The sequence below is a fragment of the Pseudonocardia sp. MH-G8 genome (assembly GCF_002262885.1).
In the GTDB taxonomy this organism is placed as follows: Bacteria; Actinomycetota; Actinomycetes; order Mycobacteriales; family Pseudonocardiaceae; genus Pseudonocardia.
On sequence record NZ_NKYF01000001.1, the window covers coordinates 519,045 to 970,107 of the forward strand.

Below are 451,063 nucleotides of genomic sequence, written 5' to 3' on the forward strand. Positions count from 1 at the left end.
ACTCGACGGTGGGGTGCTCCAGCACGCCCGCCCGCACGCGCTGCTCCACGTAGGTGCGACTGCGGGCCTCGAGGACCACGGATTCGATCCCGGCGCGGGCCAGCAGGTGCGACAGCAGCAGCCCCGCCGGTCCCGCCCCCACGATGCCGACCTGGGTGCGCATGACGGCGAGCCTGACGCACCGGAGCCGCCCACCTCGACTCGGCTTCCGGCCAGTGGAAGGCACGGGGCAGACTGGACGGCGATGGGTGAGACGGTGACGGGACGCGTACTGCGGCTGCTCGCGGCCTTCACCGCCGAGCGCCCCGAGCTCGGCCTCACCGAGCTGAGCCGGCGGGCCGACCTGCCGCTGACCACCACACACCGGCTCGTCGGCGAGCTCACCGACTGGGGCGCACTGGAGCGCAGCGAGGACGGGCGCTACCGGGTCGGGCTGCGGCTCTGGGAGGTCGGGGCGCTCGCGCCGCGCGGCCTGGGGCTTCGCGAGTCGGCCATGCCGTTCCTCGAGGACCTCTACGAGGTCACCCGCCAGAACGTCCAGCTCGCCGTGCTCGACGGCACCGAGGTCGTCTACGTCGAACGGATCTCCGGTCGCGGCGCCGTCAACGTGATCACCCGCGTGGGCGGGCGGCTGCCGTTGCACGCCACCGGCGTCGGCCTCGTCCTGCTGGCCCACGCCGACCCGGAGCTGCAGGAACAGGTCCTCGCCGCCCCGCTCAAGCGCTACACGGCCAAGACCAGGTGCGAGCCCGAGGAGGTGCGGCGGGCACTCGCCGACGTCCGGCGCACCGGGGTGGCCGTGAGCGACGGGCAGATCGAGCTGATCGCGCTCTCGGTCGCGGCCCCGGTCCACGGCTCGCGCGGCGACGTCGTCGCGGCCCTGTCCGTGGTGGTGCCCGCAGCCACGTCCGACGCGCGCGCCTACGTCCCCGTGGTGCGCGCGGCGGCCCGCGGCATCTCCCGGGCCCTGGGCGCGCCGGAACCGCGCACGTCCCGCCGCGGCTGAGCCGCCGCACACACCTCCGCGAGGCCGCACACAGGCCCGGACACGTGTGCGGCCTCCAGAAAGTGTGTGCGGCGAACGGCGGAGGCCGACGCAGCACCGGTGATCGGCGAATGTGGGCGGAGGACCGCGGCGGGAGCGTTGCCGGACCGGAGTCGGATGTGATCGCTGCGAGAAGTACCTGACGTCGCCGCGACAGCACCCACGCACTGCTCGGACCGATCACCCGGCCCTGATCACTCCGACAAGTACGCCGCAGTCGTAGCACCCGCACCCAGGTACTGATCAGATCGATCACCGCGCGCCGCGGTCCGGCTGACGCAGACCCAGTGATCGACGAGTGCGGTCGGCACCGAGGCGCCTGGAGAACCGCACACTCTGATCACGCCCGGGCGAGCGCCGCCGCCCACCCGACGCCGCCGGTTCCGGTCCGAGCCGGCCGCACACATCTCCGGGAGCCCGCACACAGGTCTGGACATGTGTGCGGGCTTCAGATGGTGTGTGCGGCGGGCGTGTGAGCCGTCAGCCCGGCGGGCGCTCCCAGCGGCCCCGCGGGCCCACGTACCGGTCCCCGCGGTACGGGCGGTGCAGCGCCTCCCGGACGAACCACCACGCCTCGTCGCGGGTGTCGGCCCACCCGTGCGAGGTCTTCCCCCGATCCGGAACCGCCGTCCAGCGGTACCGGCCGCTGCGCTCGTGGAACGTCACCGAGCCCCGCTGCTGGGACTCGATCATCGCCCGCGCCGCCGCTTCGTCCGGGGCCTCCCCCATCGCGAACCCGCCTCCCGGTAGCTCCGTCATCCAGAACGCCATGAGCGGAGAGTACTGCCAACTCCGCCAGAAGCGACAGAAAACGCCAGACAGCGCAACACTGCGAGAGCAACGCCAGAGGCGCCAGAGCGCGCCGAACAGCGCCTACCAGCGCATATGGTGACCGAATGGCGCCTGAACGGCTCGTCACCACGAGTGAGCTCGCCCGCGCCCTGAGCCTGTCCAACCGGACGATCCAGCGGTACCGGAGCCTCGGCGTGCTCGTGCCCGAGCTGGAGTCGCCCGGCGGTCACGCTCGCTGGGACGTCGAGAAGGTCAAGCAGCAGCTCCGGGAGCTGCGCCGCAAGGACGACTGACCCGGCGGCCGGGATCTCGTTCCGCTCTCCGGCACCGGGTGCACCGCGACGCGACGGCGCTCGGATCCGTAGGTCCGAACCTGGAACACACCCTGCACGTGGGCGCGCCGCCCGTGATCACCGGATCGGTGCACGGGCGGCATCATGTTGCCGCCTCTGCACCCGTTCGCTGATCATGCACCGGCGGGCCACGGCGGCCCGCTACCGATCGCCGGTTGGGCACGTTCCTGGCGAGATGCTGCCGTCCCTGCACCCAACTGACGATCACGCGGTGGTCGTGGCGGATGGGCACGGCGTCCGTGTGGCCGCTCCTCCGATCGACCCGGCCGGCTTCCGCTCGTCGGAAGACGGGCCGCCGGACTCGCTCGCGCGGCGGCATGCTGGGTCCACCCGCGTCGAGGGAGGCCCCATGACGGCAGTGCTGCCGGACGTCGACCCGTTCTCGCCCGAGTTCCTCGCCGACCCCTACCCGGCCCACGAGCTGCTGCGCGAGGCCGGGCCGGTGGTGCACCTGGAGCGCTACGGCATCCACGCCAGCGCCCGCCACGCCCCGGTCCGCGCCGCCCTGCACGACCCGGAGGCGTTCTGCTCGTCGGCGGGTGTGGGGATCTCCGACTTCCGCAAGGAGCAGCCGTGGCGGCCGCCGTCGCTGCTGCTCGAGGCCGACCCGCCGGAGCACACGCGGGCGCGGCGGGTCGTCGCGGGCGTGCTGTCCGCCGCGGCGATGCGGCGACTGACCGAGGCCTTCACGGCCGCGGCCGACGAGCTGGTCGCCCGGCTCGCGCACGGCGCGCCGTTCGACGCGATGGCCGAGCTCGCCCTGGTCTACCCGCTGCGGGTGTTCTCCGACGCGGTCGGCGTGCCCGAGGACGGCCGGGAGCACCTCCTGCAGTACGCGCGGATGGTGTTCAACACCTTCGGCCCGCGCAACGAGCTCTTCGAGAACGCCGTGGCCGGCGCGGGCCCGACCCGGGAGTGGGTCGACCAGCAGTGCCGGGAGGAGAACCTGCGCCCCGGCGGGATGGGCGCGCAGATCCACGCCCGCGCGGCGGCCGAGGGCTTCTCCCCCGACGACGCGGCGATGCTCGTGCGCTCGTTCCTGTCCGCGGGCGTCGACACCACCGTGCACGGCCTCGGCAACGCGCTCTGGTGCCTCGCGCGTCACCCCGACCAGTACACCCTCCTGCGCGCCGACCCCGGGCTGGCGCGCGCCGCGTTCGAGGAGGTGCTGCGCTACGAGGCGCCGGTGCAGACCTTCTTCCGCACGACGACGCGCCCGGTCGCGCTGGACGGCGTCGAGATCGGCGGGGGCGAGAAGGTGCTGCTGTTCCTCGGCGCCGCGGGCCGCGACCCCCGGCAGTGGAGCGACCCGGACGCCTTCGACGTCACCCGGCGCGCCACCGGCCACGTCGGGTTCGGCTTCGGCATCCACGCCTGCGTCGGCATGGCGATGGCGCGGCTGGAGGGCGAGGCGGTCCTGACGGCGCTGGCGCGCCACGTGGCAAGGATCGAACCGGCGGGCGAGCCCCGACGGATGCTGAACAACACCCTGCGCGGCCTGGAGACCCTCCCCCTCCGGCTGGTCCCGGGGCCCGCCTGATTGCAGCAGAGCCACTTCCACGCCACCTCGCTGCATGGAAGTGGCTTTGCTGCAACGGGCCCGTCGCTCTTGCGGCGCGCCCCCGCGGGGCAGACGATCTCCGGGTGGACGTCCTCGAGTTCCGCCCGCGACCCGACCAGTACGCGTGGACGTTCGGCGGCGTCGCCCCGACGCACCGGATCCGCCCCGGCACCGTGCTGAAGCTCTGGACGGAGGACGCGTTCTCCGGGCGGCTGCAGCGTGTGAGCGACAAGCCGTCGCAGGTGCTGAACATGGCCGAGGTGAACCCGCAGACGGGGCCGTTCTTCGTGGAGGGCGCCGAGCCGGGCGACACGCTCGCCCTGCACATCGTCGACCTCACCCCGGCGCGGGACTGGGCGGCGTCCACCACGATCCCGTTCTTCGGCGCGCTCACCGGCACCGACCGCACGGCGCTGCTCAACGAGCCGCTGCCGGAGCAGACGTGGATCTACGAGCTGGACCGCGCGCGGGGCACCGTCCGGTTCGAGGCGCAGCGCTCGCAGCTGTCACTGGATCTGCCGCTCGCACCGATGCTGGGCACCGTCGGGGTCGCGCCGCCCGGCCGCGAGGTGCGTTCCAGCCTGGTGCCCGACACGTTCGGCGGCAACATGGACACCCCGGAGATGCGGGCCGGCACCACCTGCTTCCTGGGCGTCAACGTCGAGGGCGCGCTGTTCTCGGTGGGTGACGGGCACTACCGCCAGGGCGAGGGCGAGAGCTGCGGCACCGCCGTCGAGGGCGCCATGGACGTCACGCTGGTCGTGGAGCTGGTCAAGGGCGGGGCTCCCGCGTGGCCGCGCCTGGAGCACGACGACCACTACGCCGTGGTCGGCTCGGCGCGCCCGCTGGAGGACGCGTGGCGGGCGAGCCAGGTCGGCATGATCGCCTGGCTCGGCGAGCTGTACGGTCTGGACCCGCTCGACGCCTACCAGCTGCTCACCCAGGTCAGCCGCTCCCCGCTGGCCAACGTCTGCGACACGAACTACAGCGCGGTGACACTGGTCGAGAAGTCACTGTTGCCCTCCGCCGACGCCTTCGGCGGCATGCACCGCCACCTGCGCGAGCAGGCGGCCACCCTGATCTGAGGAGCAGTCATGGACCTGCAGCTCGCCGGCCGGACGGCGTTGGTCACCGGCGGAACGAAGGGGATCGGGCGCGCGGTCGTCGACGCGCTGGTGGGCGAGGGCGCGCGCGTGGCGTTCTGCGCCCGGACCGCGGGCGAGGTCGACGCCGCGGAGGGTGAGCTGCGCGCGGCGGGGCACGACGTCGCGGGCACGGCCGTGGACGTCGCCGACGCCGACGCGCTCGCGGGCTGGGTGGCTGCGAGCGCGGAACGCTTCGGCGGGATCGACGTCGTCGTCGCCAACGTGAGCGCGCTCGCCGTCGGCCGCGACGAGGCCAGCTGGAAGGCGGCCTTCGACATCGACCTCATGCACACCGTGCGGCTGGTGGACGCGGCGCTGCCGCACCTGGAACGCAGCGGGCAGGGCAGCATCGTGGCGGTCTCGAGCGTCTCAGGGCGCGAGGTCGACGCCTTCCACGGGCCGTACGGCAGCATGAAGGCCGCGATCGTGCACTACGTCTCCGGCCTCGCGTTCCAGCACGCCGGCCGGGTGCGCGCCAACGCCGTCTCCCCCGGCAACGTCTACTTCGAGGGCGGCATCTGGCAGAGCGTCGAGCGCGACAACCCGGACTTCTTCGCCGAGGCGCTGGCGCTCAACCCCACCGGACGCATGTGCACCGACGAGGAGGTCGCCTACGCCGTCACCATGCTCGCGAGCCCGCGGGCATCGTTCATCACCGGCACCAACCTCGTCGTCGACGGTGCCCTCACCCGGGGAGTTCAGCTCTAGATATGCGCGAGTTCCGGATCGACGTCCCCGAGTCCGACCTGGACGACCTGCGCGACCGCCTCGCCCGCACGCGCTGGCCGGACGCCGAGACGGCGTCGGGGTGGAACCAGGGCGTGCCGCTGGAGTACGCCCGCGAGCTCTGCGACCACTGGGCCCGCCGGTACGACTGGCGCCGCTGCGAGGCCGAGCTCAACGCGCTGCCGCAGTTCCGCACCGGGCTCGACGGCGGCGGCGACGACAGCGTCGAGGTCCACCTGCTGCACGTCCGGTCCCGGCACGAGCGAGCGCTGCCGCTGCTGCTCACCCACGGCTGGCCGGGTTCGATCGTCGAGTTCCTCGGTGTGATCGACGCGCTCACCGACCCGCCGGACCCGCGGGACGCGTTCCACCTGGTGATCCCCTCGCTGCCGGGCTACGGCTTCAGCGGCAAGCCGACCGTGCCGGGGTGGGGGGTGGAGCGGATCGCCACCGCGTGGGCGCAGCTGATGGACCGCCTCGGCTACGACCGCTACGCCGCCCAGGGTGGCGACTGGGGCGCGATGATCACTTCGGCGCTGGGCACGGGCGCCCCGGAGAACCTGGTGGGGATCCACCTGACGATGCCGATGGCCGCGCCGCCGCCCGAGGGCGAGGGCAGCCCGCTCACTCCTGCCGAGCAGGAAGCGCTGGCCAGCCGCAAGACCTTCCAGAAGGTCGGCACCGGGTACTCCAGCGAGCAGTCCACCCGGCCACAGACGCTCGGCTACGGGCTGGCGGACTCGCCGTCGGGGCAGTGCATGTGGGTCGTGGAGAAGTTCTGGGACTGGACCGACTGCGCCGGCCACCCGGAGAACGTGATCTCGCGCGACCGCCTGCTGGACAACGTCATGCTCTACTGGCTGCCCGGTGCCGGTGCCTCGTCGGCCCGGCTGTACTGGGAGAGCTACAAGCGCAGGCGGATGGACGAGGTGCCCGTGCCCACCGGCGTCACGCTCTTCCCCCAGGAGCTGATCCGGCTGCCCCGGCACTGGATCGAACGGCGCTACACCGACCTGCGGCACTGGAGCGAGCCCGCGGTCGGCGGCCACTTCGCCGCGATGGAGCAGCCGGACGTCTTCGTCGACGAGCTGCGCACGTTCTTCCGCAAACTCCGCTGACCCGGCTGTCGAAACCGTCCGCGCCGGATCGTCATGGCGGTGCGCACCGCAAAGGGCGGACACTGCGCAGGACCGAGGAGATTCCCATGCGCTACACGCTGCTGCTCCACTACGCCGAGCCCGCCGACGGCGAGCTGTCGCAGGAGATGATCGCCGCGGGCCAGGCCGCGTTCGACGCCTACGGCAAGGCCCTGGCGTCGGCCGGCGTGCTCATCGGCGCCGAGGTGCTGGAGCCGACGTCGGGCTCGACCACGGTGACGCTGCGCACCGGCAGCCTCCAGGTGCAGGACGGCCCGTTCGCCGAGACCAAGGAGGCCCTCGCCGGGATCTTCGTGATCGACGTCCCGGATCGGGACGCCGCGATCGGGTGGGCGGAGAAGTGCCCCGCGGCGCAGTGGGGGGTGGTGGAGGTCCGCGGGGCGGCCACGTCCTTGCGCGACGGCGTCTGGACGGCAGGCTGCACGGCCGGCTGAGAATGACCGACGTGGCGCAGGTCCGGGCGGCGCAGGCTGCCCGGACCTCCTACGGGCGGCTGGTCGCACTGCTCGCGGCGGGCAACGGGGACATCGCCGCGGCCGAGGACGCGCTCGCGGACGCCTTCGAGCGCGCCCTCACGGCATGGCCTGTCGACGGGGTGCCCCACAACCCGGACGCCTGGCTGCTGACCGTGGCCCGCAACCGGATGCGCGATCGCTGGAAGTCCGCCGACACCCGCCGCACCGTGGCGTGGGACCCCGATTGGCACGACCCCGCGCACCTCGACGCGCTCGACCTCGACGCGGTTCCGGACCGGCGGCTCGAGCTGATGCTGGTCTGCGCGCACCCAGGGATCGACAAGACCGTGCGCACGCCGCTCATGCTCAACACGGTGCTCGGCTGCACCGGCGAGCAGATCGCCCGTGCGTTCGCCCTGCCCGCCCCGACGCTGGCGGCGCGGCTGGTCCGGGCGAAGCGCCGCATCAAGGACGCGCGGATCCCCTTCCAGGTCCCCGACGTGCACGTCCTCCCGGAGCGCATGGACGCCGTGCTCGAGGCGGTCTACGGCGCCTACGCGATCGACTGGCACACCACGGGCACCGAGCTGCGACCGGCGCTGGCCGGCGAGGCGCTGCACCTGGCCGAGACGCTCGCGCACCTCGCCCCCAGCGATGCCGAGGCCCACGGCCTGGCGGGCCTGATCTGCCTCTCCCTGGCCCGCCACCCCGCCCGTCTCGACGCGGACGGGCGATTCGTCCCCCTGCCCGAGCAGGACACCGCGCGCTGGGACGGGGAGCTGATCCGCCGGGGCCGCGAGCACCTGCGCCAGGCCCACGGGCTGCGCGAGCTCGGCCGGTTCCAGCTGGAGGCGGCGATCCAGGCCGTGCACTGCGCACGCCGGGAGTCGGGAGCGATCGACTGGGTGTCGCTGCGGGACCTGTACGAGGCCCTGCACGGCCTCGCGCCGGGGCTGGGCAGCGCCACGGCGCTGGCCGCGGTGACGGCGGAGACCGACGGGCCGGAAGCGGGCCTCGCGCTCCTCGACCGGATCACCGACCGGACCGCGCGGTTCCAACCCGCCTGGGCCACCCGCGCGCACCTCCTCGAGCGGCTCGGCCGCGTCGCCGAGGCGCGCGCCGCGCTGGACAAGGCCATCTCGCTCACCCACGACCCCGCCGAGCGGGCCCACCTCACCGCACGGCGCACGGCGAGGTGAGAGCCGCGCCGGGCACTTCGCGACCCCGCCCGACGTTGTCGGTTCGTCCCCCGGCACCGGCCCGGCGGGGCGGAAGGGGACCGGATGTCCGCGGTCGGATCTGTGCTCGCCACGTTGCTGCTGCTCTTCCAGATCGTGCTGGTGGCGCGGGCGGTGGTCGACTGGATCGCAGCGCTGTCCTCGAGCCCGGAGCCCGAATGGCGCCGCACCGCCCAGCGGGTCACGCACGCGGCCACCGAACCGGTGCTGGCCCCGGTCCGCCGGATCCTGCCGCCGATCCGCGCCGGGTCGGTGGGGATCGACATGGCGTTCATCGTGGTGTTCGTCGCGACGGTGCTGCTGCGCCTCGTGTTCCTCTCGTTCTGAGCCGTCCCGGGTCAGGCCACGCCGGCCGGGAGCCAGGGCGACACCCTGTCCCGGTCGAGGAGGTCGGGCCGCGCCAGGCTGCCGAGCATGGAGTGCACCGCGGCCTCGGCGTCCCGGGTCCAGGCGTGGCAGCGCTGCGCGGATCCGCAGAGCGTCGGCGCACGGTTGCGCGCCGCGTCGACGATCGCCTCCGCATCGGCACCGACCTCCTCGTTCGCGGTGGCCGGATCGCGTAGCTGCACCCCCGCGGCGGCGGCGATGCCCGCGACGTCGGTCAGCCGGGTCCTCAACCACTCCCACGGAGTGGTGGTGACCGCGTCGTCCCAGTGACGGTCGCAGGGCTCGACGCCCACGAAGTACGGGTGGAAGTGGGCTGCGTCGAACGCTCCCGGCGTGCCGTCGAGACGGTCGAACAGGTCCGCCCGCCACATCGGCTGATCGACCACGACCTTCTGGGCCGCCGATTCGGAACCGCGCCGCGGCTGGGGGGCCACCTGGCGGACCTCGATGCGCGCGCCGTGCTCCAGGTGGCTGTCCGAGAGGTCGATCTCGAACCAGTGCCGTACGAGAACGGCGACCTCGTTGTAGACGAAGGCGTGCTCCACTCGCTGCTCCTTCTCACGTCGCCGGGCTCGGGTCGGTGATACCTGCCTACCGCCTCTGCCGGCCGATGGCCAGCAACACCGGATCGTGGCCGACCGACGGGCTCGCCGTGCCCGGCACGAGACAAACGAGGGGCCTGCTCCGGGACGTCCGACGGTTGTTCCCCGCTCCGGCTGGGCGAGAGACTCAGCCAATCAGCCTCTGACCCTCGACGTCCCCTCGGTCGTCGGGGAGCGGGAAGGGGTACCGGTCATGGAACACGTGAGCGCCGAGGTCCATCGCGCCGTGGACAACATCGCCCAGATCGTCCGGAGGGACGGTGGGGTTCTGGACCTGCGGACCTTCGACGCGACGACGGGCGAGCTGGTCGTCACGTTCGGTCAGGCCGCGAGCGAGGACTGCGTCGCCTGCACGATCGACGAGCCCATGGTGCGGGCGTTCCTGGAGGAGGCCGTCCGGGCCCAGGGCGTAGAGCTCACCGCACTGCACATCCAGTCCCCCGCGGGTTGACCCCTGCCCCGTCCTTCGACGTCGAGGAGATCGGTTCCCATGACGATTGCGTCCGATGCAGGCGAGGGGAAGCACCGGTTGGAGGTGCTGAACCCGACCGCGGACGGCTACGGGACGGAGGCCGCCGGGCTGGCTCCGCGTCCTTCCGGCCTCGCCGGGCAGACGGTGGGCCTGCTCTGGAACGGCAAGCCCAACGGTGACGTCGCGCTACGGGCACTGGGCGCGGCGCTGGAGTCGCAGTTCGACGGCCTGCGGACGCGGTTCTACAGCGGCTCGATCCCGTGCGACCGGACCCTCCTCGAACAGGTGGCGCGGGAGTGCTCCGCGGTCGTGGGGTGCACGGCCGACTGCGGATCCTGCAGCTCCTGGATGACCCACGACATCATCGCGATGGAGCGCGCAGGCGTCCCGGCGGTCCTCGTCGTGTCGAAGGGGTTCGAGGAGGACGTCGAGGCGAGCGCCCGGGCCTTCGCCCTCCCCGACGTGGCGCGGGTCGTGGTGCCGTGGGTCTACAACAACGCCACGGAGGAGGTGTCGATCGCGCAGACGCTCGATGCCCTGCCCGGCATCGTCGACCGCCTCGAGGGCCGGCCCCACGCGAAGGACGCGCCGAGCGGTGCGCTGCCGGCGCCACCGGTGATCTCCTTCCACTCCGACGACGCCACCGACCTGTTCGCGCAGTTCAACCAGTACTTCACGGACCGCGACTGGGGCGACGGGTACCCGCTGCTCCCTGCGACGCGGGACGCGGTGGACGCCCTGTGCCACGGCATCGCCGACCCGGACGAGGTCCTGTACACCCTGCCGCCCGGCAACGGTCAGGTCACACCGCGCAAGATCGCCGTCGCCTGTGCCATGGCCGGCACCACGGCGCGGGAGATGGCAGTCGTCGAGGCCGTCCTGCGGGCGTTCAACGACCCGCAGCAGCAGGTGCGGCTGCGCACCGTGCTCATGTCGACGAGTGCCCACGCCCCGTTCGTGCTGGTCAACGGGCCCATCACCCGAGAGCTCGGCATCAACGGCGGGCGCGCGTGCATCGGCCCCGGGGCGCAGAACCAGGTGAACCTGCGGATCGGTCGCGCCGTGACCCTCGCGCTCAAGAACCTCGGCGCCTGGTACCCGGGCGTCCTGGACATGGACACCATCGGCTCCGTCCGCAAGAACGTGGTGGTCATCAGCGAGAACGTCGACGAGAGCCCGTGGACGCCCTTCCACGTCGACGCCGGCTACGGGGCGAACGAGAACACCGTGACCCTCTTCGTCACCCTGGGCGAGACCGACGTCGGCTTCCAGGGGCACCTGGATCCCCACCAGCTCGCGCGCTCCATCAGCGCGTTCGACAGCGTGCAGGGCGGCTACTTCTCGGGGCTCTTCGGCGGTGAGAAGGCGAAGGAGTCGCCGAGCGGCCGCCTGCTGCTCGTCGCGCCGCCCCACGCGGACGCGCTGGCCGAGGGCGGCATCGGCAAGGAGGAGTTGCGGGACCTGCTGTTCGAGTACGGCCACCAACCGCTCTCCCGCGTCCTCGAGCAGTGGCGGAAGCTGCACCTGGACGGGAAGACGTTCCCGGAGTGGGACTGGGCGTTCGCACTCGACGCGCAGGAGCAGGAGCGTCGGACCCTGCCCGTCGTGCGCAGCCGCGACCAGTACGTGCTCGCGGTCTGCGGGTCCACCCGCGGCAAGGACATGTTCATGCCCACGGCACTCCCGCCGGTCACGGCGCCCCTGAAAGCGGAGTGGGCCGACCGGAGCAGCTGATCCCACGGCCGACGAGACACGAGGATGACGATGGAGTCGAATCGAATGGGGCCGGACCGAAGGACGAGCACCGGCTGGGCGATCGCCGCGGCGGCGGCCCTGCTGCTGAGCGGCTGCGGCGTGACCAACACCGGGTCGGCGGGTGAGACCGGTGGGGAGGGGCCCTTCTACGAGGGCAAGGAGATCAACCTCATCGTCCCGTTCGACGCCGGCGGCGCCTCGGACGTCTACAGCCGGATGCTGAGCGGCCACCTGTCGAGCCACATCGAGGGCCGGCCCCAGATCGTCGTCGAGAACGTTCCCGGTGGTGCGCAGAAGGACGGCATCAACCGCTTCGAGCGCGCCGAGCACAACGGCCTGAACCTGGCGATGAGCTCGGGCGGTCTCATCGCCGCCACCAAGTTCGACGAGGAAGGGATCCAGTTCGACCTGGCCGACTACGAGCCCCTGATGGCGTTCGGCGGCACGATGGTGATCTTCGGCAGCACGGCGGCGGGCATCACGTCGCTCGAGGACCTGCGGAACTCGACCGAGCCGGTCTTCTACGGAGGCCTGGAGTTCAACGCCTCCGAGGCGGTGCGCACGTTCGCGCTCGAGGAGTTGGGCCTGGCCGGCTTCGAGCCGCTCATGGGCTACGACGGTGGTGGCGCCGTCACGGCAGCGGTGCTGCGCGGGGAACTCGGCATCGGCAACTCGACGTCCTCGCACTACATCGAGAACGTCCGGCAGCTCGAGGAGGACGGCTCGATCGTCCCGCTGATGACCCAGGGGTACGTCGTCGGCGGCGAGATCGTGCGCGACCCGGCCTTCCCGGACCTCCCGACCATGCCCGAGGCCTACCGGATGCTCACCGGTCAGGAACCGGAGGGGATCGCCTGGGAGACCTACGAGGCCCTCACCGCCGCGCAGACGAACCTGCTGCGGACCTACTGGGTCCACGGTGACGCACCCGAGGAGGCTCGGGCGGCACTGCGCGAGGCGGTGGCCGAGCTCGTCGCGGACGAGGCTTTCACCGCCGAGGCCACGCAACTCCTGCACGTCGACTCCCCGCCGCAGATCGGGGACGAGCTCGCGGCCTCCACGGCGTCGATCGTCGACCTCCCTCCGCAGTCGGTGACGTGGCTCGAGGAGTACATGGCACGGGCCGGCGCCTGAGGATCACCGATGATCGAATCCGCTCTCGACGCGCTGCAGATCCTCGTCAGCCCACAACACCTCGTCTGGCTGTTCCTCGGTGTCGGCATCGGCCTGGTCCTGGGACTCATCCCGGGGCTGGGTGGCCTCACCGGCATGGCGGTGCTGCTCCCGCTCATCGTCGGGCTCGAGCCGGCGAGCGGCATCGCCATGCTCATCGGCCTCAACGCCGCCACGACGATCGGCGACACGTTCCCCTCGGTGCTGATGGGCGTTCCCGGAACCGCCGCGTCCCAGGCCACCGTGCTCGACGGCTATCCGATGGCCCGCAAGGGCCTCGCCAACGTCGCGCTCGGCGCGGCCTTCACCTCCAACATGGTGGGCGGGTTCATCGGAGGCGTCGTCCTGCTCGTGCTGATCCCGCTCGCCCGCCCCCTGATCATCGGGATGGGGTCCCCGCAGCTGTTCATGCTGACGCTGCTGGGCTTCAGCCTCGTGGGGGTGCTCGCCCGGGGAGCCGTCGGCCCGGCCTTCATGTCGGGCCTGCTCGGGATGCTGCTCGCCACGATCGGCAGCGCGTCGATGACCGGCGACTACCGGTTCGTCGGCGACATCTTCTACCTCTACGACGGCCTCGACCTGTCCATCCTCGCGATCGGGCTCTTCGCGATCCCGTCGATCATGTCGCTGCTCACCCAGAACCAGTCGGTGGCCCGGGAGATGGCCCACCAGCGTGGTGGCGTGCTGCGAGGGGCCCGTGCTGCCTTCAGCCACAAGCGCGTGCTCGTCGGCAACTCCCTCCTGGGCAGCGTCCTGGGCATCGTCCCGGGCATCGGCGGGAGCGTCATCGACTGGATCACCTACGGCGCCACCAAGCAGGTCGTGCGCAAGGACCGCGACCAGTTCGGCAAGGGGGACATCCGCGGCGTCATGGCCCCCGAGGCCGCCAACAACGCCAAGGACGGCGGGGTCCTCGTCCCGACCCTGATGTTCGGGATCCCCGGCAGCGCCACCGCGGCCATCCTCCTCGGCGGGTTCGCCACCATGGGGATCTCGACCGGGCCGAGCATGCTCGCGCCCGAGAACCTCTACCTGATCTTCGTGATCATCTGGACGCTGGTGCTCGCCAACGCGATCGGGGCCATGTCGAGCGCTGCCCTCGCCGGCACCCTCAGCAGGATCAGCCTCCTGAAGCCCTACACGTACGGCCCGTTCCTGCTGGTGATCATGATCATCGCCGCCTACCAGGCCGGGGTCCGGTGGGGCGACGTGGTGGCGGTCGTCGCCATCGGCCTGCTCGCCTGGTTGATGCAGGCGCTCAAGTGGCCGCGCCCGCCGCTGCTCATCGGGTTCGTCCTGGGCACCGGCGCGGAGAACTACCTGTGGATCTCGGTGGGCAGGTACGGGTGGACCTGGCTGACCGAGCCGTCGGTCATCGTCATCGGCGCGGTCATCCTCGTCACGTTGCTGGCGGGGTTCACCGGCGTCTTCGGCCGGCTCCACGCGCGGTTCGCCCGCGTCGAGACGGTGCCGGAACACACCAAGGAGTCCTCTCGTGGTTAGCACCAGCGCGGTTCGGATCGGCGCGGACGGGATCCTCCTCGCCGTCTTCACCGCCGCGGCGGTGATCTCGCTGCGATCCCTCGACAGCCCGACCTACTGGTTCCCCGCCTTCATCACCCTCAGCGGGACGCTGGCCGCCGGGTACAACCTCGGCGCCGATGTCGTGCGCGTGCGCGGCGGCCACTCGCTGACCGACGGCGAGATCGTCGACATCGGGGCGTCGGTCACCGACACCCACGACGATGCCACCGAGAGGGACGGGGCGGGGAGCGTGGGCGCGAGGGCTCTCGTCCTGGCGCTCTGGCTGGTGGCGCTGCCGCTGCTCGGGCTCGTGGTCCCGTTCTTCTACGCCGCCCTGGTCTGGCTGGTCGCGCTGCTCCGCTTCCAGGCCAAGCAGAAGTGGCTCTTCGTGGTGGTGTCCGTCGCCGTGTTCGGCGTCTTCCTCAACGTGCTCATCGTCCTGCTGGAGATCAGGATGCCGCCGGCGGTCCTGACCGGGCTCGGATAGCGCGGGCCGGCCACCGAGGTGACCGGCCCGCTCCCCCACCGACGTCGAGCTGCCAGAACGATCACCAGTAAGAGGTATTTGCAATCTACTTGCAACTAGCCGGGAACGCCAACGAAGGGGCGCTCGACCCGGTCGGCCCACACCGCGAGCAGCTCCTCGTCGTGCGACACCGCGAGCACGCCCGCCCCCTCGCGCGCCCGTTCCGCGACCACGCCGACCAGCGCGGCGGTCGTCGACGCGTCGAGCATCGCGGTCATCTCGTCGCAGATCAGGTAGCGCGGTCGCAGCACGAGAGCGCGCGCGAGGCAGGCGCGCTGCAGCTGGCCGTCGCTCACCTCGTGGGGCCGGCGGCCGAGCAGCTCGGGCGTGAGCCCGACACGGTCGTGCAGCTCGCCCTCCAAGGCGGGGTCGCGCCGGCCCCGGGTGGCCAGCAGCGGTTCGGCGACGATCTCGCGCAGCGGCAGGCGCGGGTCGGCGGCCAGGCGCGGGTTCTGGAACACCACCCCGACGGCCGTGCGCAGCTCTCGCGGCGCCCGGTAGCGCACGCCGGGCGCCCGCACGCCGTCGATCTCCACGGCGCCGGCCCACGGTGCGTGCAGCAACGCCAGCACCCGCGCGAGCGTCGACTTGCCGCACCCGCTCGGCCCGGCGAGACCGACGACCGCGCCCTGCTCCACGGTCAGGTCGACGCCGTCGAGCACGCGGACCCCCCGGCGGTACCCGGCGACGACGCCGCGCGCCGCGAGCGTCACGACGAGCCCACCGGCGCGCACGCCACCGCCCGCGCACCGCTCCACACGAGCGCCGGATCGGGCACGCAGGAGTGCAGGTCGGGCCGCCGCTGCCCGAACCCGCACCCGGCGGGCAGGGCGGTGAGGTCCGGGGGATGGCCCGGCACCGGTGTGAAGCCGCGGTCGGGCAGCGCGCCGAGCAGGCCCGCGGTGTAGGGGTGCCACGGGTCGTCGAACACGGCGTCGGCGGGTCCGACCTCGACGAGCCGGCTCGCGTACATCACGGCGACGTCGGTGGCCACGCGCCGTGCGGCACGCAAGTCGTGTGTGATGAGCAGGACCGCGTGCCCGCGCTCGGCCATCCCGGCGAGCAGGTCCACGCTCCGGTCGACGAGCGGGCGGTCCAGGCCCGCGGTCGGCTCGTCGGCCAGCAGGACCGGCGGGTCGCCCGCCAGCGCCGCGGCCAACCCGACGCGCTGCGCGGTGCCGCCGGACAGCTCGTGCGGGTAGCGCTCGAGCATCTCGCGCGGCAGCCCGACGTCCTCGGCGAGCCGCCCGACGACGGCCCGCGGGTCGGGATCCCCGGGCCGCAGTGCCCGCACCGCCTCGGCGAGCTGCGCGCCGACCCGGCGGACCGGCGTCAGGTGGGTGGCCGCCGACTGCGGCACCAGCCCGATGCGCCGGCCCCGCACCCGGTCGCGCAGCACGGACTCCGGCGCGTCGAGCAGGTCGCGGCCGTCGAGCTCCACCCGCCCGGCCACCTCCGCGTTCGCCGGCAACAGCCCGGTGATCGCCGCGGCCAGCACGGACTTGCCGCACCCGCTCTCCCCCACCAGCGCGAGCAGCCGTCCTGGACGCAGCGTGAAGCTCGCGCTGGTGACCGCCCGCACGGTCCCGGCCCGCCCCCGAGCGCCGAGCCGGAACCGCACGGACAACCCCTCGACGCGCAACTCCGCCGCCCCGCTCACAGCCCGAGCTCCGATCGGCGTCGCGGCAGGGACCGGTCTCGCCACCAGGCCGCGATACCGGCCACCGCCAGCGCCGAGGCGACCAGCAGCACCGCGGGGAAGGTCACGATCCACCAGGAGCCGAGCAGGACCGCGGCCCGGCCCTCGCCCAAAATGTTGCCGATCGAGGCGAGGTGCGGCGGGAGGCCGAGGCCGAGGAACGACAGGGCCGTCTCGTGCCAGACGGCGTGCGGGAGCAGCAGCACCGTGGACAGCGCCGCCTGGGGCACGATCGCCGGCAGCAGGTGCCGGCGCAGCACCCGCCACCGCGAGGCGCCGCCGGAGATGGCCGCGTCGACGAACGGCCGCTCGCGCAGCGAGAGCACCTCGGACCGGACGATCCGCGCCACGCTCGTCCAGTGCGTGAGGGCGATCGACGCGATCACCGCCAGCACCGAGCCCCGGTAGAGCGCCACGATCACGATGCCGAGCAGCAGGTGCGGCACGGCGTTGACGGTGTCGACGACGCGCATGAGCAGCCGGTCCGGCCAGCCCCCGAGCACGCCCGACGCCGCCCCGAACAGCGCCCCGAGCACCGTCGAGACCACTGCGCACACCGCGGCCACCAGCAGCGACACCTGCAGGCCCGCGAAGCTGCGCAGCAGCAGGTCCCGGCCCTGCGCGTCGGTGCCGAACGGGTGGGTGGGCGACGGGGGCAGCCGCACCGCGGTGTAGTCGACGAGCCGCTGGTCCAGCCCGCCCAGCCAGGGCACGAGCATGGAGGCGGCGGCGAGCAGGACCAGCAGCCCGCACCCGGCCGCCAGCCGCGACCGGGCCCGGCCCGCCGCGCGTCCCCGCGGCGTTCCCGCGCGCGGCCGTGCCGCCGAACGCCACTGCGGCTCGGCGTCCTCCGGCTGCCCCGCGGTGCGCGGTCGCCCGAGATCGACCTCAGCACTCATCGCACTCCCTCGCCGGGCGCACCCCAGAGTGCGACACATGTACACCCAGACCCCGACTCGCGGGGAGGCAGAGCGCGACACGCGTGCGCCCAGACCCCGACTCGCGGGCGGGGGTTGCGCCCCTTCCGCGAGTCGGGGTGCGCGGGCACGGGTGTCGCTGTGCGTGCGTCAGCCATCGGCCACCACCCTCGGGTCGGCGATGGCCACGGCGACGTCGGCGAGCAGGGAGCCTGCGAGGACCGCGGCCGTGGCCAGCACCGAGACGGCCGCGAGCATCGGGAAGTCGACGGCCAGGGCCGCGGTGACCACCGCCTCGGCGATGCCCGGCCACGAGAACACCGTCTCGACCAGCACCGCACCCGTCACCAGCTCCGGGATCCGGGTGCCCAGCAACGTGACGAACGGCAGCAGGGCCGTGGGCAGCGCGTGCCGCAGCACCACGGTGCGCTCGCCCAGGCCTCGTGCCCGCGCGCCCGTCACGTGATCCTCCCCGAGCGCGCCGAGCAGCGAGGACCGCACGTGCAGCACCAGCCACGGCGTCTGCGAGACGCCCAGCACCAGCGCGGGCAGCAGCAGGTGGCGGGCCACCTGCTCGACGGAGAACGCCGCGCCGGCGTCGGTGATCCCCGCGACCGGGAGCCAGCCGAGGCCCAGCGCGAACACGGCGATCGCGACGAGCGCCAGCACGAAGGGCGGGATGCCCTCCATCGCATGCCCGATCGCGGTCACCACCCGGTCGAACAGCCCGCCCTGCCACCACGCGGCGGCGGTGCCGGCCACCAGGGCCAGCACGACCGCGACGACGAGCGCGGTGCTCACCAGCAGCAGCGTCCACGGCAGCCGCTCGGCGACGACCTGGGCCACCGGCTGCCGGAACGCCCGGCTCGTCCCGAGGTCCCCCGACAGGATCCCGGACAGCCACCGCCCCAGCTGCTGGAACACGCCGTCGTCGAGGCCGAGGCGCTCGCGGGTGGCGGCGATGTCGGCGTCGGATGCGGAGAAGATGTCGACGCCGTAGTACTGGTAGACGGGGTCGAACGGCGAGGCCGCGGCGAGCAGGAACACCCCGACCGCCACGATCCCCAGCACCGGCACCGCGAACGCCAGCCGGCGCGCGACGAGCAAGCCGATCTCCCGGCTCACGAGCGGGGTGTCCAGTCCTCGACGTTCCACCACGGCCCCCACGTGGTGCCGTGCGTGTGCGGGTCGACGACCTGCTGGTAGCCGTCCCAGCGCTCGCGCACCAGGTAGGAGTGGTCGAGGAAGGCCAGGAAGACGAATCCCGGAGCGGCCGCGTAGGCGCGCTGCCACTCCTTGACCGCGGCCACGCGCGCCGCCTGGTCGGTGGCGCGCCGGGCCGCGTCCAGGCCCGCGTCGACGGCCGGGTTCGCGTAGAACGCCGGGTTGTTGAACCCGTCGCCGCCGTAGGAGCTGTGCAGCAGCGGGTAGCTCACGAGGTCCGGGTCGAACGGGGACCCGCCGCCGAGCACCACCGCGTCGGCGCCCATCCGCGGCTCGATCGCCTCCCAGCCCAGCCCCTCGAGCGCGACGTCGACGCCGACCGCACGGGCGTCGGAGGTGAACGCCTGCGCGAAGTCGCGTCGGATCGTGTCGTTGGCGGGGTACATCAGCGTGAACCGGGCGGGCACGCCGTCGCGGGCGCGCGTGCCGTCGGGGCCGCGGACCCAGCCGGCCGCGTCGAGGATCCGCTCGGCCTCGGCACGGTCGAACGCGAACTGCGCGCTCGGCTCGGCGTACTCGGACAGCACCTCGGGGATGGGTGTGGACGCCGGTGCGCCGTGACCAGCGAAGAAGGCGTCGATCATGCCCTGGCGGTCGACGGCGTGGTTGAGCGCCAGCCGGACCGCCGGGTCGCCGGTGACGGGATGGCCGCTGGGCAGCGTGATCGTGCGATAGTCGGCGCTGGGGTGGTGGTGCACGGCGTACTCCGAGTCGGCGAACGTCTCGGCGAGCGCGGGCGGGAGCACGGTGCCGTCGAACTCCCCCGCCCGCAGACGCTGGGCGCGGGTGTTGTCGTCGACGGCGAAGACGAGGTCGAGCGTGCGCACGGCCGGTGCGCCACCCCAGTACTGCGCGTTGGCCTCGAGCCGCATCGAGGTGCCGCGCCGCCACTCCGCCAGCCGGTAGGGCCCGGTGCCGACCGGCTGCGTCCCGAACGCCGACTCCGCGAGCGGCGCGGGCGTCGCCACCGCCTCGGCCGGGACGATGCCCAGCGTCAGCCGGTGCGCGAACGCGGAGTCGGGCTGGGTGAGCCGGAACCTGACCGTCTGCGGGTCCAGCGCCTCGACGCCGGCCAGCGTGCGGTAGTCGGAGCGGACCGTGGACGCGTAGGCCGGGTCGAGCAGCGCCGTGTAGGTGGCGACCACGTCCTGGGCGTCGAACGCCGACCCGTCGTGGAACGTGACGCCCTCGCGCAGCGCCACGGTGTAGGACATCCCGTCGGGGGCCTGCTCGGGCAGCGCCGCGGCCAGGGCGGGCTGCAGCTGCCGGTTCGCGTCGTGCGCCACGAGGCCGTCGAAGATCTTGGACGCGCCCTCGACGCCGTAGCCGAGCAACGGGTGCAGGCTCTCGGGCTCGTAGCCGTCGGCCAGCACCATCGTGGCGGGGTCACCGCTCGCGCCGGCCGCACCCCCCGGGGCGGTCGGCGCGGAGCACCCGGCGACAGCCGCGAGGAGGACGGCGGCGATGACGATCGGGGCGCGACGGTTCACGGCCGGACGGTAGCCACAGTTGCGAGTCACTGGCAAGAGCGTGAAGATCGCTGGTGCACCAGTTCACGATCTACTGCCACGACCTACTGCCACGATCTACTGCGAGGAAGTGCCCATGGCCCAGTACACGCTGCCCGACCTGCCCTACGACTACGGCGCCCTCGCCCCGCACATCGCCGGCGAGATCATGCAGCTGCACCACTCCAAGCACCACCAGACCTACGTCACCGCCGCGAACCAGACCCTCGACAAGCTCGCCGCCGCCCGCGAGTCCGGCGACTTCGCCGCCATCGTCGGCCTGGAGAAGACCCTCGCCTTCAACCTCGGCGGCCACGTCAACCACTCGATCTTCTGGAACAACCTCTCCCCCGACGGCGGCGGGAAGCCCCAGGGCGAGCTCGCCGCGGCCGTCGACGAGCACTTCGGCTCCTTCGACGCCTTCCAGGCCCACTTCACCGCCGTCGCCACCACCATCCAGGGCAGCGGCTGGGCCATCCTCGGCTGGGACACCCTCGGCAAGCAGCTGCTGATCCACCAGCTCTACGACCAGCAGGCCAACCTCCCCGCGGGCCAGATCCCCCTGGTCATGCTCGACATGTGGGAGCACGCCTTCTACCTGCAGTACCGCAACGTCAAGCCGGACTACGTCAAGGCCTGGTGGAACGTCGTCAACTGGGCCGACGCCGCAGCGCGCTTCGACAAGGCCCGCACCGCCTGACATGCCGTGAGTGGATACGAGTGCCCCAGCACTCGTATCCACTCACGGGGGTTTTCTAGGGCTCCACGTCGCTCAGCCAGACATCCGCCAGGCGCTTGCCCTGGTAGATCGGGCTCGACCAGAGGTCCTGCACGCGCTCGTTCGCGATCGCGTAGTCGAACTTCTGGATCGGGTACAGCGCCTGCACGATCTCGGTCTCCATGCGCTCCTGCATCTGCCGGTAGATGTCGGCGCGGGCCGCGTCGTCGACCGCCGCGCGGGAGCGCTCGACCATCTCGTTCAGCTGCGGGTCGTTCACCAGCGCGTAGTTCTCGATCGACTCCGGGTTGAAGTCACGCCACACCTGGTCGGGCAGGTGCACCCCGCGCAGCGCCTTGGTCATCGCGAAGTCGTGGTTGCGGCGCCGGTCGATGCCGGTGGCCGGGTCCACGATCTCGATCTCGACCTGGATCCCGACCTCGGCGAGGTCGGCCTGCATCCACTGCGCCTCGCGCACGTCCTCGTCGTCGACGCGCTGCACGAGCAGCGACGTGGAGAACCCGTTCGGCAGGCCCGCCTCGGCCAGGAGCCTGCGGGCGGCCTCCGGGTCGAACGGGCGCAGGGCGAGCACCTCGTCACGGGTCAGGGCCGCAGGGCTGGTGTCGGGCCGCAGCAGGGACGTGAGCTCGAAGGCGCCGCGGATGTTCTCGCCCATGCCGACCCAGTCGATGGCCTGCATCACCGCCTTCCGCACGCGGATGTCGTCGAGCGGTTCCACGGTCGGGTTGAGGTAGAAGCTGATCGGGGCGCCGGGGGTCTCGGTGACGGTGAAGCCGCCGCGCGAGGAGAACTCCTCCGCCACCACGGCATCGCTGGTGGTGCCGACGTCGAGCCGGCCGCTGCGCAGCGCCGCGGTGACGGCCGCGGTGTCGCTCAGGATCGGCATCCGGATCTCGTCCAGGTAGGGCCGGTCCGGAACGAAGTAGTCCGGGTTGCGCCGCAGCACCCACTCGACGTCCGGGGTGTGGCTCTCGAGGATGAACGGCCCCGTGCCGATCGCCTGGGTCGCGAGGTCGAACTGCCCCTCGACGCCTTCGCGGGGCATGATCACGTTGAAGTGGTAGGCCAGGTACTCGAGCAACGGGCTGTAGGGCCGGTCCAGGGTGAACACCACGGTGTGCTCGTCCGGCGCCGTGATCGCGTTGACCGGTTCGAACATCCAGGCGTGCTGGGCCGGGACCTGCTTGACGGCCTCGAAGGTGGCCACCACGTCGTCGGAGGTGAACGGGCGCCCGCTCACCGGAGCGACGTCCTGCCAGCGCACGTCGTCACGCAGGTGGAAGGTGTAGGTCAGCCCGTCCGGCGCGATCTCCCACGACTCGGCGAGGTCGGGCACGACCTCGAGCGTGGTGACGTCGGGTCCGGTCCGGAAGTCGACGAGCTTGCTGTAGACGGTGCCCGAGACAACGCCCTGGGCCGCCGGGTCGGTCTGGTCCAAGGGGTTGATGTTCGTACTGATCTCCGAGGGCATGTGCAGCACGAGGCTGCCGCCCGGACGGGGTTCGCCCACCGGCTCCGACGGTCCCCGGGCGCCGCCGCCCCCGCCGCACGCGGAGAGCGCCAGCAGGGCGGCCACCGCGGCGCCGAGCAGCGCACGTCGATTCACGACATCTCCTTGTCGAGCTCGCCCGTGACGTCGAGGGGGATGAGCGGGAGCGGCCCGGCGAGATCGCCCGCCGCGGCCGGGGCGTAGGCGAAGTTCTTCGCGCGCGCCCCGCCGTCCACCACGAAGTCGCAGCCGGTGATCAGCCGCGCGTAGTCCGAGCACATCCACGCGACGCAGTGGCCGATGTCGGTCGGCGTGCCCGTGGTGCCCATGGGGACGAGCGGCGCGCGGTCCCCCGCCCAGCGCGACGGCCTGCGCCACTCCTCGTCACCGGTGGCGCCGCCGATGCCGTGCGCCCGCGGCCGCTCCAGCACGCCGCCCGCACCACGTTCGGCGATCAGCTCCGGGTTGTCGGGCGTCGGCGCGGTAGGCGTGAAGCTGTTGACGCGGATGCCGTAGGGCGCCAGGTCCATCGCCGCCGCCCGCACGAAGTTGTTCACCCCGCCCTTGTGGAACGCGTACGCGATCACCCCGGCCGAGCCGGACCAGCCGTTGGACGACGAGATCGCGACGATCGAGCCGCGGATCCCGCGCTCGGCCATGTGCCGCCCGACGTGCTTGGTGTGCAGGAAGTTGCCCATCGCGGCCACGTGGACGGCACGGGAGAAGAACTCGCTGCTCTCGTCGAGCACGCCCTTGCCGCCCAGCAGCGCGGCGTTGTTGACCACGATGTCGATGTGCCCGAACTCCGCGACGATGCGGTCGAGGTAGCCGGTGACCTGCTCCTCGTCGGTGACGTCCCCAGGCACGGCGATCGCGGTGCCGCCGTTGCGCTCGATCCGCTCCACCGACGTCTTCGCCGCCGCCGGGTCGATGTCGTTGCAGGCGACGACGGCGCCGTAGCGCGCCAGCGCCAGCGCGACACCGCTGCCGATGTTCGGTCCCGCCCCGGTGACCAGGGCGACCTTGCCCTCCAGCGAGATGTCCACAGTGCTCCTTCTGTGTTTGATTGCCTCCGCTTCGCTCCGGCGGGCTCGCGGGCCCTGCTCGATGGCCTCGGCTCCGCCTCGGCGGCTCGCGGGCCCTCCAGGCACCGCCCTGCTCCTCCGGTGCTCAGTGCCTGATGGCCTCCGCTCCGCTCCGGCGGCTCGCGGGCCCTCCAGGCGCCGCCCTGCTCCTCCGGTGCTCAGTCGCTCGTTCCTCGCTCCCTGCGCTCCTCCCCCGCAGGACGGCGCCGGCCCGCTCGCTGTGTGGGATGGCCGCTGTGGGGCCTTGCTCCCTGCGCGGCGTCGTTCTCGTCGGTGGAACGGGCGAGGCTCGGGGCCAGTCGGGTGGGCGCGCGGGGGCGCCACCAGCGGCGGGCGGCGCGGTCGACGGCCGGGCGCTGCAGGCGCGGGTCGAGGTGGTCGCGCAGCGCGTCGCCGAGCAGGTTGAAGCTGAACACCGCCATCGACAGCAGCGTGGCGGGCACGATGATGATCCACGGGGCGCGCTCGACGTACCGCACGCCCTCGGACAGCATCGCGCCCCACGACGGGGTGGGCGGCGGGGCGCCGATGCCCAGGAAGGACAGCGCCGACTCGGCGATGATCACCCCGGCGAAGATCAGGCTGCCCAGCGTCAACACCGAGGCGAGCAGGTTGGGCAGCACGTGCAGGGCCAGGATCCGGGGGGTGCCCGCGCCCGTCGCCCGGGCGGCCTCGACGTAGCGCTCCTCGCGGATGCGCAGCGTCTCGCCGCGGGCGATGCGGTTGAACGACGGCGTGATCACCACGGTCAGCGCGATCACCGTGTTGCGCACCGACGGGCCCAGGATCACCGCGATGAACAGCAGCAGGACGATGCCCGGGACCGCCTGCACGGCGTCCATGACGCGCTGCAGCACCACGTCGACGGCGCGCCCGAAGTAGCCGGAGACCACGCCGAGCGCGGTGCCGAGCACGAGGCTGATGCCGGTGGTGGCCACCCCGATGAGCAGCGAGGTGCGAGCCCCGTGGATGGTGCGGCTGAGCACGTCGCGGCCCAGGTCGTCGGTGCCGAGCAGGAACTGCGCGGACGGCTCTTCGAGGATGTTGCGGCGGAACTGCTCCAGCGGGTCGTACGGGGCGATCCAGGGAGCCAGCAGCGCCGCCAGCACGAACACGGTGATGAGCACGAGCGCCACCGCGCCCAGCGGCTGCGCCCGCATGAAGGCCCGCAGCGCGGCGAGCACCCCCCGCAGGTCCCGGCGGCCGGACGGCACCGGCGGCGCGGGCGCCTTCGCGATCGTCTCCTGGCTCACGACGTCTCCTGGCTCACGACAGGGCCCTCCCGGTCCGGATCCGCGGGTCGATCAGCGCGTAGAGCAGGTCGATCACGATGATCGTCACGACGAAGAGGCCGGCGTAGAAGATCGTGCAGGCCACCACGACGGGGTAGTCGCGGTCGAGGACCGCCTGGTAGATGAGCTGCCCCGTGCCCGGGATCGAGAACATCTGCTCGAGGATCACCGTGCCGCCCAGGATCGTGGCCAGCTCCAGACCGAGCAGGGTGAGCACGGCGATCGTCGAGTTGCGCAGCGCGTGCTTGAAGATCACGGTGCGGTGCCGCGCGCCCTTGGCGTGCACGGTGCGGATGTAGTCCGAGCCCAGCGACTCGAGCATCGACGAGCGGGTCATGCGCGCGATCCCGGCCATGCCACCGGTGCCGAGCGCGATGACCGGGATGGCGATCTGCTGGATCCAGCTCACGAGGTCCTCGCCGGGTCCGGCGTAGACGATCGGGGGCGACCAGGCGAACCACAGCGCGAGCAGTGTGAGCAGCAGCAGCCCCACCACGAAGTTGGGCACCGACAGGAACGCCACCGCGAACACGCGCACGGCCGAGTCGACCCAGGTGCCGCGGGTGACGGCGGCGAGGATGCCGAACCCGACCCCGAGCAGCGCGCCGAGGACCATCGCGATCAGGCCGAGCTGCACGGTGATCGGCACGCGGGAGAGGAACAGCTCGGCCACCGGCTCGCCGCTGTAGAACGACGTGCCGAGATCGCCCTGCACGGCGTTGGCCAGCCACGAGCCGAGCTGCACCCACACGGGGTCGTCGATCCCGAACTCCGCGCGCAGTGCGGCGGCCTCCTCCGCGGTGACGCCGGTGTCCTGCAGCTGCAGGGCCACCGCGTCGCCCGGCACCAATCTCATGATCACGAAGACGAAGACGGTGACCAGCACCATCACGACGAAGCCGTAGCCCAGCCTGCGCAGGGTGTAGCCGATCATGCGAGCGTCACCTCCCGGCGCGGGTCGTGGAGGTGGCAGGCCGCGGTGCGGTCGGGCGCGATCCGGTGCACCAGCGGTACCTCGGTGCGGCAGTCCTGCGCCACCTGCGGGCAGCGGGTGTGGAACCGGCACCCCGGCGGCGGGTTGCTCGGGCTCGGCGTCTCCCCCTCGGGCACGGCGCGCTCACGTCGTCCGAACTCCGGGATCGCGTCCACCAGCATCTGCGTGTACGGGTGACGCGGATCGGCGAACAACGCGTCGCCGTCACCGCGTTCGACGATCTCACCGAGGTACATCACGCAGACCTCGTCGGACATGTACCGCACCACGTTCAGATCATGGGCGATGAACAGGTAGGACAACCCGAGCTCGGCCTGCAACCTCTTGAGCAGGTTCAGCACCTGGGCCTGCACCGACACGTCGAGCGCGGACACCGCCTCGTCGCAGACGATGAGGTCGGGGTCGGTGGCCAGCGCGCGGGCGATGCCGATCCGCTGCGCCTGCCCGCCCGAGAACTGGTGGGCGTACTTGTGCAGGTCGCGGGCGCTCAGCCCGACCCGCTCCAGCAGCTCGACGACGCGGTCCACCCGGGCCCGGCCGCGCGCCAACCGGTGCACCGCGAGCGGCTCACCCACCGCGTCGAGCACCCGCATCCGCGGGTTCAGCGAGCCGAACGGGTCCTGGAACACGATCTGCATCCGCCGGCGCAAGGCCCGCATCTCGGTGCGCGAGGCGCGCCGCAGGTCCGTGCCGTCGAACCGCAGCTCACCCGACGTCGGCTCGAGCAGCCGCAACGCGAGCCGGGCCACGGTGGACTTGCCGGAGCCGGACTCGCCCACCAGTCCCAGCGTGCGGCCTCGCGGGATCGCCAGCGAGACGCCGTTGACCGCCTGCACGACGCTGCGCCGGATCCGGAAGTGCTTCACGAGGTCGCGCGCCTCGAACAGCGGCGGTGGATCACCCGACACCGGACACCTCCTCCTCGTTCACGGGCGCGTCCACCTCGTGCAGCCAGCAGCGGCTCGCCCGCCCCGGCCCGAGGTCGTAGAGCTGCGGTTCGCCCGTGGCGCACCGGTCGAGCGCCGACGGGCAGCGCGGGTGGAAGCGGCACCCACCGGGCATCTCCGACGGGTGCGGCACGGTGCCCGCGATGGCCGGCATCGGCGCGTCGCGCGGGGTGGTCGGCGTGGGGATCGAATCGATCAACGCCCGGGTGTAGGGGTTGCGCGGCGCGCTCAGCACCTCGGCCACCGGTCCCTGCTCCACCACCCGGCCCGCGTACATCACCAGGACGTGGTCGGCCATCTCGGCGACGACCCCCATGTCGTGGGTGATGAACAGCAGCGCCGTGCCGTGCTCGCGCTGCATCCGGCGCAGCAACGCCAGGATCTGCGCCTCGACGGTGACGTCGAGCGCCGTCGTGGGCTCGTCGGCGATCAGCAGCGCCGGCTCGCAGGCCAGGCCGATCGCCACCATGACGCGCTGCTGCTGCCCGCCGGACAGCTCGTGCGGGTACGAGCGGGCCCGCCGCTGCGGGTCGGGGAGCCCGACCTCGCGCAGCAGCTCCACCACACGCCGCTGCGCGTCCTTGCGGGTGAGCGGGCGGTGCGCGCGCAGCGCCTCCGCCACCTGGTCGCCGACGGTGAACAGCGGGTCGAGGGAGCTCATCGGGTTCTGGAACACCATGGCGATCTCGGCGCCGCGCAGACGGCGCAGCCGCTCCGCGTCGGCGCCCACCAGCTCCCCACCCGCGAACCGGATCGAGCCCGCGGTGACGCGGCCGCCGCCGAGCAGGCCGAGCACCGCGAGCGACGACACGCTCTTGCCGGAGCCGGACTCCCCGACCACGGCGACGGTCTCGCCCGCGGCCACGGTGAACGACACGCCGGCCACGGCCTCGATCACACCCGTGGGCGTCGGGAACTGGACGTGCAGGTCGCGCACCTCGAGCAGTGGTGGTGACGGCACCGTCGGCACTCCTTCGTCAGCGGTGACGGGCGGGCGGCAGAGCCGGCCGTGAGTGGATTCGAGTGCCGGGGCACTCGTATCCACTCACGGCCCGGTGTCGGAGGGGTAGAGCAGGGCGATGGCCTCCTCGGGCACCCCGAGCGCAGGTCCCAGCATCGAGCGCATGATCGGCTTGGGCACCAGGCACTCCGCGCAGGCGTCCGCCCCGGCGGTGATCCGCACCTCGACGCCGGCGCCGGACTCGGTCACGGCGAGCGCGTAGTCGTCGGCCGCGAGCGTGCTGCGCAGGCCGTCCAGCGCGGTCTCGTCGATGGTCACGTGGCTCCTCCCCTTCGGTGGCGTTCTTCCCGGTGGTGGCGGTGAACCGGGTGCGACGTGCGCGACCAGCCGCCGAAGCCGAAGGGGCGCACCACCATCGACATGGCCGCGTTGCGCGCCCCCGCGACGACGATCGGGATCTGCGCCGGGTCGGGCACCATGTGCAGCCCGTTCTCGTCGATGCCCGGCCCCTGCTCGCCGTGCAGGCCCTTGCCGGCCCGCTCGAGCTCGGCGTGGCTGCGCACCGCGTGCTCGGAGAGCCAGCGCTGCACGTCGGCCTTGCCGAACCCGGCGCCCGCCAGCAGCTGGGCGTGCTCGACGCCGAGCACCAGGCCTGCCGAGGAGTGCCGCCCGATGGCGGCGCCCGTGCGGGCGATCGTGTCGGCGAAGTCCCACAGCAGCTCCTCCGCGTCGGAGGTGTGCCGGTTGTCGACGAACTCGCAGGTGCGCAGCAGCATCGCCGACACCGCGTCGGTGCCGGGCGCCCGCCCGAGCTCCACCGACAGCGGCTCCCACGGGCTCTCCTCCTCGTTCTCGCCGATGCACAGCGAGAACCGGCCGGGCAGACCCTGGGTCGACTGCTCCAACTCCTGCGGCCGGATGCCGAGCACGTTGCGCACCACGAGGCCGACGGCGCGGGCGATCGTCGCGTTGGCGCGGAAACCGGGCCCCAGCACGCCGCCCGCCGAGTTGATGCCCAGGTCGGCGCGGACCGGCCCGTTCACCACGATCAGCGGGGCGGGACCGCTCGTGCTCTGCCACCCGCCGCCGGTGACCACCCGCTGGCGCATCAGCGCGTCCCACGCGGCCAGCACCACCGGCAGGTGCTCCGGCAGGCAGCCGGCCATGGCGGCGTTCACCGCGGCCTGCTCCACGGTGCACGCCCGCCCGAGGTGCGTCGCGGTGGCCACCACCTCGTCGCGGTGCTGGGGGGTCGCCGCGAGGAACCCCTCCAGCACGCCCGCCGTCACCGGGACGACGGGCAGCCCGTCGGTCCAGCCCTGCGCGTAGGCGTGCTCGATGGCACCGCGGGCGTAGACCAGCCGCGCGGCGTCGTCGGCGGCGCCCTCCGCGTCGCCGGCGAGGGCGGGGCTCGCCGTCACCGCGCCACCGCCGGTTGCGGCGCGGTCAGCAGCGCGACGAGCTCGGGCAGTACCTGGCGGGCCCGCTCCCGCACCCCGTCGGCGTCCAGCGGAGCGACCGGGTGCGGCGTGCACGCGTAGCGGTAGCCGGCGTTGCCCGCCACGCGCGCCATCGCGTCGGCGCTCACCCGGAACGCGTCGCTGCAGATGACGGCGGCCGGGATGCCCGCGGCCTCGAACGCGATGCCGTCGGCCACGGCCGAGGCGCTGCACGAGCCGCAGTCGCCCACGCCGATCACGACCACGTCGCAACCCTCGGCCAGCTCGGCGAGCGTCTCGGCCGGGACCGGGTCGGTGATGCTCAGCTTCTTGCGCCGCACCACACCCGCGGTGCCGTGCCGGCCGGCGAGCAGCTCGCCGACGGCGTCGAGGAACGGCTCGGCGTTCTTCTTCGTGTTGGCCAGCAGCCCGACGGTCAGCCCGTCGAGCCGGTCGGGCCGCCCGGCCCGGCCGCCGCCCGCCGCGGTGGCGGTGCCGGCGGTGGGATCGATCATCGCCTCGTACATCGGAGGCTCCCCCTTCGTGTGGGATCAGGCCGTCTCGCGCCCGAGCACGGACTCGTGCCACGGGATGACGAACCGCTTCGCCCCGTTCACGACCACGTACAGCAGGCACCCGAGGACGGCGAGCAGCAGGATCACCGCGAACAGCTGCGGCGCGTCCAGCGCGTTGAGGCTCACGACGACGAGGTAACCCAGCCCCTCGCTACCGCCGAGGTACTCCCCGACGATGGCGCCGATCACCGCGAAGACCACGGCGACCTCCATCCCCGCGAAGACGTAGGGCAGCGTGCTGGGCAGCTCCAGGTCGCGGAAGGTGGGCCAGCGCTTCGCCCCGAGGCCGAGCATGACGTCGCGGTGGCCGCGGTCGACCGAGCGCACCCCAAGCATCACGTTGAGCATGATCGGGAAGAAGGCCAGCGTGGCGGCCATGATGATCTTCGATGTGACGCCGAAGCCGAACCAGATCACGAACAGCGGGATGAAGGCGACCTTCGGCACGACCTGGATCGCCACGAGCACCGGGCGCAGCGCGCGCTCGAGCCACTCCGCGCGCCCCAGCACCACCCCGACGACGACCCCGCTGACCAGCGCGACGACGAACCCGATCGTCACCTCCGTGAGCGTGATCCCGATGTGGCTCCACGTCGTGGAGTCGGAGAGCAACCGGCCGACCGCCTCGGCCACGTCGCCCGGCGTGGGCAGGATGAACGGCGAGACGCCGAACACCGAGACCGCGAGCTGCCACACCACGATCACCAGCGCGAGCACCACCGGCGTGCTGACCCACGGCAGCCAGGCCATACGGGGGTTCTGGTCCATCAGCCACCCTCCTCGTCGAGCTGGTGGCGCAGCGTCCGCACCACGTCCTGGAAACCGGGCTCGCTCTCCACGTCGAGCGAGCGCGGACGGGCGAACTCCACGCGGGTCACCGAGCGGATGCGCCCCGGCCGCGGTGACAGCAGCACCACCCGGTCGGCGAGGAAGACCGCCTCGGTGATCGAGTGCGTCACGAAGACGACGGTCGCCCCGGTCACCACGGAGATCTTCTGCAGCTCCAGGTTCATCCGGTCGCGGGTGAGGGCGTCCAGCGCGCCGAACGGCTCGTCCATCAGCAGGATCGACGGGTCGTAGCTCAGCGCGCGGGCGATCGCGGCCCGTTGCCGCATCCCGCCCGACAGCTCCCGCGGCAGCGACTTCTCGAACCCGGTGAGGCCCACCAGCTCGCACAGGTCCGCGGCCCGGGCCCGGCGCGCGCGCTTGGCCACACCGCGCAGCTTGAGCGGGAGCGCGATGTTGTCCTCGACGGAGAACCACGGGAACAGGTTCGCGTCCTGGAACACCAGCCCGAACCGCGCCGACGCCGCCAGATCCCGGCGCCCGCCCTGCCAGAGTGCCCGGCCGCCGGTGAGCACCTCGCCGCTGCTGGGACTCACCAGGCCGGCGAGGATCCGCAGGAGCGTGGTCTTGCCGCAGCCCGAACGCCCGACCAGCGAGATGAACTCGCCCGGCCGCACCGAGAGCGAGATGTCCTGCAACGCCTGGGTCTGGGCGCCGCTGCGACCGCGGTAGATCTTGTCGACCCCGCGCAGCTCCAGCTCCGCGGCGCCCTCGTCCACGTCGGGCACGTCCACCCCGGCCGTCCCTCGGGTCATGACTGCGCCCCGGGCAGCAGCTCGTTGGTGAACCACGCGCTCGCATCCAGCCCGCCGGGCACCAGGTTCACGGCGACGGACTCGTCGTAGATGCTCGCCCACTTGTCCTGGGGCGTCTCCAGCAACGGACCGCCGTTCGCCTGCCAGCTGGCGATGTAGGTGCGCAGCGTCTCCTTCGCCAGCTCGGGCTCGCGCAGGATCGGGATGTCGTACTCCGAGCCGATCATCTCCAGCGTCGCGTCGAGGGACTCGTCGGCGATCACCTGCTCCATGGACGCCCGGATGGCGCGCAGGTAGCGCTGCAGGACGTCGCGTTGCGCGGGGTCGGCGAGCGCCTCGCGGGAGGCCATGTAGACCTGGGTGCCGCCGGCGACGAACTGCGCCGGGTCCAGCACCACCGCGTCCGGCTCCTGCTGCTGCACGACCACCGCGGCGTCCATCGCGACGAGGTAGGCGTCGATCCGGCCCTGCTTCACCAGGTCGAACACGGCCGGGGTCAGCCCGACCACCTGCTTGGACATGTCGGCTTCGGTGAGTCCCGCCGAGGTGGCGAGCGTGTCCACCAGCGTCTCGCTGGTGCCGCCCTCCGACGGGATGCCGATCACGCGGCCCCGCATGTCCTGCGGCGTGGCGACCGGGTCGTCGCCGCCCGAGAGGACGCGCAACGTCGACTGCTGGGACGGCTGCGCGATCGCGGTGACCGGGGCGCCCCGCTCCCCGGCCGCGACCATCATCTCCGTGTCCCCGACCCGGGTCAGCTGCGCGCCGCCCGCGATCACGGTCTGGATCGCCTGGGCGCTGCCGCGGGTCACCTGGAACTCGACGTCGAGGCCCTCCGCGGCGAAGTGGCCGCCCGCCTCGGCGATGATCTCGGGGGTGTAGGTCAGGCTCTCGATCGGGATGACGTTGAGGAACGTGACCGGCGTGGTGGCACCGTCGGCGCCGGCCGGGCCGGTGCCTGCGCACCCCGCGAGGAGCAGGGCGACCCCGGCGACGAGCACGGCGGCGCCTCGTCTCCTGCGCCCGGAACGGGGCAGCCGGCGGTAGGGGTGGTGGGTGGCGTCGGGCTGGCGCATCGCTGTTCCACTTCTCTGATCGGCGTCGTCCGGAGGAGCGGCAGTGCGGTCGTGGTGTGGTTCGCGGCCGTCTTGCACGCTAGGAGCGGGTCGGCCCCCTGTTCGACGTGCGGATGTCGGGGCCGGCGCGGCCGTGGCGGCGGGCCGGGCCGCGTCAGATGTCGCGCTCCACGGCCCCGCTCACCGCTCCTGGGGGTGGGTGGCCAGCGGTTCGACCACCAGGTCCAGCCACGGCCACATCGGTAGCGAGGCGAGCGCGTCGTGCAGCGCCGTCGCGTCCTGCGCGGCGAACAGGCCGATCCACCCGGTGCGCCCGGGGACCCGCCACAGCCGCTGCAGCACGCCCGCCGCGCGCAGCTCCTCGGCGCGGGCGCGTTCGGTGCGCCGCAGCTCGCCGCGGTGCTCGACCGGGTGGTCCGGCGGCATCCGGTTCTCGGCGCGGACCAGGAACTCCATGTCAGACTCCTCTCGTCGGTGCCGGCACAGGCGCGTCCAGCGGGAAGTGGCAGGCCGCGCTGTGCCCGGAGGCGCGCTCGACCAGCACCGGTTCCTCCTGCGCGCACCGCTGCTGCGCGCGCGGGCAGCGCGTGCGGAAGCGGCACCCGCTGGGTGGGTCCAGCGGTGACGGCGGTTCGCCGCGCAGCGGGACCGGTCGGCGCGCCCGGCCGGTGGCCGGGTCCAGGCCGGGGATCGACTCGAGCAGCGCCGCCGTGTACGGGTGCAGCGGCCGCCGGTACAGCGCCTCCGCAGGCCCGATCTCGGCGAGCTGCCCCAGGTGCATCACGGCGACCCGGTCGCTGACCTCCTTGACCAGGGCGAGGTCGTGCGCGATGAACACGTACGACAGCCCCAGCTCCGCGCGCAGCTGCTCGAACAGGTTGAGCACCTGCGCCTGGATCAGCACGTCCAGCGAGGACACGGCCTCGTCGCAGATCACCAGGGCCGGCTCGAGCGCGATGGCCCGGGCGATCGCCACCCGCTGGCACTGCCCGCCCGACAGCTCGTGCGGCCGCCGCCTGCCGAACACCGACGGGTCGAGGCCCACGAGGTCGAGCAGCTCGTGCACCCGCTTGCGACGCTGCTCGCCGCCCTTCACCCCGTAGCCGAGCAACGGCTCCTCGACCAGCTCCGCCACCCGCCAGCGCGGGTTCAGCGATCCGAACGGGTCCTGGTAGACCATCTGCAGGTGCCGGCGGGCCTCCACGAGCGGTCGCCGGCGCAGCCCCACGAGGTCGGTGCCCTGGAACAGCACCTCGCCGGACTTCGGCCGCGGCGCCTGGATCAGGGAGCGCGCCAGCGTCGACTTCCCCGACCCGGTCTCGCCCACCACCCCGAGCGTCTCGCCGCCGTGGACGTCGAAGGACACGTCCGACACGGCGTGCACGACGCCGCCCTTCAACCCGCCCGCGCCGCGCACGGTGAACTGCTGCACCACATGGCGTGCGCGCAGCAGCGGAGTCCCGCCGGTCATCCCCCACCCCCGCTCCACCCCGGGCCACACACCGATTTCGGTGCCGCCACACCGACTGCAGTCGGTGCGCGAGCGCTGATGTCGGTGCGTGAGGGTCGGGGTTCGCCGGCGCTGGTCGGTTCGCTGCTCATTTCTCCTCCGGGTGCCAGCAGGCCCACCAGTGCCCGGGCTCGTGCTCGGCGAACGGCGGCGCCGTCGAGCACCGGTCGTCGGCCGAGGCGCAGCGCGGGCGGAACGGGCAGCCGGCGGGCAGTGCCGCCGGGTCGGGGGGCTGGCCGGCGATCACCGGCAGCAGCGCGTGCGACTCCCGCTCCAGCAGCGGGATCGCACCCAGCAGCGCGCGCGTGTAGGGCATCCGCACCGCGCCGAACAGGGTGGCCGCGGGCGCGTACTCCACCGCCCGGCCGCCGTACATCACCACGATGTCGTCGGCGTAGCTCGCGGCGAGCCCGAGGTCGTGGCTGATCAGGATCACGGCGGTGCCGAGGCGTTCCTGCAGCTCGACGAGCAGCTCCATGATCTGGGCCTGCGTGGTGACGTCCAGCGCGGTGGTGGCCTCGTCCGCGATGAGCAGACGCGGCTCACCGGCGAGCGCGATCGCGATCATCACGCGCTGCCGCATCCCGCCGGAGAGCTGGTGCGGGTACTCGAAGAACCGCCGCTCGGGGGCGGGCAGGCGAACCAACGCCAGCAGTTCGACCGCGCGCGCCTTCGCGGCGGCCCTGCCGATCCGCGCGTGGGCGCGCACGGCCTCGGTGATCTGCACGCCGATCCGCATCGTGGGGTTGAGCGAGCGCGTGGGGTCCTGGAACACCATCGCGATGTCGGCCCCGCGCCGCCGCCGCATCTCCCGTTCCGGCAGGCCCACCAGCTCGGCGCCGTCGAACAGGGCCGAGCCGCTCACCCTCGCCGTCGGCGGGAGCAGCCCCATCAGCGCCCGCGAGCTGACGCTCTTGCCCGACCCCGACTCGCCGATCACGGCGAGCATCCGGCCGGGCTCGACCCGGTAGGACAACCCGTTCACCGCGTGCACCGCACGACCGGCGCGGGCGAACCGGACCCGCAGGTCGGTCACCTCCAGCAGGGGTGGGCCCACCGCCGCCCGCTCCGCGCGGTCGGCGTGCACGTCGACGCGTCCCGTGGTCATCGGCCGCTCCACCGCGCGCGCAGGGTCTCGCCGAGCAGGTTGAACGCCAGCACCGTGACGAACAGGGCCGCGCACGGCCAGACCACGAGCATCGGCGTGGCCGACAGGCTCTGCTGCCCCTGGGCGATCATGTTCCCCCAGCTCGGCGCCGGTGGCGGGATGCCGAGTCCGAGGAAGGACAGTGCGCCCTCGATCACCATCACGATGCCCATGCCCAGCATCCCGAAGGTGATCAGCTGCGGGGCGATGTTCGGGCCGACGTGGCGCAGCAGCACCCGCCACCCCGGTGTCCCGCACAGCTGTGCCGCCGCCATGAACGGCTGCTCGCGCAGCCGCAGCGTCGCGGCGCGGGAGATCCGTGCGAACGCCGGGATCGAGAAGAACGCCAGCGCGAGGATGGTGTTGGTCTGGCTGGCGCCCAGGCTCTGCGCCACGGCGAGCGTGAGCACCAGCGACGGGAACGCGATGAGCACGTCGAGCACCCGCATGATCACCGTGTCGACGGCGCCGCCCAGGTACCCGGACAGGGCGCCGAGCGTGCCGCCCGCGACGAGCCCGAGCAGGTTCACCGACACCGCCACGATCAGCGACGACCGGCCGCCGTGCAGGATCCGGGAGAGGATGTCGTTGCCGTTGGGATCGGTGCCCAGCAGGTGGCCGGGCGAGAACGCGTCCAGGTAGGACTCGAGCACGCTCCCACCGATCGGCGGCGGCACGGGCAGCACCAGCGGACCGGCGAAGCAGGCCGCGGCGACCAGCACGAGCACCGCGGCGGGCACCGCGAGCTCCAGCCGGCGCAGCCATCCGCCGGCACGAGGCGACGCCTCGAACTCCACGAGCGCGGGCGCGTCAACGACTGCCATAGCGGATCCTCGGGTCGAGAACGGCGTAGAGCAGGTCGGCGAGCAGGTTGGCCAGCACGGCCACGACGGCGAACACCACGACGCACGCCTGAACGGTGGTGGAGTCCCGGGTGTTGATCGCCTGCAGCATCAGCTGCCCCATCCCGGGCAGGGCGAAGATCTGCTCGACGATGACCGTGCCGCCCAGCAACGTGCCCAGGTTCAGCCCGACCACGGTGATCAGCCCGAACGACGAGTTGCGGAACGCGTGGCGCAGCAGCACCTGCCACGGGCCGATGCCCTTCGCCCGCGCCGTGGTGATGTAGTCCTCGCCCTGCAGCTGGTCGACCAGGTCGCCGCGCAGGAACCGGGTGTAGAAGCAGAACAGCGGGAACGCGATCGCCGTGGCCGGCAGCACCATCCCGTGCAGGTTCTCCGCCACGCTCTCCGACAGCGGGACGAAGCCGATGGCCGGGAACATCGTCAGCTGCACCGCGAACACCAGCACCAGCAGCAGCGCGAGCACGTAGTTCGCCACCGACAGCCCGGTGATGCTGATCAGCATGCTCACGCGGTCGAACATCCGGTTCGGCCGGTGGGCGGCCAGCAGCGCGACCGGGACGGCCAGGCCCAGCGAAGCGAGGAACGCCAGCCCCACCAGCTCACCGGTCACGGCCATGCGCTCGGCGATGAGACCGGTCACCGGCTGGCCGCTCACCAGCGACGTACCGAGGTCACCGGTGACGGCCGCGCCCAACCAGTCCAGGTAGCGCACGACCGCCGGACGGTCGAGGCCCATCTCCGCCGACAGCGCCGCGACCTGCTCGGGGCTCGCCTCCACGCCGAGCAGCTGCTGCGCGGCGTTGCCGGGGATCAACGACAGCACCCAGAAGGTCAGGATGCTGACGCCCAGCAGGATCGGGACGGCCATCAGCAGCCGCTTGCCGACCAGGCGCACGCTCGGCGAGGCCGTCCAGCCGGCGACGCGCGCCGGGGCCACGCTGCTCACTCCGGCACCCTCCACACCTCGTCCCACCGGATCGGGCTGTTGACGACGATCGGCGGGACCTTCGTGGTCAGCCCCGGCCCGTACACCCCCTCCGTCGCGAGGTTCGCCGGGGCGAACGCGAGGCCGAACGGTGCGTACGCGTTCTCCGCGATGTGCCGGCCGGCCTCGGCGTAGAGCCGGTCCCGCTCCGCCGGGTCGAGGCTGGCGGCCGCCGTGTCGAGCAGGCTGTCGAGCTCCGGGTCCTGCACGCCCGTGAACGGGGAGTCCGAGCGGAAGCGGAAGGCCACCCCGACCCCGGCGGCCGGATCCCAGGCGCCCGCGGTCTGCAGCATCGACTGCCACTGGCCGGAGTTGAACTCCTGCACCAGCGTCGACAGCTCGAACGACTCGATGTGGACGGTGATCCCGGCTTCCTGCCACTGGGTCTGCAGCGCGGTCATGACCTGCTCGGCCACGTAGTTGCCGAGCGTGCCGAGGTTCACGGTGAGCCCGCCGAGCTCGGTCACCAGCTGCCGCGCGCGCTCGGGGTCGTGCGCCGGGTAGCCCTCGACGGTCTCGTGGTGGAACAGCCCGCCGGGCCCGGTGAACATCTGGCTCACCGGGTACAGCCCCCGGAACAGGCCCTGCGAGATCGCCTGGAAGTCGGTGGCGTGGTAGATCGCCTCCCGGGCCCGGGGGTCGTCGAACGGCGGGGCCAGTGTGTTGAGCTGCACCACGTAGGGCGACGTCGCAGGCTGCACGGTGACGTTGATCCGGCCGCCCTCCTGCGCCTGCTCCAGCAGCGGGGTCGTGTTGAGGCCCTCGTAGGCCTGTGCCTGCCCGGCGAGCAGTGCCTGGTAGGCGGGCTGGTCGCCACCGATCGACTGGAAGGTCAGGCGGTCGAGGTAGGGCAGGCCCTCCGCGAAGTACTCCGGGTTGCGCTCGAGCACGAGCTCGGAGCTGAGCTGGTTGGAGACCACCGTGAACGGGCCCGCCGCCACCGGCGTGATCGCGAACTGCTCCTCGCCCAGCTGTTCCAGCGCGGTCGGCGAGGCGATCCAGTTGACGTTCGTGACGGGGAAGGCGTTGATCACCGCCGCGAACGGCCGCGTGAACCGCAGCACGACGGTGCGCGGCCCGTCGGTGGTGATGCCGTTCTCGGCGAGCGGCCACGTCGGGGAGCAGGTGCACGGTGAGTCGATCGCGCGGCGGAAGTTGAACGCGACCGCCTCGGCGTCGAAGGCCGTGCCGTCGGTGAACCGCAGCCCCTCGCGGAGCGTGATCCGCACGGTGCGGCCGTCGTCGAGCAGCTCGTAGCCCTCGGCCTGGTGGGGCACGACCTCGGCGTCGCTGCCGTCGTCGTTCGCCTGCAGCTGGAACAGGCCGCCGTAGATCGCGCTCATCTGCGAGATGTTGGCGCCGCCGGTGGTGTTCGTGGCCGGGTCGAGACCCGTCGGCCAGCTGCCCGCGAAGGCGGTGTCCTCGAGGACGGTGATCTCCCCGCCCCGCTGCGGCGGACCCGCCGGCGCGGCGGTGACGTCGCCCGCCCCGCCCCCGCCGCCCCCGCACGCCGCGAGCACCAGGAGCGCGGCCAGGAGCAGGGACACCTCGTGCATGCGTCGTCTCACACGGACTCCCGTTTCGGTAGCGATCTCCTGCGTCGGTCGGGATGCGCCAGGGCCGGTTCAGCGTGGGAGAACCGGCCGTCGGGCGTGCAGGGCCATTTCGTCGGACGGAAGACATGTTGTGACCTACGCCGCCCCCACGACGCCCGGCCTGCGCCACCGCGCCTCCGATGCATCGACGATGCGACATATGTCCTGGCTCACGGGCGCCGTTGTGGCCGACCTCGGCCCGTGGTCGCCGAAGCCTTGTGACAGGGCCTGCGCAATGACAAGACTGGGGCGGTCTCCGGTCGCGCCGGCGAGAGGCCCGCCGGGCGCGGGCAGGACGCTGGACGAAGGAGTCGGCGTGACGGAAAGGGTGATCGAAGCCGGAACCGGGTGCCCGGTGTCGGTGGCGCAGTGCCCCGAGTGCGGGGGGTCGGTCGGCCCGGCCGTCGAGGACGCGTGGCGCGGGCAGCGGCGGCTCGTGGCGATCGCACGGGCGGCGTCGAGCGTCGCGGACGCGGCGTCGCTGTCGGTCACCCTCGACGTGGTCGCGCACGAGGTGGTCCAGGCCGAGCACATCGCGGCCGTGCAGATCCTGCGCGTCGAGGGCGGCACCATGCGCGTCGTCGGCAAGGCGGGCTTCACCGACGCGGAGGACTTCACCGAGCGGTTCGAGGAGTGCCGCAGGCTCGGCGCGCGGATGATGTTCGTCGAGGCGTTCGCCACGCGGCGGCGCATCGTGGTGGCCCACCGCAAGGCCGCCGTGCTCGACGACCCCAAGTGGGGACCGCTGCACGGCATCATGGGAGCGCCGGCCTGGGACAGCTTCGCCGCCGTCCCGCTCGTGGTGCGCGGCCGCGCCGTCGGCGTGCTGAACGCGTTCTACGCGCCCGGCGAGATCCCCGGACCGGCCGCGCTGGAGTTCCTCGAGGCGATGGCCGACCAGGCCGCCACGGCCGTCGACTCCGCCGACCTGCTCGCCCGGTCCCGCCACGACGCGCAGCTCGCCGAGCGCGCCCGGCTGGCCCGCGAGCTGCACGACTCGGTGGTGCAGCAGGTCTTCTCGATGCGCATGCAGGCGAAGGCCCTGCGCGCGCAGGTCGAACCCGGGCGCACGAGCAGCCCCGAGCGGGTGCGCGGGGTCGCCGACGAGCTGCTGGACCTCGCGCAGAACGCGCTCGCCGACCTGCGCGGCCTGGTCCTGCAACTGCATCCCGTCGAGCTGCTCGAGAACGGGCTCGCGGGCGCCGTGCGCCACCACGCCCGCTCCGTGCAGACCGCGTCCGGCCTGCGGGTCGACGTCGACGCCGACGACCCCGCCGAGCTGCCGACCGAGCTGCAGGAGGACCTCTACCGCATCGTGCAGGAGGCGCTGCACAACGTGGTGAAGCACGCGGGCGCCTCGCAGGCTTCGGTGCGGATCCGGGCGGACGCCCCGTCGGAGGGGGGCCAGGTGCTGGTGGAGGTGTCCGACGACGGCAGCGGCCTCGCCGCGGGTCAACGGCGGGCCGACTCGCTCGGGCTGGTCTCGATGCAGGAACGGGCACAACGTTGGGGAGGGCTGATGGAGATCGGCAACGACGGGCGGGGATGCCGGGTGCGGGTGCGGGTACCGGGCGGTGGACGGTGAGCACGGCGGTGTCGGACACCTCGGCGTCGGGAACGGGAGCCCCGGGCTCGGACGTCATCGGCGTGCTGGTCGTCGACGACCACGCCGTGGTGCGCCGCGGCCTGTCCGCCTACCTCGAGAGCGCCGACGGGATCCAGGTCGTCGACGAGGCGGTGGACGGCGAGGACGCGCTCGTGCGGCTCCGGCGCCTGGCCGTCGAGGATCGGCTCCCCCATGTCGTGCTCATGGATGTGCTGATGCCGCGGATGGACGGCATCACCGCGATCGGCGCCGTCCTCGCCGCGTACCCCGAGCTGCGGGTGGTCGTCCTGACCAGCTTCGGCGAGCTCGAGCGCGTGCAGGCCGCACTACAGGCCGGGGCCGCGGGGTACCTGCTCAAGGACGCCGACCCGGACGAGGTCGCCGCCGCGATCCGCTCCGCGCACCGGGGCGAGGTGCACCTCGACCCGGCCGTCGCCGGGCGCCTGACCCGCCACCTGGTGTCCCCGCCCACCGGGCTCGCAGCGCTCACCGCACGGGAGCGCACCATCCTCGCGCTCGTGGCTCGCGGCCTGTCCAACCGCCAGATCGCCGCCGAGCTCTACATCAGCGAGCGGACCGCGCGCACCCACGTGAGCCACGTGCTCACGAAGCTGCAGCTGTCCTCCCGCACCCAGGCCGCGCTCGTCGCGATCCGGGAGGGGTTGATCCCCCCGCCCAGCGCGTGACGCGACCGCCCCACCACATCCCGGCAGGCGACCAACGGAGGTGCCCATGACGGTGATCCCCGAAGCCCCGCAGACAGCCCGTGCAGACTCGGCGGACGGGTCCCGTCCGACCGCGGCGGGCCGGATGCTGTCGGTCCTCGACGCGTTCGGGCCCCGGCACCGCAAACTCTCGCTGAGCGAGATCGCGCGGCGGGCCGGGCTCACGCTGCCGACCGCTCATCGGCTCGTCGGCGAGCTGGTGAGCTGGGGTGCGCTGGAGCGTGACGACAACGGCCGTTACTCGGTGGGGCTGCGGCTGCTGGAGCTGTCCGCGCTGGCGCCGCGCGGCCTCGAGCTGCGCGAGGCCGCGTTCCCGCACCTGGAGGACCTGCACCAGGCCACCCGCGGCAACATCCACCTCGGCGTGCGCGACGGGCTGGAGGTCGTCTACATCGAGGCGATCCGCGCGCGCGTGCCGAACCCGCTCAGCAGCCGCGTCGGCGACCGCTGGCCCATGCACGTCACCGGCACCGGCCTCGTGCTGCTCGCCCACGAGGACCCGGCCCTGCAGGAGGAGGTGCTGGCCGCACCGCTCGAGCGCTTCACCCCGATGACCGTGACCGAGCCCGCCGAGCTGCGGCGCACCCTCGCCCGGATCCGCCAGACCGGGGTCGCGGTGGCCCGCGGCCAGATCACGCTGCCCGATCTGGTGGTCGCCGTCCCCGTGCGCGACCCCGCGGGCCGCGTCACGGCGGCGGTCAGCGTGGTGGTCGCCGCACAACGCGCCCGTCCCCGCGAGCTGGCCTGCGTGCTGACCCAGGCGAGCCGGGCGATCTCCCGCACGCTGGGCCCCCGCACCCCGGCCGCCGCCCGCTGACGACGCCTACCGGCCGGGTGGGGGGTCCAGCCCCAGCCAGCGGTACGCGTTGTTCCAGGCGATGTCCTCCCACACCTCGGGGGGCAGGTCCATCTCGCGCAGGGTGCGGCCTGCCGGATCCTCGCGTGGCATCGCGGGGAAGTCCGAGCCCACCAGCAGGCGGTCGTGGCCGAGCAGGTCGATCAGGAAGCGGACGGCGCGGTGGTCGAAGACCATCGAGTCGTAGTAGAAGCGGCGGGCGTACTCCAGGGGTGTGGGGCCGTCGTCGTGGTTGATCGCCCGCTCCGGCACCAGCGGTTCCTCGTTCCAGGCGCCGGTGAAGAAGTACTGCGCCCTCGGCAGCATGAGCGGGAAGCCGCCCGCGGCGTGGCTGAACGAGATGCGCAGGTCCGGGCAGGCGGCCGCGGTGCCCCCCGTGATCATCGACGCCGCCGCGAACGCGCCCTCGATGCCCACGACGTAGGTGCCCATCGTCGACCTCGGCAGCCGGTCGGTCGGCGTGGGCAGCGCGTGCACGAACACCGCGAGGTCCAGCCGCTGCGCCTCGGTGAAGAACGGCAGGAACCGCGCGTCGCCGATCGAGCTGCCGAGCACCCCCGAGGCGATCTCCACGCCGCGCAGGCCCTGGTCCTTGATCGCCTTCAGCTCCGCCGTCGCCGCGTCGGGGTCCTGCATCGGCACGAGGCCGAAGCCGATCAACCGGTCGGGCTCGGCCGCGCACAGCGTGGCGGTGAACTCGTTGACGTGCCGGGCCAGCGACAGGCCGTCCGCCGCGGGCAGGTCGTAGCGCAGCAGCGGCGGCATCGGGGTGAGTACCTCGACGTCGACGCCGGACGCGTCCTGTTCCTCGATGCGCCGCTCGGCGGAGAAGAACACGTCGCGCGCCCGGAAGTTGGTGGCGCCGAACAACAACGTCCGCGCGGTGGACCCGTCGACGGGCTCCATCCGCGGGAAGCACGAGGGTGCGTCGGAGGGGTAGTCGAACGGCAGCAGGTGGGCATGGGCATCGACGAGCACAGCAGTCGGTTCCTCACTCGTCAGGGGTTGGGGTGGACGGAGACGTGGACGGCTCGCTCGCCTTCCACCTCGCCTGCCAGGGTTTCCATGGCCAGGGCCGTGTCGTCCAGGCCGAACGTGTGGGTGTGCAGCTTCTCCAGCGGGAAGCGGCGGCTCTCGATGATCGCGATCGCCTCCGCGTAGCCGCGGGCGTCCACGCCGAACGCGCCCTTCACCGTCAACGCGCGGTTGATGATCAGGTCGGTCTGCAGCGGCACCTGCGCGCCGCCCTTGAGCCCGGCCAGCACCACCGTGCCGCCGTGGCGCGCGGCCTGCAGGGCGTGCGTGACGGGCGCGGCGGCCATCGGGGTCAGCTCCAGCACCACGTCGGCCATCGCGCCGTCGGTGATCTCCCGGACCCGCTCGACGACGTCCACCGCCGCCTCGCCGTCCACGGTGATCGTGTGATCGGCACCGAACTCGCGGGCCAGCGCCAGCTTGTGCGCGTCGGCCTCCAGCCCGGTGACGATCACCGTGCCGGCCCCGGCCGCCTTCGCCGCGATGACCGCGGCGATGCCGCGCTGGCCCGCCCCGAGCACCACGACGGTGTCCCCGAGGCCGGCGCCGCCGAGGTGCACGGCCCAGCGCACGCCCGCCCCGAGCGGGTTGAACATCACCGCGAGCTCGGCCGGGAGGGTCTTGTCGACCTTGTGCAGCACCGCGTTCGGCGACAGGTAGAGGTGCTCGGCGAGCCCGCCCCACAGCGACGGCGCCACCTCGACGCCGGTGACACCGTGCGCCGGCCCGCGGTTGCGGCAGGACTGGTAGCGGCCGGTGAGGCAGTCGTGGCAGGCCCGGCACGGGATGATCACCTCGAGTGCCACCCGGTCACCCGGCTGCACGCCCCAGCGCTGCGCCGCGCGCTCGCCGACCTCCTCGATGATGCCCATCGGCTCGTGGCCGGGCACCGTGGGCCCGCGGTCACCGCGCATGTGGCCCTTGAACATCTCGACGTCGCTGCCGCAGATGCCGTTGGCCTCCACGCGCAGCAGGCCGTCGTCCGGGCCGATCGTCGGGCGGGGGAACTCCCGCACCTCGATCGTCCGCGGGCGGACCTGCACCGCGGCACGCACCATGTCACTCATCGATCCGCTCCTTCATCGAGGCCGACCGGGACGGCGGTCGCCGACTAGTTGCCGAACAGGCGCACCACCATCGAGATGCCGGCGTTGCGGGCCCCGGCCACGGCGAGCAGCAGGTGGCTCGGGTCGCCGTCGACCAGCAGGGGGTCGAAACCGTCGGGGCGCCCGCCGCTTGCGTGACGCACACCGTTGTCGCCCAGCCCGTCCTTCCCGACGTCGGCCAGGTCGCCGACCGTGCGCCCGCAGTGCTCGGCGAGCCACGCCCGCACCGCCGCCCGGTCGTAGCCGGCACCGGCCAGCAGCTGCGCGTGCTCGGGGCAGAACACGACGCCCACCGACGCGTGCCGGAAGATCCAGGCGCCGGTGCGGGAGATCGTGTCGGCGAAGTCCGCGAGCAGCTGCTCGGCGTCGCTCGTGTGCCGGTTGTCCACGAACTCGCAGGTGCGCAGCAGCGTCGCCGACACCGCCGACGTCCCCGCGGGCAGCCCGGCCTCCACCGACAACGGCTCCCACGGGCTCTCCTCCTCGTTCTCGGCGACGCAGATCGACCACCGTCCGGGCAGGCCCTGGGTGGCCTGTTCCAGCTCGTGCGGGTGCACGCCGAACGCGTTGCGCACGATCAGGCCGACGGCGCGCGCGACGGTGGCGTTCGCCCGGAAGCCGGGCCCGAACACCCCGCCCGCGCGGTTGAAGCCCAGTTCCTCGCGCACCGGGCCGTTCACCACGATCAGCGGCGCCGGACCGCTGGTGGACTGCCACCCACCCCCGACGGCGGCGCGCTCCCGCATCAGCGCGTCCCACGCCGCGAGCACGACGGGGAAGTGCTCCGGGAGGCACCCGGCCATCGCGGCGTTGATCGCCGCCAGCTCCACGGTGGCGGTCCGGTCGAACTGCGCGAGCCGCCCGATCACCTCGTCGGGCCGGCGGGCGGTGGTGGCGAGGAAGCGGTCCAGGAGCGGCTGCGACACCGGCACCAGCGGGAGCCCGTCCGACCAGCCCTGGCCGTAGCAGTGTTCGATCGCCGCCTGCGCCACGTCCGGGTCGAGGGTCATGAGCCGGGTCCGGTGAGCAGCGCGACCACGCCGGGCACCAGCTGCGCGGCCCGCTCCCGCACCTGATCGGGCGTCAGGATCGCGACCGGGTGCGCCGTCGTCAGGTAGTGGTAGCCGGGGGCGCCGCGCAGCGCGGCCATCGCGTCGGCGGTGGCGACGAAGGCGTCGCTGCAGATCACCGCGGCGGGCAGGCCCGCCGCCTCGAACAGCACGCCGTCGGCCACCGCGGAGGCGCTGCACGACCCGCAGTCCCCGACGCCGGTGACCACGACGTCGCAGGCGCCCCTGTACCGGGCCACCAGCTCGTCGGACGCGGGCTGGGCGAAGGCGGTCTTCGTGCGCAGCAGCGACACCTGCGCGGCGCCGTGCTCGGTCACCAGCAGCTCGCCCACCGCCGTGAGCAGCAGGGCGGCGTTCTGCTTGGTGTTCTCCAGGAGGCCGACGCGGGCACCGGTGAGGTCACGCCGACGCGGCGCGCGGGCGGGGGCGGCGGCCGGGCGGGCGGGCCGCCCGCCGGTCGGGTCGAGGATGGTGTTCGGCACGGCGCCTCCTAGTGCTCGACGCGGGTGAGCCGGGACTTCATCTCCGAGCGCTCGATCGACCCCGCGGGCACGAGCACCACCTCGGCGCGCACCGAGAGCCGCGACCGGATCAGCGCCTCGAGGTCGCGACACAGCTGCGCGGGGTCACCCGGGGCCTCCCCGGTCTCGACCTCCACCCGCAGCGGCGGCTCGACCCGCGGGCCCGCGCCGGGCAGCACGACCTGGATCGCGCCCGTCGTGCGCGGGTGCAGGCTCTGCACCAGGTCGCGCAGCGCCGAGGGGAACACGTTCACCCCGAGCACGATCAGCATGTCGTCGGTGCGCCCGACGCAGCGGATCAGCGGTGCCCCGTCGGCGGCGAGCCCCGTGACGCGCACGCGGTCGCGCGTGCGGAAGCGCACCAGCGGGCAGCACTCCCGGTCCACGGAGGTGTACACGAGCTCGCCGCCGGCACCGTCCTCGGGCACGATCGGCTCGCCGCTCTCGGGGTCGATGAGCTCGACGACGACGTGGCGCCCGCCGGTGAACCGCATCCCGGCGCTGCCCGGCTCCTCGGCGAACAGCACCGGCGCCATGTCGGCGTTGCCCAGGCCCTCGGTGACCGGCGCGCCCCACTCCTGCTCGACGTGGCGGCGGAACTCGGGCTCGCCGCCTCCCGGCTCGCCGCCGACCAGGACCTTCTTCAGGCCGAACTCCTTGGGGTCGCGGCCCAGCGCCCGGATGTGCTCGGCGAGGTAGCGGGCGTAGGAGGGGGTGGCGTGCAGCGCGGTGACACCGAGGCTCTCCAGCGCCAGCACCGCCTTCTCCGACGCGCCGGTGCCGATCGGGACCATCGTCGCCCCGATCCGCTCCAGCGCGTCGCGGATCGGGAGGCCGCCGACGAACAGCGTCAGCCCGGCCCCGTGCACGACCACGTCCTCCCGGGTGGCGCCCATCGTGCGGAACGCCCGGGCGACCATGTCGGTCCAGGCCGCCGCGTCGCGGCGCGTGACGCCCACCCAGCTGGGCTTCCCGGTGGTGCCGGTGGAGGCGTGCACGCGGATGACCTCCGTCATGTCCACCCCGGCGTGCCGGCCCAGCGGCGGCGCGGCCGCCTGGGAGTCACGCAGCATCTGCTTGCTGGTGAACGGGAACTTGCGCAGGTCCTCGAGCGACGCGAACGCGGCGGCGCTCACGCCGTGCTCGGCGAACAGGTCCTGGTAGAGCGGCGATCGTCCGGGCAGGCCTTCGAGCTGCGCGCGCAGCAGCTCGGTGACGGCCTCGGCGTCCTGGGGCGCGACGAAGCTCGGTGTGCGCACGGGGGTCCTCTCGGGGATGTCGGCTCGAGGGTGTGGGCGTCAGGCCTCGTGGACCACGACGCCGCGGATGTTCTTGCCGTCGGTCATGTCGCGGTAGCCGTCGTTCAGCTCGTCGAGGCGGTACCGGCGGGTGATCAGCTCGTCGAGCTTGAGGTCGCCCGCGCGGTAGAGCCCGAGCAGCTTGGGGATGTCGTGGAGCGGGTTGCAGTCGCCGAACAGGGCGCCGCGGACCTGGCGCTGATAGCTGATCAACATCCCGGCGTGCACGTGGACGTGGTGGACGCCGAGCTTGCCGGTCGCGGTGATCGTGACCTTGCCGCCCTTGCCCACCACGGCCACCGCGGCGTCCACGACCTCGGGGGTGAGCACGCCGGGCGTGCAGATCGCGTGGTCGGCCAGTTGCCCCCAGGTGGTCTCGACGACGAAGTCGTGCGCCTCGCGGGCGTCGGCGAAGGCGTGCGTGGCACCGAAGACCGTGGTCGCCGTCTCCCGCTTGAACTCCACCGGGTCCACCACGACGACGTTCTTCGCGCCCGCGTACCGGGCGCCCTGCACGGCGTTGCTGCCCACACCGCCCGCGCCGTAGATCACCACGGTGTCGCCGGCCCGCACACCCGCGGCGTAGACCGCGGAGCCCCAGCCCGTCGGCACCCCGCAGCCGATGAGGGCGCCGATCTCGAACGGGATGTCGTCGGGCAACGGGACGCACGCCCACTCGTGCACCACCGAGTACTGCGAGAACGAGCCGACGGTGCAGAACCCGCCGAAGTCCTCGCCCCCGGCGTGGAAGCGGAAGGTGTCGTCGAGGAACATGCCGGTACCGGCGTTGAGCCCCTTCACGCACATGTTCTGGTGCCCGGTGGAGCACGGCCGGCAGGCGCCGCAGGCCGGGATGTAGGCCACGACGACCCTGTCGCCCGGCCGCACGCGGCGCACGTCCGGACCGACGGACTCGACCACACCCGCGCCCTCGTGCCCGCCGACGAGCGGGAACCGCCCGGGGAAGTCGCCCTTCGTGACGTGGTCGTCGGAGTGGCAGAGCCCGGCGGCGTGGAAGCGCACCCGCACCTCGTGGGCCTTCGGCGGGTCCAGCGTCAGCTCGGTGAGCTCCCACCCCGTGCCCGGGCGCCGCGCGACGGCGGCCCGCGTGGTGATCGTGCCGGTCACTCCCACGGCGTTCTGCGCGGTCGCGGTCATCGGGCCGTCCTCTCCTTCTCACCCGCGACGTGCGGGAGGACCTCGGCTCCGAGGAGCGCGATGTGGTCCAGATCGTGGATGTCGTAGATGTGCAGGTAGACGGTGTCCGCGCCGGCGTCGGCCAGCGCACCGATGCGGTCGGTGACCTCGGCGGGAGAACCGGTGGCCGCCGTCGAGCGCATGAGCTCCGAGCCCATGACGGCCGCGCGATGCCGCGTCTCGGCCGCCGTGGCGCCGCACGCCACGGGCAGCACGGCGGAGCGGCGCGCGGTCGCGGGGTCCCGCCCGATCGCCTCGCAGGCCCGCGCGAACACCGCGAAGCGCTCCCGCAGCTGCGCGCCGTCCCGGTCACCGGTCACGAGGGCACCGTTGAACTCGTCGGCGTGACGGGCGGCGATCGCCGGCGTCCGCCGCGGCCCGCTGCCGCCGATGATGATCGGCGGATGCGGGTCCTGCGTCGGGCGTGGCGGAGTGCGGTTGGCCTCGACGCGGTAGTGCTGACCGGGGAACGAGAACCCCGCCTCGTCGCCGAAGCCCGCTCGCCACAGCCCCGTGATGACCGCGAGCTGCTCCTCCAGCCGGTCGAACCGCTCGCGCCTGGGCGGGAACGGGACGCCGAACGCCGCGTGCTCACGCTCGTACCAGCCGGTGCCCAGCCCCAGCTCCACACGACCGCCGCTCATGTCGTCCAGCGAGGCGACGATGTTGGCGAGGATGCCCGGCTGGCGGAACATCGCCGCCCCCACCAGCGCCCCGAGCCGGACGCGGTCGGTGTCACGCGCCAGGCCGCCCAGCGTCGTCCAGCAGTCGGTGGGCCGGTAGGTGAGGTCGGCCGGGTCGACGCCCATCAGGTGGTCGGAGCGGAAGAACGCGTCGAAGCCGGCCGCCTCGGTGGCCAGCGCGAGCGCGCGGATCTCCTCGTACCGCGCGCCGTGGCGCGGTTCCATCAGCACCCGCATCCGCACGGTGTTCACGGCTCAGTGCTCGTGGACGATGACGCCGCGGACGTTCTTGCCGTCCAGCATGTCCTGGTAGCCCTGGTTGACCTCGTCGAGCCGGTAGCGGCGGGTGATCAGCTCGTCGAGCTTGAGGTCGCCGGAGCGGTAGAGGCCGAGCAGGCGCGGCACGTCGTAGAGGGGGTTGCAACCGCCGAAGATCGCGCCTTGCACGCGCCGCTGGTAGCCGATGAACGTCCCGGCGCCCGCGTCGATCGATCCGTTGCCGACGGCGGTGATCGTCACCTGCCCGGTCTTGCCCACGATCGCCAGCGCGTTCGCGATGACCTCGTCGTGCAGCACGCCGACCGTGATGATCGCGTGGTCGGCGAGCTCCCCCCAGGTGGTCTCGACGACGAACTCGTGCGCGGCCTGCGCGTCGGCGAACGTGTGGGTGGCCCCGAACACCTTCGCCATGTCCCGTTTGAACGCCACCGGGTCGACCACGACGACGTTCTTCGCGCCCGCGTACCGGGCGCCCTGCACGGCGTTGCTGCCCACACCGCCCGCGCCGTAGACCACGACCGTCTGCCCGGCGCGCACCCCCGCGGCGTGCACCGCAGAACCCCAGCCGGTCGGCACCCCGCAGCCCACGAGGGCCGCGACGTCGAACGGGATGTCGTCGGGGATCGAGATGCAGGAGAACTCGGACACGACCGCCCGCTGCGCGAACGTGCCCAGCACGCACAGGCCGCCGAGGTCCTCCCCGTCGAGGTGGAACCGGAAGGTGCCGTCGGGGAACTCCCCGGTGGCGGCGTTCTTGCCGGCGTCGCACAGGTTCTGCCGCGCGGTGGAGCAGTACCGGCACGTGCCGCAGGCCGGGATGAACGAGCAGACGACGTGGTCTCCGACCGCCACGCGCGTGACGCCTGGCCCGACCGCCTCGACCACGCCCGCACCCTCGTGGCCCCCGACCACCGGGAACCGCATCCGGGCGTCACCCTTCTGGATGTGGTCGTCGGAGTGGCACAGTCCGGCGGCCTCGAAGCGGATGCGCACCTCGCCCCCGCGCGGGTCGTCGAGCTCGACGTCGGTGATCTCCCACGGCGTGCCGGGCCGGCGGCAGATGGCGGCGCGAGTGGACATGCTCATCGGGGCTCCCGTTCTGCGGCGGCTGGTGGGGCTCGCGGCGATCCGGCGGCGTCGGTTCACGATGCCGCCGCCGCGGACCGGGCGGCGAGGCCGCTTTCGCGACGCGGAAGGGCGGGTCGAGCGCGCAGACAGCGCTTTCACCTCCTGGAAGCGGGGTTGCGCCGCCGGCCCGCACGCGGCGAGGGTCCTCCGGTGACGACGGTGCGCGCGCAGGTCCACGACCTGCTGCGGTCCTGGGGGCTGACCACGGTCTTCGGCAACCCCGGCTCGAACGAGCTGCCGTTCCTCGACCGCTTCCCCGCCGACTTCCGCTACGTCCTCGGCCTGCACGAGGGCGCCGTGCTCGCGATGGCGGACGGCTACGCGCAGGCCACCGGCCGCGCCGCCCTGGTCAACCTGCACGCCGCGGCCGGGCTCGGCAACGCGATGGGCAACCTCGCGAACGCCGCCCAGCAACACACCCCGCTGCTGGTGACCACCGGCCAGCAGGCCCGCGGGATGGTCGGCCTCGGCGCCATGCTCTCCGAGGCCCGGATGACCGAGGTGGCGCGCCCGCACGTGAAGGCGGCGTTCGAGCCGCTGCGCGCCCAGGACGTGCCGCGCACCCTCGCCGAGGCCCACCACCTGGCGATGCTCGCGCCGCGTGGCCCGGTGCTGGTGTCGCTGCCGCTGGACGACTGGGCCGCGGAGGTCGACCCGCACGAGGTCGAGCACCTGAGCACGCGGCGGGTGGCGGCGGGCGGCGGCTCCGGCAACGGCGAGGTCGAGATGCTGGCCGCCCGGCTGGCCGTGGCGCGGTCACCGGTGCTCGTGCTCGGGCCGGAGGCCGACACCGAGCCCGCGTTCTCCTCCGCCGTGGCGCTCGCCGAACGCGCGCGGCTGCCGGTGTGGATCGCGCCGAGCCCGCCGCGCTGCCCGTTCCCGACCACGCACCCGCACTACCGCGGGGTGCTGCCGGCCAGCGTGGAGGGCGTCACCGGGGCGCTGGCCGGGCACGACCTCGTGCTGGTGGTCGGCGCGCCGGTGTTCCGCTACCACGTCCACCGCCCCGGGCCCTACCTCCCGCCCGGCGCGACGCTGGTGCTCGTCACCGCCGACCCGGGCGCCGCGGCCCGCGCCCCGATGGGCGACGCGCTGGTCGCCGACCCCGGCGCCGTGCTCGCGCGGCTCGCCGAGGAGGTCGTCGCGCCGGCCGACCGGCTCGCCGTGACACCGCGGCCCGCACCGGCGGCCGTCGCCGTCGAAGGTCCGCCGTTCCCGGCCGAGGCGGTGTTCGACGTCCTGGCGAAAGCGCTGCCGGTCGAGGCCGTGCTGGTCAACGAATCGACGTCGAACACGGGCGCGTTCTGGGAGCGGGTGCCGATCCGCCGGGCGGGCGGCCTGCTGTTCCCCGCGGCGGGCGGGCTCGGGTTCGGGCTGCCCGCGGCCGTCGGCGCCGCGCTCGCCGACCCGGACCGCCCGGTGGTCGCCGTGCTCGGCGACGGCGCCACCCAGTACGGCGTGCAGGGCCTCTGGACCGCGGCCCGGCACGACCTGCCCGTCACCTTCCTCGTGCTGCGCAACGGCGAGTACGGCGGCCTGCGCTGGTTCACCGGGCCGCTCGGCGTGCGCGACGTGCCCGGGCTGGACCTGCCCGGCATCGACGCCGTCACGATCGCCGCCGGCTACGGCGTGCCCGGCGAGCGCGTCGAGGACCTCGACCAGCTGACCGCGGCCCTGATCACCCCGCGCGACGGGCCCCTGCTGCTCGAGATCCCGGTCGCGAGCGGCGTGAGCTTCGCAGGCTGAGCGCAGCGCGGCGGAGCGAACACCGACGCCGATCCGTCCTTCTCCCCCGGAGGTACACCGTGACCCGCCCGCCGACCAGTCGCCGGTCGCTGCTGCTCGCCAGCTGCGTCGGAACGTCGATCGAGTGGTACGACTACTACATCTTCGGCACGGCGGCGGCGCTCGTGTTCGGCACGCTGTTCTACCCGGAGGCCGATCCCACGGCGGGCACCCTCGCCGCCCTCGGCACGTTCGCCGTCGGCTTCATCATGCGACCGGTGGGCGCCGCGGTGATCGGCCACTACGGCGACCGCATCGGACGCAAGACGATGCTGGTGCTCACCCTGATGCTCACCGGCGTGTCGACGTTCGCCATCGGCCTGCTGCCGACCTACGCGGCCATCGGCGTCGCCGCTCCCCTGCTGCTCCTGCTGCTGCGCCTCGTCCAGGGCTTCGGCGTGGGCGGCGAGTGGGGCGGCGCGGTGCTGGTGGCCACCGAGCACGCCGGCCCGCGGCAACGGGCGCTCTACGGCAGCTTCGCCCAGTTCGGCGTGCCGATCGGCGTGCTCACCTCGAACCTGGCGTTCCTGGCCGTCGCGGGCCTGCCCGACGAGGACTTCCTGGCGTGGGGCTGGCGCATCCCGTTCCTGCTGAGCATCTTCCTGCTGGTCGTCGGGATGATCGTGCGGAGCAAGCTCTCGGAGAGCCCGGAGTTCCAGCGCGTGAAGGAGACCAAGCAGGTCACCAAGCTGCCCGTGGCCACCCTGTTCCGCGAGCGGCCGAAGGTCGTGCTGCTGGCGAGCCTGGCCGCGATCCCGCCACCGCTGGTCGGCTACACGGTGATGGTCTACATGCTCAGCTACGGCACGCGGGCCGCGGGCTTCGACCGCCCGACGCTGCTCACGCTCATCCTGCTCTCGACCATCCCGTGGATCGCCGGGATCTACGTGGCCGCCCGCTGCGCCGACCGCTGGGGCGCGGGCCGCATCTACGTGATCGGCACCGCCACCGCCGTGATCTGGGCCTTCCCGCTGTTCTGGCTGGTCGACACCGGCAGCGTGGCGGCCGCGCTGATCGCCTTCATGGTCGCGGGCGTCGTCCAGGCGATCATGGCCGGGGCGCAGGGCGGATGGTTCACCGAGATCTTCGAAGCACGCATCCGCTACAGCGGCGCCTCCATCGCCTACCAGACGGGCGGGATGATCGGCGGCGCCCTCACGCCGATCGTCGCCACCGCCCTGTACGCGGGCTACGGGTCCTCCGCACCGATCGCGGGCTACCTGCTCCTGCTGTCGGCGGCGGCCCTCGTGGCCACGCTGCTGCTGATCCGCTCGGCCGGCAGCCCACCCGCCCGGGACACCGCCGTGGCCCCGGCCGGCCCGGCGGCGTGACGGCCCGGTGATCAGACGCCGGCGTCCTCGGCGCGCGCGGCGCGGGCGGCCAGGGCGCGGAACCAGCGGTGCGCCTCGTCGTCGTCGTTCTTCGCGTGCCACCACAGCGTCTCGACGATCGGCGGCGGGTCGCCCGGGCACTCCAGGATCCGCAGGTCCGGGCGGTCGGCGAAGCGCAGGGCCAGGCGCCGCTGCATCACCGCCACCCGGTCCGTGCCCGCCACGAAGTACGGGGTGGCCTGGTAGCTGTCCACACGCACGGCCACGTGCGGCCGGGTGGACAGGCGCGCGAACAGCGGCGCGAGCGGCGAGCTCGCCGGGTACTCGCCGTCCGGGTGGTGCGGCACCACCCAGGGCAGCCGCTCCAGGTCGGCCGCGTCGAGCCGGTCGCCCACCGGGTTGTCGGCGGCCACGACGCAGACCCACCGGTCCCGGAACAGCTCCTGGCCCCGGATCCCGGTCGCCCGGAACGCCGCCGTGGGCACGGAGATGATCGTGTCGAGCACGCGCAGCGTCTCCAGCAGGTCGGCGGGCAGCCGTTCCTTCACGACCTTGACGTGCAGGCGGGCGTGCGGGGCGACCTCGTGCATCGCCCGTGAGAGCTGCTCGCCGAAGGCGGCGAGCACGTAGTCCGGCGTCAGCACGGTGAACTCCCGCTCGGACTCCCCTGGCCGGAAGGGCGGGTCGACCAGGAACAAGCGCTCGACGCCGACGCAGACCGGCTCGATCTGCGCGGCGAGCTGCACCCCGAGCGGGGTGAGCACGAACCCGCCCCGGGTGCGGGCGAGCAGGTCGTCACCGAAGTGCCGGCGCAGCCGGGCCAGCGCGGCGCTCGCTGTGGGCTGGGTGACCCCCACCCGCCGGGCCGCCCGGGTCACGTTCTTCTCCCGCAGCAGCTCGCGCAGGATCACCAGGAGGTTCAGGTCGAGGTTGGCCAGCGCCGTCGCACCCCGCCGATGCCCCATCCCCCCAGTATGAGAACAGCCGTGAGTGGAAACGAGTGCCAGAGCACCCGTATCCACTCACGACCGCAGCAGCGCCTGGAGTGCGACGAGCGTCTCGGCCGGTCGTTCCTCCGCGAGGTAGTGCCCGCAGTCCAGCTCGACGCCGTCGGCCGCGGGCGCCCACGACCGCCAGACGTCCATGGCGTCGGGCACCCGGCCCACCGGCCCGTGCCGGCCCCACAGCACGAGGGTGGGGCAGTCGATCGTGCGGACGCCGCGGTCGGCCTCGTCGTCGGCGACGTCCACGGTGGCACCGGCCCGGTAGTCCTGGCACATCGCGTGCACGACCTCGGGCCGGGTGTAGGCCGCGCGGTAGGCGGCCTCGGCCTCGGAGGTGAACACGCCGGCGGTGCCCCGCAGGAAGAAGCCGTCCGGGTCGGCGGCGATCAGCCGCTCCGGCAGGTCGCCGGGCTGGGCGAGGAAGAACCAGTGCCAGGCGCCGCGGGCGAAGGTGGCGTCCACCCGCGCGAAGACGTCCGCCGTGGGCAGCACGTCCAGCACGCCGAGCGCCGTGACGGCCTGCGCGTGGTCCAGCGCGAGCCGGTACGCGCAACGGGCACCGCGGTCGTGGCCGACCACCGCGAACCGGTCGAACCCCAGCTCGCCCATCACGGCCACGACCTCGGCCGCCATCGCCCGCTTGCCGAACGCGGCCACGTCGTCCGTCGCATCGGGCGGCGGGACGCTGTCGCCGTAGCCGCGCAGGTCCGCGAGGACGACGGTGTGGTCGCGGGCGAGCCCGGGCGCCACGAGGTGCCACATCGCCGAGGTCTGCGGGTAGCCGTGCAGGAGCACGACCGGCGGGCCGCTGCCCGCCGTGCGCACCCGTACCCGCGCCCCGGCCGCCGTCTCGACGTCGGCGGTCGCGAACCCGTCGAGGATCATGGCTCCAACTGGTACCAGGACGCCGCGTTGGCGGACAGGACGCGCTCGCGCTCGGCGTCGGTCAACGCCGCGAGCAGCCGCTCACCGCCGTCGCCGTGGTCGTGCGGGTGGTCGCTGGCGTACATGAGCATCGTCCCGGCGTCGAGCAGGTCGACCGCCTGGCGGGCCTGCGCCGCATCGCGCGGCAGGTGGGTGGGCGCCGTGGTCAGCCGCATGTGCCGGCGCACCACCTCCGACGGCTTGCCCGACAGCCACGGCACCTCGCGCCAGACGCCCTTCCAGTCCTTGTCGAATCGCCACAGCAAGGTGGGCAGCCAGGTGGAGCCGCACTCCAGCAGCGCCACCCGCAGCTGCGGCAGCTCGGCGAAGACGCCCTCGGTGACCAGGCTCGTCACCTGCGCCTGCACGATGATCTGCGAGTTGGCCAGGTAGTCCTCGAGGTAGGTGTGGGTCATACCGCTCGAGGTCGGGGCGTTGCCGATCCGGCCCCAGGCGTGCAACCCGACCACGAGGCCGCGCTCGGCCGCGGCCCGCAGGACCGGCCGGTGGCGGACGTTGCCCCACGGCGCGTCGGAGCGCACCGGGAGCAGCACCTGCACGAACCCGGGGTGGTCCCCGATCCGCTCGATCTCCGCCACCGCCGCCGCGGTGTCCAGCGTCGGCACCACCATGCTGGCCCGCAGCCGCTCGTCCTGCTCCAGCCACTCCGCCACCAGCCAGTCGTTGACGGCCCGGGTGAGCGCCGCCTCGTAGTACGGGTTGCGGTTGCAGTGGAACGAGGTGGTGCAGTTCAGGACGGCGCGGTGCAGCGCCTGCGGGTCGAGCACCTCGTCCCGCAGGCGCGCGAGCGAGGTGGCGGCAGGGGTGCCGCTGGTGGGGGCGAGCGGCGGGTAGGCCCCGCCCTGCGTCGGCGACAGCGACACCCCGCCCTCGGCGACGTAGCCGCGCCAGTACGGGTCGAGGTGAGGGAACAGGTCGGACAGCGCGGTGGGCGCGCAGTGCACGTCGGTGTCGATCGTCGCGACGCGCGCGGGCGCGGCGGCCGTCACGCCGGCACCTGCGCGTCCCGCTCAGGCAGACCGTAGAGCCGGCAGGCGTTCGCACCCATGATCTGGCGCCGCAGGTCGGCCGGGAACAGCTTCGGCGCCTGGCGCGGCGAGTCGAAGTCCCAGTGCGGGTAGTCGGAGGCGAACAGGATCCGCTCGCCCATCCCGACGTGGTCGAGCGCCACCGCGAGGTGCTGCCGGTCGTCCGGTTCCTCGATGGGCTGGGTGGTGAACCAGAAGTGCTCGCGGATGTACTCCGACGGCGGCTTGCGCAGGTGCGGCACGTCCTCGCGCAGCTGCGACCACGCGTCGTCCAGCGCCCACATCAGCGGACCTGCCCACGCGATCCCGCCCTCGATGCAGATGACCCGCAACGACGGGAACTCCTCGAACACGCCCTCGCACAGCATGCTCATCACCAGCGATGCCATCGTGTTGGCGTTCCAGACGTGTTCTTCCAGGTAGAACGACGGCCAGCCCGCTCCGCGGTGCTGCTCCAGCCCGCCGGTGTGCGCCGCGATCGGCAGCCCGGCCTCCGCCGCGGCCGCGTAGATCGGCCAGTACCGGCGCACGCCGAAGCCCGACTCGCCCCCGGTGGACAGCAGGACCTGCACGAACCGCGGGTCGTCCGACCGCCTGCGGATCTCCTCGGCGGCGAGGTCGGGCGACTCCGCGGAGATCGCGATGGAGCTGCGCAACCGCGGCTCCGCGTCCAGCCACTCCTGCGCGAGCCACGAGTTCAGCGCCCCGCACAGGGCCGCCGCGTAGTGCGGCTGCTCGACGCCCCAGCTGTGCCCCTGCAGCGGGATGAGGATCCCGTGGTCGATCCCGAACTCGTCGAGCAGCTGGTCACGCGTCATCTGCAGGTCGCTGCCAGGAAAGCCGCCCTCGGGCCACGCGTCGAGCCGGAACCCGGAGTTGCGCACCCGCGGGTAGATCTCCGGCGGGCCCGGCACCCGGCTGCCGAACATCTCGAAGCGGCGCCGGTGCTGCGCGGACAGGCGCGGCAGGATGTCGCGCGGCAGCGCGTGGGGGTGGATGTCGCTGTCGACGATCGTGTAGCCGGTCCGGTCGGTCCTCGGCGCCGCGTCGGCGGGTGTCGGTAGCGTGCTGGTCACTGCGCACCTCCTCGAGCGGCCGGCACCGCTGCCGGCCGCGGATTCGTGTCGACCACGACGTAGGCGTCCTCGACGTGCACCGGGAACGTCTCCGCGACGTACGGGCCCGGCTGCCGGCCGCCCCGCGGCTCGGCGACGGGCGGCTCCTGCCCGCCCTCCACCGACACCGAATAGGTGCGGACGGACGGCTCGCCCGGGCCGAGGAACGACTGGCCGGTCGCGAGGTCGTACTCCCAGCCGTGCCAGGGGCAGGCCAGCAGCGCGTCCTCGCCGGCCGTCGTGTACTCGCCCGGCCCCTGCGAGGTGACCCAGGGCTTGGTGCGGCCGCGGCAGAGCGGCCCGCCCATGTGCGGGCAGTAGTTGTTGATCGCGTAGAAGTCGTCGCCGACCCGGAAGACGCCGATCGAACGCCGCCCGGCCTCCACGATCCGTCGCTCACCGGGGCCGAACTCGTCGAGACGTGCCACCACGATCTTCACGAGCAGAAACGCTAGGGACCCACGGTGGCGGGACGGAAACAGAAAGTGGGGATAGGAGGCATCGGCCCCGTCTATGCCCCGTCCGTCAGCGGGGGCTCGCCGCGCGCAGGAGCAGGTGCATGCCCGCGTCCGTGGCGCGCTCCCGGATGTCGGCGCGGCCGCCGGGCAGGCGCGGGTCCCGGGCGATGACCTGGCCGTCGCCCGTGGTGACGCAGAAGCAGACGTAGCCGACCGGCTTCGCGTCGGTGCCGCCCCCCGGACCTGCGACGCCGGTGATGCCGATGCCGACGTCGGCACCGAAGCGCTCCCTGGCCCCGTCGGCGAGGGCGCGGGCCACCTCCGGGGAGACGGCGCCGTGCGCCGCGATCAGCTCCGCGGGCACGCCGAGCAGGTCGGTCTTGGCGGCGTTCGAGTAGGCGACGACGCCACCCGAGACGTACGCCGAGGAACCGGCCCGGTCGACGAGCCGGGCGGCGAGCATCCCGCCCGTGCACGACTCCCCGGTGGCCACGGTCCAGCCGCGCTCGCCCAGCGCGGCGGCCAGCAGCTCGTCGGTGCTGGTGCCGTCGGCGCTGACCAGGTGCCGGGCGTGGCGGGCGGCCAGCTCGGCGTGCACCGCGTCGGCGACGGGCTCGGCGCCCGGCAGGGGGCGCAGGTCCACCTCCAGCTCGGAGCGGCGCAAGCAGGTGGTGATCTCGACGTCCGACACGTCGCGCTGCGCCTCGATCTCGCGCAGGGTGGCGGCGATCTCCGACTCGGGCAGCCCGAAGTAGCGCAGCGACCGGGCGCTCGCGGCGGGCACGGTGGCCAGCAGCTCCCGCACGGGCGCGGCCGCCAGCGCGGCGGGCCACATGCCCTGCAGCTCCCGCGGCGGGCCGGGCAGCACCACGACGAGCGGCCCGCCCGGGCGGGACACCACGAGGCCCGGCGCGGTGCCGACGGGGTCGAGGGCCTGGGCCCCGCGCGGCACCATCGCCTGCTTGCGGTTGGCCTCCTCCAGCGCGGGCCCGCCGAAACCGGTACGGGCGGCGAACCCGGCGAGGATCCCCGCGATGCGCGCCTGCATCACCTCGTCGAGCACGAGGTCGACGCCGGCGAACTCGGCCACCACGGCCCCGGTGAGGTCGTCGGCGGTGGGGCCGAGCCCACCGCTGGTGACGACGAGCACGCAGCCGTCGTCGGCGGCCAGCGCCAAGGCGCGCGTGAGATCACCGGGCCGGTCCCCGACCAGCTGCACGTGCGCCACCTCGAACCCGAGCGCGGCGAGCTCGCGAGACAGCCACGGCCCGTTGCGGTCGGAGATCGCCCCCGTCAACAACTCGCTCCCGGTGACGACGACGGCGGCGCGCGGCCGAACCCCAGCTCCCACGGGCCAGACCGTACGGGATCGCCGACGCCCGCCTGCCGATCACCGGAACACCATGTGCGGTGGCCACGGACGTCCACCGGTTCACACACCGGCCGGTCCGCGACCACCCCGCCCTTCTCCGCGCACCCGTCGACGGGGTGCGTGCGCACGCCTCGACCCGGCTCCCCGCCGCCGCTCCTCGCCGTGTCCCTGCCTCGTAGGCCGGGTTGCGGTGGGCGCGCCGTTCCCGGCTCGAGGCTTCCTGCTCCACCCCATAGCTGGGTCTCACGCGCAGTGGGTCCGACGCCGAGCCCGCCCGCCGCGCCGAGGGTGGCCGGTTTGGGTACGAGCCACGAATATCGTGGTCGTTCGGGCAAACGGCCTTGATCAGCAGACCAGGGCTGAGCCGCACCGGAGCGCGTTGCCGAGTCGGGGCCCGCGGACGCGTGATGGTGATCGCTGCGAGAAGTACCTGACGTCGCCGCGACAGCACCCACGCACTTCTCGCACCGATCACCCGGCCCTGATCACTCCGACCCGTACGCCACCGTCGCCGCCCCCGCACCCAGGTACTGATCGGATCGATCACCGCGGACCGTGCCCGTGCCAGCGGCGGTCTCCGGTGCGTACCTGGCCCTGCAGCGGCAATTCCGGTCGGTCGAGGGCGGATACCTGCTGGAACGCCAGATCGGCGAGCCATCTGCTCCGCAAGGCCCGGGCGCCCGCCCCCTCCGATCCGGCGACACCCTCGCAACCGACTCGATCTGACGCTCTTGGCGATCAGGACGGCGAGCAGCGTGCGAGAAGTACGTGAGCGACGCACACCGCCCGACGCCTGATCGAGGCCGGCGCGTGGTCACCGCACATGATCTGTCCGAGGAGCACACCAGGGCGACGCGGACGACGCTGGTGTGCGACTCGTCGCGATCATCGAGCCGTGATCAGCGCGAGAAGCACGTCAGCGCGGGGGTCACCACCATGGCGCGCCGCTCGGGACGATCAGCGCCGGGCCGGCCGTCGCCCGTGCCGCCGTGAGCGGTCCGAGGCGTGCGTCAGCACGGTCGTGACGACCGTGCTGCGCGGCTCGCAGCGATCGCGGCGGCCGATGGGGTCAGGCTGCCACCGCGGCGAGTGCCGACTCCGCCGACTCGTCGCCGATCCGGACGGCGTCGCCGACGCGGACGGGGTCGACGCACAGGGCGCCCATCCCGGCCGAACGGGCGGGGCCGATCGCGGCGAGGTGACCGGGCCCGCGGCCGGGGTGCGCGGCATCGGTGACCAGTCGCAGGTCGCTGCCGTAGCGCCGCGAACCCTGCGCGAGGCTGCCGAGCCCGGGAACGAGCCGGTCGAGCGTGCGGGCCCACAGCGACAGGCCCGCGTCGGCGTCGGGGTGCAGGTCGTCGGCGCCCCGGCACAGGAGCACGAGCACGTGTGTGGCGCCGCCGCGCAGGGCGCGGGCCATGGCGAGCGGCTCGGCGACCGATCCGTCGACCCAGCGCCTGCCCCCGTAGGCGACCGGCGGGCCGGACAGCAGGGGGATGGCCGCGCTGGCCCGCAGCGCACGCTCCCAGTCGGCGACGCTCGTCATCCCCTCGAGGGTGTGGGCCGTCAGGTCCGCGGTGTCGGTGGCCACCAGGCGCAGCGGCGCGGGGGTGCGACCCAGCTGGTGCCAGGCGAGCGGCTTGCGGTCACCGAGCACGTCGTGGACGAGGTGGTCCAGCGCCACCACCGGACGTCGCGTGCCGAGCCTGCGCATGTTGATGAAGACCTCGGTGCTGAGGTCCTCGGGGTAGCTGGCGGCGCAGGCGGCGGCGTCACCGGTGAGGAACGCGGCACCGCTGAATCCCCCGGAGGACGCCCCGTAGACCTCGTCGAAGGCCGGGACGAGGCCGGCCCGATCGAGCGCCCGCAACATCCCCGCGACGTACGCGCCCCGCATCCCGCCGCCGCCGATGACCAGCGCAACCCGGTGGGCGTCGGTGCGGGCGCCCGGTTCCGTGCCGGCCGCGCGCCGGTCCTGCAGGACGCCGAGAACCTCTCGGTCGCCGTGCAGGAAGGAAGCGGGGGACACCGTTGGCACCCGTAGAGCGTAACGGGAGGTGACGGTTACCCCGTTCGGGAGCCGCTCTCAGGGTCGCCACAGACGCTCGGCAGGTCGACCGGGTCGCCCCGTCGACGATCCGGACGAAACGGACACAGATCGCGCCGGCACGACATACGGTGGGTCTCGACGGACCTCCGCGAACAGCGGCCCCCCGCGAGAAAGGCCCCGGTTGTCGCCCTGGATCGCTCCTCCCGCACCCACCTGGGTCGGCGAGCTCGACCGACACGAGCCGGTCGCGCCCATCATCGTCGACCGGCGCTTCGGCGCCGCCCGCCTCCTGGTCACCGCAGGCGGCACGCCCATCGGCAGCCTCGAGCTCCCCCTCGTCGACGGGCGCGCGCGAGCCGCCACGGTCCGCCACGCCCTCGATTCCCAGTTGGGTGACGTGCCCGAGCCGGCCGCACCGCCCGCGGCGTTCGACGCCGTGACGGTGGTGGTGGCCACCCGCGGCCGGCCCGAGAGCGTCGCCCGCTGCGTCCGCGCCCTGCTCGACGGCGACCACCCGGACGTCACGGTGCTCGTCGTCGACAACGACCCGGTCGACGACCGCACGGCCGAGGTCGTGCGCGGCTTCGGCGACCCGCGCGTGCGCTACGTCCACGAACCGCGCCGCGGCGCCTCCGTGGGACGCAACCGCGGCCTGCAGGAGGCCGACACCGACATCGTGGCGTTCACCGACGACGACACCGAGCCCGACCGCGCCTGGGCCGTGCGCATCGCCGGAGCGTTCGCCGCCGATCCCGACGTGGCCTGCGTGAGCGGTCCGGTGCTCGCCGCCCGTCTCGCCACCGCCGAGGAACTTGCCGCTGACAGCGCTCTGGCCTGGAACAAGGGCTTCGAACGCCGCCGGTTCTCCCTCGCCGAGCCCCCTGACGACTCCCCGATCTTCCCGTTCTCCCCCGGGCTGTTCGGCATCGGCGCCAACCTGGCGGTCCGCACCGACGTCGCACGCAGCGTCGGCGGGTTCGACGAGGCGCTCGGCCCGGGTTCACCCACCCACGGCGGCGAGGACTGCGAGTTCCTCGTGCGCCTCGTGCTCGCCGACCAGGTGCTGGCCTACGAGCCGAGCGCATGGGTGCGCCACCACCACCGGCCCGGACCGGATGCGCTGCGCGAGCAGCTGCACGGGTACGCCATCGGACTCGGTGGCTTCCTGACGAAGATCGCCCTGGACCGGCGGGCGCGCGCGGCCGCGCTCCGCAGGCTGCCCGCTGCGGTGGCCCAGCTGCGGCGCATCTCCGCACGGGAAAGCGGTGCGGGCGACGGCATGCCCGCCGGCACCAGCCGCAACCGGCTGCACGGGCTGGCCCGCGGGCCGCTGGCCTACCTGCGCAGCCGGCGCGCCGCGCGTCGCGCCGGCGGCCGGGTGCCGCCGCTCGTGGCGGACCCCCCGCCCGCGTCGTCCGGATCGCGGTCGCTCGCCCTCGTGGGTTGAGCACGCGGACCCCGTGCCATGGCACGCACGGTGAGCCGCCGCACGCCGGTGGGAGGGGGCGATCCGCCCCACACGTGGGTCCCCCAGGAGCTCCTCGGCATGGAACACTCCGGGTGATCACTGCCCGTAGACCCGAGGAAGGGTCAAACGCGTAGCACCCCCTTCCGGTTGCGCGACGTGCGGTTCTGCGCGATGAGCGGTCACCCGCCCGCGCCGATGATCACCCCTTGACGGCCAGCGGTGGAATGGCAACGGCGAGCGGTCGACCGCGGGAAGTTACTGTTATTCACCGATGCGAGCGCAAATTCGTCCGAGCGGGTGAATCCAGTCGTGACGGAGGCCACAGCATTCCGTTACCAAGCGCTGCGGTACCGCAGGTCAGGTCACCCCACCGGATGACGTGACCTTCTTGTACCTGGCCAGCGACCTGGGGAAACCTCCGACGGCTCCCTGTAACGCGACCTCCACTCGTCACGATGGGTGACGTGAGACCTGCGAGATGGTGGAACGGAAGGCTGCGAAACCATCTCAGCGAGGCGATCGGACCGATCGTCATGAATTGGAGGGGCATTCCATGCAGTCGTCGAGGATCTTCATCGTCGGTTCCGGAGTCGTCGGGGCGGCGACCGGTGAGGGGTTCCTGAAGGCCGGGCACAAGGTGACGTTCATCGACGTCGCCCCCGCCCGCATCGCCGAACTCACCACCCGCGGGTTCGACGTCCGCACCGAGATCGACCTGTCCGGCGAGCCGGAGTCGCTGATCTTCCTCACCCTGCCCACCCCGCACGAGGGCCACCGCTACGACCTCACCGCCTTCGAGGCCGGCACCACCAGCGTGGGCAAGGCACTGGCCGGCTCCGCCACCCGCCACACCGTCATCGTGCGCTCCACCGTGCCCCCGGGCACCACCGAGGGCCTGGTCAAGGACACCCTCGAGAAGCACTCCGGCATGACCGCGAACGAAGGCTTCGGCCTGGCCTCCAACCCGGAGTTCCTGCGCGCCGTCTCCGCCGCCGAGGACTTCGCCAACCCGTGGATGACCATCGTCGCCGGGCGCGACCCGCAGACCGTCGAGCGCCTGCGCGACCTGCTCTCCCCCTTCGGCGGCGAGCTGCGCACCTTCACCAACCCCGCCGAGGCGGAGTTCATCAAGGCCGCGCACAACATCTACAACGCCACCAAGATCAGCTTCTGGAACGAGATGTGGCTCGTCGCCCAGAAGATGGGCGTGGACCTCGACCCGATCGCCGCCACCGTGGCCCGCTCGGCGGAGGGTTCGATCAACCCCCAGTACGGCATCCGCGGCGGTGCCCCCTACGGCGGCGTCTGCCTCCCCAAGGACACCACCGGCTTCCTCGGCTTCGCCGACACCATCGGCGTCGACATGCCGCTGCTCACCGCGGTCGTCGAGACCAACGACCGCCTCGCCGCCATCGTCTCCGACGAGGTCGACACCGCCAGCCACGCCGCCAGCCACGCACAGCTGCGCGAGAGCGCCGCCACCGCCACCACCGGTACCGCGGCCACCGACCCGGCCGACGAGGCCGTCGCGGCGAGCGGACGGCAGCAGCACGAGCCGGCATGAACCTGCCCGTCTACTACTACGTGCTGGGCACCCCGATCGGGGTGCTCGGCCTGATCCGGTGGGCCACCTGGCTGATCCGCCGCATCCCGGCGGTCCTGTACAAGCCGATCGTCAACAACTACCGGCTGCCGATGAGCATCGTGGTCCCCACCTACCAGGAGGACCCGGTCATCTTCGCGGCGGCGATCGAGTCGTGGTTGGCCAACCGCGTCGAGGAAGTCATCCTCGTGATCGACTCCTCGGACAAGACCTGCCAGGAGATCGCCCGGCGCTACCCGGTCACCGTCGTCATCACCGACGTGCCCGGCAAGCGCGACGCGCTGCGCAAGGGTTGGCGCGCCGCCCGCACCGAACTCGTCGCACTGGTGGACTCGGACACGATCTGGGCCCCCGACGTCGCGGCCGAGGTGTGCAAGCCGTTCGCCGACCCCCGCATCGGCGGGGTCGGCACGCGGCAGAGCGTCTACGGCACCAAGGGGTTCCTGGCGCGGATCACCGACATGTTCCTCGACCACCGGTACTTCGACGAGAACGCCAGCCAGAGCCTGCTCGGCCAGGCGGTCTCGTGCCTGTCCGGCCGTACCGCGATCTACCGGCGGCAGCTGCTGCTGGAGATCGAGGCGGAGTTCATGCAGGAGTCCTTCTGGGGCGTGCCCTGCCTGTCCGGTGACGACAAGCGCCTCACCACGCTCGTCCTCGAGCACGGCCACCTCACCTACATGCAGCGCACGGCCGTGGTCTGGTCGACGTTCCCCAGCAAGTGGCGCATCTTCTTCAAGCAGCGCGTGCGCTGGGCGCGCAACACCTGGCGCTCGGACATGCGCGCGCTGTCGCGGCCGTGGGTGTGGCGCCACCCGTTCCTGGCCTACACGATGATCGACAAGGGCCTCGCGGGCTTCACCGTGCTGCTGGGCCCGATCTTCATGGCCACCGCGCTGATCGCGCAGGAGTGGCTGATCGCCGCCATCCTGCTGGCGTGGTGGCAGATCAGCCGCGCGGCAAAGTTCCTGCCCCACATCATGCGGCGGCCCTCGTCGTTCTTCTTTGTACTGGGCTACGTCGTCGTCTCCTGGATCATGGCGCTGATCAAGATCCACGCGCTCATGACGATCCGGCACCAGAAGTGGGGCACCCGCCAGGTCGCCGTCGAGAACGGTCAGGTCGTCCGCACCGACGGTGCGGGCGGCGGCGACGAATTCGAGGAGGACGAGACCGTGCCACTGCGGATGGTCACCCACGCCGGACGCGCCGCATGACCGCCCCCCGGACGGGCAGCCGGCGGCTCGCGCGCATCATCGCCGCGAGCGTCGCGCTCAGCGCCATCACGCTCCCGGTGATCCCGGCCGGCGTCGCCCTCGCGGCGCCGGCCGGGGCGCTGGCGGCGCCTGCACAGCAGGAACCGCGGCCGCCCGGGGGCGACAGCGGGGGCAGTACTCAGGACGACCCGCCGAGTGACGGTGGCGGCGGCAACGACGGCGGCAGTGGCGGCGGCGGCAACGACGGCGGCAGTGGCGGCGGCGGCAACGACGGCGGCAGCGGCGGCAGCGGCGGCGGCAACAACGGCGGCGGCGCCCAGAACCCGGAGCCGACCCGCAGGCCGACGCCGCAGACCCCCAGGCCCGATCCCGAGGCCGAGGCCCGCAAGAAGGCCGAGGAGCAGGCGGCCAAGGAAGAGGCCAAGCGCGAGAAGGAGGCCCAGAAGGCCGCCGAGAAGGCCGCGAAGGAGGCTGCCGAGGCAGCCAGGAAGCGCGCCCGGGAAGCGGCCGAGCGGGCCGAGCAGGCGGCGAAGGCCCGGGAGTCCTGGGAATCGCGCGGCAGGCCGCACCAGATGATCACCGTTCGCGCGGACCGCATCGAGGTCGTCGACGAGGGGCGCCTCGAAAGCCTGGTGCCTCGCGGCGGGGGCACGATGACCCTCGAGAACCTCGACAACATGGTGCCCAGGGACTGGCTCGCGATGGACGGTCCCACCACCACCCTCGACGCGACCCTGGTGCTGACGCCGGGCACGTCCATGAAGATCGGCCCGGACATCCAGACGCTGCGGCTGACCGGTGGGCCGGAGATCCCCGACGCGTCCGCGATCTACACCGGCGGCGGGACTCTGAACCTGGAGGGCGTCACGATCTCCTCCCTCGACCCGGCGAGCCAGCAGCCGCTGCCGTTCGAGGCCGCGGGCCGGCCGTTCATCGAGGTGACCGGCGGCGGTGAGCTCAACGCCACCGACACCACGATCACCGACATGGGCACCCCCGAGCACGGCGAGGAGAGCGCGGAGCCGGGCCTCGGGTTCAACCCGGGCAGCACCGGTTCGCTCGTGCGCACCACGTTGCACCGCAACAACGTCGGGGTGGAACTCTCCGAATCCCAGAACGTGAAGATCGACGGGCTGACGGTCACGGAGTCGGAGAACGACGGCGTCGTGCTCAACGGCGACCGGGGCACGACGATGGCCGGGATCCGCGCGGAGCGCAACGGCGCCAACGGCGTGTACATCAGCGGGGAGACCGCCGAGCACCCGATCTCCGGGATCAGCACCGTCGGCAACGAGCTCTACGGCGTCGTCGTGTCCAGGATGAAGGGCGCGCAGGTCACCGGGATCACCACGGAAGGCGACCAGGCAGGCGGGCTCCGGCTGAACCAGGCCGTCGACGTCACCGTTTCCGACTTCACCGCGACGGACCAGCCGATCGGCATCTTCACCCACGTCGGCAGCACGGGCATCGTGCTCGACGGGATCCACATGACGAGTGGGCGCCGCGGTGTGGTGGTCGAGAAGAGCACCACCAACCTGGAGCTGCGCAACTCCACGATCGAGGGCTCGCGGGTCTCCGCCGTCAACATCGGTGGCAAGGACATCCGGGTCAACGGTGTGCAGGTCGCGGACGCCAGGTCGGCGGTGCGCCTCGAGCGCGGCTCCGGCCACATCCAGCTCAACGGGATGACGATCGACGGTGGCCGGGACGGCGTCGTCGCGTCCGGCGGCGCCGAGGACATCCTCATCAACGAGCTCACGGCGAACCACGTCGAGGACGACGCCATCCGCACCGAGAGCCCGGGCGCGCAGATCACCGGCGGCACGATCACCGGTGGCACCACCGGCATCGACGTTGCCGCGGCGGCCACGATCACCGCCATCACGATCAACGGCTCGAGCGAGGGGATCCACTCCCGCTCCCCCGAGCTGGTGCGGGCCGACAACGTCGCGATCGACGCGATCGACCTGGGCCTCAACGTCGGCGTCGGCAGCCCGTTCGTCCTCTCCAACTCCAGCGTGCACGCGCTGGAGGCGTTCCGGGGCGCCTTCGAGCAGGTTCCGCCCGGCTCGAACGACTTCAGCCTCCCGCCGCTGAACCTCCTGGGCGCCATCGGCGTGCCGCTGATCGTCCTGGCTATCGTGCTGGAGCAGGTGCACACCTTCCGCCAGCGCAAGGTCGGCGGCAACAAGCGGCGCTCGCCACCGGCGATCCCGGTGGGCGCCGGATGAGGAGGCCCACCAGATGTTCCCGTGGAAGTCCCGGTCCCTGAGCTCCGGACGCGCGGTCACCGCTGTCCTGGGCGTCCTGCTCCTCGGTGTCGCGGGATGCGGCGCCGGGGAGCAGGACCCGGCGACGACGAGCCCCGCCCAGGCGGGCGAGGGCGTCGAGCCCGCGGCACTCGAGGAGTTCCTGGGCAACGACCTGACGATCGCCGGCGAGGGCAACTTCGGCCTCGACATCGCGTCGCTGGTCGAGGACCCGGACGCCCCGGGCGGCGTCCGGCTACGGGCGTCATACCCGGAAGGCTCCGCGAGCCGCGGCACCGACGGTCCCGATGGCGGTCTGCAGGCCTACATGGAGCTGCCGACACCGGTGGACGTGCTCGACCTGACCTACCAGGTGCGGTTCCCGGAGGGGTTCGACTTCGTCAAGGGCGGCAAGCTGCCCGGGCTCTACGGTGGCACCGAGAACAGCGGCGGTGACATCCCGGACGGCGAGGACGGGCTCTCCACCCGGTACATGTGGCGTGCCGGCGGTGAGGGCGAGGTGTACGCCTACCTGCCCAGCTCCGAGGAGCACGGCACGTCGCTGGGCCGGGGCTGCTGGACCTTCACGCCCGGCGACTGGACCACGATCCAGCAGCGGGTGCAGCTGAACACCCCGGGCACGGCCGATGGCCGGATCACCGTCTGGCAGGACGACCGGGTCGTCCTCGACCGCGGTGGCATGGAGTTCCGCTCCACCGACGAGCTCCAGATCGACGGCGTGTTCTTCTCCACCTTCTTCGGCGGGGGCGACTCGTCGTGGGCGAGCACCTCCGACCAGCACGTCGACTTCGCCGCGTTCGAGCTCACCGAGGGCTCCGCACCGCCGCCCGGTAACCCGGGGGCATCCGAGGACGACAGCGACTGCGGCACACCCGACGAGTCGTGACCCCCGCCGCCACGAGCACACCGACCTGAGGAAGACCGAGACGATGTCCCTGCCCCCCGCCCGCCGCACGGTCCGCGCCACCACCCTCGGTGTGCTGGTGGCCACGGCCGCCCTGCTCGCCGGTGCCTGCTCGGCGCCGACGCCGGACCCGATCGCCCGCCAAGAAGCCGCGCCCAACGAGACGATCGACCCGGCGCAGCCGTGCGTCCGCGAGCCGGCCTCGACGGGAGGGGCCGAGCAGCCCGCGAGCGGGGACGTCAGCGCGAGCTTCGTCGCGGCGACGAACACGATCGAGCTCCGCAGCGGCACGGGTGTGTCGCTCCCCGCGCTGGCCGACGCCGTCGGCAACGACAACGCCCTGCGCCAGGTCGGCGAGGGCGAGTGGGAGCTTCGCGCCGACATCTCCGTGATCAACGGCGCGTCGCTGCACGTCGCGGCGCCCGAGGTGCGCTGGCTCAAGCTGGTGAGCGAGGAGGGCAAGATCGCCTCGCTGAAGCCGCTGGGCCAGGGCAGCGGTCTCCAGATCGACGGCTCCTGCATCACGTCCTGGGACATCGCCACGAGCACCGCCGACACCAACCAGGACGACGGACGCGGCTACATCCTCGCCCGTGACGGCGCCGTGATGAACATCGACAACGCCGAGATCCGCTACCTCGGCAACGGCGACGTCGAGTCCTACGGCCTGTCCTGGCGTACCGAGGGCACCACCGGGAGCATCACCAACAGCGTGTCCTCCCACAACTACTTCGGCCTCTACAGCTACGAGGTCGGCGGGCTCGTCGTCGCCGACAACGAGTTCCACGACAACTCGCTGTACGGGGTCGACCCGCACACCGGTTCACACGACATGACCATCGAACGCAACGTCGTGCACGACAACGGCAAGCACGGCATCATCCTCGCCGAGGACTGCGTCGACAGCGTCATCCGCGACAACATCGTCTACCGGAACAACCACCACGGGATCGTGCTGTACCTGAACTCGGACCGGAACACCATCGAAGGCAACGACACCTTCGCCAACGTCGCGCAGGGCATCAACATCAACGAGTCCAACGACAACATCATCCGCGGCAACCGGGTCTACGACAACAAAGAGTCGGGTATCGGCATCACCCAGACCAGCAAGAACAACCTGGTCGAGGACAACCAGGCCCGCGGCAACGCGCAGGACGGCGTCCGGGTGGTGAGCGAGGCGGCCCAGACCACGCTGCGCGCCAACACCCTCGGCGAGAACGGCCGCTACGGCGTGTACGTCGACATCGACGGCGACGTCGACATCGCCGGCAACACGATCTTCGCCAACCGCTCCGGGATCATGCTCAAGGGCTCGGCCATCGTGCCCGACGGCGACAACTCGATCTTCAACAACGCCGAGGACGCGATCGTCAACGACTGACGAAGGGCGGGACCGTCGAAGGGCGGGACCGACGACGAGCGCGGCAGCGGCCGAACACGCTGCCGCGCTCGTCGCTTTTCAGGAGACCCATCGCCGGTCGCCGCTCCTGGCACCGCATGCTTCCGCTCCCCGAGCGACACGTGCCCTTCCTGCACCTGCCGCGGGTAGAGCACTCTGAGTGAGCGGCCCACCCGGTCCGCCGTGCCGGACAAACGCCTCAGGTGCTGCAGGGGTGCGCACGTGAGCGCCTCGTGTCGTCGAGCGGCGCCACCATCAGCGCCCGGCGGCCGCCGTAGCGCCTGAACGGTCGTCCACAAGTGGGTTACGACAGATCTCCGAAACGGAGCCGAATTCACCGGACCAGGTGCATTCTGGTGTGACCCACCTCACACGATTGGTTGCGCGCAGCTGAACGAACGCGCACCGCGCTACCTGGCAGAGTCCCTGCCCAACGCCCCGCTCATGCCGCTGAGCTGGAGCGACAGCACCCTCTTCGGGCACGCCGGACGACGGCCGTCACCGACCGTCAGCCCCGTCTACACGATCGTGGCACTCCGCTATTGCGGAACCATCTCCTCAGGGACGCGACCGGTTCAACCGCCCAGAATGGGGAAGGTGCAATTCCATGCAGTCGTCGAGGATCTTCATCGTCGGTTCCGGAGTCGTCGGGGCGGCGACCGGTGAGGGGTTCCTGAAGGCCGGGCACAAGGTGACGTTCATCGACGTCGCCCCCGCCCGCATCGCCGAGCTCGCCGCCCGCGGGTTCGACGTCCGCAGCGAGATCGACCTGTCCGGTGAACCGGAGTCGCTGCTGTTCCTCACCCTGCCCACCCCGAACGACGGGCACCGCTACGACCTGTCCGCGTTCGAGGCCGGCACCACCGCAGTGGGCAAGGCACTGGCCGGTTCCGCGACCCGCCACACCGTCGTCGTGCGCTCCACCGTGCCCCCGGGCACCACCGAGGGCCTTGTCGAGAACACCCTCGAGAAGCACTCCGGCATGACCGCGGGCGAAGGCTTCGGCCTGGCCTCCAACCCCGAGTTCCTCCGCGCGGTCTCCGCCGCCGAGGACTTCGCGCACCCGTGGATGACCGTGATCGCCAGCCGCGACCCGCAGACCGTGGAGCGCCTGCGCGACCTGCTCTCCCCCTTCGGCGGCGAGCTGCGCACCTTCGACGACCCGGCCCAGGCCGAGTTCATCAAGGCCGCGCACAACATCTTCAACGCCACCAAGATCAGCTTCTGGAACGAGATGTGGCTCGTCGCCCAGAAGATGGGCGTGGACCTCGACCCGATCGCCGCCACCGTGGCCCGCTCGGCGGAGGGTTCGATCAACCCCCAGTACGGCATCCGCGGCGGTGCCCCCTACGGCGGCGTCTGCCTCCCCAAGGACACCAACGGCTTCCTCGGCTTCGCCGACACCATCGGCGTCGACATGCCGCTGCTCACCGCGGTCGTCGAGACCAACGACCGCCTCGCCGCCATCGTCTCCGACGAGGTCGACACCGCCAGCCACGCCGCCAGCCACGCACAGCTGCGCGAGAGCGCCGCACACGGTGCCGTGACCGGCGGCCGGCAGCAGCACGAGCCGGCATGAACCTGCCCGTCTACTACTACGTGCTGGGCACCCCGCTCGGGGTGCTCGGGTTGTTCCGGTGGGCCTGCTGGCTGGTCCGGCGCATTCCCGCCGTGCTCTACCGCCCCATCCTGGACGAGCACCGCCTGTCGATGAGCCTGGTCGTGCCGGTGTACCAGGAAGACCCCGACATCTTCGCGGCGGCGATCGAGTCCTGGCTGGCCAACGACATCGAGGAAGTCATCCTCGTGATCGACTCCTCCGACCGGATCTGCCAGGAGATCGCCCGGCGCTACCCGGTCACCGTCATCATCACCACCGTTCCCGGCAAGCGGGACGCCCTGCGCCGCGGCTGGCGCAAGGCGACCACCGAGCTGGTGGCGCTGGTGGACTCGGACACGCTCTGGGCATCGGACGTGGCCCGGGAGGTGTGCAAGCCGTTCGCCGACCCCCGCATCGGCGGCGTCGGCACCCGCCAGAGCGTCTACGGCTCGAGGGGCTTCCTCGCCCGCATCACCGATATGTTCCTCGACCACCGCTACTTCGACGAGAACGCCAGCCAGAGCCTCCTGGGCAAGGCCGTCTCGTGCCTGTCCGGGCGCACCGCGGTCTACCGGCGCGCGTTGCTGCTGGAGATCGAGTCGGACTTCATGGACGAGACGTTCTGGGGCGTTCCGTGCCTGTCCGGCGACGACAAGCGCCTCACGACCCTCGTCCTCGAGCGCGGGCACCTGACCTACATGCAGCGCACCGCCGAGGTGTGGTCGACCTTCCCCGATCGCTGGCGGATCTTCTTCCGCCAGCGGCTGCGCTGGGCGCGCAACACCTGGCGCTCGGACCTGCGCGCACTGTCCAAGCGGTGGGTGTGGCACCACCCGTTCCTGGCCTACACCATGATCGACAAGGGCCTGGCCAGCTTCACGCTCCTGCTCGGCCCGATCTTCATGGTCGTCGCCCTCGTCAGCCAGAACTGGATCTTCGCGGGCGTGCTCGCCCTGTGGTGGCAGATCAGCCGATCGGCCAAGCTGCTGCCACACATCCGCCGACGGCCCTCGAGCTTCTTCCTGGTGCCGGGCTACGTCGTCGTCTCGTGGCTCATGGCGCTGATCAAGCTGCAGGCGTTGATGACGATCCGCCGCCAGCGCTGGCTGACCCGAGAGGTCGCCGTCGAGAACGGCGAGGTCGTGCGCACCTCCGAGCCCGCGCAGTACCCGCACCACCAGCAGCACCCGCAGCACCCCACGGAGATCGCGGTATGAGTGGCCGCCACCGCCATCGGCGCAGCGGCGCGCGGCTGCTCGCGGGGTGCGCGGTCGTCGGGCTCGCGGGCCTCCTCGGGGTGCAGGCCCTGCCCGGGGCCGCCGGCGCAGCCCCGATGCCGCTCGCCGCGACCCAGCCCGCACCCCACCACCCTGCGAGCCGGCCCGATGTGCGTCCGGCACAGCCGCCCGAGCCGGACCCCGACGGATCCGCGCGGGCCCGGGCCAATGCCGAGGCCGCCGAACGCGCCGCCGAACGCGCTGCCAAGCGCGCGAAGCAGGCCCGGCAGGCCCGCAGGACCTGGGACTCGCGAGGCCGGCCACACCGGCTGGTGATCATCCGGGACGACCGCATCGAATCCGTGTCCGAAGGGTCACTCTCCCGCAGCGTCTACCGGCAGGGCACGTCGACCATCGCCTCGCTCGACCGGGCCCTTCCCAGCTCATGGCTCACGGTCGGCGACGGTACGGCGGCGCTCGGCGCGACCATCGTCCTGACGCGCGGCGCCTCGCTCCAGATCGGCGGCGACGACGTGCGCACCCTCGTGCTGCAGGGCGGACCGACCGCGCAGGACGCCGCGTCGCTGCACACGGGCGGCGGTGAGGTCGCGCTCAACGCGGTCACCGTCACGTCCGCGGACGCCGCGAGCGGGCAGCCGCTGCCGCCCACCGCGGCCGGGCGGCCCTACATCGTGGTGTCCGAAGGAGGCCGCCTCGACGCCGTCGACAGCACGATCAGCGACCTCGGCACGCCCTCCGGCGGTCTGCGCGGGGGCGACCCGGGCGTCGTGTTCAACCACGACAGCACCGGTTCGATGGTGCGCACCACGTTGCAGCGCAACACCACGGGCCTCCAGCTGTCCCGCTCCCAGGGCGTGCACCTCGAGCAGGTCACCGTCAGCGAGTCGACCGCCGACGGGCTCGTCCTGTCCGGCGACCGGGCCACCACGATGAGCGGGATCCGCGCCGTCGGCAACGGCGAGAACGGGGTCGTGGTCTCCGGGGAGAGCTCGGACCGGCCGATCTCCGGGATCGTGACGAGCGGCAACGGCGGCTACGGCCTGGCGGTGATCGGCCAGACGGGGCCGCGGATCTCCGGGGTCGTCACCGCCACCGACGAGGCCGGCGGGTTGCGGGTGAACCGCTCCACCGACGTGCACGTCACCGACTTCACCGCCACCGACCAGCCCAGCGCGGTCTTCACCCACGTCGGCAGCACCGGCATCGTTCTCGACCACCTGCGCATCATCGGGGGCAGGCGCGGGGTGGTGGCAGAGAAGAGCACACGCAACCTCGAACTGCGCGCCTCCACCATCGAAGGCACCCGCGTCGCAGGCGTCGCCATCGGCGGCTCCGAGATCCTGCTGAGCGACGTGCAGGTCGCGGACTCCCGCGCGGGCGTGCGCATCGAACGCGGCGCCAGCGGGGTGCGCCTGGCCGGCCTGACCCTGAAGGGCGGCCGCGACGGGATCGTCGCGACACCCGGGACCAACGGCCTGGTGATCGCGGACGTGACCGCGCTCCACGTGGAGGCGGACGCGATCCGCAGCGGAAGTGTCGGTGCAGAGATCATCGGCGGCCGGATCACGGGCGGCGCCACCGGCATCGACGTGGCCGCGAGCACCTCGATCTCCGGGATCACCATCTCCGGGGCCGACGAGGGGATCCACTCGCGCGCACCCGAGCTCGTCCGCGCCGACGACGTGACGATCGACGCGCTCGAACTGGGCATCGAGAGCGCACCCGGGAGCCCGTTCCTGCTCACCGACTCGAGCGTGCACGCGCTCGAGGCCCTGCGTGGGCAGATCGCGCAGCGGGGGGACAACGACCTCAGCCTCCCGCCCCTCAACCTGCTCGGGGCGATCGGCGTGCCGCTGATCCTGCTGGCCGTCGTGCTGGAGCAGGTGCACCACACCCGGCAACGGCGGGTCGGCATCCACGGCAGGCGGCTGCCACCCGGGGTGCCGGTCGGCGCCGGATGACCGCCGGACCACTCAGGGACCCGATCCGACCGGAGACACGTCGATGACGACCCCGACACCGACGCCCGCCTCCCCCGCGGGCCAGAAGCCCGCGCGCGCCGCGCTGCTCGTGGCCACGCTCGGCGTACTGGGCGCCGCGCTCACCCTCGTGGTGAGTGCCTGTACCGCTCCCCCGCCGCAGCCGCTGGACCGCGTGCAGCCGGCCGCGCAGATCGTCGTGGACCCGGCAAACCCCTGCACCCGGCCGGCCGCGGCCGCGCCACCCGCACCGGCTGAACCGGCCGCGCCCGCCGAGGCCCGCTTCGACCCGGCCCTGAACAGCATCGTGCTCAGCGCGGGCACGGGGGTGACGCTCCCGGCGCTGGCGCAGGCCGTCGGCAACCCCGACCTCCTGCGCGAGGTCGCCCCCGGCGAGTGGCTCCTCGGAGCCGACCTCGCCGTGCTGCAGGGCGCGTCCCTGCAGATCACGAGCTCCACCGTGCGCTGGTTCAAGCTGGGGAACACCGCCGGGCGGACCGCGTCGGTGAAGGCGTTCGGCGGCGGCATCGAGATCAGCCGCACCTGCATCACCTCGTGGGACACCGCCACGAACACCGCCGACATGAACCTCGATGACGGACGCAGCTACATCCTCGCCCGCGACGGCGCCACGATGAACATCGACAACGCCGAGATCCGCTACCTCGGCAACGGCGACGTCGAGTCCTACGGCCTGTCCTGGCGCACCGAAGGCACCACCGGGAAGATCACCAACAGCGTCGTCTCCCACAACTACTACGGCCTCTACAGCTACGAGATCGGCGGGCTCGTCGTGGCCGACAACGAGTTCCACGACAACATCCTGTACGGGATCGACCCACATACCGGCTCACACGACATGACCATCGAACGCAATCTCGTGCACGACAACGGCAAGCACGGCATCATCCTCGCCGAGGACTGCGTCGACAGCGTCATCCGCGACAACTCGGTCTACCGGAACAACCACCACGGGATCGTGCTCTACCTCAATTCGGACCGGAACACCATCGAGAACAACGACACCTTCGCGAACGCCGCGCAGGGCATCAACATCAACGAGTCCAACGACAACACCGTCCGCGGCAACCGGGTCTACGACAACGTCGAATCCGGCATCGGCATCGCTCAGACCAGCCAGAACAACCTGATCGAGAACAACCAGGCCCGCGGCAACCAGAAGGACGGGATCCGCGTGGTGAGCGAGGCCTCGCAGACCACGCTGCGCGCCAACACCCTCGGCGAGAACGGCCGCTACGGCGTGTACGTCGATGTCGACGGCGACGTCGACATCGCCCGCAACATCATCTTCACGAACCGTTCCGGGATCATGCTCAAGGGCTCGGCCATCGTGCCCGACGGCGACAACCGCATCTTCAACAACGCCGAGGACGACATCGTCAAGGACTGATCGGTCGTTGCACCCGCTGCGGCCTGGCGAGGCACCGTTCCGCGCAGCAGGAGCAGGCAGTCCTCAGCGCAGCGGCCGGACCCGTCCGGGTACCGGCTGGAGGGACGGCCCGCCGGGCGAGGAGTCGCGCGCGCCGGACTGCTGCTCCCCGAACTCCGCGAGCGCCACGAGCACCGACCGCAGGTCGCGGTAGGTACCGGAGGGCAGAGCCCACAACTGCGCCCGCGTGGCGATGTCGGCGCCGTACTCCTCGGCCTGCATGATCAACTGCCATTTGGCCGCCGGGTACGGCGTTCCGGTCAGGATCTGGGACAGGCGCTCGACGTCGGAGCGGTAGTTGCTGCGATGCACGGTGCGGCCTCCTGTGGCGCAGCGCCGACGGCACTGGCGGTGCTGGCGGATACCCCGCATCGCACCGTCCAAACCGCGAGACCACGCGGGGGTGACGGGGGTGTTGTTGTGCGCCCCAGGGGCCGCCCGTAGGGTTGTGCAGCGGTCCACGACAACAGTCCGCACCACGAGCCCACGACAGACCTCCACGACAGACTTCGAGGAGCCGGTGCGCATGAGCGGCGAATTCCCCGCCGACCACGGGGGCACCGACGACGCCGACGAGATCGGCGAAGTCATCCGTTTCGACGTGGTGAGCCACGGCGACCACGCCCGCGTGATGCACGTCGTCGGAGAGATCGACACCCTCACCGCGCCGGTGCTGCGCAGCCGGCTCGACGAGCAGGTGTCCGCCGTGCGACTGCTCGTCCTCGATCTGTCCGACGTCACGTTCCTCGGCTCGGCCGGCCTGGCGGTGCTCGTCGCCGCCAAGGACGACGCCGACCGCCGCCGGCACACGCTGCGCCTCGTACCGGGCTCGCGGATCGTCACCCGCGCGCTCGAGGCCACCGGCCTGCTCGGCCTGTTCGAGATCGCCGACGGCGTGCCGCAGGCGCTCGGGTAACCTCCGCCGTGGAGGCGTCTGGGCGCCTGGTGGCCCCCGCGGTCTTCAACACCGACGTGGCCGAGTACCTCGGCCAGGCGGGTTCGATTCCCGTCCGCCTCCGCCATACCCAGGTTTGATCCATCCGCTCCGGGGGCACGTTCGGGCCGTGGGGATGCGGCAGTGGATCGGCAGCTGGCCCGTCGTCCGGCAGGTGACCGGGCCGGACCGAACAGCACGGGGTGACGCCGCGCGCTCGCCCCGCAGCGACGCGTTGCACCCGCGCCTGGCCGACGCCGACCGGGTCGTGCAGTCCATCTGCCCGTACTGCGCCGTGGGCTGCGGTCAGCGGGTGTTCGTGAAGGACGAGCAGGTCACCCAGATCGAGGGCGACCCGGACTCCCCCATCTCGCTCGGCAAGCTCTGCCCCAAGGGCGCGGCGTCCAAGCAGCTGGTGACCCGGCCGGACCGGCTCACGAAGGTCCGCTACCGACGTCCGGGCGGCACCGAGTGGGAGGACCTCGACCTCGACACGGCGATGCAGATGATCGCCGACCGCGTCCTCGACACCCGCCGCCGCACCTGGCAGGACACCGACGAGGACGGCCAGCCGCTGCGTCGCACGATGGGGATCGCCCACCTCGGCGGCGCCACGCTGGACAACGAGGAGAACTACCTCATCAAGAAGCTGTACACAGCGCTGGGCGCGATACAGGTCGAGAACCAGGCCCGTCTTTGACACAGCTCCACGGTTCCCGGTCTGGGGGCCTCCTTCGGCCGCGGCGGCGCCACGACGTTCCAGCAGGACCTCGCGAAGAGCGACTGCATCGTGATCCAGGGCTCGAACTTCGCCGAGTGCCATCCGGTCGGCTTCCAGTTCGTGATGGACGCGAAGCTGCGCGGGGCGAAGGTCATCCACGTCGACCCGCGCTTCACCCGCACCAGCGCGCTCGCCGACCTGCACGTCCCCCTGCGGGCCGGCACGGACATCGCGCTGCTCGGCGGCTTGATCAACCACGTGCTGACCGAGGGGAAGGAGTTCCGCGAGTACGTCGTGGCGTACACGAACGCCGCGGCGATCATCAGCGAGGACTACCGCGACACCGAGGACCTCGACGGCCTGTTCAGCGGCTGGGACGCCGACACCGGCGCCTACGACATCACGTCCTGGGAGTACGCGGGCACGCCCGTCGCGGCCGCGGCGGGCGACCGGGGGCGGCCGTTGCCCGGTGCGGGCGACGGACAGGAGGACGGGCAGCAGGAGCGTCGCGAGGAGCAGCACGGCGGCGACGAGCAGAAGGAGACCGCGGGCGGGGACCAGTACGGCAGCGGCGGCGCCTCGGTCGGTGCCAAACCCGAGCGCGACGAGACGCTGCAACACCCGCGGTGCGTGTTCCAGATACTGAAGCGGCACTACGCGCGCTACACGCCGGAGTTCGTGGCGCAGGTCTGCGGCATCCCGGAGGAGACCTTCGCCGAGCTCGCCCGGTCGATCACCGAGAACAGCGGCCGGGAACGCACCACCAACTGGTCCTACGCGGTGGGCTGGACCCAGCACAGCGTGGGGGTGCAGTACATCCGCGCCGCGTCGATCCTGCAGACGCTGCTGGGCAACATCGGCCGGCCGGGCGGCGGGATCATGGCCCTGCGCGGGCACGCGAGCATCCAGGGCTCCACCGACATCCCGACGCTGTTCAACATCCTGCCCGGCTACCTGCCGATGCCGGCCACCGACGAGCGCGGTCGGTCGCTGGCGAGCTACATCGAGCCGGACGCCGGCAAGGCCGGCTTCTGGGGCGACATGCCCAGCTACATCACGAGCCTGTTGAGGGCCTGGTTCGGCGACGCCGCGACGGCCGAGAACGAGTACGGGTTCGGGTGGCTCCCGCGCCTGACCGGCGACCACAACAACTACCGCACGGTCCTCGACATGCTCGAGGGCAAGGTGCCCGGCTACATCGTCGCGGGAGAGAACCCGGCGGTCGGCGGGGCCAACGCGCGGCTGCAGCGCCTGGCGCTCGCGAAGGCCGAGTGGCTCGTCGTCCGCGACATGTCGTGCATCGAGACGGCGACGTTCTGGAAGAACGCCCCCGAGATCGAGGCCGGGGAGCTGCGCACGGAGGACATCGACACCGAGGTGTTCCTCCTCCCAGCGGCGACGCACGTGGAGAAGGACGGCACGTTCACCAACACCCAGCGGCTGCTGCAGTACCGACACAAGGCGGTGGAGCCGCCCGGGGACGCGCGCAGCGACCTGTGGTTCTTCTACCACCTCGGCCGGATCGTCAAGGAGCGGCTGGCCGGCTCCGACGACCCGCGCGACGCGCCGGTCAAGGCGCTCACCTGGGGGTACGAGACCCACGGCCCGAAGGCCGAACCGTCGGCCGACCACGTGCTGCGCGAGATCAACGGCTACGGCCCGGACGGTGAGCTGCTGACCTCCTACACCCAGCTGTCCGACGACGGATCCACCCGCTGCGGCTGCTGGATCTACTGCGGCGTCTACGCCGACGGCGTCAACCAGGCGGCGCGGCGCAAGCCCGCCCGGGAGCAGGACTGGGTGGCAGCGGAGTGGGCCTGGGCATGGCCCGCCAACCGCCGGCAGCTCTACAACCGCGCGTCGGCCGATCCCGAGGGGCGGCCGTGGAGCGAACGCAAGGCGCTGATCTGGTGGGACGGGGAGCGCTGGACCGGCAAGGACGTGCCTGACTTCCCGCTCGACACGGCCCCGGACTACGAGCCGCCCCCGGACGCGAAGTCCGGCAAGGCGCTCTCGGGCACCGACCCGTTCATCATGCAGACCGACGGGAAGGCGTGGCTGTTCGCTCCCGCGGGCCTGGTCGACGGGCCGCTGCCCACGCACTACGAGCCGGTCGAGACGCCCTACCGCAACCTGCTGCACCCCGGCCACACGAGCAACCCCGCGGCCATCACCTACGACAGCCCGGAGAACCCCCACCACCCGCCCGGGTCGGCGGTGTTCCCGTTCGTGCTCACCACCTACCGGCTCACCGAGCACCACACCGGTGGTGGCATGTCCCGGTTCCTGCCCTACCTGGCCGAGCTGCAACCCGAGGCGTTCTGCGAGGTCTCGCCGGAGCTCGCGCGCGAACGCGGGCTCACCCACCTCGGCTGGGCCACGGTCGTCACCGCGCGCAGCGCGATCGAGCTCAAGGTGCTCGTGTCCGAGCGGATGCAGCCGCTGCGCATCGCAGGTCAGGAGAGCCACCAGATCGGCGTGCCGTGGCACTACGGCCACAACGGGCTCGCCACCGGCGACAGCGCCAACGACCTGCTGTCGATCACGCTCGACCCCAACGTCCACATCCAGGAGTCCAAGGTGCTGACCTGCGACATCAGGCCCGGGAGGCGCCCTCGCGGGCCCGAGCTGCGCGAGCTCGTGGCGGAGTACCGGCGCCGGGCGGGGCTGGCGTGAGCGACCACCCGGGCCACCCCGTCGAGCGCGCCGAGCCGGGCGCGGGCACGGCCTCGGACCCGACCGCCGGGTTCACCGGCAACGTCGGCACGCCGATCACCACGCCGATGACCGGCCAGACCGAGCGCGCCGAGTGGATCGGGATGCCCGACCAGCGCCCGCCCCGGCTGGGCTTCTTCACCGACACCTCGGTGTGCATCGGGTGCAAGGCCTGCGAGGTGGCCTGCAAGGAGTGGAACCTCGTCCCGGCCGACGCCGGCCCGAGCGGCAGCGGCTCCACGCAGATGGCCGGCCTGGACCTGCTCGGCATGTCCTACGACAACACCGGCGATCTCGGGGCCAACACCTGGCGCCACGTCGCGTTCGTGGAGACGCAGCACCGCTCCGGGCCGCAGGAGGGCGATGTGCGCTGGCTCATGTCCTCGGACGTCTGCAAGCACTGCACCCACGCGGCATGCCTCGACGTCTGCCCCACCGGCGCGCTGCTGCGCACCGAGTTCGACACCGTCTACGTGCAGCCCGACATCTGCAACGGCTGCGGCTACTGCGTGCCCGCCTGCCCGTACGGGGTCATCGACATCCGCCCCGAGGACGGGCGGGCGTTCAAGTGCACCCTCTGCTACGACCGCACCAAGGACGGGCTCACCCCCGCCTGCGCCCAGGCGTGCCCGACCGAGTCCATCCAGTACGGACCGCTCGACGAGCTGCGCGAGCGCGCCGACCAGCGGCTGGCCACGCTGCACGGGCAGGGCGTGCCGGAGGCACAGCTCTACGGCCGCGACCCGGACGACGGCGTCGGCGGCGACGGCGCGTTCTTCCTGCTGCTCGACGAGCCGGAGACCTACGGGCTGCCCCCGGACCCCGTCGTCACCACCCGGGACCTGCCGGCGATGTGGAAGCGCGCCGCAGTCGCCGCGGCCGGGCTGGCGGCGGCCGCCGCCGCGGCGTTCCTGGGGAGCGGCTGATGGGCAGGCGCAACCGCATCCGGGGCTCGATGGTCCCCGAGGCCGAGTTCACCTCCTACTACGGCCGCCCGATCCTCAAGAAGCCGACGTGGAAGAACCCGGACGTCCCGCTGTACCTGTGGGTGGGCGGCCTGGCGGGCACCTCGTCGGTCATCGCCGCGCTGGCCGATGCCACCGGCCGTCCGGTGCTGCGCCGCGGCGGCCGTCTCGCCGCCGCTGCGGGCGCGGCGGCCGGCACCGTCGCGCTGGTCCACGACCTCGGCCGGCCGGCCCGGTTCCTGCACATGCTGCGGGTCATCAAGCCGACCTCCCCGCTGTCGGTGGGGTCGTGGATCCTCGCCCCGTTCGCCGGGGCGGCGTCCGCGGCGGCAGCGTCGGAGGTCACCGGCCTCGCACCCGCGCTGGGCCGCGTCGCCGGCTGGGGCGCCGCCGCGCTCGGGCCTGCGCTGGCGAGCTACACGGGGGTGCTGCTCGCCGACACCGCCGTCCCCGCGTGGCACGAGGTGCACGGCGAGCTGCCGGTGCTGTTCGCCGCGAGCGGCGCGGCGGCGGGTGCGGGCACCCAACTGGTCATCACGGGGCTCGCCGGGCCGCGTCGCGAGCGCACGCCGATGATCCGCCTGGCCGTGGCAGGCGCCGCCGCCGAACTCGCGGCCGGGGAGATCCTGGAACGCCGCCTGGAACGTCTGCCCGGTGGTGTCGTGGACGCCTGGCGCACCGGCAAGGCCGGGCGGTGGAACCGCCTCGCCCACGTCCTGACCGCGGCAGGCGGCCTCGGGGCTCTGCTGGCAGGCCTGCGCGGGCGGCCCGGCCGGGTGGCCGCCGTCGCGTCCGGGACGGCGCTGGCCGCGGGCTCGCTCGCCACCAGGTTCGCCGCCTTCGAGGCCGGCATGGCCTCGGCGGCCGACCCGCAGCACGTGATCGCCCCGCAGCGGGCCCGCCTCGCGGCGGACGGGCCGGCGAGCGCCGAGGGCTCCTGGCTCGCCGGCGAACGCGCCACCCGCCCCGTCCCCCGCTCCTGAAACCCCCGCGAGGAGCGCGACACACGCACCCCAGACCCCGACTCGCGGAAGCGAGGCGAGGCGAGGCCCCCACCCCCGCGAGTCGGGCTCTGAGTGCGTTCGTGTCGCGCTCCGGGTGCACCCCTCGGCATGATCGACACCCCCGACCGGGGGCTCGCCCGGCGGGTCGTTGCCATGATCACCGCAGATCAGTGCCATGGTGGAGGGATGGAGGGCCTCGACCTGACCGCGGACCTGACCGCACTCACGGCGGCCGAGATCGTGTCACGGGTGCATGACGGGCGCAGCAGCGCCGTCGACGTCGCACGCGCCCACCTCGCCCGGATCGCCGCTCACGACCCGGAGATCGGCGCGTTCGCCGAGCACGACCCCGAGCGGGTGCTCGCCGAGGCCGGAGGCGTCGACTCGCGCGCCGACCGGTTCGCGCTCCCCCTCGCCGGCGTGCCGGTGGTCGTCCCGGACGACGTGGACGTCGCCGGCTACCCCACCCGCCACGGCTCCGCCGCCACGCCCACCGAGCCGGCGCGCCGCGACGACGAGCTGGTGAAGCGCATGCGCGCCGCGGGGGCCGTCGTGATCGGGAAGGCGCGGATGCCCGAGCTCGCGGTCTGGGGGTTCTCGCACGGCATCACGCGCAACCCCCTCGACCCCACGCTCGACCCCGGCGGCTCCGGTGTGGCCGCGGCGGTCTCGGCCCGGATGGCGGTGCTGGCCATCGCCACCGACGGCGGGGGCGCGATCCGCAACCCCGCCGCCTGCTGCGGGCTCGTGGGGCTCAAGCCGGGACCGCAGGTGGTGCCCCTGCCCCGGGGCGCCGAAGAGCACTGGTGCGGGCTCAGCGCCACCGGCCCCGTCGCGCGCACCGCGGGGGATGCCGCGTTGCTGCTCGGTGCGCTCACGAAGAGCAGCGTCGATCTCGACGTGCCCGGTCCACGCCGCGTCGCGCTCTCGCTGCGGGTCCCGTGGCCGGTGGGCCGCCTGCAGCCCGACCACCGCGCCGCCGCGATCGGCGCGGCAGCCCGGCTGCGGGCCGGGCCGGGCGCCGCCGTCGTCGCGTTCGCCGACCCGCCCTACCCGCGGGGGCTCGCCACACAGTGGATCCGCCGCTGGCAGGCCGGGGTCGCGCGGGAGGCCGAGGCCATCGGCCTCGACATCGACGCCGCGGAACGGCGCACCGCGGCCGTCGTGCGCAAGGGCAGGCGCGTCCTGCGCCTCACCCCGCCCGGCCCGGCAGCGCCGGCGGCATGGCGTGAGCGGGTGCTCGCGTGGATGGACGAGGGCGGGTACGACGTGCTGCTCGGCCCCGCCACGCTCCGGCCCCCCGTGCGTGCCGGTGCGATGGTCGGGCAGGGATACCGGACGAGCCTGCTGGCCATGGCCACCCGCCTCCCGTGCGCACCGGCGTGGAACCTGGCCGGGCTCCCCGCGGTGGTGGCGCCGGTGCTGATCGGCAGCCGGCCCGTGGGCGTCCAGCTGGTCGGGCGGCCGGGAGCCGAGGCCGCCCTGCTCGCCGCCGCGGCCCGGCTGGAACGCCGCGTCGTCCCGGCCGGGGGCGCGGCAGCCACCCGCGTGTACGCCTGAGGCTGCGGCCGTCAGCGCTGGTTCCGCCACGGGCCCGTGATCGCGAACATGGTCCCCGGTGTCTGGACGTTCGCGAACAGCACCTTCTTGTCGTGCGAGTACACCGGGCCGGTGAACTCGGTGTCGCCTGCCTGGTTGCGGGCCATCTCGAACGCGTCCCCGCCCTCCGTGACACCGACGAGGTACTGCGCGCCCTCGCCGTCCTCGGCGAGGATCAGCCCGCCCCACGGGGAGACGGTGATGTTGTCCGGGCCGTCGAACGTGCCGCCGGGCGCGAAGCGCAGGCGCAGCGTGAGCGTGGTGCGCCTGGGGTCGTAGAACCACACCTGGCCGTCGTGCGGCACCGGGCTCTCCTCGCGGGCGAAGCTCGTCACGATGTACGCGCCGTTGTCGCCCCACCACGCGCCCTCGAACTTGCGCCCGCGGGTCACCTCGCCGTCCTCGAACTGGTTGCGGGTGGAGACCGTGCGCGCGTCCCGGTCCGGCACCTCGACCCAGGTGACGTCGTAGGTCGTGCCCACCTCGGTCGCACGGGACAGGTCGTCCACGGCCGCACCCTTCGCGTCCGTGCAGCGCATCGCGCCGAGGGCCCCGTCGGTCGGGCCCAGCTCACGCAGGCCTCCCTTGCGCGGCTTGTACCCGGCAGGCGGCTCCCAGCGGTAGAGCAGCCCGTTCGGGTTCGACGCGTCCTCGGTGAGGATGATGTCGCCGCGCGTCGGGTCGACGGCCACGGCCTCGTGCGAGAACCGGCCGAGGGCCTTGATCGGCTGCGGGTCCCGGTTGGCCGCCGCGTCGAACGGATCGACCTCGAACACGTAGCCGTGGTCCACGGTGGCACCGCTCTCGCCCGCGCGGTCCTCGGTCTCCTCGCAGGTGAGCCAGGTGTCCCAGGGCGTGATCCCGCCCGCGCAGTTCGTGGAGGTGCCGGCGATGCCGACGAACTCGCGGATGCGTTCGCCGTCGCGGTCGGTCTCGACGATCGTGCAGCCACCCGCGCTGCCCGGGTCGTAGGTGAGGCCCTCGAGGTGCGGCACCGGCAGCGGCGCGACGGCGAACGCGTCGCCGATCTCGTGGTTGTAGACGATCGTGGTGCCGCCCGCCTTCCCGCGGAAGGCGCCGGCGCCGTCGTGGTAGCTCGGCGTGGGCTCCCCCGAGTCGAGTCGCGTGGTGCCCGCCTCGGTGACGATCGAGTAGCTGAATCCCTCCGGCAGCGCGAGGCGCCCGGCCGGGTCCGGGACGAGCGGACCGTAGCCCGGGCCCGCGGGGGCGGCCGCCGCGTTGGGGGCGGTCTGCAGCAGGTCGCTCGCTCCCAGCAGGACGACGCCTGCGCCGACGCCGGCGCTGCGGCTGAGGAATCCCCGGCGGGACAGTCCCTCGGACATGGGTGGATCTCCGTTCGCTGCGCGGCCGGTCGGGTGTCACCCGACCGGGTGGTGGCCGGCGCAGACGTTGGCCCATGCTGACGTCGAACAGGTGAACACCACCCGTCCGGACGCGGACCGTCAGCGAGCCGTTGGCGCAGCTAGTGGCCCCCGCCGGACGGAGGCGCCCACTCCCCCGTCTCGAGGAACCGCTCCAGCGTCGTGGTGTAGGGCTCCAGGTCCATGCCCTGCTCGGCCACCCAGCCGTCGTCGTAGTAGCTGTGGCTGTAGCGCTCGCCGCCGTCGCAGATCAGCGTGACGACGCTGCCGCGCACCCCCTCCGCGCGCATCCGCGCCACCAGCTGCCAGACCCCCCACAGGTTCGTGCCCGTCGAGCCACCCGCCCACCGGCCGGTGACGGCGTGCAGGTGCCGCGCCGCCGCGACGCTGGCCGCGTCGGGCACCGGGATCATCAGGTCGATCACGCTGGGGACGAAGCTGGGCTCCATCCGGGGACGCCCGATGCCCTCGATCCGCGACGGCATCCCGGTGCCGTAGTCGGGAGCCCCGGTGACCCAGCCGGGGAAGAACGCCGAGTTCTCCGGGTCCACCACCGCCAGGCGCGTGCAGTGGCGCCGGTAGCGCAGGTAGCGCCCGATCGTCGCCGACGTGCCGCCGGTGCCCGCGCCCATCACGATCCACTCCGGCACCGGGTGACGTTCCAGCCCCAGCTGCTCGAAGATCGACTCTGCGATGTTGTTGTTGCCCCGCCAGTCGGTGGCGCGCTCGGCGTAGGTGAACTGGTCGAGGTAGTGGCCGCCGGTCTCGTCGGCGAGCCGCTGCGCCTCGGTGTACATCTCGGGCGGGTGGTCCACGAAGTGGCAGCGGCCGCCGTAGCGCTCGATCAGCGCGATCTTCTCCGGGCTCGTGCGCCGCGGCATCACCGCCACGAACGGCACCCCGATCAGCCGCGCGAAGTAGGCCTCCGACACCGCCGTGGACCCCGAGCTCGCCTCGACGACGGTCGTGCCCTCCACGATCCAGCCGTTGGCCAGCGCGTACAGGAACAGCGACCGGGCCAGCCGGTGCTTGAGGCTGCCGGTCGGGTGCACCGACTCGTCCTTGAGGTAGACGTCCACGCCCCACTCCGACGGGAGCGGGAACACGTGCAGGTGCGTGTCGGCGGAGCGGTTGGCGTCGGCCTCCACGAGCCGGATCGCCTCGGTCACCCAGGCGCGGGTGCGGTGGCAGGAGCGGTCGACGGGTTCGGGCACGCCCCCGAGTATCAACCGTCGAACCGCGCGAGCACCGCGGGCACCCAGTGCTCCCCGTATCGCGCGCGCAGCTGCGGCAGCCGCCAGTCGCCCCCGGTCACCCGGCCCCGGCACAGGGCCGACGCGCAGGCGCAGTCGAGCACGAACGCCTCCTGGTCCGTGCTGGTGGCGTAGTCGTTGGTCACCTCCTCGCCCTCGGCGATGTCACGGCGCGCGGCGAGGGTGACGGCGTCGGTCCACCAGGTGTTGGGGTCGCAGCTGTGGTTCGCGCGGCCGGCCGGAGCACCGGCGGGCAGGACGAGGTGCCGGTCGTGCCCGATCGTGATCGTGTCGACGTAGGGGCGCTCCCCGCGGGTGGCCGCCGCGAGGAGCGCCTCCAGCTCGCGCGTGGAGACGATGTCCCCGCCGAGACGGGTGACCACGGTGCCGGCCGCGATCGGCGCGACCGCGACGTGACCGCGCCCGTGCACGGACGAGTGCCGGACGACGACGTGCGGGTGCAGCCACGGGGCGGGCGTGTCCACGACGCCCAGTGTGTCACCCCCAGGGACCGGTGATTGCGAACAGCGTTCCCGGCACCTGGACGTTGGCGAACAGCACGCGCCCGTCGCGGCTGAAGACCGGGCCGGTGAACTCGCTGCCCTCCTCCGTGCGCGCCACCCGGAAGGTCGTGCCGTCCTCGGTGGCGCCGACGAGGTGGTTGCCCGAGTTCCCGTCCTCCGCGATGATCACGCCGCCGTGCGGCGAGACGCTGATGTTGTCCGGGCCGTCCGCCCCGTCCTCCTCACCGGCGAACAGCAGGCGGAGCGTGATCGTCGACGCGCGCGGGTCGTAGAACCACACCTGCCCCCGGTGGCTGCCGGGGCTGTCGCCGCCGGTGTAGCTCGACACGACGTAGGCCCCGCTCGCGCCGTTCTGCCCGGGACCCCACCACGCGCCCTCCAGCTTGTGCGCGCGGGTGACCCGGCCGTCGTCGAACTGGGTGCGGGTCGGCTCCTCCCGCGCGTCGCGGTCGGACACCTCCACCCACTCCACGGCGTAGGTCGTGCCGGCGGACCCGGCGCGGGAGAGGTCGTCCACGTGCTCGCCCGACTCGTCGGTGCAGCTCATCGCGCCCAGCGCGCCGTCGGTGTCGCCGAGCTCGCGCAGCACCCCTCGGTCTCCCCGGAACCCCGAGGGCGGGGCCCAGCGGTAGACGAGCCCGTTCGGACCCGAGTCGTCCTCGGTGAGATAGACGTCGTGGGAGGCGGGGTCCACCGCGAGCGCCTCGTGCACGAACCGGCCCAGCGCCTTCACCGGCTGCGGGTCGACGAGGGCGGCGCGGTCGAACGGGTCGACCTCGAAGACGTAGCCGTGGTCTCGCTCCAGCGCTCCGTCGCCGGCACGGGAGTCGGTCTCCTCGCAGGTCAGCCAGGTGCCCCAGGGCGTCACGCCGCCCGCGCAGTTGGTGGAGGTGCCGGCGATCCCGACCCGCTCGTTCACGGCCCGGCCCTTCGCGTCGGTGACGACGATCGTGCAGCCGCCCGCGGCACCCGGGTCGTAGACCAGCCCGTCCCGGTGCGGGACGGCCAGGTCGGTACCCACCTGCTCCCGGATCTCGTGGTTGACCACCAGGACGGTGCCGCCGCCCGCGGCCGCGAACGCCCCGGTGCCGTCGTGGTTGCGCGGCGTGGGCTCACCGGTCTCCAGCTCGGTCTTCCCCGCCTCGGTGACGATCGTGTAGCCGAACCCCTCCGGCAGCGCGAGCCGCCCCTCCGGGTCATCGACCAGATCCCCGTACCCCACCGCGGGCCCGGCCGTCACCCGCAGCACCTCGGGCGCCCCGACGAGGACGATCCCGGCCGCCGACCGCTGGAGGAACCCACGCCGTGACAGCACCATGGCAGGGCATGCAAGCCGAGCCGTCGCCCGTCGCGTGGGAGAACCGGCCGCCGGTGCCCCGATCGGACGAACAGCGCGACCCGACGGAGCGACTCGCGCGACGAAGATCGCGACTATCGGTTGTCCATTGCTCCTCGCGCAACCATGGACACCCGATACTCATCGGTAACCCGGTCGCCCCGCCCCCCGGCGCACGACCCCTCCGTCCGCGACACACGCGCACCCAGTCCCCGACTCGCGGGAGACAGCACGCGACTCGCGGGACAGCGCGCACTCCCCGCTCCGCGAGTCGGGCGTCCATGTCCGCGAGTCGGGGTGTCGTGTGCGCGAGTCGGGGTCAGTGCAGGGCGATCCGGCCCGTGCCCGTGCGCACCGTGCCGATCACGGCGGCCGGGGGGCCGAGCTGCGCCACCGCGGCGGCCGCGGCGGCCGGTGTGGCGCCGAAGAGCAGGCCGCCGGAGGTCTGGGCGTCGGCGAGCAGCAGGACCTCCAGCTCGCTGCGCCCGCCCGCGTCCACCTGCGGAGCCACCCACTCGCGGTTGCGTCCGCTGCCCCCGGGGACGGTGCCGGTGGCCGCGAGCTCCCGCACCCCCGGCAGCACCGGCACCGCATCGACGTCGAGCACGGCGTCGACCCCGGACGCCGCGGCCATCTTCGCGAGGTGCCCGAGCAGCCCGAACCCGGTGACGTCGGTGCAGCCGGTGGCCCCTGCGGCCAGGGCGGCGCGGGCGGCGGGTGCGTTGCTCGCCGTCATCGAGGCCACCGCGGCCTCGGGAAGCCCCGCGGGAGCCGTGCCTGCCTTGATCGCGGTCGTCGCCACCCCGACCCCCAGCGCCTTCGTGAGCACGAGGGCGTCGCCGTCGCGCAGGCCGGTGTTGGTGAGGATCCGGTCCGGGTGCACCTCCCCGATGACCGCGAGGCCGTACTTCGGCTCCGGGTCGTCCACGCTGTGGCCGCCGACCACCGCGAAGCCGCTCTCCGCGCCGATCTCGGCGCCGCCCGCCAGCACCTCGGCCAGCATCGACACCGGCAGCTCCGACGACGGCCACGCCACGAGGTTCAGCGCGAAGAGCGGCCGGCCGCCCATCGCGAAGACGTCGGACACGGCGTTCTGCGCGGCGATCCGACCCCAGGTGCGCGGGTCGTCCACGACGGGGGTGAAGAAGTCCGTGGTCGCGACCAGCGCCCGCTCGTCGTCGAGCCGCCATACCGCGGCGTCGTCGCCGGTCTCGGTGCCCACGAGCAGGTCGGCGGAACGCGACGGGGTCAGGGCGCCGAGCAGTTCGGCGACCACCGCGGGCCCGAGCTTGCAGCCGCACCCGGCTCCGTGGCTGAACTGGCTGAGCCTGCGGAAGGGCGCGTGATCGGGCACGGGGAGAGCCTAGGGGCGAAGGCTGTGGCCGCACAGGAGCGCCGGATCCGGTGACGTATACCACCGCCGGTCGCAAGCAGCCTCCCGCCCGCCGACTCCAGATGGAGGAAACCGTATCGAGCGAACACACTACTCGGCGTGACGATCAGCACCCCCCAGAACACCGTCCATGGCAGTGGGGGCGGCACGTCCCCCGCTGGGGCCTCGTTCGACATCGTCCGGCGCGGTTACGACCGTGACCAGGTCGATGCGCAGATGCGGGAGCTCCGGGACCGGATCGGCGCCGCCGAATCCGCCCGCAAGTCCGCCGAGCAGCGCTCCCGGGCCATCGAGGGCGAGCTGCGCACCACGCGCGCCCAGCAGCCCGACGGCCCGATCTCCCAGGAGAGCTTCGGCTTCCGGGCCGAGAAGATCCTGCGGCTCGCCGAGCACGAGGCGGCCGACGTCCGCAGTCGGGCGGCCAACGAGGCCACCGCCCTCGTCGAGCAGGCCCGGGCCGACGCCGAGCGGCACCGCCACGAGGTCGAGCAGAAGCTCATCGCGCGCTCGGCCGAGCTCGACCAGGAGGCCGCGCAGCGCAACGTCACCATCCAGGAGCGCGAGCAGCAGGCCGCCGCCACCCTCGCGGCCGCGCGCGAGGACGCCACCCGCATCAACGACGACGCGCGCCACGCCGCCGACAAGCTGCTCTCCGAGGCCCAGACCCGCGCGGACGAGGTGCGCCAGCGCAGCGACCAGGACCTCAAGCGCCGACGTGAGTCCGCCGACCAGGAGCTGCGCCGCATCGGCTCGCTCCACGAGGGCGTGCGCAACGAGATGGCCCGGCTGCACAAGCTCCTCGGCACCGAGCTCGGTGAGGGGGCTGCCCGCGCCCCCGAGAAGCCTGCCGAGCGCAACGGCACTGCCCAGCCGGTGAGCCAGCCCCGCTCGTAGCCGGTCCCGCTCGTGGGCCCGTCCGGCGCCGGGAGCCTCCTGCGCGGCTCGGAAGGATCACCAGAGGTGGTCGCTCCGGGCCGCGCGTCGGCATGCCCGCAGCCGCACGCCGGACTGTCGCACCCGGCCACCATGGGGATCCCCCGATGATCACGGTCAGTGATCATCTGCCGGTCCCGCACCGGGGCGTCGTGGCAACAGGAGGTGCCGTTCGGCGCAGCTGCGTGTGTCGTCACCGTAGGGTTTCCCCGTGAGCAGCGCCGGTCGGCAACGTGGGACGCGAGCCCTCGACCCGCGCCGGCACGTGCCCCGCACCGACGCGGTCCTGGACGATCCCCGCGTCGCGGCCGCGGTGCCGATGCTGGGCCGGGCGCTGGTACGGACGGCGGTGGGCGCCGTGCAGGAGCGGGTCCGGCGGGGCGAGGTGCCGGCCACGCACGAGGCGGTCGTGGAGGCCGTGCTCGCCGCGCTGCCGCCCGTCCCCGCCGCGTTGCGGCCCGTCCTGAACGCCACCGGCGTGCTGCTGCACACCAACCTGGGTCGCGCACCGCTGTCCGACGCCGCCCGCGCCGCGGTCGACCTCGCCGCGGGCACCTGCGACGTCGAGCTGGACCTGGCCACCGGCGCGCGCGGTCCGCGCGGTGCCAGCACCGTCGACGCCCTGCTCGCCGCCGTCCCGGGCGCGGCGGCGGCGCACGTCGTGAACAACGGGGCCGCCGCGCTCGCCCTCGTCGCCGCCGCGCTCGCAGGCGGGCGCGAGGTGGTCATCTCGCGCGGCGAGCTCGTCGAGATCGGTGACGGCTTCCGCATCCCGGAGCTGCTGGCGGCGGCCGGCGCGCGGCTGCGGGAGGTCGGCACGACCAACCGCACCAGCCGGGACGACTACGCCGCGGCGATCGGCCCGGAGACCGCGCTGATCCTCAAGGTGCACCCCTCGAACTTCGTCGTCCGCGGGTTCACCCGCTCGGTCGGCGTCCGCGCCCTGGCAGGACTCGGGGTACCGGTGGTGGCCGACATCGGCTCCGGCCTGCTCGCGCCGCACCGGCTGCTGCCCGACGAGCCGGACGCCGCGGGCACCCTCGCCGAGGGCGCCGCCGTCGTGACGGCGTCGGGGGACAAGCTGCTCGGCGGCCCGCAGGCCGGGCTCCTGCTCGGCGCGCCGGGCGCCGGGGCGGAGCTGGTGGGCACGATGCGCCGCCACCCGCTGGCCCGGGCGCTGCGGGTGGACAAGCTGACGCTCGCCGCGCTCGAGGCCACGCTGCGCGGGCCCGCCACGCCGGTGCGCCAGGCCCTGGACGCCGACCCGCGGACGTTGCGCGCCCGCGCCGACCGGCTGGCGGTCGCCCTCGCCGAACGGGGCGTGGACGCCGTGGCCGTCGATTCGGGCGCGGCCGTCGGCGGCGGCGGCGCCCCCGATGTCGCGCTGCCGAGCGCCGCGGTCTCCCTCCCGCCGCACTACGCCGCGGCCCTGCGCGCGGGCGACCCCGCGGTGCTCGGACGCACCGAGCACGGGCGCTGCCTGCTCGACCTGCGCGCGCTCGGCCCCGCTGCCGACGCCGATCTGGCCGCAGCGGTGCTGGCGTGCCCGCCGACGTGCACGTCGTCATCCATGTCCCCATGCATGTCGTAGCGACGGCGGGTCACGTCGACCACGGGAAGTCGACGCTGGTCCGCACCCTCACCGGGATGGAGCCCGACCGGTGGGCGGAGGAGCGCAGGCGCGGGATGACGATCGACCTGGGGTTCGCCTGGACGAGGCTGGCGTCGGAGGCCACGATCGCGTTCGTCGACGTGCCGGGCCACGAGCGGTTCGTCGCCACGATGCTGGCCGGCGTCGGTCCGGTGCCGGCCGCGCTCCTGGTGGTGGCCGCCGACGAGGGGTGGATGCCGCAGTCCGCCGAGCACGTGGACGCGCTGTCCGCGCTCGGGGTGCGCCACGGACTGCTGGTGATCACCCGCAGCGATCTGATGGACCCCGCCCTCGCCCTCGACGACGCCCGTCGCCACCTCGCCCCCACACCGCTCGCGGACGTGCCCGCCGTGGCCGTCTCCGCGGTGACCGGCGCCGGCACGGACGCCCTGCGCACCGCGCTCGAGGGCCTCGTCGCCGGGCTGCCCGATCCCGATCCCGGCGCGGACGTCCGGTTGTGGATCGACCGCGCGTTCACCATCCGCGGCGCGGGGACCGTCGTCACCGGCACCCTCGGCGCCGGCCGCCTCCGGGTGGACGACGAGCTCGAGCTGCGCACGGGCACGGGCACCCGGCGCGTGACGGTGCGGGGGCTGCAGTGCCTCGGGGTGGCCGTCGACGAGGCTCGCGGGGTGGCCCGGGTGGCGGTGAACCTGCGCGGGACGCCCCGCGAGAGCGTGCGGCGCGGGGACGTCCTGCTGACGCCCGGCGCCTGGCTGGGCACGGACCTGCTCGACGTCCGGCTGCACGGCGTGCGCACCGATGCGCCGGCACCGGATCCCCGCGGCCTACCCGCCGAGCTGACGCTGCACGTCGGCGCCGCGGCCGTGCCGGCGCGGGTGCGCCCGCTCGGAACGGACACGGCGCGGCTGCGGCTGCGGCATCCGGTGCCGCTGCGCATCGGTGACCGTGCCCTGCTGCGTGATCCCGGCCGCCGGGTCGTGGCGGCGGGCCTGACCGCGCTCGACGTGCGCCCGCCCGCGTTGCGGCGCCGGGGGGCCGCCGCGCGGCGGTCCGCCGCGCTCACCGCGCTGCCGGCCGTCGCCGATGCGGCCGGTGAGCTCGCGCGGCGTGGCCTGGCCCGGCGCGCCGAGCTGCTGGCGATGGGTGTGGCAGCCGACGACGTCGACGCCGTCGCGGCCGTCCGCGCCGCGGGCTGGCTGGTGGACCCGGCTCGGGCCACCGCGTCGGCGGACGCGCTCGCCGACGCGGTGGCCACGCACGACGCCGCCGACCCGCTGGACCCCGGCCTGCCCGTCGAGGCCGCGCGCCGCGCGGCCGGGCTGCCCGATGCGCGGCTGGTGGAGGCGGTGCTGTTGCGGGCGGCACCGGCGCAGGCGGCACCGGGGAACAGCACGCTGCGGCTGCGTCACGGGCGCGTGGTGCGCGACGCGGAGCCCGCGCTCCCGGCCGCGGTGCGGACCGCGATGGACGCCCTGCGCCACCAGCTGGAGCGCGACCCGTTCGTCGCCCCGGAGGCGGACCGGCTCGCCGCGCTGGGGCTGGGGCCGCGCCAGATCGCGTCGCTCGTGCGGGCCGGGGAGCTGATGCGCATCGCCGACGGCGTGGTGCTGCTGCCGGGTGCCGACGAGCGTGCCGTGCAGGTCCTCGCCGGCCTGCCCGAGGAGTTCACGATCAGCACCGCACGGCAGGCCCTCGGGACGTCCCGACGCGTGGCCGTTCCCCTACTGGAGCTGCTGGCCCGGGCCGGACGCACCACGCGCACGCCCGACGGACGACACCGCGTCAAATGAGGCGTGCTCCAGGTGGCACGCGGGACCGCGGCGCCTTACGGTGAGCCACGATGTCCGAGACGCGCGAGAACCTGCCGTCAGACCCCCCGTCCGTGCGACGTGGGGGCGACGCCGATGACCAGATCACCCTGACCACCGCGCGGCCGGCGGCGCAGCAGGTCATCATCACCGTGGGGGGTGAGGTCGACATGCTCACCTCGCCCCAGCTGCGCTCCCTGGTGCTCGACCAGTTCGAGCCCGGTGCCGGCGTGGAGCTCGTGGTGCTCGACCTCGACGGGGTCACCTTCCTCGGCACGAGCGGGCTGGCGGTGCTCATCGAGGTGCGGGAGGCGGCTCACGCGGCGGGGGTCGAGCTGCGGCTGGCCTGCACCGCCCGCCGGGTGCTGCGACCTCTCACGATCGCCGGGCTCATCCCGCTCTTCGACATCCACGACACGATCGACGGAGCGCTCGCGGCTACCTGACCAGCACGTCTTCCCCGCGGCCGGGTGTGAGCTGCATCACATCCGGCATGGGGCCGCGTGGCGGCGTTTGGCCTGCCGACCCCCTGGGAATCAGCACCTCGGTCGCCCGGAACGTCGGGCACGAACGACAAGAGGTGACGATGAGCGACGTTTCCCGGCTCCCCGGCCCCATGGACCACGCGTGGCAGTGGCAGCGCCTCGGCTCGTGCCGCGGCATGGACAGCGGCGTCTTCTTCCACCCCGATGGCGAGCGCAACCCGTCCCGCTCGCGGCGCACGGCGCAGGCCAAGGAGGTCTGCCGACGCTGCCCGGTGATCGAGCAGTGCCGCGAGTTCGCCCTGCAGACCCGGGAGCCGTTCGGTGTCTGGGGCGGGCTGGCCGAGGCCGAGCGCCGCGTGATCCTCGAGCGGCGTGGTGTGCCCATGGCGAGCTGAGCCACGGTCGAGAAGCACACGAGGGGCGGATCCCAGCGGGATCCGCCCCCGGACGTCGTGCTCACCGCCTGCCGGCGGCCGCCAGTTGCGGGCAGTGGTAGCGCAGCAGCGGGATGCCGTAGACCTGCGCGACCCGTTCGGCTGCGCGGTTGACGGCGGCCCGGGCGGGGTCGCCCGGTTCCGGTGCCGGGGCGAGGCAGTAGACGCCGGGCTCGGGATCGAAACCGATGAGCTCGCTCAGCGCGGCCACCAGGTCCTCATCGGCATCCGCCGGGAGCGGGTCGGGCAGCCCCAGCCGGTGCAGGCGCAGGTCGGACAGGCCGAGGCGGGCGACATCCGCGCGCAGCTCCTGGCCGGCTCGATCGAGATCGTCGTCGTCGGGGTCGCCGTGGCCGTGGCCGTGGCGGTCGGCGACCACGAGGATCTCGGCCTCCGGAAACCCGCCGACGAGTCGCACGAGATCGGATCCGGGGTACAGCAGTTCCGCGGCGTGGACGGTGATCGCGACGGCGCGGGCGGACGGGGGTACGGCGAACCGGCCGGTGGCCGCCACCACCACCGGCTCGGAGACTGAGGCCTCCGGCACCGCGACCATGTGCACCACGTCCCCCTCGACCGGCTGGACGTCCCGCCCCCGGGAACTGCCGGTTCGTCGCCGAGTCAACTCCCACCGAATGCCGTTCGAACCCCATACCGGCGGTACGAACGCCGAATGGGCACCGAGGATCCGTGAATGGCCGGCTACTGCGGGGTAGCGTCCACGCCCCGCCGCTCGCGCCGCTCGGCGCTCGCCGCCGACCTGCGGTAACGCCGAGGGACGGAGGTCATCCGTCGAGGCGCACGGCCAACAGGGCGACGTCGTCGCGCGGCCGGATCGGGCTGCACGCCGCGAGCACGCGCTCCACGAGCGCGTCGGCAGCGATGTCCGCGGGCAGGCCCGTCACGGTGGACTCGAGGAGGTCCGCCCGCGCGTCCGCGTCCTCGCCCGCGATGTCGGTGAGCCCGTCGGTGTAGAGCAGCAGCAGCGTGCCGGGCGGGCAACGCAGCTCGGCCTCGGCCCGACCCGGTCCGGTCCGCCTGCCGAAGCTGCGGACCGCGCCGATCATCGGCGAACGGTTCTCGTCCAGACGCGCCAGGGTGCCGTCGGGAAGGAGCACGAGCGGCGCCGGATGGCCGGCGTTGGCGTAGCGCAGCAGGCGGTGCCCGTCCGAGCCGGGCGGTTCCAGACGCGCGTAGACAGCGGTGGCCATGGCCGCCATCTCCAGTCCCTGCACGAGCTGGTCGCAGCGGTCGAGCACCAGGCCGGGCGGCCCGCCGTCCCAGGCGTAGGAGCGAAGGACACCCCGCAGCTGCCCCATCGCGGCCGCGGCGATGAGGTCGTGGCCCACGACGTCGCCGATCGCCAGCCCCAGCGCGCCGTCGGGCAGGTCGAGCACGTCGTACCAGTCACCGCCGACCTGGTTGCCGACGACACCGGCGCGGTAGCGCGCCGCCACCTGCACCCCGTCGACGTCCGACACCACGGGCAGCAGGCTGCGCTGCAGCGTCGCGGCGGCGGCGTGCTCGGTCTCGTAGAGCCGGGCGTTGTCGACGGCGAGGCCGGCCCGACCGGCGATGTCCGTGGCGAGGTGCAGGTCGCGCTGCCCGTAGCGGCGGCCGTACGGGTGCTGCGTCATGAGGGTGAGGGCACCGAGCACCCGGCCCCGCGCGCGCACCGGCAGCACCATCACCGACCGCAGGCGCAGGGTGTCGTAGACGGCGGCGGCCGCCGGGTCGTCGGGGTAGCGGTCGGCACCGCGCTCGGGTAGCTCCCCCACCAGCACCGGCTGGTCGCCCGCCAGCACGCTCCCGGTGTCGCTGCCCGCACCCACGTGGTAGTTGCGCAGCTGCCCGAGCTCGCGCAGCCGTTCCTCGTCGCCCGGATCGCGGGCAGCGACCGCGAGCCTGCGCGGCACCCCCTGCCCCGGCACGTCCAGCACGTCGACCGCGCACATGTCGGCGAGCTCCGGCACGAGGCTTCGGGCGAGCCGTTCGCACGCGTCGACCACGCCCAGCGCCACCGTCATCTGCGTGGTGGCCTCGGCGAGCAGCCGCAGTTGCGCGCGCGCCTCCTCTGCCTCGGCGAGCGCGGCCAGGCGCTCCTGCTCGACGGTGACCCGCTCGGTGACGTCGTTCTGCACGCCCACGAAGTTGACCAGCTCGCCGGCACCGTCGAACACCGGGGAGAGCGCCACCTCGTTCCAGAAGGCCGAGCCGTCCCGCCGGTAGTTGAGCAGGACCTCGGTGACCGGCACCTGCCGGGCCACGGCCTCGGCGATGCGCCGCACGGTGGCCGGATCGGTGTGGGCGCCCTGCAGGAACCGGCAGTTGCGCCCGACCGTCTCCTCGACCGGGTACCCGGTGAGGGTCGAGAACGAGGGGTTGGCCCAGACGAGCGGGTTGTCGTCCCGGCGCGGGTCGGTGATCGTGAAGGACATCCCGGTGGCGACGAGGGCGCGGTCGCGCAGCACCTCCAGGCGCGGCGGGCCGTCGGGCTCTGCTCCCGGCAGCGGCTGCAGCACCATCAGCGCGAGCCGCTCCAGCCCGGCGGCCACCCCGCCCAGCGGGAAGCCGGTCATCCACAACAGCCGGTCCGGCACGGCGACGAGCTCGCCCGCCACCGGCGCCCCGCTGGCCAGCACCGAGAGCGGCGAACCCGGACCCCGCGCCGGGTGACCCCCCGGTGCGGTCAGGCCCGCGGCGTCGGCCCACGCGTCGACGCCGACCGGTAGCTGCACCCGGGCACCGGTGAGCGCGGCGGCCGCGGCGTCCATCTGCACGATCGCGCCCTGCGCGAGGTCGATGACCAGGACGGCGGCGGGTGCCGGCTGCTGCCCCGGCGGGAGCACGGCGACGCCCGCCCCCTCGAGGTCCACCCGATCCGCCACCTCGTCAGAGTAGGGAAAGAACCGCGCGAGCGCGTTGCCACGAACCGGGCGTTCCTCGGCGCTCGGCTGCGGGCGCGGCCGGGCGGCGTGGCCCCGTTAGGGTGGTCCGATGCGTCCGGGGCGAGCCGATGTGGTGGCCGAAGATCTACTGCAGCTCATCCTCGACGGCACCTTCCCCGTAGGCGGCGCCCTGCCCAGCGAATCCGACCTGGCGGGCCGGTTCGGCGTCAGCAGGCTCACGGTGCGCGAGGCGATCCGCTCACTCGTCCACACCCGGGTGCTGGACGTCCAGCAGGGGCGCTCGACCCTGGTCAACCCCACTGACAGGTGGTCGCCGCTGGACGGCAGGCTCCTGCTGGCCCGCAGCCGCTCCGGTGGCGACCCGCTGCTGCTGCCGCGGCGCCTGCTGGAGGCCCGCCGGGCCGTCGAGGTGGCGATCGTCGAGCTCGCGGCGGCACGGCGCCAGGAGTCGCACCTCGAGCGCCTGCACACCCTGCACGAGCAGATGCTCGACGGGCACGCCCGAGGCGACGCGGTCGCCACGGCCGAGGCCGACCTCGCGTTCCACGCCGCGCTCTTCGACGCGGCCGACAACGTGTTCCTCGACGCGCTGTTCGAGCCGCTGGCGGGCGTGCTGCGGGCGATGCGCCAGGAGACCTCGGCCGTGCCGGACTTCCGCAGCCACGCCCTCGACCGGCACGCCGCGATCCTGCGGGCCGTCGAGGCGGGCAACCCCGCCGCCGCCCGCGCGGCGATGGAGGCGCACCTGCAGCAGACCGAGGACGACGTCGAGCGCTACCTCGGTACTGCTGCCGGCACGCCTGCGGTCACCCGATCTTGAGCCCGAAGACGCTCAGCAGCGTGTAGATCCCGAGCAGCCCGATCGCCACGCTGCTCACGCCGAGGGCGATCGAGAAGCCCCGACCGCCGTAGAGACGCGGGTCGGTCTCGGTGCGGCGCAGGTAGTAGACCGCGACCACCACGGCGACGAGGAACACGCCCGTCATCACGCCGCCGATCTGCACCATGATCACCGGCGACTGGATCGTCATGAAGCACACGCCCCAGATCACCGGGAGCGCCACGGTGAAGACCCGGATCCAGCGCAGCCGCGCCACCGGGTCCTGCCAGTCCAGCACGCCGAACGTGGCGAGCAGGTTCGTGTACATCCGCGCCCAGCTGGGGATCGAGGCCCACATCGTCGAGCCCAGCACCGCGATCGCCCCGACCAGGAAGATCACGCCGGCCCACTCGCCGAGCGTGTCGGTGTAGATGCGGGACAGGGTGGTGATCATGCCGTTGCCCTCGGGCACGAGGCCCTGCGGGTTCAGCACGGCCGCGCCCATGAGGTAGAAGGCCAGCGTGCCGAAGGTGTAGATCACCCAGGACACCGCGGCGTCCTTGTACATCACCCGGATCCAGCCGTTGGCGCGGCGGACCCACGCCTCGCTGCCGTCGTTGGGCCCGACCCAGCGCGCGTAGCCCTTCTCGACGCACCAGTAGGTGTAGAAGGTGATCTCGTCGGCCCCGACGCCGGTGATGCCGAACATGGCGACGGCGGCACCGACCGCACCCGCCGGGATCAGGAACATCAGACCACTGCCCAGGTCACCCGCGCTGTATCCGAAGGGCGTGAGCGGCAGCCCGAGTGCGATGAGCACCGTGACGACCGAGAAGACCACCACGAGCGCGACGGCGCCGCGCTCGATCAGCGAGTAGCGGTTCGAGTACAGCATCGTGATGCTGAAGGCGGCGAGCACGACCGTCCACAGCAGCAGGGAGCCGAACCCCAGCGGCTCCCCGACGATCGGGAACAGGATGCTGAACGCCGCCGCCGTCCCGCCGATGATGCCGCCGAGTTGCAGCAGCTTGGACAGCGCCAGCAACGTCCACAAGACGTTGACCCAGCCGATCGGGCCGATCCGCGGCGGCACCTTGTTGTAGCCGGTGAGCGCCGGTTGGCCGGTCGCGATCGTCCAGCGCGCCAGCTCCACCTGCAGGGCGACCTTCACCAGCGTGCTGATGATCACCAGCCACAGCAGCGCGAACCCGGCCTCGGCTCCCAGCGTGGTGGTGGCGATCAGCTCGCCGGAGCCCACGATCGACGCGCTGAGGATCAGTCCCGGCCCCAGGTAGCGGAAGCTGTTGCGCCACCCGACCGGCGGCTCCTTGATGCCATCGGCCGTGAGGGTGTACGGGTCAGCGAGATCGAGCCCGCCCGACTTCTCCGTGCTCTCGGACATCCTCGTCCCTCTCACTCATCTGATGTCTTGCGGGAGGATGGTGTCCTGTTGAGGGGGGCACGTCAATGTCGGAGAGGCCTCCGTCCGGTCAGCGCACGTAACGATCTGCGCAACACGGGGTAGAGCAGGACCAGCAGCGTGATCACCAGCAGCGCCGCGCTGATCGGCCGCGTCAGGAACTGCGTGAGGTCCCAGTTGGTCTTGATGACGCTCTGCATGAAGTTCTTCTCGACGATCGGGCCCAGCACGAGCCCGAGCACCACGGGCGCCAGCGGGAAGCCCGTGCGCTCCAGCAGGTAGCCGAGCACGCCGAGCGCGAGCATCACGCCGATCTCGAGGTAGCCGTTGTTGATCGAGAACGCGCCGACGACGCAGAACGCGACGATGATCGGCATCAGCAGCGCCGGCGGGACCCGCAGCAGGGCGCCGCTGGACCGCACCGCGAGGTAGCCCAGCGGGATCAGCAGCAGGTTGGCCAGGATGAAGACCAGGTAGATCCCGTACAGCAGGGGTGCCTCGGCACCGAAGAGCTCCGGCCCCGGCTGCACGCCCTTGACCAGCAGCACGCCGAGCAGGATCGCCGTGATCGTGTCGCCGGGAATGCCGAACACGAGCGTCGGGACGTACGCCGAGGCCAGCGCGGCGTTGTTGGCCGAGCCCGCCGAGACGATCGGCTCGACGTGCCCATCGCCCTTCCCGAAGAGGTGCCCGTCCTTCGAGGCGTTCTTGGTGGCCGCGTACGACACCCAGGCCGCGATGTCGCCGCCCGCACCGGGTAGCGCGCCGATCGCGCCGCCGATGACGTTGCCGCTCACCACGCCGCGGCGGTAGCGCCACAGCGCGCGCCGCGTGTCGCGGAACATCCCGCGCGTGCGCAGCCGCACCGGCTCGATGCGCCCGGGCGGGTGCAGCACGTTGCGCAGCACCTCCGACAGGCCGAAGAGCCCGATCATCGCGGGGATGAAGCTGATCCCCTGCAACAGGTCGGTGCTGCCGAACGTGAAGCGGGCGTAGCCCAGCGCGATGTCGATCCCGACCGTCGCCAGCAGCAGCCCGATGCAGAGCGAGATGGCGCCCTTGAGCTGCGACCCCTGCGAGATGATCACGGATGCGGTGAGGCCGAGCACCGCCACCCAGAAGTACTCGTACGAGGTGAACTGCAGCGCGAACTCGGCCAGGGCGGGCGCCGCCACCATGAGCACGACGGCCCCGACGATGCCGCCGATCACCGACCCGCCGAGCGCGACGCCGAGGACCAGCGCCCCGTTGCCGGCCTGCGTCTGGCGGTAGGCGTCCTCGGTGTAGGCGGCGCTGGCCGGCGTGCCGGGCATCCGGACCAGCGCCGAGGGCAGGTCCCCGGAGAAGATCGCCATCGCCGACATCGTGATCACCGCCGCGATCGCCGGCAGCGGGTCGAGGAAGAACGCGAACGGCACCAGCAGGGCCGTCGCCAGCGTGGCCGTGAGGCCCGGGATGGCCCCGATGAACAGTCCGTAGACGGCCGAGGCGAGCACGACCACCAGCAGCGTGGGGTCGGCGAGCATCCCGAACGCCGTTGCGAGGTCTCCCATCCCTATCCCAGCCCCAGCAGGCCGGTCGGCAGCGGCACGAGCAGCAACTCCTGGAACAGCAGCACGACGATCCCGGTGGTGGCCGCGGCGGCCAGGGCCGCGACGAGGGGTTTGCCCCCGAGCAGCCACATCAGCAGGAACAGCAGCACGGCCATCGTCAGCAGGAAGCCGAGCACCTCGGCCAGCAGCAGGTAGGCGACGACGAGCCCGACCACCGCGAGCGCCCGGACCACGCCCTGACCGGTGACGGGGGCCGCGGGCGCCACCGGCCGCCCGCGGGCGAGCACGGCGCGCACGACCAGCACCAGCCCGAACACGAGGAGCAGCGCGCCGACGATCCCCGGGAAGAGCGCGGGGCCCGGCTGCCCGTCCGGCAGCTCGGGGAACGTGCGCACGTGCAGCACCACCGCCGCGCCGAGCGCGGCCGCGAGCAGGGCGGCAACCAGGTCGTGGCGCCACGGGACCGCCGCGGGAACCGGTCCGGCGACGGGCGCCGCGTCGGCGGGCGGGGGTCCGCCCGTCACGCGGCCAGCCCGGCGGCGCGCATGATCTCGCCCTTCTCCGCGTCCTGCTCGGCCAGGTACTCCCCGAAGCCCGCGGCGTCGCGCCAGACGATGCCGAACCCGGCCGTACCCATGAACTCCTCGTACTCCGGGCTGTGCACGATCCCGTCGAGGTGGCAGGAGAGCTCGGACACCACGTCCTCGGGCAGGCCCTCGGGCCCGGCGATGCCTCGCCAGGCGGCCATCGTGAAGTCGAGACCCTGTTCGCGCAGCGTGGGCACGTCCGGGAACTTCGCGTCGCGCTCCTCGGCCATCACCGCGAGGGCCTTCGCACGCCCGGCCTCGATCATGGTCTGGTTCTCGACGAGGCTCGCCGTCGAGACGTCGATGCCACCGGCCACGAGCTCCTGCAGCGCGGGCGCTGCGCCCTCGCTCGGCACCCAGCGGATCGCGTCGGGCGGCAGCCCTGCCTCGAGCAGCATGCCGGCGCGGGAGAGGTCCCAGATCCCGCCCCGACCGGTGCCCGACGCCGTGGCGGCACCGGGCTGCCCGGCCGCGGCGAGCAGCTGCGAGACGTCCGTGAACGGCGAGTCGGCGCGGACCGTCACGCCCGCCGCGTCGGAGTTGACCAGCCCGATCGGCGTGAGCTGCTCGTGGGTCAGGTCGGTCAGCCCCTGCCAGTGCATCATCGTGATCTCGACGGTCGCGAGCCCGATCGTGGTGCCGTCCGGGCGCGCGGTGGCGATGGCGCTGTGCCCCACCACGCCGCTGCCACCCGTCCGGTTCACGACGTTGACCTGCGTCTCCAGCCGCTCGCCCAGGGCGGTGCCGATGTAGCGGGCGACGCTGTCGGTGCCTCCACCCGCGGCCCACGGCACGATCAGCTCGATGGGGCGGCTGGGGAAGTCGGGTGCGGTGTCGCACGGGGACGCGGGTTCACCGCCTCCACCACCCGCCCCTCCTCCGCAGGCCGCCAGCACCATCACCAGCGCGGCGGGCAGGGCAGCGAGACGAGTGCCTCGGACTAACGACTTCACGGCAGCTCCAGTCGGCGGTGACGGTGCGTGCGGCGATGATGGTCACCCGCGCCCGACCGGGTCAATAACATTCTTTTCTGGCTACCATTCTTCAACTAGCAGTATTCGCGATCCGGATACTGGCACTCGCCGCACCGGACCCGGTGCCGTTGCGACCCACGGCGTCGAGCAGCATGGGGCCATGACGCGTCCAACGGTCTTGATCCCCGCCCCCATGCACCCCTCCGTCCTGGACGGCTGCGCGGAGCGCTTCGAGGTCCTGCGGCTCTGGGAAGCCCCCGACCGGGAGGCCCTGCTCGACGAGCGGGGCAAGGACGTGCGCGCCATCGCGGTGGGCAGCCACGCCCGCATCGACGGCCCCCTGCTGGACCGGCTGCCCAACGTGGGGATCGTCGCGAACTTCGGCGTCGGGTACGACAGCATCGACGTGGACGCCGCCACCGAACGCGGCGTGGTGGTGACGAACTCACCCGGCGTCCTGGACGACGAGGTCGCCGACACCGCGCTCGCCCTGCTCCTGATGACCGTGCGCGAGCTCGGCCGGGCCGAGCGGTATCTCCGCGCCGGGCGGTGGGAGGCCGAGGGGCACTACCCCCTCACGCCGGCCACCGTCACCGGCCGCAGGCTCGGCATCCTCGGCCTCGGCCGCATCGGCGAGGCGATCGCGCAGCGCGCGGAGACGTTCCGGATGACCGTCGGGTACCACAACCGCAGCGAGAAGGACGTCCCCTACCGCTACTACCCCACGCTGCTGGAGATGGCGCGCGACGTCGACACGCTCGTGGTGGTCGTGCCGGGCAACGCCGCCACCCGCCACCTCGTCGACGCCGAGGTGCTGGAGGCGCTGGGCCCCGACGGGGTGCTCGTCAACATCGGGCGCGGCTCGGTGGTCGACGAGACGGCGCTGATCGAGGCGCTGCGCTCACGCACGATCCACGCGGCGGGCCTGGACGTCTACGAGGAGGAGCCGCACGTGCCCCAGGAGCTGATCGACCTGGACAACACCGTCCTGCTCCCCCACGTCGGCTCCGGGAGCGAACCCACGCGCCGGGCGATGGGCCGGCTGGTCCTGGGGAACCTGGACACGTGGTTCGCCGAGGGCCGGGCCCTGACCCCGGTCAACTGACCGCGACACGAGCACACCCCGACCCCGACTCGCGGAAGACGGGCACTCCCACTTCCGCGAGTCGGGCTCTCAGGGCACGCGTGTCGCGCGGCTGGTGCTAGTGGTTGTCGCGGGGCAGGCCCTTGCTCGCCACCCGCTGGTAGGCCACCGCGGGCTTGAGGACCATCCCGCCGGAGAGCTGGTCCACCATCCCGCGCTGGATCTCCTGCCACGGCGTCTGGGAGGCCGGCATCGGGTACCCGCCCGCCGCCTCCAGCCGCTCGCGGCGGGCCGCCAGCTCCTCCTCGGCCACGAGCATGTCCGCGGTGCCGGCGTTGAGGTCGATGCGCAGGCGGTCGCCCGTCTGCAGGATCGCCAGGCCGCCGCCCGCCGCCGCCTCGGGTGAGGCGTTGAGGATCGACGGGGAACCGGACGTGCCGGACTGGCGGCCGTCGCCGATGCACGGCAGGGCGTGCACCCCGCGCTTGATCAGCTCGGCGGGCGGCTGCATGTTCACGACCTCGGCCGCGCCCGGGTAGCCCAGCGGGCCGGCGCCGCGGATGATCAGCAGGCAGTCCTCGTCGACCTTCAGCTCGGGGTCGTCGATGCGGTGGTGGTAGTCCTCCGGGCCGTCGAAGACGACCGCGCGTCCCTCCAGCACGTTCGGGTGCTCGGGGTCGCTCAGGTAGCGCTGGCGGAACTCGTCCGAGATCACGCTCGTCTTCATGATCGCGCAGTCGAACAGGTTACCCGACAGCACGAGGAACCCCGCGTCGCCGACCAGCGCGTCGTCGAACGTGCGGATCACGTCCCGGTCGGTCGCGACCGCGGCCCGGCAGTTCTCCCCGATCGTCGCCCCGTTGACGGTCCGGGCACCCTCGCGGATCAGCCCGTGCGACATCAGCTCGTTGACGACCGCGGGCACCCCACCCGCGCGGTGGAACTCCTCGCCGAGGTACTTCCCGGCCGGCTGCAGGTCCACGATCAGCGGCACGTCGAAGCCGATCCGCTGCCATTCGCTCATCGGCAGGTCCACACCCACGTGCCGGGCGATCGCGGTGATGTGGACCGGCGCGTTCGTGGAGCCGCCGATCGCGGAGTTGACGACGATGGCGTTCTCGAAGGCCTCGCGCGTCATGATGTCCGAGGGCTTGAGGTCCTCGCGCACCATCTCCACGATCCGCCGGCCCGTGGCGTAGGCGATCCGGGCGCGGTCGCGGTGCGGCGCCGGGATGGCCGAGCACCCGGGCAGGCTCATGCCGAGCGACTCGGCGAGCGCGTTCATCGTGGACGCGGTGCCCATGGTGTTGCAGTGCCCCGGCGAGGGCGCCGACGACGCCACCATCTCCACGAACTCGGCCTGGTCGATCTCCTCGGCGGCCAGCATCTCGCGGGCCTCCCAGACGATCGTGCCCGAGCCGGTGCGCTCACCGTTGTACCAACCGTTGAGCATGGGGCCGCCGGACAGCACGATCGCCGGGAGGTCGACGGTGGCCGCGGCCATCAGCAGCGCCGGGGTGGTCTTGTCGCATCCGGCGGTGAGCACGACGCCGTCGAGCGGGTAGCCGTGCAGCACCTCGACCAGGCCCAGGTAGGCGAGGTTGCGGTCGATCGACGCGGTCGGGCGCTTGCCCGTCTCCTGGATGGGGTGCACCGGGAACTCGAACGCGATCGCGCCCAGCTCCCGGATGCCCTCCCGGACCCGGTCGGCGAGCCCGATGTGGTGCCGGTTGCACGGCGAGAGGTCCGAGCCGGTCTGGGCGATACCGATGATCGGCTTGCCGGACTGCAGCTCTTCGCGGGTGAGGCCCCAGTTCATGTACCGCTCGATGTAGAGCGCGGTCATGCCGGGGTTGTCGGGGTTGTCGAACCATGCCTGACTGCGCAACGTCATGGTGTCAGCTGCCCTCCGTTGACCTCGATGACCTGGCCGGTGACGTAGCCGCTCATCGCCGCGGAGGCGAGGAACAGCACGGTGCCGACGCACTCCTGCGGCGTGCCGGTACGCCCCATCGGGATGCCGGCGACCATCCCGTCCATCTGTTCGGCCGAGGTGTTCCGCTCGTGGAACGGCGTGACGATCACGCCGGGCGCCACCGCGTTGACGCGGATCCCGTCCCGGGCCAGCTCCTTGGCCAGCCCGTGGGTGAACGTGCTGACCGCACCCTTGCTCGTGGCGTAGGCCACCGAGCCGCCGGCCCCGCCGGTGCGGGCCGCCACCGAGGTGAGGTTGACGATCGCGCCGCCACCCCGGGCCTTCATCGCCGGGATCGCCTGCCGGCAGGCGGCGAACACCGACGTGATGTTGAGGTCCATGACGCGGGCGAAGTGCTCGTCGGTCATCTCGCTGATCGGGGTGCGCCCGAGCAGGTCGCCGGCGTTGTTCACCAGCACGTCGAGTCGGCCGTGGCGGGCCACGACGTCGTCCACCAGCTGCGTGGCACCCGCCGGCGAGGACAGGTCCGCGGAGACGACCGACGCGACGCCGCCCGCCTCCTGGATGGAACCGGCGACCTTCTCCGCGCCCTCGCGGTTGTGGCCGTAGTGCACGACGACGTGCGCGCCGTGGCGGCCGAAGCCCTCGGCCACGGCGGCACCGATGCCGCTGCCCGCACCGGTGACGAGGACGACCTGATCGCTGAAGTCCAGCATCCTCACATCGCCCATCTCACATCACCGCCCCGAGCTGCCACGGCACGAACTCCTCCTGGCCGAACCCGAGCTCCTCGCTGAACGTCTTGCGCCCCGACGCGGTGTCGAGGATGAACTGGAACAGCCGCTCCCCCACCGCCTCCACGGACTCGCCCTCGGAGAGGATCACGCCGCAGTTGACGTCCATGTCGCCGGACATCCGCTCGTACATCTCGGTGTTGGTGGCGAGCTTGATGCTGGGCGTCGGCTTCGTGCCCAGCACCGACCCGCGCCCCGTGGTGAAGCACATGACGGTGGCACCGCCGGCGACGATGCCGGTGACCGACACCGGGTCGTAGCCGGGCGTGTCCATGAACGTGAAGCCCTTGGCGGTGACCTTCTCCGCGTAGCCGTACACGCCGGTGAGGTTCGTCGTGCCGCCCTTCGCGACGGCGCCGAGCGACTTCTCCAGGATCGTGGTGAGCCCGCCCGCCTTGTTGCCCGGCGAGGGGTTGTTGTCCATCGACCCGTTGTTCTTGGCGGTGTAGGCCTCCCACCAGTGGATCTGGTCGATCAGCTTCTCGGCGATCTCGGGGCTCACCGCCCGGCGGGTGAGCAGGTGCTCGGCGCCGTAGACCTCCGGGGTCTCGCCGAGCACCGCCGTGCCGCCGTGGCGGACCAGGAGGTCGACGGCCGCGCCGAGCGCGGGGTTGGCGGTGATGCCGGAGTAGGCGTCGGAGCCGCCGCAGTTCAGGCCCAGCACGAGCTCGCTGGCCGGGACGGTCTGGCGGGTCACCTCGTTGGCCTTCGGCAGCATCGCCTTGAGCGCCTCGACCGCCGCGCGGACGGTGGCGACGGTGCCGCCCTGCTCCTGGATCGTCATCGTCTCGACCGGGCGGGACGGGTCGAGCCGCCAGCCGTCGGAGACGCCGCGGATCTGGTTGACCTCGCACCCGAGGCCGAGCATCAGGAACCCGGCGAAGTTGGGGTGCTCGGCGTAGCCGGCGAGCGTGCGGCGCAGCACCGCGATGCCCTCGCCGTCGTCGGCCATGCCGCAGCCGGTGCCGTGGGTGAGCGCCACGACGCCGTCGACGTTCGGGTAGTCGTCGAGCAGGCCCGGCCGCCGGAACTGGTCGGCGATCATCTTCGCCGCGGTGGCCGAGCAGTTGACCGACGTCAGGATGCCCAGGTAGTTGCGGGTGGCGACCGAGCCGTCGGCCCGCACGATGCCCTGGAACGTGGCGCGCTCGGACTCGGGGACGTACTCCACCGGGGTGACGTCGGCGCCCACTGCGTAGTCGCGCTCGAACGCCTGGAACGCCACGTTGTGGGTGTGCACGTGGTCGCCGGGGACGATCGCCGCGGAGGCGAACCCGATGATCTGGTTGTACTTGCGCACGGGCTCCCCCACGGGGATCTCCGCCACCGCGACCTTGTGCCCGGCCGGCACGTCCCGCCGAAGCGTCACCCCGTCCACGCTCGTGCCCGCGGCGAGGGCACGAGCGGCCACCACCACGTTGTCGGCGGCGTGCAGCCGGACGCTCGGCTCCCCGCGCCTTCCGATACTGACCGGTGTCACTGCCACGGCTGTAGCCGTCCCTCCTCGTCGAACGCCATCGGAACGGCGTCAGAAATGATCTCAAGCTTCGGGTCGGCGTCGACGGCCGCGCGCAGCGACTCCGACACCAACAGGTGCTCCAGGTCGAGCGTGTTCGGCATCCGCACCAGCGTGACGCCGTCCACGTCGGCCCGCCCGCAGGTCTGCACGGCCGCGGCGATCGCGTCCCGGTCGGTGGGGAACGCCATCGGGATCTGCCCGCGTTGCGGGCCGCCCAGGCCCGAGGTCATGGCGTTGATGTAGACGCTGCGCAGGTCGATCCGCTCGAGCAGCCGGAACGGCACGAAATCGGCGAGACCGATGCCCACGGCGTTGCCGTGCGAGGCGTCGCTGACGTCGAGCACCGCGATGTTGACGATCCGGGGCCGGGTGAACTCGGCGCTGCCGCGGATCATCATCCGGCCGATGACGTTGGTGTCCATCCCGGCGCCGGAGTAGTTCTTGCCCATCACGTCGATCACGGCGACGTCGATGTCGTCGAACGGCAGGGTGGCCATCCGCCGCTTGGCGTCGGCGAGCAGCGCCGTCTCGGCGGGGCCCGCGATGTCCGGGGCGTCGAGCAGCTCGATGCGGGCCGCGCGGTCGTAGGCGTTCTCGACGATCGCGAGGCCACCGAGCACCTTCTGGGTGTCGACGATCCGGCGCGCCACCCGCGGGATCCAGACCGCCAGGTTGGCCGGGCCGAAGCGGTGGATGCCCTCGGCCCCGCGCTGCTTGCCCAGGCCGATCGCGATGATCTTGGAGATGCCGCTCTCGATCTCGCCCTGGAAGTCGGTGTGCGCCTTGACCCGGTTGACCGCGAGGATGCCGTCGGCCTTCGCCGCGTTCGCGTCCAGGTGCACCGCGGGCCCGTCGGGCAACCGGTCGATCTCGACGGTCTCCATCGTGGCCCGGATCGGCATGCCGAGCGCCTCCTCGGTCATCCCGAGGTCGGCGAGCATCTGGAGCTGACCCTCGGCCGTCGCGCCGCCGTGCGAGCCCATCGCGGGCACGACGAAGGGCTCCGCGCCGGCCGCGCGCAACCACTCGCCCGCCGCCCGGACGACGGCCGGCTTGTCGTGGATACCGCGACTGCCCGCGGTGATCGCCACGGTCATGCCGGGACGGATCCGGGCACGCAGCGGCTCGAGCGCGGCCGCGGTGGCCGCGGCGACGTCTGCCACCTGCTCCTTCTCGAAGTGCTGCCGGACCGGCAGCAGGCGCGGGAACTCGACGTCGTAGGTCAGGTCGCGTACGGCCTCGAACGGGCCGAGCTTGCCATTCATGCGCTCTCCCCTCGTGCACGGACGCGGGCCGCCGCCATCGACGCCCCGACGGTCACTGCCTCGACCATGCTCTCGGCGCTCGCCTTGCCGGTGCCGGCGATGTCGAACGCCGTGCCGTGGTCCACGCTGGTGCGCACGATCGGCAGCCCGATCGTGGCGTTCACACCGGTCTCGAAGCCGAGCACCTTCACCGCGATGTGGCCCTGGTCGTGGTACATCGCGATCGCCACGTCGAAATCGCCCGCGACCGCGCGGCCGAACAGCGTGTCGGCCGGCCACGGGCCGGTGGCGTCGATCCCCTCCGCGCGCGCCTGCTCGATCGCCGGCGTGATCGTCGTCTGCTCCTCGTCGCCGAACAGGCCACCCTCGCCCGCGTGCGGGTTGAGCCCCGCGACCCCCACCGACGGCGCCTCGATCCCCATGTCGCGCAGGGCGCGGTGGGCGAGCCGGATCGTGGTGAGCACCCGCTCGGTGGTGACCTTCTCCAGCATCTTGCGGATGCCGACGTGCGTGGTGACGTGCACGACCCGCAGCTTGAGTGCGGTGAGCATCATCGCGAAGTCGGCGGTGCCGGTGAGATCGGCGAGGATCTCCGTGTGGCCGGGGTAGGGGTACCCGGCCAGCGCGATGGCTTCCTTGTTCAGCGGCGCGGTGACGATGCCGTCGATGTCGCCCGCCACCGCGAGCTCGACCGCGTGCGCCACGCCGTCGAAGGCGATCTTCCCCGCCTCCGCCGACAGCGTGCCCACCGGGACGGCCCGGTCGGACGGCACGACGACCACGTCGAGCGTGCCGGGTTCGAAGCGGGCCTCGGCGGGCGTGGCGACAGCACGCAGCGCCGGGGCGTCCGGCACGACGGCGGCGGCGGACCGCAGCGCGGCCATGCTGCCGATCGCGAGCAGCCGGGCCACCTCCACGCGCGGGTCGCGCGCCGCGGCGAGGACGACCTCGGGGCCGACCCCCGCCGGGTCGCCGACGGTCAGGCCGAGCAGTGGTCTCATGCGCACGCCTCCAGGGCTTCTGCGGCGTGGGCCAGCGCACCGGGCGCGCCGAACCCGCCGGACTTCGTCACCACGGGTACCCGCCGGGGCCCCACGATCAGCTCGCCGAGCGGGAGCCCGGCCTCCACCTCGCCGTGCAGCCGCAGCTCGGTGGCACCCAGCGCGTCGGCGACGGCGAGCGCCGTCGCTCCACCGGTGAGCACCAGACCGGTGTCCGGCACGGCGTCGAGCACCGCGACCGCGGCGGTGGCCAGCCCGCCGGCCAGCGCCAGGGCCGCCGGGCTCTCCGGCTCCACCGGCCCGTCCGGCTCGCAGGTGAGCACAGCCCGCTTCCCGGCCCGCAGCGCGTCGACCGCAGCCCCCGCAGACACGACGGGCACAGCATCCAACGCGACGATCTGAGCCCGGGTGACGGGATGAGGGGTACCAACGACGACCAACACAGACCGCACCTTGGAGCCGTACTGCTGTTCTGGGGCCCGAGAATCAGCAGTAAGGCTCCAAGGTGCTCCTGGGAGGATCTCTGCCAGCGCTCTCGAGAGGCCGCCTGAGCCGATCGCTATCTCGCCCGCCCTCAGCCTGCGCGCCACCGCCAGCAGGGCGTCGTGGGTCTCGGCGTCCACGACCTCGACGCCGTCCGGGAACAGGGCCGCCACCTGCGGCACCGTCGGCTCTCCGTGCACGAGCAGGGCGCCGTCGCGCACGACGCGGCCCTGGGCGGGGAAGGCGGGCGAGGCGACGGCCGTCGCGGCGCCCCAGGCGGCCAGCGCACCCTCGACGTCGGCGCGCACCTGCCCCCGCAGCATGGAATCGATCTTGACGAAGAGCCTCTCGGCGTCGCGTACCCGGCCGGCCGCGCGGTGCGTGCGCTCGCGGGCCTCGGCCGCGGGGCGCCCGCGGTTGTCGGTGCTGAGGGCCACCACGTCGGCGTCGGGCAGCTGCGGGCCGAGCGCGACGGCGACGCCGAACCCGTGGGCGGCGAAGGGAGCCGCGGCATCGGCCGCGCCGGTGAGGTCGTCGGCGACGACGGCGAGGCGGACGACGGCAAGGCGGCGGACGGTGCCGACGGAAGCCACTGCGACCGATGCCTCCCGTCCCTGCGCGACGCCATCGAGGCTAAGTCCGCGCGAGGACGCCGTCAACGAGACCCCTCTGACATCTGATGCTTGCGCCGCCCTCTCGGGTCAGGAAAGCCACGTTGCCGCCCCCCAGGGGCATGAATGTGGCTTTCCTGACCCTCGGGAGCCGGGAGGCCGGGCCGAGAGGTCAGATCTGGAGGGCGCGGCGCGTCACTTCTCTCAGTGGGAGCCCGAGCGCCGCCGCTGCGGCGGCGACGTCGTCGTGCTCCGGTTTCGTGCCCCACGGGCCGTGCTTCAGGCGGATCGGGTGGCCCTCGACCTCGACGGTGCTGGTGCGCCGCGGCAGCGCCGCGCGGTCGACGGGCGAGCGGCGCAGGCCGAGGCTCCCGGTCTCGGCCAGCACCAGGCGCTCGCACGCGGCCGCCCGCTCGGGGGCCACCAGCACGTGCACGGTGTGGGCGGGGCGCCCCTTCTTCATCACGATCGGGGACAGCCAGGCGTCGGCCGCGCCGGCCTCGAGCAGCCGGGCCACGAGGTGGCCGAGCACCTCGCCGGTGACGTCGTCGACGTTGGTCTCCAGCAGCACGAGCGGTTCGACGGCCCCGAGCGCGCCGTCCCCGAGCAGGGCCTGCAGCGCGTTGGCCCGGTCGTGCGGGTCGCGACCACCGGCCCCGTAGCCGACCCGACGCAGCGTCATCGCCGGCAGCGGCCCGAACCGCGCTCCGGCCGCGACGAGCAGGGCGGCGCCGGTGGGCGTGACGGTCTCCCCGTCGCCCGCGCCGACCACCGGAGCGCCCGCCGCGGCCAGCAGCGCCGCCGTGGCAGGCGCCGGGACCGGCAGCACGCCGTGGCGGGTGACGACGGTGCCGGAGCCGAGCGCGAGCGGCCCGCACACCACCTCGGTGACGTCGAGCAGCTCGAGCGCCGCGGCGACCCCCACGGTGTCGACCACCGTGTCCAACCCGCCGATCTCGTGCAGGTGGACCTCGGCGGGATCCGCGCCGTGGATGCGCGCCTCGACGTCGGCGATCGCGCGCACCGCCGCCGCGGCCACGCCGGTGTCCGCGCGTTCGATGCGGGCGAGCAGCTCGGCGGCCCGCCGCTCGGTGGCGGTGTCGGTCACCGTGACGACGGCCCGGGTGGCCGCCAGCCCGCCGCGCGTCACGGGCTCCGCGGTGAGCTCCCAGCCGTCCAGCCCGGTGCGGGCCACGGCGGCGCGCACGCCGTCGAGCGGCGCGCCGAGGTCGAGCAACGTACCGAGCAGCATGTCGCCGGAGATCCCGCTGAACGGGTTGAGCCAGATGATCACCGGCGGGCGACCGCCATCCGGTGCGCAGCCACCGCGGCACCGAACCCGGAGTCGATGTTGACGACCACCACTCCCGCCGCGCACGAGCTGATCATCGCGAGCAGCGGGGTGACGCCCCCGAGCACCGCGCCGTACCCGACGGAGGTGGGCACCGCGATCACCGGGCACCCCACCAGCCCGCCGACGACGCTGGGCAGCGCACCCTCCATCCCGGCCACGCAGATGACTGCGTCGGCCGCGGCGAGCTCGTCGACCACGGCGAGGAGCCGGTGCACGCCCGCCACCCCGACGTCGTGCACCTCGTGGACGCGCAGCCCGATCGCGCGGGCCACGGCGGCCGCCTCCGCCGCCACCGGCCCGTCGGACGTGCCCGCGGCGACCACCACCACCTGGAACGCGCGCTCCGCCGCCGGCCGCCAGGCCAGCAGCCGGGCCACCGGGTCGTGGTGCCCACCGGCGACGGCGGCGGTGATCACGGCGGCGTCGTCGGCGTCGATGCGCGTGACCAGCACCGGACCCTCGTTGGCCGCCAGCAGGGACCGCACGACGCCGATCACCTGCTCCGGGGTCTTCCCCGGCCCGTACACGACTTCCGGCAGCCCCTGGCGCGCCTCCCGGCCGGTGTCGGGCCGCGCGTAGCCGAGGTCCTCGAACCCGTCCGTCACTGTGTCTGATGCCTCCGCTCCGCTCCGGCGGGCTTGCGGGCCACGGCTGTCACCGGCTGCTCGGCATGCCGAGCAGCACGTTCATCCGTCCGCTGGCGAACCCCTGCAGGTCGAGGGCGCAGAACTCGAAGCCCGCGGCGCGGACGCCCGCGTCCAGCTCGCCGCGGAGGGAGGCGGCCCGGGAGACGTCCTCGGGCGGTACCTCGAGGCGCGCCACCGCGCCGCCGCCGTGGGCGCGCACGCGGCAGACCGCGAAGCCCAGCGCCCGCACGGCCTCCTCGGCCCGCTCCACGCGCTCCAGCACCTCGGCGGTGACCGGGTCGCCGTAGGCCACCCGCGACGCGAGGCAGGCGGCCGCCGGTTTCGCGGCCGTCACCAGGCCGAGCGCGTCGCTCACCCGCCGCACCTCGGCCTTGCCGAACCCGGCGTCGAGCAGCGGCGCGATCGCGCCCCGCGCCGCAGCCGCGGCCTGACCGGGCCGGTGGTCGCCCAGGTCGTCGGTGTTCGTGCCGAGCGCGATCCGCGCACCCGACAACGCCGCCAGCGGGGCGAGCGCGTCGAAGAGGGCCGATTTGCAGTGGTAGCAGCGGTCGCCGCCGTTGGCGACGTACTCGGGCCGGTCCAGCTCGTCGGTGGCGACCTCGACGTGGGCGATCCCGCGCTCGGTGGCGAACGCGCGCGCGGCAGCGCGCTCGCTGCGCGGCAGGCTCGCCGACACCGCGGTGACCGCGACGGCACGTTCCCCCAGCTCCTGGGCCGCGACCGCGGCCACCAAGGCCGAATCGACCCCACCGGAGTACGCGACGAGCACCCGCTCCTCGCGACGCAGGCGCGCGCACAGCGCCGCCATCAGGACCTCGACCGAGCGTTCGGGCACCACGAGGCGAAACCATATGACCTGCCGGCCGGATCTGCGATCGTGGTCCGCGGAGACGGACGTCGCGCGGGTGCCGGACCGCGTGGTCGCACGGCCGTCCTGGGATGCGCAGGCCGTCCTGCACGGTATGGTCGGCGCCGTCGTCGAGGTTGAGACCCCAGCCGAGCGACCCGGGCTCGTCCGGCCACCCGGACGGGTCGGCCGGATCCGGCCCGGACCGAGTTCGACCAGCCGGAGGTGAACGATGGGCGAGACCGTCCAGCCCGGACCGGGTGTGGCAGGCACGTCCGCCTCGGAGTTCCTGGACACCGCGATCTCCCGTCCCGATCCCGCCACGGTGCTGCTCAGCGTGCGTGGCGAGATCGACACGCTCACCGCGCCCGCGTTCACCGCGGCCACCGACGACCTGCTCGCCACCCCCGGCGACACGCTCGTCATCGACCTGACCGAAGTGCGGTTCCTCGCGTCGAGCGGCCTCGCCGTCCTGATCTCCGCCGCGCAGCGCGCCGACGAACGGGGGCTACGGTTGCGGCTGGTCGTCACCACCCGGGCGGTCCGCAGACCCATCGAGATCACCGGTACCGGCCAGCTCTTCGACCTGCACACGGACGTGGCTGCCGCGACCGGGGGCCGCGATTGAACCGTCACCCCGTGGGTAGCAAGATGGACACGCACGTGCAGGACGTCCTCGCAACCATCGGAAGGAGACCCGGCAGCGTGTCGGACCTGTCCTCCCCCTCGCCCGCCGACGCGCTCGACGGGGCATCGACCGTGGAGGTCCGGACATCGGCGAGCGCCGCGCTGATCCCGACGATCCGCGCCGTGGCCTCCGACCTGGCCGCACGAGCCGACTTCGACCTCGACGCGATCTCCGACCTGCGGATGGCCGTGGACGAGGCGTGCGCCACCCTCGTCGACGTCGCAGCGCCCACCTCGTGGCTGCACTGCACGTTCCTGGTGCGCCCCGAACGGATCGAGGTGCACGCCGAGGTGCAGACCAAGCACGCCGAGGCGGTCGTATCCACCGACACGTTCGGCTGGAGGGTCCTGCAGACCCTCGCCGACGAGGTCTCCGTGCACCACGAACCCGGTCGGGCGGACTCCGGGCCGACGGTCGGGATCCGGCTGGACAAGCGCTCCGGCGACGTACTGCGGTGACCCGAGCAGACCCCGAATACGGTCACCTCTCCCCGCTCCTCGAGCGCTATTCGGCCCTGCGTCCGGAGGATCCGGAGCGGGAGCCGCTGCGCGAGGAACTGGTGCGAGGCTTCCTGCCGGTGGCCCAACACATCGCCCGCCGCTTCTCCAACCGCGGCGAACCGCTCGACGACCTGGTGCAGGTCGCCACGGTCGGGTTGATCAACGCGATCGACCGGTACTCGCCCGACCGCGGCACCGACTTCTTCTCCTTCGCCGTGCCGACCATCAGCGGGGAGGTCCGGCGGCACTTCCGCGACCTGGGCTGGTCGATGCGGGTGCCGCGGAGGTTGAAGGACCTGCACGTCTCCATCAACGGCGTGGTGTCCGAGCTGTCGCAGAGCCTCGGGCGCGCACCCAGGCCCACCGAGATCGCCGAGCGCCTCGGTGTCCCGGTGTCGGAGGTGCTGGAGGGGCTGGAGGCGTCGGAGGCCTACCGCAGTTCGTCGCTGGACGAGATGCTGTCCTCCGAGCAGGGCAGCGCCACCGTGGGCGAGCTGGTGGGCGAGGCCGACGCCGAGCTCGACCGCGTCGACTTCCGGCAGGCGCTGCGTCCGGTGCTGGCGGAGCTCGCCGAGCGGGAGCGCACCATCGTGCTCCTGCGCTTCTTCGGCAACATGACCCAGACGCAGATCGCCGACCGCGTCGGCATCTCGCAGATGCACGTGTCCCGGCTGCTGGCCCAGACCCTCGACCGGCTGCGCACGCGGCTGGACCCCGAGACCCGCGTCGGCTGAGCCCTCCGCCACAATCTCCGCCGAGGGGGACTGCCATGAGCGACCAGCCGGAGCACGTGGTGATCGTCGGGGCGGGGCTCGGCGGGCTGCGCACCGCCCAGCAGCTGCGCTCTGCCGGCTACCAGGGACGCATCAGCCTGGTCGGCGCCGAGCGCCACGCCCCGTACGACCGGCCGCCGCTGTCCAAGCAGCTGCTCACCGGCGAGTGGGACGCGGAGCGCACGGTGCTGGCCGGGCCCGACACCGTCGAGGAGCTCGGCGTCCGGCTGCACCTCGGCCTGCCGGCCGTGGCCCTGCGGCCCGGCGACGGCGGTCACGAGCTGGAGCTGGCCGACGGTTCCGCCCTGCGCGGCGACGCGGTCGTCATCGCCACCGGGCTCACCGCACGCGCGCTGCCCGACCAGCCCGCGGCGGTGCACACCTTGCGCACGCTCGACGACGCGCTCGCACTGCGGGCCGCCCTCGCGGACGCCGGGTCGCTGCTCGTCGTGGGCGCCGGGTTCATCGGCGCGGAGGTCGCGAGCGCCGCGCGCGGCCGCGGGCTCGACGTCACCGTGCTGGAGGCCCTGCCGGCCCCGTCGGCCCGTGCCCTCGGTCCAGAGCTGGGCACGCTCACCGGCCGGCTGCTCACCGAGGCCGGCGTCGACCTGCGGACCTCGGCCACCACCACCGGCTTCGCCGACGTGCCCGCGGGTGTGGCGGTCGAGCTCACCGGCGGCGGTCGGGTCGTCGCCGACGTCGCGGTCGTGGGCATCGGGGGCACCCCGCGCCTGGACTGGCTCGACGGCACCGCCACCGGGGCCGGCAGCGACGGCGCGGGCCTGCACTGCGGGCCGGACGGGCGGGTGCACGGGCTGCACGCGGTGTGGGCCGTCGGCGACGTCGCCGCGTGGGACGATCCGGTCCACGGCGACCGGCACCGCCACGAGCACTGGACCAGCGCCACCGACCAGGCCGCCGTCGTGGCCCGCGACATCGTCGGGGCAGCGCCCCCGCCACGCGCGGTGCCCTACTTCTGGTCCGACCAGTTCGGGCTCAAGATCCAGGTGCTCGGCCGTCCGGAGCTGGCCGACGGGCTGGCCCCGCTGCACGGCAACGGGCTCGAGGACGGGCCGGTGCGCGGCACGGTGGCCGCGTACACGGCGGGCGACCGCGTGGTGGCCGTCGCCGGTTTCGGCGCCGCCCGCCTGGTGGCCCGCTACCGCCCGCTGGTGGCGGCGAACGCCGAGCTGGCGCAGGCCCGCGAAACGGCCGCCGCCCTGGGCGGATGACGACCGCAACGAACGGCACTCTCGTTGCTACCTAGCCGACGAGAGTGCCGTTCGTTGCGAGCGGTCAGCGGAAGAGGCGGCGGATGAAGGCGATCGCCAGCAGCGCGCCGAGCGCCATGAGGCCGTAGCGGACCCTCGGGTCCGCCATCCGGACCGCCACGCTCTCCTTGCCCGCGTCCACGAGGTGCTTGGGGTGGGCGCGCTCGGAGAGGGCGTCGAGGCTGTCCGCGAGCGCGTCCCTGGCCTGCTCGATCTCGCGCTGGATGCTGTCCGGGTCGCGGGGCACGACGCCTCCTGGATTTGCGGTCGACTGTGTCACGACGAGGGTGCCACCGTAGATCAGCGCGAGCCCGGGCGGCGGCCCGGCCGTCGGCGCGTCCCGCACCGAGTGCCAGGATCGGTGCATGACCACCCGCCTGGCTCCCGGCGACACCGCTCCCGACTTCACCCTCACCGACGCCGACGGCAAGCGCGTGTCGCTCGCGGACCACCGCGGACGCCGGGTGATCGTCTACTTCTACCCGGCCGCGAGCACCCCCGGCTGCACCAAGCAGGCCTGCGACTTCCGCGACAACCTCGCCGACCTGGGCGACGCCGGCCTGGACGTCATCGGCGTCTCACCCGACAAGCCGGAGAAGCTCGCGAAGTTCCGTGACGCCGAGGGGCTGACGTTCCCCCTGCTCTCCGACGTGGACAAGGAGGTGCTCACCGCGTGGGGCGCCTTCGGGGAGAAGCAGATGTACGGCAAGACCGTCACCGGCGTCATCCGCTCCACGTTCCTGGTGGACGCCGACGGGAAGATCGAGCAGGCGCTCTACAACGTGCGCGCCACCGGCCACGTGGCGAAGCTGCGCAGGGACCTCAAGGTCTGACGATCCGCACCTCGACGCCGGGAAGCTCGCCGAACCCGGCACGAGCGTCAGTGGTGACGATCGTGCGACCTGCGCTGCGCGCGGTGGCGGCGAGGATCAGGTCGTGGGCACCCCGCGGCTCGCCGCTCCTGCGTGTGTGGGCAAGCAGCGCGGCGTGGTGCTCGGCGACCCCCTCGTCGTAGTCGAGCACCGGGACGACCTGCAGTACTCGTCGAGGAACGCACGCTGCGCCGCCGCTCGACCCGGGGCCGCGTCGAGCAGTGTGCCGGCGAGGCACTCAGTCACCGCGATGGCCGGGAGACCCACGTCGTCGGTGCCTGCGAGCGCGCCGAGGGCGCCTCCGCCCCGAGCACCGGCGACGAGCACGCCGGTGTCGAGGATCAGTCGCGCCACGGGTCGACGTCCAGCTCCTCGGACGCCGCGCTGCGGGCGGCGGTGACCTGCGCAGCGAAGGATCGTCGAGGGCGGGGTGACCGCGCCAGCGGTCCAGCACGTCCGACAGTGCCGCCCCGTTCGCCCGCGGGGCCGGTGCGATCAGCGCGACCCGCCGTCCGGACCGGGTGACCACGATCGTCTCGCCCTTCTCCGTTGCGTCCAGCACGGCGGAGAAGTTGCGCGCCGCCTCGGAGGCGGACATCTCCTTCATGAGAGATCAGATTATCTGGATCAGGTGTTCAGGATCCGCCGAACACCGCCGCCACCCCCGGCAGCCGCGCCCGGTACCCCCGCAGCAGCTCCTGCGCCACGCTCACCGAGTCGACGAGCGGGTGTTGGGCGAACGCCCGCAGCGCCAGCGCCTCGGAGCCGGTGACCGCCGCCTCGATCGTGTCCTGCTCGACGGCCTTGACCTGCTGCAGCAGGCCCAGCATCGCGAGCGGCAGCGGGGCGGTGGCCAGCGGCGTGACGCCGTGCGCACCGACGAGGCAGGGCACCTCCACGACGGCGTCCGGCGGCAGACCCGCCACCGCGGTGCCGTTGCGGACGTCGAGGATCATGGTGCGGCTTGGGGGATGGAAGCCGGCGGAGCTTGCGGAGCCGGCGGGGTGGGTAAGGCTAGCGCCGCCGGACAGCGCATCCATCAGGTCGAGGGCCACCTGCTGGTAGCCGCCCGCGGCGAGGTCCTCGACCGCACGCTCACCGGCCCCGCTGGCCTCGCGGCTCTCGGCCATGTAGCTCGCGTCGCGCTCGGCGTGCACGCGCACCCAGCGCTCCAGCGCACGGTCCGGGTCGGCCGAGGTGTCGGCGTAGAACCGGTCCTGCTGGTCGAGCAGGTACTCGCCACGGGTGCTCGCCGCCGCGTCGATGGCCGCGACGGCATCCCGGGTGCGGTAGAAGTAGTAGAGGTACTCGTTGGGCAGCGCCCCGATCGCGCGCACCCAGTCGGGCCCCACCAGGCGCGCCTCCTCGATCGACGCCAGCGCGGCGTCGTCGGCGAGCAGGTCGGGAAGCCGGTCCACCCCGTCCACCCGCAGCCCGCGCAGCCACCCCAGGTGGTTGAGCCCCACGTACTCGACCACCGGATCCGCGGTCGTGGGCATCCCGAGGCCCGACAGCGCCCGCGAGGCCCGGTGCGCGAGCCCGACCGGGGAGTCACAGATCCCGATCACGCGCTCGCCCAGCACGCGCTGCATCGCCTCGGTGATCATCCCCGCCGGGTTGGTGAAGTTGATGACCCAGGCGTCCGGCGCCACGGCGGCCACCCGCTCGGCGATGCGCAACGCCACCGGCACCGTGCGCAGGCCGAACGCGATCCCGCCCGGGCCTGTGGTCTCCTGGCCGAGCACCCCGCACGAGAGCGCCACCCGCTCGTCCACCGTGCGGCCGGCGAGCCCGTCCACCCGGACGGCGGAGAACACGAACCGCGCGCCCGCGAGGGCGTCGTCCAGGTCGGTGGTGGTGCGCACCGGCGGCGCGGCCGCGAGCTGGCGCAGCACCGCCCGGATGGCGTCCAGCCGCTGGGCCGAGACGTCGTGCAGCACGACCTCCGTGATCGGCGACCCGCTCGCCAGAGCCCGGTAGACCAGCGGCACCCGGAATCCGCCACCGCCGAGGATCGTGAGCTTCACGCGTACCGGATCTCCGTGCCGGACGCCGCGCACGCCGCGAGCGTGCCCGCGTCGGCTCCCTCATTGGTGATGATCACGTCGACCTCCTCCGGCCCGCACACCGGGAGCAGCCCGGTGCCGGGGAACTTGCCACGGTCGGCCACCACGACGGTCTGCTCGGCGGCCTCGATCATCGCGCGCTTCACCGGGACCTCGACGAGCGTGGAGTCGCGCACCTGCCCGTCGCGGGAGATGCCGCTCGTGCCGAGGAACAGCCGGTGCGCCCGCACCTCGCGCAGCGCCTGCTCGGTGAGCAACCCGACGAGCGAGAGGTAGTTGCGCCGCAGGATCCCGCCGAGGACGAGCAGCTCCACGCACGCGTCGTCACGCAGCTCGTCGACGACCGCCAGGCTGCTCGTGATCACCGTGATCCGCCGCCCGCGCAGCATCCGGGCGAGCCGCGCGGTGGTCGTGCCGATGTCGAGCAGCACCACCTCGCCGTCGGCCACGAGTCCGGCCGCGGCGCGCGCCACCCGCTCCTTGTCGTCGGCGGCTACGGTGGCCACCTGCGCGAACGGGACCGGGTCGTCGTCGGCCACGCACCCGGCCCCACCACGGACCCGCCGCAGCGCGCCCTCGGCGTCCAGCGACTGCAGGTCCCGCCGGATGGTGGACGGGCTCACCCCGAGGTTCGTGGCCAGCGCCTCGACCGACACGATCCCGGAGGACCGCACCAGGCGGAGGATCTCCCCGTGACGGCTCGCCGGAAGCACGGCGCCCACGGTAACGCAGCAGTGCGCACGCGAACAGGTGCCGGCGAGCACATCCCGTCACATCTGCGCAAAGTCGTGCACCTACTGTTGCCATCCGCGCAGCCGACCCGGCACTATCCCGGGCGGGACGCGAGCAGGAGGACGAGGTAGCGCAAGCGGTGACCAGCACGAGCAACAGCACGAACGTGGAGACACCGCACGAGCCGGTGTTGTGGGATCCGCTCGCCGAGCTGCGCGGCGACGGGTCGCCACCGGTCGACATCTTCATGTCCGGCACCGTGTTCCTCGACATCGTCTTCACCGGGCTGCCGACCGCGCCCGCCGCGGGCACCGAGGTGTGGGCGTCGGGCATGGCGTCCTGCCCGGGCGGGATCGCGAACCTCGCGATCGCCGCGTCCCGGCTCGGGCTGAACACCAGCCTCGCCGCGGGCTTCGGCGACGACGTCTACGCCGACTTCTGCTGGCAGACCCTCGCCGACCAGGAACGCGTCGACCTCTCCCGGTCGCGGCGCTTCGCGCAGTGGCACTCCCCCGTCACCGTCTCGATGGCCGTGCAGCGCGACCGGAGCATGGTCACCCACGGCCACGACCTGCCGATCGGCGGCGACGAGCTGGTCGGCGTGCCGCCACGCTCCCGCGCCGTGATCACCAGCATCGGCGAGGGCGCGGCCGACCCCGTCCTGCCGGCCTGGGTGGCCCGGTCGCGCCGGGAGGGCGCGCTGGTGTTCGCCGACGCGGGCTGGGACCCCACCGGGGCGTGGGACCCGCAGCTGTTGCGCACGCTCGCCGGCTGCGACGCGTTCATGCCCAACGCCGTCGAGGCCATGCGCTACACCCGCACCGACAGCCCCCACACCGCGCTGAAGGCGCTGGCCGAGCACGTCCCGCTCGCCGTCGTCACCCTCGGCGGGGACGGCGCGATCGCGATCGACGCGGTGACCGGTGAGACCGCGACGGTCCCGGCGCTCCCGGTCGACGCCCTCGACCCGACCGGGGCGGGCGACGTCTTCGGCGCCGGACTGGTGCTCGGCACCATCGCGGGCTGGCCGCTGGAACACCGGCTGCTGTTCGCCGGGGTGTCCGCCGCGCTCGCCGTGCACGAGTTCGGAGGCTCGCTCGCCGCGCCCGGCTGGGGCGACATCGGCGACTGGTGGCGACGCACCCGCGCCCGCGCCGACGCCGGGCACGCCGTCGCCGTCGACCTGAGCCGGCGCTACGGGTTCATCGAGGACCTCGTGCCGCGCACACACGTCTGCGGGGTGCGGCGGGCCGCCGCCACGATCGCGCGCCACTCCGACGTCGCACGCCCCACCAACACGACCCCCTGAGCACAACCCTGAGCACCTGAGGAGCCCTCGATGGCCAGCCGACCGCCACGGATCCGCCGCGCGCCCGCCGTCGTCGCCACGCTTCTCGGCGCGCTCCTGGCGGCGGGCTGCACCCCCGGCTCCGAGAACGCCGCCGCACCGCCCCCCACGGACCGCGCGGTGCAGACGGACATCGCCGCGCTCGGCCCCGTCACGCTCACCGTGTGGGACCAGGAGGTCCGCGGCGGGCAGAACGAGCAGATGGAGCGGCTCAACACCGCGTTCCAGCAGCGCTACCCGAACATCACCATCGAGCGGGAGTCGCGCTCGTTCGACGACCTGGCCACCACGCTGCGGCTGGCGATCACCAGCAACGACGCGCCCGACGTCGTGCAGGCCAACAACGGCCGCGCCGACATGGGCGCGTTCGTCGCCGCCGGGCAACTGCTGCCGCTGCAGCCGTGGGCGCAGGTCTACGGCTGGGACCAGCGCTACCCGGAATCGGTGCGCCAGTACGTGAGCTACACGCCCGACGGCAAGGTGTTCGGCGAGGGCGGGATGTACGGGCTGCCGCAGGTCGGCGAGGTCGTCGGCGTCTACTACAACCCGGCGGAGCTGCAACAACTCGGCATCGCGGTGCCCACCACGTGGGAGGAGTTCGAGGCCGCGCTCGCCACCGCGAAGGCGGCCGGCACCACGCCCGTGCAGCTGGGCAACGTCGAGGGCTGGCCCGCGCTGCACGTGTTCGGCACCGTGCAGGACCAGCTCGTACCCGCCGACCAGGTCACCGACCTCGCATTCGGGCGCGAGGGCGCGTCCTGGGCCACCCCCGAGAACACGCAGGCCGCGCAGAAGGTCGCCGAGTGGGCGCAGGCGGGCTACTTCCCCGAGGGCGTCAACGGCATCGACGACAACCAGGCCTGGCAGGCGTTCTCCCGCGGCGAGTCGCCCTTCCTCATCGGCGGCTCCTGGTACGCGCCCGACCTCGAGGCCGCCATGGGCCAGAACGTGCGGTTCATGCCGCCCCCGCCGCCCGCGGGCCGCCCGGTGTCGGCCACCGGCGGCACCGGCCTGCCGTTCTCGATCACCAGCGGCAGCGACGCGCCCGACGCCGCCGCCGCGTACCTCGACTTCATCACCAACGCCGACGCGATGACCGTGCTCACCGAGACCGGCAACCTGCCCGTCGCCGACACCGCGGCGCAGACCCCGCCCGCCGGCCTGTCCGCGGACGTGTTCGCCGCGTTCGCGCAGGTGGCCGAGAACGGGCAGCTGCTGCCCTACCTCGACTACGCGACGCCGACGATGGGCGACACCATGGGTGCGGCGCTGCAGGACCTGATCGCCGGCGAGCAGCCGCCCGAGGCGTTCCTGAGCACGGTGGAGGCCGACTACGCGGCCTTCGTCGACGCGAATGGCTGATACCCGCCTCGCCGCACGGGACCGGCCCGCGCCACCGGCCGCCCCCGCGGCGGACGGGCGGCTGGGCCCGTCCCCGTGGCACGCACTGGCCTACGTGGCGCCCGCGCTCGCCGTCTACGCGGCGTTCGTGCTCTACCCGCTCGGGCGCGCCGTGCACCTGTCGCTCTACGACTGGGACGGGCTCTCGCTGGCCACGTTCGTGGGCCTGGGCAACTACGTCGAGGTCCTCACCGACGCCGGCCTGCGCGCCGCGTTCGGGCACGCGCTCGTGCTCATCGTGTTCTTCGCGCTCCTGCCCGCGGCGATCGGCCTGGTGCTCGCCGCCGTGCTCACCCGCGCGCGGGTGCGCGGCCTGCCGTTCTTCCGCACGGTCGTGTTCCTGCCGCAGGTGGTCGCCATGGTCGTGGTCGGCGTCGCCTGGCGGCAGCTCTACGCCCCCGACGGCTCGGTCAACGGCCTGCTCGACCTCGTCGGGCTCGGCGGGCTGACGCGGGCCTGGCTCGGCGACACCACCTTCGCGCTGCCGGCCGTCGGGGTGATCGGCACGTGGGTGCAGACCGGGCTGGTCACCGTGCTGCTGATGGCCGGGATGAGCCGCATCCCCGACCAGCTCTACGAGGCGGCGCGCCTCGACGGCGCCGGGCCGGTGCGGGAGTTCTTCGCGATCACCCTGCCCTCGATCCGCGCCGAGCTCGCCGTCGCGCTCACGCTCACCGTCATCGCCGCGCTCAAGACCTTCGACCTGATCTACATCACGACCGGCGGCGGGCCGGGCAACCGCACGTCCGTGCCGTCGTTCGAGGTCTACAACCGGGCGTTCCGGCTCGGCGAGGTGGGCTCTGCGGCGGCCGTCGGCGTCACGCTCACGGTGCTCATCTTCGTGATCAACCTGGCGGTCGCGCGGATCGGGGAGCGCCGGTGATCTCCCGCACCGAGCGCGCCGCCAACTACGCGATCCTCCTGCTCTTCGCGACGTTCGCGCTGTGGCCGGTCCTCACGATCCTGGCCGGCGCGCTCGGCCCCGACGACTCGGGTGGGCCGGGTGGGCTCGCCAACTTCCCCGCGGCGTGGGAGCAGGGGCGGTTCGGGTCCTCGATGCTCACGAGCGTGGGCGTGTCGACGTTCGTGGTGGTCGTCGCCGGGGTGCTGTCGGTGCTGGCGGGGTACGCGTTCGGCACGATGCGCGTGCCGGCCGCGGGCGTGCTGTTCCCGCTGTTCCTGCTGGGCCTGATGGTGCCCACCGAGGTGATCGTCGTCCCGCTGTACTTCGACCTGCGCACCTTCGGGCTCACCAACACCTTCTGGGCCATCGCCCTGCCGCAGGTGGCGCAGTCGCTCGCGTTCGGCACGTTCTGGATGCGGGCCTACTTCCGCTCCCGCCCGCAGTCGCTGATCGAGGCCGGCCGGCTCGACGGGGCCGGCTCGTGGCGCATCCTGTGGCAGATCCTGGTGCCGCCGGGACGGCCCGCCATCGTCACGATGGTGGTGCTGACCTTCATGTGGACGTGGAACGAGTTCCTCATCCCGCTGGTCATGGCCACCGACGGGGACCTGCGCACCGCGCCGCTCGGGCTGGCGTTCTTCCAGGGCCAGCACACGTCGGGCTTCACTCTGCTGGCGGCGGGCGCGGTGATCGTCGCGGTGCCGGTGGTGGTGGTCTACCTGTTCCTGCAGCGGCACTTCATCCGCGGGATGTTGGAGGGCGCGGTGCGGGAGTGAGTGTTCCGACTCGGGGGAGCAACGATGCGCACCACCACGCTCGCGGCCGCGGTGCTGGCCACCTGCCTGCTCGCGGCCTGCACGGCACCGGCACCCGCCGACCCGCCGCCGGAGACCACGTCGGCCGGTGACCCGGTCGACCTCGACGTCCTGTTCATCGGCGCACACCCGGACGACGAGGCGGGCACGCTGTCCACGCTCGGCCGGTGGACGCAGGCCGGGTACCGCTCGGGCGTCGTCACGATCACCCGGGGCGAGGGCGGCGGCAACGCGGTCGGCCCCGAGGAGGGCCCGGCGCTCGGGCTGCTGCGCGAGGACGAGGAACGGCGCGCCGTCGGGCTCGCGGGCGTCACCGACGTGTTCAACCTCGACGAGGTCGACTTCTTCTACACGGTGTCCGCCCCGCTCACCCAGCAGGTGTGGGACGAGCGCGACACCCTGGAGCGGATCGTGCGGTTGGTGCGCACGACCCGCCCCGACGTGCTGCTCACGATGAACCCGGCCCCCTCGCCCGGGAACCACGGCAACCACCAGCAGGCCGCCCGCCTGGCCGTCGAGGCGTACGCGGCGGCGGCCGACCCGGCGGCGTTCCCGGAGCAGCTCGAGGCCGGGGGGCCGGCGCCGTTCGCCCCGGCCATGGTCCTGCGCTCCGGCGCCGCGGGCGACGCCCCGACGGGCGCCGACTGCGCCGCGGCCGTCTCCGCGACCCCGGGTGCCTTCGGCGTCTGGGGCGGCGCCACCGCCCCGGACGGGCGCACCTGGGCCGCCGTGGAACGCGACGCGCAGCGCGCCTACGCGTCCCAGGGCTGGGCGGTCTTCCCGGACGTCCCCACCGACCCGGCCCAGCTCGCCTGCGACCGATTCACGCTGATCGACTCCCGGGTGGCCCACCCGGCAGCGGGCCCCACCGCGATCCCGGACGCGGCCGCGCGGGCCGAGCGCCTGGAGATCGAGGTGCCGTCCGAGGTCAGCGCGGGGGTCCCGTTCCCGGTGACGGTCCACTCGGACGGCGCGGCCGCGCTCGCCGGACCTGCCGGATGGACTGTGACCGGCGACGGCGCGATGTTCACCGTGACCCCGCCCGCCGACGCGGCCCCGGGGACCGGGGCATGGCTGACCGCCACCACCCCGACGGGGCACACCGTCGAGCAGGTCGCTGTGGCGCCAACCGTGCGGGTGGATCAGGAGCCGCTCCCCCAGGTCGCCGAGTTCGCCGCGTGGGCCGGCGCGTTCGCGTTGCGCGACACCGTCGACCCGGTGCTCACACTGCCCAGCGGGGGCAGCCGCGAGGTGGCGATGACGGTGACCAACCGCTCCGGGCAGCCGCACGCCGGCACCGTGGAGCTGGCGTTGCCGGCCGGATTCGCCGCCGACGCCCCCGCCAAGCCCTACGCCGAGCTGGCGCCGGGTGCGTCGACGACCGTGCCGTTCCTCATCACCAACACCGATCCCACCATGGCCACCTCGGACGCCGGTGGCGACCACGCCTACGGGCTCACCGTCACCACCGCCGACGGCGTGCGATCGACCGTGGAGCCGTCGCTGGAGCTGGTGCCCGCCACGTCGGTGCCCGCCGTGGAGGCCCCGCCGGTCGTCGACGGGACCGCAGGCCCCGGCGAGTACCCGGGCCCGGTGCTGGACCTCTCCCGCCGCTGGGAGGGTGACGACTGCACGTCTCCCGACGACTGCTCCGCCACCGCCCGGCTGTCCCGCTCCGGCGACGTGCTCACCGTGCTCGTGGAGGTCCGCGACGACACCCGCGGCGCGGTGCTCGCCGCGTCGGACTGCAAGCGGCACTGGCGCACCGACAGCGTCGAGATCGCCCTCGACCCGACCGGGACCAGCGAGAACACCGCCACGACGATGAAGCTGGCCGTGCTGCCCTCGACCGTGGAGGGCCCGCCGTGCGCGGCGCGGGACGCCGACAACGAGCAGGGACCCGCGCCCTTCCCGGTGGCCGCCACCGCGACCGCCACCGGCTACACCGTGGAGACGGCCATCCCGCTCGCCGAGCTCCCGGCCCCCGTCGACCCCGAGCGGCTGGGCCTGAACCTGCTCGTCTACGACTCCGACACCCAGGACCGGACCGGCCAGACCCGCATCGGCTGGTCCACCTGGCAGGGCGTGCAGGGCGACCCCTATCGCTGGGGCCGCGCGCTGCTGCCCGGCTACGCCCCGACCGGCTCCGAGCAGGTGCGCGAGCCCGTCGTGCCGAGCGAGGCGCTGCGCAGCGCGGCGTCACCGCAGAGCATCGAGCAGGCGGCGGCGATCGGCGTGCCGCTGTCCGGGGGCCCGGGCGCCCCCGCAGACGCGAGTGGTTGGCTCACCGGCGCCCGCCCCGCCGCCGACGCCGTCGAGGTGACCGCGACCAGCACCGGAGGCGGCGAGATCGCGGTGTTCCTGCGCGACGACGCCGGCACGGCGGGCGAGCTGCGCGCCACGGTCGACGGGGCGGGCGAGCACACGCTGACCGTCCCCGTCACCCGCCCTCTCGGTGCCGGCGCGCGAGCGGTGGCGGCCTGGACGGCGGGAGGAGGCACGCTCTCCTCGCAGGCGCCGCTGACCTGAGGCCCGCCTGTCCCTCCTGTGGACAACTCGCGATCTTCACGGCTGGATGCGAACGGGCGTTCGATAGCGTTCCTCTCGTGCCCCGCCCGCGGAGTTGGACCGACGAGCAGCTCATCGCCGCGGTAGCGGCGAGCAAGAATCTCAAGGAGGTCCACACCCGACTCGGCATCACTCCCGGCAAGTACGACGTTCTGAGGGCGCACATCCGTCGCCTCGGCATCGACGCCTCCCACCTCCCCCGTGCGGGCACCGGCTCACCGCGCTCGTCTCGGCGGTTCCGCGATGAAGACCTCATCGAGGCGGTCAAGCTCGAACGGACGGTCCACGGCGTGCTCCGGCGGTTGGGCTACAGCACGAGCGGCGGGATGTTCCGCTACGTGGTCGCCCACATCCGGCGGCTCGACCTCGACACCTCGCACTTCATGGGCCAGAGCTGGGCCAGGGGCCTTCGGCGTCCGTCCTCGCGGGTGACGCCGCTTGACGAGCTGCTGGTCAAAGGATCCACCACGAGGTCGGGATGGATACGGGAAAGACTCATCGCAGCAGGCATCAAGCCCGCTCATTGCGAGGACTGCGGACTCTCCGAATGGCGGGGATCGCGGCTTCCGCTCTGTCTCGACCACGTCAACGGCGACCACACCGACAACCGCCTGGAGAACCTCCGTATCCTATGCCCGAACTGCCATGCCATCACGGACACGTGGTGTGGCAGAGGAGTAAGCCGGCGTAGCCCAACTGGCAGGAGGCACGATCTTTAGGTGGTCGTCAGTGCGGGTTCGAATCCCGCCGCCGGCACCACAGCTCTACGCGGCCCGCTCGTCCCCCGGCTCCACGTCGGCGACGACGGGGAGCGGCACCACCGGCGCCGGCCTGCGGGCGGCAATCAGCGCCCCGGTGAGCCCGATCGCCCCCGAGCACACCGACACCAGCAGCATCGCCGGGTGCGGGTTGCCCCCCACCGCCGCGTCGCCCAGGATGACGACGCCGATCGTGCCGGGCAGGACGCCCAGCACGGTGCCGATCAGGTACGGCGCGAACCGCACGCCCGAGAGCGCCGAGGCGTAGTTCATCGCGGAGAACGGCACGGCCGGGATCAGACGCAGCGAGATCATCGCGAGCAGGCCGCTGCGATCCAGCCGGGCCCGCACCCACGTCATGAGGCGGTGGTCGGAGTGCTTGCGCGCGAACCGCCCGCCCACGCAGCGGGCCAGCCAGAAGGCGACGGCAGCGGCCAGGGCGGTGCCGGCCACCGCGAGCAGCACGCCGCCGATCCCGCCGAACAGCACCCCGGCAGCCACGGTGAACACGGTGCGCGGCACGGGCGCCACCGTGACCGCGCCCTGCAGCAGCACGAACAGCAAGGGCGCCCACAGGCCCGCGGTCTGCACGGCCGCCCGGATGTCGGGGAGACCCGTGCCGCTGCGGAACAGGAGCACCGCGAGGACGGCGACCGCGAGCACACCCACGGCCGCGGCGATCCGTCCCCATCTCACCCGACCGACGGTACCGAACGTGGGCCCCCGGCCCGGCGCGAAGGGTGGCGCTCGCCACCGGATGTTCACCTGCGCGGCGGCTACGGTGCCCGCGTGACCGATCAGCAGCGCACCCTCGACCTCGATCCCGACGGCCTCGCCGTCCGCCGCGAGGTGCTCGGGCCGGACCACGTCGACGCCGCCCTCGAGCGCGCCGACGCGATCACGGCCGAGTTCCAGGAGATGATCACCCGCTACGCGTGGGGCGGCATCTGGACCCGCCCCGGCCTGGACCGGCGGATGCGCAGCGCGATCACGCTCACCGCGCTCGTCGCGCACGGGCACCTCGCCGAGCTGGAGTTGCACCTGCGCGCGGCCCTGCGCAACGGCCTGTCCCGCGAGGAGATCGTGGAGGTACTGCTGCAGAGCGCGATCTACTGCGGCGTCCCCGCCGCCAACTCCGCGTTCGCCGTGGCCCGCCGCGTCCTGGCCGAACCCGACCCGACCTGACCCGCCGGCCCTCGTCGCAGGCGCACCCAGAGCGCAACATCCGCGCACTGAAACCCCGACTCGCGCGACCGAAACCGCGACTCGCGCGACCGGGACCCCGACTCGCGCGACTGGGGCCCCGACTCGCGGAAGGGGGGCGGCCCCCTTCCCCGCGAGTCGGGGTCTGAGCGCATGCGTGTCGCGCTCTGGGGGTACGTGTGTCGTGACCTGCACCCCGCAACAGCTGGGTGGGCGCCGGTCAGGTCAGGGCGTGCAGGTGCGGGGTCAGGGCGCGCATGGCCAGGCCGCGGTGGGAGGCCTTGTCCTTCTCCGCCGGTTCCAGTTCCGCCGAGGTGCGCTCCTCGCCGTCCGGCACGAAGATCGGGTCGTAGCCGAAGCCGTTCGTCCCGCGGGGGGCGCGCACGATCCGGCCCGTCCACTCGCCGTGCACCACGGTTTCCCGGCCGCCGGGCACCACCAGCGCTGCGGCGCACACGAACGCGGCGCCGCGGCGCTCGTCCGGCACGTCCGCGACCTGGCCGAGGAGCAGCTCGAGGTTGGCGACGTCGTCGCCGTGGCGGCCGCACCAGCGCGCCGACAGCACACCGGGCATCCCGTTGAGCGCGTCGACGGCGAGGCCCGAGTCGTCGGCCACCGACGGGAGGCCCGTCGCCGCCGCGGCGTCGCGCGCCTTGGCGAGGGCGTTCTCGGCGAACGTGGCTCCGGTCTCCGGGGCCTCCGGGAACTCGGGCACGTCGGCGAGACCGAGCACCTCGACGGGGCCGTCCGTGAGCATCCGCTGCAGCTCGGCGAGCTTGCCCGCGTTGCGGGTGGCCAGCAGGACCTTCAGAGCCATCCCGCTACCGCCCCGGCAGGTCGCGCGGGTAGGGCGCCGCCAGCGCCTCGGCCTGCAGGTCGGCCAGCTTCCGGATGCCGGCGAGCGCCACGTCGAGCATCGCGTCGAGGGTGCTGCGGGTGTACGTGGCGCCCTCGCCCGTGCCCTGCACCTCCACGAGGGTGCCGGTGTTGGTCGCGACGATGTTGGCGTCCACCTCGGCGCGGGAGTCCTCCTCGTAGGGCAGGTCGAGGCGCACGCGCCCGTCCACGACCCCGACGCTGACGGCCGCGATCTGGCACGACAGCGGCTTCGGGTCGGCGAGCGCGCCGTGGGCGCCCAGCCAGGTGACGGCGTCGGCCAGCGCCACGTAGGCGCCGGTGATCGCGGCGGTGCGGGTGCCGCCGTCGGCCTGCAGGACGTCGCAGTCCAGGGCGATGGTGTTCTCACCGAGCGCGGCGAGGTCGATGCACGCCCGCAGCGAGCGGCCGACCAGCCTGCTGATCTCCTGGGTGCGGCCGCCGACGCGACCCTTCACCGACTCGCGGTCGTTGCGGGTGTTCGTGGCCGAGGGCAGCATCGCGTACTCCGCGGTGACCCACCCCAGCCCGGAGCCCTTGCGCCAGCGCGGCACGCCCTCGGTGACGCTGGCCGCACACAGCACCTTCGTGTCCCCGAACTCGACGAGCACCGAGCCCGCCGGGTGCTTCTGGAAGCCTCGGGTGATCGTCACCGGGCGGAGCTCGTCGTCGGTCCTGCCGTCTGCGCGTGTCACGCGGCCACCCTATGACCCGGTCGATTGAACCGAGCGCCGCGGTGCGACGTTGAACAGGACATGTGGGTCATCGACGGCATCCCGCTGCACCCCCTCGTCGTGCACGCGGTGGTCGTGCTGCTGCCGCTGGCCGCGCTGGGCGCCGTCGTGATCGCGGTCCGCCGGTCCTGGCGCCGCGCGCTCGGGGTGCCGGTGCTGCTCGTGGCACTGGCCGGGGTGGCGGCGGTGCCGATGGCGACCACCACCGGCACCCAGCTCTGGACGGCGCTGGGCGGCCACAACCCGCTGATCGACGTCCACGCGCAGCGCGCCTCGTGGGTGCTGCCGGTGGCGCTGATCTTCCTCCTGCTGCTGGCGGGAGCCGTGCTCACCGAGCTGGCGACGGCCCGCGCCGAGGCAGGGCTGCACGCCCGGACGACGACGGCCACCCGCGCCCGGGTCGCGACCGGGCTCTCGGTGCTCGCCGCGCTGGCGGGTCTCGCGGTCACGGCCGTCGTGGTGTGGGTGGGGCACGCCGGATCGGTCGTCGTGTGGCAGGGGATCGGGCAGTAGTCAGACGTCGTAGGCGGCGTCCGGCGCCACCAGCTCCACCGGCCCGTCGAAGGCCGCCTTCGCCTCGACCAGCAGGTCGTCGCCGGAGAACCACGCCGGCACGTGCGTGAGCAGCAGCCTGCCGACGCCGGCGGCCGTGGCGTGCTCGCCCGCCTGCCGGCCGGACAGGTGCACGCCGGGCGGCTGCTCGCGGTCCGTTCCGGGCACCAGGTGCGGCCAGGTGGCCTCGCACAGCAGCACGTCGGCGCCGCGGGCCAGCTCGACGAGCCCCGCGCACGGCCCGGTGTCGCCGCTGTAGACGAGGCTGCGCCCGCCCGCCTCGACGCGCAGCGCGTAGGCCTCGCAGGGGTGGTCGACGCGGCGGGCGGTGAGCCGCACGCCGGCCACCGCGGCGCTGCCGCCGTCGGTGAGGGGGTGGAAGGTGAAGACGTCGGTGAGGTCGGTCTCGGCGCGCTCGGCGGCCGAGGGTGCGTAGGCCGCGGCGAAGCGGTCGGGCGCCTCGGCGGGGGCGTGCACCGGGAGCGGGCGCGCCGTGGGGTCGTGCGGCGGGCGCGGGTGGTAGCGGCGGTGCACCACGAGCGCCGCGAAGTCGGCGCAGTGGTCGGGGTGCAGGTGGGAGAAGGCGACGGCGTCGAGGTCCCACGGGTCGAGGTGGCGCTGCAGCGCCCCGAGCGTGCCGTTGCCCAGGTCGAGCACGAGCCGCGCTCCCCCGGCCTCGACGAGGTAGCCCGACGCCGGGGAACCCGGCCCCGGCCCGCTGCCCGAGCACCCCAGCACGATCAGCCGCATGCGCAACGCTAACGCGGGCGGCGCGTGTGCCGCAGCCACCAGAGCCCGATCAGCGGCAGCACCAGCGGGATGAACCCGTACCCGCGCCCGTAGATCGACCAGACGGTGTCGTCCGGGAAGTCACCCTGGTCGAACACGGTGAGCGTGCCGACGACCAGCACCCCGACCAGCTCGAACCCGACCGCGGCCCACGCCAGCCGCCGCGCCCCGGGCCCGTGGCCGGCCAGCCCGATCGTGGCGAGGATGTAGACGACGCCGGCGAGCGCCGAGAGCAGGTACGCCAGCGGCGCCTCCCCGAACCGGGTGGCGATCTGCACGCCGGCCCGCGCGGTGGCCGACAGCGCGAACACCCCGTAGACGGCGATCAGCACCCGCCCCGGCCCGGAGGAGGTGGCGCGGCCGGGCTCAGCCACCGGGCACCCACAGTCCGTCGAGCCGCCAGACGGCGACGGCGGTGGCGATCGCCCCGACCGCGACCACGGCCCCACCCCACCGCGTCGGCTCGGCGGTGGCGAACTGCGTGGCGATCGGCAGCACGCACACCGACACGACCAGGTAGATGAGGAACGTGCTGGTCTCGGGCAGCGCCGTGCCGGCGAACACCTGTACGGCGGCGATGGCGGCCTGCACCACGAGCAGCGCGACCGCGACCCCGACCGCCCGCTTGGTCCACACGTCCGGCGCGCGGCCCAGCACGGTGAGGACCACGCCGTAGACCGCGAGCGCCACCAGCGCGACGAGTACAACGACGACGAGAGCGCCGATCACGCCGCGACGCTACCGGAGGGCGGCGGGCGCCGCGCCGCCCGCCCGCCGACGCAACGAACGGCACTTTCGTTGCTACCTAGCCGACGAACGTGCCGTTCGTCGGCAGCGAGCGCCGGCCGGCGAAGCCATGATCAGAACTTCGGCGCGTTCCCGGGTGGATTGCGCCCGCGAACGCGCCGAAGTCTCGATCATGCGCCCGGCACAGCCGCTCAGGGCCGGGCCTTTCCCGCAGGGACACCCGCGCGAGCAGCGAACCTTCGGGCACCTGCCCTGCAACGACCGCCGTCCGAGCGCCGAGACCCACTCGAACCCGTCGAACCGTTAACAGGTGCAAACGTTTCACCTCGGTTCAGTGACTCCGCTTCGATGACCAGTTACCGTGCGTTCACGGGAGGGAGCCCGAATGCGACACCGTATAGCTTCCGTGATCGCCGCTACGACAGTCTGTGTCTTCGCGGCGACAGCAGAAGCCTCAGCAAAGCCACCCCCTTCCAGCCCAAGCCCCCTGCAGTGCCTCGAGGCATTCATCGACACGGAAGCCGACTACGTCGGCGAGGGCTGGACAGAGGCACTCGTCGAGGGCCCACCCTCCGCAGGCCCGCTGAGCATTTTCGATTCGACCGATCGAGAATTCCGCCTCTACTGCGGCGACGAGATGTCCGGCGTGGTGCACATCGCCGATCCAGACACAGCGGGCACCGGAACCGGGCATCCGATCAGCGCGGAAACTGCGGATCAGTTCCTGACGTGTTGGCGCCGGACGATCGCCAGTGGCGAACGAAATCCGCAAGGTGACGGACGGTCGCGGTTCGTATTGGAGTACCGTGAAGGCGAGTATGCAACAGCGATCGTCGACGACGAGCGACGGTTGACGTACACACTTTTCACGCGCTCGTCCGATGGAAGTAGCGACTGGGGAGGATGCATCATTCACCGAGCATGACCACCCCATCGACGCGTGGAGTGCGCAGTGTCACGAGACTGCGTAGTATCAGGGAAGTGGAGTCGCGCGAAGATCAGCCGCGGTATTTCCGACCTGCGCTGGTGGGCAGGCAGAATGAAACCTACCTCGTAGTCGATGAGGTCCAACCCTTCGCCGTTGCGCTCAGCGAGCACGGGAACGTGCTTGGCGAGATCTCCTGGAACCATCTCGAGCCGCCGAAGGCGTGGAGTTGGCCACCGCGCGAGATCGTCGTAGACGACTCCTCGGCCTGGGTGCGCGACCTTCCGGACGGCCCGGTTGTCCGCATCACCCGGTCGTCAGCCGCGGAATGGCACGCGACACCCACCGATCCCGCCGAGATCCCCGACACAGCTCGCCGCAAGCGATCGCGCTTCGCGATGCCCAGGGCCGTCCGCGTGGTCGGCGAGAGACGGTGGGCGTACACACCACGCCTCGACGGGTTCCAGTGGGAGGCATCCGTCAACACCGATCAACTGGGCGAGGACCGGGGGTCCTGGGCACTTGGGCCTGGCTCGATCACGTGCGTCGCGGAGACCGAGGGCGCAGCCGCCGTGTGCATCCGGCGGGCGGCCAAGCGCCCGTGGGACTTCCACGCCGACCACGAGATGTTCCTCCTCGAGGCAGGCCACCCGCACGCTCGCACAGCCCTGAGGCGCGACAGCATCGATATTCGGGACAGAGCCTGGGACGCTCCGCAGGTCGACGCCACGTCCGCTGTTTCCCGCTACCTGCCCTACACCCTTTCCGAGGCACAGGCTGCGAGACGTGAAGGAGCAACGGAAGTCAGCATCACGATCGAGGAACCCGACAACCGTCCTCTCATCAAGATCACTTTTACTCTGGACGGCAGGCGCTACGAACGGGTCGACGAACCGATCGACGAGTTGGGAAGGCTCGCGGGCGGCTTGCGCGACCTCGGCATCTTCCTCGCCGAGGACCTCCGCGCACCGGAGATCCTCCAGCGTCCACCGACCGCCGACGGTGTGATCAGGATCTGAGTGCGCCGGCCGGCGAGCCCATGATCAGCGGTTGGGTCATGGGCTCGCCGCGGGGGCCGGGAGGCCTGCCACCGCGCCGATCTCCGGCCCCAGGAACCGGCGGCCCAAGCGGCGGAACGGCTCCGGGTCCCCGGTGGCGAGGAAGCGGTGCGGCGGGGGCGGCGAGCCGGTCGGGTCGCGGGCGAGGTCGTGCTCCATCAGGACGCGCACGAGGTCCTTGGCCGTCTCGTCTGCGCTGGAGACGAGCGTGACGTCCGGGCCCGCCACGATCTGCAGCACCCCGGCGAGCAGCGGGTAGTGCGTGCAGCCGAGCACCAGGGTGTCGACGCGGGCCTGCTGCAGCGGCGCCAGGTAGCTCTGCGCGAGCCCGAGCACCTGGCGGCCGCTGGTCATTCCGCGCTCGACGAAGTCGACGAAGCGCGGGCACGCCGCGGCCGTGACCTCCACGCCGGCGGCGGCGGCGAAGGCGTCCTGGTAGGCGCCGGAGGCGATCGTGGCGCTGGTGCCGATCACCCCGACCCGCCCGCTGCGGGTGGTGGCCACGGCCCGGCGCACGGCGGGCCGCAGCACCTCCACGACGGGCACCGGGTAGCGCTCGCGGATGTCGGGCAGGCAAGCCGCCGTCGCGGTGTTGCACGCCACGACCAGGGCCTTGATCCCCTGCTCCATCAGCGCGTCGCCGACCGCGAGGGCGTGGCGCCGCACGTCGGCGATCTTCAGCGGCCCGTACGGGCCGTGCGAGGTGTCCCCGACGTAGACGACCTGCTCCGCAGGCAGCTGGTCGATCACCGCGCGGGCGACGGTGAGGCCGCCGACGCCCGAGTCGAAGATGCCGATCGGGGCATCGGGGTCGGGGGCCACCCCCCGATCCTAAGGACCCCTACGCGGCCCGACCCGTGCGCCGGTCGGCCCCGGCCACCAACCGCGCGGCCAGCAACCCGGTCAGCGCCCCGAACAGGTGCGCCTGCCAGGACACCCCGGGCTGACCGGGAAGCACGCCGAACAGGATGCCGCCCCAGACGAAGAACAGGCCCACGGCCAGCAGGATCTGCAGCCCGCTGCGGGCGAAGAACCCGCGCGTCAGCAGGAACACCAGCCAGCCGAAGATCAGCCCCGACGCCCCGATGTGGACGCCGCCGTCGTAGCCACCGGTGAGCCACACACCCAGGCCTCCGAGCACCCAGATCAGGGCCGTCACCATGGCGAACTGGCGGAACCCGCCCGCCAGCGCCAAGAACCCGAACACCAGGAACGGCACCGTGTTGGCGATCAGGTGCGCCCAGTCGTCGTGCAGCAACGGCGCCCACAGCACGCCGTCGAGCCCGTCGAGCTCGAGCGGCTCGATGCCGTTCTCCTGGATCTGCTGACCGCTGACGGTGTCGACCGCCTCGATCACGTAGAGCGCGGCCGTGAACAGGAGCATGAACAGCACGGACCGCAGCGGGGCGCGGGGCAGCACGCGGGCCATCGACGGGCGGGGCACAGGCGCGGGGGCGACCATGCCTTCGAGGCTACGCAGGAGAACGGCCGGAGGCGATGCAGGAGTGTGAGCGACGCCACTTCCGACCAACCGTGAGCCGGGGCACCGGCGTCCTCCACCCGAGGGCCGCGGCGCGGTCCGACGGCAGATCGGGGGGTCCGTCATGACACGCACGACAACCGCAGGACGCGCGGCTCGCGTCCTCTCGGCGGTAGGCCTGGTCGGCGCGGCCCTCCTGGCCGCGCCGGGCGTCGGGGCGGCTCAGGAGCCTGACGTCGTCAGCGCCGACGCCGACGTCGACGGGGACGGCGCGGCGAACCCGGTGACCTTGCAGCAGGTCGCGCCGGGCACACAGCTGCTGCGCGTCGGTCTGGCCGATGAGTTCGTCGATGCGCAGGTGAGCGGCGACGAGACCCTGCCGCTGATCGTCCCGTTCGTCGTGGACGTCAACGGCGACGGGCGCGACGAGCTGATCCTCGCGAGGTCCCTCGGCGCCAACACCACCACCTTCGAGGTGTGGAGCCTCGACGACGGGCGCCTGCACGCCGTCACCACCGAGGACGGGGCCCCGTGGTGGCTCTACGAGGGCGGCGGGGTGTCGGCCATCGGCGCGTACGGATGCGTGCCCGGCACGCCGGGGCGACAGCTGCGCGACGTGCAGGCCCGTCTCGACGACGCCGCGTCCGGCGACGGGACGACCCGCTACGACGGTGCGGTGGTGACCTACGCCGTCGCAGGCGGGGTGGCCCACCCGGCCGCGACCGAGCCCCTGCAGGACGTGACGCGCGACGACCCGCGGGTGCAGGTCGATCCCGCGACCTGCGCACCGCTCGACTGACGACGGCGCTTCACGCCCAGAGGTGCCCCTCGATGCCCTCGGCGGCGTCGTCCAGCTCGCCGGAGTAGGCACCGGTGGACAGGTACTTCCAGCCGGCATCCGCGATGATGATCACGATGTCGGCACTCTCCCCCGACCCCGCGGCCTTCTCCGCGACCGCAAGCGCCGCGTGCAGGATGCCGCCGCTGGAGATGCCGGCGAAGATGCCCTCCTGCTCCACGAGCTGGCGGGTGCGGCGCAGGGCGTCGTGGGAGCCGACGGAGTAGCGCGCCGTGAGCACGTCCGGGTCGTACAGCTCCGGGACGAAGCCCTCGTCGAGGTTGCGCAGGCCGTAGACCAGCTCGCCGTAGCGCGGCTCGGCGGCGATGATCTGCACGTCCGGCTTGTGCTCGCGCAGGTAGCGGCCGGTGCCCACGAGCGTGCCGGTGGTGCCCAGGCCCGCGACGAAGTGGGTGATCGTCGGCATGTCCCGCAGGATCTCCGGTCCGGTGCCGCGGTAGTGCGCCTCCGCGTTGGCGGGGTTGCCGTACTGGTAGAGCATCACCCAGTCCGGGTGCTCCGCGGCCAGCTCCTTGGCCATCGCCACGGCCTGGTTGGAGCCGCCCGCCGCGGGCGAGGAGATGATCCGCGCGCCGTACATCTCCAGCAGCTGGCGCCGCTCGAGCGAGGTGTTCTCCGGCATCACGCAGACCAACGAGTAGCCCTTGAGCTTGCAGGCCATCGCCAGCGAGATGCCGGTGTTGCCCGAGGTGGGCTCGAGCACGGTGCAGCCGGGCGTGAGCACGCCGTCCGCCTCGGCCTTCTCGATCATCGCGAGCGCGGGGCGGTCCTTGATGGATCCGGTGGGGTTGCGGTCCTCCAGCTTCGCCCACAGCCGCACGTGCGGGGCGGGTGAGAGCGACGGCAGGCCGACCAGCGGGGTGTCGCCGACGGCCTGCAGCAGGGAGTCGTACCGAGCCATGACGCCTCCTGTGACGGGCCCGGGGTGGGCCGGGACGAGCCCGGCCCGTCCCGGATCAGCGCATGCCGCCGGCGACGGCCGGCAGGATCGTCACGGTGGAGTTCTCGCCCACCGGCGCCTCGAGGCCACCGGCGAAGCGCACGTCCTCGTCGTCGACGTAGATGTTGACGAAGCGGTGCAGGTTGCCGTTGTTGACCAGGCGACCGGCGATGCCGCCGTGGCGGGCCTCCAGGTCGTCGATCACCTCGGCGACGGTGCTGCCCTTCGCCTCGACGGACTTCTCACCGCCGGTGTGGGTGCGCAGGATGGTGGGGATGGACACGGTGACGGCCATGCGGATGCTCCAGGTGTTCGGTCGTGGCGGTGTCGGAGACGACGTCAGGCGTGGTCCGGGACGTCATCGGCCCCGGTGTGCGAGAACATGTAACTCTCCACGACCTCGACGTCTTCCTCGGTGACGACACCGTCCACGATCCGGAACGACCGGAACTCGTGGGTGGCGGGCTCGCGCGTCGACACGAGCACGTAGTGCGCCTCGGGTTCGGAGGCGTAGGAGATGTCGGTGCGCGACGGGTAGGCCTCCGTGGCGGTGTGCGAGTGGTAGATCACCACGGGCACCTCGTCGCGGGAGTCCATGTCGCGGTAGAGCCGCAGCAGGTCGCCCGAGTCGAACTCGTAGAACGTGGGCGAGCGGGCGGCGTTGAGCATGGGGATGAACCGCTCGGGGCGGTCGGATCCCTCGGGTCCGGCGATGACGCCGCACGCCTCGTCCGGGTGGTCCCGGCGGGCGTGGGCCACGATCTCGTCCACGAGATCGGCTCGGATCACCAGCACACGTCCAGGGTACGTGCCGTGGCCGCCCGCGTGCACTCCACGCGGGACGGCTCACATCCCGACGGTCAGCGCACCTGCATCCGCGCCTGCACCAGCGCGTCCTGGACGAACGTGAGCCAGTGGTAGACGCCGAGGTGGGCCGAGCGCGGGTCGTCCGGGCCGAGGTCCTCGGGCATCTCCTCGCTGACGTCGAGGGCGGTGCCGAGCGCGAGCCGCACGTCGTTGAGCGCGGTGAGCCACGCATCGGCCTGCTCGGGGGTGAGCTCGATGCGGCCCCCGTCGTCGGGCAACGTCTCCTCGACGAGAGCGGCCGCCGCGTCCTTCGCCTCGATCAGCTCCGGCTCGTGCAGGGACCGCATGCCGGCGGCGAGGTCGGCGTCCTCGGTGGTGAAGTCGGGCAGCAGCCGGGCGAGCACGCGGTCCTCGGGCCGGCTGGACGGCCCCGTGCGCATGCCGGTGAGGACGGCCAGCTCGTCGGCGGGGTTGTCGGCGGTGCGGCCGGCGAGCATCTGCCGGATCTCCGCGATCAGGCCGCGCAGGACCGCGGCCTCCTGCGGGTCGAGCGACCCGACGAGCCGCACCTTGGCGCCGCGGCCCGACTTCTTCCACCCGTTCACCGATTCCCGCCGTTCATGAGCGCTGCATGGTGGCCCAGAGACCGGCGGCGTGCAGCTTCGCGACGTCCGCCTCGATCTTGTCCTTGTCGCCGGACGACACGGCCGCCTTGCCCTTGTGGTGCACGTCGAGCATCAGGGCGGTGGCCTTGGGCTCCGGGTAGCCGAACAACTTCTGCAGCACGTAGCTGACGTAGGACATGAGGTTGACGGGGTCGTTCCACACGATCGCCTGCCAGGGGACGTCGGCCGTCGAGTCCTCTGCGACGTCCGACTCCACCTGACGCGTGGGTGCGGGTAGCGGCGCGGCCATGGTCTCCATGGTGACACCTCCCCCGTTCGGGGTGCACGGCACATAGGCTCTCGAACCATGACTGGCAGTCCGTCGTCGGCCGGGGTGTCCACCGCCCTGTTCACCGACCGGTACGAGCTGACGATGGCGGCCGCGGCGCTCGCCGACGGCACCGCGCAGCGACATTGCGTGTTCGAGGTCTTCGCCCGCCGATTGCCCGAGGGCCGCCGCTACGGCGTGGTCGCCGGCACCGGACGGCTGCTGGAGTCGATCGCGCGGTTCCGGTTCGGCGAGGAGGAGCTGGCGATGCTCGCCGACGTCGTCGACGACGCCACCCTCGCCTGGCTGGCCGAGTACCGCTTCTCCGGCGACGTCGACGGCTACCCCGAGGGCGAGCTGTACTTCCCGGGCTCGCCGATCCTGACGGTCACCGGCACGTTCGCCGACGCGGTGCTGCTGGAGACGCTCGCCCTGTCCATCCTCAACCACGACAGCGCCGTGGCCTCGGCCGCGGCGCGCATGGTCACGGCCGCCGCAGGGCGACCGATCATCGAGATGGGGTCGCGCCGCACCCACGAGGCCGCCGCCGTCGCCTCCGCGCGGGCCACCTACCTCGCCGGGTTCACGACCACGTCCAACCTCGAGGCGCAGCGCCGCCACGGGATCCCGACCGCCGGCACCGCCGCGCACGCCTGGGTCCTGCTGCACGACGACGAGCTGACGGCGTTCACCAGCCAGGTCAAGGCCCTCGGCCCGGACACCACCCTGCTCGTCGACACCTACGACATCCGCCGCGGCGTCGAGCTCGCGGTGGAGGCCGCGGGCACCGGGCTCGGCGCGATCCGGATCGACTCCGGGGACCTGGGCGAGCTGGCCCGCCAGGCCCGCGACCAGCTCGACGCGCTGGGGGCCCGGAACACCAAGATCGTGCTGTCGGGCGACCTCGACGAGTACGCGATCGCCTCGCTGCGCGCCGAGCCCGTCGACTCCTACGGGGTCGGCACGTCCGTCGTCACCGGCTCGGGCGCGCCGACCGCCGGGATGGTCTACAAGCTCGTGGAGGTCGACGGGAGGCCGGTGGCCAAGCGCAGCTCGTCGAAGGAGTCGCGTGGCGGCCGCAAGTCGGCGGTGCGCAGGTACAAGCCGACCGGCACCGCCATCGAGGAGGTCGTCCACACCGCGGACGTCGACGTGGCGGTCGGGCCGCACGACCGCGTCGTCCCGGTGCCGATGATCCGCGGCGGGGAGCAGGTGGCAGGGCTGCCGACGCTCGAGCAGTCCCGCGAGCACCTGTGCGCCGCGCTGGTGTCCGTACCGTGGGAGGGGCTCAAGCTCTCCCGCGGCGAGCCCGCTCTGCCCACGGTGTTCGAAGGGATGTGACCGCGTGCGCGCGCTCATCGTCGTCGACGTGCAGAACGACTTCTGCGAGGGCGGATCCCTCGCCGTGCAAGGCGGGGCGGCGACGGCTGCCGCGATCTCGGCGTGGATGCGCGACGGGGGGTACGACCACGTGGTCGCCACCCGCGACCACCACATCGACCCGGGATCCCACTTCTCGGACACCCCCGACTTCGTCGACAGCTGGCCGCCGCACTGCCGCACGGGCACGCCCGGGGCGTCGTTCCACCCGGAGCTGGACGTGGCGCCGCTCGAGGCCGTGTTCAGCAAGGGCGAGCACGACGCCGCCTACTCGGGGTTCGAGGGCACCGACGCCGGCGGCACGGGTCTGACCGACTGGCTACGCGGCCACGGCGTCGACACGGTGGAACTCGTCGGCATCGCCACCGACCACTGCGTGCGCGCCACCGCCCTGGACGCCGTGCGCGCGGGCTTCAACACGACGGTGCTGCTCGACCTGTGCGCCGGTGTGGCGCCGGAGACCACCGGGCGGGCGCTGGACGAGATGCACGCCGCCGGCGTCCGGATCGCCCAGGCGGTGCCGGGCACCCTGGAGTGGCGGTCCGCACCGTGACCCACCGGCCGTGAGTGGATACGGGTGCCTGGGCACCCGTATCCACTCACGGCCCGGAGGCGATCAGACCGAGCGCATCCGCCACGGCTCCAGCAGGGCGCCCAGGTCGCCCACCACCCCGTCCTCGTCGAGCACGCGGTGCGAGCCCACGGCGTCGGCGAGCCCGATGCAGCGCGGGCCGTCGAACAGGCCGCAGGCGTAGCGGGCGGTGGTCTCGTCCAGCTCGACGACGCCGACGCGCAGCTGGTAGATGCCCGGGTAGCGCACCTGGTCGACGTACTGCACCGACAGCGAGCTGGGCGCGAGCCCGTCGAGGGGCCCGCCGCTCGGGTAGCCGAGGACGTCGGTGTGCAGCTCGGCGAGGCCGTCGAGGTACCAGCCGGCCAGCGCGACGTTGTTGACGTGGCGGTTCGTGTCGAGGTCGCCGAAGCGGGTGCGCACGTCGAGCCGGAACGGGTAGTTCTCGCGCACGCGCCGGGCCGGGTCGCTCTCGGGACGCGCTGCGGCCGGGCCGTCGACGCGCAACCCCTCCAGCGCCGCGATGGCGGACGCGGGCAGCGGGGCCGGGCGGCCGTCCGCGGCGTGGACGCTGACCGACTCGCCGGTGGCCACGCACTCGTCGTCGGCGAAGACGGCGTACGAGTAGGAGAACGAGGACGTGCCGACGTGCGTGACGCCGAGGCCGATGCGGTAGCTCCCGGCCACGCGCAGCGGGGCCAGCACGTCGACCCGCACCGAGGCGAGCAGGAGCTGCGCCCGGGCGGGCAGGTCCGCGCCGAACCGGCTGCGCTCGACGGAGACGCGGGCGTCCTCGAACCACCGCACGAGGGCGTCACGACCGATGCGACGGCTCGGATCGAGGTCGCTGTAGCGGGCGTCGTGCTCGAGCACCACGGGGTAGGACGACGGGGAGAGCAGGAGTTGCGTGGACGTCACAGCGCCATGATGGCGCCAGTACCGCCGCGGCGGGTTACGGGTAGTTGTTCATCACGTGTGAACCGCGCTACGTGGGTTCCGGTGGTTCCGCCACGGCGCCCGGCACCCTTTCGGTAACCTCCCCAGGTGCCTACCGCGACCCAGATCCCCGGCGTTGCGGAGTTGTTGGAGGCGGCGGTCTCGGCGGTCGGCGGCCAGCGGCGCGAGGGGCAGGACGCGATGGCCCAGGCCGTGCGCAAGGCCCTCACCACCGGCGAGCACGTGGCGGTGCAGGCCGGCACCGGCACCGGCAAGTCGCTGGCCTACCTGGTGCCCGCCATCCACCACGCGGCCGCCAAGGGCACCACCGTCGTCGTCTCCACGGCCACGATCGCGCTGCAGCGCCAGCTCGTCGATCGGGACCTCCCCCGCCTGGCCAAGGCGTTGAAGCCGCTGCTGGGCCGCACACCCACGTTCGCGATCCTCAAGGGCCGCCGCAACTACCTGTGCCTGAACAAGCTGCACGGCGGCGACGACACCGACCCCGGTGACGAGCTGTTCGACCCGTTCACGATCTCCGCGATGGGTCGCCAGATCAAGCGGCTGCACGAGTGGGCCGACACCACGAAGAAGGGCGACCGCGACGAGCTCGTGCCCGGTGTGCCCGACGCCACGTGGCGGCAGGTGTCGGTCACCGCGCGCGAGTGCCTCGGCGCGGCGAAGTGCCCGGTGGGCGAGGACTGCTTCGCCGAGATGGCGCGGGCCGAGGCGGGCAAGGCCGACATCGTCGTCACCAACCACGCCCTGCTCGCGATCGACGCCCTCGAGGGCCGCCCGGTGTTGCCCGAGCACGACGTCGTGGTCGTCGACGAGGCGCACGAGCTCGTCGACCGCGTCACCGGGGTGGCCACCAACGAGCTCACCGCCGGGATGATCAGCGCCACCGCGCGGCGCCTGGGCAAGCTGGTCGACCAGGCCGTCGCCGACCGGCTCGCCGAGGCGGGTGAGGGCCTCGCGTTCGTGCTGGAGGACCTGCCGCCGGGCCGCTGGGACTCGCTTCCCCGCGCCGCGGCAGGCGCGCTCTCCGCGGTCCGCGACGCGGCCGGCTCGTGCAAGCAGGCGCTGGGGTCCGATCGCCGGGAGGAGCCCGAGGCGGCCGCCGGGCGCAAGATCGCGCAGGCGTCGCTGGACGAGGTGGCCGACACCGCGGTCCGCCTGCTCGGCGCGTTCGACGAGGACGATCCGGCCAAGCGCCGCGACGTCGTCTGGCTGGCCGAGCACGGCCCCGACGGCGCCCGCCACAAGGGGCTGCACGCCGCGCCGCTCTGGGTCGGCGGGCTGCTGCGGGAGCGGCTGTTCGGTCGCTCCACCGTGGTGCTCACCTCGGCCACGCTCGCGCTGGGCGGCAACTTCGACGCCCTGGCGCGGCAGTGGGGGCTGCCGCCGGAGAAAGCGGCGGCGGACTCCACCGACCCGGTGCCCGACCCGGACGCGCCCAAGTGGTCCGGCCTCGACGTCGGTTCCCCGTTCATGCACGCCAAGAGCGGCATCCTCTACGTGGCCAAGCGGCTCCCGCCGCCGGGCCGCGACGGCCTGCCGCCCTCCTACCTGGACGAGATCGCCGGGCTCGTCGATGCCGCCGGCGGGCGCACGCTGGGCCTGTTCTCCTCGATGCGCGCGGCGAAGCAGGCCACCGAGGCGCTGCGCGGCCGGCTGGAGACACCCTTGCTGTGCCAGGGCGAGGACTCCACCATGCAGCTGGTCAAGAAGTTCGCCGAGGACGAGGCCACATCCCTGTTCGGCACGCTGTCGCTGTGGCAGGGCGTCGACGTGCCCGGGCCGTCGCTGTCGTGCGTGATCATCGACCGGATCCCGTTCCCCCGGCCCGACGATCCCCTGGTGGCGGCCCGGCAGCGCGCCACCGACTCCCGCGGCGGCAACGGCTTCCTGTCGGTCTCGGCCACCCACGCGGCCCTGCTGCTCGCGCAGGGCGCCGGGCGGCTGCTGCGCGGCATGGACGACCGCGGCGTCGTCGCGATCCTCGACTCCCGCCTGGCCACTGCCCGCTACGGCGGCTTCCTGCGCGCGAGCCTGCCGCCGTTCTGGGCCACGGAGGACCGGGAGAAGGTGCACGCCGCCCTGCGGCGGCTGCGCGGAGCCTGAGGCCCGAGCCGATCGAACGAACGGCACTCTCGTACGCACCTATCGAACGGAAGTGCCGCTCGTCCGGGACGAGGGCCGGCCCGCCAGCGCGATCGTCAGCAAGTCCCGCAGCTGCTGCTGCTGACCGACGTCCAGCGCGGCGAGCGGGGAGTCCTGCTGCACCTGCTGCAGGAGCCTGCGGCGGACGGCTTCGCCTGCCGGCGTGAGCACCAGCGTCCGGACGCGGCCGTCATCGGGGTGCGGGCGCCGCTCGGCGATCCCCTTCTCCTCGAGCCGGTCGGCGAGCAGCGTGACGTTGGACGGGTCGCAGTGCAGTCGGCCGGCCAGCTGCCGCAGCGGCGCCGGGTCGGCGTCGGGGTCGAGCAGCCACACGAGGTTGGCGAGCGGGTTGGTGAGGCCGAACTCACCCACGACGTCCTGCAGGTCCGCGGCGACCGCCGTGGCCAGGTCGAGCACCTGCTCGAGGAGGACGACGACGGGGTCGGCAGCAGACACGCCACTGAGCGTAGCTTGACAATCTCCTTGAGCCTCTCAAGTATCTACTTGAGAGGCTCAAGTATAGGAGACAGCATGAGCACCTGGGACCCGAGCGACGTCCCCGACCAGCACGGCCGCCGCATCGTCGTGACCGGGGCCGGCAGCGGGCTCGGCCTCGTCGTCGCGCGCGAGCTCGCCGGGCGCGGGGCGCACGTCGTGATGGCGGCCCGCGACGTCGCGAAGGCCGGCCGGCACCGCGACGCCCTGCGGGCCGAGCACCCCGCCGCCGCGGTCGACGTCCGGCCGCTCGACCTGCTCGACCTGCAGTCCGTCCGGGCCTTCGCGGCCGAGGTGGCGACCGAGCCGATCGACGCGCTGCTGAACGTCGCCGGCATCGCGGGCGCGCCGCTGCGCCACGACGCGCACGGCCGCGAGAGCCACTTCGCGACCAACCACCTCGGCCACTTCGCGCTCACGGCGCTGCTGCTCGACGCGCTCGGCCGGGGACGGGAGCCGCGTGTCGTCACCGTCTCGTCGGGGCTGTACCGGGTCGGTCGGTGGGACCCCGACCGCGACGACCACCTGACTGGCGGCGCCCGCTACAACCCCATGCGTGCGTACGCGCGCTCGAAGCTCGCGAACATGCTGTTCGGACTGGAGCTCGACCGACGGCTGCGCGGCGCGGGCTCCCCGATCCACAGCCTGCTCGCCCACCCGGGGATCGCGCGGACCCCGATGAACACCGCTCCGCGGGAGATGCCGGTCGAGCGCCTCGTCGCCTCCCTCGTCGGCCGGGTGGCCCGCACGCCCGAGCAGGGCGCCCTGCCCATCCTGTACGCGGCCACCGCCCCCGGCCTGGAGGGCGGCACGTTCGTCGGACCCCGCACCGAGTTCCGCGGGCCGGTGCGCGTGGAGCACCTGCCGATCCGCCGGCCGGCCGACGACCGGCGGCTGGCCGAACGGCTGTGGGCGGAGTCGGAGGAGCTCACGGGCGTCCGACCCGCGCTGCTGTCACCACGCGCGAGCTGAGACCGAGGAGGCCTCGGTTACATGGGGCGACGAAACCCGCAGCCGACGACGCTCTCGGTCACATTTGAGATCTGCCGTCCGGCGGGCCGTAACGGTTGCCGCTCGGTCAACGACTCGAAATCCGTTGGACGGCTCCTGCGCTCCACTGTTGCGCAGAGTCGGCTGGCAAGCCCGCGAACTCGGCCGGATACCGGCCGGGTGGCTGCAGTCCGTCGTCGTCCTCGATCTGGCGAAGGTTTTCGATGTTCTGGTTCGTACTCGTATGTGGCTGGGGGCTGACAGCGGCGGCGATCGCGCTGGTATGGATCCATGTCCGGCCAGGACGTGATCTGCTGGTCGGACTGGGGATCGGGGCCCTCGGCGGCCTACTGTGGCCCCTCACGATCTGGGTCGCCGTCGGCGCCTTGTTCTACACGCGCGCCGCACGTCGGTCGGAGCGAGCGCCGACCGATCCCGCGTTGATCGCCGGTAAGATCCAGCAGGCACAAGCCTATGCTCAGCAGGCCGAGATCGAAGGTATGGCCACCTCGGCTCAGTACTGGCACGCAGAGGCACAGCGCATCAGCGCGGAGCAGCAGGAGCGCTCGTCCGACATCACGCATCCGGCAGCAACAGCATTGATCGTGCTGGGATCGACGATCGCAGCATTGGGCACCATCGGTCTCCTGTGGTTCACAGCGCCATGGCCCGAACCGGTCGCTCTGGCCACTGCGCCGCCGCCATCTACGGGACAGGTACCGGGGGGTCCGTCGCCGGCCCGGCTGGATGAACCGGGCAGAACTGAGCTCGGCAACATCGCCAAACGGTACGGCGAGCTGGCACGTCTCATCGGGGATGACGGGAACCTCATCGCGGAGTTCACTCTCGGGACTCCGACCCCCGCTACCTGCAATCCCTACGCGCAAGAACCAGACAACGGCCGTTTCATCCGGCTCCCGATCTCGCTCAAGACCTACGACGACCCGACGGATCAGCTCGTTCTGTTGAACCTCGGCAGCCCGTGGGAGTACGTCAGCACCGACAACCGCTCGCTAGAGGCTTCCACGAGCGCAGCCGGATCATGCGCGTACGACGTCCCAGCCCCACTCGGGCCGAACCGAAACTACGATTTCGAGGTCGTCCTCGACGTCCCTGCCGCTCCAGGAGCGCTGGTGCTGAATGCGCTCTTCGACGACGGCGGCTGGGAGTGGAGCTACCCCGGGTCGTGACCGCTGGCGGAGGGTGAGAAGCGGGACAGAACCTCGTCGTGGTCAGGTCAACGCCGTTGATCGCGGGTATGGGTTGTCCATCGTCTCCGTGAGCCGGTGCGCCGAGGCCCAACCTGCCCAGACGCCGCGGATGCCCTGCGTCACGTGGGTGTGCGTCCTGAGCACGGACAGCAGCGCCACGTGCTGCCTCAGCGGGAGGGTTCCCTGTTCCGGCGGCGCGTTCCAGACGCCCGAGGGGTCGTCGAAACCGTTCTCGAAGTCGTTGATGTGCAGGCCCACCAGCGCGTCGAAGTGGGCGGCGCTGTGCACATCGGAGCCCCGTGCCCGTGCCACCTCAGCCCAGGACACCTCCCGGACCGCCTCGTCGTCCTCGGTCCAGTAGGCCGGATGGAGAACCTCCCGCCACGCGAACGCCGGCATTCGCCCACCGAGCTCGCCGAGGGTGGGGCGAGCCTCGGCGAGCACCGAGAGCCACTCGACGTCAGCGAGTGCAGCAGGACTCCAGAGGTCGACGGTCACCGTCGTAATCTCGCAGACGGAGCCCGGTGATCGTGCGGAGTTGCTCAGGTGGCGTCGAGCTGCGCGAGCAGGTCGCGCTCCGTGCCCCGCTGCACGGGGAACGCCCCGACGAGCAGGTGCCCCGCCCCGGAGCCGTCGCGCAGCAGCACGGCCAGCACCAGCTCGCCCATCCTCGGTGTCGGCCCCGCGGGCAGCGCGACGTCGGCGTGGGAACCGTCGCGCAGGTCGCGCAGTGTGAGCCCCGCACCGGAGCGGATGCCCTCCACCTCGTAGACGCTCGGCCGGGCCGCCGCCCACTGCGCCGCCAGCTCCGCCTCGTCGGCCGGCAGCAGCGGTCCGCGGTCGGCGAGGAACCACGCGAACCCGCCGTCGTGGCCCAGCACCGCGTCCACGACTTCGGGAGCGTCGATCGCGTCGACGTCGAGGTCCTCGGCCCACCGGACGAGCAGCCGGCTCGCCACGCCGCCGCGGCGCTCGACGTAGCTGCGGGCCTTGTGGTGCAGCCAGCCGACGCGGTCCGGCAACGGTGCCTGCGCCGAACTGCCCCGGTGGCACTGCTTGTACTTGCGGCCCGATCCGCACCAGCAGGGGTCGTTGCGGCCGGGTTCCGGGCCGGCGGCCGCGAACGGGGCGACCGCGACGAGGTCGGGGTCGTCGGCGGGCACGTCGATCGCGCGCCAGCGGCCCGCGGCCGCGGCGGCGTCACCCCGATCCGACTCGTACCAGGCGAGCCGATCCTCCACCAGGTCCCAGCCCTCGTCCGCGAGCGCCGCGGCGCGCAGGTGCGACTCGGCGTCCAGCACGCGCCCGTCGCGCTCGGCCGCCACCGCGGCGACGTAGCGGGCGACCGCCTCCCGCGGGGAGCGGCCGGCCACGGCGACGAGCCGGTCGGCGAGCGCCACCGTGGCGCGTACCCGTTCCGCGTCGTCGTCGTCGGGTCCGTGCAGCAGCTCCTCGACGACGGCGTCGAGCACGTCGGCGTCGGCCAGGAGCGCGAGTGCGGCCCGCAGCGCGGACGTGTCGTCCGGGTCGGCGAGCAGCGTGCAGGCGTGGAGCGCGGCCTCCCGCTGCTCCTCGGTCTCGAGGCCGGTCGCCAGCCGGAACTCCCGGTCCGCGGCTTCGGCCTCGGCCCACACCGACTCGTCGTGGGCGAACTCCTCGCCACGACGCAGCAGGCCCGCGGCGGCGGCGAGCTCGATCAGGGGCGGTCGCGGCTCGGCGAACGCGGCCCGGTCCCCGTGCAGGAGGCCGAGGACCAGCAGCTCCGCGGACACCGGGAGGCCGGGTTCCTCGAGTTCTGCCTCGTACACCCGGCGCAACGCCGCCACGAGCGCCGGCGGCACGACGGGTTCGTGGTCGAGGACGGAGAGCGACACGGCGCCGTCGGTGACGCGCACGGCGAGGAGCGCGCCGGCCGGGAGCTCGGCGAGCCAGCCGGGCGGCCCGCCCCACTGTGCGGGCTCGTCGCCCTCCGCCTCGTCCACGTGCAGGGCACCGTCGGGGGCGCGCGGGGCGGGGTGACGCAGGAACCCGGCGAGATCGGTGCCGAGGTCGAGGTGCTCGTCGGCCAACTCGTCGGCGGTGACCCGGTGGGTCAGCACGATCCCGTCGGTCAGCGCCGGCGCGTGCACGACGACGTCGGGCACGAGCATCGCCAGCGGGCCGGCCGGGTCGTCGAGGACGTCGTCCGACACGAGATCGACGAGCTCCTCGGAGGTGGCGCCCGGCTCGGGACCGAGCCGCGTGGCGACGAGCCGCGTCAGCTCGGAAGCGCTGGTCGCCACCCGCTCGCGCGCCACCTCGCAGTACGCGGTCCGCGCCGCCTCGTACCGCGCCGCCTCCCTGTCCTCCGGAGTCGGTTCGGGTGCGGGTGCGGTGCGGCCGACCAGCAGCCGTTGACGGGAGCGGGGCATCAGCGGGCGATCGTCGTGATCGTGCCCGGCGCGACCTCGGTGTACCCGGCGTCGGGCACCGCCACCGCCTCGCCGCGCCTGGCCTGGTCGCACAGCCGCGCCCACTGCTCGCCGTCGGCGTCACGCACCGCGAACGGCGGCACGGACGTGAGGCCGCGCGCCGCCGCGTAGAGCATCGAGGCGTGCCCGACCTGCGCGGCGGCCTTCCCGACCGTCATCTCCAACGCCGCGTTCACCCAGATCACCGGCACGTCGGGCGGCGGCGGGCCGGGGTCGTCGGGTTCCAGTTCGGTGCCCCCGATCTGCAGCCGGGAGACGATCCGCGCGACGTCGTCCACCGGCCCCGGCAGCAACGCCCTGGCCTCGGCGCCACCGACCGAGCACGTGACGCCCGGCAGCTCCTGCACCGCGGCCCAGTGGGCGCCCCGGGCGCGCCGCGCGATCTTGCGGATCTGGGTGGAGACCCAGATCGTGACGGCGTCGTGCCACTCGCCACCCGGCTGGGCCCGGGGGTCGAGGCAGAGAGCGAGGGCCGCGGCGGCCGCGGCCTCCAGCACCGGCGTGCGCGCGGCCGGCGGGCGCTCCAGCCGCAGCACGACCGGCATCGCGCGCACGACGCCGTCCGACACGGGTGCGCTGTCCCGGACGTAGCGGTCGGCGAGCGGTGCCAGGACCGGCGCCTCGGCGAGATCGTCCACGCCCCCCACCAACGCGCCCGGGTGGCTCACGCTTCCCGCGGAGCCGGTCACGCGATCGGGACGCGCCGCAGCACACCCTCGGCGGCGTCGGCGCGCTCCACCTCGTCGCGGGTGATGCCGAGGACGAACAGGACCACGTCCAGGTACGGGTGCGAGAGCGCGGTGTCGGCCACCTCCCGCAGGGCGGGCTTCGCGTTGAACGCCACCCCGAGGCCCGCGGTGGAGAGCATGTCGATGTCGTTGGCCCCGTCGCCGACGGCGACGCACTGCTCGAGCGGCACGCCGGACTCGTCGGCGAACCGGCGCAGGGCGACCGCCTTGCCCGGCCGGTCGACGACCTCGCCCACGACCCGGCCGGTGAGCCGCCCGTCGACGACCTCCAGCTCGTTGGCCGCGCAGAAGTCGAGCCCGAGCTCGTCCACGAGACCGGAGATCACGCGCGTGAAGCCGCCGGACACGACCCCGCAGCGGAACCCGAGCCGCTTGAGGGTGCGGATCGTGGTGCGGGCACCGGGGGTGAGCTCCAGCTCGGCGGCCACCTCGTCGAGCACGCCCTCCGGCAGCCCCGCGAGCACGGCGACGCGCCGGCGCAGCGACTCGGTGAAGTCCAGCTCGCCGCGCATCGCCTCCTCGGTGACCGCGCGGACCTCCGCCTCGGCGCCCGCCCGGGCCGCGAGCATCTCGATGACCTCGCCCTGCACGAGCGTGGAGTCGACGTCGAACACGATCAGCCGCTTGCTGCGCCGCGACAGCCCCGCCCGCTCGACGGCCACGTCGACGCCCGCGTTGCGCGCCACCTCCACGAGCCGCGCGCGCAGGGTGCCGGGCGGGTGGTTCTCGCTACCGCCCCCCGGCTCCGGGGACACCAGCAGCTCCAGGCCGGTGACGGGGTAGTCGGCGACGCGGCGGATGGCGTCGATGTTCGCGCCGACGTCGGCCAGCGCCTGCGCCACGGCACCGAACGCGCGGGCCGTGATCGGGCGGCCCAGCACGACGACCACGTGCGTGGAGCGCCTGCGGGCGGCGGGGTCGTCCCGCACCTCGAGCGAGGTGTGCACCTGCATCGAGATGCTCGCCATCGCCTGCTCGACGATCTCCTGCAGGTCCTCCGGGTCGTGGTGGGCCACCACCACGACCCCGAGGGTGAGCCGGCCGCGGACCACCACCTGCTCGACGTCGACCAGGTCGACCCCGTGCCTGGTCAGCGCCGCGAAGAGCACCGAGCTGACCCCGGGCCGGTCCGGGCCCGTGACCGTGATGAGGACGCTGGTGCCCGTGTCGGTCATGGTGGCAAGTCTGTCGTGCGGCAGCGTCAGCGCGACTTCGGGTCGTCGTTGGGCTGCTCCTCGCGCCCGACGGCCTGCGTGATCAGCTCGCCGGGATCGGCGCGGCCGACGTGCGCCTCCGTGCGGAAGCGCTCCACCAGGTGCGGGTAGTGCAGCTCGAACGCCGGACGCTCCGAACGGATGCGGGGCAGCTCGGTGAAGTTGTGCCGCGGCGGCGGGCACGAGGTGGCCCACTCCAGCGAGTTGCCGAAGCCCCACGGGTCGTCCGCGGTGACGACACGCCCGTAGCGGTAGCTGCGGAACACGTTCCAGATGAACGGCAGCGTGGACGCGCCCAGTACGAACGCACCGATCGAGGAGATCGCGTTCAACGTGGTGAAGCCGTCGATCGGCAGGTAGTCGGCGTAGCGGCGCGGGAAGCCCTCGTTGCCCAGCCAGTGCTGCACCAGGAACGTCAGGTGGAAGCCGACGAACGTGAGCCAGAAGTGGACCTTGCCCAGCGTCTCGTCCAGGAACCGCCCGGTCATCTTCGGGAACCAGAAGTAGATGCCCGCGTAGGTGGCGAACACGATCGTGCCGAACAGCACGTAGTGGAAGTGCGCCACCACGAAGTAGGTGTCCGAGACGTGGAAGTCCACCGGCGGCGAGGCCAGCAGCACCCCGGTGAGCCCGCCGAACAGGAACGTGGCGAGGAACCCGATGCTGAACAGCATGGGGCTCTCGAACGTGAGCTTGCCCTTCCACATGGTGCCGATCCAGTTGACGAACTTGATGCCCGTGGGGATCGCGATGAGGAAGGTGGTGAAGGAGAAGAACGCGAGCAGCACCGCGCCGGTGGCGTACATGTGGTGGGCCCACACGGCGATGGACAGCGCCGCGATGGTGATCGTCGCGTAGATCAGGCTCTTGTAGCCGAAGATCGGCTTGCGGGAGAAGACCGGGAAGATCTCCGAGACGATGCCGAAGAACGGCAGCGCCACGATGTAGACCTCGGGGTGGCCGAAGAACCAGAACAGGTGCTGCCACAGGATCACCCCGCCGTTGGCGGGGTCGAAGACGTGGGCGCCGAGGTGCCGGTCGGCCAGCAGGCCCAGCAGTGCGGCGGTGAGCACCGGGAACGCGATCAGGATGAGGATCGCCGTCACGAGGATGTTCCAGGTGAAGATCGGCATCCGGAACATCGTCATGCCGGGCGCGCGCATGCAGACGATCGTGGTGATGAAGTTGACGCCACCGAGGATGGTGCCCAGACCCGAGACAACCAGGCCGGAGATCCACAGGTCCGCGCCCGCGCCCGGCGAGCGCATGCCGTCCGAGAGCGGGGTGTAGGCGAACCAGCCGAAGTCGGCCGCGCCGCCCGGGGTCAGGAAGCCGGACAGGACCGTGAGCCCGCCGAACAGGAACAGCCAGTACGAGAACGCGTTGAGCCGCGGGAACGCGACGTCGGGGGCACCGATCTGCAGCGGCACGATGTAGTTCGCGAAGCCGAACAGGATCGGCGTGGCGTAGAGCAGCAGCATGATCGTGCCGTGCATGGTGAACAGCTGGTTGTACTGCTCGTTGGACAGGAACTGCTGCCCCGGCACCGCCAGCTCGCCGCGCATGAGCAGCGCCATCGCGCCACCGGCGAGGAAGAAGCCGAACGACGTGACCAGGTAAAGGATCGCGATGTCCTTGGGGTCTGTCGTCCGCAGCATCTTCAGCAGCGTGGATCCCTTGGCCGACTGCCGCACCGGGTACTGCGGCGCGATCGGCTTGGGGGCGACGGCTGTCACTCTGCCTCCTGAAACTGAAGCTACCTGGCCGCCGTGAGCTGCACGGCCACCGGCTCTGCACGGCCTGCTGACCCTCAGCCCGTGATGGTGCACGGGCGTCCTGGCCCGCCCCGGATCGTAGCTCTACCCGACGTCGAAGACAGGAGGGGGTTCGCCACACCGGGTGCCGGCGATCATGCGGTGAGGCCCACCGGCGGGAAGGATCCACGCTCATGGGAGGCGGAGGTGTCGTCATCGGGCCGGCGCTCGCGGTGGCCGCCCTCGCCGCGGTGCTGGTCGCGGCCCTGGTCGGCCGAGCCGCCGGGTTGGGCACCGCGCGCTCCGCCACGCTCGCCGCCGGCCGCGCCGTCGTCCAGCTCGGGGCGGTGTCGCTCCTGCTCGGGGCGATCATCGGGTCGCTGGCCGCGAGCGCGGCCTTCGTGGCGGTGATGATCGGCGTGGCCGCGTGGACCTCCGCCCGCCGGGTCACCGGCCACTCGGTGCTCACCGAACGCAGCGGTGCGTGGGTGCTGCTGCCGATCGGGCTGGCACCGCTCCCGGTGGTCGGGGCGCTCGTGGCGGGCGGCGTCGTGCCCGCCGTCGGGGTGGCCGTCATCCCGATGGCCGGGATCCTGATCGGCGGCACGATGACGGCCACCTCGCTGGCCGGCCGCCGCGCGCTCGACGAGCTGCGCAACCGCCGCGGCGAGGTCGAGGCCGCGCTGTCGCTGGGACTGCTCCCGCGCGACGCCGCAGCCGAGATCGCCCGCCCCACGGGCGCGCAGGCCCTCGTGCCGCCGCTGGACCAGACCCGCACGGTCGGGCTGGTGACCCTGCCCGGCGCGTTCGTCGGCATGCTGCTGGGCGGCGCGACGCCGATCGAGGCCGGCGCCGTGCAACTGCTGGTGCTGCTCATGCTGCTCGCGGTGGAGTCGGTCGCGGTCGCGGTGACCCTCGAGCTGGTGTACCGCGGCCGGATCCGGCGCCCCGCCGTCAGCGCAGCGGCGTGAACAGCTCCTCGAACAGCTCCGGGGCCGCGGCCCCGGTCGGCGCCGGGTCGACGATGTAGAACTCGGTGCCCATGCCCATCGCGAACAGCGGGTCCGGCATGGCGAGCAGGAAGTGGTCGGGCGCCATCTGGCTCGCGTGCACCCGCATGGACGCCTTCTTCTGCTCCACGTAGTCGACGGCGTCGACGCGGTGGGTGATCTCCGATTCCGGCTTGCCGAAGGTCGGCTGATCCAAGTCGGGCCCCTTCCAGCCCTCCGGCAGCCCGCCGGACTCGGCCATCCCCCGCACCCCGCGGACCATCCAGTCGCGGTTGATCGTGCCTTGGGCCACGACCGGGACGGCCGACATCTCGGCGGCCCTGCGCCCGACGCGATGGACCTGGATGTGGTCGGGGTGGCCGTAACCGCCGTTGTCGTCGTAGATCGTGAGGATGTCGGGCTCCTCCTCGTCCAGGATCAGCGCGAGGCGGCGGGCGGCGTGCGCGACGTCGGCCTGCCAGAAGCAGAACGGCGCGTTGTTGCTCGCCTCGCCCATCATCCCTGAGTCGGTGTAGCCGAGGAACTCCACGCGCTTGGCCCCGATCGCGGCGGCCGAGGCGTAGCACTCCGCGGAGCGGCGCATGGCCAGCTGTTCCCCCGGCTCGAGCACGCCCGGGACGGGTTCGCCCAGCTCGCCGCGGGTGGCGAAGACGAGGACGACCCGGTGGCCCTCGGCAGCGGCTCGCGCCAGCGTGCCGGCCGCGCCGATCGACTCGTCATCGGGATGCGCATGGAAGGAGACGATGGTGCCCACGGCGCAAGATTACGCAGGGTCCCGTCCGCCGCCCGCGCACCCAGCGCGACTCGTGTGCACCCAGACCCCGACTCGCGGGGTGGGTGGGTGCGTCCCTGCGCGAGTCGCGGTGTGGGTGCACGCGTGTCGCGTGTGCCTCGGAGGAGCACCGGACGCCGGTTCCGAACCACCTGGCGCGCCCTCCGGTGGGGCTAAGCTGCAGCCACTCGACCGGGGGGTGAGTCGTGGGAGTCGCGCATGTCGTGCAACGGCCGGCCGTGCGGCCCGCGAAGGCGCCGCGCTCGTGGCGCGGCGTCGTGCTCGGCACCGCCACACCGCAGCGACTCGGTCGGCTCAGCGCGCTCCTCGTGGTGGGCTGCCTGCTGACGGCCCTGGTCAGCGCGCTGGCCGGTGGCGCGCGGGCCGACGCGGTGGGCGCGGGCGGCACCCGGCTCGCGGCGCTGGACACCGACGCGGGCCAGTTGTACCGCTCGCTCAACGAGGCCGAGGCCATGGCGACGAGCGGCTTCGCGGCCGACGGCCCGGTGCCGCGCACCGTGCGCGCCCGCTACGACGACCACGTCACCCGGGCCACCCAGCGCCTGGCCCACGTGGCCAGCCTGCTCCCGCCCGGGGGGCACGACGCGGCGCTGGTCGAGCAGGTCGCGAGCCGCCTGCCCCGCTACGCCGCGCTGGTCGAAGCGGCCGGCACGCTGCGCGGTGAGGGTTCGCCCCGCGCGCAGGAACCGCTGGACCAGGCGTCGGCGCTGATGCGCGACACCATCCTTCCCGCGGCGGACGAGTTGCGCCGCGGCCGCGAGGCCGCCCTCGCCACGAACTACCGCCAGGCCGGCGAGTTCCCCCTCACCGTCGTGGTCGTCGGCACGCTCACGCTGCTCGGCGTCGGCTACGCGGCCCTGCGGGAACGGCGGCGCACCAACCGGATCCTGAACCCGGGCCTGGTCGTCGCGGCCGGACTGCTGGCGGTCGCGCTGGTCTGGTGGCTGGTCGCCACCGTCGCGGCCGCCGACCGGCTGGAGGCGGCCCGCGGCCACAACACGGTGGCCGCGGCGCTGGACGAGGCCCGCGTCAGCGCCCTGCAGGCACGTGCGTCCGAGACGCTGGCCCGCGTCGACGGCGGCTCCGATGCGGAGTTCACCGCGCGGATCGAGCTGCTGCTCGGCGGGGACGGCCTGCTCGACACGGCCGGGAGCCACACCACGGACGCCGCCACGGCATCGGGCATCGCGACCGTCAGGGCCGCGGCCACCGAGTGGCGCGACGGCGTGCGCGCCGGTGCGGGCCCCGACGAGACGCGCAGCGCGTTCGACCGCCTCACCGCCGCGCTGGCCGACGTGATCGGTGCCGAACGCACCGACCTCGCGGGCGAGGTCCGCGCAGCGGATGCGGTGCTACGCGGCACCGCGGCCGGGCCGGCCCTCGTGGCGCTGCTGGCGGCGGCCGGCGCCGCGTTCGGCATCAGCAGGCGAATCCGGGAGTACCGATGACGAGGCATCCGGAGCACGGCAGCTGGTCCCGCCGCGGGTTCCTGCGCCTCGGCGCGACACTCGGCGCCGGTGCGCTGTCCGGCGGGTGCGCGTCCGCCGCGTCCGCAGGCTCCTACGCCGTGGGTGGCTCCACGCTGGGACGGGCCCGCGAGGCGGGCATCATCACGATCGGCATCGCCAACGAGGCGCCCTACGGCTACACCGGGCCGGACGGCACCGTCACCGGGGAAGCGGTCGCGGTGGCCCGCGCGATGTTCGCCGAGCTGGGCGTGGCCGGGATCCGGCCGGTCACGGTCGACTTCGGCGAGCTCGTCCCGGGGCTCACGCTCGCGCGGCAGTTCGACGTCATCACCGCCGGGATGTTCGTCACGGCACAGCGGTGCGAGTCCGTCGCGTTCTCCGTGCCCGACTACACGGCGCCTACCGCGTTCCTGGTCCCCCGGGGCAACCCGCGCGGCGTCGCCACGTTCGACCAGATCCGCGAGCAGGACCTGCGGGTCGCGGTGCTCGGCGGCGCGGTCGAGTACCGCTACGCGCTCGACAGCGGTGTGTCCGAGGCGCGGCTCCAGCAGCTCGCCGACCAGCAGGCGCTGCTGCTCGCCGTCGAGGCCGGCCGCGCCGACTGCGCGGCGCTCACCAACATCTCCCTCAACAACGTCGTGGCCGCCAACCCCGACACCGCGGTCGAGGTCACACCCGGGTTCTTCCCGGTGATCGGGGGCCGCGAGGTCGTCTCCGCCGGAGCGTTCGCCGTGCGACCCGGGGAGGACGAGCTCCTCGAGGCGGTGAACACCCGGCTGCGGGCCATGCAGCAGTCCGGGGAGTGGCTGCGCCTCGCGCAGCCGTTCGGCTTCGGGCCGGACAACGTCCCCGGCCCGGACGTCACGACGGAGGGTCTCTGCGCGCCCTAGCCCCTCCCGGCACCTCATGATCGGCGGGTCGGCGCGTTCGCGGGTCGAATCCGCCCGTTTTCGCGCCGAAGTATCTTCTGCTGCCAGTTGCAGCAGATGCGAACTCGCGACTCGCGCGGAACCTGGCCCGCTCGACGGTCGAGGGCCGGGAGAACACGGTGAGAGCGTTCGCCCACTACGTCAACGCCTTCCCGTGGCAGTGGTCCCCGGCGATGGTCGACGAGTGGCTCGGTGACCTGCGGTCGCTGCGGGAGCTGAAGCCCCGGGCCTGCCCGAATCCTGCCGGACGAATGAGCCCCGCCTCTTGCACGCCCGAGCAGTTCGAGCGCTGGCACAAGCGGGCGCGCGCTGCGCATCCGCGGCCGCTGCCCGGGCTGCGGCAAGCAGCGGATCCTGCCCGGCCTTCGGCCCACCGATGGTGCCGCCAAACAGATCTGCCTGTTCGAGCGCTGGCTCACCCCGCACCTCGCCGGCATCACCGACGCCGACCACGCGCAAATCGTTCGCAGGTTCGCCACCTGGCACGTCCTGCCGAGGTTGCGCTCCCGCGCCGAGCTCATGCCCATCACCCCGTCCGGCCGCGGGTTCGCCGGAGACCAGGTCAAGCAGGCTCGGCCGGCTCGCCGGCCGAGGGCTGGGACTGGCCGAGTGCCGGCAGGCCGAGATCGATGCCTGGCACGCCGCGCACAACCAGCACGACCGCATCACCGTTCGCGCGTTCTTGCTGTGGTGCGCGGACAGCAAGCTCACCCGGCGGTTCGCGCTGCCTTCGGCACAGTCCGGCCGGGTCCCGAATACCTGGCAGCCCTCGTGCATCAGCTCGGCGTTCCGACCGTCGCCGGTCGCGGCGCCGCGATCCGACAACACCTCCTGGACATGCCCGCTCGCAGGGAACTCACGGCAGTTGATCAGGCGATCTCACAGACTGGCCAGCGGATTCAGGAGAGCTCGTTGCCTTTCTCGCCCGTATCCCGGCGGTTCCCCGGCAGGTGTGATCAGTCGACGGTCAGCGGATCCCCGGGTTTGAGCACGTGCACGGCGGTGTCCGGGGCCAGGTCTGCGGCGGCGTCGGCGTAGACGTGCGGGCGGTTGCGGTCCAGCTTGAGCAACAGCCGGTCACGCACCGGGCCCGCGGTGTAGGCGTAGTGGATCGGCACCGCGAGGCGAGGTCGCAGCGCGCTCGTCAGATCGGCTGCCTCCGCCGCGTCCATCACCAACTGCTTGTTGAACATCGGCCGCACGCTGAGCCCGTTGATGGGCAGCAGCGCCAGATCCAGCTCGGCGAAGCGTCGAGCCACCTCGTCGAGCGCTGCGATCCGCTGGGTGTCGGCACCGAAGAACACCGACGTGTCCTCGCCCTGCAGGACGTAGGTCACCTCGGGCACCCCGTGGGAGGCGGGCGCCGCGGTCACCCGCACCGGCCCGAGCATGGTCGTCTCCCACGGATCGAGCTCGGTGACGTCGGTGAACCCGGTGGCCCGCACCCGCGCTCCCATGCCTCGGTTGACAGCCACCGGCACCGTCTTGTCCGGGTAGCCGGCCATGGCCCGCAGGTCGCAGTGGTCGTAGTGGCCGTGACTGATCACGATTCCGGCCAGCGGCGGCAGGTCGGCCATCGTGGCGTAGGCGCTCGCCTCGCCATGGTAGTAGCCGGGCTTCTCGGAGAACCAGGGGTCGGTCAGGATCCGTGCTCCACCGAAGTCGATCAGCGTGGTGGCGTGGACGACTCGCTGGACGGTCGTGGTCATAGCAGGCTCCAGATAGGCAGACGGTCGTCTACTGACGATTGTCAGTAGACGACCGTCTGCCTAAGCTGTCAAGCATGACGTCCAAGCGACGCGCCAACCTGCGCGGCCATGGTGACCTGCTGCGCGGAGAGCTGGTCAACGCAGCCAGCCGGCTGCTGGAGGAAGGAGGTGGCGAGGAGCAGCTGTCGCTGCGGGCCGTAACCAGGGCAGCCGGGGTCGCGCCGCAGAGCTTCTACCTGCATTTCGCCGACAAACCCGCGCTGCTCAGCGCGGTCTATCACACGAGATTCGGTGAGCTGGTCGAGGAACTCACCACGGCGGCAGCCGCCGGACCGGATTCGCGAGCCCGGCTACGGGAGGTGTGCCGAACCTACTGCGCCTACGCTGAGCGACATCCCGGCCACTACCGGGTCCTCTTCGGAACCGCGGGAACCCCCAACTGGGAGCCGGACTCGATGCCCGGGCTGGCCGCCTTCGGCATTCTCCGCGGTCTGGTCCGGGAATGCCTCACCGACGACACCGACGCAGTCCTGCCCACGGTGTGCCTGTGGGCGACACTGCACGGGTTGGTGACGCTGCGCCGCGACCGGCCCAGCTTTCCCTGGCCGGACCGCGACACGCTCCTCGACGAGGTGCTGGACCGACTCCGGTGACGTCCGCGACCCTCAGTTGCCGGCGACGATCGTCGCAGCGGTGGCCGCGGCGGTGTTTGCCGCCATGGTCATCATCGCCGCGATCGCGGCCAGCGCCTCGGCCGACACCAGCTCCTCGACAGCGGGGTCCGCACCGACGCGGCGGCCAGTTCCGCCCCCGCGCTTGTGGGCGGCGCGGCGCACCTCGAAGTCGCTCCGTGCCTACATCGCCCCGGTCAGGCGCACGATGGTCTCGGTCCCGCCGTCACAGGCCGGCGCTACCTGGAACCGATACACCCCCGGCGATCACACACAGTCATCCTCACGCGAACTCGCGACAGTCGAGTACGCGAGCCCGCCAGTCGATCATGGCGACGCGGTCACCGTGATCGTCGTCCACGCTCCCAGCCGGATGCGGTCGCCCGTTGTCAGCGGGACCGGGCGGTTCGGCGCGATCGGGTCGGCCGCGTCGTTCAGCACGGTGCCGTTGGTCGAGTCCAGGTCGATCAGCTGCCATCCGCCGTTCGCCGCCGGCAGCAGCAGGGCGTGCAGCGTGGACACGCCGGGGTCCAGCGGTGGCCCGGACAGGTCGATCTCCGGTTCCACACCGCGTGAACGGCTGCGGCGCCCGACCGCCAGCTGCGGGCCGGCCAGCACGAACCGCCGCTCCGGGCAGTAGGGCGGGAACTGCAGCGCCGCCGCCCCGGAGCCCCCGCGGGCACGGACCCGGTCGAACCACTCCCGGTCGGCCCGCACGAGCGCCGTCCAGGGCGGCGCCGCAGGTCGTTCTCCGGGATCGGCAGGTGGGGTGACCGGCGCGGGCGCGGGACGTTCCGCGTCGTGCCCGCACACCTCGCAGAAGCGCCCGTCGCGCGGCTCTCCGCACGCCGGGCAGCGCTTCTCGGCCGGTGTGACCGCGCCGAGCCCGGCCGTGGCGGCCGGATCCGCTTCGCGCGGGACGCCCATCGGGGCGCCGCAGTCGTCGCAGTAGTCGGTGGTCACCGAGTCGTGCCCGGCCGGGCAGGTGGGCACGCTCAGACCCCCTGCTCGTCGCCGCGGACGCGGACGGTCTTGGTCGAGCGGGTGTCGAGGGTCATCACTCCCGCCTCGCTGGCCCCGTCGCGCAGCCGCACGGTGCCCGACGGGGCGTCGATCACCTCGACCACCTCGTCAAGCAGCCGGGCGGTGTCGTCGTTCCCGGACGCGGCGGCCAGGGCGACCGCCCGCCCCAGCCGCGCCGTCGCGGTGGACCGGTCGCCCGCCTGGTGCGCGGCCACGCCCTCCTGGATCGCCTCGGCCAGCTCGGCCTGGCCCGTGTAGTGCGCGACGCCGCGGGCGATCCGGCTGGACAGCGCCGCGTCGTCGGTCCACACGGCGCGCACGAGGCCCTGCCCGAGCACCTCGGCGGACCCGGAGCGCAGCAGGCTCGCGCGCGTGGCCAGCACCTCGTCGCCGACCGCGCCCGGCGTGACCTCGACCTGGACGTGGTACTCCCGGCTCTCCGCACCCCAGGAACCCAGCGGGTAGTCGCCGGTGAGCGCACCGGAGGCGCTGCGACGCCCCGTGAGGTCCTCGACCGCGGGACCCACCTGCTTGACGAACCGCACGCTCGCCCCGCGCGGGGTCCACAACCGCAGGGCGACGTCGGCGACGCCCTTGCCCATCGCCGCGCCCATGACCGCGGTGAAGTCCGCGGCCAGGTGGGCCGGGTCGGCCACGATGTCGATCGTGCCCAGCAGCGCCGAGGCGATCCGGCGCAGCTCCTCGACGCGCCAGTCGGTGCCCACGCCGCGGCAGTCGCAGGTGAACCGGCCGAGCGCCCCGTCGAGGCCGCGCGCGAAGAAGTCCTCGTCCTCGCCGTTCTGCCCGTCGGTGAGCAGGAGCGCGTGCTTGATCGAGCCGGGATGCGCGTCGGCCGTGGCGGCGGCGAGCGCGAGCCAGCGGCCGATCGCGGTACCCCCGTCGGCGCGCAGCGCGGCGACCTGCGCCGCCGCCTCGGCGCGGGTGGCGGCATCGACCGTGGCCGTGCCGCTGTGCAGCGGGTAGATCTGCCGGGCGACGTGCGTGCCGGCGATCACCGTGAACGACACGCCGTCGCGCAGCGCGTCGATCGCCGCGATCGTGGCCTGCTGCGCGTACCGGACCTTCTCGCCCGTCATCGACGTCGAGCAGTCCACGATGATCATCTCGAGGACGTCGGACGCGGGCGCGGGCCCGCTGATCCCGCCGGCGGCCGTCACCGTGAGGATCGCGTCGACCTGGGTGCCGCCCGCCGGCAGGTGGATGTTCTGGTCGACCTCGACGGTGAACTCCGGCGCGTCGCTCATGACGGGCTCCTCTCGGTGCGGGGGCCGACGGGGACGACGACCACGGTGATGTTGTCGCGACCGCCCGCCTCCAGGGCGACGGCGGTGAGCGCGGCGGCGGCGGCGAGCGGCCCCTCAGCGTCGAGCACGGGCAGTGCGAGCGCGGCGAGGTCCGCCGCGTCGGGCAGGTAGTTCCACAGCCCGTCGGAGCACAGCAGCAGCGCGCCGGGCCCGGCGGGGCGCAGCGTGACGAGATCGGGTTCGGGCTCGCCGTCGGCGCCCAGCCAGCGGGTGATCGCGTGGGCGAGCCGGTGGTGCGCCGCCGCCTCCGCGTCGAGCTCGCCCGCCGCGACCATCTCCGCCGCCCAGGCGTGGTCGCGGGTCAGCAGCCGCGCCGGTTCGGCCGCCTGCGCAGCGGCGAGCCAGTAGGCCCGGCTGTCCCCGACCCACCCGACGGTGATCTCGGGCGCGTCGGGCTCGAGCCCCTCGACGACCGGGCTGACGGCGGGGCTGACGACAGGGCTGACGACCGCGCAGACGAGCGTGCACGACGGCGGCTCGGCACCGGCCGGCACCGGGAGCCCGGCCACCGCCGCCGCGGCCGCGGACACCGCGGCGCGCACCCGATCCCCCGCCGGCCGCGCGTCGTCGCGGGCCAGCAGCACCTCCAGCGCCGTGTCGGCGGCGGCGCGGGACGCGAGTTCGGGACGGTGCACGCTGGAGACGCCGTCGCAGACGACCGCCGCGGCGGGGCCGTCCCGGAGCCACCCCACCGCCACGGCGTCCTCGTTGCGCGCGTGCCGCAACCCCCGGTCGCTCACGCCGGCCACAGCCGCCAGGTCCAGCTCCACGCGCTCCGAGTCGTCGCGGCGGCGCAACCCGCACCCCGGGCAGTACTCGTCCTCCGGTGCGGGCTCACCGCACCCGGCGCAGGCTCCGGCCGCCGCCGCACCCCCCGCCGTGACCGTGCTGCCGGTGCGCAGCAGCAGGTCGGTGCCGCACGCCTCGCAGAACCGGTCCTCGTGCGCCACCGGTTCACCGCACTCGGGGCACGCCACGGCTACACCCACGTGAGCGGGCGCACCGCGTTGGCCCGGTCGACCAGCCCGATGCGTTCCGCGGAGTCGGTGGTGAGCCGCGCCGAGGTGCGCAGGCAACGCTCGAGGGCGAACCGCAGGTCCCGCTCCAGCCACGGGCATCCCAGGAACGGCGCACCGCCGCCGTCGGGGGGCACCAGCTCGACCGCGGGCGCCAGCAACGAGGCCCGCACCGCCAAATCGGTGGCCGGAGCGAGCGGCAGCCGCTCGACGCGTTCGGCGGCCGCCCGCAGCTCGGCCTCGTCGATCTCGCCCGCGGCGCGTCCCAGCAGGACGACCTGCACGGCCGCGAGCTGCGCGGCGACGTAGCGGCTGGACGTCTCCGGGATCGCGTCGAGCGCGGCCACGGCGCCGGCCCGGTCCTGCGCGCGCAGCAGCACGCGAGCCAGCCCGAACGCCGCGTCGGCGATGCTCGGATCCGGACGGGCCACCAGCCCGTAGTGGTGGCCGGCCACGGCGTCCTCGCCGGCGCACTCGGCCGCGGCGGCAAGAGCCAGCTTCGGCACCATCTCCCCCGGCAGCGTGGCGTAGACGGTGTCGAAGGCCGCGCAGGCCGCGTCCGGCCGGCCGGCCGACAGCGCGACGACCCCGCGGAACCACTCCCGCCGCCAGCCTTCGAGGTCGTCGTCCCCGAGACCGTCGAGCACCGCACCTGCGGCGTCGGGGTCGCCCGCGCCCAGGTGCGCCCGCAGCAGCATCAGCCGCAGCTCGGTGCCCTGCTGCGCCGCCGACGCCAGCATGCGCTGCACGTCCGCGAGATCGACGCTCGACGCCGCGGCGAGCAGCGAGGACGCCGGGTCGTCGGTGCCGGCCACCGGATCGGGCAGCAGCCCCGCGACCCGCGCCGGATCCGGGCGACCCGGCGCGCCCGCGGCGACGAGCAGATCGGGGGCGAAGTCGCCGTGCCGCGCCCCGAAGATCGTGGAGGTGTGCGGGTCCGGGTGGGCGCCCTCGGCGGCGAGCACCTCGCGCAGCACCCCACCCAGCTGGTCGGCCATCTCCTCGGCCGAGCCGAACCGCCGCAGCGGGTCGGGATCGGTGGCGCGGCGCAGCAGCCGGTGGAACGACTCGTGCCGGGCCAGCACCGGGTTCTCGGCGGGCTCCGGGAGCGGGGTCGGCACGCCGCGGCGCGCCGGGGGGATGCCCAGGGCCAGCACCGCGAGCGTGCGGCCGACGGTGTGCACGTCCGAGCTCGGCGACGGGCCCGCCTTCGCGATCTCCGGCGCCTGGTAGCCGATCGTGCCGTAGACGGGGCTGTGCTCGTCGTCGACGCGGATGACGGCGCCGAGGTCGATCAGCTTCAGCTGCCGCTCGTACTGGATGACGTTCTCCGGCTTGAAGTCGCAGTAGGCGAGCCCCCGGGCGTGCAGGAAACCCAGCGCCGGGAGGATCTCCAGTGCGTAGGCGATCGCCTGGGCCACCGGCAGCGGCTCGAGCGAGCCGTCCGGGCGCCGGCGCTCCTCGAGCAGCTGCTTGAGCGACGAGCCGCCGACGTACTCCATCACGATGTAGCCGACGGGCGTGCCGTCGTCGTCGGGGTGCTGCGCGAAGTTGTGGATCGTGACGATGTCGGGGTGCGTGATCTGCGCGAGGAAGCGCGCCTCCGCCGCCGCGGCGGCCATCGCGTCGGCGTCACCCGAGTCGAGCAGCCCCTTCAGCACCACCCAGCGGTCGCTGACCTTGCGGTCCAGCGCCAGGTAGATCCACCCCAGGCCGCCGTGGGCGAGGCAGCCCTGCACCTCGTACTGGCCGTCGACGAGCATGCCGGGCGACAGCTTGGGCCGGAACGAGAACGGTGCCCCGTCCTTCGGGCAGAACCCCTCCACCCGGCCGGGCCTGCCGTCGCGACCGCGCCCCACCGGGCCACCGCAGCGGCTGCAGGCGCGCTTGTGCTCCGGCACCTGCGGATCGGCCAGCAGCGCGCTGGACGGGTCGACCTGCGGCACCGGGGGCACGTCCACCAGCCCGCCCCCCAGCCGCCCGCCCGCGGAGCTCGACGGGGACGTGCGGCCGCTGCCGCGCCGCGAGGGCCTGCTGCCGCTGGTGCCGGTGGACGGCCCGGAGGACGCGGCCGTGCCCGCTCCGGTGGACGGGTTCCACGCAGCCGTGCCCGATTCCGTCGACGGGCTCCACGCCGCGGTGCCGGGATCGTCGCCCGCACCCGGCTGTGCAGCGACCTGAGCGGCGGCGTGGCCGCATTCGTCGCAGTAGCCGTCCTGCAGCCTGCCCGTGCAGCCGGTGCGGGCGCAGGGCGTCCCGTCGTCGGCCGTCACGCCGACCTCCCCTGCCCGGCCGCCTGCTGGAGCAACCGCTGGTAGTCCAGGAGCGCCCGCGTGGCGGCGGCGAGGTCGCAGGGGCGTCCCCACAGCAGCCGGCGGACGTCGCCGTCGATTCGCAGCAGGTCGGGCTCCTCGGCGTGCCCGAGGCGCGTGGCCTTGGCCCGGAACGACTCGAACCGCCCGCGCAGCTCGGCCCGCCGCTCCATCAGCCCCGCGGCGAGCGCGTGGGCGCAGTGCAGCTCGCGCTCCGCCTCGCGGACGGCGCGGCGCAGCGCGTCGAGCCCTGCCGCGCGCGCGGGCCAGCCGACCGGGCCGGACAGCGTGGCGAGCCGCTGCCGCAGCGCCGGGAGCCGGTCGGGCGGGGCGGCCAGCGGCGGGCCCGCGATCCGTTCCGCGGCCATCGCCCGTGCCTGCCGCTCCTGCTCCCCGAGCTTCGCAAGATCGCCGAGGGCGGCCTCGAGGTCGGCGAGGGTGGCGTCCCACCCGTTCCGGACGGCGGCGATCGCGTCCAGCCGCGCGGCCGCCTCCCCGATCTCGGCCGCCAACGCCGTCAGCACCTCCGCGGGCGGGCGCCCTGCGAGCGACAGCGGGTCGGCCGCGCACGTCCGGTCGAGGTCGTCGACCTTCGCCGTGAGGACGGCCAGCTCGGCCACCTCGGCCCCCAGCTCCGCGGCGAGCACGCGGGCCGACCCCAGCCGCCGGGCCAGCGGGGCCAGCCCCATGAGGAAGGCCTCGTGCAGCGCGCCGCACGCCTCCACGATCTCGTCGACGACGCGGAACGCGGCTTCCATCCGCGCGCCCAGCTGATCGAGCGTGAGCGTCTCGACGCGCTCGACGTCCCCGGTGAGCCGTCGCTCGACGACCGTGCGGCTCACCTCGATCGACGGTTCGCGCAGCAGCCGGTGCAGCGCGCACGGCTCGGTCTCGTCCCGGGCCTCGGCCAGCACGCGCTGGTAGATTGCGAAGTCCTGCCACAGGCCGGCCAGCGCGTCGCTCGCCATGGCCCACTGCTGGGCGGTCAGTCCGGTGGGTGTGATGGCCGCCAGCAGGACGTGCCCCGGTCGGCGCTCGAGCGCGACGAGCGCCGTGGCCATGCGTTGTTCCTCGTCGAGGCGGCGCCCCAGCTCCGCGTTCAGGTCGTCGGTCATCCGGTATCGCGCCCCCCGCATCACCGGTGGCGGAGGGCTGCCCTGCCCGGACGACCCCCCGATCGTGTGTCGGAGGGTAGCGCGTCGCCGGGCGCTGGGGGGTGGATCGCGTGACCGGCCGGTCACGCCAGCACTCGCGTCAGCGCAGGCCCCACCTCCGCCAGCCGGTGCACCGTCTGCGCGCGCCCGCCGCCGCGGCTCGCGAGGGCCGCGGCGGCCGCCTCGGGCTCGGCTCCCCCGAGCGGGACGAGCACGTGCAGCCGGTCGATCCCGGCGAGCGCGGCGGCCGGCTCGCCGCCCGCGGTGGGCAGGCAGTCCGACAGCAGCACGACGAGCCGCTCGTCGGCCACAGCCCCGGCAAGCTGCCGCGACGCCGCCCGCAGACCACCCGCGAGGTCGGTGGTGCCGTGTCCGCGCAGCGCCACGAGATCGGACAGCAGCTCCTCCGGCGGTCGCCGCACGCCCTGTTCCTGCAGCACCCGCACACCCGCTCCGAACGCGACCACGGCAGGGACGAGCGCGCCCTGCTCGGCGAGCACGACCCCGGCCGCGGCCACCGCGGCCAGCGCCACGGCGGCGCCCTGCATCGACCCCGACACGTCGACGAGCAGCGCGACGGCACGGCGCCGCGCCGTCCAACTGCGCGTGACGATGTCCGTGGGCCACCGTGCCGGGCCCGGCTGCCAGGCGTCGAGCGTGCGGTCCAGGTCGAGGTCGCCGTCTCCGCCACGCGCGGGGGCGAGCCGGCGGGTGCCCCGGGCCCTGGCCGGCCCGACGCGCCCGAGCCGCAGGAACACCCGCCCGGCGAGCCGGCGGGCGGCGGCGCGCAGATCCTCGTCGGTGGCGACCGCGAGGTCGGCGAGCAGCGCGGCCGCGGCCTCGGGGTCGCGGGCGAGCAACGCGTCGAACGCCGTGGCGTCGAGCGTGCCGGTCTCGGGTGACACCTCGTCGAACGCCGCGTGCTGCGCCGCGAGGTGGGCGCGGCCCTGGGTGCGCCCGGAGCGGTCGCGTCCCGGGCGCGACCGGGGCCGGAAGCCCGCCGGTTGCTCCGGCGGGCCTTCAGCTTTTCCCGGGCCACCTTCTCCCTGGCCGGCCCCGTCCAGCGGCTCGGTGTCGTCGGCCCAGAGCTCGTCGAGCAGCTCGTCGATCACCGACTCCGGGGTGCGGTCCACCCCGTCGGCGATCCGGATGCGGCCCGACAGCGCCGCGTACGCCGCGTCCCGCGCCGTCTCCCGCACCGGTAGCCGCTCCCCGCGCAGCTCGGCGAGCCCGGTGAGCACCAGCGCGAGGTCGATCGCGCCGCGCACCGACGACCCCATCCGGACGTCACGGTGCTCGCGCGTGGCCCGGACCAGCGCCACCGCCAGCGTGACGACCGGGCCGTCCAGCGCGGTGACCGCGGTCGTGATCGCCCGTTCCGCGGGCTCGTCCTGGTAGCCGAGCACGACCCGGCACATCCGGTCCGCGATCGCCTGGCTCACCCGCGCCGTGCCGATCGCGTCGAACGGGTTCATCGCCGCGATCAACCGGAAGTCCTTCCCGGCGTGCACGGTGCCCAGCCGCGGGACCGCGATCTCGCCCTCGGTGAGCACCGTGATGAGGACGTTGAGCGTCTCCTCGGGGACCCGGTTGAGCTCCTCCAGGTAGAGCAGCCCGCCCTCGCGCATGGCGGTGAGCAGCGGCCCGTCGACGAAGCTCGCCGCGAGGTAGCCCTCCGCGAGCACCTGCGCCGGGTCGAACTGCCCTACCAGCCGCGCGGGAGTCAGCTCCGCGTTGCCCTCGACGAACACCACGGTCTGACCCGCGTCGCGGGCGATCGCGCGCAACAGTGTGGACTTCCCGGTGCCCGGCGGGCCCTCGATGACCACGTGCCGGCCGGTCGCGAGCGCGACGGTGAGCACCTCGCGCTCGCGACGCAGGCCGACGGGCGCGACGTCCTCAGCACCGATGCTCGCTCCGCCTGCGCTCCGCTCAGCGCCGATGCTCGCTCCGCCTGCGCTCCGCTCAGTAAATGATGACGCCACGGATGTTCTTGCCGTCGTGCATGTCCTGGTAGCCCTGCGCGATCTCGTCGAGCGAGTAGGTCTTGGTGACCAGCTCGTCGAGCTTGAGGACGCCGTCGCGGTAGAGCTGCAGCTGGCGCAGGATGTCCCAGTTCGGGTTGGACATGCCGAACATCGCGCCCTGCAGCCGCTTCTGGAACAGCGTCAGCTCGGCGATCGAGATCGGGAGGTTCGCCTCCGTCATGTCACCCAACCCGGTCACGACGGCGGTCCCCGCCTTCCGGATAGCCCCGAAGGCCTGGGCGACGTGCTCGGACGTGGTGACGCCGACGGTGACGATCGCGGAGTCGGCGCCCTGCCCGTTGGTGAACTGCCGGGCGAGCTCGGTGGCCTCGTCCATGGATTCCACCGCGTGCGTGGCGCCCAGCTCCTGCGCCTTCTCCCGCTTGAACGCCACCGGGTCGACCGCGATGATGTTCGACGCTCCGGCGTGGGCGGCGCCCTGCACCGCATTGATGCCGATCCCGCCGATGCCCATGACGATGACGGTGTGGCCGGGCTGCACCTGCGCGGCGTTGACCGCGGAGCCCCACCCGGTGCCGACACCGCATCCCACCAGGCAGGCCTTGTCCAGGGGGATGTCGTCGGGGACCTTCACCGCGGAGTCCGCGGACACCGTGGTGGTCTGCAGGAACGTCGAGATGCCGCACATCTGTCCCACCGGCTGGCCGCCGTCGGCGAGCTTGACCCGGAAGTCGGTGGGGTCGCCCCAGCGTGCCCCGGACAGCAGGGTGGCGCCCAGGTCGCAGAGGTTCTGCATGCCCGAGGCGCACCAGCGGCAGTGCCCGCATGCCGGCAGGAACGAGAAGACGACGTGGTCGCCCTCCTTGAGCCCCTTGCCGTTGACGCCCGCCTTCGTGACGATGCCCGCGCCCTCGTGGCCGCCCGCGAACGGGAAGATGCCCGGCGTCATGTCCCCGGTGGCCATGTGGTCGTCGGAGTGGCACAGGCCCGACGCCACCATCTGGACCTGGACCTCGTTCTCCCGGGGGTCGTCGATTTCGAGATCCACGACCTCGTACTTGCCGGGTGCCTGCCGGATGATCGCGCCACGGGTCTGCAATGTCTTCTCCCTTGAAGAGCGGTCGGATCTCCTCGTTCATAGCAGCGCGCGCATGGGTGGGGGAAGCGCCGGACCGAGCGGATCTTCTACGAAACGTTGACGGAGCGTGAGCGCCCAGTAGAGTTCGGACCCACCCGTGATCGGACCGGAGCCGCTCCCATGACGGAACTGTTCAACGCCGCCGCCTACCTGACCGAGCGCCGCGTCGACGCCGGCGACGGCCACCGCGTGGCGCTGCGCCACCCCCTCGGCACGCACACCTACCGCGAGCTCACCACCGAGGTCCGCCGGGTCGCCGCCGGGCTGGCCGGGATCGGGGTCCGGCCCGAGGAACGTGTCCTGCTGTGCATGGCCGACGACGTCGAGCTGGCGGTCGGCATCCTCGCCACGATGTACCTGGGCGCGGTGGCCGTGCCCACGTCGACGATGCTCACCGCGCGCGAGCTCACCACCGTCGTCGCCGACTCCCGGGCCCGCGTACTGGTGGGCAGCCCGCAGTTCGCGGACGCGGTGACGAGCGCCGCCGCCGACGCCCCCGACCTGCGACACGTGGTGCTCACCGGCGACACGGCGCCCGACGTGCCCGGGACGACCGGCCTCACCTGGGAGGCGCTGCGCACGGCCGAGCCGCTGACCGCCCCCTATCCCACCTGGGACGAGTCACCGGCGCTGTGGCTCTACACCTCCGGCACGACGGGCACGCCGAAGGGCGCGATGCACCGCCACACCGACATCCGCCACGTGTGCGAGACCTACGGCGCGCAGGTGCTGGGCCTGCGACCCGACGACGTCTGCCTGTCGGCGGCGAAGCTGTTCTTCGCCTACGGCATCGGCAACTCGCTGTTCTTCCCGCTCTCGGTGGGCGCGAGCAGCGTGCTGGAGCCGTCGCGCCCCCACCCCGGGCAGTACGCGCAGCGGGTGGCCGAGCACGGCGTCACGCTCTTCTTCGGCGGCCCGAGCTTCTGGGGCCCGCTGATGGCCGCCGACCTGCCGCGGGAGACGTTCGCGACCGTCCGCAACGGGATCTCTGCAGGCGAGACGCTCCCGCCGCGGATGCTCCACGGCGTCCGTGACCAGTACGGGTTCGAGATCCTCGACGGCATCGGCTCCACCGAGGCCCTGCACATCTTCATCTCCAACATCGCCGGCAAGGTGGTGCCCGGCAGCTCCGGGTTCCCGGTCCCGGGCTACGAGGTGCAGCTGCGCCGCGACGACGGCAGCGTGATCGACGGCGCCGGCGAGCCGGGGATGCTCTACGTGGCGGGCGAGTCGCTGTGCACCGGCTACTGGTGTCGCACCAGCGTCAACCGCGCGGTGTTCCACGGCGAGTGGATGCGCACCGGCGACCAGTACGTCCGGGGCGAGGACGGCAGCTGGACCTGCCTCGGGCGCGCCGACGACGTGCTCAAGGTCGGCGGGATCTGGGTGAGCCCCACTGAGGTCGAGACCCGGCTGCTCGAACACCCGGCGCTCGCCGAGGCCGTCGTCATCGGCGTGCCCGACGAGGACGGGCTCGACAAGCCGGTGGCCTACGTCGTGGCCCGCCCCGGCGCCACGGTCGACCCGGACGAGGTGATCGCGTTCTGCCGCGCGGGCCTGGCGGCGTTCAAGCGCCCCCGCCAGGTCGTCCAGGTCGAGCAGCTCCCCCGCACGGGCACCGGCAAGATCCAGCGCTACCGCCTGCGCGCGCAGGCGAAGGCGGAGCTGACGCCGGCCCCGCAGACCGCGGAGGACGTGGCGGAAGCGAAGGCCTGACGACCATGATCACGAAGTCGGCACGTTCCCGGGCGGATTCCGCCCGCGATTGCGCCGACTTCGCGATCATGCACTGGTTTCGGTCGCGAGGAGCGCGGCGCGGATCTCGGCGATCACGTACTCCGGCCGGTTCACGAGGTCGTGCCAGGTGAAGCGCAGCAGCTTCCAGCCCGCGCGGACCAGGGCATTGCCCTTGCTGCGGTCGGCGCGGAAGCGTTCGACGTCGGAGTGGTAGGCCCAGCCGTCGAACTCGATGGCCACCTTCGCGTCCGGGAAGGCGACGTCGATCGTCCAGCGTCCGAACGGGACACCACGCCGCCACCCCGTGAGCCCGGCTTCGCGGAGGATGGCGATCAGCCGCCGTTCGGCCGCCGAGTCGGCGCGATCGGCGGCCGCGGTGACGAGCTCACGGATGCGCGCGGCGCCGTAGGCCGCCATGTTCCGGCAGTACGCCTGGTAGAGCTCGTCGAACCGGACGTGCTTCTGCAGTGCGCGGTCGAGGAACGCCGAACCGTCGGGCAGAACGACCGCGGTCTCCAGGACGGCGAGCGGCCGCGCGGCACACCAGACACCGTCGACGAGCACGCGGTCGAGCTCGGCGAGATCGCGACGACGGATCCGCACGCCCGGGTACCCGCGCAACGCGAGCCGCCGGGGCACCGTCACCGCGGTCTCGGCCGGAGCGGCCGCCAGCATCTCGTGCCACCACGCCGCCGCCGGGCCGCAGACGGTCGCGTACTCCCCGCCCCACAACCCGGCTGCGCGGATCCGGACCCGGCTGGTGAGCCGATGACCGGCCGCGAGGTACACCCGTGGGGCGACGCGGCCCCATCCCTGCTCCCGCGCCCGCCGCCGCAGCACGCTCTCGTCGAGGCCGTGCCGGACGGCCTGTGCCGTGGTGATCAGCCCGTCCTGGCGGGTGATGAGCTCGACGAGGTCGAGGGGCACGGCCATGACCGGCAGGATCACAGCAGCCCGAGGCATCTCGGGGCCGTTTCACCAGATCCGTCGCCATGATCGCGAAGTCGGCGCATTCGCGGGCGTTTTCCACCCGGGAACGTGCCGACTTCGCGATCATGCTCTACGTTCTACATCCACTTGCCGTTCTGTCGCGTGACTGTAGACTGACACAGGTCCCCGCGCCGCCGCAGGAGGAGCGTCACCGATGACGAGCAGCGCAGATCCGGCCGTCTCCTTCGACGCCGATCCGTCGACCTACCGGCACTGGACGCTCGACGTGCAGGGGGAGGTTGCGTACCTGCGCCTCGACGTCGCCGAGGACGGCGGCCTGGTGCCCGGCTACGAGCTGAAGATGAACAGCTACGACCTGGGCGTCGACATCGAGCTGCACGACGCCGTCCAGCGGCTGCGCTTCTCCCACCCCGAGGTGCGGGCGGTGGTGCTCACCAGCGCGAAGGACCGCAACTTCTGCGCGGGCGCGAACATCCGGATGCTCGCCCAGAGCAGCCACCCGTGGAAGGTGAACTTCTGCAAGTTCACCAACGAGACCCGCAACGAGATCGAGGACGCCACCGCCCACTCGGGACAGACCTGGATCGCAGCCCTCAACGGCACCGCCGCGGGCGGCGGGTACGAGATGGCGCTGGCGTGCGAGCAGATCCTGCTGGTCGACGACAACTCCTCGGCCGTGGCGCTGCCCGAGGTGCCGCTGCTCGGCGTGCTGCCCGGCACCGGCGGCCTCACCCGCGTCACCGACAAGCGCCGGGTGCGCAAGGACCGCGCCGACGTCTTCGCCACCCGTTCCGAGGGCATCCGCGGCGCGCAGGCCGTGGAGTGGCGCCTGGTCGACGAGGTGATCCCCAAGCGGCGCTGGGACGAGACCGTGGCCGAGCGCGCCACCGAGGCCGCCGCGCGGTCGTCCCGGCCCGCTGACGCCCGGGGTGTCGAGCTGCCCCCGCTGCAGCGGGAGGAGACCGGCGACGGCATCCGCTACCGGCACGTCGAGGCCCGGTTCGACCGGGACGCCGGCCTCGTCGAGATCACGGTGCACGGCCCGGAGGGCGACGTGCCCGACACGGTCGAGCGCGTGCACGAGCTGGGCGCGCGGTTCTGGCCACTGGCCATGACCCGCGAGCTGGACGACCTGGTCCTGCGGCTGCGGGCCAACGAGCGCGAGCTCGGCACGTGGGTCGTCCGCACGAAGGGCGACGTCGAGGACGCGCTGGCGTTCGAGCGGGTGATCGCCCGCTATTCCGGCGACGACTGGCTGGTCAACGAGATCCGGCACTACTTCAAGCGGGTGCTCAAGCGGCTCGACGTCACGTCGCGGTCGCTGATCGCGCTGATCGAGCCGGGATCGTGCTTCGCCGGTGCGCTGCTGGAGCTGGCGCTGGCCTGCGACCGCCAGTACATGCTCGAGGGCTTCCTGGAGGAGGACTCCCAGGAGGGCGAGCCGGCCCAGCTCGTGCTGAGCGAGAGCAACTTCGGCACGTTCCCGATGAGCAACGGCCTGTCCCGGCTGGCGAGCCGCTTCTACGGCGACGAGGACCACGTCGCGAAGCTGCGCCAGGAGACCGGCCGCCGCGTCGACGCCCGCGAGGCCCTCGAGCTGGGCCTGGTCACCGACGCCCCGGACGACATCGACTGGGAGGACGAGATCCGGATCCTGCTGGAGGAGCGGGCCGCGCTCAGCCCGGACGCGCTCACCGGCATGGAGGCCAACCACCGGTTCGTCGGCCCGGAGACCATGGAGACGCGGATCTTCGCGCGGCTCTCGGCGTGGCAGAACTGGATCTTCGTACGACCGAACGCGGCGGGCCCGGAAGGCGCGCTGCGCAGGTACGGCACGGGCCGCAGGGCCGAATTCGACCGCAGGCGGGTGTGACATGTCGATCGACTACTCCGAGAAGATCCCGAACAACGTCGACCTGGCGGGCGACCGCAAGCTCAAGCGCGCACTGGAGAGCTGGCAGCCCAACTTCCTGACGTGGTGGAAGACCATGGGCCCGGCCGTGCCCACGGAGGACGTCTACCTGCGCACGGCCGTCGCCGTCGGGCGCGAGGGGTGGGCGCACTTCGACCACGTGCCGATGGACGAGTACCGCTGGGGCGTCTTCCTGGCCGAGCGCAACACCGACCGCCGCATCGCGTTCGGCGAGCAGAAGGGCGAGCCGGTGTGGCAGCAGGTGCCCGGCGAGTACCGCGCCGACCTGCAGCGCCTCATCGTCATCCAGGGCGACACCGAACCGGCCTCGGTGGAGCAGCAGCGCCGCCTCGGCGAGACCGCGCCGTCGCTGTACGACCTGCGCAACCTCTTCCAGGTCAACGTGGAGGAGGGGCGCCACCTCTGGGCGATGGTCTACCTGCTGCACGCCTACTTCGGCCGCGCCGGCCGCGAGGAGGCCGAGGCGCTGCTGCACCGCAACTCCGGCGACCTGGACAGCCCGCGCATCCTCGGCGCGTTCAACGAGGAGACCCCGGACTGGCTGTCGTTCTTCATGTTCACCTACTTCACCGACCGGGACGGGAAGTACCAGCTCGGCACGCTGAAGGAGTCGGCGTTCGACCCGTTGAGCAGGACCTGCGAGTTCATGCTCAAGGAGGAGGCGCACCACATGTTCGTCGGCACCACGGGTGTCGACCGGGTGGTCGCGCGCAGCGCGGAGCTGATGCGCGAGCACGACACCGAGGACATCGCGCCGCACGGCGGGATCCCGCTCGACGTGATCCAGAAGTACATCAACTTCCACTACTCGGTGTCGCTGGACCTGTTCGGCTCCGAGCGCTCCACCAACGCCGCCAACTACTTCACCGCCGGGCTCAAGGGCCGCTGGCAGGAGGAACGGCGCAAGGACGACCACGTCCTCACCGAGGACGCGGCGCACGTCGACGTGGTGCGCGACGGGGAGGTCACCACCGACGAGGTCTCCGCGCTGCTGGCGCTCAACCACGACCTGCGCCGCGAGTACATCGCCGACTGCGAGACCGGGCTCAAGCGCTGGAACCGGGTGCTCGACAAGTCCGGCATCACGCGGCGGCTCTACCTGCCCCACGTCGGGTTCAACCGCGAGGTCGGGCACTTCGCCGCCCACCACCTGACCCCGAAGGGCGACCTGATCGGCCCGGACGTCTGGGAGGCGAGCAAGGACCGCTGGCTGCCCAGCGAGGCCGACAAGACCCACGTCCGCAGCCTGATGCGCCCGGTCTACGAGCCCGGCAAGATCGCCGGCTGGATCGCGCCACCGAGCAAGGGCATCAACGACAAGCCCGTGGAGTACGAGTACGTGCGCTTCCCCTGACCGCGACACGGGCCCGCCCACACCCCGACTCGCGGAGTTGGGGGGCCACCCCCTTCCGCGAGTCGGGGCGTGGGGCGCGCGTGTCGCGACGTCAGTAGAACTCCACCGTGTCCACCACGTTGCGGAGCGGCCTGCCGTCGAGCAGCCGGGTCGCGTTCTCGGCGAACAGCTCCGCGATCCGTCGCCCCTCCGCGGGCGTGAGGGTCGCGTTGTGCGGGCTGATCAGCACGTTCGGCAGGTCCCAGAGCGGGCTGGCCGGGTCCAGCGGCTCCACCGCGAACACGTCCAGCGCGGCGAAGCCGATGCGGCCGTCGCGCAGGGCGTCCACCAGCGCGTCCTCGTCGACGACGGTGCCGCGGCCGACGTTGACCAGCGTGGCGCCGGGCCGGACGGCGGCGAGCACCTCGGCGCTCACCAGCTTGGCGGTGGCCGCGGTGCCGGGCAGCGTGACGACGATGCCGTCGACCCGGCCGACCACCGCGGCGAGCTCGCCCGGGTGGACGATCTCGGACACCCCGTCGACGGGCTCACCGCGCCGGCTCGTGCCGATCACCCGGGTGCCGAACGCCGCGAGGATCCGGGCCACCTCGCGGCCGATCCCGCCGAGCCCGACGACGAGCACGGTCTGCTCGCGCAACTGCCCCATCAGCCACCGGTGCGGCCACTCGTGCCGCGCGGCGTCGGCCTGCAGGCGCGGCACGTTCTTGGCCCCGGCGAGCAGGCCCAGCAGCGCGTACTCGGCGAGCGGGCCGGAGTGGACCCCGGCCGAGGTGGTGAACGTGACGCGGGCGAGCTGCTCGCCGGACAGGCCGGCCGCCTTCACCTGCGCGCCACCTCCCGCCGCCATCGTGTGCACCCAGCGCAGGCCCGGGTTGGCCTCGACGGCCCGCCGCAGCGTTCCCGGGTCCTCACCGGGGATGCCGTAGAGCGCGTCGGCCCCGGCGATGACGTCCTCGAACCGCTGCTGCTGCCCGGCGTCCCGGACGAAGGACGCCTCGCCATGGTGGTCGGCGGGGTAGCGCACGGGCGGGAGCAGCTCCTGGTCGCGCACCATCTCCACCCGCGGTTCGAGCTGCTCCACCAGCCGGCACAGCTCCTCGTCCAACGGCGTCACGACGCCGACCCGCAACCGCTCGCCCAAAGAGCCCTCCCGATCCGCACCTTGGAGCCCTACTGCTGCGCAGCGGGCCTGAGATCAGCAGTATGGCTCCAACGTGCGGGGGTGAGGGCCCCGGTCAGTCGTCCTCCGCCGCGTCCTCGGCCGCTTCCTCCGCGTCTTCCGCGGCGTCCTCGATCTCATCGGCGGTGAGCTCCCCCGGGCGCACCACGTCGACGCTGCCGAACAGCGCCGTGGCGTCCACGACGACCTCGCGCCCCGGGCCGGCGCAGGCCTGCCCGCACTCGCTGCTGCCGAACACCACGGGCCCGCTGAGGCTCGCCCGCACGCCCTCGGGCACCACGACCTTGACGCTGCCGAACAGCGCACCCACCTCGACCTGGGTCTGCTCGGGCCCGACGCTGACCTCCCGGCTGCCCATCACCGCCGTGGCGTCGTCGGCCATGAGCACCTGCCCCCCGAGGAACAGCGCCACGCCGGCGACGGCCACGCCGATCGCGCCGCTGGTGAGCCGCTGCGCGAGGCTCTTGCGCTCGCCCTCGTCGGGAGTGGGTTCGGGCACCGCGACGGTGGGCGCCTCGTCCGGCGCCGGCCGGTACGGGGGGAGGTCCTCGACCAGCGCGTCGAGCTCCTTCTGGGTGCGGGCCGCCCAGCACTGCGCGGCGCGCTCGTCGTACTCGGTGAGGGTGAGCACGCCGTCGCCGTGCGCCTGCTGCAGGTGCGCGTCGGTGGCGCGGCGTTCACGGTCGCCGATGCGCAGCCCGGGCCGAGGTTCGTCCACGCACCCATAGTGCAGCACCACCGGGCCGAGGCGGTCACCCGTGCCCGGCGGGTACCGAGGTGGTCACGGGGGTGTCCCAGTCGATGTGGTGCCCGTGCAGCCAGGCGGCGACCGCGGCGCCCTGGCGCCGCAGGACGATCGGCAGGAACGCGTCGCGCAGGACCCGGCCCACCGGCCCGGCCGCCTTGCTGCTGCTCGACCGCGCCCCGCTCGCCACCACCTGTTCCACGCGCGCGCGGCGCAGCCGCTCGTAGGCGGCGAACGCGGCGGCCGGCTCCGGGAGGTCGCGCAGGCACCGGCCCAGCTCGACCGCGTCCTCGATCGCCATCGACGCGCCCTGACCCGACGCCGGCGAGGTGGCGTGCGCGGCGTCGCCGATCACGATCATCCGGTCGCGGTGCCAGCGCCGCACCGACGGCAGGTCGTGGGTGGCCCACCCCACCAGCTCACCCGGCGTGGAGTCGATGATCGCGCACGCCGGGGTGCGGTCGCCGGCGAACAGCGCCCGCAACCGGTCCCGCCAGTGCTCGGTGGTCAGGGCGGCCAGCTCGCCGGGTGCCGGCTCCGTGCACTGCGGCGGGTTGGCGAACCACCAGACGCCCCCGTCGGGCGCCACCGCGTACCCGAAGAACGCGCGCTTGTCGAACACCATCTCGTACTCCCCCGGGACGGCCCCGGTCTCCTGCGGCGGCGCGTACCCCCCGATGTTGAGCACCGGCACGTATCGGGCCGGGGCCGCGGACGGGTCGATGACGTGCCGCACGCGGGAGCGGATGCCGTCGGCCCCGACCAGGACGTCGGCGCTGGCCGTGGAGCCGTCGGTGAACTCGGCGCGCACCCCGCCCGCCTGCGGTCGCGCATCCGCGAAGCGGCGTCCGTGCTCGATCGGGATGCCGAGCTTGCGGGCCTCGTCGCGCAGTGCGCGGTAGAGGTCGCTGCGGCGCAGCGTGACGCCGATCGTGCCGTCCGGCAGCGGCGCGCCGGTGCTCACCTCGCCGAGGGCCTTGCCGCTCCCGCTGCGGAAGCGCATGCGCGGGGTGGGGAAGCCGAGGCCGGTGACGAGGTGTCCGACGCCGAGGGCGCGCAGCGCGTCGATCCCGTTGACCTGCAACGTCAGGAACGCGCCGAGCTCGTCGGCCGCGCCCTCGCGCGCTTCGAACACGGTGGGGGCGAAACCCGCCCGCTGCAGGGCGATCGCCGCCACCGGCCCCGCGACGCCCGCACCGACCACCATCGCTGTGCGCATGACCTATCCTCTTCTCGCGTGACCAAGTATCTCGTCTGCTCGAGTATCTTGGTGAGTCGAGAGAATGTCAACGGAGGGGGCGGAATGCCCGGCGACGACCTGCGGACGACGATCCAGCGCTCGGTCCTGCGCTTCATCGCCGGCGTGGTGCTGCACAACCAGCAGGTGTCCCAGCGCGTCGGCCTGGCCGCCAGCGACTCCCAGGTGCTCTCGCTGCTGAACCTGCACGGCCCCCTGACGCCGGGACGGCTCGCGGAAACGACCGGCCTCACCACCGGCACCGTGACCGGCGTGATCGACCGGCTGGAACGCGGCGGCTACGTGCGCCGCGAACGCGACACCGCGGACCGGCGGAAGGTGCTGGTGACCCCCGTGGCCGAGGCGGTGGCCCCCTTGGCCGAGCACTACCGGCAGCACGGCGAGCACCTCGACGCCGTGCTGCGCGCCCGCGACCCGGATCAGCTTCGGGTGATCGCGGACTTCCTCGCGGAGCTGACGGACCCGGCCTCCGCACCACCCTCCTCGGCCGGCGGGCGCGGCGGCGGCACGACGAGCAGCAGCGGCAGCTGACCGAGCTCGGGACGGCGGGGCTTGCGCACGTGGGCGACGACCCAGCCCTCGCGACGCGGATGCCCGTGCACGAACGACACCTCCACCACCTCCGCCGACGAGCACACCACAGCGGTCCGACAGTTCCGGCTCCGGCGAATTCCGGGACCGCACCGGCGCCCGCTCCTAGGATCGTGGGGTGACCTCGCCCGCCACCCGGTTCGATGCCAGCCGGTTCGATGCCGCCGCCGGCACCTACGACGACGACCCGCACCACCTGGACATCGCCCGGGAGCTGGTCGCCGGGTTGCACGCGACGACCCGCCCCCGCCTGGTCGTCGACGTCGCCACCGGAACCGGGTTCGCCGCCTTCGCCGCGCTGCACGCGCTCGACCCGCAGCGCGTCGTGGCGGTCGACGTCTCGGCACGCATGCTCGAACGCGCCGCGGCGAAAGCTCCCACGGCCGACCCGGACGGCCGGATCGAGTGGCGGGACGCCCCCGCGGTGCCGCTCGAACTGCCCGACCACGCGGCCGATGTGGTGCTCTGCGCCTCCGCGCTGCACCTGATCGGCGCCACGGCGCCACCCGAGTGGCGCCGTGTCCTGCGCCCGGGCGGACGGGCCGCGTTCAGCATCCCGGTGGCCGCGGACTTCCGGCCCTCCCCCGAGTTCCGGGCGACGCTGCCCACCGACCTCACCCTGCCCGCCGACGAGGCCGGCGCCGAACGCATCGCCCGCGCCGCGGGCCTCGTCCCGGTGGCGGTGCGCACCACCGCGCCGGTGTCGGTGGAGCGACCCCGCCGGTCGTTCCTGGTCTGGGCGGACGCACCGTGGTGAGCGGCGTGCGCGTCGTCGGGTTGCACACGTACCCGATCAAGGGCTGCGCCGGCACGGCGCTCGCCACCGCGCGGCTCACACCCGCAGGCATCGCCCACGACCGGTCCTTCATGGTCACCGACGAGCAGGGCGTCTTCCGCAGCCAGCGTCGGGATCCGCTGCTCGCGGCGATCCGTCCCGAGGTCGCGGACGACGGGCGGGCGCTGGTGCTGCGCGCCGCAGGCGCGGACGTCCTGCGGATCCCCGTGGACGTGCACGCGCCGCGGCGGCCGGTCGAGCTGTTCGGCCGCCCGTTCCAGGGCATCGACCAGGGCGACGCCGTCGCCGAGTGGCTCTCCGCCGTGCTGGGCACGGCGAGCCGGCTGGTGCGGGTGCCACCGGAGCACGACCGCGTGACCGCCGGCGAGACGCCCGGGACGTGCGGGTTCGCGGACAGCGGCGCCCTGCTCGTCACGAGCCGCGCCTCGCTCGACGAGTTGAACCGGCGGATCCGCGAGCGCGGCGCGGCGCCCGTGCCGGTGGCGCGGTTCCGGCCCAACATCGTGGTGGACGGCTGGGCCGAGCCGCACGTCGAGGACCAGGCCCGCGACGCCGGCATCGGCGGCGACGGGGTCGCTCTCGGGTTCGCGAAGCTCGCCGTCCGGTGCGCGGTCACTCTGGTCGACCAGCGGACCGGCGAGCGCGTCGGCCCCGAACCGCTGCGGACGCTGGCGGACTACCGGCGCGTGACGGACGCGGGCGTCGCGTTCGGCGCGAAGTTCGCGGTGCGCCGCACCGGGCGGCTCGCCGTGGGCGACGAGGTGCGCGTGGACCGGTGGGCGTGCGCGCCGGTCACCGCGTAGCCCCGCCGCGCCGGACCCGCCCCCACGGCTTGTAGACGGCCAGCACGGTGGCCACCACCAGCGATACCCCGGACACGATCGGCGGGAACACCAGGTTGCCCGGGTCCGGCGCGGCGCCGTCGCCCGCGAGCAGGCGGCCCGCCTGCGCGGCCTCGTCCAGCCCGGGGCGCAGCAGCAGGAGGACCAGGAGCGTCAGCACGACGTTGAGGACCAGCTTGGCCACCACCCACCAGTACCGCACGAGGCCGTGGTGGGTCCCGATCCCGAGGACGACGCCGGTGGCGAGGCACGCGAGCCCGCTGATCAGGATCGGCCAGGTCAGCAGGGGCAGCACCTGGTAGCAGAGGGCGGCCAGCGCCACGTCGGAGGTGAGCATCGGGGTGAAGACGAGTACCGCCAGCATCACGTCGAGGCCGATCCAGGCGCCCGCCGCCACGATGTGCGCGACCAGCACTCCCTTGCGGGTCCGCGGGCGCATCCGCCACGTCCCGGACGGCAGGACCTGCGTCGCCATGGTTCCTCCTCGTGGCGGCGATCCCATCGTGGCGGTGTGCGGCGCGCCGCGCGTCCCAGCGGGGACGGAGGTGCCGCTGCGCTCACCGGGGTAGCGCCGCCACGGTCGGTACCCCGGGCGGCGTAGCTGTCCTACGGTGAGCGCATGCGCACCGCGGCACGTCGCGGCTGGTGGGCCGGGCCGCTCCCCACCGTGGTGCTGCCGCTCGCCGTCGGGGCTCTCTCCGTGGTCGGGACGTTCGGGGCCGCTCGCGGCCAGCCCTTCGCACACCCGCTGGACGCGCTGGGCATCGCGCTGCTGCTCACCGGTGCCGCGGCGCTCGTCCTGCGCCGCCGCCACCCCACCGAGGTGCTCGCCGTGGCCGCGGCCGCCGCCGGGCTCTACCTCGGTCTGGGCTACCCGTACGGGCCGGTGTTCCTGGCGTCGCTCGTGGCGTTGTGCAGCGCCGTCGTCGCCGGGCACCGCAGGGGTGCCTACACCGTCACGGCCGTGGCGTTCGTCGCCCTGCTGGTGATGCACCTGATCCGCTTCCCCGACCAGCCGTTGCCGCTGTTCGGCGCGGGCGGCTGGCTCTCGTCGCTGGCCGTCGTGATCGCGCTGTGCGAGTGGTGGCGCGCCCGGCGCGAGCGCCTCGCGCAGGAGCAGCTGGCCCAGGAGGAGACCGAGCGCAGGCGGGGCAGCGAGGAGCGGCTGCGCATCGCCCGCGACCTGCACGACTCCCTCGGGCACCACGTCAGCCTGATCAACGTGCAGGCCGGGGTCGCGCTGCACCTGATGGACGACGACCCCGAGCAGGTGCGGTCCGCGCTCGCCGCGATCAAGCAGTCCAGCGGGGAGCTGCTGCGCGAGATGCGGGCCACGCTGGGCGTCCTGCGCGGTGTGGACGAGGGCCCGCCGCGCACACCGGTGGCCGGGCTCGCCCGGCTGGAGGACCTGCTCGCGGAGAACCGGGCCGCCGGCCTGCCCGTGGAGCTGGAGGTGGTCGGCGAGCGGAGGGAGCTGCCCCCGAGCGTCGACCAGGCCGCGTACCGGATCGTGCAGGAGTCGCTCACCAACACCCGCCGCCACGCCGGCCCGGCGCGCTCCCGCGTGGCGCTGCACTACGGCGGCGACGACCTGGAGGTGCGGGTCGAGGACGACGGGCTCGGGGCTCCCGTCCCGGCCGAGGCGTCCGGCCGCAACGGGCTGCCCGGGATGCGGGAGCGCGCTGCGGCGCTGGGCGGCACGCTCGACGCGGGCCCGCGCCCGGACGGCGGCTTCCGCGTGCACGCCCGGCTGCCCGCTGCGGCGGCCCGGAACCGATCCGAGCCGCACACCAGCGCGGATCCGCGACCGTGATGTGCGGCTCGCGTCGATCGAGTAGCGATGATCGGTCTGCCCCGGCGCGGCCCGACCGCAGGTCAGCGCCCCGTGGGGGTGAGCGCGTTGATCCAGAGGTCCAGCTCGTCGCGCACCGACCGCAATGCCGTGGCCTGCCGGCACAGCTCGCCTGCCGCCGCGGCCCGCGTCGGGTGGCGCGGGAGCGGGGCCCTCGCGGAGGCCCGCAGCAGCCGGTGGTGCCCCAGGACCAGGTCCGAGAGCCGCCGCTCGAGCGAGCCCTCCCCCGCGTACGGCGCGAAGTCGAGCGACCACCGCCACAACCGGCGGTACTCGTCCGCGATCCGCGCGCCGTCCTCGGCGCGGTCCTGCACCGCGGCCTCGGTTCGCTGCTGCAGCAGCAGCGCCTGGTCGGCGACGGCGAGCAGGCCGAGCAGGTCGGCGAGCACGCGTTCGGGCCGGTCGGCCGGGTGGCTCGGCATCGCGCTCACCTCATCGTGACGGGATCGGGCGAGCTTAGTGGTCCGCGCGCAGCACCTCGCGATGCCGTCAGCGCGCCCCGTCCTCGGGCGGGAGCGGCCCGAGCCCCTCCAGGCCGTAACGCTCCCCCAGCTCCCGTACCGGGTCGGGCCCCAGCGTGCCGGCCTGGTGCGCGGCGTGGACGTCGCGGAAGAAGCCCTCGGTGCCACCCGGCACGAACAAGGTGATCTTGCGACCGCCGTCGGAGACGCAGCGCATGCCGTGTGCGGCGCCCGGCGGGACGAACACGAAGGCACCCGCTCCGGCGGTGAACCACTGACCGTCGACGTAGTACCGGTAGCTGCCCTCCAGCACGTACCACGCCTCGGCCACGTCGTGCCGGTGGGTGATCGTGGCGAACCCCGCGCTGTCGACGCCCACGATGAGGCCGAAGAGCCCGCCGGTGCTCTCCCGGCTGGCCTTGACCAGCATCTCGCTTCCCTCGGGCACGAGCCCGGGTTCACCTTCGTGCGCTTCGAGGACGAACGGTCGCCGCCCGTCCCACCCGTCGGTCGTCATCAGCCCCCCAGCCGTGCCGGCACCTGCGGCGATGCTACGGGCGGCACCCGTAGTGCTCCCGCGCCACCCGCTGCATCGCGGCGGCGGCGTTCGAGGTCAGCGACCGCGCGCTGAAGTAGACGTCGCCGCCGACGCCGGGGTGCGCCTCGTTGAACGTCAGGTGCTCGGTGAGCTCGGCGTCGTCCCATGCCGGCGTGGTGCCGGTCTTGTAGGCCGCCTGGCCGATGTAGAGGGCGACATCGGTGCCCGACACGAGGTCGGCCCACCAGGGCACGAGCGCCGCGTAGTCGGCGGTCGGGTGCCCGATCTCCCAGTAGACCTGCGGGACGACGTAGTCGACCCACCCCTCCCGGACCCACCTCGCGCTGTCGGCGAAGTTCGCGTCGTAGGACTGCAGGCCGCTGGTCGGCGACCCGCCCGGGTCCTCGGACCGGTTGCGCCAGATGCCGAAGGGGCTGATGCCGAACGCGACGTCGCGGTCGAGCGCGTCCAGGCGCTCGGACACGTCCTGCACGAACCGGTTCACGTTGTCCCGCCGCCAGTCGCCGACGTCGCCGCTGCCGTGCGCGGCGAACGTCTCCGCGTCGGGGATCGGCGCCCCGTCCGCGGGGTAGGGGTAGAAGTAGTCGTCGAAGTGCACGGCGTCGACGTCGTAGCGCTCGGCCGCGTCCAGCACCACGTCGGCGACGAACTTGCGGACCTCCGGCACCCCCGGGTCGTAGTAGAGCTGCCCGCCGTAGCCGAACACCCAGTCGGGGTGCTGCCGGGCCGGGTGTTCGGGCACGAGCTGCGCCGGGTCTGCCTGCTTGCTCACCCGGAACGGGTTGAACCACGCGTGGAACGACATCCCGCGCCCGTGCGTCTCCTCGACGAGGAACTCGAGCGGGTCGTAGCCGGGGTCCGTCCCCTGCTCGCCGGTGAGCCAGTGCGACCACGGCTCGTACGGCGAGGGCCACAGCGCGTCGGCCGTGGGCCGCACCTGCACCATCACGGTGTTGATGCCCAGCTCCTGCGCGTCGTCGAGGATGTCGCGGTACTCCCGCTGCTGTTGCTGCACCGGCAGCCCGGGGCGGCTCGGCCAGTCGATGTTCTCGACCGTGGAGATCCACACGGCGCGCACGCCGCCTGCACCGCACGTGGACCCGGCCTCGGCGGCGGGCGGCACACCCGCGACGGCGAGGGCCGACGTGACCAGGGCGACACCCCATCGCAGCAGCTGAGCCCGCATGATCGCCAGTATCGGGTGTGAGTGGTGCCGCGCACCGCCACCGACGCCCGATAGTGCAGATCTTCAGCCGTCTTGACGGGCCCGGCGGGCTGCGTGACGTTGTGCGGGGACACCGACGCCGCTGGAGGACGAGCCTGTGTGGAAGATCTGCCGGACCTGCGCCGTCGAGCACGACTCGGACGCCGAGCGCTGCGCCATCTGCTTCGACGAGCGGCAGTGGGTGCCGGCCGACGGGCAGCAGTGGACCACCGCCGAGGAGCTGGCCGCGGCCGGGCACCGGGTGCAGGTGCGCGAGGTCGAGCCGGACCTGTTCGGCATCACCGTCGAACCCAAGTTCGGCATCGGGCAGCGCTCGCACCTCGTGCGCACGCCGGCCGGGAACCTGCTCTGGGACGTCGTGGGCCACGTCGACGAGGACGCCGCGCGCCGGGTGCGCGAGCTGGGCGAGGTCGCCGCGATCGTGGCGAGCCACCCGCACCACTTCGGCGTGCAGGTCGAGTGGAGCCGGCTGCTCGGCGGGGTCCCGGTGCTCGTCGCCGAGGCCGACATGGCGTGGGTGGCCCGACCGGATCCGGTGATCCGGCCGTGGAGCGGCACCCTCGACCTGCTGCCCGGCGTCACGCTCGCCCAGCTCGGCGGGCACTTCCCGGGCAGCGCGGTGGCGCACTGGGCTGCCGGGGCGCAGGGGCGGGGCGTCCTGCTCAGCGGCGACACGGTCCCGACCAACCCGGACCGCGCCACCGTCACCTTCATGCGCAGCTACCCGAACCGGATCCCGCTCTCGGCCGCGGTGGCGCAGCGGATCGCGAAGGCCGTGGAGCAGTTCTCGTTCGACCGGATCTACGACAACTTCGGCAACAGCATCGCCACCGACGCCCGCGCGGCCGTCCGCCGCTCCGCCGACCGCTACACGGCATGGGTGCGGGGCGACTACGACCACCTCACCTGAGGATCAGCGCGAGCACCGCGCCCGCCGGGTCGCGGACCACCGCGTAGGCGCCCGTGCCCTCCCCCTTCGGGCCCGCGACCACCTCGCCGCCGCGGTTGCGGACCGCGGCCAGGCTCGCGTCCAGGTCCTCCACGGCGACGTAGGCCAGCCACTGCGGCGGCAGGTCCGCGTTCTCCCCGCGGGCGTGGCAGATCCCGGCAGCCGGCGTGCCGTCGGCGGCCAGCATCATCCAGTCCTCGCCCAGCGGCTCGGGCGTCCAGCCGATCACGTCGGCGTAGAAGTCGCGCACCGCGGGCGCGTCGGGCACCGTCAGGTCCAGGTGCACGAACATCCCGGGTTTCCAGTCCACGCTCATGACGCTCCTCCGGTCGGGAACAGGGTTTCGAGCCAGCGCTGCCAGTCAGCGGTCAGCGCGTCGGTGTCCACGGGCGGGCCGTAGACGTAGTGGTAGGCACTGACACCGCAGCCGGCCTCGCCCTCGGCGCCGATGCGGTGCAGCCCGTGCGCCGAGCGGACGCCGAGGAACTCCTCGTTCGCGACGTCCACCACGCCGGTGACCGCGGCGGGCCCGTCGGGGGCCAGGGTGACCGTGTCGCCGACGGTGGGATGCCCCGCCAGCCCGAGCGCGCGGTGCAACACCGGCCAGATGTCGCGCGCGTTCCCCGCGGTGTATGCCATGGCCACGACGTTGCCCACGGGCAGGCCGGCGAAGTGGCGCAGGTAGCTGCGCAGGTTGGCGAGGAACAGGGTCCAGCCGGCGTCGAAGCTGTCGTACTCGTCGTCCCAGTCCGCACCGTCGAGGAAGCCGCTCTGCACGAACCTCACGACGGTGCCGCCACCGGCGCGGCCCTCGACGAGGAACTCGTACGCGTACTGCGGCCGTCCGTCGTCGGGCTGGTCGAAGGCGCCGTAGGCGAACCGGTGCCCCGGCTCCCAGGCGGTGACCCGGCCGCGGGTGGTGAACCCGCCGCCGTAGTCCTGCTCCACGGTGCCGCCCTCCCGCGGCTGCACCGCGTGCGGCACGAACCACGCGGCGATGCCCGGGCCGGTCGCGATGGCCTCCCACACCTGCTCGGGCGAGGCGTCCAGCTCGACGTGCTTCTCCAGGCGCCGATCGCTCATGCGTCGACCCCCCTCGACTCGGGGTGGATCGCGACGACCACGCGGTGCCTGCGCCCACCCTCGGCGCCCTCGTCGTGGTACTTGCCCACCAGCGCGGTGACGGCCTGGGCGAGCTCGTCGGCGAACGCGGCCCGGTCGGATGCCGACGCGAAGCGCACCTCGCCGTCGACGGCGAACGTCGCCAGCCGCTTGCCCGCCGACGTCGCGCCGGCGAGCAGCTCCCCCACCTCCCGCACGGTGCGCGCCGCGACGGCGATGAGCCAGCGGGCCGAGAGCCGGTCCGGCGCCCGGCCGGGGTCCGGGGCGACGGCACCGAGGGCCGCGGGCGAGATCACGTAGCTCGCGGCCGTGGCCTGCATGACCCGTTCGGTCATGTTGCCCTTGCGGCGCTGCGCCACCAGCTCGATCAGCCCGTGCTGCTCGAGCGTGCGCAGGTGGTAGTTGACCTTCTGCCGGGCGAGCCCGACCTTCGGCGCGAGGCTGCTCGCCGATCCCGGTTCGGCCAGCTCGGCGAGCAACCGCGCCCGGACCGGGTCGAGCGAGACCCCTGCGGCGGCCGGGTCGTCGATGACGCTGAGCTCGTGCACGCAGAGACCGTCCCACCGACAAGAAAAGTTGTCAAGGGCCGTTTGTGCACGTCGGAGCCGGGTAGGCCGTCGGCATGACCGACCGGTTCCGCAAGGGCGACCACGTCACCTGGTCCTCGCACGGCGGCACCGCCGAGGGCACGGTGGAGGAGGAGATCACCTCCGACACCGAGGCGGCCGGCCGCACCGTGCGCGCGAGCGAGGACGAACCGCAGTACCGGGTGCGCAGCGAGAAGAGCGGCGGCGAGGCGGTGCACAAGCCCTCGGCGCTGAAGAACAAGTGACCGGCGACGACCACGCCCACATGCGCAAGGTCGTCGGGTACGTGCACCGGCACCTGGCCCAGCGGCCGACGAAGGAGTCGATCGAGGACTCCCGCTGGCGCCACTCGCTGATGAACTGGGGCCACGACCCCTGCAAGGGCTGAGTCCGACGACGACCGCGATCGGTCGGCGGCGGCCGGCCCCGCCGGGCGGGCAGAGGGCAGACTGGCTCGATGGAGCACCGGAACCCGGCGCCGGCCGAGATCGCGCGGCAGCGTCCGCCGGACGACCCGCGCCTGGACCTCGTGGCCGGGTCCGTCGACCTGCCCGGCGGACCGATCCGGTACGTGCACCCGCGCGACGCGGCGGCGCTGCTCTACGAGGAGGACGTGGCGGCCGACCAGTCCTACCCGCCGTACTGGGCCGAGGTGTGGCCCAGCGGGGTCGAGCTCGCGCGCGCGGTGTCCGGGCAGGACTGGCAGGGCGTTCCCGCGCTCGAGCTGGGCTGCGGGCTGGGGTTGCCGTCCGTGGCGGTCGCGCTCGCCGGGGCGCGGGTGCTCGCCACCGACCGCTCGGCCGACGCGCTCGCGTTCGCCGCCGTGAACGCCGAGCAGAACGGCGCCCGCATCGAGACCGCCGTCTGCTCATGGGACGACGCCGACGCCCTGGTCTCCCGGGGCCCGTTCCGGCTCGTGCTCGCCGCCGACGTCCTCTACGGCCAGCGCAACATCGACGAGCTGACCGCGCTGCTCCCCCGGCTCCTGACCGCCGACGGCGTCGTCTGGATCGCGGACCCGGACCGGCCGCTGACCGGGGACTTCCTGGCCGCCACGCGAGCCGGCTGGCAGTCGGTCGAGACCACCCCCACCCAGGTGCCGGAGGTGCACCTGCACCGGCTGACGGGCCCGCCGCGCGTCACCGCGTCCGGCTGACCCACCCCATCGGGCGAGTCGCCGCCCTCCCCCGGGCCGTTACCGTCGCCGGATGGACGACGTGCTGGTCGAGCAGCTGGGCGCCACCTACCGCGACCTGCACGCCCACCCGGAGCTGTCGGGGGCGGAGACCCGTACGGCCGCGGTCGCCTCCTCCTGGTTGGGCGAGCGCGGGTACGAGGTCATCGACGGGGTCGGCGGTACCGGCGTCGTCGGGCTGCTGCGCACGGGCCCGGGGCCGGTGGTCCTGCTGCGCGCGGACATGGACGCGCTGCCGGTCACCGAGGCCACCGGGTTGCCCTACTCCAGCGTCGTGGACGAGGTGATGCACGCCTGCGGCCACGATGTCCACGTCACCTGCCTCCTCGGTGCCGCCCACGAGCTCGCGGCGGCCCGTGACAGCTGGGAGGGCACGGTGGTGGTCGTCTTCCAGCCCGCCGAGGAGACCGCTTCCGGCGCCCAGGCGATGATCGACGACGGTCTCTTCGAGCGGGTCCCGCGCCCCACCGTCGTGCTGGGCCAGCACGTCGCCCCGATCCCGGCCGGGGTGCTCGGTCTGCGCAGCGGGCCCGCGTTCGCGGCCACCGACACGCTGCGCGTCACGATGTTCGGCGCGGGGGGACACGGCTCGCGCCCCGAGACGACCGTCGATCCCGTGCTCATGGCCGCGAGCACCGTGCAGCGCTGGCAGGGCATCGTGTCGCGGGAGGTGGCCGGCACCCAGACGGCGGTGCTGACGGTGGGGGCGTTGCACGCGGGCACCAAGGCCAACATCGTGCCCGACCGTGCCGAGATGCTGCTCAGCGTGCGCACCTTCGAAGACACGGTCCGGGAACGCGTGCTCGCCGCCATCGAGCGGATCGCGCGGGCCGAGGCGCAGGCCTCCGGCGCGCCGAAGCCACCGCTGATCGAGACCCTGGAGACGGCACCGGCCGTCGTGAACGACCCCGCAGCGGCCGGGCGGACGCAGCAGGCCCTCGAGCAGCTCGTCGGGCCCGGACGGGTCCTCGACCCCGGTCCGGTCACGGGCAGCGAGGACGTCGGTCTCCTCGCGGCCGCCGCCGAGGCCCCCCTCGTGTTCTGGTTGCTCGGGGGCGCCGACCCCGCGCTGTTCGCCGGCGCGTCGACGGTCGAGGAGACCATGCAGGTCGTGGCCGGGCTGCCCTCCAACCACTCGCCGCACTACGCGCCCGCGCCGGAACCCACCCTCCGGATCGGGGCGGCTGCGCTCACCGCCGCCGCGCGGCAGTGGCTCGCCGGCTGACCCGGTGGCACGGGCGGGCGTCAGGTCCGCCCTGTGGTCGTCGCTCCCGCGGCATCCGTCGCGCCGGACGCGACCGATTCCGGCAGCTCCTCCGGCCGGTAGTCGGGGAGCCGGTTCGCGGGGACGATCGCGAGCGCGCTGATCGCGGCGAGTACGAGCAGCCCGAGGCGCAGCGCGCGCAGGCGCGCGTCCTCGTTGAGCGCGACCGCGGCGTCGACCTGCGCAGGGCTCGCGTCGGTCCCGGCGAGGATGGTCCGCAGCCGGTCGTTGCTGACGAAGTTCGTCTTGTCCAGGTCGACCTGCGCGACGAGCTCCGGTGGGAGCTCGACGTTGCGCGCCACCGCCGTGGCGACGTTCGCGCTGAGGATGCCCACCAGCAGCGCGCCCGCGACGGCGGTGCCGACGGCGGAGGCGAGGTTCTGCACGGTGCCGCGGACCGACCCGACGTCGCCTGCGAGCTCCTTCGGCGAGGCCGTCACGAGGACGTTGAACACGAGCGTGACCAGCGCACCCTGGCCGACGCCGAACACGAAGAGGCCGAGGATCGTCGGGAGGATCTCCCAGTTGTTCGTCACCACCACGGACAACCACGCGAGCGCGACGGTGGTGAGCCCGAAGCCGGCCATGCCGATCGTGCGCGGGGTGAACCGGCCGTAGAGACGCACCACCAGCATCGCCGTCACGAACACCGTGAGGTTGAACGGCAGCATGGCCAGCGAGGTGTCGAACGGCGTGCGGCCCTGGACGATCTGGATGTAGAGCGGCACCGTGAAGTTCAGGGCAGCCTCCAGCGCGACCACGATGAACATCGCGTAGACCGCGGCGCGCTCGCCCGAGGAACCGAACACCGACAGGTTCACCAGCGGCACCTGTCCGGCGTCCGTGCGGCGCCGGGTCCACAGGAAGAACAGCTGCACGAGCACGACGCCGAGCACGATCAGGATCGGCGCCGGGGACAGGCCCATCACCCCGAACGGCGCGCCCGTGCCGGCGCGGAGCACCCCCCAGCTGTTGAGGTTGTTCACGCCCAGGGTCAGTAGCACGACGGCGACGCCGATCAGAACGGCTGCCACGACGTCGATCGAGATCTCCGCGTTGCCCCGGTCCGAACGCAACCGGAAGCTGAGGACGAACACGGCGACGGCGAGCAGGAGCACCACGACGAAGACCGGCCGCCAGCCGACGAGGGTGGCGAGCGTGCCGCCGACGAGGAACGCGGTCACGCCGCCGAGAGCGCGGGCCGATCCGAGCGCGCCGATCGCGGTGGCCTGCTGCGCACCGCGGTAGTTCTCGGCGATGAGAGCGACGAGCGAGGGCACGATGAGGGCCGCGGACGCGCCGGCCAGGCCCTGCGCGACGATCACCCAGCCCACCCCCGGAGCCAGGATCATGCACAGCGCGGAAGCCGCGAACACCACCACCACGATGCGGAAGACGACCACCCAGCCCACGCGCTGCCCGATCTTCGCACCGACCATGACGAGCGCGGCCACCACCAGGCCGTAGGTCACGATCGCGGTGCTGACGTCGGTCGGCGGGACGCCGAAGTCGTCCACGATGCCGCTGATGGACACCGGCAGGGCAGCGACGTTGTAGGACATCAGGATCTGCGCGAGGAACAGGCCGATCATCGGGACCCAGGACGCCCGGGCCCCGGCCGGCGCTGCGGCATCCGTCATGGCTTCCCTCCGGGGACGTGCGGATCCGAGGCGAAGACGTTCAGCCCGAGGGCCCGCGACAGGTAGGCGGTGGCGATCTGACCGCGCACGCTGTTGCCGGCCGCGTCCAGCCGGGGCGCGTAGGCCCCGATGCCTGCCTTGCCGGGGGCCACGGTGACCAGCCCTCCTGCCACTCCGGACTTACCGGGGAGTCCGATCTCGAACAGCCACTCGCCGGACCGCTCGTACAGGCCGCTCGCGGCGAGGACCGCGAGCGCGTCCCGGCAGACGTCCGCCGAGACGACCCGCTCACCGGTGACGGGGTTGACGCCGCCGTCGGCGAGCGTCGCGCCCATCACCGCCAGGTCGCGGGCGTCGACGCGGAGCGCGCACTGGCGCGTGTAGACGTCGACGACCACGAGCGGGTCGCGTTCGATGCGCCCGTAGCTCTCCAGCAGCTGGGCGATCGCCCTGTTGCGGTGGTTGGTCGCTGCTTCACAGCGGTACACCTCGTGGTCGACCTCGAGCGCCCGCCCCGCGAAGCGGGACAGCCCGTCGCGCACGGCGTCCCACAGCTCCTGGGCGGTGTCGCCGGGCATGAGCGCCGTCGTCGCGAGCGCGCCCGCGTTCACCATCGGGTTCATCGGGTGCCCGTCGTTCAGCTCGATCGCGACGACGGAGTCGAACGCCAGACCGGTGTTGTTGACACCGACGACCTCCAGCACGCGCTCGTGGCCGAACGCCTCGCTCAGCAGGGCGTACACGAACGCCTTCGAGATGGACTGGATGGAGAAGGCCGTACGTGTGTCGCCGCGCTCGTGCAGCCCGCCCTCGACGTCGGCGACGCAGAGCCCGAACGCCTCGGGGTCCGCGTCGGCGAGGATCGGGATGTAGTCCGCCACGGCGCCCTCCCGGTGCCGGGCGGCGTGCTCGTGCGCCCGCACCAGCAGGTCGTCGATCCTCGGCCCGGCCGGCACCGCTCCGGTGCCGACGGCCTGCCCGACGCCGTCGACGTCCAGGTCCATTTCCCGTCCCCCTCGGCGCCGCGACCGGATCCGGTGGTGATCCTCGATGAGCCGAACGTCCCGCGCCGGACCGCGCCCACGCCTCCCCCTCAGGGGATGAGATCCAACGCCCGGGTCGGACCGGACGGGCGCTACGGCCCCGGATCGGGCTGCAGGAGGCCGTCCCTGCGGGCGATGTCGACCGCCTCCCGGCGGGACGTGGCGTCGAGCTTGCTGTAGATCGCCCGGATGTGGGTCTTGACGGTGCTGTGCGACACGGTGAGGTCCTGGGCGATCTCGTCGAAGGAGCGCTGCGAGGGCAGCAGGCTCAGCACCGTCCGCTCGCGCTCGGTCAGGGCCACCGCGCGCCGGTCGACACCGAGGGAGTGCCGCGCGTCGAGCGCGCACTGCGCGGTGCGGTCGACCGGGCCGAAGCTGCCCAGGTGGTGCACGAGGAGGTCGACGACCTCGGCCGGGGCCGACGCCAGCGGCCGGTGCACGGTCATCGCCTCGGCGAGCTCCAGCGCGCGGACCAGGCTGCGGCGGGCCCGGGAGGGATGGTGGCCGAGCAGGGCGAGCCGGCAGTCGAGCACGTACGCCTCGCCCAGGGCCCAGGGCGTGACTGCCGGTGCCGATCCGCTCAGCAGCGGCGCGAGGGCCTCCCCCGCCGCCTCGTGCCGGCCGAGGCCGTCGAGCCGCTCGGCCCGCAGCAGGGCCAACTCACCGCCGTCGGGCAGGGAGCGCTGGGCCCACGCGAGAACCGTGCGGGCCAGCTCGTGCCGGCCGTCGATCGCTGCGGCGCGGTGCTCCAGGAGCACGAGCATCGCTACCAGCTCGGGGGTGGCCACGACGGTCGCGGCGAGCTCCCGCGCCGTCCGCAGCTGCTCGAGTCCCTCCGTGGTGCGCCCGAGGTCGAGCAGCGCGGCCCCGCGCACGCCCCGGCAGGTCGCGGTCATGGAATGCGAGATCCGGGGCCCGGACGGGGAGGTGGCGACGGTGAGCACCGGATCGAGGAGGGCGAGGCACTGCGCGGGGTCGGCGCGCAGCATCGCACCGTAGGCCCGCAGCATGCAGGAGACGGCCGCGCTGCCGGTGGTCGGCCACTCGGCGGCCGGCGGCGCGTCACGGTCGGCCTGTTCGGCCAGCTCGGTCATCCGGCGGTAGTCACCCTCGAAGGCCGCGATGAAGGCGAGCACCGTCAGCCCCTGCGCGACGAGCAGACCGTGCCCCAGCTCGCGCGCCCGTTCCACAGCCGCAAGCGCCACCGGCAGCGCCTCCTGCCGGCGGTCGGCCAGCGCCAGCGCCGTCGCCCGCTCGATCTGGCTCATGGTCACCAGCGCGTGCTCGGTGGTGCCCGCTCCGTCCCGCTCCGTGGCCAGCACCACGGCATCCGCCGCTCCTTCGGCGAGCGCGAGCCGGCTCCGGACCCGCTCGTGCAGCGCCAGCAGCGCGGGTGGGGGGTCGACCGGCCACAGGTCCTGCGCCCGCTGCAGGTGCGTCAGCGCTGCCTGCCCCTCGCCGATCTCGAGCTCGACCAGGACCGCGAGCACGGCCTGCCACGCGTCGTCGCACCCGGCGGTCCGAAGCCAGTCCAAGGTCGCGCGCACGACATGCAGCTGCCCGGTCCCCACGAGGGCGAGCGCGTGTTGCCGCAGCAGCGGCTCCACCCTCGACGCATCCCCCGACAGGCGTGCGTGCGCGAGCGCGACGTCCGGCTGGTCGTGAGCGGCGTACCAGTCGGCGGCTCGGGCGTGCAGCTCGGTCACCAGGTCCGGTCGGCGACGCTGCAGGTCCGCGCGCAGGTGCGCGCGCAGCAGCGGCTGCACCCGGTACCACATACGGCCCTCACCGGAGCTGATCACCAGCGCGGTGTCGCGCTCGAGCGCATCGAGCACCTCGCCGGCGTCCGACCGGCCGGACAGCGCGGCCGCCAGCGACGCCGAGAGCTGGTCACACACGCTGTTGGCGGCCAACATCTCGCGGTCCGCGATCGGGAGCCGCTCGAGGATCTCGCCGACCAGGTAGTCCGACACCGCCCGGCTGCTGCCGACGAAGTCGGCGATGAACAGGTCGGGATCGCCTGCTCCGTGAAGCGACATCGCCGCCAGCCGCAGCCCGGCGGGCCAGCCCTCGGTCTGCGCGACCAGCCGCCGCACCTGGTCCGGCCGGACGAGGACGTGCGCGGCCGCGAACACGGCGTCGGCCTCGGCCACGGAGAACTGCAGTTCGGCCGCCCGGACCTCGGACAGCTTCCCGTCCAGGCGCAGGCGCCCCACCGGCAGCGGTGGGTCGGCGCGACCGGCCACGACTATCTGAAGACCAGGCGGCCGGTCGCGGACCAGGAGGCCGAGCCCGCGCAGCGGGTCGGGCGCCACCAGCTCGTGCACGTCGTCGAGGACCAACCGCAGCACGCCCGGCACGGCCTCGAACACCTCGAGGACGGTGGCGACGAACCCGGGATCCCGGCTCGGCAGGCCGGGCACCGGGAGCGCATCGAGTCCGTGCGCCCGGGGAACTGCCGGGCAGGAGGTGAGCGCCGTCAGCAGGGCCGACCAGAAGCGCCGGTCGTCGTTGTCGTCCGCGTCGAGCGTCACCCACGCCGTCGACGCCGGACGACGCGTCGCCCACTCGGCGAGGAGCAGGGTCTTGCCATAGCCCGCCGGCGCGCTGACCAGCACCAACTGGTCGGGGGCAGCGGCGTCGAGCGCGGTCAGCAGCCGCGGCCGGGGCAGGTGGCGACACGACAGCCGGGGTACCGCGGTCTTCGCGCGCGGTACCCGGAGGCGACCGCCCGATCGATCCCCGGTGTGCACTATTCACCGCAAAGTACTCCGGGCACGAACCCCCTCACAGTGCACGACCGGGGGTCATCGGTCGTCGTGAATCGGGTCCTGTGGTCGGAGGTCGCGCCCGACCTCGTGCATCGACACCACGCGCAGCCCCATCGACCGCAGCAGCGCGAGCACGCCGTGCAGGTGCGAGTCGTCGAGGATCTCGCCGCTGATGACGGTCTCCGGCGGCGCGTCGGCCACGGTCATGTCGGGGAAGGCGGCGCGGGACCGCGCGGACAGCAGCCCGGCCACCCGGATCTCGTAGCGTCGTGTCGACATCAGCTGCACCCCCGCTCGCCCGGACCCGCACGGCGGATGAGCATGTGCGCCCCGCCGTGCCCGGTCATCGTCCGGACGGGACGGGATGCCCGCTCCCCGCGGCCGGTGGCGGCGCCCGCCGGACCGGCCGTGGACGCACCGGCCGGCGTGTTCTCCCCCGCTGCGGACGAGGCGACGGTTGACCGGGTGCGGGACCGTGCATGCCCGACCCGGCCACCGGAGGACGCGCATGGCAGTGCCGGAGGTTCCCGTACCCGGACCCGGCGGGCCCGCCGGACCGGACACGACAGCCGCGGGGGCGGGGACCGGGCCGCGGGCACTGGTCGTGCTCGGTGGTACCGCCGCGGCGGTCGTCGTCGCCGCCGGCATTCATGCGGCCTCCTGGTTGGTCGGCCCGGTGTTCCTGGCGCTCGTCATCGTGATCACCATCCACCCGGTGCGGCGGCGGCTGGTGGGCACGGGCCTTCCGGCGTGGGCGGCCACCGCCGTCATGGTCGTGCTCGTCCTCGTCGCCGTGACCGGGCTGGCCGGAGTGGCCGTCGTCGCGGTGGCACAGCTCGCGACGGTCCTGCCGCTCTACGCCGCGGAGGTCAACGCCCTGGTCACCGACGGGATGGCCGCCCTCGGCCAGTTCGGCGTCGGGCCGGAGCAGCTGCGCCTGCTGGCCGCGTCGCTGAACGTCGCCACGCTGCTCGGCCTGGCCAGCGGGATGCTGCTCGGGCTGACCACACTGCTCGCCGACGTGGCGTTCCTCCTGGCCCTGCTGCTGTTCCTCTGCCTGGAGTCCTCGGCCGCGTCCGCGCGGCTGGCCCTGCTCGCCGACGGCCGCCGCCCGGTCGGCCAGGCGCTGCGCAGCTTCGCGGGCGGCACACGCCGCTTCCTCGCGGTCACCACGGTCATCGGACTGCTGACCGGGGTGATCGACACGGTGGTCCTGGCGCTGCTCGGGGTCCCGGCCGCGGCTCTCTGGGGCCTGCTGGTGTTCCTCACCAACTACATCCCCTACGTCGGCTTCTGGATCGGGCTCGGGCCGCCCGCGCTGCTCGGGCTCCTGGTCGGCGGCTGGCCGCTGCTGATTGCCGTCGTCGCGGTGTTCGTCGTGGTGAACTTCGTGCTCACCTCGCTGGTCCAGCCCTACTACGTCGGCGACGCCGTCGGCATCTCGGTCACCGTCGCCCTGGTCTCCCTGATGCTGTGGGGATGGCTGCTCGGCCCGGTCGGCGCGGTGCTGGCAGTCCCGCTCACCCTGCTGGTGAAGGCCGTGCTCGTGGATGCCGACCCTCGTGCGGTGTGGGCAGACGGGCTGCTGAGCTCGTCCCGGCGGGTCCACCTCCTCGAGGCGAGGGTCCGCGGGCGGGGCCCGATCGACGACGCCGGGTGAACTCGCCCCTCAGCCGACCTCGCGCCGTGCCGACACCCACCGCTGCACCAGGATCGCCACGGCCATCAGCGACTGCCCGACGACCAGGGCCACGCCCACGCCCGTGAGCCCGAGCACCGGCATCAGCACGAGCGCCGGGGGGATGACGAGCAGGGCGAGCACCGCGGGCACACCGAGCAGCACGCTGCGCTGCTGGCGCACGCGAGCCGCGAAGAGCGTCTCGGTCACCACGACGTTGGGCACCGCGGACAGCGAGGCCAGCGCGAGCAGCGTCGTGCCCGTGGTGACGTAGTGCTCGCCGAAGACCGACAGGATCAGCCCGGCCCCCGGCACGATCACGAGCACGGCCGGCAGCACCAGGGCGAGCGACTTCGTGGTCATGCTGCGGCGCGCCGCGGCCAGGCCCGCCGGGTCGGCCGCCACGTGCGCCACCATCGACTGGCCCATCCCGTGCGAGACCAGGTAGAGCCCGTAGGCGATCGCCCACGCGATCCCGAACGTCGCGGCCTGCTCGGCGCCGAGCGTGACGAGGACCAGCAGCGGCAGGCCGAACTCGACGGCGAGCGTGAAGAGGCCACCGGTCCAGTCCGCCGAGACGAACCGCGCGACGGTGCGCGGCCGGACCGGCGAGGGTGCGGCCGCGCCGGAGCTCCTGCGCGGGAGCACGCGCAGCAGGAACGCGGTGATCCACAGGATGATCAACGCGGTGGCCACCACCCACGACACCGCGATCACCGACGAGAACGCGACCAGCGCCCCCAGCGCGAGCAGCGCGATCTTCAGCAGGGAGAACACCAGGTTCTCCACCGGCACGAGCGTGGCCCGCTTGACCGCGGTGAGGGCGTAGTCCTGCATGACGAACACCGTCCACACCGGCGTGGCCAGCGCGAAGAAGGCGATCAGCGGGCCGGGCCCCACCGCGTCCAGCAGCTCGGGCGCCCACCACCGCGCACCGAGCGCGAAGACGGCCCCCGCCACCGCGGCCGCGGCGCCCGCTACCGCGTAGCAGGACAGCACCAGGCGACGCGCCGACGACCCGGCCACGGCGACGAAGCGCAGCAGCGCGTTGCCGAGGTTCAGCTGCGCCGCCACCGCGAGCAGCGTCATCGTCGAGATCAGGGTGTTGTTGACACCGACGACCTCGGGCGCGAACAGCCGGGCGGCGACCACCCAGTACAGCAGCCCGATGACCGAGGTGAGCCCCGAGCTGAGCACCAGGGCCAGGCCGTCCCGGTGCTGCGGGTCCCGCCAGCCCGACACCGCGTTCCGCAGGCGCTGCGGAACCCGCGAGCCCGGCGCGTCAGGCATCGTCGGCGTCGGCTCCCGCGGTGCGGGCGGCCGGGTTCTCCGGCGCGAGGGGGGTGTTGCCCAGGACGATGTCGGCGGCCTTCTCGGCCAGCATCAGGGAGGGGGCGTAGGTGTTGGCGTTGGTGATGGACGGGAACGCGCCCGCGTCGACCACGCGCAACCCCTCCACCCCCCGCACGCGCATCGTGGCCGGGTCGAGCACCGCGTCCTCGTCGCTGCCCATGCGGGTGCTGCTGCACAGGTGCATGCCGGGCTGACCGGTGCGGCTCACCCACTCCATGATCTGCTCGTCGGTGCGCACGGCCGCGCCCGGCAGCCACTCGCCGCCGTCGAGGCGGCGCAGCGCGGGCCGGGCCAGCAGCTCGCGCCCGATGCGCACGGCGTCCAGCCAGCGCTGCCGGTCCTGCGCCCCGGAGAGGAAGTTCAGCCGCAGCGCGGGGTGCACGGCGGGGTCCGTCGAGCGGATCGCGACGGACCCGCGGGCCGCGGACCGCATCACCTCGATGTGCATCTGGTAGCCGTGCTGGTCCACCGGCATCGAGCGCTCCTCGCTCGCCATCGCGAGCGGCGCGAGCACGAACGACAGGTCGGGAGAGGTCTGCTCGGGGCTGCTGCGGACGAACCCGCCCACCCGCATCGGGTTCCACGCGCCGGGACCGCGGCCGAGCACCAGCGCCTCGGCGACGATCATCGGCCAGCGCGACTTGCGCCGCACGGACGCCATCGACACCGGCTCGTTGCTGGTGTGCTGCACGTGCACGGCGAGGTGGTCCTGCAGCGACTCGCCGACGCCCGGCAGGTCCTGGACCACGGGCACGCCGAGCGCCTCCAGCGCGGCCGCGCGCCCGATGCCGGACAGCTGCAGGATCTGCGGGGAGCCGACGGCGCCCGCGGACAGGACGATCTCGCCCGCGCGCACGACGTCCTCGCCGCCGCGCCCCTGCCGGAACCGCACGCCCACCGCGCGCCCGTTCTCGATGTCGACTCCCGTGACCTGCACCCGGGTGCGCACCTCGAGGTTCTCGCGGTGCCGCACCGGGCGCAGGTACGCCCGGGCGGCCGACTCGCGACGCCCGCCCCGCACGCCCTGGTCCAGCGGAGCGAAACCCTCCTGCTCGGAGCCGTTGATGTCGGGCAGCACCGCGTAGCCCGCCTCGCGGACCGCGCCGAAGAAGGCCTCGAAGATCGGGCCCTCGACCGGGTTGCGCACCACCGTGTGCGGCCCGCTGCGCCCCCGGAAGGCGTCCTCGATCTCGCCGACGCTGCGCTCGAGGCGCCGGAAGTAGGGCAGGCAGTGCGCGTAGTCCCACTCGGTCGTGCCGGTCTCGGTGGCCCACCGGTCGAAGTCGGCGCGGTGCCCGCGCGTGTAGAGCATCCCGTTGATGCTCGTGGAGCCCCCCAGCACCTTGCCGCGCGGATGCTCGAGGCGCCGCGAGCGCAGCAGCGGCTCGGGCTCGCCCACGTAACGCCAGTCGTGCTGCGCGCTGCCGACCGGCATGCCCATCGCGAGCGGCAGGTGGACCGCCAGGTCCCACCAGTAGTCCGGGCGCCCGGCCTCCAGCAGCAGGACCCGCGTGCCGGGATCGACGCTCAGGCGGTTCGCCAGCACGCAACCGGCGGCACCGCCGCCCACGATCACGAAGTCGTACGCCTGCTCGGCCATCGGGTTTTCGCCTTCACACCTCGGGGCAGGGACCGTCTCGAGGCTAGCTCCGCGGGCTGAAGGTGAACTGTGAACGATCGCGTGGCGAACGGCGGGGGACGCGGCCGTGGCGCGCCGGATCAGCCGTAACCGGAAACGGATGGTGGATCGCCGCAGCTGACAACCCCGGCGGGCGCCAGGGCGTTTCAACAGGTGTGACGACGACAGGACCGCGATGATTCCCCGGCAAGAGCGGGCGGCATTCGATGCCTTCGTGACCACCTACTCGGACCGACTGGTGCGTTCGGCATACCTGCTGTGCGGGGATCGGCGGGATGCGGAGGACCTCGTGCAGATCGCTCTGATGCGGACCGCGCGACAGTGGCGGCGTGCCCGGGAGAGCCCGGAGGCGTATGCCCGTCGGGTGGTGGTGAACCTGGCCAAGGACCGGTGGCGCGGCCTGCGCCGGCGCCCGGCCGAACTGCCTCTGGAGGTGGACGTGCAGGCGCCGGACACGACGCGGCTGGTCGACCGGGACATGATCCTGCGCGCTGCCCAGCAGCTACCGGCGGGGCAGCGCGCCGTCCTGGTGCTGAGGTACTTCGACGATCTCAGCGTCGAGAGCACCGCCGCTGCCCTCGGCTGCACGACGGGCACCGTCAAATCTCAGACCGCGCGCGCTCTGGACAACCTCCGGGCCGCACTCATCCCGACACGGGGGCACGCAGATGCTGACCGATGACGACCTGACGCGCGAGCTCGGCGCCGCGTTCCACTCCGCGACCGACGATCTCACCTACACCGGACGCCGGCGGCCGCCGGTCAGCAGGGCGGTGGTGGCGCTCCCCGTCGCGGTGGTGGCCGTCGCGATCGCCGCGGCTGCGTCCACCGCGACCGCCGGATCGCCGGTGACCGGCGCCCCGACGGCCCACGACGGCGGGACCGTGGCGTCTCCGACCATGATCAGCGACAGCATCAGCCTGGCCGGACTCACGTTGCGCTACGAACGCCCGGCCGGACTCCCGGACCCGTTGCGGGTGGATGACGAGGTCGACCGGGTGCCCGAGGACGCCACGCCGGTGCAGCTCGTCGAGGGCGCCCGGGGGCAGGCATGGGTCGGCGTCGACCCGGATTCCGGCGACAACGCGCTCTACCTCCGGTCCCCGGCCCGCAATGGCGGCGAGACGTTCGCCGTATTGAGCTCGAGCTGGAGTCAGGAACAGCTCGTCGACGCGCTCGTCACCGGCGAGTCCGGCTGACCGGACGTCCGTCCGACGTTCACAGCGGGTCTGGTCCGCAGCCGCCACAGGTGTGATCATCGACCTCCTTGCGTCGTCGGAAGGAGCCGGACCATGAGCGACCGCACAGAGGACCCCGGCGGACCCGGCCTCATCAAGGCGCTCGGGCGCTGGGACGTCCTGGCGGTCGGGTTCGGCGCGATGATCGGGTTCGGGTGGGTCGTGCTGGTGGGCGGCTGGCTCACCGACGCCGGCACGCTCGGGGCGGTGCTCGCGTTCGTCGCGGGCGGCCTCGTCATGACGCTGGTCGGGCTCACCTACGCCGAGCTCGTCTCGGCGATGCCGCGGGCGGGCGGCGAGCACCAGTACGCGCTGCGCGGGCTCGGCTCGCGGCCGGCGTTCGTGGCGTCGTGGGCGATCGCGCTGGGCTACATCTCGGTCGTGGCGTTCGAGGCCGTCGCGCTGCCCCAGACCGTGCTCTACCTCGCCCCGGACATGCTGGCCGGCCGGCTGTGGACGATCGCCGGGTACGACGTGTACGCCACCTGGGCGCTGGTCGGGATCGCCGGCGCCGTGCTCATCACGGCGCTGAACTACTTCGGCATCCGCCCGGCCAGCGTCGCGCAGACCATCGCCGTCGCGTTCCTCCTCGCGGTCGGCGTCGTCCTGCTCACCGGTTCCTTCGTCGGCGGTGAGGCCGCGAACTTCGAGCCGTGGTTCTCCGGCGGGATCGCGGGCTTCGTCGGGGTGCTCGTCGCCACCCCGTTCCTGTTCGTCGGGTTCGACGTGATCCCGCAGTCCGCCGAGGAGATCGACCTGCCCTACCGCCAGGTGGGCAAGCTGCTGGTCGTCTCGGTCCTGATGGCCACCGCCTTCTACATCGTGGTCGTGTTCAGCGTCAGCGCGGCGCTCCCCCGCGCCGAGCTGGAGTCGGCGGAGCTGGCCGCCGCCGACGGCATGACCGCCCTGTGGAACAGCCCCGCCATGGGCACGCTGCTCATGCTCGGGGGCATCGCCGGCATCCTCACCAGCTGGAACGGCTTCCTGATCGGTGCCAGCAGGCTGCTGTACGCGATGGCCGAATCGGGGATGATCCCCCGCTGGTTCGCCTACCTGCACCCCCGCTACCGCACACCCACCCACGCACTGCTGTTCATCGGTGGCCTGTCGGTGCTCGCGCCGCTGTTCGGCGAGCAGATGCTCGTGTGGCTCGTCGACGCCGGTGGCATCAACATCGTGGTCGCGTTCTTCCTCGTCGCGCTGTCGTTCCTCGCGCTGCGCAGGCGCGAGCCGGACATGCCCCGCCCGTTCCGCACCCCGGCGGGCCCGGTCGTCGGCTGGGCGGCGGCCGCACTCAGCCTCGGGCTGGCGGTGCTCTACCTCCCGGGGATGCCGGCGGCGCTCGTCTGGCCGTCGGAGTGGCTGATCGTCGGGATCTGGTGGCTCGTGGGACTCTGGTTCGTCCTGCGGCTGCCGAAGGTCGCTCCCGGCCCGGACGCCGAAGAACGCCTCCTGGAGATCAACAAGCGATGACCCACGTCGACCCGTCCAACGCTGATTCCGCCGCGGGCTGGGACGGCCCCAGCGGCGACATCTGGACCGACAACGCCGACATGTTCGACGCCGGCGTGGCCCGCTACCTGCAACCCTTCCTGGACGCCGCCGCCATCGAGCCGACCTCGCACGTGCTCGACGTCGGTTGCGGCAACGGCCTCGTCACGCGGGAGGCCGCGCGCCGGGCATCCCGGGGCAGCGTGACCGGCGTCGACCTGTCCACGCGCATGCTCGACCTCGCCCGCCGCCGCGCCGCGCAGGAAGGGCTGGCGAACGTCCGGTTCCTGCAGGCCGACGCGCAGGTCGCCGACCTCGGCGAGGCCCGCTACGACCGGATCGTCAGCCGCAACGGCGTGATGTTCTTCGGCGACCCGGTCGCCGCGTTCTCCAACCTCGCCCGCGCGCTCGCACCCGGTGGGAGGCTCGTCCTGCTGGTCTGGCAGACGATGGCGGACAACCCCTGGTTCTCCGCGTTCCGCGACGCCGTCGCCGTCGGCCGCGACCTCCCGGCGCCGCCGCCGGACGGGCCGGGCCCGTTCGCGCTGGGCGACCCGGACCGCGTGCGCACCCTGCTGACCGCCGCCGGGTTCGGCGAGCCGGACCTGCGCGGCGTCCGCGAGCGGACGTACTACGGCCCGGACGTCGACACCGCGCACCGCTACATCTCCGCGATGCAACACGGCCTGCTCTCCGAGCTCGACGACGCCGCCCGCGCCGAGGCGCACGCCACCCTGCGGGCGGAGCTGCAGGAACACCACGGGCCGGACGGCGTGACGTACCCGTCCGCGATGTGGATCGTGACGGCCCGACGCATGGCCGATCCCGATGATCACAGCTCGCCGAACGGCGGCGCGTAGGTGAACAGGCCCGTCATCGCCGGCTCATAGGTCGTGAGCGTGCGCGCCTGGAACGCGGGCTCCCACTCGGCGACCTCCGGCCGGATGCCCAGCTCGGCCGCGGGCCGGAACCCGAACCGCGGGTAGTAGCCGGGGTGGCCGAGCAGCACGACCAGCGGCTCGTCGAGCGCGTCGGCCGCCGCGAGTACGGCGTGCACCAGCGCACCCCCGACGCCCGCCCTCTGCTGCCCCACGACGACGCCGAGCGGGCCCAGGCCCAGCACCGGGACGCGCTGCTCGCCGAGCGTGGCGCGCGTGCAGCAGACGTGCCCCACGGTCGCGCCGTCGCGGACCGCCACCAGCGACAGGGCCGGGATCCAGGCGTCGCTCGCCCGCAAGGCCGTCACCAGCCCCGGCTCGACGGGCTCGCCGTCCGGGTAGTGGGCGGCGAACGCGTCGGCGTGGACGCGGGTGACCGCCTCCTCGTCGCCCGGCAGCTCGCGACGAATGATCATTGCCCGACGCTCCCACAGGCTCGCTGCAGGAACCACCGGGTTATGTTCCCGTCATGATCGCAAAGGGGCGGGTCGGACGGATCCTTGCAAGCGGGCTGGCCACGCTGGCCCTGGTCACCGGGTGCGGGACCGGGAGCGAGGACGAGGCCCGTCCCGCGCAGCAGAGCGTGCTGGACGCCGTGCTCGCCCGCGGCGAGGTGAAGGTCTGCAGCACCGGTGACTACCGCCCGTTCACCCACCTCGACCCGGCCAGCGGCCGGTGGGAGGGCATCGACATCGACATGGCGGGCGACCTCGCGCAGCGTCTCGGCGTGCGGCTCACCCTGGTCGAGACGACGTGGGGCACGCTCGTGGACGACCTGGGCCGGACCTGCGACCTCGCCATGGGCGGCATCTCCGTCACCACCGAGCGGGCGACGCGGGCCTTCTACAGCGACGCCTACCTCGTCGACGGCAAGACGCCCGTCACCCGCTGCGAGAACGCCGGGCGGTTCCAGACCCTCGAGCAGATCGACCAGCCGGGCGTGCGCGCGGTCGTCAACCCCGGCGGCACCAACGAGGAGTTCGCCGACACCCACCTGGACCAGGCCACCATCGTGCGCCACCCGGACAACAACACGATCTTCGAAGAGGTCCTCGCCGGACGGGCGGACCTGATGATCACCGACGCGACGGAGACGCGGTGGCAGGCGCAGCAGCACCCCGAGCTCTGCGCCGTGCACCCCGACGCACCGTTCACGTTCTCGGAGAAGGCCTACCTCCTGCCGCGCGGTGACGTCGTCCTGCAGGAGTGGGTCGACGGGTGGCTGCACATCGCCCGCAACGACGGCACCTACGACCGCTTCGCGACGCCGCGCCTGGGCTGATCAGGGGCGCACGAGGATGCGGATCGGGTTGCCGTCGCGCTCGTGCAGCCGCCGGATGCCCTCGCCAAGGTCCTCCAACGACACCACACCGCTGACCGAGCGGCTCAGGTCGAGCCGGCCCGCGGCGACGAGCTCCACGAGGGTGGCGATGTCGGTGTTCTGGTAGCCGAGGTGGCCGAGGACCTGCTTGCGGCTGAGGTTGAAGGCGGTGGTCGTGCCGAGCGAGACCTCCTGCCCGCTCATCCCGACCCCGACCAGGCGCCCGCCCGGGGTGAGCAGCTCGATCCCCTGCTCGAACGTCGACTTGAGACCGACCGCGTCGAAGGCCACGTCGAGCAGGTGCCCGTTCGTGGCCGCCGCCACCTGCGCCGCCACGTCCGCTTCGCGCGGGTCGAACGCGAGGTCGGCCCCGAGCTCGAGCGCGCGCCTGCGGACGCCATCGTCGATGTCGAAGGCGATGATCGGATGAGCGCCGACCAACCGCGCCAGCTGGACGACGTGCGTGCCGACGCCACCGACGCCCCAGACGCCCACCGCCTCGCCGATGCGCACCTGCCCGGTGTGCACGACGGCGCCGAACGGCGTGGCGACCGCGTCGGCGAGGAGGGCAGCCTGCTCGAGCGGCACGGAGTCGGGCACCCGGGTGAGCCCGAGCGCGTTCGCGACGGTGTACTGCGCCCACGCGCCGTCGTAGGCGAACGCCATCAGCTGGATGCCGATGCAGTGGGCGAAGTCGCCGCGGCGGCAGTTCGCGCAGGTGCCGTCCGCTCGGCCGGCGGCTGGGATGACCCGGTCGCCCTCGGACCACCCGACCACGCCCGGGCCGACCGCGGCGATCGTGCCGGCCGCCTCGTGGCCCTGCGTGACGACCTCGGGGATGCCGAGGCCGCCGAAGACGCCGTCGATCAGGCTGAGGTCGGAGTGGCAGATCCCGCAGTAGGCCACTTCGATCAGGACCTCACCCGGACCCGGCTCAGGGATCGGGACGTCCTCGATCGCCCACTCGCCGGTCGCCTTGCGGAAGCGCTGGGCGCGCATCGTCGCAGCCATCGGACGATCCTCGCGCCGGAGCGCAGCGTCGAGCATGTGACGCCGATCACGAACGCCGCAGGCCCTGGATCGCAGCTCGGGATCGGGTCAAACTAGAGCGCGGTTCTAGTTGTCGGGCGAGGAGGCCTCCAGGATGACGATCGTCGAACCCCGCCCCGCCGCGATCCGCACCGAACACGTCGACGTCCTCGTGGTCGGCGCGGGCATCTCCGGCATCGGCGCCGCCTACCACCTGCGGGAGCGGTTCCCGGCGAAGTCGTTCACGATCCTCGACGCGCTCGATCGCCCCGGTGGCACCTGGTGGACCCACCGCTACCCCGGCGCGCGGTCCGACAGCGACCTGTTCACCTTCGGCTACCGGTTCAAGCCCTGGCGCGGGCCGTCCATCGCGAGCGCCGGCGAGATCCTCTCCTACCTCGACGAGGTGATCGAGGAGAACGGCCTGCGCGAGCGCATCCGCCACGGCCACCGCGTCACAGCAGCGCGCTGGTCGTCGCGCGAGCAGCTCTGGACCGTGGAGGTCACGCGCGTCGACACCGGCGAGCAGCTGCGCTTCACCACCGGGTTCCTCTGGATGTGCCAGGGCTACTACCGCCACGACCAGGGCTACGTCCCCGAGTGGCCGGGCCTCGACCGGTTCCGCGGCACCGTCGTGCACCCCCAGCGGTGGCCCGAGGACCTCGACCACGCCGGCAAGCGCGTGGTGGTCATCGGCTCCGGCGCCACCGCGGCCACGTTGATCCCCGCCATCGCACCGGCCGCCGCCCACGTGACGATGCTGCAGCGCTCGCCCACGTTCTTCCTCGCCCGCCCGCGCACGCACGAGCTCGCCACCACCCTGCGCGCGCTCGACATCCCCGAGGAGTGGACGCACGAGATCCTCCGGCGCGCCCACATCGCCCAGGGCGCCGAACTCACGCGCATGTCCTTCGAGTCGCCCGACGAGCTGCGCAAGTTCCTCATCGAGGAGATGCGCGCGATGCTGCCCGAGGGCTTCGACGTCGACCGGCACTTCAACCCCCGCTACCGACCGTGGCAGCAGCGCATCGCCGTGGTGCCCGAGGGCGATTTCTTCGCGGCCCTGCGGGAGGGCCGCGCGTCGGTCGTCACGGACACGATCGACACCTTCACCGAGAGCGGCATCCGCGTCGCGTCCGGGGAGGAGCTCGAGGCCGACATCGTGGTCACGGCCACCGGCTTCGACCTGTCGCTGTTCGGCGAGATCGCCTTCACCGTGGACGACGAGCCGGTCGACTTCACCGAGCGCGTCACCTACCGCGGGCTCATGATCAGCGGCGTGCCCAACATGGCATACGTGTTCGGCTACTTCCGCAACAGCTGGACGTTGCGGGCCGACCTGGTGAGCGAGTTCGTGTGCCGGCTGCTCGCGCACATGGGCGAGAAGGACGCGTCCACGGTCGTGCCGCAGCTGCGACCCCAGGACGCCGGCATGCCATTACGGTCGTGGGCCGACCCGCAGGACTTCAACGCCGGCTACGTGATGCGCTCGATGGACCGGATGTTCAGGCAGGGCGACCGCGAGCCGTGGACGCACATGCACGAGTACGTCGAGGAACGGGAGATGCTCCCGGCCGCGGACCTCGACGACGGCCTCACCTACCGCTGACCCCGACACCGAAGGAGATCGCGTGCCGCTCGACCCGCACATCGCCGCCCTGCTCGAGACCATGGCGGAGGCCGGAGCGCCGCCGATGTACGACGGCACGCCGGAGGCCGGGCGCGCCCAGTACCTGGCGCTCACCGCCGGCGCGCGGGCGCCCGAACAGGTGGTGCCGGTCGCGAGCGTCGAGAACCGCACGGTGCCGGGCGCCGAGGGTGACCTGGGGGCCCGCGTATACCGGCCCGAGGGCGAGGGCCCGTTCCCCACCGTCGTGTTCTTCCACGGCGGCGGCTGGGTGATCGGCGACCTCGACACGCACGACAACATGGCCCGCACCATCTGCCGGGACAGCCGCGCGCTCGTCGTCGCGGTCGACTACCGGCTCGCGCCCGAGCATCCGTTCCCCGCCGCGGCGGCGGACGCCGTTGCCGCGGCGCGCTGGGCCGCCGCGCACCTGCACGAGCTCGGCGGCGATCACCGGCTGGCGGTCGCAGGCGACAGCGCGGGCGGGAACCTGGCGGCCGCGGTCGCCCAGCAGCTGCACGCCGACGGCACCGCCGTGGTCGCCCAGTTCCTCGTCTACCCGGCCGTCGACGCCGCGGGCGACTACCCGTCGCGCACCGAGAACGGCGAGGGCTACTTGCTGGAGAAGGCGACCATGGACTGGTTCTACGGTCACTACGCCGGCGCGTGGGACGACGCGAAGGACCCCCGACTGTCGCCGCTGCACGCGCCCGACCTCGCCGGCCTGCCCCCGGCCCTGATCGTGACCGCTGAGTTCGACCCGCTGCGCGACGAGGGCGCGGCCTACGGCGAGGCCCTGCGCGCGGCGGGGGTCGAGGCCGAGATCCACTGCCACGCCGGCATGATCCACGGGTTCTTCGACATGGCCGCCGTCTCGCCCGCGGCGCGCGCCGCCGTCGAGCAGGACTGCGCGGGGTTCGGTGAGCTCCTCCACCGCTGACGCGCCGCCCGTCACGTTCGCCGCGCTGCTCGCACTCGACCAGGAGGAGCACGACCTCTTCCGCGCCCCCGGACGCGCCGGCCCCCCGGAGCGGACGTTCGGGGGCACCGTGCTCGCGCAAGCCCTGCTCGCGGCGGGCCGGACGGTGGCACCCGAGCGCAGCGCGCACTCCCTGCACGCCTACTTCCTCCGGCCGGGCGACGCGTCCGCACCGACCGACTACCGGGTCACGACGATCCGGGACGGCGCGACGTACGCGACCCGGCAGGTGGTGGCCACGCAGCACGGACGGTCGACGTTCCTGCTCACGGCCTCGTTCCAGCTCCCCGAGGGCGGGCGGGAGCACCAGCTGCCGCGGCTGGACGCCCCGCCTCCCGAGCAGCTCCCCACGCTGGAGGAGGCCAGTGCCGACGTCGGCGGTCATCTCGGGCGGTGGTTCGCCCGGCTCCCCCTGACCCGCCCCCTCGACCTGCGCTTCGACGGTGAGCTCCCGCGGGCGGCCGCCGCCCGCGGCGAGGCCGCCGCCCCCCGCCACCGGTTCTGGCTGCGCACCCGCGAACGCCTGCAGGACGCGCAGCTGCCGCACAGCTGCGTGGTCGCCTACGTCTCGGACATGCTGCTGCTGTCCACGTCGCTGGCGCCGCACTCCACCGCGCCCGGCGCCCCCGACATCGCCACGGCGAGCATCGACCACTCCGTCTGGTTCCACCGCCCGTTCCGGGCCGACGAGTGGCTGTTCTACGAGCAGGAGAGCAGCCTCGCGTTCGGCGGCCGCGCGCTCTGCCACGGCCGGCTGTTCGCACGGTCCGGCGACCTGGTCGCGACCGTGGCGCAGGAGGCGATGATCCGCGACCGCACTCCCGACTCCGACGGGCGGGGCCCGGCGACGCCGCCCTGAGCGTCCGCCCTCGGCCAGGGACCGCAGCGCCTGGCCCCGGACGCGGTCACCGTCGTGCAGCCAGCTGGCCCGCGTCGGCGAGTGCTGCCCGCACGGCGCTCCGGACCTGGCGGAATCGCTTCCGGACCCGGTCGGCGCCGACGAACCCACTGCGGCGACCGTTGGTCAGCCGGATGAGGGCCAGCTCATCGCCGTCCACGAGCACCTCGACCCCCAGGAACGCGGATCCGGGGGCCCGTGGGTCGCCGACCGCGGTGCGAGCCGGATCCGGTCCCGTGACGTCGGTGGACTCCCACGCACGCACGCGGAAACCGTCGTCCGCCTCGACGCTGTAGCCGAGCGACTCCAGTGCGTCCGTGGCCGCCGAGAGCGCGGCGTCTCGGCCCTTGATGGCGAAGGAAGCTTTGCTGAACACACCGCCCAGTCTCGAACGGCAAAGCCGTGGGCGGCACCGGCGTCCGGCCCGAGTCGCCCGTCCGGAGGACGCCTCCGGTCAGTACTTTCGTCGGTGCCGCCGGGCTCCTCCGCCTCGTGCACCTCACCAACGGTCCGGATCTGACCGCAATCCCCACCACAATCGCCGGCGTGACCAGTGAGATCCTGCTGCCCGCACACTCCGTTCCCCGCGCCGGCGCCGTGCTCAACCCGTTCGTGATCGTGGACGACGCCGCCGGCCTGATCACCTTCGTCTCCGAGGTCTTCGACGTCACCGAGACCGCCGAGGCCAGGACCCCGATGCCGGACGGCACGCTGATCCACGCCGAACTCAGGCTCGGCACCGTCGACCTGATGGTGGGCGACCGCCGCGACGGGTGGCCGGCACGACCCGCCCTCCTCCAGCTCTGGGTGCGCGACGTAGCCCCACCCCTGGAGCGGGCGACGGCGCGCGGCGCCACCGTCGTCACCGAGCCGACCTCGTTCTACGGGGAGACCACCCTCGCCAGGATGCTCGACCCCTGGCAGAACCTCTGGTGGCTCTACGCCCCTGCACCCGGGCAGCCCGACCCGACGCCCCACTGGGACGGCGGATCGGACACGGTGTTCGCCACCTTGGACTATGCCCTGCGCTCCATGGCGAGGTGAGGGGCGCTGTCGTCGTGGTCGTACGACCCGTCGACGGGGTGCGCACCGCGAATCCGGGAGCGTGACCGGACACGGGGGCGCGAGCCCCACTCGACCCAGCGCCCTCGCTCCCTCGCGGCGACAACACCCACGCACTGCTCGGACCGATCACCTCGTCCCGCCCGGCAGCACCCGCGGTGCAGGCCACGCCCACCGCAGGTTTCACCACGAGCGAGACGTCAGCGGGGTTGGATCTCCAGCGAACCCCGCTCACGTCTCATTGATCATGCAACGCACGCCGAAGCGGCCATGATCAGCGAAAGTGGTGTCAGAGCGACAGATCTGTCGCCCTCAGACCACTCCTGGCGATCATGACAGCGGTCCGAGGTACGAGAAAGTACGTGAGCGCGGCCGCAAGGGCCCTGACGCGCGGCTCGGACCGCGACCGCACGATCGAAGTACGTATGCAGCCAACGTCTAGCCCCCGCTACCGCTCAGCTCGCCGATGATCGCGCGGGCCATCTCGACCGCGGGGGCACGGCCGTCCGGGGACGGCGCGAGCGACGCCCAGACCACGACCGTGTTGCCGCGCTCCGGATCGTGCCCGGCGAAGGTGTTGTAGCCGGGCAGCTCGCCGGTGTGCCCGTAGTACGGACCGAACCGTGCCAGGGCGAGGCCGTAGCCGACGCCCTGCGGGTCCGCGGGGTCGATCGGGCGGACGCTGTCGATCCGCGCCTGCTGCGTCGCCTCGCTCAGCAACCCGCCGCCGACCAGCGCCTGCACGTAGGCGACGAGGTCCTCCGAGGTCGAGATGCCGGCGCCGGCGCTCCACGCCCAGGAGGGGTTGCTGGTGGTGACGTCGAGGGGAGCCAGGGTGCCTGCGCGGGCGGCCGCCTGCTTCTCCGGCGGCAGCACGTTCGAGTCGACGGTCTCGACGTTGGTGCCGTAGGTGTAGCCGTTGGCGCGCGGCTCCGGGAGCGCGCTGGACGTGCGCGCGGGGAACGAGGACGCGCCCAGGCCCAGCGGCGCGAGGATGCGGCGTTCGATCTCCGCCTCCAGCGGGGCGCCGGTGAGCTGCTCGACGATGCGCCCCAGCAGCACCGTGTTGGTGTTGGAGTACGAGTAGCCCTCGCCGGGCGGGAACGCGGGCGGCTCCGCGAGCCCGATCGCGATCAGCTCCTCGGGGTCGAAGACCGCACCGGGGTCCGCATCCATCCGCTCGTTGATCTCCAGCGAGGTGGTGTAGTTCCCGAGCCCGCTGCGCATCGTGAGCAACTGTTCGATCGTGATGTTCGGCCCGTTCGGCACGTCCGGCCGGTAGGTCGCCACGGGGTCGTCGAGGCGCAGCCTCCCCTCGTCGACGAGCTGCAACACCACGGTGCCGGTCCAGGTCTTGGTGACGCTGCCGATCCGGACGTGGTCGCCGACCTGCACCGGTTCGCTGCCGCGGAAGGTCCTGGTACCCATGGTCGTGGTCCAGTCCCCCAGCTCCGCCGAGCGGACCTGGACGGCGGCCCCGGTGACGAGCAGGTCGCGGGCGAGTTGCTCCAACTGCGGTTGCAGCCGGGCGCCGTAGGCGGGAACGGACGGCGCGGGGTCTGCTGGAGCGGGCGCCTGCGCCGCGCAGGACGCCGCCAGCACCGCACCGGCAGCGGTCACCGCCGTCAGGAGGCGCCGCGCACGGCAGGTGCGGTGGTCGGTGGGACAGCTCATGGTCCGCACCTTTCGTCGGGGGTGCCGGGCGTTCTCGGCCCGCGCGCCGGGAGTGTTAGCACTTCTCGTCACACGGACGAGGTGATGGGGGACGAGCCACGGCGGGAGGTGCGTCCCGTGCCCGGTATCGACGTGGAGCTGTGGCCCGAGCTGACCCGGCACCGGGTGCTCGTGGGCTGGATGCTGGCCGCGTTCCTGATCACGTTCCTGGCCACGCGCGCGATCACCACGGCGATCCGGCAGGGCCGCGGACCGTTCAGGAACGCGCGGGTCGGCACCGTGCACGTGCACCACCAGGTCTACGGCATCTTCCTGCTGCTCGGCACCGGGACCGCCGAGTTCACCTACCGTCCGGCAGCCCCGTGGGCCGACGTCCTGGCCGCGCTGTTCGGGGTCGGGGCCGCGCTGACGCTCGACGAGTTCGCGCTCTGGCTGCATCTCGAGGACGTTTACTGGACGCGTGAGGGCCGCAGCTCCGTCGACGCGGCGCTCGTCGCGGTGATCGTCGGATCGCTGCTCCTGGTGGGCGCCAACCCGTTCGGTGACGACCCGACCGGCGGCGCCGTGGTGGCGGCGCTCGGCGTCGTCGTGAACCTCGCGTTCGCCCTCGTCGCGATCCTGAAGGGCCGCCCGGTGCTGGCCGTCGTCGGCGTCTTCGTGCCGTTCCTGGCACTGGTGGCCGCGCTCCGGCTGGCGCGCCCGACATCCCCGTGGGCCCGCCGCCGCTACGACGAGCACCGCATGGAACGCGCACGCCGCCGGTTCCCGCACGGGCGGCGCACGCGCTGGGACCGCCTCGTCGACGTGTTCGCGGGAGCACCGACGCTCCCGGATCGCGGACCGCCGCCGTAGCCGAGCGGAGGGGGACCACGATTGTGGAAGATCGCATAGGCTCCGGCGGCCGACGACCTTCTGCAGAGGTGAACTTCACGTGGTGGACGCGCGGGACGAGCAGGAACCCGACCACCGGATCCGGCCCGACATACCGGGCGCGGCCCGCATCTGGAACTACTGGATGGGCGGCAAGGACAACTACCAGGCCGACCGCGACGCCGGTGACGCCTCGCTGCAGCTGTTCGACATGGCCACCGTGGCGAAGCAGTCCCGGGAGTACCTCAAACGCGTCGTGCGGTTCCTGGCGGGGGAAGCCGGGATCCGCCAGTTCCTCGACATCGGCACCGGCCTGCCGACCATGCAGAACACCCATGAGATCGCCCAGTCGATCGCGCCGGAGTCCCGGACCGTCTACGTGGACAACGACCCGATCGTGCTGGCCCACGCGCGGGCGCTGCTGGTCAACACCAGGCCCGAGGGCGTGACGACCTACATCGACGCGGACTACCACGACCCCGACCTGATCCTCGCCGAGGCGCGGAACGTGCTGGACTTCGACGAGCCGATCGCGGTGCTCTTCATGGGCGTTCTCGGGCACGCGAAGAGCTTCGAGGCGGCACGTTCGATCGTGGTGCGCGTGATGGACGCGGTGCCGTCGGGCAGCTACCTCGCTGTGAACGACTCGAACGACCTCAACCCCGACTTCGTGGCGCTCTGCGACAACTACAAGGCGACCGGGGCCGTCCCCTACGTCCCGCAGCCGATCGAGCACATCCGCAGCTACTTCAGAGGAATGGAGATGGTCGACCCGGGGCTGGTGTCGATCACGCGGTGGCGCCCGGAACCCACCGACATCGGCGCTGTCGTGACGTTGGAGGAGACCTCGGGCGCGGTGGCGCGCAAGCCCTGAGCTCAGCCGCCCGTGCGGAACCGCGCGTCCTCCTCGTAGGGGTAGTCGTGCAGGCCCGACGCGGGGTCGTCCGGGTGGTAGGTCCAGTACTGGCGGATCTGCCGGATCCGGCCGTCCGCGAACTCGTAGTGCTCCGAGCCCCGGACCGGGACGGTGCGGCCGTCACGCCGCACCAGCATCGTCCACTCGATCGCCGCGGTGTGCCCGTCGCCGACGAACGTGTCGACGTGCCACGTGGCGCCGTCCCAGCGCTCGCGCACCTTCGCGAAGAACGCGGCGATCGCCTCGGGACCGCGAACCGGGCGGTGGTTCGTGTCGTAGACGACCGCGTCGGGGCAGAACGACGCGGCAACCCCGGCCGCGTCGCCCCGGCTGCACGCCGCGAAGTAGGCGCGGACCAGGTCTTCGCCGGTCATCGGGCCCGCCAGACAGGATCGCGCTTCTCGAGGAAAGCCCGCACGCCCTCGACCCGGTCCTCGCTCGCGTACGGGTTCGGGCCCACCTGCAGGCGCAGCGCGGCCGCGAGGGGCAGCTCGGCCCCCTTGCCGATCATGGCCTTGTAGCGGCGGATGGTCAGCGGGGCGTTCGCGACGAGGCGGCGGCAGAACTCGAGCGCCTCGCCCGCCAGGCGGTCGCCGGGGACCACCCGGTTGACCAGGCCCCAGCGGTGGGCCTCCTCCGCGGAGATCAGCTCGCCCAGGTACAGCAGCTCGTAGGCGATGCCCCGCGGCACGATCCGCGGCAGCAGCTGGCAGCCGAAGTTGGCGCCCATCCCCCGCTTGGCCTCCGGCAGCCCGATCCGGGCGTGCTCGGCGGCGAGCCGCACGTCGCAGGCGAGCGCGATCTCGCAGCCGCCGCCGGCCGCCACCCCGTTGAGCGCCGCCACGGTCGGCTTCGCACAGTCGAGGACGGTCTCGAAGACGTTGCGGGTGGTGCCGGCCATCGGCATCGTCAGTGCACCGTCGGACCGATTCGCCTCCTTCAGGTCGATGCCGGCCGAGAACGCCCGGTCCCCACTGCCGGTGAGCAGCACGGCCCAGACGTCGTCGTCGGTGCTGAACCCGTCGAACGCCGCGACGAGGTCGGCGACCAAGCCGGTGCTCAACGCGTTCAGCCGCTCCGGCCGGTCCAGCGTGACGTGGGCGATCCGGTCGACGACCTCGACCGAGAGCCCGTTGTCGGTGCGCACGGGGTGTTCCTCCCTGGTTGTCAGGTGATCAGGCCCGTGGTGAGGCGCGGCCACAGCCCGTCCGCGCCGAGCCCGGCGACGTGGCGGCCCAGCCGGGCGCTCCAGTGCCGCTCGCCGCCGAACTCGTCGCGCCACGCCCACAGCCGCCTGGTGAGCTGACCGAGCTCGTACTCCTTGGTCATGCCGATGGCGCCGTGGGCCTGGTGGGCGGCCTTGGCCGCAGCGCTCGCGGCCTCGCCCGCCACCACCTTCGCGGCCGCGACGTCGAAGAGCGCCGGATCCGGGTCGGCGTTGCGGGCGGCGACGGTGACCGCCATCCGCGCGGCCTGGGCCTCCTCCGCGATCCGGACGAGGTGGTGCTGCACGGCCTGGAAGCGCGCGACCGGCCGGCCGAACTGCTCCCGCTCGTGCGTGTACCGCACGGTCAGCTCGCTCACCCGTGCGAGCGCGCCGGCGATCAGCGCGGCCCGGGCGAGCGCGCCCCGCAGCGCCACCGCCTCGACGGTGACGTGCGCGGGCGCCGGAGCAACCGCGTCGTCGTCGAGCTCGAGGTCGTCGAGCGTGACGGTGCCACGCGGCTCCCCGGCGAGGTTGTGCCCGGGCGTGGCGGTGGCGGGCGGCACGGACAGCACGAACCGCTCGGCCCCGCGCGACGCCAGCACGACCACGCGCTCGGCCTCCCCCGCCCACGGGACCCGGTGCAGCCGACCCGCCACCCGCCAGCCACCGGGACCGCCCGTCACCGTGACGGTGTCGTGCGGCCGTCCCACGGCGACGGTGGCCGGGCCCGCGGGAAGGGGAAGTCCCGCGGCCGCGAGCGCCCAGCCCGCGAGCAGGCCGGTTTCGGCCAGCGGGACGGGGGCGGCGTACCGCCCGGCGACCTGCAGCACCGCGCACGCGTCGGCGACGCTGCCGCCGGACCCGCCGGCCTCCTCGGGCACCGACACGAGCGGGAAACCGGCAGCGGCGAGGGCGTTCCACAGCTCCCCGGCCCAGCCGGTCTCCTCCGCGGCCCGCACGGTCTCGGGCGGGCAGAGGTCCCCGAACAGGTCGGTTGCGACCTCGGTGAGCAGCACGCCGTCATCACTCATGACCGGAGTCCCTTCGCGGCGATGGAACGCAGGACTTCGGTGGTGCCGCCCCGGATGGTGAACGACGGTCCGGTGAGGATCGCCTGGGCGAGCAGCCCCTCGAACAGCGAGCCCCGCTGCGGGTCGATCTCGGTGCCGGCCGCCGCCCGGAGCACCTCGATGACCTCCTGCTCGAACGTCGTCCCGATGTCCTTGACCAGCGCGGACTCGATCGCGGGTGCCTCGCCCCGGTCGATCGAGCGTGCCACCGACAGCGACAGCTGGCGGATGGTCCAGTAGCGCGCCGTCAGGCGGCCCGCGACCTCCGCGTCCGCTGGGCCCAGCTCCCCGTCCGCGCCCCGCTCGCGCAGGAACTCCCGGAACGGGGTGAACGGGCTCATGAAGCGGTCCGGCCCCGAGCGCTCGTAGGCCAGCTCGGAGGTGACCTGACGCCAGCCCGCCCCGACGTCGCCGAGCACCATGTCGTCCGGGACGAACACTCCGTCCAGCAGGACCTCGTTGAAGTGGTGCGTCCCGTCCAGGAACGGGATCGGGGAGATCTTCACCTCGGGTGCGCGGAGGTCGACGATCAGCTGGCTCAGCCCGGCGTGCCGGTCCCCGTCCGCGGGAGAGGTCCGCAGCAGCACCACGAAGTAGTGGTTGAGGTGCGCCCCGCTCGTCCACACCTTCGTGCCGTTCACGACCCAGCCGCCGTCGACCTTCGTGGCGGTGGTGCGCACCGAGGCGAGGTCGGACCCGGAGCCGGGCTCGCTCATGCCGAGGGAGAACCAGCACTCCCCCGCGCAGATGGCGGGCAGGAAGCGTTGTCGCTGCTCCTCCGTGCCGAAGCGCAGCAACGTGGGGCCGGTCTGCCGGTCCGCCACGAAGTGCGCGCCGAACGGCGCACCGGCGGCCAACAGTTCCTCGATGACGACGAACCGGTCCACGGCGGAGCGCCCGTGGCCCCCGTACTCGGGTGGGATCGCCATGCCGACCCAGCCGCGCGCGGCGAGCTTGCGGGAGAACTGCGGGTCGTGCCCCGCGGACATCCCGAGCCCCGGCCGGTGGTCGGCCGGTAGTTCGGCCGCGAGGAAGTCGCGGACCTCGGCGCGCAACTCCTCCTCGGCTCGGGTGGGAGCGGTCGGTGCGAACTGCATGGTCACGTCCTCCCGGTGACGACGGCGCCGCAGTCCCGCAGGGCGGCGGCCTCCGCCGCGTCGAAGCCCAGCTCGGCCAGCAGCTCGGTGGTGTGCCCGGCGAACGACGGCGACGCCGCCGCAGCCGTGAACGGGGTGCCGCTCAGCCGCAGCGGCGCGCCGAGCCCGCGGTAGCGGCCCACCACCTCGTGCTCGTAGTCGGCGACGAGGCCCTCCGCCTCGACGTGCGGGTCGAAGAGCATCTCGTCGAGGTGGCGGACCTCGGCGACGGGCACGTCCCGCGCGCGCAGTTCGTCGACCCACTCCGCGCTGGTCCGGGTGGCGACGAGCTCGGCGAGCCGCGCCCGGAACGCCTCGCCGCCGCTGCGCACGAGCGCCTCGTCGACGCCGGCGACCACTGCGAGGCGCCCGCGGGCGCCCGGACTGCCCGCTCCGATGGCGATCACCCCGTCCGACGTGCGGAACGTGCGGTAGTGCGCGGTGTGGACGGGCGCGTCGGGGCGCATCGTGCGCCGGGTCCGCTCGATGTCCGCACGCGTGGCGCCCTCCTTGCGCAGCCGGGGCAGGTGCTCCTCGACGAACTGGTGGCGCCAGCCGTCCTCCCCGTGGACGTGGGCGAGCGAGTTGTTCTGCAGGGCCAGCGCACCGCCGAGCAGCGAGACCTCGACCTTCTGCCCCGCGCCGGTGCGCTCGCGGGCGTAGAGCGCCGCGGCGACGCCGCCGAAGAGCAGCATCGCGGTGGAGTAGTCGGCCGCCTGCACCTCGCTGTGGTGGGGCAGCCCGTCGTCCTCGGCGCCGAGCGAGCTCATCAACCCCGAGCGGGCCTGCACGACGACGTCCATGCCGGGCAGCGCCGCCTCCGGCCCGACGTGGCCGAACGCGCTGACGGCGCCGTAGACCACGCGCGGGTTGCGCGCGGCGACGCCCTCGTAGTCGAGGCCGCGGCGACGGACGGCCGCGGGGCTGAGGTTGACCAGCACGACGTCGGCGATCTCGACGAGCCGGTGCACGACCTCCTGCGCCCGCGCGTTCCCGAGGTCGATCGCGATGCTCTGCTTGCCCCGGTTCTTGATGAGGAACTGCCGCGTCTCGCCCGGGGCGAGCGGCGCCGGGCCCGAGCGGTACGCGTCACCGGTCGGCGGTTCCACCTTGATCACCCGAGCGCCGCCGTCGGCGAGCAGCTGCGCGCAGAAGGGGACGACGACGAACTGCCCGAACTCCACCACGGTGATGCCGTCGAACGGGCCCCTCACGCAGGCACCTCCTTCTCGCTCAACGGCCTCCCGGCGAGCGTCGGACCGGTGGTCTGCAAGTGGCAGGCCGTCTCGCCGCCGCCCGCGACCGGCGTCATCGCAGGCATCTCGCGCTTGCAGACGTCCATGGCGTAGGCGCAGCGCGTGTGGAACGGGCAGCCCGGCGGCGGTGCGGACGGGTCGGGGAGATCGCCGGACAGCAGGATGCGCTTCGCGCCGCGCCGCTTCGGGTCCGGCACCGGGATCGCCGAGAGCAGCGCCTGCGTGTACGGGTGCGCGGGCTGCGAGTAGACCCGCTCGACCGGCCCGGACTCGACGATGCGACCCAAATACATCACCGCGACGCGGTGCGCGATGTGCCGGACCACCGCCAGGTCGTGCGCGATGAACAGGTAGGACAGCTCGAACCGCTCCCGCAGGTCCTCGAGCAGGTTGATCACCTGGTTCTGGGTCGAGACGTCCAGCGCCGAGACCGCCTCGTCGCACACGATGAGCCGCGGGTGCAGCGCGAGCGCACGGGCGATCGCCACGCGCTGGCGCTGGCCGCCGGAGAACTCGTACGGGTAGCGGTCGGCGTGGCTCGGACGCAGCCCGACCAGGTCGAGCAGCTCCTCGACCCGGTCCCGGCGCGCCTGCTTGGCCATCTTCTCGTGCACCCGCAGCGGCTCGGCGATGCTCGACCCGACCGGGGCCGAGGGGTCCAGCGACGAGTACGGGTCCTGGAACACCATCTGCATCTGCCGCCGCAGCCTGCGCAGCTGCGCGCCCCGGTAGCGGGTGACGTCCTCGCCGTCGACGTGGATCCGGCCCGTCTCCAGCGGCACGAGCCGCAGCACGGCGCGCCCGGTCGTCGACTTGCCCGACCCGGACTCCCCGACCAGACCGAGCGTCTCGCCGCGGTCGATGCGCAGGGAGACGTCGTCGACGGCCGTGACGCCCTGCCGTCGGCCCTTCCCGGGGAACGTCACGCGCAGGCCCTCGGCCTGCAGCACCGGAGGCTTCACGATCCCGCTCCTCGCAGCTCGAGCTCGCCGGTGCGCACGCAGCGGCTGTCGCGCCCCGGTGTGATGGCCAGCAGCGGCACCTCGCCCTCCGTGCACCGCGGCTCCGTGTAGGGGCACCGGGGGTGGAAGCGGCAGCCGACCGGCATGTTCCACGGCTCCGGAGTCCGCCCCGGGATCGAGGCCAGCCGCCCCTCCCGCGAGCCCAGCTGCGGCATCGCGGCCAGCAGTCCCTCGGTGTAGGGCATGCGCGGTGCCTCGAACAACGGCCCTGCCGCGGCGGACTCGACGACCTGACCCGCGTACATGACGACGACCCGGTCGCAGACCTCGGCCACCACACCGAGGTCGTGCGTGACGAGCAGGACCGCCATCCCGATCCGGTCCCGCAGGGACAGCAGCAGCTCGAGGATCTGCGCCTGGATCGTCACGTCCAGCGCCGTCGTGGGCTCGTCGGCGATCAGGACCTTGGGGTCGCACGCGAGCGCGACCGCGATCATCGCGCGCTGCCGCATCCCGCCGGAGAACTCGTGCGGGTAGGCGTGCACCCGGCGGGCGGCGTTGGGGATGCCGACCAGGTCCAGCATCTCGACCGCCCGCGCGGTGGCGCCGCGGCGGGCGCCGCCGCGGTGGCGCCGCACCGTCTCCGCGATCTGGTCCCCCACCGTGAAGGCCGGGTTGAGGCTGGTCATCGGCTCCTGGAAGATCATGGAGATCTCGTTGCCCCGGATGTCGCGCAACTCCCGTTCCGGGAGAGCGGTGAGGTTGCGCCCCTGGAACAGGATGCGACCGCCGGACCGCCTACCCGGCGGGGTCGGCACCAGGCCGAGCACCGACAGCCCTGTGACGGTCTTCCCCGAGCCGGACTCGCCGACGAGGCCCACGATCTCCCGCTCGGCCACGGTGAACGACACGTCGCGCACGACGTTGGCCCAGCCGTGGTCGGTCGCGAAGTCGACGCAGAGCCCGTCGACCTGCAGCAGTGGCGCCCCGGGCGGGTCGGTGACCGGCCGTGCGACGGCGGCGTGGCCTGCGGAACGGCGCACGGCTCAGTCCCCCTTCCGGGTCTCGCGACCGAGCGAGTCGCGCAGCCCGTCGCCGACGAGGTTGAACGACAGGGTCGCCACGGCGATCGCCAGGCCGGGCCAGACGACGAGCAGCGGAGTGCTGCGGATCTCGGTGAACCCGCGGCCGAGCAGGTTGCCCCAGCTGGGGGTGGGCGGGACGACACCGAGCCCGAGCAGGGAGAGCGCGGCCTCGGCGAGCAGCGCCGCCGCGAGCATCAGCGAGACCTGCACCAGCAGCGGGGACAGGATGTTGGGCAGCACGCGGCGGGCGATGATGCCGCTCGCAGGGGTGCCGATGCTCACCGACGCCTCGACGTAGGTCTCGGCCCGGACGGCCAGCGTCGCGCTGCGCACCACCCGGAACAGCCGCGGCGAGTAGACGATGCCCAGCGCGATCATCGCGTTCGTCAGCCCCGGTCCGGTGGCCGCGATGATCGCGATCGCCAGGATGATCGCCGGGAAGGTCATGAGGACGTCGGCGGCGCGGCCCAGCAGCCAGTCCACCCACCCGCCGCAGTAGCCGGCGAGGAGCCCGAACGGCACCCCGACGACCACCGCGATCGCGACCGCGATCGCGGCGGCGAACAGGGAGACCCGACCCGCGACGAGCAGGCGGCTGAACGTGTCGCGGCCGAGCGAGTCCGTGCCGAGCCAGTGCGCGGGCGTGGACCCGGACAGCCGGTTCATCACGTCGATCGCGTCCGGCTCGTACGGGACGATCCACGGTGCCGCCGCCGCCCCGACCACCAGCACGACCAGCACGATGAGCGCGCCGAGGGCGAGCCGGTTGGCGCGGAACCGGCGCGCGAAGCGCCGCAGGCCGGGCGCGGTGACCGGACGGGAGGTGAGAGTGTCCGTCATGTCTGTCGGATCCTCGGGTTGAAGTAGCCGTAGGAGACGTCCACCACGATGTTGATGAACAGCACCATCACCGCGGCCACGAGCACGACGCCCTGCACGATCGGGAAGTCACGGCTGAACACGCCCTGGTAGGCCAGCTGGCCGATGCCTGGGAGGGCGAACAGCTGCTCGATGACGACGGTCCCGCCGATGAGCCGGTTCGCCTCGATGCCGAAGACCGTCACGACCGGCAGGGCCGCGTTCTTCAGCGCGTGCTTGCCGACCACCCGCACCGGGCTCAGCCCTTTCGCCGTGGCGGTGCGGACGTAGTCCTCGCTCATCACCGTCGAGACCGATGCCCTGGTCTGGCGCGCGATCACCGCCGCCGGGGCGAGCGCGAGCGCGGTGGCCGGCAGGACCAGGTGCTGGAACCACTCGAGCGGGCTGTCGGTGAACGGCACGTACCCGACCGCCGGGAGCAGCGGGTTCTGCAGCGCGAACAGCAGGACCAGGATCATCCCGACCCAGAAGTAGGGCACGGCGACCCCGACGCTCGCGCCCACCGTCGCGACCCTGTCCATCCAGGTCCCGGGCCGCAGCCCCGCGACCGCCCCGACTGCCACACCGAGGACGATCGCGAGGCCGAGGGCGAGGAACGCCAGCGACAACGTGGCCGGCAGCCGGGCGAGGATCGCCGTCCAGACCGTCTGGCTGGTGAACAGCGACGTGCCGAGGTCGCCCTGCAGCGCGGCGCTGAGCCAGTGCCAGTACTGCACGAGGAACGGGTCGTTCAGGCCGAGGCGTTCCCGCACCGCCTCGACCTGGGCGGGGTCCGGGTTCTGCCCCGCCAGCGCCACGGCGGGATCGCCGGGCACGAGCACGATGAGACCGAAGACCAGGAAGCTGACGACCAGCAGCAGCGGGATGCTGACCAGCAGCCTGCGCACGAGGAGTCCGAGCACGGGTCAGCCCCTCACGGCCCGGGTTCGATCCCGGCGCCCCGGAACTGGCGCGAGGCGTCGGCGTAGATCTCCACGCCGCGGACCGTGTCGTTCATCGCGAACGGCGTGGTGAGGTGGCAGAGCGTGACGTTCGGGTAGGCCTCCTCGGTGACGGCCTGGAACAGCTGGGCATACGCCGGACGCCGCTCGTCGGCCGTCGCGCCCGCCATCGCCTCGGCGTGCAGTCGGGTGATCTCGTCGGTCGTGAACCCGCCCGGGTTGTTGAACCCGTCCGCCAGGTAGTACGAGGCGGTGAGGATGCTCGGGTCCGATTCGGCCTTCTGCTCCGAGAGCGTGGCGTCGGCGGACTTGTTCACCGAGAAGTCCTCGGCGAGCTTCGCGATCTCCACCGGGGTGATCGACATCTGGATCCCGACCTCCGCGAGGTTCTGCTGCATGACCTCCGCGATCTGCTGGTAGAGGTCGAGGTTGATGACCTCGAGGTCGAAGGAGAAGCCGTCGGGCACGCCGGCTTCGGCGAGCAGCTGCCGGGCCCGTTCCGGGTCGTACGGGTACCGCTCGGGCCCGATGTCCGGGTTGGACGCGAAGTAGAACTGCGGGAACAGCTGCACGCCGGGTTCGCAGAATCCGTTGGTCACCGCGGCGATGGCGTCCCGGTTGATCGCGTGGTTGATCGCCTGGCGCACCTGCTTGCTCCCGAACTCGGAGCGTGCGGTGTTCAGCGTGAGGTTGTAGCTCGACAGGCTCGGCGCCTCGCAGACCACGAGACCCGAGTCCACCGCGGGCTGGTACATGCTCGCCCGCAGGAACGTCACGTCCGCGGCGCCGGTCTGCACGGCGTTGAGGCGGGCGTTGTCGTCGCCGGAGATGAGGAACACGAGCGTGGCGACGTTCACCGCCTCCGGGTCCCAGTAGTCCTCCACCGCCGTGTACTCGACGCGGCTGCCCGGCACGTAGTTCGTCATCCGGAACGCCCCGGAGCCGCCGGTGGGTGCGATGTCCTCGCCCGGCTTGTCGAATGCTGCCGGGCTCATCATCATCCCGGCCGACCCGCCGAGGATGCCCACGAGCGCACCCGCACCGCCGCCGGTGACCAGCCGGACGGTGTCGGCGTCCACGACCTCGACGGACGTGATGGCCTGCAGCGCGTTGGCGTTGTAGGACCAGGGCTGCTGGCCGCGCTCGATGTTGGCCTTGACCGACGCGGCGTCGAACGGTGTGCCGTCGTGGTAGGTCCATCCGCCGCGCAGCTCCATCTGCAGGACCGTGCCGCCGTCGGTCAGCTGCCACGACTCCGCGAGCATCGGCTGCGGGGTGCCCTCCTCGTCGACGTGCACGAGGCTGTCGTAGACCGGGTAGAGGTACATCTGGCTGTTGTTCGTCGTGATCTTGTCGGGGTCGAAGCTGGTGTTCCCGACGCTGTACATCCAGGTCAGGGTCGCGCCCTCGTCCATCCCCTCGGAAGCCGGCGGGCAGGCGGCCGTCTGCGCCTCCCGCTCCACCCCGGGATCACCCGCGGTCCCGCCACCGCCGCCACCGCATGCGGTGACGGCGAGCAGGACCACGCCGGCGATCGACAGTCCGGTGAGCCTCTTCATGCCGTTCCTCCTCCTCGTGCGCCGTTGCACCGGAGATCCGGTTGTTCAGGTGCTGTTGCGCCGCCGCTGCGACCACATCTGGGTGGCCCGCTCGAAGTGCAGCGCCGCGTCCCAGGCGAGGCCGGGCGGTCCCAGCTCGGTCCGGAACGACCGGACCGCCTGGCGGGCGAGGTCCGGGTCCTTCGCGGGCTGCGCGGCCAGCGCGAACGCGACCTCGTCGACGTCCTCGTCGGGCACCGCGCGCCACGCGAGCCCGATCTGCTCGGCACGCGCGCCGTCGATCTCCTCGCTGAACAGGCCCATCGCGGCGGTGGCCTCGCGGCCCGCCGTCCGGCCGGCGATCGTGAAGAAGCCCCCGCCGGGGTGCAGGCCGATCCGCAGGAAGCCCGCCATGATCCGGGCATCGGTCGCCACGACCCGCAGGTCGGTGGCGAGCATGAGGTTGATGCCGGCGCCGACGGCCGCGCCGCGAACGGCGGCGACCGTGGGCACGGCCAGCGTCCCGACCCGCATGAAGGCGCCGTAGACCGCACCCGCCTCCTGGTAGGTCGCGTCCTCGGCCTGGTCGGCGCCGGGACGCCAGCGGCGCCGGTCGGCGCCGGAGCAGAACGTGCCGCCCGCACCGCGCACCACCGCCGCGCCGATCGACGCGTCGGCGTCGACCTCCTCGCACAGCTCGGCGAGCTGCCGACCCATGTCCGGCGTGAGGCCGTTCTTGACCTCCACCGAGTCGACGGTGAGGACCGCGACGCCGTCACGCCGCTCCAGGTGAACCTGTCCCATCCGGCCTGCCTCCCTGTTGCGCTTCCTGCTCACTCACCCACGGGGTCGCCACCGTCGGCGACCCGGACGAGGACGTCGACCGCTGTCGCTCCTTCGCCCGGCAGCCCGACGACCAGCGGATTGACCTCGAACTCCGCCAACTGGGGACCGGCCGCCACGGCCGCGTGACCGAGCCGGACCACGGCGTCGACCGCTGCCCGCACGTCCCGGGCCGGCGCCCCGCGGAAGCCACCGAGCAGCGGCCAGGCGCGCAGGCGGCGCAGCATGGCCCACGCCTCTTCGGGCGAGACGGGCGCCAGCCCGGTGGCGACGTCGGCGTAGAGCTCGGTGGTGATCCCGCCGAAGCCGACGGTGACGAGCGGCGGGAAGCCGTCCCGCCCGCCCGTCGCGGCGACGACCAGCTCCGCTCCGGCGGGCACCATCGCCTGCACCAGGACGCCGTCGAGCGCCTCGACGTGGTGGGCGCGCGCGGCGGCCACGAGATCGTCGAAGACCCTCGCGGCACGCGCGGCGTCGACGTCGAGCCGCACACCCCCGACCTCGGACTTGTGCGCCAGCGCGGCGGCCTGCAGCTTCATCGCCGCCGGCCCGCCGAGGCCCACCACGGCGTCGGTGGCTTCCTGCCGGGTGCGCACCACGACCGAGGCGGGCCGGGCGATCCCCATCGCGTCGAGCAACGCGGGCCCGTCGGAGGCGTCCAGCAGCTCCCGGATCCGGTCGGGGGCCGGCGCCGTGGGTCGCGGCAGCGCCACGGCGGGCACCGCGGGTGCTCGCGGCGGGGCGACGAGCCCGGCCGCCCTGGCCAGGCCGCCGACCGAAGAGAAGACGGGGATGCCGGCGGCCCGGAAGACGGCACGCCCCTGCGCCGTCTGGTCCTGCCCGGCGAGCCATGCCACCATCAGCGGCTTCGCGAGCCTGGCGGAGGTGCCGACCAGGTCCTCGGCGAGGGCGGCACCGGCCTGGCCGACCACCATGGTCAGCACCACCGCGACGGCGTCCACGCCCGGGTCGTCGGCCACGATCCGGCACACGTCGCCGAAGGCGTCGGCGCCGCGGGTGAACAGCTGCGCGGTGACGTCCACGGGGTTGGCCAACGCGCCGAACGCGGGGATGAGTGGCCGAAGCCGATCCTGCGTGGTGGTGCACAGCTCAGGCAGCTCGAGGCCGGCGTCGCTGCACCGGTCCGCGGCGAGGCTGCCGGCACCGCCCGACGTCGTCACCACCGCCACCCTGCGCCCCTCGGGCCGCGGCATCGAGGAGAGCGTGGCCGCCACGGCGAGCAGCTCGTCCACGTCGTCGACCAGCACCACGCCGTGCCGGGCGGACGCGAGGACGAACGCCGTGTCGTCACCGAGCATCGATCCGGTGTGGGACACGGCAGCGCGTCGCCCCGCGCCGGAACGACCGGAGCGCAGCACCACCAGGTGCTTGCCGGCCTCCCGCGCTCGAGCGGCGAGCCGCAGGTAGGCGGCTCCGTCGCCCACGGACTCGACGTAGAGCAGGAGCACCCGCACGTCGGGCTCGTCCAGCAGCGCGGACGCGACCTCCACGAGGTCGAGGTCGGCCTGGTTCCCGGTGCTGGCCCAGGCCGTGAGTCCGAGGCCCATCTCCGCGGACAGATCGAGGATCGATCCACCGACCGCTCCGCTCTGCCCGACGTAGGCGACACCGCCCGCAGCGCGCAGCTGCCGGTCGGCGGCCGCGGTGAACGTGGCGACCAGTCCCGTGGGCGTGTGCAGCAGGCCCTGGCAGTTCGGGCCGAGGACGCGCACGCCGGCTTCCTCACCGGCCGCGGCCAGCTCCGCCTGCAGGCGGGCCCCCGCGGCCCCCGTCTCGGCGAAGCCGGAGGCGAAGACCACGACGCCGGCAGCGCCGACCGCGCCCGCCTCCCGCACCGTGCCTGCCGCGGCCGCCGCCGGGACGAGGGCGAGAACCAGGTCGACCGGGCCCGGCAGCTCGGCGAGCGAGGCGTAGCAGGGCAGCCCCTCCAGCTCGTCGTAACCGGGGTTGACCGGGTAGATACCGCCGCCGAACCCGTGCTCACGCAGGTAGCGCAGCGGCCGGCCCATCGGGTTGCCCGGCCGTCCCGACACCCCGACCAGCGCCACCCCGCGCGGCCGCAGCATCCGCCGGATCGCCGCGCCGCCACCGGTCTTCCCGGGGATCAGCGCCAGGCCAGGGCGGGCCGGACGTGACTCGCGGTGCCGGTGCGGTGTGGGGCAGCTCACGCATACGAGGTAACTTGACGCCGATGTCGAAGTCAAGAGTTACTCGACGTCGACGTCGAAACCCATCGGATGACGAACGGACGAGCTGCATGAGCGAGACCGCGACCAGCGAAGGCGGAACGGGCAGCCTCCGGCGCGCCTCCGTGGGGTCCCTCCCGAACTCCGAGCGCGGGCGCCGCACGCGGCGCCAGCTCCTGGTCGCGGCCCGCGAGGTCTTCGAGCGCGACGGCTTCCTCGACGCGCGGGTCACCGACATCTCGGCGGCTGCCGGCGCGTCGCACGGCAGCTTCTACACCTACTTCGAGTCCAAGACCGACATCTTCCGCACCCTCTGCGCGCAGGAGATGGACGCGCTCTACCTCGGCACCGGGAGCGGTGACCCCAGCGGCGGCGAGCCCGACCCGATCGCGCGCATCGAGCGCTCCAACCGCCGCTTCGTGGAGATCTACAAGCGCAACGCCGCGCTGCTGGGGCTCCTCGAACAGGTCACCGCCTACGACGAGGAGGTGCGCAAGCTGCGCATGGCCGTGCGGGACCGCGCCGTCTCGCGCGTCCAGCACAGCATCGTGCAGCTACAGGACGCCGGCCTCGCCGACCGCGACCTCGACCCGTTCCACAGCGCGAGCGCCCTGGTCACCATGGTCAACGGCACCGCGCACTTCTGGCTGGTGCTGGGCGAGCAGTTCGACGAGGAGACCCTCGTTCACACCCTGACCCAGCTGTGGGTCAGAGCCTTGGGCCTCGACCACACGGTGCGTGACTGAGCACCGGCGATGCGGACGATCAGACGCTGCGCAACACCGAGACGATGATGCCCAACACGACAGCCTCGTCACCGTCGATGACGTCGTAGGCCGGGTTGCGCGGCTCGAGGAACACGTGCCCGTTGCGCCGGCGGTACACCTTCACCGTGGCCTCACCGTCGATCATCGCCGCGACGATCTGGCCGGAATGCGCCTCGGACTGCTGGCGCACCACCACGGTGTCGCCGTCGCAGATCGCGGCGTCGACCATCGAATCGCCCCGCACGCGCAGCGCGAAGACCGTGCCGCGCCCGGCGAGCTCGCGGGGCAGCGTCAGGACGTCGTCGACGTGCTCCTCGGCCAGGATGGGTGTGCCCGCAGCGATGTCGCCGACCACCGGCACGGACACCGCGTCGTCCCCGCGCCCCTGCGCCGGGGGCTCCTGCAGGAAGAGGCGCACGTCGATCGGCCGCGACATCGCGGTACCGCGCCGGAGGAACCCCCGCTCCTCGAGGCTCGCCAGGTGCTTCGACACCGACGACGGCGACCGCAGCCCGACCGCGTCGCCGATCTCCCGGGTGCTCGGCGCGTACCCGCACCGCACCACCCAGTCCCGGATCGCGACCAGGATCCGCTGCTGGCGCGCAGGCAGCGTCGAGGTGTCCAGGTGGCCGAACGCATCCAGATCATCGAAGACGGGCACGCGCGGATGCTAGAGGTCGGCACCGACAACCCGATCCGGTACACGGCTGTTCCGCGGCCCCGTTCCCCGTCCGCCGCTAGTCTCTCCTGCGATGCCGACCGGATCGTTCCACCCGTTGCTCCGCCAGCTCTACGAACGGCGCCTGCACGGGGTCGTCACCTCGGGCGCCCGGCTTCCGCGGCACGTCGGCCTCGTGATGGACGGCAACCGACGCTGGGCGCGGCAGATGGGCATGGGCAATCCGAGCGTCGGCCACCGCTACGGCGCCGAGCACGTCGACGAGGTCCTCGGCTGGTGCCGGGAGCTGGGCATCGACCACGTCACCGTCTACGTCGCCTCCCTCGACAACCTCCGCAAGCGCGACGCCGCCGAGGTCGCCTACCTGCTCGGCGTCATCGAGGACGTCGTCGCCGAACGTCTCGCCGCGCCGGGAGCCACTTGGCAGGTGCATCTCGCCGGGCGGCTCGACGCGCTCCCGGACTCGACCGCGCACGCGCTGAAGCTCGCCGAGGAACAGACCCGCCACTGCGACTCGGGCGCGCACGTCACGATCGCCGTCGGCTACGACGGGCGGGTCGAGATCGTCGACGCCCTCCGCGCCCTGCTCGACGCCGAAGCCGGCACGGGCGCGAGCCTCGCCGACGTGGCGGCGCGGATCTCCGACGAGGCGATCGCCGCGCACCTGTACACGGCACCCCGCCCTCCGCCGGATCTGATCATCCGCACCAGCGGGGAGCGGCGGCTGTCCGGATTCCTGCTGTGGCAGTCCGCCAACGCCGAGCTGTTCTTCTGCGACACCTACTGGCCGGCCTTCCGCCGGGTCGACTTCCTCCGGGCCCTGCGCGACTACGCCCGCCGCGACCGCCGGTTCGGCCGCTGACCCCCGCTCATCCGCCGGCGCCCGCCACGGCGTCGCCCCACACGTCGAGCAATCGTTGCGCGGAACCGCCGACCGGACCGACGGCGGCGGTCAGCGCGTCCGCAGCGAGCGGGCGGGCCGTGTCGACGGCGGCCACCGCGGCGCCGGCGTCGTCGATCACCGCGGAGCAGACGTCGCGCAGGTGGTCCGGGATCTCGAGCGCCGGGTCGATGCACCCGACCAGTGGCGTACCGACCGCCGCGACCAGGGGGAACACCGTGCCGGGGATCCCGATCGCGACCTCTGCGACGGCTGAGGCCTGCACCGAGGGCACCTCGCTGATCTCGTACTCCGACCACAACTCCCGGTCCTCGCGCGGGTGGAGGCCGACGACGATGCGCCTGCCGGCATCGGCGAGGCGGCGTGCGGAGTCCAGCAGCAGCTGCGCACCGGGCGCCGCGGCGCCGGTCTCGTCCTCGTGCGTGACGCTGGTCAGGACGAGCACGGTGCCCGGCTCGGCCGCCCGCTGCGGCAGGTCGTCGGTCTGGGCGGAGCCGACGACCCGCGCCTCACCGGGGAGCCCGAGGTGGGCCCGGAACGCGGCGGCCTCCGCGGACGAGGACGCCGTCGCCGCCCCGACCCGAGAACGCACTTCCCCGGCCCGCGGTGCCTCCTGCGGCAACAGGTACGCCAACGAGGACGCGACGACGGGCAGGGCGGGTAGCTGCGCGAGGCAGTCGGCCGGCCAGTCCCCCGCGCCGGTGACGACGAGCAGGTCGGCCTCGGGGAACGCCCCTGCCACCGCGACCGGCACCGCCTCGTCCGCGTCGATCTCGCTGCGGTCGGGCACGAGCTGGGTGAGCGTCCACCCCCTGCGCTGCGCCTCCGCCAGGAGCGGCTCCGCGTGGTAGGTGCCCCACGGCTCGTTGGTGGCGATCAGCACTCGCACCGGCCGCGGCGCGGCGGCCGAACCGGACGTGGATGGGGCAGCACACGCCCCGAGCGTCACCGCACCGCCCGCGACGAGCGCAGCCTGGAACAGACGGCGGCGCGACAGCCGCCCGGACGGACCTCCACGAGCACTCACGAGCGGAACCTAGGCAGCGCGGTGAGCCGGCGGGTGAACGCGGGCTGGAGCCGAGGGAACGAACTCGCCGACCACGCTCGCGGTCGGACCGTTTCGTCGGGATCGTCGCGGTCGAGCTCCTCGCGTCGAGGATCGGCACTCGCGCTCGCCCCGCAACTGCACTATGAACGACCTGCACCTGGCTCTCACCGAGGAGGCTTGGACATGTACCTCTCCATCCTCGTCGGGTGCGCGATCCTGCTGATGGGGCTCGGGATGACGCTCTACGGCGTCGTCGTCGGCGGGGGGCGGGAACGTGCCGCGCTGGCCGCCCTGCAGTCAGCACTGGAACGGTGGAGCCTCTCGCGCGCGTTCGGCGCGCCGTCGCCTCTCGCGGACCCGACCGGCTCGGTACCGGACGACCTGCCGCACCGGATGGACCGGGTGCTGCTGGCCCGCTCCGGACGGTGGAGCGGTGGCCACCTCACCGTCGTCGCGTTCGCCGAGAACGACGACGGGTGCGAACAGCACTTCCTGCTGATCCTCCTGGACGTTCCGGCCGCCACCGCAGGGCCGCCGTGCTCCAGCGGGTTCCGGCGCGGCCGACGACGGTGGGCCCGCGCCGTCGCGAACGGACTCGCCCTCGACGAGGCGGACACGGACAGGGTCGAGCAGGCCGCGGGCGAGGTCGACGGCTCGCTGCACCGGTTCGACGGCAGGCTCGCCGTGCTGCACTACGGCCTCCTCGGTTCGGCCCTCCACCACGGCAGGCCGGACGAGCGCAGGCTCACCGCCCTGCTCGACTCCAGCGAACACCTGGCGCTCGAACTGACGCTGCACGCCGCCCGTTGAGAGGCCTCGTTGCTCATCCCGTCGGCAGCCGTCCCGCCCGGGCCAGGGTCAGGACGGCACCCACGGTCACGTAGCCGCGCCATTCCAACGTGGCGGTCGGCGAGTAGCTGGCGAAGTCGACGGTCCAGCCGCCGTCGTCCTGCTGTTGCGCGGCCAACCCCTCCAGCTCGACGTCCAACACTCCAGGCCGCAGCAAGCGGCTCGCCGGGCTACCGGGCACCGACGCGAAGTTGAGCGCCCGCATCGTCTCGCCTTCGCTGCCACCCTCGACGGGGAGCCGCCCGGTGTCGGGCACGAACCGGGCGAGTCGTTCCAGCAGCGACGACGCCTCGGGGTACCGCTCGTACGCGGCGTCCAGGAAGCGGACGGCGAACGACAGCGCGATCGCGTGCGGTGCCGAGTCCAGCGCGCCGATGGTGTCGAGGCAGTAGCGACAGGCGCGTGCCAGCCAGGCGTGCGCCGCGACGGCGGGGTCGTGCGCGGCGACCCGCAGCGCGGCACCCGCGGCGAAGGCGGTGCTCTGCAGCGTCGAGACGGTGGGGTCGGCCTCGGCCCAGAACGGCGCGCAGGCGCTGGCGTCGGCCATCGGCAGGGCGAACGGCAGGCCGCCGTCGGGCAGCGTCACCGATTCCAACCAGTCGCACAGCTGGGTCGCGCGCGGGCTGGTCGCCGGCGCGATGTCCTCGAACACCTCGAAGGCGTGCAGCGCACCGGCCGGCTGACTCTCCGGCGCGCGCAGGTCGGGTTCCATGCCCCAGCCGTAACCGCCGTCGTCGTTGCGGTACCCGTCGAGCGCGGCGAGCACGGCCTGCGGCTGCACCTCCCCCAGCAGCAGCTCGAAACGGCGCCGGTCGAGCAACCGGCCGTGGCCGGCGAGGAACGATGCGGCGCGGGCCAGGTCGACATCCATGGCATCGAGGATGGCCCAACCCGGCGAGCGGGTCGTGAACAGATCGGTCAGTCCGGGACGCGTAACGCAGAGGCCGTAGCCGCCACCACGCCCCGACGACGAGAATCGGTGACCATGGGAAGAACCGACCGCGTCAGTCGCATGATCGCGGCACCACCGGAGGCCGTCTACACGGCGCTCCTCGATCGAGGGTCCCTCGAAGTCTGGATGCCGCCCGACGGCATGCGCGGGCGGATCGAGCACTGGGATCCCCGGCCGGGCGGCGGGTTCAGGATGGTGCTGACCTACCTCGACCCCACCGACGCTCCTGGCAAGTCGTCGGACGCAACGGACGTCGTCGACGTCGGCTTCGCCGAACTCGTGCCGCCGGAACGCGTGGTGCAGCGTGCCGTGTTCGAGTCCGACGACCCGTCGTACGCGGGCACCATGACCATGACGTGGCGCCTCGAAGCCGGTGGCGGAGCCACCACGGTCACCGTCATCGCCGAGGACGTGCCTCCCGGGATCGATCAGGCGGCCCACGAGATCGGCATCGCCTCCTCGTTGGCCAACCTGGCGTCGTACGTGGAGCAGTCCGCCTGATCAACGACCGGTAGGAGGCACCGGGCGTGCAAGGCTGTCGGGATGACCGAGGCGTCGGGCGCGAGCCACTCGAAGGTGCGCTTCACCGACCTGTCGCTGACCGACGCTCAGCTGAGCAACGTCGACGTGACCCGCGGGAACTTCTGGCGGGTTCGGATGCGTGGGGTGTGGATCGGCGAGGCAGAGATCAACGGCCAGATCGAAGGCCTGCGGATCAACGGCGTGGATGTCGGACCGCTGGTCGAGGCCGAGCTCGACCGCCGCCACCCCGACCGCGCCAAGATGCGCCCTCGCGACGTGGCCGGTTTCCACGAGGCGTGGGACATCCTCGAGTCGCTGTGGGCGGGCACAGTGGAGCGCGCCCGGGCGCTGCCACCCCAGCTGTTGCACGAGCAGGTCGACGGCGAGTGGTCCTTCATCCAGACGCTGCGGCACCTCGTCTACGCCACCGACATCTGGGTGCGCCGCGCGATCCTCGGTGACCCGACGCCGTGGCATCCACTGAGCCTGCCGTTCGACGGCACGGAACAGGATCCGACCGTCCCGTGGGACCGCCACGCGCGGCCGAGCCTGGACGAGGTGCTCGCCCTGCGCGCGGACCGCATGCAGACCGTCCGCCGGGTGATCGAGAGCCTCACCGAAGAGACTCTGGCGGGCACCACCGAGCCCGTCGAGGGGCCCGGGTACCCCGAACCCGGCAGCTACCCGGTCAGGAGCTGCCTGGGCACGGTGCTCGTCGAGGAGTGGGAACACCGCCTCTACGCGGAGCGCGACCTCGACGTCCTCCAGGTGACGGGCAGCTCGTGCAGCCCGAAGAGCAACCCCCCGTGCTTGTAGGGCAGTTCGTCCACCGGCTCGGCGAGACGCAGGGTGGGGATGCGCGCGAACAGGGTGGAGAACACGATCTCCAGCTCCAGACGGGCGAGGTGCTGCCCGAGGCACTGGTGCACGCCGTAGCCGAAGGCGACGTGGTGCCGGTTGCCGCGATGGACGTCGAACCGCTCGGGCTCGGGGAAGACTCCGGGGTCCCAGTCTGCCGCGGCCAGCAGGGCGACGACCCCCTCGCCCGCGCGGATCGCCGTGCCGCTGAGCTCCGTGTCCTCAGCCGCGACCCGGCTGGTGACGAAGTCGGCGATGCTGAGGTAGCGCAGCAGCTCCTCGATGGCGCCGGGAAGCAGCCCGGGGTCCGACCGCAGCGCGGCGAGCTGATCGGGGCGCTCCAGCAGCGCCGCCGTGCCCAGCGAGATCATGTTCGCCGTGGTCTCGTGCCCCGCGTTGAGCAGCAGCAGGCACATCATCACCAGCTCATCCCTGCGCAGCTCGCCGGCGGGCTCCAGCCGCTCGGTGACCAGCTTGCTGAGCAGGTCGTCGCCGGGATCCTGCTGCTTGCGGGTGATCAGCCCGTCCATGTAGGCACGTAGCCCCGCCAGCGCGGCCGCGAACTGCTCCGCGGTGCTCGCCCCCGACACGACCACCTTCGTCCGGCTCTGGAAGAACTCGTGGTCGTCGTAGGGCACACCGAGCAGCTGGCAGATCACCAGTGACGGCACGGGGAGCGCGAACGCCTCGACCAGGTCCACCGGCGGGGTCCTGGCCAGCATGTCGTCCAGCAGCCGGTCCACGGTGGCCTGGATGCCGGTCCGCATCGTCTTGATGCGCTTGACGGTGAACTCCTGGATGAGCATGCGCCGGTAGAAGCTGTGCTGCGGCGGGTCCATCCGGATGAACGGCGGGTTGCGCAGGACCTGCACCGCGCCCGGGACGAGCGCGGGAAATCCGGGGCGGGTGCCGTCGGCACTGAACACCGGGCTGCTCAGCACGGTCCGGACGTCCTCGTACCGGGTCACCAGCCAGGCGGTGCCGCCGGTGGGCAACTGCACCTCGGCGACGGGTTCGTCGGAACGCAGCCGGTCGTACTCCGGTGGTGGGGCGAACGGGCACTGGCGCTGGACCGGGAAGGTGCGGCTGCCAGGAGTCGTGGTCTCGGACATCTGCCACTCCTTGGCTAAGTGAAGGGCATCCCTTCGTTTACTGCCCAGCGGTAGGCTAGCAGAATCGAAGGGGTTCCCTCCACATCCAGAGGAGCTGGGTACCGGTTGACCGAGAGCACGCCCCGGCTGCGCGCGGACGCCCGCCGCAACCGCGAGCAGATCATCGCCGCGGCCCGCGAAGTCTTCCTCGAGCACGGCATCCAGGCCTCCCTGGAAGAGATCGCCCGCCGCGCCGGCGTCGGCATCGCCACCCTCTACCGACGGTTCCCCGACCGTCACACGCTCGTCCAGCAGGTCGCCCTCGAGAACATGGACCTGATCGACGCGGAGCTGGACTGCGCCACCGCCGAGCACCCCGACGCCTGGGGTGCGCTGGCGCAGCTCCTGCACCGCCTGGTGGACCTTCGGGTCGGAGTCTTCATGCCCGTGCTGGCCCTCAGCCTGGAGGAGGACCTGCGCGGCGAGGGCGGAGTACTGAAGGCGCGACGCAACCAGCTCTTCGAGCGCATGGCGCAGCTCGTCCGCACCGCCCAGCAGGAGGGGCAGCTCCGCCAGGGCATCACACCCATCGACATCATGGTCGGCGTCATCAAGCTGTCCCGCCCGCTACCCGTCATCGGCGCCGAGCTGAACGAGCTGCTGATCAACCAGCAGCTGGAGCTGTTCCTCGGCGGCCTCCACGCAGTGGCGCTCGACGCCACCGAGCCGCTGCGCCGGCAGCCGCTGACCGTCGACGGCCTGGACCGCTACCTCAAGACGGCGGAGTAGCCGGCGCCACCCTGCCGATCGACGCGAACGGCCATGCGCCCTGAATGGTGCACGCCAGGTCCCGATTCTGGCGATCACGGCGCCCGCACCGGCCACCCCGCCGGGCACCGGCAGCTCGGGCCACCGGTCGACACGATCGGCAGCCGCGGTACCACAACCGCATCAGTGCGTCTCTGCGACCGCAGGCGCTGATCAACCTGACCTGGCTGCGCCGGTAGCCCCTCCCGACCGAGGAACACGCCAAACCGGTGATCACGACCGGCGCCATCACGGACCTGCCGCTGTAGTTCTACTCCGCCCTCCGGTGGAGTGCGCGGAGCTGTTCGAGCACCTCGTCGAGACGCCACCTCGCGTGCCCGCCGGTCGTGGTGAACACCGGCGTCAGGAGCCCCTCCCGCATGTACCGCTGAATGGTCTGCCGGGACAGCCCAACCGCACGCGCTACCTCACCCGTGCTGATCAGCCGTTCCTCGCCCACAGGCCGACGCTAGGTCGGCTCCTGAGTCGTTGCCACCGCGCTGAGGCGTATATGACGCTGTGAGGCGATTACGACTACTCTGCCGTCATGACCTTCTGGTGGACAGCGGTGCAGGGAGGCGGCTGCGCGATGGGTGAGGCTCGGAACGAGCAAGACGCGCGGCTGGAGATCACTCGGGCACAGGGGCGAGCGTCGGTCGACTTCAACGAGCGGAGCGGTCGCTTCCGCTGGACGGTGGTCCTGGACGGTGGAAAGTCCTCCCACGGCTGGGCCGACACCGAGTCGGACGCATGGTGGCACGTCAAAGAGGCGGTGAACCGGCCCTTTCGCGGTACACACCTGCGCGCCCCTCGTGGACTCTGGACGCGCGAGCCGTGACGTCCGCGCGCCTGGTCCTGCCTCTGGCGGCCTGGTGGCACTTCCGGGAACCCCTGCTGGTCGTGACGCCCGACGGCGCGCCGGTTCCCGAGCTGGTCATCGCGGTGGTGCCCACCGACCGCGGTCGCGGCGTCGGACGCCGCCTGCTCGACGCGCTCGTCGCCCGCACTGCCCACGAGGGCCATGACCGTCTGACCCTCAACGTCCACCTCCACAACCCCGCGGCCCGGCTCTACAGCCGGGCCGGCTTCGTCGTCGAGGGAAAGCGCCGCGGTCCACTCGGGGTCGCAATGGTCCGCGACCCTGCCGTAGCTGATCGCCCACGCCCTCCGCGTCCTTGCGGGGGCGCGGGCAGCCGAAGATGGCCCGGGCGGCGGTCGGCAGGTGCCTCCGGCCCCGTCAGGCGGGGATCTCGCCGATGGCGATCAGGACCGCGCGGCCGAGGGTGTGGCCGAACATGGTGAAGCCGAGGACGGCCGGGGTGGCGTCGGCCGGTACGCCGATGGACTCGACGTCGAGCGCGTGCACCACGACGAAGTAGCGGTGGGGTCCGTGGCCGGCGGGCGGGGCGGCGCCGATGAAGCGGGCCGCGCCGGCGTCGTTGCGCAGCTGGAGGGCACCCGTGGGCAGGCCGGACCCCGTGTCGTCGCCCGCACCTTCGGGCAGCTCGGTGACGGCGGCGGGGATGTCGGCGACGACCCAGTGCCAGAACCCCGAACCGGTGGGGGCGTCGGGGTCGTAGACGGTGACGACGTAGCTCTTGGTGCCCTCCGGGGCCCCGCCCCAGGACAGCTGCGGGGAGACGTCCTTCCCGCCCGGCACGCCGAAGACGCCGGAGTACTGCTCGGGCGACCAGGCAGCACCGTCGGCGACGGTGGTGCTGGTGACCGTGAAGGAGGCCACCTCCGGGAGGCGGGCGAAGGGGTCGTTGGCGCTCATGGCGTCGGTCCTCTCGAGGGAGTGCTGCGGTGACAACGTCGACAGTAGCAGATAATCGATTATCGGTCCGACCGTCTATACTTGGGGCATGGCTCCGGTGCCCCGCACGTCGACGTCCTCGGGGAAGCAGATGCTCTCCGAGCAGGTCTACGCACACTTGCGAGACGCGATCATGCGTGGCCGGTACCGCCCCGGTGCCGCCCTCAAGCCGCAGGAACTCGCCGCGGAACGGGGCGTGAGCCTCGCTGTAGTGCGCGAGGCGCTCGTCCGGGTGGTCGGTGACGGTCTCGCCGACCGGCTGCCCAACCGGGGCTTCGCCGTCGCGGCCCATTCGGACCGCCGCTGGCAGGAGATCGCGGATGCCCGGCGGGCCCTCGAACCGGTCATGCTGCGCCTGTCCATCGAGCGCGGCGACCTCGACTGGGAGGCGCGCGTGCGCGCCACCCACCACCGTCTGACCCGCACCCCGGTGTACGAGCCGGAGGAGGGCGAGTACTACAGCAGCGCATGGTCGGAAGCGCATCGACTCTTCCACCGCACCTTGCTGGAGGGGTGCGGGAACTCCGTGCTGCTGGAGACCTTCGACCGGCTGTGGACCGCGAGCGAGCTGGCCCGCCGCTGGTCGACCCAGCGCAACCCCGACCGGGACGGCATCGACGAGCACCGCCGGCTGGAGGAGGCGGCGCTGGTCCGCGACGCCGACACCGCTGCCGAGCTGCTCGCCCGGCACGTCGCCACGACCGCGGCTGTCCTGGCGGACGACGCCTCCTCCGAACCCGCGGGCGAATGCTGATCATCGACGCTGCTCGCCGCGGTTGATCCGGTCGCCCAAGCCGGCATGCGGTGGTCCGTCCGTGCCGGCGACGCGACGGCATCGCCTCAGCAGGCGCCGGGCACCTCGATGAGCTGCCCGGTGACGAGGTCGGGGCGGGACAGGAACGGGTGGTGCCCGGCGATCAGGTCGACCGAGCGCGGAGCTCGACCGGCGTGGAAGCCCTCGAGAGCGAGGGAGGACAGCCGGCCGAGCCCCCGGGCAGCTACGGCGCGAGCGTCGTGAACGCCACGATGTTGTCGACGTAGTGACCGGTCGACTCGTCGAACGCGCCGCCGCAGGTCACCAGGTTCAACCGGAAGGCGTCGTCGGCGAGGTAGACCCGCCGTCCGGGGAACTCGTCCTTGGAGAAGGACTCCACCGACTCGACGACGAACCGCAGGCGGGTGCCGCCATCCTGTTCGACGAACACCTCGTCGCCCGGCACGAGCGTGGACAGGTGGGCGAACAGGCCCGGCTGTCCCTTCTCGCCGGCCGGGGTGACCCCGTCCACGTGAGCGGCGATGACCGCCGAGCCGCGCTGGCCCGGCTTCGTCTCATCGCCGTCCTCGTCGACCTTCTCGCCCGCGTACCAACCGGCGATCTCCGGCTGCTCGATCGGCGGCACCTGGACGGAGCGATCGGAATTCAAACCGAGGTCGATCAGCGTGGATTCGGCAGCGAGCTTCGGGATCGACACCGCTACCGGGTCAGCGACCACCGGCATCGGCGGTGCCTGCGGCGGGACGGACACCTCGGGGGCCGGGGCGGAGCACCCGCCGACCAGGAGGACGGCGAGTGCCCCGAGCCCGACGAGGGACCTCAACTCTGCTGTCCCGGACCCGCGCCGGTAGCGACGCCGCCGACCGGCAGCGGGATGGAGCTGCTGTAGCCGTAATCGCTCACGGAGACGGTGTTGTCGCTTGTGCTCGACGACCCGCTGTCGGAGTCGTCATCCGAGTCGCTCGACGAGTCGCCGTCTCTGTCACCGTCGCCGTTGTCGTCGTCGCCGTCACCGGAGCCGCCCCATTCACAGCCGATGCCGTCGTCGTCGCTGTCGAGGTGGTCCGCAAAGCCGTCGTCCCACCAGAAGATGGGAGCGGCGTCCGCCTCGCGCACCTCGCCGCAGTTCTCGTACCGGACGGAGTCGTCTCCGTCGCCGTCATGCCCGTCCTGATCGTCGTCGCGGCCATCGTGGTCACGCCACCATGCGCCGTTGTGCCACCAGTTGTGGTCGGGCCGACCGTGATCGCGGCCGTCGTGGTCACGCCCGTCGTGATCGCGGCCGTCGTGGTCACGCCCGTCGTGGTCACGCCCGTCGTGGTCACGCCCGTCGTGATCGCACCACTCGGGTCGACCGAGATCGCTGACGAAGGCGACCGACTCGACCTCAGCGGTGACGGACGCGTCACCGGAGTCCTCATCCGGCTCGGAGCCCTGGCCCGACTCGTCGTCGGCCGGCGGCTCGGTGGCCCGGGCCGGAGGCTCCGGCTCGGGCTCGGGCGCCGCCTCTTCCGTGGGCGGGGGCGCCTCCGCGGTCCTCTCCGGCGCCGTCGTGGGCCGCTCCGTCGTGATCGGGGGCGCATCCGTCGTGTCGCCCGGGACCGGGAGCGGCACGTCGGGCACGTCGACCGGCGGCACGGGCAGGGGCGAGGTCGGGGCCGGGACGCTCGTCTGCTCGACATCACATTCGTGCTGGTGCGGCCCTCCCGATGCGTCGCTCGCCCATGCTGGCGTCGTCGCCATGGCGAGCGAGATGAACGTGGCGACGGCCACCGCGGCAGTTCTCTTCAACGTGCCTCTCCTGAGCAGTTGGCCGGGCAGTGCCCTGGGCATGGTCGAACGCAAGCGGGATGGCACATTCCTGCCGATCGGATCGGGGTATCCGGGGGGAGCTCGAGTCGCCCTCGTCGCGCTCATGCATGTCGAGGGCATGGATACGACGGCCATGTCGATGGCGAGCACCACTCCGTTACGCGCCCCTGCGTCCCATCCGGCGGAGGCGACGCCATGCTGTCGGGGCGGTGGTACGTCTGCACGTTCCGACTGCCGCATTTGCCGTCTTGTGCTCTGGACCGAACGGGCTCGCGATATCCGGTCGCATAACGATCACGTTGCGGGAAAGGACCATCACCGGCGGCCGCAGCGCCCTCGCCTCCCCGACTCGGTCGCTCACGATCAGCCGATAGCCCTGCGACCGCGTCGCGCACGGTCGCTGCAGCCCACAGCCGCCCCTGCCGTGCGACGGCATCGTTCTCGAACGCTCACTGCCGAGCCGGCTCGGCACCGGGGTGAGCCCGCGCGCCAACGCAGGCGCGAACGCGATGCCGACCGCTTCCTGCACGGCCGACCGGTCCGATTCTGCAGGCCGCGGGAGCCGTTCCTGACGGTCCTGGATGTCCACCGGATGCAGCAGCAGGTCGAAGTGCCGGCTGAGCAGCCACGCGATCGTCGACTTCCCCCGCGCCCTGCGCACCGATCCAGATCACGGGCGGCCAGACCACATCCGTCATGCACCACAGGAAAGCGGATCAGGCCGGAGGCAGGAGCGAACGACGAGGCGGATCGCGCAACCATCAACCCGGTCAGGACCGCCTGAGCCTGACGGCGAGGAACGATGGCGATTGTTGCAGCTTCCTGTAGGCGGATTCGTCGAGATCACGAAGCGCCGCAGTCGGGCGCGGTTCGACGAGCCGTTCCAGGACGAATCCGGAGTCCAGGAGCTCGGCCAAGAAGGTCTCCAGGGACATCCGTTGGTAGTGGATCGACTGCTCTCCCCCGGCGACGGGGAGGTCGACCCAGTCCTCAGCGTAATACGATCCGCCGAACCGGTGCCGATCAGACGTCGGGTGGCTCGTCGAGATCAATAACCAGCCGCCGGGGCGTAGGACTCGGCGCAGCTCGCTGAGGAGCTGTGCCCGGTTGGCGACGTGGTGGAGCACCAATGCGCACACGATCCCGTCGAACGCGACATCGTCGATGAAGTCCAGAGACTGCTCCACATCGTGCAGGCGCAGGTTCGCCCGTTCGCCGAGCCGCCCCGGGCATGCCTCAGCAGGGTCGCGCTGCCGTCGATTCCGAGGACGACCGCCCGCATCCTCGTGCACCCCGGCCACGTACATGCACTTGTCTATATATACATTTCGATGTATCTTCGTGTCGTGGCCGACAGCGTGCAACAGAGACTCACGACGATCGCCGAGCCGAACCGGTTCCGGATCGTCGAGTTGCTCCGGGACGGTCCACGGTCGGTGGGCGAGATCGTCGACGCGCTGGGCCTGGGCCAGCCGCAGGTGTCCCGGCATCTGCGACTGCTCGCCGAGGCGGACGTCGTGGAGTCGACCAAACGGGCTCAGCAGCGCATCTACCGGCTGCGCCCCGAGTCCATGCGCGAGCTGAGCGACTGGATGCGGAGCTTCGCCGTCCTGTGGTCGGAGCGGATGGACCGCCTCGGCTCCTTCCTCGACGACGACCGCGAATCCGAAGAAGCGAACGAGTGAGGAGCGTGACCGTGTCCGGAGACATCACCGACGGCATCGAGATCGACGAGCCGAACAAGACCGTCCGCATCCGTCGCTCCTACCGGGCCGGGGTCGACCGGGCCTGGTGGGCGTGGACCGACGCCGAGGCGATCAGCCGCTGGTGGGGCCCGCAGGGCTGGACGGCGACCGTGTACGAGATGGACGTGCGCGCCGGCGGACGCTGGCGGTTCCAGATCGCACCGGCGGACGGATCGGCAGCCCCCGTCCGCAGCATCGCCACCTACACGACCGTCGTCGATCGCGCCGAGCTGGCCTACGACGACGAGTTCGCCGACGAGGCCTGGCAGCCCGATGGCACAGGCACCTTCCCGACGAGAGTCGGGTTCACCTCGACCGACACCGGCTGCACCGTCGACATCGCCGCGACCTTCCCCGACGAACCAGCGCTGCAGCGAGCGGTCGAACTCCAGATGGCCGAGGGATACGCCGAAGCCCTCGGCCGCCTCGCCGACCTGCTGGACGACCCGCAGAACGATCACACCGACGAACCGGCGACCGAAGGAGCTCCCACCATGTCCACCGTCACCTCCACCGACGGCACCACGATCACCTACGAGCAGACCGGATCGGGACCGGCGATCATCGTGATCAGCACCGTCGCCGAGGACCACACCGGCGTCGCGGGCATCGCCGCAGCACTGTCCGAGGACTTCACCGTGATCAATTTCGACCGTCGCGGGCGCGGGGCGAGCGGTGACCCGCAGCCCTACGATCCGGCGCGCGAGATCGACGACATCGCCGCGCTGATCGACGTCGCGGGCGGCTCCGCGGCCCTGACGAGTGGCTCCGGCGGCTGCGGGCTCGCGCTCGACGCCGCCACTGCGCTGGGAGGCAAGGTCACGGGCCTCTACCTCTACGAGCCGCCGTTCATCGTCAGCGATTCTCGACCCCCGGCGCCCGCCGACTACGTCGAGCACCAGGAAGCGCTGGTCGCGACGGGCAAGCGCAGCGAGGCCGTCGAGTACTTCATGACCAGGATGATCGGCGTCCCGGCCGAGTACATCTCCATGATGAAGCAGGACCCGTCCTGGGACGAGATGGCGAAGTACGCCCACACCTACGCCTACGACGGCCGGATCCTGCACGGGCTCCAGGACGGCAAGCCGCTGCCCGCCGACCGGTGGTCCATCGACGCGCCGATCGCCGTGGCCGTCGGCGGCAACGGGGAGGCCTTCATGCGCGAAGCCGCGGACGCCCTCGCCGCGATCCTGCCGACCGTCACCGTGATGACCCTCCCGGATCACGACCACTCCGCGTTCTGGATGGCACCGGAGGCGGTCGCCCGGCAAGCACGCGCGTTCCTACTCGGCTGACGCGAGGTCGGCGACCCGCGGGCCCCCGCGCACGTCCCGCCGCTACTGCGCCACCGCAGCGTGAGCGGTGGGCCGTCAGCGGGGCGCTGCTCGCAGCGGCCCCGTGGACGTATCCGCAGGCTCAGTCGTCGACGCCGGACGGGACGTCGCCGTAGGACTCGAGCATGGCCGCCAACGTCGTCGCGAGGTTGCGGCGGTCCGCCTCGCGCAATGACCGCAGGAGGCGGGCCTCGTTGGCCAGGTGCAGCGGGAGCACGCGTTCGATGACCTCGAGTCCGAGCGGAGTCAGGCGGATCTTCACCGACCGGCGGTCGGTCGCGTCACGCTCCCGGACCACCAGGCCCTTGGCCTGCATCCGGTCCACACGAAGGGTGACGGCTCCCGTGGTGACCAGCGACGTCCGGAGGAAGGCGCCGGCGGTGAGCTCGTACGGAGCCCCGGATCTGCGCAGCGTGGACAGCACGTCGAACTCGCCGGGTTCCAGGTCGTGCCCTTCGAGGAAGACCTTGATCTCCTTGTCCCACAGCCTGGAGATCCGCATGAGGCGCCCGACCACCCCGATCGGCGAGACGTCGAGGTCCGGGAACTCCCGGCGCCACTGCTCGACGACCGCGGCCACCGCGTCCGGCATGAAACCTCCCGATAGATGAGCGCTCGCTTGTTTGACACCGAAGCACTGCCCAGTTAGCTTAGCGCTCATCTAACCAGCACTGGCCTACACCTGGGAGTCGACATGCCCATCACCTCCGTCAGGGCCACTGACGTCCACTACCACGTCGACGGCCAGGGGCCGGGGCTCGTGCTGGTCCACGGCACGGGTGGAGACGCGGAGAAGGTCTTCGGCAACGTCGTGGACCACTTCACCGGCAGCCACACCGTCGTCCGGCCGAACTTCAGCGGAAGCGGCGAGACCCGGGATGGCGGCGGGGAGCTCACCGTGGACCTGATCGCCGACCAGGTCGCCGCGGCCACCAGCGACGCGGTGGACGGTCCGGTGGACGTGCTCGGCTTCTCGCTCGGTGCCGTCGCCGCGGCCGCAGTCGCCGCCACCCGCCCGGAGCTGGTGCGCAGGCTCGTCCTCGTCGGTGGCTGGGCGCATTCCACGGGGCCGCGCGACCGGTTCTACTTCGAGACCTGGCAGGCACTCCTGCGCACCGACCGCGAGCTGTTCAAGCGGTTCTCCACGTTGACCGGATTCAGCGCCGCCGCCGTCGACCGCTTCGGGCACGAGGGCCTCGCGCAGTCGCTGGCCGACGAGTGGCCGCCGCCGGGCATCGGCCGCCAGATCGACCTCGGCCTGCGGGTGGACATCAGGCACCTGCTCCCCGCGATCACCGCGCCCACGCTCGTGGTCGGGTTCGCCGAGGACGCCATGATCCCCGTCGACGGCTCCCGGCAGTTGCACGCCGGGATCGCCGGAAGCCGCCTCGTGGAGGTGCCGGGCGAGGGGCACATGGACTGGTTCGCCGATCCCGCGGGGCTGGTCGAGCGCACCCGCGAGTTCCTCGCCGACGCCGCCGCGCCGGCCGGCATCCGATCCTGATCACTCCGCGGAAGGAACAACAGTCGTGTCCTACCCCGATCCCCGCTACTTCGGGAACACCGGCGAGATCAACGCAGTGTTCCGGCCCGCGACGACGGAGGCCGACTTCGTCTCGCCCCCGGTCGCCACCACCGGGCCCACCGTCGCCCGCGGCACCGATTACCACTACCTGTCCACAACCGCGTCCACGGGAGGCGAGTACGGCCTGTACCGCGTGGAGATGGGCCCGGAGTTCGGTGGTCCGAGCACCCACTTCCACAAGGCGATGTCGGAGTCGTTCTTCATCCTGTCCGGCACCATCGGCTTGTTCGACGGCCGACGCTGGATCGACGCGACCGCGGGAGATTACCTGTACGTGCCGGTCGGGGGCCTGCACGCTTTCCGCAACGAATCGGGGGAGCCTGCCTCGATGCTGATGCTCTTCGCACCCGGCGCTCCCCGCGAGGAGTACTTCGAGGGTGTCACCCAGCTCGCCGGTCTCAGCGACGAGGAGCGCGCGGCCTTCTTCATCCGCCACGACAGCTTCTTCGTACCGCCACCGCCGTCGCAGGAGTGAGGTGAACCGGAGCCACGCGCGCCGTCCGGCCGGCGATGGAGCAGTTCAGAGCTGCCAGCTGACGGGTTCGGTGGGACGGTACGAGCACGTGATGCCGGTGCGCACCGCTTCGGCCAGGTGAGTGCCGAGCTCCGGGTGCACGCCGCGCAGCCGGCGGATGCTGTCGCGGACCCGGGCCGTGACGGTCTGGCGTGCCCGCTCACGCTCGTCACCCAGCCGGCGGGTGCGCCCGGCCAGGCCGGCTGCCTTGCGCAGCTCGTCGAGCAGCGCGTCGCGCTCGGCGTCGAGGCGGGCCGCGCGCTGGTCGTCGCCGCGGCCGAGGGCGTCGTCGATCTCGGCGTCGAGCGTGCTGAGACGGAGCCGGTAGGCCTCGCGGGCCGTCTCGTCGATGATCGGGTCTGCGCCCGATGTCCGGGGACGCCGGGCCGAGGCGCCGACCGATCCGTGCAGGAGATCGACGGCGGGAACGTCGCTGTGCGGGGCGGCGAGCAGGGCGGCGAGGTCGCGCAGCCCCTTCGCGTCGGGCACGTGCACGGTCCGGTCGGCGAAGGCGAGCGTCCAGACCTCGGCACTGCGACGGAACTGCGCCGCCGCCCGGGTGGGCTCGCCCGCGTCGAGCGCGGTGAGGGCGTCCTGCGCGCGCTGCGCCCACGGCTGCGCGCCCCACCGCCGCGCCGCCCGCAGGGCCGCGGTGTACCCGTCGACCGCCTCCGCGCGACGGCCGGTGGCGGCGTCCACCCGCGCCAGCCAGTAGGCCGCAGGCCCCCACACGACGCCCCCGCCCGACAACACCGCCCACGCGTCACGCAGTGGCGCGACGGCCGACCGGGCGCGCTCGCCCAGCGCCGGGTCGCCGGTCACGGCGGCGACCTCGCACAGGTACACCAGGTGCATCCAGCCGAACCGGCGCGGCACGGCGCTCATCAGCCGTTCCACGTCGTCCAGCCGGCTGAGCGCGCGGTCCGCGTCCCCGGTGGCGGCGGCGGTCAGGCCCTCGAGGAGCGCGGTGAACGGGTGCCCGGGAACGGCCGTGCGCGCGACCTCGAGGGCGGTCTCGTGGTCGCCGCGCAGCGAGTGCACTGCCCATTTCTGGTCACGCCACACCAGCATGCGGTCCGCCTCCCCGAACCGCGCGCCCACGTCCCGGGCGTCGTCGACGAGGTCGGCAGCGCGGTCGAGGTCGCCGGTGAGCATCGCGAGGCAGGCGCTGCGCGACGCGACCAGGTAGCGGTGACGCGGCAGCCGGGTGCGGTCGGTCAACGCGCGGAAGGCCGCGAAGGCGTCCTGCACCGCCGGGTCGCCACGTTCCAGCAGCGCGACGAAGCGCAGGAGCGCGGCCAGCCCGTCCAGCTCCCGCAGACCGTGGTTGCGCGCCAGCGCGGAGAGTTCGTCGAGCAGTTCCAGCCGCTCGGCCGCGGTGCCCGGCTCCCAGCGCCCGTCGTGCTGGGCGAGCAGCGCCCACCCGAGGGCGTCGGGATCGTCCGACGCCCTGGCGAGCTCGACGGCGCGCCGGGCGAGGTCCACTCCGGCGGCGCCGTCGACGGCTTGGTGGATGCGCGCCATGCCGGCCGCGGCGAGCACCCGCGCGCGCAGCGGCCCGTCGGGCAGGCCGGGCAGGACGGCGTCGAGCATCTCGATCTCGTCGTGCCCCGGTCGGCCCGGGTTGCCGAGCCGGTGCACCTGCAGCGCGGCTCGCGCCCGCAGCTCCGTCCGGTCCCCGGCGGCGGCGAGGACGCCCAGCGCGGTCTCCCGCGCCGTGGTGATCTCCCCCGCACCGTCGAGCTGCGCGGCCAGCTCCAGCCGGACCTGCGCCTGCAGATGCGGATCCGGCGAATCGAACCGGTCGATGAGGGTGAGCGCGTCGTGCAGGTGCCGGACCGCTTCCTCGGCGGCGAGGCGGGCGGCGGCGGCCTCCGCGGCGGCGACGAGCAGCGACACGGCCTCGGCGGCGGGAAGCGCCGGCACGGCCAGTCGCGCGTGCCGGGCGAGCGTCGCCGGCGGCGTCGTCGGCCGACGACGCAGGATTCCGACGAGCGCGGCGTGCAGGTCTCGCCTGCGACCGGCCGGTAGCCGCGCGTAGAGGTGCTCGCGCACGATGTCGTGCGCGAACGCCCGGCGGCCGTCGCGACGGACGATCAGGGCAGCCGCCTCGGCCGCCGCGAGCGCGGCGTCGGCGGTCGCGGCGGCGATACCGGCGAGCAACCCGGGGACGTCCGGGTCGAAGGCGTGGCCTGCGACGGCAGCGGCCGCGAGCACGTCCGCGGCGTGCGGCGTGGCCGCGGCCAGCACTTCCAGCCGCCGTTCGACCACGTCGCGCACGCCGGCGCTCGGCGCCCCGTCGAGCAGCGCGGTCTGCTCGACGAAGAAGGGGTTGCCGCCGGTCCGCCGCACCACCTCCGCGACGGCGGCGTGGTCGAGGTCCCGGCCGGCTCGGGCGAGCAACTCCCGGACACCGTCGTGGTCCAGGCCGGTGAGTCGCAGCTGCGTCGCGCGCGCCAGCAGCGGCAGCAGATGCTTGCGGCCGGGGTGCGCCGCCGCCTCGAGCTCGGTGTCCCGGTAGGTGGCGACCACCAGCACCGGCTCGAACCACGCGTGCCGGGTGAGGAAATCGAGCACCTGCATGGATGCCGGGTCCGCGTGCTGGAGGTCCTCCAGCACCACCACGACCGGGCGCCGAGCGGCCACCGTCACCAGCAGCGTGACCAGCGCGTCGTGCAGCCGGAAGGACTCGTCCCCGCGCGACGGCACGGTCGAGGGCTCACCCAGCAGCGGGTCGAGGGCATCCCCCGCCGCGCCGGTGGCGGCGACCCACTCGTCGCTGTCGGCGATGCGCGCCAGCCGACGCATGACCTGCACCCACGGCCACCGTCCCGGGGTTCCCTCGGTGTCGGTGCAGGCCCCGGCCGCCACGAGGGCGCCGCGGCGCAACGCCGCGGCGCCGACCTCGGCCGCCAACGCGGACTTGCCGATCCCCGCCTCACCACTGATCAGCAGCAGGCCACCCCGTCCCGCCGTGACGCGGACGAGCTCGTCCTCCGCCACGGCGAGGCCGTGCGACCGCCCGATCAGCTCGCCGCTCACGCGTGTCCTCTCCGTGGGCCGGGCCGGTCAGACCACCGCGACGGCGATCGCGGGCCCGAACGCCGCCCCCAACAGATAGCAGAGGGTGAACAGGGACAGCGCGGGCCCCCGGTCCGCGACCGGCACCGCATCGCCCGCCCGCAACCCCAGCGCGCCCTGGCCCGTGGACGCCGTCACCGACCCCAGCAGCATCGCCGCGAACAGCACCGCCACCGAGGAGCCGCCCACGGCGATGAGCACGGCGGCGGTCACCACGAGAGCCGGCAGCACGAGCACGACCACCCGGTACCGCAGCCGAGCCGTGGCCGGCACCAGCACCAGGGCGAGCAGCCCTCCGGTGAGGTACGGGCCCAACAGCGCGGTGCCGAGCTGGTCCGCGTTCCAGCCGGTGGCCGTCGCGAGCAGCGGCGGGGCCGCGTACACGAGCGCGAAGTTCACCACCGCCAGACCGAACGCGACGGCGCTCGCCACCAGGAACCGGCCCGAGCGGGGCACCGACGCCGGCACGACACCGTCCGGGTGACGGCGGGCGTGCCGTGCCAGCAGCAGCCCGGACCCGACGGCCACCGCGGCCGCAACCGCGGCCCATACCGCCGGCAGCGCCGTGAGCACCGCGAGCGCGCTCACCGTGAGCACCAGCAGCGCGACGCCGACCGCGTCACGCGGCCCGGACGCGACCGCGGGCTGCGCGCCACGAACCGCAGCCGGTACCGCGAGCAGGGCGAGCAGGGGCAGCACGAGTGCCGCCCGCCAGCCCAGCGTGCCGACGACCTGCGTGCCGACCAGCGGCGCGATCGCGCCGAACACGGCCAGCGTGCCGGCCACCGTGCCCATCGCGGTCGGTCCGGTGGCCAGCCCGAGCGCGGTGACGGTCAGCCCCACCCCACCGAGCGCCTGCAGGGCACACCCGGCCAGGAGGAGCGCGAGGTGGGGCAGCGCAGCCGAGGCGAGTACGAGCAGGGCACCGGTGACGACGAGCGCCGACGACAGCGCGAGCGTCGTGCGCCCGCCGTGGCGTGCGAGGGCCCGCCCGGCCAGCGGGCTCCCGACGGCGATCCCCCAGGCGAACACCGTGACCACGGAGGCCGTGCTCGCGGTCGATGTGCCGAGCGCCGCCGCGATGTCGTCCAGCACGAGCGCGGGTCCGGTGATGCCGAACGACAGCGGCCCGGCGAGCAGCGCCAGCCATCCCGGCGCGACCGGACGGCCCTGCGTGCGGCCCGCAGCGGTGACGAGCCCGCTCATCGGACGTAGGGCTGGTCGGTGCGAGCAGTGCGCAGCGCGGTCCCCCACCAGGTGAGCCGGTCGAGGGCGAACTCCAGGGCTCGGACGGCCCCCGGGTCACACACCCACCCGCTCTCGTCGAGCGCGCCGTCGCCCAGTCCGAGACAGACGGTGTCACGCAGCACCTGGACGTGCAGCTCCCCGAACACGAGCCGCAACTGCTCGGCCGCGCGGAGCCCGCGGGCCTGCCCGCCGTAGGCGACCACGGCCACCGGCTTGGCGTACCACTCCTCCCGCACCGCGTCGATGGCGTGCTTGAGCGCGGCCGGGATCCCCCGGTTGTACTCCGGCGTGACGACGACGAAGGCGTCGGCGGCCTCCACCCGCTTGGCCCAGGCACTCAGCCCGATGGTCGGGTCGTCGGGCAGGTCGGCGGGCAGGTCGACGTCGCGCAGGTCGACGAGGTCGATCTCGAGATCGGCGCGGCGCTCTGCGTGCGTCGCGGCCCAACGTGCGATGGCGCAGCCCACGCGCCCCTCGCGCACGCTGCCGATGACCAGCGCGACGCGCAGCGGGCCTCCGGGCGCCGCAGGACGGGGTGTGGTGTGGTCCAGGTCGACGGACATTGCGGCTCCTCGGAATCGGTGTGCGGTACTCACCCCGAAGGCGCGAGATCCGATCTCACACTTCGCGAGACGCGGCCACACCGGCGAACGGCGCGGGCCACCGATCGGTGGGGACCGTCAGCGAGCGAGCCGCGGTGCCGGGATGGAGGAGGTCCGGTCGGACCGGCTGCACCGCCGTCACGGAAGCCGTCTACCGGCAGCAGCTCCGGCCGGTGCTGGAGCACGGAGCCATCGCGATGGACGAGGCCATCTGCAACGGCAACCGCAGGATCGACAGCAGTTCGTCGACGACCTCCGTCAACGGCCGGTCAGTCTCCACCACGTGGTCCGCGCTGCGGCGAAGGAGCGGCTCGATCTCGCGAGTGTCCGCGACGATCCGCGCTCTCTCCGCTTCTGTCCGGCCGTACGGATTGCCGTGTCGTCTCCGTACCCGCTCCAGCATCAGGTCGACCGGCGCGGACAGCAGGACCACCTTGTTCAGTCGGTCATAGAGGTTGACCTGGTTTTCCTCGCAGCCTGCCAGGAACAGCTCCGGCGTCTCCTCGTCGAGCAAGGGAACGACGCGCTCCTCGTCGATGATCTGACCCCCGTCGGGCTGCGGTCTACACCATCCGTCGTCGAGATCGACTGCCCGATACCCGCGAGCAAGTAGTTCCGTTACGACACTCGACTTTCCGACGCCGGACATGCCGGTCACCAGCACCCGCAGCACCGATCGAGCATCGCACGCGCACTCACGTGCGGCCATGAGCGCTCGGATCTTCTGGAAGACGAAGCAGGCCTCCTGATGTTGCCTCGATCAGGCAGAGGATCTCCTCATCCGGTCGTGGGGCGGACGGCCAGCACGCGCAGGTTGGATCGACGCCTTTCAGCTCGGGCGCCCGTCGGTTGACCAATCCCGCCGGATAGATCTTGGAACTGCCGCCGTCACCGCCGGTGGGGTTGGCTGTTGGCACTCAGCGCGTGACCATGGATCTGACACGGCCACACCTTCCGCCCGGCCTGCGGCCCGGCCGAACACACCCGGCAATGCCCAGTGCCGTCGTCGACGTGCTCGGCGAGCAGGCGCGCAACCGCGGTGGGTTGGCCCGCGAGGAACGTGGCGAACTCGGCGGCGAGCTGCGAATCAGGCACGCCCTCGATCGAACGACCGCGAGCACCGGTCAACCAGCGCGTCGATGCTGCGGGCGACGGCCAGCGATGCCGCATTGATGCCGCATTGACGCCGGTGACGTGCGTAACCTTGCCAGAGTGGCTGGGAGACGTGAGCGCCTCGTTCGAGCCCGGAAGGCTGCGGGGGTCACGCAGGAGGACCTCGCCTACCGCGTCGGCGTCGACCGCTCAACGGTCGGCCGGTGGGAGTGCGGGGAGACCGAGCCGCAGCCATGGCACCGACGAAAGATCGCCCGGCAGCTCGGCATCACGGCGGCGCAGCTAGACCACCTGATCGCCGGCTCCCCGCCCGAACCGCCGCCCGGCAACGGCGACGCCGAGGGCGAGGCGGAAGCACAGGAGCTCGTGCGTCGCGCCTCGGCGTCCGACGTTGGTGAAGCGACGCTCACCCAGCTCGAGCAGCTCGTCGACGACTTGGCCAGCTCCTACGCCACCACCCAGCCTGCGGCCCTGCTCACGCGCACCAGGCAGCACCTGCGCTACGTCGGGCAGCTCCTCGACGGTCGGAAGACACTGCGGGAGCACCGCCGGCTACTCGCCGCCGGGGGATGGCTGTCCCTGCTCGCCGCGACGCTGCACGTCGACCTGGAGCAGCAGGCGGCTGCAGTCGCCCGGCTGCGCACCAGCGACTCACTCGCGCGCGAGAGCGGCCACGACGAGATCCGGGCGTGGGCCCTGGAGACAGAGGCATGGCGGGTGCTCACCCTCGGGGATTACGCGCAGGCCTCAAGCCTCTCGCAGGGCGCGCAGCAGCTCGCACCGGCAGGCTCGTCGGCGCTGATCCAGGCGACGGCGCAAGAGGGCCGGGCGTGGGCGCGTCTCGGCGACGCGCGCGCGACCACGCAGGCGGTATCGCGGGTGAACCGCATGGCGAGCCCCCTGGCGACGCCGGACCGGGCGGAGCACCACTACCGCTACGACCCGGCGAAGGCGACGAGCTACACGGCGACGACGCTGTCATGGGCCGGCGACCCGATCGCGGTGGACTACGCCCGTGAGGTGATCAACCGGCTGTCGCCCGGCGACCAGCACGGTGGTCGGCCCCGCCGGCTCGCCACAGCCCGGCTCGATCTGGCGCTCGCGCTGCTGCGGCGCGGCGACGACGAGGAAGCCACGCAGGCCGCCCTGGCCGCTGTGCTGTCCGGTCGCGTCGTCCCGTCGAACTGGTGGCGAGTGCGCGAGGTCGTCCGGGCTGCGGAGGCGCTGGGGACCGGGCAGGCGCTACCGCTTCGTGAAGCGTACGAGGACCTCCGGGCGATGCGTTCTTCGTCGTCCGGCACGTGAGGCACACAACCTGTCTCACTCGCGCAGGTGCGATGGCCGAGAAGAAGCAGCCCTCCGGCTCACCAGAGCGAGATTGAACCTGACCTGGTGTTTCACTGAGGAGATTCCAACCCCTGACCTCTTGGCTTCCAGGCACTCGCGCTCACGCCCCGCTCTCCTGCTGGGCGCAGCATCCGTGGAGGTCCGGGCCGGTACGGGAGGCTGCGCGCCGTTGTCACTCACTCAGTCACTCATCGCCCGTTCGAGGCGTGCGCTGACCTCGCGGTAGCGGCTGACGGGCACGAGGTGCACTCCAGCGAACGCCCCGGTGTCGCGGAGGTCCAGTATCTGCCGACAGGCGGCATCGACCCCGGCGCCGGGGTCCGCGGCGACGTCCTCGACGAGAGCGTCGGGGATCTCGATGTCAGGGATGCTCGTACGCAGCCTGCGCGCCATGCCTGCACTGGCCAGGACCATGACCCCGGCGTAGACGGGCAGGTCTGTCGGATTCTTCTCACGCCAGCGCAGGAACGCGTCGACGGAGTAGCCGACCTGGAGGAAGACGAAGTCGGCATCCTGTTTCCAGGCGGGGAGGCGGCGGTGGTGGCCTGCGGTCACGCCGACGCGAAAGGGCGCGATACCGGCGAAGGCGGGCTGGCCGGTGGCGCCGCGGGCTTCTTCGATCATGGTACGGACAGTGAGCTCACTGGTGCGGCCCCCGGCGGTGGGTTTGTCGCCGTGGACGAAGAGGAACCGGTCGACGCCGTACGCGGCGGCGGTCAGCAGGTCCCGTCGGAAGCCGAGAAGGTTGCGGTCCCGAGAGTTCACGCACGCGACGCTCTGGCCACCCATCGCCCGAACCTCGTTGGCGACGGCGATGCTGGAGACGGTAGCCCGGCCGATGTGATTGTCCGGGATCAGGAACGAGTCGGCGATCGGTGTCAGGACTCCGATCTGGTGGCGTGCGTGGGTGAGGTCCGGCCGGGTCGGCGGCTCGATCTCACAGACCACTTTGAATCGATCGGCATCCACACCCAGACCCTACGAGCGCCGCCGCACACACCTTGACCAGCCCGCACACAGGCCCGGGCATGTGTACGGCGGGCAGCGGAGCCCGACGCGAACCCGGTGATCGACGAATGCGGTCGCAGAACCGCGTCGAGACACTCGTCGATCGTCCGCTGAGTCTTTGACCTGGGTGGAGCTGAGGGGATTCGAACCCCTGACCCCTTGACTGCCAGGCACTGGCGAGACCCGCGCGTACTGGTGCTGAGGTGCGTCCTAGCTGGAGAGAGCGTCCGCGGCGGTCCGGGCCAGTCCGCGCCCTCACGGCACGGCTGTCACTCAGTTAGTCACTCACTCGGGCGTCTCCGTCCATCACGTGATCGGCAGCGCCCGTGCCCGCGTCTTGGCATCCGCCCGCAGCGCCGTCAGCCGGGCGTGGAACGGATGCCCGCTGTTCTGGGAGAGGTTGAGCGGAAGGTCCAACGCCGCGATGGCCCAGGTCTCGACGGCCCACGGCTCCGGGCACGCGACCCAGCAGAGCCGGGCGTTATCTGCCATCCACTCCGAGAGCCGCTTCTCCCCCTCAGCACCAAACGTCGTCCGACCGCTAGCGCCGGTCCGTCGGAGGTCCAGGCCGAGCAGGCACCCCACCGTGAGCCGGAGAGTCGACCCGGATGCGTTGCCCTTGATGTGTGACCGGACGAGCCGGGAGCGCAGAGTCTGCCCGCTATCGGCGCGGCTGGGCGCGATCCCTACGTAGAGCAGGCGGTCGACATCGAGACCGTCGGCAGGCGGCACGCGGAAGTGCCACCCGTAGATCCCGTGCGCCTTCGGCACCGGGCAAGGACGTGCCGTCACCTCGCCGGTGGTCCAGAGCCGCGGAGGATGCGCCAGTGCGTCGACGGCCTCGTCTGCGGCGCTGGGAGCCTCCATCCGGACATCATCTCCCCGCGGGCCACCCCCTCGCGAGCAGTGACTTCGGCGCAGGCGGCTGGGAGGCCGAGTTCGTTGGTTGGAACGCAGACGCGCTCACCCGCACCCGCCGGTGCGCCACGCTCGGGTTGAGCTCGGGGGGAAGGTGGCCGAGCAGTGCCGACAGCGGCGTGACGTCGGCCGAGGTCTCGCCCGTCTGACTCATAGTGGTATTCCCGGGCGGTCCCGACGCGGCAATTGCAGGGAATTACGCTTTACCTTCCGGCTGCGAGGATTGCTCAAGCTGCAATTCCTTCTTCCTCTGCTCCTCCTTCAACTCTTCGACCTTTGCCGCATACCGCTTCAGCACAAGGTCCTCGTTATCGTCGTCATACTTTTCAATCCGCAGCTCTACAGCTTTATACTCTTTCTCGATTGCGTCTGCGGTTTGCTGTTGATTGAAGCTTCGCTCTCGGAACTTGAAGTACCCCGTGAATGCAGCGGAAATACTTACGAGTGCCGCGATAGACGCGGCCGTCCATCGAGACCATTCCGCGTTCAGCCCTGCGCTTGTCAGGCTTGTGACGACGACCGAGCCGGCCAATATGACCGCCTGAAAGAAGTTGTGGACCCGGCGGCTGCGAGTCGCCGATCGTCGATAGTCAAGAATCACTTCTTCCGAGTTGACTCGGTAGATTCGGAGTGCTGCAGTAGCGTTAGACGCGCTTTGCGCTGCAAGTGAGACTTGATCGCTACGATACACGAGTAGATCATATTCCAGACGATGCAGTCCGGGGCGTTTACCCAGGACTGCTCGCGCCGCCAGCAAAGTGGAGGCAAGTCCGGCGATAAGGCCAATATAACTGAACGGCAATGGATAGCTACGCCAAATACCGATCAAGGTTGCCCAGCCGAGAAGCCCTACAATCGCGAGACTCGCTAGGAGCCATATTGTTCGAAGACGGTGAGCCACGCGAAACTCGCGAATTTCAGACTCTTGCAAGTCGATCTTCTTGGCGTTAGCCCGCTTTTCTTCGTCGAGATCTCTACCCGCTGTCACCATGCTCCCAAGAAAATCATCCTGACCGGTGGCGGAGATTACTCGATCTATCACTCTGCGGGCAGAGCTGGTATCGCTTCGTGACCATCGCCTCTCAACTGCACGTGGCAGCGGCCGGGAGGGGCCCCGCGTGAGCGCTTGCGGGCTGCAGGTCGTTCTCGCTACTAGGCGTAGAAGCGGACCGAATCCGGTTAGGGCGCCTACCTGCAATGATGCTCCGAAACCGCCCCTGAGCTGCGTGGATACTCGTCGGAGGTTCTCGGCGTTGCGTGCTGCCGGTGGACGTCCTGACGAACGGCTGACGAACAACCCAGCCATCGTCCTTCACCACGCTGGGGCTCGTGCGGCATCCCGTCGACCTGGCGCAGCCCGACCGCGCGGCGCCCCGGGCGCAGCATCCGATGCCAGCCGCCGCCGATCCTGCCAGGCCTGCGCCCGGGGTGCCGTGTGGTAGCCCTCGGGGAGGTCGATGGGACGCCGCACCCTGCCCACTCAACGACCGCGCGCCCGCGCCGCTCGCGGCCATCCTGTTGATCTGCCCGCCCGGCGAGGGCACGCGCATTTTAGTGTGAACGCGGCTCTAAGGTGCCGGGCGGACAAGTGACTCGGTCAATTACTCTCATCCGATCCTTCTAAGCACTTGTTCCAAGCATTCCTGCATGTCGGTCAATATGCGGTCAGACTCAAGTCCATGGGGCATGGCGCCCGCCTCATGCATGTACTTATTTCGCTTTTTGACAATTCGCCGCTGGTACGACGATTGCTCCCGACTGGTCAACACGCTTCGCTTATCGAGTTCGACAAGATAGGAACCTAAACTGAACTTTGTTGTCGGCCAACCTTTCGCCTTGATCAGCACCGCAAGTGTGGTGTCTAGAACGCGCGTGGTGTGGAGCACCGACAGAAGCCACCCATCGGCGTTCCGCCGACGCTGTACTGCATCGAGCCGTCTAAGCTCACCCTCTATCGTTTGCGATTTGGTCGATCCAGCAATCAGCCCGTTCCCTTTAACGAGCAGGCGAAGTGTGTCGATTCGCTTACGGCGAGTCACCGAAACCCCTCCGAATTCTCGAACTCAATCCCGGCGAATGCCGCGGCCCTGAGCGGCTTGAGTACGTCGAAGGTGTCGGCCGCAGAACGGAGATCGATCTCGAGGGCGGTGGACCACAGCTGCAGCTCCGCAAGTCCGGCGATTAAGTACTCCGCTGACTCCTCCAGTCGATTACCGCGCCGGTCGATGTAGTAATCCAGCTCGACCACTCGCTGGATACTCCTGTTGAGCTCGCGGACGACATCGGTTCGCCGCCGCAACGGCCGAGCTGGCAAACTCAGATCACGCATGGCCGCAGTCCGCCGCAGTTCGGAGTCGTGAGCCACTAGCCTCGGTGGCGGATCTGGTACGTCGTCCTTGCGGCGGGTGGCCATTTCGGCGGTTGAAATCAGCACCCGATCGGAACGTCCAACTCGTTCTTCCGGCTCCAGGGTGGCCGTCCACGCATTGGCGAATCGCTCGTCATGATACGGTCGTACTCGGGATGAAAGTTCCGCGCCACGACCTAGGCCGAGGCGGCCAGCAGGAACGGACTTGGCGGAGGCAGGACCAGAAATGACTACTTCGTCGTACAGCGGAACGCTTTCCTCAAGCTGGCCGATTCGGGTCGCATCTTCTACCACCATCACGACCGATGTGGCAGGAGGCAGCGCCAATCGTGCGAGCAGTATCCGAGACTGTTCGGATGGTGCAGTGTAGGACTGACGGGAAGTATACACAAAATAGCAAGTCAGCGCTCCTTGATGCGCCGCAAGAATATCTGGACCTCGAAGCAGTAGCGGATGATCCGGATATGTGACTGCGTCTGCCCCACGCGGCAATCCGTCATTTACCCTGCGTAGCATATCGCGTTTATTTGTCACCCTCACCCACTTCATATATTCTAAAGCCGGCTTCAGGCGCCCGGACCCTCATTACGTAGATCAATTCCTTCTTTTCGAAGGTAGCTATCGCATCGATGAGCGAGATGGCGGTAGTTGGGCCATATCGGTGCGCCTTGATAGCTTTGCCGATGTTCAACGAATGCCGCACCCCGAATCCAAGCTCTGTGAACTGGCACTGCCCACATTTCCATAACGTCTCTCTCATGAACGTACCCACGTCGCATGTAGAGTCCTAGCGCCTCGTAGGTGCTCAGCGCTCGGTTTACCAGCCGATACTCATCCCGTGTCAACTGCTGCACACTTGCGACATCGGAGACTTTTTCGAATAGTATTTGCCTTCCATGCTGCTTGTCGTCGCTGATTAGGTTCTCGTGAACCTTTAGAAACGTGTCGCGCTTGTCGCGTCGCCTCGTGTCGATATAGCTCATGAAGCTGACCGTTAGCGCTACAGCTGAAAATATTAGCGGAAGCACTCCAAGCGATTGCGGCATCGCAGACACCCTTCGGCTCTACTTGTACTGGACCCCGGTACTTTGCCTCGGCGTGAGCGCGAGTCCGGTTGCGCCGGCCGATGCCTCTCTGGCCCAATCAGGCTGACAGGTCTGGATCGCACTCAGTCGCGCGCCGTAGGAATCAGCCGGTACACCGCGAGCGGAATGATTGAGAAGCCCGGAAACGGCGGCGTATCGGCGAATCCTTGGTTGGCCACGAGTGCCATCAGCGAATTCAAGCCAGCGATCATTTTTGAACGACTCGCTGTGCCGTCAGGGTTCATGAAATCCATTTCTCTCAAACCTGTAGTGCTGGACCTCTCCGAGAAGTGTCCGATAGCTCCTACAACAGTCCACTGCAAGGGCGCCGTCCCGTATCGCGAAAAAAGGATCTCAGGCTCGGCGTCGAGGTACTGTCGCCCTTTCTGTAGTCGCGCCGTCGCGGTCCAGCCGACTCTCCCCGTGGTATTCAGGAGTAGATGCAAGCCATCACCGAACATGCCGCGTGTAACTTTAACCATTTCGCGGAGCGTCCTGACATCCATTCCTTGCATTGCGGCGGACGGGAAATCCTCGATTAGATCTTCGAGCTTGACAGGAACGCTCGGCTGACCATGCTTGGGCGACTTGCCGGGCCTTTCACGTTGGGGCCCACTCGCTCGTCCCCCCGACGTAGTGCCCGAATTCGGCGACGACGATAGTGCAGAGATCCCTCCGACAGCCGCGGACGTTCCGGCGAAGGTATGCGCGACATAGCTCGCGTCAAACATTTGCGCGTGGGCAGTCAGTCGAATAATCGAACCCGGCTCTACTAGGTCGCGAAGGTCACTGGGGTTCGCAGACTCGGAGCTGTGGACAACAGGACTAATATCCGTCAGCCAGCGCTCGGCGTCCAGTAGCTCCTCGAGGGCAGGAAAGATCGCGTCCAACAGCGACCTTTGCTCGTACGTCTCCGTCTTGGTCTCTCGGCCGATCCCTAGGTAGTTTCGCATTCCAACAGCAAGATGTCCGAGGGCGCTGTCTGTTGATCGATGCTCTTCTGGCACGCCGCCGAGTCGTTGAGCAAGAAGCGACCGGGCTCGGGCTAGATCCGCGTACAGGTACTCACGAAACACGACGACGTTCTCATCTTCTGCTGGCTCGCTCCCTTGCGCCACGGTCACGCCGTTTTGTCGCAATGTCGTCGCCGAGCGTTACCAACGGAGCACAGGGCTTGGGCGGCGTACCCCCCGCAGCCGCGCGCCGCGCGGGGACCGGCCGGAGGCCGCACGCCCCGCGCGAGCGCTTGCGGCTGCATCAGGCAGAGCGCCGCGCGGCGCCGGAGGCGCCGCCTTGAACAAGGAAGGAAAGTCTGAACACAGTAGGCGTGCGTCGCACGTCTTCGCTGGTCAGATCAGGCGCTGCGTGTAGCCCTCGCTGACGAGGAGCGACATGGCGTCCCGTACGTCGTCGGACATGGGCTGGGGAATGGCGAAGCCGCGCTCGGCGTAGACGTCGATCCGCTGGGTGTCGCCGACGAGCATGTTGATCACGCGCGCCTCGTCGCCGATGCTCGCGATGTAGTCGGCCAGCGGAAGCGGCGTCGCTGCACAGACCGGCTCCACGTCGGGCCAGAGCTTGCGGCAGGTGGCGTAGGCGCGGCGCTGCTGGTAGGGGCGGGTGATGAGGGTGACGGCTCGCGGTGTCTGGCCGGCGTCGGCGAGCAGGGCGCGCGTGTTGGTGATGTTCTCGCCGGTGTTCGTGGCGGCGTCATCGATCAAGATGGAGTCCGCGGGCACGCCGAGCGCGACTGCGTGTTCGCGGTAGTGGACTGCTTCCCCTCGTGGGAACCGCTGGGCTGTGGTTGGGGAGTTGGCGCCGGTGAACACGATGAGCGGGAACATGCCTTGGCTGTAGAGCTCGGCGGCGGTCGTGGCAACGCTCAGGTCGTGGCTGCCGAGACCGATCCCAACGTCAGTTCGGCGCGGTTCGTGGCGCAGGTTGTGGTAGTCCCACAGGGCCTCGACGGCCTGAGCGATCCGGGGGTCGTCAAGCGCAGCTCCGGTCCGTGTCACGGGTCCTCGCCGTCCTAGTCGGGGATCGGGAAGGTGTAGGTCCAGGCGAAGCGGCTGGCGGCGTGGACGCCGCGGGCGAACTCGATGGCTCGGCCGTCCGCGGTGACGGTCCGCCGCTCCAGGACCATCACCGGCTCGCCGGCTGGCAGCGCGAGCACTTCTGCCTCGTCCTGAGTCGGCATGCGAGCGTGGATCGTCTCGGTGATGCGGTCCGGCTCGAGCCCCTGGACGGTCAGGACCGCGAAGCCACCGCCGCGGGTCGCGGGACCGGGAGACGGGTCGACGAGGGGAGTTCCGTCGACGTCCTCCGGGCGGTAGTAGCTCGTCAGTGTGTGGGTCGGCGCGTCGCCGTCCTTCACCAGCCGGGCTCGTTCGTACACCCACGTGCCTGGCTCGATCGAGAGGGCTGTGGCGATCGCCTCGTCGGCCTGGACCTTCTGAACGGTGTTCGTCTGGTCACCAGGCTTCCACTCGCGCCCCGACGCCTCGCGGTCCGCGGCGAAGGCGACCACACCGAACTTCCACTTGCTCTTGGCGTACCGGTCGATACCGATGCGCTTCATTCGTGGACGGGGGCGCACGACGGTGCCCCTGCGCCTGATGGGGGTGACGAGCCCTTCGGCCTCCAGCACGGAGACCGCCTTGCGCACCGTGTGGATGTTGACGCCATGCCGGGCGGCGAGGTCCTCCTGTTTGGGCAGCGTGGAGCCCGGCGGGTAGTCGCCCGCCGTGATCCCCGCGCGCAGTGCGTCGGCCAGGTCTCGGTACCCGCTCGTCACGTCACCTCCTCGATCGAGCCATAAGGCTAGTCCTACCCGCAAGGACGTAGCGGCATACGTCGATACAGCTATCTCTATTGACTCCGCCCTGTGAGCGTGGTCTCATAGAGCTAGCTGTAACAGAGTGCGACGAAGGAGGAGCAGTGAGGGACCTTCCGGTGATCTTGGACGGATACAAGCTGACGGTGGTGGAGCCACCGGCGCCGAAGACGCGTGAGGACGACAACGGCAACCAGGTGCCGGTGACCGACCGGCAGGGTGCGCTGCAGTTCGTGGTGTCGTTGTTCGCGAAGCTGCAGGTCCCGGCGGGGCAGCGGGCCCCGAAGGGCGAAGAGATCAAGGTGACCTTGGAGACCGACCCCGGCGACGGGTTCGGCGAGGACACCCGGGTGGCCCTGATCAACCCGCGGATCAACCCCTACCAGCTCGGTAGCGGCGACCGCGTGATGTCGGGGATCGCGTTCAAGGCCGCCGGCCTGGCACCCGCGAAGGCTCCGGCACCCGCACCGCGGGGTGAGAAGTGAGCAGCCCGCGGAAGCGGGTGCTGTCGGTGGCTGTGGACGCACACCTCTACCCGGACACAGCCCTCGATGTGCGCGTCTACGCGCTGGAGGACCGGGCCACGGTGCGGTTGACCGGCGGCCTGGGCAGCGGGGTGGACGTGACCCTGTTCGCCGACCGCGCCGAGCTGGTGCGGCTACGGGACACGCTCGCGGCGATGGTGACCGAGCTGGACACCGAACGGGCCGCGCTCGCACTCAGGCTGCGGGCGAATGAGTCGGCGGCATAGCCCCGCCGAGCCTATCCGGCGGATCGCTTCCGCCGAACCCTGAATGAATTCCCCGACTACGGGCATGGGTCGACCCATGCCAAAAATGGGAGGCGAACAACGTTGGCCAGTTGCGGAGAGTGCGCCGGTTCCGGTCACTGCGACGCGTGCAGCGGCTACGGAACACAGCCGGAATCCTTTCCCGGCGCGGGTGATGACACCGAGTGTGAGGTGTGTTCCGGGGACGGGCAGTGCGCCGAATGCATGGGCATCGGCGAGATTCCAGACCAGATTTTCCAGACGGGGTGAGTGATGGAAACGGCAACGAACACGAAGGCGCGGCAGCCGGTGAACGGTGTGAGTCGGTTGGTGCGGCGGTTGGAGCGCGAGCGGCGCCAGTGGAACCGCCGCCAGGTCGACGCGGTGGCCACTGATGTGGCGTGGCGGGCCGGTGTCGCGGAGGGGCTGCGGCTGGCGCAGATCGCGATACGGAAGGGCGTGTGAGCGATGGCATCGATCGGATCGGCGGCGCGGGCGACTCGGGGTTGGGCGCAGCGGCGGGCCAACCGGCAGGCAGTGGCGCGGTTTGGCGAGTTCTGGCAGGCCCTGCAGGGTGTCGGCGACGCGCTAGCGGAGGCGCAGAAGGCCGCGAAGAGCGCCGAGGACACGACGTGGAAGACCCGCAACCAGCGGCACTGGAACATCGCCAGCGTGGAAGAGGTCCGCGGCTCGCTGCGGCACTGCAAGTCCTCCCTGCGCATCGTCTCGACTCAGGCGAAGCGGTTCGAACCACAGCTCATCGTGAGGGACTGGAGGCGCTAACCGTGGCTCAGGTGGATCGCATCATCGAAGACCTCGACCAGTCCATGAAGCGCCTGCGGGAAGCAATGCGTGACATCCCGATCCGGCGTGGCTCGTTCAAGAAGACCCACGACAACCTCGCCCGCGACGTCGCCCAGGTCGTCACCATGCTCGACGCCGCCCGCCCCATCCTGCAAAAGAAGTAACAACACCCCGCCGCTTTCGGCGGTAATTGATCGCTCCGGCGCGTCGGGCCGAAACACCCCCTCATCGATAGGCGTCTCGGCCCGACGTGTCCCCGGAACCCTTCCACATTGCGAGGAAACAAATGGCAACGTTCGCACTGAACAAGACTCACCGAAAGCACACCCACAGCGGTCGCGGCGCAGTGGCCGGGCGCGGGACGGCTCGATCCACCGGCGGCGAGATCCGCGCCGCGCTGTGGCTGGCCCGCCACCCCGGCTGGGTCCTGATCCCCGCGCTCGCGATGTGGGCCCTCATCACCTGGGGCGTGCTGACCCTCGGCGTCACCGCCGCGGCGGTCGTGGTGGGGCTGCTGGTGTGGTGGCGGGCGCACCCGGCCACGTTCGACCGGTGGGCCGCCCCGTGGGTTCGTTCGACGTGGCGGCGCTGGACGGTCTACCGCGGCCACCGCTGGGCCGGGGTGCTCGCGGATTGCGACCTGGTGCGCGACAACCGCCGCACCGGACAGATGCTCGTGCCCCGCGTGGTGCGCGTTCGGTCGGTGACGGCGTCGATCGACACCCTCACGATCGCGCTGGTGCGTGGGCAGGACCTCGGCACCTGGACCGACCGCACCGCCGCCCTGGCCGAAGCACTCGACGCGCACCGGGTCGCGGTCACCCGCCACCGCCCCGGACGCCTCCGCCTGGTCGTCGAGCGGCAGATGCCGTTCCCAACCATGCTGGACGCCCCCGCGATCCCGGCCACGGTCGACGAGGTCGACCTGAACGCGCTCGATGTCGGTGACACCGAACGCGGGACCCCCTTCACCGTGCGCATCCGGGGCAAGCACCTGCTCGTGGTCGGTGCGTCCGGTGCGGGCAAGGGGTCGCTGTTGTGGGGGCTGCTGCGGGCGATGGGCCCGATGATCCGCGCGCGTCTCGTGCGGCCATGGGTGATCGACCTCAAGGGCGGGACCGAGACCGACCGCGGCGCGGCGCTGTTCCACCGGTGGGCCACCACCATGGACGATGCCGTCGATCTGCTCACCGATTTCCGGGACTCGATGGTCGAGCGGCAGGCGTGGATGCGCGAACACGGGGTCCGCAAGTGCGACATCACCGTCGAGACCCCGTATGAGCTGCTGATCATCGACGAGATGGCGATGCTCACCGCCTACGGCGACCGCTCCGGCGTCCGCGAAGCACTGCGCCTGCTCGCCGAGATCCTCACCCAGGGCCGGGCCGCGGACCATTCCGTCGCCGGATATGTGCAGGAACCGTCGAAGGACGTCGTGGACGTCCGGGAGCTGTTCCCCACCCGCATCTGCCTCGGCGTCACCGCCGCGAGCCACGTCGACATGGCACTCGGGGAAGGGGCCCGTGACCGCGGCGCCCTGGCCGATGAGATCCCCGGCGACGACGCGCACGCCGGAATCGGGTTCGTCATCGACCCGGTCACGCGGCTGCCGATCCGGTTCCGCGCCGGCTACGTCACCGACGACGAGATCGACGAACTCGTCCACCGCTGCACCCCCCGCGACGAGCAGGACTCCGAGAACGGGCCGGGCGAGGTCCTGCCCTTCCCCCAGCACGACGACCAGCACGACGACCAGCACGACGACCAGCACGACGACGAGCACGGCCAGGACGACGAGGACGGAGAGGAGCACGCGTCATGACCACCACCACCGCAACCGAACGCAACACCTTCCAGACGCACCGCCGCCACGAGGCCCGCGCCATCACCACCGCCCTCACCTTCCTCGGCGGGATCGGGTTCGCCGCCGCTGTGGTGCCCGCCGTCGAGCACACGATCACGACCGGCCTGCTCATCGTCGGGGTGCTCGTCGCCGCCGTGGTGGCCGTGCGGGTGCTGGCCCGCTGGGTTCGGCACCGGCGTGAGGACCGAGCCGACGCACTCGCCGCCGCCGCGTGGCAGGCCCGCCACGCCCCACACCTGCTCAACGAGACCGCCCCGGCGGACACCGTCGGGACGGTCCGCGTCGGGAGGGCGGCGTGATGTGGGAGGTCACCGGATGGGCGTTCCTGACCTGGTTCAAGCTCACCGCGCTGCTCGCCGCGACCGTCGGGGTGACGTGGCTGTGGCTGGGTAGCGCGTCGGGCTGGTTCTGGATCATCACCGCGACCGCGGTGCTGCTGGAGTTCCACCTCGCCCGCCAGCTCGTCCGCGAGTGGGGCTACGAGGCCTCCTACCGCTGGTGGTGGGCCCGATGACCCGCCGCACCACCCGCACGGCTGTCCCGGCGCAGAAGGCGCTGTTCGGGCGCCAGGAGCCCGTGCCGGGCCCGGGCAAGGCGGCCACGTCGGCCACCAACGACCCGGAACTGATCGCCGACGTGGTCCGCATCGCCACCGACCCCGGCTACGTCGTCATCGGCGCGGCCGAGCGGGTGTTCCGCCGCGCCGACGGCACCACGCAGAAAGGCGGCCCGGTCGAACCGGTGCCCGCCTACGAACAGGACGTCGTCCGCCAGCTCCTCAGCACCGGGCAGCTCAAGACCGGCGGCGCCCACACCGTCCGCCACGGCGGGCGCGAAGGGTCGGGGAGTTCGGTCCTTGTCCCCCGCGCCACCCGGGACATGGTCACCCGCTGGTCCAACCTCGCACCCCTCAACGGGCGCTCCCGCGCCCAAGACAGCACCTGACCCACACCCTCGCCCCCAGCGAGCACGGGTGGCCGGTCCGACGAGCACCCAGGCCCGGGCCGGCCACCCGCACCCACCCCACCTCACCGCCACCCGTCGACTCACGGGAGACCCGCCATGCCTGCAACCAGCTACATGCGCGAACGCATGAGCAAGTTCGGAGTGCGCAACATCGCCGCCGACGCCTGCCGCTTCATCGAGATCGTCGACGGGCACGCGGAGCTGGACTGCCCGCGCTGCGCCCACACCCTGCGCACCCGCCACACCGGCGACCACGTCACCCAAGAAGGCGGACCACTGTGGTCCGCCCTGCTCGAACACCTGTTCCGCGACTGCCCCGCCATCGAGTACACCCGATGAGCGCCCCGATTCACGCCGCTGCGGCCGTTGCTGACCTCGACGCGGCGATCAGCGCCCGCCTGCAAGCCCTCGATTACCGGGACTGGCGGGCCGCTGTCGAGGCCACCGGCGGCTGTGCCGCACCGATCCACCTCACCGGGTCGACCACCGTCCTCGACAGGGACGGGGCAGTCCTGATCGAACGCGGCGGCGACGTCCTCGCCCCCTGCGGCAACCGCCGCGCCGCCGTCTGCCCCGCCTGCTCCGACCGCTACGCCGCCGACGCCTTCCACCTCCTACGCGCCGGACTCGCCGGCGACCAAGGCAAGGACATCCAGGCCAGCGTCACCGACAAGCCGCGCGCCTTCCTCACCCTCACCGCACCCTCGTTCGGGCCGGTCCACACCCGCAAGACCAGCCGCCGCGGGTTCGTCGTCCCCTGCGGGTGCGGGGAGCGCCACCATGGCGACGACCCACGCATCGGGACCGCTCGCGACCCCGAGGCCTACGACTACGTCGGGGCGGTGTTGTGGCAGGCCCACGCCGGGCACCTGTGGGGACGATTCACCACCGCGCTACGCCGCGCCCTCGCGTCCGTCCTCGGCATCCGGGTCCGGGAGTTCCGCGACCACGCCCGACTCTCCTACGCGAAGGTGGCCGAGTACCAGCGCCGCGGACTCGTCCACTTCCACGCCGTCATCCGCCTCGACGGCCCCAACGGACCCGCCGACCCCTGCCCACCCGGGCTCACCGACGAGGCGCTGCGGGCCGCGATCAGCCATGCCGCGCAGACCGCCACGATCACCGTGGCCCGCCCGCACGGCGAGCCGATGCGCCTGGAGTGGGGCACACAGCTCGACCTGCGCCCGATCCGCCCGAGCGCGCTGGCCCACCTCGAGGACGCGGCCGGGGAGTTCACCGACGCCGCATTGGCCGGCTACATCGCCAAGTACGCCACCAAGGGCACCGGCGCCGTCGAGGGCGCCGACCGGCCCATCCACGACATCGCCCACGTCGCGCACCTCGACATCTCCCCGCACCACCGCCGCATGATCGAAACCGCCTGGGAGCTCGGCGACCACGAACCCTACGAAGTGCTGAACCTGCGCCGCTGGGCCCACATGCTCGGCTTCCGCGGCCACTTCCTCACCAAGTCCCACCGGTACTCGACGACCTTCGGCGCCATCCGCAACGAGCGCCGCACCTGGCGACTTGCGCAGGACCTCGCCCAGCTCGACGCCGACACCGACGACCCCAACGACATCCCGATCGACCCGTCCACGGTCGTCGTGATCAACGACTGGCTACCGGTCCGCTTCGGCCACCGCGACCACGCCGAACGAGAACTCGCTCTGGCGATCGCCGAGCGCAACCGACAGCACCGCACCACCAGGAGCACGACAACGGGGAGGGCAGCATGAACGGCAAGGAGCTGTACCGCGTGACGGAAGCGATGGTCCTGCTGTCCCTCAGCCGCAGCGTCATCTACGAGCAGCTCCGCTGCGGCCGGTTGCGCTCGGTCCACGTCGGGCGGACCCGGCTCATCCCAGCGACCGCCATCGCCGACTACATCGACCTCCTGGAGCGGGAGGCTGCGACGACAGACCGGCTCGGAGCGGCGTCATGACCGCGCGCCGCAGCCGAGGAGAAGGCGGCTTGCACTGGGACGAGACCCGGGAGCGGTGGATCGCGACCGCCTCGCTCGGCTTCGACGGCCGCGGGAAGCGGATCACCCGCAAAGCCAGCGGCCGGACGAAAACGGAGGCGAAGAACAAGCTCCGGGAGATTCTGCGCGACCACGAGGACGGCGTCACCGTGAAGGCGACGGGCTACACCGTCGCCGACGCCGTGCGCGACTGGCTCGCCTTCGGGCTCACCGGCCGAAGCGCCGACACCCTCGCGAACTACCGCACGATCGCCGACACCCGCATCGTCCCGCCGCTGGGTGCCCGACGGCTCCGCGACCTGTCCGCCGACGACGTTGACCGCTGGCTCCGCGCTGAATCCCGCTCGGTCAGCACCCGGACTCTCCGGCTGATGCACTCGATCCTCAACCGGGCGATCCGCCACGCGATGGCGCGCGACAAGGTCAAGAGGAACGTCGTTGCGCTCTGCGACGTGCCCACCGGCCGGCCCGGACGGCAGTCGAAGTCGCTCACCCTCGATCAGGCAGAGGCTCTCCTCGTCGCGGCCGAGGGCTTCGCGCTCCACGCCTACATCGTGCTGTCGCTACTGACCGGCGCCCGAACCGAGGAACTACGGGCGCTGCACTGGAATGAGATCGACCTCGTCGGCCGACCCGATGCGCGCCCGCCGGTGCCGCCGGCGATCGCCGTCTACCGCTCGGTTCGGGCTGGCGCCGACACGAAGACGGTGCGATCGCGGCGGAGGCTCGCACTACCGCAACGTTGCATCGACGCATTGCGGCGCCACCGCGAGCGGCTGAGCTCGCCACCGCCTCCCGACGCCCTGGTGTTCGCCACCTCGACCGGCACTGCGCTCGACGCGCACAACGTCCGCCGCTCGTTCCGGCGGGTCCTCGCCGCGACTGGCCTGCGCGCGCAGGAGTGGACGCCACGGGAGCTGCGGCACTCGTTCGTGTCCCTGCTGTCAGCTTCGGGGATCCGAATCGAGGACATCTCCCGGCTCGTGGGGCACAGCGCTACTGGCGTGACCGAGCGCGTCTACCGTCACCAGCTGCACGCGGTGCTGGACGAGGGAGCAACCGCAATGGACGACATCTTCCCGCTCGACGATGCGGGATAGTCACTCAGTTAGTCACTCAGCGGGCGATCCGGCAGACGTCGTGATCGTCCGCTGAGTCTTTGACCTGGGTGGAGCTGAGGGGATTCGAACCCCTGACCCCTTGACTGCCAGTCAAGTGCGCTACCAGCTGCGCCACAGCCCCTTGCCCGAACGAAGTTACACGATCCCCCGACGGCCCGATGAACCGGGTCGCCCGTCCCCCGCGGCTGCCCTACGGTCGGCCGGTGCAGCCTGCTGACATCGGACGTCTCGTCACCGTCGCCGACCCCAAGGTCTCCCCGGACGGCCGCTTGGTCGCCTTCGTGGTCACCCGCGTCGAGCTGGAGGGCAACCGCTACCGCAGCGGCGTGTGGCTCGCCGCTGCGGACGGGTCGTCACCGACTTTCCCGTTGACGGCGGGCGAGCACGGGGACGGGCAGCCTGCCTGGTCGCCGGACGGGCGCAGGCTCGCGTTCACCCGGCAGCGCGAGGGCGGCGGGGGCTCGCTGCACGTGCTGCCGGTGGAAGGGCCGGGCGAGACCGTCACGGTGTGCGAACGACCGGAGGCGATCGGGGTGCCTGCGTGGTCGCCGGACGGCACGCGGGTCGCGTTCGCGTCGCGCGAGCGGGCGAGCCGCTACGGCGAGGGCGACGACGAGCGCGCCCGGCCGCCGCGCCGGATCGACCGGCTGTTCTCCCGCGTCGACGGGGAGGGCTGGATCATCGACCGGCCGCGCAGCGTCTTCGTGGTGCCCGCGGACGGTTCCGCACCGCCGCGGCAGGTCGCCGGGGGTCCGTTCGAGCACGGCGATCCCGTCTGGTCGCCCGACGGGCGCACGCTGGCCGTCACCGCCGCCCGGAGCAAGGACTGGGACCTCGAGGTGGTCGACGACGTCCACCTGGTCGACGTCGACGCCGCCGACCCCGCTCCGCGGCCGCTCACCGATCGTGGCCTGTCGCACCGCCTGCCCGCGTTCGGTCCGGACGGCACGGTGCTCGCCGCGCTCGCCGAGGACAACCGCGTCATCCACTCGCACGCGCAGGTCGTGGTGCTCGACGCGCGCACCGGTGAGGAGCGGGTCCTCACCGCCGCGCTCGACCGCCAGTGCGCGCCGCACCCCGGCGCCCGGGCGCCGCTGTGGCACGGCGAGCACCTGCTGTTCGCCCTCGAGGACCACGGCGACGTGGCGGTCTGGCGGGTGCGCGCCGACGGCTCCGGCGCCCCGGAACCGGTGGTCGGCGGCACCCGCGTCGTCACGGGGTTCGACGCCGCAGGCGGCACGCTCGCGTTCGTCGCGACGACGCCCACCGCGCTGCCCGAGCTCTTCGTGCGGACCGACGACGGCGCGGAGCGGCAGCTCACCTCGCTCGGCGCCGCCTTCCACGCCGCGGTGCCCGCCGTCGCGCCGGAGCACTTCACGGTGCCCTCCCCCGCCGGGGACGAGGACGTCGACGCGTGGCTGGTGCGCCCCGCGGACGTGCCCGAGGGTGCGCGGTTGCCGGTGCTGCTGTCGATCCACGGCGGGCCGATGTCGCAGTACGGCAACTCGTGGTTCGACGAGTTCCAGCTCTGGACGGGGGCGGGCTACGCCGTCGTCTACTGCAACCCGCACGGCTCGACCGGGAGCACCGAGGCGTGGGCGCGCGCGATCCGCCCGCCGGAGGCCGAGGTGGTGCCGGGCACCGGGTGGGGCGGGATCGACGCCGACGACGTGCTCGCCGTGCTCGACGCCGCGCTCGCCCGCGACCCGGCGCTGGACGCCGAACGGGTCGGCATGCTCGGCGGCTCCTACGGCGGCTACCTGACCAGCTGGCTGGTGGGGCGCACCGACCGGTTCGCCGCGGCGTGCAGCGAGCGGGCCTGCAACAACCTGGAGTCGGAGGAGTGGAGCTCGGACTCGGCGGGCTACTTCCGCTACGAGTTCGGCGTCACGCACCTCGATGCGCCGCAGGTCTACCGGCGGATGTCGCCGATGACCCACGTGCGCGACATCGACACCCCGCTGCTGATCCTGCACTCCGAGGACGACCTGCGCTGCCCCGTGGAGCAGGCCGACCAGCTGTTCGTCGCGCTGCGCATGCTCGGCAAGCCGGTGGAGTACTGGCGCTTCCCCGAGGAGAGCCATGGGCTGTCGCGCAACGGGGCACCGCGCCACCGCGTGCAGCGCGCAGAAATCATCCTCGACTGGTTCGGCCGGCACCTCGGCGGGCGACGTCCGACGATCAGCTGGGACCACCCGTCCCGCTGACCACCGGCACCCGTGAGTGGATACGAGTGCCGGAGCACTCGTATCCACTCACGGCGGGGTCAGCCGATGGCGTTCTGCAGCCAGCCGGTGTCGTTCAGGTCCGCCCGCTGCCCGTCGACGAGCACGGTCGGCGTGCCGAAGCTGCCGTTCGCGTTCTGCAGGGCCGGGTCCTCGATGGCCTTCGCGGTGGCCGCCTGGACAGCGCCCGTGTTCGCGCCGGACCGCACGCACTCCGCGAACTCGCCCTGCGCGCCGAGGTCCGTGCCGAACGACGCGAGCTGGTCGTCGGTCAGGCCCGCGCTGCCCTCGGCGGGCTGCTCGTCGAACAGCGTGGCGTGGTACTGCGGGAAGATCCCCGCGGGCACCGAGCAGACCGCGGCGTTGGCGGCACGCGTGGAGTAGCCGGGCGGCGTTGTCAGCTCGTCCAGGATCGCGATGCTGTGGTAGCGCACGGTGATCCGGCCGTCGTTCAGGGCGGTGGTCATCTCGTCGCCGTAGCGCTCCTCGAACCGCTCGCAGACCGGGCAGAGGTAGTCCTCGTACACGTCGACGACGACGGGGCCCTCGCCCGCGGTGACCACCGCACCGTCCGCGGACGTCGCGTAGGTGGGCTCCACGCCGCCACCGGCGCCCCGGGTCACCAGCAGGACGATCCCGACCACCACGGCGACCGCGAGTACGCCGCCCACCACGTACAGCGGCGTGCGGTTGGGCTTCTGCGGCCGCCGGATGCCCGCGGCCGCGAGGCGCTGGTCGGCCTCCTCCTGCTTGCGCCGCTTGTCGCCGCGCGAGGCTCCACCCATGTCAGCTCCTTCTCCTGTTTCCCCACCGGTCGTCCAGCGCGAACAGCGTGCGTGGGCGAACGATCAGCCAACCCGCCATCACCAGGAACCCCGCGTCGCGCAGCAGTTCCTGGACGTAGGTGGTCTCTCCCGACTCCACGGCACCGCCGCCGCCGAAGCACCCGCAGTCGATCGACAGCCCTCGCGCCCACGCCTGCGTGACGCCGGCGACGAACGCGAGGAGCAGCACCGCAGAGAGTACGGCGACCAGTCGGATGCCGATCCCGGCCACCAGCAGCGCTCCGAGCGCGAGCTCCACCCAGGGCAGCAGCGCGGCGACGACCTCCACGCCTGCCGTGGGCAGCACGTCGTAGGCGCGGACCGCGACGTAGGTCTGGTCGGGGTCGGCGGCCTTGAGCCCGCCCGAGATCAGCCACACCGCGGCGAGGCCGAGCCTGGCGAGCGTCCCGACGACGTCCAGCAGCCTGGCGCGGTTCACACGTTCAGCCTAGCGAGACGGTTGGGACCCCCGCGTAGCGACCCGTGTGCGGACCGTGTGGACCCGCCAGGCGTCGGGCCTCGACCGTAGGCTCCGGTGAATGACGGATGATCTCCCCGGGCCGGAGGAGCTCGCCGCGCACGAGCACCACCACGCCGACGTCTCCGGCGGCTGGCTGCGGGCCGCGGTGTTCGGCGCGATGGACGGGCTGGTCACCAACATCGCGCTGGTCGCCGGGGTCGGCGGCGGCGGTGGGGACCGGCACACCCTCATCCTCACCGGCATGGCCGGGCTGGTGGCGGGAGCGTTCTCGATGGCGCTGGGCGAGTTCGCCTCGGTCGGCACGCAGAACGACGCCGTGGCCGGCGAGATCGCGGTCGAGCGTGAGGAGATCCGCACGCACCCGCGCGCCGAGCAGGCCGAGCTCGCGCTGATGTACGAGCAGATGGGCCTCACCCGCCCGACGGCCGAGGCGATGGCGCGCGAGGTGCACGCCGACCCGGAGCTGGCGGTGAAGGTCCACGTGGCACAGGAGCTGGGCGTGGACGTCGACGAGCAGCCCTCCCCGTGGACCGCGGCGATCTCGTCGTTCCTCTGCTTCGCCGTCGGCGGGCTCATCCCGATCATCACGTTCCTCCTGGGCTTCTCGTCGCTGCTGCTGGCCCTCGGGGTCGGCGCGGTCGGGTTGTTCGCCGTCGGCGCGCTCACGGCGCGGTTCACCACACGCAGCTGGCTGCTCAGCGGCCTGCGTCAGCTCGGGTTCGGCGCGATCGCGGCAGGCGCCACCTACCTCGTCGGCATGCTGATCGGCGTGGGGATCAGCGGGTAGGCGTACGGCTCGGTGGGCACTCGGTGGCGGAGCACTCGACCAGCGACTCCTCTGCGGCGCTGCCCGACGGCGGGGCGGGCAGGGTCTCGGGTGCGCGCACCCAGAACGCCAGCGCGACGAGCGCCACCGCGCCCGTCACAGCGAAGGCGGCCGGGAAGCCCGCGGTCTCGGCCAGCACCCCGGCCAGCACGGGGCCGATGATGGCGCCCAGGTCGGCACTCATCTGGAAGCCGGCGAGCACGGTGCCGCCCCGGGCCCGGGAGCCCATCACGTCGGCGACGGCCGCGTTCATGGGCGGGTTGACCAGCCCGCTACCCATGCCCGCCACGAGGCTGGCCGCGAGGAACGGCATCGGCTCGGTCAGGAACCCGAGCACTCCGGTGGCGACCCCCGAGACGGCGAGCCCGGCCAGCGCCAGGGGACGGCGCCCTCGACGGTCCGCCATCGGCCCGGCGATCACGAGCGTGGCGGCGTTGCCCACCGCGAACACGGCGAGGGCGATTCCGGCCCACGCATCCGGCTGCCCCATCGCCTCCACGACGAACAACGGCACCAGCGCCACGCGCACCCCGAACACGGCCCAGCCGTTCGCGAAGCTCGCCACGAGCGCGGCGCGGTAGGTCGGGTGGCCCAGCGCATCGCGGAAACGGGCCGGCGGTCCGGCCTTCGTCGCCTCGACCTGCGTGCCGGTACGACCACGCAGCAGCAGCCCGGCCACGCCGACGACGACCAGCAGCACGGCGCCGTAAGCGAGGAACGGTGCCCGCAGGCTCACCGCCGCCAGGCCGCCGCCCACGAGCGGCCCGACGATGTTGCCGAGCAGGAACCCGGTGGCCCACATCCCGGTGGCCCGCCCTCGCATCCGCGTCGGCGCGAGCCGGATGAGCAGCGACAACGCCGAGACGGTGAACATCGTGGAGCCGATGCCACCCAGCCCGCGCAGCACGAGCAGCTGCCAGTAGTTCCCGGCGAACGCGCAGGCGCCGGTGGACAGGGCCACGACCCCGAGACCGATGTTGAAGGTCGGCACCTCGCCGATCCGGCCCACGATGCGTCCGCTCATGGGTGCGAACAGCAACCGGACGAGCGCGAAAACGCTGATGACGAGCGACGCCGCCGTGATGCCGACGTCGAACGACCGGACGAACACCGGCAGCGTGGGCGCGACCAGCCCGTAACCGATGGCGATCAGGAACGCGGAGCCGACGAGCACCCAGATCTCGCGCGGGAGCCGCTCGGCGACCGCCCTGCCGGAACCCGACGGTCCGCCCTCCACCACGCGATCGACCCTACGCCTGGGTGAATCCGGAGGATGGCGGCACGCGTCCCCGGGTACCTGGCCCGCATGGCGGAGTTCGAGGCGGAACGCAGGATGACGGCCGACGCGGAGCGGGTCTTCGCAGTGGTGTCGGATCTGGACCAGCTGTCGGCATGGCTGCCCGTACCGGTGGACGTGCGCCCCACCGGCGACGGCGAGGTGCACGCCGATGTCCCGGAGCGGGGGGTCGAAGCCGAGGGCACCGTGCGGGTGCGGGCCGAGCAGCTACGGGTGGAGTGGGGCCACGCGCCCGACTACGCCGGCTGGCTGCAGGTGGAGCACGCCGATCCCGGCCGCTCCTCGGTGGTGCTGCACCTGTCGTTCCTGGGCGACCAGCCCGAGGCCCACGGCGGCGCCCCGGCCGAGGAGGTGCAGCGCTGGCTCGACGACGCGCTGACGCGCCTGGAGCGCCTCGTGTCGCACCGCTGAAGCAGCGAGAGCCGGTGACACGACGGAGCCCCGCCGACCGGGTGGTCGACGGGGCTCCATGGGGTGGAGGTGCCGGGAATCGAACCCGGGTCCTCCGTCGCTTCACAAGGGCTTCTCCGTGCGCAGTCCGCTCTGCCTCTACTCGGATCCACCGGTCATGCGGACGAGCCGGTGTGACGATCCCAGTCGCTGTGTGATGTCCCCGCCTACCCCGCGACCGGGCGGACAGGTGAGTCCCCTAGCTGATGCCGGGCTCCGGAGCGGGAACACCTCCGGGCCGACAGTCCCTCAGTGGATCAGGCTGCGAGCGCGAAGTCGCGCTGAGCGGCCTGAGCCGGGACGTGCTGCGTATTAGCGGCACTTGTTGTTTTGCGACACATGGTTAACGAGATCATCGTCGCCTTCCTCGGCACGCTTCCCCTTGATCTACATCCGGAGTCGAAACCGTTCACCCCCTTCTCCGCCCGGCGACCCGGGCGTCTGGACAGTTTAACGCGTGGGCCCCCTGAGTTCATCCCGGTTACCCGGTCGGGTCCGACCTGGTCAGCCGTTGCGGCGCAGGAGCCGGTCGGCGAGGGTACGCATCGGTCCTGCGTGCTCGTCGTGCGCCTTGTGCTCGGGTGCATCGCCGTCACGTCCGCGATGCTCGTGCTCACCCGTGCGCTGGGAGGGCACAGCAGCGTTCGGGGCGGTGGGCGGAGCGCCGTCGCCGGTGCCGCCGGCCTGGCCCTGCTGACCCTGGTAGCCCTGCTGATCCTGGTAGCCCTGCTGATCCTGGTAGCCCTGCTGGCCCTGGTTGCCCGGGCCACCGAACTCACCCTGGCCTGCAGCGGGGGGCGCCGTGCTCCCCGCTCGGGTGGCCGCCGGATCGGCGGACCGCTGCGAGGTCGGGGTCACCGCCGGGCCGCCGCCGCTGGCCGTCGGACCGTGCCATCCCGAGGTCGTCGGCTGCGCGCCTGTGGTGTGGGCGCGGGGGTCGGCGGCGTGCGACCCGTCGCCGGCAGCCTGGTGGTGGCCCTGCGGGGTGCTCTGCTGCCCGCCGGCCATCCGGAGGTCGTCGGTGCGGGCCGCCGGATCGCCGGTGGCCTGGGGTGCGCGCGTGTCGTGGTGGCGTCCACCGCCGGGGACCGTCTCGCCGTGGCGCGTGGCCTCGTCGCCGTCACGACCGCCGTGCTGCGGGTGGCCCGGCCCGGAACCGTCCGACGCCCCGGTGCCGCGGGCGCCCAGGTGCATGTCGTCGGTGCGCGCAGCCTGGTCGGTGTCGTGCCCGGCGTGGGAACGGTCCCGATGCGTGTCCGGGTCGACGCGGTCGGCGGCGGCGGTGCGCGTCTCGGCGACCTCCCGGTCCCGCTGGGCCCGTGCGGCCTGCTCCTGGGCCTGGGCCTGCTCGTGCCGGGCCCTGGCCGCGCGCTCGGCCGACTCGGCCTCGCGACGCTGCGCGCTGGCGTTGCGGATCTCCGCCTCGTTCCGGTGTTCGGCGGCCTCGAGGCGGTGCTGTTCCTGTCTGCGCTGCCTGGCCCGCGATGCGAGGAACGCCGCCGCGACGAGCACGGCGAGCACGATCAACACGATGACGACTATCAGCCCGGTGTCCATCCTGGCGCGTACCCCGTGCTCAAGGTCGACAATCCTGCTGGTCAGACCCCCAGGAGCCGCGCGGGCGTGCGGTGCAGGGCCGATCGGAGGAACCCCGCACCGAGCCGGTCGTCGGCGAGCGCCCACTCCGCCACCGTCGCCACCTGTTCCGCGTACGGGTAGGGGATGTTGGGGAAGTCGGAGCCGAAGACCACGCGCTCGGCCACCTCGACCAGCCGAGCGGGCCAGTCGGCCGGTAGCGGTGCGAACTTCTGGCTGAACGCGGTGCCCACCATCGTCGTATCGAGGTACACACCCTCGAACCGGTGCACGAGGTCGAGCGCGTCGAGGTAGTCGGGCATCCCGGCGTGCGCGAGCACGACGCGCAGCCGGGGATGTTCGGCCACGACCGCCCCGAAGACGTCGAGGCCGGTGTGCGCGCCGGGGATCGGCCCGTGCCCGCAGTGCACCACGACGGGCACCCCCGCGTCGGCCAGCAGGCCCCATGCCGGGCGCAGCAGCGGGTCGCGCGGATCGAACTTCCCCACCTGGACGTGCACCTTCACGGCCCGGGCCCCGGCCTCGACGGCGGCACCCAGGTAGTCGGCGACGTCGGGTTCGGGGTAGAGCGTGGCGGTCGGGACGGCGCCCGGGGTGGCCGCGGCGAAGCCGGCGACCCACTCGGTGAGCCAGCGCGCCATGCCGGGCTTGTGCGGGTAGACCAGCGGCGCGAACGCCTGCACGCCGAGCCCACCCAGCGTGGCGACCCGCTCCGGCTCCGGCGTGCGGTACTGGATCGGCCAGTCCAGGCCGTAGTGCGTGCGCGCCTGGTCGAAGTAGGCCCACACCTTGCGCAGGACCGGTTCGGGCAGGAAGTGCACGTGGACGTCGACGATCCCGGGCACGCCGAGCTCGGTGAGGAAGCGCGCGACGTCGTCGTCGGACTCCGGCGGCGCGGGCACGGTCACCGCAGCTCCCGGGCCCGGCCCTTCGCGGCGCGCCCGTACGCCCGCTGGATCTCGCGGTCGGCGTCGCGCTTGGCGAGGTCGGTGCGCTTGTCGTAGGACCGCTTGCCGCGGGCGAGCGCGAGCTCCAGCTTGACCTTGCCGTCGTTGAAGTACAGCGCCAGCGGCACCAGCGTGAGCCCGCCCTCGCGGGTCTTGCCGATCAGCCGCTCGATCTCCTCGCGGTGCAGCAGCAGCTTGCGCGTGCGCTTCGGCTCGTGGTTGGTCCAGCTGCCCCGCACGTACTCCGGGATGTGCAGGCCGCGCAGGAACACCTCGCCGTCGTCGATCGTGGCGAAGGAGTCGACGAGCGACGCGCGACCCAGCCGCAGGCTCTTCACCTCGGTGCCCATCAGCGCGACACCCGCCTCGTAGGTGTCGAGGATGCTGTAGTCGTGCCGCGCCCTGCGGTTCTGCGCGATCACTTTCCGGCCGTTCTCCTTCACCTGTCCAGCCTACGCGGGCCGGCGGCTGCGGGCCCGCGGGTTACAGGCGCACGTACAGCCGCAGCGTGGCGTAGCCGGTGACCGCGGCGATCCCGGCACCGATCATCACCAGGATCGGCGAGACCCAGACGATGTCGGCCACCTCCACCGGTGGCACCACGCCGTTGGCCACGATCCCCGACAGCAGCTGGTCGATGAACAGGAACTTCCCGGCCACCAGCCCCGCCACCGCGATCAGGGCCCCGACCACACCGGTGGCCACCGCCTCGATGAGGAACGGCAGCTGCGTGTACCAGCGGGTGGCGCCGACGAGGCGCATCACACCCACCTCGGTGCGGCGGGTGAACGCCGAGACCTGCACCGTGTTGGAGATCAGCAGGACGGCCGCGATCGCCTGCACGACGGCCAGCGCGAACGTCACGTTCCGGATGCTGCCGATCATGTCGAACAGCTTGGCCACGACCTCGCGCTGGTCGAGCACGTTGCGCACACCGACCTGGTCGGTCATCGCCGCACGCACGGCGTCGGCCCCGGCCGTCTGGTCGGCCAACCGCACGCGCAGCGTGGCCGGCAGCGACTGCGGGCGCGCCACGTCGGCGAGCGCCTGTCCCGCGAAGAGCTCCTGGAAGTGCTCGTAGGCCTCCTGCTGGCTCTGGAAGCGCACCGACTCCACCCGCGGCGAGTTCTCCAGTGTCTCCCGCAGCTCGGTGCAGATCGGCTGGCTGCAGTCGGTGTCGGCGGCCGAGACGTCGGCCGTCAAGGTCACCTGCACCTCGAAGCGGTCGCTGTAGAGCTGCTCGGTGCGGTCGATCGTGCGGACGGCGAGGAGGCCGGTGCCGACGAGCCCGAGCGAGATCGCGGTGGTCAGGATCATCGCGACCGTCATGGTGACGTTGCGGCGGAGGCCGGTCATGACCTCCCGGGCGACGAAGTCGGTGCGCATGCCCTACCGCCCCACGCCGTAGACGCCGCGCGCGTCGTCGCGGACGACGGCGCCGAGGTCGAGTTCGACGACCCGGCGGCGCATCGAGTCGACGATCGAGTGGTCGTGCGTGGCCATGAGCACGGTGGTGCCCGTCCGGTTGATCCGCTCGAGCAGCAGCATGATGTCCTGACTGGTGTCCGGGTCCAGGTTCCCGGTGGGCTCGTCGGCCAGCAGCACCTGCGGCCGGTTCACGAACGCCCGCGCGATCGCGACGCGCTGCTGCTCACCGCCGGACAGCTCGTGGGGCATGCGGTCGGCCTTGCCCTGCAGGCCGACCAGCTCCAACACCTCGGGCACCACCTTGCGCACCGTGGGCTGCGACTTGCCGATCACCTCGAGCGCGAACGCGACGTTGCCACCGACCGTCTTGTTGGGCAGCAGCCGGAAGTCCTGGAACACGCACCCGATGCGCTGGCGCAGCTTCGGCACCCGCCGGCGCGGCAGCTTCGCGACGTTCATGTCCGAGACGAAGATGTTGCCCTTGGTCGGCACGTCCTCGCGCAGCAGGAGCCGCAGGAACGTCGACTTGCCCGAGCCGGAGGGGCCGATGAGGAAGACGAACTCCCCCTTCTCCACCGACATCGAGACCCGGTCCAGCGCGGGGCGCGTCGAGGTCTTGTACAGCTTGGTGACGCGTTCCAGGCGGATCACGACCCAGGAGGTTACCGGCGGGTGGGGTCGGACCCGGCACCCGACCCGCCCCCTCGCCGCCCGGAGGCAACCGTTGGGCAGGTTGGCCGGGACACTAGGCCTCGGCCGCCTGGCTGCGCCGCCAGCGGATGCCTGCCTCGATGAAGCCGTCGAGGTCGCCGTCGAGCACGGCCGACGGGTTGCCCACCTCGTACTCGGTGCGCAGGTCCTTCACCATCTGGTACGGGTGCAGCACGTAGGAGCGCATCTGGTTGCCCCACGACGAGCCGGTGTCCTTGAGCGCATCCATCTTGGCGCGCTCCTCCTGACGCTGACGCGCCAGCAGCTTGGCCTGCAGCACCAGCATCGCGGTGGCCTTGTTCTGGATCTGCGAACGCTCGTTCTGGCAGCTCACCACGATGCCGGTGGGGATGTGCGTGAGCCGCACCGCCGAGTCGGTGGTGTTGACGCCCTGGCCGCCCGGGCCGGAGGAGCGGTAGACGTCGACGCGCAGCTCCTTCTCGTCGATCTCCACGTGGTCGCTCGACTCGACGACCGGCGCCACCTCGACGCCGGCGAACGACGTCTGGCGGCGGCCCTGGTTGTCGAACGGGGAGATCCGGACGAGCCGGTGGGTGCCCTGCTCGACCGACAACGTGCCGTAGGCGAACGGCGTGTGGACCTGGAAGGTGGCCGACTTGATGCCGGCCTCCTCCGCGTAGGAGGTGTCGTAGACGTCGGTGGGGTACCCGTGGCGCTCCGCCCAGCGCAGGTACATGCGCATGAGCATCTCGGCGAAGTCGGCGGCGTCGATGCCGCCGGCCTCGGCGCGGATGGTCACGAGCGCCTCGCGCGGGTCGTACTCGCCCGACAGCAGGGTGCGCACCTCGAGCGAGGCGATCTCCTCGCGGAGCTTGGCACGCTCGGCGTCGGCATCGGCAACGGCCGACTCGTCGCCCTCGTCCTCGGCCAGCTCGTAGAGCACCGGCAGGTCCTCGAGCCTGCGACGCAGGTCATCGAGGCGGCGCAGGTCGCCCTGGGCGTGGGCGAGCCGGCTCGTGACCTTCTGCGCGGCCTCGGTGTCGTTCCACAGGTCGGGCTGGCCCGCCTGGTCGGAGAGGTCGGCGATCTCGGCGCGCAGCGCGGGCAGGTCGGTGACCGCCTCGATGCTCTCGAGGGTGGTGGAGAGGTCCTTCAGGTCGGCCGCGGCGTCGGGGTTCACAACTCTTCAGGCTACGCGCCGGCTACTCCGGGACGGCGTCGAGGAGCTTCAGCACTGCCCGCACGTGCGCGACCGCGAAGTCCGCCACCGCCTTGCGGTACGGGTCGCGCTCGCCGCGCGCCGCAGCCCGGGCGGCGGCGAGCCGGGCGGTGTAGGCCTCCCGGCTGGACGCGACGAGCTCGGCGCGCTGCGCGGGGCTCAACCGCCCGGCGTGCAGCAGCCGCAGCACCAGCGGGCTGCGCAGCGCGTCGGCCGCGGCACCCGATCGGAGCCACCGGGTGAACGCCCGCCGCCCCGCGGCGGTGAGCGCGTACGTCTGCGACGCCCGCGGCCCCGGCCGGCCCGGCTCCAGCAGCCCGGCGGTGACGAGGGCCGGCAGTTCCCGGTAGACCTGGCTGCGCGTCACCGAGAAGAAGGACCCGAAGCGGTCCGCGGCAGCCGCCACGAGCTGGCCGCCCGACATCGGGCCCTCGTGGAGCAGGCCGAGCAGCGCGGCTGCGGTGGCGTTCACGGCAGGTGCTCGCGGGGCCGGCATGCCGGTCACCGTGCCATCCGGCGCAGGAGACCGCAGGGCACAGAACGGATGCGGCGCCCGGGTAACGATCCTGGGCTCGCAGAACGAGTGATACCGGTACGAGTCGCCACGAATCCGGACACGAGTGCGTACCCCCCGTGTGCCGACGGACGGCGCTGCCCTCACACTTCACTAGGGCCACACAGAGTGGTCCCCAAGGTACCGCGCAGTAGCACGGCGGGCCCACCGGTTTTCGCCCCGGCAGTACGGAGACCGGCGTGACCTGCCGGGGTAGGCAAGGAGACCCATGGCTCGCTTCCTGGTGCGCCGACTGGTCAACTACATCGCGCTCTGCCTCGTCGCCACGTTCCTGGCGTTCGCCCTCGCGGCGCTGACGTTCGACCCTGTCGGCCGTCTGATGGAGCGCAACCCGCCGCCACCGCAGTCCGTGATCGACGCCAAGCGCGCGGAGCTCCGCCTGGACGAGCCGATCCCGGCGCGGTTCGTGGCCTGGATGGGCGGCGCCGTCCAGGGCGATTTCGGCCGGACCACGGTGAACACGTCGGTGAGCGAGGAACTGCCCCGCCGGATCGGGGTGAGCCTGCGGCTGTTCCTGATCGGCACGGTCGTCGGCATCGGGATCGGCGTCGTCGTCGGCGTCGCGGGCGCGATCCGGCAGTACAGGTTCAGCGACTACCTCACCACCGTGGGGTCGTTCGTCATCCTCAGCACGCCGGTGTTCCTGCTCGGCCTGCTGCTCAAATACCTCGCTCTGGAGATCAACACGAGCGCCGGGGCGCAGCTGATCGTCTTCACCGGCGAGACCACACCGGGGTTCCAGGGCGGCTTCGGCGCGGCGTTGCTGGACCGGATCCAGCACCTCATCCTCCCCACGCTGACGATCGCGTTGGGCCAGATCGCCTACTACAGCCGCTACCAGCGCAGCGCGATGCTCGATGTGCTGGGCAGCGATTTCCTGCGCACCGCGCAGGCGAAGGGGCTCACCCGGCGCAAGGCGCTGTTCAAGCACGGGTTGCGCACGGCCCTGGTGCCGATGGCCACGCTGTTCGCGTTCGGGTTCGGCCTGCTCATCACGGGAGGAACGTTCACCGAGCGGATCTTCGGCTGGTTCGGGATGGGCGACTGGCTCGTCTACGGCATCCAGCAGGACGACATCAACATCACCGCCACGGTCACGCTGTTCGTCGCGGTGCTCGTGCTGGTCTCCGGCTGGCTCTCCGACGTGTTCTACGCGCTGCTCGACCCGCGGGTCCGGCTCCGGTGACCGCCTCCGACCTCACCGGCGACGCCGGCACGCGGGCGCCGGCCACGGCCTCGTCGCCGATCCAGGCCATCGAGCCCGAGACCGCGGGCATCACCCGTGGCCGCCTCGTGCTCCGCCGGTTCGTCCGCAACCGCCTGGCCCTGGCCGGCCTGATCGTGCTCGTGCTGCTCTACCTGCTCTCGGTGACCAGCCCGCTGTTCGCGCCGTGGGCCTACGACGAGTACGACTACACCGCCTTCCTGCAGGGACCCTCGCCCAGCCACTGGTTCGGCACGAGCCAGATCGGCGAGGACGTCTTCGCCCAGTCGATGCGCGGGCTGCAGAAGTCGCTGACGATCGGCCTGCTGACGGCCGCGATCTCGATCGTCATCGCCTCGGTGGTCGGCGCGTCGGCGGGCTACTTCGGCGGCTGGGTGGACCGCGGCCTGATGTGGATCGTCGACCTGCTGCTGGTGCTGCCGTCGTTCCTGATCATCGCTGTCATCTCGCCCGCCCTGCGGGGCAGCAACTGGATCCTGTTCGTGCTGCTGCTGGCCCTGTTCGCCTGGATGATCACTGCTCGGATCCTGCGCGGGATGACGCTCACGCTGCGCGAGCGCGAGTTCGTCAAGGCCGCCCGCTTCATGGGCGCACCGCCCGGGAAGATCATCCGCAGGCACATCCTGCCGAACATGGCCTCGCTGATGATCATCGACGTGACGATCACCGTGGGGGCCACGATCCTGCTCGAGACGGGCCTGTCCTACTTCGGCTTCGGTGTGCAGCCGCCCGACGTCTCGCTGGGCACCCTGATCCGCGACGGCAGCGCCTCGTCGCTGAGCACGCCGTGGCTGTTCCTGTTCTCCGGCGCCCTGCTCGTGGTCAGCGTGCTGGCCGTCAACTTCATCGGCGACGGCCTGCGCGACGCGATCGACCCGCAGTCGCGCTCCGGTCGGCGCCGCAAGCGCAAGCGCGAGGCCATCCGATGACCCTCTTCGACAGCGACGTGCTCGCCGACCCCGGTGGGCGGCAGCGCGGCGGGTCGGACGACCCGCTGCTGGAGGTCACCGACCTGCAGGTCGAGTTCCCCAGCGAGGCGGGCAGCGCCCGCGCCGTCCGCGGCATCAGCTACCGGGTCGACCGCGGCGAGGTGCTGGGCATCGTCGGCGAGTCCGGGTCCGGCAAGTCCGTGTCGTCGATGGCCGTGATGGGCCTGCTACCCGGATCCGCCCGCGTCAGCGGCTCGATCCGGCTGGCGGGCCAGGAGCTGATCGGGCTCTCCGACACCGAGCTCTCCCGCATCCGGGGGCGCTCGGTCTCCATGGTGTTCCAGGACCCGCTCTCCGCGCTGACGCCCGTCTACACCGTCGGCGACCAGGTGGCCGAGGCGCTGCTGGTGCACGGCGGGCGGTCGATGACGGCGCGGGCGGCGCGGCAGCGCGCGATCGAGCTGCTCGACCTCGTCGGCATCCCGAACGCGGCCGCCCGGTTCTCGGCGTTCCCGCACGAGTTCTCCGGCGGCATGCGGCAGCGGGTCGTGATCGCGATGGCGATCGCCAACGATCCCGACCTGATCATCGCCGACGAGCCGACCACCGCACTCGACGTCACCGTGCAGGCACAGGTGCTCGACCTCCTGGGCACCGCGCAGGAGGTGACGGGCGCCGGCATCGTGCTGATCACGCACGACCTCGGAGTGGTCGCCGGCACGGCCGATCGCGTGATGGTCATGTACGCCGGACGCGCCGTCGAGACCGGCACCGTCGACGAGATCTTCTCGACCCCCCGCATGCCCTACACCCTCGGCCTGCTCGGCTCCATCCCGCGCCTCGATGTCGGGCGCGGCCGGCCGCTCGTCCCGATCGAGGGCCGGCCGCCGTCGATCGTGGCGCTGCCGCCCGGGTGCCCGTTCGGGCCGCGCTGCCCCCTGCACGTCGACGCGTGCGACACCGACGAGCCGGCGCTGTTGCCCGCGCCGGGAACCGCTCCCGGGCACCGCGCCGCCTGCATCCGCAGCGGCGAGCTCGCGGCGGCCGACGCCGAGGGCGGTGAGCTCGCCGCCGAGGTCTACGCGGCCACGGCGGTGGACACGTCGGAGATCACGTCCGTGCCCCGCACCGACCGCGACGTCGTGCTCGGCGTCGACGCGCTCGTCAAGCACTTCCCGGTGCGCACCGGGAGCGTGCTCCGGCGCAAGGTCGGCACCGTGCACGCCGTCGACGGCGTCAGCTTCGACGTGCGGGCGGGCGAGACACTCGGCCTGGTCGGCGAGTCCGGCTGCGGCAAGTCCACCACCATCCTCGAGATCATGGGGCTCGAGCCGCCGATGGGCGGCGCCGTGCAGGTCCTCGGCTCGGACGTCGGCACGCTCACGAAGGACGACCGCAGGCGCATCCGGCGCGACATGCAGATCGTGTTCCAGGACCCGATGGCCTCGCTCGACCCGCGGCTGCCGGTGCGCGACCTCATCGCCGAGCCCATGGAGATCCAGGGCTTCCCCCGCGCGGAGATCGACCGCCGCGTGCCCGAGCTGATGGCCCTGGTGGGCCTGCGGTCCGAGCAGATCAACCGGTACCCGAGCGAGTTCTCCGGCGGCCAGCGCCAGCGCATCTGCATCGCCCGCGCGCTGGCGCTGGAGCCGAAGGTGCTGGTGCTCGACGAGCCGGTGTCCGCCCTCGACGTGTCGATCCAGGCCGGCGTGCTCAACCTGCTCGACGAGCTGAAGGTCCGGCTCGGGCTCGCCTACCTGTTCGTGGCGCACGACCTGTCGGTGGTGCGCCACATCACCGACCGGGTGGCCGTGATGTACCTCGGCAAGATCGTCGAGATCGGGGACGTCGACCAGGTCTTCGCCGCGCCGCAGCACCCGTACACACAGGCGCTGCTCTCGGCGATCCCGGTGCCCGACCCCGAGGTCGAGCGCCACCGGGAGCGGGTGCTCCTCCACGGCGACCTGCCCAGCCCGGCCGACCCGCCGTCGGGCTGCCGGTTCCGCACCCGCTGCCCGCTGTTCCGCACACTCGACGCCGACCGGCAGGCCCGCTGCATCGGTGAGGAGCCGCCCCGTGACCAGGCGCAGCCCGCGGAGGGTGGCGCGCAGGATCCGGACCACGAGGTGGCGTGCCACTGGGCCCGGGTCGAGACGGTCGTCTGACGACCGCCGTACGCACAGGAGGAACGATGGGACCGTCACGACGAGGAGTGCGGCTGGCCGCCATGGCCGCGGTCGCCGCGCTCACGCTGGCCGGGTGCGGCGGCGGGGGCGGAGGGGGCGGCGCGGGCGACGTCACCGGCGGCGCCCCGATGGCCGGCAACGACATCAACCCGGTCGACCCGGCGCAGCTGCGGCAGGGCGGGCAGTTCCTCTGGCCGCTGGCGAGCCTGCCGCCCCAGTACAACCGCAACCAGCTGGACGGCACCGAGCGCGACACCGCCGACGTGATGGACGCGATCATGCCGAACATGTTCCGGGGCGACGCCCAGAGCGTGTACCAGCCGAATCCGGACTACGTGGAGTCGGTGGAACTCACGAGCACCGACCCGCAGGTCGTGACGTACACGCTCAACCCGAAGTTCGTGTGGAACGACGGTCGCCCGGCCGACTGGACCGATTTCGACGCCCAGTGGAAGGCGCTCAACGGCAGCAACCCCGAGTTCCAGGTCGCCGGTACCACGGGTTACACCGACATCGCGAACGTCGCGCAGGGCGCCACCCCGCAGGAGGTGGTGGTCACCTACGCGCACAAGTACGCGGACTGGAAGGGCAACTTCCTCCCGCTCTACCCGCGGGAGACCAACTCCGATCCCACCGCGTTCAACGAGGGCTGGCTCAGCCAGCCGATGCCCGGCGTGGGCGCAGGCCCGTTCGTGTTCGACAGCATCGATCCCTCGGCGCAGCGGCTCACCCTCGTGCCCAACCCGAAGTGGTGGGGCGACAAGCCGAAGCTCGACAGCATCGTCTACGTCGGGCTCGACCCCGCCGCGCAGCCCGAGGCGTTCGCCAACGGATCGCTGAGCTGGGTGGACATCGGCCCGAGCGTGCCCACCTTCCAGCGGGTCCAGCAGGTGCCCGGCGCCGTGGTCCGCAAGTCGAACGGCCGGAACTACCGGCACATCACGTTCAACGGCGCGCCGGGGTCGTTGCTGGAGGACCCCGCCCTGCGGCTGGCGATCATGAAGGGGATCGACCGGAACATCCTCACGCAGTCCCAGATCGGCCCGATCGTCCCGGAGGCCACACCACTGGGCAACCACCTCATCGTCGAGGGGCAGGCCGGCTACGAGGACCACTCCGGTGTCGTGGCCTTCGACCCGGAGAAGGCCAAGGCCGAGCTCGACGCGCTGGGCTGGACGCTGCAGGGCGACGTGCGCATGAAGGACGGCAAGGCGCTCAACATCCGCAACGTGATCCCGACCGGCACCACGGTGAGCGAGCAGGAGGCCAAGCTCGTGCAGCAGCAGCTCGCGGCGATCGGCGTGCAGGTCACGATCGACTCGGTGCCGCTGAACAACTTCTTCGAGCAGTACGTGAGCACCGGCAACTTCGACATCACGCACTTCTCGTGGCTCGGCACGCCCTCGCCGATCAGCTCCTCCAGCGGGATCTACCGGCTCGCGGGCGAGATCGGCCAGAACTACGGCCGGATCGGCAACGAGACGATCAACCAGCTGCTCGACCAGGCCAACCAGGAGCTCGACCCGGCGACGCAGGTCGACATCATCAACCAGCTCGACCAGGAGGTCTGGAACACCGGGCACTCACTGCTGATCTACCAGCGGCCCGACGCGGTCGCGGTGCAGGGCAACGTGGCCAACTTCGGTGCGTTCGGCTTCGCCGAGCCGGACTACACGAAGATCGGCTTCAGTCAGTAGCCGCGTGACGCGTGGCAGTGCGGCGGGCGGAGGACGCAACGGCATCCTCCGCCCGCTGCGGCACGGTCTCCTCACGACCGGCCTCGTGCTGCTCGTGTGCGCGGTGCTGGCCGCGTTCGCGGGGACAGCACTGGCGTCCGCGTCGGCCCGGCTCGCCACGGCCACCGGCCGCGCCGTCGGTGTTGTCGACGGGGTGCGCGACGACGGCGCCGTGCCGGTCCGCTGGACGCCGCCCGGGGCCACCGAACGGGTCGACGCCGTGCCGGTCGCCGGCACCCCGCCCGCCTCCGGCACCCGCATCGAGGTGGCGTTCGATCCCGCCCGGCCGGACCGCCCGCTCGTTCCCGGCGCCGAGGAGCTGGTGGCCGCCGACCGGGCGCTCACCGCGCTCGCGCTCACCGTCGTCGTCGCCGTACTGGTGCTCGGCGTGCTGGCCTGGCAGGTGGTGACCCGCCGGCGCGCCTTCGGGCAGCCGGCGCGCACGGTGGCGGTGCGGCGCGTGCGGTGGCAGGCCGGTCTCGCCACCCGCAGCTACCTGGAGACCGACACGCACCCGCGGCGCTTCCTCCCCGTCCACTTCGACCCGGTGCTGGTCGGGCTCCCCTCCCCCACGGCCGCCCGCCTGCATGGTGACCCGCTGCGGGACCGGTGGGTGGCGGCCACCGTGGCGGGCCCCGACGGCGAGCGGCCGCTCGTCCCGTCCGGCCCCGTCCGCACCGAAGAGCCCCGGGGCCGCCGCACCGACAACGCCGCCCGCCCCGACGACACGGCCCCCGCACGCGCGGCCACCCTCGCCCGCATGCGCAGGCAACTGCGCGCCGACCTGCCGCTGGTGGTCCCGGCCCCGTTCCTCGGCCTGCTCTGGACCTACGTCGACCGCGGCAGCCCGAGCACCTGGCTCGCGGTCACGGCACTGGCCGCAGCCCTCGGCCTCTGGCTCGCCGCCCTCCGCGGCTCCGACCCCAGCTGACCCCGCCACCGAGATCGTTCCGACCCGCACACCACGGCGCGTCGGCAGCGCTGGTGTGCGTGTCGGAGCGATCAGGCCGCACGAGCCGTACACCAGCGCCCCCGGTGCGACGCCGACGCGCGACTCGGACCGATCAACCGGCGCCGACGCGCGACTCACCCCACCGATGACTCGCGACGACCCGGCCGAACTGATCGTTCGACCCGTACACGAGCACGGTCACGACGACGCCGCGGTACTTCTCGCACCGATCACGGTGGCCTGATCGAAGCGACCCGCACGCCACGGCACCACCGACCACCACCACGCACGACTCGCACCGATCACCGGTCAAGATCGGCCCGACCCGCACACCACCGCCCACCGACGACCGTCAGGTACGACTCGCACCGATCACCAACTCGTGATCGGACCGAAGCGCACACCACTGCCCCAGCGACCACCGCCACGTACGACTCGCACCGATCACCGAGGTGCGAGCGGGTCGGCCCGCAGCCACCGTCACGTACGACTCGCGGTGTCCACATCCGAGCCGCGCACCACTGTGGTGCGCGGCACGGACGGATCAGTGCTCCCGGCCGGCTACGCCGGGATCGTCAGGTCCGCGATCCGCGCGCGGTGGACGCCGGCGTCGCCCCACTGGGCGGCGAGGCGCTTGGCGCGCTTGTAGAAGAAGTGCGCCTCGTGCTCCCAGGTGTACCCGATGCCGCCGTGGTACTGGATCATCGCCGCCGTCGACTGGAGGGCCACGTCGCTTGCCTTCGCCTTCGCCACGCTGACGGCCAGCGGCGCGTCCGGTAGCCGCTCGTCGACGGCGTGCGCGGCGTAGAGCGCGGCGTGCTCGGCCATCGTCACCCCGACGTGCAGGTCGGCGAGCGCGTGCTTGATCGCCTGGAACGAGCCGACGGGCACGCCGAACTGCTCGCGCTCCCGGTCGTAGGCGACGGTCCGGGTGAGCGACTCGCGGGCGATGCCGACCAGGTCGGCCGCGACGAGCACGGTGGCCCGGTCGACCAGCTCCTCGACGGCCTCCGCGCTCGCGCCGGGCAGCGTCTCGCCCGCGCCCGCGTCGAGGTCGGCCAGTCGGGTGGTGCCGTCGTAGGAGCCGCGTGGTGTTGCCGTGGCGCCCTCCACCAGCGCGAGGCCCTCGCCCGAACGCGCGACCACGACGTCGGCCACCGCCCCGTACTCGACGGCCGGCAGCACGCCCGGCGCGGCGCCCCGCAGGGTCAACGCCCCGACGGCCTCGCCCGCGGCGAACCGGGGCAGCCAGGCCGCCTTCTGCGCGGCGGAGCCCACGAGCCGGACGGCCTCGGCCGCCAGCACGGTGCCCCGCCACGGGCCGGGCGCCACACCCGCGCCCAGCGCCCGGGCGATGACCTGCGCCTCGACGAGTCCGAGGCCGAGGCCGTCGTGCTCCTCGGGCACGAGGGCGGCGAGCCAGCCCTGCTCCCCCGCTGCCTTCCACAGCGCGTCGGGGTTGCCATCGGACTCCGGTGCCTCCACGACGGCGCGCACGGCGTCCAGGTCGAACCGCTCGGCGAGGTACCCGCGCACCGCGGCGTCGAACTCGCGCTGGTCCTCGGTGAGTGCGAAGAACATGACCGGCTCCCTACCGAGGCAGGCCGAGCACGCGCTCGGCGGTGACGTTGCGCTGCACCTGCGACGAGCCGCCCCAGATCGTGACCGACCGGGACCACATGGCCTGCGCGTGCAGCGGCCGCAGGTCGATGCCGTCGACCGCGTCGAGCGTGGCGTCCTCGCCGAGGACGTGGTCGTAGACCTCCCAGAGGTCCTGGAACGCCTCCGACCACTGCAGCTTGGTCATCGACGCCTCGAACCCGAGGTCGCGGCCCTGCTCGACCTGGGTGAGCACGTGCATCGCGTGCAGCCGCAGGCACTCCAGCTCGGTGAGCACCCGGGCGAGCTCGTCGCGCACCACCGGGTCGCGGTCGCGGCCGAGCTTCCTCGCGACGGCGGCGATCTCGTCGTACTGCCGCCGGAACTCGGTGTACTGCGCGATCCCGGACGCGCCGCGCTCGAACGACAGCAGCAGCATCGCCGTGCGCCAGCCGTCGCCGATGTCGCCGAGGGAGTCGGTGACCGGGACGCGGGCGTCGTCGAAGAACACCTCGCCGAACTCGCTCGCCCCGCTCATCTGCTTGAGCGGGCGGGCGTCCACGCCGGGCTGGTGCATGTCGATCAGCAGCATCGAGATGCCGCGGTGGCGCTGCGAGCCCGGCTCGGTGCGGACCATGGCGAAGATCTTGTCGCCGTGCACGGCGTTGGTGGTCCACACCTTCTGCCCGTTGACGACGAAGTCGTCGCTCTCCCCGCTGCCGTCGCGCACGCCGCGGGTGGAGATCGCCGCGAGATCGGAGCCTGCGCCGGGCTCGGAGAAGCCCTGGCACCAGATCACCTCGTTGCGCAGCAGCGGGCCGATGATCTCCTTCTTCTGCGCGTCACTGCCGATGGCCATGACGGTGGGCGCGAGGAAGGTGAGGCCGAGCGCGTTGACGGTGCGCGGTGCGTTCGCCTGCACCGTCTCCTCGTCGTAGATCGCCTTCATGCCCGGTGTGCCGCCACGCCCGCCGTACTCGGTGGGCCAGGAGATCCCCGCGAACCCGGCGAGGGCCTTGTCGCGCTCCCAGTCTCGGCGCACGCGGAAGCTCTCGTCGTCGCCGAGCGACTCCCAGAACCCCGGACGCGTCCACTCCGGCGGGATGTTCGCCTGCAGCCACGACCGCAGCTCGCGACGGAAATCCTCCTCCGCCTGCGTGTAGGTCAGATCCATCGCGGCCTCCTCGCACGCTCGGCGCTCCTCACCCGGCCCCACCCTGGCATACCCACGGGTAACCAGCGTGGTGCGGCCGAATCACCTGACGGTGGGTGAGCGAGATGTCCGTTCACAGGTACGCTCCGCACATGCACACTGAGCGGGTGACGGTGAGCCTGCCGGCCGAGCTCGTGGCCGAGGCTCGAGACGCCGTGCGGCGGGGCGCCGCACGCAGCATGTCTTCCTACATCGCCGATGCCGTGTCCGCACGGCAACTGCGGGACCGATCGCTCGCCACCCTGGCCGACCTCTACGGCGGTCCGCCACCTCCCGACGAGCTCGCCGAGGCGCGGCGGACGCTGCGTCTGATCTCGCGCGCGGCCGCCGTCTGATGTCGGCGCCGGCCCGTGGGGTCGCCGCATGATCGGCGGACGGGTCCTCGACGCCTCCGCCCTCGTCGCGTTCGCCATCGGACGTCCGGTCTACGTCCGGGCCCTCGTCTGGGCGGCGGTCGAGGAGAACATCGTGCTGGCCGTACCGAGCACCGCGCTCGGGCGCGCCTGGGCGCTGCTCGAGCCCGAGCACCACGCGGCGCTGGAGGTCCTGCTCGGCCTGCCCAACACCGTGATCGACGAGTTCGGCCCCGCGTCCGCGCAGGAGTCCGGGCTGCTGCTGGCCGCGTCGGGCCACGACGACATCGTGGCGGGTCAGGTCGCCTCGAGCGCGCGGCGCCGCGGCTGGCCCGCCGTCACCGGCGAGCCGGGCACGTTGCGCAAGCTCGACGCGTCGGTGGCGATCGAGGAGCTCCCCTGACGGAGTCAGGCGGTCAGGCGGGCACGCAGGTGGCCGAGTGATCCCTCGTCCACGCCGTTGGCCAGCAGCCAGCCCGCCGATCCGCCCACTCCGTTCGTGCCGTACTCGGCGTCGAGGTGCGCGAGGACCGCTGCCATCGCCTCCGCCCGCGGGAGGTGCGGGGTGAGGTCCTCCGGCATCGGCTCGCCGGACGCGGCCGTCCAGCGCCGGAACATCGCCTCCACCTGCTCGGCGGAGAGGGCGTAGTCGGCCACCACGGCGGCGCGCTCGACCCCCACCGCGTCCAGGACGAGCGCCACGAGCACGCCGGTGCGGTCCTTGCCCGCCGCGCAGTGCACCAGCGCGGGGCCCGCGTCGACGGCGGCGAGCCTGCGTACGCCGGTGACGACGTTGTCCGCGCGGTCGCGCAGGTAGCCGAGGTAGTTGTGCACCAGCGGGTCCACGTCGTCGGACTCGGGCAGCTCGCGGCCCTCCTCCGGGATGAAGGACAGCGCCACGGTCTCGACGCCGGCGCGCGCGACGGGAGTGGGACCGTCCCGGTCGATCTCGCGCTGCGTGCGCAGGTCGAGCACGAGCCGCAGCCCGAACTCGTCGACGAGGTGGGTGACGTCGGCCGGTGTGCAGTGCCGCAGCGATCCGCTGCGCAGCAGGACGCCGGAGCGCGTCGTGCCGCCGTCACGTGTCGGCAGCCCTCCGACGTCGCGGACGTTGTCGAGACCTTCCAGGGCGAGCCAGCGCTCCACGGGTGCAGCCACACCGCCACCCTCGCCCATCGGAGGCCCGACCCGCCAGAGGCGGGACGCGCCCCGCGCGCGCATACCCCGCAACGGTGCGCGGGCCGACCCCGGAGCGTCCGACACGGCCGATCATGCGGCGGCCGGTCATCCGCCTGTGCGCGCAGGTCCCCGCTGTGCGGAGCGATCATGGCGCGGGCGCCGGGCGAGGAAGGACCGCCACCGGGCGCACGTGCCGGGCGAGTGCGCGACACCACACCGTAGGCTGCGGCGGATGAGTGGCCAATGATGGTCACACAGTGACGCCGCCCGGACCCGAGGAACTCGATGACGGACCCCCGCGCCAATTTGATCCGCCAGCAGCTCGCCGACCTCGGCAGGCGGCATGCCGCCGAGGAGAGCGGCGGTGCGGCCACGCCGCGCAACACCCGAGTGCTCGTGATCGGGAACTTCGGCAACGGCAACACCGGTGACGAGGCGATGCTCGCCCGCACGCTGCAGGAGCTGCCGGAGGACACCGAGATCCGCGTGGTGTCGCGCAACCCGCGGATGGTGGAGGCGCTGCACCGCGTTCCGGGTGTGCCGATGGAAGGCCTCGCCTTCGTCAAGGCGCTCAAGTGGTGCGACGGGATCGCGGTCGTGGGCGGCGGGTTGTTCGGGACCGGGGCGTCGTCCCTGGTGAAGGTGCTGCCGGCGATCGTCTGGGCCGCCACGGCCCGCGGCCGTGACATCACCTACCTCGCCATCGGCGTCTACCCGGGCACGCCGGAGCGGGTGCTCGACCTGCTGCGTCGCTCGGTGCGCAAGCCCGGCCGCATCAGCGTGCGTGACGAGGTGTCGGCCGCCACCCTCGGCGACCGGATCGTCGCGCCCGTCGTCGGCGATCTCGCCATGGGCCTCAAGTCCGCCCCGCCCGCCGATGCCCGGCGCGCGCTGGCCGCCGCGGGCGTCGACCCGGCGGTGCCGCTGCTGCTCGTGGCACCCAAGGCCCTGCCCAACCCGATCCTGGTCGACGCGCTGCAGGACGCGGCGGAGATCCTCGCCCGCCGCTGGATCGAGCGCGGCGGCGCCGTCGCCGGGCTCGCGATCAGCACCCACGCCGACTACGGCCTCGGCCTGGCCCGTCGCGACGAGATCCTGATCGGCGAGCTGGGCCAGCGGCTCGGACGCCCGGTGCCGGTGATCGGGCCGCAGCTGCCGCCCTCGCTCGCCAAGGCCGTCGTCGGAGAGGCCGACGCGCTGTTCGGCCTGCGCATCCACTCGCTGGTCTTCGCCGTGTCCACCGGCGTGCCCTGCCTGGGCGTGGGCTGGGAGGAGCGCACCACCGCGTTCCTGGCCGAGCACGAGCAGTCGGCCATCAGCACCCGCCCGCCGATGGAGGACCTGCACAGCTGGGTCGACCAGACGCTCCCGGCGCGCTGGTCCGCCCGCCCGAGGCTCCTCTCCTCGTAGCCCGACGTCAGCAAAGCCACCTTCACGTCATCTGGCGTCCTGAAGGTGGCTCTACCGACATTGCCTCTGCAGCCCATGTCCCGGACCCGATGATCACCGGGAGGGGTGGATCGGGACCACCGCAAGGTGCGCACGCACCCAGCAGGGACGGGCTCGTCCGGAACGGGCCTGGGCCCGCGCCGGGGGGCCGCCCACCCAACCCCGATATTCGGCAGTCCTGCCAACCCGGCCACCCCGCCGACGTGCAGGAACAGGGGCACGGCCTTGATCAGTGAGAATGGCGTGAGGGCGACAGATCTGTCGCTCTCACACCACTCCTGCCGATCATGGCAGCGAGCCGGCGTGCGAGGAGTACATCAGCCCGGTTGCGAGGACCTGACGTACGGCTCGGACCGATCACGCCGCCCCCGACACGATCCCGCCGCTAGACCCCGTCAGCCGGCGTCCGCCGCAGCATCGGGGGGAGCAGGCGCGCGCCAGGGCCCAGGTCCGACACCCGGTCGTCGGGGTTGTACAGCCGGCAGCGCTGCAGCGAGAGGCACCCGCAGCCGATGCACGAGTCCAGGCCGTCACGCAGGGCGACGAGGGCCTGGATCTGCTCGTCGAGCCGTCCGCGCCAGGACTTGGACAGCCGCGACCAGTCCGACTTCGTCGGCGTCCGCCCGTCGGGCAGCTGGTCCAGGCCGGCACGGACCTCGTCGAGGCCCACGCCGATGGTGCGGGCGGCGCGGATGAAGGCGAGCCTGCGCAGCACGGAGCGCTCGTAGCGGCGCTGGCCACCCGACGTGCGCGTGGTGCGCAGCAACCCTTCCCGCTCGTAGTAGCGCAGTGCCGACTGCGGGAAGCCGCTGCGGTGCGCCACCTCCCCGATGGTGAGGAGGTCCTTCGTGTCCATCCCGCGCGCCACCTTCCTTGACCTCAACCTGACTTCAAGTAGCACCGTACAGGCATGACCTGCGCACCCGCCATCGTCACCGGGGCCACGAGATGAGCACCGCCCGCGACGAGCCGCCGGGGCTGCGGGCCGGCGAGCCGGCGGAGGCGAGGGGGCTCGCCCGCGACGAGGTCCGCCTGCTCGTGGCCCGCGAGCGCAGCCCGCTGCGGCACACGACGTTCCGGGCGCTGCCGGCCGCGTTGCGCCGGGGCGACCTCGTCGTCGTCAACACGTCCGACACCGAGCCGGCCGCCGTCGACGGCCGGCGCCCCGACGGGTCGCCCGTCGCGCTGCACGTCTCGGGACCGGCACCCGACGACCTGCACGTCGTCGAGTTGCGGAGGCCGGACGGCCGCCGCGTGACCGACGCGGTGGCGGGCGAGTGCGTGCGCCTGCCGTGCGGGGTGGTGGCCACCTTGATCACCGGCCACCCGGACCCCCGCGTCGTCTCCGGCAACGGGCCGTGGCGGGCGCGCATCCCGGTCGCAGGCGGCCTGCGCGCGTGGTTGGCGTGCACGGGTCGCCCGATCCGCTCACCGCACGTGTCGCAGGAGTGGCCGCTCGAGGCCTTCCGGACCGTGTTCTCCCAGCCCGAGCCGGAGTTCGGCAGCGCCGAGATGCCGAGCGCGGGCCGCCCGTTCACACCCGAGGTCCTGGACGGCCTGCGCACGCGGGGTATCGGCCTGGCGCGGCTCGCCCTGCACGCCGGGATCTCGTCCCCGGCCGCCGGCGAGGCGCCGCTGCCGGAGCGCTACCGCGTGCCCGCGGCCGCCGCGGACGCGGTCAACGCGGCGCACGCGGCCGGTGGGCGCGTGGTGGCCGTGGGCGCGACGGTCGCGCGCGCCCTGGAGACCGTGGCCGATCCGGCGGGTCGCGTCGCGGCCGGGGCCGGTTGGACGCACCTGCTGCTCGGGCCCCACCGCGGAGCCCGGGTCGTCGACGGCCTGCTCACCGGTTGGCACGATCCTGCGGCGGCACACCTGCCGGCACTGCTCGAGACGATCGCGGGCGCACGTCTCGTGGAGCGCGCCTACGCCGCCGCCCGCCAGCACGGATACCGGTCAGAGGAGTTCGGGGACTCCTGCCTCCTGCTCCCTGCGTGCTCCACTCGTCGCGCTCAGTGACCGCTCGTCGGAGACGGTCGAAATGCCCCTCGGTTGCCTCTAGCCGACGAACGGCAGCTCAGCTGCGGTGAACTGCAGGTGATCCTCTTGTCTCCACGCAACTACTCGGCATAAAGTGTCGCCCAGCGTCACGATCTGATCACGAGCGCAGCAGGACCGGGCTCCCCACCCGGTCCCCGGACCCCCGACCGGCAGCGCCGCGAGAAGGTCGCTCCCCAGCGCTGAAAGGGTTTGCTACGTGGCAGGTCACCGCTCCCCCCGTGGTGTTCGTGCGTCTCACACCTCTCAAACCGGCCGCCACCAGGCGGCCCACCGGCCGGCTCCGGCCGGGCCCTCGCTCGGCACGACCGTGCTGGCCACCACCGCCGCCGTCGGCGCCGTGGCCACCGGCGCTTTCACCGCACTCCTCCCCACCCCGGCCGACGGCACGACCACCACGGCCGCCGCTGACGCTCCGTACGACACCGTCCTCGCGGCCGAGAGCAGCGAGCTCGAGACGGCCGCGGAGTCGACCCGGTTCTCCACCGCCGTGCTCCCCGTCGAGCTCGCGGCGGAGGCCGTTCCGGCCGACGAGCACCTGGCCCGCCTCGTGCAGGGGGCCGAGATCGCCGAGCTGCACGCGGAGCAGGCACGCGAGGAAGCCCGGATCGAGGCCCTGATCGAACGCGGCGGCGTGGACGGCTGGATCGCTGAGGCCCTGCAGACCCTCGAGCTGCCCCAGGACCTCGCCTCCGGCGTCAAGAAGATCGTCATGGCGGAGTCGGGCGGTAACCCGCGCGCGATCAACAACTGGGACAGCAACGCCGCCCGCGGCACCCCGTCCCAGGGCCTCATGCAGACGATCCCGTCGACCTACCGGCACTACGTGCACCCCGAGTTCGAGGGCCGGTCGATCACCGACCCGGTCGCCAACATCACCGCCGGGGTTCGCTACATGATCGACAACTACGGCGTGGACACCCTCGAGGCTGGCGGCCGCAGCAACGGCTCCGGGAGCTACGTCGGGTACTGAGCGGGCCCAGGGCCTCGATCGCCCGGGTACTACCGCCCCACCGCGCCCCTTCCGCCCCGAGCTGCAGGGGCTCCGCGCGCTGGCCGTCGCACTCGTCGTCCTCCACCACGTCTGGACGGGCCGGGTCTCCGGCGGCGTCGACGTGTTCTTCGTGATCTCGGGCTTCCTGCTGACCGGGCAGCTCGCCCGCGCCGCCGGCCGGGGCCCGCTCGAGCTGCGCCGCCGGTGGAGCCGCATGGTCCTGCGGCTGCTGCCGGCCGCGGCCACCGTGTTGATCGGCACCGTCGTCGCGGGGGCGGTGCTGCTGCCCGAAGGCCGCTGGAACCAGACCGTGCGCGAGGTCGTCGCCACGGTGTTCTTCGTGGAGAACTGGCAGCTCGCCGCCGACGCCGTGGACTACGCCGCCCGGTCGAACACCACGAGCGTCGTGCAGCACTTCTGGTCGCTGTCCATCCAGGTCCAGTTCTTCGTGGTGTGGCCGCTGCTCGTCGCGCTGGTGGCACTCGTCGCGGGGAACGCCACCCACCGCCTGCACACGCACCTGACGCTGGTGCTGCTCGGGGTGTTCGGCTGCTCCCTCAGCTTCTCCGTCGCGCTCACCGCGGCCGACCAGCCCCAGGCGTACTTCCACTCGCTCACCCGGGTGTGGGAGTTCGCGTTGGGCGGGCTCCTGGCACTGTGGATCGATCGCGTCCCGTGGACGCGCGGCGAGCGCGTCGCGTTCGGTTGGATCGGGGTGATCGGCCTGCTCGCCTGCGGGTTCGTGCTCGACGGCGCCTCCGTGTTCCCCGGCTACGCGGCGCTGTGGCCCGTCGTCTGCGCGCTGCTGGTGCTGCAGGCCGGTGTCACGCGCTCCCGCTACGGCGTGGACCGGTTCCTCACCTGGCCGCCGGCGCGGCGGCTGGGCGACCTGAGCTACCCGCTCTACCTGTGGCACTGGCCGGTGCTCATGCTGTTCATGGTGGCCCGGGACCGGGACAGCGTCGGATTGCTGGGCGGTCTCGCCGTGATCGCCCTCTCGGTCCTGCTCGCGGTGTTCACCTCCCGCGCCGTGGAGGACCCGGCCGTGCGGCTGCCCATCGGCGTCGGCGACACGTACCGCTTCGGCGCCGCCACCGTGACGGTCGTCCTGATCGCCGCGTCGCTCTGGCAGCTCGCCGCCACCCACCGGGACCGTCCGTCCGACGGGCTCGGTGGGCCCGAGAACCCCGGCGCCGTCGCGCTCGTCGACGGCGCCCCCGAACCGGGTCCGCTGCTCCCGGCGCCCGTGTCGGTGTACGAGGACTGGGTGCGGGTCGACGAGTGGGACTGCTCCCCGCTCGCCGGGTTCCGCACCGACGTCTGCACGCAGCCGGTGGAGGCGCCGCCGAGCCGTCGGGTCGTCGTGGTCGGGGACTCCCACCTCCAGCAGTTCACCGGGGCGCTCATCCCGATCGCCGCGCAGCACGGCTGGCAGCTGACCACCATGCTCCAGGGCGCGTGCCCGTTCTCGACGGCGTCGGAGGTCGACCCGGAGAACGCCGAGTGCCTCGCCTGGAACGACGCGGCGGCGGCCGAGATCGCCGCGATGCGGCCCGACGCCGTGGTCACCCTCGCCAGTCGCGACGTCCGCAGCGACCGCACCGAGCAGACGCCTCCCGGCTTCGTCGAGCGGTGGCAGCAGCTGGACGAGCTCGGCATCCCGGTGCTCGCCGTGCGCGACAACCCGAGGTTCGACTACTCGGTGCCCGACTGCATGCGCCAGGAGGGCCGCGATGCGCAGGCGTGCGGCGCGGACCGCGACGACATCTACGCACCCGAGCCGCCCTACGCCCGTCGCGAGGGCGTGCCACCGAACGTCACCTTCCTCGACCTGGCCGACTTCGTCTGCGACGAGAGCCGCTGCCCGGCCGAGATCGGCAACGTCCTGGTCTACCTCGACGACAACCACCTCACGGCCGCCTACGCCCGCACCCTCGCGTTCGTGATCGAGGACCGGGTCGTCACCACCGTCGGCTAGCGAGCGGGCCTCTCTACGCGGGCGTGTGGACCGGCCGCGCCCGCTCCCCGCCGACCGCGACGACGTCCCCGGATCGCAGCTGCGCACCCCGGCGCGTCTCCAGCCGCCCGTTCACCTGGACCTCCTCGGCCTCCAGGAGCTCCCGCGCGTGGGCTCCGTGCTCGGCGAGCCCGGCCAGCTTGAGGAACTGGCCGAGCCGGATGGGGTCCTCGGCGATCGGGACGTCCTGGATCGGTGCGCGGCTCATCCGCCCATCGTCTCTCACCGTGCCAGCATCGCGATGACGTCGGCCGTGGACCGCACGTCCCCGAACGTGCGGTAGACGGTCCGCAACGACGCGTTGTGCGCCGAGTCCAGCACGTCGGCCGTCGCGTCGGCCACGAAGATCACGCGGTGGCCGAGCGTGGCGGCGTCCCGTGCGCTGGACTCGCAGCAGACGCTCGTCACCGTGCCCGTCACGAGGACGGTGTCGACGCCCCGCTCGGCCAGGGCGGAGGGAAGGGTGGACCGCCCGGGGAAGAAGGCGCTGGACGCGCTCTTCTCCGCCCAGACGTCTCCCGGCTGTGCGTCCAGGCCCGGCCACAGGCGCTCGGGCAGCGGGCCGGTGCCGCCCGACCCGGCGAACGCCGCCGCCACGGCGTCACCGAAGAAGCCGACCGCCCAGTCCGTGGCAGGAGCGACCGCGGGCAGTACCCACGCCACCGACGCGCCGACCGCGCGGGCCGAGGACGCCAGCGCGTTGACGTTCGGCACGATGCCGTGGAAGTACGGCCCGGTGTCGGCGAAGAACGCCACCATGTCGATCACGACGAGCGCGGTCCGGGCCGGATCGAGCGTCTCGTAGGCGTGCCGGCGCCCCCGCCGCGACTCCTGGCGGGCGTACTCGCGCTCGGGGATGGACCAGTCGTGCGGCGCGCTCGTCACCCGCCGAGCATCGCACCTAGATTTCCGCATGTGATCGTCGCGCGCTCGATCGTCCTGTTCCTCCTCGCCGCGGTGGCCGAGATCGGCGGTGCCTGGCTCGTCTGGCAGGGCGTGCGGGAGCACCGCGGCCTGCTCTGGATCGGCGCCGGGGTGCTGGCTCTGGGCGCATACGGGTTCGTCGCCACGCTGCAGCCCGACCCGAACTTCGGGCGGATCCTCGCCGCCTACGGCGGGGTCTTCGTGGCCGGCTCCCTCCTGTGGGGCGTCGCGGTCGACGGCTTCCGACCCGACCGCTACGACGTCGTGGGCGCCGTGATCTGCCTCGTCGGGGTCGCCGTGATCATGTATGGGCCGCGCGGGGCCTGAACGGCGCCGCAAACGGGTTGGCCCGCGGTCCCGCGAGGGTCAACCTCGTCCCATGGTCGATCAACCCCTCGAGCACGATGCCGCGCAGCACTGGGAGTCCCACGCCGCCGAATGGACCCGGTGGGCGCGCGAGCCCGGCCACGACGTGTTCTGGTCCTACCGCCGGCAGTTCCGCGAGTTCGTCCCGGCACCCGGCGCCTCGACGCTGGAGATCGGGTGCGGCGAGGGACGCATCTCCCGCGAGCTCACCGACCTGGGCCACCGGGTCACGGCAACCGACATCTCCCCCAGCCTGCTCGCCGCCGCCGAGGAGGCCGGCTCCGCCGACCGCTACCAGGTGGCCGACGCCGGCGACCTGCCCTTCGACGACAACGCGTTCGACCGCGTGGTGGCCTACAACGTGCTGATGGACGTCCCCGACATGCCGGCGGCCGTCGCGGAGGCCGCCCGCGTCCTGGCTCCCGGCGGCCGCCTGACCGTCTCGATCGTCCATCCCTTCATCGACCGCGGCGCGTTCGCCGACGACGGGCCCGACGCCGTCTTCGAGGTCGGGGGCAGCTACTTCGACCGCGAGCACTTCACCGGCACCGAGCAGCGCAGCGGGCACGTGATGCACTTCGCCGGCTGGTCCCACCCGTTGCGCGGCTACACCGCCGCCCTCACCGACGCGGGACTGGCGATCACAGCCGTGCACGAGCCGCGTCCGAGCGAGGCGGGCGACGACCGCGCCGCGGTCTCCCGGTGGAACCGCCTGCCCCTCTTCCTGTGGCTCAACTGCGCGCACCTGGCCTGACGGGGTCCGTTCAGGACCGCGGCTTCTGGGAGAGGACGCCGGCCACCACGACGACGAGCAGCGCGGCGGCCGGGACCACGACCAGACCCAGGCGCAGGCTGCTCGCGTCGGCGACGGCGCCGACGACGGGCGGTGACAGCAGGAAGCCCAGCCGCATCAACCAGGAGACGATCGTGAGGCCCGTGCCGGGCTTCAGGCCCGGGAGCTCGTCGGCCTCGTGCATCGCCGCGGGCACCAGCGTGGCCACGCCCAGCCCGGCCGCCGCGAACCCGAGGATCGTGCCGGGGACGGTCGGGTAGGCCAGGGCGAGTGCCATGCCGCCCGCGGCCACCAGCCCGCCGGCGCGGGCGACCGTGCGCTGCCCGAACCGGTCCACGAGCCGGTCGCCGCACAGGCGCCCGACGAACTGCGCGCCCACCAGGGCGATGTAGCCCCAGGCAGCGACGGCGACCGGGGCGGCGAGCGGGCCGGAGAGGTAGATCGCCGCCCACGAGTTGCCCGCGTCCTCCACGACCGTGGCGGCCATCGCGATCAGCACCAGCGCCGCGACGACGAGGACCGTGCGGGTCCCGATGGCCCGACCGCCCCTTCCGGATGCGCTCCCGCCGTCGGCCACGGTCCCGTCGACGGGTTCCACCTCCGGGCCCGGGAGGCAGAACCGCAGGGCCACCAGCGCGACGACGGCGAACAGCGCCGCGGAGACCGACAGGTGGATCCCCCGCGGCAGGCCCGCGGCGATCGCTTCGGCGGCCATCGCCCCGCCGGTCACGGCTCCGATCGACCAGACCGCGTGGAAGGAGTTGATGATCGAGCGCCCGTACCGGCGCTGCACCCGCAAGCCGTGGGCGTTCTGCGCCACGTCGGTGACCGCGTCCATCGCGCCCGCCAGGAACAGCGCGGCGGCGAAGGCCCAGACCGACGGAGCGACACCGGCGACCAGCGCGCCCGCACCGGTCAGCACCGTGCCCGCCGTCGCCGCTCTCGCCGACCCGAAGCGGCGGACGAGCACCCCGGCCGCCGCCCCCGCGATGATCGCGCCGGTGGGGAACGCCGCGACCGACAGTCCGTAGACGGCGTTGCTGAGCCCGAGGTCGGCCTTCACCTGCGGGTAGCGCGGGATCAGGTTGGCGAACAGCGCCCCGTTCGTGAAGAACAGCGCCGCCACCGCGGCCCGGGCACGACGGTCGGCCAGGCCGGGGCGGGCCACGGACTCCACGCTCATGCGTACGATCGTACGCATCAGGCTCGGCGCGCGACCTGTGAGTGCTGTCGCACGGGAGGCACGACCATGACCGGGAACGAGCGCACCACGCCGACCCGCCGCTTCGACCCGCACCGGCGCGACCGGATCATCGACACGTGCCTCGACGTCATCGCCGAGGCCGGCGTCGCCGGCACCTCCCACCGCCGGGTGGCCGCGGCCGCCGGAGTGCCGCTCGGGTCGATGACCTACCACTTCGCCGGCATCGACGAGCTCCTGCACGAAGCCTTCACGCGCTTCGCCCACTCCGTCAGTGACCGGTTCGCCCAGCACATGACCGCCGCCGACGACCTCGCCGCCGCGCGGCGCGCCGTCGCCGACCTCATCACGCGCCACACCCTGGCCGACCAGCGCGACCTGGTCCTGACCCAGGAGCTCTACACCCTGGCCGCCCGCGACCCCCGCTACCGCCGGATCACCAACGCCTGGATGGCGCGCAGCCGCGCCGCGCTCGAGCAGCACTTCGACCCGACGACCGCCCGCCTGCTGGACGCGCTGATCGAGGGCCTGACCCTGCACCGCGCCCTCGACACCGAGCCCCACGACAGCGCCACCGTGCTCGACGCGGTGCACCGCATCACCGCGGCCCCACGGATGGGCGGAACGTGAGCGCTGTCGGAACTTGAGCTGAGGGCCGTCCGGGCATGCGAAAACGGCCCTCAGGAGGATCTCCTGAGGGCCGTTCACGTAGTAGCGGGGGTAGGATTCGAACCTACGACCTCTGGGTTATGAGCCCAGCGAGCTACCGAGCTGCTCCACCCCGCGCCGTTGGTGTAACTCTTTGCTGTTGTGACTCGAACAGTACACCTCCCCGAAACGCCCCTGCAGGGGGGGTCCCCTTAGGTCCGGGACACCCGCTGACCAGGGCCGGAGCGGAGCCGGGCCGGATTGGCCGTGATCGCGCCGGTCGCGCCGGGCAGCCGAGGATCTGCCGCCACGCGCCCTGATCCCGCGCACGCTGCCCCGACGCCCGCGACGACTCCCGCCGCGCCGCATCCCGTCCGCGCAGGGAGACACCGAGACACGTCGGGGCCGTACTGCCGCTCAGATGGTCCGAGCAGAGCAGTACGGCCCCGAGGTGTGCCTCTGTGAGGCGTGGGGTCAGCCGCCCGGCGAGGGAGCCGGTGCCTGCCCGTTCGCCTGCTGGAACTGCTGGACCGCCGCGTCCAGGGCCTGCAACGCCCGGCCCTGTGCCGCGAAGTCACCGCTCTGGTTGGCCGCGCGGAGGTCGCTGATGGCCTGCTGGATGGACGCGGCCGCCGTGGCGACCTGCGGGTTCGCAGCACCCGGCGTACCCGCGGGAGCAGGCGTGCCGCCCTCCGCCGGTGTTGCCGGTGCACCGGGTGCGGTGGGCACCGCGGCGCCGGCGCCGGCGCCGAACACCTGGTCGAGCGCCGCCTGCAGACCCGGGGCGAAGCCGACCCGGCCGTTGTAGAAGACCAGCACCCGGGCCAGCTGCGGATAGCTGCTCTCCTGGTTGGCCCGCTCGATGTACACGGGTTCCACGAACAGCAGGCCACCGGCCACGGGTAACGTCAGCAGGTTGCCGTACTCGACCGTGCTCTGCCCGTTGCGCGAGAGCAGACCGATCTGCTCACTCACCTCCGGCGAGCTGATGAGCCGGCTCTGCACGAGTTGTGGGCCTTGGGTCGTGGTGTTGTCGGGCAATCGGAGCAGGGTCATCTGCCCGTACGTCTCCGGATCGGAGCTCACCGAGAGGTACGCGGACAGGAACTCGCGTTCCTGGAACACGAGTGCGCTGGTGAGCTGGAACGTCGGATCCGTCGAACCGGGTTCCCCCGGCTGTCCGGCCACGATGTAGTACGGCGGCTGCGGCAGCGCGCTCCCGCCGCCCCCCGCGTTCTGCGGCGACGGGTCGGACGGCACGTTCCAGAACGACACGTTGTTGTAGAAGTCGCCCGGCGTGTCGACGTGGTAGCGCGTGAGCAGCTGGCGCTGGACCTTGAACTGGTCCTCCGGGTACCGCAGGTGCGAGCGCAGGCTCTCGCTGATCTCGCCGGCCGGCTTCACCGATCCCGGGAACGTCTTCATCCAGGTCTGGAGCACGGGGTCGGTCTCGTCGAACGCGTACAGGTCGACCGTGCCGTCGTAGGCGTCGACGGTGGCCTTCACCGAGTTGCGCAGGTAGCTGATGTCACGGTCGAGTTCCGGACGGACGCCACCCTGGCCGGGCTGCAGTGCGTCGGCGGTCGACTCACCCAACGGGGTGCGTTCCGCGTAGGGGTAGTTCTCGAGCGTCGTGTAGCCGTCGACGATCCACTTGATGCGCCCGTCCACGACCGCGGGGTACGGGTCACCGTCGGTGGTGAGCCATGGCGCCGCCGCCTTGACGCGGTCGGCGGGATCCCGCACGTACATGATCTTCGAGTTCTCGTTGATCGAGCTGTTGAACAGGATGTTCCGCTCGCCGTAGAACAACGCGAAGGCCAGCCGGTTGACGACGTTGCCCAGCGACACACCGCCCTGGCCGGTGTAGGTGTAGCGCTCGGTGTCGGAGTCGTACTCGACGGGGGGCCCGCCCTCCTCGGCCCCGACGATCGAGTACGTGTCCATCAGCTCGCCGTAGTAGGTGCGTGGCTCCTGCACCTGGAGGCTCTCGGGGACGTCCGGGTTGTCGGCCGTGCCGGTGTCGACGCTGGTGAACACCGGCAGCCCGCCCTCGCCACCTTGGTCCTCGAGCTCGGCGTTGATCTCGTTGGCCGGCGCGGTGACCATCCCGTTGCCGTGCGTGTAGACCAGGTGCTGGTTGATCCACTCGGTCTGGTTGCCGGAGAGGCCGCTGGTGTCCAGCTCCCGCAGCGCCACGACGAGGTCCTGCATCTGGCCGTCGATGTCGTACCGGTCGATGTCGAGCTGCGCGGGGAACCCGTAGAAGGCACGCAGCTGCTGGAACTGGGTGAAGGTCCGCTCGACCTTCGCCGGGTCCAGCAGCCGGATGTTGGGGATCGTCGCCGTCTCCGCGCGCACCTCGGCCGGCGTGGCCTCCGACTGCCCGCTGTAGGAGATCTCGTTGATGTCGGTGAGCCCGAACGCCTGCCGCGTGGCGGCGATGTTGCGCTCGATCGAGAGCGCCTCGCGCTGCTGCGCGTTGGGCGCCACCGAGAACTGCTGCAGCACCTGCGGCCAGGCCGCGCCGATCAGGACGCTGGACAGCACCAGCAGCACGGTGGCGATGGCCGGCAGCTGCAGGTTGCGGCGGAACACCGCCGCGAAGAAGGCCGCGGCGCAGATCAGCGAGATGAACAGCAGGATCAGCTTCGCGGGCATGACCGCGTTGAGGTCGGTGTAGGTGGCACCGGTGAAGATGTCGCTGCGCTGGCTGAACAGCAACTCGTAGCGGTCGAGGTAGTAGGCCACCGCCTTGAGCAGCACGAACACGCCGGCGATGATCGCGAGCTGCGCCCGTGCGGCGGACGAGACCTGGCCCGCCCGCCCGGTGAGCCGGATGCCGCCGAAGATGTAGTGCGTGACCAGCGAGACCACGAAGCTGATGGCGACGGCGACGAACAGCCAGTCCAGCACGTAGCGCAGGAACGGCAGCTGGAACGCGTAGAAGCTGACGTCGATGCCGAACTCGGGGTCGGTGACGCCGAACGGAGTGGAGTTCAGGAACATCTGGACGGTCTGCCAGTCGCCCTGCGCGGCGAGGCCCGCGATCACGCCGATGACCACGGGGATGCCGATGGCGAACAACCGCAGCCGCTGGATGATGACCGTGCGGTAACGCGCGATCGGGTCCTCGGGGCCGCTCACCGGCACGAAGACCGGCCGCGTGCGGTAGGCGATCCACAGCGACAGCGCCACGAGGCCGCCGATCAGCAGCGCGCCGACCAGGAACTGCACGATCTGGGTGAACAGGACCGTGGTGAACACGCCGCGGAAGCCGACCTCGCCGAACCACAGCCAGTCGACATAGAAGTTGATCAGGCGTGAGCCGCCCAGCAGCAGCAGCACCAGCAGCCCGGCGACGGCGAGCAGGATCCGGGTTCGGCGGGTCAGCGACGGGGCTCCCGCCGGGGGCCGCATGGCCACAGGGCACGCTCCAGCTGTTCGGGTGTGGGCTTCGAGGCGCCCTCCCGGCCCGGTGCGGCAGCGACCTGCTCAGATCGCCCCCGGCCGGCCCGACCGCGCGCCCTGCTGACCCAACTCTACGGACAGGGTGTGGAGTTCCCGTTCGGGCCTCGAAATGTCCGGGATTCCCGGTTCGAGAGGGCCCCTAGCAGGACGGGACGGGCTGACCGGCGTTCAGCGCCTCGAGGGCCAGTACCGCGTCGTGCAGCGCGTTGACGCGGATGAGCTGCAGACCCGGGTTGGTCTCCACCGCCTCCGCGCAGTTCGCGTCCGGGACGAGGAAGACGGTGGCGCCCTCGTCGTGCGCGCGCCGCATCTTGAACGGGATCCCGTTGATCGGCGTGACCGTCCCGCCCGCGTCGATCGCACCGGTGCCCGCGACGAAACGGCCGCCCGTGAGCTCGCCGGGGGTGAGCTTGTCGACCACGGCCAGCGAGAACATCAGGCCCGCCGACGGTCCGCCGACGCCGCCGAGGCTGATCCGGATGTCGCCGTCGCGCAGGACGCCGCCGAGCACCACGCCGAGCAACCCTTGCGCGCCGTCCGGACGCGCCACCAGCGCGATGTCCCGCTCCTGCACCTCTGCCCCGCGCCGGAACTGCACCGTGACGACGTCGCCCGGCTGGGTGGTCGTCAGCACGTCGGAGACCTCGCGCACCGAGTCCATCGGCTGCTGCGCCACCGCGAGCAGTTCGTCGCCGGGCTGCAGGACGGCGGCGGCCGGGGTGTCGGGCACCAGGGCGGAGACGACCACCGTGGCGGGGATGTGCAACTCGGCGAGCGCGGCGGCCTCGGCGTTGGCCTCCGACGAGGAGAACTGGGCGGTGTTCTGCTGCTGGATCTCGTCGAGGGACATGTCCGACGGGAAGATCGGCTCACGCGGCACCACCTGGCTGTCCGACGCGGCCCAGAACCCGAGCGCCGCGAACATCGTCAACCGGTCCGTGACCGACACGGTCGTCATGTTCAGCTGGCCCGACGTCGGGTACGACGGCTGGCCCTCGACCGTGACGACGGGGTCGCCCTCGATGTCGCCGAGCGTGTCGTAGGTCGGGCCGGGCCCCAGCGCCACCATCGGCACCGGCAGCGTGGCGCCGAGCACCCCCAGGGCCAGCGCCAGCATGGCCGCGGAGGCGACGGTCCAGGTCCGGCGGTTCACGACCTCACAGCCTATGGGGCGTCTGCGTGGGGTCTGCGTACGGTGCCGGATTGCGACCGAGCGCGAACACGTGAGCAGGGCCGACCCGCGTACCGTGGACGCCATGAGTGACACCCCGTTCGGCTTCGGATCCGCCGACCGCGACCCCGACGACGAGCGGCGCCGCGATGCCGAGCGCCGCGGCGACGGGCCTGCCGACCCCTTCGGGTTCGGCAACATCCCCGGCATGCCCGGGGGTGGCTTCCCGGGGATGCCCGGGATGCCGGGCATGCCCGGTGGTGCCGGCGGTGCCGGTGGATTCGACGTCAACCAGCTCGGCCAGATGCTGACCCAGCTCGGCCAGATGCTCAGTCAGGCCCAGACGAGCGGCGACGGCCCGGTCAACTACGACCTCGCCGCGCAGATGGCCCGTCAGCGCCTCGCGACCACGACGTCATCGCTCACGGGCGCGCAGCGCGCGGCCGTCAGCGACGCGGTGAAGCTCGCCGAGCTGTGGCTCGACGCCGCCACCGACTTCCCGGCGGGCGCCACCGAGACCAAGGCGTGGTCGGCGAGCGAGTGGGTCGACGCCAGCCTGCCCACGTGGAAGCGGCTGTGCGACCCGGTGGCCCAGCGCGTGTCCAGCGCGTGGGTGGAGGCCATGCCCGAAGAGGTCCGCTCCGCGGCGGGCCCGATGATCGCGATGCTCGGCCAGATGGGCGGGCTCGCCTTCGGCAGCCAGCTCGGCAACGGCCTCGCCCAGCTCGCGGCCGAGGTCCTCGGCTCCACCGACATCGGCGTGCCCGTCGGGCCCGATCGCGTGGCCGCCCTGCTGCCGGAGAACGTCGAGAAGTTCACGAAGGACCTCGACCGCCCGTCCAGCGAAGTGATGATCTTCCTCGCCGCGCGCGAAGCCGCGCACCATCGCCTGTTCGCCCACGTGCCGTGGCTCAAGGAGCGGCTGCTGGGCACGGTCGAGGAGTACGCGCGCGGCATCCGCGTCGATTCCTCCCGCATCGAGGAGCTCGCCCGCGGCATCGACCCGTCCAACCCGGCCGCCATCGAGGAAGCGATGCAGTCGGGCATGTTCGAGCCCGAGACCACGCCGGAGCAGAAGGCCGCCCTCGCGCGGCTCGAGACCCTCCTCGCGCTGATCGAGGGCTGGGTCGACGCGGTCGTCGCCGACGCCGTCGGCGAGCGGCTCCCCGGCGCCGACGCGCTGCGCGAGACGCTGCGCCGTCGCCGTGGCGCAGGTGGCCCCGCCGAGCAGGCGTTCGCCACGGTCGTCGGGCTGGAGCTGCGGCCGCGCCGGCTGCGCGCGGCCGCTGAGCTGTGGAAGCTGCTCGGCGAGCAGCGCGGGGTCGCCGGCCGCGACGCGCTCTGGGCCCACCCGGACCTCGTCCCGTCCGCCGACGACCTCGACGATCCCACCGGGTTCGTCGGCCGCGCGGAGCTCGCCGACCCGATCGCCGAGCTGGAGAAGCTCGCCGGGGAGAAGGCCCCCGAGGAGGGCAGCGGCGCCGAGCGCTCCGAGCGCACGGACAAGACCGACGGTCCCGACGACACCGAGGGGCCTCAGCAGAGCTGAAAGCCGCACCTCGCCGCGATCACCGAACTGGCGGTCAGCCGGCGACCTCGGTCGGCTCGGCGGCTTCCGGCTCCTCGGCTTCCGGCTCGTCGCCGTCGGTGCCCGTCAGCCCGAGCCCGGCGGCCGCGGACAGGCCCTCGAGGTAGCCGATCGCGCGTTCGGCACGGGGGTAGCGCTGCACCCAGGCCCAGAAGCGCGCGTCGTGCCCGGACTCGAGCAGGTGCGTGAGCTCGTGCACCAGCACGTAGTCGACCACCCAGCCGGGCGCGTCCCGTAGCCGCTCGCTGATCCGGATGGTGGCATCAGCCGGCGTGCAGGACGCCCACCGCGTGCGCATCGGCGGCACCCACCGCACGGAGGTGGGCCGGGCCCGACCCTCCAGGTAGCGGCGCGAGAGCTCCAGGCAGCGCCGTTGCAGCGCGTCATCGCCTGCCCTGCCGGGGGAACGACGACGCGCCTCGCTGCGCTCCAGCCTGCGCACCATCTCGTCCACCCACCGGCGTTCCTCGGCATCGCTCATCCAGCCGGGGATGAACACGACCACCGTGTCGCCCTCGCGCCGGGCACTGACCATGCGCCGGCGGCGGTCACTGCGCCGGACCTCCACGACCGCGGGGTGCGCCATCGGGCCAGCCTAATGCCCCGTGCCGTTCCCACGTGGAGCCGGAAACCGTTCATCCCCAGGGGCTGTGGACAGTCGGAGCGGACCGACGGCCCACTGGTCGACGATCGAGCCATGACCCTGCCTCCAGCCCCGCTTCCGGACACGCTCCGGCTGCCGGCACACCGCTCCGTGCTCCGCCTCGCTCCCGGCTCCCGCCTGCTGGGCCTCGATCCCGCCTCGGCGCTCGCCGTCGACGACCTCCCGCACGCGCTCGCCGAGATGCTGGACGAGCTCGCCCGTCCGGTACCGACCGCGCAGCTCGTGGAGCGGGCCGTCGCGCGCGGCGCCGTCGCGGCCGAGGCGGAGGAGCTGTTGGGCGAGCTCGTCGCGGCCGGTGCCGTGATCGACGCCGCCGGAGCGGAGCGCCGCGAGCGGCGGCGGGCGGAGAGCACCGTGCTCGTCGTCGGGGGCGGGCCCCTCTCCGTCGGGGTGCTCCTCGGGCTCGCGGCGGCGGGCGTCGGCGCGGCGCACGTGAGCACCTCGGGCACCGTGCTCGCCGCCGACCTCGGCACGGGCTACGTCGACGCCGACCGCGGCCGTGCACGTGCCGGCGCCGCCGCAGCCGCGGTGGAGCGGCTGTTCCCGGGGGTCGCCACCGGGCCGCTGCCGCAGCGGGTCGTGCCCGATCTCGTCGTGCTGGCCGACGCGGCCGCGTCGGACCCGGTGCAGGTCGCCGCGCTGCACGCGGCGGGCACCGCACACCTGCCGGTACGGCTGCGCGACGGCTCCGGGATCATCGGGCCGCTGGTCCTGCCAGGGCGCACCACCTGCCTCGGTTGTCTGGAACTCGAACGGTGCGCCCGCGACCCGGGCTGGCCCACGGTGTCCGCGCAGCTGGTCGGCACGCCCGGACGCGCCGACCCCGCCTGCGTCGCCGCCACCGTCGGGCTCGCCACCGCGCAGGCGCTCGCCGCGCTCGACGCCGTCGCCTGCGCGGGAGCGGAGCCGGTGCCCTCCGTGGACGTCACCCTGGAACTCGACGTCGATCGAGGTGCGCTGACCCGGCGCGACTGGTCACCGCATCCCTCCTGCGGGTGCGGTGCGGCGCGCGGTGGGACGAGACACGGCGTAGCGACATGCGCGGAAGGTCGCGCTCGGGACACAATCGAGGGGTGAACGAGCTCACGAGCCGCAGCACCGTGGCCACCGCCGAGGTGACGACGTGACCGACATCCCCCGTCGGACGGCGGCTCGCACGGCGAAGCTCGCCAGCTTGCCGCTCGGCGTGGCCGGCCGTGCGGCTGCCGGGTGGAGCAGGCGCCTCGCGGGCGGTGACGGCGAGGAGATCTCGGCCCAGATGATGGCCAAGAGCGCCGAGCAGCTGTTCTCCGTGCTCGGCGAGCTCAAGGGCGGCGCGATGAAGTTCGGCCAGGCCCTCTCCGTGTTCGAGGCCGCCATCCCCGACGAGTACGCGGCACCGTTCCGCGAGTCGCTGGTGAAGCTGCAGTCCGCGGCACCTCCGATGCCCGGCACCGAGGTGCACCGCATGCTGGCCGAACAGTTCGGCCGCGGGTGGCGTGAGCGCTTCCGCGAGTTCGACGAGACCCCCGCGGCGGCGGCCAGCATCGGGCAGGTCCACCGCGCCACCTGGCGTGACGGCCGCGACGTCGCCGTGAAGGTGCAGTACCCCGGCGCGGACGAAGCGCTGCGCTCGGACCTGCGGCAGCTGTCGCGGATGAGCCGCATCATCCAGCCGCTCGTGCCCGGCCTGGAGATCAAGCCGCTGATCGCCGAGCTGCGCGAGCGCATGGAGGAGGAGCTCGACTACCGCGACGAGGCCGCGCACCAGCGGGCCTTCGCCGCGGCGTACGACGGCGACGACAAGATCAAGGTCCCACGCGTGGTGGCGTCCGCGCCACGCGCGATGGTCACCGAGTGGGTCACCGGGCAGAGGCTCTCCGACGTCATCCGCAGCGGCGCCCAGGACGACCGCGACCGCACGGCAGCGCTGCTCGCCGAGTTCCACTACTCGGCGCCCGCGCGCGTCGGGCTGCTGCACGCCGATCCCCACCCCGGCAACTTCCAGATCCTCGATGACGGGCGCCTCATGGTCCTCGACTTCGGCGCGGTCGCCCGGCTCCCCGACGGCCTCCCGCGGCCGCTGTCGGTGATGGTGCGGCTCGCGCTGGAGGACGAGCCGGCCGCCCTGCTGGAGCTGCTGCGCAGCCACGGCTTCCTGCGGGCGGCCTCACCGCTGGCCGCCGAGGAGGCGGTCGAGTACCTCGCGCCGTTCACCGAGCCGCTGCGCACCGAGACGTTCCGGTTCAACCGGCGCTGGCTGCAGCGCCAGGCCGAGCGGGTGGGCGACCTGCGGCGGCCGGAGTTCCAGGTGGGCCGCGAGCTCAACCTGCCCCCGCAGTACCTGCTGGTGCACCGCGTCACGATGGGCACGCTCGGGGTGCTCTGCCAGCTCGACGCGGACGTCCCGCTGCGCGGCATCGTCCGGCACTGGCAGCCGTGGGTGTTCGACGCCGAGGACGAGTCCGCGGGGCGCCACGCCTGACGGCGCTCAGGCGGGGCGGTTGGTCCGGCAGCGCGCGGCGTGGCGCCGAGCTCGCGCATCGGCACGGCGGGCGGCGGGAGTCAGCTCGCGGTCAGGTACGCCACGACCATGTCGCCCAGCAGCTCCCGGTAGTGCTCGCGCCGCTGCGGATCCAACGGGTCGCGCTTGAAGATCGCTGTGAAGGTGTGCCGGTTGGCCGTGCGGAAGACGCAGAACGAGCTGATGACCAGGTGCACGTCGAGCGCGTCGACGTCGTCGCGGAACAGGCCGGCCGTCCGGCCCCGGTCCAGGATGCGGCCGAGCACGTCGAGGGCCGGGTTGGCGAGGCCGGACAGGATCGAGGACGTGGCGATGTGCTCCGCGCGGTGGATGTTCTCGATGCTCACCAGCCGGATGAAGTCCGGGTGGGCCTCGTGGTGGTCGAAGGTGAGCGCCGCGATGCTGCGGATGGCCTCGCGCGGCTCGAGGTGGTCGACGTCGAGCTCCTGCTCCAGCGCGCGGATGCCGGTGTACGCGCGCTCCAGGACCGCGACGTAGAGCCGCTCCTTGCTGCCGAAGTAGTAGTAGATCATCCGCTTCGTCGTGCTGGTTTTCGCGGCGATCTCGTCCACCCGGGCGCCCGCGTATCCCTGGTCGGAGAACTCCCGGGTGGCGACGTCGAGGATCTCCGCACGCGTGCGCTCGGCGTCGCGCTGCCGCTCGGGCGGCGGACCCTCGGGCACGGCTGCGGCCACGGGAGCCTCCTCGTTGGTGGTGGTCCCCGACTGTAGAACGCGGGCGACGGGCTTCCCCGGAGCGAGGCCGCGAGGTACAACTAACTAGCCAGTACGTTCACGTCCGCGGCGGAGGAGCTTCGATGCACGGGTCCGAGCGCCGGCTCGCCGAGCGGACCGCGATCGCCACGGTCTGCCTGTCCGGGACGCTGGAGGACAAGCTCGCCGCCGCGGCGGCCGCCGGATTCGACGGGGTGGAGGTGTTCGAGCCCGACCTCGTGGCCTCGCCGCTCTCCCCCGGCGAGGTCCGGGTGCGCTGTGCCGACCTGGGCCTGGCGATCGAGCTCTACCAGCCCTTCCGCGACCCCGACTCCACCGACCCGGACCGGTTCGCGGCCTCGCTGCGGCGCGCCGAGCGGAAGTTCGACGTGATGACGGCGCTGGGCGTCGACACCGTGCTGGTCTGCTCGTCGGTCTCCCCCGACGCCGTCACCGACGTCGACCGGCTGGCCGAGCAGCTGCACACCCTCGCAGAGCGGGCGGGCGCGCGCGGTCTGCGGCTGGCGTACGAGGCGCTCGCGTGGGGCACGTTCGTCAACACCTACGAGCGGTCGTGGGAGGTGGTCGCCCGCGCCGACCACCCGGCTCTCGGGCTGTGCCTCGACAGCTTCCACATCCTCTCCCGCGGCTCCGACCCGGCCGGCATCGCGGCGATCCCCGGCGAGAAGCTGTTCTTCCTGCAACTCGCCGATGCGCCGCACCTGTCGATGGATGTGCTGCAGTGGAGCCGTCACCACCGGTTGTTCCCCGGCCAGGGATCGTTCGACCTGCCCGCCTTCCTGGCCCCCGTCCTCGCGGCCGGCTACAGCGGACCGCTGTCGCTCGAGGTGTTCAACGACGTCTTCCGCCAGTCGGACCCGACCCGCACCGCGGTGGACGCCCGCCGGTCCCTGCTCGCACTGGCCGAGGCCGTCGCCGCGCGGGTTCCGGCCCTGGGCGCCGGCCCGGGGGCACCGCCGCCGCCGCGGTTGGGCGGGCACGCGTTCACCGAACTCGGAGTGGACGACGGGGGTGGCCCGCAGGTCGCGGCCGCGCTCGCCGCGCTCGGGTTCACCCGCACCGGCCACCACCGGAGCAAGCCGGTGGACCTGTGGGAGTGCGGCGACGCGCGGGTGCTGCTCAACACCACCGCGGACCACGCGGGCGCAGCGGCGATCACCGCGCTCGGGATCGAGTCGGCCGACCCGGTGGCCTCGGCGCGCCGGGCCGAGGCCCTCTGCGCGCCCGTGCTGAGACATCCGCACGCCGCCGACGAGGCCGACCTCGCGGCCGTCACGGCCCCGGACGGCACCGAGGTGTTCTTCTGCCGCACCGACACCACGTCCGGCTGGCGCACCGACTTCGCCCCGACGGGCAGCGCGCCCGGGCCCGACCACGGGAACACGGGCCCCGCGATCACCTGTATCGACCACGTCGGGCTGACCCAGCCGTTCGACCACTTCGACGAGGCCGTGCTGTTCTACCGCTCGGTGCTCGGACTGCGGCCGGAGTCGGCCACCGAGGTCGCCCCCCCGTTCGGGTTGGTGCGCCACCGCGGTGTGCGCGACGCCGGCGTGCGGATCGCGCTGTCGGTGGCCCTGCTGCGGCGCGGGGAGTGGGCACCGGGGGTCGCGGCGCCGCAGTACGTGGCGTTCGCGACCGACGACGTGCTGGCAACGGCGCGGGCCGCGCGGGACGCGGGCGCTCCCCTGCTCGCGATCCCGGACAACTACTACGACGACCTCGATGCCCGGCTGGCCCCGGACCCCGCCCGGCTCGCCGCGATGCGCGAGCTCGGTGTGCTCTGCGACCGCGACGAGCACGGCGAGTACCTGCACGTCAGCACCGAGGTGCTCGGTGGACGCGTCTTCTTCCAGCTCGTGCAGCGGGTGGGGGCCTACGACGGCTACGGCACCGCCGACGCCCCCGTCCGGATGGCGGCGCACCGGCGGCTGCGATCGGTGCGTTCCCGACCTCGACGGCCGTGAGTGGATACGAGTGCCCGGGCACTCGTATCCACTCACGGACGGTTATGTCGGCCGGGCTGCGGCGCGGGCCCGCTCGGCACGCCGCTCGGCGTACCCGGCGAGCGACGCCCACCGGCGACCGGCGGTGAACTGCCGGGCCAGCGCATACTCCCGGGCTGCGGTCACCGCCTCTTGGTGTCGGGATCTCGCCAGTGCTTCGTGGAGCAACATCTCGATTCCTTCCCGGCCGTGCACGGCGGGTCGCGTCAGGGCGGCGGTGGTCGGTGTCGTGAAGTCGGTCATCGGTATCGGTCTCCTGAGTGGTGGGTCCTCGCGGGACCTACGGGTCGGGCGGTGCGGATCTGATCGACGGGATCAGGCGGACATGGCCGCGGCGTAGGCCCTGTCACGGGCCATGTCGGCCTTGCTCGGGCGGCCGCGAGGCCTCTTGCGCGGGATCACGGTCCCGCGCTCGAAGATCTCGCCGCCCCAGACTCCCCACGGCTCCTCCCGGCTCAACGCGCCGGCGAGGCACTCCGCCTTGATCGGGCAGCCCGTGCAGAGCGCCTTGGCCCGCTCCAGCTCTGCGGGAGCCTCGGCGAACCACAGGTCCGCGTCGTCGGATCGGCACGGCAGGTCCAGCCCGGCGCGGGGTGCCGCGTCGAGCAGGGACCCGAGCGCGGTGGCCTGGTCGCCTCCGAGCTCCTCGGATGTGATCGTTCCGCCGTCCAACGGAACTGATCGGACTAGCACTTCAACCTCCTGCGGTAGTGGTCGTGCAGGACAAACAAAAAAGGCCGCGGATCCCTGGTGGGGTCCGCGGCCTCGGTCTTCTGGCCTAGCTGTGAGGCGTCTAGAGATGACGACGCTCCTCTGCGGACACACCTGTGCTGTTATCAGTCCCGAGTCCCCCGGCGATGACGACGGACGAGCGCTGCTTCCACGCGCGCGCGTACGTCGGGACCACGGACTCCACGCGCGGGCGGGCGCCGCGGTCGGTGGCGACGGGGTTCGTCATCAGGGTCATCGGGGCACCCCCTTCGCGGGTGAGGTCGTGACTGGGAACGGGCTGGTGAGGTCCGTCGAGGAGCTACGTTAGAGACCCCGGGTCAGGCCGCACAACTGATTTATCAGAACTTCTCCGATCAACTACCCGACTCGGCGACGAGGCCGAGCACGGCCTCCCCGTACCGGTCGAGCTTGCGGGCCCCGATGCCCGGGATGCGCACGAGCGACGCGACGTCGGCCGGGCGGTGCTCGGCGATCGTGGTGAGGGTGGCGTCGGTGAAGATGACGTAGGCCGGTACCTGCTGTTGCCTGGCCTCGTCGGCGCGCCAGCCGCGCAGCCGGTCGAGCAGCTCGACGTCCACATCGGACGGGCAGTCGGTGCAGCGGCGCAGCTTCATCGCATCGGCACCGAGCAGCGGCGAGCCGCAGACGCGGCAGCGCGGCTTGGACGCACCCCGCCCGCCGTTCGCTATCCGCGAAGCGGGGTGCTCGTCGGGGATCAGGCCGTAGAGGAAACGGCTGCGCCTGCGCCGGCGCGGCCCGCCCGGCTGGCGCGACAGCGCCCAGGACAGCGAGAGGCGCCGCCGCGCCCGGGTGAGCCCGACGTAGAGCAGCCTGCGCTCCTCCTCGATCGCCTCGTCGTCGCCGTCGGCGTGCTGGATCGGCAGCGTGCCGTCGACCAGCCCGACCAGGAACACGACGTCCCACTCGAGGCCCTTCGCCGCGTGCAGCGACGCGAGCGTGACGCCCTGGACGGTGGGCGGATGGGATGCATCGGCGCGTGCCTCCAGCTCCGCGGCGAACCGGCGCAGGTCGGCGGCGGCCTCGACCGCCACGAGCTCCTCGGCCAGTTCGACGATCGCCAGCAGCGACTCCCACTGGGCCCGCTGCTGCGCGCCGGACGGCGGCTCCGCCGTGAGCCCGATCGGCGCGAGCACCGCGCGCACGGCGTCGACGAGCGGGGCGTCGACCGGGCCCGCTGACCGGATCGCGATCATCGCGCGGCGCACCTCGGGGCGCTGGAAGAACCGCTCGCCACCACGGACCTGGTAGGGCACGCCGACCTCGGTGAGCGCCTGCTCGTACACCTCGGACTGGGCGTTGATCCGGAACAGCACCGCGATCTCACTCGCCTGCGTGCCGTCGGCGATCATCCGCGCGATCTTCTTCGCGGCCGCGGCGGCTTCGGCCGGCTCGTCGTCGTGCTCGGTGAAATCGGGCTCCGGTCCGGGCGGGAGCTGGCCGATCAGCTTCAGCCTGCTGCCGGCCACGCGCCCGTGCGCGGCGCCGATCAGGGTGTTCGCGGCGGACACGACCTGCGGAGTGGAGCGGTAGTCGCGTTGCAGCCGCACGACGACGGCCTCCGGGAACCGGCGCGGGAACTCGAGCAGGTGGCGCGGGCTGGCACCGGCGAAGGTGTAGATCGTCTGGTTGGCGTCGCCGACGACGGTGAGGTCGTCGCGCTCGCCGAGCCACGCGTCGAGCACCCGCTGCTGCAACGCCGTGACGTCCTGGTACTCGTCGACGACGAAGCAGCGGTAGCGATCGCGGAACTCCTCGGCCACGCCCGTGTGCTCCTCGAGCGCCGCGGCCGTGTGCAGCAGGAGGTCGTCGAAGTCGAGCATCTCGGCGCGGTTCTTCAGCGCCTCGTACCCGGCGTAGACGGCCGCCACCTGCTCGGCCGGGCCCGGGGTGTCGCGGCGCAGCTTCGCGACCGCGGCCGGGTAGCCGTCGGGCGTCAGCAGGCTCGCCTTCGCCCACTCGATCTCGCCTGCGAGGTCGCGCAGCGACGCGGCGTCGGTGCCCGCCTTCGCGCGGACCGCCGCCTGCCCGACGATCCGCAGCTTGCCCTCCAGCAGCTGCCACTGCGGCCCGCCGACCACCCGCGGCCAGAAGTAGCGCAGCTGGCGCAGCGCCGCCGCGTGGAACGTGCGCGCCTGCACCCCCGGAATGCCCAGGCCCCGCAGCCGGGTGCGCATCTCACCGGCCGCGCGCGCGGTGAACGTGACCGCGAGTACCTGACCCGGCGCGACGTGCCCGGTGCCGGCCAGGTGCGCGATGCGCCGGGTGATCGTGCGCGTCTTCCCGGTGCCCGCCCCGGCCAGCACGCACACCGGCCCGCGCGGGGCGGTGACCGCGGCCAGCTGCTCGTCGTCCAGGCCGGATTCGAGGGTGGGCGCACTCACCACCCCATCCTGACACCAGGGGAAGACAGGATCGGCGGCGGTCGTTGAATCGTGCATGGCTCAGGTGACGATGTACTCCACGACGTGGTGCGGCTACTGCCGCCGGCTCAAGCTGCAGATGGACCAGGCCGGCATCGCGTACACGGAGGTGAACATCGAGCGTGACCCCGAGGCCGCGGCCTACGTCGAGAACGTCAACGGCGGCAACCAGACGGTCCCCACGCTCCGCTTCGAAGACGGCACGGCGCTGACGAACCCGCCCATGACGGCGGTGACGGAGAAGCTGGCATCCCTGGCAGCGTGACGGCACACACCGGGTAGGGACGGCACACAGCGCCGGCCCTGTCTGCGCCGGCCCTGTGTGCCGTCCCTACCGGTGTGCGGTCGTCAGAGGGCGGCCCAGCTGTCCAGCATCGACCTCGCGATGCTCACTCTCCCCGGGAGCAGCAGCGGGCGTTCCTGCTCCGGGCTCGCTCCCCAGTCGCCTGCTTCCAGTGCCCGCCGCAGGTCCGCGCGGGTCACCCACATCGCCTCGGCGATCTCGCCGTCCGCGGGGACGAGCGGGACCTGCGGGTCGGCCACCGCGGAGAAGCCGACCATCAGCGAGCGCGGGAACGGCCAGGCCTGGCTGCCGAGGTAGCGGACGTCGCCGACGCGCGCGCCGACCTCCTCGTGGATCTCGCGCAGCACGCAGGCCTCCAGCGACTCCCCCGCCTCCACGAACCCGGCGAGCACCGAGTAGCGGCCCTCGGGCCAGCTGGGCTGGCGGGCGAGGAGGACCTGGTCGGCGCCGTCGTGCACGAGGCAGATGATCGCCGGGTCCGTGCGGGGGTACTCCTCGTGGCCGTGGGCCTCGCAGACCCGGTGCCAGCCCGCGTTGCCGGGACGCATCGGCGAGCCGTCCCGCCCGCAGAAGCGCGCCGCGTCGTGCCAGTTCAGCACGGCCACGGCACCGGTGAGCAGCCCGGCGCCCAGAGCGTCGAGGGCGGCGCCTGCGGTGCGCAGGTCGGCCCACTCCCCCTGGTCCTCGCCGGCCTCGCGGCGCACCCCCCAGTACGCGACGCCCTCGGCCTCGCCGAGCAGCACCGCGTCGGCCGGAGGTGTGTCGCCGCTGGTCGGGCTGGTGCGCAGCCGCGCGCCGTCCTCGGTGACCGTGTCCCACGGCCCGGCCGGCGGCCCGGCGGCACCCCAGTCGACGGGGGTGCGGCCCTTGTCGTCGACGACGACGAGCCGCGCCGAGGGCCACTCCCGCAGCTGCCGGTCCACGTCGAGGCGCAGCGGCTCGTCGCGCAGCACCGCGGAGCGGGACAGCACCGGCGGTGCGATCAGCGGGAAGCTCACGAGTCGCTGATCCCACCCAGTGCCCGCACCCGGGCGCCGATGACGTCCGCGTCGCCGACCACGACGCCGGTGAACGCCGTGGGCGCGAAGAACTCCAGCGCCGCCTCGGCCACCTGTTCGACCGTGACCGACTCCAGGCGGGCGGGGTGGGCGCGCAACCACTCGATCCCGAGCCCGTCGGCGGCCAGCGCCGACAGGGTGGACGCGAGCCCGCCCTGGTTGTCCAGCGAGATCAGCAGCGAGCCGACGGCGTAGGCGCGGGCCGCGTCGACCTCGGCGGCGGTGGGCGGCACCGCGGTGAGCCGGCCGAGCTCGTAGCGGGTCTCGAGCAGGGCGGCGGCGGTGACGTCGCTCGCCACGTCGGTCTCGACGCCCAGGACGGCACCGCCGGGCACGAACTCGACGCCGGAATGGGCGCCGTAGGTGTAGCCCTTGTCCTCGCGGACGTTCTCCATCCAGCGCGAGGAGAAGTAGCCGCCGAACACGAGGTTGGCAAGCTGCAGCGCCGCGTAGCGCGGGTCGTCGCGGCGCAGCGCGGGCGCCGAGAGCCGCAGCTGCGACTGCACCGAGCCGGGGCGGTGCACCAGCTGCAGGTCGCCCGGCGTGATCGGCGGCGGCGGGGACAGCTCACGAGCGGCAGCCGCGCCCGTCCAGCCCGCGACGGCCTTCTCGACCTGCGCGATGGCCGCAGCCGCGTCGATGTCGCCGACGAGCGTGAGGATCGATCCGCCCGGCACCAGTGCGGCGGCCTGCAGCGCCCGCACCTGCTCGGCGCTGACGGCGGCCACGTCCTCGCCGGTGGGCATCTCGCGGGTGATCGGGTGGTCGCCGAACCGCTTGCGCTGCAGCGCCTCGCGCGCCACCGTGCGCGGCTGCGCGCGCGCCACGCTGATCCGCTCGACGAGCCGGTCCCGCTCCCGGGCCACCTCCCCGTCGGGGTGCGTGGCCGCGGTGAGCACGTCGGCGAGCACGGCGAGCAGGTCGGGCAGGCCGTCGGCCAGGCCCGACCCGCCGATCTGCAGCCGCTCGGGGTCGACGCTCACGCCGAGGTCGGCGCCCACCGCGGCGAGCTCGTCGTCGATCTCGATGCGGTCGCGGACCGCGGTGCCGGTGAGCAGCGTGGACGCCAGCAGCTCCGCGACGGCCGGGTGCTCCGGTGCGTCACCGGCGAAGGGCACGCGCAGCCGCAGCTCCACCATCGGCACACCGGGCCGGTGGGCGGCGAGCACTCGCAGCCCGTTGGCCAGGGTGCGCTCCTCGACGTCGGGCAGCGGCACGGCGCGGGTGGCACCGAGCGGCGGCAGCGGGCGCGGGCCCGCCGCCGTGCGGCCGATCTCCTCCGCGCTGCGATGGGTCGCTTCTGTCGTCGTGGTGCTCATTCGCCCTCCTTCGGCTCCACCAGCAGCACGCCGCGCCCGCCGGAGCGCAGCGCGGCCGCGGCCGCGCGCACCTGCTCGGGGGTGACGGCGGCGAGCCGGTCGGGCAGTTCGACGCTGATCTCGGCGCGGCCGTAGAGCAGCTCGCGGGCGCCGAGGCCCAGCATGCGGTACATGACGCGGTCGTTCTCCTGGTGCAGTCCCGCCGACCAACGCGCCACCTGCCGCGACAGCTCGTCGGCGCTCGGCCCTTCCGCGGCGAGCTTGTCCAGCTCCTCGTCGACGGCGGCGAGCACGCGGTCCGGGTCGACCGCGCCCGGGTGCACCGCGGTGATCGTGAACGTGTCGGGGTCGCGCGCGTCCAGCGGGCCCATCAGCCCTGCGCTCGCGGAGATGTCGGTGACCAGCCCGTCGGTGTGCACGAGGCGCCGCTGCAGGCGCGCGGCCTCACCGTCGCCGAGCACCGAGCCGAGGAGGGCGTGGCCGAGGTAGGCATCGAGGTCCGCGGCCGGGTCGGGCATCCGGTAGCCGACGGCGAGCGCGGGCAACGGGGCGTGCGCGTCGGGCACCGACTCGCGCCGCTCGCCGCTGGGCAGCGGCTCGCCGAACGAGGGCCGCACGGGCGCGGGACGGCTCGGGATGTCGCCGAAGTGCTTCTCGACCAGCCGCAGCGTCTCGTCGACGTCCAGAAACCCGGCCACCGTGACCTGCGCGTTGGCCGGGGCGTAGAAGGTGTCGAAGAAGGCCGCGGCATCCTCCAGGGATGCCTGCTCGAGCTCGGTGAAGTCGCCGTAGCCGTTGTGGGCGTTGGGGAAGGTGTCGTAGAGGACCGGCGGCAGCAGGATCCAGGGGAACCCGCCGTAGGGCCGGTTGAGGACGTTGAGCCGGATCTCCTCCTTCACCACGTCCACCTGGTTGCGCAGGTTCTCGGTCGTGAGCTTCGGCGCGCGGAGCCGGTCGGCCTCGAGGAACAGCGCCCGCTCCAGCGCCGCGGCCGGCAGCACCTGGAAGTAGTCGGTGTAGTCCTGGTGCGTCGAGCCGTTGAAGACACCACCCGAGCCCTGCACGTGGCGGAAGTGCGCCAGCTTCTCCAGGCTCTCGCTGCCCTGGAACATCAGGTGCTCGAACAGGTGCGCGAACCCGGTGCGGCCCTGGGGCTCGGAGCGGAAGCCGACGTCGACGTGCACCGCGACGCCGACGACGGGGGTGGCGGGATCCGGGACGATGAGGACCCGCAACCCGTTGGGCAACGTCGTCCGATGCAGTTCTGGGGCAGGCACGCCGCCGAATGTATCCCGTGGCGCCGCGGGCCCGCCGATGCCGCCGGGGGATTGCAGCAAAGCCACTTCCACGCAACCTGGTGGCAGGAAAGTGGCTTTGCTGCAACGAGGCCTCAGGCGGGCGGGAGGACCACGAACTGGCGCAGGCTCAGGTCCACGTACGTCACGGGCCCCCGCGGGCCGGGGGTGTGGTCGACGTTGATGCCGGTCTCGGGCAGGCCGAGCAGCTTGTAGCCGTCGAGCAGGCGCGTGGTGGTGTTCCAGAAGACGCCGGTGCCCGGGTAGGCGTCGATGAAGGACTCGGCGGCGCTGCGGTCGGTGGCGCAGACCGTGGCCGCGAGGCCCGACGTCTCGCGCGCGGCGGTGGCGGCGGCGTCCAGCGGCCCGTCCACCGGGGCGACCGTCACGTGCGCCTCGGCGCCGGCGTCGAGGGCCCACTCGTGGCCGAGGGCGTGGGTGTGCGGCGGCAGGCTCGGGGTGATCTCCCGCGCGCGCAGGGCCTCCTGCGCCACCGCCCACAGCCGGTCGTAGGCGGGCCGGTCGATCAGCAGCAGGTTCAGCCGGTTGCAGACGCCGAGGCGGTCGGTGCTCTCGGTGACCAGCCGGGTGACGTCGGCCGGGTCGGCGCTCGCGTCCAGGTAGAGCACGCCGCCGCCGTCGGCGTGGGCGAGGATCCGGGTGCCGGCGGTCGCCCCGAGCGCGGACAGCTTGCGCGTGACCTCACCGCTGCCGCGCACCACCACCAGCGGCACGAGGTCGGGCAGCCCGACCAGCGCCTCCGCGCCCGCGTGGCCGGGGGTCGGGACGAGCTGCACGGCGCCGGCCGGCACCCCGTGGCGCTCCAGCGCCGGGGCGATGACGAACTCGACGAGCGCCCGCGCCGAGCCGAGCGCGGCCGACCCGGTGCGCAGCACGGCGGCGCTGCGAGCCTTGAGCACCTGCGACGCGACGTCCACCGTGACGTTCGGACGGGCCTCGAACACCGCGCCGATCACGCCGACCGGCACCCGGCGCTCGTAGACGCGCTCCCCGCTCGGCAACGTCCTGACCTCGCGCTGGGCCGGCGGCTCCGGCGTGTCGGCGAGCACCTCGAGCTGCGTGGCCATGTCCGCGAGCCGCTCGGGCGTGAGCCGCAGGCGGTCGAGCAGGCCCTGTGCCATGCCGGCCCGCTCGGCGGCCTCGACGTCGGCGCCGTTGGCCGCGAGCAGCTCGCCCTCCCGCTCCCGCAGCAGCCCCGCGGCCGTGCGCAGCGCGGCGTCGACGGCGGGCCCGCCCGCGGCCCGCACCCCCGGCGCGGCGGCCGCGGCCCGCTGGGCGGCCTCCCGCACGGCGGCGGCGTCGGGGGTCTCGGGGGTGACGGCGGTGCTCGTGCTCACGGGAAGAGGTTGCCACGCGTTCCGCAGGCCCCGCTCCCCGGTTGGACGAACGGCTCATGATCGGCGTGTCGGCGCGTTCGCGGATGGAGTGAGCGTGTTGCCGAATCGGGGCCCGCGGCCGCGCGATGGTGATCGCTGCGAGAAGCACCAGACGGCGCCGCAACAACACCCACGCACTCCTCGCACCGATCACCCAGCCCTGATCGCTGCGAGAAGTACCTGACGTCGCCGCGACAGCACCCACGCACTCCTCGCACCGATCAACCGGCCCTGATCACCCCGACACGTACACCACCATCGCAACACCCGCCCCCAGGTGCTGATCAGATCGATCACCGCGCACCGCGCCCGACCGGCAGCGTCGAACACGGGCGGACGGTCGTGGTCGAAGATCGACCAACCACCATCTGCCCGTGATCGACGCAGCGCCCGCGCTGCGGGCCCGACCCATCCGGCAACAAGCTCCCCCTGCAGCCCATGTCCCAACCCCGCCCGATCATGGGGGCCATGCCTCGAACCGGCACCGATGATCATCGTGAGGCGGTGGATCGGGACCACCGCAAGGCGCGCGAGCACCCAGCAGCGACGGGCTCGTCCACAACAGGCCTGGGCCCGCGCCGGGAACGGCCGCCCACCCAACCCCGATATTCGGCAGTTCTGCCAACCCGGCCACCCCGCCGACAGGTGGGAACAGGGGAAACCCGGCCGACTACGCCGAAGACCAGGACCGGGGCGTGAGGCAATGGTCGCGAGCCGGGAACGGCCCGCCCACAGGAGATCCCACGACGACGTAGACGTGCGAGGGATTGGATCTTCCCCCAACTCCGCTCACGTCTACGTGGTCGTGCAACGGGCGCGGGACGCGGAACCTGGACGGCCACGTCCGCCACGAGCGAGACCTCAGCGGGGTTTGATCTCCAGCAGACCCCGCTCACGTCTCATTGATCATGCAACCGGCGCGGTACGGAACCCGAGGTGGCCGTGACCAGCGAAAATGGTGCGAGAGCGACAGATCGAGCGTGTGGCCGGCTCGGGCGTCGGATGCCCGATGGTGATCGCTGCGAGAAGCACCTGACGTCGCCGCGACAGCACCCCCGCACTACTCGGACCGATCACCCGGCCCTGATCACTCCGACAAGTAGGCCACCTGCCGGCGGACGCAGTCGGCGACGGCGGCACGCACCTCGTCCGGGTCGAGCGGCGCTCCCCCGCGCTCCCGCTTGGTGCGGGCGGCCGGCAACGGAGCCGGTCGCGGCAGGCTGCCGGTGTGCGTCGTGCGGATCCGGGACATGCGGACATCCCTCTCGGAACCGAGTTGACCTCAACCCGCGTGCAGGGAGCACGATCCTCCTCGTGACCGCACCCACCACCGTCCGCGCTGAGCTGTTCGGACCGGACCGTCGTGCCACGACGCTCGGGATCGTCCTGCTGATCAGCCTCATCGCGTTCGAGGCGATGGGGGTCGGCACGGCGATGCCCGCGCTCGTCGCCGACCTCGGCGGCGTCTCGCTCTACGCCCTGCCGTTCGTGTCGTTCATGGCGGCGTCGGTGTTCGGCACCGTGCTCGGCGGGCGCTGGTGCGACCGCGCCGGGCCCCGGGTGGCACTGGTGGCGGCACCGCTGCTGTTCGGGGTCGGGCTGCTCGTCGCCGGCACGGCCACGACCATGACCCAGCTGATCGTGGGGCGGGTGCTGCAGGGACTCGGCGCGGGCGCGCAGGGCGTCGCCGTCTACGTGCTGGTCGCGCTCGTCTACCCGGAACGGGCGCGGCCCGCCGTCTTCGCGCTGCTCTCGTCGGCGTGGGTCCTGCCGGCCCTGCTCGGGCCGCCCGTGTCCGGGGTGCTCACCGAGGCCGCCTCATGGCATTGGGTGTTCCTCGGGCTGATCCCGTTCGTGCTGGTGGCCGTCGGGCTGGTCGTGCCCGCGGTCCGCACGCTGGCGCGCCCGGACCCCGCCGGCGGGGCCGCTCAGCGACCCGGCGTCGTGCCCGCAGCGCTCGCCGCGGCGGTGGGGGTGGCCGCGCTGAGCTGGGCCTCCCAGGAGGCGACGCTGCTGGCCGCCGGGGTGGCCGCGGCCGCGATCGCGGTGCTGGTGCCGGCGTTGGCGCGGCTGCTACCGCCCGGGGTGTTCCGGCTGCGGTCGGGCATCCCGGCGGTGGTGGCGATGCGCGGCCTGCTCGCCTCCGTGTTCTTCACGGTCAACTCCTACGTGCCGCTGATGCTCAGCGCCACCCACGGGTGGTCGCTGGCCGCGGCGGGGATCCCGCTGATCGTCGGGGCGCTGAGCTGGTCGGCCGCGTCGGCGTGGCAGGGGCGCCACCCGGATCTGCCCCGACCGCAGCTGCTGCGCGCCGGGTTCGGCGCGCTCGCGGTCGGCACGGCGGGCATGCTGCTGGTCGCTCCGGCGTGGGGCCTGCCGTGGCTCGCCCTGCTGTTCTGGGCCGTGGCCGGGGCAGGCATGGGGCTGGGCTTCTCGTCGGTGAGCTTCCTGCTGCTGCAGCAGTCGGCGCAGAACGAGGTGGGCTTCCACTCGTCGGCCGCGCAGATCGCCGACCAGCTCGGCGGGGCCACCATGGTCGGGCTCGGCGGCGCGCTGCTGGCCCTGCTCGGACCGCCCGCCGTGGCGCTGCCGGTGCTCGTGGCCGGGCTGACGGCGCTGGCCGTGCTCGGCGTGGCGACCGCACGGCGCACGGCGGCCTGACCCGGCCGCCGGCGTCAGATCGGCTCGGCGAAGACGACCACGTTGTCCTCGTAGTGGCGGGTGCTGCGGTCGAAGGCACCGCCGCAGGTGATCAGCACCAGGCGCGCGGGGCCACCCGCGTCGAACACCTCCGGCGGAAGTTCGGCCTTCACGTACTGGCGGCGCGCCGTGACCCGGTAGGCGATGTCGCGCCCGTCGGCGCCGCGCAGGACGATCTCCTCCCCCGCGCCGACGTGACGCAGCACGGCCAGCGCGCCCAGACCGGCATCGCGGGAGTCGACGTGGCCGGCGACGACGGTGCTCCCGACCGTGCTGCCGGCGAGCGCGCTCGGCGACCACCAGCCCACGGTGGAGGGCGGCTCGGGAACCAGGAGCGCGCCGGCCGGGCCCGTCGTGACCGCGACGACCGGCGCCCGCACGTCCCGGGCCGGGAGGCTGAGCTCCACCGGAACGGTGCCCGCGGGGGGCGGAGGCTGCGACGGCGCCGGTTCTGCGAGCGAGAGCAGACGCGGGCCCTCCGTCTGCGCGAGCAGGCCATCGGTGCCCCGGGCACCCGGTCCGGTCGCGGCAGCCGAGGGCCCCGGTGCCGCGATCTCCGCGACGACCGGGGCCGGTCCGGGGGCGAAGAGGTTCACCCCCGCCAGCACGCACAGCGTGCCCGCAGCAACCAGTGCGTGTGTGACGCGGCGACCACTCGGGGTGGCGCGCCGGTCGGCGTCGCCCGTCAGGACGCGCGGCGGCGCCACCACAGCGCACCGGCGAGCAGGGCCGCGCCGACCCCGACCAGACCTGCGGCCGCCGGGGTGACGTCGGCACCGGCGGCCTGCCCGCCGCTGCCCGCATCGACGGCCTGCGGCGTTCCGGCGCCGGCCGAGCCCGCGGCCTGCTGGAGCTGCGCGTCGAGCGCGTCGAGCCGGGCCAGCGCATCACGCGCCGCGGCCTTCGCCTCCTCGGACGCACCGTCGTCGGCGAGCACGGCGTTCGCCGCGTCCCGCACCTCCTGCTGCATCTGCATCGCGGCGCGCAGCCACGCCGGGTCGAACTGGTCACCGCTGCGGGCGCTCAGGTCGGCGAGCACCGCCTGCTGGTCGGCCGTCGGCTCGGCCTCGAGCGTGCCGCCCGCGCTCTCGCGCATCTGGTCGAGCAGCGCCTGCCCGTCGGTGGCGAGCTGGCCTCCGAGGTCCTGCACGGGCTGACCCGTGCCCTTGTCCTGGCCCAGGCTGCCGAGTGCCGCGAGCGCCGCAGCGCCCTGCCCGGCCGCAGCGAGCGCTCCGCTGCCCTGCTGGTCGCCGCTGCCCTGCTGGCCACCGGCTTCCTGCGAGGCGGCGGGCGCGGGCGGGGCGGCGGGCGGCAACTGCGCCTCCTCTGGCGAGCCGCACCCGGACGCGCCGAACACGACACCGAGTACCGCGGTCACCGCCACCGCGTGCACGAAAACCTGTCGGATGGGACGCGTCCGCACGGCTCCTCCTTCGTCGACGACCTGCACCGTTGCGTTGAACGAGTCGTGGTGCAGCATAGAAGCGCGATGTTCGCCCGATTGTGTGAAGATCGCCCCACCTACGGGGCCGCGGTGAGGTGCACGACCTTCACGGCGGTCATCTCGTCGAGCAGCTCGGGGCCGAACCCGAATCCGGAGCCGCTCGCGCGTCGGGGCTGCGACGCCCCGCCGGGAGCACCGCCGAACACCGCGTTGACCTTCACCGTCCCGACCGGCAGCTCCCGCCACGCGGCCTGTGCGTGGGCCTGGTCGGCGGTGAGCACGGTGGCACCCAGCCCGTAGCGGTCCGCGCTCGCCTCGCGCAGCGCGGTGGCGAAGTCCGGGACGACGCGCACCGGCGCCACCGGGCCGAACGTCTCCTCGCTCAGCACCGCCATGTCCGGCACGCACCCGGTCAGGACGGTCGGCGGGTAGAAGGCGCCGGGACCGTCCGGGACCGCGCCGCCGGTGAGGGCGTGCGCGCCCCCGTCCAGGGCGCCCTGCCCGTGCCCGTGCACGTGGGTGCGGTGCGCGCGGTCGACGAGCGGCCCGATCCGCTGCGCCCACTGCTGCGCCTCCCGGGTGAGCGCGGCGAGGAACGGGTCGGTCACCGACGCGTGCACGTAGATCCGCTCGACGGACACGCAGATCTGCCCCGCGTTGGCGAAGGCCCCCAGCGCGGCCTGGGCAGCGGCCCACTCCGGGTCGACGCCGTCGTCGACGATCAGGGGATCGTTGCCGCCGTTCTCCAGCAGGGCACGGGCACCGGTCCGGGCGCACGCCTCGGCGATCCGCCGTCCGGTCGCCGTGCTGCCGACGTGCGCGACGACGTCGACGGGCGCGCCGGCGAGCTCCGCACCGACGGCACCGTCCCCGTCGACGATCTCGAGCACGCCGTCGGGCAGGTGGGCGGCCACGAGCTCGGCGAACCGCCGCCCGGTGCGCGGGCAACGCTCGCTCGGCTTGTGCACGACGGTGTTGCCGGTGGCGAGCGCGGCGCCGATCAGCCCCGCAGCCACGGCGACCGGGTCGTTCCAGGGGGTCAGCACGGCGACGACGCCGCGGGGCTCGGGGATCATCAGGTCGGTGGCGTCCCAGCCACCGTGCAGGCTCCGGCCGCGGTGCAGGGGCCCGAGCTCGGCGTACTGCACGAGGGTGCCGACGCCGGCGTCGACGCCGCCGCGGGCGTCGTCGGCGGGCTTGCCGGTCTCTCCGGTGTTCAGTGCGGCCAGCTCGTCCGCCGCGGCGCGGACGGCCTCGGCCGCAGCGTGCAGGGCTGCGCGCCGCTCGGCGGCCGGGGTGCGAGCCCATCCACCGGCGGCGGAGCGGGCGGCCCGCACGGCCTCGTCGCAGCGGTCGGGCGACGCCACCGGGACGCGACCGGCGACCTCTCCGGTGCGCGGGTCCAGGACGGTCAGCTCACGGTTCTCCAGCACGGTCACGCGGGAGCAGTACCCGCGAGGATCACCCGTGATGCGGCGGGGGCGGGCCCCATCCCGGCGGCGGGGCGCCCGGGTTCGGGGGCGGGGCATCCCATCCCGGCGGCGCCCAGGGCGAGGGAGCCCCCTGCCACGGCGGCTGGGGACCCGGCCCGGCCATCGGGAACGGCCCACCGAAGGGCGCGATGAGCCCTGGGCGGCGCACCGCGAGCAGCAGCAGCACCGCCGCCGCGAGCGCGAGCAGACCGGCCACCAGGATCAGGTACCCGCCCGCACCGACGTCCGCCGAGGCGCGGAAGCTGCTGTCGGGGCCGTCCTGCGCCACCGCCGCACGCACATCGCGCAGCGACGTGAGCAGGTCCATCCAGATCACCGCGACGACGCCGACGAGCAGACCGGCCACGCCGACCGCGAACGAGCGGCCCGTGCCCGGGTCCCGGCGGGCGCTCAGGAACAGCACGACCGCAGCGGCCAGCGCGAGCATCGCGGCCACCGTGAGCGGAATGCCGTGCAGGGAACCGGACGAGGCGGGCGGCTCCTCCGGTGCGGGTTCCACGGTGATGCCCCAGCCGGTGGTCGTGCTCGTCGTCGGTTCCGTGTAATCCGACTCGTAGTGGTAGACGTGGAACGCGGCGAAGCTCCCGCCCAGGGCCAGTGCCGCGGCGACGGCGAGCAGCGCGGTGGCGATCAGCCGCGGCACCTGCGGCCTGGGCGGCTCGAACTGCGGATACCCGTACACCCCCGACATGCGATCACTGTCCCAGGCGGGCCGCCGCCCGGCCAAAGGTGGCGGCGGATCAGGACCGGTGCGGGAGCTTCGCGGGCGTCGACGGCGGGGGCACGACCGGGCCGATGTCGCCGTCGGGCGCAGTGTCGAGATCGACGACCACCGGGGCGTGGTCGCTGGGCCCGCTGCCCTTGCGCGCCTTGCGATCGACCCAGGCGGCGGCGACCCGGCCCGCGGGTTCGGCGCCGGCGAGCACCAGGTCGATGCGCATCCCGAGGTCCTTGTGGAAGCGACCGGCGCGGTAGTCCCAGTAGCTGAAAACCCGCTCGGTGGGCCAGCGCTCGCGCACCACGTCGTGCAGCCCGAGGCCGGTGAGCTCGGCGAGCGCCTTGCGCTCGGCCGGCGTGACGTGCGTGGAGTGGACGAACAGCGCCGGGTCCCACAGGTCGTCGTCGGTGGGCGCGATGTTGACATCGCCCGCGACGACGGCGGTGGCCGGGTCCGTGACCGACGCCCGCAGGGCCGCGAGCCATTCGAGCTTGTAGAGGTAGTGCGGGTCGTCCGGGGTGCGGCCGTTGGGCACGTACACCGAGGTGACGCGCAGCCCGCCGCAGGTTGCGGTGACGGCGCGGGCCTCGGGGGCCGATTCCGGCGTGGGGTAGCGCGGCTCGCCGGGCAGCCCGCGCACCACGTCCTCCAGGCCGACGCGCGACAGCAGCGCCACACCGTTCCAGCGGCCCTCGCCGTGGTGGGCCACCGCGTACCCGCGCTCGCCGAGCGGCGCCGCCAACGCCTCGTCGAACGCCTCGTCGGACAGCTTCGTCTCCTGCAGGCAGACGACGTCGGGTGCGCGCTCGTCCAGCCAGGGCAGCAGCCGGGGCAGCCGGGAGAGGGCCGAGTTCACGTTCCACGTAGCCAGGCGCACCTCGCGCACGCTACCGTGACAGGGTTTGTACGATGGTCGAACAAAGGGGTTACACGATGCCGCAGCCCACCCGCGAGGACCGGTTCGCCTTCGGACTCTGGACCGTCGGCTGGCCCGCGCGCGACCCGTTCGGTGACGCGACCCGGCCGGCGCTCGACCCCGTCGAGTCGGTGCACCGGCTGTCCGAGCTCGGCGCGTGGGGCGTGACCTTCCACGACGACGACCTCATCCCGTTCGGTTCCGACGCCGCCGAACGCGACCGGATCATCGCCCGCTTCAAGGCCGCGCTGGCCGAGACCGGCCTCGTGGTCCCGACGATGACCACGAACCTGTTCAACCACCCCGTCTTCAAGGACGGCGGGTTCACCAGCAACGACCGCGGCGTGCGCCGCTTCGCGCTGCGCAAGGTGATCCGCAACCTCGACCTGGCCGCCGAGCTCGGCGCCACCACGTACGTGTTCTGGGGCGGGCGCGAGGGCGCCGAGGTCGACTCCGGCAAGGACGTCGCCGCCGCGCTCGACCGCTACCGCGAGGGCATCGACCTGCTCGCCGCGTACGTCAAGGACCAGAACTACGGCATCCGCTTCGCCATCGAGCCGAAGCCGAACGAGCCCCGCGGCGACATCCTGCTGCCCACCGCGGGTCACGCCCTGGCGTTCATCGCCGAGCTGGAGCACGGCGACATCGTCGGCATCAACCCGGAGGTCGGCCACGAGCAGATGGCCGGGCTGAACTACACCGCGGGCATCGCGCAGGCGCTGTGGGCCGACAAGCTGTTCCACATCGACCTGAACGGGCAGCGCGGCATCAAGTACGACCAGGACCTGATCTTCGGTCACGGCGACCTGCTCAACGCGTTCTCCACGGTGGACCTGCTGGAGAACGGCGCGCCGGGCGGAGGCCCCCGCTACGACGGCCCGCGCCACTTCGACTACAAGCCGCTGCGCACCGAGGACGTCGACGGCGTCTGGGCGTCCGCCGCGGCCAACATGAGCACCTACCTGATCCTCAAGGAGCGCGCCGCGGCGTTCCGCGCCGACCCGGAGGTCGCCGAGGCGCTGGCCGTCTCCGGCGTGGCCGACCTGGCCAAGCCCACGCTGAACCCCGGCGAGACGATCGCCGACCTCAAGGCCGACCGCTCCGCCTTCGAGGACTACGACGCCGACAAGGCGGGCGAGCGCGGCTACGGGTTCGTGCGGCTGGGGCAGCTGGCGGTGGAACACCTGATGGGCGCACGGTGAGCCGATGCAGCGAGGACGCCCGATGACGCTGGTGGCGGGGGTCGACTCGTCGACCCAGTCGTGCACGGTCGTGATCCGGGACGCCGAGACCGGCGCCCTGGTCCGGTCGGGGATCGCGAAGCACCCCGACGGTACGGAGGTCGACCCCGCCGCCTGGTGGGACGCGCTGCAGGCAGCGCTCGCCGACGCGGGCGGGCTCGACGGCGTTGCGGCCATGTCCGTGTCCGGGCAGCAGCACGGGATGGTCTGCCTGGACGCGGCGGGCGAGGTGGTCCGTCCCGCGCTGCTGTGGAACGACACCCGCTCCGCGGACGCGGCCGCCGACCTGGTCGCCGAGCTGGGCGCGCGGGAGTGGGCCGAGGCCGTCGGCACGCTCCCGGTGGCCTCGATCACCGCCACCAAGCTGCGGTGGCTCGCGCGGCACGAGCCCGGGCACGCCGGCGCCACGGCCGCGGTCTGCTTGCCGCACGATTGGCTCACCTGGAAGCTGCGCGCCACCGGCTCGCTCGCCGACCTGGTGACCGACCGTTCCGACGCCAGCGGCACCGGCTACTTCTCCGGCGTCACCGGGGAGTACCGGCTCGACCTGCTCGAGCGGGCGTTCGGCCGGTCCGACGTGGCGCTGCCGCGCGTGCTCGGACCGGCGGAGGCAGCCGGGCGGACCCCGGACGGCACGCTGCTCGGGCCGGGCACGGGCGACAACGCCGGGGCCGCGCTCGGGCTCGGCGCCGGCCCCGGGGACGTGGTGGTGTCGCTGGGCACCTCCGGTGTGGTGTCGGCGGTCAGCCCGACACCGACCGCGGACGAGACCGGCATCATCGCCGGGTTCGCGTCCGCCACCGGGGAGCACCTGCCGATCGTGGTCACGCTGAACGCTGCGCGGGTGCTCGACGCCGCCACGCGGATCCTCGGCGTCGACCACGCGGAGCTCTCGCGGCTCGCGCTGTCGGCACCCGCCGGCGCCGACGGGCTCGCGCTCGTGCCGTACCTGGAGGGCGAGCGCACCCCCAACCGGCCCGAGTCGACCGGTGCCCTGCACGGGATGACCCTGGCGACCTCCGCCCCGGCCCACCTCGCGCGGGCCACCGTCGAGGGGATGCTGTGCGGGCTCGCCGACGCCCTCGACGCGCTGGTCGCGGCCGGGGTACCGGTACGGCGGGTGCTGCTGATCGGGGGCGCGGCCCGCTCGGACGCGGTGGCGCGCATCGCACCCGCGGTGTTCGGCAGGCCGGTGCTGCGCCCGACACCCGGCGAGTTCGTGGCCGACGGCGCCGCCCGACAAGCCGCGTGGGTGCTCTCCGGCGCCGAGGCGCCGCCGGAATGGGCGGCAGCGGACACCGAGGTGTTCGACGCCGACCCGACGCCGGGTGTCCGCGAGCGGTACGCGCAGGTCCGCGACCTGACGGCCCCGCGGCTCGGGTGACCGCACACGAAAGCAACGAACGGCACTCTCGTCGGCTAGGTACCAACGAGAGTGCCGTTCGTCGGCGGTCGGCCGGGCAGCACACGGTCCGGCGGCACAACCTCGCGCTGGTCCTCGGGGAGGTCGCCGGGCCGCAGCCGCTGTCGCGGGCCGGGGTCGCGGCCCGCACCGGGCTCACGCGCGGGACCGTGTCGTCGCTGGTCGAGGAGCTGATCGGGGCCGGTCTCGTCAGCGAGCTCGCCGCCGCCCGCGGCGGGCCGGGCCGCCCGGCCAGCCCGCTGCAGCTCGACCCGCGCGGGCCCGCCGGGCTCGGCCTGGAGGTGGGCGTCGACGCCGTCGGCGCCTGCGTCGTCGACCTCACCGGCACGGTCCGTGCGCAGCGCACAGCCCGGTCCGACCACCGTGACGACGCACCCGACGCAGGCCTCGCCACGGTCGCCGCCCTCGCCCGCGAGGTCGTGGCACAGGCCCGGCTCCCGATCGCCGGCGCGACCGTGGCGCTGCCGGGCGTCGTCACCGCCGATGGGGTGCTCGAGCGCGCCCCCAACCTGCCCCGCTGGGTCGACGTGGCCGTCGGCGAGGCCCTGCGCTCCCGGCTCGGTGGCCTCCCGGTCCGCCCGGGCAACGAGGCCGACCTCGCCGCGCTCGCCGAACGGTGGGCGGGCGGCCCGCCGGACGCCGTCGTCGTCTCCGGCGGGATCGGCGTCGGCGCCGGCGTCCTCCTGGACGGCACGCTGTTCGCCGGTGCGGGCGGGCGGGCCGGCGAGATCGGCCACGTCGTCGTCGAGCCGGACGGGCGGGCCTGCCACTGCGGCGGCCGCGGCTGCCTGGAGACCGTCGCCGGCCTGGAGGCACTGCTGGACCGCGCGAACGCCCCCGACCTGGACGCGCTCGTCGCGACGCACCCCGACGCCGTCCGCGCCGCGGGCCGCGCGCTCGGCATCGCGCTCGCCGGGGCGGTGCACCTGCTCGACGTTCCTGCCGTGGTGCTGGGCGGCGCCTACCCCCGCTGCGGCCCCCTGCTGCTCGACGCCGTGCGCGCCGAGCTGGACGCCCGGGTCTTCTCCCGCTCCCGCGTCGACGTGCGCTTCTCCACCCTCGGCCCGGACGCCGCCCTGCGCGGCGCGGCCACCACGGTGGTGCAGGAGGTGCTCGCGGACCCGGGGGCCGTGCTCGCCGGGAACGGTGTGGGGGCGGCAGGTACGTCGCTGTAGCGCACTCGCACCGTTCCACGATCACGGCCCGGCCCCGGGCACGACCGCCGGACGTGGTGGAGGGGTGCACCACGTCCGGCGACCGTGCGCCGGGCCGGGCCGCAACGGTGTCGGGGCCGGTCAGGAGGCCCGGGGCAGGACCCGGATGCCGTCCGCGCGGATCGAGGAGGCGTCGGCGGTGCCGGTGAGCACCACGACGTCGCCGACGACCGGCTTCTGGGACAGCGCGGTCACGTCGGCCGTGACGGTGAGGCCCTCGACCGAGGTCACGGTCGCGGTGGTGCCGGCGAGCGCCGTGACCGTGCCGGTGACGCTCGCCTGCGGCGTCCAGATCGAGTCCGCGGTGGCGGCGTCGCCGGTGCCCTCGACCTCGACCACCACGCGCTCACCGGCCTGCAGGTCGCCCAGCGCGGCGTTGGACGGGCCGCCGACCTCGGTGTCCCCGTCGGTGCGCAGGGTGCGCGGGCCGGCGGCGTCGACGTTGACGACGATCGAGCCGTCGGCCACCGACGCGACCGTGCCGGTGATCACCGGGTCGTCGCCGAAGCCGAAGACGCGGGGGCCCGGGGCGTCATCGTCGTCGCGGTCGCCGCCCCGGTCGCCCCAGTCACCCCGGTCGCCCCGGTCGTCGTCGCCCCACCGGCCCGGGCCGCCCTCGCCCCACCGGCCGTGCTCGCCCATCGGCCCGGACCAGCCGGCGCGGTCGAAGCCCGGTCCGAAGCGGTCGCGGTCGTCGTGGGGCCACAGGACGGCGGCGGTGACGCCGGCGATCACCACCAGGGCGGCCACGACGGCGGTGACCACGGCGCCGCGGCTGCGCAGCCGGGAGCGCCAGGGACGGCGCTTCGAGGTCTGGGTGGTGGGCGGTTCGGTCGTGGGGGGTTCGGTGCTGCTCATCGCTGCTCCCTCGGGGGTGTGCGGTGTCTCGTCCCCACCGACGTTGCGCCGCCATCCTGAAGGCGGGCTGAAGCCCGCCGACACCTTCAGCCGATCTTCAGGCGGGGTGGGGCGGGCACCGGGAGAATGGGTGGTGTGACCGCGCGCGTGCTGGTGGTGGAGGACGCCGAGGCGATCCGCTCCGGCGTGGTCGCCGGCCTCACCGAGGCCGGCTTCGGCGCCGCCGGGCGCGTCGACGGCCGCGGCCTCGAGGACGACCTCGCGACGTTCCGCCCGGACCTGGTGGTGCTCGACGTGATGCTGCCCGGCCGTGACGGGTTCGCCCTGCTCGAGGTGGTGCGCAGGCACAGCGACGCCGGCGTGGTGATGCTGACCGCCCGCGACGCCGTCGACGACCGGCTGCGGGGCCTGCACGGCGGCGCCGACGACTACGTGGTGAAGCCGTTCGCGCTGGCCGAGCTCGTCGCGCGGGTGACGGCGGTGCTGCGCCGGATGGGCCGTACGCCCTCCACCGTGGAGGTGGGCGACCTGGTCGTCGACGCCGCGGCGGGCACCGTGCTGCGCGGCGGGGCACCGGTGGAACTCACGGCCACCGAGCTGCGGCTGCTGGACTACCTCGCCGCGCAGCGCGGCCGCGTCGTCAGCAAGGGGCAGATCCTCACCCGGGTGTGGGGGTACACCGACTACGACCCGAACCTGGTGGAGGTGCACGTCTCGGCGCTGCGTCGCAAGCTCGGGGAGCCGCGGCTCGTGCACACCGTGCGCGGGCTCGGGTACGTGCTGCGCGCCGACGGCGAGGAGGCGCCGGCGTGACGGCGCCCCGGACGTCGCTGCGGACGGTGTCGCTGCGCCGCCGCGTGACGGTGCTCAGCCTCACCGTGCTCGCCGCCGTGCTGCTGGCGGTCGGGGTCCTGACCGACGTCGTGTTCAGCGCGCAGATCCGCAACGAGCTGCGCGAGCAGCTCGACGTGCGCGCGGCGCTCGCGGGCCAGCTCGTGGCGCAGGGGGCGCCGGCTGCGGAGGTGGCCCGTCGGGTGGAGGCGCCGGGGATCCGCGCGGAGGTCGTCGCGCCCGACGGCACCCTCTACGAGGGCGACCCGGACGACGACGACCGCTGGTCAGGGCCGCCGTGGCGCGGCGCACCGCCCGCGGGCGCGCACGACGACGGCTGGTGGGACGACGACCGGGGCGACGATCGGGGGGACGACGACTCGCCGGGCGGCGAGGACGCCCAGGTGCTCGCCCAGCCGCTGGCCGACGGCTCACAGCTCACGCTGACGGCCAGCGGCGGCCCGGTGAGCGGTGCCCAGCAGCTGCTGCGCCGCACGCTGTTCGTGCTGAGCCTCGCGGCGCTGGCGGTGGCCGGGATCGTCATGCTGCTCACCACGCGCGTGGCGCTCGCACCCCTGGACACGATGACCGGGCTGGCCCGCTCGATCACGGGCGGGAACCGCGGGCGGCGCCTGTCCCCCACCCGCGCCGACACCGAGCTGGGGCGCACGGCCGCGGCGTTCGACGCCATGCTCGACGAGCTGGAGGGCGCCGAGGCCACCGCACGGGCGGAGGAGGCCCGGACACGGCGGTTCGTCGCCGACGCCGCCCACGAGCTGCGCACCCCGATCGCGGGCGTGCAGGCCGTCGCGGAGGCGGCGATGGCGCCCGACATGGCGCCGGAGGAACGCGAGCGGCTGCACCTGCTGCTGCTGCGGGAGAGCCGCCGTGCCGGCCGGCTCGTGGACGACCTGCTGGTGCTCGCACGCCTGGACGCAGGCCTCGAGCTGCGCCACGAGCCCGTCGACCTGTGGGAGCTCGCCCGCGCCGAGGCCGAACGCGCCCAGCTGCTGGCGCCCGACCAGCGGGTGGAGGTCCGGGGCGAGCCGGTGACGGTGCCCGGCGACGCGTCCCGGCTCGCCCAGGTACTCGGCAACCTGCTCGACAACGCCCGCCGCCACGCAGGCCCGGGGGCGGTCACCGTCACCGTCTCCGCGGGCCACCCGGCCACCGTGCTCGTGGCCGACGACGGCCCGGGCGTGCCGCCGCAGGACCGCGAGCGGATCTTCGACCGGCTCGTCCGCCTCGACGAGGCCCGCGGCGGGGACGGCGGCGCCGGGCTCGGGCTCGCGATCGCCCGGGGCATCGCGCGCGCCCACGGCGGTGACCTGCGGTGCGTTGACCCGCCGTCCGGGCGCGGCGCGGCGTTCGAACTGGCCCTTCGGGCCCCGTGAGCCTTCAATCCTCGTCGGGCAGCGTGACCTTGCGGATGTAGAGCAGCCGGTCGCCGCGCTCGAGGGCGTCGACGGCGGAGGCGTCCACGCGGAACAGGTCCTCGCCGCGCACCACGCCGAGCACGATGTCGGCCAGGTGCCGCGGCGAGCCCCCGACCTCGGACTCCTCCACCGACCGCTCGCTGATCGCGAAGCCCGCGTCGGGGGTGAGCAGGTCCTCCACCACCTCGACGACGCTCGGCGTGGTGGTCGCCATGCCCAGCAGCCGGCCGGCCGTCTCCGCCGAGACGATCACCGAGTTGGCGCCGGACTGGCGCAGCAGGTGCACGTTCTCCGACTCCCGCACCGAGGCGACGATGCGGACGTCCGGGGCGAGCTCCCGCGCGGTGAGCGTGACCAGCACCGCGGTGTCGTCACGGTTGGTGGCGACGACGATGGCGGACGCCTGCGCCAAGCCGGCGATCCGCAGCACGCTGGAGCGCGTGGCGTTGCCCGTGACGGTCACCAGCCCGAGCGCGGACGCGGCGTCGAGCTGGGTGCGGTCGGTGTCGACGACGACGATGTCCGAAGGTTCGGCACCGTCGCCCAGCAGCGTCTCGACGGCGGCCCGCCCCTTCGTGCCGTACCCGACGACGATGGTGTGGTTGCGCACGTGACGGCTCCAGCGGTCGATGCGAACGGCTTGCCGGGAGCGCTCGGTGAGCAGCTCCACCGTGGTCCCGACCAGCACGATGAGGAACAGCAGCCGCAGCGGCGTGATGACGATCGTGGTCAGCAGCCGGGCTTCCGGCGTGACGGGCACGATGTCGCCGTAGCCGGTGGTCGAGAGCGACACCGTGGCGTAGTAGAACGCGTCGCCGAGCGAGATCGGGGTGTCGCTGTTGTTGTCGACGTACCCGTCGCCGCTGAGCCACACGACGATCGCGGCGGCGGCCAGCGCGGAGAACGCGGTGAACACGCGTCTCAGCAGGGCGATCGCGGGACTGGCACCGGTCTCGGGCATGCGGATGAGACCGACCAGCGAGGGGTCGGCGAGCGGCCGGCGGGTCGTCCGCCGGTGATCCGTCACCACGGGCGGGAGAGTAGCCGCCGGGTCCCGGCCTCCGCGCGGCGACCGGCGGTGCCGGTGACCGTCAGTCGTCCGCGACGATCCCGGCCTCGGCCGCACCCGCCACGAGCGCGTCGAGGCCGAACGCGGCCACGGCGTCGAGCGCACCGGTGCCCTGCACGCCCTGCTCCGCGGCCCGCCCGGCGCCCCAGGCGAGCAGGTCGGCGGTGATCGCGTAGGGCTCAGGTGCGGTCAGCCGGGTGCGGGCGAGCAGCGTGCCGGTGGCGTCGAACACCTCGGCGACGAAGTGCGACCGGGCGCGGGTGAGCGCGTCCGTGCCCGGGTCGGGGGCGAGGCGGCGCGTGACCACGTCGACCACGGCGGTCACGGCGCCTGCCGGGATGCGGGCCAGCAGCGGAGCCACCCGTGAACCCGCGTGCACCGCGCCGCTCGCGCGGCCGAACCAGCCGAGGTAGACGTCCACGGTGCGCAGGCCGGGCGCGATGCGGGGCAGCGCGAACTGCTCGCTCGCCCCGATCGTGACGCCCGCCCGCGGCAGCCCGGCGACGTCGAACGTGCGCATCCGGGCCCCTGCGGGCTCGGAGCGCAGCGCGCCGTCACGCCACGCGTAGAGCGGGGTCGTGGCCGTACCCGCCAGCGAGCGCAGCGTGCCTCGGGAGAACGGCCTGCCACCACCGAGACCGGTGAGGAAGTAGCCGACGTCGACGCGGTCGGCACCCCCGCCCGCCGCGCCCTCCCCCGCTGCGCGCAGCGCGAGCGCCCCGGCGAGCACACCCGGCACGTAGTCGTTGCCGAACGCCGGGAGCAGCGCGGCGCCGGACCGCTGCGCGGCGGACCCCCACCGCTCGTGCACGGCACGGATGAATGGCGGCTCGCCGGTGGAGTCGAGGTACACCGCACCGGCGCGGACCGCGGCCGCCACGGCCGGCGCCCCCAGCGTGACGAACGGCCCGACCGTGCTGACCAGCACGTCACCCGGCCCGACGAGCGCGGCGACCGACTCCTCGTCGCTGACCGTCGCGCCGGCCGTGTCCAGGCCACCGAGACGCTGCGACAGCGCGCGCAGCCGGTCCGGGTCGCGGCCGGCCAGCACCGGGCGCAGCCCGCGGGCCACCATCGCCTCGGCGGTGCGCCCACCGGTGTACCCGGTGGCGCCGAACAACACGATCCGCCCGCTCATGACCGGGCACGCTAGCGCGTACGCTCCCCGCCGTGGCGCGATACGCGGTGCTCCTGCGCGGGATCAACGTGGGACGCGCCAAGCGCGTCGCGATGGCCGACCTGCGCGCCCTGCTGACCGACCTCGGCTACCGCGAGGTGCGGACCCACCTCAACAGCGGCAACGTGGTACTCACCGGTGACGACACCGATACCGCCGGGCACGCCGCCCGCATCGAGGCGGCGATCCGCGACCGGCTCGGCATGGACGTGCGCTGCGCCGTCCTCTCCGCCGAGGAGCTGCGCGCGGTCGTCGAGGGCCACCCGTTCGCAGACGTCGCCGACAACGGCTCGCGGATGATGGCCTACGTGTACGTCTCGCCGGTGGATCCCGCGCTGGTGGCCGGCCACCCGCCGGTACCGCAGGACCCGGAGCGCGCCCGCGTCGGCGACCGCGCGGTCTACCAGTGGTGCCCCGACGGCCTGATGGCCGCGCCCGACGTCGGTCCGTACATCACGCAGCACCTGCACGCCGACGTCACCGCGCGGAACTGGAACACGCTCACCAGGCTCGCCGGTCTGCTGTAGGTCACGACGGGTCGGGACGCCTGTGCAGGTCGTCGATCTGCCGGCGGGCGTCGTGCAGCGCGGCACGGGTCCGGCGCAGGTCGACGTCGCGGTCGCGCAGGTCGGCCCGCGCGTCCTCGAGCTCGTCGTCGGCCTGCCTGCGCAGCGCGTCGCTGGTGTGGAGCTGCTCCTCGAGCCCGCTGATGGCGTGTGCGGAGGCCAGGGGGTGCCCGGCGTCGAGCAGCTCCCGCAGCCGGGCGGCGAGGGCGAGCTGGCGGCGTGAGTAGCGGCGGTGGCCGCCGCCGGTGCGGTACGGGTGCAGCACGCCGGAGGTGTCGAGGCTGCGCAGGAAGGCAGGCTGGACGTCGAGGAGCTCCGCGGCCTGTCCCATCGTGACCGAGGGGTAGTCCTCGTCGTCCAGCCTGCCGAGGTTGTGGGTCACCGCGCTTCTTCCGTTCCTGATCGGATCGTCTCCAGTGTGCTCATCCACCTCCCGTGGTCGAATCGTGGTCCGTTGTTCTCGACCTCCTCGTCGCGTCGACGAGCCCGGCGCCCCGGGATCGTCGACGACCGGCAGCGCCCGCGACGCCGTCCGCTCCCGGCCGGTCGTCGGGGTCGTCTCCGTAGAGGCAGTCCAACACCCGGTGGATGTCCGGATCCGCCTCCGTCCCGTCGGAGCCGGCGGCGGTCGGCCGCGGCGTGCTGGTGGTGGGATCGGAACGGTCGTCGACGATCACGGTGCACCTCACGTATCGGAACGCGCCAGCCATCGCGTCCGGGTCAACCTCTACCAGTGGTTCGCGGCGGTCGGCTGGTGCCGCGACCCTCAGGCGCTGATCTCGCGACGGTCGGCGTCGTCGGCCGAGGAGACCGCGATCGTGCGCGGCTTGGCCTTCTCGGCGACCGGGATGCGCAGGGTCAGCACGCCGGCGCGGTAGTCGGCGTGGACGTGCTCGGTGTCCAGGCTCTCGCCGAGGAACAGCTGCCGCGAGTACACGCCCAGCGGCCGCTCCGAGACCTGCATCTCCACGTTCTCGTCGCGCAACGACGGGCGGCGCTCGGCCCTGACGGTCAGCACGTTCCGCTCGACGGACAGCTCGATCGCGGTGGGGTCGACCCCGGGCAGGTCGAACTCGACGACGAACTCGTCGCCGTGCCGGTAAGCGTCCATGGGCATGGCCGCCGGACGCGACCACGTCCCGGATGCGGCGCCGAATGCCTGCTGCGCGAGACGGTCGATCTCGCGGAACGGGTCGGTACGCATCAGCATCGCCAGCCACTCCTTCCTGGTTCGACAACGGTCGCGATGCACTCCGAGCCTTGAGCTTCAAACCCTCGCCTCGGATATCTCTAGTTTGCACTAGAGGTTTTCCGCCGCGCAAGGGCGAAACTTCCTGTATCGCTCCAGCCGTCAGTGCGCCTGCGGCACGGACGCCAGCAGGTCGCGCAGGCCGTCCGCGTCGAGCAGGTCGGCCGGGCGCAGCGTCACCCCGCGGCGGACGTAGTGGAACGCCGCCCGCACCTGCTCGGGTTCGCAGCCCGCGAGCTCCGCCCATGCCAGCCGGTAGGCCGCGAGCTGGACGGCGAGGGCGGGCACCCGTGCGGCCTCGGGCAGCGCGCCGGTCTTCCAGTCCACCACGGTCCAACCGCCGTCCGGGTCGGCGAACACGGCGTCCATGCGCCCGCGCACGCCCACCCCGGCGACGACCGTCTCGAACGGCACCTCCACCTCGACCGGCCGCCGGTCGGCCCACTCGCTCGCGAGGAACGCCGCCTGCAGCTCCTCGAGCGCGTCGTCGGAGGCGGCGCCCTCGTCGGCGGCCCCGGGCAGCTCGTCGAGGTCGAGCAGCTGGGCCGCCCCGAACCGCTGCTCCAGCCACGCATGGAAGGCGGTGCCGCGCCGCGCGTGCGGGTCGGGCGGCAACGGCATCGGCCGGCGCAGCCGTGCGGCCAGCGCGGCCGGGTCGGCGGCGAGCTCCACCAGCTGGACCACCGACAGCTGCGCCGGCAGCGCCACCGCAGGCCGGGCGCGTGCCGCCGCCCGCTCGGCGAGCAGCACGTCCACGTCGGCCGCCCACCCCTCGGGATCGTCCTGCTCGGGATCCTCCGGCGGTTCCTCGCCCAGCAGCTCGAGCTGGTCCCCCGGCTCGGCCTCCTCGGCCCGCGCCGCGCGCCGCGCGGCCAGCTCGTGCATCGCGGTGCGCACCAGCTCCGCACCCGCGTGCACGTGCGGGGAACGCTCGCCGAGCGGGTCGGTGGGCCACGACGCGGTGGGCTGGGAGACCGTCGCCGGGTTCACGGCGTCGGCCTCGGGCTCCGGCGCCCACTGCTCGGCGCCGTGGACGGCCGCGACCTCGACCAGGAACTCCGAAGGCGCTCTCGGCCGCTCCCCCGACGCGGCCCACCGGTGCCCGGACGCCAGCAGCACGCGCTCGGACCGCGTGAGCGCCACGTAGAACAGGCGCCGTTCCTCGGCGAGCCGCCGCTCGTCGAGCGCCTCGGAGTGGGCCTTGAGCGCGTCCTCCAGCTGCTTGCGGTCCCCCTCGGCGGGCAGGTCGAGCACGGGCAGGTCGTCGGCGTCGCCCCGCAGCGCCACGGGCAGCTCGGCGGGGTTGGTCAACCAGGTCCCGCTGATCTTGCGTCCCGGGAACACCTGCGTGACCAGGTGCGGCACCGCCACGACCTCCCACTCCAGACCCTTCGCGGCGTGCACCGTCAGGACCTGCACGCGGTCGGGCGCGACCTCGACCTCGCCGGGGGTGAGCCCGTCCTCGGCACGCTCGGCGGTCTCCAGGTAGTCCAGCAGCGCGGGCAGCGTCGCCACCTCGGCACCCGCCGCGAAATCGGCCACGACGTCGGCGAACGCGTCCAGGTGCGCCCGACCGACGGGGCCGGGGCGCGCCACGCTCTCCGCGTCCAGGAGCAGCATCCGCTCCGCGTCGGCCACCAGGTCGGTCAGGGGCGCCGACGCCCGCAAACGCAGCCGGCCCAGCTCCCGCGCCAGCCGCGTGATCCGCGCGAAGCCCCGCTCGGAGTACCGCTCCGGCTCACCCGGGTCGTCGAGCGCGTCGACGAGGCCCGCCTGCTCGGCCTGCTCGCCGGGCAGTGCGCCGTGCGCCAGCTCCGCCGGGGAGAGCGGCCCCGTCTGCGGCGGCAGCGCCGGCACGATCTCGCGGGCACGCTGCCACAGCGCGGCCAGGTCGGCGACGCCGAGCCGCCACCGCGCCCCCGTGAGCAGCCGGACGGCGGCAGGCCCGGCGAGCGGGTCGGCCACCAACCGCAGGGCGCTGACCAGGTCGCGGACCTCCGGCGTGTCCACCAGCCCGCCGAGACCGACGACCTCCACCGGCAGGCCTCGGGCGCGCAGCGCGGTCGCCACGGCATCCATGTCGGCGCGGCGGCGCACCAGCACCGCCGAGGTCGGCGGCTCGTCGGGCGCCTGCGCCCAGCGCTCGGCGATCCCGTCGGCCATCCAGTCGATCTCGGCGGCGATGTCGGGCAGCAGCGCCACGCGCACGACCCCCGCGCCGGTGCCGGGCCCGGCCCGCAGCTCACCCACGCCGACCGCCCCGGGAGCGCTGCGCAGCGGCGCGGACGCGGCGTTGGCGAGCGCCAGCACCTCGGGAGGGTTGCGGAAGCTGGTGAGCAGGCCGTACTCGGCGGCGGGCGCACCTCGCGCATCGGGGAAGTCGGTGCGGAAACGGGCGAGGTTGCCGGCGCTCGCCCCGCGCCAGCCGTAGATCGACTGGCTGGGGTCGCCGACGGCGGTGACGGCCGGACCACCCTCCCGGACCGGCTCCCCCGGCGGAGTGCCGAACAGCGCGCGCAGCAGCACCCGCTGCGCGTGACCGGTGTCCTGGTACTCGTCGAGCAGCACCGCACGGTAGGTGGCGCGCTCGGTCTCACCGACCTCCGGGTGCTCGGCAGCCACGCGCGCGGCGATCGCCAGCTGGTCGCCGAAGTCGACGGTCCGCTCCGCGCGCTTGCGGGCGGCGAACGCCTCGACCAGCGGCAGCAGCGCCGCGCGCTGGCGCTGGGCACCCATCCACCGCTTGTAGGTCTGCGACGGCTCGGCGCGCTGGCGCTTGCCCGGCGGCGCGGCGTCCAGGACGGCGACGAGCGCCTCGGCGTGCCGGCGCACCGCCTCCGGCTCGACGAGGTGCTCACCCAGCTCGCCGGCCAGCGCGAGCAACCGTTCGGTGACCGTGGCAGGCACGAGGTCGACGTCGAGGTCGTCAGCCCACGTCGTGACGACGCGGTGGGCGAGCTGCCAGGCCGCGGTCTGCCCCAGCAACCGGGCGGCCGGCTCGGCCGGCAGCCGCAGCGCGTGCTCGGAGACGAGCCGCCCGGCGTAGGCGTGGTAGGTGGCGACCGTGGGCTCGCCGGCGAGGACCTCCGCGCGCCGGCGGCCGCTCGGGTCCAGCTCGTCGAGCAACCGGGTACCCGCGAGACGGCGCAGCCGAGCCCGCACCCGCGAGCCGAGCTGCTGGGCGGCCTTGCGCGTGAACGTCAGGCCCAGGACCTGCTCGGGCAGCACCCGGCCGGTGGCGACGAGCCAGACGACGCGCGCCGCCATCGTCTCGGTCTTGCCCGCACCCGCGCCGGCGACCACGAGCGCCGGCCGCGGGGGCGCGGCGATCACGGCCGCCTGCTCCGGTGTGGGGGGCGGCAGGCCGAGCGCGGTGGCGAGTGCGCTCGGCGTCAGGTCCACGGCGCAGTTCTACCGCAGCACGCGGGGGACGGGGGTCAGCGCCGTGCTTCCCGCGGCGCGGAGTAGATCCGCACCCAGTCGAACTCCAGGCTGACCTCTTCGGGCGTGGTCTCGTCCGGGGCGGGGATCCACTCCCGGTAAGGACCCACGTCGAGCTGGATCGTCATGTGCATCGGCACCTTCGGGATCACGTTGCGGTCGCTGGTCTCGAACTGCTTGACCCCGTCGACGTACCAGACGAGCCGGTCGGGCAGCCAGTCCATGGCGAAGGTGTGCCACTGGCTGAAGTCGCCGGTGACCTTCGTGCCGGCCTGCTTGTTCTCGGACGAGAAGTGGATGACGAAGTGCGCCTCGTTCCGGTCCTCGTGGGGCACCTCCATCATGTCCAGCTCGCCGTCGTCCTTGTTCTCGGTCTCGGGCCAGAGCAGGATGGCCGCGCCGCGGCCGCGCCCCTTCTCCGTCCGGGCCCGGAACTCCCAACGGCCGTACAGCTGGTCGCGCTCGTGCCGCATGCCTCCGGATATGTCGCCGCGGGCGGTGATCCGCAGCATGCCGTCCTCGACGGAGATCGCCGAGGGGCGGCGGTACCCGTTGCCGAAGCCGCCCACGCTGTTGTACGGGTCCCACGACCGCCCGAGCGTGGACCCCTCGAAGTCGTCGGTGGCGACCGGCTTCCAGTCGACACCCGAGGTGCTCGTGCTGGATGCGCCGTTCGTGGATCCCTCGCTGGGCGCCGCGGTCCTGGGCACCTCCGTGGGCGGCGGCGCCGGCGCCGGCAGCGCCTGCAGCAGGTCCGGTGGCGCCGTACCCGACCCGGGTGCCCCGGCACAGCCCGCTGCGAGCAGTAGTGCTGCACAGACCATCACCGACCGCAGCCGGCCCGGGAACCGGGACATTCTGCCTCCTCGTACCGCACACCGGAGGGAGCGCGGGGAGCGCCGGTGTGCACCGTGACCGTACCGGGCACCGGAACGGACAGAACGCCCTCCCGAGGAGCGCGATCGCCCGATCCGGTGATGAGCCCGCACCAAGAGTGACGCCGACAGGAGCAGGATGTTGCCCCGCCGGGGCTACGCGTCGGGCACCGGTCGGCCCGATTCGCTCAGCGGGCAGCTCGTGCGCACGGGGCACCGGTCGCAGTCGGGACCGACGCGGGCCACGAACTGGGCCTCCGACGTCTCCTCGGCGCACTGCAGCAGGACCTCCCGCCAGCCCGCCAGCTCCTCCTCGCCCAGCGGGGGCTGAACCGGCTCCTTGGCCTGCCCTCCCGACTTCTGGTCGGCGAGGTACACCAGCCGGGCACCCCCGGGCTGAGCCCCCGGCTCCAGCAGCTTCCCGAACGCGCCGAGGGCCGCCGCGAGCTGGTAGACGGCGAGCTGGGGGTGCTCGGCGGCGGCCCGAGCGCTGACCGCCGTCTTGCCGGTCTTGACGTCGACGACGACCGGACGCCCCTGCGCGTCGACCTCGAGCCGGTCGACGCGCCCCCGCAGGCGCAGCCACGGCCCGCTCGGGATCCGCTCGCCCTCGGCGCCCGGCTCGTGGCCCGGAGCATCGCCCGGCTCGTCGCCCACGATGTCGACCTGCACCGGCTGCTCGACCGCCACCAGCCGCAGCCCTTCGGCCCGGCTCGAACGCACCCATCCCTCGAACGCCGCCAGCATCCCGCGCACCCGCTCCAGCTCGCGGCGGCCGAACCAGGGAGCGCCTGCGTCCAGCCGGGACCACGCCGACCGCAACGCCTGCTCCAGCTCGGCGCGTTCCGCACCCGCCGCCTCGGCCTGCACCAGCGCATGCACCAACGATCCGGTGACGGCCGCGAGCGCACCCACGTCACCGCCCCCGTGGCGCTCCAGCACCCACCGCAGCGGGCAACGCACGATCTTCTCCACGTCCGACGGCGAGACCGGCACGACCTCGCCGGGTGCGCGCAGCGGCACCTCGGTGGAGAGCGGGGCCAGCCCGTACCAGTCGTCGGGGTGGGCGCCCGGCACGCCCGCCTCGGCCAGCCTGGCCAGCTGCACCGCGGCCCGGCGCCTGCGCTCCTCGCACCGCGGATCGTCCGGCGCCGCCGGCGCGCAGATCGACCGGCGCAGCTCCCCGACGAGCTCGGCGAGCACCAGCGAGCGACCCGGCCGGAAGACCGGGCGGTCGGCGCTCGTGGCGGCCACCGGATCGAGCTCGTCGAGGAAGCGGGACGGCTGCTCGTCCTCCCCCTGCACGGCGCTGACCATCAGCGTGTGCCGGGCCCGCGAGCACGCCACGTAGAACAGGCGCCGCTCCTCGGCCAGCAACGGCGCCACCCGGGACACGGTGGCCCCGACGGGTTCGGCCACCCCCGCCACCAGGTCGACGAGCCGCTCGTTGCCCAGCAGGCTGCCGCGCAGGCGCAGATCCGGCCAGCTGCCCTCCTGCACACCCGGCACGGCGACCACGTCCCACTCGCGCCCGCGGGCCGCATGGGCGGTGAGCAGGGCCACGGCCTCGCCCTGCGGGGCGCGCGGCGCCATCGACTCCCCCGGCAGCTGCTGGTCGGAGATGTACTCGGTGAAGCTCGCGACCGCCGCCCCGGGCAGCCGGTCGGCGTAGCGCGCGGCCGCGTCGAACAGCGCGAGCACGGCGTCGAGGTCCCGGTCGGCGGCCGCCCCCATCGGGCCACCGCGTGCGCTCCCGTCGCGCAGCCGCGGGCCGAGCCCGCACGCCTGCCAGACGCGCCACAGCACCTCCTCGGCGCTCTCCCCGTCGCGGATCGCGTCGCCCGCGACGGCGAGCAGCGTGCCCACCCGGCGCAGCGGCGCGGTCTCGTGCGGGGGCAGCGCCACCAGTGGGTCCGGGCGGCCCAGCGCGGCGGCGCGCAGCGCCTCCACGAGCAGCGGATCGCTGCCGGAGCGTTCGGCCTCCGCGTCGTCGTCCGGAGCCGCCCGGGTGACGGCGTGCAACCGGAGCAGCCCCCGCCGCAGCCGCCGCAGCCGCATCGGATCCGCGGACCCGAGGGGGGAGGTCAGCAGCGCGTTCGCGGCGTCGGCGTCCAGATCATCAGGCCGGGCGGCGCAGCGCAGCACCATCAGGAGCGGGACGACGGCGGGCCTGCGGGCCAGCGGCAGCTCGTCGGTGGGCGCGGCGATGGGCACCCCGGCCGCCAGGAGCGCGCGGCGCAGCGTGGGCAGCGAGCGACGGGCGGACCGCGCCAGCACCGCCATCCGCGACCACGGCACCCCCTGCGTGAGGTGGGCACGGCGGAGCTGGTCGGCCACCCACCCGGCCTCCTGCGCGGCCGACCCGAACACCTTCACCTGCACCGAGCCGCCGGTTCCGGCACCGGGTTCGGCGTCACCCGCCTCACCCGCCTCACCCGCCTCTCCGGCCCGGGGGGCCCGTGCCCGCGAGTCGCGCGCTGGCTGCACCCGTGTCGCGGCGGACGTCCCCGGGCCGTCAGGGCTCCGGTGCTCGGAGCCCAGGACGTCGAGCTCCAGATCATCGGGACGGAGGTCGTCGGGAGGCGGGTCGTCGGGAGGTGGGTCCGCGGGAGGCGGGCTCGCGTGCCCTGGTGCGGCGCGCCGTCGCCCCGGCCCGGTGCCGGGGAGCCGGGCCGCGAGGCGGGTGACCGCGGCGCGGACCGCGGGGGCGCTGCGGTGGTCGACCGGGAGCACCACCGTCTCGGCCTCGACGGCGCGCAAGCCCTCGGGATCGGCGCCGCGGAAGTTCAGCACGGCCTGGTCGGGGTCGCCGGCGAGCAGGACGGTCTGCGCCGTGGCGCCGAGTGCCCGCACGAGCTCCATCTGCTGCGGATCGAGGTCCTGCGCGTCGTCGACGACGAGGTGGCGGACCCGCGCGCGCTCCGCGTCGAGCAGATCGCGATCTGCGGCGAGCGCGTCGAGCGCGGCCGCCACGAGCTCGGCGGCGTCCAGGGCCGGGGCCGTGGCCTGCGGCGCGCCCCTGCCTGCCGCGCCGCGCAGCAGGATCACCTGCTCGTAGCTGCGGAAGAACCGGCCTGCCGCCCGCCACTCCGGCACCTCGTGGCGGCGCCCCAGCTCCGCGAGCTCCTCCGGCCCCAGGCCGCGTTCCCCCGCGCGCAGCAGCAACTCGCGCAGCTCGGCGGCGAAGCCGGGCATCCCCAGCGCCGGTCGCAGGCGATCGCTCCACCCGGAATCGGGCACCCCGCCGTGCTCGGGCCCGCAGAGCTCGCCGGCGAGCAGGTCGCGCACCACCGCGTCCTGCTCGGCACCGGCGAGCAGGCGCGGGGGCGGGTCGCCGTGGCGCGCAGCGTGCAGCCGCAGCACACCGAACGCGTAGGAATGCACGGTGCGGACGAGCGGCTCGCGCATCGTGCGCCCGACGCCCGGCTCGTGGGCCGTGTCGACCAGCCGCTCGCGCAGCTCCCCCGCCGCGCGCCTGCTCCCCACGAGCACCAGCGTGTGCGCCGGGTCCTCACCCGCGCGGATCCGCCGTGCCACGGCGGCCAGCAGCACGCTGGTCTTGCCCGTGCCCGGCCCACCGACCACGCGCAGCGGCCCGCTCCGGTGCTCCAGCACCCGCCGGGCGGCCGGATCCCACTCCGGCTCGCCGGACGCCGTGCGCGGTCTGCGCACGAGCCCGGGCGCCAGCGCGGCGCGATCGGGACGGACGTCGGTGCGGAGCACGGACCGATGCAACCACGCCACCCCGACAACTCCGCCGCCGGCGCACCCGACCCGACCCGGCGACGCACCCCGGCGGGGCGCCCGCATCCGTCGGATCCGGGGTCGTCCTGGCAGGCTGGCGACGTGGACGAGGAGACCGTGGAGCAGGTGCGGGCGGCGGTGCGGGCGGTCCCGGCGGGCGAGACCGCCACCTACGGGGAGATCGCCGAGCGCACCGGGCTGCGCTCGCCCCGGCTCGTGGGCCGGATCCTCGCCGAGGACGGCCACGACCTGCCCTGGCACCGCGTCCTGCGCGCCGACGGCAGCTGCGCCCCGCACCTCGCGGCCGAGCAGAGCGCCCGGCTGCGGGCCGAGGGTGTCCTCATGGTGGACGGCCGCCTCCCCAGGCCGATCCGTGCGCGAGCTGCTCTGCCCACGGAGGTCGAGGACGGCGCACCCACGGCCCGCGACGGCAGTTGATCGTTGCGAGATCCAGCGATCCGCCCCGGCGAGGGCGCTCACCTCGATCTCGGACGATCGTTGCGAAGTCGAGCTGCCCTCCGTCCACAGGGCGCTGCCGACGGTGTAGCCGGCACCCGGCCACACCCGACGGTCACCTCGCCTCGGAGCGTCCCGGGTCCGCGATGCGCGTCTCAGGCCGAGCGGGCGTGCGCGGCGAGGGCGTCCGCGTAACGCGCGCCCAGCACGTCGAGCACCGCGGGGTGGTCGGAGAGCGGGGCGCCCACGGCGTCCGCGCCTCCGCGTTCCAGGTTGCGCTGGAACAGCCCCGGCGCGAGCAGCCACGACGCCACGACCACCCGTTGTGCCCCCTCCGCGCGCAGCCGGGCCACCACGTCGGCGACACCGGACCGGTGTGGGTGCCCGGGCCCGCGCGCAGCGGCCGGGTCGCCGAGCACGATCTGCGCCGGCGTGACCGGCCGCCCCAGCAACCTGCCGAGGCGCCGGGCGGCGCGGGCGCCGTCGAGGCGGGCGTGCGGGTCGCTGGAGGCGGCGACGGCGAACACCACGGCGTCGTCCGGGCGGGCACCGGCATCGGCCAGCCGTTGCGCGGCGGCCGCGACGAGCAGGGGGTCGGGCCCGAACGCCTCGGCGAGCACGACATCGCGCCGGCCCGTGGCCCGCAGCTGCTCGGGGACGTCGGCGCGCACGTGGTAGCCGGCGGCGAGGAACGCGGGCACCGCCACGGTCGGCCCGGGCAGCTCGGCGAGGGCGTCGGCCGGGGTCGGTCCACGGACGTCGGCGTAGCAGGCCCGCACGGGTACGCCCAGCAGTCGCTGCGCCCGCGCGGCCACCCGCTCGGTGACGACGGAGCCGGCCGGGTCGCGCGTGCCGTGCGCGACGAGCAGCAGGTTCATCGGACCCGGGCGGTTCACCGGTCCCGCCCGCAGTTCGCGCCCGCCGGCTCCACAACGGGGTCGAGCGCCAGCCGGTACCCGCGCTTCACGACGGTCTGCACGAGCGCCGGCCGGCCGAGCGCGCCGCGCAGGCGGGCCATCGCGGTCTCGACGGCGTGCTCGTCGCCGCTCCCGCCGGGCAGGGACCGCAGGAGGTCGGCGCGGGAGACGACCCGGCCGGGCCGCCGGACGAGCGCCCGCAGCAGGGCCATCCCCGCGGGTGGCACGGTGCGCAGCTCCCCGTCCACGAGCACGGCGTGCCCGCGCACCTCCAGCACGTGCCCCGCGACCGGCAGCCGGCGCGCGCGCCGCGGCAGCTCCGCCTCCAGGTGGCGCACCATCGCCCCCAACCGGGAACGCTGCGGCTGCAGGGTCGGCACGCCCACGTCCTCCAGCGGGGCCGCGGTGACCGGCCCGACGCACAACGCGAGCACCGGCCCGCGCAAGGCCTCCAGCACCAGCTCCCGCATCCCGCGCTCGGCGCAGCGCGCGAGCAGGCTCGCGGCGGCCGGCGCGCTGGTGAAGGCGAGGACGTCGATCCCCCCGCAGACGGTGGCGTCGATCAGCCGGTCCAACGGGCCGAGGTCGGCGGGCGGCAACCAGCGGTAGACCGGCACCTCGACCACCTCGGCGCCCGCCACCGTCAGCGCCTCCACGACGTCGGGCAGCGGGTCGCCGTGCAGCTGCACCGCGATCCGCAGACCGTCGACGCCCCGCTCCAGCAGGTGGTCCAGCACCTCGGCCGACGACTCCGACTCCGGTGACCAGGCGTCCACCAGACCGGACGCCCGGATCGCCCCCCGCGCCTTCGGGCCGCGGGCGAGCAACTCCCCGGCGCCGAGCGCCGCGAGCAGGTCCTCGCCGATCCCCCACCCGTCGGCGGCCTCGACCCACCCGCGGAACCCGTGACCCGTGGTGGCCACCGTGATGTCCGGCGGGCGGGCGACGAGCGCGCGGGTGGCGTCGGCGAGCTCGGTGTCGTCGGCGACCGGGACGATCCGCAGGGCGGTGCCCTGCTGCACGACTGCGCCGCGGCGCTCGAGCATCGTGGCGAGCTCCTCGGCCCGGCGCGCGGCGGTGACGCCGACGGTGAACCCGGCCAGGGGCGGCACCGCGGCGGCGGGGGCGGATGAGGTGGTCACAGCGGCCGTCACGGTAGTCCGACCTGCAACCTGCCGTCGGCGACCCGCACCGGGAACACCGGCACCCGGGTCGAGGGATCGTCCAGGCATTCGCCTGTGACCAGGTTGAACACCTGCTTGTAGACCGGCGACGCGACCGTCGGCACGCCGTCGCGGTCACCGACGATGCCGCGGGACAACACGGCGGCTCCGGAGAACGGGTCGACGTTGCCGATCGCGTGCACGGCGCCGTCGGCCATCCGGAACAACGCCACCTGCACCGCCTCGCTCCCGGTCGCGAGGAGCGCCGCGGCACCGCGCTCGGGCAGCAACCGGTCGAGCGGGCACACCGTCTCCCAGCGCAGACCGATCGGCCCGCCACCCGTGTCCGCCGACCGAACGCCGTCGTCGAACGGGCGGACGGTCATCGATGGCTCGGCCGTCATACCCGCACCACCGGCAACCCGAGCGCGACGGGCACCGGCTGGCCCCGCTCCTCGACGAACGAGATCGTCGGGTCCGGGGCGTCGGGCGCGTTGACGAAGGACACGAACCGCTCCAGCTTCTCGGGGTCGCGGAGCACGCCGCGCCACTCGTCGGCGTATCCCGCGACGTGCAGCTCCATGGCGGCCTCCAGATCGGCACAGATGCCCAGGGAGTCCTCGACGATCACCTCGCGCAGGTGGTCGAGCCCGCCGTCCATGGCCTCGACCCAGGCCGCGGTGCGCTGCAGGCGGTCCGCGGTGCGGATGTAGAGCATGAGGAACCGGTCGATCATCGCGATCAGCGTGTCCGTGTCGACGTCGGACGCGAGCAGCTCGGCGTGGCGCGGGGTGAACCCGCCGTTGCCACCGACGTAGAGGTTCCAGCCGGTCTCGGTGGCGATCACGCCGAAGTCCTTGGACCGGGCCTCCGCGCATTCCCGGGCGCAGCCCGACACCCCTGACTTGATCTTGTGTGGCGCCCGCAGGCCGCGGTAGCGCAGCTCCAGCGCGACGGCCAGGCCCACCGAGTCCTGCTGGCCGTACCGGCACCAGGTCGTGCCGACGCACGACTTCACCGTGCGCAGCGCCTTGCCGTACGCGTGTCCGGACTCGAACCCGGCGTCGACGAGGCGGCGCCAGATCGCCGGCAGCTGCTCGACGCGTGCGCCGAACAGGTCGATCCGCTGCCCGCCGGTGATCTTCGTGTAGAGCCCGAAGTCGCGGGCCACCTCGCCGATGACGATCAGGCCCTCCGGGGTGATCTCGCCGCCGGGGATCCGCGGCACCACCGAGTAGGTGCCGTTGCGCTGCAGGTTGGCCAGGAAGTGGTCGTTGGTGTCCTGCAGCGCCGCCTGCTCCCGGGACAGGACGTGCCCCGCGCCGAGCGAGGCGAGGATGGATGCCACCGCGGGCTTGCAGATGTCGCAGCCGCGGCCGGTGCCGTGCTGCGCGACGAGCTCGGAGAACGTGCGGATCCCGGTGCCCGCGACGATCTCGTAGAGCTCCGCGCGCGACACCGCGAAGTGCTCGCACAGGGCCTTCGAGACCTCGACGCCCTCCTGCGCGAGCAGCGTCTTGAGCATCGGGACGCACGACCCGCAGCTCGTGCCGGCCCGCGTGCACGCCTTGAGCGCGGGGACGTCGTGCGCGCCGCCGCAGATCGCCGCGCGCAGGTCGCCCTTCGTGACGGCGTTGCACGAGCAGATCTGCGCGGAGTCCGGCAGCGCGTCCGCGCCGACCTCGACCCCGCCCGGGGCGATCATCGCCACCGGGTCCGCGGGCAGCGGCGAGCCGACGAGCGGGCGCAGCACCGCGTACTTCGACGCGTCGCCGACGAGGACGCCGCCCAGGAGCGTCTGCGCGTCGTCGCTCACCACGAGCTTGGCGTAGGTGCCGGCGACGGGGTCGTTCACCACGACCTCCAACGCGCCCGGCGTGGTGGCCATCGCGTCGCCGAAGCTCGCGACGTCGACGCCGAGCATCTTGAGCTGCGTCGACATGTCCAGCTCGGCCGGCGTCATCGTCGCCGCGCCGCCGAGCAGCCGGTCGGCGACGACCTCGGCCATCGCGTACCCCGGCGCCACCAGCCCGTACGTGCGGCCGTCCAGGGCGGCCACCTCGCCGACGGCCCAGACGTGCGGATCGGGCGTGCGGCAGGCGGTGTTGACCAGGACGCCGCCGCGCTCGCCGAGCGGCAACCCGGCCGCGCGGGCCAGCCCGTCGGCGGGGCGGATGCCGGCGGAGAAGACCACGACGTCCGCGTCCAGCTCGACGCCGTCGGACAGCGCCGCGATGAGGCGGCCGCGGTCCTCGGCGATCCCGGTGACCGAGACACCGCAGCGCACCTGCAGGTCCTCGGACTCCACGAGCCGCCGCAGCACCGCGCCGCCGCCCTCGTCGATCTGCACCGGCATGAGCCTCGGCGCGATCTCCACGACCTGCGGCGACAGCCCGAGCAGCCGCAGCGCCCGCGCGGCCTCCAGCCCGAGCAGCCCGCCGCCGACGACCACCGCGGAGCGCCGGCCGGGCCCGGGTGCCGCGACCGCCCGCCCGGCAGCGGCCATGATCGCGTCGAGGTCGTCCAGCGTCCGGTAGACGAAGCAGCCGGGCAGGTCGCGGCCGGGCACCGGCGGCACGAACGGCACCGACCCGGTGGCGAGCACGAGCGCGTCGTAGCGCAGCTCGCGCCCGGACGCGGTGCGCACGACACGGGCGTCGCGGTCCAGCGCGACGGCGGGGTCGCCGAGGTGCAGCTGCACGAGCGGGTCCGCGGTCGCGGGCAGCGTCAGCTCCTCGGCGGACTTCCCGTCGACGTAGGACGACAGCGCCACCCGGTCGTACGCGGGCCGCGTCTCCTCGCCCAGCACGGTGATGCGCCAGGTCCCAGTGGTGTCGCGGTCGCGCACCGCCTGCACGAGCCGGTGCCCGACCATCCCGTTTCCGACGACGACGAGTTCCCTCATGCGGCTCCCTCCTCGGGGACGGGGGTCAGCGCTGTCTGTTCGCTCCGCCGAGCTCCGCTCAGCGTCGGCGGGTCGCTCTCGGCGAGCCAGGCGCAGATCCCGCGCACGGTGTCGCCACAGCCCCCGCACCCGGTGGTGGCGCGCGTCGCGCGGGCGAGCGCGCCGACGTCGGTGTGGCCGTCGCGCCAGGCGGCGACCAGCGCGCCCTTCGTGACGGAGTTGCACCGGCACACGACGGCGGCCGCGGGCAGCCGGCCCGGGTCGGCGGTCTCCGGGGCACCGGGGAGCGCGCGCCCGAACAGCAGGCCGAGCCGGTCGCTGGGCGCGGGCTGGCCGGTGTCGTAGTACTGGATCATCGACGCGGCCGCCTCGGGCAGGCCGATCATCGCGCCGCCGACGACGCGGTCGCCGTGCAGCGCGAGCGTGGCGTAGCGGCCACCGGCGGGGTCGGCGAAACGCAGCACCTCGGCGTCGCCGCCGGCGAGCACGGCGGGGTCGCCGACGGTGGCGAGGTCGACGTCGCGGGCCTTGAGCCGGGTGACGGCGCGGGTGCCGCGGTAGCGGGCGGCCGGGTCGGTGCCGGTCAGCAGGTCGGCCAGCACGGCGGCCTGCTCCCAGCCCGGCTGCACCAGCCCCGCGGGCGTGCCGGGGTGCTGGGCGCAGTCGCCGATCGCGTGCACCCGCTCGTCCGAGGTGGCGAGCCGGTCGTCGACGAGCACGCCACGGTCCACGACGATCCCCGCACCCGCGGCGAGCCCGGCCTCGGCGCGCACCCCCGCGGAGACGACCAGCGCGTCGGCGGCGATGAGCTCGCCGTCCGCGCCGCGCAACCCCGCGTCGGGCTCCCACGCGACCGCGGAGAACCCGAGCCGGACCTCCACTCCGAGGCGGGCCATCGTCGCGGCGAGGACCTCGCCTGCGCCGGAGTCGAGCTGGCGCTCCATGAGGTGCGGGGCGGGGTGCACGACCGTCGCGCGCACCCCCCGGCCGGCCAGCCCGCGCGCGGCCTCGCAGCCGAGCAGGCCGCCGCCGAGCACGGCGAACCGGGCCCCGGGGCGCGCCAGGGCGAGGATGCGCTCGCAGTCGTCGAGGTCGCGGAAGGTGACGACCCGATCGTCGTCGAGGCCGTCGAGCGGCGGCAGCCACGCCCGGCTGCCGGTGGCGAGGACGAGCTCGTCGTAGCGCACCGCGGTGCCGTCCGAGCAGCGCACCACCCGCGCGGCCCGGTCGATCGCGGTGACCGCGACGCCGGTGCGCAGGTCGACGCGGTGCCGCGCGGCCCAGCCGGGCGGGTGCAGCTGCACGGCCTGCGCCGTCAGCCCGCCGCTCAGCACGGTGGACAGCAGCACCCGGTTGTACGCCGGGCGCGGCTCGGCCCCGAGCACGGTGAGACGCACCCGCCGGCCCTCGGGGTCCCGGCGCCGCACCTCCTCGGCGAACCGGGCACCGACCATCCCGTGCCCCGCGACCACGACCCGTCTGCTCACGGCGACCGACGGTAGGTAGCCGGAGTTACGACGGTGGGGCCCTCCGTGACGGGAAGGTAACGCCACTCGCACATCACCGGGCCGTCCCGGTGAGGCCACCGGGGCGCACCGCTACCCCGAGTGGCGTACCGCGCACCACCAACGGCTGACATGATTGCCGTGCTTCGGGCGCATCCGATGGGGGGCAGCGGTCGCAGATGGACAGGGACGCGGATTCAGCGGCACGTCGGGGAGATGAGCGGGGTTCCGTTCCCGACCGGCAGATCGGTGTGCTGGTCCGTGCCGTGGTCGAACGGGCTGCACCCGAAGAGATCCCGATGGTGGACGGGCTGGGCGAGATGGGCGACGAGGCCGCCGTCGAGCTGTTGTCGAAAGCGGGCCCACGGGACGAGCGGCTCGGGTTCGGCTGGACGGACGTCGCGATCCTCGTCACCCCCGTGCTGTACATCGTGCTCGACCAGGCCGTCCGGAAGCTCGTCGACGATTCGATCGACGGTGCGCGCCGCGGCGTGCTCCGTCGGCTCCGGTCGACGATGCAGCGCCGGACGGAGGGACGGGGCGTCCCGCCGCTGTCCGACGAGCAGATCGCGGAGATCCGCGACCGGGTGACGGTCCTCGCCGTGGAGCGCGGGGTGCCGGACGACAAGGTCGAGCGGGTCCGCGACGCCGTCGTCGAGGTGCTCTCGAGTGGCGACAGGGAGGGTTCGGCAGGGACGCCACCGACCGACTGATGCAGCCACGCCTTCCCCCGCCGCCGCCCTCGCCCGTACACGCACTCGGCTCGGGAACCGGGCTGCGCTTCGTTCTGCTGATGGTGCTGGTCGTCGCGAGCACCGTCGCGATGATGTCCGAGCACGTCGTGCTCCGGCGCTTGCTCGGCGATCCGAACAACGACTCCGCGGGATGCAACCTCGCAGCCGGATACGACCCCTCCGGGGCCTATTGGGGAAACGTCGCCGCCCTGGCCGGCAGGAATGCGGAGGCGCTGGAGTCCTGCATCCAACCGTTCCGGACGCCGTGGTGGGCACCGTTCGTCGTGATCGGAGCGGTCTTCGCACTCGCGGCGGTGCTCTGCTGGGTGATGCCGGTCTGGCGGATCCGACGCCGCCGCCTGCGCCCGCTCGCCCCGTCATCCGAGGCGGGTGCCGCCGTTCACGACCTGGCCGCACGGGTCGGCGTCCCGTCGGTCCACGTGGTCGTCGACTGGGCATCGTCGTCGATCAACGCGGTCGCGTTCGGCCGTCCGGGTCGCACGTGGGTCTCGCTGCCAGGCGGTCTCCTCGTCACCAGGGGCACCCATCCCGACCGCTTCGCCGCGATCGTCCTGCACGAACTCGCGCACGTGCGCTACCGCGACGCGGGGATCACCTACGCGACGATCGCGCTCTGGCGGGTCTTCGTGCTGACGATGCTCGTGCCGTACCTGGCCTTCTACGCCGACCTGATCGTGACGGGCCAGTTCTTCCTGACCGACGACCCCCATCAGGTCTTCCTGGCGACGTCGGGTCCGGCCTACGCGCGGTCGCTGGCGATGGGCCTGTTCACGGCGCTGCTCGTCTACCTGTCCCGGTCGGACATCCTCCGGACCCGTGAGCTCTACGCGGACCGGCGCGCGGTCGACTGGGGTGCCTCGCGCCGGGTGTGGGACGTGGAGGCGCCCCGGTCGGCGCGATCGCGGCGCGCGCTGCACCCGATCGCCTCGGCGGCATCCGCCCTCCTCGCCACGCACCCGAGCTGGGCCCAGCGGGCGCGCGCGCTCGGGGATCCCCTCGTCCTCCTCCGGGTCCCGGCGCTGCCGACCTTCCTCACCGGCGCCGCCGCCGCGCTGATCGACAACCACCTGGAGCTGGTTCCGGGCTGGACGGGTCCGTCGCTCGGATGGGTCGGTGCGGCGCTCGCCGGAGCACTGATCGTCGGCACCACGTGCCTCACCCTGTGGCGGCGGACCGCACTCGCGATGACCGTCGGACGGGAAACGCCCTCGGGAGCGGGCACCGGGTTCTGGCTCGGCGCCGGGCTGATGACGGGGAGCGTCTTCGTCGGCATCGCGCCGCAGCGCGACATGTGGCTCGCCACGGCGCCGTGGCTGACGCTCCTGCTGGGCCTGCTGGCGTTCGTCGTGACCTGCTGGACCGCCCAATGCGCCCGCCTCCTGCTCGCGGCGGTACCCCCGAGGTGGGTACGGGTCCCCGCCGCCGCCGGCCTGCTCACCACCGCGGCCGTCCTCGCGTTCTGGCTGAACTGGTGGCGGGCGGGGCCGGACCTGTTCCGGCCCGAGGTGGCCTCCTACCTGGTCCAGCTCGGCATCCCCGACTTCGGGTCGCTGACCCCGATCGTGATCATGTCGGTGACCGCCGTGGGGACGCTCGGCCCCCTGCTGGTGTGGTCCACCGCGGCGCTCTGGCTCGTACCGCTCGCCGCGTGGCTCAGCCCCGCTCCGGAGGTCTGGCTCGCCGCCCACAGCGGGCTGCCGCCGCTGCGCCGCGTGCTCGGCGCCGGCGGGCTGGCGGCGCTCGTGTCCTGCGTCCTCGCCGGCGCCGTCGTACTCGCCCCGATCGATCTCTCGGCCTCGGGTGTCCGGTTCGCCGGAGCGCTCCTGATCGCACTCCTCGCGGGACCCCTGGCACTCGCGGCGCTGTCGGCGGCGCTGGCCGGTGCCCGGGCCGGCATGCTCGTGGGCGCCGTCGTGGCGGGCGTGGGTGTGCTCGTCGGCAGCGTGGCTATCGCGGTCGCACTCACGGGCCTCGGCTGCGTGGCGTCGCTCGTCGGGCCCACCACGTGCAGCACGTTCGCGGCGCAGACGTGGCTCTTCCTCCGCTGGGTCGTCCTCCCGTTCCTCACGCCCGGGATCGTCGTGGCGGCGGTGCTGGCGCTCGTGGCCTCGAGCGCCGTCGGACTGCTCCGTCGCGGCCCGCCCGGGGCCCGGGGTGGCGCGGTGCAGGCCCCGATGTCCGCCCGGCCGACCACTCCGCGGGTCCGACGGCTCGCCGTCGTCGCGATCGCGGTCCCGGCCATCGGCCTGAGCACGTTGACGAGTACGGCGCCGATCTTCTCGACGCCCGGCCGGGTCTCGGTGGACCCGACCCAGCCGGTGACCGCCCCGATCCCGGTCCCGGAATCGCCGCGGGTCCGGGAAGCCCAGGTCGTCGCATGGCTGCAGTACGGCGGGCAGGATCTGCGCACGACCCTGGTCACCGTGCAGCGCGAGCTCGCCGCCGACACCGACACCGTCCGTGCAGGGTGCGTGCGCCTCGCCCGGTGGGCGGACGACGCGAAGGCGTACTTCACCGTTCCCGATCCCGGCCAGCAGATCCGGTGGGAGCGGGCGCAGTCGCTCGCGCGGACCGCGAGCGCGGACTGCCTGGCGGCCCTCGCCGCCCGGGACAGCGCCGCGCTCGGGGCCGCCCTCCGCCGCGCCGACGAGGCCGTCGGGCTCGCGCTCGCGGTCTTCGAGTGGCTGGACGGCTGGTGAAACAGCAACGGCAACGCGGGGATCGGGAAACCCGGACCGGTTTCCAGGGGTACTGGTCGCGTCGCGTCACAGACGAGCACCGGATCGTCTACGAGATCGTCGAGGACGAGATCCGGATCGCCGCCTGCCGCTACCGCTACACGCGCTGACGGCGCTCACCGGCCACGCACCGGGCGGCCCCAGTCCGTGCCCTCCCGCAGCGGCCGCTTGAGGATCTTGCCGCCCGGGTTGCGCGGCAGTGGTTCGCCGCGCACGACGACGAACTGCGGGAGCTTGAAGTCCGCCAGCCGCCCCTGCAGGTGGCCCAGCACGGCGTCCGCGTCGAGGCCGGCACCGGGCGCCGGGACGACCACCGCGCCCACCTTCTCCCCCATCACGTCGTCTGGCACGCCGACCACGGCGGCCTCGGCCACGCCCGGCACGGCGGCGAGGGCGTTCTCCACCTCCACGCAGTACACGTTCTCGCCACCGCGGTTGATCATGTCCTTGACCCGGTCGACGATGTGCACGAGACCGTGCGCGTCGATCCGGGCCAGGTCACCGCTGTGCAGCCAGCCGTCGACGAAGGTGGCGCGGGTGGCGTCGGGCTTGTTCCAGTAGCCGGCCACCACGTTCGGCCCGCGGATCAGCAGCTCGCCCACGCCGCTCGTCGCGTCGAGCACGTCCAGCGACAGGTCCACGACCGGCGCGGCGAACCCGACGGAGTCGGCGTGCGCGGCCGCCCACTCGTGGGGCAGGTAGGTGGCGATCGAGGAGGTCTCGGTGAGGCCGAACCCGTTGCCGACGCGGGCGTTCGGGAACCGGTCGGTGACCCGGTGCACCAGCGAGGGCGCGATGGGCGCGCCGCCGTAGGAGATCCGGGTGACCGCGCCGACGTCGAACTCGCCGAAGTCCGGCTGCGCCATCGCGAGGGCGTAGATCGCGGGCACGCTGGTGAGCACGGTGATCCGCTCCTCGACGACGGTGCGCAGGAACGCCCGCACGTCGAAGGCGGGCAGCACGACGGTGGTGCCGCCGATCGCGAGCTGCACGAGGAGCTGGCTGTTGCAGCCGGTGACGTGGAACAGCGGCACCGAGACGAGGTTGCGCAGCGACGGCCCTTCGGCGCGGTCCACGCCCGTCACCCGCAGCGCCGTCTCCACATTGGACAGGAAGTTCTCGTGCGAGGTCATCGCACCCTTGGGGAAGCCCGTGGTCCCGCTCGTGTAGAAGATCGCCGCCAGGTCCACGGGGGTGAGCGCGTCGGCGGCGTGCGGTGGCCCGTCCGGCAGCGGTTCGCCGGGGCGCAGCACGACGGCAGCGCCGGAGTCGGAGAGCACGTACTCGACCTCCGGCGGCGCGAAGCGGGTGTTCACCGGCACCGCGACGGCGCCGGCGAGCTGCGTGCCGAGGAACCCGAGCACCCAGTCCACCCCGGCCGGGAGCAGGATGGCCACGCGTTCCCCGCGCCCGACGCCCGCCGCCACGAGCCCGCCCGCGACCCGGGTCGCGCGGTCCCACAGCTGCCGGTAGGTCAGCCGCTGCCCGCCGACCTCGACGAGCGCCTCGACGTCCGGGAACCGCTCGACGCTCGCCCGCACCATCGCGACGAGCGAGTCCGACAGCGCCGCGTAGTGCGCCACCCCGGACACGTCCCGCTCGATCCCCGACACGTCGAAGGGCGCGTCGCCGCGGGGGTGGGGCTCGACCGCCATGCCGCTCATCCCTCCCGCGGTGTGAAGTAGCGGCGCGGGTTGTCCACGAGCATCGCCGTGATCTGCGCGTCGGTGACGCCCTTGTCGCGCAGCGCGGGCAGCACGTCGCGGTGGATGTGCTCGAAGTGCCAGTTGGGCACGGCCTGCTCCTTCGTGGCCTGCCACGCCTCGCCGGAGAAGAAGTCGATGTAGCAGGAGGCGTCCTGCGAGAGCACGATCCGGTCGGCGTAGCCCTGTTCGCAGAGCACGGCGATCGTGGCGACCCGGTCGGCCGTGGTGTTGTACATGTCCAGGCCGAAGCGGTCGCAGCCGATCGTGGCCCCCTGGTCCATGATCCACTTGAGGTGGTCGAGGTCGTTGGTGTCGCCCGCGTGCCCGATGACGACCTTCGTGAGGTCCACGCCCTCCTGCGCGTAGAGCTCCATGGCGAGGCGGCCCGTCCGGTGCGCGGCGTTCGTGTGCACGGTGATCGGCACCCCGGTCTCGCGGTGCACCGCGCAGATCGCCTTCTGCACGCGCGTCTGGTCCTCGGTGAGCCCGCGCGCCTCCACCACGCACTTGAGGAATGCGGCCTTCACCCCGGTGTCTCCGATGCCTTCCCGGATGTCGCGCAGGAACATCTGCGTCATCAGCTCCGGGCCACCCAGCTCGGTGCCCGGGCCCCGGTAGTGGAAGAAGTGCGGGATCTCGTCGAAGGTGTACAAGCCGGTGGCCACGACGATGTTGAGGTCCACCTCGGCGTTGATCCGCTGCACGCGCGGCAGGTAGCGGCCCAGCCCGATGACGGTGGGATCGACGATCGTGTCGACGCCGAGCGCGGCGAGCGAGCGCAGCTTGCCGATCGCGTCGTCGACCCGCACCTGTTCGTCCCACCACTCGTCGCCGTAGTTCTGCATGACGTCCGGGGTGAGCACGAAGACGTGCTCGTGCATCAGCGTCACACCCAGGTCGGCGAGCTCCACCGGCCCGCGCACCGTCTCGACCGCAACCATCGGCGCCTCCTCCTCGAGTCCCCGGGGGTTGATCGTGTCCCGGATCACACCCTTGCGGCAAGGGAGCACACTCGCGGCCATGTGCTGCGATGACGACGGGAAACTGGGCCTTCCGCCCCCGGTGATCGAGATGCTCGCGCGGTACCGCCGGCTGCGTGACGAGCAGGGGTTCGGCTGGGGTGAGGACGCCCTGCCCGACTTCTTCCGCTGGGCCCGCTTCAGCGCGCTCGGACCGGCGTTCGCCGAGTTCGCCACGTCCGGCGACTGGTCGGCGGCGGTCCGCGCGGCGATCGGCACGCAGGTCCCCGCGGGCCTGGTCGTGGTGGCGGTCGCGGACGACGGCGGGCTCAGCGCCGACAGCGGCCCGCCCCGGCCCGCGATCCGCGGCACCGCCGTGGCGGTGGACGTGGTCCTCGACTCGACCGCCGGCTCCGACGAGGTGGTCACGGTGGCCGGGCAGGACATCCCCGTGGCAGCCGGCGGTACCGGCCTCGTCACCCTCGACCTCGACGCCGCCACCCCGGACATCACGATCCGCCACGCGGACGAGACGCTGGTCGTGACGGGCGTGCTCACCCCGACGCCCGCCGCGACGCTGCGCCTGACCGCACCGCACGGCGCGCGCTGGTCCGTCACCGACACGACCGGCGGCGCCTGGTTCGCCGAGGGGGTGCCGCGCAAGTGGGACGCCCGCCACCGGCCGTTCTTCCACGCCGGCACGGTGGACGTCGCCGTCCCGGCCGCACCGCTGCACGTCGTGGCCGCCCGCGGGCTGGAGTTCGAGCGCCAGGAGTTCGACGTGTCGCCTGCGCCGGGCGGGACGGTCGAGGTGGAGTACCGGCCCGTCCGGCGCTTCGACCCGGCCGCGCAGGGCTGGTACGGCGGGGACATGCACGTGCACCTCAACTACAGCGGCGACCTCGTGCTCACGCCGGCCGACGCCGCCCGCATGCAGGTGGGCGAGGGCCTGCACCTGATGAACCTCGCGGCCGGGAACCTCGGCGGCTCGCTCGTGTACGACCGCGAGCTGCTGGAGTCGACGGCGGGAACGGACCTGTGGTCGGGCGGCTCGGGGGCCGAGCAGGTGGTGGCGCGGGCCGGCCTGGAGTACCGCAACGACCTGCTCGGGCACGTGCACGGCCTCGGGCTCACCGCGATGCCGCCCGTGCTGCACACCGGCCACGAGGGCTCGGACCGGCCGTGGGACTGGCCGCCGAACAGCGTGGCGTGCGCGCACATGCAGGAACTCGGGGCCACCACCACCTACGCCCACCCCGTGTACTCCCCGCTGACCGATCCTGACGACCTCTACGGCCCGTACCGCAGCGTGGAGGCGCGCGAGCTGGTCGCCGACGCCGCGCTCGGGGTCGTGGACGCGATCGAGCTCGTGTCCTGCTTCGACGACCGGGGCGCGGTGGTCATGTACCACCGGCTGCTGTCCTGCGGGCTGCGCCTGTCGGCCGCCGCGGGCACCGACGCGTTCCTCTCCTTCGCCCACGGTCCTGGCGTCGCCTCCAACCCGCCCGGCTGGGGGCGGGTGTACGCGCAGCTCGGCGCCGAGCCCCTGTCGGTGGCGGCGTTCCAGGACGCCGTCCGGGCCGGGCGCACGGTCGTCACGAACGGGCCGTGGCTCACGTTGGACGTCGACGGCCACGGTCCCGGCGCCGTGCTCCACCGCCGTCCCGGTGACCGGCTGGTGGTGCGGGCCCACCGGAGCGGCTCCGGCGTCGACCGGCTGGTGCTGCACGGCCCGGACGGCGAGCTCGCCGGCACCGGCGGGGACGTGCTCGGGCACGAGGTCGTCGTCGGCGAGGGCGGGCTGTGGCTCGCCGCGGCCGCGTACGGCGGCGACGACCCGCACACGCTCGGCGCGCCGGTCTTCGCCCACACCTCCCCCGTCTACGTCGACGTCGCCGGGCAACGGGTCGCGCGGTCCGACGCCGCCCGGTGGTGCCTCGGGCTGCTCGACCGGCTGCAGGCGCTCGCCACCGAGCACGGCCGCTTCGACCCGGATCGCCGGACGGAGCAGCTGGGCGACCTGACGGCGGTCATCGGCCGCGCGCGAGCGTTCTACGAGCGGGTCGCGGCGGCCTGAACTACACCGGTTCCAGGCGGACCGCGCAGACCTTGAACTCCGGCATCCGGCTCACCGGGTCCAGCGCCGGGTTCGTCAGCAGGTTCGCGGCCTGCTCCGCACCGAAGTGGAACGGCAGGAACACGGTGTCCAGCCGCATGCTCGGCACGCACCGCACCCGCGCCTGCGCCGCACCGCGCCGCGACACCACCCGCGCCCACTCGCCGTCGACCAGCCCGGCGCGGGCCGCGGTGTCCGGGTGCACCTCGACGAACGACTCCGGCACCACACCGGCCAGCTCCGCCACCCGCCGGGTCTGCGCGCCCGACTGGTAGTGCACCAGCACCCGCCCCGTCGTCGCCCGCAGCGGGTGCTCGGCGTCGGGCAGCTCGGCCGACGGCGTGTGGTCGACCGCCACCAGCCGCGCACGGCCGTCGGCGTGGGCGAACCGCTCGGTGAACAGGCGGGGCGTCCCCGGGTGGTCGGGCTCGGGGCAGGGCCAGTGCAGTGCCTCACCCGCATCGAGGCGGGCGTAGGAGATGCCGGCGTAGTCGGCGATCCCACCCGCGGACGCCGCACGCAGCTCGTCGAACACGGTTTCGGCGTCCGCGGGGAACCCGTCGAACCCGAGCCGCTGCGCCAGGCCCGAGACGACCTCCAGGTCGGTGCGCACCCCCGGCGGTGGGTCGAGCGCCCGGCGCCGGCGCAGCACCCGGCCCTCGAGGTTGGTCATGGTGCCCTCCTCCTCGGCCCACTGGGCCACGGGGAGCACCACGTCGGCGGCCATCGCCGTCTCGCCGGGCAGGACGTCCGCCACGACGAGCAGGTCCAACGCCGCCAGCCGCTCGGCGACCGCACCGGCGTTCGGCGCGGACACGAGCACGTTCGAACCGAACACGAGCAAGGCCTTCGGACCGCCACTGCGACCGAGCGCGGCAAGCAGCTCCGTGGCGCTGCGACCGGCGCCGGGCAGGCTGTCCGGGTCCACGCCCCACACGCCGGCGACGTGCGCGCGGGCGGCCGGGTCGGTGATCGAGCGGTACCCGGGCAGCTGGTCGGACTTCTGCCCGTGCTCGCGCCCGCCCTGCCCGTTGCCCTGGCCGGTGACGGTGCCGAAGCCCGAGCCGGGCCGGCCGGGCAGCCCCAGCGCGAGGGCGAGGTTGATCCACGCCGTGACCGTGTCGACGCCGTGCGCGTGCTGCTCGGCACCCCGTGCGGTGAGCACGTAGCGCCGCGTCGCGCCGGCGAGCCAGCCGACGACCGTGCGCATGTCCGCCGCCGGCACCCCGCACACCCGCTCGGCCCGCTCCGGCCACCACTGCGCGGCGAGCCGCCAGGCCTCGTCGAAACCGGTGGTGCGTTCGGTCAGGTACTCCGCGTCGAGGTGCCCGTCGGCCATCGCTGCGTGCAGCAGGCCCAGCGCCAGGACCAGGTCCGTGCCGGGCACCGGCTGCAGGTGCAGCCCGCCGGACGCGACCGCGCGCTCCGCCGTCGGCGTCCGCCGCGGGTCGACCACGACGAGCCGCGCCCCGCTCAGGTGCCCCATCAGCGGCGGCATGGTCTCGGCGAGGTTCGCGCCCGCCAGCAGCACGACCTCGGCGTCGTCCAGATCGGTGACGGGGAACGGCATCCCGCGGTCGAGGCCGAACGCCCGGTTGCCCGCCGCCGCGGCCGACGACATGCAGAAGCGGCCGTTGTAGTCGATCTGCGAGGTCCGCAACGCCACGCGGGCGAACTTGCCGAGCAGGTAGGCCTTCTCGTTGGTCAGCCCGCCCGCGCCGAACACCGCCACCGCGTCCGGCCCGTGCTCGGCCTGCAGCGCGCGGATCCGGTCGACGACGTGCCCGAGCGCCGCGTCCCACCCGACCGGCCCGAGCGGCGCCGCCCGGGCGGGGCGCACCAGCGGCGTCGTCAGCCGCTCGGGGTGGTGCAGCAGCGCCCCGGACGTCCAGCCCTTCTGGCACAGCCCGCCGCGGTTGGTCGGGAACTCACGGCCGTCCACCGCGCCGGTCCGGTCGACCCACTGGCCGCATTGCAGCGCGCAGTAGGGGCAGTGGGTGGCGACGCGCGGCGGCGCTGCGGCGACCGTCATACGCCCGCGTGCGCATGCACGGCCCCAGCGGGCGCCGGCCGCAGGTAGACGACGTAGGTCACCACGACGCACACCACGTAGAAGGCGAGGAACGACCAGAACGCGGGGTCCCCCGAACCGGCGGAGAGGAACGCCTGGCGGAACGCGAGGTTGATGAACAGCCCGCCCAACGCCCCGACCGCACCGGCGATGCCGATGACCGCACCCGAGATCCGGCGGGCGCGCAGCAGCGCCGCCCGCTCGTCCGCCCCGTCCGCGACCGCTGCCTGCGCCTGGCCGCGGAAGATCGCCGGGATCATCTTGTACGTCGAGCCGTTGCCGAGCCCGGTCAGCGCGAACAGCACCACGAACCCCGCGGTGAACAGCGCCAGCGAGCCGATGGCCGAAGCCGCGATCACCACGCCGGTGGCGAGGCCCATCGCGATGAAGTTCCAGAAGGTCACCCGTGCCCCGCCGAGGGCGTCGGCGAGCTTGCCCCCGTACGGCCGGATCAACGAGCCGAGCAGCGGGCCGATGAACGTGACCGCCGCGGCCTCCAGCGGCGTGCGCCCGAACTGGTTCTGCAGCACGAGCCCGAACGCGAAGCTGTAGCCGATGAACGATCCGAACGTACCGATGTAGAGCAACGACATCACCCAGGTCTGCGGCTCCCGCACCGACTCCCGGAAGGCACCGGTGTCGCCCGTGACCGAGGACAGGTTGTCCATCTTCAGCGCGGCGAGCACCGCGGCGACCACGATCAGCGGGATGTAGACACCCAGCAGGATCCGCGGCGCGCCCGTCCCGGCCGTCGCGATGATCAGCAGGCCGACCAGCTGGACCACCGGCACGCCGATGTTGCCCCCGCCCGCGTTCAGCCCCAGCGCCCAGCCCTTGCGGGCCTCGGGGAAGAACGCGTTGATGTTCGCCATCGACGACGCGAAGTTGCCGCCGCCGACGCCGCCGACCGCCGCGACGAGCACGAACGTCGCGAACGACGTGCCGGGCTGCATGACGAACCCGGCGAGGACCGTCGGCACCAGCAGCATCAGGGCGCTGGCGATCGTCCAGTTCCGGCCGCCGAAGCGCGCCACCGCGAACGTGTAGGGCAGCCGCAGCACCGCCCCGACCAACGTCGGCACCGAGACGAGGACGAACTTCCCCGCCGCGTCGATGCCGTACTCGGGCCCCATGAACAGCACGAGGACCGACCACATCGTCCAGATCGAGAACCCGATGTGCTCGCTGACGATGGAGAACCACAGGTTGCGGTTCGCGATCTTCGCGCCGGTCCGCTCCCAGAAGCCCTGGTCCTCGGGGTCCCAGTGGTCGATCCAGCGCCCGCGCAGCAGGGAGCGCGTGGGAGGTGCGTCTGGTGCCGTCGTCGTCACGCCGGTCCTCCTGGTTCGTCGGTCCGGAGCGACGCTAGGAGGAGCCCGTTACCAGGTTGTCGGTTCGATGTGACGGGGACGAAAAGTGGCCCTCACGGGCGAGGTCCTCGACGGGTGAGCCCGGCCCACGCCACATCCGCCGGCACCGCGACTCGCGGAAGGTGAGGCCCCCACCCCGCGAGTCGGGGTCTGGGTGCACGCAAGTCGCGGTCTGGGCGCCTATGGATGCGCGCGAAAAGCGGCGTGATCATCGCTTCGGTGCGCCGACGGCGAGATCCCGCCGTTCGTGCACCGGAGCGGTGATCATGCAGGCGACCTACAGGAGCGGGCCGATCGCACCCGCCGCACGCTGCAGCCCGGCCAGGGTCTGCGGTGAGGCCTCGGAGTGCTGGGCGTGCAGGGCGACGCGGTGCAGCAGCGCGCGCAGGAGCACCTGCGGCCACTCCTCGAGGTGCGTCCACCGGTGGGGCAGCCCTTCGTCGGCCCCGCCCCACGCCAGCGCATCGACGACGATCACAGCCGCGGCCCACTGGGCCGGCCGCCAGCACGGGACGAGATCGATCAGCGCCGGGACGCCGTGCTCGTCGAACAGGACGGCCCCGAACAGCTCGGGATGCACCAGCTGCGGAACGAGCTGGATCGGTTTGCGGAACTCGGCGAGCTGCGTGTACAGCTCACCCCCGGTAGCCGGGTCGAGCGTGAGACGCCGCTCGCCGAACGCCCCGGCAGCGGAGCGGGTGAGCAGGTCGTCCCGGTCGTCGAGGAGCCGCGGTCGCGAGACCGCCGTGGTGGCCGCGTGCAGCCGCACCGACGCCTCGATCACCTCGTCGTACCGAGGCTCCACGAACCCGGGGATGAACCGGCAGGCCGCCCAACCGCCGACGACCCAGCGCCCGTCGGAGGAGCGCAGCGGCCGCGCGAGATTCACCCCGTCGACCTCCAGGCCGTCGAGCACGGCGGCGGACCACGCGGCGACGACGTTGTCCGGAACGGGACGGACGAGCACGTCGCCGCAATGCCAGGCACGCCGCCCGGCCCACACGACCGGCCGCGGTTCGACGTCGTTCACGCCGAACGCGGTGCGGACGTGCGCGGGCAAGGTGGCCCCGGCGGACGACAGAGCGGGCGCAGCGGTCACGACACCGCACGCTACCTGCGCGCGGTCGGTCTTCCGGGCAACCACGCGGGGCGCGTCGCGGCACCGCGCGATCGTGCGGTGCCGCCGCCCATGATCACTGACCGTCGCGATTCCGGCCACCCCGCCGTCCCATGATCGCCATCAGGGACGCGACCCGTCACCGTCGCACCGGTTCACACCCGGAACGACCACTGTTCGCAGTCGCCGGGGGTGTCGGACCGCTGCTCGCGCCCGATGGAGGTTCTCGTCCGGGGCGTTCCGGTCGCCGATCTAGTCGTCGTCCGAGCCGGAATCGCCGCCGTCGTCGGAGTCCCCGCCGTCATCGGAGTCCCCGCCGTCGTCCGAATCCCCGCCGTCGTCCGAATCCCCGCCGTCATCGGAGTCCCCACTGTCGTCGGAGTCCCCACTGTCGTCGGAGTCACCACTGTCGTCGGAGTCACCGCTATCGCCGGAATCATCACCGCCGCCGGAGTCGTCCCTGTCACGGGAGTCATCGCCGGAGTCATCCTCCTTGGAGTCCCGGTCACCGTCGGAGTCCCGGTCACCGTCGGAGTCCCGATCACCGTCGGAGTCCCGATCACCGTCCGACTCCCGATCACCGTCCGACTCCCGATCACCGTCCGACTCCCGATCACCGTCCGACTCCCGATCACCGTCGGAGCCCCGATCACCGTCGGAGCCGTCCTCGTTCTCGGGAGCGCGTTCGCTGTCCGAGTCACGGTCGCTGTCCGAGTCACGGTCCTGCGCCTCCTCGGAATCCCGAGCGCCGCCGGACCGCCCATCGTCGTCGGTGTCCTCGGCGTCCTCCTCCCGACCAGAGCCCTCGGCGTCGGAGTCGTCCGCATCACGCTCGGAGGCCGACGAGGAGCGGTCCGACCGGTCGTCCGAGTCACGGCCTTCCGAGTCACGGTCGCCCGAGTCACGGTCGCCCGAGTCACGGCCTTCCGAATCACGGTCGCCCGAATCGCGGTCGTCGTCCGCGCGGTCCAACGCCTCCCAGACGGCCGCCTCCACAGCCTCGTCGTCCCACGACGACCAGTCCCCGGAGTCATCGCCGGAGTCATCGCCGGACTCGTCACCGGACTCATCGCCGGACTCATCGCCGGAGTCCCTCTCCCGCGGGTCGTCGTCGGCATCGCGCGACCCGGAGCGCTCGTCCCCGTCCGAGGCATCCTGCGCGTCGTCGTCGTCGGAGTCGTCGCTCTGCTCCGCTGCGACCTGCAACAGGGAGCCGATCCCCCAGCCGTCGTCACCGTCGAGCGCGTCGAGGGCCGCCTCTACCGCCTCCTCGTCGGAGTCCCGCGAGTCCGAGCCGCCCGAACGGTCTCCTCCGGACGAGCTGTCCCGGTCGGAACCCCTTTCCCGGGAGTCGTCGCTGTGGCGGCCCTCCGCGTTGTCGGAACGGTCGGCGTTCCGCGCGCCCTTCGGGTCCTCCTCGCGGTCGTCCTTGCTCTCGTCCTCGCGGCGGTCCTTGCTCTCGTCCTTGTTCTCCTTGCTCTCCTTGCTCTCGTCCTTGCCACCGGCACCGTCATCGTCACGATCCCCGGGCAGGGCATCGTCCACGACCTCGACCACACCGGTGAGAACACCGCCCGGTCGCGACGACTCCGATCCGCCCCGGTCGTCCCGGTCCTCCCGGTCGTCCCGGTCGCTTCGGTCGTCCTGGTCGCTTCGGTCGCCCCGGTCGTCCCGGTCGGAGCCGCTGTCGTCGTCGCCCCTGTCGCCGCCGTTCCCGCCGCCGCCGTTCCCGCCGCCGCCCCCACGACCGTCCCGGTCATCGTCCGACGACCCACCGTCCCCTCCGCCACCGGTGAGCAGGCCTCCGACGGCGTCGACCACGCCACCGACCGGGCCGCCGGAGTCGTCCCGGTCGCCGCTGCCGCCTTCCTCCTGCTCCTGCTCCTGCCCGGAGGACCCGCGGTCAGCGTCCCGATCGCGATCGGGACCACCCTCGTCACGGTCCCGCCCGCCGCCCAGCACATCCCCCAGCCCGCCTACGGCGTCCCCGATCGAGCCGCCCGGATCGTCACGCCCGGAGTCGGGACCACGGGAGTCAGGACGGCCGGTGTCGGGACCGTCAGCGCCGGGACCGTCAGGGCCGCGACCGCCAGAGCCGGGAGCGTCAGAGCCGGGAGCGCTCGAATCGGGAGCGCCGGCCTCAGGACCACCGGAGTTGCGCTCGTCGCCGCCGGGAAGGGCGTCGACGACGTCGTCCAACGGACCTCGGTCCGGTGCGCCGGCCCGTCCCGGCCCGTCCCCGTCCCGGTCGGGAGAGGACGGCTCTCGAGCATCGGCGGCGCCTTCGTCGGGCTCGGCGTCCCGCCCGCCCGGGCCCCGGTCGCCGTCCGCCGGGCCGTCGTTCCCACCGCGGAGCGCCTCGTCGATCGGACCGAGGACGTCGCCGAGCGGACCGCTGTCACGCTCGGGGTCCGGCTCGGCGCCATCGGCGAGCACCGAGGGACCGTCCGGCTCGTCGGCGTCGGCGCGCGGATCGGGCTCGTCACGGTGCTCCGCGGCCTCGTCGCCGGGGCCACGGGGGTCGGGTGGCGCGCCGTTGGACGTGTCCTGCCGCTCCTGGCCCTCCTCCTGCTCGTCACGCGCGAGGACATCCGGCAGATCGGGCGGGCCGCCGTGCTCGTCGTCGGGCTCGTCGCCGTCGGCCTCGTCGCGATCGGGCTCGTCGCCGTCGGACTCGTCGCGATCGGCCTCGTCGCGATCGGACTCGTCGCGATCGGCCTCGTCGCGATCGGCCTCATCACCGTCGGACTCGTCACGACCGGCGCCGTCGGAGTCACCTGAGCCGTCCGAGTCCTTGCCGTCGGACTCGTCGTCGCCGTCGGAACCCCCGCTCTCGACGACCTCGAGCACGCGCTCGCGAACCTCGGCGGTCTCCTCACCGTCGTCGGGCAGGGGGGCGCGCACCGCGTTGTCGACCCCGCGCTCCAGGTTCTCCAGCTCCGTGCGCCGCGCCTCGCGTTGCCGCAGCCGCAGATCGCGTTGCTCGTCGAGCGCCGCGATCTCGGCGGCCTGCTGGGGGGTCGGACGCTTGGCGGGGACGTCTTCCAAGGCCTCCTCGACGGCCTGCAGGTGCCGCTCGGTGAGCTGCAGGTCCGCCCGGACGCGATCGAGGGAGCGGTAGGTGTCGATCTGGGACTGCAGCGTGGCCTTGCGCCGCTCGAGCAGCCCCTTGCGGGCGTGCAGGTCCTCGACCGCGGGCGGCGCCTCGGCCCGCTGCTCCTCGGGGAGGCTGGTCCAGGCGTCCTCGGTCTGGGCGATCGTGTCCAACTGCCGGTTGAGCGAGGTCAGGGTCACCTGGGCGTGGGCGATCCACTCCTCCCCGGTGTTCACCCCCGGCGCCGCCCGGACCGGCACGGCCGACGGCACCGGCGCGGACGCGGTGACGGCGTAACCACCGGCGAGGATGCCGGCCGCGCTCACCACGGCGACGGTGCGCCTGCGATGACGGCTGCCGCCGGTCGGGCGCACCGGCCCGGGCCGTTCCTGCGCGCCTGCCCGCCGCGCCTGCACCCGGGCCCGCTGGAGCCGCGCACCGTGGGGCACGGAAGGCTCCCACGGCTCGTCCGCGGGCTCCAGGAGCCACGGGAGGGTGGCGGCGAGCCGAGTGTCCTGCTCGACCTGGGCCGCCGCCCGGCGGGCCTGGCGCGCGGCAGAGCGGTGCGCCGCGGTGCAGTAGCGGCGCGGCGGACGGCCCGGGATGTCCTCGATCACCACCTCGCACCCGGGCAGCGCGCAGCGTCTCGCGTCGTCGTCCACCAAAGCGACCCCCATCGCCGGGTGACGGAAGGCATGCCGGGTCCCGGCGACGCTCCGTCCGGCCACCGTGGTGTGCGCCCCAGCGCACCCCGACCCCGCGGGTGCCGGATCCGTCTTGATCTTCCCGGGATCGGAACGCTACTCGGCGCTCGACCGGGTGTCACTGCTCCGTTCGACCAACATCATCGAGGGAAGAAGGTGACGCTGCGTCATTGCCGCACCCCCCGATTGAGCCATTAGTGAGAGCGCTCGCACGTCCGCTCGATCCGTTCTTGCAAACGTACCGAGCAGATGCACCCCGACAACGACGGCGCCCCCTCCGGCTGGATGCCGAAAGGGGCGCCGTGTGATGGGTGGGGGGGTCAGTACACCGGCTGGGACGGGTCGACCTGCTTGACCCACGAGAGGACGCCGCCACCGACGTGCACGGCATCCTTGAAGCCCGCCTTGTGCAGCGCGGCGAGCGCCTCGGCCGAGCGCGCACCCGACTTGCAGTGCAGCACCACCGGCTTGTCCTGCGGGATGTCGGCGAGCGCCTCACCGGAGAGGATGCGGTCCTTCGGGATCAGCTTCGCGCCCGGGATGCTGACGATCTCGTACTCGTTCTGCTCCCGGACGTCGATGAGCTCGAAGTCCTTGCCCGCGTCGATCATCTCCTTGAGCTCGAGCGCGGTGATCGTGCTGCCCGCGGCGGCGCTCTGCGCGTCGTCGGACACCACGCCGCAGAACGCGTCGTAGTCGATGAGCTCGGTGATCTTCGGCGTGTTCGGGTCCTTGCGGATCTTGATGGTGCGGTAGCTCATCTCCAGGGCGTCGTAGACCATCAGCCGGCCCAGCAGCGGCTCGCCGATGCCGGTGATCAGCTTGATGGCCTCGTTCACCATGATCGAGCCGATCGAGGCGCAGAGCACGCCCAGCACCCCGCCCTCGGCGCACGACGGCACCATCCCGGGCGGCGGCGGCTCGGGGTAGAGGTCGCGGTAGTTCAGGCCCAGCCCGTTCGGCGCGTCCTCCCAGAAGATCGAGACCTGCCCCTCGAACCGGAAGATCGAGCCCCACACGTAGGGCTTCCCGAGCAGGACGGCGGCGTCGTTCACCAGGTACCGCGTGGCGAAGTTGTCGGTGCCGTCGAGGATGAGGTCGTAGTCGCGGAAGACGTCGAGCACGTTCGACGATTCGAGCCGCAGCTCGTGCAGCCGCACCTCGACGTTCGGGTTGATCTCCTTGATGGAGTCGCGGGCCGACTCGCCCTTCGGGCGACCGACGTCGGACTGCCCGTGGATGACCTGCCGCTGCAGGTTCGACTCGTCCACCACGTCGAACTCGACGATGCCGAGCGTGCCGACGCCCGCGGCGGCCAGGTAGAGCAGCGCCGGGCTACCGAGCCCGCCCGCGCCGACCACCAGCACCTTCGCGTTCTTCAGCCGCTTCTGCCCCGCCATGCCGACGTCCGGGATGATGAGGTGGCGGCTGTAGCGCTCGACCTCCTCCTTGGACAGCTCGGCGGCCGGCTCCACGAGCGGCGGTAGCGCCATGATCAAGCTCCTCGCATCGACGTACGGTCTCTCAGGCGGCAACGTCGCGGTCACCCGGGTTCTTCCCAGGTCCCGGCCCCCACCGCATCCCACATGCCGGCGACGGCGCGCGCCACCACGTCGGGGGCCTCGATCTGCGCGACGTGCCCCACACCCGGCAGCACCAGCAGCCGCGAGCTCGACAGTGCCGCGGCGGTGCGGTGGGCGAGCCGCGGCGCGACGAGCCGGTCGCGCTCACCCCACACGACCAGGGTCGGGGCCTGCACCCGCGCGGCCACCGACCACAACGACTCCCCGCGCAACCAGCCCGCGACCATCCCCCGGCCGGTCTGCTCGGCGGCCTCCCGGGCCCACGCCAGCCGTTCGCGCGCGGCGTACTCCGCGGCGGCCTCGACCAGCCGGTGCTCCGAGGCGATCCCCGGGTCGCCGAAGCACAGGCGCACCACCTGCTCGGCGCGGGTGCGCGGATCGGCCGCGACCAGTGCGGCCCGGGCCCGCCGCCCGATCACGGGCAGCAGCGAGAGCAGCAGCCTCGGGTCGGACACGCGGCGCGGGTCGGGGCGCAGGTCGGGCATGGCCGGGGAGACCAGCGTGAGCGTGCGCACGAGCTCCGGACGCCGTGCGGCCACGCTGAGCGCGACCGCGCCCCCGAAGGAGTTGCCCAGCAGGTGCACCGGGCGTCCGCGGCCGGCGAGGAAACACAGCAGCGCGTCGGCGTGCCCGGCAGGTGAGTAGTCGCGCGACGCGAGCGGCCGCGAGAGCCCGAAACCGGGCAGGTCCACCGCGGTGCCGGCGGCGCGGGTGGCGAGCAGCGCGGCGAGATCCGTCCAGTTCGTCGCCGAGCCGGACAGGCCGTGGACGTAGACGGCCGGTGTGTCCTGCGGCCCCGGTGTCTCGCGCACGTGCAGCGTGACGCCGCCGGAGGTCACCTCACCGCCCGGCCAGGGGGCCCGGTGCGGGTCCCGGACCGGCAACGTGGCGGCGTCGGCGAACAGCGGCCCCGGCACCGGCGCGGGGGCCTGGCGGCGGACGCGCGCGCGGTACGGCGCGGTCGGGGTCGGGGCGGTCCCGGTCGGCGCGGTCCCGGTCACTGTCGTGCTCACCCCTCGAGGATGGCTCCGACGAGCGACCACGGCCACTCGCGGTGACGGGACTCGCGCTTGTGGGGGACGTCATCGCTGCGGCGCCGGGCCGTTGTACCTGGGGGAGGAGGGACATGGGCACCGGAACGCGGCTCGCCGGCACCGTCGCGGCGGTGACGGCCGTGTTCGCCGTCGCGTGGAGCGTCGGCGCGTCGACCACCTCGCGTCCCGTGCCCCCCGCGGCCGCGCCGAGCGTCACGATCTCGCGGGCCGCCGTGCCCGCTCCCGCACCGGTGGAGTCACGGGTGGCGCTGGTGGACGGCTACCGCGTGCGGCTGGACGGCGAGCTCGTGCCGGGCGGCCCGTCGCAGGTGTTCGCCACGATCACCCGGGACGGCGCAGCGGTCACCGACCTGGAACCGCACCTCGGCGGGTTCGGCCACCTCGTCGTCCTGCGGCTCGAGGACCTGTCGCTGCTGCAGGTGCGCTCGGGCGGCCCGGCGCCGGACCCGACCGACCGATCCGGCCCCGGTCTCGCGTTCACGACGGGTGCCACGGCGTCCGGCGACTACCGGCTCTATCTGGAGTTCCGGCACGGGGGCGCCGTGCACACCGCCACCTTCACGATCCCGGCCCGGGAGGTCTCGTGACGCTGCGGCGCACGGAGACGCTCGCGCTCGCCGTCGTAGGAGTGGTCGCCGCGGCCACCTTGGGCTACCGCCTCGGCGCGGGCACTCCGGCCGTGACGGCGTTCGGCAACGCCCTGGCCGTGCTGCTCGGTGGCGTCCCGCTCGCGCTGCACCTGGCGACGGCGACCCCCCTGCTGATGGCGGCGGGCCGCGGCGCCCGGCTCGGGATCCTGCTCCCCGCCGCCGCGAGCGAGGCGCTCCGCGTCGACACCGTGGTCGTGGCCGGCACGGAGGTCCTCACGACCGGCGGGCCGGAGGTGCAGGACGTCCGGCTGGCGCACGGCGTCACCCGGGACGACGTGCTGCGCCTGGCCGGTTCGGTCGCGCAGGAGTCCGCGCGACCGGTGGATCGCGCCGTCGCCGCCGCATCGTCGGTGCTCCCCCGGGTCGCGGAGTTCGACGCAGTCGACGATCTCGGCGCCCGCGGACTCGTCGCGGAGCTCGTCACCGGCCCGGACGGGGAGCCGACGGTGATCGCGCACGCCGTGCTCGTCGGAGATGTCGCGCTGCTGACCGACTACGGCATCGCCCTGCCCGCCGAGCTGGCCGACGCCCCGGCGCAGGCGTCGGCCGCCGGCCGGACCCCCGTCGCGGTGGCGTGGGACGGGGTGGCGCGCGCCGTGCTGGCGGTGGGTTGCGCCGTGTCCGCGTCCCACGGCTCGGCCGTGCACGCCCTGCGCGGGCTCGGCGTCCGGCCCGTCCTGTTGACCGCGCATGCCGAGGCCGCCGCGCGGTACGTCGCCGGGCGGTGCGGCATCGACCCCGAGGCCGTGCACGCCGGGCTCGCCCCCGAGGACGAGGCCGCGGTCGTGCACGCGCTGCGGTGCGCCGGTGCCCGCGTGGCGGTGGTGGCCGACGGGACGCACGGCGCTGCGCTCGCCGCCGCGGACCTGGCCCTTCGCACGGACCCGGTCGCGCCGGCGCATCCCGGCCTCACCGCCGCCGTGGACGCCGTCCGGCTCGCCCACCGGGCCACCGGCGTGGCCAGGGCCAACCTCGTCTGGACACTCGTCTGCCTCGCCGCCGTCCTCCCGGCCGCGGCCATCGGAGCGCTGGGCCCCGCCCTCGCCGCAGCGCTGACGGCGGCGAGCGCGCTCGTCGTCGTCGCCAACAGCCTGCGGCTCGAGCGGTTCGGTACTACCGGCGGGTAAGGTGTGCCTTCGCACCCGATCGGGTGGACGACGGGAGGGCAACCGCATGACCGAGGCACCGGCACCGGTGCACCGCGGCACCCGGCTGTCGCGCGACGCACGTCGGGCCCAGCTGCTCGTGGCCGCCCGGGACGTCTTCGCGGCGCACGGCTACCACGCCGCCGCGATGGACGACATCGCCGAGCGCGCGGGCGTGAGCAAGCCGGTGCTCTACCAGCACTTCCCCGGCAAGCTCGAGCTCTACCGGGCGCTGCTCACCACCTACGCCGACGAGCTGGTGGAACGGGTCGCCGACGCCATCCGCGGCACCACCGACAACGAGCAGCGCGTGCACGCGGCCGTGTCGGCCTACTTCGACTTCGTGGCCGGTGAGGGCCAGGCCTACCGCCTGGTGTTCGAGTCCGACCTGCGCGGCGAGCCCGAGGCCGCGGCCGTCGTGGACGGCGCGCTCACCCGCTGCATCGACACCGTCGCCGCGGCCGTCACCACCGACGCCGGGCTGGACGCCCCCCGAGCCCGGATGCTCGCCGTCGGGCTCGTCGGGCTGAGCCAGGTGGCCGCCCAGTACTGGCTCGACTCGGACCAGAGCGTCCCGCGCGACGAGGCCGTCTCGCTGATGTCGGGCTTCGCGTGGCGCGGCCTCGCCGGCTTCCCCCTGGTGCACGACTGACCCGCCGGCCGGCGGCGGCGCTCAGTTCCCGCCGGTGAGCACGCGGTCGACCAGGCCGTAGTCGGCCGCCTCCTGGGCGCTGAACCAGCGGTCGCGGTCGAAGTCGGCCTCGATGCGCTCCACCGGCTGCCCGGAGTGTTCGGCCGTGAGCTCGGCGATCCGCCGCTTGAGCCTGCTCAGCATCTCCGCGCGGATCACGATGTCGGACTCCGAGCCGCCCGCCCCGCCCGAGGGCTGGTGCATCATCACCTGGGAGTGCGGGAGCGCGAAACGCTTGCCGGGAGCACCCGCCGTGAGCAGGAACTGTCCCATGGAGGCGGCCATCCCGGTGGCGACGGTGGAGACGTCCGGCTCGATCGCGTGCATCGTGTCGTAGATGGCCATGCCCGCGAAGACCGAACCACCGGGCGAGTTGATGTAGAGCGTGATGTCCGCGTGCGGGTCCTCCCCCGCGAGCAGGAGCAGCTGCGCGATCAGCTTCGTGGCGACGGGGTCGTCGACCTCCTGACCGAGCACGACGATGCGCTCGTGCAGCAGCCGGTCGTAGACCGAGTCGTCGAGGGTGGTGACGCCCTGGGGTGCACTCATGGTTGCGGGTCCTTCCCTAGCGGGTGGGCTTGCGGCTGGCGATCACGGTGTCTGCGAGCCCGTAGGCCACGGCCTCCTCGGCGGTGAGGATGAGATCGCGCTCGATGTCGTCGCGGATGCGCTCCGGCGACTGTCCCGTGGCCTCGGAGAGCGCCGATTCGAGCTGCCTGCGCAACCGGGTGACCTCGGCGGCGTGGATCTCCAGGTCGGAGGTCTGGCCGTGGATGGCCTCGACGCTGGGCTGGTGGATCAGCACCCGGGCGTTCGGCACCACGGCGCGACGGCCGGGCGTCCCGGCGGCGAGCAGCACCGCCGCGGCGGAGGCCGCCTGCCCGAGGCAGTAGGTGTGCACCTCCGGTCGGATGTAGCGCATCGTGTCGTAGATGGCGGTCATCGCCGTCAACGAGCCGCCGGGCGAGTTGATGTACATCGAGATCGCCCGGTCCGGCTCGCTCGACTCGAGGCACACCAGCTGCGCCATGACGTCGTTGGCCGAGACGTCGTCGACCGGGGCACCGAGGAAGACGATCCGCTCCTCGAACAGCTTGCTGTAGGGGTTCGTCTCCTGGTGGCCGTAGCTCGTCCGCTCGACGAACGACGGCAGGACACTGCGGGCACGGATCTCCGTGACTGGCATGCGGGCACCTCCAGGGTGTGGACGAGGCGGACGCTAACGGCGTCGGGCCTGCTCACCCCCGCTGCTTCGCCGGGGGCGAACCGCTTTCGCCCAGGGCGGACGCCCTCCGCGCCGATGAGTTCCGAATGTGGTGCCGGTCTCATCCGGCAACGCGCCACACGGGCGCACCGACCGGGAGGGAGCCGGCGATGACCACCACCACCAGCACGATCCTCAGCCACCGGGACCGCGCCGTCCTGCGAGCCGTCGCCGCCGGGCGCTGCACCCTCTCCACGGGCTGCCTGCTCGCCGTCGACGGTGTGGGGTGCTGCGACCAGTTCGTCGGCCGCCGGCTGACGAACGCGGGCCTGATCCGCACCGGCCCCGGCCCCGCCCACCTGACGGCGGACGGCCACGCGCTGCTCGAGGCGGCGTGATGGCACTCCCCGAACACTGCGACCGCTGCCCCGCCGTGGCCCGGGTGCGGGCCGAACTGCCCTTCGGCGAGCTGCTCTTCTGCACCCACCACGCCCGCGCGCACGAGGACCGACTCCGGACGCTGGGCGCCCGGCTCCGCATCCCGGCGACCGCTCCCCCGCTGCCACCGGTCCGGTCCCGCCGCAGCCACGACCCCGCCGTGCCGCGGTGACCGGACGCCCCGGCGCGGACCCGGGGCCGTCCGGATGATCGTCGCCACCCGCACACCAGCGCTGCTACCGCAACAACCACGCACCTCTCACACCGATCAACCGGCCGTGATCCGACCGAGCCGCACACCACCGCCCAACCACCGCAACCACGTACTTGTCGCGACGATCACCGGACGGGGGCCCGTCGGCGCGACGCGCAGCAGTCAGGTGCGGCTCGCGGCGATCAGGCCGTGCGGCGTTGCGGCTGGGCCGCCCTCGCGGCGCCGGCGGCCAGGCCGGCGATCCGGCCCGCCACCCCCGACACCCGTTCCAGCGGCAGCATGTGCCCGGCGTCCGGGAAGATCGTCAGGTCCGCGGTGGGCAGTGCGGCGGCGATCCGGCGAGCGGCGCGCACGGGAGTGAGGCGGTCCCGCGAACCGACCAGCACGACGGTCGGGATCTCCGCGAAGGCGGCCAGCGCCGCATCGCGCTCGTGCGTCTCGAGGGTCGGCCGGAAGCCGGAGACCGTCAGCGGTCGGCACCCGGCCACCACCTCGCAGGTGATCCGGCGGGCATCCCGGTCCGCTCGCGGCCCGAGCAGCAGCCAACGCATTCCGGGAGCCAGCAGGCGCGGGTCACCGAGGCTGTCCCGGGTGGTCCAACGGCGGGACCCGTACACCCGCTGCTCCACGCGACGGAAGACGGCCGTGCCCCGCGGGGACAGGCCGAACGGCCGCTCGGCGAGGCCACCGCTCGCGGTGGCGACCAGCGCGATGCCGCGCACCCTGGCCACGAGGTGCGGGTGGCGTTCGGCGAGCGCCATCAGGGTCATCCCGCCCATCGAGTGCCCCGCGAGCACCAAGGGCCCCTCGGGTGCCGTGGCGGCGATGACCTGGGCGAGGTCGTCGGCGAGCTGGTCGATCGTCATCGATTCCGGCGCCACGGCCCCGGAGCCGCCGTGGCCGCGGTGGTCGGGCCGCACCACGCGCACCGGAGCGGGCCCGGTCGCGAGCGAGCCGGCGACCGGCCCCCAGGTGCGCCGGTCGAGCGTCCAACCGTGGACCAGGACGACCGTGACGGGCGCATCCGGCGGGCCGTCCAGCCTGACGTGCAGCGGCACGCCGTCGGAGGCGGGGACGGATCGGGCGGTGGTCATCGGACGAGGTACCCCTTCCGCCTGCGGATCCGGCTCGCTACCGCGGGTCGGTCAGGAAGACGTCCACCAGGGCGGGGTTGTAGGCGTGCACGAGGATGCCGAAGATGATGGCGTCGAAGGTCAGGTGGACGGTGACCACGTAGGGCAGTGACCGCGTGCGCTGGAAGATGTAGCCCTGCAGCAGGGCGAAGGGCACCGTGAGCAGCGGGCCCCAGCCGCGGTAGCCCAGCTCCCAGAGGAACGAGACGAACACCACGGACTGCAGGAGGTTCGCCTGCCAGAACGGGAAGTGGTGGCGGAGCAGGGCGAAGACGACGCAGATGAAGAACAGCTCGTCCCACAGTCCGACGGCGTTGACGCCGATGAACAGCCGGATGATCTCGTCGGTGCCGGAGACGTCGGGCCAGTTCCGATAGGCACCCGAGCCCAGGAAGTACACCGGGAGGACCAGGTAGCCGGCGACGGCCACCAGCGCCAGGTAGCCCCACTCGAACCGGCTCCACCGGTTCCCGGTTCCGACCGGGAACCTGATGACGTCCTCCCGATGCCACCACCGGGAGAGGGCGTAAGGCAGGGCGACCGCCGCCGACAGGGTGATGGCGAAACGGGCCATGCCGGCGTTGCTCAGGTCCGCCTCCAGCGACATCGTGCTGATGACGACCAGACCGGTGGAGATGAGGACCAGGTGCCGCAGCAGCAGGCGGTCCGCCACCGCTGCGACCACCAGACCGGCGACGATCAGCGCGTACCCGATCAGTCGCTCCTGCAGGCCGAACAGCGCGACCGCGGAGACCGTCACCAGCGCCGCCGCGAGCAGGCGCTTCCAGGAGGGCTGCGCGGCGGACGCGCTCCCGGAGCTGTCGGGGGTGGCCGCACCTGCGCTCACCGCGCCAGCATGGCCGGACCGAGGGCGATCGGACAAATCGGTCGCCGGTCGCGCCGCCCGCGGCGACGGGTCGCGTGATCATCGGACCAGGTGGGCCTTCCGCCAGAGGATCTCGGTCGGCCCCCCGATGATGCCCTGCTCGCGCAGGAACGGCACGAGCTTGCGCGCCGACCAGCGCAACATCTCCTGGTGGTGCGGGTTGGCCAGCGCCGCGCGGTGCCCGGTGGCGGGGTCGATGCCGACCGAGGCGTAGACGTCGCGGTGGATGAGGTTGCGGGCCACGACGAACGCGATCCGCGCCGCGAGGTAGCGGGCGAGCTCCCGCTGCGCCCGGTTGGTCTTCGGCATGATCCGGATCAGCTCCTCGCGGGCGTACCGGACGTGCCGGGCCTCCTCGGTCACGTGGATCTTGTTGACCATGCGGGTGAGCGGCTGCACGGTCTCGTCGCGCATCGCCTCGCGCTGGAGCTGGTCGAGGATCTCCTCGACGAACAGGGTGCCGGCGAACATCGCGGGCCCGGTGCCGACGGTCTTGAACAGCCGCCCCAGCTCGTGGGTGACGCGGCGCGGCGCGTAGTCCGGCACGCCGTAGCGCTCGGTCATTCTCGCGAACATGATCGAGTGCCGGCACTCGTCGGCGATCTCGGTGAGCGCGTACTGGATGTGGCGGCGGCGCGGGTCGCGGTCGTAGGCGTAGCGCAGCAGCATCTGCATGAGGATGATCTCGAACCACAGGCCGATGCGGGCGATGCTGCAGATCTCGTGCCTCGCGAGGGTGTGTCGCTGCTCCTCGCTCAGGCCGTCCCACAACGGCGTGCCGTAGAGCGAGACGCGGTGCTCCGGTACCGCCCAGGCGCCGTCGACGAGCGGGGCGTCCCAGTCGATGTCGATCCCCGGCTCGTAGGAGTGCTCCAGCGACGAGCGCAGCAGCCGCTCGGCCGTGGCCTCCCGGTCGCCGACGGCGCGCGTCACCGGGTGCTCCGTTCCGGGGCGCGGCGGCCGGTCAGCCGCGCGACGAGGCCTGCGGCCAGCGGCGATCCGTCGAAGCGACCCGCGGCGGCCTGCGAGTGGATGCGCCGGGCCACGGCCGGGCCGACCACGCCGGGCAGGTGCCGGCCGGCCCACAGCTCCAGGTTGCCCGCGCGCGTGCAGGCGGTGTCGCGCGGCGGCCGTCGGGAGGCGAGCACCCGCAGCACGGTGCCGACGACGTCCTCGACCTCCTCGCGGCGCACCTGGCCCTCCAACGCGAGCCCGACCTCGGCGCCCGCGGCGTGGATCGGGGTGCGCACGTACCCCGGGTAGACGGTGCTGACCTGCAGCTCGGTGCCGTACTCGAGGCGCAGGGCATCGGCGTAGGCGGCCATGCCGCGCTTCGCGACGCTGTAGGCGGAGACGAACGGCAGCGTGAGGTAGGCCAGCTCGCTGGAGACGAAGACGGCCCGGCCGCGCGCTCCCCCGCGCTCGGCACGGCTCGCCGTCAGCGCGGGCAGCGCCGCGGCGGTGACCCGCCACGCGCCCAGGAGGTTGACGTCGATGACGCGCAGCGCGTCCGGTTCGAGGGGGCCGCCCGCGTCGTTCGGCGTGCCGATGCCGGCGTAGTGCACCACGGCATCGAGCCCGCCCAGGCGCTGCACGGCCTCGGCGACCGCCGCCTCGACGGCGGCCGTGTCGGTGATGTCGCACGCGAGGACGTCGTCGCCGCCCGCGACGTCGAGCCCGACGACCTGGGCGCCCCGCTCGCGCAACCGCATGCTGGTGGGCGCCCCGAAGCCGCCCGCGGCGCCCGTGACGAGCACGCGGGCGGGGGTTGGGGCGGACGCCGCTGTCGCTGCCATCGTTCCGGCCTCCCGATACGCTTGCTGTTACCGGCGGTAACTGTTACCACTGGTACCGTGCCTCGCGACGAGCCCCGTGTCAAGGCGGCCACTCCGGCCGACCGCCAGCAGCGTCGGGCCGAGCGCCGCGCCGAGATGGTGCAGGCCGCCATCGAGGCCGTGCGCACCCATGGCCCGGGCGTCTCCGTCGCGGAGATCGCGGCTGCGGCGGGCATCACCAAGCCCGTGCTGTACCGGCATTTCACCGATCGCGCCGACCTGCAGCGCGCGGTCGGCGAGCAGGCGGCGCAGATGCTGCTGGGCCGGATGGCCCCGGAGATCGACCCGGACCGCGAGCCCGCGCAACTCATCCGCGGAGTGGTCGACGCGTTCCTCGCCGGCATCGAGGACGAACCACAGCTGTGGCGGTTCGTCGTGCACCACCCGGTCGAACGCGCGCCGGGCGCCGAGATCGTCGAGGACGCCCGCGAGCAGATCGCCCGCATGCTCGCCACGATCATCGGTGAGCGGCTGCGCGCGCTCGGCCTCGACTCCGGCGGGGCGGAGGCCTGGGCGCAGGGGCTCGTCGGCATGGTGCAGAGCGCCGGGGACTGGTGGTTGGAGCGGCGCACGATGACCCGCGCCGCGCTCACCGACTACCTGACCACGATCATCTGGGGCGGGATCTCGGGCGTCCTCGCGATGGCCGACGCCGCTCCCGGCCCGCTCGTTCTCCCGGAGCCCGACCGTGGATGACCACGACGAGGGCTACACCGGCCCGGCCGTCCTCACCGTCGACGGGCGGGACGTTCCCGTGCAGGCAAGGCTGGACTCCCGGCACGAACCCCACGACGGCCGGTTGCACTGGTTCGGGCGGATCCGTCCCGAGGGCGCGGCGCCGGATCTCGCCGGCACGCGCGTCGAGCTGGCGACGCCGAGCGGGCGCGCTCGGGCCCGCCTCGGCGACGTCGACCCCTGGGGCCGCTACCGCGTCACGGGAATCGGCACGCCGCCGTTCCGGCTGGACGAACCCGACCTCGAGGAGTGACGCGCCACAGGCACCGGCCGTGAGTGGATACGGGTGCTGGAGCACTCGTATCCACTCACGGGCGGCGGAGCCGCAGGGTCAGCCGATGGCGAAGCCGACGCGGCCCGCGGCGGCCGGGGCGATCTCCACGTAAGCGATCTGAGCGGCCCGCACGAGGTAGCGCCGGCCCTTGTCGTCGACGAGGCGCAGCAGCCCGTCCGCATCCTTGATCGCGTCGTCGACCAACGCCTGGACCTCGTCCGGCGTCTGGTCGCTGGACACCACGAGCTCGCGCGCGCTCTCCGCGATGCCGATCTTGACCTCCACCGGTGGACCTCCTGGTCGAGCTGGTTGCTGGGGTGCGCGGCCCAGGCTAGTCGAGCAACGGGCGCCGCGAGGGCGCGGGCGCTCCGCCCTGGGCGAACTCCGGAGCCGCCGCTCAGTTGAGCCCGAGCCGGGCCATCCGCTTGCCGTGGTTGGACTGCAGCCGCCGCAGCAGCGCTGCGATACCCGAGAGGTCGCCGGAACCCGACACGATGAACTCCGCGAGCTCGTCGCGCTCGGCCACGATGTGCTGGGCCTGGGTGACGGCCTCGCCGAGCAGCCGCCGCCCCCACAGCGCGAGCCGGTCGTGCACCTGCCTGCCGCTCGCGCACGCGGCCTTCACCTCGCGCTCGGCGAAGGCGCTGTGCCCGGTGTCGGCCAGCACCTGCTGCACCAGTGCCCCGGTGGGCCCCGGCAGCCACCCGCCGATCTCGCGGTAGAAGTCGGCGGCGAGACCGTCGCCGAGGTAGGCCTTCACCAACGACTCCAGCCAGCTGCGCGGCGCCGTGGAGGAGTGGTAGGCGTCCCACTGCGCCACGAACGGCAGCATCGCATCCTCGATCGGCACGCCGAGCCCGAGCAGGTGCTCCTCGAGCATCCGGAAATGCCCGATCTCGGCCGCGGCCATGGCCGAGAGCGCCGCGCGGCCACCGAGCGTGGGCGCGTGGCGCGCGTCCTCGGCCAGCCGGTCGAACGCCGACAGCTCCCCGTAGGCGAGCACGCCGAGCAGGTCGACGGTGGCCCGGTCCGCTCCGGCAGGGTCCGCCGCCTGCGCAGTCTCCATGCGCGCGAGCCTAGTCGAGGTGGGGCGGGTGACGGATCTCACGATCTATCGCGATCCCGGGGGCCGCAGGCGGCGCGGAGGCGCACTTCACGCCCGCGACGGGCGTGCCGGACTGTTGCCTGCAGCGGAAACCGGTAGGATGTGCGGCAGCGCAGTGCCCACTTGGGGCGCGCGCTCACCCGCGGTCGCCGGCCCGTGGTCCCGACACACGGGAACGCGTCCGGAGCCGCAACGACATGGTGCGTGCAGCGCCTTGCCTGCTCTCCCACCCGAGCGCGTCCGCGCCGGTGGTCGACGAGCCGGCCCCGGGCTCCTGTGCGCGGAGAGAGGCGATCAACCTGTCCGTCGAGAGCGAAGCGGTGAACGACATCCCCGTCGAGGACACCGCCATCGAGAATCCCCCCACCGCCGACCCGACCGACGAGGTCGTCGAGGCGCATCCCCTCACAGCCGGAGCCCCAGTCAAGGCCGAGTCCCCCACCTTCGCCGAGCTCGGCGTCCGGCCCGAGATCGTCAAGGCGCTCGCCGAGGCCGGCATCGAGCGCACGTTCGCGATCCAGGAGCTCACCCTCCCGCTGGCGCTCGCCGGCGAGGACGTGATCGGCCAGGCCCGCACCGGCATGGGCAAGACGCTCGGCTTCGGCGTGCCGCTGCTGCAGCGCGTCGTCCCGCCGTCCGAGCAGCCGGCGGCCGATTCCCACGGCGAGGCCGCCGACCGTGCCAAGGACGTCCCGCAGGCGCTCGTCGTGGTGCCCACGCGCGAGCTGTGCGTGCAGGTCGCCAAGGACATCGCCGACGCCGGGAAGCACCTCGGCGTGCGGGTCACCGCCATCTACGGCGGTCGCGCCTACGAGCCGCAGCTCGCCGCCCTGCGCAAGGGCGTCGACGTGGTCGTGGGCACCCCCGGCCGCCTGCTCGACCTCGCCGAGCAGCGCCACCTGGTGCTCGGTCGCGTGCAGGCCCTCGTGCTGGACGAGGCCGACGAGATGCTCGACCTCGGCTTCCTGCCCGACGTCGAGCGCATCATGCGCATGCTGCCCGAGAAGCGGCACACGATGCTGTTCTCGGCCACGATGCCCGGCCCGATCATCGCGCTGTCGCGCGCCTTCCTGCACCGTCCCACGCACATCCGGGCCGAGGAAGCCGACCAGGGCTCCGTGCACGAGCGCACCCGCCAGCTGGTCTACCGCGCGCACGCGATGGACAAGGTCGAGCTGCTCGCCCGCGTGTTGCAGGCCGACGAGCGCGGCCTCACGATGATCTTCGCGCGTACCAAGCGCACGGTGCAGCGGGTGGCCGACGACCTGGCCGACCGCGGCTTCGCGGCCGCCGCCGTGCACGGCGACCTCGGCCAGGGCGCCCGCGAGCAGGCGCTGCGCGCGTTCCGCTCCGGCAAGGTCGACGTGCTCGTCGCCACCGACGTCGCCGCCCGCGGCATCGACGTCACCGACGTCACGCACGTCGTCAACTACCAGTGCCCCGAGGACTCGAAGACCTACATCCACCGGATCGGCCGCACCGGCCGTGCCGGCAAGGAGGGCGTGGCCGTCACCCTCGTCGACTGGGACGAGCTCCACCGCTGGAAGTCGATCAGCGATGACCTCGGGCTCGACATGCCGGAGGCTCCGGAGACGTACTCGACGTCCGACCACCTCTACACCGACCTCGACATCCCGACCACCGCCACCGGCCGGCTGCCACGCTCCAAGCGCACCCGTGCCGGCCTCGAGGCGGAATACGTCGACACCGAGGGTGACAACGGCAGCAAGCGCAAGCGCGACAAGCCGAGCGGCCGCCGCAACCAGGAGGAGGACGTCGCACCCGCGCGTCGTCCCCGCTCACGGGCCCGCACGCGCAGCCGCGCGGGCGTGACGGTCGGGGGTTCCGACCAGCCGGCCGCGGAGGCTCCCGCGGCAACCGGCGACACCGCCGCCGACGTCAGCACCGGCTCCACCGCTGGTCCGGACGCCGACGCGGGCTCCGAGAGCAGCCGGCCGCGTCGCCGCCGCCGTCGTGGAGGCGCCCGCCGCCGCTCCGCCGGCGAGTCCGACGTCGAGTCGCAGGCCACGGACGCCGCCGCGAGCTGAGCTCGCGCGGCAGGCCGGGGATGGCTCCTGACACCGACGCGCGCCCGCGCCCGGCGCGGCTCCGGCCCGAACGGCGCCGCCGCAGCGACCTCGTCGTCGCGGCGGCGCTCACGGCCCTGCTCGTCGGGGCCGCCGTCGTGCTGTGGGGCACGAGCGATGTGGTCGCCGCGACGTCGCGGCCCGCGAGCGCTCCGATCGCGCCCCCGCCGCCCGCGGCGGGTGTGCCGGTGGCCTTCACCGAGGGATGGCGCGCGCCCAGCGGCGCCACCGTCGTCCCGGCCGTGGCGACACCCGCCGTCGTCACCGCCGACGGCTCCCGGGTCGTCGGACGAGACGCCGCCACCGGCGAGGAGCGCTGGACCTACGAACGCGACCGGACGCTGTGCACGGTTGCGCCCGGGTTCCCGCGCGCGAACGAGGGCGTCGGCCGCGTGCTGGCGCTGTACAGCGGCGGCTCCGGCTACTGCAGCGAGCTCACCGCGCTACGTCCCGACACCGGCGCGCGTGCCGGTGCCGCCAACCCGGACGCCCATTCGGGCACCCGGCTGCTCGCATCCGGCTCCTCCGTCGTCGCCACCGGCCACGACTACCTCGAGGTTCTGCGCAGCGACCTGGTCAAGACCCTCGAGTACGGCGCCGTCCCGGCGGCGGCGCAGCCCGACCAGCAGCCACGCCCGCAGTGCACGCACGCCTCCACGGCGATCGGCTCCGACCGCCTCGGTCTGGTCGAGCGCTGCCCGGACGAGGCCACCGACCGCTTGACGGTCCTCGCCCCGGACGGCGACGACGGCGCCGAGGAACCGGAGGAGGGGTTCTCCGTCCTCCTGCCCGGCACCGGCGCGGTGCTGGTGGCGGTATCGGCCGAACGCGTCGCCGTGGCGCTGCCCGGCCCGGCACGGCTCCTGCTGTTCGACGTCGCCGGGAAGCAAGTGGGCGAGCACCCGCTGGACGTCCCGGACGCCGACATCACCGATCCGCCCGGCGGGGCGGCGGCGGTGGAGACCGACGGCGAGCGGTTCTCCTGGTGGACCGGCTCACGCACGATCGCCCTCGACGGCCGGGAGCTCACCCCGATCTGGGCGGTCCCCGCCACGCTCGGCCCGGCCGTGGCGTACGGCGGTGGGCTCCTCGCGCCGGTACCGGGCGGGCTGCTCGTCCTCGACGCCGCCACCGGCACCGTGCAACGCACGATCCCGGTCGCCCGGCCCGACGGTCCGGTCCGGCTCGCCGCGCTCGGCGAGGTGCTGCTCGAGCAGCGCGGCGCCGAGGTCGTCGCCCTGCACCCCGCGTGACGTATCGGAGATCGATTCGCCGATCCGGCCCGACCGGGTGAACCTGTCCTCGTGAGCACCACACCTCCGTCTTCCGCCGCACAGGGACTCTTCCCGCCCGGCAGCGCCACCCGCCGCGTCATCGGCGACCCGGCCGCCCTGATCGGCGGCATCAGCGCCCTGTTCCTGCAAGCTCTGCACCCGCGCGCGATGGCGGGCGTCGACCAGCACTCCTCGTTCCCCGACGACTTCTGGCCCCGGTTGCAGCGCACGGCGGGGTACGTCACCACGCTCGCGTTCGCCGAGACCGCCACGGCCGACCGGGCCGCGGCCCGGGTCCGGGCGATCCACCGGCGCGTACGCGGCGTGGACGCGGTGACCGGGCAGGCCTACTCGGCCGACGACCCGGACCTGCTGCGCTGGGTGCACGTCACGGAGGTGAGCTCGTTCTCCGCGGCGGTGCGGCGGCTGGGACTGATCGACTCCGTCGAGGAGGACCGGTTCCTCGCCGAGCAGGTGCGGGCCGGCGCCCTGCTCGGTGCCACCGACCTGCCGCGCAGCCGCACCGAGGTGGACGCCTACTTCGCGGCCGTCCGACCCGAGCTGACGGCGAGCGCGGCGGCGCACAGGGCCGCGCGGCGACTGCTGCTGGCCCCGATGCCGCTGCGCGTCGCCCTGCTCACCCCGGCGCGCCCGGCCTGGACGGTGGTGGCAGCCGTCGCGATCGGGATGATGCCGGGGTGGGCGAAGCGGCTCTACGGTCTCCCTCGGGTGCCCGGGGAGGACCTCGCGACCACCGCGGGTCTCGCGGCGCTGCGCGCGGGCATGCTGGCCGTCAGGCGAGCCACTGGACGGCCAGGACCACCGCGGTGACGAGCACGACGCCGAGCGCGGCGAGCACCGCGGCACCGTTGCGGCGGCGGTCCGCCCAGATCTGAGCGAGCACGGCCACGACCGCGGCGACGGCGTGCGCGGCGATCGTCCACCCGGTGGGCCCGGGGACCGCGAGCTGCTCCGCGAGGAACCACGCGCCGACGAGTGCCAGCACGAGCGCCACGAGACCGCCGGCGAGGAGCCCGGACAAGCCGCGGAGCAGCCGGACGGCGCGAGCCTCTGTCATGGCGCGAGCCCGGCCCACGGCGATTCCTCGGGCGCGGCTGCGCGGCCGGGCGGGCAGTGGCGGCGCACCTCGCAATGCCCGCAGCGGGGAGCGGGACGGGCGGGGAAGAGCGGGTCGGCGGCGCCGCCCGCGGCGAGCGCGCCGGCGGCTGAGTCGAGCTCCTGCGCCGTGGCCTCCGCCCGCTGGACGTGCGCCTGCAGGGACGCCGGGTCGTGCTGCCACGCCGCCACCTCGCCGCTGGGCAGGTGGTGCAGCTCCACCTGCGTGCACCTGCGGCGCAGCGTCCGCTCGGCGGCCACGGCGTACAGCGCCAGCGCCTGGGACGCGCCGGTGTCCTCGGCGGTGGGACGGCGGCGCCCGGTCTTGTAGTCGACGACGACGAGCTCGTCCCCCCGGCGGTCGATGCGGTCCGCCCGCCCTTCCGCGACGATCCGCTCCGTGGCGACCGAGACCCAGCGCTCCAGGCCGACGGCCTCGGCGTCCGGGTCGAGCTCCGCGGCGTACTCGGCCAGCCAGCCGCGGGCCCGCTCCCGGTACACGTCGGCCTGCGCGGCATCGCGGAAGCCATCGCTGTGCCAGTACCGGTCCACGAGCGCCGACGCCGCCCGCTGCGTGCGGCCCGCGGGCGGGAGGTCGAACAACGCCCTCAGAGCCAGGTGCACCACGGCCCCGAGCGTGCTGCCCGCCCGCGCACCTCCCCGCGACGGGGACGGCCGGTCCAGGTAGGTGAGCCGGTAGCGACGCGGGCAGTCGTCCCACGTGGCGAGCTTGGACGGGGTGACCCGCACGAGCCGGGTGGTCGGGAAGTCGAACCCGAGCTGCGTGCCGCCATCCACGTCCACGACGGTATCCGCCACCCGCCCGCCCCTCGCCCCCGGTGTACGCGGCAATCCGGCTCGGCCCGCACGCCCGCCGGAACGAAGCGGAGGCAATCAAACACCGAGGAGCTCGACGCCGGTGGCCTCCTCGAGCAGCCGCTCCAGCGACTCGGCCGCAGTCGTCTCGGCCGCGATCGGGGTGGTCTTGTTCGTGCCGTGGTAGTCGCTCGAGCCCGTGACCACCAGGCCGGTCTCGGTGGCGAGCGCGCGCAGCAGCTCTCGGTCCTCCGGCGCGTGGTCGGGGTGGTCGACCTCCACACCGGTGAGGCCGGCCGCGGCCAGCTCGGCGATGACCGACGGCTCCACGATCCGGCCCCGCTTGCGGGCGAAGGGATGCGCGAACACGGCGACCCCGCCGGCGGCGCGGACCATCGCGATGGCCTCGCGCACCGGGGTGTCGCATTTCGGCACGTAGTAGGGGCTGCCGTTGTACAGCAGCGTGGCGAAGGCCTCGGTGACCGACCCGACCACGCCCGCGGCGACGAGGGCCTGCGCCAGGTGCGGCCGTCCGGCGCTGGCGCCCGGCGGGAGCTGCGCGAACACGGCGTCGGAGTCGACCGGGTAGCCGTCGGCGGCCATCTTCTCGGTCATCCGGTGCAGCCGCTCCACCCGCTCGCCGCGCAGCCGCGCCTGCTCGGCCGCGATCGCGGGGTGGGCGGGATCGAACTGGTAGCCCAGCAGGTGCACCGCCACGTCGCGGTCGCCCCGCCCGGTGGGGCTGACGCAGGAGAACTCCGCGCCTCGCACGAGGCGCATTCCCGTGGGCAGGGCCGCGGCGGCCGCGGCCCAGCCGGCCGTGGTGTCGTGGTCGGTGATCGCCAGGACGTCGACCCCGGCGGCCGCGGCGACCGCGACGAGCTCGGCCGGGCCGTCCGTGCCGTCCGACGCGGTGGAGTGGGTGTGCAGGTCGATGCGGGGGCGGGGCACGCCTGAGGTTAACCCCGGGTGGACGGCAGCCTGCTCAGCGGCGCCACCGCGGGCGCGCCAGCATGCCGGTGGCGCGCGTCTTTCCCTTCTCCCCGAACACCAGCTCGGAGAGCGCCTCGTAGATCTCCTCGGGCCGAGGCAGGTAGTCGATCCGGTTGAGCGCCTGGATCTGGCCTGCCGACTCCACGACGATGGTGCCGTAGCCGAACAGGCGCCCGGACAGGGAACGCCGGAACGTGAGGTCGGTGACCTTGCCCAGCGGCATCATCCCGACGTTGTGCGTGATGATGCCCTGCGCCAGCATCACCCGCTTGTCGGTGATGACGATGCGCTCGATCCACCACAGGATCGTGAGCACCGTGAACCGCAGCACCGCAACGAGCGCCAGGTAGAAGGCGAGGTTGTCGATCAACACGCTGTCCGGCAGCAGCCGCTCGCTGATCACGACCACCAGCAGGAACAACGCCGTGGACGTGACGTGGTTGAGCATCACGGCCCAGTGCTGCCGCACGCGGATGACCCGCCGCTCCGTGGGGAGCAGGTACTCGTCGATCTCGCGGGGGGCGAGCACGGCCTAGACGAGTTGGGTGAAGAAGCGGATGACGGAGTCGGCGCCGTCGCGGAGGGTGGTTCCGATGCTCTGCATCGATCCGGCGGCGCTGTCGGGCTGAGTGAAGACGAACCAGAGGAGCAGCGCGATCGCGAGCACCCCGACGATCTTCTTGACGTTCACCACAACCACCGTTCTGGACGTGACATCAGACCCGTGCACCTGATTTCTACCGCACTGGCCGTGTCCAGGGTATCCGGCACGCGGGCCCGTATGGTCACAATCGATGACCGAGAGTGAGCGTGTCGTCCCCTGTGTGGGGGCACTGACCTACGACCAGGTGGGACGCCTGTTGCTCGTCCGACGGGCCAACGAGCCCGGCCGCGGACTCTGGTCGCTGCCCGGTGGCCGCGTCGAGGAGGGCGAGGACGACGCGGCGGCGTTGGTACGGGAGATGGCCGAGGAGACCGGCCTCGTGGTCGAGCCGGGTGCGCTGGTCGGGCGCGTCCGGCGCGGCGCCTACGACATCGCCGACTACCACTGCAGGGTCCTCGGCGGCCGGCTCCGCGCCGGGGACGACGCGCTCGACGCGCGGTGGTGCGACGCGCCGACGCTGGCACAGCTTCCCCTCGTCCCCGAACTGTGGGAGACGCTGCGCGAGTGGGCCGCGCTCCCCCGCTGACCCCGTCACACCGGTCTCGCCCTTTCGCAACCTGTCGTGTTGATCACATAGGCCCGGTGTGGATCAGGCGAGGGCGCCGGGTGCGAGCCGCACGCGACGGCTCCCGCGGCCGCGCCCACGTACTTCTCGCAGGCGGTCCGGCCGTCATGATCGCCAGGAGTGGCGTGGGGGTATCAGATCGAGCCGGTTGCCGAATCGGCCAGGTCCGCGCCGCGGGCCGCGGTGATCGATCCGATCAGTACCTGGGTACGGGCGCGGCGACAGTCGCGTACTTGTCGGAGCGATCCAGCCAGGTGATCGATCCGAGCAGTACCTGCGTGCGGTCGCTGCGACAGTCGCGTACATGTCGGAGCGATCCAGCCAGGTGATCAGTCCGAGCAGTGCGTGAGTGCTGCCGCGGCGACGTCAGGTGCTTCTCGCAGCGATCACCACCGGGCATCCGACGCCCGAGCCGGCCACACGCTCGATCTGTCGCCCTCGCACCATTTCCGCTGATCATGGCCACCTCGCGTTCCGGAACGTGCCCGTTGCATGATCAATGAGACGTGAGCAGGATCTGCTGGAGATCAAACCCCGCTGAGGTCTCGCTCATGGCGGACGTGGCCGTCCAGGTTCCGCGTTCCGCGCCCGTTGCACGACCACGTAGACGTGAGCGGGGTTGGAGGAAGATCCAACCCCTCTCACGTCTACGTCGTCGTGGAATCTCCTGTGGGCGCGCCGTTCCCGGCTCGCGACCACTGCCTCACACCCCGGCCCTGGTCTTCGGCGCAGTCGGCCGGGTTCCCCCTGCTCCTGCCCGTCGGCGGGGTGGCCGGGTTGGCAGAACTGCCGAATATCGTGGCTGGGTGGGCGGTCGTCCCCGGCGCGGGCCCAGGCCTGTCCTGGACGAGCCCGCCCCTGGTAAGTGCTCGCGCACCTTGCGGTGGTCCCGCTCGACCCCCAACCGATGATCATCAGGCAGTTCGTAGGCGTGTTCACCCTCCTCGCGCACCTTGCGGTGGTCCCGATCCACCCCTTACCCGTGATCAACGGGCAGGCTCGAGACGCGTCCACCTCTCATGATCGGCGGGATCGGGACATTTGCTGCAGGGGTGCGGCTCATGTCCCCGGCCCGCTGATCAAAGCCGTTTCCGGAGAGTTCAGGAACGGCACCACAGCCAGTCGAGTGGCACGCGGCCGCGACGGACTCGTCGTGGACAGGCCTGGGCCCGCGCCGGGAACGGCCGCCCGAACGACCACGATATTCGTGGGTTGTGCCCAACCCGGCCGCCCTCGGCGCGGAGGTCGAACTCGGCCCCGGACCCACTGCGAGTGAGACCTCGATGCGTCGTGGGGCAGGAAGTATCGAGCCGGGGACGGCGCGCCCACCGCAACCCGGGCTACGAGGCAGGGCCACGGGGACGCCGGCAGCCGCGGGGGGACGGCGGCGGGCCGCGCGCGGGGCGCCGGCAGGCCGCGGGGGCGCCGGTCGAGGGTGATCGCGCAGCGGTCACGCCCCCTGATTCGCGCCATCGACGGGGCGGAGAAGGGGCGCCTCGGCGGGGTGGTCGGGGGCCGAGCGCTGCATGACCCGGAGAACCTTCGTGGCCACCGCGGCATAACCGGGGGGCGGCCTAGATCTTCGGCTCCGGGCGGGCCGGCTGCTCGCCGCCGCGGGCCTCCCCGTAGGAGCGTTTGGGCACCATCACCTTGCGGCGGAAGGTGCACACCACCGTGCCGTCCTGGTTGTAGCCGCGGGTCTCCACCTGCACGACGCCCCGGTCGTCCTTGGAGCGCGACTCGGTCTTGTCCAGCACCTCGGTCTCGCCGTAGATCGTGTCGCCGTGGAACGTCGGCTTCACGTGCTTGAGGGACTCGACCTCGAGGTTGGCGATGGCCTTGCCCGAGACGTCGGGCACGGACATGCCCAGCAGCAACGAGTAGACGTAGTTGCCCACCACCACGTTGCGCCCGAAGTCGGTGGTCTCACCCGCGTAGTGCGCATCGAGGTGCAGCGGATGGTGATTCATCGTGAGCAGGCAGAACAAGTGGTCGTCGTACTCGGTGACCGTCTTACCGGGCCAGTGTTTGTAGACCGCACCGACCTCGAACTCCTCGTAGTACCGCCCGAACTGCAACGCTGCCGCCTCCCTCGCCGATGAACGGAGCAGGTTGGGGGTAATCTAGCCGTTGGACCGGTCGTGGCCGCGCTGTGCGGACATGGCCCTGCACACACCCCGGAGGAGGTGAGCGCGGTGCAGAAGTCACCCGGATGTAGTAGTCGCCGCGTTCCCGACACGGCGATCGGCTGATCTCCCCGGTCGGGACGCGAGTTTCCACACGCGCCACGAGCTCTGCTCGGTGCCGTCCCGATCGAACTCTCGGAGGTACGCCGTGCCGCCCCTGTCCGCCCTCCGGCCCGTCATCCGCGCCCACCGCCCGTCGCTGCGCAGCCGCGACACCGTCCTGTCGAACACGCTGCGCGTCCCGATCTCGGCCTACGTCGTCGACTGCGCCGTGTACGTCGACGGCGAACGCCTCCCCGGGCACTGGTCGCACGAGGAGGCCCTCGCCGAGGTCCACGGCCGCGACAACGCCTTCGTCTGGATCGGCCTGCACGAGCCCGCCGAAGCGCAGATCACGGGCATCGCCGACGTCTTCGGCCTCCACGAGCTCGCCGTCGAGGACGCCGTGCAGGCCCACCAGCGCCCGAAGCTCGAGCGCTACGACGACATGCTGTTCATGGTGCTCAAGACCGTCTGTTACCGCGGGCAGCCCGACCCGAGCGCGGAGCACGAGATCGTCGAGACCGGCGAGATCATGGTGTTCCTCGGCCCCGATTTCGTGATCACCGTTCGGCACGGCGACCACTCGTCGCTGCGGCACGTGCGCCGCGCCCTGGAGGCCGACCCGGAGCAGCTCGCGCTCGGACCCGCGGCCGTGCTGCACGCCATCGCCGACCACGTCGTCGACAGCTACCTCGACGTCACCGCAGCCATCGAGGACGACATCGAGGAGATGGAGACGCGGGTCTTCGCCCCGCGGTCGAGCGTCGACTCCGAGCAGATCTACGTCCTCAAGCGCGAGGTGCTGGAGCTGCGGCGCGCCGTCGTCCCGCTGGGGGCGCCGGTGCGCAAGCTCACCGAGGGGTACAGCTCGCTCGTGCCGCACGACGTGCGCTCCTACTTCCGCGACGTCGACGACCACCTCGTCACCGTCACCGAGCGGATCGCCGGGTTCAACGAGCTGCTCACCACGCTGATCGACGCCGCACTGGCCAAGATCACGCTGCGGCAGAACAGCGACATGCGCAAGATCACCGCCTACGTCGCGATCATCTCGGTGCCCACGATGATCGCCGGGCTCTACGGGATGAACTTCGACGAGATGCCCGGACTGCACTCGCCGATCGGCTACCCGCTGACGCTCATCGCGATCGTCGCCACGTGTCTGGCCCTGTTCCGGGTGTTCCGCAGCAACGAGTGGCTCTGACCGCGACTCGCCCACACCCAGGCCCCGACTCGCGGGAAGGGCGCACCCCCGCCCCCGCGAGTCGGGGTCCGGGTGTGGGCGAGTCGCGCTGGCGGGCGGCGGGGGCGCTGCGGTTCTAACCTGGCACGGGTGAACCAGCGCCGCGCGCTCAACCCGCTGCGGCTGCTGCACCGGCCGCGCTGGGCCGAGCAGCAGCCGACGTGGGCCGACGCGAAGCCGGGGCTGATCCGAGCTGCGCTGCGGCGGGCGGAGGAGCGGTCCGCCGGCGGGTGGTACGTACTCGCCGGCAGCCGCGAGGTCCGCCCGGGCCGGGCGTTCGGTCGCGTCGTCGCCGGTCGCGAGCTCGTGGCGTGGCGGGACGGATCCGGCGGGCTGCACGTCGGCCCGGGCGCGTGCCCGCACCTGGGCGCCGCCCTGTGCGACGCGCCCGTCCACGACGGGCATCTCGTGTGCCGCTGGCACGGGCTCGCGCTCGGTCCGGACGGGCGGCCCGGCTGGCGCACGCTGCCGGCGTACGACGACGGCGTCCTGGCATGGGTCCGACTCGACACGCCGGCCGCGGACGTCCCCGTGCTCGGCCCACGACCGCCCGTCGACCGCAGCGTCGCCGCCGTCGCCACCGTCATCGGCCGCTGCGAGCCCGAGGACGTCATCGCCAACCGGCTCGACCCGTGGCACGGCGCATGGCTGCACCCCTACTCCTTCGCCGCGCTGCGCGTGCTCAGCGCACCGCCGGTCGACTGCCCGCCCGCCGAGGACCGGTTCCTCGTCGAGGTGACGTTCACCGTCGGGTCCCGGTTCGGGGTGCCCGTGCGCGCCGAGTTCAGCTGCCCCGACGCCCGCACGGTCACCATGGAGATCGTCGACGGCGAGGGCGTCGGCTCGGTGGTCGAGACGCATGCGACACCCCTGCGGCCCGGCCAGGACGGCCTGCCCCGCACGGCCGTGATCGAGGCGGTGGTGGCCCACTCCGACCGTCCGGGCTTCGTGCACGCGCGGCGCGTCGCCGGCGCCCTGCGGCCGCTCATGGGGGTGACCGCGCGGCGCCTCTGGCGCGACGACATCGCCTACGCCGAGCGCCGCTACGCCCTGCGCGCCCGCGCCTGACCCCGCTCGCCGCGGGCGGTCAGCACCAGCGCGACCCCGAGGAGCAGCCCGCCCGCGATCCCGGACGGCCCCAGCCGCTCCCCGAGCAGCAACGCGGCGAGCACTGCCGCGGTCAGCGGCTCGAGCAGCGCCATCAGCACACCGACGCCGGCGGGCGCGCGGTGCAGGCCGCGGAAGTAGCAGGTGTACGCCACGGCCGTCGGCACGAGGCCGAACGCGAGCAGCAGCCCCACCGGGGCCGGTGCCGGGGCGAACGCCACGCCGGACGTGCCTGCCGCCAGCGGCAGCAGGAGCGCGCCGCCGAGCGTGAACGCCGCTCCGGTGGTCGTCACGGGGTCGAGCCCGGGGACGGGCCGCGCGCCGAGCAGCGACACCGCTGTGAAGCCCGCGGCGGCGACCAGGGCGCACACCGTGCCGGCGACGATCGCGCCGGTCGTCGGCCCGCCGTCCGTCGACACCCCGACGAGCAGCACGAGTCCGAGCAACGCCAGCCCGACGGCGAGCAGCCGGCGGCGGTCGGCGCTGCGTGGGCGCGCCAGGAGCACGAGCACCGGCGACGAGCCGATCGTCACGAGCGTGGCCACGCTCACCGAGGTCATCGACACCGCGGTGAAGTAGGCGACCTGGAAGAGCGCGGCCAGCACACCGGTCGCGGTGACGCGGGCCCATGCAGCCCTGCCGCGCGGCAACACCACGCCCTTGACGAGCAGGTAGACGAGGATCAGCAAGCCTCCGACGGCGAGCCGGTAGGCGGCGACGGCGAGCGAGGACAGGTCGGCGGCGTCGCCGAAGAGGCGGCCGAGCAGGCCGCCGCTCCCCCAGAGGACGCCGGCGAGGACGAGGAAGGACACCCCGGAAGAGGGGTGGGTGCGAATGATGGACACGGGTGGACGCGCTCCTGCGACGGAGGAAAGGGGTCGCGGAAGCGGGGCCGATCACGGCCGGGGATCCGCCCGGCGAACGGGCGGCGAGGGAGACGGCCCCGCTAGGAGCGGGGCGGAGGGGTGATCGGGAACATCCGGTGCACGCGGCAACCCTACGCCCGCACCCATCCCGACGAACGGCCCTTTCGTCCCGGCGAAGGGCCGTTCGTCATGCGGCTCCGGGACTCGGCGGCCTCTTCGTCATGTCGATGCCCTCTGCCGGGGTGCTCGCCTCCGGGTCGATCGTCGGAGCCGCGTCGGCGGGGCGCCTGCCGAGGAACGTGTGCACGATGTGCTGCTGCCAGCCGGGGACGGTCTGCACCCGCAGGTCCTCGAACCCGGCGGAAGCCAGGCGCTCCGTGAGCGCCGTGACTCCGTCGAAGCGCAGCGTGCTGCGCCACAGGTAGCGGTAGAGGTCGCCGGAGCCGGCCCGCAGCCGACCCATCGGGATGATCACGCCCCAGCAGACGGCGGTCCAGACGACGCGGCTGCGCAGCGAGTCGCGCACCGAGTACTCGTGGATCGCGATCGGCGCGCCGGGCCGCAGCAAGCGGTGGAACTGCCGCAACGCGGCGTCCTTGTGCACGAGGTTGCGCAGCAGGTAGGCGGCCAGGATCCCGTCGAAGGGACCGACGACGCCGCTCATCGCCAGGTTCTCGGCGTTGCCGTGCACGAACCGGACGCCCCGCGGCCAGGTCTTCTGCTGCGCCTGCGCGAGCATCTCGGCGGAGGCGTCGACCGCGGTGATGTCGGCCTCCGGCGCGGCGTCGAGCAGGGCCGCGGTGGACGCCCCGGTGCCGCACCCGATGTCCAGCAGGCGCAGGCCGGCGCCGCGGTCGGGCAGCCCCATCCGCTTGGTCGACAACCGCAGGTGCTCGTGGTAACCCGGGTTGGACCCGACGAGCTTGTCGTAACTGCTGGCGTGCGCATCGAACGAGCGCGCCACCCCGCCACGCTCGATCGGCCCGGGTTTCGACGGAGTCACACACCGCATACTGGCGCATCCGCGGCCTTCCCGTCGCGGGTCCGTACGCTGAATCGGGTGGTCCGGGCGTTGGCGGTGAGCGACGAGGTCGAGGCCGCGCTGTCCGCGGGGGCCGCTCGGCGGTGGAACGTCGACCTGGTCATCGGGGCAGGTGACCTGCCCTTCGACTACCTGGCCGAGATCTCAGACAGCCTCGACCGCCCCGGTGTCCTGGTCCCCGGCAACCACGACCCCGACATCTCCGGCTACTCGCAGCGTTCGGGGCTGTGGATGCGCGCCGGGATGCCTGCGGCGTGGCCCGGCCCGGCCGGTTTCGCCGATGCCGACGGCCGGGTCGTCGACGTCGCCGGGCTGCGGTTCGCCGGGCTCGGCGGCTGCGTCCGGTACCGCCCCGGTCCGAACCAGTGGACGCAGGCCCAGCAGGCGCGGCGGGCCCGCCGGCTGGTGCGCACGGCGCGACGGCGCACCCGTGCCGACGGCAGGCCCGTCGACGTCCTGCTCACCCATGCCCCGCCGCGGCACTGCGGGGATCGCGCCGACCCGCCCCACCACGGATTCGAGTGCCTGCACGACATGGTCGACGCGCTGCGCCCGCGCCTGCTGGTGCACGGTCACATCCACCCCTACGGCGAGGCGGTTCCGGACCGGGTGATCGGGAACACCCGGATCGTGAACGTCGTGGGCCGGCGCCTCCTGGAGCTCTGATGGCGGACACCGGATTCCCCGCCGCCGACGCGGAGCACGACTTCCTGCGCATCCGCCGCAGGCAGGTGCTCTCGCGGCTGGCCGGCCGGCTGCGCCGCGAACCCGACGACGTCTCCGACGTGCTCCCGTTCGACGAGGTCGTGGCCGCACTGGGCCGTACCGGTGAGAAGCGGCGCGGGCTGCAGGTGATCCCACTGGACTCGATCGTGGGCAGCGTCGACCGCACCCGCGACTTCGACCGCTGGTTCCGCCCGCGCTCGGGCCGCAGCCGGGAACGGTGGGAGCGGCTGGCCCGGGCGCAGCGGCGCGGCGAGTCGATCCCCCCGATCGACGTGTACCGGGTGGGCGATCTGCACTTCGTGCGCGACGGTCACCACCGCGTCTCCGTGGCGCACGCGCTCGGCTTCCGCTCGATCGACGCCTACGTCACCGAGGTCACCACGAAGCTCGACGCCACCGGCATCGCCCGCCGTGGCGACCTCATCAGCAAGGACCTGCGCCGCGTGTTCGTCGACCGGGTGCCACTGCCCGGCCCGGCGCTCGCGTCGATCCTCGTCACCAGAGCCTGGTCCTACGCGGTGCTCAGCGAGGTCGTGGAGGCCTGGGGGTTCCGGCTCATGCAGCAGGAAGGCCGCTTCCTCGACCGCGCGACGGTGGCGCGGCGCTGGTACGCCGAGGAGTACCAGCCGGTCGTGCGCATGCTCGCGCAGGCCGACCTGATCGGCGAGCGCACCGAGGCCGAGGCCTACCTGCACCTGGCCGGGCAGCGCTACCGCCTCATGCGCACCCACCGCTGGGACGACGAGGTGATCGACCGCCTCCGCAGTGACCCGGGTCAGTGATCCCCGGGCACCGGGAACACCCGCCGCATCGCCGCCGCCCCCTCCTCCATGAGGGTGCTCACGTCGGGCGCCAGATCATCGGGCAGCAGATCGGTGATCCAGACCAGCCGGCTCCCCATCTCGGAGGGGAACACCTGCATCGACGCCTGGTGGTGGGCGAACGGGAACGGGCTCTCCGCCACCGCGTAGACCAGCCGCCGCTCCTCGGGCTCGACGGCCACCAGCGTCTCGTCGACGACCGGGCCGGCAGCGAACGTCACCAGGCGCCCTCCGGGGCCCGGACGGGAGTCGACGAGGACGCCGGGGCAGAGCCGCTGGTGCACTGCGGTGAAGTCGCGCAGGGCGTCCCAGACGTCGGCGGCGTCCGCCCCGAGCACGACGTCCTTGCGCAGGGTCGCCACGTCAGACCCCCGCCATGGTGCAGGAGCATTCGAGCACGACCGCGTGGACGCGGCCCGGGGAAGTGCGGTTCTTCGTCATGCGTCCACCGTGCCCGCCGCGCCCGTGCCGGTCTTGATGATCCTTGCAGTCCGGGAACCGTCGGGGTGCCGCCGTAGCCTCCGGCGCGTGCTCTCCGCGGTCCCGCTCGCCGATGGCGGCTCCTTCACCCTCACCGCCGTGGCCTGCGCCCAGGAGCACCGTGGCTGGTCCGAGGTCGAGGTTCAGCAGGACATCCGGCTGGTCCTGGTCCGGCGGGGGCGGTTCCGGCGGCAGGCCGACGGGGTGCTCACCGATGTCGACTCCACCGTGGCCTACCTCGGTACGCCGGGCGAGGAGGAGCGGTTCGCCCATCCGGCGGGTGACGACCGGTGCACCTCGATCAGCATCACGCCGGCACTCTGGCGGGAGCTGGCCGGTGAACGGACCGGAGCCGTGCAGGCGGGGGTGTACGTCGACGCCCGGCTGGAGCTGGCCCACCGGCGCCTCCTCGCCGCGGCGCGCAGCGGCGACACCACCTTCGCGACGACCGAGGAGCTGCTCGGTGTGATCGCCACAACGCTCGCCCGCGTCATCGACGGGCCCACACCCGCTGCCGGGACAGGTCGCGCCGGACGCGCGGCGCTCGTCGCCCGGGGCCGGGAGGCGATCGCCACCGGAGTCCACGCGGCCGACGGGCTGCTCCCCCTCGCCGCGCTGCTGGGCGTGTCTCCGTACCGGCTGAGCAGGGCGTTCACGGCCGATCTCGGGATCTCGCTCACCCGGTACCGCAATCGGGTGCGCGTGGGGCGGGCGCTCGAGCGGCTGGCCGAGGGCGAGGACAGCCTGGCCGTGCTCGCTGCCGACCTCGGCTTCGCCGACCAGGCGCACCTCACCCGCACGATCCGCGCCCACCTGGGGCACACACCGACCGCCGTACGCCGGCTGCTGCAAGGGCGGCAGCCGGCGCCGGCTCCCGGCTAGCGGGCGGCCGCGGCGGGCGTCGGTTCCCGTGTCGTCAGGTTCTTCCCGCTGGAGGGGTCGAACACCTGGATCTTGCCGGTGTCCACCCACACCTCGGAGCGCTCGCCCTCGCGCACGCCGGACTCCGCCGACAGGCGGGTGACCAGCGTGCCCGAGTCGCCACCGGGAACGTCCGCGGTGCCGGCGTCGGCGGCCAGGTCGGCGAGGTCGTCGGACATGGCCTGCTCGCCCTCCACGGTGAAGTAGGCGAACTTGTCCGACCCCATCGACTCCAGCACGTCGACCTGCGCGGTGAACATGGCACCCCGGGACTTCTGGTGCTCCTCCACGAGTGCGGCGTCCTCGAAGTGCTCCGGCCGGATGCCGATGATCACCTCGCGGGGAGCTTCGCCGCTCTCCAGGGAACGACGCAGCTCATCGGTGAGGGGCAAGTCGCCCAACGACGTGCGGAACATCCCCTCCTCCGTCTTGGCGGGCAGGAAGTTCATGGCAGGCGAGCCGATGAACCCCGCGACGAAGAGGTTGGCCGGGGTGTCGTAGAGCACCTGCGGCGAGCCGATCTGCTGGATCTTCCCGCCCCGCATGACGACGATGCGGTCGCCCAGCGTCATCGCCTCGGTCTGGTCGTGGGTGACGTAGACCGTGGTGGTCTGCAGCCGCTGCTGCAGCTTCGACACCATCGTGCGCATCTGCACGCGCAGCTTGGCGTCGAGGTTGGACAGCGGCTCGTCCATGAGGAACGCCTTGGGGCTGCGGACGATCGCGCGGCCCATCGCCACCCGCTGCCGCTGGCCGCCGGACATGTTCGCCGGCTTGCGGTCCAGGTGCTGGGTGAGGTCGAGGATCTTCGCCGCGTCCTCGACCTGGCGGTTGATCTCCGCCTTGTCGACCTTGGCGAGCTTGAGCGGGAAGCCCATGTTCTCCCGCACCGTCATGTGCGGGTAGAGCGCGTAGGACTGGAACACCATCGCGATGTCGCGGTCCTTGGGCGCCCGCTCGTTCATCCGCTCACCGCCGATGCGCAGCTCGCCGCCCGTGATGTCCTCGAGCCCGGCGATCATGTTCAGCGTCGTCGACTTCCCGCAGCCGGACGGGCCGACCAGGATGATGAACTCGCCGTCGGCGATCTCGAAGTGGGCGTCGTCCACGCCGACGGTGCCGTCGGGGTAGGTCTTGGTGATGTGGTCCAGGACGATGTCAGCCATTTGTTCAGCCCTTCACTGCGCCGGAGGTCAGGCCGGCGACGATGCGCCGCTGGAAGAAGAAGACGAAGATGATGATGGGGATCGTGAGCAGCACGGCGGCCGCCGCGATCGAGCCCGTCGGCTCGGCGAACTCGCTGGCCCCGGTGAAGTTGGCGATCGCGACGGGTGCCGTCTGCGAGCGTTCGGTGGAGGTCAGCGAGAGCGCGAACAGGAAGTCGTTCCAGCAGAAGATGAACACCAGGATCGCGGTGGTGAACACGCCCGGCGCGGCCAGCGGCACGATCACCGAGCGGAACGCCTGCAGCGGCGTGGCCCCGTCCATCTTCGCGGCCTTCTCCAGCTCCCACGGGATCTCGCGGAAGAACGCCGAGAGCGTGTAGATCGCCAGCGGCAGCGAGAACGTGATGTAGGGCAGGATCAGGCCGGGCCAGGTGTCGAACAACCCGATGCTGCGCTCGATGTCGAACAGCGGGCTCACCAGCGAGATCGGCGGGAACATCGCGATCAGCAGCGAGACGCCCACGAGCAGGCCCTTACCCGGGAACCGCAGCCGTGCGATCGCGTAGGCCGCCATCGTGCCGATCACGACGGCGAGCACTGTGGCGATGATCGCGATGCCGATCGAGTTGATGAGCGCGCTGGTGAACAGGCTGACCCCGAACACCTGCGCGTAGTTCTCGAGCGTCCACTCGCGAGGGATGAAGTTGCCGTCGGTGATGCTGCTCGCCGGCTTGAACGACAGGCTGACGATCCACAGCACCGGCACGAGGGCGTAGATCAGCACGAGAGCGTTGGCCACCGCCCACTTGCTCTTGGCCGCGGTGCCGGTGGTGCCGGGTTGACCCGCCATGTCAGCGCCTCCCCTCGGTGTCCGAGCCCGGCGCGGCCGCGCCGAACAAGTTGATGAAAATGAATGCGATCAGCGCGACGGCGATGAAGATGAGCACGCTGATCGCGGACCCGATGCCGAGGTTGAACGCCCGGAACAGGTTGTTGTAACCCATCATCGAGACCGAGCCGGTGCCGTTCGAGCCGCCGGTGAGGATGTAGATGTTGTCGAAGATGCGGAACGCGTCGAGGGTGCGGAACAGCAGCGCCACGAGAATCGCGGGCTTCATCATCGGCAGGATGATCTGGGTGAGCCGCTCCCACGGCCCCGCGCCGTCCACCTGGGCGGCCTTGAGCAGGTCGTCGGGCACCAGCGCCAGACCGGCGAGCAGGAGCAGCGCCATGAACGGCGTGGTCTTCCAGACCTCGGCGATGATGATCAGCGTGATCGCCGACGCCTGGCCGGTGAGCGGGGCACTGCCGTCGGAGAGCATGTTCGCCAGGTAGCCGGTGTCCGGCGTCCAGGCGAACTGCCAGCTGAACGCCGCGACGACGGTGACGATGCCGTACGGGATCAGCACCACGGTGCGGGTGAGCCCGCGCCCGAAGATCGTGCGGTGCATGACCAGCGCCAGCGCGAGCCCGAGCACGAACTCGATCGCCACCGAGATCACGGTGATCAGCAGCGTGATGCCGAACGCGCTCCACCAGTACCCCGACGTCAGCACCGCGACGTAGTTGGAGAGGCCGGCGAACGACTGCTCGTCCGGGAAGCGCAGGTCGTAGCGCTGCAGCGACAGCCACAGGGCGTATCCGATGGGGTAGGCCGTGACCGCGACCATGATGATCACGGCCGGGGCGCAGAGCAGGAACGCGAGCTTGCGCTCGGCCCGCGCCCCCTCCGACAGCGGCGGCCTGCCGCGGTGCTTCGGCGCCTGCGCGGAGGTCTGCGCCTCGGCGGCGGGGGCCGTGCTCGAGACCGTCATCAGGGCACCAGTCCTTCCGAGTTCACGGCCCGTTCGACCTCAGTGGCCATCCGCGGGACGATCACGTCCGGGTTGATCTGCGCGGGCGGGTTGAGCAGATCGGCGAGCACGATGGAGATGCTCGTGTACGCCGGGGTCTTCGGCCGCACGCTCGCGGTCTGCAGGGAGTCCCGGATGGCCTCCCACGCCGGGTACTCCTGCTGGAACGCGGGGTCGTCGTAGAGCCCGGCGAGCGTCGGCGGGACACCGGCCTCGGTGGCGTTGGTGAGCTGGTTCTCCTGGTTGCGCAGGCACTGCGCGGCCTCGAACGCGATCTCGGTGTCGCCACCGGTGGTGCTGACGCCGATGTTGAAGCCACCGATCGTCACGCTCGAGGGCCGGTTCGGGTCCACCCGCGGGTAGGGAGCCCAGGCGAACTCGTCGACCACCTGGCGTCCGGTGTCCTCGGCGGTCGGGCGGCCCTGCTCGTCGATGAACGTCCCGCCGCCCCCACCGTCCGGCGGCGGCGTGTTGATCGAGGCGTTGACGAACGGGTAGTTCACCTGGAACGCCGCGAGCCCGGCCTCCATCTGGAGGCGTCCGTCGTTCTCCTGGGCCACCGACAGCGACGGATCGCCGGCAGGCGAGGAACCGACCCGCTGCATGATCGAGGTGGCCTGGTGAGCGGCGTCGCCGTCGTCGACGAGGACCTCGCCGCCCTCGGAGACGAGCTGGCCGCCCGCGCTGGTGAGCAGCGTGTTGAACCACACCGAGATGCCCTCGTACTGCGCCGCCTGGGTCTCGATGTAGGACGGCAGACCCTGCTCGTGCAGCGCCTCAGACATCTGGATCATCTCGTCCCAGGTCTGCGGCGGCTGCGGGGCGAGGTCCTTGCGGTACCAGAGCAGCTGGGTGTTGGTGTTGAGCGGCGCGCCCCAGAGCTGCCCCTGGTAGCGGGCCGTCTCGAGCGGGCCCTCGAGGGTGCCCTCCGCGACCTGCGCCGCGCGGTCCTCCGGCCACGGCTCGATCCACCCGGCCTCCGCGAACTCCGCGGTCCAGGTGACGTCCATCGTCATCAGGTCGACCTCGGAGTCACCCGCGACGAGCCGGCGGGCGAGCTGCAGGCGCTGGTCGTCCGCGGCCTTGGGCAGCGTCTGCTGCACGACCGAGTAGCGGCCGTTCGCGGCTTCGGTGCAGGCCTCCGCGCCGGCCGCGTAGGCGCTGGCGCCGTCGGCCGCCGTGTAGAAGTTGATTACTGGTGGCCCGGCCGGGGCCGAGCTGCACCCGGCCACCGCGGCGGCGACCAGGAGCCCGCAAGCGCCGGCGGCGAGCGGTCGTCCGCGTCGCCGCCGGGCCGTCGAACGGACCGGCTCCCCCATGTGTTTCTCCGTCCCGAGAGCGCGGACGACCAGGCGACGTCGCCCGCGAGTGTGATACCGATCACTGCTAGTGGCCGGTGATCAGAACTTATGCGCGTCCGGGAACGGCCGCAATCTCTGACGGGCGGTATGGGGGAACTGCAAGCCCGATTTAGGCCGGGCTTGAGCCCATCGCCAACTTGGCGAGGAGCTCGCGTGCCTTCTCGGCGTTGCGTGGCTGGCAGAGCACGTCGTACCGGCCGGCGACGAGCTGGCTCACCGACTGGAAGTCGCGGCGTCCACGGGAGAGCCGGTAGGTGACCGCGGCGAAGATCAGACCGAACACGAGACCGAAGCCCAGCCCGAGCAGGATCGGCGCGAACGAGGTGCCGCCCTGGCTGACGAGGCTGAGCAACAGGCCCACGAACAGACCGAACCACGCGCCGGACGCAGCGCCCGAAGCGAGGACCCGGCCCCAGGTGAGCCGGCCGATCACCCGCTCCACCAGCATCAGGTCGACACCCACGATGGTGACGTCCCGCACCGGGAAGTCGGAGTCGGCGAGGTGATCGACGGCCCGCTGCGCCTCCTCGTAGGTGGCGTACGAACCGACCGGCCACCCGGTGGGCGGGGTCGGCAGGTTGGGCAGTCCGGGCGCGGTGCGCGCGGGGCCGCCGAACGGAGTGGTCACGGGGCCTCCTCTTCCTCGATGGCGGGACTCCAGGCCTTCACGGCGTCCATCATGTCAACGCCGGGACCTGGGACGAAGTGCCCATTCCGACGATCATCACACCTATGGCCCGTCGCCGCCCGGCGCAGCACGCGCCGCGCACGCCCGCGCGGTCCGCCCCACCGGCCCGGAACAGCGTCCGGTGCGGGCCGCCCGGGCGATCACCATCTCGTTCGGCTGCGTGCCGAGCGGGCAGCGATACACCAATCGGCCGTACGGAGCTTAGCCTGTTCAGCGGCTTCCGCTGCTGCACCTGCCACTTAGCCTGATCGTCAGGCCGGGGACGGACGGCAGGAGCCGCAGGGGGGGCGCTCCCGGGGTCGGAGGTGCCCCACCATGCCGTTCCTGTCCACCGTCACGCTGCTCACCGCGACGGCCAACCTCACCGGCACGACCCTCGTCACACTCGCGGGCGCGGGCCTGGTCGTGGCCTGGCTCCTGTCGCTGCTCCTGCACCCGCTCACAGCGTGCTCCGCGTGCAAGGGCACCCCGCGCTCGTACGGAGTGCTGGCCAGCCGCTCGTTCCGGCTCTGCCCGGCGTGCGGCGGGTCGGGGCGCCAACTCCGCATCGGCGCCCGGATCTGGCCGCAGAACCGCGACTAGCGGGGTGCCCACACCGTCGACCGGTCGCCGCGGTCGATTCGCACTCCCCCGATCATGAGGGGTGAACGCGCCTCGGCCGGGCCGATGATCACAGGTAAGGGGGTGGATCGGGACCACCGCAAGGTGCGCGAGCACGCAGCACGGGCGGACTCGTCCCGAACGGGCCTGGGCCCGCGCCGGGAACGGCCGCCCACCCAGCCACGATATTCGGCAGTTCTGCCAACCCGGCCACCCCGCCGACGGGCAGGGATCGGGGAACTCGGCCGACTGCGTCGAAGGCCGGGGGCAGGGTGTGAGGCAGTGGTCTCGAGCCGGGAACGGCGCGCCCACAGGAGCACCCCCACGCGCGGCCCGCATCGATCACGCGACGACGAGCACGCCGCGGCTGCTAGCGCAGCTTGTACTCCTTGAGCAGCCCGCGACTGATGATCGTCTTCTGGATCTCCGACGTGCCCTCCCCGATGAGCAGGAACGGCGCCTCGCGCATCAGCCGCTCGATCTCGTACTCCTTGGAGTAGCCGTAGCCGCCGTGGATGCGGAAGGACTCCTGCGTGACCTCCGCGCAGTACTCGCTCGCGAGCAGCTTGGCCATGCCCGCCTCCACGTCGAACCGCTCGCCCGAGTCCTTCATGCGGGCGGCGTTGACCATCATCAGGTGGGCGGCCTCCACCTTCGTGGCCATCTCGGCGAGCTTGAACGCGATGGCCTGGTGCTGGGCGATCGGCTTGCCGAACGTCTTGCGCTGCTGCGCGTACTCCACCGCGAGCTCGAACGCCCGGATCGCGATGCCGCAGGCGCGGGCGGCGACGTTCACGCGCCCGACCTCGACTCCGTCCATCATCTGGGCGAACCCGCCGCCCCGCCGGTCGCCGAGGATCTGCGCGGCGGGCACCCGGTGGCCGGAGAAGACCAGCTCCGTGGTGTCGACGCCCTTGTAGCCCATCTTGTCGATCTTGCCGGGCACCGTGAGGCCGGGCGCGACCTCGCCGTAGCCCTCCGGCTTGTCCACGAGGAAGCACGTGAGGTTCTGGTGCGCCCGCTCCGCGCCCTCGTCGGTGCGCACGAGCACGGCGGTCAGGTTGGACGTGCCGCCGTTGGTGAGCCACATCTTCGCGCCGTCGATCACGAAGTCGTCGCCGTCGGCCACCGCCTTCGTGGAGATCGCGGCCACGTCCGAACCGAGGTCCGGCTCCGACATCGAGAACGACCCGCGCACCTCCCCCGCCGCCATCCGCGGCAGGTAGCGCTGCTTCTGCTCGTCGGTGCCGTGGTGGGCGATCATGTGGGCCACGATGAAGTGGGTGTTGATCACGCCGGAGACGCTCATCCACCCCCGCGCGATCTGCTCGACGACCAGCGCGTAGGTCAGCAGCGACTCCCCGAGCCCGCCGAACTCCTCCGAGACGGTGAGCCCGAACAGGCCCATCTCCTTCATCCCGTCGACGATGTCCTGCGGGTAGGCGTCCGCGTGCTCCAGCGCGGTGGCGTGGGGGAGGATCTCCTTGTCCACGAACGTGCGGACCGTGGACAGGATCTCCTGCTGGATCTCGGTGAGACCGGCGGTCTGGGCGAGCTTGGCCATCGAACGTCCTCCCGACGCTGGGCGAGTTACCGGGCAGTATCCCCCGCGCGGCCAGCCGCAAGCTGTGAACGTCCGCACAGGGGCGCGACGATGGTCACTCCGGCGCAGCGTTCTGCGAAGTCGCGCCACGGGCGGCGGTTCACTCCGACGGGGGCGTCCAGCGGTCCGTGCGTTCCATTCCCGCCGCCCGGCCCTTGCCGCTGATCACCAGCGCCATCTTGCGGCTGGCCTCGTCGATCATCTCGTCGCCGATCATCGCCGCGCCGCGCTTGCCGCCCGCCTCGGAGGTGTAGTGCTCGTAGGCGTCGAGGATGTTCTCGGCGTGGTCGTAGTCCTCCTGGCGAGGGCTGAAGGTCTCGTTGGCCGCGTCGATCTGGCCCGGGTGCAGCACCCACTTGCCGTCGAAGCCCAGCGCCGCCGAGCGGCCGGCCACGCGGCTGAACCCGTCGACGTCCTTGATCTGCAGGTACGGCCCGTCGATGGCCTGCTTGTCGTGGGCGCGGGCGGCCATGAGGATGCTCATCAGGATGTGGTGGTAGGCGTCGCCGACGTCGTAGCCCGGGGGCTGCTCCCCCACCACCAGGGACTTCATGTTGATCGAGGCCATGAAGTCGGCAGGGCCGAAGATGATCGTCTCGACGCGCGGCGACGCCGTGGCGATCGCGTTGACGTTGGTCAGGCCGAGCGCGTTCTCGATCTGCGCCTCGATGCCGATCTTGCCGACCTCGTACCCCATGGCCTTCTCGATCTGGCTGAGCAGCAGGTCGAGGGCGACGACCTGCTCCGCGGTCTGCACCTTGGGCAGCATGATCGCGTCCAGGTTCGCGCCCGCGCCCTCGACGACCTCGGTGACGTCGCGGTAGGTCCACTCCGTGGTCCAGTCGTTCACCCGGACCACCCGGATCCGCTCGCCCCAGCCACCCTCGTTGAGCGCCTCGACGATCGTCTTGCGGGCACCGGGCTTGGCCAGCGGCGCGCAGGCGTCCTCGAGGTCGAGGAAGACCTGGTCGGCGGGCAGCGTGCGGGCCTTGTCGATGAACTTCTGGCTCGATCCCGGGACGGCGAGGCAGGAGCGGCGGGCACGGAGCTGGGTCGTGGTCACTGGCGGACTCCTCGTCGAGTGCGGCACGGGGTTGGGCCGATGCTGACACGCGACCCCGCCCGCGGCCGTGCGAGGTGAGGAGGTTCTCAGCCGGTCAGGGCACGGCGAGCAGCTCGCCGCGGGCCACCCGCGACACCCCGCCCTGCACCGAGGTGGCGACCGCCGCGCCGCCGCGCGCGGTGACGACGACCGCGAGCTGGGACGGGCGCCCCATCTCCGCGCCCTGGGCCACCACGAAACCGGTCTGCCCGTCGGCGGCCAGCAGGCCCCGGTCGGCGAGGAAGACCCCGAGCGCGACGGCGGCCGAGCCGGTGGCCGGGTCCTCGACCACACCCACCTCCGGGGCGAACATCCGCAGGTGCGCGCGCCAGTCCGCCTGGTCGAAGGCGACCACCGCGATGCCGACGAGTTCGGGCATCCCGGACAGCTCGCGGCGCAGCGCGACCGGGTCGACCTGCACCCGTGCGACCGCGTCCGGGCGCACCGGCAGGAACGCGAACGGCACGCCCGCCGCGGCGACCCCGGCCGGCACCTCCACGACCGGATCTGCGGCGCCGAGCCCGACGGCGGCCGCGAGCGCCGCGCCGTCCAGCACGGGTCCGACCTCGGGGCGGCCCCCGTCGACGCGTGCCCAGTGCGCGTTCACCTGCACGGGTAGCAGGCCCGCGCCGCACTCCTGCACGACCTCTCCGGTGCGGATCAGCCCCGCCTGCGCCAGCACCCACGCGGCGCCGACGCTCGGGTGCCCGGCGAAGGGCAGCTCGCGCGACGGGGTGAAGATGCGCAACCGGTAATCGGCCTCCGGGGTCGTGGGCGGCAGCGGGAACGCGGTCTCGGAGAGCCCGAACTCCGCGGCGATCGCCTGCATCTGCCCGGTCTCGAGCACGTCGGCCCCGTGCACGACGGCCAGTGGGTTGCCGGTGTAGGCGCCGTCCGCGGTGAACACGTCCACCACGTCGTACCGGAGGGGATCCACAGTGGCACCTTAGGCTTCCGCACATGGGCGTCGAACGGGTCTACGTCGCACGGCTGGTGGGCCTTGCCGTGTTCGGGCCCGACGGTGAGCGCATCGGGAAGGTGCGCGACCTCGTCGCCACACTGCGCGTCGACTCGAGCCCGCCGCGGGTGCTCGGCGTGGTCGTCGAGCTCGCCACCCGGCGCCGGATCTTCGTGCCCATGCTGCGCGTCACGGCGATCGACCCCGGCGCCGTCACCCTCGCCACCGGGTCGGTGAGCCTGCGGGGCTTCGCGCAGCGTCCGAACGAGGCGTTGCTGGTGGGGCAGATGCTCGACGCACCCGTCCGGATCGTCGAGAGCGGCGAGGACGCGGTCGTCGTCGACGCGGCGATCGAGCCGACCCGGTCCCGCGACTGGGTCGTCGGCCGGTTGGCCGTGCGCATCCGCCGCCACCGGATCGGCCGCCGCGGGCTCGTGCAGGTGCTGCCCTGGCGCGCGGTCACCGGCCTCTCCCTCACCGACCGGCAGGGCACCGAGGGCCTGCTGTCGGTGTTCGAGACCATGCGTCCGGCCGACGTCGCCGCCGCGCTGTCGGAGCTGCCCGAGAAGCGCCAGCACGAGGTGGTCGACGGTCTCGACGACGAGCGGCTCGCCGACGTGTTCGAGGAGCTGTCCGAGTCCGACCAGCGCAACCTGCTCGCCCACCTGTCGCCCGAGCGCGCCGCGGACGTCCTCGAGGCGATGTCCCCGGACGACGCCGCCGACCTGCTGCACGAGCTGCCCGACGCCGAGTCCGACGCGCTGCTGGCCCTGATGCAGCCCGAGGAGTCCGAGCCGGTGCGCCGGCTGATGAGCTACTCGTCCGACACCGCGGGCGGGCTCATGACTCCCGAGCCGGTCATCCTGCGCCCGGACGCCACCGTGGCCGAGGCGCTCGCCCGCATCCGCAACCCCGACATCCCGCCCGCGCTGGCGAGCATGGTCTTCGTCTGCCGGCCGCCGTCGGGCACCCCGACCGGGCGCTACCTCGGGTGCGCGCACGCGCAGCGGCTGCTGCGGGCGGCCCCGTTCGAACTGGTGGCCGGCGTCGTCGACAGCGAGCTGGCGCGGTTGTCCCCCGAGGCCACGCTCGGTGAGATCACCCGGTACTTCGCGGCGTACAACCTGGTGGCCGGTCCCGTCGTCGACGCCGAGGACCACCTGCTCGGCGCCGTCACGGTGGACGACGTCCTCGACCACCTCCTCCCGCCGGACTGGCGCGACCGCCTGACCGACCCCGACCGGACCAGCGAGGTGTCGGATGCCTGAGAACACCACCTACCGCAGGCTCGACCAGCCGCTGCTGGGCCGCGCCCGGTTCGAGGTCGACCCCGAGTGGTTCGCCCGCTTCTCCGAGCGGATCGCCCGTTTCCTGGGCACCGGCCGGTTCCTCGCGATCCAGTCGGTGATCGTCATCGTCTGGATCGCGGTGAACCTCGTCGCCTGGTCCGGACGGTGGGATCCCTACCCGTTCATCCTGCTCAACCTGGCCTTCTCCACGCAGGCCGCGTACGCGGCGCCGCTGATCCTGCTCGCGCAGAACCGCCAGGACGACCGCGACCGCGTGTCGCTCGAGGAGGACCGCGCCCGCGCCGAGCGGACGAAGGCCGACACCGAGTACCTGGCCCGCGAGCTCGCCGCGCTGCGGATCGCGGTGGGCGAGGTGGCCACCCGGGACTACCTGCGCGGCGAGCTCGACAAGCTCTGCGACCGGCTCGGCGGCGATCCGGACCCGGCCACCGAACGCGCGCGGGCCAGGCTCAGTCGGCGAGCTGACGGGTGAGCCGCTCCAGCACGTGCAGGTCTGCCTCCTCCAGACGCGTCACGAAGTGCTGCGTGACGCCGCGCAGATGGGTGCGCGACGCGATCCGCAGCCGGTTGACCCCGCTTTCGGTGAGCCGCGCGGCCACGCCGCGCCCGTCGCCCTCGACCCGGCAGCGGGACACGAGCCCTGCCTTCTCCAGCCGGTCGACCAGGCGCGTGACACCGGAACGGGACAGCAGCACCGCGTCCGCGAGCTCGGTCATCCGCAGCCGCCGGCCCGGCGCCTCGGCCAGCTGGACGAGCACGTCGTAGGAGGCGAGGGAGAGGTCCTGCTCGGTCACCAGCTCCGCCTCGAGGGCCCGCGTGATCGCGGCGTGGGCCCGCAGGAACGCCCGCCACGCCGCCAGCTGCTCGCGCGTCGGCCCGGACCGCGGCCGGGCTGCAGCGGGCTCGGCGGCGCCGTGTCCCGGGGTGGGCGCGGTGGGAGCGGCGGTGTCCGTCACGGGCCACGATGCTACGGACGCGGGGCCCCGAGGGCACGGACGTACAGTGGAAAGACGGGTGCGGAAGCCGCGCCCGGCAGCGTCGCGCCGTCGATGGAAGGTCCAGCGGAACCTCTGATGTCCACCACCGAGAGCACCAGCACCGTCGAGCAGGCCGTGCGGGCCGCGCTCGCCACCGTCGACGACCCCGAGATCCACAAGCCGATCACCGACCTCGGCATGGTGAAGGGCGTCTCGGTCGCGCCGGACGGACGCGCCCACGTGGGCGTCTACCTCACCGTGGCCGGCTGCCCGATGCGCGAGACGATCACCTCGCGCGTCACCGAGGCCGTCTCGAAGGTCTCCGGGATCACGGCCGTCGAGGTCGAGCTCGACGTCATGAGCGACGAGCAGCGCACCGAGCTGCGGCGCAGCCTCCGCGGCGACGCGGCCGAGCCGGTGATCCCGTTCGCCCAGCCCGGCTCGCTCACGCGCGTGTACTGCGTGGCGTCGGGCAAGGGTGGGGTCGGCAAGTCCTCCATCACCGTCAACCTGGCTGCCGCGATGGCGGCGAAGGGCCTGTCGGTGGGAGTGGTGGACGCCGACATCTACGGCCACTCGGTGCCGCGGATGCTCGGCACCACCGACCGACCCACCAAGGTCGAGAACATGATCATGCCGCCGCAGGCGCACGGTGTGAAGGTCATCTCGATCGGGATGTTCACACCGGGCAACGACGCCGTCGTGTGGCGCGGCCCGATGCTGCACCGGGCCCTGCAGCAGTTCCTCGCCGACGTGTACTGGGGCGACCTGGACGTCCTGCTGCTCGACCTGCCCCCCGGCACCGGCGACATCGCGATCTCCACCGCGCAGCTCGTGCCCAACGCGGAGCTGCTGGTGGTCACCACGCCGCAGACCGCGGCGGCCGAGGTGGCCGAGCGGGCCGGCTCGATCGCGCTGCAGACCCGCCAGCGTCTCGCCGGCGTCGTCGAGAACATGTCGTGGATGGAGATGCCCGACGGCACCCGCATGGAGGTGTTCGGCTCGGGCGGCGGCCAGGTGGTCGCCGATTCCCTCACCCGCGCCATCGGGGCTCCGGTCCCGCTGCTCGGGCAGGTGCCGCTGGAGCCGCAGCTGCGCGAATGCGGCGACTCCGGCAACCCGATCGTGCTCGCCGATCCGGAGAGCGCGTCGGCGCAGGCCCTGCGCGCGGTGGCGGAGAAGCTCACCGTGCGCTCGCGGGGCCTCGCCGGGATGTCGCTGAACATCAGTCCGGTCCGCAAGTAGGCCGTGAGTGGATAGGAGTGCTCCCGCACTCCTATCCACTCACGCCCTCGGGTCAGGCCCGCACGGCCTCCGCCCAGAGACCCACGGCCTCGTCCACCTGCTCGGCCTTCACGATCAGCGGCGGGATCATCCGCACCACGTTGCCGTGCGGGCCGCACGTGAGCAGCAGCAGTCCCTTCTCCGCGGCGGCCGCGTGGGCCCGGGTGGCGGCCGCCGTGTCCGGTGCGCCGTCGGGCGTGCAGAACTCGTTGCCCACCATGAGCCCGAGGCCGCGGACGTCGGCGATGCCCGGGTGGTCGGCCGCCACCTTCTGCAGGCCGTCGCGCAGGCGCAGGCCCTGCTCGGCGGCGTTCGCCACCAGGCCCTCCTCCTCGATGACGTCGAGCGTGGCGAGCGCGGCGGCACAGGCCACCGCGTTGCCGCCGTAGGTGCCGCCCTGCGAACCCGGCCACGCCTTGGCCATCAGCTCCTCGCTCGCCGCGATGCCCGACAGCGGGAACCCGCTGGCCAGGCCCTTCGCCGTGATCAGGATGTCCGGGGTGGCGCCCTCGGCGTGCTGGTGGCCCCAGAACTTGCCGGTGCGCCCGAACCCGGTCTGCACCTCGTCGGCGATCAGCAGGATCCCGTGCGCGTCGGCCCGCTCCCGCAGACCGGCGAGGAACGCGGGCGGGGTGGGCACGTACCCGCCCTCCCCCAGCACCGGCTCGACGATGAACGCGGCGACGTCCGCGGCGGGCGCGGCGGTGATGAGCAGGCGGTCGAGCTCCCGCAGGGAGAACGCCACCGCCTCCTCCTCGGTCCAGCCGTAGCGGAACGCGTAGGGGAACGGCGCGAACGCGACGCCGCCCATCATCGGCCCGATCCCGGCCCTGATCTTCGACCCGGACGTCGTGAGCGCGGCGGCGCCCATCGTGCGCCCGTGGAAGCCACCGTCGAAGGCCACGACCGTCGAACGTCCGGTGGCCTGGCGGGCCAGCCGCACCGACGCCTCGACGGCCTCGCTACCGGAGTTGAGGAAGAAGACGCGGTCCAGCGCGGACGGCAGCACGTCGCCGAGCCGCTCGGCCAGGCGCAGCAGCGGCTGGTGCATGACGGTGGTGTACTGGCCGTGGATGAGGGTGGCCACCTGCTCCTGTGCGGCGGCCACGACCTTCGGGTGGCAGTGCCCGGTGCTCGTGACGCCGATGCCCGCGGTGAAGTCGAGGTAGCGCCTCCCCGCGGTGTCGACGACGTGGACGCCCTCGCCGCGCGCCACCTGCACGGGGGTGGCCTGCTTCAGGGCCGGGGACAGCTGCGCCATGACACTCCTTGCCTTGTCCTATTGTCGACAATCCGGATCCGATGGAAGCACGGCGGGCCGCTACGGGGCAAGGGCACGAACCCCGTCGCGTGTCACGTCGACCGGCCCTCACCGGCACCGCGCTGGTGCAGCGCCACCCTGACCTTCACGGTCGCCGCGTGAGGAGTCAGGCCGGGACGGCGGGCGCTCCGGGCGCCGCATCGGGGGCGATGATGCGCTCCACCGCGTCTGCCATGTGCGACTCCAGCACCGCGGTGAGCCGGCCCGTGTCGCCGTCGCGGACGGCGTCGCGCAACTCCCGGTGCTCGGCGATCAGCGCCGTCGCCGGCGGGAGCGTGTCCTGCAGCGCGGCGAGGCACATCCGCGTCTCGACGAGCAGCGCGTCCGCCATCCGGCGCAGCCGCGGGCTGCCCGACGCGGCCACGAACTCGTGGTGGAAGGCGTGGTCGGCGTCGGCGAGCGCCACGGGGTCGTCCGCGACCTCCTCCATCCGCTCCAGCGCCGCGGTGAGCCGCTCCGCGACCCCCGCCCGGTCGCCGGTCAGCAGCAGCAGGCCGGCGGCCCGCTCCACGGCGGCGCGCGCCGTGTAGACGTCGCGGACGTCCGCCTCATCCAGGTCCCGCACGAACAACCCGCGGTGCCGCTCGCTGCGCAGCAGCCCTTCGGCCACCAGCCGCTGCATGGCCTCGCGCAACGGCCCCCGGCTCACGCCCAGCCGCGCCGCGAGCTCCACCTCGCCGAGCTGGGTGCCCGGCGGGAAGGTGCCGCGCATGATCGCCGTACGGAGGCGGTCGGCCACGATCGCGGCCGTCGACCGCCGCTCGACCGGCTCCAGCTCACTCAGATCCAAGGCTCCTCCCGCGCAGTGCCGATGCTCACTCCGCAAGCTCCGTTCGGCCGGCGAACAGGGCACCGAAGCCGGGCCGCGGGGTGTCCACGCCCGCCAGCCGCAGCCCCTGCCAGATGCTCACCTGGTTGGCCGTCAGCACCGGCTTGCCGACCCGGGCGTCCAGCCGGTCGAGCAGCCCCACCGTGTGCAGGGCCGTGTCGGGCAGCAGAACGGCCTGGGCATCCGGGTGGTCCGCGGCCGCGGCGAAATCGAGCACGGTCTCCTCGGGCAGCGTGCCGACCTCGGCCGCCGTGATGATCCCCCTCGCCGACAGCGAGAGAACCTCGATCCCCGCGACAGCGAGGAACGCGACGAACCGCTCGGCGACGTCGTCGGGGTAGGTGGCGCCCACCGCGACACGCGTGACGCCCAGCCGCGCGCACGCGTCCACGAACGCGAAGGAGGTGCTCGACGCGGGCACGCCCGCCGTCGCCTCGAGGGCCTTCACCTGCGACGTCGCGCCGTCCCAGCCGAACACGAAACTTCCGCTGGTGCAGGCCCACACCACGGAGTCGAGCGGGGCGTCGATCGCACGCACGCCGGCGGCGAGCACGTCGTCACCCCCGATGTCGAGCAGCGCGTCGACGCGGTGCGCGTCCTCACGCATCTCGGTGTGCACGAGCGACAACCGCGGGCCGCCGAGGCGCGACTCGGCGAGCGGGTAGTCGTCCTCGGCCGAGAATCCCGGGTAGAGGATGCCGACGGTGGGTGTCATACGACTCCTGGTGTGAGGTGTTCCGATGTGCGGTGTTCCGGTGCGAGCTGCTCTTGCGCGAGGTGGTCGTGCGCGCTCAGCAGGCTGCCACCGCCCACCGCCTCGCGGCCCATGGCCCGCAGGGCGGCCCACATGGTGACCTGGTTGGCGGTGAGCACCGGCTTGCCGAGCGCCTGTTCGAGGGGCTCGATGAGGTCGTAGGTGGGCAGGTTGGTGCAGCTGATGAACAGCGCGTCGGCGTCGTCGCGGTCCGCGGCGCTCACGATCTCGACGACCTCGGCGTAGCTGACCCGCCAGATGTTGCCCAGCAGGCCGAGTCCTTCGCTCGACACCGTGCGCACGCCGTGCTCGGCCAGGTACGCGACGAGCCGGCGCGTCACCGGCTCGACGTAGGGCGTGGCGATCGCCAACCGGGCGATGCCGAGCACCCGCAGGGCATCGATCAACGCCCCGGACGTGGTGGTGGCCACAGGCGCGCCCGCGTCCTCGATCGTGCGGCGCAGCACCTCCTCGCCGGTGGCACCCTCGACGAAGCTGCCGGACGTGCAGGCGTAGGCGACGACGCCGGGTTCGGGGGTCAGGACGTCGCGGGTGGCGCGGCGGACCGCGCGCCGGTCGCCGCAGGCCACCGCCATCTCGACGGTGACGGGTGTGGTGAAGAACGGCAGCCGGGTGAGGTAGAGCGACACGTCCTCGGGCGCCCACCGCCACAACTCGCGGTCGAGGGCGAAGTCGAACGGCGCAACGACGCCGATCCCCTGCTGCCGGGCCGGTTCGGTGAGACCGACCGAGAGCTCGGTGGGCATTGGTGGCTACCGGGCGTCTGCGGGGTCGAGCCGCTCGTACACCAGCCGCTCGCCGACGCTGCCGGAGCGCCAGACGTCGTGGCAGGCCTCCGCCATGCCGTCGAGGCCCTCGACGATCGTGGCGTAGACGTTGCCCGGCACCCACCCGACATCGCCGTTGATCAGCAGGTTGTTGCGGCCGTAGAAGATGGCGAGGTCGATGGCGCCGGCGTCCTGGTCGATCCCCTGGTCGTCCTTGAACGCGCTGTCGAGCATGCCGCCGCCGAAGTCGAACAGCACGACGTCGCCCGGGATCGGCGTGATGGTGGTGTTCTCCCGGCCGACCTCCGCGAACCGGGGCACCATCGTGTAGACCTCGTTGCGCGCGTACTTGGCGTGCTGGGCGTCGCCGCCGAGCGGGCCGCCCTCGAGCGCCTGCCAGACGGCGGCGCTGGTGCGCGGGGCATCCTTCTCCAGCAGCTCGGCCACGCAGGACACAGCACGGCGGGCGAGGGTGATGCGGATGAACTTCGACATGTGCCGCTCCCGGCGTCCGAGGGGTACCGCAGCGCCGCGGATTGTTGACAATAGTACGAGCGCTTCCTAGCGTGTCAATGGTCGTGCCCCGCTCGGGAAGGTCTCGCCGAATTGCCCGTTTCTGCAGGTCAGCGTGTCACCCCGAGGATCACGGTGTTGCACGGTGACGATCGCCCGCCAGGCTTGTCCGAAGACGGCCTGCGCTTCGCCACCGGGGCCACCCTCGCCGAGGCCCTTCCCGGCACCGAGGTGCTGCTCGTCTGGGACTTCACCTCCGACGCCGTGCGCGACGCGTGGCCCGCCGCCGACTCCGTGCGCTGGGTGCACACCGCCAGCGCCGGCGTCGACCGGCTCACCTTCCCCGGCCTGCTCTCCTCTCCGGTCACCCTCACGAACTCGCGGGGCGTCTTCGACGCGCCCATGGCGGAGTACGTGCTCGGACTGGTCCTGGCCATGGCCAAGGACCTCCCCGGCACGATCCACGCGCAGTCGCGCCGCGAGTGGCGCCACCGCGAGACCGAGCCGGTGGCCGGCCGCACCGCCGTGGTCGTGGGCGGGGGGCCGATCGGGCGCGCGATCGCCCGCCTGCTCGAGGCCGTCGGGATGACGGTGGAGCTGGTGGGGCGCCGGGACTTCGACGGCCTGCCCCGGCTCCTCCCCCGCGCCGACTGGCTCGTGCTCGCCGCACCCCTGACCGACGCCACCCGCGGGATGCTCGACGCCGACATGCTCGCCTCGCTCCGCCCGTCCGCCCGAGTGATCAACGTGGGTCGCGGCGCACTCGTCGTCGAGCCCGACCTGGTGGAAGCCCTGGCCGCGGGCCGGATCGGCGGCGCCGCGCTCGACGTCTTCGCGAGCGAACCCCTCCCGGCCGAATCGCCGCTGTGGGAGCTGCCCGGCGTGATCGTCTCGCCGCACATGTCCGGTGACCTCATCGGCTGGCGCGAGGCGCTGGTGGAAGTGTTCCGCGACAACCTCGAGCGCTACCGCGCGGGCGAACCGCTGCGCAACGTCGTGGACAAGTCGCTCGGCTACGTGACGACCTCTGGAGCATCTGCATGACCTCGGACCGCACCGCGGACCTCACCGCCACCGAACTGCTCGCGGCCTACCGCTCCGGCGAGCTCTCGCCGGTGGAGGCCACCGAGGCTGCACTGGAACGCATCGAGCGCCACGACCCGGACGTCAACGCGTTCTGCCTCGTCGACGCCGACGCCGCGCTCGCGGGCGCCAAGGCGTCCGCGGAGCGTTGGCAGCGCGGGGAGCCCGACGGTGCGCTCGACGGCGTGCCGATCTCGATCAAGGACATCCTGCTCACCCGCGGCTGGCCCACCCGGCGTGGCTCCCGCACGGTCGACCCCACCGGGCCGTGGGAGGTCGACGGCCCGCACGTGGCGCGCGTGCGCGAGCAGGGCGCAGTGCTGCTGGGCAAGACCACCACCCCGGAGCTGGCCTGGAAGGGCGTCACCGACAACCCGCTCACCGGGGTCACCCGCAACCCGTGGGACACCACCCGCACCGCCGGTGGCTCGTCCGGCGGGAGCGCGGCCGCCGTGGCGCTCGGGATGGGGCCGCTGAGCCTCGGCACCGACGGCGGCGGCTCGGTGCGCATCCCCGCCGCCTTCACCGGCACCACCACCATCAAGCCGACCTACGGGCGCGTGCCGCACTACCCGGCGAGCCCGTTCGGCACGCTCGCCCACGTCGGGCCGATGACGCGCACGGCGGCCGACGCGGCCCTGCTGCTCGATGTCGTGTCCGGTGCCGACACCCGCGACCCGTGGACGCTCGCCCCCACCGACTCGGCTGTCGCCGCGCTCGACGCCGGCGTGGCCGGACTGCGGATCGCGGTGAGCCCCACGTTGGGCTACGTCGACGTGCACCCCGGCGTCGCGGCCGCGGTTGCGGCCGCGGTGCAGGTGTTCACCGAACTGGGCGCCGAGGTCGAGGAGGCCGACCCCGGTTTCACCGACCCGGTCGAGGCGTTCGAACTGCTGTGGTTCTCCGGCGTGGCCAAGTCGCTCGAGCACATCGGTCCCGTCGAGCGGGCGCAGATGGATCAGGGGCTCGTCGCCGTCGCCGAGCAGGGCGCACGGGCGTCCGCGGTGCAGTACCTGGGCGCGATGGCCGTGCGCAACGACCTCGGCGCCCTCATGGGCGAGTTCCACAGCCGCTACGACCTGCTGCTCACCCCGACCGTGCCGATCCCCGCGTTCGAGGCCGGGGTCGAGGTGCCGGCCGGCTCTCCCCGGGAGCGCTGGACGTCCTGGACCCCGTTCACGTACCCGTTCAACATGACCCAGCAGCCGGCAGCGAGCGTGCCCTGCGGGTTCGCCGACGGGCTGCCGGTGGGCCTGCAGATCGTCGGCCCGCGCCACGCCGACAACGCGGTGCTGGCCGCAGCCCACGCCTACCAGCAGGCGACCGACTGGCACACCCACCGCCCCTGACCCCAAACCCGCGAGTCGGGGCCCCAAACCCGCGAGTCGGGATGCACTCGGGTCGTGGTCCGGGCTCAGCGGGATGGAACTCGCCGCGGCACTCGGCTTGATCGCCGGATCAGGGACAAGGGCTGCGGGGACAACCTGTTGCCGGATCGGTCAGGCCCGCACCGCGGCCGCAACGTCGATCACGGGCACATGGTGGACAGTCGATCTTCGACCACGACCATCCGCCCGTGGTCGACGCTGCCGCTAGGGCGCGGTCCGCGGTGATCGATCTGATCAGTACCTGGGTGCGGGTGCTGCGACGGTGGCGTACATGTCGGAGCGATCAGGGCCGGGTGATCGGTCCGAGAAGTGCGTGGGTGCTGTCGCGGCGACGTCAGGTACTTCTCGCAGCGATCACCATCGCGCCTCCGCGGGCCCCATTCGGCAACACGCTCCGGATGCAGCCCCTGTCCCCATCCTGGCGATCATCCCGAGTTCCGAGGCCATGAGGCGGCCAGTCGGTCAGACGTATCCCGGATGTCGCCTGGTCAGGTGGCGTCGGGGTCGACCGGGGGAAGCTCGTTCTTCGCGAGGCGCTCGGGCACGGGCGGCGGCGTGCTCTTCGCCAGGTTCGGCTTCGGAGCGTGGCCGTTGGGCTTCGGCGCGGGCGGGTCGTCGTCGAACAGGGTGCGCTGCACCGCCGTGCGGGGGTTGAAGTTGCGCAGGCCCCGCAGCTCCTCGAGCGGTTTGCGCAGCTCGTCGAACTCCGGGCCGAGCTCGCCGCGCAGCTGCTCCCGCGCCCCGGTGGCGTAGTCACGCACCTGGCGGATCGCCCGGGCGGACCAGGCCGCCGCGGATGGCAGTCGTTCGGGGCCGAGGATGAACAGCCCGGCCACGATCAACACGAGGATCTCGCCCCAGCCGATGCTGTCGAACACGGTGTCAGCCTACTTCTAGTCCGAGGCGAGGACGACCGACACGGTGAGCGGCCTGCCCTCGCGGATCAGCTCGACCTCGACGGTGTCGCCGGGGTTGTGCTCGCGGTAGGCGACGACGAGCTCGTCCGCCCCCGCGATGGGCCGGTCGGCGAGCCGGACGATCACATCGCCCTCGGCGATGCCCGCCGCCTCGGCCGCGCCTCCCTGCTGGACGTTCTGCACCTGGGCGCCGTCGGTGGTGCCGTCGCTGACCGAGCGGGCGTTGATGCCGATCTCGGCGTGGGTGACGGCGCCGCCGCGGATGAGCTCCTCCGCGATGCCGCGCGCGTCGTCGATGGGGATCGCGAACCCGAGGCCGATCGAACCGCCCTCGCCCATGCCGAGGCTGCGGATCGCCGTGTTGATCCCGACGACGGCGCCCGTGGAGTCGACCAGCGGACCGCCCGAGTTGCCCGGGTTGATCGCCGCGTCGGTCTGGACGGCGTCGATCACCGCGTTGGTGTCCGTGCCCGCCCCGTCGAGGCGCACCGGACGGTTCACGGCGCTGACGATGCCCTCCGTGACGGTGCCGGCCAGGCCCAGGGGGGAGCCGATGGCGATCACCCCGTCCCCCACGGCGAGCTCGCCCGACGACCCGATGGTGGCCACCACGGGGTTGGCGACCTCCACCTTGACGACGGCGAGGTCGGTCTTCGGGTCGCGGCCGACGATCTGCGCGCCGGTACGCGTGCCGTCGTGGAACACGGCCTCGATCTGGGCGCCGCTCGCCTCGGCGGCCGGGGCGACCACGTGGTTGTTGGTGAGCACGTAGCCGGCGGGGTCGATGATGACGCCCGATCCCCCGCCGCCCTCGTCGCCGACGCGGATCTCGAACGAGACGACGGCGGGCACCGTGCGGCGGGCGATGTCGGCCACCGAGCCCGGCGGGCGCTCCCGCGCCTGCACCGACTGGGTGATGGTGGGGTCGGGGTCGGTGAGGCCGTCGGCGCCCTCGGCGGTGACGCGGCCGACGAGACCGCCCGCCGCGCCGACGAGCACCGCGATGGCGGCGAGCGCGATCAGCGCCCTCGGATCCACGCGACGGCCGAAGAGCACCTCGCGCAGGCTGAGCCGGGCGCCCTCACCACGCACGGAGGAGCCGGTGCGGGTCGGCGGGCCGGCGGGCGGGCCGAGGGCCGCGGCGCTGTCCGGGTCGCGCCACGGGTCGCGCTCGGCGTTCTCGTCCCAGAACGTGCCGTCGTGCTGCCCGTCGTGCTGCGCGCCGTTCTCCGGGCGTTGCAGGGCCGGTGCGGACGGGTCGGGCCGACCGAACGCGCTCGCCAGCGCCGCGGGGGGCGGGGCCACGAGCGTGGTGCGCGCGGACGACACGGAGCCGTTGCGCGGGGCCGCGAAGCCGCCTTCGACGCCGCCGGGGCGGCCGAACACGTCGGCGATCGAGGGGTCCACCGCAGGACGCTCGATCGGTCGCGGTCCGAGGCGCGGCGCCCCGTCGCCGGCATCGGGTCGCGCCCCGCCCTCGGCGTCAGGACGCGGCGCGCCGTCGACATCAGGTCGCTGCGCGTTGTCGGCGTCGGGGTCCTGGCGATCACCCGAACGCTCCGCGGGAGTGCTGCGCTCGTTCATCGCTCGACGGGCTCCTGGACTGTGCGGACCGGACGCCACCAGCCTGCCTCAGTGGCGGTGAAGTCTGCGTAGCCGACGGGGTGCGGGGCCTGCGTCAGGGCAGACCGGGAACCGTGCCGGGCACGTGGTCGAGCGGCGGTGCCGGCGCCGTGGTGGGCGGGACCGCAGTGGGCGCGGGCGTGGCCGAGGGGGGCGGCGGGAGCTCCAGCCGCGCGTCGACCGGGCTGGCTCCGCCGCGCACCTCACCCGGCAGGGTCGGCGCGGGGTCGGACGGGCCGTCCGCCGCGGCGGGGAGTGCGAACGCGATGGCCCCGATGGCGAGCCCGGACACGGCGACGCCGGTGCCGAGCCGCAGCCCCCGGTGCGGGCGCCTGCCGTGCACGGAGCGGGTGACCGCGTCGGCGCGCGGCGGCGCGACCCGCTCGGGACGCAGCACGGAGACGAACTGGCCTTCCGCGGTGACGGCGAGCCCGGCCGGCGGGGCGGGGAGGTCGGTGTCCTGCGGGATGGACCGCAGGCTGGAGAGCAGCGAGCTGGGGAGACTGGGGCAGTCCGCCGTGCGCAGCGCGGCGCGCGCCTGCCCCTGGGCGACGACCTGGGCGGCGCACTCGCGGCACCGGGCGAGGTGCTGGGTGGCGCGCAGGTGCGGGCCGGCGGCGAGCTCGTCGTCGACGTACGCGACGATGGCGTCGGACGACAGGTGATCATGACCCCAGTCCGGGGTGGTCACCGAGATGCGCCAACGCCCTGAGCTCACGCGTGAACCTCCTCGACTTCCGTCCGGCGACGCTCGAGCGCGGTGCGCAGCGCGGCCCGGCCCCGGTGGATCCTGCTCCTCACCGTACCGAGCTTCACGCCGAGCGTGGCGCCGATCTCCTCGTAGGAGAGGCCTTCCACGTCACACAGCACGACCGCGGCACGGAACTCGGGGGGCAGCTCGTCCAGCGCGGCCTGCAGCTGCGGGTCGAGGTGGGTGTCGGAGAACACCTTCTCCGGCTCCGGACCGCTGCCGGGAAGCCGGTCGGTGTCCTCGGGGAGCGCCTCCATCCGGATGCGGGAGCGGCGGCGCACCATGTCCAGGAACAGGTTCGTGGTGATGCGGTGCAGCCAGCCCTCGAAGGTGCCCGGCTTGTAGGAGGCCAGGGAGCGGAACACCCGGACGAACGTCTCCTGGGTGAGGTCCTCGGCGTCGTACGGGTTCCCGGTGAGCCGGTAGGCCAGGCGGTACACCCGGTCCGCGTGCTCGCGCACCACGTCGTCCCAGCTCGGGGGCGTCCACTCTGCCCCGTCACCGGGCAGCACGGTATTGCGCGTCAACGCGGGTGAGCCCTCGCTCATGGTCGGGTGCCACCTCCTGCGGCGGGTCGTGCCCTCCGGCCAACGGGGCACCGGAGCGTTGAGTTCCCGGTACCTCCACGGCCGACGACCCCGACCGATGGCTCCTACGGTGCCCGATACCCGTGAATAAGGGGTGAGAACCGGCTGAGAGGAGCCTGATAGATCTGGGTCGGTAGCCTTCAACCATGTGGGTCCCGGACGCAGCTACCGATCTGTGGGCGCTGCGCGACCACGTCGCATCCTATCTGGCTGAGGACGACGCGCTGCTGTCCGCGCGAGCGGCGGCAGCCCGGGCGGGCTGCGTGCCCGTGGAGCCCGATGCGGGAGCCGCCCTGCGGTTCCTGGCCGCGACGATCGGTGCGCGCGCCGTAGTGGAAGTCGGCACCGGCACCGGGGTGAGCGGGCTGTGGCTGCTGCACGGGATGGCCGCCGACGGCGTCCTGACCTCGATCGACGTCGATCCGGAGCACCAGCGCGTCGCCCGGGGCGGGTTCACCGAGGCGGGCTACGGGCCGTCGCGGTTCCGGCTGATCAACGGGATGGGGCTCGAGGTGCTCCCCCGGCTCACCGATGCGGGGTACGACCTGGTGTTCGTCGACGCGGGCGCGGCCGACCACGCCCGCTACCTCGACGAGGCCGTGCGCCTGCTGCGCCCCGGCGGGATCGTGGTCCTCGCGGGAGTGCTCACCGCCAACGTCCTGGACCCGGAGGCCGACGACGCCGTCACCCTCGCGCAGCGTGAGGTGTCTCACCAGGTGCGCCAGGACGAGCAGCTCGTCCCGCTGCTGCTCCCCCTCGGTGACGGGCTCCTGGCCGCGCTCAAGGCCGGCTGACGCCACCGTTCAGAGGGCTGTGGCGCCCTTGCCCAGCACGACCACACCGCCCTGGCTGACCGTGTAGCGCGCACGGTCGAGCCCGAGGTCGACGCCCACCAGCGCGCCGTCGGGGATCACCACGTTCTTGTCCAGGATCGCCCCGCGGACCACCGCGCCGCGCCCGACGCGCGCGCCCGGGAGCACGACGGAGTCCGACACCTCGGCCCCGGCGTCGATCCGCACGTTCGGGCTGATCACCGACCGGCGCACGATGGCACCGGAGATGATCGTGCCGGCGCCGACGATGGAGTCCTGGGCGATCCCGCCCTCCACGAACTTCGCCGGGGGCAGTGGCGCCATCGCCGTGCGGATCGGCCACCCCTGGTTGTAGAGGTTGAAGATGGGGTGCACCGAGACCAGGTCGGTGTGCGCCTCGTAGAACGCGTCGACGGTGCCGACGTCGCGCCAGTAGCCGCTGTCGCGGTCGGTGGCCCCGGGCACGACGTTGTCGGCGAAGTCGTACACGGTGGCGTCGCCCTGCCCGACCAGGCGCGGGATGATGTCGCCGCCCATGTCGTGGTCGGAGTCGCCGTCCTCGGCGTCGGCGCGCAGCGCGTCGAGCAGCACTTCGGTGGTGAAGATGTAGTTGCCCATGGAGGCGAACGTGACGTCGGGGTCGTCGGGCACCGACGGCGGGTCCGAGGGCTTCTCCAGGAAGTCCGTGATCCGCCCACCGGGCTCGGAGTTGATCACCCCGAACGCCTTGGCCTCGGCGCGCGGCACCCGGATGCCCGCGACGGTGACGCCCGCACCGCTCTCGATGTGGTGGGCGAGCATCTGACCCGGGTCCATCCGGTAGACGTGGTCGGCACCGAACACCGCGATGTACTCGGGCCGCTCGTCGTAGACGAGGTTGAGGCTCTGGAAGATCGCGTCGGCGCTGCCGGTGTACCAGCGCCTGCCGAGCCGCTGCTGGGCCGGCACCGTGGTGATGTACTGCCCGAGCACGCTGGACAACCGCCAGGTGGTGGAGATGTGGCGGTCCAGGGAGTGGGACTTGTACTGGGTGAGCACGCAGATGCGGTGCATGCCCGAGTTCACCAGGTTGGACAGCACGAAGTCGATCAGCCGGTAGTTGCCGCCGAACGGCACCGCCGGCTTCGCGCGGTCGGCGGTGAGGGGCCACAGCCGCTTGCCCTCACCACCGGCGAGCACGATCCCCAGGACGTTGGCGCCCATCACCAGTGGTGAGGCGGGCGACAACCGAGCCGCCGTCATGCGTGTGCTCCGATCGCGGCCCGTGGGGCCGGGCTCGCCGGCAGGGTCGTCACGCGTCCGACCCTAGTGCTCTCCCTGGGTGCCGGGCCACCGGAACGGTGGGTGACACCCGCGATCCGTCCGCTGATGGCCTACCGTTCGCGCGTGCGGATAGGCCTGCTCACCCGCGAGTACCCCCCGGACGTCTACGGCGGTGCCGGCGTGCACGTGGAGCACCTCGTGCCGGCGGTGCGCGAACTGGTGGACGTCGACGTGCACTGCTTCGGCGAGCCGCGCCCCGCTCACCCGGGCACTCACGCGCACCTGCCCCCGCCGTCGCTGGCGGAGGCGAACCCCGCGTTGCAGACGTTGGGTGTGGACCTGTCGATGGTCGCCGCGCTCGGCGGCGTCGACATGGTCCACTCCCATACCTGGTACGCGAACATGGCCGGGCACATCGCGAAGGTGCTGCACGGCGTGCCGCACGTGGTGACCGCGCACTCGCTGGAGCCGCGCAGGCCGTGGAAGGCCGAGCAGCTCGGTGGCGGCTACCGGCTCTCGTCCTGGGTGGAGCGCACCGCGTACGAGGCCGCCGACGCGGTGATCGCGGTGAGCGCCGGGATGCGACGCGACGTGCTCGACTGCTACCCCGCGCTCGACCCGGACCGCGTGCACGTGGTGCACAACGGCATCGACACCGCCTTCTACCACCCCGACCCCGCTCGGGACGCCCTGCGCGCCGCCGGGGTCGACCCGGACCGGCCGAGTGTCGTGTTCGTCGGGCGGATCACGCGCCAGAAGGGGCTCGCCCACCTCGTCGCGGCCGCGCACCGGATCGACGCAGGTGCCCAGATCGTGTTGTGCGCGGGCGCGCCGGACACCCCCGAGATCGCCGCGGAGACCGAGGCCGCCGTGGCCGAGCTGGCCGCAGCGCGCCCGGGCGTGGTGTGGGTGCGCAGGATGCTGCCCACCGCCGAGGTGCGCCAACTCCTGTCCGCGGCCACCGTGTTCGTCTGCCCGTCGGTCTACGAGCCGCTCGGCATCGTCAACCTGGAGGCGATGGCCTGCGGCACCGCCGTGGTCGCCTCCGACGTGGGCGGGATCCCGGAGGTCGTCGCCGACGGGGAGACCGGCCTGCTCGTGCACCTCGACGAGGGCGACGTGGACGGATTCCGCTCAGGGCTCGCCGATGCGGTGAACGCGCTGCTCGCCGACCCGTCCCGGGCCGCCGCGATGGGCAGGGCGGGCCGGGCGCGGGCCGAGCGCGAGTTCAGCTGGTCGCAGGCGGCCGCCCGCACCGTGGAGGTCTACCGCGGGCTCACCTGAGGCCGGAGGCGGCGCGGGCCCGGGCGCGGGCCCGGTGCGCGGCCACCGCGGAACGGTTGGCGCACGCCGCCGAGCAGTAGCGGCGCGCGGCGTTGCGCGAGGAGTCGGCGAAGACCTTGGCGCACCCGTCGGCCGCGCAGCGGCCGTGACGGGAGATGCCGTACTCGGACACGAGCATCGCCAGCGCGAACGCGGTGGTGGCGCGCATCCGGTCGACGAGCCCGGCCTCCGGGGCCGCGTAGTGCAGGTGCCAGCCCTCGGTGTCCTCGTGGGAGGTCAGGTGGGGCTCGACGGAGACGTCGACCAGCAGGGCGTTGATCGCGGCGGCGGCCTCCTGGACCGTCGAGACCTCGAACGCCGTGCGCAACCTGCGCGCCCACGCCCGTAGCGCGGGTTCGACGCTGTCCGGGGCGTCCAGCGCGCGGTAGGAGTGCGCGAGGAGCACGCCGCGCAGCTGGTCGGTCACCCGACCCTCCGGGTCCTCGATCACCGCGTTCACCAGGTCGACCGCGGCACCGAGCGCGTCGCTGCGGTAACCGATGAAGTCCATTTGCCTATTACTATCACACCGCTTCGGTGTAAGGTGCGAAGCCAGTAGACCTATTACCGAGGGGAGGCGCGCCGATGCGGTGCGCGCAGTGCGGGTGGCCCGGCGACGAGACCGAGGTGCTGTCCACGCACCCCACCTCGCAGGGATGGGTGCGGTACCGGCGCTGCGTGTGCGGCCGGATCGCGATCGAACTGGTGACGCCGAGCACGGCGGGAACGCAGGTGGCCGCCGCCGACACGCGGCGGTAGAGCCACAACGACGGAACGGCACCGGCAGACGATCGAGGTCGTCGGCCGGTGCCGTTCGTCGGAACCGGGGGCCCGCAGGTGGCGGGCGGTGCGCTCAGCCGGAGGCGGCCTTGAGGGCGTCACCGAGGTTGCCGGCCTCCTCGGCGGACATCTCGACGACCAGGCGGCCGCCACCCTCGAGAGGGACGCGCATCACGATGCCCCGACCCTCCTTGGTCACCTCCAGGGGACCATCACCGGTCCGGGGCTTCATCGCCGCCATCTCCTGCCTCCTCCGTCGTGTAGTGGCCAGAGCCGTTGGCATCGCGGAACGTTGCCGCTGCACCGGGGAGAGCGCGCGGCGAGGATGCTGGGAACATCTTTCCTCATCGGCCGGACAGGAGTGAAACCGGAGCGATCTACTTCCCGGGGCGTTCACCCTGCGAAGTCATGGGGTCGCTGCCCGCCAGCACTCCGCGACGTGATCATCCACCATCCCGGTGGCCTGCATGAGCGCGTAACACGTCGTGGGGCCGACGAAACGCAGCCCGGCCCGTTTCAGGGCGCGCGCCATCGCGACGGACTCCGGCGACGTCGCCGGCACCTCCGCGAGCGTGGCGGGCCGCCCGTGGGCGGCCGGGTCGGGCGCGAAGGACCACAGCAGCTCGTCGAGCGGCCGATCGAGCTCCAGGACGTGCCGCGCGTTGGAGATGGTGGCCGCGATCTTGGCGCGGTTGCGGACGATCCCCGCATCGGCCAGCAGCCGCTGGACGTCGGCGTCGCCGAACGCGGCGACGGCGGCCGGGTCGAAGCCGGCGAACGCCGCGCGGAACGCCGGGCGTTTGCGCAGGATCACCAGCCACGACAGGCCGGACTGGAAACCCTCGAGGCTCAGCCGCTCGAACAGCGCGGTGACACCGCGCAGCGGGCGGCCCCACTCGTCGTCGTGGTAGGCGACGTACTCGGGCGCAGAGCCCGCCCACCCGCAGCGGACCCGGCCGTCACCCGTCGGGGCGGTGGTCGGTTCAGCCACGGCGACGGTGCTCCTGCTCGCACTGGCGTGCCATGCGGCGCAGCGACTGCGCGACACCCGCACGGAACGCCGGGCGCAGAACGCGCCACCCGATCGCGCCGAGGCGCCCCATCGGCAGGTCCAACAGCTCCGACCACAGCACCCGGGCCCGGTCCCCGCCCAGCGGCACCACCTCGAACACGCCGTCGCCCCGCACCACGCGGCCGAGGTGGCGGACCACGCAGCGCCGCAGCGACGTCCACTCCACGATCTCCATGCGATCGGTGACGCCGATCCGCCCGACCCCGGTGACCGCCTCCAGCGTGGCGCCCGACCGCCTGCCGTCGCCGCCGCTGGTGACGCGGACCCGGGTGCCGAGCATCCAGTCGCCCTGCCGCTCCCAGTCGGTGACCTTCCGCCAGACGGCCTCTGGTGGCGCCGCGACCTCGACCGGCACCGTGAGCTCGACGCGGGTCACCGTTCCCCCTCGGTGCGCAGGGCACCGTCCTGGTACCCGCCCGCGTGGCTGGGCCGCCGCCCGGACTCCAACTCCGCGACGCGGGCCTCCAGCCCGTTGCGCTGCGCGTCGGCGCGGTCCAGCTCCTCGGCGAGCCTGGCGAGCACCCAGTCCACCTCGTCCATCCGGTAACCGCGGACCGCCTGCTGGAAGCGCAGCGCGCGGAGGTCGTCACCGCCGATCACGCCTGCGGGCAGCCGGGTGGGCGTGGCTCCCGGCGGCAGCGGCGCCAGCTCCTCGCCGCGTCCGAACACCAGCGAGGCCAGCCCGAACAGCGCGGCCCCGACCGCCGCGACGACCAACAGGTAGATCAGCGCGGTCCCCACCTGGCCCATCCCATCACGACGCCACGGTCACCGCACCAGCACCTCGCGCATGGGCGGCCGATCGGCGACCGCGACCGTGGCGGTGGTCGGGATCCACGCCCCGTCGATCTGCGCGAACTGGGTGAGGGCGCCCCCCGCGTCCGGTACCTCGCAACGGGCGAGCGCGGCGGCGAGGATCTGGCGGGCCATGACCCCGAGCTGCAGCAGCGACCGGTTCCGGTGCTTGCGCACGCCCAGGTTGACCTGCGCGAGCCCGTCCAGGCCCCGCTGGGAGAAGGTGTCGAGCAGCAACCCGATCTCCACGCCGTAGCCGGGCGCGAACGGCACCGACTCCAGCAGCTCGCGGGTGCCCGCGTACTCCCCGCCGAGGGGTTGCACGATGCCGGCGAGCTCGGGCCGCAGCGCGGCCAGCAGGGGGCGCGCGAGCAGCTCGGTGACCCGTCCGCCGCCCGTGTCGGCCTGCGCCGTCTCCAGCCGCAGCGGGCGCCGGTAGAAGCCCTTGACCAGCGCCACCCCGCGCTCGGTGAGCAGCGGACCGAGCAGGGCCGGGACGAAGCCGGGATCGAAGTCGACGAGGTCGGAGTCGAGGAAGCAGACGAGCTCACCGCTGGTGGCCGCGAGCGAGCGCCACAGCACCTCACCCTTGCCCGGCACCGGCTCGAGGTCCGGCAGGACGTCGGCGCGGTGCACCACCCGCGCACCCGCGGCGGCCGCGACCTGCACCGTCCGGTCGGTGGAGCCCGAGTCCACCACCACCAGCTCGTCGACGAGCGGCGCGGGCCCGCGCGTCAGCGGCACGATCGCCGCGACGATCGCCCCCACCGTGGCCTCCTCGTCGAGGGCGGGCAGCACGACCGACACGCGCCGCGCGGCCTTCGCCGTGACCAGCTCCTCGACGCTCCACCCGGGCTCCTGCCACGTCCGGCGGGCGAACCACTGCTCGGTGACCGGATCCACGGGGCCTCACTCCTCCGGGCGGCGGCTCCTCAAGGGCTCACGGGCCGGGCACAGGCGTCGAGCGCCTCGTCCACGTCCGTGGCGACCACCAGCCGCGTGATCGCCTCCGGGCGGACGAACCCCCGCTCACCCAGCCCGCGCACCCACTCCAGCAGACCCGCGTAGTGGCCGTCGGGATCGAGCAGCACCACCGGCTTGTCGTGCATCCGCAGGTAGCCGGCCGTCCACACCTCGAACAGCTCTTCGCAGGTGCCGACCCCGCCGGGCAGCGCCACGAACGCGTCGGCGTGGGCCTCCATCAGCGCCTTGCGCTCGCGCATCGTGTCGACGACCAGCAGCTCGTCGGAGTCGTGGTCGGCCCACTCCAGGTCCACCAGCGCCTGCGGGATCACCCCGGTGGTGCGGGCCCCGCCCGCTCGGGCCGCGGCGCCCACCGCGCCCATCATCGCCGCCTTCCCGCCCCCGGAGACGAGCTGCCAGCCGCGGGCGGCGATTCCCTTCCCCACGTCGGCGGCCAGGTCGAGGTAGTGCGCGGGCAGCCCCTCGATCGAGCCGCAGTAGACGCAGACCGCGAGCTGAGACCGGCTCAATGTGCTTCCTCCCAGGCCCGCCACGCCTCCTGCACGATCCCGACCGCGTCGTCGACGTCGTCGGTGAGGTGCAGCAGCGCGAGGTCCTTCTCCCCGATCTTGCCGCTGTCGAGCACCGTCTTGGCGATCCAGTCGTAGAGCCCGCCCCAGTACTCGGTGCCCAGCAGCACCACCGGGAACTTCGTGACCTTCTTGGTCTGCACGAGCGTGAGCGCCTCGAACAGCTCGTCCAGCGTGCCGAACCCGCCGGGCAGGCAGACGAACGCCTGCGAGTACTTCACGAACATCGTCTTGCGCGCGAAGAAGTAACGGAAGTTGATGCCCAGGTCCACCCAGTCGTTGAGGCCCTGCTCGAACGGCAGCTCGATGCCCAGCCCGACGGAGAACCCGCCCGCGTCCGAACAGCCCTTGTTGGCGGCCTCCATCACGCCGGGACCACCGCCGGTGATCACCGCGAAGCCGGCCTCCGCCAGTGCGGTGCCCAGCGCCCGGCCCTGGGCGTACTCGAGGTGGTCGCGCGGGGTGCGCGCCGAGCCGAAGACGGTGACCGCGCGCGGCAGCTCGGCGAGCATGCCGAAGCCCTCCACGAACTCCGCCTGGATCCGCATGACCCGCCACGGGTCGGTGTGCACCCAGTCGCTCGGGCCGCGCGAATCCAGCAGCCGCTGGTCGGTGGTGGTGGGTTCGTTGCGCCGCTCGCGGCGCAGCACCACCGGGCCCCTCTGCTTCTCCTCGGGCCGCCGATCACCGTTCGTGCTCATGCCCGCCACAGTAGTGACCGCGGGTGTCAGGCGAGGAAACGGCGGAGGACGTCGACGGCCTCGGTGATCCGCGCGAGCTCGACGTGCTCCTCGCGGGTGTGGGCGAGGTTCGGGTCGCCGGGGCCGTAGTTCAGGGCGGGGATGCCCAGGGCCGCGAAGCGGGAGACGTCGGTCCAGCCGTACTTGGCCGAGGGCCGCGTGCCGGTGGCGGCGAGGAACTCCTGCGCCGCGGGCGCGGCCAGGCCCGGCAGGGCGCCGGGTGAGAGGTCGGTGACGGCGAGCTCGAAGCCGTCGAACACCTCCCGCACGTGCTGCTGCGCCGCGGCCACGTCGCGGTCGGGGGCGAACCGGAAGTTGACGGTGACCACGCACTCGTCGGGAACGACGTTGCCGGCCACCCCGCCCGCGATCCGCACTGCCTGCAGGCCCTCGCGGTAGCGGCACCCGTCGATGTCGACGTCGCGGGCCGAGTAGCCGGACAGCCGCCGCAGCACGGGCTCGGCCGCGTGCACGGCGTTCTCCCCCAGCCACGACCGGGCCGAGTGCGCCCGACGTCCGCGGGTGGTGATCTCCGCGCGCAGCGTGCCCTGGCAGCCGGCCTCGACGGCGCCGTTCGTCGGCTCACCGAGGAGCGCGAGGTCGGCGGCCAGCCAGCCGGGGTGCTCGCGCTCGATGCGCCCGAGCCCGTTGCGGTCGGCCTCGACCTCCTCGCAGTCGTAGAACACGAAGGTCAGGTCGTGGCGCGGCTGCGGCAGCGCGGCGGCGAGGTGGGCGAAGACGGCGTCGCCCGCCTTCATGTCCGACGTGCCGCAGCCGTAGAGCCGCTCGCCGTCGCGGCGGCTCGGCACGTTGTCGGCGATCGGCACCGTGTCGATGTGGCCGGCGAGCAGCACCCGCCGCTCGCGGCCCAGGTTCGTCCGCGCCAGCACGGCGTCCCCCGACCGCAGCACCTGCAGGTGCGGGGCCTGCTCGCGCAGCGCGTGCTCCAACGCGGAGGCGAGCGCCCCCTCGTCCCCGGAGACGCTGGGCACGTCCACGAGCGCGGCGCACAGCTCGACGGGATCGGCGGTGAGGTCGAGGCGGGTCACGCGGCGACGCTACCGTCGGGGGCGTTCCGGTCGGGACCCTCGGGCCGTTAGCGTTGTGGGCGTGAGTACCGCACCGCGCATCGAGGGCGCCTCCGGCACCGGCCTGGCCACCGTGACCGCCGACGGCACCGTCCTGGACACCTGGTTCCCCGCCCCCGCACTCGGCGCCGACGCGCCCGACGTCGCGGCCGACCTGGAGCCGCTGGCCGGCGAGGACGACGTCCGCGGCGTGCGCACCGTCGTGGTGCGGTCGGCGATCGCCTCCCTCGCCGACCCGCCCGCCGACGCCTCCGACGCCTACCTGCGGCTGCACCTGCTCAGCCACCGGCTGATCGCGCCGCGCGAGGCGAACCTGGACGGCTTGTTCGGTGTGCTGGCCAACGTCGTGTGGACCAACCACGGGCCGTGCCCCGTGCCGGACTTCGAGCGGACCCGCGCCCGGCTGCGCGCCCGCGGGCCGGTGACCGTGTACGGCGTCGACAAGTTCCCGCGCATGGTCGACTACGTGGTGCCGGCCGGCGTGCGCGTCGCCGACGCCGACCGCGTCCGGCTGGGGGCCCACCTGGCCGCCGGGACCACGGTCATGCACGAGGGCTACGTCAACTACAACGCGGGCACGCTCGGCACGTGCATGGTCGAGGGGCGCATCTCGGCCGGCGTGGTCGTCGGCGACGGCTCGGACGTCGGCGGCGGCGCCTCGATCATGGGGACCCTGTCCGGCGGCGGCAAGGAGGTGATCTCCGTCGGGAAGCGCTGCCTGCTCGGCGCCAACGCCGGGATCGGCATCTCGCTGGGCGACGACTGCGTCGTCGAGGCCGGGCTGTACGTCACCGCCGGCACCAAGGTCACGCTGCCGGACGGGCACACCGCCATCGCCCGCACGCTGTCCGGGCAGAGCGGGATCCTGCTGCGTCGCAACTCGCTCAGCGGGGCCGTCGAGGCGCTCCCGCACAAGGGCGAGGGCATCGCGCTCAACACCGCGCTGCACGCCAACTGATGGCCCGCCCCGCGCCCGACGCGCTCGACCTCCCGGCACCGCTCACGGCCGCGCCGTCCGACCCGCCCGTGCACCACGTGCGCGCCGCCCTGGACCTGCGCCTGCGGGCGCTCCTGCGCCACGACCCCGGCACGCGCACCGGCAGCGACATCGAGGACCTGCACCAGATGCGGGTGGCGGTGCGCCGCATGCGGGCCACCCTGACGGCCGCCCGCCCGCTGCTCGATCCCGGGTGGGCCGGCGGGCTGCGGGCCGAGCTGGGCTGGCTGGGCCGCGGCCTCGGACCGGTGCGCGACCTCGACGTGCTGCTGTTGCGGCTGCGCGGGGAGATCGCCGGGCTGCCCGACCGCGAGCGCACCGCGGGAGGTGTGCTCGTCGAGGCGGTGGAGGCGGAACGGGTGCAGGCGCGCGCGGCGATGCTCACGGTCCTCGACGCCTCGCGCTACGCCGCGCTGCTCGAGCGGCTCGCCGACGCCGTCCGGCTCCCGCTGCCCACGCCGTCGGCCACCCGGTCGCAGCCCGACCTGCTCGACCTGCCCCGCGCCGAGTTGCGCAAGCTGAGCCGCGACGTGCGGCGGGCGGGCGCGGAACCGCCCGACGAGGTGCTGCACGCGCTGCGGATCCGCGCGAAGCGCGTGCGCTACACCGGCGAGCTGATCCAGCCCGCCGTGCGGGGCACACCGGCGGGCCGGCGTCTGAAGGGCCTGGTCACCGCCGCAGCCGCGCTGCAGGAGGTCCTCGGCGACCACCAGGACGCGTGCGTGGCCGAACTGCGCATCCGCGAGCTGCTCGACGGGCTCGGCGACGTCGTCGACGCGCACGTGGTTTTCGTGGCCGGCCGGCTCGTGGAGCGCGAGCGCACCCGTGCCGAGGCGAAGCGCGACGAGTGGCAGGCCGCGTGGGCGGACGTCGCCGCCGCCGGCTGATCCCTCCGGGAACCGGTCAGGGCTTCAGGCGCGCAACGGCCTCGTCGATCCGCTCGTCGGTGGCGGTGAGCGCCACCCGCACATGTTGGCCGCCCGCCGGACCGTAGAACTCGCCGGGCGCCACGAGGATCCCGGCCTCTGCCAGCCGCCGCACCGTCACCCGGCCCGGCTCGCCCGCGGTGGCCCACAGGTACAGCCCGGCCTCGGAGTGCTCGATCCGGTACCCCGCGGCCTCGAGAGCCACGCGCAGGCGGGCCCGGCGCCGTTCGTAGACCTCCGCCTGCGCGCTGACGTGCGCGTCGTCACCCGCCGCCGCCTCCATGGCCGCCTGCACCGGCCGGGGCACGATCAGCCCGGCGTGCTTGCGCACCTCGAGCAGCGCCGCGACGAGCCGCGGGTCGCCCGTGACGAAGCCCGCCCGGTAGCCGGCGAGGCTGGAGGACTTGGACATGGAGTGGACGGCGAGCAGTCCCTCGTGCGAGCCGCCGCAGACATCGGGGTGCAGCACCGAGGGTGCGCCGTGGGACAACGACAGGTAGCACTCGTCGGACGCCACGACGGCACCGCGCTCGCGGGCCCAGTCGACCACCTTGCGCAGGTGCGCGGCCGGCAGCACCCGCCCGGTGGGATTGGACGGCGAGTTCAGCCACACCAGCGCGACGCGCCGCGGCCCGAGCGCCGCAGTCGAGTCGGACCGGACGTACTGGGCGCCGGCGAGCCGGACCCCGACCTCGTAGGTCGGGTAGGCGAGCTCGGGGATCACCACCGTGTCGTCCGTGCCGAGCCCGAGCAGCGTGGGCAGCCAGGCGACGAGCTCCTTGGAACCGATCGTCGGCAGCACCGCCACCGGGTCGACGGTGACGCCGAACCGGCGCTGCAGCGACCCGGCGACCGCGGTGCGCAGGGACTCCGGGCCGTGCGTCGTGGGGTAGCCGGGGACGTCGGCGGCCGGTCCGGCCAGCGCGTCGCGCACGATCCCGGGAACCGGATCCACCGGGGTGCCCACCGAGAGGTCGACGATCCCGCCGGGGTGGGCGGCCGCCAACGCCTTGTCCTCGGCGAGGCTGTCCCAGGGGAAGTCGGGCAGCGAGAACGTCACTCGTCGTGCTGCTGCGGGGGCAGGCTCAGGGCCGGCTCGACATCCTTGTTGACCTTGCCGACCTTGGAGGCGCCGCCGGGCGAGCCCAGCTCGTCGAAGAAGTCGACGTTCGCCTTCGTGTAGGCGGTCCACTGGTCGGGCACGTCGTCCTCGTAGTAGATCGCCTCGACCGGGCACACCGGCTCGCAGGCACCACAGTCGACGCACTCGTCGGGGTGGATGTAGAGCATCCGCCCGCCCTCGTAGATGCAGTCGACCGGGCACTCCTCGATGCAGGCCTTGTCGAGCAGGTCGACGCAGGGCTCGGCGATCACGTAGGTCACGGACGATCCTCCACGCGGGCGAACTAGGGACGTCCCACAGTATGTCTCGCGCTCCCCGCACATCGGGAGCCGGGGCGGTGTGAGAACCGTCGTAGCGAAGTCGATCGCCATGGCGCCGCCCGGGCGGGCACCATGTCCGCGTGGAGATCCCGGACGCGCTGGTGGGGACGCGGGTGGCGCTGCGGCACCGCGTCGGCGAGCGCGACGGGCGTCCCCTGCTCACCGACGCGGTCGGCGAACTCGCCGCCGACGGGCCCGCCGCGGTCGTCGTGCGGACCCGGCGCGGGCCCGTGCGGGTCGAGCGCGCTGCCGTCGTCGCGGTGCGGGCGGTACCACCCGCGGTGCCCCGCCGCGCCCCGCTCGCGGCGGTGATCCGGCTGGAAGGGCTCTGCGCGGACGCCTGGCCCGCGCAGGTCGAGCGGCCGCTCGGCGGGTGGCGGCTGCGCGCCGCCGGCGGGTACACCGGACGCGCGAACGCGGCGCTCGCGCTCGGCGACCCCGGGCTGCCCGTGCCCGCCGCGCTGGAGGCGGTGCGCGACTTCGCCCGCGAGCACGGTGTCGCGCCCCGCGTGCACGTGCCCGTCGGTTCCCCCTGGGACCGCGCGGTGGCCGCGGCCGGCTGGGTGCTCGACGTCGGTCACGCCCGGGGCGCCGAGGTGTCGGTGCTGGTGGCCCCGGTCGGCGAGGCACCGCCGGACGAGCGGATCGACCTGCCCGCACAGCCGTCGCAGGACTGGTGGGAGCTCGCGGTCGGCGGTCCGCCGACGCCCGCGCAGCGGCAGGTCCTCGCCGGGGCGCCGGACACCGCCTTCGGGATGCTGCGCGACCGGGAGGGCACGCTGCTCGGGCAGGTGCGTGCCACCGTCGTGGCCGACCACGTGCACCTGTCGACGCTCGCGGTCGTGCCGGAAGCGCGCCGCCGTGGCCACGCCGGCGCGCTGCTGGCGGCCGCGGGAGCCTGGGGCGCCGCGCACGGGGCCCGGTGGGCGGTGCTGCAGGTTGCCCTCCAGAACGACGGTGCCCGCGCGCTCTACGACCGGCTCGGCTACGTCGAGCACCACCGCTACCGCTACCTGGTGCCGCCCGCCGAGGGGTCCTGAGGCCGCCGGAGGCGCGCCTCGGCCTCGCGCGCCGCCTTCTTCAGGCCGGACCACTCGCCCAGGTACTTCCCCACCGCGCCGACCACCGGGAGCATGCCCAGCCCCTCGTGCAGCAGGTTGCCGTGCGGGCGCTTGTCGAGCTCGTCCTCCACGGCGAACAGGGCGCGCCCCAGCCGCCACACCGCCCGCCCGACGCGCGCGAGGGTGGGCGAGGATCCCTTCTCCGCGAGGTCCCCGGTCAGCTCGGCGGCCCGGGCATCGGCCGCGACGTCCTCGGCGTCCGTGGCGGCGACGACGTGCAGCTCGCGCTCGAACATCACCGCCCCGAGCAGGTTGACCAGGCCGTCCTCGTCGCGCACGCCGTGCTCGCCCGCGATGGCCACGAGCAGCAGGCCCTGCCCGGCGGCGCCGACCGCCTTCGACACCGGCAGCCGGTTGGCCAGCGCCCCGCCGAGCCCCGGGACCGCCGCGATCAGGGTGGTGAACCGGCCGACGCGGCGCACCCACCAGCGCGAGCGGGCCGGCACGTCCATCGCCGCCCACGCCGCCGTACCCGGCACCTCGACGGCGGCGAGCGCGTCGAGGACCCGCTCGCGCAGGTCCCGGTCCGCGCCCCCGTCCGCGGCGACGCGCGTGCGAAGGCCGAACGGGTCCGACTCCCGCAGCCCGTCGAGCACGGGCCGGGTGGCCCGGACGAAGGGCCGCAGGATCGCGACGATCGCCCGGTCCGGGATGTGCTCAGCCACCGGCGTCGGCCCGCTCGCGGTAACGCTCCTCCAGCACGGCGCGCACCGCCCACAGCCCGGCGCCGATCCCGCCGGCGAGCAGCAGCAGCGACTGCCAGTTCGCCGCCAGCATCGCGTCGCCGCCCGGTCCGAACAGCCCCAGCACGACCACGGCCACGACCCACGCCGTGAGCGGCGCGCCCGCGACGGCCGGGCGACCGTCGATCTCACCCGCCCGGCGCACGAGCCACGGCAGCACGAGGATCGACAGCACGGCGCCCATCGGCAACGGGATCCCGCTCGTGTAGAGCGGGGTGAACACCAGCCCGAAGGCGCCGAGCAGCAACCCGTTCACGACGAGCAGCACGAGCAGCGCGGCGCCGGGCACCAACGGCTCGGGTGCTTCCGGCACGAGCATCCGCTCCTCGGCGTCCTCCGCGGTCCGCTCAACCATCGCTCTCCCCGAACAGGTCGTCGGCCGGGGCCGCGCACCCGTCGGCCGGGACGTACTCCTCGACGTCGAGGAACGGCTGGGCGACCATGTTGCTCACCGCGAACGCCGTGAGCCCCTCGCCGACCCCCGCACCTTCCCACACCGCCACCTGCGTGGCGTGGGCCCGCAGGGCGCGCAGGCGCGCGTGCCGGTGCGCGCCGACGTCGATCCTGGTCGTGATCCCGCCGTCGGGCACGCTGGGCAGCTCGTCGGGCCCCGGCATCCGGAACGGCAGGCCGGGCGCCTCGGCGAGCCGGGCGAGCCCGGCATCGAGACCCGCCCGCCCCACCACGGTGCAGAACAGCCGCGCCGGCACCCGCCGCACCGCCGCGGCCGTGATGTCGTGCGCGCGGACGTGGTCGGGGTGGCCGTAGCCGCCGTCGGCGGCGTAGGTGACGACGACCTGCGGGCGCACCTGCGCCAGCACCGCGACGAGCGCGTCGACCTGGGCGTCGAAGGCCTCGGGCGCGGCGAAGGCCCGCGGGTGCAGGTGCTCCGGCGTGGCCGCTCGCACCCCGTGCCCCGCCAGCGCCATGCCCGAGTCGCGCCACCGGCCGGGCCCGCCCAGGAAGCGGTGGTCGCGCACCCCCAGCGCGGAGCACGCGGCGGCCAGCTCCCCGATCCGGTAGCCGCCGAGCTGGTCACCCCGCTCCGGCGCGAGCTCGGCCAGCTCGGGCGGGATCACCTCGCCCTGCTCGCCGAGCGTGCAGGTCACGAGCGTGACCTCGGTGTCCGGCTCCGCCGCGTAGCGGGCGATCGTGCCGCCGGTGGCCAGCGTCTCGTCGTCGGGATGGGCGTGCACCAGGAGCAGTCTCCGACGGGCAGGAGGCGTCACGAACGCACTCTACGTGGACGTACGGCACACACCCGAGTGGCCGGGACGCAACACATTTGTGACCTCCAGGACTCATCCGGTCACAGGGCGACGCGTTAACGTCCCCGCCGGAAGCACCAGCGATGCGGCTGGCGCGCGACCCGCGCGGCCGCCAGAGGGATTCGGGAGCCCATGCGAGCACGACGAGCGACTGCCTGGTTGGCGTTGCCGGTCTCCGTCGCCCTGCTGACCACCGCATGCGGTGGCGGCGGTGGCACGGACGGCGCGGACGCGGGCGGCGCGCAGACCGACGCCACGATCAGTGTGAACAGCACCGAGCCGGAGAACCCGCTGGTGCCGGGCAACACGAACGAGACCGGCGGCGGCAAGGTCATCGACGCGCTGTTCAGCCCGCTCGTCGAGTACAACCCGCAGACGGCCGAACCGGAGAACCTGGTCGCCGAGTCGATCGAGACCACGGACTCGAAGGTCTACACGATCAAGATCCAGGACGGTTGGACGTTCCACGACGGCACCCCCGTCACCGCGCAGAGCTTCATCAACGCCTGGAACTACACCGCGTACTCCCCCAACGGTCAGCAGAACGGCACGTTCTTCTCCCAGATCCAGGGCTACGCCGACGTCCACACCGAGGACCCGGACGGCGCCTCCGGTCCGCAGGAGGCCCCGGAGCCGGCCGCGCAGGAGATGTCCGGGCTGCGCGCCGTGGACGACCTGACGCTCGAGGTCACCCTCTCCGCACCGTTCGCGGTGTTCCCCACCACGCTCGGCTACCGCGCGTTCTCGCCGCTGCCGGACTCCTTCTTCGCCGACCAGGAGGCGTGGGAGGCTAACCCGATCGGCAACGGCCCGTTCCGCTACGTCTCCCGCCAGCCCGGCGCCAACATCGAGGTCGAGCGCTACGAGGAGTGGCCGGGAGACCCCAAGCCCACCATCGCCGGGGTCGAGTTCCGCTTCTACGAGTCGCTCGAAGCCGCCTACGCCGACGTCGTCTCGAACAACCTCGACTTCATCGAGATCATCCCGCCGTCGGGCCTGGCCGGGAACCTGTACGAGACCGACCTGGCGCAGCGCAGCGTCTCGCGGACCTACCTCGGCGTCCAACGTCTCGGCTTCCCGCTCTACGACCCGCGCTACCAGGACCCGCGGCTGCGGCAGGCCATCTCCATGGCGATCGACCGGGAAGCGGTCAACCAGCAGATCTTCAGCGGCACCCGCCCGCCCGCCGACGGCCTCGTGGCGCCCGACGTGCCCGGCCGGGTCGAGAACCAGTGCGGCGAGCTGTGCACCCACAACCCGGAGCGGGCCAAGCAGCTGTTCGCGGAATCCGGCTTCCAGGGGCCGATCGAGATCACCTCGAACGCCGACTCCGGCAACGCCGAGTGGATCCAGGCCACCTGCGTGACGATCACGAACTCGCTCGGCGTGCCGTGCAACTTCGTGCCGGTGCCGACGTTCGGCGAGATCCGCACGGCGATCAACGCCCGGGAGATGGGCGACCTCTACCGCACCGGGTGGGTGGCCGACTACCCGTCGATCGAGAACTTCCTCAACCCGATGTACCGCACCGGAGCCTCGACCAACGACGGTGAGTACTCCAACCCCGCCGTGGACGCGAAGCTGGCGGAGGCCGACGCCGCCCCGTCGATCGAGGAGGGCAACGTCCTCTACCAGGAGGCCGAGCGCTTGATCATCCAAGACATGCCCGCGATCCCGGTGTACTTCCAGTCGTTCCAGGCGGGGTGGTCGGAGCGGCTGCAGAACGTCACGGTGACCCCGTTCCGCGAGCTCGACCTGGAGAGCGTCACCGTCTCGGAGTGACCCGCAGGCACAGGCAGTGACGGCGGCGGCCGGGCCCACCGACCCGGCCGCCGTCCGCGGTCGCGATCACGGCTCAGAACGCCGTGGCGCCAACCGGAAGGTGAATTCGTGGGACGCTACGTCCTCCGCCGGCTCATCCAGCTCGTCCCGGTCTTCCTCGGGACGACGTTCCTGATCTACCTCCTCGTCTGGGCCCTGCCCGGCGACCCGTTCGCGGGCAAGTGCGGCGAGCGGCCCTGCCCCGACGCCTACATCGCCCGCATGCGCGAGGAGTTCCACCTCGACGACAACGTCGTCGTCCAATACCTGCGCTACCTGGGCAACCTGCTCCAGGGCGACTTCGGCGAGACGTTCTCGGGCAACTCCGTGGGCGCGCTCATCGCCGACGCCTACCCGGTGACGCTGCGGCTGGCCGTCGTCGCGCTGGTGATCGAGGCCGTCATCGGCCTGATCGCCGGGATCCTCACCGGCCTGCGCTCGCGCGGCTTCCTGGACAACCTGGTGCTCGTCTCGACGTTGTTCCTGATCTCGATCCCCACCTTCGTCACCGGCTACGTGCTGCAGACGGTGCTCGGGTTGCGGCTGGGGATCATCAGCCCGACGGTCTCCTCCGACGCCGGCTGGGCGGAGCTGCTCGTCCCCGGTCTCGTGCTCGGCAGCCTGTCGATGGCCTACGTGACGCGCCTGACCCGCACCTCCATCTCGGAGAACCAGCGCTCCGACTACGTGCGCACCGCCGTGGCGAAGGGCCTCGAGCCACGTCGCGTGGTGGGCGTGCACCTGCTGCGCAACTCGCTCATCCCCGTGATCACCTTCCTCGGGGTCGACCTGGGCTCGCTGATGGGCGGCGCCATCGTCACCGAGGGCATCTTCAACATCCGCGGCATCGGCGGGCTGGTCTTCCGGTCCATCGCCACCCGCGAGGGCGCCACCGTCACGGGCGTGGTCGTCCTCCTCGTGATCGTCTACCTGCTGATGAACCTGCTGGTCGACGTGCTCTACGCCGTTCTCGACCCGAGGATCCGCTATGTCTGACCCCAGCGCGCTGGGAACCGCCGGGCCGATCGCCGAGGCGAGCCACGACCTGGCCACCGCCGCACCCGAGGGGCCGGACACGCCCCGCAGCCTCGCCTCCGACGCCTGGCACGACCTGCGCCGCCGCCCGCTGTTCCTGATCTCCGTGGCGCTCATCGCGGTCCTGCTCGTGCTGGCCGCCTTCCCCCAGCTGTTCACCTCGGTCGACCCGACCGCGGGCGAGCTGGCCCGCAGCCGGCAGGCACCGTCGGCGCAGGCGTGGTTCGGCTACGACCTGCTGGGCCGTGACGTGTTCGCCCGCACGATCTACGGCACCCGCGTCTCGATCATCGTCGGGGTGCTGGCCACGACCTTCACCCTGCTCATCGGTGGCGTGTTCGGCCTGCTCGCGGGGTTCTACGGGGGTTGGGTCGACAACCTGGTCTCCCGGTTCACCGACGTCTTCTTCGGCCTGCCGTTCGTGCTCGGCGCGATCGTCATCCTCTCGACGTTCCGGGAGTCCGTCGGCGGCGACGCCGTCGGGATCACCTCGCTCGTGGTGCTGACCATGGCGGTGCTCTCGTGGCCGGTCACCATGCGGATCATGCGCTCGGCCGCGATCGCCGCGCGCGACCAGGACTACGTCCGCGCCGCCCGCGCGCTCGGCGCCAGCCCGGCCCGGGTGATCTGGCGGCACATGCTGCCCAACTGCCTCGCCCCCGTCCTGGTCTACGCCACCATCTCGCTCGGCTCGTTCATCGGCGCCGAGGCCACGCTGTCGTTCCTGGGCATCGGGCTGCGCGACCCGGTCGTCTCGTGGGGCGTGATGATCAGCGAGGCCCGCGACTACCTGCGCGTGGCCCCGTTCCTGCTGCTGTTCCCCGCCGCGTTCCTCGCCGTCACGGTGCTCGCCTTCGTGATGCTGGGTGACGCGGTGCGCGAGGCGTTCGACCCGAAGGGCCGCTGATGGACCTGCACAAGGAACCACCGCTGCTCGAGGTGGACGGCCTGCACGTGGAGTTCCGCACCCGCGACGGCGTCGCGAAGGTGCTCAACGGCGTCGACTACCACGTGGACGCGGGCGAGACGCTCGCCGTGCTCGGGGAGTCGGGTTCGGGCAAGAGCGTCACCGCCAACACCGTCATGGGGATCCTGGCGAGCCCGCCCGGCGTGATCACCGGCGGATCGGTGCGCTACCGCGGCGAGGAGCTGCTCACGGCGGCGCCCGACCGCAGGCGGGCGCTGCGCGGCGAGAACATCGCGATGATCTTCCAGGACGCGCTGTCGGCGCTGAACCCGGTGTTCACCGTCGGGTTCCAGATCGGTGAGCAGCTGCGGATGCGGCGCGGCATGAGCCGCCGCGACGCCGAGAAGCGCACAGTGGAGCTGCTGGACCTGGTCGGCATCCCCGGCGCGAAGCAGCGGGTGCGCGACCACCCGCACCAGTTCTCCGGAGGCATGCGCCAGCGAGTCATGATCGCGATGTCGCTGGCGCTCGACCCGGACGTGCTCATCGCCGACGAGCCCACCACGGCCCTCGACGTCACCGTGCAGGCCCAGATCATGGACCTGCTCGCGGAGATCCAGGCCGAACGGCGCATGGCCCTGATCCTGATCACGCACGACCTGGGCGTGGTCGCCGAGGTGGCCGACCGGATCGCGGTGATGTACGCGGGGCGGATCGTGGAGAACGCCGACGTGCACGCGCTCTACGCCAACCCGTGCCACCCCTACACCCGCGCGCTGCTCGAGTCGATCCCGCGGATCGACACGAAGGGCAGCGCGTTGCGGGCGATCAAGGGGCTCCCTCCCAGCCTCACGCGCATCCCGCCCGGGTGCCCGTTCCACCCGCGCTGCCCGATGGCCGCCGACGTCTGCAGCGAGGTGGTTCCCCCGCTGGAGGTGCTGCCCGCCGGCCGGTCGTCCGCGTGCCTGTTCGCCGAGGAGCTGGTCGTCCGATGACTCCCATCCTCGAGGTCGAGGACCTCGTCAAACACTTCCCGGTGCACACCGGCATCGTGCTCAAGCGCACCGTCGGGCACGTGCGGGCCGTCGACGGGGTGTCGTTCGACCTGCACAAGGGCGAGACGCTGGGTGTGGTCGGCGAGTCCGGCTGCGGGAAGTCGACGCTCGCGCAGGTGCTGATGCGCCTGGAACCGCCGACGTCGGGGAAGGTCCGCTTCCACGGCGAGGACGTCTTCTCCAAGCGCGGCAAGGCGCTGCTGGCCCTGCGCCGGCAGATCCAGATCGTGCTGCAGGACCCGTACACGTCGCTGAACCCGCGCATGACGGTCGGCGACATCGTCGGGGAGCCGTTCGAGATCCACCCCGAGGTGGCCCCGAAGGGCGAGCGCCGAAAAGCGGTGCAGGACCTGCTCGACGTGGTCGGGCTGAACCCCGAGCACATCAACCGCTACCCGCACCAGTTCTCCGGCGGGCAGCGGCAGCGGATCGGGATCGCCCGCGCGCTCGCGCTGAAGCCGGAGGTGATCGTCTGCGACGAGCCGGTGTCCGCGCTCGACGTGTCGATCCAGGCCCAGGTGATGAACCTGCTGGGCGACCTGCAGCGCGACTTCGGGCTCTCCTACATCTTCATCGCCCACGACCTGTCGGTGGTGCGGCACCTGTCCGACCGCGTGGCCGTCATGTACCTGGGCAA

The 451,063-nt window shown here is 73.0% G+C and carries 441 protein-coding genes, 4 tRNA genes, 1 other RNA gene and 1 pseudogene (2 of these 447 only partly in view); 187 read left to right on the forward strand and 260 right to left on the reverse strand.

Features of this window, described 5'->3' with window-relative positions; translation table 11 throughout:
- On the reverse strand, positions 1-163 hold the beginning of the coding sequence (locus CFP66_RS02355) for a 4-hydroxybenzoate 3-monooxygenase (protein ID WP_094920069.1). Its footprint begins 1,004 nt before the window's first position; only the first 163 of its 1,167 coding nucleotides appear in the window; its start codon is at positions 161-163; the stop codon falls past the left edge of the window.
- Between the two features lie 81 nt (positions 164-244).
- Between CFP66_RS02355 and CFP66_RS02360 the strand changes: the two genes are divergently transcribed.
- The gene (locus CFP66_RS02360; RefSeq protein WP_094920070.1) at positions 245-1,006 is read left to right on the forward strand and encodes an IclR family transcriptional regulator; all 762 of its coding nucleotides are present in this window, start codon (positions 245-247) and stop codon (positions 1,004-1,006) included.
- Between the two features lie 519 nt (positions 1,007-1,525).
- Here CFP66_RS02360 and CFP66_RS02365 read toward each other — a convergent pair.
- Entirely contained in the window at positions 1,526-1,816 is a 291-nt protein-coding gene (locus CFP66_RS02365; protein ID WP_094920071.1) for a hypothetical protein, read from the reverse strand.
- Between the two features lie 125 nt (positions 1,817-1,941).
- On the opposite strand from CFP66_RS02365, the gene CFP66_RS02370 reads away from it, so the two are divergent.
- From CFP66_RS02370 to CFP66_RS02405, 8 genes are all read left to right on the forward strand, one after another.
- Positions 1,942-2,130 carry a MerR family transcriptional regulator gene (locus CFP66_RS02370; RefSeq protein ID WP_094920072.1) on the forward strand — a complete coding sequence of 63 codons (189 nt, stop codon included), beginning with the start codon at positions 1,942-1,944 and terminating at the stop codon, positions 2,128-2,130.
- Between the two features lie 409 nt (positions 2,131-2,539).
- On the forward strand, positions 2,540-3,730 hold the full coding sequence (locus CFP66_RS02375; protein ID WP_094921417.1) for a cytochrome P450: 1,191 nt from the start codon (positions 2,540-2,542) through the stop codon (positions 3,728-3,730).
- A 104-nt stretch (positions 3,731-3,834) separates the two neighbouring features.
- Positions 3,835-4,836 (forward strand): acetamidase/formamidase family protein, encoded by a 1,002-nt coding sequence (locus tag CFP66_RS02380; RefSeq protein ID WP_094920073.1) that lies wholly within the window; start codon positions 3,835-3,837, stop codon positions 4,834-4,836.
- Between the two features lie 9 nt (positions 4,837-4,845).
- Positions 4,846-5,604, forward strand: a complete 759-nt coding sequence (locus CFP66_RS02385; protein WP_094920074.1) for an SDR family NAD(P)-dependent oxidoreductase — start codon at positions 4,846-4,848, stop codon at positions 5,602-5,604.
- A gap of 2 nt (positions 5,605-5,606) precedes the next feature.
- The gene (locus CFP66_RS02390) at positions 5,607-6,740 is read left to right on the forward strand and encodes an epoxide hydrolase family protein (protein WP_094920075.1); all 1,134 of its coding nucleotides are present in this window, start codon (positions 5,607-5,609) and stop codon (positions 6,738-6,740) included.
- A gap of 86 nt (positions 6,741-6,826) precedes the next feature.
- Entirely contained in the window at positions 6,827-7,213 is a 387-nt protein-coding gene (locus CFP66_RS02395; protein WP_094920076.1) for a YciI family protein, read from the forward strand.
- Between the two features lie 11 nt (positions 7,214-7,224).
- Positions 7,225-8,433, forward strand: a complete 1,209-nt coding sequence (locus CFP66_RS02400; RefSeq protein ID WP_198961212.1) for an RNA polymerase sigma factor — start codon at positions 7,225-7,227, stop codon at positions 8,431-8,433.
- 84 nt (positions 8,434-8,517) lie between these two features.
- Positions 8,518-8,799, forward strand: a complete 282-nt coding sequence (locus tag CFP66_RS02405; protein ID WP_094920078.1) for a YggT family protein — start codon at positions 8,518-8,520, stop codon at positions 8,797-8,799.
- A gap of 11 nt (positions 8,800-8,810) precedes the next feature.
- Here CFP66_RS02405 and CFP66_RS02410 read toward each other — a convergent pair whose 3' ends face one another.
- A complete protein-coding gene (locus CFP66_RS02410) occupies positions 8,811-9,404 on the reverse strand; it encodes a hypothetical protein (RefSeq protein WP_094920079.1) in 594 nt (197 codons plus the stop codon).
- 250 nt (positions 9,405-9,654) lie between these two features.
- On the opposite strand from CFP66_RS02410, the gene CFP66_RS02415 reads away from it, so the two are divergent.
- Genes CFP66_RS02415 through CFP66_RS02435 form a run of 5 tightly spaced genes read left to right on the forward strand, consistent with a single transcriptional unit; the run spans position 9,655 to position 14,872 of the window.
- On the forward strand, positions 9,655-9,912 hold the full coding sequence (locus tag CFP66_RS02415; protein WP_143517079.1) for a hypothetical protein: 258 nt from the start codon (positions 9,655-9,657) through the stop codon (positions 9,910-9,912).
- Between the two features lie 39 nt (positions 9,913-9,951).
- On the forward strand, positions 9,952-11,667 hold the full coding sequence (locus CFP66_RS02420) for a hypothetical protein (RefSeq protein WP_094920081.1): 1,716 nt from the start codon (positions 9,952-9,954) through the stop codon (positions 11,665-11,667).
- Between the two features lie 30 nt (positions 11,668-11,697).
- Positions 11,698-12,822, forward strand: coding sequence for a hypothetical protein (locus CFP66_RS02425; protein WP_143517080.1), 1,125 nt, complete (start codon positions 11,698-11,700; stop codon positions 12,820-12,822).
- A gap of 9 nt (positions 12,823-12,831) precedes the next feature.
- The gene (locus CFP66_RS02430) at positions 12,832-14,364 is read left to right on the forward strand and encodes a tripartite tricarboxylate transporter permease (protein WP_094920083.1); all 1,533 of its coding nucleotides are present in this window, start codon (positions 12,832-12,834) and stop codon (positions 14,362-14,364) included.
- Positions 14,357-14,872 (forward strand): hypothetical protein, encoded by a 516-nt coding sequence (locus CFP66_RS02435; protein ID WP_094920084.1) that lies wholly within the window; start codon positions 14,357-14,359, stop codon positions 14,870-14,872. The genes CFP66_RS02430 and CFP66_RS02435 overlap by 8 nt, the downstream gene beginning before the upstream one ends.
- A gap of 95 nt (positions 14,873-14,967) precedes the next feature.
- Here CFP66_RS02435 and CFP66_RS02440 read toward each other — a convergent pair whose 3' ends face one another.
- From CFP66_RS02440 to CFP66_RS02460, 5 genes are all read right to left on the reverse strand, one after another.
- Complete coding sequence (locus CFP66_RS02440; RefSeq protein WP_094921419.1) at positions 14,968-15,624, reverse strand: ABC transporter ATP-binding protein; 657 nt, start codon at positions 15,622-15,624, stop codon at positions 14,968-14,970.
- Complete coding sequence (locus tag CFP66_RS02445; protein ID WP_094920085.1) at positions 15,621-16,571, reverse strand: ABC transporter ATP-binding protein; 951 nt, start codon at positions 16,569-16,571, stop codon at positions 15,621-15,623. The genes CFP66_RS02440 and CFP66_RS02445 overlap by 4 nt, the downstream gene beginning before the upstream one ends.
- Positions 16,568-17,509 carry an ABC transporter permease gene (locus tag CFP66_RS02450; protein ID WP_094920086.1) on the reverse strand — a complete coding sequence of 314 codons (942 nt, stop codon included), beginning with the start codon at positions 17,507-17,509 and terminating at the stop codon, positions 16,568-16,570. Before CFP66_RS02450 ends, CFP66_RS02445 begins: the two co-directional genes overlap by 4 nt.
- Positions 17,510-17,677: 168 nt before the next feature.
- Positions 17,678-18,652, reverse strand: coding sequence for an ABC transporter permease (locus CFP66_RS02455; RefSeq protein ID WP_094920087.1), 975 nt, complete (start codon positions 18,650-18,652; stop codon positions 17,678-17,680).
- Positions 18,649-20,241: an ABC transporter substrate-binding protein gene (locus tag CFP66_RS02460; RefSeq protein WP_233159088.1), complete on the reverse strand. Its 1,593-nt coding sequence runs from the start codon at positions 20,239-20,241 to the stop codon at positions 18,649-18,651. The genes CFP66_RS02455 and CFP66_RS02460 overlap by 4 nt, the downstream gene beginning before the upstream one ends.
- Before the next feature lie 115 nt (positions 20,242-20,356).
- Between CFP66_RS02460 and CFP66_RS02465 the strand changes: the two genes are divergently transcribed.
- Positions 20,357-20,959, forward strand: a complete 603-nt coding sequence (locus tag CFP66_RS02465; RefSeq protein ID WP_094920088.1) for a superoxide dismutase — start codon at positions 20,357-20,359, stop codon at positions 20,957-20,959.
- Positions 20,960-21,014: 55 nt separating this feature from the next.
- On the opposite strand, the gene CFP66_RS02470 is transcribed toward CFP66_RS02465, so the two are convergent.
- The 18 genes from CFP66_RS02470 to CFP66_RS02555 form a co-directional block, all read right to left on the reverse strand.
- Positions 21,015-22,604, reverse strand: coding sequence for an ABC transporter substrate-binding protein (locus CFP66_RS02470; protein WP_094920089.1), 1,590 nt, complete (start codon positions 22,602-22,604; stop codon positions 21,015-21,017).
- On the reverse strand, positions 22,601-23,533 hold the full coding sequence (locus CFP66_RS02475) for an SDR family NAD(P)-dependent oxidoreductase (RefSeq protein WP_094920090.1): 933 nt from the start codon (positions 23,531-23,533) through the stop codon (positions 22,601-22,603). The genes CFP66_RS02470 and CFP66_RS02475 overlap by 4 nt, the downstream gene beginning before the upstream one ends.
- Before the next feature lie 197 nt (positions 23,534-23,730).
- Positions 23,731-24,825, reverse strand: coding sequence for an ABC transporter permease (locus CFP66_RS02480; RefSeq protein WP_233159089.1), 1,095 nt, complete (start codon positions 24,823-24,825; stop codon positions 23,731-23,733).
- A gap of 13 nt (positions 24,826-24,838) precedes the next feature.
- Positions 24,839-25,798: an ABC transporter permease gene (locus CFP66_RS02485; protein ID WP_094920091.1), complete on the reverse strand. Its 960-nt coding sequence runs from the start codon at positions 25,796-25,798 to the stop codon at positions 24,839-24,841.
- Positions 25,795-26,766, reverse strand: a complete 972-nt coding sequence (locus CFP66_RS02490; RefSeq protein ID WP_094920092.1) for an ABC transporter ATP-binding protein — start codon at positions 26,764-26,766, stop codon at positions 25,795-25,797. The genes CFP66_RS02485 and CFP66_RS02490 overlap by 4 nt, the downstream gene beginning before the upstream one ends.
- Positions 26,756-27,766: an ABC transporter ATP-binding protein gene (locus CFP66_RS02495; protein WP_094921425.1), complete on the reverse strand. Its 1,011-nt coding sequence runs from the start codon at positions 27,764-27,766 to the stop codon at positions 26,756-26,758. Before CFP66_RS02495 ends, CFP66_RS02490 begins: the two co-directional genes overlap by 11 nt.
- An 84-nt stretch (positions 27,767-27,850) precedes the next feature.
- A complete protein-coding gene (locus tag CFP66_RS02500; protein ID WP_233159091.1) occupies positions 27,851-28,084 on the reverse strand; it encodes a hypothetical protein in 234 nt (77 codons plus the stop codon).
- Positions 28,081-29,187: a hypothetical protein gene (locus CFP66_RS02505; RefSeq protein ID WP_233159093.1), complete on the reverse strand. Its 1,107-nt coding sequence runs from the start codon at positions 29,185-29,187 to the stop codon at positions 28,081-28,083. Before CFP66_RS02505 ends, CFP66_RS02500 begins: the two co-directional genes overlap by 4 nt.
- A complete protein-coding gene (locus tag CFP66_RS02510; protein ID WP_094920093.1) occupies positions 29,184-29,732 on the reverse strand; it encodes a UGSC family (seleno)protein in 549 nt (182 codons plus the stop codon). Before CFP66_RS02510 ends, CFP66_RS02505 begins: the two co-directional genes overlap by 4 nt.
- 24 nt (positions 29,733-29,756) lie before the next feature.
- Positions 29,757-30,548, reverse strand: coding sequence for an ABC transporter permease (locus CFP66_RS02515; protein ID WP_094920094.1), 792 nt, complete (start codon positions 30,546-30,548; stop codon positions 29,757-29,759).
- Entirely contained in the window at positions 30,548-31,381 is an 834-nt protein-coding gene (locus CFP66_RS02520) for an ABC transporter ATP-binding protein (RefSeq protein WP_094920095.1), read from the reverse strand. Before CFP66_RS02520 ends, CFP66_RS02515 begins: the two co-directional genes overlap by 1 nt.
- Positions 31,378-32,457, reverse strand: a complete 1,080-nt coding sequence (locus CFP66_RS02525; protein ID WP_094920096.1) for an ABC transporter substrate-binding protein — start codon at positions 32,455-32,457, stop codon at positions 31,378-31,380. Before CFP66_RS02525 ends, CFP66_RS02520 begins: the two co-directional genes overlap by 4 nt.
- 180 nt (positions 32,458-32,637) lie before the next feature.
- Positions 32,638-32,913 (reverse strand): muconolactone Delta-isomerase family protein, encoded by a 276-nt coding sequence (locus tag CFP66_RS02530; protein ID WP_094920097.1) that lies wholly within the window; start codon positions 32,911-32,913, stop codon positions 32,638-32,640.
- A 1-nt stretch (position 32,914) separates the two neighbouring features.
- The gene (locus tag CFP66_RS02535) at positions 32,915-33,928 is read right to left on the reverse strand and encodes an ABC transporter ATP-binding protein (protein WP_094920098.1); all 1,014 of its coding nucleotides are present in this window, start codon (positions 33,926-33,928) and stop codon (positions 32,915-32,917) included.
- Positions 33,929-34,055: 127 nt separating this feature from the next.
- Positions 34,056-35,075 carry an ABC transporter ATP-binding protein gene (locus CFP66_RS02540; protein ID WP_094920099.1) on the reverse strand — a complete coding sequence of 340 codons (1,020 nt, stop codon included), beginning with the start codon at positions 35,073-35,075 and terminating at the stop codon, positions 34,056-34,058.
- A complete protein-coding gene (locus CFP66_RS02545) occupies positions 35,072-35,938 on the reverse strand; it encodes an ABC transporter permease (protein WP_094920100.1) in 867 nt (288 codons plus the stop codon). Before CFP66_RS02545 ends, CFP66_RS02540 begins: the two co-directional genes overlap by 4 nt.
- On the reverse strand, positions 35,925-36,926 hold the full coding sequence (locus tag CFP66_RS02550) for an ABC transporter permease (protein WP_094921430.1): 1,002 nt from the start codon (positions 36,924-36,926) through the stop codon (positions 35,925-35,927). The genes CFP66_RS02545 and CFP66_RS02550 overlap by 14 nt, the downstream gene beginning before the upstream one ends.
- On the reverse strand, positions 36,923-38,521 hold the full coding sequence (locus CFP66_RS02555) for an ABC transporter substrate-binding protein (RefSeq protein WP_094920101.1): 1,599 nt from the start codon (positions 38,519-38,521) through the stop codon (positions 36,923-36,925). The genes CFP66_RS02550 and CFP66_RS02555 overlap by 4 nt, the downstream gene beginning before the upstream one ends.
- A gap of 355 nt (positions 38,522-38,876) precedes the next feature.
- Between CFP66_RS02555 and CFP66_RS02560 the strand changes: the two genes are divergently transcribed.
- The 3 genes from CFP66_RS02560 to CFP66_RS02570 are packed head-to-tail and all read left to right on the forward strand — an operon-like array spanning position 38,877 to position 41,708.
- Positions 38,877-40,145 carry a GAF domain-containing sensor histidine kinase gene (locus tag CFP66_RS02560; protein WP_233159094.1) on the forward strand — a complete coding sequence of 423 codons (1,269 nt, stop codon included), beginning with the start codon at positions 38,877-38,879 and terminating at the stop codon, positions 40,143-40,145.
- Entirely contained in the window at positions 40,142-40,852 is a 711-nt protein-coding gene (locus CFP66_RS02565; protein WP_233159095.1) for a response regulator transcription factor, read from the forward strand. The genes CFP66_RS02560 and CFP66_RS02565 overlap by 4 nt, the downstream gene beginning before the upstream one ends.
- 46 nt (positions 40,853-40,898) lie before the next feature.
- The gene (locus tag CFP66_RS02570) at positions 40,899-41,708 is read left to right on the forward strand and encodes an IclR family transcriptional regulator (RefSeq protein ID WP_094920104.1); all 810 of its coding nucleotides are present in this window, start codon (positions 40,899-40,901) and stop codon (positions 41,706-41,708) included.
- Between the two features lie 6 nt (positions 41,709-41,714).
- Here CFP66_RS02570 and CFP66_RS02575 read toward each other — a convergent pair whose 3' ends face one another.
- From CFP66_RS02575 to CFP66_RS02610, 8 genes are read right to left on the reverse strand one after another with little or no spacing between them, the layout of a single operon-like run.
- Positions 41,715-42,725 (reverse strand): amidohydrolase family protein, encoded by a 1,011-nt coding sequence (locus tag CFP66_RS02575; RefSeq protein ID WP_094920105.1) that lies wholly within the window; start codon positions 42,723-42,725, stop codon positions 41,715-41,717.
- Between the two features lie 20 nt (positions 42,726-42,745).
- Positions 42,746-43,849: a zinc-binding dehydrogenase gene (locus CFP66_RS02580; protein ID WP_094920106.1), complete on the reverse strand. Its 1,104-nt coding sequence runs from the start codon at positions 43,847-43,849 to the stop codon at positions 42,746-42,748.
- Positions 43,850-43,893: 44 nt separating this feature from the next.
- Complete coding sequence (locus CFP66_RS02585; RefSeq protein ID WP_094920107.1) at positions 43,894-44,898, reverse strand: hypothetical protein; 1,005 nt, start codon at positions 44,896-44,898, stop codon at positions 43,894-43,896.
- Complete coding sequence (locus tag CFP66_RS02590) at positions 44,895-45,440, reverse strand: UGSC family (seleno)protein (RefSeq protein ID WP_094920108.1); 546 nt, start codon at positions 45,438-45,440, stop codon at positions 44,895-44,897. Before CFP66_RS02590 ends, CFP66_RS02585 begins: the two co-directional genes overlap by 4 nt.
- An 8-nt stretch (positions 45,441-45,448) precedes the next feature.
- Positions 45,449-46,738: a phenylacetate--CoA ligase family protein gene (locus CFP66_RS02595; RefSeq protein ID WP_094920109.1), complete on the reverse strand. Its 1,290-nt coding sequence runs from the start codon at positions 46,736-46,738 to the stop codon at positions 45,449-45,451.
- A 39-nt stretch (positions 46,739-46,777) separates the two neighbouring features.
- On the reverse strand, positions 46,778-47,935 hold the full coding sequence (locus tag CFP66_RS02600) for an NDMA-dependent alcohol dehydrogenase (protein ID WP_094920110.1): 1,158 nt from the start codon (positions 47,933-47,935) through the stop codon (positions 46,778-46,780).
- Positions 47,932-48,900, reverse strand: a complete 969-nt coding sequence (locus CFP66_RS02605; RefSeq protein WP_233159197.1) for a TIGR03560 family F420-dependent LLM class oxidoreductase — start codon at positions 48,898-48,900, stop codon at positions 47,932-47,934. Before CFP66_RS02605 ends, CFP66_RS02600 begins: the two co-directional genes overlap by 4 nt.
- A gap of 12 nt (positions 48,901-48,912) precedes the next feature.
- On the reverse strand, positions 48,913-50,022 hold the full coding sequence (locus CFP66_RS02610) for an NDMA-dependent alcohol dehydrogenase (RefSeq protein WP_094920111.1): 1,110 nt from the start codon (positions 50,020-50,022) through the stop codon (positions 48,913-48,915).
- Between the two features lie 192 nt (positions 50,023-50,214).
- Between CFP66_RS02610 and mdlC the strand changes: the two genes are divergently transcribed.
- Together mdlC and CFP66_RS02625 are read left to right on the forward strand one after the other, a co-directional pair.
- A complete protein-coding gene (mdlC, locus tag CFP66_RS02620; protein ID WP_094920113.1) occupies positions 50,215-51,810 on the forward strand; it encodes a benzoylformate decarboxylase in 1,596 nt (531 codons plus the stop codon).
- Between the two features lie 59 nt (positions 51,811-51,869).
- On the forward strand, positions 51,870-53,180 hold the full coding sequence (locus tag CFP66_RS02625; RefSeq protein ID WP_094920114.1) for an MFS transporter: 1,311 nt from the start codon (positions 51,870-51,872) through the stop codon (positions 53,178-53,180).
- Between the two features lie 11 nt (positions 53,181-53,191).
- On the opposite strand, the gene CFP66_RS02630 is transcribed toward CFP66_RS02625, so the two are convergent.
- The 7 genes from CFP66_RS02630 to CFP66_RS02660 form a co-directional block, all read right to left on the reverse strand.
- The gene (locus CFP66_RS02630; RefSeq protein WP_094920115.1) at positions 53,192-54,145 is read right to left on the reverse strand and encodes a LysR family transcriptional regulator; all 954 of its coding nucleotides are present in this window, start codon (positions 54,143-54,145) and stop codon (positions 53,192-53,194) included.
- A 57-nt stretch (positions 54,146-54,202) separates the two neighbouring features.
- Positions 54,203-55,069 carry an alpha/beta fold hydrolase gene (locus CFP66_RS02635; protein ID WP_094920116.1) on the reverse strand — a complete coding sequence of 289 codons (867 nt, stop codon included), beginning with the start codon at positions 55,067-55,069 and terminating at the stop codon, positions 54,203-54,205.
- A complete protein-coding gene (locus tag CFP66_RS02640) occupies positions 55,066-56,118 on the reverse strand; it encodes an amidohydrolase family protein (RefSeq protein WP_094920117.1) in 1,053 nt (350 codons plus the stop codon). The genes CFP66_RS02635 and CFP66_RS02640 overlap by 4 nt, the downstream gene beginning before the upstream one ends.
- Positions 56,115-57,233 carry an amidohydrolase family protein gene (locus CFP66_RS02645; RefSeq protein ID WP_094920118.1) on the reverse strand — a complete coding sequence of 373 codons (1,119 nt, stop codon included), beginning with the start codon at positions 57,231-57,233 and terminating at the stop codon, positions 56,115-56,117. Before CFP66_RS02645 ends, CFP66_RS02640 begins: the two co-directional genes overlap by 4 nt.
- Positions 57,230-57,712, reverse strand: a complete 483-nt coding sequence (locus CFP66_RS02650; protein ID WP_094920119.1) for a Rieske 2Fe-2S domain-containing protein — start codon at positions 57,710-57,712, stop codon at positions 57,230-57,232. Before CFP66_RS02650 ends, CFP66_RS02645 begins: the two co-directional genes overlap by 4 nt.
- 85 nt (positions 57,713-57,797) lie before the next feature.
- The gene (locus tag CFP66_RS02655) at positions 57,798-59,081 is read right to left on the reverse strand and encodes a competence/damage-inducible protein A (RefSeq protein WP_094920120.1); all 1,284 of its coding nucleotides are present in this window, start codon (positions 59,079-59,081) and stop codon (positions 57,798-57,800) included.
- Between the two features lie 1,090 nt (positions 59,082-60,171).
- On the reverse strand, positions 60,172-61,140 hold the full coding sequence (locus tag CFP66_RS02660) for a patatin-like phospholipase family protein (protein ID WP_094920121.1): 969 nt from the start codon (positions 61,138-61,140) through the stop codon (positions 60,172-60,174).
- Between the two features lie 193 nt (positions 61,141-61,333).
- On the opposite strand from CFP66_RS02660, the gene CFP66_RS02665 reads away from it, so the two are divergent.
- From CFP66_RS02665 to CFP66_RS02705, 10 genes are all read left to right on the forward strand, one after another.
- Entirely contained in the window at positions 61,334-62,599 is a 1,266-nt protein-coding gene (locus CFP66_RS02665; RefSeq protein ID WP_158228010.1) for a glycosyltransferase family 2 protein, read from the forward strand.
- A gap of 574 nt (positions 62,600-63,173) precedes the next feature.
- Positions 63,174-64,184: a 2-dehydropantoate 2-reductase N-terminal domain-containing protein gene (locus tag CFP66_RS02670; RefSeq protein WP_094920123.1), complete on the forward strand. Its 1,011-nt coding sequence runs from the start codon at positions 63,174-63,176 to the stop codon at positions 64,182-64,184.
- Complete coding sequence (locus CFP66_RS02675) at positions 64,181-65,440, forward strand: glycosyltransferase (RefSeq protein WP_094920124.1); 1,260 nt, start codon at positions 64,181-64,183, stop codon at positions 65,438-65,440. The genes CFP66_RS02670 and CFP66_RS02675 overlap by 4 nt, the downstream gene beginning before the upstream one ends.
- Positions 65,437-67,671 carry a right-handed parallel beta-helix repeat-containing protein gene (locus CFP66_RS02680; RefSeq protein WP_094920125.1) on the forward strand — a complete coding sequence of 745 codons (2,235 nt, stop codon included), beginning with the start codon at positions 65,437-65,439 and terminating at the stop codon, positions 67,669-67,671. The genes CFP66_RS02675 and CFP66_RS02680 overlap by 4 nt, the downstream gene beginning before the upstream one ends.
- Before the next feature lie 13 nt (positions 67,672-67,684).
- Entirely contained in the window at positions 67,685-68,596 is a 912-nt protein-coding gene (locus CFP66_RS46945) for a polysaccharide lyase (protein ID WP_143517081.1), read from the forward strand.
- 43 nt (positions 68,597-68,639) lie between these two features.
- The gene (locus tag CFP66_RS02685) at positions 68,640-69,998 is read left to right on the forward strand and encodes a nitrous oxide reductase family maturation protein NosD (RefSeq protein ID WP_143517082.1); all 1,359 of its coding nucleotides are present in this window, start codon (positions 68,640-68,642) and stop codon (positions 69,996-69,998) included.
- Positions 69,999-70,623: 625 nt separating this feature from the next.
- Complete coding sequence (locus tag CFP66_RS02690; protein WP_094920127.1) at positions 70,624-71,595, forward strand: 2-dehydropantoate 2-reductase N-terminal domain-containing protein; 972 nt, start codon at positions 70,624-70,626, stop codon at positions 71,593-71,595.
- The gene (locus CFP66_RS02695) at positions 71,592-72,833 is read left to right on the forward strand and encodes a glycosyltransferase (RefSeq protein ID WP_094920128.1); all 1,242 of its coding nucleotides are present in this window, start codon (positions 71,592-71,594) and stop codon (positions 72,831-72,833) included. The genes CFP66_RS02690 and CFP66_RS02695 overlap by 4 nt, the downstream gene beginning before the upstream one ends.
- Entirely contained in the window at positions 72,830-74,815 is a 1,986-nt protein-coding gene (locus CFP66_RS02700; protein WP_094920129.1) for a right-handed parallel beta-helix repeat-containing protein, read from the forward strand. The genes CFP66_RS02695 and CFP66_RS02700 overlap by 4 nt, the downstream gene beginning before the upstream one ends.
- Before the next feature lie 43 nt (positions 74,816-74,858).
- On the forward strand, positions 74,859-76,244 hold the full coding sequence (locus CFP66_RS02705; protein ID WP_094920130.1) for a right-handed parallel beta-helix repeat-containing protein: 1,386 nt from the start codon (positions 74,859-74,861) through the stop codon (positions 76,242-76,244).
- A gap of 63 nt (positions 76,245-76,307) precedes the next feature.
- Here CFP66_RS02705 and CFP66_RS47795 read toward each other — a convergent pair whose 3' ends face one another.
- On the reverse strand, positions 76,308-76,595 hold the full coding sequence (locus CFP66_RS47795; protein WP_158228011.1) for a DUF2795 domain-containing protein: 288 nt from the start codon (positions 76,593-76,595) through the stop codon (positions 76,308-76,310).
- Positions 76,596-76,809: 214 nt separating this feature from the next.
- Here CFP66_RS47795 and CFP66_RS02715 point away from each other — a divergent pair, with 214 nt between their 5' ends.
- From CFP66_RS02715 to CFP66_RS02745, 6 genes are all read left to right on the forward strand, one after another.
- Positions 76,810-77,199: an STAS domain-containing protein gene (locus CFP66_RS02715; protein WP_094920131.1), complete on the forward strand. Its 390-nt coding sequence runs from the start codon at positions 76,810-76,812 to the stop codon at positions 77,197-77,199.
- Between the two features lie 10 nt (positions 77,200-77,209).
- Positions 77,210-77,305 (forward strand) — tRNA-Sec (locus CFP66_RS02720).
- Between the two features lie 48 nt (positions 77,306-77,353).
- A complete protein-coding gene (gene fdh / locus CFP66_RS02730; RefSeq protein WP_369804971.1) occupies positions 77,354-80,614 on the forward strand; it encodes a formate dehydrogenase in 3,261 nt (1,086 codons plus the stop codon).
- A 107-nt stretch (positions 80,615-80,721) separates the two neighbouring features.
- The gene (locus CFP66_RS02735; RefSeq protein WP_198961273.1) at positions 80,722-81,579 is read left to right on the forward strand and encodes a 4Fe-4S dicluster domain-containing protein; all 858 of its coding nucleotides are present in this window, start codon (positions 80,722-80,724) and stop codon (positions 81,577-81,579) included.
- Positions 81,579-82,601 (forward strand): NrfD/PsrC family molybdoenzyme membrane anchor subunit, encoded by a 1,023-nt coding sequence (nrfD, locus tag CFP66_RS02740; protein WP_094920134.1) that lies wholly within the window; start codon positions 81,579-81,581, stop codon positions 82,599-82,601. Before CFP66_RS02735 ends, nrfD begins: the two co-directional genes overlap by 1 nt.
- Positions 82,602-82,808: 207 nt before the next feature.
- Positions 82,809-84,182 carry an amidase gene (locus CFP66_RS02745; protein ID WP_158228012.1) on the forward strand — a complete coding sequence of 458 codons (1,374 nt, stop codon included), beginning with the start codon at positions 82,809-82,811 and terminating at the stop codon, positions 84,180-84,182.
- A gap of 11 nt (positions 84,183-84,193) precedes the next feature.
- Here CFP66_RS02745 and CFP66_RS02750 read toward each other — a convergent pair whose 3' ends face one another.
- From CFP66_RS02750 to selD, 5 genes are all read right to left on the reverse strand, one after another.
- On the reverse strand, positions 84,194-85,564 hold the full coding sequence (locus CFP66_RS02750) for an alkaline phosphatase PhoX (protein ID WP_094920136.1): 1,371 nt from the start codon (positions 85,562-85,564) through the stop codon (positions 84,194-84,196).
- 140 nt (positions 85,565-85,704) lie between these two features.
- Complete coding sequence (locus CFP66_RS02755; protein WP_198961213.1) at positions 85,705-86,817, reverse strand: PLP-dependent cysteine synthase family protein; 1,113 nt, start codon at positions 86,815-86,817, stop codon at positions 85,705-85,707.
- Positions 86,818-86,828: 11 nt separating this feature from the next.
- A complete protein-coding gene (locus CFP66_RS02760; protein WP_158228013.1) occupies positions 86,829-87,341 on the reverse strand; it encodes an SET domain-containing protein in 513 nt (170 codons plus the stop codon).
- Positions 87,342-87,354: 13 nt separating this feature from the next.
- A complete protein-coding gene (locus CFP66_RS02765) occupies positions 87,355-88,698 on the reverse strand; it encodes an alkaline phosphatase PhoX (protein WP_094920139.1) in 1,344 nt (447 codons plus the stop codon).
- A gap of 337 nt (positions 88,699-89,035) precedes the next feature.
- Positions 89,036-90,070: a selenide, water dikinase SelD gene (gene selD / locus CFP66_RS02770; RefSeq protein WP_094920140.1), complete on the reverse strand. Its 1,035-nt coding sequence runs from the start codon at positions 90,068-90,070 to the stop codon at positions 89,036-89,038.
- Positions 90,071-90,208: 138 nt separating this feature from the next.
- Here selD and CFP66_RS02775 point away from each other — a divergent pair, with 138 nt between their 5' ends.
- From CFP66_RS02775 to CFP66_RS02795, 5 genes are all read left to right on the forward strand, one after another.
- Complete coding sequence (locus tag CFP66_RS02775) at positions 90,209-91,003, forward strand: DivIVA domain-containing protein (RefSeq protein ID WP_094920141.1); 795 nt, start codon at positions 90,209-90,211, stop codon at positions 91,001-91,003.
- A 250-nt stretch (positions 91,004-91,253) separates the two neighbouring features.
- Positions 91,254-92,633 (forward strand): L-seryl-tRNA(Sec) selenium transferase, encoded by a 1,380-nt coding sequence (gene selA, locus CFP66_RS02780; protein ID WP_094920142.1) that lies wholly within the window; start codon positions 91,254-91,256, stop codon positions 92,631-92,633.
- Entirely contained in the window at positions 92,621-94,447 is a 1,827-nt protein-coding gene (locus tag CFP66_RS02785; protein WP_094921436.1) for a SelB C-terminal domain-containing protein, read from the forward strand. The genes selA and CFP66_RS02785 overlap by 13 nt, the downstream gene beginning before the upstream one ends.
- Positions 94,448-94,497: 50 nt before the next feature.
- Positions 94,498-94,911, forward strand: a complete 414-nt coding sequence (locus CFP66_RS02790; protein WP_094920143.1) for an STAS domain-containing protein — start codon at positions 94,498-94,500, stop codon at positions 94,909-94,911.
- A 140-nt stretch (positions 94,912-95,051) separates the two neighbouring features.
- A complete protein-coding gene (locus CFP66_RS02795) occupies positions 95,052-95,345 on the forward strand; it encodes a WhiB family transcriptional regulator (RefSeq protein ID WP_094921438.1) in 294 nt (97 codons plus the stop codon).
- 61 nt (positions 95,346-95,406) lie between these two features.
- On the opposite strand, the gene CFP66_RS02800 is transcribed toward CFP66_RS02795, so the two are convergent.
- On the reverse strand, positions 95,407-95,940 hold the full coding sequence (locus tag CFP66_RS02800) for a hypothetical protein (RefSeq protein WP_143517083.1): 534 nt from the start codon (positions 95,938-95,940) through the stop codon (positions 95,407-95,409).
- Between the two features lie 229 nt (positions 95,941-96,169).
- Positions 96,170-98,272 (reverse strand): SpoIIE family protein phosphatase, encoded by a 2,103-nt coding sequence (locus tag CFP66_RS02805; RefSeq protein ID WP_143517084.1) that lies wholly within the window; start codon positions 98,270-98,272, stop codon positions 96,170-96,172.
- A gap of 109 nt (positions 98,273-98,381) precedes the next feature.
- Between CFP66_RS02805 and CFP66_RS02810 the strand changes: the two genes are divergently transcribed.
- Positions 98,382-99,113 (forward strand): FadR/GntR family transcriptional regulator, encoded by a 732-nt coding sequence (locus tag CFP66_RS02810; protein WP_094920146.1) that lies wholly within the window; start codon positions 98,382-98,384, stop codon positions 99,111-99,113.
- On the opposite strand, the gene CFP66_RS02815 is transcribed toward CFP66_RS02810, so the two are convergent.
- The 4 genes from CFP66_RS02815 to CFP66_RS02830 all read right to left on the reverse strand — a co-directional run bounded on the left by CFP66_RS02815 (position 99,100) and on the right by CFP66_RS02830 (position 103,626).
- On the reverse strand, positions 99,100-100,515 hold the full coding sequence (locus CFP66_RS02815; RefSeq protein ID WP_094920147.1) for an Nramp family divalent metal transporter: 1,416 nt from the start codon (positions 100,513-100,515) through the stop codon (positions 99,100-99,102). The genes CFP66_RS02810 and CFP66_RS02815 overlap by 14 nt on opposite strands.
- 62 nt (positions 100,516-100,577) lie before the next feature.
- Entirely contained in the window at positions 100,578-102,086 is a 1,509-nt protein-coding gene (locus CFP66_RS02820) for a tripartite tricarboxylate transporter permease (protein ID WP_094920148.1), read from the reverse strand.
- A gap of 2 nt (positions 102,087-102,088) precedes the next feature.
- Positions 102,089-102,610: a tripartite tricarboxylate transporter TctB family protein gene (locus tag CFP66_RS02825; RefSeq protein WP_094920149.1), complete on the reverse strand. Its 522-nt coding sequence runs from the start codon at positions 102,608-102,610 to the stop codon at positions 102,089-102,091.
- Positions 102,607-103,626: a tripartite tricarboxylate transporter substrate binding protein gene (locus CFP66_RS02830; RefSeq protein WP_198961214.1), complete on the reverse strand. Its 1,020-nt coding sequence runs from the start codon at positions 103,624-103,626 to the stop codon at positions 102,607-102,609. The genes CFP66_RS02825 and CFP66_RS02830 overlap by 4 nt, the downstream gene beginning before the upstream one ends.
- 181 nt (positions 103,627-103,807) lie before the next feature.
- On the opposite strand from CFP66_RS02830, the gene CFP66_RS02835 reads away from it, so the two are divergent.
- Positions 103,808-104,752: a 2-hydroxyacid dehydrogenase gene (locus tag CFP66_RS02835; protein ID WP_094920151.1), complete on the forward strand. Its 945-nt coding sequence runs from the start codon at positions 103,808-103,810 to the stop codon at positions 104,750-104,752.
- Between the two features lie 97 nt (positions 104,753-104,849).
- Here CFP66_RS02835 and CFP66_RS02840 read toward each other — a convergent pair whose 3' ends face one another.
- From CFP66_RS02840 to larE, 9 genes are all read right to left on the reverse strand, one after another.
- Positions 104,850-106,625: an IlvD/Edd family dehydratase gene (locus tag CFP66_RS02840; protein WP_094920152.1), complete on the reverse strand. Its 1,776-nt coding sequence runs from the start codon at positions 106,623-106,625 to the stop codon at positions 104,850-104,852.
- A complete protein-coding gene (locus CFP66_RS02845) occupies positions 106,622-107,398 on the reverse strand; it encodes an SDR family NAD(P)-dependent oxidoreductase (protein ID WP_198961215.1) in 777 nt (258 codons plus the stop codon). The genes CFP66_RS02840 and CFP66_RS02845 overlap by 4 nt, the downstream gene beginning before the upstream one ends.
- Position 107,399: 1 nt before the next feature.
- Positions 107,400-108,941 (reverse strand): UxaA family hydrolase, encoded by a 1,542-nt coding sequence (locus CFP66_RS02850; protein WP_233159097.1) that lies wholly within the window; start codon positions 108,939-108,941, stop codon positions 107,400-107,402.
- Entirely contained in the window at positions 108,938-110,245 is a 1,308-nt protein-coding gene (locus CFP66_RS02855) for a DUF362 domain-containing protein (protein WP_094920153.1), read from the reverse strand. Before CFP66_RS02855 ends, CFP66_RS02850 begins: the two co-directional genes overlap by 4 nt.
- A complete protein-coding gene (gene pdxA / locus CFP66_RS02860) occupies positions 110,242-111,246 on the reverse strand; it encodes a 4-hydroxythreonine-4-phosphate dehydrogenase PdxA (RefSeq protein WP_094920154.1) in 1,005 nt (334 codons plus the stop codon). The genes CFP66_RS02855 and pdxA overlap by 4 nt, the downstream gene beginning before the upstream one ends.
- Positions 111,243-112,322 (reverse strand): four-carbon acid sugar kinase family protein, encoded by a 1,080-nt coding sequence (locus tag CFP66_RS02865; protein WP_158228014.1) that lies wholly within the window; start codon positions 112,320-112,322, stop codon positions 111,243-111,245. The genes pdxA and CFP66_RS02865 overlap by 4 nt, the downstream gene beginning before the upstream one ends.
- A 190-nt stretch (positions 112,323-112,512) precedes the next feature.
- Complete coding sequence (larC, locus tag CFP66_RS02870; RefSeq protein ID WP_094920156.1) at positions 112,513-113,634, reverse strand: nickel pincer cofactor biosynthesis protein LarC; 1,122 nt, start codon at positions 113,632-113,634, stop codon at positions 112,513-112,515.
- Positions 113,631-114,299, reverse strand: coding sequence for a nickel pincer cofactor biosynthesis protein LarB (larB, locus tag CFP66_RS02875; protein ID WP_094920157.1), 669 nt, complete (start codon positions 114,297-114,299; stop codon positions 113,631-113,633). Before larB ends, larC begins: the two co-directional genes overlap by 4 nt.
- Positions 114,300-114,348: 49 nt before the next feature.
- A complete protein-coding gene (gene larE, locus CFP66_RS02880) occupies positions 114,349-115,179 on the reverse strand; it encodes an ATP-dependent sacrificial sulfur transferase LarE (RefSeq protein WP_233159098.1) in 831 nt (276 codons plus the stop codon).
- A 241-nt stretch (positions 115,180-115,420) separates the two neighbouring features.
- Between larE and CFP66_RS02890 the strand changes: the two genes are divergently transcribed.
- From CFP66_RS02890 to CFP66_RS02905, 4 genes are read left to right on the forward strand one after another with little or no spacing between them, the layout of a single operon-like run.
- Positions 115,421-115,816, forward strand: a complete 396-nt coding sequence (locus CFP66_RS02890) for an STAS domain-containing protein (protein ID WP_094920159.1) — start codon at positions 115,421-115,423, stop codon at positions 115,814-115,816.
- Between the two features lie 11 nt (positions 115,817-115,827).
- Positions 115,828-116,334, forward strand: coding sequence for an ATP-binding protein (locus tag CFP66_RS02895; protein ID WP_233159099.1), 507 nt, complete (start codon positions 115,828-115,830; stop codon positions 116,332-116,334).
- On the forward strand, positions 116,331-117,110 hold the full coding sequence (locus CFP66_RS02900; protein WP_094920160.1) for a SigB/SigF/SigG family RNA polymerase sigma factor: 780 nt from the start codon (positions 116,331-116,333) through the stop codon (positions 117,108-117,110). Before CFP66_RS02895 ends, CFP66_RS02900 begins: the two co-directional genes overlap by 4 nt.
- A 35-nt stretch (positions 117,111-117,145) precedes the next feature.
- Positions 117,146-118,381: an NAD(P)/FAD-dependent oxidoreductase gene (locus CFP66_RS02905; RefSeq protein WP_094920161.1), complete on the forward strand. Its 1,236-nt coding sequence runs from the start codon at positions 117,146-117,148 to the stop codon at positions 118,379-118,381.
- A gap of 64 nt (positions 118,382-118,445) precedes the next feature.
- Here CFP66_RS02905 and CFP66_RS02910 read toward each other — a convergent pair whose 3' ends face one another.
- A complete protein-coding gene (locus CFP66_RS02910; RefSeq protein ID WP_094921445.1) occupies positions 118,446-118,667 on the reverse strand; it encodes a DUF3618 domain-containing protein in 222 nt (73 codons plus the stop codon).
- Between the two features lie 118 nt (positions 118,668-118,785).
- Here CFP66_RS02910 and bcp point away from each other — a divergent pair, with 118 nt between their 5' ends.
- Positions 118,786-119,253, forward strand: a complete 468-nt coding sequence (gene bcp, locus CFP66_RS02915) for a thioredoxin-dependent thiol peroxidase (RefSeq protein ID WP_094920162.1) — start codon at positions 118,786-118,788, stop codon at positions 119,251-119,253.
- On the opposite strand, the gene CFP66_RS02920 is transcribed toward bcp, so the two are convergent.
- The 4 genes from CFP66_RS02920 to CFP66_RS02935 are packed head-to-tail and all read right to left on the reverse strand — an operon-like array spanning position 119,243 to position 122,071.
- Positions 119,243-119,530 carry a type II toxin-antitoxin system VapC family toxin gene (locus CFP66_RS02920; protein WP_369804946.1) on the reverse strand — a complete coding sequence of 96 codons (288 nt, stop codon included), beginning with the start codon at positions 119,528-119,530 and terminating at the stop codon, positions 119,243-119,245. The genes bcp and CFP66_RS02920 overlap by 11 nt on opposite strands.
- Positions 119,531-119,899: a type II toxin-antitoxin system Phd/YefM family antitoxin gene (locus tag CFP66_RS02925; RefSeq protein WP_369804947.1), complete on the reverse strand. Its 369-nt coding sequence runs from the start codon at positions 119,897-119,899 to the stop codon at positions 119,531-119,533.
- Between the two features lie 28 nt (positions 119,900-119,927).
- Positions 119,928-121,319 carry a 6-phospho-beta-glucosidase gene (locus CFP66_RS02930; RefSeq protein ID WP_094921449.1) on the reverse strand — a complete coding sequence of 464 codons (1,392 nt, stop codon included), beginning with the start codon at positions 121,317-121,319 and terminating at the stop codon, positions 119,928-119,930.
- A complete protein-coding gene (locus CFP66_RS02935) occupies positions 121,316-122,071 on the reverse strand; it encodes a DeoR/GlpR family DNA-binding transcription regulator (RefSeq protein WP_094921450.1) in 756 nt (251 codons plus the stop codon). Before CFP66_RS02935 ends, CFP66_RS02930 begins: the two co-directional genes overlap by 4 nt.
- Before the next feature lie 158 nt (positions 122,072-122,229).
- Here CFP66_RS02935 and CFP66_RS02940 point away from each other — a divergent pair, with 158 nt between their 5' ends.
- The 7 genes from CFP66_RS02940 to CFP66_RS02970 all read left to right on the forward strand — a co-directional run bounded on the left by CFP66_RS02940 (position 122,230) and on the right by CFP66_RS02970 (position 129,885).
- On the forward strand, positions 122,230-123,399 hold the full coding sequence (locus CFP66_RS02940; RefSeq protein ID WP_369804948.1) for a carbohydrate kinase family protein: 1,170 nt from the start codon (positions 122,230-122,232) through the stop codon (positions 123,397-123,399).
- Between the two features lie 30 nt (positions 123,400-123,429).
- Entirely contained in the window at positions 123,430-124,800 is a 1,371-nt protein-coding gene (locus CFP66_RS02945; protein ID WP_094920164.1) for an extracellular solute-binding protein, read from the forward strand.
- Positions 124,793-125,722, forward strand: a complete 930-nt coding sequence (locus CFP66_RS02950) for a carbohydrate ABC transporter permease (protein WP_094920165.1) — start codon at positions 124,793-124,795, stop codon at positions 125,720-125,722. The genes CFP66_RS02945 and CFP66_RS02950 overlap by 8 nt, the downstream gene beginning before the upstream one ends.
- On the forward strand, positions 125,719-126,519 hold the full coding sequence (locus CFP66_RS02955; protein ID WP_094920166.1) for a carbohydrate ABC transporter permease: 801 nt from the start codon (positions 125,719-125,721) through the stop codon (positions 126,517-126,519). The genes CFP66_RS02950 and CFP66_RS02955 overlap by 4 nt, the downstream gene beginning before the upstream one ends.
- A 24-nt stretch (positions 126,520-126,543) precedes the next feature.
- Positions 126,544-129,087 (forward strand): sugar-binding protein, encoded by a 2,544-nt coding sequence (locus CFP66_RS02960; RefSeq protein WP_094920167.1) that lies wholly within the window; start codon positions 126,544-126,546, stop codon positions 129,085-129,087.
- A 77-nt stretch (positions 129,088-129,164) separates the two neighbouring features.
- Entirely contained in the window at positions 129,165-129,845 is a 681-nt protein-coding gene (locus CFP66_RS02965; protein WP_094920168.1) for an HNH endonuclease, read from the forward strand.
- A tRNA-Leu gene (locus tag CFP66_RS02970) sits at positions 129,808-129,885 on the forward strand. Before CFP66_RS02965 ends, CFP66_RS02970 begins: the two co-directional genes overlap by 38 nt.
- A 5-nt stretch (positions 129,886-129,890) precedes the next feature.
- Here the strand turns inward: CFP66_RS02970 and CFP66_RS02975 are convergent.
- The gene (locus CFP66_RS02975) at positions 129,891-130,580 is read right to left on the reverse strand and encodes a TVP38/TMEM64 family protein (protein WP_094921453.1); all 690 of its coding nucleotides are present in this window, start codon (positions 130,578-130,580) and stop codon (positions 129,891-129,893) included.
- 93 nt (positions 130,581-130,673) lie between these two features.
- On the opposite strand from CFP66_RS02975, the gene CFP66_RS02980 reads away from it, so the two are divergent.
- Entirely contained in the window at positions 130,674-131,069 is a 396-nt protein-coding gene (locus tag CFP66_RS02980; RefSeq protein ID WP_094920169.1) for a carboxymuconolactone decarboxylase family protein, read from the forward strand.
- 238 nt (positions 131,070-131,307) lie between these two features.
- On the opposite strand, the gene rdgB is transcribed toward CFP66_RS02980, so the two are convergent.
- Positions 131,308-131,904 carry an RdgB/HAM1 family non-canonical purine NTP pyrophosphatase gene (gene rdgB, locus CFP66_RS02985; protein ID WP_094920170.1) on the reverse strand — a complete coding sequence of 199 codons (597 nt, stop codon included), beginning with the start codon at positions 131,902-131,904 and terminating at the stop codon, positions 131,308-131,310.
- 4 nt (positions 131,905-131,908) lie between these two features.
- Positions 131,909-132,658, reverse strand: coding sequence for a ribonuclease PH (gene rph, locus CFP66_RS02990; RefSeq protein ID WP_094920171.1), 750 nt, complete (start codon positions 132,656-132,658; stop codon positions 131,909-131,911).
- Positions 132,659-132,718: 60 nt separating this feature from the next.
- On the opposite strand from rph, the gene CFP66_RS02995 reads away from it, so the two are divergent.
- Positions 132,719-133,210, forward strand: coding sequence for a DUF2231 domain-containing protein (locus CFP66_RS02995; protein WP_094920172.1), 492 nt, complete (start codon positions 132,719-132,721; stop codon positions 133,208-133,210).
- Here the strand turns inward: CFP66_RS02995 and CFP66_RS03000 are convergent, their stop codons facing one another.
- From CFP66_RS03000 to CFP66_RS03010, 3 genes are read right to left on the reverse strand one after another with little or no spacing between them, the layout of a single operon-like run.
- The gene (locus CFP66_RS03000; RefSeq protein ID WP_094921455.1) at positions 133,211-133,999 is read right to left on the reverse strand and encodes an MBL fold metallo-hydrolase; all 789 of its coding nucleotides are present in this window, start codon (positions 133,997-133,999) and stop codon (positions 133,211-133,213) included.
- Positions 134,000-134,007: 8 nt separating this feature from the next.
- Complete coding sequence (locus CFP66_RS03005) at positions 134,008-134,412, reverse strand: hypothetical protein (RefSeq protein ID WP_094920173.1); 405 nt, start codon at positions 134,410-134,412, stop codon at positions 134,008-134,010.
- Positions 134,405-134,767, reverse strand: coding sequence for a hypothetical protein (locus CFP66_RS03010; protein WP_094920174.1), 363 nt, complete (start codon positions 134,765-134,767; stop codon positions 134,405-134,407). Before CFP66_RS03010 ends, CFP66_RS03005 begins: the two co-directional genes overlap by 8 nt.
- A 424-nt stretch (positions 134,768-135,191) precedes the next feature.
- Between CFP66_RS03010 and CFP66_RS46950 the strand changes: the two genes are divergently transcribed.
- Both CFP66_RS46950 and CFP66_RS03015 read left to right on the forward strand, forming a co-directional pair.
- Positions 135,192-135,710, forward strand: a complete 519-nt coding sequence (locus CFP66_RS46950) for a hypothetical protein (protein ID WP_143517085.1) — start codon at positions 135,192-135,194, stop codon at positions 135,708-135,710.
- A 56-nt stretch (positions 135,711-135,766) separates the two neighbouring features.
- A complete protein-coding gene (locus CFP66_RS03015) occupies positions 135,767-136,729 on the forward strand; it encodes a hypothetical protein (RefSeq protein ID WP_094920175.1) in 963 nt (320 codons plus the stop codon).
- A 36-nt stretch (positions 136,730-136,765) separates the two neighbouring features.
- Here CFP66_RS03015 and murI read toward each other — a convergent pair whose 3' ends face one another.
- Both murI and CFP66_RS03025 read right to left on the reverse strand, forming a co-directional pair.
- Entirely contained in the window at positions 136,766-137,590 is an 825-nt protein-coding gene (gene murI / locus CFP66_RS03020) for a glutamate racemase (protein WP_094920176.1), read from the reverse strand.
- 19 nt (positions 137,591-137,609) lie between these two features.
- Entirely contained in the window at positions 137,610-138,230 is a 621-nt protein-coding gene (locus CFP66_RS03025; protein WP_198961216.1) for a rhomboid family intramembrane serine protease, read from the reverse strand.
- Between the two features lie 142 nt (positions 138,231-138,372).
- Here CFP66_RS03025 and CFP66_RS03030 point away from each other — a divergent pair, with 142 nt between their 5' ends.
- Positions 138,373-139,047 carry a hypothetical protein gene (locus tag CFP66_RS03030; protein WP_233159100.1) on the forward strand — a complete coding sequence of 225 codons (675 nt, stop codon included), beginning with the start codon at positions 138,373-138,375 and terminating at the stop codon, positions 139,045-139,047.
- 10 nt (positions 139,048-139,057) lie between these two features.
- On the opposite strand, the gene CFP66_RS03035 is transcribed toward CFP66_RS03030, so the two are convergent.
- The 5 genes from CFP66_RS03035 to clpS all read right to left on the reverse strand — a co-directional run bounded on the left by CFP66_RS03035 (position 139,058) and on the right by clpS (position 141,769).
- Entirely contained in the window at positions 139,058-140,008 is a 951-nt protein-coding gene (locus CFP66_RS03035; RefSeq protein ID WP_094920178.1) for a PLP-dependent cysteine synthase family protein, read from the reverse strand.
- A gap of 55 nt (positions 140,009-140,063) precedes the next feature.
- Complete coding sequence (locus CFP66_RS03040; RefSeq protein ID WP_094920179.1) at positions 140,064-140,342, reverse strand: MoaD/ThiS family protein; 279 nt, start codon at positions 140,340-140,342, stop codon at positions 140,064-140,066.
- 44 nt (positions 140,343-140,386) lie between these two features.
- Positions 140,387-140,842, reverse strand: a complete 456-nt coding sequence (locus tag CFP66_RS03045; RefSeq protein WP_094920180.1) for a Mov34/MPN/PAD-1 family protein — start codon at positions 140,840-140,842, stop codon at positions 140,387-140,389.
- 65 nt (positions 140,843-140,907) lie between these two features.
- Entirely contained in the window at positions 140,908-141,459 is a 552-nt protein-coding gene (locus CFP66_RS03050; protein WP_094920181.1) for a DUF2017 domain-containing protein, read from the reverse strand.
- Positions 141,460-141,472: 13 nt separating this feature from the next.
- Positions 141,473-141,769: an ATP-dependent Clp protease adapter ClpS gene (gene clpS / locus CFP66_RS03055; RefSeq protein WP_094921458.1), complete on the reverse strand. Its 297-nt coding sequence runs from the start codon at positions 141,767-141,769 to the stop codon at positions 141,473-141,475.
- Between the two features lie 57 nt (positions 141,770-141,826).
- Between clpS and CFP66_RS03060 the strand changes: the two genes are divergently transcribed.
- Entirely contained in the window at positions 141,827-143,128 is a 1,302-nt protein-coding gene (locus CFP66_RS03060) for a nicotinate phosphoribosyltransferase (protein ID WP_094920182.1), read from the forward strand.
- A gap of 4 nt (positions 143,129-143,132) precedes the next feature.
- Positions 143,133-143,720 (forward strand): isochorismatase family protein, encoded by a 588-nt coding sequence (locus CFP66_RS03065; RefSeq protein ID WP_094920183.1) that lies wholly within the window; start codon positions 143,133-143,135, stop codon positions 143,718-143,720.
- Between the two features lie 63 nt (positions 143,721-143,783).
- Here the strand turns inward: CFP66_RS03065 and CFP66_RS03070 are convergent, their stop codons facing one another.
- A complete protein-coding gene (locus tag CFP66_RS03070; RefSeq protein WP_094920184.1) occupies positions 143,784-144,656 on the reverse strand; it encodes a thioesterase family protein in 873 nt (290 codons plus the stop codon).
- 126 nt (positions 144,657-144,782) lie between these two features.
- On the opposite strand from CFP66_RS03070, the gene CFP66_RS03075 reads away from it, so the two are divergent.
- Entirely contained in the window at positions 144,783-146,798 is a 2,016-nt protein-coding gene (locus CFP66_RS03075; protein ID WP_094920185.1) for an ATP-dependent DNA helicase, read from the forward strand.
- 39 nt (positions 146,799-146,837) lie between these two features.
- Here the strand turns inward: CFP66_RS03075 and CFP66_RS03080 are convergent, their stop codons facing one another.
- Entirely contained in the window at positions 146,838-147,293 is a 456-nt protein-coding gene (locus tag CFP66_RS03080) for a MarR family winged helix-turn-helix transcriptional regulator (RefSeq protein WP_094920186.1), read from the reverse strand.
- 75 nt (positions 147,294-147,368) lie between these two features.
- Between CFP66_RS03080 and CFP66_RS03085 the strand changes: the two genes are divergently transcribed.
- Positions 147,369-148,304, forward strand: coding sequence for an SDR family NAD(P)-dependent oxidoreductase (locus CFP66_RS03085; protein ID WP_094920187.1), 936 nt, complete (start codon positions 147,369-147,371; stop codon positions 148,302-148,304).
- A 242-nt stretch (positions 148,305-148,546) separates the two neighbouring features.
- Positions 148,547-149,512, forward strand: coding sequence for a hypothetical protein (locus CFP66_RS03090; RefSeq protein ID WP_094920188.1), 966 nt, complete (start codon positions 148,547-148,549; stop codon positions 149,510-149,512).
- 42 nt (positions 149,513-149,554) lie between these two features.
- Here CFP66_RS03090 and CFP66_RS03095 read toward each other — a convergent pair whose 3' ends face one another.
- From CFP66_RS03095 to ctaD, 5 genes are read right to left on the reverse strand one after another with little or no spacing between them, the layout of a single operon-like run.
- Positions 149,555-150,031 carry a hypothetical protein gene (locus CFP66_RS03095; RefSeq protein WP_094920189.1) on the reverse strand — a complete coding sequence of 159 codons (477 nt, stop codon included), beginning with the start codon at positions 150,029-150,031 and terminating at the stop codon, positions 149,555-149,557.
- A 44-nt stretch (positions 150,032-150,075) separates the two neighbouring features.
- Positions 150,076-151,944 (reverse strand): YecA family protein, encoded by a 1,869-nt coding sequence (locus CFP66_RS03100; protein WP_094920190.1) that lies wholly within the window; start codon positions 151,942-151,944, stop codon positions 150,076-150,078.
- Positions 151,944-152,642, reverse strand: a complete 699-nt coding sequence (locus tag CFP66_RS03105) for a peptidyl-tRNA hydrolase (protein ID WP_369804949.1) — start codon at positions 152,640-152,642, stop codon at positions 151,944-151,946. The genes CFP66_RS03100 and CFP66_RS03105 overlap by 1 nt, the downstream gene beginning before the upstream one ends.
- Positions 152,643-152,689: 47 nt before the next feature.
- Entirely contained in the window at positions 152,690-153,928 is a 1,239-nt protein-coding gene (gene serB, locus CFP66_RS03110; protein WP_094920191.1) for a phosphoserine phosphatase SerB, read from the reverse strand.
- A gap of 26 nt (positions 153,929-153,954) precedes the next feature.
- Positions 153,955-155,703 carry a cytochrome c oxidase subunit I gene (gene ctaD, locus CFP66_RS03115; protein ID WP_094920192.1) on the reverse strand — a complete coding sequence of 583 codons (1,749 nt, stop codon included), beginning with the start codon at positions 155,701-155,703 and terminating at the stop codon, positions 153,955-153,957.
- A 212-nt stretch (positions 155,704-155,915) separates the two neighbouring features.
- On the opposite strand from ctaD, the gene CFP66_RS03120 reads away from it, so the two are divergent.
- A complete protein-coding gene (locus tag CFP66_RS03120) occupies positions 155,916-156,692 on the forward strand; it encodes an ABC transporter permease (protein ID WP_198961217.1) in 777 nt (258 codons plus the stop codon).
- Here CFP66_RS03120 and CFP66_RS03125 read toward each other — a convergent pair.
- Positions 156,676-157,485: a PIG-L family deacetylase gene (locus CFP66_RS03125; RefSeq protein WP_094920193.1), complete on the reverse strand. Its 810-nt coding sequence runs from the start codon at positions 157,483-157,485 to the stop codon at positions 156,676-156,678. The two genes, CFP66_RS03120 and CFP66_RS03125, sit on opposite strands and share 17 nt — an antisense overlap.
- A 224-nt stretch (positions 157,486-157,709) precedes the next feature.
- Here CFP66_RS03125 and CFP66_RS03130 point away from each other — a divergent pair, with 224 nt between their 5' ends.
- Together CFP66_RS03130 and ehuB are read left to right on the forward strand one after the other, a co-directional pair.
- Positions 157,710-158,972, forward strand: coding sequence for a hypothetical protein (locus CFP66_RS03130; protein ID WP_143517086.1), 1,263 nt, complete (start codon positions 157,710-157,712; stop codon positions 158,970-158,972).
- Positions 158,969-159,883: an ectoine/hydroxyectoine ABC transporter substrate-binding protein EhuB gene (gene ehuB / locus CFP66_RS03135; protein ID WP_094920195.1), complete on the forward strand. Its 915-nt coding sequence runs from the start codon at positions 158,969-158,971 to the stop codon at positions 159,881-159,883. The genes CFP66_RS03130 and ehuB overlap by 4 nt, the downstream gene beginning before the upstream one ends.
- A 995-nt stretch (positions 159,884-160,878) precedes the next feature.
- Here ehuB and CFP66_RS03145 read toward each other — a convergent pair.
- Positions 160,879-161,631 (reverse strand): MBL fold metallo-hydrolase, encoded by a 753-nt coding sequence (locus CFP66_RS03145; RefSeq protein ID WP_094920196.1) that lies wholly within the window; start codon positions 161,629-161,631, stop codon positions 160,879-160,881.
- 74 nt (positions 161,632-161,705) lie between these two features.
- Here CFP66_RS03145 and CFP66_RS03150 point away from each other — a divergent pair, with 74 nt between their 5' ends.
- Positions 161,706-162,284, forward strand: a complete 579-nt coding sequence (locus CFP66_RS03150; protein WP_094920197.1) for a TetR/AcrR family transcriptional regulator — start codon at positions 161,706-161,708, stop codon at positions 162,282-162,284.
- A gap of 345 nt (positions 162,285-162,629) precedes the next feature.
- On the opposite strand, the gene CFP66_RS03155 is transcribed toward CFP66_RS03150, so the two are convergent.
- The 7 genes from CFP66_RS03155 to CFP66_RS03185 form a co-directional block, all read right to left on the reverse strand.
- Positions 162,630-163,295 carry an FHA domain-containing protein gene (locus CFP66_RS03155; protein WP_094920198.1) on the reverse strand — a complete coding sequence of 222 codons (666 nt, stop codon included), beginning with the start codon at positions 163,293-163,295 and terminating at the stop codon, positions 162,630-162,632.
- Positions 163,296-163,297: 2 nt separating this feature from the next.
- Positions 163,298-164,590, reverse strand: coding sequence for a VWA domain-containing protein (locus CFP66_RS50135; RefSeq protein ID WP_094920199.1), 1,293 nt, complete (start codon positions 164,588-164,590; stop codon positions 163,298-163,300).
- Positions 164,587-165,639, reverse strand: a complete 1,053-nt coding sequence (locus tag CFP66_RS03165; protein WP_094920200.1) for a protein phosphatase 2C domain-containing protein — start codon at positions 165,637-165,639, stop codon at positions 164,587-164,589. The genes CFP66_RS50135 and CFP66_RS03165 overlap by 4 nt, the downstream gene beginning before the upstream one ends.
- Positions 165,630-167,939, reverse strand: a complete 2,310-nt coding sequence (locus CFP66_RS03170) for a serine/threonine-protein kinase (protein ID WP_094920201.1) — start codon at positions 167,937-167,939, stop codon at positions 165,630-165,632. The genes CFP66_RS03165 and CFP66_RS03170 overlap by 10 nt, the downstream gene beginning before the upstream one ends.
- Positions 167,936-169,093 (reverse strand): hypothetical protein, encoded by a 1,158-nt coding sequence (locus CFP66_RS03175; RefSeq protein WP_094920202.1) that lies wholly within the window; start codon positions 169,091-169,093, stop codon positions 167,936-167,938. The genes CFP66_RS03170 and CFP66_RS03175 overlap by 4 nt, the downstream gene beginning before the upstream one ends.
- Positions 169,094-169,215: 122 nt before the next feature.
- The gene (locus CFP66_RS03180) at positions 169,216-170,994 is read right to left on the reverse strand and encodes an AAA family ATPase (RefSeq protein ID WP_233159103.1); all 1,779 of its coding nucleotides are present in this window, start codon (positions 170,992-170,994) and stop codon (positions 169,216-169,218) included.
- A 103-nt stretch (positions 170,995-171,097) separates the two neighbouring features.
- A complete protein-coding gene (locus tag CFP66_RS03185; RefSeq protein WP_094920204.1) occupies positions 171,098-172,219 on the reverse strand; it encodes an NDMA-dependent alcohol dehydrogenase in 1,122 nt (373 codons plus the stop codon).
- A gap of 159 nt (positions 172,220-172,378) precedes the next feature.
- On the opposite strand from CFP66_RS03185, the gene CFP66_RS03190 reads away from it, so the two are divergent.
- Positions 172,379-173,974, forward strand: a complete 1,596-nt coding sequence (locus CFP66_RS03190) for a benzoate-CoA ligase family protein (protein ID WP_094920205.1) — start codon at positions 172,379-172,381, stop codon at positions 173,972-173,974.
- A gap of 66 nt (positions 173,975-174,040) precedes the next feature.
- Here the strand turns inward: CFP66_RS03190 and CFP66_RS03195 are convergent, their stop codons facing one another.
- Positions 174,041-174,928, reverse strand: coding sequence for an endonuclease domain-containing protein (locus CFP66_RS03195; protein WP_143517087.1), 888 nt, complete (start codon positions 174,926-174,928; stop codon positions 174,041-174,043).
- Positions 174,929-175,139: 211 nt separating this feature from the next.
- Here CFP66_RS03195 and boxC point away from each other — a divergent pair, with 211 nt between their 5' ends.
- Positions 175,140-176,819, forward strand: coding sequence for a 2,3-epoxybenzoyl-CoA dihydrolase (boxC, locus tag CFP66_RS03200; RefSeq protein WP_094920207.1), 1,680 nt, complete (start codon positions 175,140-175,142; stop codon positions 176,817-176,819).
- A 1-nt stretch (position 176,820) separates the two neighbouring features.
- Positions 176,821-178,233, forward strand: a complete 1,413-nt coding sequence (gene boxB / locus CFP66_RS03205) for a benzoyl-CoA 2,3-epoxidase subunit BoxB (protein WP_094920208.1) — start codon at positions 176,821-176,823, stop codon at positions 178,231-178,233.
- 91 nt (positions 178,234-178,324) lie between these two features.
- Here the strand turns inward: boxB and CFP66_RS03210 are convergent, their stop codons facing one another.
- The 3 genes from CFP66_RS03210 to CFP66_RS03220 all read right to left on the reverse strand — a co-directional run bounded on the left by CFP66_RS03210 (position 178,325) and on the right by CFP66_RS03220 (position 181,377).
- Positions 178,325-179,374, reverse strand: a complete 1,050-nt coding sequence (locus CFP66_RS03210; RefSeq protein WP_198961219.1) for a D-2-hydroxyacid dehydrogenase — start codon at positions 179,372-179,374, stop codon at positions 178,325-178,327.
- Positions 179,375-179,468: 94 nt separating this feature from the next.
- Positions 179,469-180,131, reverse strand: coding sequence for a DUF1707 domain-containing protein (locus CFP66_RS03215; RefSeq protein WP_158228015.1), 663 nt, complete (start codon positions 180,129-180,131; stop codon positions 179,469-179,471).
- Positions 180,132-180,165: 34 nt separating this feature from the next.
- A complete protein-coding gene (locus CFP66_RS03220) occupies positions 180,166-181,377 on the reverse strand; it encodes an NAD(P)/FAD-dependent oxidoreductase (protein ID WP_094920210.1) in 1,212 nt (403 codons plus the stop codon).
- Between the two features lie 84 nt (positions 181,378-181,461).
- Between CFP66_RS03220 and CFP66_RS03225 the strand changes: the two genes are divergently transcribed.
- From CFP66_RS03225 to CFP66_RS03235, 3 genes are all read left to right on the forward strand, one after another.
- Positions 181,462-181,947, forward strand: a complete 486-nt coding sequence (locus CFP66_RS03225) for a MarR family winged helix-turn-helix transcriptional regulator (protein ID WP_094920211.1) — start codon at positions 181,462-181,464, stop codon at positions 181,945-181,947.
- A 178-nt stretch (positions 181,948-182,125) separates the two neighbouring features.
- Positions 182,126-182,764: a class I SAM-dependent methyltransferase gene (locus CFP66_RS03230; protein ID WP_094920212.1), complete on the forward strand. Its 639-nt coding sequence runs from the start codon at positions 182,126-182,128 to the stop codon at positions 182,762-182,764.
- A 5-nt stretch (positions 182,765-182,769) separates the two neighbouring features.
- Positions 182,770-183,606, forward strand: a complete 837-nt coding sequence (locus CFP66_RS03235) for an MOSC domain-containing protein (RefSeq protein ID WP_094921465.1) — start codon at positions 182,770-182,772, stop codon at positions 183,604-183,606.
- On the opposite strand, the gene CFP66_RS03240 is transcribed toward CFP66_RS03235, so the two are convergent.
- Complete coding sequence (locus CFP66_RS03240; protein WP_094920213.1) at positions 183,596-184,120, reverse strand: hypothetical protein; 525 nt, start codon at positions 184,118-184,120, stop codon at positions 183,596-183,598. The genes CFP66_RS03235 and CFP66_RS03240 overlap by 11 nt on opposite strands.
- Before the next feature lie 144 nt (positions 184,121-184,264).
- Between CFP66_RS03240 and CFP66_RS03245 the strand changes: the two genes are divergently transcribed.
- On the forward strand, positions 184,265-185,458 hold the full coding sequence (locus CFP66_RS03245; RefSeq protein WP_094920214.1) for a sensor histidine kinase: 1,194 nt from the start codon (positions 184,265-184,267) through the stop codon (positions 185,456-185,458).
- A 62-nt stretch (positions 185,459-185,520) separates the two neighbouring features.
- Here CFP66_RS03245 and CFP66_RS03250 read toward each other — a convergent pair whose 3' ends face one another.
- The 3 genes from CFP66_RS03250 to CFP66_RS03260 form a co-directional block, all read right to left on the reverse strand.
- The gene (locus CFP66_RS03250) at positions 185,521-185,919 is read right to left on the reverse strand and encodes a hypothetical protein (protein ID WP_143517088.1); all 399 of its coding nucleotides are present in this window, start codon (positions 185,917-185,919) and stop codon (positions 185,521-185,523) included.
- A 67-nt stretch (positions 185,920-185,986) separates the two neighbouring features.
- Complete coding sequence (locus CFP66_RS03255) at positions 185,987-186,475, reverse strand: cupin domain-containing protein (RefSeq protein WP_094920216.1); 489 nt, start codon at positions 186,473-186,475, stop codon at positions 185,987-185,989.
- Positions 186,476-186,509: 34 nt separating this feature from the next.
- The gene (locus tag CFP66_RS03260) at positions 186,510-187,703 is read right to left on the reverse strand and encodes a glycoside hydrolase family 10 protein (RefSeq protein WP_094920217.1); all 1,194 of its coding nucleotides are present in this window, start codon (positions 187,701-187,703) and stop codon (positions 186,510-186,512) included.
- A gap of 136 nt (positions 187,704-187,839) precedes the next feature.
- On the opposite strand from CFP66_RS03260, the gene CFP66_RS03265 reads away from it, so the two are divergent.
- A complete protein-coding gene (locus CFP66_RS03265; protein ID WP_094920218.1) occupies positions 187,840-188,652 on the forward strand; it encodes an MBL fold metallo-hydrolase in 813 nt (270 codons plus the stop codon).
- Here CFP66_RS03265 and CFP66_RS03270 read toward each other — a convergent pair.
- From CFP66_RS03270 to CFP66_RS03280, 3 genes are read right to left on the reverse strand one after another with little or no spacing between them, the layout of a single operon-like run.
- Positions 188,645-189,007: a VOC family protein gene (locus tag CFP66_RS03270; protein WP_094920219.1), complete on the reverse strand. Its 363-nt coding sequence runs from the start codon at positions 189,005-189,007 to the stop codon at positions 188,645-188,647. The genes CFP66_RS03265 and CFP66_RS03270 overlap by 8 nt on opposite strands.
- Positions 189,004-189,774, reverse strand: a complete 771-nt coding sequence (locus tag CFP66_RS03275; protein WP_094920220.1) for an SRPBCC domain-containing protein — start codon at positions 189,772-189,774, stop codon at positions 189,004-189,006. Before CFP66_RS03275 ends, CFP66_RS03270 begins: the two co-directional genes overlap by 4 nt.
- Positions 189,771-190,361 (reverse strand): helix-turn-helix domain-containing protein, encoded by a 591-nt coding sequence (locus tag CFP66_RS03280; RefSeq protein WP_094920221.1) that lies wholly within the window; start codon positions 190,359-190,361, stop codon positions 189,771-189,773. The genes CFP66_RS03275 and CFP66_RS03280 overlap by 4 nt, the downstream gene beginning before the upstream one ends.
- A 74-nt stretch (positions 190,362-190,435) precedes the next feature.
- Here CFP66_RS03280 and CFP66_RS48975 point away from each other — a divergent pair, with 74 nt between their 5' ends.
- The 4 genes and pseudogenes from CFP66_RS48975 to CFP66_RS03295 all read left to right on the forward strand — a co-directional run bounded on the left by CFP66_RS48975 (position 190,436) and on the right by CFP66_RS03295 (position 192,820).
- Positions 190,436-190,645, forward strand: a complete 210-nt coding sequence (locus CFP66_RS48975; RefSeq protein WP_233159104.1) for a DUF2945 domain-containing protein — start codon at positions 190,436-190,438, stop codon at positions 190,643-190,645.
- 5 nt (positions 190,646-190,650) lie between these two features.
- Positions 190,651-190,788 (forward strand): annotated as a pseudogene (locus tag CFP66_RS48980) (DUF3140 domain-containing protein); the annotation flags it as partial.
- 69 nt (positions 190,789-190,857) lie between these two features.
- Positions 190,858-191,556 (forward strand): methyltransferase, encoded by a 699-nt coding sequence (locus tag CFP66_RS03290; protein ID WP_094920222.1) that lies wholly within the window; start codon positions 190,858-190,860, stop codon positions 191,554-191,556.
- 52 nt (positions 191,557-191,608) lie between these two features.
- On the forward strand, positions 191,609-192,820 hold the full coding sequence (locus CFP66_RS03295) for an amidohydrolase (RefSeq protein WP_094920223.1): 1,212 nt from the start codon (positions 191,609-191,611) through the stop codon (positions 192,818-192,820).
- A 20-nt stretch (positions 192,821-192,840) separates the two neighbouring features.
- Here CFP66_RS03295 and CFP66_RS03300 read toward each other — a convergent pair whose 3' ends face one another.
- The 4 genes from CFP66_RS03300 to CFP66_RS03315 form a co-directional block, all read right to left on the reverse strand.
- A complete protein-coding gene (locus CFP66_RS03300; RefSeq protein WP_198961220.1) occupies positions 192,841-194,499 on the reverse strand; it encodes an MFS transporter in 1,659 nt (552 codons plus the stop codon).
- Entirely contained in the window at positions 194,496-195,503 is a 1,008-nt protein-coding gene (gene glsA / locus CFP66_RS03305; protein WP_094920224.1) for a glutaminase A, read from the reverse strand. The genes CFP66_RS03300 and glsA overlap by 4 nt, the downstream gene beginning before the upstream one ends.
- 131 nt (positions 195,504-195,634) lie before the next feature.
- On the reverse strand, positions 195,635-198,295 hold the full coding sequence (locus tag CFP66_RS03310) for a LuxR C-terminal-related transcriptional regulator (RefSeq protein ID WP_094920225.1): 2,661 nt from the start codon (positions 198,293-198,295) through the stop codon (positions 195,635-195,637).
- A 54-nt stretch (positions 198,296-198,349) separates the two neighbouring features.
- A complete protein-coding gene (locus tag CFP66_RS03315) occupies positions 198,350-198,592 on the reverse strand; it encodes a hypothetical protein (RefSeq protein ID WP_094921471.1) in 243 nt (80 codons plus the stop codon).
- A 229-nt stretch (positions 198,593-198,821) separates the two neighbouring features.
- Here CFP66_RS03315 and CFP66_RS03320 point away from each other — a divergent pair, with 229 nt between their 5' ends.
- A complete protein-coding gene (locus CFP66_RS03320) occupies positions 198,822-199,973 on the forward strand; it encodes an AI-2E family transporter (protein WP_094920226.1) in 1,152 nt (383 codons plus the stop codon).
- Positions 199,974-199,982: 9 nt separating this feature from the next.
- Here CFP66_RS03320 and CFP66_RS03325 read toward each other — a convergent pair whose 3' ends face one another.
- The gene (locus CFP66_RS03325; RefSeq protein ID WP_094920227.1) at positions 199,983-201,281 is read right to left on the reverse strand and encodes a lipopolysaccharide biosynthesis protein; all 1,299 of its coding nucleotides are present in this window, start codon (positions 201,279-201,281) and stop codon (positions 199,983-199,985) included.
- Positions 201,274-202,944, reverse strand: a complete 1,671-nt coding sequence (locus CFP66_RS03330) for a choline dehydrogenase (RefSeq protein WP_094920228.1) — start codon at positions 202,942-202,944, stop codon at positions 201,274-201,276. The genes CFP66_RS03325 and CFP66_RS03330 overlap by 8 nt, the downstream gene beginning before the upstream one ends.
- Before the next feature lie 214 nt (positions 202,945-203,158).
- Between CFP66_RS03330 and CFP66_RS03335 the strand changes: the two genes are divergently transcribed.
- From CFP66_RS03335 to CFP66_RS03355, 4 genes are all read left to right on the forward strand, one after another.
- Positions 203,159-203,665 (forward strand): SigE family RNA polymerase sigma factor, encoded by a 507-nt coding sequence (locus tag CFP66_RS03335; RefSeq protein WP_094920229.1) that lies wholly within the window; start codon positions 203,159-203,161, stop codon positions 203,663-203,665.
- Positions 203,652-204,182, forward strand: a complete 531-nt coding sequence (locus CFP66_RS46955; RefSeq protein ID WP_143517089.1) for a hypothetical protein — start codon at positions 203,652-203,654, stop codon at positions 204,180-204,182. Before CFP66_RS03335 ends, CFP66_RS46955 begins: the two co-directional genes overlap by 14 nt.
- A 93-nt stretch (positions 204,183-204,275) precedes the next feature.
- Complete coding sequence (locus CFP66_RS03350) at positions 204,276-205,694, forward strand: APC family permease (RefSeq protein WP_094920232.1); 1,419 nt, start codon at positions 204,276-204,278, stop codon at positions 205,692-205,694.
- Positions 205,691-206,572, forward strand: coding sequence for a class I SAM-dependent methyltransferase (locus CFP66_RS03355; RefSeq protein WP_094920233.1), 882 nt, complete (start codon positions 205,691-205,693; stop codon positions 206,570-206,572). The genes CFP66_RS03350 and CFP66_RS03355 overlap by 4 nt, the downstream gene beginning before the upstream one ends.
- On the opposite strand, the gene CFP66_RS03360 is transcribed toward CFP66_RS03355, so the two are convergent.
- On the reverse strand, positions 206,545-207,066 hold the full coding sequence (locus CFP66_RS03360) for a GNAT family N-acetyltransferase (RefSeq protein ID WP_094920234.1): 522 nt from the start codon (positions 207,064-207,066) through the stop codon (positions 206,545-206,547). The two genes, CFP66_RS03355 and CFP66_RS03360, sit on opposite strands and share 28 nt — an antisense overlap.
- Before the next feature lie 53 nt (positions 207,067-207,119).
- Between CFP66_RS03360 and CFP66_RS03365 the strand changes: the two genes are divergently transcribed.
- Positions 207,120-207,932 (forward strand): transporter substrate-binding domain-containing protein, encoded by an 813-nt coding sequence (locus CFP66_RS03365; protein WP_094920235.1) that lies wholly within the window; start codon positions 207,120-207,122, stop codon positions 207,930-207,932.
- Here the strand turns inward: CFP66_RS03365 and CFP66_RS03370 are convergent, their stop codons facing one another.
- On the reverse strand, positions 207,933-208,982 hold the full coding sequence (locus CFP66_RS03370) for a zinc-binding dehydrogenase (protein WP_094920236.1): 1,050 nt from the start codon (positions 208,980-208,982) through the stop codon (positions 207,933-207,935). It abuts the gene before it with no gap.
- Positions 208,983-209,115: 133 nt separating this feature from the next.
- Here CFP66_RS03370 and CFP66_RS03375 point away from each other — a divergent pair, with 133 nt between their 5' ends.
- From CFP66_RS03375 to CFP66_RS03385, 3 genes are read left to right on the forward strand one after another with little or no spacing between them, the layout of a single operon-like run.
- Positions 209,116-210,609 carry an NAD(P)/FAD-dependent oxidoreductase gene (locus tag CFP66_RS03375; RefSeq protein ID WP_094920237.1) on the forward strand — a complete coding sequence of 498 codons (1,494 nt, stop codon included), beginning with the start codon at positions 209,116-209,118 and terminating at the stop codon, positions 210,607-210,609.
- A gap of 22 nt (positions 210,610-210,631) precedes the next feature.
- The gene (locus tag CFP66_RS03380; protein ID WP_094920238.1) at positions 210,632-211,567 is read left to right on the forward strand and encodes an alpha/beta hydrolase; all 936 of its coding nucleotides are present in this window, start codon (positions 210,632-210,634) and stop codon (positions 211,565-211,567) included.
- The gene (locus tag CFP66_RS03385; RefSeq protein WP_094920239.1) at positions 211,548-212,465 is read left to right on the forward strand and encodes an acyl-CoA thioesterase II; all 918 of its coding nucleotides are present in this window, start codon (positions 211,548-211,550) and stop codon (positions 212,463-212,465) included. The genes CFP66_RS03380 and CFP66_RS03385 overlap by 20 nt, the downstream gene beginning before the upstream one ends.
- A gap of 46 nt (positions 212,466-212,511) precedes the next feature.
- Here the strand turns inward: CFP66_RS03385 and CFP66_RS03390 are convergent, their stop codons facing one another.
- Positions 212,512-212,880, reverse strand: coding sequence for a hypothetical protein (locus CFP66_RS03390; protein WP_094920240.1), 369 nt, complete (start codon positions 212,878-212,880; stop codon positions 212,512-212,514).
- A gap of 170 nt (positions 212,881-213,050) precedes the next feature.
- On the opposite strand from CFP66_RS03390, the gene CFP66_RS03395 reads away from it, so the two are divergent.
- Positions 213,051-213,548 carry a glyoxalase/bleomycin resistance/extradiol dioxygenase family protein gene (locus CFP66_RS03395; protein ID WP_143517090.1) on the forward strand — a complete coding sequence of 166 codons (498 nt, stop codon included), beginning with the start codon at positions 213,051-213,053 and terminating at the stop codon, positions 213,546-213,548.
- A 456-nt stretch (positions 213,549-214,004) separates the two neighbouring features.
- On the opposite strand, the gene CFP66_RS03400 is transcribed toward CFP66_RS03395, so the two are convergent.
- Positions 214,005-215,240: a serine hydrolase gene (locus CFP66_RS03400; protein ID WP_094920243.1), complete on the reverse strand. Its 1,236-nt coding sequence runs from the start codon at positions 215,238-215,240 to the stop codon at positions 214,005-214,007.
- A 117-nt stretch (positions 215,241-215,357) separates the two neighbouring features.
- Between CFP66_RS03400 and CFP66_RS03405 the strand changes: the two genes are divergently transcribed.
- Entirely contained in the window at positions 215,358-216,092 is a 735-nt protein-coding gene (locus CFP66_RS03405) for a hypothetical protein (RefSeq protein WP_233159106.1), read from the forward strand.
- A 79-nt stretch (positions 216,093-216,171) separates the two neighbouring features.
- Positions 216,172-216,984 carry an SAM-dependent methyltransferase gene (locus CFP66_RS03410; RefSeq protein ID WP_094920244.1) on the forward strand — a complete coding sequence of 271 codons (813 nt, stop codon included), beginning with the start codon at positions 216,172-216,174 and terminating at the stop codon, positions 216,982-216,984.
- Positions 216,985-216,986: 2 nt separating this feature from the next.
- Here the strand turns inward: CFP66_RS03410 and CFP66_RS03415 are convergent, their stop codons facing one another.
- From CFP66_RS03415 to CFP66_RS03470, 12 genes are read right to left on the reverse strand one after another with little or no spacing between them, the layout of a single operon-like run.
- The gene (locus CFP66_RS03415; protein WP_094920246.1) at positions 216,987-217,400 is read right to left on the reverse strand and encodes a nuclear transport factor 2 family protein; all 414 of its coding nucleotides are present in this window, start codon (positions 217,398-217,400) and stop codon (positions 216,987-216,989) included.
- On the reverse strand, positions 217,397-218,173 hold the full coding sequence (locus CFP66_RS03420) for an enoyl-CoA hydratase/isomerase family protein (protein ID WP_094920248.1): 777 nt from the start codon (positions 218,171-218,173) through the stop codon (positions 217,397-217,399). The genes CFP66_RS03415 and CFP66_RS03420 overlap by 4 nt, the downstream gene beginning before the upstream one ends.
- 20 nt (positions 218,174-218,193) lie before the next feature.
- Positions 218,194-219,264, reverse strand: a complete 1,071-nt coding sequence (locus CFP66_RS03425) for an acyl-CoA dehydrogenase family protein (RefSeq protein WP_094920249.1) — start codon at positions 219,262-219,264, stop codon at positions 218,194-218,196.
- On the reverse strand, positions 219,261-220,400 hold the full coding sequence (locus CFP66_RS03430; RefSeq protein ID WP_094920251.1) for an acyl-CoA dehydrogenase family protein: 1,140 nt from the start codon (positions 220,398-220,400) through the stop codon (positions 219,261-219,263). The genes CFP66_RS03425 and CFP66_RS03430 overlap by 4 nt, the downstream gene beginning before the upstream one ends.
- 2 nt (positions 220,401-220,402) lie before the next feature.
- The gene (locus CFP66_RS03435; protein ID WP_158228016.1) at positions 220,403-221,653 is read right to left on the reverse strand and encodes a CaiB/BaiF CoA-transferase family protein; all 1,251 of its coding nucleotides are present in this window, start codon (positions 221,651-221,653) and stop codon (positions 220,403-220,405) included.
- Positions 221,650-222,657 carry an ABC transporter ATP-binding protein gene (locus CFP66_RS03440; RefSeq protein WP_094920254.1) on the reverse strand — a complete coding sequence of 336 codons (1,008 nt, stop codon included), beginning with the start codon at positions 222,655-222,657 and terminating at the stop codon, positions 221,650-221,652. Before CFP66_RS03440 ends, CFP66_RS03435 begins: the two co-directional genes overlap by 4 nt.
- The gene (locus CFP66_RS03445; RefSeq protein ID WP_094920256.1) at positions 222,654-223,700 is read right to left on the reverse strand and encodes an ABC transporter ATP-binding protein; all 1,047 of its coding nucleotides are present in this window, start codon (positions 223,698-223,700) and stop codon (positions 222,654-222,656) included. The genes CFP66_RS03440 and CFP66_RS03445 overlap by 4 nt, the downstream gene beginning before the upstream one ends.
- Before the next feature lie 3 nt (positions 223,701-223,703).
- Complete coding sequence (locus tag CFP66_RS03450; RefSeq protein ID WP_094920258.1) at positions 223,704-224,582, reverse strand: ABC transporter permease; 879 nt, start codon at positions 224,580-224,582, stop codon at positions 223,704-223,706.
- The gene (locus tag CFP66_RS03455; RefSeq protein ID WP_094920259.1) at positions 224,579-225,523 is read right to left on the reverse strand and encodes an ABC transporter permease; all 945 of its coding nucleotides are present in this window, start codon (positions 225,521-225,523) and stop codon (positions 224,579-224,581) included. The genes CFP66_RS03450 and CFP66_RS03455 overlap by 4 nt, the downstream gene beginning before the upstream one ends.
- An 11-nt stretch (positions 225,524-225,534) precedes the next feature.
- Positions 225,535-227,121, reverse strand: coding sequence for an ABC transporter substrate-binding protein (locus tag CFP66_RS03460; protein WP_094920261.1), 1,587 nt, complete (start codon positions 227,119-227,121; stop codon positions 225,535-225,537).
- Positions 227,122-227,166: 45 nt separating this feature from the next.
- The gene (locus tag CFP66_RS03465) at positions 227,167-227,904 is read right to left on the reverse strand and encodes an enoyl-CoA hydratase/isomerase family protein (protein WP_094920262.1); all 738 of its coding nucleotides are present in this window, start codon (positions 227,902-227,904) and stop codon (positions 227,167-227,169) included.
- Between the two features lie 29 nt (positions 227,905-227,933).
- Positions 227,934-230,132, reverse strand: coding sequence for an acetate--CoA ligase family protein (locus CFP66_RS03470; protein WP_198961221.1), 2,199 nt, complete (start codon positions 230,130-230,132; stop codon positions 227,934-227,936).
- A gap of 89 nt (positions 230,133-230,221) precedes the next feature.
- On the opposite strand from CFP66_RS03470, the gene CFP66_RS03475 reads away from it, so the two are divergent.
- Positions 230,222-230,896, forward strand: coding sequence for a TetR/AcrR family transcriptional regulator (locus CFP66_RS03475; protein ID WP_094920265.1), 675 nt, complete (start codon positions 230,222-230,224; stop codon positions 230,894-230,896).
- Positions 230,897-230,915: 19 nt separating this feature from the next.
- On the opposite strand, the gene lexA is transcribed toward CFP66_RS03475, so the two are convergent.
- Positions 230,916-231,578, reverse strand: coding sequence for a transcriptional repressor LexA (gene lexA, locus CFP66_RS03480; RefSeq protein WP_094920267.1), 663 nt, complete (start codon positions 231,576-231,578; stop codon positions 230,916-230,918).
- A 91-nt stretch (positions 231,579-231,669) separates the two neighbouring features.
- On the opposite strand from lexA, the gene uppS reads away from it, so the two are divergent.
- On the forward strand, positions 231,670-232,458 hold the full coding sequence (gene uppS, locus CFP66_RS03485) for a polyprenyl diphosphate synthase (protein ID WP_094920269.1): 789 nt from the start codon (positions 231,670-231,672) through the stop codon (positions 232,456-232,458).
- Positions 232,459-232,465: 7 nt separating this feature from the next.
- Here uppS and CFP66_RS03490 read toward each other — a convergent pair whose 3' ends face one another.
- Entirely contained in the window at positions 232,466-233,524 is a 1,059-nt protein-coding gene (locus tag CFP66_RS03490; RefSeq protein ID WP_233159107.1) for a hypothetical protein, read from the reverse strand.
- Positions 233,525-233,728: 204 nt separating this feature from the next.
- On the opposite strand from CFP66_RS03490, the gene CFP66_RS03495 reads away from it, so the two are divergent.
- Positions 233,729-234,355, forward strand: coding sequence for a hypothetical protein (locus tag CFP66_RS03495; protein ID WP_094920272.1), 627 nt, complete (start codon positions 233,729-233,731; stop codon positions 234,353-234,355).
- A gap of 13 nt (positions 234,356-234,368) precedes the next feature.
- Here CFP66_RS03495 and CFP66_RS03500 read toward each other — a convergent pair whose 3' ends face one another.
- Positions 234,369-235,265, reverse strand: a complete 897-nt coding sequence (locus tag CFP66_RS03500; RefSeq protein WP_094920273.1) for a hypothetical protein — start codon at positions 235,263-235,265, stop codon at positions 234,369-234,371.
- Positions 235,266-235,379: 114 nt separating this feature from the next.
- Here CFP66_RS03500 and CFP66_RS03505 point away from each other — a divergent pair, with 114 nt between their 5' ends.
- Together CFP66_RS03505 and CFP66_RS03510 are read left to right on the forward strand one after the other, a co-directional pair.
- Entirely contained in the window at positions 235,380-235,847 is a 468-nt protein-coding gene (locus tag CFP66_RS03505; RefSeq protein ID WP_094921475.1) for an SRPBCC family protein, read from the forward strand.
- Between the two features lie 42 nt (positions 235,848-235,889).
- Entirely contained in the window at positions 235,890-236,684 is a 795-nt protein-coding gene (locus CFP66_RS03510) for a DinB family protein (RefSeq protein WP_094920275.1), read from the forward strand.
- Here the strand turns inward: CFP66_RS03510 and CFP66_RS03515 are convergent.
- Entirely contained in the window at positions 236,606-237,838 is a 1,233-nt protein-coding gene (locus CFP66_RS03515) for a cytochrome P450 (protein ID WP_094920276.1), read from the reverse strand. The genes CFP66_RS03510 and CFP66_RS03515 overlap by 79 nt on opposite strands.
- A 105-nt stretch (positions 237,839-237,943) precedes the next feature.
- Here CFP66_RS03515 and CFP66_RS03520 point away from each other — a divergent pair, with 105 nt between their 5' ends.
- Positions 237,944-238,606 carry a TetR/AcrR family transcriptional regulator gene (locus CFP66_RS03520; RefSeq protein WP_143517091.1) on the forward strand — a complete coding sequence of 221 codons (663 nt, stop codon included), beginning with the start codon at positions 237,944-237,946 and terminating at the stop codon, positions 238,604-238,606.
- A 289-nt stretch (positions 238,607-238,895) separates the two neighbouring features.
- Here CFP66_RS03520 and CFP66_RS49860 read toward each other — a convergent pair whose 3' ends face one another.
- Positions 238,896-239,084 (reverse strand): AlpA family transcriptional regulator, encoded by a 189-nt coding sequence (locus CFP66_RS49860; protein WP_094920280.1) that lies wholly within the window; start codon positions 239,082-239,084, stop codon positions 238,896-238,898.
- Between the two features lie 87 nt (positions 239,085-239,171).
- Here CFP66_RS49860 and CFP66_RS48410 point away from each other — a divergent pair, with 87 nt between their 5' ends.
- The gene (locus CFP66_RS48410) at positions 239,172-239,462 is read left to right on the forward strand and encodes a hypothetical protein (protein WP_198961222.1); all 291 of its coding nucleotides are present in this window, start codon (positions 239,172-239,174) and stop codon (positions 239,460-239,462) included.
- On the forward strand, positions 239,375-239,926 hold the full coding sequence (locus CFP66_RS50225) for an N-acetyltransferase (protein ID WP_094920282.1): 552 nt from the start codon (positions 239,375-239,377) through the stop codon (positions 239,924-239,926). Before CFP66_RS48410 ends, CFP66_RS50225 begins: the two co-directional genes overlap by 88 nt.
- On the opposite strand, the gene CFP66_RS03535 is transcribed toward CFP66_RS50225, so the two are convergent.
- Positions 239,862-240,401, reverse strand: coding sequence for a YbhB/YbcL family Raf kinase inhibitor-like protein (locus tag CFP66_RS03535; RefSeq protein WP_094920283.1), 540 nt, complete (start codon positions 240,399-240,401; stop codon positions 239,862-239,864). The two genes, CFP66_RS50225 and CFP66_RS03535, sit on opposite strands and share 65 nt — an antisense overlap.
- A 130-nt stretch (positions 240,402-240,531) precedes the next feature.
- Between CFP66_RS03535 and CFP66_RS03540 the strand changes: the two genes are divergently transcribed.
- Positions 240,532-241,194 (forward strand): GntR family transcriptional regulator, encoded by a 663-nt coding sequence (locus tag CFP66_RS03540; protein ID WP_198961280.1) that lies wholly within the window; start codon positions 240,532-240,534, stop codon positions 241,192-241,194.
- A gap of 244 nt (positions 241,195-241,438) precedes the next feature.
- Here CFP66_RS03540 and CFP66_RS03550 read toward each other — a convergent pair whose 3' ends face one another.
- The 3 genes from CFP66_RS03550 to CFP66_RS03565 form a co-directional block, all read right to left on the reverse strand.
- On the reverse strand, positions 241,439-242,038 hold the full coding sequence (locus tag CFP66_RS03550) for a sortase domain-bontaining protein (protein ID WP_233159109.1): 600 nt from the start codon (positions 242,036-242,038) through the stop codon (positions 241,439-241,441).
- On the reverse strand, positions 242,035-243,006 hold the full coding sequence (locus CFP66_RS03555) for an excalibur calcium-binding domain-containing protein (protein WP_143517092.1): 972 nt from the start codon (positions 243,004-243,006) through the stop codon (positions 242,035-242,037). Before CFP66_RS03555 ends, CFP66_RS03550 begins: the two co-directional genes overlap by 4 nt.
- Before the next feature lie 791 nt (positions 243,007-243,797).
- Positions 243,798-244,334 carry a class I SAM-dependent methyltransferase gene (locus CFP66_RS03565; protein ID WP_094920291.1) on the reverse strand — a complete coding sequence of 179 codons (537 nt, stop codon included), beginning with the start codon at positions 244,332-244,334 and terminating at the stop codon, positions 243,798-243,800.
- Between the two features lie 39 nt (positions 244,335-244,373).
- On the opposite strand from CFP66_RS03565, the gene CFP66_RS03570 reads away from it, so the two are divergent.
- Together CFP66_RS03570 and CFP66_RS47800 are read left to right on the forward strand one after the other, a co-directional pair.
- Positions 244,374-244,712 carry a helix-turn-helix transcriptional regulator gene (locus CFP66_RS03570; RefSeq protein ID WP_233159111.1) on the forward strand — a complete coding sequence of 113 codons (339 nt, stop codon included), beginning with the start codon at positions 244,374-244,376 and terminating at the stop codon, positions 244,710-244,712.
- A 5-nt stretch (positions 244,713-244,717) separates the two neighbouring features.
- A complete protein-coding gene (locus CFP66_RS47800; protein ID WP_158228017.1) occupies positions 244,718-246,067 on the forward strand; it encodes an alpha/beta fold hydrolase in 1,350 nt (449 codons plus the stop codon).
- A 121-nt stretch (positions 246,068-246,188) separates the two neighbouring features.
- Here CFP66_RS47800 and CFP66_RS03585 read toward each other — a convergent pair whose 3' ends face one another.
- Positions 246,189-246,698, reverse strand: a complete 510-nt coding sequence (locus CFP66_RS03585) for a MarR family winged helix-turn-helix transcriptional regulator (protein ID WP_094920294.1) — start codon at positions 246,696-246,698, stop codon at positions 246,189-246,191.
- 102 nt (positions 246,699-246,800) lie between these two features.
- Between CFP66_RS03585 and CFP66_RS03590 the strand changes: the two genes are divergently transcribed.
- Together CFP66_RS03590 and CFP66_RS48990 are read left to right on the forward strand one after the other, a co-directional pair.
- Entirely contained in the window at positions 246,801-247,610 is an 810-nt protein-coding gene (locus CFP66_RS03590) for an alpha/beta fold hydrolase (protein ID WP_094920295.1), read from the forward strand.
- Positions 247,611-247,635: 25 nt separating this feature from the next.
- Complete coding sequence (locus tag CFP66_RS48990; protein WP_094920297.1) at positions 247,636-248,166, forward strand: cupin domain-containing protein; 531 nt, start codon at positions 247,636-247,638, stop codon at positions 248,164-248,166.
- 45 nt (positions 248,167-248,211) lie between these two features.
- Here the strand turns inward: CFP66_RS48990 and CFP66_RS03600 are convergent, their stop codons facing one another.
- The 5 genes from CFP66_RS03600 to CFP66_RS03620 form a co-directional block, all read right to left on the reverse strand.
- Positions 248,212-251,247, reverse strand: a complete 3,036-nt coding sequence (locus CFP66_RS03600; RefSeq protein ID WP_094920298.1) for an AAA family ATPase — start codon at positions 251,245-251,247, stop codon at positions 248,212-248,214.
- Positions 251,248-251,274: 27 nt separating this feature from the next.
- Entirely contained in the window at positions 251,275-252,492 is a 1,218-nt protein-coding gene (locus CFP66_RS03605) for an MFS transporter (protein ID WP_094920300.1), read from the reverse strand.
- Positions 252,489-253,097, reverse strand: coding sequence for an NADPH-dependent FMN reductase (locus CFP66_RS03610; protein ID WP_094920301.1), 609 nt, complete (start codon positions 253,095-253,097; stop codon positions 252,489-252,491). The genes CFP66_RS03605 and CFP66_RS03610 overlap by 4 nt, the downstream gene beginning before the upstream one ends.
- A 190-nt stretch (positions 253,098-253,287) precedes the next feature.
- Entirely contained in the window at positions 253,288-253,809 is a 522-nt protein-coding gene (locus CFP66_RS03615) for an AAA family ATPase (protein WP_198961224.1), read from the reverse strand.
- 215 nt (positions 253,810-254,024) lie between these two features.
- On the reverse strand, positions 254,025-254,231 hold the full coding sequence (locus tag CFP66_RS03620) for a hypothetical protein (protein ID WP_094920303.1): 207 nt from the start codon (positions 254,229-254,231) through the stop codon (positions 254,025-254,027).
- Positions 254,232-254,348: 117 nt separating this feature from the next.
- On the opposite strand from CFP66_RS03620, the gene CFP66_RS03625 reads away from it, so the two are divergent.
- Entirely contained in the window at positions 254,349-255,554 is a 1,206-nt protein-coding gene (locus tag CFP66_RS03625; protein ID WP_094920304.1) for a helix-turn-helix domain-containing protein, read from the forward strand.
- A gap of 222 nt (positions 255,555-255,776) precedes the next feature.
- Here CFP66_RS03625 and CFP66_RS03630 read toward each other — a convergent pair whose 3' ends face one another.
- The 8 genes from CFP66_RS03630 to CFP66_RS03655 all read right to left on the reverse strand — a co-directional run bounded on the left by CFP66_RS03630 (position 255,777) and on the right by CFP66_RS03655 (position 263,769).
- Positions 255,777-256,565, reverse strand: coding sequence for a methylenetetrahydrofolate reductase (locus tag CFP66_RS03630; protein ID WP_198961225.1), 789 nt, complete (start codon positions 256,563-256,565; stop codon positions 255,777-255,779).
- 345 nt (positions 256,566-256,910) lie between these two features.
- Positions 256,911-257,471, reverse strand: coding sequence for a GIY-YIG nuclease family protein (locus tag CFP66_RS03635; protein WP_094920307.1), 561 nt, complete (start codon positions 257,469-257,471; stop codon positions 256,911-256,913).
- Positions 257,472-257,718: 247 nt separating this feature from the next.
- The gene (locus CFP66_RS03640; RefSeq protein ID WP_094920309.1) at positions 257,719-258,513 is read right to left on the reverse strand and encodes a DUF4231 domain-containing protein; all 795 of its coding nucleotides are present in this window, start codon (positions 258,511-258,513) and stop codon (positions 257,719-257,721) included.
- 616 nt (positions 258,514-259,129) lie between these two features.
- Entirely contained in the window at positions 259,130-259,561 is a 432-nt protein-coding gene (locus CFP66_RS46960) for a hypothetical protein (RefSeq protein ID WP_143517093.1), read from the reverse strand.
- A complete protein-coding gene (locus CFP66_RS46965) occupies positions 259,558-260,190 on the reverse strand; it encodes a hypothetical protein (protein ID WP_143517094.1) in 633 nt (210 codons plus the stop codon). Before CFP66_RS46965 ends, CFP66_RS46960 begins: the two co-directional genes overlap by 4 nt.
- Before the next feature lie 868 nt (positions 260,191-261,058).
- The gene (locus CFP66_RS46970) at positions 261,059-262,099 is read right to left on the reverse strand and encodes a hypothetical protein (RefSeq protein WP_143517095.1); all 1,041 of its coding nucleotides are present in this window, start codon (positions 262,097-262,099) and stop codon (positions 261,059-261,061) included.
- A gap of 225 nt (positions 262,100-262,324) precedes the next feature.
- Positions 262,325-262,990: a YdcF family protein gene (locus CFP66_RS03650; protein ID WP_233159112.1), complete on the reverse strand. Its 666-nt coding sequence runs from the start codon at positions 262,988-262,990 to the stop codon at positions 262,325-262,327.
- Positions 262,991-263,004: 14 nt separating this feature from the next.
- Positions 263,005-263,769, reverse strand: coding sequence for a GntR family transcriptional regulator (locus CFP66_RS03655; RefSeq protein WP_094920312.1), 765 nt, complete (start codon positions 263,767-263,769; stop codon positions 263,005-263,007).
- A 158-nt stretch (positions 263,770-263,927) separates the two neighbouring features.
- Here CFP66_RS03655 and CFP66_RS03660 point away from each other — a divergent pair, with 158 nt between their 5' ends.
- From CFP66_RS03660 to xerC, 13 genes are all read left to right on the forward strand, one after another.
- Entirely contained in the window at positions 263,928-264,293 is a 366-nt protein-coding gene (locus CFP66_RS03660; RefSeq protein WP_094920314.1) for a hypothetical protein, read from the forward strand.
- Positions 264,290-264,559 carry a hypothetical protein gene (locus CFP66_RS03665; RefSeq protein ID WP_143517097.1) on the forward strand — a complete coding sequence of 90 codons (270 nt, stop codon included), beginning with the start codon at positions 264,290-264,292 and terminating at the stop codon, positions 264,557-264,559. The genes CFP66_RS03660 and CFP66_RS03665 overlap by 4 nt, the downstream gene beginning before the upstream one ends.
- A gap of 291 nt (positions 264,560-264,850) precedes the next feature.
- Positions 264,851-265,042, forward strand: a complete 192-nt coding sequence (locus tag CFP66_RS46975; protein WP_143517098.1) for a hypothetical protein — start codon at positions 264,851-264,853, stop codon at positions 265,040-265,042.
- Between the two features lie 3 nt (positions 265,043-265,045).
- Positions 265,046-265,360, forward strand: a complete 315-nt coding sequence (locus tag CFP66_RS03670; protein ID WP_143517099.1) for a hypothetical protein — start codon at positions 265,046-265,048, stop codon at positions 265,358-265,360.
- A gap of 11 nt (positions 265,361-265,371) precedes the next feature.
- Positions 265,372-265,545, forward strand: coding sequence for a hypothetical protein (locus tag CFP66_RS47805; protein ID WP_158228018.1), 174 nt, complete (start codon positions 265,372-265,374; stop codon positions 265,543-265,545).
- Positions 265,546-265,667: 122 nt separating this feature from the next.
- Entirely contained in the window at positions 265,668-267,203 is a 1,536-nt protein-coding gene (locus CFP66_RS03680; protein WP_198961226.1) for an FtsK/SpoIIIE domain-containing protein, read from the forward strand.
- Positions 267,200-267,544 carry a hypothetical protein gene (locus CFP66_RS03685; RefSeq protein ID WP_094920320.1) on the forward strand — a complete coding sequence of 115 codons (345 nt, stop codon included), beginning with the start codon at positions 267,200-267,202 and terminating at the stop codon, positions 267,542-267,544. The genes CFP66_RS03680 and CFP66_RS03685 overlap by 4 nt, the downstream gene beginning before the upstream one ends.
- Positions 267,544-267,759 (forward strand): hypothetical protein, encoded by a 216-nt coding sequence (locus CFP66_RS03690; RefSeq protein ID WP_094921487.1) that lies wholly within the window; start codon positions 267,544-267,546, stop codon positions 267,757-267,759. Before CFP66_RS03685 ends, CFP66_RS03690 begins: the two co-directional genes overlap by 1 nt.
- Positions 267,756-268,190, forward strand: a complete 435-nt coding sequence (locus CFP66_RS03695) for a hypothetical protein (protein WP_094920321.1) — start codon at positions 267,756-267,758, stop codon at positions 268,188-268,190. Before CFP66_RS03690 ends, CFP66_RS03695 begins: the two co-directional genes overlap by 4 nt.
- Positions 268,191-268,307: 117 nt before the next feature.
- Positions 268,308-268,550, forward strand: coding sequence for a hypothetical protein (locus tag CFP66_RS03700; protein WP_143517100.1), 243 nt, complete (start codon positions 268,308-268,310; stop codon positions 268,548-268,550).
- Positions 268,547-269,950, forward strand: a complete 1,404-nt coding sequence (locus tag CFP66_RS03705; RefSeq protein ID WP_094920324.1) for a replication initiator — start codon at positions 268,547-268,549, stop codon at positions 269,948-269,950. Before CFP66_RS03700 ends, CFP66_RS03705 begins: the two co-directional genes overlap by 4 nt.
- Positions 269,947-270,156, forward strand: a complete 210-nt coding sequence (locus CFP66_RS03710; protein ID WP_094920326.1) for an excisionase family DNA-binding protein — start codon at positions 269,947-269,949, stop codon at positions 270,154-270,156. The genes CFP66_RS03705 and CFP66_RS03710 overlap by 4 nt, the downstream gene beginning before the upstream one ends.
- Positions 270,153-271,295: a tyrosine recombinase XerC gene (xerC, locus tag CFP66_RS03715; RefSeq protein ID WP_094920327.1), complete on the forward strand. Its 1,143-nt coding sequence runs from the start codon at positions 270,153-270,155 to the stop codon at positions 271,293-271,295. Before CFP66_RS03710 ends, xerC begins: the two co-directional genes overlap by 4 nt.
- Before the next feature lie 69 nt (positions 271,296-271,364).
- On the opposite strand, the gene CFP66_RS03720 is transcribed toward xerC, so the two are convergent.
- Positions 271,365-271,437, reverse strand: a tRNA-Ala gene (locus CFP66_RS03720).
- An 82-nt stretch (positions 271,438-271,519) separates the two neighbouring features.
- Here CFP66_RS03720 and CFP66_RS03725 point away from each other — a divergent pair.
- Positions 271,520-273,523 carry a S9 family peptidase gene (locus CFP66_RS03725; protein WP_094921489.1) on the forward strand — a complete coding sequence of 668 codons (2,004 nt, stop codon included), beginning with the start codon at positions 271,520-271,522 and terminating at the stop codon, positions 273,521-273,523.
- A 59-nt stretch (positions 273,524-273,582) separates the two neighbouring features.
- On the opposite strand, the gene CFP66_RS03730 is transcribed toward CFP66_RS03725, so the two are convergent.
- Positions 273,583-274,326 carry a thioredoxin domain-containing protein gene (locus CFP66_RS03730; RefSeq protein ID WP_094920329.1) on the reverse strand — a complete coding sequence of 248 codons (744 nt, stop codon included), beginning with the start codon at positions 274,324-274,326 and terminating at the stop codon, positions 273,583-273,585.
- 1 nt (position 274,327) lies between these two features.
- Positions 274,328-274,804 carry a MauE/DoxX family redox-associated membrane protein gene (locus tag CFP66_RS03735; RefSeq protein ID WP_094920330.1) on the reverse strand — a complete coding sequence of 159 codons (477 nt, stop codon included), beginning with the start codon at positions 274,802-274,804 and terminating at the stop codon, positions 274,328-274,330.
- 100 nt (positions 274,805-274,904) lie between these two features.
- Here CFP66_RS03735 and CFP66_RS03740 point away from each other — a divergent pair, with 100 nt between their 5' ends.
- Positions 274,905-275,633 (forward strand): VIT1/CCC1 transporter family protein, encoded by a 729-nt coding sequence (locus tag CFP66_RS03740; protein WP_094920332.1) that lies wholly within the window; start codon positions 274,905-274,907, stop codon positions 275,631-275,633.
- Here the strand turns inward: CFP66_RS03740 and CFP66_RS03745 are convergent.
- Positions 275,623-276,912 (reverse strand): MFS transporter, encoded by a 1,290-nt coding sequence (locus CFP66_RS03745; protein ID WP_233159113.1) that lies wholly within the window; start codon positions 276,910-276,912, stop codon positions 275,623-275,625. The two genes, CFP66_RS03740 and CFP66_RS03745, sit on opposite strands and share 11 nt — an antisense overlap.
- 33 nt (positions 276,913-276,945) lie before the next feature.
- On the opposite strand from CFP66_RS03745, the gene CFP66_RS03750 reads away from it, so the two are divergent.
- Positions 276,946-277,380 (forward strand): SRPBCC family protein, encoded by a 435-nt coding sequence (locus CFP66_RS03750; RefSeq protein ID WP_233159114.1) that lies wholly within the window; start codon positions 276,946-276,948, stop codon positions 277,378-277,380.
- 61 nt (positions 277,381-277,441) lie between these two features.
- Here CFP66_RS03750 and ssrA read toward each other — a convergent pair.
- From ssrA to CFP66_RS03790, 8 genes are all read right to left on the reverse strand, one after another.
- Positions 277,442-277,836: a transfer-messenger RNA gene (gene ssrA / locus CFP66_RS03755) on the reverse strand.
- Positions 277,837-277,923: 87 nt separating this feature from the next.
- Entirely contained in the window at positions 277,924-278,976 is a 1,053-nt protein-coding gene (locus tag CFP66_RS48420; RefSeq protein ID WP_198961227.1) for a hypothetical protein, read from the reverse strand.
- Positions 278,977-279,017: 41 nt separating this feature from the next.
- The gene (locus CFP66_RS03765; protein ID WP_094920337.1) at positions 279,018-279,923 is read right to left on the reverse strand and encodes an amidohydrolase family protein; all 906 of its coding nucleotides are present in this window, start codon (positions 279,921-279,923) and stop codon (positions 279,018-279,020) included.
- Positions 279,920-280,405 carry an SsrA-binding protein SmpB gene (smpB, locus tag CFP66_RS03770; protein ID WP_094920339.1) on the reverse strand — a complete coding sequence of 162 codons (486 nt, stop codon included), beginning with the start codon at positions 280,403-280,405 and terminating at the stop codon, positions 279,920-279,922. Before smpB ends, CFP66_RS03765 begins: the two co-directional genes overlap by 4 nt.
- A gap of 40 nt (positions 280,406-280,445) precedes the next feature.
- Entirely contained in the window at positions 280,446-281,348 is a 903-nt protein-coding gene (ftsX, locus tag CFP66_RS03775) for a permease-like cell division protein FtsX (RefSeq protein ID WP_094920341.1), read from the reverse strand.
- Positions 281,349-281,351: 3 nt separating this feature from the next.
- Entirely contained in the window at positions 281,352-282,041 is a 690-nt protein-coding gene (ftsE, locus tag CFP66_RS03780; protein WP_094920342.1) for a cell division ATP-binding protein FtsE, read from the reverse strand.
- A gap of 94 nt (positions 282,042-282,135) precedes the next feature.
- On the reverse strand, positions 282,136-283,242 hold the full coding sequence (prfB, locus tag CFP66_RS03785) for a peptide chain release factor 2 (protein ID WP_094920345.1): 1,107 nt from the start codon (positions 283,240-283,242) through the stop codon (positions 282,136-282,138).
- Between the two features lie 22 nt (positions 283,243-283,264).
- Complete coding sequence (locus tag CFP66_RS03790) at positions 283,265-283,777, reverse strand: PadR family transcriptional regulator (protein ID WP_094921491.1); 513 nt, start codon at positions 283,775-283,777, stop codon at positions 283,265-283,267.
- A 286-nt stretch (positions 283,778-284,063) separates the two neighbouring features.
- Here CFP66_RS03790 and CFP66_RS03795 point away from each other — a divergent pair, with 286 nt between their 5' ends.
- The 5 genes from CFP66_RS03795 to CFP66_RS03815 are packed head-to-tail and all read left to right on the forward strand — an operon-like array spanning position 284,064 to position 290,862.
- Positions 284,064-285,041 (forward strand): ABC transporter permease, encoded by a 978-nt coding sequence (locus tag CFP66_RS03795; RefSeq protein WP_094920347.1) that lies wholly within the window; start codon positions 284,064-284,066, stop codon positions 285,039-285,041.
- Positions 285,038-286,009 carry an ABC transporter permease gene (locus CFP66_RS03800; protein WP_233159115.1) on the forward strand — a complete coding sequence of 324 codons (972 nt, stop codon included), beginning with the start codon at positions 285,038-285,040 and terminating at the stop codon, positions 286,007-286,009. The genes CFP66_RS03795 and CFP66_RS03800 overlap by 4 nt, the downstream gene beginning before the upstream one ends.
- Complete coding sequence (locus CFP66_RS03805; protein WP_094920349.1) at positions 286,006-288,174, forward strand: ABC transporter ATP-binding protein; 2,169 nt, start codon at positions 286,006-286,008, stop codon at positions 288,172-288,174. The genes CFP66_RS03800 and CFP66_RS03805 overlap by 4 nt, the downstream gene beginning before the upstream one ends.
- Before the next feature lie 26 nt (positions 288,175-288,200).
- Positions 288,201-289,892 carry an ABC transporter family substrate-binding protein gene (locus CFP66_RS03810; protein ID WP_094920351.1) on the forward strand — a complete coding sequence of 564 codons (1,692 nt, stop codon included), beginning with the start codon at positions 288,201-288,203 and terminating at the stop codon, positions 289,890-289,892.
- Between the two features lie 4 nt (positions 289,893-289,896).
- Positions 289,897-290,862 carry a DUF3592 domain-containing protein gene (locus tag CFP66_RS03815; RefSeq protein ID WP_094920352.1) on the forward strand — a complete coding sequence of 322 codons (966 nt, stop codon included), beginning with the start codon at positions 289,897-289,899 and terminating at the stop codon, positions 290,860-290,862.
- A gap of 582 nt (positions 290,863-291,444) precedes the next feature.
- Here CFP66_RS03815 and CFP66_RS03820 read toward each other — a convergent pair.
- Together CFP66_RS03820 and CFP66_RS03825 are read right to left on the reverse strand one after the other, a co-directional pair.
- A complete protein-coding gene (locus tag CFP66_RS03820; protein ID WP_094920354.1) occupies positions 291,445-292,464 on the reverse strand; it encodes an acyl-CoA dehydrogenase family protein in 1,020 nt (339 codons plus the stop codon).
- 10 nt (positions 292,465-292,474) lie between these two features.
- Positions 292,475-293,656: an acyl-CoA dehydrogenase family protein gene (locus tag CFP66_RS03825; RefSeq protein ID WP_094920356.1), complete on the reverse strand. Its 1,182-nt coding sequence runs from the start codon at positions 293,654-293,656 to the stop codon at positions 292,475-292,477.
- A gap of 131 nt (positions 293,657-293,787) precedes the next feature.
- Between CFP66_RS03825 and CFP66_RS03830 the strand changes: the two genes are divergently transcribed.
- Complete coding sequence (locus CFP66_RS03830; protein WP_094920359.1) at positions 293,788-294,030, forward strand: hypothetical protein; 243 nt, start codon at positions 293,788-293,790, stop codon at positions 294,028-294,030.
- Positions 294,031-294,058: 28 nt separating this feature from the next.
- On the forward strand, positions 294,059-294,451 hold the full coding sequence (locus tag CFP66_RS03835) for a hypothetical protein (protein ID WP_094920362.1): 393 nt from the start codon (positions 294,059-294,061) through the stop codon (positions 294,449-294,451).
- A gap of 5 nt (positions 294,452-294,456) precedes the next feature.
- Here the strand turns inward: CFP66_RS03835 and CFP66_RS03840 are convergent, their stop codons facing one another.
- The gene (locus tag CFP66_RS03840) at positions 294,457-295,206 is read right to left on the reverse strand and encodes a tyrosine-protein phosphatase (protein ID WP_304528753.1); all 750 of its coding nucleotides are present in this window, start codon (positions 295,204-295,206) and stop codon (positions 294,457-294,459) included.
- Between the two features lie 306 nt (positions 295,207-295,512).
- Here CFP66_RS03840 and CFP66_RS03845 point away from each other — a divergent pair, with 306 nt between their 5' ends.
- The gene (locus tag CFP66_RS03845) at positions 295,513-296,637 is read left to right on the forward strand and encodes a polysaccharide pyruvyl transferase family protein (protein WP_094920363.1); all 1,125 of its coding nucleotides are present in this window, start codon (positions 295,513-295,515) and stop codon (positions 296,635-296,637) included.
- A 424-nt stretch (positions 296,638-297,061) separates the two neighbouring features.
- Here CFP66_RS03845 and soxR read toward each other — a convergent pair whose 3' ends face one another.
- On the reverse strand, positions 297,062-297,532 hold the full coding sequence (gene soxR, locus CFP66_RS03850; RefSeq protein ID WP_094920365.1) for a redox-sensitive transcriptional activator SoxR: 471 nt from the start codon (positions 297,530-297,532) through the stop codon (positions 297,062-297,064).
- A gap of 92 nt (positions 297,533-297,624) precedes the next feature.
- On the opposite strand from soxR, the gene CFP66_RS03855 reads away from it, so the two are divergent.
- The 3 genes from CFP66_RS03855 to CFP66_RS03865 all read left to right on the forward strand — a co-directional run bounded on the left by CFP66_RS03855 (position 297,625) and on the right by CFP66_RS03865 (position 301,706).
- A complete protein-coding gene (locus CFP66_RS03855; protein ID WP_094920366.1) occupies positions 297,625-298,695 on the forward strand; it encodes an S-adenosylmethionine:tRNA ribosyltransferase-isomerase in 1,071 nt (356 codons plus the stop codon).
- Positions 298,696-299,044: 349 nt separating this feature from the next.
- On the forward strand, positions 299,045-299,707 hold the full coding sequence (locus tag CFP66_RS03860; protein ID WP_094920368.1) for a transglycosylase SLT domain-containing protein: 663 nt from the start codon (positions 299,045-299,047) through the stop codon (positions 299,705-299,707).
- 61 nt (positions 299,708-299,768) lie between these two features.
- Positions 299,769-301,706, forward strand: a complete 1,938-nt coding sequence (locus tag CFP66_RS03865; protein WP_233159201.1) for an acyltransferase family protein — start codon at positions 299,769-299,771, stop codon at positions 301,704-301,706.
- Positions 301,707-301,719: 13 nt separating this feature from the next.
- Here CFP66_RS03865 and CFP66_RS03870 read toward each other — a convergent pair whose 3' ends face one another.
- The gene (locus CFP66_RS03870; RefSeq protein WP_094920372.1) at positions 301,720-301,953 is read right to left on the reverse strand and encodes an RNA-binding S4 domain-containing protein; all 234 of its coding nucleotides are present in this window, start codon (positions 301,951-301,953) and stop codon (positions 301,720-301,722) included.
- Positions 301,954-301,967: 14 nt separating this feature from the next.
- On the reverse strand, positions 301,968-302,630 hold the full coding sequence (locus tag CFP66_RS03875) for an isochorismatase family cysteine hydrolase (protein ID WP_233159116.1): 663 nt from the start codon (positions 302,628-302,630) through the stop codon (positions 301,968-301,970).
- Between the two features lie 30 nt (positions 302,631-302,660).
- On the opposite strand from CFP66_RS03875, the gene CFP66_RS03880 reads away from it, so the two are divergent.
- Together CFP66_RS03880 and CFP66_RS03885 are read left to right on the forward strand one after the other, a co-directional pair.
- Positions 302,661-302,996 carry a YnfA family protein gene (locus CFP66_RS03880; RefSeq protein WP_094920376.1) on the forward strand — a complete coding sequence of 112 codons (336 nt, stop codon included), beginning with the start codon at positions 302,661-302,663 and terminating at the stop codon, positions 302,994-302,996.
- Between the two features lie 52 nt (positions 302,997-303,048).
- The gene (locus tag CFP66_RS03885; RefSeq protein ID WP_094920378.1) at positions 303,049-303,789 is read left to right on the forward strand and encodes a class I SAM-dependent methyltransferase; all 741 of its coding nucleotides are present in this window, start codon (positions 303,049-303,051) and stop codon (positions 303,787-303,789) included.
- A 10-nt stretch (positions 303,790-303,799) separates the two neighbouring features.
- On the opposite strand, the gene CFP66_RS03890 is transcribed toward CFP66_RS03885, so the two are convergent.
- The gene (locus tag CFP66_RS03890; protein WP_094920379.1) at positions 303,800-305,011 is read right to left on the reverse strand and encodes an MFS transporter; all 1,212 of its coding nucleotides are present in this window, start codon (positions 305,009-305,011) and stop codon (positions 303,800-303,802) included.
- Positions 305,012-305,077: 66 nt separating this feature from the next.
- Here CFP66_RS03890 and CFP66_RS03895 point away from each other — a divergent pair, with 66 nt between their 5' ends.
- Positions 305,078-305,659 carry a TetR/AcrR family transcriptional regulator gene (locus CFP66_RS03895; protein ID WP_094920381.1) on the forward strand — a complete coding sequence of 194 codons (582 nt, stop codon included), beginning with the start codon at positions 305,078-305,080 and terminating at the stop codon, positions 305,657-305,659.
- A gap of 82 nt (positions 305,660-305,741) precedes the next feature.
- Here the strand turns inward: CFP66_RS03895 and CFP66_RS03900 are convergent.
- The 3 genes from CFP66_RS03900 to CFP66_RS03910 form a co-directional block, all read right to left on the reverse strand.
- Positions 305,742-305,815, reverse strand: a tRNA-Met gene (locus CFP66_RS03900).
- Between the two features lie 336 nt (positions 305,816-306,151).
- Positions 306,152-309,097, reverse strand: a complete 2,946-nt coding sequence (locus CFP66_RS03905) for a UPF0182 family protein (RefSeq protein ID WP_198961228.1) — start codon at positions 309,095-309,097, stop codon at positions 306,152-306,154.
- A gap of 190 nt (positions 309,098-309,287) precedes the next feature.
- Positions 309,288-310,301 carry a PDZ domain-containing protein gene (locus CFP66_RS03910; RefSeq protein ID WP_094920383.1) on the reverse strand — a complete coding sequence of 338 codons (1,014 nt, stop codon included), beginning with the start codon at positions 310,299-310,301 and terminating at the stop codon, positions 309,288-309,290.
- Between the two features lie 103 nt (positions 310,302-310,404).
- Between CFP66_RS03910 and CFP66_RS03915 the strand changes: the two genes are divergently transcribed.
- Positions 310,405-311,868, forward strand: coding sequence for a zinc-dependent metalloprotease (locus CFP66_RS03915; protein WP_094920385.1), 1,464 nt, complete (start codon positions 310,405-310,407; stop codon positions 311,866-311,868).
- Between the two features lie 34 nt (positions 311,869-311,902).
- Here CFP66_RS03915 and CFP66_RS03920 read toward each other — a convergent pair whose 3' ends face one another.
- Positions 311,903-312,493 carry a M48 family metallopeptidase gene (locus CFP66_RS03920; RefSeq protein WP_094920386.1) on the reverse strand — a complete coding sequence of 197 codons (591 nt, stop codon included), beginning with the start codon at positions 312,491-312,493 and terminating at the stop codon, positions 311,903-311,905.
- 111 nt (positions 312,494-312,604) lie between these two features.
- Between CFP66_RS03920 and CFP66_RS03925 the strand changes: the two genes are divergently transcribed.
- Positions 312,605-313,648: a TOMM precursor leader peptide-binding protein gene (locus CFP66_RS03925; protein WP_094920388.1), complete on the forward strand. Its 1,044-nt coding sequence runs from the start codon at positions 312,605-312,607 to the stop codon at positions 313,646-313,648.
- A gap of 46 nt (positions 313,649-313,694) precedes the next feature.
- Entirely contained in the window at positions 313,695-315,035 is a 1,341-nt protein-coding gene (locus CFP66_RS03930; RefSeq protein ID WP_094920389.1) for an AarF/ABC1/UbiB kinase family protein, read from the forward strand.
- 80 nt (positions 315,036-315,115) lie between these two features.
- Here the strand turns inward: CFP66_RS03930 and CFP66_RS03935 are convergent, their stop codons facing one another.
- Positions 315,116-315,769 (reverse strand): TetR/AcrR family transcriptional regulator, encoded by a 654-nt coding sequence (locus tag CFP66_RS03935; RefSeq protein WP_198961229.1) that lies wholly within the window; start codon positions 315,767-315,769, stop codon positions 315,116-315,118.
- 122 nt (positions 315,770-315,891) lie between these two features.
- Here CFP66_RS03935 and CFP66_RS03940 point away from each other — a divergent pair, with 122 nt between their 5' ends.
- Positions 315,892-317,775 carry a bifunctional sugar phosphate isomerase/epimerase/4-hydroxyphenylpyruvate dioxygenase family protein gene (locus CFP66_RS03940; protein WP_094920391.1) on the forward strand — a complete coding sequence of 628 codons (1,884 nt, stop codon included), beginning with the start codon at positions 315,892-315,894 and terminating at the stop codon, positions 317,773-317,775.
- Between the two features lie 42 nt (positions 317,776-317,817).
- On the opposite strand, the gene CFP66_RS03945 is transcribed toward CFP66_RS03940, so the two are convergent.
- The 3 genes from CFP66_RS03945 to CFP66_RS03955 all read right to left on the reverse strand — a co-directional run bounded on the left by CFP66_RS03945 (position 317,818) and on the right by CFP66_RS03955 (position 321,005).
- Positions 317,818-318,057 carry a hypothetical protein gene (locus CFP66_RS03945; RefSeq protein WP_094920392.1) on the reverse strand — a complete coding sequence of 80 codons (240 nt, stop codon included), beginning with the start codon at positions 318,055-318,057 and terminating at the stop codon, positions 317,818-317,820.
- 72 nt (positions 318,058-318,129) lie between these two features.
- The gene (locus CFP66_RS03950) at positions 318,130-318,507 is read right to left on the reverse strand and encodes a WhiB family transcriptional regulator (protein WP_369804950.1); all 378 of its coding nucleotides are present in this window, start codon (positions 318,505-318,507) and stop codon (positions 318,130-318,132) included.
- Positions 318,508-318,899: 392 nt separating this feature from the next.
- Positions 318,900-321,005, reverse strand: coding sequence for an ATP-dependent DNA helicase UvrD2 (locus CFP66_RS03955; protein WP_094920395.1), 2,106 nt, complete (start codon positions 321,003-321,005; stop codon positions 318,900-318,902).
- Between CFP66_RS03955 and CFP66_RS03960 the strand changes: the two genes are divergently transcribed.
- A complete protein-coding gene (locus CFP66_RS03960) occupies positions 321,004-321,252 on the forward strand; it encodes a mycoredoxin (protein WP_094920397.1) in 249 nt (82 codons plus the stop codon). The two genes, CFP66_RS03955 and CFP66_RS03960, sit on opposite strands and share 2 nt — an antisense overlap.
- Positions 321,253-321,335: 83 nt before the next feature.
- On the opposite strand, the gene nudC is transcribed toward CFP66_RS03960, so the two are convergent.
- The 5 genes from nudC to CFP66_RS48995 form a co-directional block, all read right to left on the reverse strand.
- Positions 321,336-322,289 (reverse strand): NAD(+) diphosphatase, encoded by a 954-nt coding sequence (gene nudC, locus CFP66_RS03965; protein WP_094920399.1) that lies wholly within the window; start codon positions 322,287-322,289, stop codon positions 321,336-321,338.
- The gene (locus tag CFP66_RS03970; RefSeq protein ID WP_094920400.1) at positions 322,286-323,668 is read right to left on the reverse strand and encodes a pitrilysin family protein; all 1,383 of its coding nucleotides are present in this window, start codon (positions 323,666-323,668) and stop codon (positions 322,286-322,288) included. Before CFP66_RS03970 ends, nudC begins: the two co-directional genes overlap by 4 nt.
- On the reverse strand, positions 323,665-324,945 hold the full coding sequence (locus CFP66_RS03975; protein WP_094920402.1) for a pitrilysin family protein: 1,281 nt from the start codon (positions 324,943-324,945) through the stop codon (positions 323,665-323,667). The genes CFP66_RS03970 and CFP66_RS03975 overlap by 4 nt, the downstream gene beginning before the upstream one ends.
- A 113-nt stretch (positions 324,946-325,058) precedes the next feature.
- Positions 325,059-326,321, reverse strand: coding sequence for an aldehyde dehydrogenase family protein (locus tag CFP66_RS03980; RefSeq protein ID WP_094920403.1), 1,263 nt, complete (start codon positions 326,319-326,321; stop codon positions 325,059-325,061).
- 1,126 nt (positions 326,322-327,447) lie between these two features.
- The gene (locus CFP66_RS48995; RefSeq protein WP_233159117.1) at positions 327,448-327,612 is read right to left on the reverse strand and encodes a hypothetical protein; all 165 of its coding nucleotides are present in this window, start codon (positions 327,610-327,612) and stop codon (positions 327,448-327,450) included.
- Positions 327,613-327,674: 62 nt separating this feature from the next.
- Here CFP66_RS48995 and CFP66_RS03985 point away from each other — a divergent pair, with 62 nt between their 5' ends.
- Positions 327,675-329,021 (forward strand): MFS transporter, encoded by a 1,347-nt coding sequence (locus CFP66_RS03985; RefSeq protein WP_233159118.1) that lies wholly within the window; start codon positions 327,675-327,677, stop codon positions 329,019-329,021.
- 14 nt (positions 329,022-329,035) lie between these two features.
- Here the strand turns inward: CFP66_RS03985 and CFP66_RS03990 are convergent, their stop codons facing one another.
- The 5 genes from CFP66_RS03990 to CFP66_RS04010 all read right to left on the reverse strand — a co-directional run bounded on the left by CFP66_RS03990 (position 329,036) and on the right by CFP66_RS04010 (position 333,592).
- Positions 329,036-329,767, reverse strand: a complete 732-nt coding sequence (locus CFP66_RS03990; RefSeq protein ID WP_143517101.1) for a class F sortase — start codon at positions 329,765-329,767, stop codon at positions 329,036-329,038.
- Positions 329,746-330,483: a DUF4142 domain-containing protein gene (locus tag CFP66_RS03995; protein ID WP_158228019.1), complete on the reverse strand. Its 738-nt coding sequence runs from the start codon at positions 330,481-330,483 to the stop codon at positions 329,746-329,748. The genes CFP66_RS03990 and CFP66_RS03995 overlap by 22 nt, the downstream gene beginning before the upstream one ends.
- Positions 330,484-330,581: 98 nt before the next feature.
- Positions 330,582-331,943 (reverse strand): aldehyde dehydrogenase, encoded by a 1,362-nt coding sequence (locus CFP66_RS04000; RefSeq protein WP_233159119.1) that lies wholly within the window; start codon positions 331,941-331,943, stop codon positions 330,582-330,584.
- A 22-nt stretch (positions 331,944-331,965) separates the two neighbouring features.
- A complete protein-coding gene (locus tag CFP66_RS04005; protein WP_094920411.1) occupies positions 331,966-332,688 on the reverse strand; it encodes a hypothetical protein in 723 nt (240 codons plus the stop codon).
- Between the two features lie 49 nt (positions 332,689-332,737).
- Complete coding sequence (locus CFP66_RS04010) at positions 332,738-333,592, reverse strand: exodeoxyribonuclease III (RefSeq protein ID WP_094921499.1); 855 nt, start codon at positions 333,590-333,592, stop codon at positions 332,738-332,740.
- Between the two features lie 56 nt (positions 333,593-333,648).
- On the opposite strand from CFP66_RS04010, the gene xylA reads away from it, so the two are divergent.
- The 3 genes from xylA to CFP66_RS04025 are packed head-to-tail and all read left to right on the forward strand — an operon-like array spanning position 333,649 to position 337,470.
- Positions 333,649-334,833: a xylose isomerase gene (gene xylA / locus CFP66_RS04015; RefSeq protein ID WP_094920413.1), complete on the forward strand. Its 1,185-nt coding sequence runs from the start codon at positions 333,649-333,651 to the stop codon at positions 334,831-334,833.
- A gap of 22 nt (positions 334,834-334,855) precedes the next feature.
- Positions 334,856-336,256 (forward strand): xylulokinase, encoded by a 1,401-nt coding sequence (locus tag CFP66_RS04020; protein WP_094920415.1) that lies wholly within the window; start codon positions 334,856-334,858, stop codon positions 336,254-336,256.
- Positions 336,253-337,470, forward strand: a complete 1,218-nt coding sequence (locus tag CFP66_RS04025) for an ROK family transcriptional regulator (RefSeq protein ID WP_233159120.1) — start codon at positions 336,253-336,255, stop codon at positions 337,468-337,470. Before CFP66_RS04020 ends, CFP66_RS04025 begins: the two co-directional genes overlap by 4 nt.
- Before the next feature lie 120 nt (positions 337,471-337,590).
- Here CFP66_RS04025 and CFP66_RS04030 read toward each other — a convergent pair whose 3' ends face one another.
- A complete protein-coding gene (locus tag CFP66_RS04030; RefSeq protein ID WP_094920418.1) occupies positions 337,591-338,367 on the reverse strand; it encodes a hypothetical protein in 777 nt (258 codons plus the stop codon).
- A gap of 126 nt (positions 338,368-338,493) precedes the next feature.
- Here CFP66_RS04030 and CFP66_RS04035 point away from each other — a divergent pair, with 126 nt between their 5' ends.
- Both CFP66_RS04035 and CFP66_RS04040 read left to right on the forward strand, forming a co-directional pair.
- A complete protein-coding gene (locus tag CFP66_RS04035) occupies positions 338,494-339,180 on the forward strand; it encodes a response regulator transcription factor (RefSeq protein WP_094920419.1) in 687 nt (228 codons plus the stop codon).
- On the forward strand, positions 339,177-340,592 hold the full coding sequence (locus CFP66_RS04040; protein WP_094920421.1) for a HAMP domain-containing sensor histidine kinase: 1,416 nt from the start codon (positions 339,177-339,179) through the stop codon (positions 340,590-340,592). Before CFP66_RS04035 ends, CFP66_RS04040 begins: the two co-directional genes overlap by 4 nt.
- Positions 340,593-340,596: 4 nt before the next feature.
- Here CFP66_RS04040 and CFP66_RS04045 read toward each other — a convergent pair whose 3' ends face one another.
- On the reverse strand, positions 340,597-341,595 hold the full coding sequence (locus CFP66_RS04045; RefSeq protein WP_094921501.1) for a TrkA family potassium uptake protein: 999 nt from the start codon (positions 341,593-341,595) through the stop codon (positions 340,597-340,599).
- A 130-nt stretch (positions 341,596-341,725) separates the two neighbouring features.
- A complete protein-coding gene (locus CFP66_RS04050) occupies positions 341,726-342,841 on the reverse strand; it encodes a saccharopine dehydrogenase NADP-binding domain-containing protein (RefSeq protein ID WP_094920422.1) in 1,116 nt (371 codons plus the stop codon).
- Positions 342,842-342,873: 32 nt separating this feature from the next.
- Between CFP66_RS04050 and CFP66_RS04055 the strand changes: the two genes are divergently transcribed.
- Positions 342,874-343,407 (forward strand): DUF1697 domain-containing protein, encoded by a 534-nt coding sequence (locus tag CFP66_RS04055; RefSeq protein WP_094920424.1) that lies wholly within the window; start codon positions 342,874-342,876, stop codon positions 343,405-343,407.
- A 1-nt stretch (position 343,408) separates the two neighbouring features.
- On the opposite strand, the gene CFP66_RS04060 is transcribed toward CFP66_RS04055, so the two are convergent.
- The 5 genes from CFP66_RS04060 to CFP66_RS04085 form a co-directional block, all read right to left on the reverse strand.
- Positions 343,409-343,828, reverse strand: coding sequence for a MerR family transcriptional regulator (locus CFP66_RS04060; RefSeq protein ID WP_369804951.1), 420 nt, complete (start codon positions 343,826-343,828; stop codon positions 343,409-343,411).
- Positions 343,829-344,212: 384 nt separating this feature from the next.
- The gene (locus CFP66_RS04070) at positions 344,213-344,656 is read right to left on the reverse strand and encodes an Hsp20/alpha crystallin family protein (protein WP_094920427.1); all 444 of its coding nucleotides are present in this window, start codon (positions 344,654-344,656) and stop codon (positions 344,213-344,215) included.
- A 141-nt stretch (positions 344,657-344,797) separates the two neighbouring features.
- Positions 344,798-348,097: an ATP-dependent DNA helicase gene (locus CFP66_RS04075; RefSeq protein WP_094920428.1), complete on the reverse strand. Its 3,300-nt coding sequence runs from the start codon at positions 348,095-348,097 to the stop codon at positions 344,798-344,800.
- 35 nt (positions 348,098-348,132) lie between these two features.
- Complete coding sequence (locus CFP66_RS04080) at positions 348,133-348,993, reverse strand: family 16 glycosylhydrolase (protein WP_094920430.1); 861 nt, start codon at positions 348,991-348,993, stop codon at positions 348,133-348,135.
- A gap of 174 nt (positions 348,994-349,167) precedes the next feature.
- A complete protein-coding gene (locus CFP66_RS04085) occupies positions 349,168-352,734 on the reverse strand; it encodes an ATP-dependent helicase (protein WP_369804952.1) in 3,567 nt (1,188 codons plus the stop codon).
- 123 nt (positions 352,735-352,857) lie between these two features.
- Here CFP66_RS04085 and CFP66_RS04090 point away from each other — a divergent pair, with 123 nt between their 5' ends.
- The gene (locus CFP66_RS04090) at positions 352,858-353,193 is read left to right on the forward strand and encodes an MGMT family protein (protein ID WP_198961230.1); all 336 of its coding nucleotides are present in this window, start codon (positions 352,858-352,860) and stop codon (positions 353,191-353,193) included.
- A 173-nt stretch (positions 353,194-353,366) separates the two neighbouring features.
- Here the strand turns inward: CFP66_RS04090 and CFP66_RS04095 are convergent, their stop codons facing one another.
- From CFP66_RS04095 to CFP66_RS04115, 5 genes are read right to left on the reverse strand one after another with little or no spacing between them, the layout of a single operon-like run.
- A complete protein-coding gene (locus CFP66_RS04095; protein WP_233159121.1) occupies positions 353,367-354,107 on the reverse strand; it encodes a sirohydrochlorin chelatase in 741 nt (246 codons plus the stop codon).
- Positions 354,104-355,270, reverse strand: a complete 1,167-nt coding sequence (locus tag CFP66_RS04100; protein ID WP_233159122.1) for a uroporphyrinogen-III synthase — start codon at positions 355,268-355,270, stop codon at positions 354,104-354,106. Before CFP66_RS04100 ends, CFP66_RS04095 begins: the two co-directional genes overlap by 4 nt.
- Before the next feature lie 8 nt (positions 355,271-355,278).
- Positions 355,279-355,695 carry a nitrite reductase small subunit NirD gene (nirD, locus tag CFP66_RS04105; RefSeq protein WP_233159123.1) on the reverse strand — a complete coding sequence of 139 codons (417 nt, stop codon included), beginning with the start codon at positions 355,693-355,695 and terminating at the stop codon, positions 355,279-355,281.
- Entirely contained in the window at positions 355,692-358,196 is a 2,505-nt protein-coding gene (nirB, locus tag CFP66_RS04110) for a nitrite reductase large subunit NirB (protein WP_094920434.1), read from the reverse strand. The genes nirD and nirB overlap by 4 nt, the downstream gene beginning before the upstream one ends.
- Positions 358,193-359,683 (reverse strand): FAD-dependent oxidoreductase, encoded by a 1,491-nt coding sequence (locus CFP66_RS04115; RefSeq protein WP_198961231.1) that lies wholly within the window; start codon positions 359,681-359,683, stop codon positions 358,193-358,195. The genes nirB and CFP66_RS04115 overlap by 4 nt, the downstream gene beginning before the upstream one ends.
- A 317-nt stretch (positions 359,684-360,000) precedes the next feature.
- Between CFP66_RS04115 and CFP66_RS04120 the strand changes: the two genes are divergently transcribed.
- Genes CFP66_RS04120 through CFP66_RS49005 form a run of 3 tightly spaced genes read left to right on the forward strand, consistent with a single transcriptional unit; the run spans position 360,001 to position 363,304 of the window.
- Complete coding sequence (locus tag CFP66_RS04120) at positions 360,001-360,414, forward strand: hypothetical protein (RefSeq protein ID WP_143517102.1); 414 nt, start codon at positions 360,001-360,003, stop codon at positions 360,412-360,414.
- Positions 360,414-363,155, forward strand: a complete 2,742-nt coding sequence (locus CFP66_RS49000) for a M48 family metalloprotease (RefSeq protein WP_094920437.1) — start codon at positions 360,414-360,416, stop codon at positions 363,153-363,155. Before CFP66_RS04120 ends, CFP66_RS49000 begins: the two co-directional genes overlap by 1 nt.
- Entirely contained in the window at positions 363,152-363,304 is a 153-nt protein-coding gene (locus CFP66_RS49005; RefSeq protein ID WP_304528756.1) for a type II toxin-antitoxin system YoeB family toxin, read from the forward strand. Before CFP66_RS49000 ends, CFP66_RS49005 begins: the two co-directional genes overlap by 4 nt.
- 6 nt (positions 363,305-363,310) lie before the next feature.
- Here CFP66_RS49005 and CFP66_RS04135 read toward each other — a convergent pair whose 3' ends face one another.
- Together CFP66_RS04135 and CFP66_RS04140 are read right to left on the reverse strand one after the other, a co-directional pair.
- Positions 363,311-364,849 (reverse strand): class I adenylate-forming enzyme family protein, encoded by a 1,539-nt coding sequence (locus CFP66_RS04135; RefSeq protein WP_094920439.1) that lies wholly within the window; start codon positions 364,847-364,849, stop codon positions 363,311-363,313.
- A gap of 5 nt (positions 364,850-364,854) precedes the next feature.
- On the reverse strand, positions 364,855-365,841 hold the full coding sequence (locus tag CFP66_RS04140) for a phosphotriesterase (RefSeq protein ID WP_094921514.1): 987 nt from the start codon (positions 365,839-365,841) through the stop codon (positions 364,855-364,857).
- Between the two features lie 79 nt (positions 365,842-365,920).
- Here CFP66_RS04140 and CFP66_RS04145 point away from each other — a divergent pair, with 79 nt between their 5' ends.
- Positions 365,921-367,936 carry a CehA/McbA family metallohydrolase gene (locus tag CFP66_RS04145; protein ID WP_143517104.1) on the forward strand — a complete coding sequence of 672 codons (2,016 nt, stop codon included), beginning with the start codon at positions 365,921-365,923 and terminating at the stop codon, positions 367,934-367,936.
- Position 367,937: 1 nt separating this feature from the next.
- Here CFP66_RS04145 and CFP66_RS04150 read toward each other — a convergent pair whose 3' ends face one another.
- The 6 genes from CFP66_RS04150 to CFP66_RS04185 all read right to left on the reverse strand — a co-directional run bounded on the left by CFP66_RS04150 (position 367,938) and on the right by CFP66_RS04185 (position 378,927).
- A complete protein-coding gene (locus CFP66_RS04150) occupies positions 367,938-370,007 on the reverse strand; it encodes a molybdopterin oxidoreductase family protein (protein ID WP_094920442.1) in 2,070 nt (689 codons plus the stop codon).
- A complete protein-coding gene (locus tag CFP66_RS04155; protein ID WP_094920443.1) occupies positions 370,004-371,377 on the reverse strand; it encodes a NarK/NasA family nitrate transporter in 1,374 nt (457 codons plus the stop codon). The genes CFP66_RS04150 and CFP66_RS04155 overlap by 4 nt, the downstream gene beginning before the upstream one ends.
- A 316-nt stretch (positions 371,378-371,693) precedes the next feature.
- Positions 371,694-372,515 (reverse strand): TIGR02569 family protein, encoded by an 822-nt coding sequence (locus CFP66_RS04160; protein WP_094921516.1) that lies wholly within the window; start codon positions 372,513-372,515, stop codon positions 371,694-371,696.
- A 270-nt stretch (positions 372,516-372,785) separates the two neighbouring features.
- Positions 372,786-376,289, reverse strand: a complete 3,504-nt coding sequence (locus CFP66_RS49010; RefSeq protein WP_233159124.1) for a hypothetical protein — start codon at positions 376,287-376,289, stop codon at positions 372,786-372,788.
- 362 nt (positions 376,290-376,651) lie between these two features.
- Complete coding sequence (gene moeZ / locus CFP66_RS04180; protein ID WP_094920449.1) at positions 376,652-377,824, reverse strand: adenylyltransferase/sulfurtransferase MoeZ; 1,173 nt, start codon at positions 377,822-377,824, stop codon at positions 376,652-376,654.
- Positions 377,825-377,874: 50 nt separating this feature from the next.
- On the reverse strand, positions 377,875-378,927 hold the full coding sequence (locus tag CFP66_RS04185; RefSeq protein WP_233159125.1) for an alpha/beta fold hydrolase: 1,053 nt from the start codon (positions 378,925-378,927) through the stop codon (positions 377,875-377,877).
- 113 nt (positions 378,928-379,040) lie between these two features.
- On the opposite strand from CFP66_RS04185, the gene CFP66_RS04190 reads away from it, so the two are divergent.
- From CFP66_RS04190 to CFP66_RS04200, 3 genes are read left to right on the forward strand one after another with little or no spacing between them, the layout of a single operon-like run.
- The gene (locus CFP66_RS04190; RefSeq protein WP_094920453.1) at positions 379,041-379,556 is read left to right on the forward strand and encodes a hypothetical protein; all 516 of its coding nucleotides are present in this window, start codon (positions 379,041-379,043) and stop codon (positions 379,554-379,556) included.
- Positions 379,553-380,746: an HAD family hydrolase gene (locus CFP66_RS04195; protein ID WP_094920454.1), complete on the forward strand. Its 1,194-nt coding sequence runs from the start codon at positions 379,553-379,555 to the stop codon at positions 380,744-380,746. The genes CFP66_RS04190 and CFP66_RS04195 overlap by 4 nt, the downstream gene beginning before the upstream one ends.
- A 46-nt stretch (positions 380,747-380,792) precedes the next feature.
- Positions 380,793-381,416 (forward strand): TetR/AcrR family transcriptional regulator, encoded by a 624-nt coding sequence (locus tag CFP66_RS04200; RefSeq protein WP_094920456.1) that lies wholly within the window; start codon positions 380,793-380,795, stop codon positions 381,414-381,416.
- A gap of 21 nt (positions 381,417-381,437) precedes the next feature.
- On the opposite strand, the gene CFP66_RS04205 is transcribed toward CFP66_RS04200, so the two are convergent.
- A complete protein-coding gene (locus CFP66_RS04205) occupies positions 381,438-382,004 on the reverse strand; it encodes an ATP-dependent Clp protease proteolytic subunit (RefSeq protein WP_094920457.1) in 567 nt (188 codons plus the stop codon).
- Between the two features lie 16 nt (positions 382,005-382,020).
- The gene (locus CFP66_RS04210) at positions 382,021-382,641 is read right to left on the reverse strand and encodes an ATP-dependent Clp protease proteolytic subunit (protein ID WP_094920459.1); all 621 of its coding nucleotides are present in this window, start codon (positions 382,639-382,641) and stop codon (positions 382,021-382,023) included.
- A gap of 188 nt (positions 382,642-382,829) precedes the next feature.
- Between CFP66_RS04210 and CFP66_RS04215 the strand changes: the two genes are divergently transcribed.
- Positions 382,830-383,057, forward strand: a complete 228-nt coding sequence (locus tag CFP66_RS04215) for a hypothetical protein (RefSeq protein ID WP_094920460.1) — start codon at positions 382,830-382,832, stop codon at positions 383,055-383,057.
- Positions 383,057-383,269 (forward strand): hypothetical protein, encoded by a 213-nt coding sequence (locus tag CFP66_RS46985; RefSeq protein ID WP_143517108.1) that lies wholly within the window; start codon positions 383,057-383,059, stop codon positions 383,267-383,269. The genes CFP66_RS04215 and CFP66_RS46985 overlap by 1 nt, the downstream gene beginning before the upstream one ends.
- A 224-nt stretch (positions 383,270-383,493) precedes the next feature.
- On the opposite strand, the gene CFP66_RS04225 is transcribed toward CFP66_RS46985, so the two are convergent.
- The 4 genes from CFP66_RS04225 to CFP66_RS04240 all read right to left on the reverse strand — a co-directional run bounded on the left by CFP66_RS04225 (position 383,494) and on the right by CFP66_RS04240 (position 387,126).
- Positions 383,494-384,405 carry an alpha/beta fold hydrolase gene (locus CFP66_RS04225; protein ID WP_094920462.1) on the reverse strand — a complete coding sequence of 304 codons (912 nt, stop codon included), beginning with the start codon at positions 384,403-384,405 and terminating at the stop codon, positions 383,494-383,496.
- Between the two features lie 37 nt (positions 384,406-384,442).
- Positions 384,443-385,291, reverse strand: coding sequence for a type II CAAX endopeptidase family protein (locus tag CFP66_RS04230; RefSeq protein WP_143517109.1), 849 nt, complete (start codon positions 385,289-385,291; stop codon positions 384,443-384,445).
- Between the two features lie 78 nt (positions 385,292-385,369).
- Positions 385,370-386,263 carry a diiron oxygenase gene (locus CFP66_RS04235; protein ID WP_094920464.1) on the reverse strand — a complete coding sequence of 298 codons (894 nt, stop codon included), beginning with the start codon at positions 386,261-386,263 and terminating at the stop codon, positions 385,370-385,372.
- On the reverse strand, positions 386,260-387,126 hold the full coding sequence (locus tag CFP66_RS04240; RefSeq protein ID WP_094920465.1) for an SDR family oxidoreductase: 867 nt from the start codon (positions 387,124-387,126) through the stop codon (positions 386,260-386,262). Before CFP66_RS04240 ends, CFP66_RS04235 begins: the two co-directional genes overlap by 4 nt.
- Positions 387,127-387,183: 57 nt before the next feature.
- On the opposite strand from CFP66_RS04240, the gene CFP66_RS04245 reads away from it, so the two are divergent.
- Both CFP66_RS04245 and CFP66_RS04250 read left to right on the forward strand, forming a co-directional pair.
- Complete coding sequence (locus CFP66_RS04245; protein WP_233159126.1) at positions 387,184-387,861, forward strand: TetR family transcriptional regulator; 678 nt, start codon at positions 387,184-387,186, stop codon at positions 387,859-387,861.
- Positions 387,854-388,153, forward strand: coding sequence for a DUF4873 domain-containing protein (locus CFP66_RS04250; RefSeq protein WP_094920467.1), 300 nt, complete (start codon positions 387,854-387,856; stop codon positions 388,151-388,153). The genes CFP66_RS04245 and CFP66_RS04250 overlap by 8 nt, the downstream gene beginning before the upstream one ends.
- Positions 388,154-388,231: 78 nt before the next feature.
- On the opposite strand, the gene CFP66_RS04255 is transcribed toward CFP66_RS04250, so the two are convergent.
- Complete coding sequence (locus CFP66_RS04255) at positions 388,232-388,459, reverse strand: DUF3107 domain-containing protein (protein ID WP_094920469.1); 228 nt, start codon at positions 388,457-388,459, stop codon at positions 388,232-388,234.
- A gap of 112 nt (positions 388,460-388,571) precedes the next feature.
- On the reverse strand, positions 388,572-389,240 hold the full coding sequence (locus CFP66_RS04260; protein WP_094920470.1) for a ferritin-like fold-containing protein: 669 nt from the start codon (positions 389,238-389,240) through the stop codon (positions 388,572-388,574).
- Positions 389,241-389,476: 236 nt separating this feature from the next.
- Between CFP66_RS04260 and CFP66_RS04265 the strand changes: the two genes are divergently transcribed.
- The 3 genes from CFP66_RS04265 to CFP66_RS04275 are packed head-to-tail and all read left to right on the forward strand — an operon-like array spanning position 389,477 to position 393,471.
- Positions 389,477-391,327: a DEAD/DEAH box helicase gene (locus CFP66_RS04265; protein WP_094920472.1), complete on the forward strand. Its 1,851-nt coding sequence runs from the start codon at positions 389,477-389,479 to the stop codon at positions 391,325-391,327.
- 20 nt (positions 391,328-391,347) lie between these two features.
- Complete coding sequence (locus CFP66_RS04270; protein ID WP_094920474.1) at positions 391,348-392,619, forward strand: PQQ-binding-like beta-propeller repeat protein; 1,272 nt, start codon at positions 391,348-391,350, stop codon at positions 392,617-392,619.
- 51 nt (positions 392,620-392,670) lie between these two features.
- On the forward strand, positions 392,671-393,471 hold the full coding sequence (locus CFP66_RS04275) for an oxygenase MpaB family protein (RefSeq protein ID WP_158228021.1): 801 nt from the start codon (positions 392,671-392,673) through the stop codon (positions 393,469-393,471).
- On the opposite strand, the gene CFP66_RS04280 is transcribed toward CFP66_RS04275, so the two are convergent.
- The 5 genes from CFP66_RS04280 to CFP66_RS48430 form a co-directional block, all read right to left on the reverse strand.
- Positions 393,434-393,718: a hypothetical protein gene (locus CFP66_RS04280; protein ID WP_143517110.1), complete on the reverse strand. Its 285-nt coding sequence runs from the start codon at positions 393,716-393,718 to the stop codon at positions 393,434-393,436. The two genes, CFP66_RS04275 and CFP66_RS04280, sit on opposite strands and share 38 nt — an antisense overlap.
- Complete coding sequence (locus CFP66_RS04285) at positions 393,715-394,560, reverse strand: PD-(D/E)XK nuclease family protein (RefSeq protein ID WP_094920480.1); 846 nt, start codon at positions 394,558-394,560, stop codon at positions 393,715-393,717. The genes CFP66_RS04280 and CFP66_RS04285 overlap by 4 nt, the downstream gene beginning before the upstream one ends.
- A gap of 90 nt (positions 394,561-394,650) precedes the next feature.
- On the reverse strand, positions 394,651-395,523 hold the full coding sequence (locus tag CFP66_RS04290; RefSeq protein ID WP_094920482.1) for a PHP domain-containing protein: 873 nt from the start codon (positions 395,521-395,523) through the stop codon (positions 394,651-394,653).
- Positions 395,524-395,557: 34 nt separating this feature from the next.
- Positions 395,558-396,094 (reverse strand): PH domain-containing protein, encoded by a 537-nt coding sequence (locus CFP66_RS04295; RefSeq protein ID WP_094920484.1) that lies wholly within the window; start codon positions 396,092-396,094, stop codon positions 395,558-395,560.
- A gap of 3 nt (positions 396,095-396,097) precedes the next feature.
- Entirely contained in the window at positions 396,098-396,256 is a 159-nt protein-coding gene (locus CFP66_RS48430) for a hypothetical protein (RefSeq protein ID WP_094921521.1), read from the reverse strand.
- A 103-nt stretch (positions 396,257-396,359) separates the two neighbouring features.
- Between CFP66_RS48430 and CFP66_RS04305 the strand changes: the two genes are divergently transcribed.
- Positions 396,360-396,755, forward strand: a complete 396-nt coding sequence (locus CFP66_RS04305; protein WP_094920485.1) for an NUDIX hydrolase — start codon at positions 396,360-396,362, stop codon at positions 396,753-396,755.
- A gap of 1,613 nt (positions 396,756-398,368) precedes the next feature.
- Here the strand turns inward: CFP66_RS04305 and CFP66_RS04310 are convergent.
- A complete protein-coding gene (locus tag CFP66_RS04310; protein ID WP_094920487.1) occupies positions 398,369-398,872 on the reverse strand; it encodes a MaoC family dehydratase in 504 nt (167 codons plus the stop codon).
- 286 nt (positions 398,873-399,158) lie between these two features.
- On the opposite strand from CFP66_RS04310, the gene CFP66_RS04315 reads away from it, so the two are divergent.
- Both CFP66_RS04315 and CFP66_RS04320 read left to right on the forward strand, forming a co-directional pair.
- Positions 399,159-400,226, forward strand: a complete 1,068-nt coding sequence (locus CFP66_RS04315) for a magnesium and cobalt transport protein CorA (protein WP_369804972.1) — start codon at positions 399,159-399,161, stop codon at positions 400,224-400,226.
- A 129-nt stretch (positions 400,227-400,355) separates the two neighbouring features.
- Positions 400,356-401,333, forward strand: a complete 978-nt coding sequence (locus tag CFP66_RS04320) for a DUF5914 domain-containing protein (protein ID WP_233159127.1) — start codon at positions 400,356-400,358, stop codon at positions 401,331-401,333.
- On the opposite strand, the gene CFP66_RS04325 is transcribed toward CFP66_RS04320, so the two are convergent.
- Both CFP66_RS04325 and CFP66_RS04330 read right to left on the reverse strand, forming a co-directional pair.
- Positions 401,309-402,217 (reverse strand): DMT family transporter, encoded by a 909-nt coding sequence (locus tag CFP66_RS04325; RefSeq protein WP_198961232.1) that lies wholly within the window; start codon positions 402,215-402,217, stop codon positions 401,309-401,311. The genes CFP66_RS04320 and CFP66_RS04325 overlap by 25 nt on opposite strands.
- A 208-nt stretch (positions 402,218-402,425) precedes the next feature.
- The gene (locus tag CFP66_RS04330) at positions 402,426-403,250 is read right to left on the reverse strand and encodes a class I SAM-dependent methyltransferase (RefSeq protein WP_094920492.1); all 825 of its coding nucleotides are present in this window, start codon (positions 403,248-403,250) and stop codon (positions 402,426-402,428) included.
- A gap of 48 nt (positions 403,251-403,298) precedes the next feature.
- Between CFP66_RS04330 and CFP66_RS04335 the strand changes: the two genes are divergently transcribed.
- Both CFP66_RS04335 and CFP66_RS04340 read left to right on the forward strand, forming a co-directional pair.
- Positions 403,299-403,946, forward strand: coding sequence for a metallophosphoesterase (locus CFP66_RS04335; protein ID WP_094920493.1), 648 nt, complete (start codon positions 403,299-403,301; stop codon positions 403,944-403,946).
- Positions 403,946-404,788 carry a ParB N-terminal domain-containing protein gene (locus tag CFP66_RS04340; RefSeq protein WP_094920495.1) on the forward strand — a complete coding sequence of 281 codons (843 nt, stop codon included), beginning with the start codon at positions 403,946-403,948 and terminating at the stop codon, positions 404,786-404,788. Before CFP66_RS04335 ends, CFP66_RS04340 begins: the two co-directional genes overlap by 1 nt.
- Here CFP66_RS04340 and CFP66_RS04345 read toward each other — a convergent pair.
- Positions 404,782-405,189 (reverse strand): SRPBCC family protein, encoded by a 408-nt coding sequence (locus CFP66_RS04345; protein ID WP_094920496.1) that lies wholly within the window; start codon positions 405,187-405,189, stop codon positions 404,782-404,784. The two genes, CFP66_RS04340 and CFP66_RS04345, sit on opposite strands and share 7 nt — an antisense overlap.
- Before the next feature lie 166 nt (positions 405,190-405,355).
- On the opposite strand from CFP66_RS04345, the gene CFP66_RS04350 reads away from it, so the two are divergent.
- Positions 405,356-406,189 carry an AraC family transcriptional regulator gene (locus tag CFP66_RS04350; RefSeq protein ID WP_233159129.1) on the forward strand — a complete coding sequence of 278 codons (834 nt, stop codon included), beginning with the start codon at positions 405,356-405,358 and terminating at the stop codon, positions 406,187-406,189.
- Here CFP66_RS04350 and CFP66_RS04355 read toward each other — a convergent pair.
- The 5 genes from CFP66_RS04355 to CFP66_RS04375 form a co-directional block, all read right to left on the reverse strand.
- Complete coding sequence (locus CFP66_RS04355) at positions 406,186-407,394, reverse strand: ABC transporter ATP-binding protein (RefSeq protein WP_094920498.1); 1,209 nt, start codon at positions 407,392-407,394, stop codon at positions 406,186-406,188. The genes CFP66_RS04350 and CFP66_RS04355 overlap by 4 nt on opposite strands.
- A gap of 4 nt (positions 407,395-407,398) precedes the next feature.
- Positions 407,399-408,244, reverse strand: coding sequence for a carbohydrate ABC transporter permease (locus CFP66_RS04360; protein ID WP_094920499.1), 846 nt, complete (start codon positions 408,242-408,244; stop codon positions 407,399-407,401).
- Between the two features lies 1 nt (position 408,245).
- Complete coding sequence (locus CFP66_RS04365; RefSeq protein WP_094920501.1) at positions 408,246-409,208, reverse strand: carbohydrate ABC transporter permease; 963 nt, start codon at positions 409,206-409,208, stop codon at positions 408,246-408,248.
- Entirely contained in the window at positions 409,208-410,566 is a 1,359-nt protein-coding gene (locus CFP66_RS04370) for an extracellular solute-binding protein (protein ID WP_094920502.1), read from the reverse strand. Before CFP66_RS04370 ends, CFP66_RS04365 begins: the two co-directional genes overlap by 1 nt.
- A gap of 151 nt (positions 410,567-410,717) precedes the next feature.
- Positions 410,718-411,236: a general stress protein gene (locus CFP66_RS04375; RefSeq protein ID WP_094920504.1), complete on the reverse strand. Its 519-nt coding sequence runs from the start codon at positions 411,234-411,236 to the stop codon at positions 410,718-410,720.
- 375 nt (positions 411,237-411,611) lie between these two features.
- Between CFP66_RS04375 and CFP66_RS04380 the strand changes: the two genes are divergently transcribed.
- Positions 411,612-411,878 carry a hypothetical protein gene (locus CFP66_RS04380; protein WP_094920505.1) on the forward strand — a complete coding sequence of 89 codons (267 nt, stop codon included), beginning with the start codon at positions 411,612-411,614 and terminating at the stop codon, positions 411,876-411,878.
- Between the two features lie 388 nt (positions 411,879-412,266).
- Here the strand turns inward: CFP66_RS04380 and CFP66_RS04385 are convergent, their stop codons facing one another.
- From CFP66_RS04385 to CFP66_RS04395, 3 genes are all read right to left on the reverse strand, one after another.
- Entirely contained in the window at positions 412,267-413,460 is a 1,194-nt protein-coding gene (locus CFP66_RS04385; RefSeq protein ID WP_094920507.1) for an acyl-CoA dehydrogenase family protein, read from the reverse strand.
- A 139-nt stretch (positions 413,461-413,599) separates the two neighbouring features.
- The gene (locus CFP66_RS04390) at positions 413,600-414,562 is read right to left on the reverse strand and encodes a CoA ester lyase (protein ID WP_094920508.1); all 963 of its coding nucleotides are present in this window, start codon (positions 414,560-414,562) and stop codon (positions 413,600-413,602) included.
- A gap of 94 nt (positions 414,563-414,656) precedes the next feature.
- Complete coding sequence (locus CFP66_RS04395) at positions 414,657-415,538, reverse strand: PhzF family phenazine biosynthesis protein (RefSeq protein WP_094920510.1); 882 nt, start codon at positions 415,536-415,538, stop codon at positions 414,657-414,659.
- A 23-nt stretch (positions 415,539-415,561) separates the two neighbouring features.
- Here CFP66_RS04395 and CFP66_RS04400 point away from each other — a divergent pair, with 23 nt between their 5' ends.
- The gene (locus CFP66_RS04400; protein WP_094920512.1) at positions 415,562-416,827 is read left to right on the forward strand and encodes a magnesium transporter MgtE N-terminal domain-containing protein; all 1,266 of its coding nucleotides are present in this window, start codon (positions 415,562-415,564) and stop codon (positions 416,825-416,827) included.
- The gene (locus tag CFP66_RS04405; RefSeq protein WP_094920513.1) at positions 416,820-417,341 is read left to right on the forward strand and encodes a DUF1003 domain-containing protein; all 522 of its coding nucleotides are present in this window, start codon (positions 416,820-416,822) and stop codon (positions 417,339-417,341) included. Before CFP66_RS04400 ends, CFP66_RS04405 begins: the two co-directional genes overlap by 8 nt.
- Here the strand turns inward: CFP66_RS04405 and CFP66_RS04410 are convergent.
- The gene (locus tag CFP66_RS04410) at positions 417,319-417,825 is read right to left on the reverse strand and encodes a MarR family winged helix-turn-helix transcriptional regulator (RefSeq protein WP_369804953.1); all 507 of its coding nucleotides are present in this window, start codon (positions 417,823-417,825) and stop codon (positions 417,319-417,321) included. The genes CFP66_RS04405 and CFP66_RS04410 overlap by 23 nt on opposite strands.
- A gap of 117 nt (positions 417,826-417,942) precedes the next feature.
- Here CFP66_RS04410 and CFP66_RS04415 point away from each other — a divergent pair, with 117 nt between their 5' ends.
- Positions 417,943-419,091 (forward strand): Mrp/NBP35 family ATP-binding protein, encoded by a 1,149-nt coding sequence (locus CFP66_RS04415; RefSeq protein ID WP_094920515.1) that lies wholly within the window; start codon positions 417,943-417,945, stop codon positions 419,089-419,091.
- 52 nt (positions 419,092-419,143) lie between these two features.
- Here CFP66_RS04415 and CFP66_RS04420 read toward each other — a convergent pair whose 3' ends face one another.
- The 5 genes from CFP66_RS04420 to CFP66_RS04440 form a co-directional block, all read right to left on the reverse strand.
- Complete coding sequence (locus CFP66_RS04420) at positions 419,144-420,391, reverse strand: aspartate aminotransferase family protein (RefSeq protein ID WP_094920517.1); 1,248 nt, start codon at positions 420,389-420,391, stop codon at positions 419,144-419,146.
- 166 nt (positions 420,392-420,557) lie between these two features.
- The gene (locus CFP66_RS04425) at positions 420,558-421,241 is read right to left on the reverse strand and encodes a GntR family transcriptional regulator (RefSeq protein ID WP_094920518.1); all 684 of its coding nucleotides are present in this window, start codon (positions 421,239-421,241) and stop codon (positions 420,558-420,560) included.
- A 25-nt stretch (positions 421,242-421,266) separates the two neighbouring features.
- Positions 421,267-421,995, reverse strand: coding sequence for a maleate cis-trans isomerase (locus CFP66_RS04430; RefSeq protein WP_094920520.1), 729 nt, complete (start codon positions 421,993-421,995; stop codon positions 421,267-421,269).
- Positions 421,992-422,801, reverse strand: coding sequence for an Asp/Glu racemase (locus CFP66_RS04435; RefSeq protein WP_158228022.1), 810 nt, complete (start codon positions 422,799-422,801; stop codon positions 421,992-421,994). Before CFP66_RS04435 ends, CFP66_RS04430 begins: the two co-directional genes overlap by 4 nt.
- Positions 422,802-422,807: 6 nt before the next feature.
- Complete coding sequence (locus CFP66_RS04440) at positions 422,808-423,317, reverse strand: DUF3830 family protein (RefSeq protein ID WP_198961233.1); 510 nt, start codon at positions 423,315-423,317, stop codon at positions 422,808-422,810.
- A gap of 111 nt (positions 423,318-423,428) precedes the next feature.
- On the opposite strand from CFP66_RS04440, the gene CFP66_RS04445 reads away from it, so the two are divergent.
- On the forward strand, positions 423,429-424,379 hold the full coding sequence (locus tag CFP66_RS04445; RefSeq protein ID WP_094920521.1) for a D-2-hydroxyacid dehydrogenase: 951 nt from the start codon (positions 423,429-423,431) through the stop codon (positions 424,377-424,379).
- Positions 424,376-425,767, forward strand: a complete 1,392-nt coding sequence (locus CFP66_RS04450; RefSeq protein WP_094920523.1) for an amidase — start codon at positions 424,376-424,378, stop codon at positions 425,765-425,767. Before CFP66_RS04445 ends, CFP66_RS04450 begins: the two co-directional genes overlap by 4 nt.
- A gap of 527 nt (positions 425,768-426,294) precedes the next feature.
- Here the strand turns inward: CFP66_RS04450 and tatB are convergent.
- The 4 genes from tatB to sigE form a co-directional block, all read right to left on the reverse strand.
- On the reverse strand, positions 426,295-426,684 hold the full coding sequence (gene tatB, locus CFP66_RS04455; RefSeq protein WP_094920525.1) for a Sec-independent protein translocase protein TatB: 390 nt from the start codon (positions 426,682-426,684) through the stop codon (positions 426,295-426,297).
- 15 nt (positions 426,685-426,699) lie between these two features.
- Positions 426,700-428,307 carry a S1C family serine protease gene (locus CFP66_RS04460; protein ID WP_094920526.1) on the reverse strand — a complete coding sequence of 536 codons (1,608 nt, stop codon included), beginning with the start codon at positions 428,305-428,307 and terminating at the stop codon, positions 426,700-426,702.
- A 94-nt stretch (positions 428,308-428,401) separates the two neighbouring features.
- The gene (locus CFP66_RS04465; protein ID WP_143517111.1) at positions 428,402-429,064 is read right to left on the reverse strand and encodes an anti-sigma factor; all 663 of its coding nucleotides are present in this window, start codon (positions 429,062-429,064) and stop codon (positions 428,402-428,404) included.
- Positions 429,061-429,645 carry an RNA polymerase sigma factor SigE gene (sigE, locus tag CFP66_RS04470; RefSeq protein WP_094920529.1) on the reverse strand — a complete coding sequence of 195 codons (585 nt, stop codon included), beginning with the start codon at positions 429,643-429,645 and terminating at the stop codon, positions 429,061-429,063. The genes CFP66_RS04465 and sigE overlap by 4 nt, the downstream gene beginning before the upstream one ends.
- Positions 429,646-429,830: 185 nt before the next feature.
- Here sigE and CFP66_RS04475 point away from each other — a divergent pair, with 185 nt between their 5' ends.
- The gene (locus tag CFP66_RS04475) at positions 429,831-430,478 is read left to right on the forward strand and encodes an O-methyltransferase (RefSeq protein ID WP_094920531.1); all 648 of its coding nucleotides are present in this window, start codon (positions 429,831-429,833) and stop codon (positions 430,476-430,478) included.
- Positions 430,479-430,487: 9 nt separating this feature from the next.
- On the opposite strand, the gene glgC is transcribed toward CFP66_RS04475, so the two are convergent.
- A complete protein-coding gene (gene glgC / locus CFP66_RS04480) occupies positions 430,488-431,738 on the reverse strand; it encodes a glucose-1-phosphate adenylyltransferase (protein WP_198961234.1) in 1,251 nt (416 codons plus the stop codon).
- A gap of 144 nt (positions 431,739-431,882) precedes the next feature.
- On the opposite strand from glgC, the gene glgA reads away from it, so the two are divergent.
- The gene (glgA, locus tag CFP66_RS04485) at positions 431,883-433,043 is read left to right on the forward strand and encodes a glycogen synthase (protein WP_094921529.1); all 1,161 of its coding nucleotides are present in this window, start codon (positions 431,883-431,885) and stop codon (positions 433,041-433,043) included.
- On the opposite strand, the gene CFP66_RS04490 is transcribed toward glgA, so the two are convergent.
- Positions 433,036-433,593: a CGNR zinc finger domain-containing protein gene (locus CFP66_RS04490; RefSeq protein WP_094920534.1), complete on the reverse strand. Its 558-nt coding sequence runs from the start codon at positions 433,591-433,593 to the stop codon at positions 433,036-433,038. The two genes, glgA and CFP66_RS04490, sit on opposite strands and share 8 nt — an antisense overlap.
- A gap of 74 nt (positions 433,594-433,667) precedes the next feature.
- On the opposite strand from CFP66_RS04490, the gene CFP66_RS47820 reads away from it, so the two are divergent.
- Positions 433,668-433,841 carry a hypothetical protein gene (locus tag CFP66_RS47820; protein ID WP_158228023.1) on the forward strand — a complete coding sequence of 58 codons (174 nt, stop codon included), beginning with the start codon at positions 433,668-433,670 and terminating at the stop codon, positions 433,839-433,841.
- Positions 433,842-433,935: 94 nt separating this feature from the next.
- On the opposite strand, the gene CFP66_RS04495 is transcribed toward CFP66_RS47820, so the two are convergent.
- The 8 genes from CFP66_RS04495 to dapE all read right to left on the reverse strand — a co-directional run bounded on the left by CFP66_RS04495 (position 433,936) and on the right by dapE (position 439,071).
- Positions 433,936-434,103, reverse strand: coding sequence for a DUF3117 domain-containing protein (locus CFP66_RS04495; RefSeq protein WP_094920536.1), 168 nt, complete (start codon positions 434,101-434,103; stop codon positions 433,936-433,938).
- A gap of 165 nt (positions 434,104-434,268) precedes the next feature.
- Positions 434,269-434,853: a DNA-3-methyladenine glycosylase I gene (locus tag CFP66_RS04500; protein WP_094920537.1), complete on the reverse strand. Its 585-nt coding sequence runs from the start codon at positions 434,851-434,853 to the stop codon at positions 434,269-434,271.
- Positions 434,846-435,310 (reverse strand): SRPBCC family protein, encoded by a 465-nt coding sequence (locus CFP66_RS04505; RefSeq protein WP_094920539.1) that lies wholly within the window; start codon positions 435,308-435,310, stop codon positions 434,846-434,848. Before CFP66_RS04505 ends, CFP66_RS04500 begins: the two co-directional genes overlap by 8 nt.
- Complete coding sequence (locus CFP66_RS04510; RefSeq protein WP_094921530.1) at positions 435,307-435,675, reverse strand: DivIVA domain-containing protein; 369 nt, start codon at positions 435,673-435,675, stop codon at positions 435,307-435,309. Before CFP66_RS04510 ends, CFP66_RS04505 begins: the two co-directional genes overlap by 4 nt.
- Before the next feature lie 27 nt (positions 435,676-435,702).
- Positions 435,703-436,632, reverse strand: coding sequence for a glucosyl-3-phosphoglycerate synthase (locus tag CFP66_RS04515; RefSeq protein WP_094920543.1), 930 nt, complete (start codon positions 436,630-436,632; stop codon positions 435,703-435,705).
- A 29-nt stretch (positions 436,633-436,661) separates the two neighbouring features.
- Positions 436,662-437,222: a TIGR00730 family Rossman fold protein gene (locus CFP66_RS04520; protein ID WP_094920545.1), complete on the reverse strand. Its 561-nt coding sequence runs from the start codon at positions 437,220-437,222 to the stop codon at positions 436,662-436,664.
- Positions 437,219-437,983: a TIGR00730 family Rossman fold protein gene (locus tag CFP66_RS04525; protein ID WP_094921532.1), complete on the reverse strand. Its 765-nt coding sequence runs from the start codon at positions 437,981-437,983 to the stop codon at positions 437,219-437,221. Before CFP66_RS04525 ends, CFP66_RS04520 begins: the two co-directional genes overlap by 4 nt.
- A gap of 26 nt (positions 437,984-438,009) precedes the next feature.
- Positions 438,010-439,071, reverse strand: a complete 1,062-nt coding sequence (dapE, locus tag CFP66_RS04530; protein WP_094920547.1) for a succinyl-diaminopimelate desuccinylase — start codon at positions 439,069-439,071, stop codon at positions 438,010-438,012.
- Positions 439,072-439,132: 61 nt separating this feature from the next.
- On the opposite strand from dapE, the gene dapD reads away from it, so the two are divergent.
- Together dapD and CFP66_RS04540 are read left to right on the forward strand one after the other, a co-directional pair.
- Entirely contained in the window at positions 439,133-440,068 is a 936-nt protein-coding gene (dapD, locus tag CFP66_RS04535) for a 2,3,4,5-tetrahydropyridine-2,6-dicarboxylate N-succinyltransferase (RefSeq protein ID WP_233159131.1), read from the forward strand.
- Entirely contained in the window at positions 440,068-440,994 is a 927-nt protein-coding gene (locus CFP66_RS04540) for a CHAD domain-containing protein (protein WP_094920549.1), read from the forward strand. The genes dapD and CFP66_RS04540 overlap by 1 nt, the downstream gene beginning before the upstream one ends.
- 16 nt (positions 440,995-441,010) lie before the next feature.
- On the opposite strand, the gene dapC is transcribed toward CFP66_RS04540, so the two are convergent.
- On the reverse strand, positions 441,011-442,093 hold the full coding sequence (gene dapC / locus CFP66_RS04545) for a succinyldiaminopimelate transaminase (RefSeq protein ID WP_094920551.1): 1,083 nt from the start codon (positions 442,091-442,093) through the stop codon (positions 441,011-441,013).
- Complete coding sequence (gene fdxA, locus CFP66_RS04550) at positions 442,090-442,416, reverse strand: ferredoxin (protein ID WP_094920552.1); 327 nt, start codon at positions 442,414-442,416, stop codon at positions 442,090-442,092. Before fdxA ends, dapC begins: the two co-directional genes overlap by 4 nt.
- A 140-nt stretch (positions 442,417-442,556) precedes the next feature.
- On the opposite strand from fdxA, the gene CFP66_RS04555 reads away from it, so the two are divergent.
- Entirely contained in the window at positions 442,557-443,516 is a 960-nt protein-coding gene (locus CFP66_RS04555) for a GNAT family N-acetyltransferase (protein WP_369804954.1), read from the forward strand.
- On the opposite strand, the gene CFP66_RS04560 is transcribed toward CFP66_RS04555, so the two are convergent.
- From CFP66_RS04560 to mshB, 3 genes are read right to left on the reverse strand one after another with little or no spacing between them, the layout of a single operon-like run.
- Positions 443,486-444,262 carry a hypothetical protein gene (locus CFP66_RS04560; RefSeq protein ID WP_094920554.1) on the reverse strand — a complete coding sequence of 259 codons (777 nt, stop codon included), beginning with the start codon at positions 444,260-444,262 and terminating at the stop codon, positions 443,486-443,488. The two genes, CFP66_RS04555 and CFP66_RS04560, sit on opposite strands and share 31 nt — an antisense overlap.
- On the reverse strand, positions 444,255-444,695 hold the full coding sequence (locus tag CFP66_RS04565) for a hypothetical protein (protein WP_233159132.1): 441 nt from the start codon (positions 444,693-444,695) through the stop codon (positions 444,255-444,257). Before CFP66_RS04565 ends, CFP66_RS04560 begins: the two co-directional genes overlap by 8 nt.
- Positions 444,688-445,569, reverse strand: coding sequence for an N-acetyl-1-D-myo-inositol-2-amino-2-deoxy-alpha-D-glucopyranoside deacetylase (gene mshB, locus CFP66_RS04570; RefSeq protein ID WP_233159133.1), 882 nt, complete (start codon positions 445,567-445,569; stop codon positions 444,688-444,690). Before mshB ends, CFP66_RS04565 begins: the two co-directional genes overlap by 8 nt.
- Before the next feature lie 171 nt (positions 445,570-445,740).
- On the opposite strand from mshB, the gene CFP66_RS04575 reads away from it, so the two are divergent.
- The 5 genes from CFP66_RS04575 to CFP66_RS04595 all read left to right on the forward strand — a co-directional run.
- Entirely contained in the window at positions 445,741-447,390 is a 1,650-nt protein-coding gene (locus CFP66_RS04575) for an ABC transporter substrate-binding protein (protein WP_094920555.1), read from the forward strand.
- 108 nt (positions 447,391-447,498) lie between these two features.
- Positions 447,499-448,425 (forward strand): ABC transporter permease, encoded by a 927-nt coding sequence (locus tag CFP66_RS04580; protein WP_094920557.1) that lies wholly within the window; start codon positions 447,499-447,501, stop codon positions 448,423-448,425.
- Positions 448,418-449,371, forward strand: a complete 954-nt coding sequence (locus CFP66_RS04585) for an ABC transporter permease (protein ID WP_094920559.1) — start codon at positions 448,418-448,420, stop codon at positions 449,369-449,371. Before CFP66_RS04580 ends, CFP66_RS04585 begins: the two co-directional genes overlap by 8 nt.
- Complete coding sequence (locus CFP66_RS04590) at positions 449,371-450,366, forward strand: ABC transporter ATP-binding protein (RefSeq protein WP_094920560.1); 996 nt, start codon at positions 449,371-449,373, stop codon at positions 450,364-450,366. The genes CFP66_RS04585 and CFP66_RS04590 overlap by 1 nt, the downstream gene beginning before the upstream one ends.
- Positions 450,363-451,063: the 5' portion of an ABC transporter ATP-binding protein gene (locus CFP66_RS04595; protein WP_094920562.1), read on the forward strand. The gene runs 304 nt beyond the window's last position; 701 of the gene's 1,005 nt are visible here — the first part of the coding sequence; its start codon is at positions 450,363-450,365; the stop codon falls past the right edge of the window. The genes CFP66_RS04590 and CFP66_RS04595 overlap by 4 nt, the downstream gene beginning before the upstream one ends.

What these genes read in the sequence shown, in the direction of transcription:
- CFP66_RS02360 (WP_094920070.1), top strand. Translation starts at nt 245, where the DNA reads ATGGGTGAGACGGTGACGGGACGCGTACTGCGGCTGCTCGCGGCCTTC.
- CFP66_RS02365 (WP_094920071.1), bottom strand. Translation starts at nt 1,816, where the DNA reads ATGGCGTTCTGGATGACGGAGCTACCGGGAGGCGGGTTCGCGATGGGG.
- CFP66_RS02370 (WP_094920072.1), top strand. Translation starts at nt 1,942, where the DNA reads ATGGCGCCTGAACGGCTCGTCACCACGAGTGAGCTCGCCCGCGCCCTG.
- CFP66_RS02375 (WP_094921417.1), top strand. Translation starts at nt 2,540, where the DNA reads ATGACGGCAGTGCTGCCGGACGTCGACCCGTTCTCGCCCGAGTTCCTC.
- CFP66_RS02385 (WP_094920074.1), top strand. Translation starts at nt 4,846, where the DNA reads ATGGACCTGCAGCTCGCCGGCCGGACGGCGTTGGTCACCGGCGGAACG.
- CFP66_RS02390 (WP_094920075.1), top strand. Translation starts at nt 5,607, where the DNA reads ATGCGCGAGTTCCGGATCGACGTCCCCGAGTCCGACCTGGACGACCTG.
- CFP66_RS02395 (WP_094920076.1), top strand. Translation starts at nt 6,827, where the DNA reads ATGCGCTACACGCTGCTGCTCCACTACGCCGAGCCCGCCGACGGCGAG.
- CFP66_RS02405 (WP_094920078.1), top strand. Translation starts at nt 8,518, where the DNA reads ATGTCCGCGGTCGGATCTGTGCTCGCCACGTTGCTGCTGCTCTTCCAG.
- CFP66_RS02415 (WP_143517079.1), top strand. Translation starts at nt 9,655, where the DNA reads ATGGAACACGTGAGCGCCGAGGTCCATCGCGCCGTGGACAACATCGCC.
- CFP66_RS02420 (WP_094920081.1), top strand. Translation starts at nt 9,952, where the DNA reads ATGACGATTGCGTCCGATGCAGGCGAGGGGAAGCACCGGTTGGAGGTG.
- CFP66_RS02425 (WP_143517080.1), top strand. Translation starts at nt 11,698, where the DNA reads ATGGAGTCGAATCGAATGGGGCCGGACCGAAGGACGAGCACCGGCTGG.
- CFP66_RS02430 (WP_094920083.1), top strand. Translation starts at nt 12,832, where the DNA reads ATGATCGAATCCGCTCTCGACGCGCTGCAGATCCTCGTCAGCCCACAA.
- CFP66_RS02450 (WP_094920086.1), bottom strand. Translation starts at nt 17,509, where the DNA reads ATGAGTGCTGAGGTCGATCTCGGGCGACCGCGCACCGCGGGGCAGCCG.
- CFP66_RS02465 (WP_094920088.1), top strand. Translation starts at nt 20,357, where the DNA reads ATGGCCCAGTACACGCTGCCCGACCTGCCCTACGACTACGGCGCCCTC.
- CFP66_RS02485 (WP_094920091.1), bottom strand. Translation starts at nt 25,798, where the DNA reads ATGATCGGCTACACCCTGCGCAGGCTGGGCTACGGCTTCGTCGTGATG.
- CFP66_RS02510 (WP_094920093.1), bottom strand. Translation starts at nt 29,732, where the DNA reads ATGTACGAGGCGATGATCGATCCCACCGCCGGCACCGCCACCGCGGCG.
- CFP66_RS02515 (WP_094920094.1), bottom strand. Translation starts at nt 30,548, where the DNA reads ATGGACCAGAACCCCCGTATGGCCTGGCTGCCGTGGGTCAGCACGCCG.
- CFP66_RS02520 (WP_094920095.1), bottom strand. Translation starts at nt 31,381, where the DNA reads ATGACCCGAGGGACGGCCGGGGTGGACGTGCCCGACGTGGACGAGGGC.
- CFP66_RS02525 (WP_094920096.1), bottom strand. Translation starts at nt 32,457, where the DNA reads ATGCGCCAGCCCGACGCCACCCACCACCCCTACCGCCGGCTGCCCCGT.
- CFP66_RS02530 (WP_094920097.1), bottom strand. Translation starts at nt 32,913, where the DNA reads ATGGAGTTCCTGGTCCGCGCCGAGAACCGGATGCCGCCGGACCACCCG.
- CFP66_RS02535 (WP_094920098.1), bottom strand. Translation starts at nt 33,928, where the DNA reads ATGACCGGCGGGACTCCGCTGCTGCGCGCACGCCATGTGGTGCAGCAG.
- CFP66_RS02540 (WP_094920099.1), bottom strand. Translation starts at nt 35,075, where the DNA reads ATGACCACGGGACGCGTCGACGTGCACGCCGACCGCGCGGAGCGGGCG.
- CFP66_RS02545 (WP_094920100.1), bottom strand. Translation starts at nt 35,938, where the DNA reads ATGGCAGTCGTTGACGCGCCCGCGCTCGTGGAGTTCGAGGCGTCGCCT.
- CFP66_RS02555 (WP_094920101.1), bottom strand. Translation starts at nt 38,521, where the DNA reads ATGCACGAGGTGTCCCTGCTCCTGGCCGCGCTCCTGGTGCTCGCGGCG.
- CFP66_RS02570 (WP_094920104.1), top strand. Translation starts at nt 40,899, where the DNA reads ATGACGGTGATCCCCGAAGCCCCGCAGACAGCCCGTGCAGACTCGGCG.
- CFP66_RS02580 (WP_094920106.1), bottom strand. Translation starts at nt 43,849, where the DNA reads ATGAGTGACATGGTGCGTGCCGCGGTGCAGGTCCGCCCGCGGACGATC.
- CFP66_RS02585 (WP_094920107.1), bottom strand. Translation starts at nt 44,898, where the DNA reads ATGACCCTCGACCCGGACGTGGCGCAGGCGGCGATCGAACACTGCTAC.
- CFP66_RS02600 (WP_094920110.1), bottom strand. Translation starts at nt 47,935, where the DNA reads ATGACCGCGACCGCGCAGAACGCCGTGGGAGTGACCGGCACGATCACC.
- CFP66_RS02610 (WP_094920111.1), bottom strand. Translation starts at nt 50,022, where the DNA reads ATGAGCATGTCCACTCGCGCCGCCATCTGCCGCCGGCCCGGCACGCCG.
- CFP66_RS02630 (WP_094920115.1), bottom strand. Translation starts at nt 54,145, where the DNA reads ATGGGGCATCGGCGGGGTGCGACGGCGCTGGCCAACCTCGACCTGAAC.
- CFP66_RS02635 (WP_094920116.1), bottom strand. Translation starts at nt 55,069, where the DNA reads ATGATCCTCGACGGGTTCGCGACCGCCGACGTCGAGACGGCGGCCGGG.
- CFP66_RS02670 (WP_094920123.1), top strand. Translation starts at nt 63,174, where the DNA reads ATGCAGTCGTCGAGGATCTTCATCGTCGGTTCCGGAGTCGTCGGGGCG.
- CFP66_RS02675 (WP_094920124.1), top strand. Translation starts at nt 64,181, where the DNA reads ATGAACCTGCCCGTCTACTACTACGTGCTGGGCACCCCGATCGGGGTG.
- CFP66_RS02680 (WP_094920125.1), top strand. Translation starts at nt 65,437, where the DNA reads ATGACCGCCCCCCGGACGGGCAGCCGGCGGCTCGCGCGCATCATCGCC.
- CFP66_RS46945 (WP_143517081.1), top strand. Translation starts at nt 67,685, where the DNA reads ATGTTCCCGTGGAAGTCCCGGTCCCTGAGCTCCGGACGCGCGGTCACC.
- CFP66_RS02685 (WP_143517082.1), top strand. Translation starts at nt 68,640, where the DNA reads ATGTCCCTGCCCCCCGCCCGCCGCACGGTCCGCGCCACCACCCTCGGT.
- CFP66_RS02690 (WP_094920127.1), top strand. Translation starts at nt 70,624, where the DNA reads ATGCAGTCGTCGAGGATCTTCATCGTCGGTTCCGGAGTCGTCGGGGCG.
- CFP66_RS02695 (WP_094920128.1), top strand. Translation starts at nt 71,592, where the DNA reads ATGAACCTGCCCGTCTACTACTACGTGCTGGGCACCCCGCTCGGGGTG.
- CFP66_RS02700 (WP_094920129.1), top strand. Translation starts at nt 72,830, where the DNA reads ATGAGTGGCCGCCACCGCCATCGGCGCAGCGGCGCGCGGCTGCTCGCG.
- CFP66_RS02705 (WP_094920130.1), top strand. Translation starts at nt 74,859, where the DNA reads ATGACGACCCCGACACCGACGCCCGCCTCCCCCGCGGGCCAGAAGCCC.
- CFP66_RS02715 (WP_094920131.1), top strand. Translation starts at nt 76,810, where the DNA reads ATGAGCGGCGAATTCCCCGCCGACCACGGGGGCACCGACGACGCCGAC.
- CFP66_RS02735 (WP_198961273.1), top strand. Translation starts at nt 80,722, where the DNA reads ATGACCGGCCAGACCGAGCGCGCCGAGTGGATCGGGATGCCCGACCAG.
- nrfD (WP_094920134.1), top strand. Translation starts at nt 81,579, where the DNA reads ATGGGCAGGCGCAACCGCATCCGGGGCTCGATGGTCCCCGAGGCCGAG.
- CFP66_RS02745 (WP_158228012.1), top strand. Translation starts at nt 82,809, where the DNA reads ATGGAGGGCCTCGACCTGACCGCGGACCTGACCGCACTCACGGCGGCC.
- CFP66_RS02750 (WP_094920136.1), bottom strand. Translation starts at nt 85,564, where the DNA reads ATGTCCGAGGGACTGTCCCGCCGGGGATTCCTCAGCCGCAGCGCCGGC.
- CFP66_RS02765 (WP_094920139.1), bottom strand. Translation starts at nt 88,698, where the DNA reads ATGGTGCTGTCACGGCGTGGGTTCCTCCAGCGGTCGGCGGCCGGGATC.
- CFP66_RS02785 (WP_094921436.1), top strand. Translation starts at nt 92,621, where the DNA reads ATGCATGTCGTAGCGACGGCGGGTCACGTCGACCACGGGAAGTCGACG.
- CFP66_RS02790 (WP_094920143.1), top strand. Translation starts at nt 94,498, where the DNA reads ATGTCCGAGACGCGCGAGAACCTGCCGTCAGACCCCCCGTCCGTGCGA.
- CFP66_RS02795 (WP_094921438.1), top strand. Translation starts at nt 95,052, where the DNA reads ATGAGCGACGTTTCCCGGCTCCCCGGCCCCATGGACCACGCGTGGCAG.
- CFP66_RS02800 (WP_143517083.1), bottom strand. Translation starts at nt 95,940, where the DNA reads ATGGTCGCGGTGCCGGAGGCCTCAGTCTCCGAGCCGGTGGTGGTGGCG.
- CFP66_RS02810 (WP_094920146.1), top strand. Translation starts at nt 98,382, where the DNA reads ATGCGTCCGGGGCGAGCCGATGTGGTGGCCGAAGATCTACTGCAGCTC.
- CFP66_RS02815 (WP_094920147.1), bottom strand. Translation starts at nt 100,515, where the DNA reads ATGTCCGAGAGCACGGAGAAGTCGGGCGGGCTCGATCTCGCTGACCCG.
- CFP66_RS02820 (WP_094920148.1), bottom strand. Translation starts at nt 102,086, where the DNA reads ATGGGAGACCTCGCAACGGCGTTCGGGATGCTCGCCGACCCCACGCTG.
- CFP66_RS02835 (WP_094920151.1), top strand. Translation starts at nt 103,808, where the DNA reads ATGACGCGTCCAACGGTCTTGATCCCCGCCCCCATGCACCCCTCCGTC.
- CFP66_RS02840 (WP_094920152.1), bottom strand. Translation starts at nt 106,625, where the DNA reads ATGACGTTGCGCAGTCAGGCATGGTTCGACAACCCCGACAACCCCGGC.
- CFP66_RS02845 (WP_198961215.1), bottom strand. Translation starts at nt 107,398, where the DNA reads ATGGGCGATGTGAGGATGCTGGACTTCAGCGATCAGGTCGTCCTCGTC.
- CFP66_RS02855 (WP_094920153.1), bottom strand. Translation starts at nt 110,245, where the DNA reads ATGAATGGCAAGCTCGGCCCGTTCGAGGCCGTACGCGACCTGACCTAC.
- pdxA (WP_094920154.1), bottom strand. Translation starts at nt 111,246, where the DNA reads ATGAGACCACTGCTCGGCCTGACCGTCGGCGACCCGGCGGGGGTCGGC.
- CFP66_RS02890 (WP_094920159.1), top strand. Translation starts at nt 115,421, where the DNA reads ATGGGCGAGACCGTCCAGCCCGGACCGGGTGTGGCAGGCACGTCCGCC.
- CFP66_RS02905 (WP_094920161.1), top strand. Translation starts at nt 117,146, where the DNA reads ATGAGCGACCAGCCGGAGCACGTGGTGATCGTCGGGGCGGGGCTCGGC.
- bcp (WP_094920162.1), top strand. Translation starts at nt 118,786, where the DNA reads ATGACCACCCGCCTGGCTCCCGGCGACACCGCTCCCGACTTCACCCTC.
- CFP66_RS02925 (WP_369804947.1), bottom strand. Translation starts at nt 119,899, where the DNA reads ATGAAGGAGATGTCCGCCTCCGAGGCGGCGCGCAACTTCTCCGCCGTG.
- CFP66_RS02945 (WP_094920164.1), top strand. Translation starts at nt 123,430, where the DNA reads ATGGCCAGCCGACCGCCACGGATCCGCCGCGCGCCCGCCGTCGTCGCC.
- CFP66_RS02950 (WP_094920165.1), top strand. Translation starts at nt 124,793, where the DNA reads ATGGCTGATACCCGCCTCGCCGCACGGGACCGGCCCGCGCCACCGGCC.
- CFP66_RS02960 (WP_094920167.1), top strand. Translation starts at nt 126,544, where the DNA reads ATGCGCACCACCACGCTCGCGGCCGCGGTGCTGGCCACCTGCCTGCTC.
- rdgB (WP_094920170.1), bottom strand. Translation starts at nt 131,904, where the DNA reads ATGGCTCTGAAGGTCCTGCTGGCCACCCGCAACGCGGGCAAGCTCGCC.
- CFP66_RS02995 (WP_094920172.1), top strand. Translation starts at nt 132,719, where the DNA reads ATGTGGGTCATCGACGGCATCCCGCTGCACCCCCTCGTCGTGCACGCG.
- CFP66_RS03000 (WP_094921455.1), bottom strand. Translation starts at nt 133,999, where the DNA reads ATGCGGCTGATCGTGCTGGGGTGCTCGGGCAGCGGGCCGGGGCCGGGT.
- CFP66_RS03025 (WP_198961216.1), bottom strand. Translation starts at nt 138,230, where the DNA reads ATGGTCGCCCCCGCGCCTGTGCCCCGCCCGTCGATGGCCCGCGTGCTG.
- CFP66_RS03030 (WP_233159100.1), top strand. Translation starts at nt 138,373, where the DNA reads ATGACACGCACGACAACCGCAGGACGCGCGGCTCGCGTCCTCTCGGCG.
- CFP66_RS03035 (WP_094920178.1), bottom strand. Translation starts at nt 140,008, where the DNA reads ATGGCTCGGTACGACTCCCTGCTGCAGGCCGTCGGCGACACCCCGCTG.
- CFP66_RS03040 (WP_094920179.1), bottom strand. Translation starts at nt 140,342, where the DNA reads ATGGCCGTCACCGTGTCCATCCCCACCATCCTGCGCACCCACACCGGC.
- clpS (WP_094921458.1), bottom strand. Translation starts at nt 141,769, where the DNA reads ATGGCCGCGCCGCTACCCGCACCCACGCGTCAGGTGGAGTCGGACGTC.
- CFP66_RS03060 (WP_094920182.1), top strand. Translation starts at nt 141,827, where the DNA reads ATGACTGGCAGTCCGTCGTCGGCCGGGGTGTCCACCGCCCTGTTCACC.
- CFP66_RS03085 (WP_094920187.1), top strand. Translation starts at nt 147,369, where the DNA reads ATGAGCACCTGGGACCCGAGCGACGTCCCCGACCAGCACGGCCGCCGC.
- CFP66_RS03090 (WP_094920188.1), top strand. Translation starts at nt 148,547, where the DNA reads ATGTTCTGGTTCGTACTCGTATGTGGCTGGGGGCTGACAGCGGCGGCG.
- CFP66_RS03100 (WP_094920190.1), bottom strand. Translation starts at nt 151,944, where the DNA reads ATGCCCCGCTCCCGTCAACGGCTGCTGGTCGGCCGCACCGCACCCGCA.
- serB (WP_094920191.1), bottom strand. Translation starts at nt 153,928, where the DNA reads ATGACCGACACGGGCACCAGCGTCCTCATCACGGTCACGGGCCCGGAC.
- CFP66_RS03120 (WP_198961217.1), top strand. Translation starts at nt 155,916, where the DNA reads ATGGGAGGCGGAGGTGTCGTCATCGGGCCGGCGCTCGCGGTGGCCGCC.
- ehuB (WP_094920195.1), top strand. Translation starts at nt 158,969, where the DNA reads ATGACGAGGCATCCGGAGCACGGCAGCTGGTCCCGCCGCGGGTTCCTG.
- CFP66_RS03145 (WP_094920196.1), bottom strand. Translation starts at nt 161,631, where the DNA reads ATGACCACGACCGTCCAGCGAGTCGTCCACGCCACCACGCTGATCGAC.
- CFP66_RS03150 (WP_094920197.1), top strand. Translation starts at nt 161,706, where the DNA reads ATGACGTCCAAGCGACGCGCCAACCTGCGCGGCCATGGTGACCTGCTG.
- CFP66_RS50135 (WP_094920199.1), bottom strand. Translation starts at nt 164,590, where the DNA reads ATGAGCGACGCGCCGGAGTTCACCGTCGAGGTCGACCAGAACATCCAC.
- CFP66_RS03175 (WP_094920202.1), bottom strand. Translation starts at nt 169,093, where the DNA reads ATGACCGACGACCTGAACGCGGAGCTGGGGCGCCGCCTCGACGAGGAA.
- CFP66_RS03190 (WP_094920205.1), top strand. Translation starts at nt 172,379, where the DNA reads ATGACGGAACTGTTCAACGCCGCCGCCTACCTGACCGAGCGCCGCGTC.
- CFP66_RS03195 (WP_143517087.1), bottom strand. Translation starts at nt 174,928, where the DNA reads ATGGCCGTGCCCCTCGACCTCGTCGAGCTCATCACCCGCCAGGACGGG.
- boxC (WP_094920207.1), top strand. Translation starts at nt 175,140, where the DNA reads ATGACGAGCAGCGCAGATCCGGCCGTCTCCTTCGACGCCGATCCGTCG.
- boxB (WP_094920208.1), top strand. Translation starts at nt 176,821, where the DNA reads ATGTCGATCGACTACTCCGAGAAGATCCCGAACAACGTCGACCTGGCG.
- CFP66_RS03220 (WP_094920210.1), bottom strand. Translation starts at nt 181,377, where the DNA reads ATGCGCACAGCGATGGTGGTCGGTGCGGGCGTCGCGGGGCCGGTGGCG.
- CFP66_RS03225 (WP_094920211.1), top strand. Translation starts at nt 181,462, where the DNA reads ATGCCCGGCGACGACCTGCGGACGACGATCCAGCGCTCGGTCCTGCGC.
- CFP66_RS03240 (WP_094920213.1), bottom strand. Translation starts at nt 184,120, where the DNA reads ATGGCGACGCAGGTCCTGCCGTCCGGGACGTGGCGGATGCGCCCGCGG.
- CFP66_RS03245 (WP_094920214.1), top strand. Translation starts at nt 184,265, where the DNA reads ATGCGCACCGCGGCACGTCGCGGCTGGTGGGCCGGGCCGCTCCCCACC.
- CFP66_RS03250 (WP_143517088.1), bottom strand. Translation starts at nt 185,919, where the DNA reads ATGCCGAGCCACCCGGCCGACCGGCCCGAACGCGTGCTCGCCGACCTG.
- CFP66_RS03255 (WP_094920216.1), bottom strand. Translation starts at nt 186,475, where the DNA reads ATGACGACCGACGGGTGGGACGGGCGGCGACCGTTCGTCCTCGAAGCG.
- CFP66_RS03260 (WP_094920217.1), bottom strand. Translation starts at nt 187,703, where the DNA reads ATGCGGGCTCAGCTGCTGCGATGGGGTGTCGCCCTGGTCACGTCGGCC.
- CFP66_RS03270 (WP_094920219.1), bottom strand. Translation starts at nt 189,007, where the DNA reads ATGAGCGTGGACTGGAAACCCGGGATGTTCGTGCACCTGGACCTGACG.
- CFP66_RS03275 (WP_094920220.1), bottom strand. Translation starts at nt 189,774, where the DNA reads ATGAGCGATCGGCGCCTGGAGAAGCACGTCGAGCTGGACGCCTCGCCC.
- CFP66_RS48975 (WP_233159104.1), top strand. Translation starts at nt 190,436, where the DNA reads ATGACCGACCGGTTCCGCAAGGGCGACCACGTCACCTGGTCCTCGCAC.
- CFP66_RS03290 (WP_094920222.1), top strand. Translation starts at nt 190,858, where the DNA reads ATGGAGCACCGGAACCCGGCGCCGGCCGAGATCGCGCGGCAGCGTCCG.
- CFP66_RS03295 (WP_094920223.1), top strand. Translation starts at nt 191,609, where the DNA reads ATGGACGACGTGCTGGTCGAGCAGCTGGGCGCCACCTACCGCGACCTG.
- CFP66_RS03300 (WP_198961220.1), bottom strand. Translation starts at nt 194,499, where the DNA reads ATGACGGATGCCGCAGCGCCGGCCGGGGCCCGGGCGTCCTGGGTCCCG.
- glsA (WP_094920224.1), bottom strand. Translation starts at nt 195,503, where the DNA reads ATGGACCTGGACGTCGACGGCGTCGGGCAGGCCGTCGGCACCGGAGCG.
- CFP66_RS03315 (WP_094921471.1), bottom strand. Translation starts at nt 198,592, where the DNA reads ATGTCGACACGACGCTACGAGATCCGGGTGGCCGGGCTGCTGTCCGCG.
- CFP66_RS03320 (WP_094920226.1), top strand. Translation starts at nt 198,822, where the DNA reads ATGGCAGTGCCGGAGGTTCCCGTACCCGGACCCGGCGGGCCCGCCGGA.
- CFP66_RS03325 (WP_094920227.1), bottom strand. Translation starts at nt 201,281, where the DNA reads ATGCCTGACGCGCCGGGCTCGCGGGTTCCGCAGCGCCTGCGGAACGCG.
- CFP66_RS03330 (WP_094920228.1), bottom strand. Translation starts at nt 202,944, where the DNA reads ATGGCCGAGCAGGCGTACGACTTCGTGATCGTGGGCGGCGGTGCCGCC.
- CFP66_RS03335 (WP_094920229.1), top strand. Translation starts at nt 203,159, where the DNA reads ATGATTCCCCGGCAAGAGCGGGCGGCATTCGATGCCTTCGTGACCACC.
- CFP66_RS46955 (WP_143517089.1), top strand. Translation starts at nt 203,652, where the DNA reads ATGCTGACCGATGACGACCTGACGCGCGAGCTCGGCGCCGCGTTCCAC.
- CFP66_RS03350 (WP_094920232.1), top strand. Translation starts at nt 204,276, where the DNA reads ATGAGCGACCGCACAGAGGACCCCGGCGGACCCGGCCTCATCAAGGCG.
- CFP66_RS03355 (WP_094920233.1), top strand. Translation starts at nt 205,691, where the DNA reads ATGACCCACGTCGACCCGTCCAACGCTGATTCCGCCGCGGGCTGGGAC.
- CFP66_RS03360 (WP_094920234.1), bottom strand. Translation starts at nt 207,066, where the DNA reads ATGATCATTCGTCGCGAGCTGCCGGGCGACGAGGAGGCGGTCACCCGC.
- CFP66_RS03365 (WP_094920235.1), top strand. Translation starts at nt 207,120, where the DNA reads ATGATCGCAAAGGGGCGGGTCGGACGGATCCTTGCAAGCGGGCTGGCC.
- CFP66_RS03370 (WP_094920236.1), bottom strand. Translation starts at nt 208,982, where the DNA reads ATGGCTGCGACGATGCGCGCCCAGCGCTTCCGCAAGGCGACCGGCGAG.
- CFP66_RS03375 (WP_094920237.1), top strand. Translation starts at nt 209,116, where the DNA reads ATGACGATCGTCGAACCCCGCCCCGCCGCGATCCGCACCGAACACGTC.
- CFP66_RS03400 (WP_094920243.1), bottom strand. Translation starts at nt 215,240, where the DNA reads ATGAGCTGTCCCACCGACCACCGCACCTGCCGTGCGCGGCGCCTCCTG.
- CFP66_RS03415 (WP_094920246.1), bottom strand. Translation starts at nt 217,400, where the DNA reads ATGACCGGCGAAGACCTGGTCCGCGCCTACTTCGCGGCGTGCAGCCGG.
- CFP66_RS03425 (WP_094920249.1), bottom strand. Translation starts at nt 219,264, where the DNA reads ATGAGTGATGACGGCGTGCTGCTCACCGAGGTCGCAACCGACCTGTTC.
- CFP66_RS03430 (WP_094920251.1), bottom strand. Translation starts at nt 220,400, where the DNA reads ATGCAGTTCGCACCGACCGCTCCCACCCGAGCCGAGGAGGAGTTGCGC.
- CFP66_RS03450 (WP_094920258.1), bottom strand. Translation starts at nt 224,582, where the DNA reads ATGACGGACACTCTCACCTCCCGTCCGGTCACCGCGCCCGGCCTGCGG.
- CFP66_RS03460 (WP_094920261.1), bottom strand. Translation starts at nt 227,121, where the DNA reads ATGAAGAGGCTCACCGGACTGTCGATCGCCGGCGTGGTCCTGCTCGCC.
- CFP66_RS03465 (WP_094920262.1), bottom strand. Translation starts at nt 227,904, where the DNA reads ATGGGACAGGTTCACCTGGAGCGGCGTGACGGCGTCGCGGTCCTCACC.
- CFP66_RS03475 (WP_094920265.1), top strand. Translation starts at nt 230,222, where the DNA reads ATGAGCGAGACCGCGACCAGCGAAGGCGGAACGGGCAGCCTCCGGCGC.
- uppS (WP_094920269.1), top strand. Translation starts at nt 231,670, where the DNA reads ATGCCGACCGGATCGTTCCACCCGTTGCTCCGCCAGCTCTACGAACGG.
- CFP66_RS03495 (WP_094920272.1), top strand. Translation starts at nt 233,729, where the DNA reads ATGTACCTCTCCATCCTCGTCGGGTGCGCGATCCTGCTGATGGGGCTC.
- CFP66_RS03500 (WP_094920273.1), bottom strand. Translation starts at nt 235,265, where the DNA reads ATGGATGTCGACCTGGCCCGCGCCGCATCGTTCCTCGCCGGCCACGGC.
- CFP66_RS03505 (WP_094921475.1), top strand. Translation starts at nt 235,380, where the DNA reads ATGGGAAGAACCGACCGCGTCAGTCGCATGATCGCGGCACCACCGGAG.
- CFP66_RS03510 (WP_094920275.1), top strand. Translation starts at nt 235,890, where the DNA reads ATGACCGAGGCGTCGGGCGCGAGCCACTCGAAGGTGCGCTTCACCGAC.
- CFP66_RS03515 (WP_094920276.1), bottom strand. Translation starts at nt 237,838, where the DNA reads ATGTCCGAGACCACGACTCCTGGCAGCCGCACCTTCCCGGTCCAGCGC.
- CFP66_RS48410 (WP_198961222.1), top strand. Translation starts at nt 239,172, where the DNA reads ATGACCTTCTGGTGGACAGCGGTGCAGGGAGGCGGCTGCGCGATGGGT.
- CFP66_RS50225 (WP_094920282.1), top strand. Translation starts at nt 239,375, where the DNA reads ATGGTGGCACGTCAAAGAGGCGGTGAACCGGCCCTTTCGCGGTACACA.
- CFP66_RS03535 (WP_094920283.1), bottom strand. Translation starts at nt 240,401, where the DNA reads ATGAGCGCCAACGACCCCTTCGCCCGCCTCCCGGAGGTGGCCTCCTTC.
- CFP66_RS03540 (WP_198961280.1), top strand. Translation starts at nt 240,532, where the DNA reads ATGCTCTCCGAGCAGGTCTACGCACACTTGCGAGACGCGATCATGCGT.
- CFP66_RS03565 (WP_094920291.1), bottom strand. Translation starts at nt 244,334, where the DNA reads ATGTACGTGGCCGGGGTGCACGAGGATGCGGGCGGTCGTCCTCGGAAT.
- CFP66_RS03585 (WP_094920294.1), bottom strand. Translation starts at nt 246,698, where the DNA reads ATGCCGGACGCGGTGGCCGCGGTCGTCGAGCAGTGGCGCCGGGAGTTC.
- CFP66_RS03590 (WP_094920295.1), top strand. Translation starts at nt 246,801, where the DNA reads ATGCCCATCACCTCCGTCAGGGCCACTGACGTCCACTACCACGTCGAC.
- CFP66_RS03605 (WP_094920300.1), bottom strand. Translation starts at nt 252,492, where the DNA reads ATGAGCGGGCTCGTCACCGCTGCGGGCCGCACGCAGGGCCGTCCGGTC.
- CFP66_RS03610 (WP_094920301.1), bottom strand. Translation starts at nt 253,097, where the DNA reads ATGTCCGTCGACCTGGACCACACCACACCCCGTCCTGCGGCGCCCGGA.
- CFP66_RS03635 (WP_094920307.1), bottom strand. Translation starts at nt 257,471, where the DNA reads ATGGAGGCTCCCAGCGCCGCAGACGAGGCCGTCGACGCACTGGCGCAT.
- CFP66_RS03640 (WP_094920309.1), bottom strand. Translation starts at nt 258,513, where the DNA reads ATGGTGACAGCGGGTAGAGATCTCGACGAAGAAAAGCGGGCTAACGCC.
- CFP66_RS46975 (WP_143517098.1), top strand. Translation starts at nt 264,851, where the DNA reads ATGGAAACGGCAACGAACACGAAGGCGCGGCAGCCGGTGAACGGTGTG.
- CFP66_RS03670 (WP_143517099.1), top strand. Translation starts at nt 265,046, where the DNA reads ATGGCATCGATCGGATCGGCGGCGCGGGCGACTCGGGGTTGGGCGCAG.
- CFP66_RS03680 (WP_198961226.1), top strand. Translation starts at nt 265,668, where the DNA reads ATGGCAACGTTCGCACTGAACAAGACTCACCGAAAGCACACCCACAGC.
- CFP66_RS03685 (WP_094920320.1), top strand. Translation starts at nt 267,200, where the DNA reads ATGACCACCACCACCGCAACCGAACGCAACACCTTCCAGACGCACCGC.
- CFP66_RS03690 (WP_094921487.1), top strand. Translation starts at nt 267,544, where the DNA reads ATGTGGGAGGTCACCGGATGGGCGTTCCTGACCTGGTTCAAGCTCACC.
- CFP66_RS03695 (WP_094920321.1), top strand. Translation starts at nt 267,756, where the DNA reads ATGACCCGCCGCACCACCCGCACGGCTGTCCCGGCGCAGAAGGCGCTG.
- CFP66_RS03700 (WP_143517100.1), top strand. Translation starts at nt 268,308, where the DNA reads ATGCCTGCAACCAGCTACATGCGCGAACGCATGAGCAAGTTCGGAGTG.
- CFP66_RS03705 (WP_094920324.1), top strand. Translation starts at nt 268,547, where the DNA reads ATGAGCGCCCCGATTCACGCCGCTGCGGCCGTTGCTGACCTCGACGCG.
- CFP66_RS03710 (WP_094920326.1), top strand. Translation starts at nt 269,947, where the DNA reads ATGAACGGCAAGGAGCTGTACCGCGTGACGGAAGCGATGGTCCTGCTG.
- xerC (WP_094920327.1), top strand. Translation starts at nt 270,153, where the DNA reads ATGACCGCGCGCCGCAGCCGAGGAGAAGGCGGCTTGCACTGGGACGAG.
- CFP66_RS03730 (WP_094920329.1), bottom strand. Translation starts at nt 274,326, where the DNA reads ATGGGTGGAGCCTCGCGCGGCGACAAGCGGCGCAAGCAGGAGGAGGCC.
- CFP66_RS03740 (WP_094920332.1), top strand. Translation starts at nt 274,905, where the DNA reads ATGACGGATGATCTCCCCGGGCCGGAGGAGCTCGCCGCGCACGAGCAC.
- CFP66_RS03750 (WP_233159114.1), top strand. Translation starts at nt 276,946, where the DNA reads ATGGCGGCACGCGTCCCCGGGTACCTGGCCCGCATGGCGGAGTTCGAG.
- CFP66_RS48420 (WP_198961227.1), bottom strand. Translation starts at nt 278,976, where the DNA reads ATGGACACCGGGCTGATAGTCGTCATCGTGTTGATCGTGCTCGCCGTG.
- ftsX (WP_094920341.1), bottom strand. Translation starts at nt 281,348, where the DNA reads ATGCGCACCGACTTCGTCGCCCGGGAGGTCATGACCGGCCTCCGCCGC.
- CFP66_RS03790 (WP_094921491.1), bottom strand. Translation starts at nt 283,777, where the DNA reads ATGCCGGCCCCGCGAGCACCTGCCGTGAACGCCACCGCAGCCGCGCTG.
- CFP66_RS03795 (WP_094920347.1), top strand. Translation starts at nt 284,064, where the DNA reads ATGGCTCGCTTCCTGGTGCGCCGACTGGTCAACTACATCGCGCTCTGC.
- CFP66_RS03805 (WP_094920349.1), top strand. Translation starts at nt 286,006, where the DNA reads ATGACCCTCTTCGACAGCGACGTGCTCGCCGACCCCGGTGGGCGGCAG.
- CFP66_RS03810 (WP_094920351.1), top strand. Translation starts at nt 288,201, where the DNA reads ATGGGACCGTCACGACGAGGAGTGCGGCTGGCCGCCATGGCCGCGGTC.
- CFP66_RS03820 (WP_094920354.1), bottom strand. Translation starts at nt 292,464, where the DNA reads ATGTTCTTCGCACTCACCGAGGACCAGCGCGAGTTCGACGCCGCGGTG.
- CFP66_RS03825 (WP_094920356.1), bottom strand. Translation starts at nt 293,656, where the DNA reads ATGGATCTGACCTACACGCAGGCGGAGGAGGATTTCCGTCGCGAGCTG.
- CFP66_RS03830 (WP_094920359.1), top strand. Translation starts at nt 293,788, where the DNA reads ATGCACACTGAGCGGGTGACGGTGAGCCTGCCGGCCGAGCTCGTGGCC.
- CFP66_RS03835 (WP_094920362.1), top strand. Translation starts at nt 294,059, where the DNA reads ATGATCGGCGGACGGGTCCTCGACGCCTCCGCCCTCGTCGCGTTCGCC.
- CFP66_RS03845 (WP_094920363.1), top strand. Translation starts at nt 295,513, where the DNA reads ATGACGGACCCCCGCGCCAATTTGATCCGCCAGCAGCTCGCCGACCTC.
- soxR (WP_094920365.1), bottom strand. Translation starts at nt 297,532, where the DNA reads ATGGACACGAAGGACCTCCTCACCATCGGGGAGGTGGCGCACCGCAGC.
- CFP66_RS03855 (WP_094920366.1), top strand. Translation starts at nt 297,625, where the DNA reads ATGAGCACCGCCCGCGACGAGCCGCCGGGGCTGCGGGCCGGCGAGCCG.
- CFP66_RS03870 (WP_094920372.1), bottom strand. Translation starts at nt 301,953, where the DNA reads ATGAGCCGCGCACCGATCCAGGACGTCCCGATCGCCGAGGACCCCATC.
- CFP66_RS03885 (WP_094920378.1), top strand. Translation starts at nt 303,049, where the DNA reads ATGGTCGATCAACCCCTCGAGCACGATGCCGCGCAGCACTGGGAGTCC.
- CFP66_RS03890 (WP_094920379.1), bottom strand. Translation starts at nt 305,011, where the DNA reads ATGAGCGTGGAGTCCGTGGCCCGCCCCGGCCTGGCCGACCGTCGTGCC.
- CFP66_RS03895 (WP_094920381.1), top strand. Translation starts at nt 305,078, where the DNA reads ATGACCGGGAACGAGCGCACCACGCCGACCCGCCGCTTCGACCCGCAC.
- CFP66_RS03905 (WP_198961228.1), bottom strand. Translation starts at nt 309,097, where the DNA reads ATGCGGCCCCCGGCGGGAGCCCCGTCGCTGACCCGCCGAACCCGGATC.
- CFP66_RS03915 (WP_094920385.1), top strand. Translation starts at nt 310,405, where the DNA reads ATGAGTGACACCCCGTTCGGCTTCGGATCCGCCGACCGCGACCCCGAC.
- CFP66_RS03920 (WP_094920386.1), bottom strand. Translation starts at nt 312,493, where the DNA reads ATGGCGCACCCCGCGGTCGTGGAGGTCCGGCGCAGTGACCGCCGCCGG.
- CFP66_RS03925 (WP_094920388.1), top strand. Translation starts at nt 312,605, where the DNA reads ATGACCCTGCCTCCAGCCCCGCTTCCGGACACGCTCCGGCTGCCGGCA.
- CFP66_RS03940 (WP_094920391.1), top strand. Translation starts at nt 315,892, where the DNA reads ATGCACGGGTCCGAGCGCCGGCTCGCCGAGCGGACCGCGATCGCCACG.
- CFP66_RS03945 (WP_094920392.1), bottom strand. Translation starts at nt 318,057, where the DNA reads ATGACCGACTTCACGACACCGACCACCGCCGCCCTGACGCGACCCGCC.
- CFP66_RS03960 (WP_094920397.1), top strand. Translation starts at nt 321,004, where the DNA reads ATGGCTCAGGTGACGATGTACTCCACGACGTGGTGCGGCTACTGCCGC.
- CFP66_RS03955 (WP_094920395.1), bottom strand. Translation starts at nt 321,005, where the DNA reads ATGCACGATTCAACGACCGCCGCCGATCCTGTCTTCCCCTGGTGTCAG.
- CFP66_RS03970 (WP_094920400.1), bottom strand. Translation starts at nt 323,668, where the DNA reads ATGAGCACCACGACGACAGAAGCGACCCATCGCAGCGCGGAGGAGATC.
- CFP66_RS48995 (WP_233159117.1), bottom strand. Translation starts at nt 327,612, where the DNA reads ATGTCCCGGATCCGCACGACGCACACCGGCAGCCTGCCGCGACCGGCT.
- CFP66_RS04005 (WP_094920411.1), bottom strand. Translation starts at nt 332,688, where the DNA reads ATGTCGGGGGTGTACGGGTATCCGCAGTTCGAGCCGCCCAGGCCGCAG.
- xylA (WP_094920413.1), top strand. Translation starts at nt 333,649, where the DNA reads ATGCCGCAGCCCACCCGCGAGGACCGGTTCGCCTTCGGACTCTGGACC.
- CFP66_RS04020 (WP_094920415.1), top strand. Translation starts at nt 334,856, where the DNA reads ATGACGCTGGTGGCGGGGGTCGACTCGTCGACCCAGTCGTGCACGGTC.
- CFP66_RS04030 (WP_094920418.1), bottom strand. Translation starts at nt 338,367, where the DNA reads ATGAGCAGCACCGAACCCCCCACGACCGAACCGCCCACCACCCAGACC.
- CFP66_RS04035 (WP_094920419.1), top strand. Translation starts at nt 338,494, where the DNA reads ATGGGTGGTGTGACCGCGCGCGTGCTGGTGGTGGAGGACGCCGAGGCG.
- CFP66_RS04045 (WP_094921501.1), bottom strand. Translation starts at nt 341,595, where the DNA reads ATGCCCGAGACCGGTGCCAGTCCCGCGATCGCCCTGCTGAGACGCGTG.
- CFP66_RS04050 (WP_094920422.1), bottom strand. Translation starts at nt 342,841, where the DNA reads ATGAGCGGGCGGATCGTGTTGTTCGGCGCCACCGGGTACACCGGTGGG.
- CFP66_RS04070 (WP_094920427.1), bottom strand. Translation starts at nt 344,656, where the DNA reads ATGCTGATGCGTACCGACCCGTTCCGCGAGATCGACCGTCTCGCGCAG.
- CFP66_RS04080 (WP_094920430.1), bottom strand. Translation starts at nt 348,993, where the DNA reads ATGTCCCGGTTCCCGGGCCGGCTGCGGTCGGTGATGGTCTGTGCAGCA.
- nirD (WP_233159123.1), bottom strand. Translation starts at nt 355,695, where the DNA reads ATGACGGCCGAGCCATCGATGACCGTCCGCCCGTTCGACGACGGCGTT.
- nirB (WP_094920434.1), bottom strand. Translation starts at nt 358,196, where the DNA reads ATGAGGGAACTCGTCGTCGTCGGAAACGGGATGGTCGGGCACCGGCTC.
- CFP66_RS04120 (WP_143517102.1), top strand. Translation starts at nt 360,001, where the DNA reads ATGGTGGACGGGCTGGGCGAGATGGGCGACGAGGCCGCCGTCGAGCTG.
- CFP66_RS49000 (WP_094920437.1), top strand. Translation starts at nt 360,414, where the DNA reads ATGCAGCCACGCCTTCCCCCGCCGCCGCCCTCGCCCGTACACGCACTC.
- CFP66_RS04135 (WP_094920439.1), bottom strand. Translation starts at nt 364,849, where the DNA reads ATGGCGGTCGAGCCCCACCCCCGCGGCGACGCGCCCTTCGACGTGTCG.
- CFP66_RS04140 (WP_094921514.1), bottom strand. Translation starts at nt 365,841, where the DNA reads ATGGTTGCGGTCGAGACGGTGCGCGGGCCGGTGGAGCTCGCCGACCTG.
- CFP66_RS04145 (WP_143517104.1), top strand. Translation starts at nt 365,921, where the DNA reads ATGTGCTGCGATGACGACGGGAAACTGGGCCTTCCGCCCCCGGTGATC.
- CFP66_RS04150 (WP_094920442.1), bottom strand. Translation starts at nt 370,007, where the DNA reads ATGACGGTCGCCGCAGCGCCGCCGCGCGTCGCCACCCACTGCCCCTAC.
- moeZ (WP_094920449.1), bottom strand. Translation starts at nt 377,824, where the DNA reads ATGGCGCTACCGCCGCTCGTGGAGCCGGCCGCCGAGCTGTCCAAGGAG.
- CFP66_RS04190 (WP_094920453.1), top strand. Translation starts at nt 379,041, where the DNA reads ATGGGCACCGGAACGCGGCTCGCCGGCACCGTCGCGGCGGTGACGGCC.
- CFP66_RS04200 (WP_094920456.1), top strand. Translation starts at nt 380,793, where the DNA reads ATGACCGAGGCACCGGCACCGGTGCACCGCGGCACCCGGCTGTCGCGC.
- CFP66_RS04205 (WP_094920457.1), bottom strand. Translation starts at nt 382,004, where the DNA reads ATGAGTGCACCCCAGGGCGTCACCACCCTCGACGACTCGGTCTACGAC.
- CFP66_RS04210 (WP_094920459.1), bottom strand. Translation starts at nt 382,641, where the DNA reads ATGCCAGTCACGGAGATCCGTGCCCGCAGTGTCCTGCCGTCGTTCGTC.
- CFP66_RS04215 (WP_094920460.1), top strand. Translation starts at nt 382,830, where the DNA reads ATGACCACCACCACCAGCACGATCCTCAGCCACCGGGACCGCGCCGTC.
- CFP66_RS46985 (WP_143517108.1), top strand. Translation starts at nt 383,057, where the DNA reads ATGGCACTCCCCGAACACTGCGACCGCTGCCCCGCCGTGGCCCGGGTG.
- CFP66_RS04225 (WP_094920462.1), bottom strand. Translation starts at nt 384,405, where the DNA reads ATGACCACCGCCCGATCCGTCCCCGCCTCCGACGGCGTGCCGCTGCAC.
- CFP66_RS04240 (WP_094920465.1), bottom strand. Translation starts at nt 387,126, where the DNA reads ATGGCAGCGACAGCGGCGTCCGCCCCAACCCCCGCCCGCGTGCTCGTC.
- CFP66_RS04260 (WP_094920470.1), bottom strand. Translation starts at nt 389,240, where the DNA reads ATGGAGACTGCGCAGGCGGCGGACCCTGCCGGAGCGGACCGGGCCACC.
- CFP66_RS04265 (WP_094920472.1), top strand. Translation starts at nt 389,477, where the DNA reads ATGGTGCGTGCAGCGCCTTGCCTGCTCTCCCACCCGAGCGCGTCCGCG.
- CFP66_RS04270 (WP_094920474.1), top strand. Translation starts at nt 391,348, where the DNA reads ATGGCTCCTGACACCGACGCGCGCCCGCGCCCGGCGCGGCTCCGGCCC.
- CFP66_RS04280 (WP_143517110.1), bottom strand. Translation starts at nt 393,718, where the DNA reads ATGACAGAGGCTCGCGCCGTCCGGCTGCTCCGCGGCTTGTCCGGGCTC.
- CFP66_RS04305 (WP_094920485.1), top strand. Translation starts at nt 396,360, where the DNA reads ATGACCGAGAGTGAGCGTGTCGTCCCCTGTGTGGGGGCACTGACCTAC.
- CFP66_RS04330 (WP_094920492.1), bottom strand. Translation starts at nt 403,250, where the DNA reads ATGCGGTGTGTGACTCCGTCGAAACCCGGGCCGATCGAGCGTGGCGGG.
- CFP66_RS04340 (WP_094920495.1), top strand. Translation starts at nt 403,946, where the DNA reads ATGGCGGACACCGGATTCCCCGCCGCCGACGCGGAGCACGACTTCCTG.
- CFP66_RS04355 (WP_094920498.1), bottom strand. Translation starts at nt 407,394, where the DNA reads ATGGCTGACATCGTCCTGGACCACATCACCAAGACCTACCCCGACGGC.
- CFP66_RS04360 (WP_094920499.1), bottom strand. Translation starts at nt 408,244, where the DNA reads ATGGCGGGTCAACCCGGCACCACCGGCACCGCGGCCAAGAGCAAGTGG.
- CFP66_RS04365 (WP_094920501.1), bottom strand. Translation starts at nt 409,208, where the DNA reads ATGACGGTCTCGAGCACGGCCCCCGCCGCCGAGGCGCAGACCTCCGCG.
- CFP66_RS04370 (WP_094920502.1), bottom strand. Translation starts at nt 410,566, where the DNA reads ATGGGGGAGCCGGTCCGTTCGACGGCCCGGCGGCGACGCGGACGACCG.
- CFP66_RS04380 (WP_094920505.1), top strand. Translation starts at nt 411,612, where the DNA reads ATGCCGTTCCTGTCCACCGTCACGCTGCTCACCGCGACGGCCAACCTC.
- CFP66_RS04385 (WP_094920507.1), bottom strand. Translation starts at nt 413,460, where the DNA reads ATGGCCAAGCTCGCCCAGACCGCCGGTCTCACCGAGATCCAGCAGGAG.
- CFP66_RS04400 (WP_094920512.1), top strand. Translation starts at nt 415,562, where the DNA reads ATGGGCGTCGAACGGGTCTACGTCGCACGGCTGGTGGGCCTTGCCGTG.
- CFP66_RS04405 (WP_094920513.1), top strand. Translation starts at nt 416,820, where the DNA reads ATGCCTGAGAACACCACCTACCGCAGGCTCGACCAGCCGCTGCTGGGC.
- CFP66_RS04415 (WP_094920515.1), top strand. Translation starts at nt 417,943, where the DNA reads ATGTCCACCACCGAGAGCACCAGCACCGTCGAGCAGGCCGTGCGGGCC.
- CFP66_RS04420 (WP_094920517.1), bottom strand. Translation starts at nt 420,391, where the DNA reads ATGGCGCAGCTGTCCCCGGCCCTGAAGCAGGCCACCCCCGTGCAGGTG.
- CFP66_RS04430 (WP_094920520.1), bottom strand. Translation starts at nt 421,995, where the DNA reads ATGACACCCACCGTCGGCATCCTCTACCCGGGATTCTCGGCCGAGGAC.
- CFP66_RS04435 (WP_158228022.1), bottom strand. Translation starts at nt 422,801, where the DNA reads ATGCCCACCGAGCTCTCGGTCGGTCTCACCGAACCGGCCCGGCAGCAG.
- CFP66_RS04440 (WP_198961233.1), bottom strand. Translation starts at nt 423,317, where the DNA reads ATGTCGAAGTTCATCCGCATCACCCTCGCCCGCCGTGCTGTGTCCTGC.
- CFP66_RS04450 (WP_094920523.1), top strand. Translation starts at nt 424,376, where the DNA reads ATGACCTCGGACCGCACCGCGGACCTCACCGCCACCGAACTGCTCGCG.
- CFP66_RS04460 (WP_094920526.1), bottom strand. Translation starts at nt 428,307, where the DNA reads ATGAACGAGCGCAGCACTCCCGCGGAGCGTTCGGGTGATCGCCAGGAC.
- sigE (WP_094920529.1), bottom strand. Translation starts at nt 429,645, where the DNA reads ATGAGCGAGGGCTCACCCGCGTTGACGCGCAATACCGTGCTGCCCGGT.
- CFP66_RS04475 (WP_094920531.1), top strand. Translation starts at nt 429,831, where the DNA reads ATGTGGGTCCCGGACGCAGCTACCGATCTGTGGGCGCTGCGCGACCAC.
- glgC (WP_198961234.1), bottom strand. Translation starts at nt 431,738, where the DNA reads ATGACGGCGGCTCGGTTGTCGCCCGCCTCACCACTGGTGATGGGCGCC.
- CFP66_RS04490 (WP_094920534.1), bottom strand. Translation starts at nt 433,593, where the DNA reads ATGGACTTCATCGGTTACCGCAGCGACGCGCTCGGTGCCGCGGTCGAC.
- CFP66_RS47820 (WP_158228023.1), top strand. Translation starts at nt 433,668, where the DNA reads ATGCGGTGCGCGCAGTGCGGGTGGCCCGGCGACGAGACCGAGGTGCTG.
- CFP66_RS04495 (WP_094920536.1), bottom strand. Translation starts at nt 434,103, where the DNA reads ATGGCGGCGATGAAGCCCCGGACCGGTGATGGTCCCCTGGAGGTGACC.
- CFP66_RS04525 (WP_094921532.1), bottom strand. Translation starts at nt 437,983, where the DNA reads ATGAGCACGAACGGTGATCGGCGGCCCGAGGAGAAGCAGAGGGGCCCG.
- CFP66_RS04540 (WP_094920549.1), top strand. Translation starts at nt 440,068, where the DNA reads ATGGCCCGCCCCGCGCCCGACGCGCTCGACCTCCCGGCACCGCTCACG.
- CFP66_RS04565 (WP_233159132.1), bottom strand. Translation starts at nt 444,695, where the DNA reads ATGGTTGAGCGGACCGCGGAGGACGCCGAGGAGCGGATGCTCGTGCCG.
- CFP66_RS04575 (WP_094920555.1), top strand. Translation starts at nt 445,741, where the DNA reads ATGCGAGCACGACGAGCGACTGCCTGGTTGGCGTTGCCGGTCTCCGTC.
- CFP66_RS04585 (WP_094920559.1), top strand. Translation starts at nt 448,418, where the DNA reads ATGTCTGACCCCAGCGCGCTGGGAACCGCCGGGCCGATCGCCGAGGCG.
- CFP66_RS04590 (WP_094920560.1), top strand. Translation starts at nt 449,371, where the DNA reads ATGGACCTGCACAAGGAACCACCGCTGCTCGAGGTGGACGGCCTGCAC.